The organism is Pararhizobium sp. IMCC21322, assembly GCF_030758295.1.
Lineage (GTDB): Bacteria > Pseudomonadota > Alphaproteobacteria > Rhizobiales.
Window position 1 is genome coordinate 4,665,596 of the sequence record NZ_CP132335.1, and the last position, 461,373, is coordinate 5,126,968.

Consider the following 461,373-nt stretch of genomic DNA (forward strand, 5'->3'; position numbering starts at 1 on the left):
CATTTGCGAGCGGTTCCACAAAACGATCCTGCAGGAGTTTTACCAGATCACGTTCCGCAAAAAGGTCTACCAATCCATCGAGGAATTGCAGGCCGATCTGGATGAATGGCTGGATCACTACAACCACGAACGCACGCATCAGGGCAAAATGTGTTGCGGCAGAACGCCCATCGAAACTATGATCGAGGGCAAAGAAATCTGGAAGGATAAGTTCGTGAACTGAACTTCGCCTGACAGACGCCGCCCGAAAAACGGCCAACTGTCAGATCACATCTGAACCACTACAGATTATTGGATTATGTCGTTCGCAACTTCGACTATTACGACAGAGTCCTTTCACGCTGGCGGACCCGACGGGCGCAATTGCCGTGAATCTAGAACAAAACATGCACAAATGCGACAAGCAGGGTTCCCAAACGTGCTGGGACAGATTATGACATGTTGTCAATAACTGACACAGAAACAGGGGCAGTCACATGAACGCACATCCACCGACAGAATTTTCGGAATTGTTGGAGCGTGCAGGCCTCAGTATAGAGACTGCGGCAGAGCTGCTGGACGTAAGCGAGCGCACAATTCGCCGCAACATCAACGGTGAAGGCAAGCGGATCGACCAGCTCAGGCTGGCCAAGCTGCGCGAAGCCGCAGACTCCCGCTGCACCGGAGAGCGGCCTGAAGGTTTCCGGTTTATCGATCTGTTCGCCGGGATCGGGGGGCTGCGCCGTCCCTTCGAGACTATTGGCGGGCGATGCGTGTTTACTGCCGAGTGGGATCGCTTTAGCCGCGAGACCTATAACGCAAACTTTCCCGAACCTGCCTACAGCGATCATGTCTTCGCGGAGGATGTGCGACCATTTGCCGACGCACCGGACCAGATTCCGGCGCATGATGTCCTTCTGGCCGGTTTTCCATGCCAGCCGTTCTCTATTGCGGGTGTCAGCAAGAAGAACGCACTGGGCCGACCTCACGGCTTTCTGTGCGATACGCAGGGAACACTGTTCTACGATCTGGCGAAAATCATTGCCCACCATCGCCCGCCTGCCTTCCTGCTGGAAAACGTGAAGAACCTGCAACGCCATGACGGCGGCAAGACCTTTGCAACGATTATGCACGTCCTTCAGAAGGAGCTGGGATACAACGTCAGTCACCAAGTGGTCAGTTCGACGCCTTGGGTTCCGCAGAAGCGCGAACGGATTTTTATTGTCGGTTTCCGCGACGATGCCAGCTTTGACTTTGATGATCTGGCAGTCCCTGAAGGCGATGGCCCGAAACTTGGCCGCATACTCGACAAAGATGTAGACCCGAAATACACCCTGACAGAGCATATGTGGAAATACCTTCAGGGCTATAAGGAGAAGCACCGCAAAGCAGGGAATGGTTTTGGGTTCTCCCTGTTCGGTCCCAATGACGTCGCCCGTACCCTGTCAGCCCGTTACTACAAGGACGGCTCCGAAATCCTGATCGAGCAGAAGGGCAACCGGCCCCGCCGTCTGACCCCGCGTGAGTGCGCGAGGCTTATGGGGTTCGAAAAACCCGGAGAGACCAAATTTCGTATCCCCGTATCCGACACACAGGCATACCGGCAGTTCGGCAACGCGGTTGTCGTGCCTGCGGTGCAGGCTGTGGCCAATCTGATGGAGCCGCACATAGCAGAGGCGCTTGAGCGTGATGGACGCGCCGTGCCCTCTCTGCAACAGCGCAAGCTACTTTTGCCTGAGCAGGGCGTTGCGGCCTGAACCATGTGTGCCGACCATGTGACGCCAACCGTTCGCAGCCGGATGATGGCTGGTATCAAGGGCAAGAACACCAAGCCTGAAATGATAATCCGATCCGCGCTTCACCGGCGCGGAATCCGTTTTCGGCTCCACCGGAAAAACCTTCCCGGAAAACCCGATCTTGTCTTTAACGGACGCAACGCCGTGATTTTCGTTCATGGGTGTTTTTGGCACGGCCACAACTGTCATTTGTTCCGCTGGCCAAAGAGCCGCCAGGATTTCTGGCGGGAGAAGATCAGAAAGAATACCGAGCGTGACCGGAGGCAGTATCTGGCCCTTGCCGATAATGGCTGGCGCATTGGCACGGTTTGGGAATGCGCCCTGAAGGGCAAGACCCGTCTTTCTATTGAGGATATTGCCGATCAGTGTGCCATATGGTTGAAATCGGATATAAAATCACTGGAGGTAAGCGGAAATGAAGCGGGGGCAACTGTCTGACTATTTTGAAGGTGTCGGGATTAAACGTTTGTCCGCCGTCGATGCTGAACCGAAAACATCCAACCAGCACGAAGTTGGCACAACCAAGAAGATGCGGGATGATTTTCTGGGTGAGACACACCAGCAGAAATTCCCTGCGATCTACATCTGGCTTGGTGGTGATCAAGAAGGCATCACTGAAGAAAGCTGGGCGACGCATTACGATTCCCGCTTCAATAAGCCACGCGCCGCTGAATGGCGGCTTTACTACCCCTCCAATCCTGTCACCGAGGCCATGGGCGAGGGTGACACCCTGTTCCTTGCCAAAGACCAGAGTGGCCTTCTGTGGTTCATCGTAGCCCCTGAAAGCTCCACCAGCGAACAGCAGCTCTTCTGGCTGTTTGGCCTGCGTCCAGAGGGAAAGTCCTTTGTATCGCGCGAGTTCTCAGTCGAAGAACCAGAGCTGGACTTCGCGGCCCGTTTCATCCTGGATGAGATAGGTGTCGAGTTTGAGGAACCGGAGGCGGACAAGCTGGACGCCATCATCTACAAGTTCGGGACCACATTTCCGAAGACGGCCGAGTTCTCCGATCTTGCCCGCCTCACATTGCCCGAGGTCAGAGCCGAGGATGACCCTGACGCCGCGCTGATCGCGTGGCTGGACCACGAGGAGGCGCTGTTCAGGCGTCTGGAGCGCCGGGTTGTGTCATCAAGGATCGAGGCAGGATTTGTCAATAGCGACGGCACCGATGTTGATGGCTTCATCAGTTTTTCGCTGAGCGTTCAAAATCGCCGGAAATCGCGCATGGGCCATTCATTGGAACATCATTTGGCGGCAGTTCTAAGGTCGCATGACGTTCAGCACGTCCGTGGCGCCGTTACAGAACACAATCACAAGCCTGACTTTCTATTCCCTGACCTCGCCACTTATCAAACCGCTCCGCCAGAAGGCGATGTGAGGTTGACCATGTTAGGGGCAAAGTCCACCTGCAAAGACCGCTGGCGGCAGGTCTTGGCAGAAGCGGAAAAGATCAGTCGAAAACATCTTGTGACTCTAGAGCCGGGAATTTCCGAGCCGCAAACGCACCAGATGGAAGCATCGAGCCTTCAATTAGTCGTACCTAAGCCAGTTCAGGCTAGCTACACAGTAGCGCAGCAGGGATGGCTTTGGTCTGTTGCGGACTTCATTGGGGCGGTCAGATTAAAGCAGACCTGAATACGCTAAGGTGCACATTCCAAGTTTGCTCTACCCGCAATCCTAGTTATTCTGCGATCTCTGCGACGAAGGTCTGCTTCTAATTTGGGTGACCATTGAACTCACACCCCCAACTTCGCCGTTTGTGGCACCGCAATAGGCTTGGCCAAGGAATTTGCCTTCATGCGACAGGCACTTGCATTTAGAAAAGCCTCAGTCCCAATTGGCGTCGCACATGTGAATTTTCAATAGTACATTGGAGCTCCGTGAAGCAAATTTGCGACGGGTCATGACCGCAATGAAAGTGGAAATGAGCCGAGGAAGAAGAAATACCGGAGGCGGCAAGATGTGTGTTGTTAAACAACACCACTTGGCAAGGGGGCAAAGCCCCCGTTGCATCCCCGAGTAACGGCATATCTACAGTTGGGTCGATTGTCTCATTGAGTGATTGAAAACCTACATTTCGCGCTTTGAAGACTGCCACCACACCGAGAAGATGCGGCAATGAACGCCCAACCTTATCCAATCGCCAGACTGTCAGAACATCGCCAGCATCGAGGGAGCGCAAAAGCTTTTCCAGTTTTGGCCGCTTGAGCGATGCGCCAGACACTTTCTCTGTGACAACCTTTTCACAGCTAGCCGCCTTTAGAGCATCATGTTTGTAGATATGTCGTTACTCGCGGGACATTTCCATTAACCTCCCAGAATTGGGATGAAGGAGATGTTTATGAACAAGGATCAACGCGAGGTTCTGCGCAAACTACGCATTTTACGATACGCTGACGAAATGGGGCATGTTGCCAAGACCTGCCGGTTTTTTGGTATTGGCAGGACGAGCTTTTATCGATGGCGAGACGCCTATGCCAAACGCGGCGAAGACGGGCTGATAAACCGACCGTCCATTCCCAAGCAGCATTACAATAGAACACCTGTTGAGATCGAAGAGAAAGTCCTTCATCTACGGCGTAAATACCATCTGGGACCGATCAGGATCGTTTGGTATCTGGAGCGCTATCACGACATTAAAATGTCCGATTCTACGGTCTCCCGGATACTTAAACGAAACTGCATGAACCGCCTTCCTCGCGGCACCCGTATCCGCAAAGTCCATACCAAACGCTACAACAAACAGGTGCCGGGTCACCATATTCAGATGGATGTTAAGTTCCTTACATTCAAAGGGAAACAAGGTGAGAAGGTCCGTCGCTTTCAATATACAGCCATCGATGACGCAACCCGGGTCAGAGCCCTCAAAGTCTATGAGAAACACACCCAGGCAAACGCTATCGACTTTGTCGATCACGTCATCGAAAAATTCCCTTTCCGCATCAAGGAAATCAGAACGGATAACGGACATGAGTTCCAGGCCAAATTCCATTGGCATGTCGAAGATCTCGGCATCAGGCACGCATATATAAAACGTGGAACGCCTCAGTTGAATGGAAAAGTTGAACGTTCACACCGGTCCGACGGTCAGGAATTCTATCAGTTGCTCAGTTACAAAGGCGACGTTGATCTCGAGGCCAAACTCGAGGAATGGGAGCGCTTTTACAACTTCCACAGGCCGCACGGTGCCCACAATGGAAAGACACCTTACGAAGCGCTCCGGGAGAAGCTATAATCAACAAACAAGATGTCCCACGAGAAACCGCACCTTACATTACGCTGCCCAGACAGCATAATGCCATTTCCAATTCTAGAAACGTGGCGCGCGCCGGACGCTCACTTCGTTGTTTTGTTTGTCATTGCTCAATCCTACTCAGGAGTTTGAGCCTCCGACAATCCCGGGGCGGTTCACCCCGCTCAAAAGGGTCCATCTGTATAACTCCGTTTAATTATCCCACCAACCGCACTCGGCCAAAGATTAAAGTTCCAATTTGTTGATCCACGTGACTCGCAAACCCCCTAACATTTCACGAACATCGGATTGCGGAACAAATGTACAACACTCTGAATTAGTCATATTGGACAGATCCTTTTTGACTTCTTCTTCCGTTTCACTTTTGGTGATGACGTAAGAAAGCTGTGCCGCTTTAAATATGGGCACATCAGATATCGTGTCTCCAAACGACAGGGCGACTTTTTTGCCTTGCTTCATTAGTCTATCAACTATGATCTGCTTGCTAGAGCTGATCGCGAGATTCATAGCTACCGATCCATCGTACGACCCATTGCTGTCGAAACCTAATTCCAAACCAAAGCAATCATCTATATCAATCCGCTCTGCAATGTGTTCGACTACTACCATCGGTGCCCCTGAGACCAAAACAGGTGAGATCCCGAGTTCTCGGATAGTTTCAATTAGCGGTATGGCGAAGTCATTAAGCCTCGCGTTTGTTGACCAAAACTCGTGCACTAAATTGCTCAAGTTGGCCGGGTGCAATCCTTGCATTGCTTCCGCGTAGGTATTGACCACGTCCCATGCCATACTTTCATATGAAGATTTTTTCTGCTGAAATTGGTTTAAGCTGGTCAACATCTTGGTTTCGTGACGAATAGGAACGACCCCTGTCCGTACCAGGAACTTCAACCAATCAAAAATGACGAACCCTTCTCGAAGCGTCCCGTCCCAATCTAACAAGCAAATATATTTCTTGACTGGTTCCAGGACAGACTTCCCCTATTTTGATTGGCTATCGCAATGTGCCTACAGGGTTCCAATCCTGAGTTCAGTTTTTCTCAATTATCAACCGAGCAGGTAGGCTCCAGCACTACCACCACCATAGTTCGATTCAACTTCTCTGGTATGAGACTTTGATTTCAGTTTCTAATATGCGTTTTCGCTTAAGATAAGAAGTGGTGAGCAGCCCCGAGGTCCGGGGCTGCTCGAGGTTCAGAGGCTCTTCTTGCACAGAGACCTAATTACTCTTATCAAAGAGCTACGTTATCGAGCGACGAAGTATCGCTTTTTAATCGACTCGCGGACCGGAACCGAGCGGCTTTTCCCACTCGTTCCCACTGGCTTGCGCCTGTTCTAGGCGCTCTTGAGCCTGTTCGGGGCTGCCTCCCTCACCGTGATGACCTTCGCCATCCGATGCAACGTAGTGGTTATCACCAGGGAAACATGACTTGTCTTCCATTTTCGTATCCATAATAGTTCTCCGTGACTGCATCACCAGCTGATCCTACGCAACGGATTTGCTGTTCCGTCAAGGCCAACCCAGACGTTAAGTATGGTACCGTTCAGGTACTGGTGCGCCGCGATGGTGCAGTCTGGATGGAGTGCTGTACCGCGCACCTTCCCTGAGCCCTTCTACTAAAGGGCTCAGGGATTCTTTTTGTCAGGCGGACTGATTTTTCGAAAAATCAGGAGCATAAGCGTGGAATCCGCAACCCGCTTTTGCCTGCACATATTTATTCTTTTTCTTCTAACTATTTCGACTCTGGGTTTCGTGCATATAATCTGTGGCCGACCGGGTATTATTGCATCTGGTTTATTTTCCGCTTGGTTGATAACTTTACGTAATTTTCGAAAAATAGGCTTCAGAGGGAATTGGTCATGCAAGGAAAGTTGGAACACCACCGCCGCTTGGTCGCTGCTTTAACGCTGATACGAAAAAACCTAAAATCAACATCCACCAGGAGATTAGCGTCGGTCTCGGACTTGCTATCTGCGCTGAACGCTAAGAAGGAAGAAGCGGTCTTCTCTCGTCCGGCTTTGGACGAACGCATGAAAACACACGCTTTTTCGCACGAAGAAGAAACTGCCATTGTCGCTCTGACTAAAACGGAGTTGGGCATCTCAGATCTACGGATGCTTGATCCGATGATCGATGAGGATCCCACACTAGTACCTGACGTTCTTCTTGAATCAGAAAGCTTGTTGTCAGGCGAGTCGTTTTCGACAGAGAAGTCCTTTGTGGAGGGGCATTGGCAAATAGCAATTGTTTACCCAGAAACAAAAACTGCTAAGTTCCAGGCACGCGTCCTGACTATGGTTCTTTCAACGCTCAACCGGGATCCAGGCCGGATGGAGTGCCTGATTTTATCTCAGAGCAATACCTGGTTTGGAAACGCCTTTGGTGAACGCCAATGTCTATCCGCACTGGTCCGTTCAAAAATAACCAACGAAGCTGCTTACTGTGCCTGCAACGTGCCGTTTCGGGAAGAACCAATCGCGGGCATTTTTACTGTGTTGGAACGAGACAATTCTTCTCGGAGGCGTGGGTTAGTATCATTCTATTTTTGTGGCGAAAAGGTTCAGAATCCTACAAAGGAACTCGGAGGCGATCGTACAGCCAAGGAATTGCTGCTTGATGACAAGATGCGTGAAAAAATCCGCTCTTCGGTTCCAGGATCTCTTTTGAGCACGGCTGAGGCGAAAAGCAAGTTGCCGAAAGCCTGGGCATTCGCAAAGGAATGTGGAATTGATCTCTCAAGAGAAAAACATTCCGAAGGGCTAAAAATTGAGTGGCCCTAGTCTGCTATAACTTCCAAAATGTTTGTTTCAGCTAAAGCAGCATCTATTTTTTTGATCACTGCAAACGATCTTTTAAAACCCACAAGGACAAGCTCATCTGCTGTCTGGATATGTGGGTAACCCGTTCGACAATGACCTCATCGCATCTAGCTTGGGTTAGTGCCTTCTTTTGCTGATCAATTATTTCGGGGTCGTTCCCATTATCTCTTATGTATCCTGCTTTTCTCATAAATGATGTCCCCAAGCTCTGAATTATTTGTGTAAACTGTTGTAATATATACACTAATTGTAACATGCTTTTGGTTGATCACAAAGAATTTCGTATGACGAAAACTCAGCCCAATCTACCTCTCCCGGCGCAGCTTGTTTGACCTTGTTGGTGCAGGCACACGCTCCCGCTTCATTCCTGGCATGTTGTCGCTGTCGCTATAGAAGCGGGCGTCATGTTTGTGGCGTGTGAGAGCGACGTAGGTCAGGTGTTTGTCCAGCGTTCGCGACGATAGGACAAATGATCTATCCACCGTTGCGCCCTGGCTTTTGTGGATGGTGGTGGCGTAGCCATGATCAATGGAGGCGTATTGGCTTGGGGAGAAGGTCAGGCGGCGCGGGCTGCCGTTATTGGCACCATCAAGGGTAACGAATATGTTGTCTTTGGTGATTTTTTCAATCGTCGCTAAAGCACCATTCTTAACGCCAAGCTCGGTATCGTTTTTGGTGAAGATTATGCGGTCATTGGGGGCGAAGGCACGCTTGCCATGAGTGGTTTTGAAATAATGCTCATCGACCAGTTCACCGCTTGATTTGCGAGCCATGCGAACAGCCTGATTGATAGCATGGACATCTTTGCGGCGATGGGCGAAGGCCAGCCGTGAGGCGCTGTTGCCGCGTGTTTCGATATCAACCATATAATCCTGTACCAAGGCGGCAATGGCGTCATCCTGGCTTTTGGTGGTTTTGACCGCGCCGTGCTTTTGATAGGCATCTATCGCCTTTCCGGTATTGCCCGTCGCCAGATCAAGCGAGGCTTGGCGCTGCCAGTCTGATTTTTGGCGACGAATTTCTGTGAGTTTTGCCGCGCCAATATTTTCAGCAATATCTTTAAACGGCGTTCCCGCATTGATGGGCTGTAATTGTTCTGGGTCGCCGACAAGAACGAGCTTTGCACCATATTTCTTGGTGTGCTCGACAATACGGTTCAATTGGCGTGTGCCAATCATTCCGGCTTCATCAATCACCAGAACATCGCCGGGTTTTAATTGGTTGTAGCCGTTCTTCCAGCTCATTTCCATCGAGGCCAAAGTGCGACTGATAATGCCGGAGGCGCTTTGCAGACCATCGGCAGCTTTACCGGACAATGCCGCACCAAAAACCTGATAGCCTTGTTTTGTCCAAGCCTCATGCGCGGCGGCAAGCATAGTGCTTTTACCGGTCCCGGCCAAGCCGATAACGGCGCTTATTCGTTCTGGATTTAGAATATGATTTATCGCCGCTTGTTGCTCATCGCTCAGGCTTGCCCCATGCAATTTTTGCAATATCGCGTTTTGACGTTTGATGGCGTCATGCGTATGGGTAGATTTCACGCCATGAGTGTTTTGATCGACCATGATTTTTGCGTCATGGGTGAGCCCGCTTTTAAGCCCCTCCATTTCCCGCGTTGAATAAATCGGTAGCGGATCACTTTTGATCTCGACCAGTTCTTTCGAGCGCAAAACCGCATCGGAGGCGGCGCGTAAGGCCAACGGATCATCGATATAATTAGCCAGCCCGTGTAGAATATCACGGCGGTTAAACTCGGACTTTTTATCGGTGATAATATCCAGAATTTTAACCGGCGATTGCCGGACTTGTTGCGCCGTATAGAGTTGGTCTTCTTCGGGCAGTAAAAGCGCTTGGTCGGGATCTGCCAACAGATCGACACCAAGCAGCTGTTCGTTAAGGTCAAAAGCATTCTCGCGATGCAGTTTCGCCAGATGCACCGCGTGTTGTTCTTTGAGGGCGCAAAATTCTTCCTCTAAGCCGCGTCTTTCACCGAGCTGCCTTTCAATCAGTTTTTGCAGCTCCACCTGGTCACGGATTTTATCTGCTTCTGCGGCCTGTGTGTGTTCAGCACGCAAAACGTCGTATCTGCCGGAAAGCCGCGCCCAGAGTGCTTTCACTCCTATCGGTAAAAGCGCGACGCGGGATTTAACGACTTCAATCCGGCGCGTCTCTTGTGCTGCCTCCAATGCTGCACGTGTTTGTCTGTGATCACCGACAAGAGCGCGGCGTTTTGATTCAAGGGCATCAATTTGATTCTGAAAAAGTGTTTCAGCTTCTGCAAAGGCGGCATCAAACGGAGCGCCCACCTTATCGGCAAAGCGTTCTGTGATACGCAATTGGACATCATCAACAGAAGGCAGCTTTTCAATATCACCAAGGCGCGCGCGTAAGTCTTTGGTCTTCACGCCAAGCCAGCGCGAAAGCGAATAAACTTCGCCCTGACCATCAACCGCAACAAAGCCGCGTCTGTCACCCTTGGCGAGTGTCAAACCATGTTCAGACAGAGCGGCGGCAAAGGCGGCCTTTGAATCAGAGCCCGCCCAGCAACCCAGCAAAAGGCTTTTTAATTCCTTTGGGTCACGTCGAACCCTTTTTGCTTGCTGGTGTTCAGCTTGGGAGTAATTGAGTTGGTCTCGTTCCTCGCTGTTCATCAAACCGCGTGGCATTTGCCAACCATGTTCAAGGAATAGCTCCCGCGATAGTTCTTGTAGCTTGCGCTTGTAAAGTGAGACATTCAGCGCACGCATGCGGACAATATCAATGCGTGACCACACACAGTGGGCGTGACGTCTGCCTTTCTTCTCGTGAAAGATAATTGCGCGGGGTTGGCCGGTTAATCCAAGTTTTGCTTCAATTCCGGCAATGGCTTGTTCATATGCTTCGACAGAAACACTCTCCATTTCCGGCGGACTTAAGACCAGCGAGAACATGAAGTTCCTGCACTTCGTTCCCCGGCTCACCGCATAGGCTTCTGTTAAAGCCTCGGTCAGATCATCAGATACAAATCCAGAAATTTCATGCACGCGGACATGCTCATTCTCACGCGTGTTCAAAAGATGCCGCGCCAATTGCGCAGCACCACCGCGTTCATTGCCCTTTAAAATCAATGTTGCGTCTGCCCGCCAATACCGAGCGCCTGCGTCAGATCGAGCCGCATTGAGCGCACATAGGCATAGGCTTCGTTGATCTGGTCTTCGCTCTGCTGATCCAGTAATAGCGTGCCGCAATTGGCGTCATAGGCAAGCTGGTTCAGATTATTGGCAATCCGCGATTGCCCCAATAATCCCAACACCCGTCCCAAAGCTTCTTGATCTTTGACAGGAGCGCGAAGCCTTATCTTGCGCGGCGCACTATCACCGCCAAACAGACACTTACGAATATAGGCACTCACCGACATTCCCGCCGATAAGTGTTTTAGCTGCGCCAGTTCCTCATCTGTCACCCGAAAACCCACGAACGGCGGCTTGGCTGGCTTGATTGCTCCATTGGTGACGGCATCCGCAAACACAGCGCCAACAGCCTTACGGCCCTGAAACCCGCCGTCCTTCCTCATAGCGATGGCCCCCGAGGGCGAGTACTGCGCGCCGCCAGCGTTCGTTTTGCTTCTGGTGATGTTATGTCTGTTGCATGATACAGCAAGTTAAGTTGTGGGCGCACTCCCGCAACCAATGCCTCTTGGTTTTTCATAAAGTCGCGTTTAGGGTCAGCCCCCGCAACCAAAATTTTCCTTATTAATCAATATGTTAGACCTAGTCGAGATTTTGCGTTGTTTCGCGATTTTCGAATTAATAAGGCTATAATAAGGTGGCGGAATAGCAATCAGTAGGAAAGCAGGGTGATTGCTGCTCTGAATTGCGGCGCAAATCAAAGATATCCATGTTCAATTTCGCGACGCAAATCATCTGCGCAACCGCTGAAACTTGGTTCACTTAGAAATCTGAATAGCAACTGCTTCATGCGTCTCAATATACTGCATTATGCAGTGGTGACAGATCGATAATCCGCTCTCACGATACAATGAAGCCATCATCGGATGATGATATTCTGGCGGAATTGGTAATTATTTTGATCTCAACCCATGATCTGATTCGTGTTTCGATGTAAAAATGGGCGGGCGGCAGACTTTCGTTTCAGTTCACATAAACGGTCGCTATGCGGACAAAGCGCACGCTTGGAACCATGACTTGAATGTCAATTTAAATGCATCCCGATCTGGATGTTATCAGCTGCGGATGCCGAGGCGACTGATCGCTTTGAACGCAACAGTTCGGCTGCGATGACCATGATAATTCTGCTGTTTTTGAATTTGAGTCTCTAACGAATTTGTTCCGTTGCCCTCCTTGTGCTTTTAACCAATTACGGCCAAAAGTGATTATGGAACATAGCGGTACAAACATTGAATTGATCGTTCTGGGCATTCTGGTTTGTACCATCGCCTATTCTTTGCTGACCAAGGTAGTTTCTAAAACAATATTGACACTCCCGATTATCTTTGTGGGAATTGGCTATCTTTGTGCGCCTGTGACCCAATCCCTCGGCACGACAGTGGAACTCCGCGAGTCAGCACGTTTTCTAGCCGAGTTGACACTGGTTCTCATTCTTTTCGCCGATGCCAGCCATGTTCGCTTTTCAGGATTGAAAATAACCTTCGCAATTCCGTTACGCATGCTGATTATTGGATTGCCTGGATCAATCGCATTGGGAACTCTGGTGGTGTTTTACGTTTTTCCGGCAGGAGGTCTGGCCCTGGCACTGCTAACGGCTGCGTTGTTGGCTCCAACAGATGCCGCAATTGGGCAAGCCGTTGTATCGAGTGCCAGGGTTCCCGAGCGTTTGAGTCAATCAATGAATGTGGAAGGCGGCCTGAATGACGGGCTGGTTCTTCCCTTTGTCCTTTTGGGAGCAATTTTAGCCTCGACCAACATGACAGAAACGGATGGGTTGGCGCTTTTTGCAGTCACGCAGGTTGTCCTGGGACCGATAGTTGGCCTTGCAATAGGCTGGATCAGCGCAAAAGCTCTCGACTATGTGCAGCAGCGCGATTGGATTGTTGGAAGCGCCCAAGGCATCGTCTTTCTGTCCACTGCCTTTGTGAGTTTCATTGCAGCTGTGCTTGTCGGGGGAAACGGGTTTATTGCAGCATTTGTTGCCGGTGCCGTTTTTGGCAACACATACCGAAATGACATCCACTTCATTAAGGAGTTTATGGATGGTGCCGGACAGCTTTTGACCATGGCAGCGTTTCTGGTCTTTGGCGCATTAATGCTGCCCGATGGCTTAGCCCATATCTCTTGGTCTACAGTCTTAGTCGCCATTTCATTCCTGACAGTCATACGGATGCTGCCTATCCTTGTGTCGCTTGCAGGTACAGGCCTTGCAATGCGGGAAAAGCTGTTTCTTGGGTGGTTTGGTCCGCGTGGTCTCGCATCCATCCTGTTTACGCTGATCATTATGGATGAGTTTGAGTTCCCAAATGAAGAAGAGCTGTTAGCTTGTGTCTCACTGACCGTCGCACTTTCGGTATTGCTGCACGGGGTCAGTGCATCTCCGTTGGCAAAGCGCATTGGAATCAGCACGGAAACTTGAGGTCACGCCGCTACATTTGGTTTTTATGCGAAATTTGCTAACTGGATTGCAGTCGCACTCCGATTGAATGTCACGTGTTCCGCTGAAGACTCCCTGATTTGAAGTTGAGGTCAAACCCCATTGATAGGATTGATTTTAATTAGCAAATCAGACTCAAGGATTCCAATCAATGATTTGGAGGCTTTGATGGGATATCTGTTTTGGCTGTCTGAGCTGCTGCGGCAGTCGCTCCGCGAAGTGATAGCCCTATTGGCAGCGCCCGCACTCCACCATTCGCCAACATCAGGCACTCAACATGCGTCCAACAGTCCCGGAAAATCTGTCATAAAATGGCTCATGACGTTAGACCGGACGCGGGAACGGGTTTTGTGTTGGGCTGGGTTCACTCTGGTGTCAAAACATCCAAACCCAGGTGATTCAGATACGTTGCCAATTCGGTCGTTGGTTGAATGTCTGTGGCTAGAAAGGCAGCCTGGTCAGCACGTCTCAATCGAACAGATGCCGATTTGTCAAATTTTTCATGCCCCGCCACAAAAAGCGGCGTCGTCGCTGCGGCAATCATAGCATCGCGCATCTTTGCGACGTCGCGATCATAATCTGTGAAACCGTGCTCTGCGCTTAGTCCGCCAACACCGATGAGCGCAAAGTCGGCGCGATAGTTCGACAGCATTTCCAATGTGTCATGCCCTCGTGTCGAGTATTCCGACCGGCCCAGTTTTCCACCAAGAACTTGAACCTCAGCAGCCGTCGCTACCATGATCAATGCCACGGTCAGGTCATTGGTATAGATGGTGAGGTCGTTTTTCCCTGTCAGTGCGCGGGCCGCCATCAATGTGGTGGAGCCGGAATCAATGATGACAGATGCGCCATCCGGAATCATGCCGGCAACAATCTGTCCGATCTTTTGTTTGCCTGCGTGATTGATATTCTGACGCTCGCTCATCGCCGCCTCGGTCTTTTCGATGCGTGTTGCGCCGCCCCGAACCTGTTGCAACAAATTCTGCTTTGCCAAATGCGATATGTCACTTCTGATCGTTTCACGGCTCACATTCAAGCGATCGCCCAATTCGATGATTGAGACAAATTTGTGCGCCTCGATTGCGCTCAAGATAATCGAATGACGTTCTTCAGGAAGAGGGATCACGACACGGCTCCGGGCAAATTGCAAACAATTTTCTTGCAAAATTTCGCATATATTGGCAAATTTTTGCAAATACCTGTCTTGCCCGTTTATAGGATGCTCATTGTGCCGTCAAACACTCTCCCCTCAGCCGCTCAAATTGTCATCATCGGAGGTGGCATTGTCGGCTGTTCCGTTGCCTACCACCTCACAAAGCTGGGCCGGAAAGATATTGTCCTGTTGGAACAGGGGCAATTGAGTTCAGGTACAACTTGGCATGCTGCCGGGCTTGTCGGACAATTGCGCGGTCATGCAAGCATGACGGGCCTCATTCAATACTCCACCAAATTGTATGCAGAACTTGAGGCAGAAACCGGACTGGCAACCGGCTGGAAAAGCTGCGGCTCGCTTTCGGTTGCACGCACAGGCGAGCGCATGACCCAATTGAAGCGCACAGCGGCGTCTGCCCGGGCGCAGGGCGTGGAAGTCGAAATGGTGACGGCAAGTGAAGCCGGCGATCTGTGGCCGGTGATGGCAATTGATGATCTACAAGGCGGTATTTGGTTACCGAGCGATGGCAAAGCCAATCCGACAGATCTGACGCAGTCCTTGGCGAAGGGCGCACGAAATGGCGGCGCGAAAATTATCGAGGGCATTCATGTAGCTGACATATCAACACGCGATGGTGTCGTTACCGGGGTTCGCACGGACCATGGTGATGTTAAAGCGGAGATCGTCGTTAATTGTGCTGGGCAGTGGGCAAGAAAAATTGGCAAGATGTGCGGCGTGTCGGTGCCACTGCATTCAGCAGAGCATATGTATATCGTGACCGGCAAAATTGGAGGTGTTCACACGGATCTTCCCGTGATGCGGGATCCTGATGGTTACATATATTTCAAAGAAGAAGTTGGTGGTCTGGCCATGGGCGGATTTGAACCGGAAGCCAAACCGTGGGGCATGGACGGCATTCCCGATGATTTTGAGTTTTCATTATTGCCGGATGATTGGGACCAGTTTGAGATACTTATGGAAAACGCGTTGATGCGCGTGCCTCAGTTGGAACATGCCGAAGTCCGAAAATTCTACAATGGTCCGGAAAGTTTTACACCGGACAATAACTTCCTGTTGGGCGAAGCGCCGGAATTGAAAAATTTCTTTGTGGGCGCAGGTTTCAACTCCATGGGCATTGCCAGTGCTGGCGGCGCCGGAAAATCTTTGGCCGAATGGATCGTCAACGGTGCGCCGACAATTGATTTGTGGCCAGTGGATATTCGCCGGTTTGCAGGCTTCAACAACAATCCCAAATGGCTTCACGATAGAATTAAAGAAACGCTGGGGCTGCATTACGCCATGCCGTGGCCAAACCGCGAGCTGGACACAGCACGCCCCTTCCGCCGTTCGCCACTTTACGACCGGCTTGAGGCAAAAAATGCTGTCTTCGGATCAAAAATGGGTTGGGAGCGGGTAAATTATTTCGCGGGTGTCGGTGAAAAACCCGGAATTGAATACTCATTTGGCAGGCAGAACTGGCACGAAGCAGTCAAACGTGAGCATGACGCTGTGCGCAATGAAGTTGGGATATTCGATCAAACATCGTTCTCCAAGCTGATGGTCGAGGGCAAGGATGCGTGCAATGTTCTCAACGAAATCTGCGCCGCCAATATTGATCGGCCCATCGGCAGTTCAGTTTATACAGGTCTGCTGAATGACCGCGGCGGCTATGAAAGCGACCTGACGGTTTTGCGGTTGGGAGAGCAAAAGTTTCTCATCATCACCGGTTCAGCTCAAACGGTTCACGATGCCGATTGGATAAGAAAGAACATGCCAACTGATGCACATTGCCATATCAGCGACGTCACGGGTGCCTGGTCGGTATTGGCAATCATGGGCCCCAACGCTCGCACCCTGCTTGAGCGGGTCTCGAAAGCTGATTTCACCAACGCTGCATTTCCGTTCGCAACGGTTCAGGAAATCGACATTGGTTACGCTACCGTATTCGCCAATCGTATGACCTATGTCGGTGAATTGGGTTGGGAGCTGATCCTGCCAACCGAATTTACAGTTGGGGTGTACGAATTATTGCACGAGGTTGGCGGTGATCTGGGTCTGATAGATGCAGGCTACTACGCGCTTGAGGGCCTGCGCATCGAAAAGGGATTTCGAGCCTGGAGCCGGGAGTTGACGCCCGAAATCAATCCTTACGAGGCAGGTTTATCCTTTGCGGTAGACATGGAAAAGCCAGGGGGGTTTATTGGCAAGCAAGCATTGCTAGAGCACAGGGAAGCCGCAAAATTGACCAAGCGTATTGTGCAATTTACGCTTGATGATGCTGACGCACAATTGTGGGGTGGGGAGCTTGTCCTGCGAAATGGAACGCCTGTTGGTGAAGTTCGTTCCGCTGCCTATGGTCACACGTTAAAGTCTAGTGTTGTATTGGCGTTGCTGCAGGATAATGCCGGAATCGACAAAGCCTATATCAAATCGGGTGTTTTTCAAATTGATCTGGCCAGTGAGTTGTTGTCGGCGCAGGCGCATTTAAGAAGCCCTTATGATCCCAAATCAGAACGGGTGAAAGTAGGCTGAAATTCATCCGAGCCCAGAGCGCCCTAACGGCTTGTTGAAGGCTTATCAAATCAGCCATCCATCATTAAAATCAATTTACCCATCAGAATTATCGATTTTAGCTATGCAATGCAAAAGGCAATGTTGATAATATGTAAGCTGAAGGACCTGCTTGGACTGTGTAAAAATGATAATATCGCATGGTCTTGTCGATACCGAGGCCAAGTTTTTAACTATCAAAACCGGGAGAATTTTATGATCAAAAAGACCCTCAAGACCCTTTCGATGGGTGTCGCGTTGGGAACTGTCGCATTTGCATATGCAAATGCTGCCGAACTCACCGTGTACACAGCTGTCGAGGCTGAAGATCTGGCCCGCTATGCGGCTGAATTCAATAAGGATCACCCTGATATTAAGATCAACTGGGTTCGTGATTCAACGGGAATTGTGACCGCCAAACTGTTGGCAGAAAAAGACAATCCTCAAGCAGATGTGGTCTGGGGTTTGGCTGCAACATCTTTGCTGTTGATGAAATCCGAAGGCATGCTGGAAGGATATGCGCCAGCAGGTGTTGAAAACCTCGATCCCAAATTTGTCGACAAGAGCACTCCGCCAACATGGACTGGTATGGACGCTTGGGTCGCCGCTGTTTGCTACAATACTGTTGAATCCGAAAAACTGGGTCTAACACCGCCTAAAACATGGAAAGATCTCACGAAGGTCGAATATAAAGGCCACGTGATTATGCCAAACCCGAATTCGTCCGGCACAGGCTTTCTGGATGTTTCCAGTTGGCTCCAGATGTTCGGTGAAGTTGAAGGCTGGGCATACATGGATGCGCTGCATGAAAACATTGCGCGTTACACTCATTCTGGCTCCAAGCCCTGCAAGCTGGCAGCAGCGGGTGAGATTCCAATCGGTATTTCCTTCGCTTTCCGCGGTGCCAAGTCTAAAGAAGACGGCGCGCCGCTTGAAATCATCGTGCCGGAAGAAGGCGTTGGTTGGGACATGGAAGCGACAGCCATCATCGCCGGTACAGATGCTCTGGAAGCCGCAAAAACTCTGGTCGATTGGACTGTGACCAAGAAGGCCAATGAAATGTACAACACTGGTTATGCGGTTGTAGCTTATCCAGGTGTCGCAAAACCCGTCAAACATTTCCCAGCAAATCTGGCTGAGAAAATGATCGATAATGATTTCGAATTTGCCGCGAATAACCGCGCAGCAATCTTGAAAGAATGGCAGAGCCGCTACGACTCAAAATCTGAGGCTAAATAAATCAAAAACCAAAGTGGCGCTTCATAATGAAGCGCCATTTTTGTATCCGGCGGTCTATACAGCAGCCACGCCACCTTATTAAGTTGAACAATAATTGACTGCCGTTCCGGGAGGTTGGTGTGACCATTGAGATGACTGATTCAACAACAAGGGACGCCGCCCAGCAGGACCAGTCCTTCCTGACTATCGAGGGCCTATGGAAGGCTTTCGGCAATTTTGTTGCGCTCAAAGACATTTCACTGGAAATCCAACAAGGCGAATTCATTTGTTTTCTCGGCCCGTCAGGCTGCGGGAAAACGACATTGCTCAGAGCTATTGCCGGGCTGGACATTCAATCGCGCGGGTCAGTTGCACAAGATGGCAAAGATATTTCCAGTCTGCCCCCGGCTGAGCGCGATTTTGGGATCGTATTTCAATCTTACGCGCTGTTTCCAAACCTGACGATTGAAAAGAATATTGCATTTGGCCTCGAGAATATTGGCATGCCCAAGGACGCAATTGCCGCGAGGGTGGCAGAACTTTTGGAACTGGTGGGTCTGCCCGAGCAAGGCAAAAAATATCCGGCACAACTTTCTGGCGGACAGCAGCAACGTATCGCTTTGGCGCGCGCCATCGCTTCTAAACCTGGGCTGCTTTTGCTGGATGAACCACTTTCAGCGCTGGATGCGAAAGTACGCGTATCACTGCGCCACGAAATCAAGGAGCTCCAAAGAAAACTGGGCGTCACGACCATCATGGTGACCCACGATCAGGAGGAAGGTCTTGCGATGGGCGATCGCATTGTCGTTATGAACCATGGTGTTGTGGAGCAGATTGGGACACCAACCGAAATTTACAGAGATCCGGAGAGCCTGTTTGTTGCCGACTTCATTGGTGAGATGAACCAAGTAAAAGCCAGCTCAACGGGCAATGATGGCGTGATGATCGGCAAAACGTCTTTCAAATGTATCGCGCACAACTTTCCATCAGGCACAGCTGTCATTGCAGCCATACGCCCTGAAGACATCATTCCACATGGAGAAGGCGCTCGTTCCCCCGGCGCAATAGACGTTGTTGAAACGCCTGAAAACATGATTGATGTTGAGATTGTTGATATGGAATTTCTCGGCTCCTTCTGGCGTGCGGAATTGAGTGGTGCACAATCGGATGGCCTGACGCTGGTGGTGAATTTTTCAGTCAACGCCATCCGCAGGATGGAATTGGGTGTTGGTAAAAAACTGTCGATTGAAATTCCCCTTGATCGACTGAAGGTATTTCCACTGGACAATGCGACATGACCGACGTGTCTCACGCATCGCTGCCGGCGGGCAAAAATGTCAAGCCCAAGCTCGGCGTTGATGATTGGATCATGCGTGGTTTTATCGCTATGATTGCCGTCTATTTGGTCATCGCTCTGGCCCTACCGCTCTATTCCATGTTGTCGAAAGCTTTCGCCACCTATCAATTTAATCTGACACAATTTGAGTTTCAGGTCAGCGACGATACCGGAAATTTCGACGGTACAATATTCACCGCGCAATCGCTGAATGAGGAAACGGGCACGTATGGACCAGATGATCTGGCTGCTGGATCAAACGGCCGTCTGAATGTCACGGCCTGGTTTCCAGACTTTTCTTTCCGAAGCCCTGTTCGCTACAAGATACGCGGAACCACTGATAGTGCTGTTTATCTGTTCGGATCAGAGCGCCGCAGCGGAATTGATTGGAACGAGTTTGATTCCAATCAATTCCGTAAAGTTGTGTTGCGACCTGAGGCAGATAATGGCCTGAGCAATTTCATACGCTATTTTTCCACGCCATCTCTGGTACGTTCGATAAGCAACTCACTGCTGATTTCCGCCATAAGCACGGTGATTACCGTATCGCTGGCTTTTGGGTTCGCCTATTCGCTTGCCAGAAGCCGAATGCGCTTCAAGGGTGTTTTTAGGTTAATCGCGATGGCGCCAATTTTGGTGCCTTCGCTCTTGCCCGGCATCGCACTGGTCTATCTGTTCGGAAATCAAGGCATGCTGAAATCATTTATGATGGGCGAGTCGATCTATGGCCCTTACGGCATTATCATTGGGTCAGTCTTCTTCACATTTCCCCATGCCATGCTGATCATCACCACCGCTTTGGCAATTTCGGACGCGCGTCTTTACGAGGCCGCAGTTACTCTTAGGGCCAGCAGCTGGCGGACGTTCTGGACCGTGACCATCCCCAGCGCACGGTATGGTTTGATTTCCGCAGCATTTGTTGTGTTCAATCTGGTCATCACCGATTTCGGTCTGCCCAAAGTTATCGGTGGGCAATTCAACATGCTGGCTGTGGACATCTACAAACAGGTGATTGGCCAGCAAAATTTTGAAATGGGTGCCGTTGTTTCAGTGGTACTGCTCATTCCGGCGATGTTTGCATTTGCAATCGATCGGATTATCCAGCGTAAGCAGGTTGCCTCCCTGTCAGCCCGTTCTGTCGTTTACCAACCCAAAGTCAGTCCCCGTTTTGACTGGATGTGCTTCGCATATTGTTCTGCAATTGCGATTTTTATCGCCGGTATTCTGCTCGTCTGCCAGTATGCGGCACTGGTCAAATTCTGGCCCTATGATCTGAGCCTCAGCCTGAAGAATTACGCCTTCGATCTGATGGATGGCGGCGGTTGGAGCGCCTATAAGAATTCCATCAAGCTGGCGCTACTGACCGCTTTTTTCGGTACCATCGTGGTGTTTATCGGCGCTTACATGGTTGAAAAAACGCAAGGCTTCAAAACCGGACGCACATTGTTCCAGTTTTTGGCTATGCTGCCGATGGCAATTCCCGGGATGGTTTTGGGCTTGGCCTACATTTTCTTTTTCAACAATCCTGACAATCCGCTTCACGTTATCTACGCGACAATGACCATTCTCGTTCTTTGTACCGTCACTCACTTTTACACAGTGTCACACCTGACGGCTGCAACAGCACTCAAGCAAATGGACAATGAATTTGAGGCAGTTTCGTCATCGCTCAAACAGCCATTCTATAAATTATTTGCCAGAGTAAGTGTTCCGGTTTGTTTGCCGGCCATCCTGGACATATCGATTTATCTTTTTGTGAACGCCATGACGACGGTTTCGGCTGTGGTGTTCCTTTATTCATCAGGGACGGCGCTCGCCTCCGTCGCGGTATTGAACATGGATGATGCGGGTGATGTCGCCCCCGCAGCCGCGATGGGCATGATGATTCTCTATACAAATGTGGCTGCGCGAACGATCCACGCATTGGTGTCAAAAGGACTGCTCGCGCGAACCCAAACATGGCGATATCGATGAACAATAAGCGCCACGCAGTGGATTGGGTGGAGAGAAAGCGCGTCAGGCATTTCCTTTAAAGTTCAAAGTTGTGCCATTCGCTGGTTCCCAATATGCGAATGGCGCAGAGAAGAACAATTGAGGAAGCATGGCGATATGTCGGCAAGCTTGTGGAAGACATAAGCCCCGCCGAATGCGCCAAATTGCTGCGTGTGGATCATGCGGGCGACATTGATGCCTGAGAGGCTTGTCCCGCTTTTCCAGACTCAATGACACGAGGACGAGAAAACATTGCCGAGTTGGGAAATATCGTTCAGGATCATATCAGCAAGAGGGCTTAAATCCGCATGAGTGCCATTGCCACTCAACACGCCAATGCTCATTCCTGCCTTCCCCGTCCTGGCCATTTGCAGATCTTGAGGATTATCGCCGATCATCGCAACCCGCTCCGGGCTTAATTCTATAGTTCTGCAAAAGGCATCGAACATGCCCGTATCAGGCTTGTGGCCGAAACCGGAATCATACCCTGAAACAAAACTGAAATGGCTCGCCAGCCCCATCTGCTGGAGAAATACCCGAATGGCATTCTCACTGTCGCTGCTGGCAACGCCTAACTGATATCCGCGTTGACGCAGTTGACTTATGATCTGGACCAAGCCGTTAACCGGCACTGCATTCTGCATAGCTTTTGAAAACTCTGAATCCAACATGCTGATGAGTTCAGTCTTTAAAAACAGAGCGCCATTTTGACTCCAGATCTCTGCAATTTCTTCGGTACTTCCGGCGCCAAGAAGACTACCAGCCTGAACCGCACCGGACTTTGGATCGAAACCGGTCGAGACCAGAAGATGGAGAGCAATAATTTCATCGCCCCGTGCTGCCAGCCGCGCTGCTTTCATATTTATAGGTACCCAAGTCTCGTTGTATTTGAGAAGAGTACCGTCCTTGTCAAAAAGCACAGCTTTTATCTTTGAAGAACCCATTTAGCGACCTTATAAAAATTACGTATTGCTCCCATAAACCAGAGACCAAACCGAACGTACAATAGCATACCAAGTCTATTGTCGGGGGTGTAAGGCTAATGTGGGCCAGTCTTTGAACGGTCAGAAGCGCGTTCCGACAAGCCAAAAACAACAATGCCTTTTTTATCAAAATCGGCTCTAAGGTATCAATGAGTTGAAAGTGGAATTGCTGCGATAATGCTGTCATCGAGGCTTTTTTTTCAAAATCACCGAGGCTGAACTCATTCGGCGTCACAAATGGAAAACACAGCATTAGAGTCTTTCACGTTTAGACGGAAGCATATCCTGCGTTTTTGAGACATTTGGCGCATTCGGCGGGGCTTATGTCTCCCACGAGCTTGCCGACATATCGCCATGCTTCCTCGATTGTTCTCTTCTGCGCCATTCGCATCCAGTGCTTGATCTTGGCAAAGGTCTGCTCAATGGGATTTAGATCGGGTGAATATGGTTGCAAAAACCACAGGCGCGCTCCGGCGGCCTTTATGGTGTCTCGAATGACCTTTGCCTTGTGGCTGCCAAGGTTGTCCATCATGACGATGTCACCAGGCTTCAAGGTTGCGATGAGGATTTGCTCCACATAGGCGCGGAACGAAATCCCATTGATGGGTCCGTCAAAGACGCAGGGAGCCGTCAGCCCATTACAGCGCAGGGCAGCGATGAAGGTCATGGTGTTCCAGTGCCATGTGGCGCATAGCCTCTCAGGCGCTTGCCCTTTGTACCCCAACCCCGAATGGGCGCCATGTTGGTCTTTATCCATGTCTCATCCATTGCCGGCAGGCAATTGCAAAGCAAATGCCGAGAGGGATGAACACCAATCGTCGTGGATCAAGCTGGCCCATGAAGCTCTTCCAACGCCGCCTGCGCCGCACCACATCAGCGCGACCCTGTTCAAGGCCGAACAGTGTTTTTTTTAAAGCTTAATCCCTCACGGCGCAGGAAATGCCACACCGCATTGTGAGAAACTGGGGTGCCTCGCTTGGCCAGAAGGGCCCTCAGGCCATGAAGGGTCAGATGTGGTGTATGCTTGATCTGATCCAGAATAAAGTCACGATGCGGGTCGAGAACAGATTTACGATAGCCGCCAATCTGACCAGGTTCGACACTACCCGTTTGCCGGTAACGTTGATGCCACTTGACGACGCTCGAAACCGCAACGCCAAAGCGCTCCGCTACGACCCTTGTCGTTTCCCCCGAAACAACGGCATTTACCGCGCGCTCGCGCAGATCATTGGAATAAGGTTTCGCCATATGTGCTGGCCTCCTTGCTCCAGCACACATCTTGAATCAGAAAAATAACCAAAAGGGAATCATTTTGATTCAGTCAATCCGTGAAACGCTCTAGGTCACCGACGCCCTGTTCCAATATATCGGCGGCTTCTACAACTCGTGCCGAAAACCCTCAGAAACAGCAGAAATATCTCCGTCAAATTTGAACGAAAATCAGCCTAAATTGGAATTGGATGCGGAATTAATACGTGACGCGTCCATGCACCGCATGCTCCGCAATTCGGCGGCGGAATATCTCCGCACCCGAGTGTATATGGTCCACTATCGCATCAATTGCCCAATGTTTCTCACGAATATCGTCTCCAATTACGCGTGAACGGATCGTCCCAAACGTGCCAATCTTTTGATGATAAATCTTCGCCAATCCGGGATACCCCATGGGTTCAGCGCAGGCTGAGAGAGCTAGGAAATTCACCAAATCTCTGACCAGAGGTGCGTCAGAATTCATATTTTTATAAAGCCAAGCGTAGAGGTCTGGATGAAAGTTTGTGAAGACGCCGGCAAAGCCCTTTGAACCTGCCCGCATGGCGTCGAAGGCGATGGCGGCATTGGCATTGATGATCGAAAATTCACTGCCCTTTACAATTTCCAAACGTCGCTCAACGATTTCCAGGTCGCACGAAACATCTTTCAGAACCACAAACCGACCGGTATCCAGACAAAATTTCAATTCATCATCACTTATGAGCCGTCGAAAGGGAGCTGGGCATTCATAAAGGCCAAGCGGCATGTCCGATGGAATTGAACTCATGATCTTTTGAAGGTTTTGACGGAACACCGGCAGACCTTCATTGTTCTCCGCCAGCCTGTTTGTTACCAGTACCAGTGCATCAATACCCGTTTCGCACATGGCGGCCAATTCGGTGCATTGGTCTTCAATAAGAGTTCCAATATGTCCCGATGCAACAATAGGTATCCGACCGGCGGTTTTTTTGACGACAAATTTTGCCAGGCTGAGCCGTTCTTTCAGTGCAAGTTTCTGCATCTCGCTCGATTGGCAAACAGCAAACAGGGCCCCGCAGTCCTGTGCCAAATACCAATCGATTAATCTGTCCAGGCTGGCCTCGTCAACGAAGTTCTCGCTGGAAAACGGAGTCAGCATGACCGGCACAACGCCATTAATTTTTATCATACTTGTCATATTAAACGCCTTCACCCTGAGCATACAAATCGCTCATAACAATATCAATTGAATTCCGCATAAAGGAATGATATTCCATTAGCAACGATGTTTCGTATATGAGGCCGAAAGTTGAGCGTAAAACGATGGGAAGATGATGCAATCGTCTGGGATGGACCGCACTATGCGGATGAGGCCATTGCTTACGATGACAGTGTCGAAGTTGGCTTCCTGTCCGGTCGCATCATAACCTGTGTTGATGTCGTCGATTGGTATGGTTCTGGTTCTAAGGATGTTCTGTTATCCAGTTGGGACCCTTGTTATGACGGTCAGGTCTACCTTCGGCGTCAGATTGACACAAAGTCAGATGGAACGCCTGTTTTAGGACCAGAGGAACTGGTTGAGGGTATCCGCGGCTATGTGACCTCCTTCTCTGATGGTGACACCTTTCATCTCGTATCTGCATCAAGGCTGCGCAAAACCATTAACGTATACATAAATACGGGCGATGCAGGGCACCCTAAATTCGGCGAACCGATTATTCTGGAATTGGATGCCGACTGGGTAAAGGGAAATGAATTTTACCATTGCGCACGCTTTGCAGATATCGACGGAGATGGGCAGCTTGAACTGATAGTTGGGACGGATTGTTGGGACGATTATTGGCCAAATGGGCTGGAATGGAGCGATCCGGGCTACAAGGCTTACGATGCCGCCGATCGTTGGCTGGGAGGTCCGTTACGCGGTTTTCTCTATGCTTTCAAAAACACCGGCACGCCTACCAATCCAGTCTTGTCAAAGGGTAAGCCTGTTTTTTCCGGCGAAACTCCCATGCAGGTCTACGGACAGTTAGCCCTCGCATTTGGCGACTTTACCAAAAGTGGTAACTGCGATGTTGTGTGCGGCGAGTTCTGGAATATTCTGCATATTGGCAAATCGGACGGCTCAGGCAGATATCAGGAGCTTGAGCTCATTCAAGGGGCAGATGCGCAACCGATTGAGCTTGATCATTGTATTCACTTTCCGTGCGCAGTTGACTGGAATAATGACGGCAATCTGGATTTACTTGTCGGATCGGAAGATGGATATGTCAGCTTCCTGAAAAATACAGGTGTGCTCAGAAACGGCCAACCCGTCTTTGAAAAGATGGGCCGCATTGAAACCACAAAGCCCATTATCCACGCAAGCGTGCTTCCATCACCGGCTGCGTTCCAGCAACCCGGACGTGACCGACCCGATCTGGTCGTTGGAAATTGTTCCGGCGAACTGCTGTTCTATCAGTCGTCCGGATCCGCCTCAAACCCCACATTACTGCGTGAAATCAACATAACGTCTGGCGGCGAACCTATCTGTGTGAGTGCCGGACTCACTGGTTCGATTCAGGGACCTTCCGAGAAAATGTTTGGCTATACCTGTCCTGTTGTATGTGACTGGACAGACAATGGTTTTCCAGACGTGCTGATGAGTGATGTGACGGGACACCATACTTTGTTTGAGAACAAAACCGGCGCTTACCCTCCGGCTCTGGAAGCGGCGCAATTTCTGCATTTTGAAGGCCGCCCGCTTAAGACAGTTTGGCGGGTCAAGCCTAGCGTGGTGGATTGGCTCGGAAACGGTCAACAGCATTACATCACTCTGGATGAAAAAGGGTTTCTGTCAGACTACAAAAGGCATTCCAAAACAGAGCTTCACCAAAAGACCCACCTTAAATGGGAAAATGGTGAGAGAATGTCTTTTACACAGGATGTTGGTGGTGGACAGGGACGCGTTAAATTCTGCATATGCGATTGGACAGGGAACGGCGTGTTCGACATCGTTGTAGGTACACATTGCAAAGCTTCCATCCCGCCTGGCCCTAAAGGTCAACCGCGCCATACGACAAAGCAGGCTGGCATCTTTTTACTTGAGAACACTGGATCAAATGCTGTCCCGGTTTTCGCTCAACCAAGAGCTTTCACCTTCAGGGGTGAAGTTATTCAGATGGCCATGCATGTCGCATCGCCCGAAGTTGTGGACTGGACCGGAGCTGGAGCTCCTGGCCTTGTTGTTGGCGTTGAAGATGGTAGCCTGGTTTGGTTGGACCGACAGCAGCTTGGGCTTGCGGAGGATTTAAACTGATTTTCGAACCAGAAACAGCATTATCGAATAAAGTTTCGCAACGGGAAATTGATGGCGATACTTTTTTAATGGGTGTTCTGGGGGATCCGATATCTCAAATAAAAACGCCCCAAGCCATCAATCTGATCTTCGAAAAACTCGGTGCAAATGTTATTTGCATCCCCTTGCACATTTCTGCGGTCGATTTACAGATAGCCTGGGCGGGATTGAAGGCCCTCCGGAATTTAATCGGATTTGGTGTCACGCTCCCCCACAAGCTTGAGGTCTTTCGCCTCTGCGACAGCGTGGACGAGGTTGCACAACGGGTCGGAGCTGTGAATGTTGTGCGCCGTGAGCAAGATGGCACTTTTCGCGGTTACCAATTTGATGGATTGGGCTTTGCAAGAGGGCTCGAGGCACAAGGGCATAACATCAAAGGACGTGACTGTCTTTTGCTTGGCGCCGGAGGGGCCGCGTCGGCCATTGCCCATGAATTGATTGACCGCGGTGCATCTTCATTGGCAATTGCAAACAGAACACGTTCCAAAGCTGAGAAATTAGCTTCCTGCATCAATGACCGGGCTGGCCGGTCTGTTGCATATGCGGCAGACCCAAACCCAGTAAGCGGGCAATTGATCATCAATTCCACATCGCTTGGCATGAACCTCAGCGACCACATGCCGGTTGATCCAAACTGTCTTGACGCCAGCATGCTAGTCGCCGAAGTGATTGCAAAACCAGAAAAAACAGCTCTGCTGATTGAGGCTGAACAACGTGGCGCGAAAATCCATTCAGGAATTCATATGGTGAATAATCAGGTTGACGAAATCGCGAAGCATTTATCGGAAAACTTACCAAAAGCCTTGTGAAGCGTTTCAGGAATCGACGAAACGCATAAGAACGTCAAAACCATTTAATCGTCGAACCGCTTGTTGCAAACTGGGCAGCATGTCGATGAGTTTTTCCTTCTGCAATCTGGAGTGCGGCCCGGCGATGGAAACAGTTCCAACAATTTCTGCTTTGGGGCTGCTGCCGGGTATTCCAATGGCAATTGCAGCAATCCCGGGATCCGCCTCTTCGATGGCCAGTCCGTAACCGCGCTTGCTGGTGGCAATCAACTCTGCTTGAAGCTCTTCAATAGTCTGAACAACCAATGGGCCGTGATCTTCACGCGTTCCAAAGCCATCGCGAAGCACATAGCGCAGCGCGGTCTCTGTCGTCAGAGAAGCAAGCCATACCTTGCCTGTAGCCGTCGCATGAAGTGCAACCTTTTGCCCCATAACCGGATCTATCATCAGGCTGTTCTTCGCGCCCTGCGCTTTTGCTATCCAAACAAGGTTGGAATTACTGACCAGGCACATTCGGACCAGTTCACCAACCTCCGCCGCCAAATCATCAAGAACTTGCTGACACTCGTCCATAATATGGGTCGTAGACAGAAATCGCAGCCCCAGTGATGGGAGAGACAGGCTGAGCCTGTAGTTTTTCGACCCAAGCTGTGTCACGTAACCAGCACTACAAAGCGAGGTCAGCATCCTGTGGGTTGCACTTTTGGGTATGTCTGCCTTTTGGGCAATTTCACCCAATGACAGCCCCTGACCATTGTCACACAGGATTTCCAACACCTGAAAGCAGCGGTCGATGTTCATGGAGGGCATGGGCAATTCCAATTGAAACATTATTCTAATTGGAACACTTAACGTAAAATGACAGCAACCTTCAATCTGAATATCTTGTGATGCTCAGTCCATGTCTCCAGATCAAAGTCGGGTGCACCACCTTGCGCACGTAAATCTGCGGTTGCACCTGTCTCAAAATCGACGACATTCCAACCAATCAATCGCATTCAGCAGCTTTGGGCGGCAGGGCCGTCAGGTTGCGGAATTGCATGCAGAATGGCGGTTGAACGCCAGTTAAGACTGGAAACCAGCGAACAAATGGTTGACATCAACGCTTCACAGAAGTAGTGGAATACTATTCCGTTTTTCGGAATTTAAATGATTTTTACGTGTTCTGTTAGGTCGGCTGGAAGTTGATGAAGCCGATGAGGAGTTAAATGTTGCGCAAGATAATTGGCTACGCCCCTCAGAGGAACAACGACGCCACTATTGATCAAGATCCGCTTGAACCAGTTTCAAAAAGTCTCCGGAGCTGAACCGTGCAATTCCTCGCAAAACTAAACAGGTTTTACGAACCGTTCCTGTGGTTTGCGGGACTCTTGTTGTTATGGGAGATAACGGTTCGCGCAGCAGATGTATCGGCGCAGGTTTTGCCGCCCCCATCTGCATTTCTGGCACGGATATACGAAATTCGTGGTGAGCTGTTTTATCACAGTCTGATGACCACCAAGATCGTTCTATACGGCTTTTTCTGGGGGGCTGTCCCGGGCATTTTTCTCGGCTATCTGATTGCGAATTACAAGCTTGCCGAAAAGCTCATTTATCCGATGGTCGTGTTTATCCAGGGATTGCCCAAAATTACTTTGGCGCCCTTGATGTTAGTGTGGTTCGGCTTCACAGATTTCCCAAAGGTACTTCTCACCGCGCTCGTTACCTTCTTCCCCATTCTGGTAGACAGTGTTGTAGGCTTCAAATCGGTTGATTATCGCCATTACTACCTAAGTAAGTCGACTGGCTCAACTTGGTGGCAGACATTTTGGAAGTTCCAGCTACCTTCCGCACTCCCAAGCATATTTTCAGGTTTCAAAATAACAATCGTCATAGCGGTCACGGTTGTCATCGTTGTCGAGTGGCTCAATTCGAAGAACGGCATTGGTTATTTTGTTCTGCGGGCGATGAAAGCATTCGACGTCACTTCCGTGTTTGCCGCTCTTGTCGTCGGATCACTTATTGGCGTCCTGTTGAGCTACCTCATCGTGATGATCGAGAATTACGTAATACCCTGGCGGAGAAGATAAATGCCGACCACGAAACCCATGACCAGGCACCTGGTCTGGTAAAAATAATTTTGGCAGGCCGATAACCGACCCGCTGGAAACAGTTTTAACAAGGAGGAAAAAATGAAACATATATTTTGCAAATCGGGTCTGTTGGCCATTGCAGCCATAGCATCAGTGGCGATCCTGCCTCTTAATGCTACTGCGGACGATAAGATCAAAATGACAATGAACTGGACCGCGGATACGGCCCATTTCGGCTTCGCGATGGCACATAAAAACGGCTACTATAATGACGCCGGGCTTGATGTGGAATTTGAAGAAGGTCGCGGGTCTGCGATTGCGGCACAGCTCGTGGCAACTGGTCAGGCAGACCTTGGTCTTGCTGACGCGGGAGCTGCCCTGAATGTCGCTTCGAAAGGCGCTCCCATCAAGGTGATCTCCACTATTTGGAAAGCGGGCCAGTTTGGAATCCAGTATCTTGAGTCATCAGATATTACCGAGCCAAAAGATCTGGTTGGTAAAAAGCTGGCTGTTCCACCAGGGTCTGCGATGGTTCCGTTGGTTCCTGCTTTTCTTAAGGCAAACGGAATTGCTGAATCCGATGTGGAAATTATCTCTGTTGCTCAAAACGCCATTTTGGGACTGCTTGTCTCCGGTGGGATTGACGCAGTGGCAGAAGTCCCGGCTAACACCGTCGTGCCGCTTGCCGAACAGGGTCACAAGGCTGGCAACATGTATTTTTACAACAATGGTGTTCCGCTGGTCAGCCTCAGCCTGATCGCCCGCGAAGACAAACTTGCCGCCAATCCGGACGTCTACAAGAAGTTCATCGAGGCTTCTGCTCGCGGTTGGCAAGACGCTATTAACGACCCCGAAGCCAGCGTTGATGCTCTGCTAGCGCTCTTCCCTGATACTCAGAAATCAAAAGAAACGTTACTGGCAGGTGCCAAATATATGTATGCATCAGTATGTCCAGGCGGAGCCGGCGACGTCATCGGTGCAACCGATGCTGCAACCTGGGACAGCATCTATGGTGTGATGACAACGGCAATGGAGTTCCCCACCTCGAAGCCAGTGACTGACTATTATTCACTGGACTATCTGCCAACTACGCCTGTGCTCTGCCCCTGATAGCCTCTTCTAGCCTTTGGGGAACAAACCAGACGATTTTCCGAACGGTCAAAAATGGGTGGGCGATATTCAAATATCGCCCACACTATCTGCAAAAATAGCCTTGGCATTTTCAGACACTAGTTTCAGCATATTCGGGTGGGCAGAGCCCGAAATCAAATTCAGGACGAATTTGTGACAACCAAAGACCATACAAAACCAACCACCAGCACGACTGGCGATGAAGCCGGGCATTCGTCTGGCCGCATATTTTCAGGCCTTCAGCTGTTCAATCAAAAATGGATTTCTGCTCTTATCTATCCGGTCATATCTGTGTTGTTTCTACTGGGTCTGTGGCAGTCGCTGATCAGTGTTTTTGGTGTGCCGCTCTGGTTACTGCCCGGACCGTTCGACTTTCTTGCCCGATTTTTCAGCGACTTCGAATTAATTTTTCACCACGCACTGGCAACATCAAAGAACCTGTTATTGGGTTTTATGGTGGGGGTCATTGTTGCTGTTCCACTAGCCTTGATAATCGTTTCGGTCAAAACGTTCGAACGTGGTCTTTATCCCGTGATCGTATTCCTGAATGTTATGCCCAAGACAATTATCGCCCCGATATTGGTTCTTTGGTTTGGTGTCGGCCCCGTAATTTCGGTCGTCGTGGTGTTCCTGATGTGCTTTTTTCCGATACTCGTCGACAGCATGACTGGATTCAAAGCTGTTGATCCCAGGCTCTATTACATCACCCGCTCAATGGGAGCCAGTTCGCTTCAAACACTCATTAAAGTAAAGCTGCCCGCATCCATGGGTCATATTTTTTCGGGTATGAAGATCGGCATAGTGAAGGCCGCCGAAGGCGTCATCATTGCCGAATTCATAGCCTCAAATGAGGGTCTGGGCTTCATGATGATGCGCGCTTCCGGATTCATGGACATGACGCTTATGTTTTCTGGTCTTATTGCCGCGGCACTTGTTGCACTCATCTTCAATGGCCTCATGAGCGGTGCGGAAAAATTATTGACGCCTTGGGCGCGAGACCATCATGCGTGACGTGCACTTTGCTGATGATACATGGACAATCAGTCGAAACCATTCGCTGGCGCGCTGCCTGCACAAAACAAAATATTGCCCAAGGAAATTGATATGAGCGCAGGCGCCTCGATTTTGGCAAGAGATTTAACGAAGACATATGGAACAGGTCCAACTGCATTTCATGCTCTCGGTCCGATTGATCTGGACATAAAACCGGGAGAGTTTGTCAGCATTATTGGCCCGTCCGGCTGCGGTAAAAGTACCACCATGCTAATGGTCTCAGGCTTGGAGCCCTTTTCCTCCGGTACGGTTGAGATCGACGGCGAGCCTCTTACCAAACCAATATCTGAGGTCGGCATAGTATTTCAGGACCACCTTCTGCTTGAGTTTCGCACCGCGATGAAGAATGTGATGTTGCAACAGGAGATTAGAGGTCTTGATAAGGCGGAAATTCAGGATCGCGCCAACACGCTGTTTGAGCGCCTCAAACTAACCGGATCAGAAAACCGCTATCCATGGCAGCTTTCGGGCGGCATGCGGCAGCGCGTTTCAATCGCCAGAGCGCTGGTGCACGAACCTTCAATGTTGCTCATGGACGAGCCGTTTGGCGCCCTCGATGCGATTACACGGACTCAGATCCGCCATGATCTGGAGATGCTCTGGCTCGAAACACGCAAGACGGTCATTTTTATTACACACTCGATTGAAGAAGCCGTTGGTTTGTCAGACCGAGTGCTTGTGATGTCCCATAGCCCAGGGACAATTGTGGAAGAAATAAAGATAGACCTGCCACGCCCACGCCCGTTTCACCTGGGTGACTATCCCGAATTTGCCCAGTATGCGCACCGCATCTATGCAATCTTCGAAAAGATGGGCGTCTACAGTTTTAAATAAAACGACCCCAACGCCAATTTACAATGGACATAAATCTTTCCGCTCTGCCAGAGCAATAAAAATTTGGACCCGGGCGAAATAGCCGAAAGAGCAAGTAAGATGGACGCAGAGTACATATTGAATTCAGCAACATTCAGAGAGCGTTGGGGGTTGTTGGATTTTCTAGAGGCGTGCCGTGCACGCGGTGTACAAAAAGCCGGGCTCTGGGGCGACGACATCAAGAAAGTCGGCGTCGCTAAAGCCGCCTCACTAATGGCAGATTATGAGGTTGAGGCGTTCGGCTATAATCGGGCTGGCCCACTTCTTACCTCAGATGCATCTGATCGGCGCAAGCTCCTGTCTATGGCAAAAAACGAGATAGACGATGCCGTCGCGGTGGGTGCCGATCATATATTGGTGTTTCCCGGTGGGCTTGAACCGGATTCCAAAGATCTGGCAAGCGCGCGCTTCCAGACTGTGGACGCTATCGGTATTCTGCATGAGCATGCCCAAAAGGTGGGGATGAATTTGGCACTGGAACCGTTACATCCCATGCTCTGTGGTGATCGAACATGCATCACAACGCTGCGCCATGCCAATGACATTTGCGCCCAGTTTGCTGGTAAAAATATTGGTGTGGTCGTTGATACCTATCACGTGTGGTGGGATGAAACCATTGAGAGCGAGATCGCAAGATCTGCGCTCGAAAACTCTATTCTCAGCTTTCATGTCAATGATTGGCTTGTCCCGACAACACACCTGCTTACAGACCGTGGAATGATGGGTGATGGCATCATCGATCTGCACGGGATTTGGAAATGTGTGAAAGCCACCGGCTATAATGGCCCCGTCGAAGTAGAAATTTTCTCGGAACGCTGGTGGAATGAAGATCCGGATATGGTCTTCGATATGGCTCTGGAGCGCTGTCGCCAGATTTTTGGTTAGGGAAAACTCACCAATGGAACCCATTCAGAATTTGGACGGTAATTCTCGCATCTACGCAGTGTTCGGCGACCCGATTTCACAAGTTCAAACGCCACATCTGATAAATCCACTCTTCGCGAAAAATGGCGAAAATTGTTTTGCCGTGCCTTTTCACGTGACGCCCCCCATGCTTGGCAAAACCTGGTCCGTGTTTCGTGAATTCTCCAATCTAGCTGGCATTGGTGTCACCGTTCCACACAAGGTTGCTGCCTTTCACTTGTGCGATGAAGTGTCTCCTGCCGCACAGGCAGTTGGCGCTGTAAACAGCATCCAGAGAACGTTGGACGGCAGAATGATTGGCGCTTTGTTCGACGGTGTCGGTTTTGTCAACGGGCTAGGCAAACGTCGTTCACGGCTTCATGGAGCTCGGGTCCTTCTGTTTGGTGGTGGTGGAGCAGGTCGGGCAATTGCACACGCTCTTGTCGATGAGGGTATCGCAGCGCTGAGTATTGTCGATTTGGATAGTGATGCGACAAACTTCACGTCTGCCTTGGTCAACAGAGCGACGGGATGCCAGTTGGCTGGTCCAGCCGAGGCGGTTTATGAAATGCATGACGTGATTATTAACGCGACGCCTGTCGGGATAAAGTCGGACATGCGGCTTCCTATCAACCTTGAATCACTCAATCCCTCGACGCTGATAGCAGATATCGCTGCGCTTGAGGGGCAAACCGATTTGCTAAAAGCGGCTCAAGCCAAAGGGTGCATGACCAGTGACGGAAATGATATGTTGCGAGCCCAGATCAAATTGATCGCGGGATTCGCAACTGGCGCTCCGGCTGGAACCGAGATTTCCGAATAGCAAAAATTGCCTGAAGAATGACCCTGACTTTATCGTCCCAACAAGCTCAGATTTAATAGTGCTGCAATGAAGGTCGCCCATGTACTCGACAGTCAAGAAACAGGACGCCTGAAATCGCTCCTCGTCAATCTCGCCCGAAGATGACTTTTGATGTGGGATCGCATTCTGGATTAGTGAACTGTGACGTAATGGGACGAATTGCCTTCGCTGCGGACTGCAGCTTTTGCTTCATTGACTTGTGAAATCAGAACACCATTAGTTGGAGATGCCTGTACTTTGGCCTGCTGCCGGTTCCGTGGACAGGCACTTAAGCTAACATTGCCACCTCCTCGAACTCAACGGGGCTGAGATATCCGATCGTCGAATGCCTCCGTTTTGGATTGTAGAAGCGTTCGATGTAGTCGAACACATCTGCCTTGGCGTCGTCGCGCGTCCGGTAGACCTTTCGGGCCGTGCGTTCCGTTTTCAGCGAGGAGAAGAAGCTCTCCATCGCGGCGTTGTCCCAGACATTTCCTGAGCGGCTCATCGAGCATGTGATGCCATGATCGGCCATCAGCCGCTGGAACTGCTCGCTGGTATACTGACTACCCTGATCGGAGTGGTGCAACAGGCTGTCGGGCTCGCCTCTTCGCCAGATCGCCATGATCAGCGCATCGGTCACGAACTGCGCGCTCATGCTGGCACTCATCGACCATCCCACGACCCGGCGCGAGAACAGGTCGATGACGACGGCAACGTAGAGCCACCCCTGCGCAGTCCAGATGTAGGTGAAGTCGGCTACCCACTTCTGGTTTGGCGCTGGCGCATCAAAGGCCCGATCAAGGATGTTTTGCGACACCGGCGCCATCCTTTCGCCCGCATCCTTCGGCAGCCCGCGCCGACGAGGCCGGGCTCGCAGCCCGCTTTCGCGCATCAGCCGCTCAATGCGATGGAGCCCGCATGACAGGCCTTCGGCCAGAACGTCGTGCCAGACCCGGCGTGCGCCATAGGTGCGGTCACTGCTCTTGAAGCTCCGGTCGATAACGGTGAGGAGTTCCTCGTCGCGCCGGGATCTCACGCTCGGGCTCCGGTTGAGCCAGGCGTGGAAACCCGAACGTGATACATCCACAGCGGCGCACAGCCATGCCACCGGCCAGATGCCCCGGTGCTTCGCGATGAAGGCGAACTTCATGTCACTTCTTTCGCGAAGAAGGCCGTGGCCTTTTTTAGGATGTCACGCTCCGCCTTCAGCTTTCTCACTTCGCGTCGAAGCCGCTCGATCTCAAGCTGCTCGGGCCTCATCTGGCAATGGCCGGGAAACGCATATTGCGGATCAGCCGAAAATTCCTTGATCCATTTGCGCAGCACATTCTCGTGCAATTCGAGATCCCGCGCCGCCTGGGCGGCCGACACACCACGTTCCCTGACAAGCCTCACCGCTTCAAGCTTGAACTCGCGACTGAACTTTCTTCTCTGCATTGGATAACTCCGATTCCATCAAAACACCTTAACTCGGTGTCCACGGAACCGGCAGCAGGCCAAACTGCTTCAGTGGCTACGGCAGTACCCTTCCGTGTTACTTTGGGTGAAGGGTAAACTCGGTCAAGGATATTCTGGTTGGCAGCCGTATGCGGCTTGGAGCAATCCCCCAAGGGATACCGATGATACGCTAATTTTGGCCTCTGGCGTCGTAGTCACACTTCCTTCTGGCAAAGGCGACAAGCTTAGCATTGATGATGCCATCGGACCTATGCGTGATCTCATTCGCACGACCAACAAGGCGGTTCGTATCACGGGGCTATCAGGTGGGGGAAAGACAAGGATTGTGCAAAGTCTCTTCGATGAGACAATTGGAACTCATCCATTGGACAGAACTGCTGCCGTTTACGTTGATACTGGAACGGGGCCGGATCCATCAGCCACCGCAATGTTAGACAGGTTATTGGCCGAAGGCAGGCGCGCAATCATGGTCCTCGACAACTGCCCTTCAGATCTGCACTCCGCACTAGCAGGCAAGGTTTCAGCCTCAAAGGCAGAAATTTCATTAATTATTGTCGAGTACGATATTCGGGACGACAAGCCCCAAACAACGGAAGTCATCCATATTGAAGCAAACGGCTCCGATGTATCCGATCAGCTTCTTATCCGTCGATTCCCAGGCATCGGCCAAACGAACGCACGTAAGATTGCTGAATTTGCCGACGGCAACGCCAGGGTCTCATTAGCTGTCGCTGAGCGAGTTGAAGAAGGAGAATCCTTAGCCCAATTGTCAGATAGCCAGTTGTTTGATCGGATCTTCGAGCAGCGCAATCAACCCGACGAAAACCTTCGTGAACACGCAGAAATACTCTCCCTTGTCTATTCCTTCTCAGTAACGAAGCCGGAAGTTGGACTGGACGAGCTAGGCTCAGGCCCTGTTGGTTAACGGCTTTTCATAAATGAGCGAATCAGATTCAATGTGTCAAACGACGGAGGTTTGTCATGTCTGATTTGTTTTGGTTGTCTGATCATCAACTCGCTCGGATGCGCCCTTATTTCCCCCTGGCTCACGGAGCACCACGTGTGGATGACCGGCGGGTGATTTCGGGGATTATCTTTGTCCTCAAAAATGGCCTTCGGTGGCGCGATGCGCCAACCGAATATGGACCACACAAGACGCTATATAACCGCTTTGTCCGGTGGAGCCGATTGGGTGTTTTTGACCGTATCTACAGTGGCTTATCTGGTGAAGACGGAGGACCTGAAACATTGATGATTGATGCGACCCACCTGAAAGCACACCGCACAGCTTGCAGCCTTTTAAAAAAAGGGATGTACCCCGTCATATCGGGCGCACAAAAGGCGGCTTGAATTCCAAACTTCATGCTGTTGTCAATGGTGAGGGCAAGCCCATCATCATGGCACTAACTGCCGGTCAGGTATCCGATCACATCGGAGCCAAGATCACCTACCCAGAACTACCTGAAGCCAAAATTATGATTGCTGACAAGGGATACGACAGTGACGAATATCGTGCAGCACTCAAGGCCAAACGTATTTCTTCATGTATCCCGCCACGCAAAGGCCGAAACAATCCTGCAACATTCTGCAAACGCCAATATAAACAGCGCCATAAGGTCGAAAACATGTTCGGCAGGCTCAAAGACTGGCGGCGCATTGCAACCCGTTATGATAGATGCGCAGACATATTCATTGCTGCAATAACAATTGCAGCAATCATGATATGGTGGATTTAATGAGTCCTGACCCTAGGGTCAGGACCTATTAATCGACTGGATTCCCATTTTAACTGAATTGTGATTCATCATGAGTGACTTGTTTTGGCTTTCGCAGGATCAGTTGGCGAAGATCGAGCCGTATTTTCCCTTGGCCCATGGTGAGCCGCGTGTGGATGATCGTCGGGTGGTGGTGTCAGGGATTATCTTTGTGATCAAGAATGGGCTTCGCCTCTCGATTGCGCTTTGCTTGTCTGCCGGCCAACGGCTGGCGCGATGCACCATCGGATCATGGGCCGCATAAGACGCTATACAATCGCTTCATCCGATGGAGCCACCTGGTGTTTTTGATAGCATCTTCAGTGCGTTAGTCAGCGACGCGGGCAGTCCTGATACGCTTATGATTGATGCCACCCACCTGAAAGCCCACCGAACTGCCTGCAGTTTGCTAAAAAAGGCGATGTTCCCCGCCATATTGGCCGCACAAAAGGTGGATTGAACTCCAAACTGCATGCGGTCTGTGATGGCAAGGGACGTCCGATCATCATGGGCGTGAGTGAGGGCCAGTTAAGCGATCACATCGGCGCCAAACTGCTTTGTCCCGCGTTTCCTGAGAAAGCATCCCACCTGATCGGCGACAAAGGGTATGACAGCGATGAGTTTAAGGCTGCGCTGAAAGCCAAGGGAATAACGCCCTGCATTCCACCGCGAAAGGGTCGCAACCTTCCTGCCGGTTTTAGCAAAACCCTCTACAAGGAACGCCACAAGGTGGAAAACATGTTCGGCAGACTTAAAGACCGGCGACGCGTAGCAACTCGATACCACAGATGCGCACACACATTCTTTTCAAGCATATGCATTGCAGCTATCGTCATATGGTGGATTTAATGAGTCCTGAGCCTAGATGAAATTAGTTTAATATTATAATTTTGATAGCATCGGCTTGATAGTTTCAAATATATATTCAGAAACAATCTTATCACCTTTTGGCAAAAGGTGAGTTCCATCTTTTTTATATACATTCATGTAATCATTAAGAATATCTGTAGAATTATACATATAATCGTATTTGTCTGCCAACTTAGTAATATTCTTATACAACAAATTTACATCATTAATATATTTTTTTCTGTTTTTTCCGAATTCAGAAAATTCTTTTGCTTCCACATCAAAATCATTCCTATAATATTTGTATGGCTGTATAAATGAAACAAAGTCTGCACCAAATGTTCCTGAAACAGATTTCATAATTTGAATATTCTTTTCAAATTGTTCAGGAAGGGATTTTTCACTTTCAACCCCCAATGTTAAACTCAATTTATTAACCTTTCTATTTTCGCTAAAAGAAGATATTAAGGCCACAAAACTTGGCATTATTATGGGAAGTTGTTTATTTACTATTTTTCCAAACATCTTACGTTGAAATTTATGTGTCATTGGCTGTGGCAATTCACTATATCTACCTCGGTCATTTATTCCACTGTATGAAATAACAATATCGGGGTGAAATTCCAGACCATCTCGTATCAACTTTAAGAGCTCTTGATTAGTAGAATATCCTCCAGTCCCTCCATTTATTACAGTACCCTTTATCTCCAATGATTTTAAATTCTTTGCCAACTCCTCTGGCCAACTATGCCCATAGCTGATTCCATCGGTCGTCGACCCGCCAAGCGTTAAAATTATGGGTCGTTCTATTTCATCAATCCTGAGAATTGGGTCTTCCAATTTTTTATAAATAACAAATCCATGATGCCATGTATAATTTTCATTTAGATTTATAACGCCATCTTCATTATATCCATGCGCATAACCTAAAAGAGGGTCCAAGGCATTTAATACATCATCTCCCTCTCCATTAATACTACCAATATTTAGAAAAAACGGTTTTTTATCACCAATGTACCTCATATAAACATGCGATGAAGCCTCAATAATAAGTAATAATATCAAACTGTTGATAGCTATAATTATGAACTGTGATCTAATTTTCATATTTGAAAATCCTCAGCGACGGAAATATTAATCTAGATCGTATTGGGTTTTATAATCTCTTATTATGTCTTGGCTCTGCTGATTTTTGTATAGAATACAATTTCCGACGACAAGTATTTCAAGATCAGTTCCCATAAAGCACCGAAAGGCATCTTCTGGTGTAGCGACAATGGGCTCACCGCGTACATTGAAAGATGTGTTCACAAGAACTGGGCACCCCGTCTTGGCTTTAAATCGCTTTATCAAACGATGATATTTGGGGTTTGTCTCTTCGTGGACAGTCTGAATGCGGGCACTGTAATCTACATGGGTAACAGCCGGAATCTCAGATCGAGGCACATTTAGCTTTTCAATTCCAAATAGATTTTTCTCTGCCGCACTCATTTCGCGACGCTTGTCTTCTTTTACTTCTGCCACCAACAACATGTAAGGTGAATCACCATCTATGTCGAACCATTCCTGAACGTCCTCGCGTAACACACTCGGCGCAAAAGGACGAAACGATTCGCGATACTTTACTTTCAGATTTAGCAGTTTTTGCATTTTCGGTGAGCGCGCATCCGCAATAATGCTGCGTCCGCCCAGAGCACGGGGACCGAACTCCATGCGACCGTTCATCCAACCAACAGCCTTGCCATCGGCCAAAGACTGCGCTGTATGCTCAATTAAGGCATCATCATCCAAAATCTTATATACGGCCCCACAGTTATCCAACTCTACACGGATTTCAGACTCAGTGAACTCTGGCCCCAAATAGGATCCACGCATGTGATCCATCTTATCGCCAATATTTGCGCGCGGTTGATCCAGCATAATATGATAGGCCGCCATTGCCGCCCCTAATGAGCCCCCAGCATCGCCGGCGGCGGGCTGAATCCAAATATTTTCGAAAATCCCTTCACGTAGCAAAATCCCGTTGGCCACACAATTTAAGGCCACACCGCCCGCCAAACACAAATTCTTGGCCCCTGTTTCCTTTTGGATACCCTTGGCCAATTTCACAACGATGTCTTCCGTAACCGCCTGCACTGACGCTGCGAGGTCCATTTCTCGCTGGTTTAAATCGGTTTCCGAAGTTCGGGCGGGGCCACCAAAAAGCTCCGCAAACTTTTTGTTGGTCATGGTTAAACCGGTGCAGTAATCAAAATACGACATATCCAACTGAAAGGACCCATCATCCGCAACATGAATCAAATGTTCGGTGATTAAATCCGCATACCGGGGCTCCCCATAGGGAGCTAACCCCATAACTTTGTATTCCCCGGAATTGACCTTAAACCCGGTGTAATAAGTGAAGGCGGAATACAATAATCCCAAAGAATGCGGGAAATGGATTTCCTTTTGCACCGATAAGGTATGGCCTGACCCAATCGCCATTGAAGTTGTGGCCCATTCGCCAACACCGTCCATAGTCAAGACGGCAGCCTCCTCAAATGGAGAGGGAAAAAAAGCACTGGCGGCATGACTGAGGTGATGCTCACTAAAAAGCAATCTATCCCGCCACGCTATTTCGGAGCCAAGACCGGCCTCAAGCGCCTCAACCAACACAGATTTCTGAAACAGTTTGTCTTTTAGCCACACAGGCATTGATGTTGCAAAGCTTTTGAACCCTCTTGGCGCGAATGCAAGATATGTTTCCAATAGGCGTTCAAATTTCATGAAAGGCTTATCGTAGAACACCACATGGTCAATATCTGCAGCCTGAATATTGGCTGTTGTCATACAATAAAGAATGGCATTTTCAGGAAAGCTGGCATCATGTTTCTGACGCGTAAAACGTTCCTCCTGGGCAGCCGCAACAATTTCTCCATCGACCAAAAGGCAGGCAGCGCTATCATGATAAAAGGCTGATAGACCAAGAATAATCATTCATGTAATCGCTTAAAACAACGTGTATATAAAGGGGGCAACAACTGACCCTTGGGCCAAAATCAGCAAACCACCCAAGACGACCATTACGATGATGATTGGGGCCATCCAGAGTTTCTTACGAACCTTTAGAAAGCTCCACAATTCGCTGATAAAATCCATCTATATTCCTAAAACTGGTTTTTAAATGAGCCCGCATCCGGGCCTGGTGGATCACGAACCAACCAGTAACTTTGTGAAGGGCCAAACTTTAAGCGTAGCTCGTCACGCCCCGTAATAAAACGAAACAGTGATACCGGCGTTATGAGGCCAAAAAAAATGATCCCCATAACAATTGGGCTAACGATCCGCCCCAAAACGTACCCAATAAACATCCAGCCCTTATTCAAGGGCGCCAGCACACCCGGCTTAACAAAAGAAAGTAAGATAAAAACAGCCGCTAACCCCAGCAAGACTAATGCCAGATAACTAGCCGCCAGCCAAAAAAAATATAGCCCGGACAGCGCAAAAATGACTGCGAAAAACAATCCAAACTTCTGATCGGAAGGGCGCTCAATATCTGAGAATTTCATAGATTACGTGATCCTTGGATAACACATTGATGCTAGAGGGCTTTCAGATCTTATTGCGCATACAATATGATCCAACTGGCATCTGTTTATATATTCTCAATGTCATTGAATGTAAATCCAGCTCCTGTGCCTACAGTGATGCCGTGCTTGGAGAGAATAACGCGGATCTGTTGGGTCGTTGCCACACGTCATGACACCAATCGTGAGAGACACCGCAATTGTGCCAAAAGATCATGCTGGCCCTGCGGCCGCTAACCCACGCAGCGCAGATTTGCCGCAGTGATGCGTCAGCAATGGCCTCAGCATCATTGCAGTCGCTCTTCTGCCCCTGACGAAAGCCTTGGTGTAGTTTGCCGGAATAATCTCTGGTTCAAATCCAAGCATATGCAGCGAGCGGCTATCGAATTGAGCGCTCAACTCTTTAGGGTCAATAATTCATAGGTCCTTTTGCGGGATAGTGCCTGACATAGTGTCTCTGTTACACGGTCGGCAACTCGCAGTGCCAGGTCGTTGGTCACGTGAGCGCAGATTACTGTTGAACGCGAATTTTTTGTTGCCCAGTAACGCATTAGCCATAGCCAAAGAGACACCTGCTGATACCGAAGCGCTACTAACGGTGTGTCTAGTGGCACTACATTGCTCCGGGAAATCCCCGCCTCTCGGCGGCGCTTCGCTTGCCTGCCGGGCAATGATGCAGAATGGCTTCGTCGAAAGCTTCAATGGGCGTTTGAGAGATGAAGGCCTGAACGCGCACCTGTTCTCAAACTTACCAACAGCACGAAATATGATCAGGGAATGGAGAATTGACTACAACACTCAAAGACCACACACGAGCCTCAAAGGGCACACACCCTATGAATTTGTAAACCGGTCAAAAGACCAAAACTGGAACAGAACTAGCTAAAAAACGGGTACAATCTGGGGAGCAGGTCAGTTGCTACCCAATTACCTGTGGGGCAATGGATGCAACCTTCTACAAATGGCGTTCCAAATATAGCAGGATGGAAGTGTCCGAAGCGAAGCGGCTAAAGCCTCTTGAGGAAGAGAATCGTAAGCTGAAGAAACTGTTGGCGGAACAGATGTTGGATGTTGTGACATTGAAGGAGATGCTGGGAAAAAACTTCTGAAGCCTGGTTCGAAGAGGAGAGCTGCGAACCAGGCTATGAAGTTCAAAAACTATTCCCAACGCAAGGCGTGTGAACTGGTGAGCATCGCTCCTCGGGTTTATCGCTATCAATCAACGCCATCTGATGATGCAGAGTTACGCAAACGACTTGTGGAGCTGTCTGCGGAACGGCGACGGTTTGGCTATCGGCGACTGCACATCCTGTTGAAGCGAGAGGGTTGGGAACACGTGCTCCTATGGCTGTGGCTATTCCACAAGATCGCAATCAACGTTGGTCGTTGGATTTTGTATCTGACACCCTTTGTTGATGGTCGCCGTTTCCGCATTTTGTGTTTCATTGATGACTTTAGCCGTGAATGCCTGGCGTTCGTGGCCGATACATCGTTGTCAGGTTTGCGCATGACGCGTGAGTTGGATGCCAAGGCTAAACGACGAGGAAAGTCCCACACGATTGTCAGTGATAAAGGCACTGAGATGACAAATATTGCGCGCCCTCTACCGTTCGCTCGAATCGTGCTCAAACAACTTGATGTCGACAGCGTATTCTCGACGGCCACCTCGTTTCAGCACAACCATCTCATCGATATCGCGCGCTTCCCGTCGGGACATTGCGCGCGTTGTGCATGGTTCTAAACCGATCCCGTAAAGGCCGGGGCTGGTCATTCTGAGCAGCTGCAGATAGGGGAGCGTTGCGGTATCAAATTTGAATTCCATTCCGCAGCCGCAGCAATCGCTGGTAATCACTGCTTTTGCCGTACTGCCATCGAGTTTGAATACGGAGATATCGTTTGCTCGTAATTCTAGCGGTTCGGGAAAAGAGGAAATTGGGTCGTGAGGCCTCGATTTCCAGATCTCAGTTCCGCTTTCGATGCTTAGTCGAGTTCCCGGCGCAACTAGAGGGTAGCCAATATTGAAGTGGTATAACATCATGTGGCTCACCGAACTGTGTCCCACATTGACCACTTCGTCTCGTATTGAGATCGAGCTGCCCCATATCGGAGCGCGAAACTTTCGGCGAAGGCGCAACGCGCCCCGCATTGACATGGATTCGATGCGCTCTACTTCGCACCACAGATAAGGTTCTGCCGTGTCGTCATTCAGTCCATAGCCGATCAAACGGGTCGGATCGAAAGTGCTTGTTCCGTGGAGCGGATAGTCTGCTTCGTTCGACGGAGACACAGTGGCATCGTCCAGAGTGTCACGTTCTGGTTGTCTAATATGATCAAGTCCACATGTGTTCAAAAAGCCATTGAACCCGCGCAAAAATCCGCGACCACCGTCATTTGCTGAATCCAGCAGCCACGGTGCTCGCAATCCATGTGGCGCATGCCACGACAGTGTTTTCCCATTCAGCGCAAGCCGGCCGATATCACCGCCGCGGTCAATGGTAATATCGGCATCGAGGCCTCCAGCAGTCCGAAACTCCACCACACGCACGCCACGTTCTACGCCGTCGCCGAGCGTAACAAAGCGAGCACTGGCGTAGGCATCCGGGCTGGAATAGACAGAACCGAGAAACTCTGGGTCTCGTCGCTGGTCGGGCACTTTGTCCAATTAAGAACTCCTGCTGGCGTTCGGAAAAATCAATCGCGCTTGATGATTGCAACCAAGATGGCCACCGAAGCACTCGTATTTTCCAAGAAAAAGGATTGCAATCTTCATTTTATTCAACTCATGCAACTATAAATTACTTCTTTTGGGAGCTTTGCAGACTAATGGAACTGTCCCAATATGCTCAACTCTAAAATCTTCTACTCGCTGCGCGGTTCCAATTCATTATCGAAAGCAGGAGGAAACAATCCAACACCAAACGACACCACAGTGCTTTGGGGTTCAGCTCTAGGCTCCGGACGCCTTCGTCCCGGTGGACCAGTCGTCGGAAAACATGACTTGATATGTTGCTGCACAAACAATGCCGATTGTGATACCTGCGGGTCGAAGCCAGATACACACCAGAGAAACGGTCGAGAATGATGCAACTTTCAATCCGCAAACCCTCGCGAGATGTGTCACGCAACATTGCAAAAATCTCGATCATGCCATCTCGTGAAAAAAGAGAAAGAAGGTGGACACGCAATTTTCTCACCTCAAGCGAATGTTCGGACTTAGCCGCCTCCTGCCCCTGGGGATAGTGCTGGGTCACTGACCAATTCCCTTTTTCAATCTCACGCCAAGGCCAGGAGTGACCCCAGTGCGAAAAGAGTCCCCGTTAATATCAGGCGCAGGATCGGTGATCTCGAAAAACAATTCGCTCTCGCGCCATTGCACTTCCAATCTCTCATCACTGCCAATAGCGGCTGCGCAATGGGTACTGGCCATGTGAGAGACCGGCCCGGTCGGATTGTGCAGCGAAACTGCAACGCCAAGAGCGCCGGCGCGGGTGGCAATGTCGGTGATCGCGGTCAGGCACCCAACATGTTTCACATCCGGCATGACGACGTCATACGCTCCGCCCTGCACAAACGGTGCGATTTGATCCCAGCCCCCATGGGTCTCAAGCCCACACAACCTGATGCCTTGGGCATTTGCCACGCGACGCAGGTCACACAAATCGTCAATCCGGTCATCGGTTTCCGGATAGGGACATTCGAGCCATACAACGCCAATTTCAGCCAGTCTAGGTAGAATTGCGTGAGCTGTTTTTTTGTCCAACCGCCAATGGCAATCTACCATAATTTCGGCGTCCGGCGCGGCCTCGGCAATTGATACCAGTCGCGCCAGTCCCATCTCGATTAGCGGCTTCCCGTTTGGCATGCTGCAAAGTTCGGGGGTCAAGTTGTCGAAAGCGGCAATCTTCACAGCCGTGAACCCCTCACTTATGGCTTGCGCTGCGTGTGCAGCAAATCCTTCAGGGGAGCGATCCAAAGTCGCCCGGTTGATGTTGGCATAAAGTCGACCCGACCCGGTTGCCACTTCCGCATTCAAGTAGGTGCAAAGCGGAACGTCCGCGGCTTGTGCCGCAAGGTCATGGACTGCCTGATCCAGCGCAGCGTGAATAGTGCGTTGGCTCAGATCTTTTTCCAACAGAAAAGCAATAGGCTCTAATGTTTCCGTCCCCAGCGTTCGCCCCTCAACCGCTCCGGCTGCCGCCCGCAAACCGGCGTCAAAGGAGGCTGTCATCCGGTCAAGACTGGCCTCGCCAAACCCGGCAAGCCCCGAGTCGGTTTCCAGAACAACATGCCTCCAGACCGTCTTTTCGCTAACAATCACATTTTTGACAGAAGCTTTGGTAATGCGGTGTTTAATCACCCTGCTTTTCTCCTAAAATCTGGTCAGCTACGGTTCTTCTAGCCGTCTTCTTGTGGTGCGCGCTCCGGTTTTCTCAAGCGCTCAAACAAAGTGGGTGCCAACGCAAACACTATCGAAAAGAGCAGAATGGCCAAGGCCAGGGGCCGGTCAAGATAAGATAGAAGGTTGCCATTGGCCTCCATCATGCTGGCGCGAAACTTCTCTTCAAACAGCGGCGTCAGAACAAAGCCGATCATAAAGGGTGCCGAGGGTAGCCCGGCAATCCGCATGAACAGGCCCACAATCCCAAAGCCCAGCATCACCCACACATCGAAAAACAGGTTGTTCAACGAATACGTGCCCGCAATGGCAAGGATGAAGATCGCAGGTACCAGAATCCCGCGCGGCACACCGATTACACGGGCGATCCAGACTGCAAGAGACATTAAGAACAGAAATGCCAGCACCGAGGCAAACAGATAGGTGGCAATGATGCCGTAGAAAGCCTCAGGATGCTCTAGGACCAGCAAGGGGCCAGGCTGGATATTATGAAACAAAAGCGCCGCCATCAGGATTACATCCGCACCGCTGCCCGGTATTCCCATCGAGATCATCGGGATCAATGCTCCGCCTACGGTGGCGTTATTGCCAGATTCCGAGGCTACGATGCCCTCTTCGCGACCTGTGCCAAAGCTTTCGGGGTCGCGGTCGATATTGCGGGCGACGAAATATGCAACAACCGAGCCGATATTGGCCCCGATTCCCGGCAGGATGCCTATCCATACGCCGATCAGGCTCGACCGAATCAGGTTGACCCAATGGCGCATGATGCCTCCGACCGAACGCCAGATTTCCACCGTCCGGACTGACACCTGACTGGCCGCCGTATCGCGTGTGCTGATGTCGTGCAGCAAATGACCAATGGCAAAAATACCAACCAGGACGGCCTCGATCCGAAAGCCGCTGTCGAAGCTCTCTATGCCAAATGTGAAGCGCGGCACCTGGCTGACGGGGTCCAACCCGACCAGCGCGCAAAGCATACCCAAAAGCCCCGCTGCGAGCCCCATTGCGAAATTCTTTCCCGAACAGGTGGCGATGATCAGCAACCCGCCAAAAACCAATGCTGCATATTCGAAACTGCCGAAATTGCGCAGAGAAAAGCGCGCGATGGGTTCCGAGATCAGGGCGAGGCATACCCAGGAAATCAACCCACCGATCAGCGATGCGGTGACTCCAAGGGACAGGGCGCGTGCTGCCTGTCCCTTGCGGGCCATGGCATGGCCGTCAAACGTAGTCATGATCGCGGCAGGCGACCCAGGAATGCCCAGTGTGACCCCTGTCACCATCGCACCACTGACCCCGCCGACATACATCCCAATCAACAGAACTTGGGCAGAATAGCTGTCCATATGGAATGTCAGCGGCAAGGTCAGCGCCATGATGACGCCCTGATTGAGCCCCGGAATTGCACCAAAAATTATTCCAACGGCTACTCCTGCAATCGAGAAAAGAAGCGGCGTAAATGCAAGATGCTCAAGAAGGGCAGTGCCTAATTCCATGGGTTCGACTCTGGTGAGATTTTGGCGCGCAGCATATCGGCGTGGGCGCGTACAATACCGGGGTGTTCGGGCAGATTGGCCGCAATTGAGATTGCGGTATCAAAAAGGTTGAATCCGTCCCCGCAAGAGGCCAGCATCGCACGCAACTCAGCCATGTCCTTGAAGTTGATTGGAGTCGGCGGCTGTGGCACGGACGTAGTAAGGGCGCGGGCTGCATGACGTTCGAACACCACAGACATGCCAGCTCCACCTGCCTGGATCACCGCGCTGACAAAGGCAGCAGGATCGACCCCCAAAGCTTCGGCGGCGACAATCGCTTCGGTAAAGGCAAACATCGTAGCAACGCCGATGGCGTTGTTCAGAGTCTTGACCGTTGCAGCGCTACCGATGGGACCAAGATGCGCGAAGGCGCGGCCTGTAACAGTCAGGAAAGGCTGTGCTTTCGCCACCTCTTTTGCTGTGCCTCCCACAAGGTAAAACAGGCGCGCAGCTCGAGCATCTTCGGGCAGGCCAATCATTCCGGCCTCAAGATGTAGTCTGCCCGAGCCGTGCGAAATCGCGGCCAGTTCTTTGGCCTTCCGCGGTGCAACGGTCGAAGTTTCGATTATCATCTGCGGGAACTGGGCCGAAGTGGCCGCAATGAGGTCATAGGTATTGGCAAGCGCGCTCATCGACGCCAGCGAGATTACGATTGTGTCTGAATTGGCCAGCAGGAAAGCTAGGTCAGTGTACGCCGTTACACCATTTTGCGCAGCACGATCCCGCATCTCTTGCGCCGGATCGACGCCACAGACACGCATACCTGCCTGCGCAAGCACGGCCGCCATGCCACTTCCCATGTCTCCGAGGCCAATAAAGCCAAATTCAAACTGGGTCATTTGTTCCACTTTCCTATTTTGCAATATCGACATAGAGAAGCGTCGAGAAGCTCCACGCGATGCCACCCGACAACACAAGTGCGGTCAAGACCAACCAGGCAATTATGGTAGAACGAGGCGACGCGGTGATGAGGCTTGCAGAAAGTCCGGCCAGCACGGCTGAGAACCCGATATAAAGCCATTTGTCGAGCCCCAGGGACAAGAGTGCGGCGTAGATCAGAAGTAACCCATACAGCACTGCGGGCCCAATGATTGCGGACTTCGCGCTGGGATTGGCGGCTTTCTGAATGGAAGCGCCACGACGCAAATCCTGCACCAATAGTACAAGCCCAAGTACGCCAAGCCCGATTGGGATCGCCATTGCTATGACCCGTGCACCAACTGGCTCGAACTGTGGTGGAGGTAACTGTGAAGCCACCGTCGTCAGCCCTGTCATCGACAAGATGAATATCAGGCCGAGCCAGCCTTGCCGGCTCAGCCTTGAGACGAAATTGACCACGGTCCAGCGCCTACTCGTTTGTATCGGTGGCAAGACCAAACTTCTCGACCACGGCGACAGTGTTAGCATATTGCGAATCCACCTCGGCCTGTAACTCAATGCCTCGCGCAAAGCGCAGGTCAATGATACGCTGACCCAGTTCGGCTTGAAGCTCGGGATCAGCCATCACTTGCTCGATCTTGTCGGCCCAATATGTGCGGATTTCCTCCGGCACTTCGCGGTGTGCCCAAAAATAGTTGGTCACGCTGCCAACATCGGAAATTTGGGGAACCCCAGCTTCAGCGGCGGTGGGCAGGTCTTCAAGCCCGGGTACGTCAACCGAGCGGAAGACAAACAAGGGTTTGATATCGCCGCTTTCAAGGTACTTCTGGGCGTCCGAGACCGTGGTAATACCAATGTCGATCTGATGCCCCACCAGCGCGGCGCGGATCGGGCCACCACCGCCAGGAATGTTGATCATATTCAACTTGACCCCAAGAGCGTCCATCACTTTGAGCGCAACCATATGGCTGTGCGCCCGTAGGAATACGCCAACGCGAACCGCATCGGGATTGGCCTTAGCATAGTCGATTAGCTCGGGCAGATTGTTGAAGGGTGCCTCTTTGGCGGCGGCATACATAATGTCGATTGACCCGGCGCGAGCTACAGGTGTCATATCAGCGAATTTGCGGCCTAGTATGCCTTGGGCGGCGGTGCCCATAAATGCCTGATGGAAAAACAGCAGCGTATAACCATCCTTGGGTGCGTCATAGGCGACCCGTGTGCCGGTAGCGGTAGCTCCGCCTTTGATGTTTTTGACTACAAGTCGGGCTGGAACGATTTTCTCCAGATGTTTCAGGATGATGCGGAGATTGATGTCAGCAGCCCCCCCGCGCCATTCGGCAGCACAAAAGTTACAGGCTTTTCCGGGTACTCAGCTTTGGCGGCGGTCCCGGTAAATGCCAGAGTTGCGATTGCAACCGTGGCCAGTGCTTTGCGAACGATACTAAATTTCATTCTTCTTCTCCCTAATCGAAGTTGATGCGGCCAATGTAGACACGGAAACATGCGATAGCTACTATGTGTTCATCTTAATCTATTCCTGAGGGGAATATGGAACTTCGAGCCTTAAAACTCTTCTTGACGGTCTATGAATGCCGCAACATCTCGGCCGCGGCAGATCGGTTAGGGATGAACCAGCCTGCTGTGTCCAAAGCGGTGCAGCGGATCGAGGTCGAGTTGGGTGTTTCGTTGTTCGAGCGTGAGCCGCGTGGCGTCGCTCCAACTCTGTTTGCCAATATGCTGTTTGATGCCGCGCGCGAAGTTGATAGCAACTTGAACGCGGTTATCCGCAGGATATCCGCGATGCGAGATGGCTCTGTGGGCGAGGTTGTCGTTGGGGCCGGCGGCACTTGGCAAGAGGTCTTGTTACCCAAGGCTGTCGCACGTCTGACCCAGCGCAGTCCCCGGGCGCGCATCCGCATTGTCCCGGCGTCAGTTGAAGAACTGGTAGCGGGGTTGATTCGTGGTGAAATTGATCTGGCGTTGGCTCCAATTGACATTCCCGGTGCGATGACCAGCAAAGTCTGCGCCGAACCGCTTCTGGTCAGCGAATTGGCCGTGATCGCACGGGGTGATCATCCACTCAGGACCGACGAACCACTGACTCTGGCCAAATTGGCCTGCCAGCGCTGGATTTTACCGCCAGGACCATTGATCCGAGACCGGTTCGAACGCGGCTTTCGGATTCAGAATATTGAGCCACCACTGCCGGTGATTGAGTGTTTCGACAGCAGTTGCCTGCTTCAAATTGTCGAAAGCACTGACTTACTGACCTATCTGGCGGATTTGCGACTTAGGCCTCGATTGCACATGAACCTTGCGCGTTTGCCTGCCAACCCGTTGAATATCCATCGGAACACTGGCCTAATCTTGCGCCGATCTAGCTATGTGCCTCCGCTGGCCAAGGAATTGATTGCGGAAGTCCGCGCGGTCTGCGCTGAGGCAGGTTTCAGCCCTGACCTCAAAGGCGCTTGACGTCAATCAGCGGCTTTGATCATCGCGACGGCCATGTCATGTACGGCCTTTGCCGCAGCCCAGTCATAAGACCAGCGGCACGGAAAACTCCATCCATGATGCGCTGTGTGAAGCGTAAATGTCACTGGTGCGGAACTATCGCCGGCCGAGTCTTTCAGAGTGGCGCAATGGGCGTCGGGGCAAGTCGGATCGTCGGCGGCGAATGCAAAGTGAAATGGCACTTTGATACGCGGCACTAAGAGGTGCGGCGACTGGGTGTCCGGAGTGACAAGGCGTCCGCCATGCGCCGAGATGCCTCCGATGAACTCATCTGGAAACGCTTCGCATGCGGCTAAGGCATGGCGCCCGCCCATGCAATAGCCCAACGCAAAGAACCGAGGCGGGATACTAAATCCATGGCTCATCCCCAGCGTTGTGGTTAGCGCTTTGGTATAGGCAACCGTCATCTCCAATTCGGTGGACATGTTGGCCTCTTTGGCTTCAACTGCAAGCGGCCCGCCTTCGTCATTTACCGGCGTGAACCGACTGACAGGCAGGCGATGAAATAAGTCGGGCACTACAGCAGTAATGCCCCTGCGCGCATATTCGCGCGCCAACTCGAAAAGCTCTTCGCGCAAACCAAACACGTCCATATAGAGAATAGCACAAGTGGGGGAAGGACCTCTCGGGCGTGCAATGAAAGTTTGCATCGTCCCATGGTGCGTAGGAATATCGATGAATTCTTCGATTGGGGTCCCAGTCATTCTGTTCTCAACGCCTCTTGCTTTGTGCCGGGTGGTGGAGACGCCCCCATCGAACCCTTGGTCAGTATCCTTTCACGGCCGCCATGTCTGTTGACGAGCTCAAGCTGGCGAGCCTTGATGTCCGCGTCAACCGCAACCGGGTCGAGCCGTGCTAGCAGCATCTTTCGAAAACCTTCGATTCGCCCGGCCTGCGCGGAGGCAGTGGCAAGGTTGTGCATCTCTTCTTGGTCGTCGTCCAAATTGAACAACTGTTCAGGCATGTTGGCGAAGTGCACGTATTTCCAAGGTCCTTGCCGCAGCATGAATACACCATTCACGGCCCCTGCGCCGTGGTACTCGCCAAACACGACGCGCGTGTCATCGTCGGGAGCGTCGGCTAATCGGAACAAACTTTCGGCGTCCTCGTTCACCGGAGATGTGCCATCGCCCAGTCCGACTGAATCAAGCACGGTTGGATAAATGTCGACCAGCGACACCGGTGTATTCCGAGTCTCACCCGCGGCCACATCCGGCCCGGTCAAAATCATCGGCACATGCGCAGATTCTTGATAGAAATTGCTTTTCTGCCAAAGCCCACGCACCCCTAAATTGTCGCCGTGATCGGAAGTGTAGAGCAGGTTAGTATTGTTTCCGAAACTGCTCTGCCCCACCGCTTCCACGACCTGACCAATTAGCGAATCCACAAAGGAGCACAAACCAAAATAGGCTGCAGTCGCCTCACGCCGCAAGTCGTCATCAAAGAACGTGTCGGTAATGTAAGAGGCACGGAATGCCTCGAACCAAGGGTGGTCTGGCCAATCCTCGGGGCGGCAGGCTTTGGGCAGCGGGATCATCTCTTTGTCGTACATGTCGTAGAATTGGTCTGGCGCGATCAGTGGGAAGTGTGGACAAACAAAGCTGACAAACAAAACCCAGGGCTCAGAAAGGGCGGGGGCTGTGTTGGTCAGCCAGTCCAACGTTTCCGACAGGATTGTGCGATCATATGTGGTGTAAGTCGATTCGCCCCGCCCGACTTGTTCCGCGACCAGCCGCACACCGTGGCGAACGGGCAATGGCTGGGTTTGGCGTAGCGCACCAAACAAATCTCCGGTCGCGTTGACCGCGTGCATGGGAACGATCGATTCCGAGAACCCAGAGGACACACCGGCGTCGCGGTAGTGCAGTTTGCCGATCGAGGTAACGGGAATACCAGCGTTTGTCAGGTGATGCGGCCAGCCTAGAACTGTGCCGTCGTAAGGCGTGGCGTTGCAGACATAGCCTGTGTCATGGGGGTAGCGCCCAGTGGCAAATGCGGCGCGCGACGGCATACATATCGGGCTGTTGCAATAAGCGTTTTTGAACACTGTGCCAGAGGCTGCCAGCCGATCAAGGTTAGGCGTCTTGACGATGGGGTGGCCTGCAAACCCGGTGTATTTCCCAGCGTGTTCGTCAGCCATGAGAATGACGAGGTTTCTAGGTCTCATTTGATGCTCCTTGCAAATTTTGACCACCATAATGCCGCCGATTTAGCATTGATGGGAGGCAGGTAGCTGTCTTCTTATATTCCCGGAGGGAATAGTATTGCCGCCAGAGCTGCTTATATCGAACCAACCAGCGCTTGGAAGAATGGCTACATTGAAAGCTTCAACGTTCGCTTTGGGGATGAGCTTCTCAACGGAGAGATCTTCTATTCATTGAAAGAGGCTGAAATTGTCATCGACAAGCTGGCGCCGCTACTACAATACCAAACCACCCCACAGTGCTTTAGGCTACCGTCCACCGGCTCCAGAAACCATCGTGTCGATGGCATCCAACCCAATCATGCACTAACATTCACACTGGACCACTCAGGTGGGGCTGATCAGGCATTGCCCAGAGCCAGTATTACAGCTGATTAAAGGAATTCATGATGAGTTTGGACGTTAAATCGCTGATACAAATTAATAAGGTTATAACAAGGTGGAGAGGGTAATTGAGAGTAATCAGAAGGAAAGCAAGGTGAATGCGCCTCTGAATTGCAGCGCTTGTGAAGGAAATCCGTGTTCATCTTCGCAATTTCTGAAACCTGGTTCACTTGGAAATACGAATAGCAACGGCGTCATGCGTCTTGACCAGCCGAGACCGCGACCAAAATGCATGACGTGATTATAAACGCGACGCCTGTCGGGATGAAGTGGGACGTGCGGCTTCCTATCAATCTTGAAGCATTCAATTTCTCGACGCTGGTAGCTTATATCGCTGTCCTCGACCTGCAGACCGAATTGCTGAAAGCGGCTCAAGCCAAAGTGTGCATGACCACTGCCGGAAACGACATGTTGCGCGCCCGGATTAAATTGATCACGGGATTTGCAACAGGTGCGCCAGTTGGAACCGAAATTTCCGGATGCCAATAGGAGCTTAACACCATACCGATGTTGCAGACCGCACAATGAAAGACAGTCGCGCGGGTCTCCTAAAATCGTTTTCTCAAATCAGTCGTAAGCCGCTATTTCACAATGTAAATTGCACTAATTCAGCAAAAATCATCGAATTTCAATACCCATAGCATCGGGCAAATTGACGTGACTATTTGTGAATTGCGATATCGAAGGCATCAAGCACACTTTCATGCATGGCTTCGGAAAGCGTGGGGTGTGGATAGACAATTTTCATGAGATGCTCTTCGGTGGTTTCATGCCCGATGGCTGTGACGAAGCCTTGAATAAGTTCGGTAACCTCCGGCCCAACCAGGTGCGCGCCCAGCAATTCTCCGGATTGTTTGTCGAATATTGTCTTGACCAATCCGACGGTTTCACCGACCGCCAGTGCTTTCCCATTTGCAGCAAAAGGAAAGCGACCAACGCGCAACGTGTAGCCTGCCTGTTTTGCAGCCTCTTCAGTCAGCCCAACTGACGCAACCTGAGGCTGGCAATAGGTACACCCTGGAATGCGCAATGGATCAAGTGAATGCGCATGACCATTGACGATAGCTTCAACACAGTTGACGGCTTCATGCTCGGCTTTATGGGCCAGCATTGGGGCACCCGTTACATCGCCAATCGCATAGACCCCGGAAACAGAGGTTGCACTGGCGCTATTGGTGGAGATCCCTTGCGGTCCAATGTCAATTCCAAGGCGCTCAAGACCCAAATCTTCGACATTTGGCACAACGCCGATTGCCGAAATAACTTTTTCGAACTTTTCGACGCTTTGCTTTCCGTCTTTGTCGCTCAAAGTTACGTGAGCTATGCCGTTCTTTCGTTCCAGCTTGTCAGCGCGGGTCTTTGTCAGGATGCGTATGCCGCGTTTTTCGAATTCCTTCCTGACTACTTTTGAAATTTCCTCATCTTCCTGGGGCAAAACTTCGGGCAAAAGCTCCACGATTGTAATCTTGGTTCCAAGAGCATGATAAAATGAAGCAAACTCCATACCGATTGCGCCGGAGCCCATAACCAGCAGTGATTTTGGGGCCTCTTTTGGTTTCATCGCTTCGAAATACGTCAGAACAATTTCGCCGTCAGCTTCGAACCCCTTCAAGACACGGGGGCGCGCACCTGTTGCGACAATAATATGCTTGGCATGATAGGTTCCCACGCCCTTGGTGGCTCGCGGCACTGGATGCGCGGGCTCAACTGCAGGCTTTTTGGAAACGGAAACGTCGACCTTGCCGCCCCCGGTGAGTTTGGCTTCACCCCAAATCACATCCACTTTGTTCTTCTGCAGAAGATGTGCCACACCGCCATTCAATTTCGCGGATATTTCGCGAGAGCGCGCAACCATCGCCGGAACATTGGCCACTGCTGGTTCAGCATCAATTCCGAATTTCTTTGCGTCTGAAAACTGATCCAGTATTTCGGCTGACCGCAGCAGAGCCTTTGTTGGAATGCAGCCCCAGTTCAAACAGATGCCGCCGAGATGTTCACGCTCGACAATTGCGGTTTTCTGGCCAAGCTGTGCCGCGCGAATTGCAGCGACATATCCACCCGGGCCTGCGCCAACAACGATTACATCATAAGCGTCCTGTGCCATGATCTTTAGCCCCTTACGTGTTTTTGATCTGAGCCCTGGCGGCTGTTACGACAGCCTGCGCCGTGATCCCAAAATGAGTGTATAATTCCGGAGCAGGGCCAGATGCGCCAAAGCCGGTCATCCCGATAAAGCCGCCATCGCTGCCGATGTATTTGTGCCAACCCAACTCACCGGCCGCTTCAATTGCAATGCGCGGCGCTGTACCCAGAACCTCAGCCCTGTATGCAGCATCCTGTCGTTCAAACGCTTCCCAACAAGGAAGAGAGACAATTGCCGCGCTGATTCCGTCTGCGGCCAGAAGCGCTTGTGCCTCGACAGCCAGCGACACCTCAGAGCCAGTTGCGATCAATGTCACGTCACGAGCGGTCCCGTCAGCTTCGCTTAATACGTCCCTTCCCCGGTCTCCCCGGCCATCAAGCGAACCGTCAGTTCGTAGCGCGGGCAAACCCTGGCGCGAAAGAACGATCGCAGTCGGGCCGTCAACACGTTTCAGGGCATGTGCCCAGCTTTCTGCGACCTCGACAGCGTCAGCCGGGCGAATGACATCCAGGTTTGGTGTTGCACGTAACATCGCCAGCGTTTCAACCGGTTGGTGGGTTGGTCCGTCTTCACCAAGACCAATGGAATCATGCGTCAGCACATAAATAACCTGCAGTCCCATCAGTGCAGACAGACGTATGGAAGCGTGCATGTAGTTGGCAAAGACCAGAAACGTCCCTGAATAGGGGATGGTCCCGCCATGCAAAGCCATCCCATTCATGATGGCTCCCATGGCATGTTCTCGCACGCCATAATGGACATAGCGGTTTTGCATGGCGGATGCGGTCATCAGCAAGGTAACAGGTGTCTTCGTATTCACCGATCCGGTTAAGTCCGCAGATCCGCCCACCAAATTCGGGATTAACGGGGTCAGAACATCCAACGCCTTACCTGATGATTGCCGAGTTGCCATTTTCGGGGCTTCATCGGCCATCTTCTGTGCATGTTGTGCCAGCGCTTGCTCCCACTCTTTGGGCAAGTCGCCCGAGATATGGGCTTTGAATGCCTCTGCGGTTTTAGGTTCAGCTGAAGCCACGCGCTCTTGCCATTGGACGTTTTGCTGAGCGCCCTTCAGACCGATTTCCTGCCAGGCTGCTGCAATATGTTCCGGAATATCAAATGGCGCATGCGGCCAGTTCAAACTGGCGCGAGCGGCGGCAATTTCTTCAGCGCCAAGAGGCGAGCCGTGGGCCGCGGAAGTCCCTGATTTTTTATCGGCTCCGAACCCGATCACCGTCTTGCAGGCAATCATTGAGGGTAGAGAGCTTTCCTTGGCCTTTTGAATGGCCTCAGCAATCTCATCAACATCATGACCATCGATCTTTTGGCAATGCCATCCGCACGCCTCAAATCTCTTGACCTGATCGTCACTACAAGTCAGCCCGACCTGACCGTCAATGGAGATTTCATTGTCGTCAAAAAGAACGACGAGCTTTGAAAGTTTCAAATGTCCCGCAAAAGAAATTGCTTCATGGGAGATGCCTTCCATCAGGCAACCATCGCCGGCAATCACATAGGTGTGGTGGTCGACCAGATCATCGCCAAATTGTGCGTTGTCTCGCGCTTCACCGACAGCAAGCCCGACAGCTGTTGCCAGCCCCTGCCCCAATGGGCCTGTCGTGGTCTCAATGCCGGATCCATGGCCATATTCAGGATGCCCCGCCGCATTTGAACCAAGCTGACGGAATTTTTTGAGCGTGTTGATGTCCCAGTCAGCATAGCCAGACAGGTGCAACAGGCTGTAGAGCAGCATGGAGCCATGGCCGGCTGATAGGACAAACCGATCCCGGTCCACCCAATAAGGCGCAGAACTGTCAAATTTCAGAAACTGGTCAAACAGCACAGTGGCCACATCCGCCATGCCCATTGGCATTCCAGGATGGCCGGATTTTGCCGCTTCAACGGCATCCATGGAAAGCGCCCTGACAGCATTAGCCAGTTCGAACTGGCGTGAAGGTTGGTTCATGGCGCTTCACTCATGTCTATTGAAATGGTTTATGAAAACTCGTTGTAGGTTTCGATTGTCTTGCACAATGACTGCAGAAAACGTGCGCCGTAAGCGCCATCAACAGCCCTGTGATCGACCGCCAGAGAAAACGACATGATGTCACGTCCCTGAATACCACCACGATGCTCTCGCACCTTGCGTTTGATAGGACCTACCCCAAGAATTCCAGCTTCTGGCGGATTGATAATCGGCAGGACCTCAACGTCGTACATTCCAAGGTTGGATATGGAAAATGTACTTTTCGCCTGAGATTTGTTGATCCCCCTGCGCGCAGCAGCGGCATATTCGCGGATCAACTCAGATATCTCGGAAATGTTTTTATGAGGCGCGTTTGCAATCGCCGGGACCATAAGTCCATCGTCAACCGAAACGGCCACTCCGATATTGATCTCGGCCTTTTTCAAAACGCCATTGCTGGACACAAAGGCATTGAGTTCAGAGAACTCCAGCAATGTTAATGCGGTGGCATGCACAATCACATCGTTAAGCGATAGTTTCTCGCCAGTGATGTCAAAATGCGCCTTGCGACGTATCTGCAGATCTGACACATCCGCCTCGGCCATCAGATAGAAATGCGGAATAGTCCTTTTGGACAGTGCCAGTCGTTCAGCAATAACCTGACGCATCCGGTTAAACGGCAGTTCAACGTCATCTTCGCTGCTTGGCAATGGCAGCGTTGTCGGAGCCGGCTCGGCTGCGGCAACGGTCGATTGTGAAGTTGCAGCAGGCGCTGTTGCTGACACTTGCGCTGCGGCCTCAATATCCCGCTTCACGACAGAACCCTTTGGCCCTGACCCCTCAATCTTCGAGATATCCAAACCTTTTTGGGCGGCAAGTCTTCTGGCAAGCGGAGAGGAAGAGTTGGCCTTTTGGCCAACTGGAGCTGAAGTTTTGGCAGAAATGGTTTCTGATTTTGCGGGCGGGGCGTCAGCGACAGAGCCAGGCGTTTTGGCCTTTTTATCCAAAGTCTCTCCCGGTTCCGACAGCGTCAGCAACGGTGCCAGAACAGTGGCGGACCCACCAGCTTCACAGAAAAGCTCCAAGACGGTGCCTTCTTCATAAGCCTCGACTTCAAAGCTGGCCTTTTCAGACTCAACCAGAGCAACAACGTCACCCTTTTTGACCTCGTCGCCTACTTTTACGAACCATTCAATGAGCGTTCCCTCGGTTAGGTCCTGCCCAACTTGCGGCATCACAATCGGCTTTGCCATCTGTCTTATCCCCTCAGGCTGCTTGTTGTTTGGCGTCAGCGTAAATGCGCGCGACGAAATCAATGGTTTTTCTGGTGGCGATCGCAAATTCAGACGCTGTTGTTATGAACGCGCCAAACTGGCTGAACTCTTCATGAGTCATCCCATCAAAATTGTAGGCCTGACGATAATATGGAAGCTTGAGCAGCTTGCTCAGAGTCTCTTCCGAGATGTCCTCATTCACTGCGTGCTTATCAAAGTCGCCGAGACGAGCCTCTTGCTGCATCAGTTCAGCGATGTAGCCGGGTGGGCAGGTATAAACGAAGTCTCCCCCCGCCAATTTCTGGATATGCCAGCTAGAGGCCTCATCCGTTGCGTCATCATGTTTGACGCGCATTGAACACATCAGCATTTTGGAGGGATGGTTCTTCTCCTGAAGCAGCCGATACGCCCGTTTGATGACGGCCAATTCACCAAGCAGGATTTCTTCAGGTGTAATCTCAATTCCGCGCTCTTCAGCTTGCCAGGCCAGGTCGCCAACATTGCCCAAACGGGCAGACATATGGGTGATGACCGAGCGCCATTTTGACAAATCAACGCCATTGGCTTTTGCAGTTTCAAGGCCAGACGATACGGCGTCCATGCAGGCTACGTACTGTGGGACCGTAAACGACGCGGTATTGTTGGTAGACACGCCTTGCGCGGTCAACTCTTCAATGAGTTGATACCCTTCCCTGGTGCCGGGCACCTTGACCATGACATTAGGTGCGACAGCCATCAGATCGGCCGCGTTATCCCGCATCCTGCCCAGGTCAGACACAAACCGTGGATCGACCTGACCGGAAAGCCAGCCGTATTTGCCCCCGCTTTTTTCAAACAACGGGCGCATCATCTCGGCACCGCGCCGGACAGTTTCAAGGTAGGCTTTCCAATAGATCTGCTCAGCGTTGTCCATTGGGTTTTCTGCAATGATCCGCCTGATCACGCCCGTCCAGTATTCCGGGTCAGACAAGATGGCCTGAAGGCTGAGCGACGGGTTTGTGGTTACCCCCCTGAAGCCCATTGTGGCTTTCGTCCCTACATTTGCGGGATCATACAAACGTTTCAGTTGCTCGGCCCAGATGTCCTTCTTGTCCTTCGGGGCTTCGGAAATGGTCTTCAGTGCCCACTGTTGGTAGACAATTGGAGAGCTATCCCACCATATTTCGCAATCTGGATTTGTTTGCGCAAGCTTCTCAAGCACATGCAAATTCATCTCAATACTCCCTCTTAGAAGGTGTCGACGTGCAAAACGCTCTGAACCGCTGCTATGACATCATCCTTTTGCGGAACAGACGCCTGCTCCAACACCAGATTGAACGGAATAGGCGTGTTTAATCCGGCAACGATTTTTACAGGTGCATCAAGATCGTAAAACGCTTCTTCCTGGATGATGGAAGAGATGTCCGAAGCAACTCCACCGCGCCGCACAGCTTCCTGTACGATTACGCAACGGTTTGTTTTTGCAACAGATTTAAGGATTGCTTCCCGATCAAGCGGAACGAGTGTTCGCGGATCAAGGACTTCGGCTGAGATACCCATTTTTGCAAGCTCTTCAGCGGCTTCAAGCGTACGTGGAACCATGTTGGACCATGCGATCAAAGTTACATCTGTTCCCTCACGTTTGATGTCTGCCTGACCAAACTCAATGATCAACTCACCTTCAGGAACGTGCCCCTTGTTCATATAAAGATGCTTGTGCTCGATGAACATCACCGGATCATCCTGACGCAGGGCATATTTAAGCAACCCTTTGGCATCTGCCGGCGTGGACGGCATGACCACGCGCAAGCCGGGAATGTGATAGAACAGCGCCTCCAGGCTTTGTGAGTGCTGGGCAGCGACCCCGCCGCCTGTACCGCCTTGGGTACGCAGTATGAATGGAACGCGCCCCTTCCCTCCGGTCATCAACCGGAACTTGGCCGCCTGGTTCACAATCATGTCCATGCCAAGCATGGCAAAATCAACATACAGGATTTCGACAATCGGACGACTGCCTGCAATCGCAGCACCAACACCAACGCCAATCATGCCGGCCTCGGATATTGGGGTGTCGCGAACACGCCCAGCCCCAAATCTATCCAGCAGGCCTTCCGTTACCTTGTAGGATCCACCGCGCTCGGCAATCCCCTCGCCAATGATGAAAACCTCGTCATTCAGTTCCATCTCTTCAAACAAGGCTTCGCGCAAAGCTTCCCTGTACATCAGTTCACGATCTGACATCGTGTTTCTCCCTTATGCGGATCTCTTCAACACGCTCTGTGGCGATTAATAGTCGGCAACGAACTCTCGGAATTCCTCGACAGTCACTTCGCCTGCGGCCTTGGCTGCATCAACGGCGGCCTCGAACTCGGCTTTGATATCAGCCTCAATTGCCTCCACCTCCGCAGCGTCGGCTTTACCCATACTGATAAAATTGTCGCGGGCGCGATCGACGGGATCTCGCTCTTTGTAGTAGGCGAGTTTCTCTTCCGGCATATACTTGCCAGGATCATTCACGTGGTGACCGCTGTGGCGGAACGTGACCGCCTCAATCAGAATTGGACCAAGCCCGGCCCGGCATTTTTTGACTGCATCCGCAACGGTTTCATAAACCAACAACGGGTCATTTCCATCAATACGGTGGCTTTCAACACCAATCGCTTCACCGCGCTTATAAAGCTCAGTTTCTCGTGTCGCTTCTTCCAGCTTCGTGGACACCGCATATTGGTTATTTTCTACGATCAGTATGAAATTCAAGTTCCATATCGCCGCAAGATTAAGGGATTCAAGGAAAGTACCGTTGTTTGACGCCCCATCTGTGGAAAAGGCCACCGTCACAGCATCAGAACCACGGACCTGGCTTGCCATGGCCGCGCCAACACCCAGCGGCGTACTTGCGCCAACAATCCCGTTTGCACCCAGATTGTTCCGGCTGATGTCAGCAATGTGCATAGAGCCACCATAGCCTTTGCAATAGCCTGTCTCTTTCTGCAAAAGCTCGGCAACCATACCGCCAACCTCCGCGCCTTGAGCAATGCAATGACCATGTCCACGGTGGGTGGATGCGATGTAGTCACGATCCTCTAAAGCCGCACAAGCGCCAGTGGCGATTCCTTCCTGCCCGAGATAGGGGTGGAAATAGCCACGCACCAATCCCTGTCGGTACAGCTTGATCCCCTCAGACTCGAAGTTTCTAATTCGAAAGGCTGTGGTGAAAAGTTTCTCCAAAAGCTCTTTTGATGGCGTGTTAGGCCTTGCTGTCTTCGCCATATCAACGGTTTCCTCCCCGGTCTGGCAACAATTTCACGGCTATTAAGCCGAAATTAGCACGCCAAAAAGAGATTAGTAAAGAAATTTTCACCAAAATTTGTTCCGACTTCATTTCTGGCCCAGCTTCTGGCAATGAACGTGGTCACCGCTTAACGTTTGTCTGCGCTGAAGCGGCCTATGGCGAAGTGGAGAAAAATTTCATAATATGCAATTTAGAATAAACAATGCTATTCTTTGACGCGAAGCTTATCGTGAACCGAATTGTTTGATACCGTCTAATTGCTCCTGACTTCTCCGCTGCTTCCTATGGGAAGCTTGGAATTCCCAACTAATTCTACAAGGCCGCAAAAGAAGGAATATTGACGAATGGAGAAGGGGATAGCGCTACGAATTCAAGAGAAATACGGCCAGCTTCGCAAATCTGAACGACTTGTTGCTGACTACCTCAGAGATCATGCCTCTGTCAGACTTGAAATGTCGATTACGGAATTCGCGAACACCCTGAACATCAGCGAAGCAACGATCAGCAGGTTCACGCGCGCCTTGGGCTACAAGGGGTTTGCCGACATGAAACTAGCCCTCGCATCTGAAAGCAAGCCTAGCCAGCAATTTGTTAATTTGCCTGCGGAAATGAAGGAAACTGATACACTTACGGACATTAGTTTCAAATTACTTGGCTCGCTCGGCTCAGCCATGAACGAGACACAAAAACACATAAATTACGAGGATATTCAATCTGTTGTGACCAGCGTGCTGGCATCAAGGCAAATAGTTTTCCTCGGCGTTGGCGGTGCGGTATCGGTCTGTGAAGAAGCGGTACACCTGTTCCTTAAGGCCGGAATTCAGGCCACATCTCACCGGGATGGCTACACCCAACAGGTTGTTGCAGCCACAGCAACAGAGCAGTCAACGGTCTTTGGGATATCTCACACAGGAACAACCGAGGATGTCGCAAGCGCTCTGAATGTGGCCCGTAAGAACGGCGCGCGAACAGTTGCTGTGACAAGCAATCTCGATTCTGCCGTTGCCAAAGCTGCAGACACTGCCATTTGGACATGGACACCAAATACCCCGCAAATCCCTCTTTATGGAGACTTTCTGGAAGGCCGGGTATGCCAAATCTATATAATATATTTGATCTATTTGGGTGTACTTTTTCAATCAAATGGCAAGGTACCTGAAGCGCTTGGCGTCACGGCCGACACTCTGAAGAGCTACTACCAAAAAAGATAATTTCCCTTTCGTTTAATACACATAGCAGTCTTTTGAGCTGGAAATTGTGCGGATTTAATCCGACTGGCCAGCCCTGCTCCGCGCCAGGCTTGTAGATTTCTTACGGGCACACCCGATTCATTTTTGATTTCAATAACTTAATTGCCTTCACCTATGAGAGCGCAAAAAAACCAATCACCACTTTCGAGAATAAACTGGCGAAAATTTTCACCAAACGCTTGCTTTTAGTCCAAATTTGGAAAATAATTTGCAGTGAAGGCACGTATTGGGGAGGACCAGCACGGAGTCAAAGTCAAAAACAAATGACTGACCGCAAACGGTCGGCTCGATCCGTATATCATAAGGAGGAATAAATGTTCTACGTACCAAAGAAAGCAATCTACAAGGCTGTTTCGAGGCGAAAGTTTCTGGAATTGGGCGGCGGTGGCATTGCGTCACTCGGCGTCGGATCACTTGTAGTAGGGTTGAGCACAGTTATCACCCGTCGGCCTGTACAGGCAGCTTCATCAGATGATGCGAAATGGCGGCAATACGAAGGCTCAAAACTGGTCTTCATGTCGGAAAATACGCCACCATCATTTGCGATCCGGGACAAGATTAAAGACTTTTACGATCTGACCGGTATTGAAATCGAAATTATCACCGACGGCTTGCCATCCGTGCAACAAAAGGTCGGCATCGATCTGCAAAGCGGAAACTCCGATTTCCCGATCAGTTATGTTCAGGATAAGCCAATCGGCGCACCCTTCGCAGATTACTATGCTGATCTGACACCGATGATAGGTGACGACACATTGCCTCAGGACCCAGAGGGTTATGGCGATGGCGTCTGGTTTGAAAACTTTCTCGATGCATGTGGTCGTTTCTATGATCGAGACAGGCTTATTGCGCTGCCATATGATGCTGCTGTGGCCTGCACATTCTATCGTCAGGACATCTACGAAGAGAACACCAAAGATTTCGAAGCCGAATATGGCTACCGAATGGAATTCGATGAGGATTCCACCTGGAAAACCGTCTATGACTTCGCTGAATTCCTGAAGAAGAAACGCGATGGTGGTGCGGATGTACCGTATGGGTATGCGCAACACCAAGGCTCATTTGCCTGGACAACTCAGCTTGACGTGCAGCGGATGTTCTTTGCTCACGGTCGTTGGCTTGATTGGGAAATCGACGATAAACTCGGCAGCAAATCGCCACCGCCATCAAACTGGGGTGATGAACAATCCGTTCTGCTGATGCAAAAATACAAAGAGCAGGCAGATGTCAGCCATCCTGACAACCTTGCCAATGGCACGCTGGAACTGAACACAGTCTATCAGTCCGGTAGCATTGCCATGCAGGTTCAATACCATGAGTTTGCAGCCTCAATTGAGGACGCAACAACATCGAAAGCAGCCGGTGGTAAAACAGCATATGCGCCTTGTCCTAAGGGCGAGCCAAGCTGGATCACCAATGGCGGTCCATCTGTAAATGGCACGAATTGTGGCATCGGTGGCGTTGGCATTAATGGCAATGCCTCTGAAGATGTTAAGCGGGCAGCTTATATCTTCTGTGTCTATGCCACGACCGGCAAGCTGCAGTATGATGTTCTGACTGGTTTGGGTGGAACGCCTACTCGTAAATCCGTCATGGATATGCCTGGTGTTGCAGAAGCCCGTCAGCGTCCATCCGAGATGCCAAATGCACTGACCTTCGATGCGGTTTATGACATCGGCATCAAGGATCCAAACTTCGTGCTGGGACCCAAAGTGCCCGAGGCCAACGAATATCACAATATTCTGGCGGCTGAGACCCAGAGGTGTTTGTCGGAAGATACCACCCCTGAAGAGGCCTGCAACAGCATCAAGAGCCAGATAGACAACCTGCACTAGGGTTATCATCAACAAACAATCGGAAGAGCGTTGATCTCAGCGCTCTTCCCATAAAATAATGCGCATTGGATTAAGTCCGCAGGCAATCCAATGCAAAGTAGCAAAAGTTCTTCCCATTACCGCAAAAGCGAAACGGGTGGACAATTTGGTGCGCTGAGAAGTTTGGAGATATCATGACAATTGGCTCTGAAAAGAATATCCACCCCGCCTTGTCTGATCAGGACTGGGGCTACGCGACAATCAGTCAGAAGCCTGCATCTCTTAATCCAAATCCCAAGAAATGGTTTTACTTCTATCTGGCCGCGCCGGCTATCATACTGTTGGCTGCCATCACAATTTACCCGTTCTTCTGGCTCATCTATATGAGCTTTCATAAGGTCGGATTTGGTGCCGTCTCAGATGTCTTCGTAGGGCTCAAAAATTTTTCGCGCCTGTTCTCAGATGCCAAATTTATTGCAGGCTGGGGTCTGCTGCTGAAATACAGTGCCATTTGCCTCACCATCCAGGTTCTAGTCGGAGTAGCGCTTGCAGTTGTGCTCAACAATTCGCGCTATGAAAAACCACTAATAACAATGTTTCTAATGCCAATGATGGTGTCACCGGTCGTGGCAGGTCTGCTGTTTTATTACCTGTATAACGGCACATTTGGTTGGTATCACTGGATTTTCCAAAGCCTAGGCATTCTTGGTGAAACCTCGATCCTCGGCAGTTCCAACACCGCGCTTTACGGCATTATTCTTGTGGATGTGTGGCAATGGACACCGCTGATCACCTTGATCACGCTGGCCGGGCTCAAGCGTGTGCCACAAGATCAGCTTGAAGCGAATATGGTCGATGGTGCAGGCTCTATCAGTAACTTTTTCCACATTAGCCTGCCGAACATCTATCCATTCCTGCTGATTGCCATCTTGCTACGCTTTATGGATAATTTCCGCTTCATCGACGCCATTCTGGTGCTCACGGGCGGAGGTCCGGGCAATTCAACACGATTGCTCCCGGTCTATCTTTTCGACGTATCCTTCCAATTCTTCAAACTGGGACGAGGAGCCGCGATCGCGATCTCACTGCTCATTGTCACAATTATTCTCGGTATGATCCTGGTGCGCGTGCTCGAAGACCCAGCACGCAAAAGTACACTCGCTGGCGATAGCGACAGTTAACCAGAAAGGAAAGCAAGACCTATGGCCTCTCGCGAACTCATTTCCTATGACACGGGTGCAACTGTTAAGATTCTTAAGTGGGTCAGCCCGGTTTTTCTGGGCGCCTATCTGATCTGGGCACTTCTGCCGCTTTTCATTATGCTGATGGCATCTTTCAAAGATCTGCTCGACGCGTTTACATTGCCAAAACCTGGTCAATGGGGCGATGTGGGTGTCTTTTTTGATTTCTCGCCGACTGTCACGCACTACATTGCATTGTTTGCTGAAAACAATTTCGGCACGTATCTATTCAATAGCCTTGTCGCCTCGATTGGGTCCGCAATGATTGCGGTCACGCTCGGTTCAATGTGTGCCTACAGCCTGTCACGAACAGAATTTCGAGGAAAGAAAGACCTTCTTTTCTGGATCATTTCGACACGTATGGCACCAATTGTTGCGGTCATTGTTCCGCTCTATGCGATCTTCCGGTCAGCCGATCTGGTTGGCACTCTCCCAGGATTGATTCTGGCCTTCACAACGTTCAATTTGCCGTTCGCAATCTGGATGCTCAAAGGCTTTTTTGACGGTGTGCCTTACGCCATCGAAGAAGCGGCGCAAGTAGACGGGAACAACCGTTTTCAGGCATTCCTGATGATCCTGCCACTCGTAGCGCCAGGCATCGGGGCCTTTGTGATCCTTTGTATCTTGTTCGCCTGGAACGATTTCCTGTTCGCAACCATCATCGGCAGTGGTGGTGCTAAAACGCTGCCTGCCGCGACAAAAGAACTGGTTCAACCACAAAACATCGATTGGGGAAAAATCATGGCGGCCGGGGTTGTCACAACCGCGCCAATGATCCCGCTCGGCCTACTCGTCAGACGTTACTTGGTGGCAGGTCTCACCATGGGCGCCGTAAAAGAATAAGCATTAACAAGGATTCTTAAGAATGGTTGCTGTATCTTTCAACAACGTCTGGAAAGACTACGGAGACTCTGTAGCTGTCCGGGACCTGAATATGAACATCAAAGATGGAGAGTTTGTTTCTCTGTTGGGTCCATCGGGTTGCGGTAAATCCACATCGCTTAGAATGCTTGCGGGTCTGGAGCACATCACTTCAGGTGAGATCGTTTTTGGTGACAAGGTTGTAAATCAACTGCCCCCCAAAGACCGCGATATTGCAATGGTTTTTGAAAACTATGCGCTTTATCCCCACAAAACCATATTCGATAACATTGCCAACCCACTTAAGCGGGCCAAGATATCACCGGCTGAAATTACGCGCCGGGTAAACGAAGCGGCTAAACTCCTGGAAATTGACCATCTGTTGGAACGCCGCCCACAGGAACTCAGCGGTGGTCAGAAACAGAGAACAGCAATTGGCCGGGCTATCGTCCGGCAACCGCAGGTGTATCTGTTCGACGAACCAATTGCCCATCTGGACGCAAAGCTGCGGGCCCGGATGCGGAGCGAACTGAAACACATGCAATTTAATCTGGGTGTTACCACCATCTACGTAACGCATGACCAGCTTGAAGCACTCACAATGGCAGACCGAATTGCAGTCATGAATGACGGCGTGTTGCAACAATTCGGAACGCCGCAGGAAATCTATGAGAATCCGGTCAACTCCTGGGTCGCGACCTTTGTTGGAGAACCGCAGATGTCCTTGATGGAAATGTCAATGACAGGTGAAAAGGGCGACGCTGCCCTGAGCTTTCTCGGCAACATAATTTCTCTTGACGACGCAAGTTCTTCACGACTGAACAAAGCCGGAATTGCCGATCTGCTGGTCGGTGTGCGACCAGACAAGGCATCCGTCTCGCTTCAAGAAACGCCCGGCGCTATCAAGGCAGAAGTGTATTCCCGCCAGCTCCTGGGAGCGGATGTTTTGGTGGAGGTCGCGATAGGCAAGACGCGCGTTCGGGCCAAAGCTGACACGTCATTCATGGGCAATGTGGGTGAGCCTTGCTATCTGAGTTTCAGTTCCGAAAACCTCTATTATTTCAATGCTGAAGATGGAAAGGTCGTTGAGAGATAATGGATCAGACCGATGATCAATATGCGCATTTGCTGACGAGCTTTATGGATCGGCATGGCTTGCATGAAAACGCGACCACAGTCGAGGTTTACCATGCAGTGCGTAATGTTGCCTATGGTCGCGTTGGCGGACGCAGTGCCGAGGCTGTGATCCGGCACAATATGGGATCGTGCTCAGGTAAACATATACTTTTACGCGACGTTTTACGTCATCTGAACCAAAGCGCTGACGTGGAGACGGTGAGAGGCGACTTTGCCGCTGCAATACCACCGCATCCTACAATGCCTGAGGAATTGCGGGCGTTCTGCCGGGAGGGCGGTATTACCGACTTTCATAATTACGTGGTCTGGAAAAGTCCTGATGGCGAAATCAAGCTGGATGCGACCTGGCCCGACGGGCTCATAGCAATGGGGTTTCCCGGCAATCGCGATTGGGACGGAAACGGTGACACCATATTGGCGTTGGAACCAGAAAACGTCCTGGACCGAGTTGAAGAAATTCCCAGTTACAAGGCATTTCTGTTGGGTCAGCTTGGCAGAGATCAGATTTATGAGCGGGAAAAATTCCTGACCCTTTTAACGGATTGGGTTGCGACAACAGAAAGTGGAGGAGGAGTCTGATGAAAGCTACCAAGGCATTTGTCGGGATAGACGCCGGTACAACTGGCTGCGCCGTCATGATTTTTGATGAGCATGGCAAAACCTTGGGCCAGGGCTATCAGGAATACCCCTGTATCACGCCGCACCCGGGGTGGAGTGAGCAAGACCTTAATGCCGTTTGGCAAGGTATCTGCGCCGCCAGTAAGCAAGCAACATCCGCCGCGAATCTGCCGGCAGACTCATATCGCTCCGTAGGATTATCAAGCCAGCGTGGCACCATTGCCATGCTGGATGAAAACAAAGAGCCGCTGTGTTCCAGTTATGTCTGGAATTGCACCCGCGCTGCCGATTATGCGGACAAGTTTGCCGAACATATTTCACCTGAAGAACACCAAAAACTGACCGGAATGCAGCTGAGCCCGTTATGGTCAGCTGCCAAGATTGCATGGTTTCGCGACAATGAACCTGCACTTTTTGACCGCACCCGCTGGTTTGCAAATGGCCAGGAGTATTTTCTGCACAAGCTAGGCGCTGAGGAGTGGGTCACCGATCCAGCCTCCCTCACCCTCAATGGGATGATGGATATCGCCAAACTTGATTGGAGCGATGAAATTCTGGAGCTTTGTGGCATCACGCGCTCGCAACTGCCGGTCGTTGGAATACCATCCGGCGTTTCGGGTAAAATGTCCAAGGAAGCCGCAGACCTTACCGGCATTCCAGCCGGCACGCCTCTTTGTCGTGGCGCAGGCGATCAGCAATGTGCAGCGATCGGCGCAGGCGTCATTAAGCAGGGTATGGCTGAATTCACCATCGGCACCTCCGGTGTCATGGTTGGTCATCTGGATTCTCTGGATCGTATCAAGGGCAACAACCTTTGGTGGGGCGGACATGCCGTGCCCGGCGCGTGGGACATTGAGGGAGCAGCCTTCAGCCTTGGCGCCTGTTTGAAGTGGTGGCGCGACAATATGGGTCGACGCGAGATTGAAGCGGGCAACGCATTGGGACGCAGCCCATTTGCTCTCATGGTGGATGGGGCTTCAGCCTCGCCTCCGGGCGCAAAAGGCCTTTTGTTCCACTCTTTTCTAAGCAGTCAGGTCACGCCTTATTATGATGCTGCATCGCGCGGTGCATTTTTGGGCATAGGGCTTTACCACAACCGTCACGATATGATCCGCGCTCTGCTCGAAGGCTGCGCCAATGAAATGAAGATGGTTGTTGATGCGTTTCAATCAGATGTTGAAGGCGGCATCACAGAGCTTCGTTTAACGGGCGGCGGCACAAAAAGTGCCGGGTTTGTACAGATCATGACCGACATCATTGGTATGCCCACACGCGTTACAACAGAGCGCGAATGCACCGTATTGGGCGCTGCTATCCTGGGTGCGTTTGGGTCTGGAAACTTCTCAACCATCGATGATGCAGTGGAGCAGATGGTTGAAGTCGAATCCGAGTTTATTCCCAACACCCGCTTAAGCGGACTGTACGGTGAACAACATGAAATCTGGCGTGGCATGTACGAAGCAATTGCCAAGGGCGGACAATACCAGAAATTGGCCGACTTCTCGGCAAAACATTTCTAGCCAGCTGAACTGATAAATCAAAGCGAGAAGGAGAACAAAATGCCGATACCAGGAATGCGTGGGATGGAACATGTTGGTTTCACCGTACCCGATATAAACGAGGCCTGTGATTTTTTCGAAAAAATTCTGGGCGGCGTGACACTTTATACCGCTGCGACGGACTTTCGTGTAGATGACAGTGACTGGATGACCGAACATCTCAGGGTACATCCCCGTTCTGTGATTACAGAATTCCGGTACATGCGGCTTGGAAATGGAACCAATCTGGAGATTTTTGAGTATGTCTCTCCTGACCAGAACGCCACACCGCCAAAGAACAGTGACATTGGTGGCCACCATTTTGCTTTCTATGTGGACGACATGGATAGCGCCATCGCGTTCCTGAAGGAAAACGATGTTGTCGTGCTTGGCGAACCAACTTCCTATGAAGAAGGCCCGAATATCGGTCTGACCTGGTGCTACTTCATGGCACCTTGGGGGCTGCAGCTTGAAATCGTTTCTGCACCAAATGGCACTGATTTTGACAATGCTGCCAAAGCAAAAGGTGAAATGCGATTGTTCAATCCGGCAAACATCAAAGAGACATTGATCTAAAACTCTGCGGCAGCCGGGGGCAATATTCCTGGCTGCCGCATTATTTCTAATCGCCCTCCCCTTTGCGGCCTGCCTTACGGAGTAAAAAAATGTCCATTGCTTACATGAAGCCAATGTTAAAAACCGCGCAGAACGAAAGCTACGGCGTCGCGGCCTTCAACATGATCGACTACAATAGTGCACGTGCTGTGGTAGACGGCGCACAAGAGATGAATGCACCGGTCATTATTCAACTGTCCGTAAAGACGATTAGGCATTGGGGCTTCAAACCCATTGGAGACTGGGTACGCAGCCTGTCAAATGATGTTGATGTTCCAGTCGCTCTTCATCTTGATCATTGCACTGATCTGGACGTAATCCGAAATTGTATTGATGCAGGCTGGACATCGGTGATGTTCGACGGGTCTGCATTGCCATTTGAAGAAAACATCCGACAGACGAAACTGGCATATGATGTGGCGACATCCGGGGGTATTGGCCTTGAGGCAGAAATCGGCGCAATTGGCGGCACAGAGGATGACAAATTCGTGTCCGAAGACGATGCGATATTGGCAAACGTAGATGAGTGTATCGAGTTCTGTAAAAACTTCCCGGAGCTGGCCGTATTTGCCCCGGCCATCGGAACGGCACACGGAGTTTACAAAGGCGAACCCAAAATTGCCTATGATCGACTGAAGGAAATCACAAATGTTGTTGATATCCCAATCGCGCTACATGGCGGAACAGGCCTGACCAGTGATCAGTTCAGCCGCTGCATCTCTTCTGGCTGTGCGAAGGTAAACATCTCCACCATGCACAAGCTGCAATTTATCGAAGGCTTTACCGCGCTGAAGGTTGAAAAACCAACCTTGGGCGAACCTATTCCATTTATCAGCGCGCAGTATGATTTGATGAAAAAAGGAGTCAGGGAAATGATTTCTCTATTTGGCTCCGAAGGCAAAGCAAACAAGGTTTAAGGGCGGGATATGCAAGCACTTATATTCGATTGCGATGGTGTCTTGGTTGATACCGAGCGAGATGGACACCGCGTAGCTTTCAACAAGGCATTTGCTGCCAAAGGTCTTGCCGACAATTGGTCAGTTGACCGTTATCATGATCTGCTCCTGACCGCCGGTGGCAAGGAGCGCATGAAACGTCATTTTGATGAAACGGATTGGCCTGTCCCGAATGAGGAACGCGAAGACTTCATCAAGGACCTTCACCGCCTGAAGACTGACATTTTCATGGAACTTATCGAAGAGGGGCAATTGCCACTTCGACCCGGGATTTCCCGCATTATGAACGAGGCGATAGATGCCGAGGTGACCCTGGCGGTCTGTTCAACATCCAACGAGCGCGCCGTGCAGGCAATTGTCGACAGACTGTTGGGAGACAGGGTTTCCGCAAATATTACGGTTTTTGCCGGTGACATGGTCAAAGCCAAAAAACCGGATCCCGCCATCTATCTGTTGGCATTGAGCCAACTAAGTCTTGATCGGGACAAATGCGTCGTGGTGGAGGACAGCAATATCGGTCTGACAGCGGCACGTGCAGCGGGCATCCGCTGCCTGGTGACAAAGTCCTCTTATACCGAAAATGAAGACTTTTCAGATGCGCAGGCAATCGTTCCAAATATGGATGATGACAATGGTCAAGCCGTATCAATAGGCACACTAAGCGCACTTTTAACCTGAAACAATGTGGAAGCCCTGCGGGGCTGGGGGTCCGGTCAACAATTATGAGAGTTGGGATAATCGGATTGGGCACGATGGGGGAACCAATGGCGCGCCGCCTGGCTGCCGCTGGGCACGAAATTTCGGTCTATGATGTAAACTCCAAAGCTCTCGCCGCGTTCCAAAACCTTGAAAACGCTCGGGTGGCAATCTCCCCTGCGGATGCCGCCGAGAACGTCAACATCCTGATCACCATGCTCCCTGAATCAAGCCATGTCAGAGATGCACTTTTAGGCCAGGACGGCGCCGCCACGCGAATGAAGCCAGGCGGGATTGTGCTGGAAATGAGTACCGGGGACGTTCAGGCCCTGTCGTCCCTGTCTCGGGACTTGGCCGAATTTGAATTGCGTTTGATAGACGCGCCCGTCGGCCGCACTCCGCTGGATGCAGAGCGCGGCACACTTTTGATCATGGTCGGTGCCAACGAAGACGATCTCAGGACGGTCAGCCCGATCCTTGAAGCCCTGGGCGATGAAATCGTACATGTCGGACCGTTCGGCAGCGGACTAAAGCTGAAATTGGTCAATAATTACATGAGCATGATTGGCATGGTCATGACCGCCGAAGCCCTGAACGTGGCGCAAATGCTGGGACTGGATCTGGAGCAGACGGTGCATGTACTGCAAAGCACCACAGCTGGGCGCGGCCAGATCAATGTGAATTTTCCAAACAAGGTTTTGCGGGGAGATATAAGTCCGGATTTTCCCCTTCGCCTGAGACTGAAGGATATCAGTCTTGGCGTGAAGCTGGCCCAATCCGCAGGGGCGCCGACTCCTTTGGGCGCGGCGGCTCAACAGATGTTTGCCATGGCAGAACCCTAGGGCAGATCTGAACAGGATTGCACGGCGATGTTGCACCTTATGAAAGATATGGCCGGCCCGCCCACGGGCGATGCCAAAAAGGAAAAAATATAACAGACGGGGAGATTGAAAATGTCGGATACAAATGAAAGCTCAACGGTGCGGGCGATACTTGCTCAATTTCAAGACGCTCTTTCTACAGGTGATGTTGATCGAGCCGCCGAGTGTTTTCTTGAGACGGGCTATTGGCGTGATCTGCTGAGCTTCACGTGGAATATCAAAACGATGGAAGGGCGAACCGCCATTGTTGATATGCTTAATGCCCAGCTGAAATCTGTTAAGCCAAGCCAATTCAGGATCGATGACACAGAGCAGGTGACCGAAGAAGACGGCGTCATCTCAGCGTGGTTCAACTTCGAAACATCTGTTGGACGTGGCCGCGGTCACCTCAGACTTAAAGACAAAAAGATATGGACCCTGTTGACCTCCTTAAGCGAATTAAAGGGACACGAAGAACAATCAGGCCATAACCGCCCGTTGGGCGCGCAACCTGGTGTGAACAAAAATCGCACGAACTGGAAAGAAGATCGCGAACACGAACTGGCTGATCTGGGATACGGCACCCAACCCTATACAATTATCATTGGCGGTGGTCAGGGCGGCATAGCCATGGGCGCGCGGCTGCGGCAGCTGGGTGTGCCCACAATAATTCTTGATAAGAACAAACGGCCCGGTGACAGCTGGCGCAACCGTTACAAGTCGCTTTGCCTGCATGATCCGGTTTGGTACGATCATCTGCCCTATCTGCCGTTCCCCAAAACCTGGCCAGTGTTCACACCCAAAGACAAGATTGGTGACTGGCTGGAGATGTATACCAAAGTGATGGAGCTGAACTACTGGACCAGCTCAGTCTGCAAATCTGCGGCCTATGACGAAGCGTCAAAGGAATGGTCTATAGAAGTTGACCGTGATGGAGAGAAAGTCAGTTTGAAGGCCAAACAACTGGTGCTGGCCACAGGCATGTCGGGTAAACCGAACATCCCCGAATTCCCAGGCGCAGACCAATTCAAGGGTGATCAACACCATTCCTCAAAACATCCAGGTCCCGACGCATATAAGGGTAAGAAGGCATTGGTCATAGGATCCAATAACTCGGCCCACGACATCTGCGCCGCGCTTTGGGAAAATGATGTTGATGTGACAATGATTCAACGTTCAACGACCCATATTGTCCGCTCTGAATCCCTGATTGAACACGGTTTGAGGCCACTTTATTCAGAAAAAGCAGCGGATGAAGGAATGACCACTGAAAAGGCTGATTTAACTTTTGCTTCAATACCTTATGGTCTGCTGCCTGAATTCCAGAAACCCGTCTACGATACGATCAGAGAACACGACAAAGACTTTTACACCAGTTTGGAAAAAGCCGGTTTCAAACTGGATTATGGCGTGGGTGATACCGGTCTGTTTTTAAAATATCTGAGACGCGGATCAGGCTATTACATTGATGTAGGAGCCAGCCAACTGGTCATCGATGGCCAAATCAAATTGGCTCAAGGACAGGTACAGGAAATCGTCGAAGACGGCGTCTTGCTGGCAGATGGGACCAAGCTTGAGGCTGACCTGATTGTGTATGCCACGGGTTACAATTCCATGAGTGGATGGGTGGCCGATCTGATCGGGCAGGATGTAGCTGACAAGGTTGGCATATGCTGGGGACTGGGATCTGAAACGCCCAAAGACCCCGGCCCGTGGCAAGGCGAATTACGCAATATGTGGAAGCCGACGCAACAGGCCGCTATGTGGTTCCACGGCGGTAATTTGCATCAATCGCGGCACTATTCACAATACCTTGCCTTACAGATCAAGGCTCGCATGGAAGACATTCCAACGCCTGTCTATGGTCTTCCCGAAACCCACAACATCGACCATGGTTGAAAGTCGCAATTGATGGAAAAAGGGTCACTGAACCTGAGGCGCAAATTATTGCCGAAGCAGGGTTCACAATGGCCGTCTTGCAAAACATCTGATCTGAGACCCGGGATCTGGGTCTCAGATCAGATGCTCCAAGATCACAGCGCTTAAAAAGACATGGGTGGGCTTAACCGAGGAATTGATTGGAAATTGAGATATCTGACCAAAGTCTGCATTTCGGGAATTTACAAAAAATGCACTCTCTTTTTTGCTCTTTCCACGGCCTTGTTAAATCCCCTCTTTGGATTTGAGACCGCCGCAAGGCGAGCAACCAACCCATGAATTTGCGCGGCATATTCTGCCAGTTCATATTCCCGCTCAATTGATTTCATCTGATCCTTGGTCAAGCCGCAGCTCTCGCTGAGTGGCGGCAGTTTGGATCACCCCGCTACTGGCGCAATCAGGTACAAGGAGACCGGTTCGCATTCGACAGACAGCAGCCACCCAGACGCTGACTATCGCAAATGAACGACGTCAATGATCCAGCTGTTCGACATTTCTCAACAATGTGCCGGAAAGGCCTTTTCGGCAAATCAGGTGTTTAGGACACGCCAAGATCTTTTGCGGCAACGTCAAGAAGTGCGGCCATCGCGGATTTCGCCCGGAGCGGATCTTTCATGCGGATGGCATCAAGCACCTCGCCATGGGACTGCATCGTCTTGGCATAGGACTCGGACATCGTGGTGGAGAGCGTAAATGCTGCGCGCAGTGCTGCGTCGATCACAATCTCGAACTCTTCCAGTATGGGATTGCCCGCAGCGTTCAGAACCGCCCGATGAAAGGCCAGATCGGCCTCAACGCTTTTTGCCGGGCTTTCGGGCCAGGCATCGTTCATCTCCCCAAGAGCCTTCTCGATCGCCGCGAGATCGGCATTTGTCGCGCGTTGTGCTGCGTACTCCGCAGCCGCCGGTTCGAAAATTCTGCGCGCTTCGATCAGCTGGAAGAGAAAATCCTTGTCCGGCCCGGCAGCCAGCAGCCAGCCCACCACATCCGGGTCCAGCCGCCGCCAGAGCTTCTTGTCGGTAACGCGGGCACCGGTCCGGGGGCGGACTTCGATCATCCCCTTGTCAGAAAGGACACGCATCGCCTCGCGGATCGACGAACGACCAACACCCAATTGTGCGCCAAGATCCACTTCGTTGGGCAAAGCGTCGCCAGATTTGTACTGCCCGTTGAGAATATCCATAGCTACACGTTCGACCACGGAGCGATGAATGCTGCCGCGCCGCCCCCGAACCGGGGTTATTTTCGTGTTGGTCTTGCGGGCGGTTCTGGTCTTGCGAGCGGTAATGGTCTTCATCAGTTAGCGGTCAAACCGTGTCTCGGGTAGACCGCAAACACCAACGTCGACTGCCAGGAGCGACCCCGCCCAGGGTTGCTCCGCAAGCGCCGCGTCGGAAAGGTCCCAAATGGCCGTTGTTATATATAGGGTTTCCAGGTTTTTGCCTCCGAAAATCACGCTTGTGGGTTTTTGTACCGGCAACTCGACAATCCGGTCCACAGATCCATCTGGCGCATATCTGACCAAGCGCCAGCCATCCCATTGCGCATTCCACAGGAAGCCCTCACTGTCAATGGTGGCACCGTCTGGGTTGCCGGGCTGGTCCCGCGTATGGACAAACAGGCGCCGCTGGGAAATCATGCCCGTTTCTGCGGCATAGTCATACTGCCAGATTTCCTGTTGCATCGTGTCTGCGAAATAGAATTTGCTATTGTCAGGACTCCAGCAAAGCGCATTGGAAATTCCAATTCCGGTTTCCATGCAATGCACTGACAGGTCAGGATCAAGCCGATAAAGCGCGCCGGTGCGCTCCGATAATTTGTCGTCCATTGTTCCCGCCCAAAACCGACCGTTCCGGTCCACCTTGCCATCATTGAAACGGTTCCGTGGCGTGTCGGCTTCGGGTCGGGCGATCCAATCTGTCTCACCTGTTTCCAGATCGTAGAAGGCAAACCCGCTGGCAAACGCACAGATGATCCCGCCAGTGCGGCACAAGGCGAAGCTTCCAACACGTTCAGGCATCGTCCATTGCGTCACCACACCTGAAGGATGATGCAGTTGCTGCAGAAGTTTGCCTTCAATGTCGATCCACCAAAGCGATTGGCTCTCGACATCCCAGACCGGAACCTCGCCGAGTATGTTGGCCGCTTTCGCGGCAAGCCGTATCTGAGACATCTTCATCGACTCCGTTTTGACGTTCCCTTGCTGAAATGAAGCAATCGGGCACCTGCTCGGCGCATGACAGCGCGTCGTTCCTGCGTTCGCAATCCATGGAACCCGACCGCCATGAGGGTCAGTATGCCGGTCCAGATATATTGCCAATAGGCGGATACTTGCAGCTGATTCAGCACATTCTGCATCAGGATAATCAGGATCGCACCGAACAGCGTGCCAACAGCTGTTCCAACCCCGCCGAACACAGATGTGCCACCCACAACGACGGCTGTGACTGTTGCCAGCGTAAACGTGGTGCCGGCCTGTGGGTCGCCCGAGCCAATCCGCGCGGCGATGATCAACCCGGCAATCGCAGCCATCACGCCAGAGAACATATAGGCACCGGCGCGCAGTCGGCGTGTTCGAATTCCGGCAGCCTCTGCAGCGTCGGCGCTTGAACCTGCAGCATAAAACCGGGCGCCAATGCGGCCACGCAACAGCAGCAGTTCAACCGCAATATATGTGGCGATAACCAGGGCAAAGACGACAGGAACCAACATGAAGCGTTCGGTAATCGCCTGGGCAATTTCCGGGTCAACACGCCCTCCGGGAGAGGGTCGGACAATCAGTGCCGCGCCCTGAACGATTGAAAATGTCGCCAGCGTTGCCACCAGATCAGGTATCCGCAACACCGCCACAAGCACAGCATTCATTATACCGACAGCGAGCCCGGCAAGCAGGCAAATCGCAATGCCGACGATGGCCGGCAGTGTGTTTTCAGGCGCAAGCACATAAGAGGCAATCGTTGTTACCAGACTGATCGTAGGGCCAATCGAAAGATCAATGCCGCCCAGAAGGATGGTGGCCATCTGTCCCAACGCAGCAAAGGCAAGCGGTGCGATCTGGCCCGCCATGGACGAGAAGTTCCGAGCCGTCAGGAAATAGGGAGCAAGCACACTTGCAATCACCGTTATGCCGATAAGCAACGCCAGCAACATGAGCGCTGGAAGATAGCGAGCCATAACAGGATTGCCAGCTCGCGCACGGGTCCTGGACCCGGATGAATCCGATTGCGTAGCATCCTGCATTCCACTGAAGGCATGGCTGATCACGCTTTCCTCCGTCGCCTCGGCAGATGCAATGTCAGCTGCAATGCGACCGTCGGAAAAAACCAGAATTCGGTCAGTCAGGCCGATCAGTTCAGGCAGGTCAGATGACACCACCAGGATCGCAGCCCCGGCATCGGCCAATTCACGGATAACGCCGTAGATCTCGAGTTTGGTCGCAACATCGACACCTTGGGTGGGTTCGTCAAAAATATAGACTTCAGCATCTCCGATGAACCAGCGCGCGAACACCACTTTTTGCTGATTGCCGCCCGAGAGGGAGGAGACCGGAGTTTCAAGACCCGGAGCTTTGATGCTGAGGCGGTCGAATTCGGCCTGAACATCAGATTTTTCAGCCTTTTGGCTTAAAAGGCCCCCTTGCACCCAGCGTGCAAGTTGCGGAAGGGCTATGTTTTCACGGATCGAATGAACCTCAAACAGACCTTCCTTGCGCCTATCTGCCGGCACATAGACGATTGAATGCGCGATCGCTTCCGAAGGGGAATTCAGTTGAATTTCCTGGCCATTCAGGCGCAATGTGCCACCGGACTTTCCAAGGCCGAACAAAGCGCGGGCGCAGTCCTGCTGACCCGATCCCTGTATGCCACCAAGCCCCAGGATTTCGCCGGATTTCACCGAAAAGCTTGCACCATTGACAATGCCGCCGGACAGGTTCTCGACATCCAGGGCCACAGCACCCGGTGGTGATTTTGACTGCGGGTATTCAAGGCCCATAGATCGCCCGACCATCAACGAAACAAGCTGTGCTTCAGATGTTTCTTTCGCATCGACTGTTCCGGTTACTTCGCCATCGCGCATCACCGTAATCCGGTCGGCAATGTCCAGCACCTCGGGCAAACGATGGGAAATGAAAATAATGGCCGTTCCGCCTGCCTTCAACTCTGAAAGCACCTTGAACATCCCGGATGTCTCAGCAGGCGTCAGCGCGGACGTTGGTTCATCCAGTATCAGAACCCGCGCATCCCGGGACAGGGCGCGCGCAATCTCGACTTGCTGCATCTGCGCTCTGGACAGTGTGCTGGCCTGCGCCAGTGGATCGACCGTGGAACCAATGCGCGCCAGAGCGCGCCTTGCTGTGGCGATCATGCTGGCACGGTCAACCAGAACGCGCCCTCCGGTCTCGTGGCCCAATGAAATGTTCCAGGCGACGTCGAGCGTCGGTGCCAGGCGGGTATCCTGCCAGACCATTGCGATTCCGCGTTGAAAGGCGTTTTGAGGCGACGTTAGTGTAACTTCGTCCCCACCGATCATGACAGCGCCTCCTTCGGGCGCATAAACGCCCGACAGAACCCGCATCAATGTCGACTTTCCAGCGCCATTCTCGCCGACAACGGCATGCACTTCGCCGGGCCGGATATCAAACGAGACGGCACGCAAAGCGTGCACCCCCGGAAACCGCTTGTCCACACTGCGAACAGCCAGAACCGGGATTTCCGGGGGCACCATTGCCAGGTCACCCTTTTGGGTGTCAGGCATTAAAGATCTCACGCAATTCCTCGTTGGTCAGCGACGTATCGGTAAAGACGCCGTCCGGAAGATCGGGGCGGATGTAGTCCTTGTAATTGTCCTTGGTGATGATCTGGGGCACCAGGATTTGCTGCTTGGGAACTTCCTCACCTTTCAGCAGACTGACTGCGGCACGCATCGCGAAGATACCCTGCCAAGTCGGCTCGCTCATCAGGCCAATGTCGAAACCGGCATGCGCATCCTTCTGTGCATCATAGAGCTTGAGCATGCCATTATAATCATCGCCAGTGACCGGCACGAGGGGCCGGCCAGCATCCAGCAGCGCTTTTGTTGCTCCGGCACCAACTTGCGCACCATCACACCAAATGCCGTCGATTTCCGGATATGCGGCAATGAGATCGGCCATGATAACCTTGGCGCGATCTTCCTCCCAGTAAGCATCTCGAAATGTAAGGACTTCGATGCCGTCTGCCATTGCGTCCTGAGCACCAGCCCATCCAGCAGCGGTGTAGGAGTTTCCTGGAAGTCCACCCAGCGCCACAATCTTGCCAGAGCCACCCAGAGCATCCGAAAGCCACTTGCCCAAGGCCGCGCCCTTCTTCTGCGGATCTGTTCCGACATAGGTAGACCAGTTTTCTCCCTCAACCGGCAGATTGAACGGTGCTGTAACAATGCCCTCGTCTGTTGCTTCCTTCAGGATCGGCGCCACTGCCGAGCCGGAATTTGGAATGGTCAGGATTGCGTCAAACTGCTGATTTATCAGGCCCTCAATGTCGTTGACCTGCTTGTTGATGTCGCCCTGTCCGTCGACGACGACGAATTCAGCAATGTCTGGTGTCGCCGCAGCTTCAGCTTCGAGGGCTGCTATGGCCATGGCACGCCATGAGTTTCCTGAAAAACCGTTTGAGAAGGCAATTCGGTAAGGGCCTTTCTTGGCAGTGCCCTTCACCATCTCACCAACGGGCGACAGCATGGCACCTGCCTGCGCATTTGCCTGGCCAATAAAGGCGGGGGCTATAGCCGCCAACGTTGCGAACCCCGCACTGGTTTGCAGGAACTTGCGTCTGGTTGTCCTGTTTGAGTGTTTCATATTTTTCTCCTCTCCTTGATGGTAGATAACTGCGCTTTGTCCGGTCTTTGCCGGGCTCTATCGTGGCGCGCCGGACAGCCGGCGGTAGACCAGAACGGACAAGATGATGATGCCGCCCTGGATTACGAATTGGGTCCCCGAAGTGACCCTTACGATGTTGGTAAAACTGGTTAACTCGGTGATGAAGATAGCGCCGCCAACCGTGGCCAGAATGCCACCGACGCCGCCCGTCAATGCGGTGCCGCCAACCACCACGGCGGCCACAGACGTCAATAAAAACTGATTACCGATCCCCAGCGACGGTGACCCGACATAGGCGGTCAATAGCAGCCCGCCAAAGGCCGCGAGAATTGAGGAAAACACATAGGCTCCAACAGTGACACGCTCCACCGGAACGCCCATCAGCGCTGCGGCATCGGGATTGGCCCCTGTCGCATAAAGCCAGCGCCCGAAAACCGACATGCGCGTCAGGGCGAAGAGCGCCACAGCCACCACCAGCCAGATCAGGGCGGGTGCCGGCAAGCCAAGTACATCTCCTGTGCCAAGAACTTCAAAGGCCGGAGCCACATCGCCGCGCGGAGCCCCCCCGGTGTAGACAAGCGCGGCACCAAACAGGATTGAATTCATCCCCAATGTTGCGACCAGTGGCGTAATACCGACGATGATCACCAAAAGACCGTTCAGCAGGCCAATCACCAGCGCCAGCGCCAGGCAGGCAATAAGAGCAATGGCGATATTCTCGGACTGACCCAACATCAGACTGGTTGCCACAATATTGATTAGTGTAATCGTTCCGGCCTGGCTCAGATCAATGCCGCCAACCAGAATGACCATCGTCTGGCCAAGTGCAATCACCCCCAGAAAGGCTGCAACTTGTAAAATGTTCATGACTTGGCTGGTTTGATACATGGCCGGGGACACAAGACCGGAGACGATGTAAAGCAGGATCACTGCGATCCATACGGCACCCGCTGACCTCAAGAACCTGTTGAACGTGTCAATCCGCTTCATCGCAGCTACCAGTCCACTATTGTGCCGTCATCCAAGACGGCGTTCGTCGCATGTTGCACTTCCGGTTCAAACGGGTGCGCGGCGCAGATGTTTTCGTTCACTTCGACACCAAGCCCCGGTTTTTCTGGAATAAGCCAATGGCTGCCAACGCGCTGCACCGGACCATCGACAACGTCGTCATACCAGGGCACAGCACCGCTCATCTCTTCCTGAATGACGAAGTTCGGGGTCGCCACGTCAAAATGAAGAGCCGCCGCCGATGCGATAGGCCCCAATGGGTTGTGCGGGGCAATGCCAATTCCGGCAGTTTCGCAGATGGCCGCGATCTTGCGCGCCTCAGCAAGACCGCCCGTGTGACATATGTCCGGTTGGGCGATGTGAAAAGCCCGTTGCACGATATGAGGCATGAATTCGCCGCGCCCGATCAACCGTTCGCCTGCAGCAATCGGAACCGGTGAGCGTGCCGTGACTTCGCGCAGGAAGCCGGCATCGCCTGGCTGGACCGGTTCTTCGACAAACATCGGTCGCCCATCGGCGATGGCCTGAATATAATCCAATGCAGCAGCGGTGGACCCCGGACGCCCGTGAAAATCAATCATGATCTCCACGTCTGGACCGACCGCTTTCCGAAGAGCCGACATCAGCGTTCCGACATGATCCACAGCCTTGCTGGGCGCGAGGATATGCGTGTACGGAATGAAAACGACCTTGAGCGCGTTATAGCCCAATGCCACCACTTCTGCGCCGCGGGCTGCAAGCTCGTCCGGATGCATGGTCTCATAAACCGAGCGCATGTCACCCAGACCAAGGTGGGTGTACACCTTGACATGGTCGCGCACCTTGCCGCCCAGCAAACGCCAGACCGGCTGGCCGAGTTCCTTTCCAAGGATGTCCCACAGGGCAATTTCGATAGCCGAGATGGCGCTTGCCCCGACCACGCCCATGCGCCAGAAGCCATGCTTGTTCATGACCCGAACCGATTGTTCGATGTCGCGGGGATCGCGGCCGATCAGCAACGGAGCAATGTCCTCAACTGCCCCGGTTACGGCGCGCGTTTTCCATTCAAGCGTGCCCTCACCCCAACCGTAAAGTCCGGGCTGATCGGTTTCTACGCGGACGAAAACCCAGTTGCGCATCTGAGCATTGACGACCCTGGTATCGATGGATGTTATTTTCATCTGGCTCAAATTGCATTTGTGTAAATGGCTGTCATTAAGCAGACTATTGATGCTATTTTATCATGTCAACGAAATTTTATTGAATTAAGTAAGCATGTTACGCTAAATCTTATTTGAATTGAAAATCCCACCCGACAAAAAATTGGCCGACGACCACTGGTTCAGGTGATATTCTGGAGGAGGTAAAGCGACCGCTTTTGATGGGCCTTACGCACGGCCAGACATGTTCTGAAGTTCAGAACTGCTGGGACGAATTTGCTCTTCTGGCCTTGTGATCTGCCCGTCCAAATCGCTGCGGCGATATCAGGTTGCTCCCTCTCCACGAAATGAAGGTGCTAATGGCAAACAATCAGTGTTCTCCGTCCCGGAAAGGAAACCAGCAATTCGGGAATGGTGCGTAAAATAAATGTCTCAACAACAATCAAAGCAGATTATATTTTATGAGATTTCACGTCTCAAATGATCGCATAATTGTCTTGCGCTTTCGAATGCGGCCTCGACACGCCCACCAAGCATACCATCACCAATAGCAAACAGGCGCTGATCGTGACTGGCGAGATAGGCGGTTCCAAAGGGCTTGTCCACCAACGCATAACGCCACCGGTGCGCTTCGGCATAAATCGGCTTGAGAGTCTGGTCTGCCATTGTCTCAAGCGCGTCTTTCATAGCCGCAAGCGCCTGAGCCTTGTCCATCTCAAGATTGTCTTTGCTCCATTGCGCACCTGCTTGCGCGCATAGTGTTTCAATGCCAATGGACTGCGGTTTGGAACTGTTTCGTGCCAGCCACGATAGGCTCTCTGTGTGCGCGCCTCGATAGTGATCGGGCAATGTCTCAATTGGCTCACTGAACGCAAACATGCTGGTCCAGCATGGCATGTAAACAATGGTGTTCAACACGCCGAATACCGGATCGACCGGTGACAAAAGCGTGTAGGCTTGCGGTGAAGGTGTGGCCACAATCACTCTGTCGAAGCGATCAGCATTGCCGTCTTCATCGGTGCATACAATCTCATCATCTTTACGAGTGATATCGACGATGCGCGTCCGCTTTTTGACTTCAAATCCGATAAGAAGTGGTTTGACCAGGCCACTCATACCGGGTGTGCCAACATGCCATTCATTATCGCTGGTTTTGCCAACTGGTTCCCACAAGGCAACAGCACCGGCATTTGACAATCCCGTCATCATGGCTCGGAAAGGTGCACTCCTGGCTGTGATGTATTGCGCGCCATGGTCGAAATTTCCATAATCTGTGCGCCGCGTGGAGAGCCGCCCACCGGTGCCTCCTGACTTTTCAAAAACTGTAATTTTGTGCCCGGCATCGGTCAGCTTACGCGCTGCGGTGATGCCAGCCATGCCCGCACCAATAATCCCAATTTTCTCAGCCATAGTTTTCGCCTTTTTGTCCTACTGCTCTAATTAGCTTGCTGAAGCCAAACATAAAGAGCAGCGGCGCATTTCTTTCCCATGACCGACCTATTAACCCGCACAATCAAGTTCGACGCGACCCGCAAAGCAGGTCTGGACCGGTTGGACTCGTTTGTGCCTTTTGCGGCTACAACATATCGCACAGAGCGTAATTTTGATTATGGGCCGGCCAATCGGTCGAACGTTTCAGCGCTGTCTCCCTGGGTTCGTCATCGTCTCCTTACAGAGCAGGAAATTTGCGCCCGAGTGATGCAGGATTTCGCATTGTCATCGACTGAGAAATTCATTCAGGAGGTTTTCTGGCGGACCTATTGGAAAGGCTGGTTGGAGATGCGTCCATCGGTTTGGTCTGTTTATGAGACAGTCAGGATGAAGGCGCTGAAGCGTACCCAAACAAATGGCAATATGCGCAGCGGTTACAACGCTGCCATTGAGGGCAACACCGGCATTGATTGCTTTGATGCCTGGGCAAAAGAATTGGTAGAAACAGGCTATTTGCATAATCACGCACGCATGTGGTTTGCATCAATCTGGATATTCACCCTGCGCCTCGATTGGACACTCGGCGCTGATTTCTTTTTACGTCATTTAATGGATGCTGACGCGGCATCCAACACATTGTCATGGCGCTGGGTTGGCGGCTTGCAAACCAAGGGAAAGCATTATCTGGCGCGTGCATCCAACATACACAAATTCACGGACGGAAGGTTCAATCCGCAGGGCCTGAACGAAAAGGCCGGCCCGTTGGAAGATGACTTTGCTTTTGACCAACCAGTGCCGCCCAAACCACACACGCCTCTGCCCTTGGGCAAAAAAGCGATGCTGCTGATCACCGAAGATGATTGTACATTTGAGCAGTTGAGCTTTGGAACCAATGAAATCTGTTCCATCGCCACCTGGAATCTGAGTGATGGGCGGTCTCCGCTCAAAATTGGCAATGCAGCATCAGACTTCACCAGAGGTGCTCTTACCAACGCCGCCAACCGTGCCTGCGAAAAATTCGGTGGAAACACGACATCTTTTACAGGCAATAATGCAATCGAAAACATGGCAACGGAAGCATATGATGCAGGCGCGGAATGCGTCATGGCACCCTTTACTGCACAAGGTTGGGCACGAGCCCCGATGAGCCAACTGGCCGCCAAATGCACGGAGCGAGGTATCGTCTTTTGTGAAATTCCGCGCGATTGGGACACACAGGCTTGGTCCCATGCCACTAAAGGCTTTTTCCCATTCAAGAAACAAATTCCTCAACTCATGCTCAATGCAGGTTTTGATATCAAAGGCAAAAGATAGAACTCTTGTCGATGCCCCATCAAAGGCAATGAAGGTTTCCCTTATCACCGAGGTTTGCAGCCTTCAAAAAAGCAACTCGACTTCCGGTCGATGTCCAATATTATTGATATAATCCCTGATACTTTGACAATTGATGTGGGAAAAATGTTTAGAGCACTGTTTCGCATATTTTTTAGATCTACCCGAACAAAAATTCATCGTAAGCGTGGGAGGAGACAGCAGAAGCCGAAGAGTGTCGCCTCAACAAATATTCTGGGGGGTAAATGCCATGTAATAGATGGCGATACGATCATTGTCCGCGGCACCAAGATCAGATTGGCAGGAATTGATGCTCCTGAACTTGAACACCCATGGGGCAAGAAAGCCAAATTTACCCTGATAGGTTTATGTAAAGGCAGGGTCGTTACCGCCATTATCAAGGACGAAATTTCTTATGATCGTATTGTAGCAAAATGCTACCTGCCTGACGGAACTGATATTGCCGGTGAGCTGGTAAAACAGGGTCTGGCGCTTGATTGGCGTAAGTTCTCTGGGGGCGAGTACCGACATCTTGAACCAACGGACGCAAGAAAAAAATTGTGGCGGGCTGCGGCCAAACAACAGGGCCGCCTTAGGGACTTTAAATCGTAAGAATTAGACCGGATCCGGCATGCCAGTACGCTCTCCAGGAGTTGTGGAGAACTGACCAACCATTGAAAAAACTCATATTATTTTGTCCAATATTTTGTGGCTTGAGGTTTCAGTTCCAATTGGGGGGCTGGACTGGCGCTCTTACATTTGGATAGAATGTTATACTTTGGAGCACAGCTGATGACCATTGCAGATACGATCAAAGGATTTGTCGCACTTATCGGCCTGGCCGGGTTCGTGTTCGGTGTGGTCAAATTTTTGGAGGTTCAGGCTGTTGAAGCCGAGAGGCCGTACCTTGAGAAAAAGTTGGCATGGTGTGAAGAAGCTGTTGAAACAACGTCGCGAATTGCCACGTCGGCGCAGCCTTCTCAGAAAGACATAGAACGATTTCGGCAGATGTATTGGGGTGTAATGGGCCTTATTGAGAAGGCCTCAATAACGACTGCCATGGTGGAATTCGGGAAATCTCTTGATTCCCTACCCTCACCTGCAGAAGGCTCAAAAGACCTGACAGAACATCTCGCTGGCACGCGGGGCAAATCATTGGCACTTGCTCATGCTTGCCGAAAAGAGCTGTCCGCAGAGTGGTCACCAAGCTGGTCTATCAGCCGATAGCCATCCGCGGTTGCGTTTCAAATGGATAATGCCACACACTTTGAACCAAAAGAACCGAGCTGCTGCCAGTTTCGTGGAAGGCAGAGAAGCAAAGGTCATTTCGTGTGCAAAATGTCAGCGGCTCACGTAGCTGGTGGCTCGCACCTCAGACTTTAATCGTTTTCAAAATCAAAACAGCAGCCCAGCCTGTAGCCGCAAAATCACCCAGGTGGCGAGGGAATATCATCTGGAAGAAGGTTCTCATTGCGTAAATCAGACCAAAAAGCGTCTGGGATCTTGATATCCAGATAATTGACGTTTTGTTCGACTTCTTTTGAACTGACTGCGCCAAAAACCACCGAGGCAACTTCCGGGGCGGCCAGCGGAAATTGCAGCGCAGCCGCAGCCAGTGGCACATTATGAGCATTGGCGACGCGCGTAAGTTGTTTGACCCGCTCAATGACATTCTCGGGCGCTTTGCCATACTCGTATTTCGCGTCATCGGTCACGCCTGTGGCCAGAATACCTGAATTGAATGCACCGCCAATCACCATAGACGCCCCATGATCGCCGGCTCTCACAATCTCGTCGCGGTAGATGTCGTGTTCAAGAAGCGTGTATCGGGACGCGACCAGGAAAACGTCAAGGTCGGCACCATCCAGAAACCTGTTGATCATGCCGCGCTCATTAATCCCGGCGCCAATGGCCTTGACCTCACCGGATCTTTTCAGCTCTTCGAGGGCTTTATAGCCACCCTTGTCCAATTCATTGAATTTGGCATCCAGATCACTTTCGTCTGCAAAGTAACCATGGTCCAGATCATGGATGAACAGAGCATCGACCTGATTGATGCCCAACCGTTGAAGACTGTCTTCATAAGAGCGCATGATCGCATCATATGTAAACTCGTGTTGCACATCGAATTGCAACGGTGCTTCCCAGGCCGGTGGTTGGTAGCTTGCCCGATCTTGGGGCGCGCGCAGGACACGGCCAACCTTCGTTGTTAATATGTAGTCCTGTCTTGGGCGGTCATATAAACTGCGACCGGTGCGGTGTTCGGCCTGACCCAAGCCATACCATGGCGCTGTATCGTAGAACCTTAGTCCAGCGTTCCAGGACGCCTCAAATGTGTCGCGCGCACTCGTTTCGTCAATGGCCGCATAAACGCCACCAAGCGGGCATGTTCCCAGTCCCAGAACGGGCAGCTTTAAATCTGTTTTGCCGACGGTGCGAAGGTCATCGGGCCGCATATCAATCCACTTTCTCAAGGGACGATATTTCGATCAGTTTGCCGGTATCTGCGGACTGATAGGCTGCCTCTGCCAGACTATATGTCTGCAGGCTGTCTTCGGACGATGTCTCAAATGCTTGACCCGAGCGCAGCGCGTCAATGAAATGTTGCTGGGTTTTGGGCACTGAATCTTGAATTTGAATCCAGGGCTCTGATGTCCATCTGCGGCCATCATCCTCAATCTTCTCTTCGCGCGTTGTTCCATTTGCATGAATACGCAGCACTTCTCCTTCAAGAATTTGCACTGTGCCAAGTCGGCCTTCGATTTCGCCCAGCGTTTGTGGAAACAGGCTCGGAGTGCGATGTGAGGCGTAACTTACGTCAATAATTGATGTTGCAGCATTGTGGTGGCGCAACAGCATTGTTGCGGCGTCTTCACCTGCAATGCCTTCTTTGACGGATTGGTTGATGCAAGTGATCGCATCCGCATTGCCCATCAGGAACCGCGCCAGATCAATCATATGAATTCCAACGTCCATGATCATGAAGCGCTTCGTTTTGGTCAGATATGGCTGGTTTGTGTAAACATCGATATCATTTCGCCAGGAAAGTCGAGCGAATGTGGTTTCACCGATTTCTCCGCTATCCAGAATTTCACGCAAGCGGCGGAAGACATTCTGAAAACGAAAATTCTCGTGAAGCATGACACGCACATTGGCAGATTCAGCATTGGCCTGAATGCGCCGACACGTTTCAATATCAGGTGCAAATGGCTTCTGAACGATCACCGGCACGCCTGCCTCCACAGCAAGCGCTACCAGATCTTCATGCGTATCCATTGTTGTACAGATATCAACGAAATCAAACGCGCCTGATTTCAAAATCGACGCGTCCGTATAGAATTCCGGAATTGAATATTCCTGCGCATAGGCCTCTGCGCGCGCTGGATCAAGATCACAGACAGCACCGATCTGTGCCCCTTCAACATCCGCCCAGGCGTGCAAATGATTGCGTGAAAAGAAACCGCATCCTATCAGAAGTCCATTGAGTGGTTTGTTCACTGGCCCCCTCCTTCGCGCACAAACATCACGGCATAAGCATCCAGTTCGTCGAAGTCTGCAATTGAGGTCGACGGTGCTGGTTTTAGATCACCTGATAAAGTGGCAAGGCTTGAGGCATCAAGCACAATGGCATTCGCATCAGCTATATCCATCTTTGGGATGGGTCGTGGCGTCGTAGCCAAATTTGCCATCAGCGCAAACCGGCTCCCGTCGCGCTCCCACAACAGCTGCGCCACATTATTTTGTGTAGACGCGCCCAATATAGTACCGCCGCCAGCAGCGTTTATCCAACGCGCCACATGATAGAGCGGATACGCCGCGCCAGCCGGTTGGTCATCCCAGTAAGCGCGTGCAAATTTCTGAGGGGTGGACATTAGCCCGAAGGGGCCAACCGGCGCACCGAAAGCAAATCGGTCCAGTCCAAAGGGTGCACTACGTGCCAGATAGCCAACAATCCAGGCTGCAGCGAAAAGGCCACGTTGCCTTGGGTCTTGTGCGGCCATGCCTTCACGGTCATCCGGATCATTATCTGATGGCGCCGGGCCATAAGGGTTCAACCGGGCGCCGATGCCAGTTGGCCCCACTGAAATTGGCAACCCGCCTGCAAGGGCAACCGCCGAGCCCAATATGTGCGGCAGCGATTGCAGTGTTTCCATGACGGACGCATCATCTGCGGCGTGAACCACCGGTGTGGTTGCAAAGGTGACACCATGCCAAAATGATGGATCAGGTCTCTTCCGATTAAACTCAGTGAAGAATGCTGGCGTGCCGCCAATGCGCTTGGCTTCTGGAAATTGGTCCGCGAGATGCGCCGCGATGGCTTTTTCCAATGGATGCGGAGGGCGCTCCTCACCAGGCTGAAAGCTCTGCTCATCGACTTTTGCAAATGCGGAGACATGTGACACGGTTACGCCAGCCGCTTTCAAGCGATTGCCTATCGATGAAAGCTCGACGCCAGCGGCCTCATCATCGGTCGCTTCAAGAACAATCTGCAGCTCCAGCGCTGCGCCGGTGATTTCCAATAATTTAGTCAGGTCTGAAAACGCGACATCTGTTTTTTCCACCGTACTATCGAACCGCAGCATGATGCGGTCTGGTGCCAGCGCACGCATCGCGTCAGACTGTTCAAGCGCTTTTGCCGCCTGAGAAACAGTGTCCAAAGGCAGGGCATAGGACGGCATTTTCTGATCTGCAATTACCGGTGTGGCCACGGCAGATTTCGCCTGTGAAGACGCGCCATCATCGGTAATCTTGATGTGCACAGCCTGCTCGACCGGCTCATCAGGCAAAAGTTTATAAGGATAGGGCAAGCCAATTGGACGACTATAGGTTTTGAAAGATGCATCGGACCAATTTCTGTGGTCCTCCATTTCAAAGATGTCGCCCTCAAATCGTGTTTCAACTGTCAGCCCTGAAACCGGCTTGTGAGTGATGGCTTTCATATCCATTACCGGTTGGCCGGGAGAGATTTGCGCAGGCATCTCAAGGGTCCGCGCTGGATCGCTTGCATGATCCACATTGACCTGCGTGCCAGCAAACCCGTCCAATTGGTGCAGTATCACAAAGCCGCTTCTGTTTGTGTCAAAGGGAACTTCAGAGCGTATGGTTGATGTTGCAGACAAAGATCCAGCTGCGCTTCCTTCCAGGAGCACCTGCACAACAACGCCGCCATTCTTTTCGCCATAATGCGCATCATATGAGACGGAAAAACTATCCGTGTCCTGCTCAATGGCCAATTTGGAAATATCTGCCGGTGGCGTTCCCCATCCAGGCGTACGCACGAGAAACATGATCGCGCGCAATACTTCCAAACCGTCCCATTTGATCCAGCGCAACGCGCCCGCATCATACACAGCCTCCAGCTTTCCAGCCTTCAGGGCCTGTGTTTTGGGTTCCTGATTTGCAGTCCCTGTTAAAAAGATATTTCGTGTCATCGGCTTTGCTTCTTAATAAATGCGTCGAAGGCGACAGCAGCAATAATGATAAGTCCAATCATGACTTGTTGTGTGTAGGGCGACACATTCAGGATGACGAGGCCGTTCATCAAAACGCCTGTCAGCAGCGCGCCGATGACCGTACCCACAACGCCGCCTGTTCCGCCATACAAACTCGTCCCCCCGATGACCACCGCAGCAATCGCCGTCAGCTCATACCCCGTGCCAGCGACCGCTTCGGCGGAATTGAGACGTGCGGCCAGAACGAATCCAGCCATGCCCGAACAAAAACCAATCACACCATATGTGGCTATGGTGACAAGGTTCACATTGATACCTGAAAGCCTTGCGGCATCAGGATTTGACCCGACGGCATAAACGGCACGACCAAACCGGGTTTGCGTGAGCACAAGATAAGCGACCAAAGCAACGACTGCGAATATGATAACCGGGACAGGAATAGGCCCCACCAGGCCACGGCCCCACCAACCGAACTCCGCACTAAACCCCGAAACCGGGCCACCATTGCTTATGGCAAGCGCTATTCCCCTGAATATTGTAAGACCACCAAGCGTGACGACAAACGCTGGCACCCCCAGCCAGGCAATAGCCATTCCCTGTAAGACACCAGCCACCGTTCCTGCTGCAAGCGCAGCCACGGCCGCAAAAGCCCAGTGAAAACCAGTGCCATCTGCGGTCAACGAGAAATTTCCTTCGACACCGCCTTTGGCAACGACAGCGGCGCATAGTCCGGTCACCGCGACCAAAGAACCAACAGACAGATCAATGCCGCGGATGAGAATAACAAAGGTCATACCGACCGCGATGATACCAAAAATTGAGACCTGTCTTAAGATGTTAAAGATGTTCAACGACATCAAAAAACGCGGCTGCAGAATGGCAAAAATGAGCACCAATAGAAGAAGGAAGATCAGCGGAGCCAGTTTGCCCAGCAGAGCATATCGGCGAGCACGGGCCATCGCTGCATTAGGATCTTCAGTCATAAACATTCACCTGGGTCACGAAATTTTTGAATTTTAATCATGCTTTGTCATCTTCATCATCAGGGTTTCAGCGGTGGCAGAAGTGGCCTCGACTTCGCTGGTCACATTGCCTTCCAAAAGGGTGATTATGCGGTCTGACAGGGCAAGGATTTCAGGCAAATCCGATGAGATCAACAAGACCGCGACACCTTGCGCCGAAATTTTGCGAATGAGCTCGTGGACATCCTCTTTGGCACCCACATCAACGCCTCGCGTGGGTTCATCCACAATCAGGACACGCGGATGCCGCGCAATCCACCGTGCCAGAATGACCTTTTGTTGATTGCCCCCCGACAATGTCGCGATTGGTGATTTTATACTGGCCGCGCGGATGTCGAGTGTTTCAATGAACTGTTCCAACAGTTTTGCTTCACCCGCCTTGTCATTCCGTCCAAAGAGCTTGGGTGGCACAACGCCTGTGAGAGCGAAATTCTCCGCCACCGATCTTTGCGGTAAAATTGACAAAGCTTTTCGGTCTTCGGAAACATAACCGATGCCGGCTTTCATGGCGGCAGCAGGGGAAGATGGCGCAAATGGCTCTCCTTCCAAGAGGACTTCACCGCTTCCAATCGGGTCCAGACCAAACAGCATCCGCGCTGTTTCAGTCCTCCCGGCTCCCACGATGCCAGCCAGACCAAGGATCTCGTTTTCGTGCAGTGTGAAAGAGACATCGCGCACACGCTGCGCAACCCGGCCATGGGAACGCGATGCAAGATTGCGAACCTCAAGAACAGCTTTGCCAGCACTTCTTGCCGTGCCGGAGCGACCAATTTCCACATCGCGGCCAGCCATATCGCGAATAAGCAATGGTATGGTGGTGTCCTTGACATTGCCCTCGGAAATGGCCTTGCCATCCCGTAAAACCGTATAGGTTGAACAAAACGCCCGCACTTCATCAAGACGGTGACTCACATAAAGGACAGCGACCCCATCGCGCGACAGCTGAGCGATAATCTCCCCCAGATTTGCAACCTCTTTTGGAGATAGTGACGCTGTCGGTTCGTCCATGATAACGATTCGTGATTCACGGGTCAGCGCACGGGCAATTTCCACCATTTGCTGCTCTGCGACCGAGAGGCTGTCGACCGGGGCGCGGACATCAACATCAAGGTCAAGACGCCCCAGAGCTTTCTGGGTCGCATCGCGCACATATTTCCAGTCTATCCGACCGAATTTGGTTGTTGGCAGGTGACCTGCAAATACGGCTTCAGCGACCGACAGGTCAGGAAATAAGGATAGCTCTTGCCGAATTACGCTGATACCTGCGTGATCAGCATCTATTGGCTGCATGAACCTCACGGGCTCACCATCCAGAAAAATTTCGCCGCCATCAGGCTGAAACACGCCGGACAGCAGATTGATCATGGTTGATTTTCCGGCGCCATTCTCACCCAAAAGCGCGCGCACTTCCCCCGGCTCCAGGGACATGGAAATACCATCCAGAACGGTAACGCCGAAGAAGCGCTTAACAAGGCCGCGTGCTTCCAAAAGTATATTGCCAGGGCGCTGCGCGCGCCCTGGCAATTCAGTTTTCACCGGATCCATGTCCAGCGACTGATTCATTCGCCGATAAGCCCTACACGCTCAGCGCTATCAAGGTTCTCTTTGGTGATAGCAATCGGGGCGATCAGGATATTATCGCTTTCAGGCTTTGCGCCTGTCCGGATATTTTCCACCAAGGTACGCACTGCAATGCGGCCCTGCAGACCAGGGAACTGATCAATCGTTCCAGCCAGGATACCATCGCGCACGCCGCGCAGAGCATCTTTCGAACCATCATAGCCATAGATGGCGACCTTGCCAGCCAAGCCGCGAGCCTCAACAGCCTGCGCAGCACCCAGAGCCATATCATCATTGGCTGCGATGATAACTTGTGGCGTTTCAACTAGGCCAGTCAGCACATTTTCAGTAACGGACAAGCCTTTATCACGTGAGAAATCAGCAGCTTGTTCCGAAACAAACACGTATGTATCACCTGCGGCATCAAGGACCTTATGAGCACCACCATTACGGTCATTTGCTGTTTTGTCGCCTGGAATACCCTGAAGATTGACGATGGTTGCGCCATCCGGAAACGCAGCAACAACGGCCGCGCCCTGTGCTTCTGCACCAGCAAAATTGTCTGCTGCCACGTTAGCAAGAACAGTGGGCACACCATTTACCGGGCGATCGACTGTTACGACAGGAATGCCATTGTCGATAGCCTGTTTTACTGGTGCTGCAAGTGCATCCGCATCGGCAGGGGCAATGATGATCCCGTCAACACCTTGTACGATGGCTGATTCAATATCTGCCAATTGCTTGGGCGCGGAAAGCTGGCCATCGGCAACAACAAGCGTAACGCCGCCCAATTTTTTGGCTTCATCTTCCATTTGTTCGTACATGAAAACGAAATGTGGGAACGCAAAACTGAGTGGCGAAACAAAGATTTTAATCTCTTTCGCGTCCGACTGCGCGACACTCGGCAGCGCTGTGGCTCCAAGAAGCAGCGCCGCAGATGCGACAGCAAGAAATGTACGTTTAAGCATAGTAATAATTCCTCCCGTTGAACTCGGATAGACTGTATCCGTACTGCCTACATATTGAAAACAAAAAATACAGTTTTCAAGGAAAATATAGCAGATTTGCGCAAAACACACGTAAATCATGGGTTTTTGAATGAAAACAGTATACAGAATTCGAAAATATAGCTACAAACTGGCATGCAATCATCGTTAAGGTTGAGAATAAGGGACAAGTGAAAATCCGTTGGTTGTCGCTCCATTAATTGCGACGCTGTGGTATGAACATTGTCAGAGAAAATTCCGGGGTCTGAACCCAATCAAGAGATTGATTTGGGTTCAGACCCCAATCAGGTATGCGAAATAACACCCGCCAAAAGCAGGCTGTTGTCGCCCCATTTGGAAATCAGGAGTGAACCATGTCAGATTATCTATCTTCCCTCTATTCACTGGAAGGTAAAACCGCCCTGGTCGCAGGTGGCGCGGGTGCCATTGGTTCGGTGATTTCAGAGGCTTTCGCAAAAGCTGGTGCCACTGTCATCGTTCATGATCTTTCCCAGGAGAGGCTCGATCTTGTTGAAAGTCATTTTAACAAGGAAGGCCTGAAATTTACCGGCATCCAGGCAGATCTCTCCACACGTGAGGCCACGCTGTCTTTGGCAGAGCAAGCAAGCAAGGTAACCGGGCAAATCGATATTCTGGTCAACCTTCAGGGTGCAAACAGACGAAAACCGATTTCAGAAGTGACTGACGAGGATTTTGACCTCATTACATCCGTCAATTTCAAATCGGTTTATTTTCTGTCTCAGGCAGTTCATCCCATAATGAAGAAACAGGGCGGCGGCAGCATCCTGCATTTCAGCTCGCTCTCAGCCAATGTTTCATTCGATACCATCTCCGTTTACGCAGCCACAAAAGCCGCAGTAACATCGCTCACGCGCTCGCAGGCGCATGAATGGGCTGACGATAATATCAGCGTCAACGCCATCGAACCCGGATTTGTCCAAACCGAGTTCACCCGCCCGCTGTGGGATGACGACTACAGGGCCGAATGGTTCGCAAATTACATTCCAATGGCACGTCTGGCAGTGCCTGAAGACCTTATTACAACGGCGCTCTATCTGGTGGCGCCCTCTACCAACTACGTGACCGGGCAAAATCTCGTCATTGATGGTGGTGTTATGACCGGCAATAGTTGGGTAGAGAAGCCACGCCGCAAAGGCATCGAACGCTGAAGAGGAACAAGCTATGAGCAAATGGTTGATCGAGACGGATGAACTGGCGCAGCAAATGGTCTCCGGGTCACAGGCTGACAGGACCATCGTGGATTGTTCGTGGTATTTACCGGACGCTGGAAAACATGCGATTGACGATTTTCGCCAGGGCCATATTCCCGGCGCGCAATTTCTCGATTTGACCGAAATTTCGGACCCAAAATCGGACTATGTGAACATGCTTCCCGAAGCCGCGCTCTTCGCTGAAGTTGTTGGCAGGCTCGGCATCGGCTCGCAGACGGAAGTCATAATCTATGACGCGGGATACGTGTCTGCACGCATCTGGTGGATGTTCAGAACCTTTGGGCACGACAATGTTCGGATTCTCAACGGCGGATTGCGCAAGTGGAAAGCCGAAGACCGGGAACTGGAAACGGGGGATGCGAAACCGGTAACATCAAAATCATTTCCAGCCAAAGTCACCGAAGGCCGGGTGGCATCCATTTCTGATGTTCGCGCCGTCGTCGAAAATGGGCAAACGCCTTTGATTGATGCCCGCACAGCAGCACGTTTTGATGGCCATGAAGGCTCTGGATACCCGGGGGTCGCCTCAGGCTTTATGCCCGGTGCAATCAACACGCCCTGGCAGCTGTTTTTCGAGCCTGCACCATCCCATCGCTTTGTGTCACCGCAAAAAGCAAAAGAGATTTTTGAAGAACGCGGTGTCGATACTTCAGGTGAAATCATCACAACCTGCGGCTCAGGTGTAACGGCCTCAATTCTGGGATTTATGCTTGAAGAGATTGGCCACTCCAATTGGCGGCTTTATGATGGTTCGTGGCACGAATGGGGGCAGCAAGAAGATACCCCCAAAGAAATCAAACCATCATAGTACGTCGCCCAGGCTTTCTTTCGCCCCTTTAAAGCCATTTGCACTTCCAATTAGCCCAAGCTCTTAGACCTGCTTGGGCTTTTGGATCATCTCGACAATCAATCCCTCTTCCGGCGTGCGTAAGTAAATAATGCGCGAGCCATTATTGGGACCGGCATCGATTTGAACCTCTTTGCCAACCACATCCAGCGGCCAGGCGAGTGCCTTTTCGAGCATGGCATCCATGTCTTCAACATTCACAGCGATATGCAGAGATCCAAGGTCGCAGGGGCGCGGACGATAGTCTTCTCGCTCTTCGGGCTTGGAGTAACATAGCAGTTCAAAACTGACTGCCCCGTTGCGAACATAGGCAACTTCGATTTCCGCACCTTCCACACCAGTTACGCCAGATATGATTGCGGGGTCACGCGGTGCCCGCGAGAAGACTTCAAAATCAAACAGCTCGCGAAACATCGCAATCGATCTATCGAGATCGTGAACTGTGATGCCTGTATGGTTGACGGTAACTGACATAAATAACCTTTCAAAAAATCACATCAAGGCCCGCATTTTGCGGCCTGTTTTTTAAACTCATCTGCCGCCGCTGACGGAGATAAAAGTGCCCGTCACGTAGCTGGCGGCGTCTGACAGCAACCAGATAATAGCTTCTGCAGTTTCCGCTGCAGTCCCGGCGCGCCCAAGCGGTACACCGCCAGCCAGACGCTCGACACGCGCGGCATCGCCAGCGCTTCCGTGAATATCCGTATCAATCAATCCGGGGCGAACACCGTTTACCCGTATGCCGTCAGGACCAAGCTCTTTGGAAAGTCCGATTGTCAATGTATCAACGGCACCTTTGGACGCACCATAATCGACGAATTCGTGTGCAGCTCCCAGAACAGCCGCCATTGACGACACATTGACGATTGATCCGCCATGGCCCCCATGACGCGGTGACATCAAGTGAACAGCTTGACGACAACACAAGAAAGTACCGGTGGTATTGACAGCAAACGTCTTGTTCCAACGCGCAAGATCAAAATCTTCAAGGCGCCCTACTTCGGGCAAGATCCCGGCATTGTTGACAAGCCCGTCAAGTTGACCAAACGTCTCCTTGCACATGTTAAAGACCGAAATCACATCGGCCTCGACCGACACGTCACTGGCCACCGCGCGAGCCTGACCGCCAAGGGTTTCGATTTTTTCTGCAATTTGGGCCGCCGCCCTGGCATCCGAGCGATATGTCAGAACAACATTCCAGCCTAGACTGCCGGCTGCAATTGCCGTCGCGGCACCAATCCCGCGTGATCCGCCAGTGATGAGAATTGTCTTTGTCATGCAAGCCTCCTCAATGACTGATACGCTGTACAGAGAGTGGGCAAGACCCATCAGCAGCGCGCACGTGCCACCATACGGTCTGTCCGGTCACTTTGATCGCCCCGCGGCGCAGCAGGCCGCTTTCGCCCAATGCCTGCATCACAACTTGCGTGCCGCCCGCTTCATAGAAGCCGAACGTCACCTTCTCAGTTTTACTCATTTGGTCTCACTGGCAAGGTCGATCGCAACATCGACGATCATATCTTCCTGACCGCCAACCATTTTGCGTTTTCCCAATTCCACGAGGAGCGACCGTACATCCACGCCGTAGCGTTCCGATGCATTTTGTGAATGTCGCAGAAAACTGGAATAGACCCCGGCATAGCCTAAAGACAGTGTATCCCGATCAACCCGCACGGGTCGGTCCATGAGTGGGCGAACCAAATCTTCACCAGCATCCTGAAGCGCGAATAAATCAGCACCATGATGATACCCTTCACGCTCTAAAACGGCGACCAGCGGTTCAATTGGCGTGTTGCCTGCCCCGGCACCCATTCCGCAAAGCGAAGCGTCAACGCGATAAGCGCCCTCATTGATAGCAACAATGGAATTGGCGACAGCAACAGACAGGTTCTGATGGGCGTGGATGCCAATCTGAGTTTTCTCGTCCAGAATATCGCGATAGGCACGAATGCGGTCGATGGTGCCTTTCATGGTCAGCGCACCACCGGAATCAGTGACATAAACGCAATGCGCTCCATAACTTTCCATGAGCTTGGCTTGCTGCGCCAACATGTCTGCAGGCGCCATATGAGACATCATTAGAAAGCCGGATACATCAAGATCCAACTCGCGAGCGGCCTCGATGTGCTGGCGGGATATATCAGCCTCAGTACAGTGGGTCGCAATTCGAACCGAGCTTACACCAAGCGCGGCCGCTTTTCGCAAATGCTCAATTGTTCCGATGCCTGGCAACAACAATGTTGTCAGACGCGCGCGCTTGCAGTTTTCCGCTGCAGCCTCAATCCAGCTGTGGTCGCTATTTGAACCAAACCCATAATTGAGCGATGAGCCGGCAAGGCCATCGCCATGCGCAACTTCAATTGCGTCAACTCCGGCAGCATCAAGTGCGGCTACAATTTCGCCAACACGTATGGGATCCACCTTGTGCCCGATGGCATGCATGCCATCTCTCAAGGTCACATCCTGCAAATAAATATCGGCCATCACGCACGCCCTCCGGCTATCATTTTTTCCGCCGTTCGCATGGCTGCGGACGTCATAATGTCGAGGTTTCCAGCATAGGAAGGCAGGTAATGCGCAGCTCCTTCCACCTCCAGAAACACCGATACTTTCAACCCTGAAAAACGGTCATCGAAATCAGCAAGCACAATTGGATCATTCGCGGATATTTCTTCAATCTGCACTTCGTGTTTCAATCGATAGCCGGGTACGTACTGGCTCACTTCCGCGACCATCTCATTCACTGATGCGCGAATAGCGTCATGATCGCTGTCTTCGCACAGGCATAAAACTGTATCGCGCATGGTCAGCGGCGGTTCAGCGGGGTTCAAAACAATGATGGCCTTGCCATGCTTTGCGTTGCCGATTTTTTCAATGGCGCGCGAGGTCGTTTCGGTGAACTCATCAATATTCGCACGCGTGCCAGGCCCCGCCGACTTGGAGGCAATTGCGGCAATAATCTCGGCATACCGAACGGGCGTCACTTTAGAGATCGCTGCTACGATCGGTATTGTTGCCTGCCCACCACATGTCACCATGTTGACGTTTGGTGCGCTGATATGTTCGTCAATATTGACCGAAGGCACAACAAATGGACCAATGGCAGCTGGCGTCAAATCCACGACGGGAATGCCACGCGCGCTTAACATCTTGTCGTGCTTGACATGGGCACCTGCGCTGGTGGCATCGAAGACCAGACCGATCTCTTCGGCTTCCGGCAATTCCAGAAAACCTTCAAGCCCGGTTTCGCAAGCTGCAACACCCATGCGTTTGGCCCGCGCCAGCCCATCCGATTGAGCATCGATACCGATCATGCAGCCCATTTCCAGTACGTCGGAAATCCGCAAAACCTTGATCATTAAATCGGTTCCGATGTTGCCTGAACCAATGATCGCAATCTTATTACGTTTCACGATTGGTCTCCGTATTTTGAGTTATTTGAGCAGTAGCCTGATTGCGCTACCTGGTTTGAAATCATCATTTTGAAGGTATTCGGATATCGCTGGTTCCGAATTAAATTGCTCGCATTTGGCTTGCGATGCTGGCATCAACTTTTGCTTTTCGAGACGGCCCGCTTTGGCCTTCAAGCGCAATGCGAACAGCCGACCGAACAAGCCGTGGCTCGAACTGCGGTTCAATCTGGGCAATAATCGTAAGCGCGATGCGTGCATAGTGTTCAGCCAAAAGTGCGGCGACCAACTCCCCGTCCCGAGCTTCGCAGGCTTCAAAAATGGCCTCGTGCTCGCTCTTTGATTGCTGATACGAACTGGCTTGAACGATGTACATTCGGCGGTATCGCTCAGCATGCTCGTTCAACTGCGCTGAATAAGTAATATGCCGCGGGCCAGCGGCCCGGATCGCGATCATGTGAAAGTTGCGGTGAGCCGCATCAAATTTTTCAAAATCTTCTGCAGACGAATTATTGTCCATTTTATCGAGACAGTCGCGCATCTCAACAAGATCGTCGTCTGTCAGATTTGGTACACACAAACGGACCGTTGCACTGTCGAGCTTGATGCGAAGCGCATACAATTCATCAAGATCCGCCATGGAAGTTGATGAAATTACAACCTGCCGCCCGCGTTGAGAAGTTATCAAGCCGTCCCGTTCAATGAGCCGCAACGCTTCCCGAACAGGGGTGCGGCTCAGGCCCAGCCTTTCAGCAATTTTGACCTGAGACAGTCTGGCGCCTGGTGAGAAGGTTCCGCGGAGAATTGCGTTCTTGATACGATCATAGGCATCCGCCATCAGGGCGCCCGGCGCACTGGAATCAACTTCCGCACCATCAACCTCTTCGTCAAGGACTGGTTTCGCCAAGAACTTTACCCCGAAATATCTTATTCCAACACCAAAATCTGTATCCTGAAATGAAATATTGGTCAAGTTTCTGTATTCAATTTCAAACCGTTTCAATATCCAAAACCAAGTAAACGGCTCGTTTTTGCGCGCAAATTGGGAATTCTTTAATTTCACAATCGCACCAGTTTTTGAATGTCTCTTGCTAACTGCACACAATTTTTAAGTTTTCGTGGTTTCAGAAAATCACTCGGTGTTTTCAAATTTTCGGCAAGAAACCCAAAGCCAGCCTAGAAATTCATCTTGAATTCGATGGTACGGACAGAGCTTTCAAAGAGACCTGCGCTTCAATTTGCGCGCGCAGTGGCACTGGACTTTATGCAACAAAACAAGGGCCGAACCTGATGCAAAATGCAGAAGGGTATTGGCGCCTTCTGAGGAAGGTGTTTTTGGCACGAATGCTCCAGAAAAGACGGACCTGTTCTGATCTTCTCAACCAGCTTTTATTTGCGGGCAGCCCTGGAGCTTTTTCTGAAACCATTATAGCCCTCGGTCGCAACCAAGTTGGATGATGGTGTCAATGCGTTGCACCACCCCTCTTTAATCAGTCCATTGATACTCTTGGTTGAAGTGTCGGGGCTATGACACACAGCATTTCAAAAATCAGTGACGCACCCAAATATGCGGTGCCCCCTGAAGCATCAAACGGCGGGGACACTTCGACCAGATCTGCCCCAACAATATTCACACCTTTCAGATGGCGTACAACCTCGATGGCCTGAAAGCTGTTGGGACCACCAATCTCAGGCGTTCCGGTTCCAGGAGCAAAGGCAGGATCAACGAAATCAATGTCATACGAAACATAAGTGTTTCCGGAACCAGCGATCTCTCGTGCTTCCAACATCACATCTTTGACGCCTCGGGCATGGAATTCCTCAATCGAAATGACACGAATCCCGACGCTGTCGGCAAAGTCGCGGTCTTCATTATCGTATGTGGTTCCCCGAATACCGATCATGCAAACACGATGAGGGTCGAGCAACCCTTCTTCAACAGCCCTGCGGAATGGTGTTCCGTGGGTATATTTCGACCCGTTGAAATAGTCTTTGAACAAATCTGTGTGGCTATCGAAATGGATCATGCCGACGGGGTGTTTTTCCGCCACAGCCCTGAGAATGGGCAGCGTCGACAAATGGTCGCCCCCCGCAGTCATCGGAAAAATGCCTGCCTTCAGAACCGTTTGGTAGAACGATGTGATCCTGTTCATGCTGTCCATGAGATCGACCGGATTAGGCGGCACATCTCCAAGGTCAGCACAATTGACTTCTTCAAACGGACGGATACCAGTAGCGCCGTTCTGAGCCCGTATCATCGTAGACATATCGCGCAATTGGCGCGGGCCGTGGCGAGGCCCGGGGCGGTTTGTTGTGCCACTGTCCCAGGGCACACCTATCAAGCCAATATCAACGTCCGACAGGCGGGCATCATCCAAGGTCACGTGCGGCAAGCGCATGAAGGTCGGAATACCGGCGAAACGGGGTAAATCGAACCCGGAGGGTGGATGAAAAAACTGATCGCTCATGTGTTCCTCTTCTGACTGTCTGGTCGGCACCAATCAGTGCTCGTCCCTTGCACCCTGTTCCTGCATCAAACGCATGATTTCCTTTTCCAGGATTCCGTAGCCTTCCAGACCAATAACCTCTTCTTTGCTCTGATAGCGCTTGCCTTGCTTCAACTCGGGAACGATGATCTTGTGGACGCGCCCGGGATGGCTGGACATGAAAACAATCTTATCCCCCAGATAAATGGCCTCTTCAATGTCATGCGTAACCATCACCATTGTCGTGTTCGCAGTCTCAGCAATACCGACCAGCAATTCTTGCATATGCCAACGCGTCTCTGCATCAAGCGCACCGAATGGCTCGTCCATCAGCAAGAGTGCGGGATCGTTTGCCAGCGTGCGGGCGATGGCCACTCTCTGTTTCATCCCACCAGACAATTGTGACGGAAAGGCATCTTCGAAACCACCCAGATGAACAAGATCGATGAATTCCTGTGTGCGTTCGCGGCGTTCTTTTTTAGGGACACCATTGATACGCATGCCGTATTCGACGTTCCCCCGAACCGTCAGCCAATCAAACGAGGTGTAGGCCTGAAACACCATGCCGCGTTCCCGGTCGGGGCCGGTAATGGCGCTGCCGTCAAGACGCAATTCGCCCGTAGTGGGCGTTTCCAGCCCTGCCATCATCCGAAGAATTGTTGACTTGCCACATCCGGAAGATCCCAGGATTGTGCAGATCTCGTTTTCTTCGACGATGAATGACGCCTCCGCGATGGCCTGGACCTCACGACCCTTTCCCAAAGAGAACCGTTTCGTAACGCCGTCCACAACCAATTTGGCCGAAGTGGTAGCCATCGTATTTGTGTGATGAAGTTCGGACAAATCAATTCCTCCGATCTTGGATATAGGGGAAGAACCAACGGTGCGCCCTGCGGAACAGGATGTCGAAACACAATCCCAAAACTCCAATGACAATAATACCGGCCATGATTTCATCAGTATGCAGGAACCGCCGCGCCCGCATCATCATCGCGCCGACACCGGTGGTCGAGGCGACAATCTCGGCAATTACAAGGTAGGTCCAGGTCACAGCAAGCATCTGACGCATCGCCGTCAAAACATGTGGCAAAACCGCCGGCAGAATAATTGTACGAACAATGGTCCAGCGCTTTGCGCCCAATGTCAGCCCTGTTTCAACCAGTTCGGTTCGCACTTCGCGCGTGTGATCCATGATGATTGTAATCAGGAAGAAAACCACCCCAATGACCAAAAGTACGAGTTTGGGCGTCTCACCGGTTCCAAACCACATCAGCAAAATGGGAATGAACGATGGTGCGGGCAGATAACGCCAGGCGGATACAAACGGGTTGAACACCGCCTCTATGGCCGGGAATGCCCCCATAGCGACACCCAGGGGAATAGCTACAGCACAGGCGATACTAAAACTGAAAACGACGCGCCAAACGCTGATCAATATATCTGAAACCAAACCTCTGTTTATCAGCATGTCCACCAATGTCGTGAGAACGGTATGAGGCGCTGGAACCAGCAGATCATTGACCAGACCTGCCAGTGAAACACCTTCCCAAACAGCGAAGAACAGCGTCCAGATGAAGATCGCTGAGAGAATAGATTGCTTTGAAGACACCTGTTTGCGCAACCCAAGCCAGGGCGCCCGCGCCGCTCCATTCGAGGATTTGTTCATTATAATCGCCTGTTGTCAGGTTTCCCGAAAAGCAGGAGGCCGCACATGGTCGGCCTCCTGAATGGACCGCTGTTTACTTGCGTGCTTCGAACGATTGGCGATAGCCCTGGCCGACCAGTTCAGCCATGAGTGAACAATCCACACCAGCTGCAGGATCGTGGACCTCAGTCATCAGGCCAAAACGCACCCAATATTCATTGATCGTCTTGATGACGGTTGTGATGGACCCGTTTTCAAGGCCAAAAGGAGGCTCGCCTTCCAGAACGCCGCATACTTTGGCGGATTCATCAAAATCATACATGTAAATTCCACCATCCAGAAATTTCCCGTTGGTGCCAATGACAGACTCAATGTCAGCGAGCGGCCATTGCAGGTAATCAGACATCAGCTGATTTCCCTCATCAGTGTTGTCATGCCACCAGCCAACTGCATCAAAGCGTGCCTTCAGCATATCAAGCGCAGCGCCCCGGTGGTTTTTTATGAAATCTCCATTCATATAAATCACATCCGTGAAGATGCCGGTTTTAAGCATCCAATCTTCGCTGGTATCTGCAGCCGAGGTAGATCCGGGAAGGTTCTCCATGACTTTGGAAATCCAGGGTTCATACAGATATGCAGCTGCCAGATCGCCCGAAAGCATCGGTCCGACGGCCTCGTCTGCCAGAAGATTGACCCAATTGACATCATCCAGAGGGATGTTCTCACCATCCAGCCACACGCCCATCAAAAGCTGACCGATATAGGCCTGCGGGGCACCGATGCGCTTTCCCTTGATGTTTGACACATCAACGCCCGGCGAAAGAATAACATGGTCCACGCCAAAAGAAGGATTGGCAAATGCGACGGTTACAACTCCGGTACCGCGGTCGATCGCCAAAGGCGTGTAATCCCCGGTGCATTCATAAATATCGATCTGACCGGCGGCCAATGCAGCCTGCCCACCCAGTGGGTCATCGAATATGACTGTGTTGATTTCGTAACCTTCAGCCAGACCTTTTTGTTTGGCGATCTCAAGCATGGCGTAGCCCGGCCATGAGACACACAGCCCGACGTTGATTTCTTCGGCCGATGCAGCGCCCGCCACAAACGTCAAAGCTACGGCGCCAGCAGCTAATGCGGTTCCCATCTTTCTCATTACATCGTCTCCATCTGATATTTATTTGTATTGACTATTAAAGTTTAGTCACTAAAATTCTTGTGTGTCTAGACGTTTTTTCAAACTCACTCTAGAGTTGCTCCGAAGCAAAGTTACCGACAGCAAAGTCTGGAAGGGCGCAAATGGTAAAAGTCTGGGAGGACGACATGGCAGTTTTGAGCTTGCGGAAGCGCCAAAAACTGGACCGGTCGAAACGCATTCTGGAAGTGGCGAGAACCCGGTTCCAGAACGAAGGCTACGGCAAAGTCACGATTGAAAGCATCGCCGCAGAGGCGGATGTATCAGCGGTAACCGTTTATAATTACTATGAAACCAAGGCCAATCTGCTGTTGGCTTTGGTCAAGGAAAGCGACGTTCGACTGATTTCTCAGTTGAACTGCCTGATCGATGAACTGCCCATCGACATCCAGGATGCCGTCGCAAATTTTGGTCAGATCATGCGCAGGCACGCGATAACCTATCTTACCAAAAGCACTTGGCGTGAAGTGCTTGCTGCCAGCATTCTGGAAGGTGGCAAGCAATTTGGCCATACATACCGCGATCTGGATCGGACCCTGATCGAGTTGATGTCGGTCTTGGTAAAAGCATACCAGCGCCGTGGCACCCTGTCCGGGCACATTGACACCCATACATTGGCTGACACCTTGTTTGCGGTGCAGAATATCCGCTTTTTTCTGTTTATCTCGGACGAAAACCAAACCGAAGAAGATGCGAACACACTTTTTCAACGGGATATTTTCGTGATTTTCGCTGACAAGCTCAAACCGAACTTGAAAGACGTTACATGACACAAAACCAATATGAATCAGGTCGGCTTGATCTTCCTTTTGTTGGCATAGCAACGTTTGGCAAGAACCCCTATGTGGCAGATTGGGACAATATAGAAGCCGATTTTGCCATTCTTGGTGCGCCATATGATTTTGGAACCCAATGGCGGCCCGGCGCCCGCTTTGGTCCACGCTCGATCCGCGAGGCCTCTACCTTGTTTTCCTTTGGGCATGGTGGCGCTTACGACCATGAGGACGACGTAACATATTTGCCGGCTGGCCAGGTCAAGATCGTTGATCTTGGCGATGCGGATATCGTCCACACTGATACAATCAAAAGCCATGAGAACATCGAATTTGGGGTTCGCAAAATTCTGGACGCAGGCGCCATCCCCATCACTTTGGGCGGCGATCATTCGATTAATATCCCCTGTGTAAATGCCTTCTCGGATCAAGAACCTATCCACCTCGTGCAGATTGATGCGCATCTTGATTTTGTAGATGAACGGCACGGCGTGCGCTTTGGTCACGGAAACCCCATGCGCCGCGCAGCTGAAAAGCCTTATGTGACCGGCCTGTCACAAATTGGTATTCGCAATGTCTCTTCCACCGCCAAAGAAGGCTATGATGACGCGCGCGCGATGGGCTCAGACATCCTTTCGGTGCGCCAATTCCGCAAATTGGGCGTTGACCAGGTACTTGGCCGCATACCCGAAGGGGTGCGCTATTATGTGACCATTGATATTGACGGGTTCGACCCCTCAATTGCAGCGGGAACAGGCACGCCATCGCATGGCGGTTTTCTCTATTATGAAATCCTTGAATTCCTCGACGGGCTGACAAAGCGCGGCCAGATTGTTGGTCTGGATCTGGTCGAGGTTGCACCGGATTACGACCACTCCGGAACTACAGCCATTCTTGCTGCGCAGATCCTGATGAACACGATAGGTCGCATCTCTCACAACCGCCCACCACGAACCACATCAGAGTAAAACATGGGCAAAGTGACATATGATTTTTCTGGCAAGACCGTTCTGGTGACCGGCGGAAGCCGTGGCATCGGATACGGGGTTGCAAAAGGATTTGGGCAGGCTGGTGCCGATTTGTCCATTCTCGCCGACGACGAGACCGTCTTTGATGCCGCTGAAAACCTGTCCGACGAGATCGGACAAACAGTTAAAGGCATTCGCTGCGACATTACCGATGTGGATCAGATCAAACAGATTATGAGCCAATTTGCCCGGCTTGACATTCTCATCAATAATGCGGGCTTAGAGCGCACAACGCCAATAACCGACCCCGACGACGCCGTTGAAGCCACCTTTCGCCGGATCATCGACATCAACATTATGGGGACATTCCTGATGACGCGGCATGCTGTTCGCAAGATGGACAAAGGTGGCCGTATCATTTTGACAGCCTCCATCTGGGGCCGCACAGCGGTTGCTGATTATTCAGCGTACTGCGCATCAAAACACGCCAATATCGGCTTCATGCGTTCAATGGCGCACGAACTGGCCCCGCTTGGCATCAATGTAAACGCGGTTTGCCCCGGCTGGGTCAAAACCGAAGCGTCCATGCTGACCCTTGCGAAAATGTCAAAAAGCTCTGGGCGTTCAGAAGATGAATTGCTCAAAGAAATCATCGCAGGTCAGGTCCTGGGGGGATTGCTGGAGCCCGACGATATGGCTTCGATCTATCTTTATCTGGCATCCGATGGGGCGCGTGACATCACCGGACAAGCCTATCATCTGGACCGTGGGGAGGTCATGGCATGACCCAGGGCTATGAAGGCATGAACGTTTTGGTGACAGGCGCTTACCGTGGCATCGGAGCAGCCTGTGCAAAAGTATTTGCAAGGGCAGGTGCGCACGTTTTATGCGCCGATCTGAACGATCCTGTCGAAACAGTCGATACCATTCGCGCAGCAGACGGCTCGGCTGAAGGCATCATCTGCGATGTAACCGATGAGGCGTCAATCCTGGAGCTGTTCCAGCACGTCAACACCCACTTTTCCCCACTGAATGCTGTGGTCAATTGTGCCGGCATTATCCACGAACGCGGCCTTCTGGAAACCACAACCTCCGAGTTTGATCAGGTGATGGCCGTAAATCTGCGCGGCTCATTCATCATTGGTCGTGAGGCCATTCGTGCCATGCAGGGCAGCAAGGGACGCGTGATCATGATCGCATCGGATCTTTCCTATTACGGGCGCGAATCCTATGCGCCCTATGTGTCGTCCAAACACGGCGTTCTGGGCCTCGTTCGATGCTGGGCAAAGGAATTCGCGCCCCACATCCTGGTGAATGCACTTTGCCCGGGGCCAATCGACACAGAGATGCTGGCAGCCGAAAACATGAGCCCCGAATGGCGTGCCAAAGAGCTTGAAATTCCGTTGGCCAGATTTGGACAACCAGAAGAGATTGCAGAGATGGCACTCTTTCTTGCAGGGCCAAACGCAGCATACATCACCGGCCAGGGGATCGGTGTAAATGGTGGGAGTATAATGCCATGATAAAAAACCCGGTGCCTTGGCCCAATGGGGCAAAATGCGCGGCCTGCGTGACGTTCGACATGGATGCAGATAGCCTGGTCCATATCAATCATCCAAAGGAAAGCCACCGAAAGTCAGCGACTACATCAATGCTGCAATATGGCCCGGAAATCGCCATTCCCCGCATTGTGGAAACCTATCGCCGCCTCGACATAAAGCAGACCTTCTTCATCCCGGCGTGGTGTGTTGAACGCTATCCACGGGCCGTCGACACAATTTTGGAGGGCGGTCATGAAATAGGCCATCACGGCTATATTCATGAGCATCCGAATGAATTGACGCCAGACGAAGAGGCCCATTGGCTCGACGTTGGTATCGACATTCTCAAACGCGCAACTGGCAATGCCCCACGTGGATGGCGCGCCCCGCTTTACAATATGTCAGACGTTTCATGCGATCTGCTCGCTGAGCGCAATTTCAGTTATGATGCATCCCTGATGGGCGACGATCAGCCCTATATGCTGGACACTGCCAAAGGTAGTCTGGTGGAATTGCCAACCCATTGGGGCCTTGATGACTGGCCGCAATTCGTCCAGTCAGAAGATCTGGGCTATTTCGGTAATATCATGGCTCCGACCATGGGCTTTGAGCCCTACATTCAGGAATTCAACACGATCAAGAAATATGGCGGGCTTTGGGTCGCAGTTGTTCACCCGTTTGCCACCGGCCGGCTGGCGCGTTGGGAGGTTGTCGCCAACTTCCTGGAAAAAGCTCTGGAGTCCGAGGATGTATGGTTTGCACCCATGGAGGAAATTGCAGCCCATGTCCGAAAGGTCACAGACTCCGGGGAATACACGCCGCGCCGGGTTGAGATGCCGGTTTATAATTCCCCCGTTTATGACAACGCTATAGAAAAATACCGGCAAAATAAGTCTAGCTGAAACTCAGTTGAACTTTCATGGCTTTTGACCGGTCACCAGCCAAAGCGAAAGCCTCGACCGCCTTATCAATCGGATAGATCTGGGTGATCATTGGTTTCAAATCAATGCCACCTGTGTTGATGAGCTCTACAGCTTCAGCGAATTCGGTATGATGCGGGTTCCAACCAAAGGACGAGCCTGAAAATTGTTGGGTCAAATCCTGGCTATGCAAGCGCACAATGCCTCAGATAACCCTGTCATTGCCCCCGTCGACCGGCATTTGTGCGCCTGTCGTACGGCTCAAGGTGCCATCAACAAAAGCCGCCACGGCAAGTCCGACGTCTCGGGACGTTACCTCACACCCAAGTAGGTTTCGGGTCTTGTATTGATCTATCGACAATCCGTAACGATCTGCCGATTTCTTGAGTGCTTCCGGCGTCCACAAATTTGTGTCGAATACGGCATCGGGGTGGACTGCATTTACGGTTATCCCCTCTCCCGCCAATTCGAGCGCAAGAACGCGCATCAATTGGGTGAGACCGGCTTTCGAGACAGAATAGGCCGAAGCACCGCCCCCAGGCGCTGCGACATTGCGCGACCCAATAAACACAATGGCAGGGTCGATACCATGGCGCAAAAAGGGAACCGCATGTTTGATCAGCATCCGGTGCGACGTCAGATTTACGGCCAGCGCAGCATCCCAGACGGCATTTTCCATTGTCTCGACTGTCTGACCGGTCTCGAAAATCCCGGCATTGGACACGACAATGTCCAGCCCGCCAAAGCTCTCGACCACATGTTCAAGGGCAGCGGTAACCTGAACCTCTTCCGTCAGGTCCACGACGATGCCCTGAAAGTCAGCCTGGCTCATTGAGGACAGAATATTCGGGTTAATGTCCAGCCCGACAACGACTGCGCCGCGTTCACGCAGCACATGCGCACATGCATGCCCAATGCCTGTCGCCGCGCCGCTGACGATAGCTATTTTCCCAGCCAGATCGGCGTCAGGCTTCTGTCTTTTTAACTTGTCCTGCTCCAGTTCCCAATATTCCAGATCACGCAGATTTTCAGATGAAAGCCCTTGCCAGTTGCCCAGTTCGGCGGCACAGCGCAGCGCCTCTGTGGTCGCCTCGGAGACGTCGCGTGAGATCGTCGCGCGTTTGAAGTTTAGGCCAAAGCTGCGCACATGGCCGGACTCAAACAGCGCCCAGTGCGGAGCGGCAGGCATCATTGTCAGATGCGGATTGTTGTGCAGATCGACATAGCTTTCATACGCGCTGGCAAACGTCGCGATGGCTTCTGCAGGCCTCTCGCCAATGACCGCCGGAAAAGGTTTGTTGTGAATGACGTGCTCAGGCGTCAGCGTCCCGTGCCGTGCCTGTTCCGCCATCGCGTGTACCTGGCCGGGTTCCACACTTCCCGCTGGAAGCGACAGAACCGCTTTTCCAAAAGCATCGGAGACAGCTTTCCTCGCACGTGCAATTTCAACCGAATTCTGCGCGGCAAGGACAGGCCGCACCGCAGCCCCAACCCTAACGGCAAGCGCAGCCTCTGCTCGCTCCACCACGTCGATCATCCGATCATAAGCAGTGCGCGCATTCTCAGCGTAGGTGAACACGCCATGATGCTGCAATATGATGGCGGTATATTGCTCCAGCAAGCCGCGTTCTACAACGTCGCGGAACTGCAGCGCCAGATCAAACCCCGGTTTGACATAGGGCAGCACAAGAACATCATCGCCATAGATTTCCTTGAACATGGCGGGTGCGCTGTTCGAAATTGTCAGTACGGCATTGGCATGGGTGTGATCGACAAATTTGTAGGGAATGACCGCATGCACAATCGCTTCGATAGACGGATTGGCCGCATTGGAATCAAATCGGGCGCAATTCACGTCATTGACCATGTCCGGGTCAGACAATTGATCAAGCTGCGCCAGTTGCAGGAGCGGGTTCAGTTGCAGTCCCGTAAACCCTTCGGTCCACATCTGGCCCAGATCATAACCACTTGCTTTGACCCAGATCGCCTCATGTTCCACACCGAACCGATCCAGATGCACTGATTTTACCGATGTATTGCCACCACCATGCAGAACCAGATCAGTGTCCATACCAATCAGGCGGGAGGTATAGGCACGCAGTTCCAGATCTGACGTATGGATCGCCGCGTCGCCATCATTCCATCGATTCTGCATTGGGTGTCCTCACTCATTCTGCGGTCCGCCCGACACCCGGGCGGACAATTTCGTGGGAAAATCAAGCGACTTTCAGGGGCGTTGCGTCCTGGAACAGGGCATAGGCCTCCTCGCCGGTCATGTCGTGATGTACGACCTGTTCCAGCGCCTGAAGCATGCCAACCGGGTTTGAGGATTGAAACACATTGCGCCCCATATCCACGCCAGCAGCGCCTTGGTTGATGGCGCGATAGGCCATCTCAAGTGCATCACGTTCGGGTAATTTTTTTCCGCCAGCGATGACAATCGGAACCGGGCAACCCAGCACGATCTTCTCAAAACCATCCTCGACATAATAAGATTTGACCAACTGCGATCCGATCTCTGCAGCGATACGCGTTGCCAGCCCGAAATACCGTGCATCGCGCACCATATCCGCGCCTACACCCGTCACTGCCATTGTCGGAATGCCATAGCGCGTTCCGATATCAATCAGCTTGACGACATTGGCGATGGATTTGTGCTCATATTCGGCACCAATATAGACCTGCGCTGCCATGGCAGATGCACCCAAGCGGATCGCATCATCGATCTCGACGCTGATCAGTTCATTTGACAACTCCGTCAGGATGCTGTTGCCGGCAGAGCAGCGCAGCACAACGGGCTTTTTTGTCTCTGGCCGGATGACCGTCCGTAAAGCACCGCGCGTACACATCAGCACATCTGTATAGGGCGCAAGCGGCGCAATGCTGAGATCGAGACGTTCCAAACCGGTGGTCGGGCCCTGGAAATATCCATGATCAAAAGCCAGCATGACCGTTCTTCCGCTTTCCGGCCGGAAAATATTGGAAAGACGGGCTTTCATTCCCCAATCGTAATGTTCGCTGCCCTTCAGAAAGAAGCGGCTGACGTCCACCGGGCTGTCCTCGCCCCAGTCCTTGCCGTCCTTGATATCGTCAAGATCTGCCATGTGTTGTCTCCTTTTTCGATTTGGATGGTGTCAGAGCGATGCAGCGTAGGACTTCATTGCGCCGAGGATAATCGACACCGAAATCGCACCCGGGTCGGGATGCCCGATGGAGCGCTCACCCAATGAACGTGCCTTGCCTGTTGTTGCAATCATCGCCTTGCTGGCCTCGACGCCATCAAGCGCACCGCGTTCAGCTGCTGTGAAAACCGCCACCAAATCATCCGATGCTTCCGCTTCGACAGCACGCGCGGCAGGCATGACAGCATCCACCATTGTCTTGGCACCCTCTTCCACGCCACCACGCTTCGACACGGCTTGCGCTGATTGAGCAAGGAAATCCGCAAACCGCGCAGCATCAAGCGTTTTTGCATCCGCAAACGCTCCAGCGCCGCCGCGAAAAAACGTGCCAAATACCGCACCTGCTGCGCCGCCGGTCTTCGACATGATTGCCATACCGGTTTTCTTGAACGCGTCCTGCACCGAGAGGCCGGGAACCAAACCTTCAAGCGCCGCTTCACAGCCTCTACGCATACCGATTCCGTGATCTCCGTCCCCGGTTGCCAAATCGGCGTCCGTCAGCACATCTGTCTTGTCAATCACCGCTTTTGATACTTCCCTGAGCATCTCCACGACCTGGTTTTCAGTCAGTTCCTTCATCGTCTGTGTCCTTACATGTTCGATAGGCCAACCGAGCGCGCAGGCAGGTCCAGATAATGTTTCAACTCGTCATCAAGCTTCATCACCGTTATCGAAAAGCCCGCCATTTCCTGCACAGTCAGATATGTTCCAACATCGGTGCGATGCACGATGATTCCCCGATCCGCAAGAATCTGGCGCACACGGCGGTTCACGATCAGCATTTCCATCATGGTCGTTGCACCAAGATTGTTGATCATCAGCGCAATTTCATCACCTTCGCCCAGCGGTATATCCGCCAGAATCCGTTCCATGAGCTGATCAGCAACCTCATCCGCGGAGGTCATCTTTTGTTTTGCGATGCCTGCCTCACCATGCGCGCCCATGCCAATCTCGATCTCATCGTCGGCAAGTTGGAATGTCAGCTTGCCGGTCTCGGGTATGGAACCTGCCGCAACAGCGACCCCCATCGACCGCAGATTATCGACAGCCTTGCGCGCAATGCGCTCAACTTCATCCAGCGTGTCACATTCACCGGCAGCCCCGCCTGCGACCTTGATGGCATAGATGTCACCTGCAATTCCCCGCCTGTCATCGGCACGCTTCGGCGGAGCGGCGGCCACATCGTCATTGACGCGCACAGTGCGCACGTCGATGCCCTCTTCCTCCAGCAGCTCTGCGGCAATGTCGAAATTCATATTGTCGCCAGCGTAATTGCCGTACAGAAACAGAACGCCCTTACCGCGATGCGCGGCCATGGCAGCGTCCATAATTGTGTCGGGTGAAGGGGCTGCAAAGACTTGCCCGCAGGCCGCAGCATCACCCATATTCTTGCCGACAAAGCCGTGGAAAATTGGCTCGTGCCCGCTGCCCCCGCCAATAAGCAACGTCACTTTGCTGTCGGGAAGGTCGGTGCGGATTAAAATGTCCTTGCCGTCCAACCGTTCCAAGCGCCCGTCATTCGCCAATGCCAAACCATCAAGCATCTCGGTGACAACATTTCGCGGATCGTTCAGGATTTTCTTGGGTAGTTTCGCCATTTATATGTCCTCCTCAGTGACGGGTTTTTCCGGAATATGATCCAGGATCATAAACAGGATCACGCCAATCAACAGTACTGGAAACCCAAACGAAAACAGAAACAAGGAAACCGGCTGGCATAGCATCACGAAGCCGGCCACAATCATGAGCGTTGCTACCCGATAGGCAGTACTGAGCATCTTGTTGAAACCCATCACAAACCTCCCTCGCCCTGATGTGATACCCGCGCACCGCTGGTTTTTTCAAACAGGAAACCGGCTCCGTCCGCAACGCGAAAACCACAGGTCTCGCCTTGCTTGAGAAGCTGTCCCTCGTCCAGCACCTTGCGGAAAAGGCCTGCGCCATAGTCGATCTGGGCAGCGCATTCAAAGCCACGATTATCCACCGCATAAACCGACGCGGAATTGGCCGCAGACCCGGCTTCTGTAATGCGGATGTCCTCAGGCCATACGCCCAGTTCAAATTCGCCCCTGGCCGCTGATTCAAGCCCAAACTGACCCGCTGGCAAGGTCTGCTCGCAGCCTTTGATCTTGATTTCATCACCGTCCAGTGCAGCATCAAAAAACGCCATGGCCGGGCTGCCAATCAGCCTGCCTACAAATGCGTTTGCCGGGCGTTCGAAAATTTCTTCAATCGTGCCAGACTGCAGGATGCGGCCATGATTGATGACCCCAATGCGGTCCGCGATTGATATGGCCCCGTGATAATCATGGGTCGCGTAGAGCATGGTTGAATTCTGTTCACGATGGATCTGACGCAGCTCGGACCGCAGGCCCTCGCGCAGTTTCAGATCAAGTGCGGAGAGCGGCTCGTCCAACAGGAACATCAATGGTTGACGCACGAGCGCACGCGCAATCGCGACCCTCTGCTTTTCACCCCCCGACAATGTATTCACATCCCGATCAAGATGCTGCGCAATGCGTAACAATTCAGCCGTGTGCTGCACCCGTTTACGGATCTCACCCTCATCCTCACGATAGGCAGGAGACCGCAATGCAAAGGCAATATTGTCAAAAACATTCAACACCGGCAGCAGGTTGAAGCCCTCGAACACAATCGATAAATCACGGCCGGCGGGATCGATGTCTGTCACATCACGTCCATCGAGAACAACCTGTCCCGCTTCCAGATCCAGCAGGCCTGCAGTGGCCTGAACCGTGCTGCTTTTACCTGCGCCAGTCGGTCCCAGCAGCGCGAATATCTCGTTCGGGCGCACATCCAGATCGATGCCGCGCAAGGCAGGTTTCCCACGGTAGGATTTTTTAAGGCCCTTAAGTTCGAGCAATGCATCACTCATGCTGCAACCTCATCTGTTGCAATTCGGTGGCCGGTCTGTGCGTCAAAGAATTTCAGCCCTTCAAGGCGCAGTCCGATACTCGTTGCAGCACCCTGCGCTTCGGCCCGCACATCCACGCCCTGGGCAATGCCATCTCCTATTTCGAAGGTGAAGTAACGCTCCCGTCCAACAGAAAATATGTCCTGCACCGGCAGCTTGATCTCAATCGGCGCTGCACCATCAACCAGTTGCACGTCTCGAGGACGCACGCCCATGCGGATAGGCCGCTTTGTGTTACGGACATGTTCGGGAACTGCCTCTGCCGGCAAAATGGCCTGACTGTCACCCAGACGAAACCCCGGACCCACAGGTATCAGATCAACAAAATTCATACTGGGCGATCCGATGAATTGACCGGAGAATTCGGAGTTGGGTTCAAAGAACATGCTCTGCGGATCTGCGACCTGCACAATCTTACTGTCATTCATCAGCACGATCCGGTCGGCCAGCGACATCGCTTCACGCTGATCATGAGTGACATAGATTGTGGTTACGCCCAATTCACGTTGGAGGTGTCCCAGTTCCCAACGCATTTCCTCGCGGAACTGTTCGTCAATGGCCGATAGCGGCTCATCAAGCAGCAACACTGCAGGGTCGCGTACGACAGCACGCGCAAGGGCAACCTTTTGTGTTGTGCCAGGCGGCAGTGCACCGGGGTAACGTTTCAGCTCATCGCCCAGTTTGAAAATATCAACAACCCAGTCAAGCTTGCGGGCGATCTCGGCCTTGGCAACACCGCGTGCCTTCAATGGAAAGATGATATTTTCCCTGATATTCAGGTTCGGATAAAGCGAGACGAACTGAAACACCATCGCAATGTTACGCTGGCTCGGACTTTGGTCATTGACCCTTTGCCCATCAAAAAGAATATCGCCTCGGGTGGCGTCCTGCAGCCCCGCAACCGCGCGCAGTGTCGTAGTCTTGCCGCACCCGGAGGGACCAAGATAGACAGCAAACTCGCCATCTTCGACCGTCAGGTTCACATCATCGACCGCTTTGAACGCGCCAAATTCAATGGACAGGTTTTTCAGCTCGACCTTTGCCATGATCAGTACTTCTCCCCCATTTTATTCAGGTGGCGGACAAGGATCATCGACAGACCGATTATGATGAACAGAAGGATCACCGCCAGTGCCGAAGCTTCGCCTGTGTAGAAATAATTGAACGCTGTTTTCGCGACGGCGAAAGAGACAGTCTCGGTACTCGAGCCCGGACCACCACCCGTGAGAGCAAAGAAAAGATCATATTGCTTGAAGCTGTCGATAAGCCGCAGGATCAGTGCGATGAACAGCACGGGCGCAGACATGGGAAGGGTCAACCGGAAGAACTTGTAAGCCGGGCTTGCGCCATCCACGTCGGCCGCTTCATATATGGTTTCCGGGATGCCCCGAAAGGCGGCGGTGGCAAGCAGTATGATAAATGGCGTCCACATCCATGTATCAGCGGCGGCGGCGGCAAAAAGTGCTGGCGTGGTCTGGCTGAGCCAAAGAACTTTGTCCAGTCCCAGGCTGGAAATCAGATAATTCACGACTCCCCATTCAGAGTTCAGCATGTAACGCCACAGGAACCCCACAACCACCGGAGACAGCATCATAGGCATCATCAACAAGGTGAAGATCACATCCCGGCCTTTGAACTTTTTCTGAAGCTGATAGCCCACGAAAATGCCAATAACCATCTGCAGGCTGACGCAGACAAATACGAATTTGCCCGTGAAAATGAACCGTTGCCACAGGGCCTTGTCACTCAACAGATAAGTGTAATTGCCCAATCCGACCCATTTGTATCCCTCGTGCGGGTTCAGAGCGGAGAAGTTGTAAAAGCTGTAGCTGATCAACGAGATGATCGGATACGCCACCATGAAAATGAGGATCAACAGCGTCGGCGACAAAAATCCGAAGATCATCATACGGCCGCTGGATTTCTTCTTGCCAGTGGCTGGCAAGCTGTGTCTCGTCGATGCCGGGTTCTGGGATTGATCGGTTATGGTCATGGTTCAGCTCCGTCCCAGCACACCGAAAGTCATGCCCATAAGAAGGTGCTTTCGGATGAGATAAAAGAAGATCAGAACCGGGATGATCAATACGACACCTGCCGACATGATTTGAGTCCATTCGATACCCGTCGCGCCAGAGGCAGCGGAAATCTTGACCGGCAGTGTCTTGGCTTTCGTGGTCGTCAGGATCGAAGCAAACGCGAATTCGTTCCATGCGAAAATAAAACAGAAGCCAGCTGTGGCGGCGATGCCGCCCCGCACCATAGGCAGAACCAGATGGATAAAGGCATACATCCGACTGTATCCGCTGACCTGGGCAATCTGCTCGACTTCCTTGGGAACTCCATCGAAAAAGCCCTTCATTATCCAGGTGGCCAGACCGACATTTGCAAAGATGGCCACCAGGACCAATCCAATACGTGTGTCGGCAAGACCAAGGCGCGCGAACATCAGGTGATAGAAAACAAGTACGGCCACCGGCGGCAACATACGGGTTGAAAGGACGAAAAACAGAAAGTCGCCTTTGCCTCTGAAGTCGTAGCGGGAACAGACATAACCTGCGAGCGTGCCCAGAAAGACGGCCAGTACCGTGCCGCTGGTGGACACAATGACCGAGTTGATCAAAGCGTCGACAACACCATATGCCGAAGCAGTTCCGGCTGCAGCGCCAACACCAAAAACACTCTCATAACCTGATGTGTTGATGTCGAAAACCCAGACGGGTGGCATTGCGAAAAGGTCTGCCCGGCCTTTAAAGGAAGAAATCAGAAGCCATAGGATCGGCCCGAGATTGTAAAATGTGTACACCGCAAGCAGCACCAGAATAAACCATCTGGTTATGTTTGCTGATCTCGGTTGAGTAATCGCCGCCATGTTTTCCGACCCTTTGTCAAAATTCATTAATCGGCCGCACTGGGGCGGCTCGTAACAAAGTTTGCGGGCCGGAAACCGGGGAGGACCGGTCCGGCCCGCAAGGAAGATACCGCGAAGGGGTTAGTTCACTGCAATGATTTCTTTGGTACCGACAGGCGTAATTTCCTGATCCGGCACTTCAGGCGTGCTGTCACTGCGCGTGATCTCATAGCCTGCACGCTCCAATGTACGCTCATGGCGCTTGGCAGCATCTGTCAGTGCTTCTTCAACCGACTTGGTGCCTGTGATTGCATTGGAGATTTCTTCCTGCAACTGGTCGAGCAGAACAGGATATTGCGGCAGATGCCAATAGTCGTTGAGGTACTGCAACGCGGTAGAGAATTGTGCATTGTAGCTGTTAAGCCCCTGCCAGTCGTCGCTTTCCAGAACCGCCTTCAGACCAGTCTGACAGACAGCTGCGTAGCGTTTCTGCTGTTCCGGTTGGAAATACCATTCCATGAAAGCTGTCAGCTCAGGCAGTTTTTTGGAATATTTGTTAATTCCCATGCCTTGCCCACCAACAGAGAATTGGCGACGGAACATGCCATCGCGCCCAACGGCCCCTGGCAGAATTCCAAACGCGGTGCCCTCGGCATATTTGTTGACGCTGGGATCAGCGTTGGAGCCATTGAAGTAGAACCATTGCATGGCCATGGCGAGTTGCCCCTGCTGAAACGCAGCATTGACCTCGTCAAAACCCCAACTGCCCGAACCTGGGGGCGCGAATTTGAACATGTCGACATAGGCCTGAACACCATCAATGGAGGCTGGTGAATTCAGATAGCCCTGCACTTCATAAGTTTCGGGATTGTAAAGCTCTCCGCCAAAAGACCACAGGAAAGAGTTGGATGCTGTTGTTGCAAAATCATATTCGCGACCACCCATCTGGCCCCAGCCATAAAGCCCCTCATCAGGACGTGTGAAGAACTCAGCAACTTCTTTGGCTTCCTGATACGTTTGCGGCACGGCCAGCTCGCGGCCATATTTCTCCTGAAACGCTGCCATCTCCGCAGGATCTTCAAACAGATCCCGACGATACATCATTCCATAGGCATCCTGATTCATCGGCAAACCATAGAAATTGCCGGAATTGTCAGGATACTCACCATATTGCGAGATAGAGGCTGCAGGAAACAGTTCCGCTGACAAAGCCTCAGAGCTTGCAAAGACATCGTTGAGTTTGACCGCATGGCCACCGCCAGCAAATTCTGCCGTTGATTGGCTGTCCCACATGGCAAAGTCAAACCCGTCGCCCTGAATTGCAAATTCAGATGCAATCTTGTTGTGCCACTCAGGCCCGTAAGGCACGAGTGCAGGTACAAGCTTCACAGATTTATCTGGATAATCCTTGGCAATTTCGACCAGCGCATCAGCGCAGGTACCCGCATGCCAGACAAAGGTAAGCTCGGTTTCGGCCTGCGCAGACGTGCCCAAGAGGACCGCTGCAATCACCGATACCGATGTGGTTGAGAGTAAACGTATTGAATTTTTCATTTCTTCCTCCTCGTTGGTCCGGAGCCGACGTCCTCTCGCCGTTCCGCACTTCAACTCTAAACATTTTTTATGTTATATCTACCATTTTTTTGATATTTTTGCTGCATTCATTATTTTTCGTTTGTTATCAGAAACTTAAAATGGATTTTGCTGGGATACCTTTGATAAAAACACGCAAATCCGGGTAAAACATGGTGAATAGATTCAAAATTTGTTGGAAATGCTTGTGTTTTTGAGATTTTTAAGGTCATTTCGGGTCGAAAATATCATAATCAACTTAGAATGTGTTATATGAACAAGCGTGTATCAAAGAGCGACGCGCGCCGAGCGCGGATTCTGGACCTGCTCCTGGGCGGGCAGGAAGTACCAATCAAGGACATTGCCCTTAAGCTGGATGTCAGCCTGATGACAATCCACCGCGATTTGGTGGAGCTGGAGCAGAATGGCGCAATCACACGCGTGCGCGGGGCCGTTTCAGCCGAGAAATCCGTGCTGTTCGAAAGCAGCTACCTCTTCAGAAGCCAAAAACAGATCGAAGAAAAAAAACGTCTTGCCAAGGCGGCAATCAAGTTCATCGAACCGGGAAGCGCTTTGGCCTTTGACGACAGTACAACTGTCTACCAGATTGCCGAATACATTCAGGAAATTACGCCTGTGACCGTTCTGACCAATGGTCTTCCAATGGTCAATCGCCTGTCCACTGAACCAGGAGTTGAGGTGATTGCTCTTGGGGGCAAATACCACCGCGGCTTCAGTGGGTTTTTCGGACTCCAGTGTGAGCAAGTCGCATCGCGCTACATCGTGGATGTGGCTGTCATGTCTTCAACCACTATCCAGGGTGCCTCTCTTTTCACGCAGGAGGAACAGGTGGTGCGCATGAAGCGCATCATGCTCAAAATTGCGAAAAAGAGCGTGCTGCTCGTGGACTCCAGCAAATTCACCTATTCAGCACTGAACCATATTGCGGATTTATCGGACTTCGACCATGTGATCGTCTCAAAGGACACGGAGGCCGACACACTCAAGTCTTTACGCTCAGCGGGGATTGCATTTGAACTGGCCTGACCTCAGGTTGGAAACAAGACCCAGCGCCATTTCCGCGTGCCTGCACTCGCTTCTTTGGAACCCGCAACGATCCACGTCAAATGTGAAATGCACCTCTGGGATTTGTCATCGTGTGGTGTATCCACCATCAATCACGAGAATATCGCCAGTCACGTAGCTTGAGGCGGGTGAGGCCAGAAAAAGCGCAGCCATGGCCACTTCGTCCGGTTGGCCAACGCGCTGCATTGGTGTCATCTCTCTCCAGATCGGGAACATCTCGGGGTCGTCGATCCCACCTTGCGCCATATCGGTTTGAATGTATCCGGGCGCGAGCGCATTAACGCGGATATTATCCAGTGCAAGTTCGCTGGCAAGGCTTTTGGTCATCATGTGAACGGCAGCCTTCGAGGTGTTATAGGCAACCTGATTTTGCGGGATGTTGGAGGCGATACCGGACATGGATCCGACATTGACAATCGTTCCGCCGCCCTGCGCCCGCATGGCTGGAATGACCGAACGGCAGCACCGAAAGACCGCATCGACATTTAGCGCCATCAACCTTTGCAAGTCCTCATCCGTAAACTCGGGCGTATCACCATGAATCGCGACACCGGCATTATTCACCAGAATGTCGAGGTGTCCGGACTGGTCAATCACGTCTGCAATGAGGGCAGCAGGTGCTTTGGGATCGGTCAGATCGGCGGCAATAAATGTAACCTCATAGCCCAAATCGCGTAGCATCTTTTCTCCTTCTGCGCTGCCACTGCGGGCGCTGATGAAAAGCCGCGCACCTGCCTCTCCAAGGACCCTGGCTATGGCAAGGCCGATACCGCGGGTCCCACCGGTGATGAGAGCAACCTTGCCATCAAGCCTGAAGCGATCCAGCAGATTTTCGGTTTTCATCATATCAAATTCCCATTCTCTTCTGATACTTTTTTGCCGCCCTAAACGCGTGTTAAGAGGCTCAGACTGATATCCATGCAAAATTCGGATACATCTGTCTTCCTCCTATACCCGGCCACTCCCTCACGGATGGATTAAGCAACCAACGCGCAGTTCTGTAGGCCCCACATTAGCAACCAGCGAACGACCGCGCTACTGCAGAACAGATGAGAGGTCGGGATTTTGCAAAGTAAGCGCACTGGTTTGCGTGTTTTGGACTGTTTGCAAATCAAAATTAAGGGATAATAATGCATGGGAATTGGGGTGGGGACGACGACGGATGACGTGGTGTATCTTGATATACAAGCGACCTGATTAGCGACATAAATTCGTTATGACACCAAACGGCTTTCCGGTGCTCCCAAATCCAATGTTTGGGAGCGCCAGTCATTTCGGAAAGCTTCGAACGAAGGCGCGCCTACAGCGCAAACTCGGTTACGAATTTTGTTCTTTGGTAGGCTTCAAGACCTTCAATGCCGCTTTCAGAACCAAAGCCGGAGGCATTAACGCCGCCAAACGGTGTTTCAGGGGTCGAGACCATCATGTGATTGACCCCCACCATGCCCGCATCCAGACGCGCCTCGGTTTTCATGGCCAGTGATGAACTGCTGGTGAAACAGAAGGATGCAAGGCCGTATGGCAATGCATTGGCCCTCTCGATCACCTCGTCAAAACCGGAGAACGGCATGATGGAGGCGATAGGACCGAAAGGTTCTTCAGACAAGATGCGAGCCGATTCAGGCACATCGGCCAGCACGGTTGGGCTGAAGAAATACCCGGGGCCTTCCATACGACTGCCGCCAAGCTTCAGACTGGCACCCTTGTCCACAGCATCACTAATCAGATCATCAAGTGCATCAAGACGGCGCGGTGCGATCATGGGGCCCATTTGGGTGCCCTCATCCAGACCATTGCCGATTTTCAGCTTGCTTGCCCGCTCCACGAAACCAGTCACGAATGCATCATAGAGGCTTTCATGAATGAAAAAACGCGTCGGCGATGTGCAGACCTGACCCGCATTTCTGTACTTGAAAGTCACGAGCATATTCATGGCGTGCTCCAGATCAGCATCCGCATGCACGATGACAGGCGCATGGCCACCAAGCTCCATTGTGCTGCGCATAATGGTTTCAGATGCACGCTTTTGCAGAAGCCGACCAACTTCGGTAGAGCCGGTCAAAGACATCTTCTTGAAAACCGGAGACGCCAGCAGTGTTTTGGAGATATGATCCGGAGTTCCAAACACCATGTTGATAACACCATCCGGCACACCGGCATCCTGGAAACAGCGGGCAAGGGCCACCGCTGTACCCGGCGTTTCTTCAGATGGCTTGACCACCACCGAACAGCCAGCACCCAGCGCACCGGCAATTTTGCGAATGACATTGCCCGACGGAAAGTTCCAGGCGGCAAAAGCAGCAACCGGACCAACCGGTTCCTTATAGACCATCTGACGCACATTGGCCTGGCGCGCAGGCACAATGCGGCCATAGGCGCGCTTGCCCTCTTCCGCATACCAGCGCGTGACTTCCGCAGCGAACTGAACTTCCGGCACGCCCTCGGCAAGTGACTTGCCGTTTTCCATGGTTAGGTGACGGCCAATTCTGTCCTTGCGCTCTTCGATCAGATCAGCTGCTTTGGACATGATCGCATAGCGCTCAATGGCCGTCTTGTTCTTCCAGATTTGAAAGCCACGATCTGCAGCGTCCGCAGCTTCGGCAAGATCTGCATCTGTGCACACAGGCACGGTTGCCAAAACTTCTTCGGTTGCGGGATTTATCAAATCGGTTGTTTTGTTATCGCCGGACTGGCGCCATTTACCATCGATCAGAAGTTCAATCTTCTCGTCATACATCGCATAAACCTTTCAAAATCTATCTGCCTGTCTGTCTGTTGTCAGTCTGTCAGTTGCACAGAAAACCGTCCGCGAGCGGATCGTCCTGGCTACCGATAAAGGTGTGGGTGCCGGTAATGTGGGCAAGGCCTTCAATCACCGGGTCGTAGTGTGTTTTGGCGCAGTCACCGGCGTCAGAAACGGGCGTGGCCGACGCCATGAAATCGACATCCAGAATATTGCGCGAGACAATGCGTTCCCCGGGCTGGATTTCACCGGCTTCAATCAATTGGGCCAAACGCGCTGATGTGCCGGTTCCGCAAGGTGAGCGATCAAATTTGTTGGGTGCAAGGACAACAAGTTGGCGGTTGATGAATTGGCCGTCCACACGGCTTCCCTGATGAAACAGCACGCTGTGAATACGCTCGGCCATGTGCGGAATGTCGCCTGCGTCGATATGCGCGTTAATCGCCATCTTGACGAAAGAGCCAACATCCATCGCATGTCGGACGCCATTCGGCGTTAAATCCACACTAGCTGAACGGGCCTCGATCAGCGCGTACCAATTCCCGCCATAAGCCAGATCGAACGTCGCCGGAATATCCGGGAACACCAAATCTGCTGCAATCATAAAGGCTGCAACGTTCTTGAAGCCGACCGAAATGATTTGCTCGTTTTCATAGCGGACCCTTACGGAAATAACGCCCGCAGGAACTTCCAGATTGAATTGAAGGCTGTCGCGCCCTTTGGGTTGGATCAACCCAAGATGATCCAGTGTTACCGCCAACCCAATCGTCGCATGGCCGCACATGGGCAGGTAATTGTAGGAGCCCAGAAAAAACACCCCGAAATCAGCCTGCGTGCTTTCTGTGAGGACAGCACCAACCATGGCCGCGTGACCGCGCGGTTCATGGAGCAGAAAGGTGCGCAAATGATCATGGTGCTGCGCAAAGTCGTCCATTTTGTCTGCAACGGTTTCGCCCTGCAATTCCGGCAATCCACCCGTTACAACACGCGTCGGGTGACCGGCGGTATGGCTGTCAACGGTGGTGATGTTTGGAGTGTCCGGCATGATTAGCGCCGATGCCTTTCCTTGATGCTGTCTGCTATTTTCTCAGCAGCCATGATCGTCGTCAGCATGGTATTGCCGCTGATCACAGACGGCATGATAGATGCATCCACAACCCGTAAACCGTCCACACCAATAACCCTTCCCTCAGCATCAACGACCGCCATCGGGTCCTGCGTATCTCCAATTTTGCAAGTGCCGCTGGCGTGCCAACTGCCGCAGGCATTGTCGATGATCCAAGAGCGCAGAACATTGGATGAGCTTCGAAGGGCACCCACATCAATATCTGGCACAATTGCGTTTTCAATCATGAGTTTGCGCGCCAGAGGACCACATTCCATGACCCCCGCCGCAAGCGACGTCAGGAACCAGTTCTTATGGCTGACCGCTCCAAGTTTGCGGACACGTTCGGAGAAGGTGGCAGGAAATATCTCACCAATGGCTGATGACAGCGCCGGATCGTCGACCATTGAGAAAAGCCGGTGCATGCCATCCTCAAGCCGCTTGAGGTCCCGTTCATCGGACAATTGCTTGAAATTGACATCCGGGCCGTGCGTTGGATCGGCATGTCGAAGTTTGACCTCACCGGTTGAATAAGGACGGTTTACGCAAACAATGAGGGAGGCAAGACGCTTGCCAAGTGGGTGCCAGGCCGCGCGGTTTGACGGCAGAATAAACATATCACCTGGATGGGTGTCTGGCAGTTCCGAGCTGTATCGATACCCCATCTGAATATGACGGCGCATACTCTGCGGAAGCCGCGATTTGCGAGGCAGAAAACCAGCCAGGGCAACCATGGGATGATCCTGCAAATTCTGCCCCACACCCTTGCGATCAGCACGCACTTCTATGCCCATCTGTTTCAAATGGTCGGCAGGCCCAATACCTGAGCGCATCAAGATTGCAGGAGACTGTAACGCACCGGCTGAAATAATAACTTCCTGGCCTTTAAGCTGCTTGCTGCCAGTGCCATTGGTAACCTCAATGCCACTGGCTCGGTTCCCGTCGAACACTATGCTGTTCATCTCGGTCGACGCCAGAATCTTCAAATTGGGACGTTTGCGCACCTCCCGGTTGAGATACGCAATGGCAGCCGAAACGCGCTTGCCATCAACATTGTTGATCGTCATCGGGAAGTAACCGTCTCGAAAAATACCGTTGTGATCCTCGATATTTTCAACACCGCGCTTGTCCAGCACGCTGGCAGTCGCTTTGGCGATGGGAGACCAGTCTTCCTTCGGAATGCGGCGCAGTGGCAAGGGACCGCTGTCACCATGCAGTTCCGACGCGCCATAATCCAAATCAGTCTCAAGCTTGCGAAAGTATGGCAAGACGCCATTCCAGTCCCATCCGCTGGCGCCGCCCTGCGCCCATTCATCGTAATCCCAGGGTAGCCCGCGAAAGGCGAATTGTCCGTTGATAGACGTGCCGCCGCCCATCACCTTCGCCTGCTCATAAGTTCTGGGCTGCACGTCTGGTGATATTGGATTGTTCAGATGAACCTTGATATTCTGCCAATGGTAAGAGCTGTTGAAATAGGCAACGATTGGATAGGAATCGAGAATGTCTTCAGGAACATTTTCCGGAGGCGTATCAGGACCGGCTTCAACCAAAACGACCTGTAGATTTGGGTCTTCAGACAAGCGGCTTGCGAGCACAGCACCCGCTGCACCACCACCCACGACAATGTAATCAAATGCGGTTTCGCCGAGCCGCTCAGCCATGGTGGAGCCATACATTTTTGAACCGCAGGAAACTTTCAAGTCCGCTGCGACCCATCTCCTTGCCAAAGCCGGAACCGTTGAAACCACCTTGAGGGGTTGCATAGTCGGGCTGTCGACCATGGGCATTTACCCAGACAGTCCCGGCCTCGATTTGAGAGGGAAGGCGCATCGCCTTGTTGAAATCATCCGTATAGACACTGGCCGCCAAAGCGTAGCTCGGATGATTGGTCATGGCTATGCCGTCCGCCTCATCCTCATACTCATAGACAGACAGGATTGGACCGAAAAACTCGTCGCGAAACCCGGTTGAAGTTTCGGGAACATTCCGCAGAATGGTTGGTTGGTAATAAGCGCCGGAATTCATGCTGGCATCACGACCACCACCACAGATGATTTCAGCGCCATCTGCCAGCGTCTGCGCCAGCATGTCGTCAATGCGTTTGGCCTGCTTTTCAGAAATGATCGGCGGCAGCGTGCAATCAGATTTCCATGTTGGCGCAGCCTTGCGCCCTGCTGCGATTTTCATAACCCGTTCCAGCAGGTCTTCCGATTTACTGCTTGGTACAATCAGACGTGTTCCCGCCGTGCAGACCTGACCGGAATTGGCAAGGAAACCATTGGCAACATTTGTCGCCACCGCATCCATATCAGTGACATCTTTCAGCACCAGTTGCGGCGACTTGCCGCCCAGTTCCAGTGTCACTGGCTTTGTACCAGTCGCAGCAGCATCTGCCATCACACGTGCACCTGTCGCAGAAGACCCAGTGAAGGTTATCTTCCTGACAAGGGGATGACGCACCAGATGAGAGCCAGACGGGCCAGCGCCCTGCATGACGTTCAACACGCCTTTTGGCAGTCCTGCCTCAAGCGCCAGTTCCGCGAAAACCAGTGCTGAATAAGGTGTGAGTTCCGATGGTTTGAGCACCACAGAATTGCCAACGGCCAAGGCGGGTGCCGATTTCCAGATCGCATTGATGGCGGGGAAATTGAAAGGCGCAATTCCCGCGATGACGCCATAAGGCTCAGGACGAACCATCGACGTCGCGCTGTTGTTTCCGGCAATAATCTTGCCTTCAATTTTGTCAGCCCATTCAGCAAAGAACCGCAACGCACCAGATGCACGAACCAGATCACGGTTGATGAGATCAGCAACTGGCCTGGTTGTTGATGCCGCTTCAATACGGGCAATCCGCTCGCGATTTTCGTCAATCAGGGCAGCCCAACGATGCAGAACCGCAGCGCGATCCAATGGGGACGCGTTGCGCCACTCTCCAGTCGTGAACGCGCGATGAGCTGACGTCACAGCCCGGTCAACAATCTCTTCATTAGCAATGGGAATCGGCGCTGTTTCAAATCCGTCAGACGGACGGAACACAGGCAGTTTTTCGCCATCGAAGACGCGCGCTCCATCAATCAAATGCGCTGCGACGAGTTCTATAAAATTGGGATCGAAATCATATGTCATTGAAACTTCCGCCTTGAAATCAAACGCCGGTGAGCCTGAACCCTTCCGGGAATGGATCTCTCGGGTCCACGAAGAAATTAAACGAGCCGGTCAAATAGGCCGAGCCCGTTACGGTGCAGGATATGGCCGGCAGGTCACCGACTTGGGTAGCGCCCGTCACTTTGCCTGTAAACACCGTGTCGAGAATACCCGCATGGCGGAAACTATCACCGGCTTTCAGCTCACCTTTTGCCGCCAACATGGCCATGCGTGACGCTGTGCCAGTGCCGCAGGGCGACCGATCGATCACTGTCGGAGGGCATACGACAACATTCTTGGCATCGTAATTTTCACCATCACCATCGGCGATAATCTCAATCTGATAGATTTCATTGACATGCTTCATTGTCGGGTGCTGCACCGGATGCTCGACCAGAGCATCGCGCAACTCGGCGGCTGCAGTCACCACTTTCCAGGCATAGTCCGGCGTCAGTTCAAGACCCAGATCACTGGCCTTCACCAACAGATAAAAGTCCCCACCAAAAGCAATATCGGCGCGCACATCGCCATAATTTCTGGTTTTGACCGTAATATCTTCGCGGTAGAGAAAGCTGGACGGCATTTCCAGCGTCACGTCCAGCGCCACGCCGTTTTCAACCCGCACCCGGGCCGGCACAACGCCAGCCGGTGTGTCCAGGCGAACCAGTGTCTCACCTTCCACCACATCCACATATCCAGCTTCCACCGCGATGGTTGCCACTGCCATGGCGCAGTGACCACACATGGGCGGATACGTGTCGGGCTCAAGAATAAGCATGCCGATATCAGCATCTGCCGAACACGCTTCGGTAAGAACAGCTGCGGGCATGTTGAAGCTGCCGCGCGGCTCAAACAGAACCAGTTTTCGCAGCCAGTCACGCGTCATCAGATCAGCGCGTTTTTCAACCATGGTCGAGCCGCGAATGGGGCCAAAACCGGAGGTGACCAAACGCAGGGGACAGCCGGCTGTGTGGGAATCTATTCCCTGAATTATTCTGGAACTGCGCATCAAGCCTGCTCTTCAAGGGAAGCGACAAGGCCGGCAACATTGTTGTCCGAAAGTATCTTCTCTACCTTCGACATCTGCTCATCGCTGAATGGAAGAAGAGGTTTGCGTGGTTTGCCAACGGGCTGATCCAGACTGTTCATCACAGCTTTGATGCCAGCATAATAGCTGCCCTGCTTGAAGCACGAGTAGATGGCAAAGAGCGCAGGTTCGAGCTTGTCAATCACGTCTGTATTGTTGGCTGCACAGGCATCAAAATAGCGACGAACCATAGTGCCCGACAGTTGATGTGCCATTGCAACGACACCAACCGCCCCCACCGCAAGCGCAGGGCGGATCATGGTTTCATAGCCGACAAAGACGTTGATTTTATCGCCCAGTTTGCGCACCAGTTCGGTGACCTGAATGATGTCCCCGGAGCTGTCTTTGATCGCGACGACTGTCGGCAGTTCCGCCAGTTCTGAAACAATCCCGATATCAAGCGCCACTCCGGCCCTCTTCGGTGAATTATAGAGCATGACCGGAAGCTGCGTTGCGCCGCAAAGGTCTTTGAAATACTGAATAATCTCCCGACGATCAGGGGCGGCATAGATGGGCGGCATGGCCAGAATGCCATCGAGACCGGCCTTCTCAGCCTCATGCGCCAATCGAATTGCATTTGCAGGCAAGAGATCTGAAACACCGGCAATCACGGGCACACTGCTTTTTGCCGCAGTCCGGGTGCATTTGAAAAGCTCGATCCGCTCTTCCATTGTCATGGCGTAAAACTCGCCTGTGCTGCCACAGACGATCACAGCATCTGCACCATTTGAAATATTGGCTTCGACCAGCTCGCTGTAGCGTTTGAAATCTATATTGCCGCTATCGTCGAATGGTGTGACCAGAACACTTTGAATTCCAGACCAGTTGGGGTTGGGCATGTGTGCTTCCTGTTATTATTATTCAGACTTTTATGAAGGGCTTCATCATCTCTGCGGTTTGATGAAAGCGGTTTACGAACCCCTTAACGCGCTCGTTTGGTGGGTTCATGAGAATATCAGATGGCAGTCCATCAGCGCAGACGGTTCCCTGATCGAGAAACACAACCCGTTTTGCAACCTCCAGCGCAAAGCCAAGCTCATGGGTCACAACAATCATGGTCATGCCTTCTTTGGCCAATTCAATCATCGTGCCCAGAACCTCGCCAACGAGTTCCGGGTCCAGCGCCGATGTCGGCTCATCAAACAGCATGACTTCAGGCTCCATGTTCAATGCACGGGCAATGGAAACGCGCTGTTTCTGACCGCCAGAAAGGCTTGACGGAGACCGGTCGGCAAAGTCGGCCATACCGACCTTCTCCAGATAGCTCATTGCCCGATCACGATTGGTGTTGTGAGCCTCACCTTTGACCGTCTTCGGGCCTTCCATGACATTGGCCAGAACTTTCATGTGTGGAAACAGATTGAACTGCTGGAACACCATGCCGATGCGGCTTCGGATGGCGTTGGTTTGCGCGGCTGAAAGCCCAAGCTCATCCTTGCCATTGTCAAAATGAAAGAATGGGTCGCCACTCAATGAAATCTTGCCATGGCTTGGCTTGGCCAAAAGGTTCAAACAACGCAGGAGCGTGGTTTTACCGGAACCACTGGACCCGATCAGCGCCACCACGTCACCGCGATTGACCGTTAGATCAACGCCGGAAAGAACCTCCACAGCCCCATAAGATAACCGGATATCTTCGACCGAAATGGCAGGCATGGCTGAGGAAGCTTGCGGTTCGGAACTCATGACTTCACCTCACCCTGTTCGAGGCGACGGGCGATGTAGGTCAGCGGAACCAAAATAGCCAGGAAGACCAGCGCAATGGTTGTGTAGACTTCCAGCGGACGATACGTGAAGGACGCAATATACTCGGCCTGATACAGCAGATCAGGCACCGTGATAACGGCAAGAAGCGTCGTGTTTTTCAATTGAATGATCATCTGGCCAGCGAGTGGCGGAATCATGCGGCGCAGGGCCTGTGGCAGGATGACCCGGACATTCATTTGTCGATAGGACATGCCAAGCGCCACCGCAGCGTCGCTTTGTCCTGAATCGATGGACTGAATTCCGGCTCTGAAAATCTCGGCAAAATAGGCGGCGCCATAAAGGCTCAACGCCAGGATGCCAGCTGCTTCCTTGGAGATGTTGATGCCCATGAAGATGGGCAGAGCGTAATAGGCCCAAAGCAACCAGACCAGCAGCGGAATATTTCGGAAAAACTCAACAAACAGTCGACCGATCAACACGACGATCTTGTTGGTTGTCAATTGCATCAGGGCAACGATCAAACCAATCACCAGGCCGATCACCGACGTGATGAGGGTGTATTCAAGAGTGATCAGAACACCCGACCAAATCAGGTGCGAATTCTGTGTTATGGCCGACCAGTCAAACATGATGGGTTCCAGATCCTGTTAGAAGTGTCGGCCCCGTAACCGGGGCCGACTGTCGAAGATTAGAAGCTGAAGTCGCCTGGTAGAACAGACAGATCCAGTCCGGCTTCTTCAAAGGACTTTGCAAGCTTGCCCTGGGCCAGACCCAGCGAGCGTTGCTGCGACGTCCAGTTTTCAAGCCAGTTCAGCCAACCCGCATTGCCAGCTTCCCTGCGCACACCGATCACAGCGGTGTTTACGAGTGCAGGGCTTGGAACAAAGACTTCGCCATTGATTTCCGGCGCAACCTGCACAGCATCAAAACTGGCAAGCAGCATGGCATCAGCACGATTGGAGTTGATTTCCAGAACGCCCAATGAGCGTGTGCCAACCACAATGATCTCTGCCTTCGGTGTCAGAGCTTCGGCAACCACTTGCATGGTGCTGCCTTTTTGAACGGCAAGACGAACCGATGGGTCGTTCAACTCTGCCCAGCTTTTCTTGTCGAAACCGGCTTTGGAGACGACGGTCCATGGACCATAGAAGAGCGGAATAGACGTGTAATCGACCACAAGGCCACGCTGTGGATTGGGGTTCAAGCCGATAGCAATATCGACCTTGCGTGCCTGAAAGTCAGCCGCAAGATTGCCCCATGTTGTTTCAACAAACTCGAGCTCGACACCCAGAATGGCGGCAATTTCCTGTCCCCATTCAACGTAGAAGCCACTCCATTCACCTGTACCAGGATCCTTGATGTAGCTGGGCTCTTCGCCAATGATGACCGGGAATTTCAGAACGCCGGAGCTTCTGATGTTGTTCAGAACCAGCGACGGATCGTCGGCCTGAGCTGGCTGCGTAAACGCACCAACTGTCATGAACAGAGCTGCAAATGCGCAGATCCAGGTTTTAAACTTTCTAAAAGCCATTTTATTACCTCCTGTTGATAGTCAAAAAATTAAGAGCCGAGGAAGCCGCACTGCAATGGATCATCAGGCTCGAGCACGAGCGTGGAAATTCCATTGAGATGCGCACGTCCCGAAATTTTGGGGACGCATACGAGGCGTCCCTCGGGCGCCTTCGCAATACTGATAATTTGTCCAGAGAGCTGACCGCCAAAGATGCTGTCTGCATGGAAAGTCTGTCCGGCAGCCAATTGGCCTGCGACAACCTTTTGCACCATCCGCGCCGCAAGTGCGGTCACACCGGGGGATCGATCGTATCGGTTGCGGTCAATAGACAGGAAAAGGCGTTCTGAGTTTTTTGAAACCGTTTGAAACAGCAGCACAGATTCGATCAATTTGGTCTCGGGCCGGTCAAGCTCCGCAATCGCACTGCGCAACTCGTCTGCGGCCAGCAAAATCTCCTGCAGTGCATGATCGTTCAGGTCAAGTCCCAGCAAAGCTGCGTCAATAACGGCATGCGTGTTTCCGCCATATACTATTGACAGCTCGACCGTTCGGCCACGAAATGGCACTGAAATATCATCGGCGGTCACATAAGCCTGCGGCAACGCTACATCAATCTGATCACTGTCCGGATGCACCGTAACGCCGACAGTCGCGCGCGGCATCTCGATGGTGAATTCGGTTCGGTCGTTCAACCGGCCCATGGATTTCAACGCTTTGGCATAACCAAATACGGCATGACCACAAAGTTCGGGATAACCGTATGAAGTAATGAAAAACGCACCGAAGTCCGCCGTTTTGGAAGCAAACGGAACCAGGCCGAAAGAGCCACTATGCCCGCGAGGCTCTTGCAGCAGGAGCGTTCGCAGATGGTCGTGATTTTTCTCGAAGGACCGAGCCTTTTCGGTGGCTGTGTTGCCTTCAAGTCCTGGGAGGGACTCAATCAGAATGCGTGTTGGGTGACCGGCAGTGTGCGTTTCCAGAACCCTGAAGGTTTCTGCGCCTTCCGGGAGCTGCACGTCCAACGTACCCTCGCCCAAACCGGAACCATGCGAAACACCCAGGCCAAAACGATTGCGCGGCTGATCAAACTGCATGGCTGAAACGCGTGCTGCATCGGTGTTGACCCAAAGCACTTTTACGGGGTCAGAGCCGAGATTTCGCCAGCGGTGCTCCAGGGAGCTGTTGAAGTAGGCACTGTCTCCAGGCTGCAAAATTGCGGGAGAGCGGCCAGCCAGCGTAATCTCGAATTCACCCGACAGAATGTAAATCAGCTCCTCACCATCGTGAGAATAATAGCCATCGCTTTCAGCGCCAGGTTCAATGGTCCAAACTTCGACGTCCATCAGTTTTTCAGCAACTGTTAGCTGCTCGACCGAGACCCCCGGTCCGAACGTTCCAACAACACGGCCGGTTCCTTGGCGCACGATTGGAACATGGTCGTGATGCGTTCCACCCAGCAACTCTGCAAGAGAGCGCCCGAATGCCAGAGCGACACTGTTCAATCTGGCGGGAGACAAAAATGCCGTGCCACGCTCAAACATGCTCAGATGCGAGACACCAATATCGGTTTTTTCCGAAAGAGCCCGCAGCGACAAACCACTCTCTTTGCGCATGGTGCGAATGCGTGCGCCGATTTTGCTGAAATCGACTGTGGTGCGCTCAATACCTGAATCGTGAGTGATCGGTTTTTGCTCATCCGGTTCGCTATCGATCAGTTCCTTGATCTTTGTCAGGCTGTGACCCGATAATTTGCGCATCTGTTCAATAGTGCGAATGCGATCCATGTCGTCAGACGAAAATGAACGATGGCCGCTGGCGGATTTGAACGGATTTATCAACCCCGCATTTTCCCATGAGCGAAGCGTCGAAACGGACACGCCGATTACCTTGGCCACGTGACCAATCGAATACGGATTTTTGTCGTTTTGTGGCTTCAACATATAGATATTTTCTTCATATATAGGTTTATTGAATTTTTCTGAGCGTAAGTTGATATTTTGAATATGTCAACGATCATTAGGCGCAATTTGGAAATACAACCGATAGTTGCGCCCCGGAATGAGGGTGGAGCCGGCATGTCTATAATGACAGCGAAGAGCTTTCTTGCCCGGTGCAAGCCTCAAACAGGAAAGCGATAGGAACTGCCCCCCGTCAGAGCCTGTTTCCGTAGTCGCAATCATTGGCGCGGTTGTCATACCTGACGTAAATGGCCTGGAGCAGTGTCAGTTTATCGCTGTCTACGATGGCGAAAAAACACTGTATGGCGCCATACACATTCATTCGCCCTGCAGCATTAGCCCTGCAGCATTAGCCCTGCAGCATTAGCAGTATATGGCAGCACCCGACTGGCGCGAGCGGACGCCTCCACTTCAGATTGCTCCACAAAGATGCGTTCTCCGGGGTCTGGACAAATAGCTCAGCCGGTCCGTTGGGCGCACAGGCAGACAATTGGTTTGGCTCACGATAATGCGCCCAGCGCCACACAATGATGTTGCCCAGAACTTGAACCCGAACCTGAACCCGATTGGGAGCTGAAATTGGGTTCAGTCCCAAGAATTCTGCAGCCCCGAATAAGTCCCATGTAGAGGCGCGGCCGCTTGTAATATGCAAACAACAACCCAGAAAAAGTTGCATCAAAATTAGTCACAGCCTGTGGCTTGGAACCTTTGGCGCGACTCGCCAGTAGATTGATGTTGCCAAATAAAAATCTGTGTGCCTAAATTCCGTTCAGTGACAATCCAACTCCTCGGGAGTTCAATCTGACGCAAGATACTTCAGGCGATGCCTTCGTCGAATTCGACCGGGTCCAGAAAAGCTATGATGGCGAAGTGCTGGTCGTAAAAAATCTGAACCTTTCCATGCCAAAGGGTGAGTTTCTCACAATGCTTGGTCCGTCAGGGTCAGGCAAGACAACCTGTCTGATGATGCTGGCGGGGTTTGAAACCGCAACCCGCGGTGAAATTCGATTGGATGGCGCTGAAATCAACAACATTCCTCCGCACAAACGCGGCATTGGTATGGTGTTTCAGAACTATGCCTTGTTCCCTCATATGACTGTTGGTGAAAACCTGGCTTTTCCGCTGGAAGTGCGCGGCATGGGCAAGGCCGAGAGAGACGCCAAGGTGATCCGTGCGCTGGATATGGTTCAGATGGGGGAATTTGGGTCCCGTCGCCCGGCGCAATTGTCAGGCGGCCAGCAACAAAGGGTTGCATTGGCGCGTGCCCTGGTTTTCGACCCAAGTCTGGTGCTGATGGATGAGCCCCTCGGAGCCCTCGACAAGCAGCTCCGCGAGCACATGCAATATGAAATCAAGCATCTGCATGAAAGCCTCGGCATTACGGTTGTTTATGTGACACATGATCAATCAGAGGCGCTGACGATGTCTGATCGCGTTGCCGTATTTAATGATGGTGAAATCCAGCAGCTTGCACCACCGGCAGACTTGTATGAATGCCCGGACAATAGTTTTGTGGCGCAGTTTATTGGTGAGAACAATAAATTGAACGGCACTGTCAGCGAACGGTCCGGAGATGAAGTTTCTGTGAAACTGGAAAATGGTGCACAGTGCAAAGCATTGGCTGTGAATTGCGGTGGCGTGGGAGAAGAAACGCTCATTTCAATTCGCCCCGAGCGGGTTGCCATCGGTGGAAGTGTCGGTGATAATTCGACAGAGGCCCTTGTTAAGGAACTGATTTATCTCGGCGATCACATTCGCTGTCGGTTGAATGTTCATGGAAATGACCAGTTTATTGTCAAAGTCTCAAACTCAGCTGGTCACAAACATCTGGTAGTAGGTGAAAAGACTCAGATCAACTGGGCGGTTCAGGATGCGCGTGCCTTGAACCCTCTGTAAGCATTATATGTGTTGGGGAAATGCCGAAAAATAAACAATTTGGGCAAAAATATCGGTCCAATTTTATCTAAAACGCAACATCCATATGGAGAAAACCAATGAGAAAAACTCTACTTATTGCAACAGCCATAACCGGTTTTGCTTTCGCGGCGCAAGCTGCCGAAGTGACGGTCCTTGGTTGGGGTGGCGCATACACCAAAAGCCAGTCCGAAGCCTACCATAAGCCATTCACAGCTGAGACCGGTATCACCGTGAACTCTGTTGATGCCGATAACCCTGCAACGCCTATCAAAGCGCAGGTTGAGGCAGGCAATGTGACGATTGATGTCGCCAGTGTTGAATTTGCGGATGGTATTCGTCTCTGCGATGAAGGCCTGCTCGAAGAAATTGATCACTCAATTCTGCCAGCAGCACCGGACGGCACTCCGGCTACCGAAGATTTCCTGCCCGGCTCATTGACAGAGTGCATTATCGGCACAGATGTATATGCCACCGTATTTGCCTATAATTCCAGCAAGTTTGATGGCAACGCACCAACGTCGATTGCGGACTTTTTTGATACAGCAGCGTTTCCTGGCAAACGCGGTATGCGCAAAACCGCAAAGGCAAATCTTGAAATGGCTCTGATGGCGGACGGTGTACCGGCTGCTGAAGTGTACGATCTGCTTGGAACCGATGAAGGCGTTGATCGTGCATTCGCCAAATTGGACCTGATTAAAGATTTGGTCGTCTGGTGGGAAGCTGGCGCTCAGCCACCACAACTTCTGGCAGATGGTGAAGTTGACATGTCAACTGCCTATAATGGCCGGATTTTCAATGCGGTCATCGGTGAAGATCAGCCATTTGAAATCATCTGGGATGGCCAGGTATACGAGTTTGAAGGCTACGTGATTCCAAAAGGTGCGCCAAATATGGAAGAAGCGAAAGCGTTTGTGGCATTTGCTGCGCGCACGGAAGCTTTGGCCAAAGCTGCGGAATGGATCAGCTATGGTCCGCCCCGGGTTTCCTCTGGTCCATTGGTCGGCAAATATTTTGACGGATCAATCGAGATGGGTCCAAATCTGCCAACAACGGCTGCCAACCTGACAAACGCCCTGGCATCCTCTAACGATTTCTGGGCTGACAAGGATACCGAGCTGAACGAACGCTTTAACGCGTGGCTCGCGAACTGAAACTTGAACGGGGGCACCTTGTGTGCCCCCACTTCATTTGCAGGATTATTCTGAAATAACGCAAGTCTGACAGTCGTTTCTGGCAGTCGTTAAGGTGGGCAAACGGATGGCTGATACAGCAAACAGTTTTGACAACAGGCCCACGCAAGCAGAACTCGACCTCACAACGGTCGACGGAACACCGTTGAAAGTCGCACTGGCCAACGCTCAGAAGCGCGCACGACAGCGTGCCCTGTTTCTGGTTTTGCCCCTGTTGCTGTTCGTGCTGATAACGTTTCTTGCCCCGATTGGGCAAATGCTGTTCCGCTCGGTCCACAATCCAAGTTTTTCCGATCATATTCCAAATCTGAGCGTGTGGTTTGACGAAAACCCCGCTGGTACCGAGCCGGGTGAAGCTGCCTTTGAAGCGCTGGTTCTGGATCTGCGCAGCATGCGCGCGGACAAAACCATGGGCATCGCCGGAACCCGTATAAATTATGACCTGCCCGGAAGCCGGTCCCTGTTTACCGGTACCGCACGCAAAGCCGGGGCGATGGAGCCTTCGTTTCAGGAAGCTATCCTGGCGGCCGACCAAAAATGGGCTGATCCGAAGCTTTGGCAAGTCATGCGCGGCGCATCCTCAGCCTACACGGCTGATTTTTACCTGGCCGCACTGGATCGCACGCGGGATGTGAACGGTGATATCGTTGCGGTCGATGATGATCGAAAAATCTATGCGGCTAATTTTCTAAAAACGTTGTTTTTGGCAGGATTGATTACATTTTGTTGCCTGATCCTGGCCTTTCCGGTCGCCCATCTGCTGGCCACATTGCCGCTGCGCCAATCAAATTTACTGATGATTTTTGTATTGCTTCCATTCTGGACGTCATTGCTGGTCCGCACGACCAGCTGGATTGTGCTGCTGCAATCGCAAGGCGTGGTCAATGACACCTTGGTTGCGACCGGCATCGTAGCTGACGAAAGCCGGATACAGATGATCTACAATCAAACCGGAACGATTGTAGCCATGATCCACATTCTGCTGCCCTTTATGATCCTGCCGCTTTATTCTGTCATGCGGCCAATCAACCCGAGCTATGTTCGCGCGGCCCGATCTTTGGGCGCGACAAGCTGGACTGCTTTTCGCCGGATATACCTGCCACAAACCATCCCGGGCATGGGCGCTGGAGGACTATTGGTTTTCATTCTTGGCGTTGGCTATTACATCACCCCGGCGCTGGTGGGTGGAGCGAGCGGTCAGTTGATCTCTAATTTTATTGCCTTTCACATGCAAAAATCATTGAACTGGTCGCTTGCAGCCGCGCTGGCAACCCTGCTGCTTTTGATGGTTTTGCTGTTGTACTGGCTTTATGACCGCCTCGTTGGCATCGACAATTTGAAGTTAGGGTAGCGCTATGGCTCTTCCAAAACACGCATCAACCCTGGAACGGGTTTGGCACTACACCTATCTGGTGATTTGCGGGCTGATCTTCTTGTTTCTGATCGCGCCGATTCTCATCGTCATTCCATTGAGTTTCAATGCCGAGCCCTATTTCACATTCACCCAGAAAATGATGTCCTTCGACCCTGAGGGCTTTTCGACGCGCTGGTATGATCTGCTTCTGACATTCGGCATGTCTGCGCCGGATGTGGCGCGAGACGGCAGCTGGTGGGCGGATGTCTGGCAGAATTCAGCCTGGGTACAAGCGGCAAAAAACTCGGTCATAGTGGGTGTGTTCGCAACCATTTTTGCAACTGTTCTGGGAACCATTGCGGCCTTGGGATTAAGCCGACCGGAAATGCCGTACAGGCGTTTAATCATGGCAGTTCTGATTTCGCCAATGATTGTCCCGATCATCATCACCGCAACCGGATTGTTCTTTTTCTATTCATCCATCCAGATTGCAAAGTGGGAGCTGTTTGGATGGCAAATCCCATATCTCGGGATTATCCTGGCCCATGCGACTTTGGGCATTCCATTTGTCATCATCACCGTCACCGCAACCCTGGTGGGATTTGATCATTCTTTGACGCGTGCTGCCGCCTCGCTCGGCGCTAATCCAAGAACAACGTTTTTCAAAGTCACAATGCCACTCATACTTCCTGGTGTGATTTCCGGAGCGCTTTTTGCTTTTGTCACATCCTTTGATGAGGTGGTTGCCGTGCTGTTTATTGGCGCCTTTGACGAGCAGACAATCCCGCGCCAGATGTGGAATGGCATCCGTGAACAGATCAGCCCTGCCATCCTCAGCGTGGCAACTATTCTGGTGGTTATCTCCGTCTTGTTGTTGACGGTGCTGGAACTCCTGCGTCGACGCTCCGAACGCCTCAGAGGTCTGTCGCCCGGATAGCAGGCAAATCAAAATCGCTGATTGGAGCCTTCGGAGTATCTGACACAAATGGCGATTTGGGTGCACAAGAACCCAACCCATTCGAAAATCACGGTGGTGTTCCGAAATTCCATTGATTGTCAGTCCACAAGATCGCGCAAAAGCGGACAGGTCATTCCATGCCCGCCACCTCGGCTGCGGCCAAGTTCAGCCCCATCAATTGTGATGACCTCAACACCGGCATCCTGCAGCCTTGTATTGGTACAAACATTGCGTGCATAGGCTATGACAACGCCGGGTTCCAACGCGACAACAGTGTTGCCATCCTCCACTTGTTCCCGCTCGGCTGCATAGTAATCACCGCCGGTTGAGACGACGCGCAGCTTCTTCAAACCAAGAAGCGCAGCGACAGCGTCTGTGAAGCCGACATCAAGGCGCTTGCATGTCAAATTGCGGCTCCCTGAACCCGGCGTAATGCGATAGCTGACAAGAGCATCAATAACGGGCGAATAGGCGGTCACCAGATCGCGGTCGCAGAAGGAGAACACAGTATCCAGATGCAGAATCCTGGGGGTGCGGGGCATCACTGCAACAAGAATTTCATCAGCAATGCCACGGGCAAACAGCTGCATCGCCAAATCCGTTACTGCCTGCGGGGTGGTGCGCTCGCTCATGCCAATGATGATCTTGCCATCGCCAACCGGCATGACATCTCCGCCTTCAAGAGAAGTGCTGTAGCTATCGCGCTCATCGCAGGTCCACAAAATATCAAAGACCTGCTGCTCGAAGGTGGGGTGGAAATGGTAGATCGCAGCAATATTGGCTGTCTCCTCGCGGCGCGCTGGCGAATGCATCGGATTCAGCACGACTCCGGAATAGATCCATGCCGAACTATCTCGGGTAAAAAGCTGGTTGGGCAACGGTGGAATGACAAATTCATGGGGTTTCAGCACAGAAGTGACAAATGAGCTGGATTTGAATGGCAGCTTTGCCAACGGCAAACCACCAATCAAAATACGGGCAAGGTCTCTGGCTGGCATGTCATCGAACCATTGCTTCAGATCACAGGCAAGATCAGCACCCATCTTTCTTGGATGAATGCGCCGCTCCAGCAGCCATTCCCGGGCATCACCAAACTCCAGAGTTTCCTCCAGAAGCTTGGCAACCTGAAAAACCTCAACGCCGCGGCCACGCATGATAGCGGTAAAAGCATCATGCTCCTGCTTGGCTTTTTTCACCCAAAGGACATTATCAAACAGCAACTGATTGCAGTTTGATGGTGTCAGATATTCCAAACTCAATTCCGGCCTGTGAACCAGAACTTTACGCAGTTTTCCAATTTCCGAATGGACACCGAATGCAGCCATAGCTATCTCACCACGGTTTGATGATATCGGTTTCTGCAGGGCTTCCATGCGCCACCATGCGTCTTCCAAAATTCATCTTTTCCACGAATTTGATAAGAGGATGCGCGCTCAAAACGACTATGGCATTGATGGCCATCAAGAAAGTGTCAGGCCTTTACACCGGATAGTCTTCCAGCCATTCCTCATGGTTTGCGATTTTTGCAAGACGCCCGGGACTGGTAATTTGGAATGTGTTGCCATCAACAATTTTCAGGATGTTTGCTTTGGACATGGACTGAATTTGCCGCGAGATCGTTTCAATGGTGGTGCCCAGAAACAGGGCTATGTTTTTCCGGTTGATTGGAAACCGGATAGTCGGGTTGGGAGGCAGGTCTTCTTTCGGACATCCCGTCTGCAGAGAGCGCCTCAACAACATCAGCAGAAAGCTGGCTATCCGCTCCCGTGCATTTTGACAGCCAAGCAGAACCATCCACTCACGCGTCGCATCAAGTTCGGTCAGCACTTTTAAAAGCAACTCATGCTGCATTTCAGGGTTGTTCTGAACCAACGTCTCGAACGCCTTGCGATCGAAAACGCAGATTTCAACATCGCTTGCTGCCTCATACGCAAAGCGGCTGTGATCGGAGAATATGTGGCCCATGAAGTCTGACGGAAAGAGCAGACCCACAATCTGCTGCCGCCCATCCTCCAGGGTCTTGGACAGCTTCACAACGCCCGAGACAACATTGCCCACAAAGTCCAGCGAATCCTGTTCGGTGACAATAGTCTGCCCGGCTGAAATTCGCCGTGTTCGGCTGATCATCGCCAGTTCTCTGGCGGCTTCGTCTCCCGCAAATGCGCACATTGTCCGATTGTGAATTGGGCAAGTATCACATTTGGATTGAAGAGAATTTTGATTGATCTGCACTACTCGATCTCCAAAATCAAATTCTGCCACTGCTTAGACCATATATAGGGAACGACAACCAGAAGTTCCTGATCGGGATTTTCGTCTTCAATGCATCAATTGGAAGCTATCGCAGTCTTCTGTTCAGGACGGTCTTGCAAGACAAATCCGCACGTTCACTCATGTCGAACACTGTCTGGACAGCGCCGACAAACTGATCGGTTATATCGATACCGCCGCAACGAAAACCATAGATCGCAATGACTGGCCAAACGGCCCTTTCGGAGGTCGCCATCAAGCCGGATGAGGCGATATGTGTGGCACCCGATCCGCCTTTGGGCAAAATGTTTGAGAAATTGTCCTCCAATAGCAAACGCAAGGTTCTCGTTGTGATGGTCCAAAACTGTTGGGCGTTATCACCCTGTCAGATGTCTTGAATTAACTCACCGTGCAACAGGATATCGGAGAGATGATGATGTTGAAAATACCCACCACGCATCTTCATCAAAGCAGCAGAACCTCATCAAAATGAGAGGCCATTTCTGCCGGCGGGGTGTTGACGAGATTTTTCTGTACGGTTGCTCTGACAGTCCCTCCCAGCATCGGCTCAACAGAGTTGACCAACGCAGACAGCATTTTGGGTCCTGCGCATAAGACAAGTTGATCGAAGTTGCCACCCTTGTGAGCAGCAGCAAGTTTTGCCGCAATCTTTGTTGCAAACATTTCCTCTTCAGCCTGGCTGTTGACATGTGGTACCAGCGCACTTCGAGCGGAACCAAAGCTGGCAAAACTACGGCCAGGTTGATCACTCGCACCCGATGAAACATCCGCCTTCCATTGGGCTTCTTTGACAGCTTTCAAGCCACTGCCGGGACCCTCATGTACCATCACGAAAGCGCGGCTCCGATCGGCAATGATTATCCATGTCGTTTTGGCTTTCATTTTTCAGGCTCCTTATGCAGACCTGAGTGAAAATATGCATGACATCCCCAATTGGCAGACCACTTTGATCTTACCCAAAGTCAATCAGAGGTGCTTTTTCCGACCAGAGCCCGTTCGGCTTCCGCGACCTGTGTCTTTACGGCCAGGAAGCTGTCCGGGGTCACTGAAATACTGTCAATTCCGGCATTGACTAGGAATTGCGCATAGGACGGGTCATTACTTGGCGCCTGACCACAAAGCCCTACCTTGATGCCGCTCTCATGGGCACGATCTATTATCGTCTCAACCATCCACAACACGGCCGGATCGCTTTCCTCAAACAGGTCAGCAAGCTCCTCATTGTCACGGTCGATTCCAAGTGTCAGCTGGGTCAGCTCATTTGAGCCAATTGAGAAACCGTCAAAGCGTTCAGCAAATTCACTTGCGCGAATTGCATTGGATGGAATCTCACTCATGACATAAATCTCAAGCCCGTTCTCACCGCGCTGCAATCCGTTTTCCGCCATCACCTCGAGCACCCGATCAGCTTCCTCGGGCGAGCGGCAAAACGGCACCATCAAAATGACGTTCGAAAATCCCATGACTTCGCGCAAATGGTGCATGGCCCTGCACTCAAGGGCAAAACCATCGCGATACATGTCGGAATAATAGCGTGAGGCACCGCGCAGTCCGATCATCGGGTTTTCTTCTTGCGGTTCAAACTGTGCGCCACCCAGAAGTTTGGCGTATTCATTTGTTTTGAAGTCGCTCATGCGTACAATGACCGGTTTGGGGTAAACTGCAGCTGCAATGCGCGACAGGCCGCGCGAAAGCGTCTCTACAAAGTAATCGCCTTTCTCGGCATAGCTCTCGGTCAGCAGACCGATTGCATCCTTGTCTGCCTTGTTCTCCAGCGCGTCGAAATGGGCGAGCGCCATAGGGTGGGCTTTCACTGCGGAATTGACCACAAATTCCATACGCGCCAGACCAACGCCATCACTTGGCAACCGCCACCACCGGAACGCCGCCGCAGGATTGGCCAGATTGAGCATGATTTTTGTGTTGGTTTTCGGAATGTGATCCAGCTGGATTTCTTCAATTTCAAAATCGAGCAAGCCAGCATAAACCTCACCTTGCTCGCCCGAGGCACATGACACGGTGATGTCCTGGTTGTCGTGGAGCAATTGCGTTGCCCTGCCCGTGCCGACGATCGCCGGAATTCCCAGTTCGCGACTGACAATCGCGGCATGGGATGTGCGGCCGCCATGATCGGTAATAATTGCGGCTGCGCGCTTCATGATGGGCACCCAGTCCGGATCAGTCGTGGTTGTCACTAGCACGGCACCATCGACAAAATTCTCAATATCGGCGACATCTTCGATCAGGCAAACCGCGCCCTTGGCAATGGCGCTTCCGACACTGAGCCCCGACAGAACAGGCTCCGCAGATGCGGTCAACCGGTAGGATTTCATGGCATGAACGTCGATACGTGATTGCACCGTTTCGGGCCGAGCCTGCACGATGTAGAGCATCCCGTTTTCACCATCCTTGGCCCATTCCATATCCATGGGCTGTCCGTAATGCTGTTCAATGGTGACCGCCTGGCGCGCCAAAACAAGAATATCGGCGTCATTCAAAACGAATGATTGGCGCTCATGTTTCGATGTGGGAACGTTCTTGGTTTCACCACCGGACTGGCCTGCGTAAATCATCTTCTGTTCTTTTTCACCGCAGCGCTTTTCAAGAATCGGCACAAGTTCCAAATCCTCTAGAAATGGTTTGAAAACCTGATATTCATCCGGGTTGACCGTGCCCTGAACTACGTTTTCGCCCAGCCCCCATGCCCCGTTGATCAAGACGACCTTGTCGAAGCCCGTTTCCGTATCGATGGAAAACATGACGCCGGAAGCACCAATATCAGATCGCACCATTTTCTGAACGCCGATGGAGAGCGCCACTTTGCTGTGATCAAAACCTTTCAATTGACGATAGGTGATTGCGCGATCAGTGAAGAGCGAGGCAAAGCAGCGTCGACATGTCTCAAGCAGGGCTCGTTCGCCGCGCACATTCAGAAAGGTTTCCTGCTGACCGGCAAAACTTGCATCCGGCAGATCTTCAGCAGTGGCACTGGAGCGCACGGCCACCGACAGATCATCGGAACCGGTGCGTGCGCCCAATTCCGCAAAGCAAGTCAGAATGTCATGCTTGATATCGGGTGGCCAATCGCCAGCCGTGAAGGCTCTTCGTATTTCAGCTCCGGCTTCCGCAAGGGTGACTTTATTATTCTCCAGGTCACCCAAAACCCGATCGAGCACGCGATCCAGTTGATTGAATTCCACATAGGCGCGGCATGCATCTGCAGTGGTGGCAAAGCCGGGCGGCACCTTGATGTCGACTTGTGACAGCTCTCTCACCATCTCGCCAAGCGATGCATTTTTGCCGCCGACAAGGCTCACATCACCGCGCGACAAATCCTCGAACCACATTACATTTCTGGTTTTTGTTGTCATACTGGCCATCCTGAATGTGAAGGTATTGGACCCAGCTTCGCGCCTTTTTCACAAGCGTCCATTGATGCACATCAACGCAGGACACAGTGCAATGGCAGACCATATTTACAAGGCTTGCAACGGGTGAGGATGTGATGAATACCAAAGCACTGGCAAATGTCGTCAATCAGGTCAGACAGGCGAAAGTTCTCGATACCGAGTTATTGGCGCAAGCCATTGGTGCGATGGAACAGGCTTTCCCGGACGAGAACTTTGCTGATGCAAAACAGCTTGTCGATTTCGAACCCACAGAAGCTGTGCTGCATTTGATTGAGGCGCATTTACCGGAATGGGCCATCACACTGAAAGGGCGCGCGGATGAAGTGGACGGAAGCTGGACATGCGCCCTGCGCAAAACTGATGCAAGCGACGACGACGCATTTATCGGCATCGGATCAGGCCCGACGCTGCCTTTGGCGCTGCTGACGGCTGTTCTGAGAGCAAGCATTGTGCGCACCGCACGATGAAGTTCAGACTCTGGTGACACATGCGCGGAGCCTGTTGAAACATGAACGTGTTGATGTTCACCAATACGTTTACCCCGCATGTCGGCGGTGTTGCCCGAAGTGTGAGTGAATTGGCACACCAATTGCGCCAGGCGGGTGACAGCGTGCTGATTGTTGCGCCGGAATTTGAAGGAATGCCCTCGCAGGAAGACGGCGTGGTACGCATCCCCGCGTTGCAGAATTTTGGCGGCAGCGATTTTTCAGTACCGATACCACTCACCACGAATCTGTCGGACATCATCGAGGATTTTCAACCTGATATCGTTCACAGCCATCATCCGTTCTTATTGGGTGACAGTGCCCTGCGGGCAGCCAGTTCCACGGAAACTCCGGTCATCTTCACCTATCACACGCGCTATGAATTATATGGTCACTATGTCGCCCAGGATTCTGATCTTCTGAAACGGCTGGCACAGAGCCTGTCGATTGGCTATTGCGATCTTTGCGACGGCGTTATTGCGCCCAGCGACAGCATTGAACGTTTTCTGCGCGCGCATTCGGTTAAAACCGAAATTGCAACCATTCCAACAGGTGTTGATACTGCAGTGTTCTGCAACGGCGTAGGCGCACACACGCGTCAGATATTTTCAATTCCCACCAAGGCCCCGCTTGTGGGCCATGTGGGCCGTCTGGCCCCTGAAAAGAACCTTGGCTTTTTGGCCGCCTCACTGGCGCTCTTTCTCAATCAGAACGCGGAAGCCCATGTTCTGATCGTGGGTGACGGGCCGTCACGCTCTCATATGTTGGAGATTTTTCGGTCGGTGAATGTTGACGACCGTGTCCGATTTTCCGGCGTGTTACAGGGACCGGCATTGGTCGATGCTTACGCATCAATGGATGTCTTTGCCTTCACCTCCTGCTCAGAAACGCAAGGCCTCGTCTTGGCCGAAGCAATGGCTGCCAGCGTACCGGTTGTCGCCCTTGATGCACCCGGTGTCCGCGAAATGGTGCGCGACCGCATCAATGGCAGACTGCTATCTGCAACGGCGGAAGAAACAGAGTTTGCGTCCGCCGTTGCGGGTCAGTTCAGCTGCAACATCGAGGCGCGCAAACAACAACAGGAAGTCGCCCGCCAGACGGCCGCGCGCTTTTCCATTTCATCCACCACCGACCAGATGCGGTCCTTTTACAACAAAATCGAATCCGGGCATAAGCACACGGAATACAAGCATGACAATCTTTGGACATGGTCAAAACGTGCCGTCTCGAATGAACTTGATATTATAGGCAATATTGCCCACGCTGCGAGCAATGCATTATTCTCCCCACCAGCAAAATCCGATGAACAACAATAGTGGCTCAAACGCCGTTGAGCGGCTGCTTGCCCGGATCATTGCCCTGCCAATCTGCCTGCTGATGTCTGCATGGTGCATGACATTGAACAGGCAAGTGCAGGACCTAACGAAACTCGATCAGATGACAAAAGACGGCCACCGGGTTCTGGCAATGTTCTGGCACGGGGAATATCTGCCGCTGTTTGCCCTGGCCAAGGGCAGAAATGTCGTCGTGGTGACCACGAGTTCATTCCGCGGCAATGTCATTGCAAACATTTGCCATTGGTTCGGCTATCAACCGGTCAGGCTGCCGGTAAAGGGTCGCGGAATGCACGTTCTTGCAAAGCATTTTGACCAAAACTATGGGCTCTATGCGGTCGCCCTGGACGGTCCTTTGGGACCCTATCATCGCATCAAGCATGGCGCTTTGCAGCTGGCCATCGAACAGGGGGTTCAACTTGTCCCTATCGGGATTCAGAGCAAACGAAAAATAGTGCTTGCATCACGTTGGGACAAACAGGAAATTCCGCTGCCATTTTCACGAGTGTCCATCACTGTTGGCGATATGATTGACGGCAAGGATACTTCACCGGGACCCGACCATGCGCTGCTCGATCAAAAAATCGCGACCGCAATGGAGGAGCAAAGCCGCCTTGCCGGCGACCTGCTGTGAAATGCATTTCATCAAATTGATGAGGGTCTGAATTGATCAGCTATTGACCGTCATCAATCGAAGTTCTCCCACCTGCGCAGCTTTCTATCATAGGTGCGTCGATACAATGCAAAACTCAGGCTGCAACAATCGGACATTCGTTGGGCAGAGGCTGCAGGTCCAGGTCATTTCAGATCGGCTGCGAAATACATCCGTTTCAGATTGAAATCAGCGTAGCTGCGCTTGTCAGCAGGCTTTTTTGCCCAATCAATCTCAATCAGTTTCAGAAGTTTGCGACGCCTTCACCTTTGACAGTGCAATCTGAGTGAACAAGGGCCCAACCAGTTCAAAAATAACGGTGGTTCCGATGGCAATGGCCAAAATGGATCCGGCGCGGTCCGGAAATGCGCTGGCAGCAACCAGTGCCATGCCCATGGCCACACCGGCCTGCGGCATTAGTGCGACACCGATCCAGCGGCTCTCAAGTCGGTCCATACCGCTGACACGTCCCCCGGCCCAGCCGCCAACAACACGCCCAAGGGCGCGCAACAGCACATAGGCAAGGCCAATCAGGCCGATTTCCAAAATGGCTGAAAATTCAAGTGAAGCCCCGGCGAGAATGAAGAACAGCACCATGAACGGCCATTCAATACTCTCGATTTCGTGAAACGGACGCGTATGATGGCGCGCGATATTGGCAATCACCACACCACATATCATTGTTGACAGCAGAAAAGACGCACCAAGCTCAAGCGCGAGCCCGCCACACAAAAACACAACACCAAGGGCTTCAATCATGGAAGGTTCGCCCGGTTTCAGACGCCCCGTCAGATAGGCTGCCGGCATTCCAATCGCGGCCCCTAAAAGAAATGCGCCACCAATCTCCAGTGTAATGTGCCCCACCACCTGAGTGGCATCACCGCCCCCGAGAGCATAACTAGCAGCTAGCATGAGGCTGAACACAATCAGAGCCCATGCATCATCTATGGCAACTGTACCCCGCAGAATTCGTGGGAAAGCCCCTTCAAGACCTGAACTACGCACAACATCTTCAGTTGCAGCCGGATCGGTAGCGCAGGCAATGCCGGCAAAGACAAGGCACAGAACCGGATCAATTCCAAGCGCCCACAGGCCCAGCCCGACAAACATGGATGTCAGAAAAACGACCCCCAGCGATACGCCCAGAATATGTCGCCCGTCCCGTGTGATAACAGATCGCGTCAGATGGCCACCCAGCAGAAAAGCAACCATCACCAGCGCAAATTTGGCGATCAGGGGATACCAGTCATTGGCAGCAACAGGAATGAGATTCAGAACTGATGGACCAGCCAGTATTCCAAACGTCACAAGCAATGTAACCCTTGGAAGCCGTGTCCGCCTGCCCAGAGCATCCAATGCCAAACCTGCCAGCAGCAGCATACCGAGCGTGATCAGAATTCTGGAATGTTCCATAACTTCATCTTTCGCAACGATTTTGGTCTGACGACCTGTGCAGTCTTTGGCAATGATTTTACGCTTCGAGCGGCACTGTATTCAGGACTCTCAACGCATTCAGGATCACCGCCACATCAATCACTTCCTGCAGAACAGCGCCCTGCACCGGTGCGAGATAGCCCAGTGCGGCGGCAATCATTCCGACAAATGACAAACCGATCCCGATGCCGACACTTTCCAGAGCTATGCGACGTGATCTGCGTGCAATTTCCAATCCGGGCAGCAATCGATCCAGTTGATCAACCAGCAGCACGACATCTGCAGCTTCTGCCGACGCCGCCGTGCCGCGTGCGCCCATGGCCACCCCAACATCAGCAGCGGCCAATGCCGGCGCATCATTCACACCATCGCCGACCATCATGACAGGGCCGTTCTTTCGCTCACTCAGAACCAGCAGCACCTTTTGGTCAGGCGTCAGCTCGGCACGCAAACCATCAAGATCAAGTCCGTCAGTCACGGCCTCGGCGACAGAGAGACGGTCACCGGTCGCAAGCAGAATACGTTTCATGCCAATCCGGCGCAGACCCTTCAGAAAAGCAATTGTGCCGCTGCGCAGCGCATCTGCCATTTCGATGTGCCCAACCAATTGGCCATCCACTGCCAACGCGACAATAACCGCGCCGTTCGACCGGGCCGGGTGATCCATCCGGGCACATTCTGCAAGACCCATGACAAAATCCTCGCCGCCAACAACAACATCATGCCCGTCAATCCTGCCGGTGATGCCCTCACCGGGGGTTTCCACAAGATCGGTTGGGACCGGAAGATGCATGCCCCTTTGCTGCGCCGACGCCACAATGGCCTGTGCAACAGGATGCTTTGACCCTTGGTCAAGCCCGGCTGCAAAGAACAGCATCTCATCAGGTGTCAGATCAGATAGTGCGTCGATTGACACGATTTTGGGCCGCCCTTCTGTCAGCGTGCCAGTCTTGTCAACGATCATGGTCTCAATCCGCGCCAAAGCCTCAAGCGGCTTTGCGCCCTTGATCAGCACACCGTAATGCGCAGCCCGTGACAGCCCTGCCACCAGAGCAACCGGAACGGCCAGAATAAGCGGACAGGGCGTTGCAACCACAAGCACAGCGACCGCTCTGATAGGATCGCCACTAAACCACCAGGCCAGAGTTGCCATGGCAATTGTGACGGCCAGGAACAGAAGGGAATACCGATCCGCCAACCGCACCATTGGTGCTTTTGACTTTTGTGCCGCCTCCACCAGCCGCACAATTCCAGCATAGGTGCTGTTGGCTGCCAGATGCGTTGCACGCAGATCAAACGTTTCGCCCGCATTGGTGGATCCGCTCATCACGGCCTGGCCTTGTTCCAGCCGGACTGGCATCGATTCACCGGTCAGCGCCGATTGATCCAGCAGCGCCCGACCGCTCTCTACCGCGCCATCCACAGGCGCAATGTCGCCCTGGCGTATCAACAGCAGATCACCGGGCGCCACATCATCCAGCGGAACTTCTTCCAATTTGCCGTTGTGATGAATTGTTGCTGTCCGAGGCACGCGCGAAAGCAGATCGCTCATCTCCCGGCGGGCCCGCACCTCTGCAAAGCTTTCAAGAAGGGTGCCGCCGGAATACATCAGGGCCACAACGGCCGCAGCCAATGTTTCCCCAAAAAACAGCGCGGCAGACATTGAAAGCGCTGCCACAATATCGAGCCCTAAATCACCCTGCCTCAGGCTTCGGATGATCTCGACAATGAGGGCCGCCAGAATCGGAATGACGCCGCCAGCCCAGACATAATCCGCCAGACCCGAATACCCAGCTGCCCAAAGGCCTATACCAGACACAAGTCCGATAAGCGCAATGGCCAGCAGAGCTACATTCCAACGATCTGGAGACAGCAATTTCATGTTATGCGCAGCGAACTTTCATTGATCACAAACCAGCAAGCCCATAATGAACGTTGGCTGGGTATCTCGACACAAACGGAACTGCAGATCATCGGTCTGCATTATGTTTCGATTGTCAGGATAAAGTTCAGAACTGTCATTGATTTTGATCAAGAGGGACCGAATGGCGCTGAGCCGCTTTAAGCCCGGTATAGTTAGGCTTAGGATCTTTTTCCTTAGCGGGAAGCTGTCAAATACAGGATGTAGCCATAGGCCGCGGCCGAAGCCAAAAGGGCCATTACCAATAAAATAGCGACAACCCAGCCCAGTCCGGTAAGCAGTTTTCGTCTGGGCGTACCCTCCGTGCAAAAAGGCATGATGTTGAACACCAGACCACCACAGATAACCCCAAGGCACCCGATGGAAAACAGGGTCAGGGAAAATGGCTGGAACACGAAGATCAATGACAGGATGCAAAGCCCGAGAATGGCAAAACGATAATTACGGGCTTCGCGCGCGCCCATCAGCGCTGGATTGTCACTCACACTGTGTCTCCAATCCTGTTGCCATCGGCATGAAACAATCTGTAACTGCCCTGCGCAAACCGAACGTGAATGGTTCCGCCTTCATTCAAACCCTGTCGGTCAGTCACGATAGCCCTGATCTGGCCTGCCGGATGCGCAATGCGCAGCAGCGTTTCAGCGCCCATCGGCTCAATCAATTCGCAAGTGCCGGACAGAATCCTCGGCCCGCTTTCACTCTCCAGGCTTGCGCTTCTTGGACGCATTCCCAATGTCACGGCATCACCAAGCTTAAGATAATGTCCGGGTTGCGCCAGTTCCCCGGTCAACTCGATTACATCCTGTCCAATTGAAACAGCTATTGCTCCACCAATTCCGGAGATGATGCCGCTCACAAGGTTCATCTGCGGGGTGCCGATAAAACCGGCGACGAACGTATTCGCAGGATTGTTGAACACATCCTGCGGCGCGCCAATCTGCTCAACTTTGCCGTCCCGCATGACCGCAATTCTGTCTCCCATGGTCATGGCTTCCAGTTGATCATGCGTGACAATCACTGTGGGACGCGACAGACCAGAAAGGACTTTTTTGATGTCGCTGCGCATCTCCTCGCGCAATTGCACATCCAGACGACTGAGCGGTTCATCAAACAGAAAGCAGTTTGGACGGCGAATGATGCAGCGCCCGACCGAAACCCGCTGTTTTTCACCTTCCGAAAGCTGATGGGGAAAGCGGTCCAGCACATGATCCATTTGCAGCACTTGCGCAATGTCACGCAACTTCGCCGCAATATCCGCAGAGCTGTCGCCTTCGGCATGCAGCGGATAAGCCAGATTATCGCTCACCGTCAAGTTCGGATAAAGCGCGTAGAACTGAAAGGCCATCGCTACATTGCGCGCGCGCGCAGGCAAATGGGTCATGTCCTGACCACTCAGATAGATCTCACCATCTGTTGCGTTTTCAAGGCCGGCAATCATCCGCAAAGTTGTGGTTTTACCGCACCCGGATGGCCCCAGCAGGCACAGCACTTCATCATCGGCAACATCAAATGTGACAGCATCCACTGCCGTCAGATCACCAAACTGCTTGGTTATGTTTTTCAGCGAAATTCCACTCATTTGCGGATGGTCCCGAATGTAACGCCGCGCAGCAATTGTTTTTGCAGGACAAAGGTGACGATGAAAACAGGTATCAAGAACAGGCTGACAATGGCAGACAGCAGGCCCCAGTCGACGCCAATTTCACCCCCGATTGTGTTGGCCATGGCCACGGGAACCGTGCGGGTGTCAGAGCCGGTCAACAACAGGGCAAACAGGAATTCATTCCAGGTGAGAATAAGCGCAAACACTGCCGTTGCGGCCAGCCCGGCCAGAACCTGGGGCAGGCAAATCCGGAAAAAGACTTTCCAGTCGTTTGATCCATCCAATCGTGCGCTGTCCTCGATCTCCGGATTGAGATCATCAAAAAAGCTTTTCATCATCCAGATGGAGAACGGCAGATTGAACGCCGTATAAAGCAGAATAATACCAATATAACTGCCCGACAGACCGGTAACACGGAACATCAGAAAGATCGGGATGATGACCACAATCGGCGGCAACATCCGTGTCGTCAGAATGATGAACATGTAAGTGTCATTGCCCTTGAGCGGATAGCGCGAAAAAGCATAGGCAGCCAGTGTGCCGATGATAAGTGCCAGGATCACGCTGCTTCCGCCGATAAAGGCTGAATTGACAAAATATTGAACAAAGCCCGTGGCAACGGCGTCGCCCGCCTGGGTATCGCGGAAAAACACGGATTTGAAATTATCAAATGTCGGTGTGAAAAACAGCTTTGGCGGAATGGCCAGCGCATCGGAGCGCGTCTTGAACGCAGTCAGGATCATCCACAGGACCGGAAAGAAGTAGATCAGCGCAATGACACCCGTCACCAGACTATAGAGCCAACCGGCTTGGCCCGGCTTGCGGAAAGGAGCTTTGCGATATGCCATGATCAGCCCTCCTCATTGCGCCGGTTGACGATGTAGAGATAAATGCTCGTCAGCACGATCACGACAAACAGGATCAGATAGGCCAATGCGGATGCCTGACTGGTTCTGAAGAACTGAAAGCCCAACCGGTAAGCATAAATTGCAACCGTTTCAGTTGACGCGCCGGGACCACCTCCGGTGATCAAAAAAGACAGGTCAAACAGCTTGAAGGTTTCAATCGTCCGAAACAAAAGCGCCAACAGTAAAAGGCTCTTGATGTAAGGGAATGTGATTGTTCGAAAGCGCCGCCACGGCGATGCCCGGTCAATTTCGGCAGCTTCATAAAGATATGTCGGCACCGACACCAAACCGGCCAGCACCAGCAACATGACAAACGGTGACCACATCCATGCATCTGCGATTACGATGGCTGCAATGGAACCTGCCGGTGTGGCCAACAGAATAAACGGCTCGCCGGTGAAAAGCCCAATGGCCCAACTCAACAATCCCAGCGTGGGATCATAAAACAGTTTGAAAAAGATCGCGACGGATACGAAAGACAGCATCATTGGCGCCAGCACAAGCATCAGCAAAATGCGACGTAACGGAAATGTCTTGGCAAACAGCAATGCCAGCAAAAATCCAAAGATCAGTTGCAGCGTTACGGAAGCACCGACGATGATACCCGTCGTTTGAAAGCGTTCCCAGACCACAGGGTCGGTTAGCACCTTCTCGTAATTATCGAGCCCCTTGAAGGAAGGGACGGTCAGCCGATTGGCCCGGTAGTTGAAAAAGCTCAATCCGAAAGACCACAGAAGCGGAAAAATATTCATCACGAACAATGTGATAAGAGCAGGCGCGACCAATAAAGGGCCGCGCCGCTCAGGCGCGTTCAACCAGGCTAACAAGCCACCAGATCTGGATGGGTTGAGATCAACCATGGCAGAACGCTCCTTCGTCATTTCAGATCAATCTTCGATCCGACCGGCGTCACGCAGCAACTCATCCTGGAATGCAGCTACATTATCCAGAGCTTCCTGTGCGGAAATCTGACCGGTGATGGCTTTGTCAAACTCCTCCTGCTGCTGTGTCAGCAACTCAAAGAATTCAGGCACGTGCCACAGATCTTTCTGCCACTCCAGCATCGCCTTGTGCTGTGCATTCCAGGGTGCCCAGCTCTCATAGTCCGGGTTGTTCAGCACGCTGACCAGGCCCGATTGTCCGCCAGCTTTGACCGCAGCAATCTGGGTCTCTTCCGACAACCACCATTTCACCACATCAAGCGCTTCCTTGATGATTTCATCATCATTCCACGTGGTCAGAACAAAAGGTTGTCCGCCCAGATTACCGGTCCGATCCATCTTGCCATCGCGCATATTGCCTGGTGGCACCGCAAAAGCGGCACGGTCATGAACCTTGGATGTGGCCGAATCGATAACAGGGGCTCCCAAAGCAACCCAGTCAACAATGGCTGCGATTTTGCCCTGCATGAACAGATCCTGGATTTCAAAAATACCCATCTGACCTGTTTTGGCGATTGGCGGTGCATATTCCAGCAAATCAAGGAAGCGTTGGAACCCTTCCACATTCTCAGCTGAGTTTACAACGCCCAGTGCCGGGGAATTCGGCTGCGTAGTTTCATCCCAGATGCCACCACCAAATTGCCAGAAAAACGCATTGATCTGCATGGTTGAGAAATCAAGCGGTTTGGCTGCCTGATAAGCGATCCCATAGAAGTCACCATCGGCAGTCCCACTGCCAAGCTTCTCGCCGCTTTTGCGGGCAAAATGCTTTCCGAAATTCTCCCAATCATCCCAGGTAATGCTTTCCCAATCATCGGGATTACAAGGCAGATCGCTTCCATAAGCAGCCTTGAAAGTGGCATGCTCACCTTCATCACAGAACAGATCAGTTCGGTAATAGGTCACATAAGTGTCAGGGAATTGCGGGAAGCCATAGTAATTCGCATCCGGATGCGGATAGCCGGTTTTCTCAATTTCAGCGGCAGCGACATTCGGATAAGTCGAGTAGCCAGAGACCAAAGCCGGGTGCAGATTGTTCATGATGGCCTGCAATCCCGGATCGGCTGCAATCAGATCATTGAGCTTCAGGAAGTGGCCACTTTCAATGAACGTTCCCAGCCACTGACTGTCAGAGACAATCATCTGGTATTTCTGCTCGCCGGAATTGAGCGATGCATTCACCCGGTCAAAAAAGTTCGGCCATGGAATGAAATCAATTTCGAGCTGAACATTGTTGCCAGACGGTGCCTTGTAAGTCGCATTTGCATGCTCCTGCATAAAGCGCGTTGGGCCCCAGTCAGGTGCAGCCATGCGGATTGTAATATCCTTGGCCCAGGCACTTTCGGCAACCAGAAACGGGGCTGCAGTCAGCGCCAGAACCGACAGGGTTCTCTTCAGTGTCATTCGCTTGTGTTCCATCATATCCTCCCTAAGTTGATGGCAGTCAGTTTTGAACGGGCGGCATATCAAGGCGCAACCCGGTCGTGGTGTCGAAGTACAAAAGGCGATCGGCGTCGAAATTCAGCGGTAGAAGATCGCCAGGCTTTGCCTGACCGACGTGTGCCCCTCTAAGGGCAACCTTCAGTTCATTTCCCGAAGTTTCGACATCGACAATTTCCAGATCACCAAGGGGTTCGGTCACAATGACCTTTCCGTGCAGAAGTGCGGTCTCGGCACTCTCTGCAACCTGAATATCAAAGGGCCTCAACCCCAATGTGAGTGCACCCTGGGCGCGATGATCAGACGGGATTTTTGCAAATCCCAGATCAAGTTCCACGCCGCTGCCTGTCGCCTCGATGAGGTTGATCGGCGGAGAGCCGACCAAACGCGCAACGCCAATGGAACCGGGCGTTGCATAAAGCGCATCAGGCGTGCCAATTTCACTGATCTGACCATTTTGCAAAACACCAATCGTGTCGGCCATGGTCATGGCTTCCAGCTGATCCGGCGTTGCGTAGACCATGGTGATGCCAAGATCCCGGTGCAGCCGTTTGAACTCAGCGCGCATCTCGTCACGCAGCTTTGCGTCCAGATTGGTCAATGGCTCATCCAGCAACAGCAGTTTGGGCTGTCGGATTAACGCCCTGCCAATGGCAACACGCTGTTGCTCTCCACCGGATAATTGTGTGGTCTTTCGACCCAGCGCATGGCTGATGCGCAGCAGCTCTCCCATTTCCCCCACGCGAGATTTAATCTCCGCAGATGGCAGTCCGGCTTCACGCAGCGGATAGGCAAGATTCTGTTCGGTCGACAAATGCGGATAAAGGGCAAAGGATTGAAAAACCATCGCCAGATCGCGCCCCTGAACCGGTGCCTGTGTCACGTCCTGCCCATCGACAAATACGGTGCCGCGATCCGGTCTTTCCAAGCCACAGATCGTTCGCAAACAAGTTGTCTTGCCAGCCGCACTCGGCCCCAGAAGCGCAAAAAACGCACCCTCCGGAACATCAAAGCTCAGGCCATCAAGCGCTGTTACGCGGCCAAAGTTTTTCTCAAGTGATTGGCAAGACAGTTTCACCTCATGCCTCCTGCCTGGTCGCAATCAGGGCAAGCAAGGCATCCACAGCCTGATCGACAAAAACCGTGTCTTCTGCACCCGCATCAATCTCGGTCACCTCATGGGAAACATGCTTGTGCAAAGCGGCAATCAAGCGCGCATCAGCCTCTTTGTCTTCCAGGGGGCCACCTGGAACGGAATAACTGGACAGACCCCTGGTCGGCACCAGAACGCGCGTCGGCCCTTTTGCGCCGCGCAAGCGGTCGCCAATCGTCTTGGCCAATTGCTCCAACTCTTCACCAGATGTGCGCGGCACCAGAATGACCGGGTTATGAAATGTCACTTTCCGGTCTGCATACTTCTCCGGAATACTGTTCGGCTCATCTACCAGTATGCCCAGATGATCGGTGCCACCTGGCACAACCACCTGCGGCAGACCCAAGGCGCCCGCAACCGTCAATCGGTCCTTATCAGCTGCACGGATACCGCCGCCGATCTCATCCATCAAATCCCCGAGAGCGAAATCAAAAACGGCTTGAATAATGCCATCACGCATCAATTGCTCCATGGCACGACCGCCAGAGCCAACAGCGTGAAACACCATGGTTTCAAAGCCCTGATCAGACAGGCGCTTCATGGCGTGGATAGTGCCCTGTGTCAGAACCCCAAGATTGGTCATCCCGATGACCGGTTTGCCGGGCGTAAAGCTGATTGGCTTGGTTGCGTCAGCCATGCCAACAATGGCACCGGCAGCATTGGATAAAATTGTCCGGAAGAAAGGGTTCAAACCCAGAATATCACTGACCGAGAACATCATGGTGATGTCTTTGATGCCGACATAACCGGATGTGTCACCGGACGCCATGGTCGACAGCATCAGTTTCGGAAATCCATATGGCAGAGCTTGCATGACTTGCGTGCAATTGCCTGTGCCCTGTGTCCCGCCAAGGCTGATGACACCATCCACGTCGCCTGATCCGATAAGCCCAAGCATTTTGGCAATTGCACCCCGGACCATCACCTCGGAAGCCACTTCCCGGGAAGGCGCGACGCGCAGACTGGTCAAAGACGTGCCGCCCGCATCAGCCACTTCGGCAGCGCTGATATCGGCCGTCAGATCAGCATCACCCACCACACTTATGTCAATCAGATAGGGCGTGGCCCCAAGGCGGGTGATCTCATCCCTCAGATAGGCGCATTCATCGCCCTTGGTATCCAGTGTCGCAAGAATGGCAATTGTCTTGGTCATTGGTCTTCTCACGAATTGAATGTCAGAGAGGTGAATTCAGCGGCGGCAGCAGTGACCGCGCGTTCAATGGGAAGACGCTCGGTCGAGGACCCGGTCCAGAACCCATCGCCTGATGTATGATCAAGCATGTATTGCGCGTCTTCCGGTGTCTCCATGGCCGCGCCATGACCAACCAGAATGATGTTTGGATCAATCTTGCGAATGGCCTGATAGACGTCTTCAGTTTCGCGCGCTGTTTCGGCAATGGTGACACCATTGTCGTAACCGGTGCGGCCGCCCTTCGTGGTTCCGGCGTGGTAGCAGAATATGTGGGGCCGTGCGCCTTCGACCAGTTCCAGCGCGTCATCCTTGGTGAAGGTCAGGCCAATCGTCACCATGCCCATTTCTTCACGGGCCAGTTTCAACATGTCTATTTCGTTCTGAAGCGTGATGCCGGCACTGGTCAGGACATTGAAGATCTCGCTATCCTTGTCGACATAGCTGATGGAAGGGCCGATGTTGGAGACAGAATTCACCCCCATCGCCAGGCAATCATTCAGCACCATGCGCATATCGCGCAACGGGTCATTGGCATTCAGGCAGGCGCAGACAAAGGACTGACCCTTCAAGGCAGGCATGATGTCCTCTCGGGTATACGTCAGGGTCTGATGATTGCTGTCCAGGATCGGCCACATCATTGACATGGTGCCCATTCCATTGGCCCGAAGCCGCGCGCCGGAAAAAGTATTGATGCAATCAACACCGGATTCTTCAAGGATTTTCGCCACAAGGCCACTCCCCGCACTGGCGATCATGATGGGTTTTTTTGCAGCCCGTTTTGCTTGCAGTTTTTCAAGAATGGCCTCAGTGGAAATACGTTTGGTAATCATGACGAACCTCTTCAGGATGAATGAGCCAGCGCAGTGCTGTGCGCTGAAAGAAAGGAATGAAAATGCGTCAGCAGCGCCGCACCGTGAGCCTCAGCTTCCAGATAGCGCGGTGGCAAATGGGCATAACGACCCTTTGGCAATGAGCCTGCGATAATACGTGCAATGCGGGGCGGATGAAGCGGGTCTGCATTGTTGCCAAGAACAAGCGCCGGACAGTTGATACCCGCCAAATCCTCAAGTCTGCCAAACGGTTGATCATCGACGAGTTCGGACAGAACATTGGGATTTTCGCTAATCTGTCGATGCTTTGCAGCATTCAACACAGAATCTGCAGCAGAGGGAATACCGGAAAACAACTCTTGAAATTCAGCATCACCGGCCAAAGCTTTGGCGGCTTTTTCCGGTGTTGTCTCGCCCAGAAGCCTGCCCAGTTGCGCAATCACATTCAAATGCGGTCTGGCAGGTTGCGCCAACCATGCAGGCCGAACCAGGAACAGCCCAAGAGCGCGCTTTGGTTGCGCCAAAGCCATATGCAGCGCAATTCCAGAACCCATGGAAATGCCGCCCAGAATGGCCCGGTCAATGTTGAGGTGGTTCAGGAGGGAGAGCGCGATCCGGCTGTAAATTTCAAAGCCTGTCAGGTCACTGGAAGGACCACCCGCATTTGCATGGGTCTCACCATGGCCGGGCATATCAAGCGTGATCAGTTGATTGTTGTTTTCGGAGGCGAGCGTTTGTTGAGCCTGGCCGCGCTCAGCAGCCAGACCGTGCATAAACAGCACTGCAGGACCTTCTCCGGACACATCATAATGCACGGATAGGCCTTCAAATATGAAAACCGGCATATCGTCCTCCCAATCCGATCTCCGCCGGATTATGGGATTAGCCTAGCGGCACATCGCAGGAGAATGATTTTGCTATTCGAGCCTTTTTTATAACTTATCGCTCATTAGCGCCAGATTGCCATACCTGCCGATACCGTCGTGGCGGCATGCCAAAAAAGCCACGAAACTGCTTTGTGAAGTAGCTCTGATCGCAATAGCCACACTTCAGAGCGATGCGTACAAGCGGCATATCAGTAGAAGACAGGAGCTTTGCAGCCCGTTGCAACCGGGCTCGCAGAATGAATTCCTGCGGCGAAAGTCGAAAAAGAGCGCGAAACCGTTTCCGAAACTGGCTCTCGGAAAGGCATGATATTCGCGATAAGTCACTGATACTTATCGTACTATCAATACCGTCCTGAATATGTTGCATGACAGCCTGAAACGGTTGATAGGCTTGCGGTAAATCATCCAACCGGTGCAAGACCTGCGTGGTTCCAACCAACCCGGCAACGCAATTATCTTTCCCAACAAGTGGCGTCTTGCTGGTCGAAACCCAGGTTAACAAACCCGCCTCGTCCACAATCAACTCTGTACGGTTTATAATTTTACGATTATTGCGGATAACGTCCAGATCATCGGCACGGATTGCATCAGCAATGATCTTGGGGAAAAAATCATGCTCCACCGCTCCGTAGACTTCTGAAACACTTGCAAAGTTGAGCAGTCGCAAACTGGCCTGGTTACAGGTGATCCAGCGCGAATTGGCATCTTTGATATAGAATAAGATGTCCGGCAGATTATCAAAGACATCCATGACCCACGGTTGCTCGTGCAACTGGGAAAAGAATTTCGAGACGGCCTTTGACATGAGCATCGGCATTTTCACCTCCACAAGCACTCTGTCGAAACAGGTCTGATGAGTGTGACAGATTTCGACAGAACGCCAAAGGGGTCAAGAAGATCTATGATGTGCGTCAACACCATCCTTGGTCTTTGCCAGTTCCGGCCCAGTTACACGTGCGCCGCGCCTGTTCCCGGGACTTTATTCTTGGCTCCCTGTATGACTTCAGATTTTCAAATCAGCAGCGCCCGTATCGATGTGAGGCGCCCAAAAGGCGACAGATTCTGCAATGTGGGGCACGACTTCGCGATCATTGGGTTCCCTTTCCTTGAATGACAGTTCCAGACAGATTTCATTATCGGTCGCACCGCCTTCGGCAAACGCAGCCAGCAATGGTTCCGGTTGAATCCGGCCCTTGGCATTAAACTCCGCAATGAACGGGCGGTGCCCACCCTTATCCATCAGGGATTGCTTGATATGAATGATCGGAGATATCTGCGGCACAGCCCGAGCCCAGGCATATGGATCAAAATCATCCGGATTGGCACTGGTGACATCGCCATGATCAATATCGGCCATCATCCACATCGGGATTGCCATCTCCGCCTTGGTCAGTTGATCCTGCAATGCCAACGATGCTGAAATGGTCTCACCGAATTCTCGCCCGACGGACATCGGCTCCCAGAACAGGAACGAAAGGCCGGCGCGCTTGGCGTGTTCGGCCACCTCCGCCCAACATTCAATGGCAATTTGAATCAAGTCTTCCCGGCGCTTTAACTCATCAAAATCCTTGAAGGTAAAGATCGCGAACTGCGTGCCAAGCGATGTGCCACCCAGATCCCCAATGATATCTGCGAAGGTTTTGAACCAATCGATATAATAGCGGCGCACATCCGCATCCGGGTGGCCAAAATGATTCAGCCGCCCGTAAGGTCCGGTCATTCCACTGGTCACCCGCGCACCAGTGCGTTGCAAGGCCCCGTCCATTTGCTTTGTCAGCCGGTTGATGACAAGCGCAGACCAGCTAGGATTGATGAACTCATGGGTGAGCTGGATATCCCGCAACTTGATGTCACGGGCAATTGTCTCAACCAGATCATCGGGTTCCGCAAACCGATTTACCAGCGGGTTCGTGTTGAGTGAAAGCGTCAATCCCATAGGTCTGGTCCTGTCAGAATGCGAAGCGGGACAGTAGAAAGTCAGGTCGGGCTTTGTGCCAGACGCAAATGGCTTGAAGGCCTGCAATCGTTTCGCCCTCATGAATGCCAGTGCGAACAAGGGCTGTGGCACAGCCTGCATCCCGGCCACCCCGAATATCGTGTTCAGGACTGTCCCCGATGCACAGCACTTTGGAGGGCAGTGGCTTGCCAAGCTTTTTAAGGGCAATCTGATAAATCGGCGGATGCGGCTTGCCGAACCACGCGACCTGACCGCCCAGCTCCTCATAGAGCTTTGCTATGCGCCCTGCCCCATACATTGGGCCGGCTTTTGTCAGCATGGTCTTGTCCGGATTGGTGCACCAGCACGGCACCAATCGGTCCGCTGCAATTTTGAGCAGAGCTTCATAGTGCTCCAGCTTGTATTGCTCCGCCTCGCTGCCGGCAATCAGCAACAAATCAGCTTCATCGATTTGATCGGTCAGCAACAGATCGAGCCCGTCAATGGCCGAGCGGTCTCCATCGCGTGCAATGAGAAAAACTCTGGCACCATGGGGCAGCGTCTTGCCAACGGCCTCCTGCAAGGCAAAATGCGCAGCTTCGCCTGAGGACAGAACGCCCAAAAATGCATCCCGCGCAAAACCCCGTTGAGCCAGCCTGTGTTCATTTGGGGTTGAGCGCTTGCCCGAATTGGAGAGCAGCAAAATAGGTTTGCCAAGCCCTGCCAATTTCGCCAGGGCTTCAGGTGCACCGGGGTAGACAACGGGCCCGTTGAGAAGCACGCCAAACTGGTCAATCAGAAAGGCATCAAAATTCTCTGCCACATCTTTCAAATCCACTTCACGAAATGCCATAAGCACCTCGCCTGGCCAGAAGCGCTGTACCAAAAGCAGCTTCCAGGCTTTTGGCAGCCAGAAACCGAACGCTCAATCGGCGTTCCCGAATTCGGCGCCACACAGCATTCTGTGCCCCGCCACCAACGCTGCGCAAACTGCGAAGCGCAGGTCCACCAAGCTCGGTCAAGCGCGAAAACCCTAGGGCCTCAATCGCAGATATGCCTTCAAGCATTCCTTGCAGGAAATTAGCATCATTTGCAGGACGAGGCGTCAATCTGGGAGGGAGTGACGGATCGGAAATGGGAAAGCGTTCCCCGGCTTTGCTGAGCGGGTAATAATCAAGATCGATTGAAATCTCAGGGTTAATCTCAGCGCTTAAATCCATAATTTGCTGCGGTGTGAAAAAACCCAGAAGCACATTGCCACCGCTGTTGGAAGCGCCACCAGCAAGCCATTGATCGCCCAACCGATGGCTGTAGATGCCATATTCAGGTGCAAAAATCGGTTTGTCCGAGAGTATCTTGAGGGTGAGCGTCGTGCCGAGTGCGGTCACACCATCGCCAACGACTGCAGCACCGGTTGCCAGAAAAGACGCGCAGCCATCTGTTGTGCCCGTGATAATTTGACAGGAACCTGGCAGGGAAAAACGAGCAGAAATATCTTCGGATATCGGACCAACCAGCGTGCCCGCTGGCAAGACATCTGGAAGCAATGACACTGGCAAGCCGGTCTCACCCACCCAGTCTGGCCAACACCGTTCAACCGGATCGTAACCGGTTTTCAGAGCGTTGTTTTCATCGCTGACAAACTGTCCGGACAATCGGAATGATATCCAGTCTGCCTGGTGGAGAATTTTGTAGGCTTCATGATCCTGCGCCAGTTGCAGAGCCCGCGCAAGGCCACTGGAAGCACCATGAACCGCGCTGGTCTCAGGCGCGAGCTGCCCAATGCGTTTGAGCAATTCCTGATCCGTGCATGGATCATTATACATCAGCGCATCAGCCAAAGGCACACCATCTGGATTGACAGCAAGAAGCGTTCCCGACGTTCCGTCAATCGCAAGTCCTGCAACGCATGAGGGATCGATCTGAGCCAGTGCATTGTCCAGGGTCAATTGAAATGCGCGCCACCAGATGTGCGGATCACGGCCATTAGCGCCGATAGAAGCAAAGGCTGTTTTAGCGTGGGCCTGCTCCACCCCCCGCGCATCAATGATGCTGACGCGTACTCCAGATGTGCCGAAATCAACTCCGATAAACAGAGCTTTTTCTTCAGGCATTCATCTGTTGCCGGTAGGTTTCAGCATCCCAATCCAGCAATTCATAATCCTGCGCTTGGGTGAAATAATTCAGCTTGGCAGTTGCTGGAACCCGGACCATAACGTCCGACAGGCACCGGGTCATGGTGCGCCCGTTTTCAGTAATATCCTTGCGCCATAAAACGCCTGCATCAGGCACAATCAGGAAATGAGGTTTTGTTTCGGCTCGGACACAATAAGCATCGGCTGTTTCACCCGGACGGGTTGCATGGGCGCCAATACCACAAAAAATCACATGATCCGGGTAGAGCGTTCCACCAATCGCCTGCTCGATACGCGCGCTTGTCATGGCAAGTTGATGAACCTGGTCATCCGGCTCGGCCGGTTCAAAATATGCGCCAGCCGCATCCTGCAACCGCGCCAGATCTACAGGCTGTTCCGGCGCGGCATCGGCGTGAAGCGCAGAACTGACCTGTTCAATTAACCCGGCAGCTTCTTCAACAGTATCACCCGCCACAAGCAAACCGTGATTGCCAAGAATAATTACCTCAACCGTTTCGTTCAGCGCCTTACGAACCAGCTTCGCCAATTGCGCACCCGGCTTTGCATAATCCACATAGGCCCAGTTGAAAGCCGTCAGTCTCGTGCTCAGTTCGGTAACAGCATCTGTCCTGATCGCCAGCGCAATAGTGTTGACACAGTGGACATGCAAAACGACACGCTTGGGAAAAGCCGCATGCAGGCAGGTCTCAATTGAAGGCTTCAGACCGCCAGCCTGCAGCAGATAACGCTGTGGCTCATCGGCGCGCTCGGGATGCGCTGCAGTTTCTTCAATCATGGTGGTCAGATCGACCGGGACAAATATGTCTTTATCCAATGCTTCGGAAAGCTGGGTGCCGGACGCCTTGATCCACATCACACCATCTTCCTTGATCGACGTATTGCCGCCAGCCCCCTGAACCATCAGCGGGTTACTGCCAAATTTACGCGACCATGTCCTCAACAAGGGCAGGTCATGGGGGTCAGCACGTGTCATGTCGCTCCATGTTTTCCAGCCGGCAGCTTGCTTGCCCAGCTCGTTGAGGCTGTGCTCAGCTTTTCAATTTTATCTGTATTTTCACATCAGTCGGGCGCGCCTCGACAGCCCGGTCAAATGCCTCAACACTGTTTTTAAACGCGAATGTTTCTGAAATCAGCGGCTTGAGGTCAACCTTGCCCGATGCGATCAGATTGATGGCACGATCATAAATATTGCCATAGCGAAACACCGTCTCGATGCGAATTTCTTTCGCCTGTGCCGACACGATGTCAAACGGCACCGGATCAACCGGCATCCCCACAAGCACCAGACAACCGCCAGGACGAATAGCGGCCAATGCGGTCTTGTAGGCAGGCCCTGCACCGGAACACTCCAGCACAACATCGACACCCCAATTCGCTGTCTCCTTTGCGATAACCGAGGCAACATCCTGCTTGGCTGCATTGATCGGTTCAATTCCGTCATATTGAGCGGCCACGCCCAGTTTTTCGTCCACGAGATCTGAAATGAAAACTTTGGCACAGCCCCCGGCCAATGCTGCCAAAGCAGTCATGATGCCGATGGGTCCTGCACCAATAACCAATGCAATATCGCCGGGTTTGATGGCAGCTTTCGCTGCGGACTGCATACCAATTGCAAACGGTTCCACCATGGCACCTTCAGCCATGCTGACGTGATCTGGCAATTTGTAGGTAAAGGCTGCGGGATGAACCACTTCGGGCGTCAGGCAGCCATGAATGGGCGGCGTTGCCCAAAACGTAACAGCAGGGTCCACATTATAAAGCCCCAGCTTTGATGCCCGTGATGATGGATCGGGAATTCCAGGTTCCATACAGACACGATCACCGACAGCAAGGTTTGATACCGACGATCCGGTCTCAATCACCGTTCCGGCTGCTTCATGCCCCAGAACCATTGGTTCCTTCACAATGAAGGGGCCGATCTTTCCATGGGTATAATAGTGAACGTCGCTTCCGCAAACACCGACCGTATCAATGGCAATCCGCACATCCTGTGCGCCCATTGCCTGGTCCAGATCAATATCACGAATCTGAATTCGGTTTTTTTCTTCCAGAACAAGAGCTTTTGGCATGATTACATCTTTCGTTTAATGGCCTGGTCTGTTTGTGCGTCAAAAACGTGGACATAATCAACAATTGGTTCCAACGAAACAACTTCATCAGCTTTCCAATTCATGCGTTCACGTGAGATCGCGCAAACATCGTGGCCTGACAAATGACAGAACAGATGTGTTTCCGGTCCGGTCGGCTCAACAACACTGATGGTCGCCTTCAAGCCGGTCTCGGACGGGATCAAATGTTCGGGTCGAATTCCGTAAAGAACTGTCTGACCCACGGTTACATCCAATTGGTCCGGGAGCGGAAGATGCAACTCGTTAACCCGGCAAACCATCTTGCCGCCCTCTTCAATAATCTTGCCCTTCAGCAAGTTCATCCCGGGCGAGCCGATGAATTCGGCAACAAACAGATTGGATGGATTGTCATAAATCTCCATCGGCGTACCCATTTGCTCAATGTGGCCATCGCGCATGATCACCACTATATCAGCCATCGTCATGGCTTCAATCTGATCATGAGTTACATAGACGGTCGTTGTCTTCAGTCGCTGGTGCAGCTCTTTGATTTCGGTGCGCATCTGCACACGCAGCTTGGCATCCAGATTGGACAAGGGTTCGTCAAACAGAAACACATCAGGATCGCGCACAATCGCGCGGCCCATGGCGACACGTTGGCGCTGACCACCGGAAAGTTCTTTTGGATAGCGGTCGAGATAAGGTTCCAGGCTCAGAATGGAAGCTGCCCAGTTCACACGCTCTTCAATGCGCGCCTTTGGCGTTTTGCTGAGCTGCATGGAGAACGCCATATTGTCGCGGACTTTCATATGGGCGTAGAGCGCATAATTCTGAAATACCATGGCAATATTGCGGTCTTTGGGATGCACGCCATTGACCCGGCGGTCACCAATGGAAATATCGCCTGAAGTGGATGATTCCAAACCGGCAATTGTCCGCAAAAGTGTGGATTTTCCACAACCGGACGGTCCAAGAAGAACGACGAACTGCCCATCTTCCACATCGAGATCGATGCTGTGCAGAACTTCCAGATCTCCGTATTTCTTGACCAGTTTTTCTACTATTACCGATGCCATTTGTAGCCTCTGCGATATCCGCCATTTGCGGTCTTGATTGCCCTTTAAATCAAGGGCCTTTTGTAGAAGTCACCCGGCCATCAGGCCGGGTGACAGTTTTCGACAGAAGGATCTAGCGCCTAAAGAAGATCGGCGTCTTTTACTTTCTGATCAACCAGTTTGGCGATCTGGTCCATACAGGCTTGCGCATTGCCATCGTAATCCTGACCGGTCAGCAATTTGCCAAGCTCGGTTGGGATTTCATTGTTGGCAACACCGGCCCAGATGGCAACATCCGGCTCGGATGCCATCACATTGTCGATGGTCCATTTCACTGTATCAAGGTGACGTGTTGTGCCTGAACCGACGCGGTCCTTGCGTTCCACGATCCGTGGATCTGTGTAGGAGGAGTTACGCATTGGCGCAAAGCCGCCTGCAAGGGTGCATCGTGTCATGATGTCCTTGGAGCAGGCCCATTGCAGGAACAGCCATGCTGCATCCTGGTTTTTGGAATAGCGGGACAGCGCAATGCTGGAACCACCCTGGTGACCCCAGTTTGGAATCTCGCCAAATCCAGCCATGTCACGACCCCGCAAAGTTGAGGGTCCCTGCAATGGCCGGGTCATTTCCCAAAGGCCCTTCACTTCAGAATCATCGGCATTCCAGCCTGGGAAGAATTCTGCCCAGCTCTGTACCATTGCAACCTGACCGGATGCACCCATCTGCCACTGTCCATCCCATGTGGATGCGACAGAGTTGGCCGGTGCATTGTTCAGCATCCGCATGTACCACTCCAGGCCTTCAACGCCTGCAGAATCATTGCCGGAGAACTTCTTGTCGGCACCGAAGATAGAACCGCCATGTCCCCAAACTGCCTGGCTCCAGTCACACTCGAGAGAATAGTGACCAGACTTGGCCTGTAGACCTGTACCGAAGATACCATTTTCTTTTTCGGCAGCAGTGATGAGTTCAACAGCAGCTGTGAATTCCTCATAGGTTGTTGGCACTGCAATACCGTGTTTTTCAAGCAGATCCTTACGATACATCAATGTGAAGATCGGAATGTCAAAGGGCAGGCCGATCCACTTATTGTCATAAAGAGAGATGCCTTCGACCAGAGGCGCCGAGAAATCATCAAAGTCGAAGTCAGGCATCGCAAGGTCTGGTTTGGACTCGTACAATTCACGCGGATCAACCGTGTCCCGCGCAAATGTCGCAGTCCAGGCCTGATCAAGATAGTAGATGTCATAGGTACCAAGTTCGCCCTGAACATCCTGTGTGGCTTTTGCCAACACCTGCTCAAGTGGGACAATCTCGATTTCGACATTGATACCGGTCAGTTCGGTGAACTCACTTTTCAGCTGATTCAGCACAACTGTCGGCGGTGTTGATTCAGACGTATAGCGAATGGTCGTACCGGCAAATGGCTTGCCAGCTTCACGCAGGAAATTGGCAACATCTTCCGGTGTGCCGCCATGTGCTGCTGCATGGGCCATATTGCCGTGAAACGGCCGTGAACCACCCATAACACCTGTTGCAAAAGCGGACATGCCGATACCGGCCATCCCCATATTGCGCAGGAAGTCTCGTTTGGACATCTTTCGGTTTGTAAAGGCGTTGGCAGTATCAATTATGAATTTCTGCCTGTCGTGGTTTTTGAAGCTCATGGTATCCTCCAATGTTAGAGCCGTCATCCTGCACACCGCTTGGCATGCAGCTAGTCTTTGATTGCACCCATAGTCAGACCGCGAACCAAATGGTTCTGGACCAACAGAATGAATATAAATCCTGGAATAATGGCCGATGTGCCAAGCGCGGAAATATAGCCCCACTCAGACCCGGTAGACGTTACGAACGTTGTGATTTTGACCGGAATTGTGCGGATCGAGCTGGTCAGGAACAGTGACAGCAGGAACTCCGTCCAGGAGAAGATGAAACAGAGCACCGCTGTCGCCGCCATGCCGCCCTTGGCCATCGGCATGATGACTTTCCAGAAAACCTGCAAGCGCGTGGCACCGTCAATCATCGCTGCTTCATCAATGTCACGCGGAATATCATCTATGAATGATTTCATCAGCAAGACGGCAATCGGCACATTGATCAAGGTATGGGCGATGATCAGCCCCAGATGCGTATCCCGCAAACCAAGATCCCGGAAAATGAACACCATCGGAATGATAATGGCGATTGGCGGCAGAAACCGCTGAGATAAAATCCAGTGCAACATGCCCTGAGACCCGCGGAACCGAAGTCGGGACAGTCCATACGCGGCCAGAATGCCAATCCCGGTTGCCAGAATCGTCGACCCGATCGCAACAATAAGCGACGATATGATGGAGCCTCGTCCATCATAGGAATTGCCACCGCTTGTGCCGAAGTCCGACCGGGAATTTTCGCTCACATCAATGGATTGCTGGCCAAACAACGTAACCTGATAGTTCTCGTAAGTCGGCACGAAGTCGAAGACGACAACACCGTCCTTGTCAAAGATCGCGGAAATCGGCTTGATGGACGTCAGCGCAAACCAGGCAATCGGGAACACGAACAGTGCGACAATCACAATGGCGAGGGAGTAGCGCGCAAAAATGCTGAAACGTGAGCTTTCCATCAGAATCGCACCTTGAAAATCTTGATAAACACATTGGCAATAATCAGGACCGTCAGAAGCGTGAAGATCGCCACTGTCGATGCATAGGGAAAGTCAGCGCTTTTGAAATAAACCGTGCCGGTATAAGCCGTCAGTGTTTCAGTTGCGGTGCCCGGCCCGCTATCGGTCATCACTTTCACATAGTCATAAATACGGAACAGATCGATGCCGCGGATCAGTACCGCCAGCGCAATAATTTTTGACATCATCGGCAGGGTCAGGCGGAAAAACGCCTGAACATCTGTGGCACCATCAATGGCCGCCGCCTCAAAAGGGTCCTTAGGCAATGCGCGCAGACCTGCAAGCATGATCAGCACCATAAAGGGCGTCCATTGCCAAACATCTACGATGATGACGGACATCAATGCAGTTGAACCGGTCGCCAGAAGAGGCGCATTGGGAGAGATGATCCCCAGATCATAGAGAACGTGGCTGATGACGCCAAATGAGCCGTCATACATCAACAGGAACATCATCCCGGTAACAGCAGGCGGAACCACAAGCGGCAAGGTCATCAAAGCCCGTAAAACACCAAATCCGCGCCGGTCACTGTCCAGCAACAATGCGATCAGCATTCCAAGGGCAAGCTGAATTATGAGCGCAACCGACGTGTATGTCAGGGTGACAACTACAGCATCCCAGACCCGATCATCCTCAATTAACTTGGACCAGTTCCAGGATGGCTGAAACTTTTCGACCCGCGTGGCCGGGTTACGTTTGAAAAACGACAGCCACAAGGAATAGAGAACCGGATAGATACCGAAGACAACCAGCATGGCCGTTGCAGGAAAAAGCCAGGGGAACGGATGCTCAGATGTCAGCCACTGTGGAAATGCCAGCAGCTTTCGACCGCCGCGCCTGTCCTGTTGATTGATCTTTGCTTCGCTCACTTAGAAATCACTCATGGCGCGCTGGTGTCAGCAGGTTTAACCCAACCAACCACAAAGGGCAGCCACCTCCAATTTTTCCTCTCCGAGAAAATTAGCAAACAGTTCGGCCTCTTACAATAGCGTCTCTCAATTCTGATGAAAAAATATGACAATTCTATAAGATGCTGATTTTAAGTGTTTTAATGCTGTATTTTCCGCAAAATTTCAGTTTTATCGATCAAAAAAATCACATATCGATTGATTTTAGAAATATACAAATGCAATTTCGCTTTTGAAATTGTATGATACATGGGCATGAAAAAGCGAAATTGCGCTGACCGTCGCGACCTGCAAATATGCGATTCACGCCTTCACTTTTTCACCGAATTAAATGGGAGATATTGTCATGACCAAAAAACCACTTATTGCTGTGACCGGTGCGAGCTCCGGTATCGGCGCTGCAACCGCCGAAGCGTTTTCAAAGGCTGGACATCCTGTCCTGATGATGGCGCGGCGCACAGCGCCCATGGAAGAAATGGGCCTGCCCAACTCGGTTATTGCCGAAGTTGACGTACGCGATCGCAAGCAGCTTGCAGCGGCCGTCGCCAAAGGCGAAGCGGCGCACGGCCCGATTGATATGATGTTTGTGAATGCCGGGATTGCCCGTCTTGCCGATATCGGACGTCAGCCGCCCGAAGAATGGGACGAGATGATCGATATCAACACCAAGGGGGTGATGAACACTGTCCATGCTGTCATGAACGGCATGATGGAACGGCGCACGGGTACTCTGGTTATGATGAGCTCAATTGCCGGGCGTAAAGTCTATGCGGACCATACTGTGTATTGCGGCACCAAATATTTCGTCCATGCCGTGTCGGAATCGCTGCGCGAATATCTGTCGGATTACAATGTTCGTGTCATCGTCCTCTCGCCGGGCGTCATCGAAACCGATGTCCTGTCCGGCGTTCTGGATGAGCAGACTTTAGCGTCCTATAAGGAGAACAAGGCGAAGATGGGTGGCGGCATTGGCGCAGACATCGTGGCCGATCTCATTCTCAACGCCTATCAATTGCCGCAGCAGGCCCTTGTTCAGGAAATCTGCCTGACGCCTACACGTCAAAAGTTTTAACTCACTCAGGAAAGCACTCACATCATGAAGTCACGCTGGTCAGATGCCGACGCGAAATCCCTTGTCGACCAATACAGGTCTGACGGGATCAACGAAGACATTGCCATTCGCACCTACACAACCAGAATTCTGGGTCAGGAACCGCGCCTTGTGCTGCATGGCGGCGGCAATACATCCGTCAAGACTACGGTCACCGATCCGCTTGGTGACACATATGAAGTGCTGTGCGTCAAAGGCTCCGGCTGGGATATGGGAGTCATCGAACCTGCTGGCCTCCCCGCCGTCCAATTGGCACCACTGGCAGCTTTGGCCGACCTGGAAAGCCTGAGCGATGAAAACCTAGTCGCCGCCCAAAGACGCATGCTGATCGATCCCTATGCACCCAACCCGTCAATTGAGGCTGTGTTGCACGCCATAGTGCCGCATAAACACGTGGACCACACCCACGCCGATGCCATCATCGCGCTATCCAATCAGCCCGATGGCGATGCGATCATTCGTGATCTATTTCCAGATACAACAATCATTCCATATGTGATGCCAGGGTTCATCCTGTCCAAAGTCTGCCGCCAAGCTTTGCTCAAAGAGCCAGACTCCAAACATATGATCCTGATGAACCACGGCATCTTCACGTATAATGATGATCCCCGTCAGGCCTATGACGACATGATCAACATGGTGGACATGGCTGAAAAACGCCTGGAGAAAGGAAACTCCAGACCCTTCACCGGTATCGACCTGCCAGCCAAATTGGCAGCACAAGCCGAGATTGCGCCCATCATTCGCGGGTTGCTGGCACAAGAGGGCAAGATTGAAGGCAAGCCTGATCGATGGATTCTCGATCACCGCGCAAGTGACCAGATCCTGCATTTCGTAAACGGAAAAAATGCATCTGATTATGCCATGCGTGGCAATGCAGCCCCTGACCACTCGATCCGCATCAAGCGTTTCGGGGCGGTGCTTCCCGCCCCGATTACCGGAGAACTGAGCGCCTTTCGTGAGGGCGCAGAAGCGGCGCTTGCAAGCTTTGCCGATGACTACAAAGCCTATTTTGACCGCAACAACAGCCGCCACGGTGGCAGCCTGACCATGCTCGACCCGGCACCACGCATTATCTATGTGCCAGGTATTGGTCTGTTCGGCGTCGGCAAAACGGCCAAGGAGGCAGCCATCTGTGCTGACATTGCAGAGGCAACGGTGAATGTGATCACCATGGCCGAAGGCATCGGCAAATTCGTCGCCTTGCCTGAAAACGATCTGTTCGACATTGAATACTGGTCCCTAGAGCAGGCAAAGCTGGCCAAATCCGTCGAAAAGCCGCTGACACGTCAGGTCGCGATTGTGACCGGCGCAGGCAGCGGTCTCGGTCTGGAAGTTGCCAGAACATTGGCCAGAGAAGGCGCAGCCGTTGCGGTTTTTGACATTAACGAAAAGGCTGCACAGGCTGCTGCCAAAAGCATTGGTGGTCTGGCTGTCACATGTGACGTCACCAATGAGGCAGCGGTCCACGATGCCGTCAACTCTGTGGTTGATGTCTTTGGTGGGGTCGATGTGTTGATTTCCAATGCCGGTGCAGCCTTCCAGGGACGCATGGTGGAAGTCGATCAGGCTCTGTTTGAAAAAGCCTTTGCCCTGAATTTCTGGGGGCATCATTTCATGGCAAAAGCCTGTGTCAAGGTGATGGAGGCCCAGCGCAGTGGCGGCGCACTTGTCTTCAATGTCACAAAACAGGTTCTCAATCCCGGGCCTGATTTCGGACCTTATGGCACATCAAAATCAGCCCTTATGGCGTTGATGCGTCAATATGCCATTGAACATGGCGCTTCCGGCATCACCGCCAATGCAGTTAATGCGGATCGCATTCGCACTAATCTGCTGACCGACGATTTCATCGCCGAGCGTGCCAATGCACGAGGCATCACACCTCACGAATATATGCGCGGCAATCTGCTCAAGCGTGAAGTAACAACGCAGGATGTGGCTGATGCATTCCTCCATCTGGTCAAGGCCACCAAAACCAGTGGTGCGGTGCTGACCGTTGACGGTGGCAATGTGGCGGCAATGGTACGTTAGCCCGCAACCGTCAATTCACGTAATCGGCCCCACAATGTGGGGTCGGTTTTTTTGCAAGATCGCCCACATGAGAAGGATATCAGGACAGTGTCTCATTGTGGCAGCAAAACGCGTTGAATGTCTGCTGGCGTTCCAGAAGCACTTTCCACTCTTTGTGGGCAACAGGGTCCGGATGATAGGTTTCGCCTGTTGCGCTCATGGCTTGTGACGCTTCGTCAAAACTCTCAAACCAACCAGTTCCCACAGCCGCAATCATGGCGGCACCAAGAGACGAAGCCTCCAGTGACTTGCTTAAGGTCAGCGGAATACCCGTTGCATCCACCAGCATCTGTCGCCACAGCGGTGAATTTGCACCGCCCCCCACACCGATTATCTCGGTTACTTTCAGGCCCTGATCGCGCATATCAAAAATGGTGCGGGCAACCTCCCCGGTTAGCCCCTCCATCGATGCGCGATAGAGATAGGATGTGTCATGTGCTGGACTGATGCCGTAAATCGCAGCTTTGGCATTCGCGTCCCAAAAAGGGTTCATGCAACCCGATAGATAGGGACAGACCATAAGACCGTCAGACCCGACAGGCAGCTCCAATGCTTTTGCATGCAAGGCTTCGTGAGCAGCATTGCCCTCATCGGGTGCAATGTAATGCTTCACCATCCAGTCGAGGAAATAGGTACCCCCGCGCATAACACCTTCCAGAAAATAGCCATCCCCGGTGGGTGATAACATGGTGCGCCATGAATTCGATATATTTGGCGTCTTCGACCATAGCCCGGTGACAACAGCTGTGCCCAGATTCAGATAAACCCGCCCTTCTTTGGCCGCATCCACGCCCAGTCCGGCACATTGCCCATCCCCTGCGCCTGCAAAGATCGGAGTGCCCGCCTTCAGACCCGTTGCCTCTGCAGCAGCGTCCGTAAGCCCGCCAACTAGCGTGCCCGGGGGGACCGGTTTGGCAAACTGATCTCGTGTGACACCGACAACCGCCAGGATTTCATCGGACCATTCCTTGCGCTCGATATCAAACATCCCGGACGGGTCGGCACTGGCCCAACTCACCGCATTCACGCCTGCAAGATGCCAATGCAGATAGCTTCCAACTTCGCGCACCTGGCTCGCAGCGTTGAAAACGTCCGGGCGGTTTTTTCGCACCCACATGACGCTGGAATTGCTGGGGATGATGTCTTTTGGTTTTCCGCTGATGGTGTGCAGACGCTCACGGCCAACGCGTTCGGACAACTCGTCAGCCTCCAGGCCGGAACGGCTGTCGAGCCATACCATGGCCGGGTGTACAGAATTCAGCTCCGCATCAAAAAAGCCGATGGTTTCGCGTTGGTTTGAAATTGCCAACCCATCAACCAGCGACACGTCAATCTGCTGCGCCAATTGGTTCAGCGCCGTAACGGTGGTATCCCACCAATCATTCGGGTCCTGCTCACAATAGTCCTTCTGAGATGTCTGCATGGGGATGTCGGCGCGTCCCTCCGCCACGATCTCACCCGACTTCGTCCATGCAATTGCCTTGGTAGATTGGGTCGAACTGTCGAGACCGATAATCAATCTTTCCGCCATATATTCCTCCACAGAATCCGGTCTTATTTTTTTGCCTTCAACAAGCGCTTGGCTGTCTGCTCGTCGGTCACCAGATGGGTTGCAAAGCCGCCGCGCAGGGCAGCAGCAGCAGCTTCAATCTTATCCTTCCCGCCACAAACAGCCAGACGTATGGGAATAGACCGGGCTGTCTTCAGATCGATGGCAACAGTTCTGTTCAGCAACGGGCCATCAATTTCATTCCCCTCAGCGTCGATAAAGCGTCCCATAACCACACTGGCAGCGCCAAGCTTCATGTAGTGGTCACGCAGATCATCATTGTAGAAGTACTCTTCGTTGAGATAAAACCGCGTATGTTTGTTCAACTCTCCGATACCAAAAATCATCAAATCGGTTTCGTTGAACAGTCTGAACTGTCGCTGCAGAGTGGGTTCTGCCAGCAAGTCCCTGGCTAGGGATTCGGTGGACAAATAGGCTGGCGCAAACAAATTCACGCATTCAGCCGATAGTTTGCCTGCGATGAGTGACGCACAGGCTTCCGGCGAGGTATCGGACCCGCCAAGTGAACATCCAGCGACTTGCACCACCGTCGTTTTTGGCTGGTTGGAACTGGGCATCAGCATGCCAACGCGAAATATGGTTCGCCCGAAAGCAACGCCAATCGTGTCACCATTGCGCACAAGGCTGTTAAGCACCTGCCCACCGGCGTGGCCCAACCGCTTGAACAACTGGCTCTCGGATTTTGGCGTTGGCACAATATGAACAGCTTCAAGGCCATACAATTCGGCCAATGCGGTGGCGGAGGTCTGTCGCGACAGAATATCGGGCCGTAACTCGACCCGAACCATGTCTTTCGCGACGGCTTCATTCAGGTAATTTGCAACTGTCTGGCGGCTGACTTCCAATTCTTCAGCGATATCGTTTTGAGTGAGCCCCTCTACATGATAGAGCCACGCAGTCCACAAAAGCAGATCACCCGCAAAACCGGCTGGCACACGTTTCGCCATTTTAAAAATCCTCGCCAGACCCTAACTAAACGCCACTTTTCAACCAAATAGCACGTTGAAACGAATCCTCCAACCTTGACAAATGCTAATCACATATTGAAAATGTAAAAACATGATGATGGATTTTACATGACCATAATGCCAAATATAATACCCGGCGAAAAAGGCTGGACCCACCTGATTGATGACATTTGCGACGGGCGCTGGATCAGCCCTCTCAATGGCAAACAATACCCTGCTGCGCCCTATGACAAGATCGTCATGGAGCCATCCTTGAAAGGTAAGGAAGCTGAACTGGTTACCAGTTTGGGCTTTGAGCCACCCTTTGCTGTGGTGTGTGATGCCAGCACCCATAAGGCCATGGGAGAACGCGTTGCCCGGGCACTGGCTGAAATTGGTCCCGTGACCGAAATCATTCTCGATAACCCTCATGCCGACATGGCAGGTGTCCGCGATCTGACGGAAAAGCTGAAGGACTTTAAATCGGCGGTCGCCGTTGGGTCGGGAACCATCAATGATCTGACGAAATACGCCACATTTCAGAACAACCGCAGCTACACCGTTTTTGCAACAGCCGGTTCAATGAACGGCTACACATCTTCTACGGCGTCCATAACGCTGGACAGCGGATTAAAGGTGTCATTGCCAGCTCAGGTGCCAGCAGGCTTCTTTGTTGATTTGGAAGTGTGCGCAGCAGCCCCCACCTATCTTAACGCTGCCGGCTTTGGCGATTGCCTGTGCCGTCCGGTTGCGCAGATCGACTGGTGGATGTCGCACCGGCTTTTGGGCACCGTCTATTATCACGATCCCTATGTCATCGAAATTCCGGATGAAATACAGCTGATGCAACGTGCCAAGGGCATTGCAGAGGGTGATCTGGAGGCCGTTGGCTATCTCTTCCGTGTTCTCACCTTGTGTGGCCTTGGCATCTCTTTCACCAAGATTTCCAATCACGGTTCAATGGGCGAGCATCAGATTTCCCACTATATCGACTGCTTTGCCGGTGATCGCCATCCAGGCTCCTTGCACGGGCAGCAGGTTGGTGTGGCAACGCTGACCATGGCACGCATCCAGTCGGCTCTGTTGTCCTCCGACAGCGCGCCGGAAATGGCACCCACCAAAATCGACTTTGACAGCATGGTGGCGCGCATGGGTACAGATGTCGCGACCCAATGTCTGGACGAGTTGAACAAGAAAGCATTTGACGCTCAGGCCGTGGATGCGGTGAACACGAAACTGGAGCAAATATGGCCGGAGTTGCGGCAGCAATGTCTGGATATCGCCGTTCCCGTCGAAACCCTGCAAAACCTGCTCGCGATGTCCAGCGCACCAACCACTGCCAAAGAGCTTGGTCTGGATGTGGATTTCTATCGCGAGGCTGTGTGCCATGCCCATGAAATGCGCAATCGCTTTTCATTCACTGACATTGCTGATCACACTGGCCAGCTTCAAACCATAGCTGCCAGAGAGACCTGAACCATGAAAAATATTGGCGCGATGCCAGACCATGTTGCAGCCAAGATACAGGTTGTGCTGGCGGATATTGACGACACCATCACAACAGAGGGGCGTTTGACAGCCCGCGCCTATGGCGCTTTGGAAGCGCTGAAAAATATTGGCATCAAAGTCGCCCCGGTAACCGGACGTCCCGCCGGCTGGTGCGATATGATCGCTCGCTTCTGGCCCGTTGACGGGGTCATTGGCGAAAATGGTGCATTTTACTATTCCTATGATGCGAATACCCGTCAGATGATCCGCAAATATCATCCGGCAATGGAAGAACACATCAACAATCCGGCCCGCTTTGACCGCATCAGGGAGCGCCTGAAAACAGAAGTCCCCGGCGCGGATATTTCAGCCGACCAGCCTTTCCGCATGGCTGATCTTGCTGTGGATTTTTGCGAAGATGTCCCGGCCCTGAATGAGGCTGACGTCAAGCGCATCAAAGAAATCTTTGAAGAAGAGGGTGGTGTTGCCAAAATCTCGTCCATTCATGTGAATGGCTGGTTCGGAAATTACGACAAAATGTCCATGTCGCGCGCCTTTGTGAAGGACCGGCTTGGTATGGATATCGACACCCAGAACGACGCCTTCGTATTTGTCGGGGACAGCCCGAATGATGCCCCCATGTTTGCCGCTTTCAACCAGTCTTGCGGCGTCGCAAATGTCATGGATTTCAATGGAGCCCTGCCCGCTGAGCCGACATGGGTTGCCAGCCACAAGGGCGGCGAAGGATTTGTTGAGATTGCCGAAAAAATCATCGCTGCCAGAAGAGCCGCTTGACCGGATTGACTAGGTTTCGAAGTGGCGCGAGGGATCATTTTTGATCAGCGTAAAACAGCCGACAGATACAGTTACTTCACAACCCTGATCGCGGGCATTGGCACTGCATCTTTAAGCGTCTCACGCAAAAGACGCTTCCAATAATCGGTGATTGAATCGAAATATTGACTGTCTGACCGCACAATCGTCTGCACACCCATGCCACGCATCAAACACAGCGTCGTATTGAGCAACAACTCAATCTCGGCAGGCTGGCTGCCCTTGATGGCGAAAAATTGCGACCAGATTTCATTCAGGGATTTATGGAAACCCAGACTGTGCGGCAAAATTGCTTCTCTCAAAGCAGGATCTGTGCGCGCAGAAGACAGGAAGTCAATCGTGATCATGAACAGACGTCCCGAAAACCGCTCCCAGAGAAAATCAACAAAGTCATCAATGGTGAGTTCATGATTGTGATAGGCGCCCGCCTTTTCACGCACCAACGCGATTTCCTCCTCCAGCAGCAATTCGACCGATGCCGCAATCAGAGATTCTTTGGTTGGAAAGTGATGTAACAAAGCACCGCGGGAAATTTTGGCGTGGCGCACCACAACATTGGTGGATACATTCTGAAACCCATAATTGTGAATGCAGTCCAAAGTAGCCGTCAGGATTCTCTCCTGCATACGGGCGGATCGTTCAGCCTGACTTTTGCGCCCTGTCGCGGTCGACATCTTACGTCCCTTTCCCGTTCCGGGCCCGGACTCAATTGAAACTTGCTCTAATTGCGACAAGTAAGCCTCCTGTGTGATTATTCCTGACTGCGGCAGGCAGACAGGACACGCCGGTTGATTCACCCCATATACTGCAAACCAGCATTATCAAAGCGCTTGCTGCAACCAATCAGTGCTGCAGGGGCCATCAAAGTGACCAAAACGAACGGGATTTCGAAGTGTTAGGTCGCTATGGCTCGCATATTCACAGATAATGGTGGCTCGTAACGATTTTTGTTACAGCCGCTCTTTGAACAGGTTTCCGCCCTTCATGACCAGATCGAGATAACGATCCGGGTCCTGAAGTATTTCAATGTCTTCCAGCGGATTGCCCTGAAGCGCGATCAGATCGGCATGGGCATCAACGGCCACGACGCCAACCTCACCGGTCATCTGAAACAAGTCAGCTGCCGTGGTCGTGGCCGAGCGAATAACTTCCGCCGGGGTTTGAAATTCGCTGCGGATCTTGAATTCAAGCAATTGATGGCGATGCATTGGCCCCAGCAGATCGGTGCCAAACACCATTTTCACGCCGCGCGAATGAGCGTGCGCATGAGTAATGCGGCCAGCATCGACAATCTCATGAACCTTGTCACACATTTGTTGCGGCATTCCGCCGGCGACGCCTTCGGTGGCAAGCACCGCGTGGGTGGACATGGTAGGCACCAGAAACGCGTCTTTTTCCAGCAGCAAGTCGATGGTGCTGTCGTCAATCAGATTGCCATGTTCAATGGAACGCACACCGCATTCCAGAACGCGGTTAGCAGCACGCGCCGTATAGACATGGGCAGCAACATATGTCTCTGCAGCCTCGGCCTCTTCGACAGCTGCTGTCACTTCATCCAGAGCAAATTGTGTGCTTGAAATGCGATCGGTCGGTGATGCAACACCGCCCGATGCCATGATCTTGATGAAGTCCGCACCCTTGCGAATTTCTTCACGGCAGGCCCGCCGCACTTCCGGCACGCCGTCTGCAATCCGGCCTAGGCCCGCACAACAGGTACAGCTGTCAACGTCCTCGTTTTTGTCTCGCATGTCACCATGGCCGCCGGTCTGTGAAATGGCGTGGCCCGCAAAAAGGACGCGTGGACCGATCAGATATCCTTCCGCAACAGCCTGCGCAATTCCAAAGTCCGCCCCGCCGCAGTCGCGCACTGTGGTAAATCCACGCGACAGCATGCCAGACAGAATCTGACCCGCCCGCGCTGTTACATACATCGGCGACCAGCGCATCAGGTCAGGAAAGCTTGCGGTGGCAGCCACAACATGCACATGGCCATCGCACAGGCCCGGCATCAATGTACGCCCTTTCAGCTCCAGAACCTTGTCACCTTCGGTCACCGGCCCGGTTGAGATTTCCCGGATGAAACCACCTTCGATGAAAACATTGTGCTCGCCGAGCAACGCACCCGCTGCCGCGTCCAGAATGTTTGCGTTTTTAAGGGTTACTGTTTGCATGTTCTGCGTCATTCAAAAATGCCTCGATTCAATGAAAGTGATTACTCGAGAAGAAGTGCCGGGCTGAGAAGACCAGCTATGACCTGCCCCAGTTCCAGATGTGATTGTGTGTAGTGACCGGGTCCAGCGGTGAGGTTCAGTGTGATCAGCGTTTTACCGGCGCTTACCATCGGTAAATTGATGGCCGTCTCAAACCCCATGCCAATCAGAATCTCATGGTCAAAATAGGCCCACCGGATAGCATCCGCATCTTGCCCCAGCCATGGCTGCCCTCTGGTCAGAACCAGATCACCCCAAGGGGTTTCCCCCATCGGTTTCCGCCCGCCCACCGGATACGCATCGGGACGATTTGAATAAAGCCGCGCCACTTCGCCACTCGCCGGAACATGCTCCAGCACAGTGAACATCAACTGACCCAGCATCTGGGAAAACGCCTCATCGGCGATTTGCCAGACATGGTTCGCAGTTGGTGCAACAGCTACGGCAAGGGTCAGCGAGCGCAATTTTTCAAATGTGTCAGTGGATGTTTGAACCATGGTCACCTCCCCGACAAATGTTGGGGCAGCCATAGAGCGATCTGAGGAAACGCCGTCAGCAGTACCACGCCGATGCACATCAATACGAAGAATGGAGCTGACACTTTTGCAACCTGACCAATGGAATGATTGGTCAGTCCCTGAAGGACAAACAAATTGAAGCCAACTGGTGGCGTGATCGTGGCAAGTTCGACCATGAGGATCAGAAAAATCCCGAACCACAATGGATCGAACCCGGCCTGAACAATCAAAGGCAACGTGATTGGAAGGGTCATGACCGTAATCGATATGCCCTCAAGGAACATGCCCAGCAGAATGTAGAAAGCGGCCAGAGCAACGATCAAACCATATGGCGATAATTCCAGACCCGCGATAAAGCCGGCAACGCTCTGCGGCAATTGCAGATAGCCCATCGTGGTCGACAGAAGTGCTGCCGCCAGAACCAGCGTGACAACCATGGCCGACATGCGCACTGCGCTTTGCAAGGAATCCATGGCAATCCGAAACGAAAACTGACCAATACAGATCGTAACGATCAAAGTTGCAACAACACCAATGGCAGCAGCTTCTGACGGAGTTGCAATGCCGGAATAGATAGCGCCCAGAACAATGCCGATCAGTATGAAGACCGGCAGCAAATCAACAAAACACCGCCATGTGACCGGCGGTATGGGGTTGTCAGGATCGTGAACTCCGGTCAATTCCGGGTTCATGGTGGCCCGCACAGCAATGTAAGTGGAATAAAGCCCGGCAATCATCAAGCCGGGCAGAATACCGGCCGCAAAGATCGCAATAATCGAAACTTCGGCCAGAATGCCATAAACGATCATCACAATCGATGGCGGGATCAACAGCCCAAGACTGCCCGCCCCGGCCAGTGACCCGACTGAAATGCCCCTGTTGTAGCCACGGGCCTCGAGCTCACCGAGTGAGATTTTTCCAACAGTGATTGTGGTCGCTGTACTGGATCCGCTCACGGCGGCAAACAATGTGCAGCCGATCACATTGGTATGCAGCAATCTGCCCGGGATCTTGTTGACGATTGGCGCCAGCCCGTTGAACAGACGTTGGGAAATATCTGTTCGAAAAATCATATCCCCCATCCAGATGAACATGGGAATGGCTGAAAGCTCCCAGGAATTGGCGCTGCGTAACAAAATACGCGCTGCGATGGTGCCGATCTTGTCGAGCGGAAACCCCGACAGGAAGAATTGCGACGTGACGGAGACCAGCAACAGACCGACAAACACCCAGATGCCCATCCCCAGAAAGAGAAAGACCAGAAGCAGAATAATGATCCCGGCAGTAAGTGCGGTCATGCCATTGGCCTACAATTCCTTCTGGATGTGGACGATGGGAGCGCCGCGCAAATAGCTGATGCTGAGCGTCGCGAATTGCAGGACAAAAATTATCAGCCCGACAGCCATAACCGCCTCGGGAATCCAGAGCGGAACCTCTGCAATCGAGTTACTGACGGTGCCGCGCGAAAAGTCACGCGCTACGATTTTCAAAAAATAGAAAGTCAGGAAACTGAACAGCAGAACGCCGGCCAGATGCGAAGCAACCTCCACCACCCTGCGTGGTCCTTCGGGGAGGTTTGCCAGCAACAGATTCACGCGAATGAACACCTGAGATTTCAAGGCGGATCCCAGGGACAAAAACGTCATGCTGGCAACGCCATAGCCAACAAATTCATCAAGCACGAAAGTCGAGGTATCAAGCACGGTGCGCATGAATATCTCGACACAGATCAACCCGGCCATCGCGACCAGAATGATACAGGCCGCCAATGCCGCCAATCGGGACAGATGATCTGAAATCGCTGCGATCATGCAGAATGTCCTTTGGCTAAAATGGCGGTGAATAGGGGTGCCGCTTCGCCCGAGGGCAAAGCGGCTGGGAGGAGGAGAGGCTGTCTGTTCGGCTTACATCTTGCCAAAGGCTTCAATAACGGCAGTTCCGCGCTCGCCCGATTTGCCAAGCCACTCTTCAAGGACACCATCGCCAGCGGTACCAAGTTCGGCCAGAAATGTATCACTCAGTTCCGTGATGATCGTGCCGCCATCGGCACCAAGCGCATCGTAGTTTTTCTGTGTGCGTGCAACGACTTCTTTCCAGTTGCGGTCTGATGCCTCAGCGGCAGCGTCCATAACTGCCTTCTGCATCTCAGGTGTCAGGCCGTCATAGAGATCCTTGTTCATATGAACAAAGTTGAGCGGCAGCGCATAATTGATCTCGGTAAAATAGGGGGTGTGCTCGACAAAACTCTGCGTCACACCACCTTCAGCAGAGGTCAAAACCGCCGCAATGCCACCTGTTGCAAGTTGAGGAACAACGTCAGCCCAGGCCAGTTGAATGGGCGACGCTCCAATAGCCTGAAAGGCTCTGGTGCTGCTGGAATCGAATGTTCTTATTTTGACGCTGGCAAGATCACTGGCGGATTTCACGGGTGTTTTGGCCCATATGCCAGACGCTGGCCACGGTGAGGCGTAGAGCACAATCTGACCGTTGCTTTCAAAAATCTTCTCATATTCCGGCATCGCTACTTCCATCAGATCACGGGCCTGATCAACCGTATTGGCCAGGAATGGAAGGGCCGATAAAAGCAGGAAGGAATCAATACCGCCAAGGAAATTACCCGGTGTATCCGCAATTTCCACAGCCCCATCAGCAACCGCGTCAAAGTGGTCACCGGAGGCATAGCCAAGCGCGCCACCTGGATGCAGTGTCACAGTAATTTCGCCGCCACTGTTCCGCGCCAGCGCCTCGGCAAAGACAACATTGCCTTCGCCGTGAATGCTGTTTGCTGCGTAGGCATTCGACAGGTTCCAGTTTTCAGCTGCATTTGCAACGGTGACAGACGACACGGCCAGGGCAGCCGAGGCCAGCACGAATGAGAAGCGACTAAGCAGTTGCGGGGCCGAAAAATTCTTGGGGAAATTCATGACAGTCTCCATGGTTGGACCATCGAAAGCTAACAGGCCAAATTACAAACAGTCAATACTGTTTGTAATTTGGCCTGTGCAAGTTTGGCCCATATCATGTTGTTTTCATGAACTTATACAAAGAGTATTATAAAAATAAGCGAATGAAAACACACACTTCAGCACGACTTGTCGCATCGATCGCTGCCACCTTATTGCAATGTCGGCGGTTGAAAATGAAAGCGTAACCAGAGCGCAAAATGCGGGTATGCAATGCCGCAGAGCGCTCGGTATTTTTAGCAAATATAATTATTGCATTCCTTTTGTCGGCAAGCTCCTAATCCAAATCCCGTTGGGGTGATCAGCTGGTTTGACGGCATGATGCCCATGAAGATTACGGCAGCTGACTGGGTCGACTTGAAGCCTACAGCTACAATTTGTATGTATTTCAACTACAAGGGAGTGCACCATGACTGCTGCGACGACACCAAAACAAAACCGTCGCAAACGCGGATCAGGGGCCACTCTGGTTTACCAGGAATTGCGTGATGAGATCATTGATCTGGTTCTGCCTCCCGGCAGCGCCATTGATGAGATACAGCTGGCGGCACGCTTTGACATGTCACGCACACCCATTCGCGAGGCGTTGGTCCGGCTTGCTGCTGAGGGGCTGGTAACAACACTTCCCAACCGGTCCTCTGTTGTGTCGAACATTGATTTTCTGAACCTTAATGCGCTGTCATTGATGCACCGGGTCACCACACGGCTGGCCGCCCAATACAGAACCGACGACGATTTGGAAGATATAAGGGCGAAGCAGGCAATCTTCGCGCAGGCCGTCGAAACGCGGGATGTGCTGGCCATGATTGCGACAAACAGGGATTTTCATGCAGCTATCGCTGCCGCAGCCCGCAACACCTATTTCGAAACTCTCTTCAACCGTGTTCTGGATGAAGGCCGCCGCATCATGCGCCTGTATTACTCATCATTCGATGATTGCTTACCCGAGCAATATCTGAAAGAGCATGACCTTATGATCGAAGCAATTGCAGCCGGAGATGTTGAAACTGCGGATCAGGTCGCAAGCGCACACGCCGACCAGATCGTAAAACAGATCCAGCAATTAATCGCCAGCGACAGACGACAGAAAATCCCGCTATAGCCTTCTGTAGCCCGCTTTAGCCTTTTGTAGAATGCATCCTGTCATCAAACAGGGTTCAAATTTGATTGGAAAAGACATGCCTCTGATTTCCGTCGGAATGCCGGTTCTCAATGCGGAAAAAACAATCGGCGTGGCAATCCAAAACCTGTTGGCGCAAACCTTCCAGAATTTCGAGCTCGTCATATGCGACAACGCCAGCGAAGACGGCACACCCAAAATTGTTGAGGCTTTTGCCAAACAGGATTCCCGTGTGCGCCTCGTCAGATTTGACGAACGCGTCGACATTCGTTTGAGCTTCAAAAGGGCTTTTGAGAACACCTCAGCGCCCTACTTTATGTTCGCCCCTGCGGATGACCGTTGGTACCCTGAATTCATGGAAGAGACGCTGGTAATCCTGCAAGCAAACACGGACATTGCAGCCAGCACCGGCAAGGTTGCATTTTTTGAGGACGGCCAATTCAGTCACATGTCCAAGGGCACGGCACCTTTGATGGACGACAACGACAAGAATCTGGTGCGTTATCTGACCGATCCGGTGGAAAACGCGAGGGCTTTCTCGCTGATGCGCCGTGAAGCTTTGATCAACGCATTTCCGGACGTGACCTATCCCGGCTGGGACTTCCAGCTGATTGCGCGCACCATGGAGCATGGCAAATATTTCGAGATCGATAAAGTGCTGGCCGAACGGGATGTAACGCCACTTGAGGCTTATATTGTCCAGGCTGAAAACACTCAAAAATACGCATTGCAGAAAGCGTTTCGGCTGTATCGCCTGCTGACCGAAATTCTAAAAGACAAACAAATACCCCGAGTGCCTGGTCTCTACTGGGCATTGGTCAAATTAGTCTGGCGCTCTCATGTCAACTACGCCGCCTATCGGATGCCGCGCTGGTTCAAGGTCATTACGTTTTACCAATCCGTATTTTCTACCAAACCTGATCTCTGGCCTGTAAGGAACGCAGACCCAGTATCGAAAGATGGCTGAGGCCTGCGCAACATCTTACATCCCAATCTTACGTCCCGTTGGAAATCCGGAATTGCGGCAATGGCACAATGAATTGTCCACCAGCCAGAGCATAGTCTTTTTGCTGGCCCACGATCTCATCCGCCAGATTCCACGGCAGAATAATCAGATAGTCCGGTGGATCACTTTGCAGAACATCCGGTGATACAATCGGAATGCGCATACCGGGCATCAGTCTGCCCTGCTTCTCGGTGTTTTTATCGACGACATAGTCGAGCACAGTGCCATCAAGTTGTGCCGCATTCAGCAGCATCGCACCTTTCGCAGCAGCGCCATATCCGGAGATAGAAGCGCCATCCGACTTTAGTTGCCGCAGACAGGCTGATATCTGTGACACCAGTTGTGTGACCCGGTCGGAAAAGTCACTCAACAACCGCCCATCAGCGACACCCAACGTGCTCTCATAGAGCAGCCGGTCCTGAATCATCTGGGAATGCGCTGCGGAAGAAGCGCTTTGATGCCGAGCAAACACGCGTAATGAGCCGCCCTGCGCCGAAATGCTCTCACAGTCAAATATCTCCAGCCCGTTACGCTCGAACAAGCGGACCAGTGCCGTCAGACTGAAGTAACAATGATGCTCATGATAGATCGTATCAAATGCCAGCTTTTCAACCAGATCAATCAGATAGCCCACATCGAAAGACGCGATACCCTTGGGTTTCAACAGACGCCTGATACCTGCAACAAACCCGTTCAGATCAGGCACGTGAGCCAAAACATTATTGGCAATTACCAAATCCGCACGGTTGCCTTCATCAACAAGTGACTGCGCCAATTCCTCAGAAAAGAACGCCTGCAATGTGTTGACGCCAACACTGCGGGCCAGAGCAGCCGCCTTCGGCGTTGGCTCAATTCCAAGGGCCGGAATTCCCATGCGCACAAAATTCTGAAGCAGATAGCCATCATTGCTGGCAATCTCGATGACCTGCGACGTCTCCGACAGGTCGAGTTGCGCACCAATCTCGTCCGCAAAATCCCGCGATGCTTCCATCAGAGTCTGTGAGAGCGATGAAAAATACGGATAATTCTCATCAAACATCAGCGCGGCTGGCGGCGTTTCACGAAGCTGCACCAAGGTGCAATCAGCGCAACTGACCAAGTCCAGTTCAAACAGCATCTCGGTGTCAACCGGATCAGACGGCTTTGGGAAATGGGCGGTTAAAGGCACTTTGCCAAAGCTGATAACATCGTGCAGCGCTGGCGAGCCGCAGGAACGGCACATGTGTTGCCCCTGTTTCAAGCTGTGTGGTCTCTTGAAAGAGCGTGGCGCAATTCCGATGTCAGTTCACCATTCGAGACTCGGGATTTCAGATGCGCGAGGCGCTGAAACCTGGTCCCTTCAAACTCATCTGGCCGAACCTTTGTCGTCGTGAGAGCAGCATGGAGCTCAGCAATACCGTCTTCCAGACTGTGTTGTGTCCAGTCCGGACCTAATATGGTTTCAAGCTTTTTACCGCTGACCCGATAATTTCTGTTGTCGCTGCTGGCAGCAGTTTCAAACACAATATTGGAATTCGGTATCTGGCTCTGGATCTTGGCCGCTATATCGCGAATTTGATAGTTTTCGCTGTCAACCGCAACATTGAATGCCTGCAAATGCACATGCTGACGATCGACTTCCAGCATGGCCACAAAAGCTTTTGCCACATCGCGAAGATGAATGATCGGACGCCAGGCAAGCCCATCACTCTTGAGGAAAATCTCTCCGGTATCGACAGTCCATGCCATAAGATTGTTGACAACAAGATCAAAACGCATGCGCGGCGACAACCCGTAAACAGTCCCGCTGCGCATGAAAACCGGTGAGAACACATCATCCGCAAGCGCTGCAATATCCTGCTCCATTTTCAGTTTGGACCAGGCATAGGCAGTGACCGGAGCGAATTCCGATTGCTCATCCAAAATGGCGTCGTCACTGGCGCCATAGACTGAACAGGAGGAGGCAAGTATGAGACGGCTTATGCCAGTTTGCCGACATAGCTCTGCAAGGCGAACAGACGCTTCATGATTGATTTCATAAGTTAATTTTGGATCGAATTCACCCAGTGGATCATTCGACAAGCCGGCAAGATGAATAACGGCATCCTGCCCCGCAATGTGTTCAGCGCGAACATCGCGCAAATCCATCGCCAATTCGGCAATTGTCAGACGAGCGTTTGCATCACGGTCATACTCGTAAACACAGCGTTCAAAAAGGTCGGTATCCAGTCCGGTGACTTCATGTCCTTTTGACAGCAATTCGTCTGTGACAGCGGCCCCCAGATAGCCCTTATGTCCCGTCACCAGTACCCGCATTTACAGTTAGTCCTTTTTTGATGTCTGCAACCATGGTGCATGTCCATCTTCCCAAATTTCGTTCAGCAATTCCGCGTCTTTCAATGTGTCCATCGATTGCCAGAAACCGCGATGCTTATAGACCATCAATTCATTGCTGCCAGCTAGAAGAGGTAAAGTTTCTAGCTCCCAACTTGTGTCATCACCGGTCAGATGGCCAAAGACATCCGGTTCCAGCACAAAGATACCCGCACTCACCCACAAATCTTCGAGCATCGGCTTTTCAATCATGCTGGTGACCTGGTCTCCGTTCAGGCCAAGCAGTCCGTAAGATAAACGCGGCTGGACAGCAACAATTGTCGCAGTCCGCTTATGGGATCTATGAAACCGAAGCAGATTGGATAAATCCACATCCCAAACGGCGTCGCTATAGGCCAGAATGAACGGGTCTTGCTCCAATATGGATTTCAGCCGGAGAACACGGCCACCCGTATCAGTATCCTCGCCCGTATCAACCGGCTCAATCCTGACATTTGATTGCTCCCCGGAAAAAAACGCACGCATGGCCCCTTTGTAGTGGCCAAGCGCAACAACAACATCCGTAAAACCCTGCCTGGCAAAGCCATCGATGATATGAGCGATAATGGGATTCTCACCGATTGGTGTCAGGGGCTTTGGTGGGCTGTCTCCCTGTTTTATCCGGCTCCCCTTCCCCCCAGCCAGCAACACTATCTTCTCACGACCGCTCATGCTGGCAGCTCTTGATCAGTGTCCGGCTGCGAGCAACCCAGCACAAGGATTTTGGCAACCACGGAAAGATCAGCCAGGACATCCTTGATTTCAGAGACATAGGCCGGGTTCATGATAATGATAAATTCGGCAGAAAGATCGACTAGTTCAGATGGTGGCACCACAGGATGCCCTGTTCCTGCAAGAAATGAATTTTGCTTATCCGGGTTGATGTCCACAACAGCCGCGACCTGACTGTTCAGCCCTAGTGATGTTAAAAAGGCCACCGCTTTCGATCCACTGCCCCAAAGAACAACTGACCGGGGTAACCGTCGTTCAAACCAGTGCCGCCACATGTTGCGCTGCTTATTCAGATTAGTGGCCAGGCGAGAAGTCAGCAACGTCACCTCCTGTGGCCGCGGATCTGTTCCATCAGCAGGCTTAACACCTGCATGAGTCTCCAGCAGATAAGCCGTTGCACAGACATATTGTCCATCAAATTCAGTATGGATATCTTCGGTTTTAAATCCGTTCAAGCGCAACACATTCTGCAGGCTGTCAGGTGTGAAATAGTGGCAATGTTCGTAATACACGTCCCAGAAAGCACCTTCATCCGCGATCCGTGTTGCATCAGGCACATCCACATAAAAGGGTATATCGGTGCGCCCCTGCATCAACCCCGAGACGTGCTGCAAAATCTCCTCAAGCTCACCAATGTGCTCAAGCGTGTGCCGACAAATGATCAAATCCGGTTCCAGCCCGTAATGCTGCTCTCCCAGGCGTTCTGCCAAAAACCGTATAGTCCCGTCAGCGCTGGCGCTCTGCAAAAGGCTGGGGTCTATACCGGTTCCGCGGGCACCTGAAATCTTGCACAAACCGTTCAGAAAGGTCCCATCCCCACAACCGATCTCGACAACATGCTTGCCACGCAGATCATGCTTTTCTCCCAGTCGTTTGGACAGATCCGCCGCATAGCGCCCAAAATGTGCCGAACTGTGTTGTGACCCGTTATAATTGCTGGAAAAACTCTGCGTCGAACTGGCAAACGCCGCGTTGGAAATCAGGCCCGTGACCTTGTTGTGCAAGAGCCGGATGTCACCGCGCGCCACCGCGCAGGCGATGGCCTGTTCCCCAAAAATCTCGCAACAGCTAACTGGAACATTTTTCTGAAGATAGATATCCGCAGAATCTGGCTCCGTTAGGAGACCTGAACGATGCATGCTTCGTGCCTCCGGTGCTGTGACAATCGTGTGATAGAGACCCAACGATGCGTCTGCATTTGCAGTGTGCTGCTCAATATAACAGTTGCCAAGCTGTTACAATCATCCTTCTTGATGCGTCGCCACCCATTCCGAACAACGGATTTTCGTTGCTTTTTAGCAACAGTTCGGATGGTTAATGGCCTGAAAGGGAGCTACGATCACTGGTCGCTTGTCGCTTTGGCAATGCTGCAGTAACATTTCAATGAATCAATGTTTCTAAATATGACGTCATTAGGTTGGGGCTGAAATGAGCAAAAAATCCATAGAGTTTACGTCCGAGATGAAATCTCGCTTGGCACAGGCTTGCGCGGCATCTGCTGCACGCAGTCACTTGGTGACAGCAAAACGCGACGCATTTGGCCGCACAATTGTGACAGCCCACACTGTTAAATCAGTGGCATCCCGCAAGGATAACAAGGCATTGCTTGCCGAGTTGAAAGCAAGCGGTCTGAATGCAACAGTCAAAGTCCGGTCTCATGCAGACCGCAAGATTGCCAGCGCAACGTCCTTGCAGAGCCTGCTTGCACGCTATGAAGGCTCAGACTTCCTCCATGATCCAACAGGCGCATTTGGTCGCTCCGCAGAGTTGGTGGATTTCGCACAGAACATCCGCGCCTCCTTGAGTGATAAGGTTGCAGGCATCTATTGGAACACACAGCTGCGCACAGCTTTTGTAGTTCTGAACCACACAAAATTCTTCGCCGACAAAAAGGTCAAAATTGCTGATCTTGCGGAAACTGAAAACGCAGTCAGAAATGCCTATCGCTCAGTCATGCCGGACAATTCTTCCTTGTTCGTACATGCCTTGCGCATTGGCTTTGAAATCCCGGCAATGAGCCTTGTTCCGGTTGATGCAGCCTCCGTCGTGGCATCAGATTCATTCCTCTCCGGCCTCTCAAAATTCGCCAAGGCACCTGCATTCGCTGCAATGGTCGGCCTCGGCGGAGCGATGGTCGCGGGCCAAGCCGTTGCTGCTGATCCAGCATCCGAAAATCCTATGATGGGCAGCTACCCGGCTGTTTCCGGTCTTAACTTTAAAATCGGCATCGCCGCTGGCCTCCAGGACGGCGGTACGTTCTTCAATAGTGATGAGACTGACAGAGATACAAGCCAAACCTTTGTTGGCACAGCCTCTGTAACGACGCCAATCCTGCACTCCTTTGGTTTCCAGCTGGATGGTTTGCTCGGGTACATTAACCGCGATGACGATATTTCAGGCATCAATGGTTTTGGATCCAGCGATGAAGTAGATGGCGAATTTGTGTATGGTGTCGGCGGACATTTGTTCTGGCGCGATCCGATGAAAGGTCTTTTCGGCGTCACGGCGTCCTACGTTGAGTTGGAAGGCGATGATGATGCTTTCGAAAGCTTTCCCAATCTGGAGTTCGCTCCGGGACTGTCTATCACCCGCGTTGGCGCTGAAGGTGAGTTATACTTGGACCAGTTTACGCTGGCTGCAGGCGCCGGCTATCAGTTCATCAACTTCACTGGCGATTTTGAGCCATCTCCGTTTTCTGATTTCGAAGAAGACGGTCTGTATGCTCAGCTGGATCTGTCGTGGTATGCGACCGACAATCTCGTCCTGTCAATTGGCGCTGCAACCGATCCGAACACTGACATACTCGGGACAGCAGGCGTAGAGTGGGCCCCTGCAATTGAATCCTTTAACGGATTGTCCCTGTTTGCGGACGGCGTTGTAGGCGAAGACGATTATGTCAGCGCTTCGCTTGGCGTAAGGTTCTACTTCGGCGAAGGAACGACTTTGAAAACGCGTCATCGCTTCGACGATCCGGTTGACAATCTTCCTGGAAGCGCTCTTGCAACTGCTGGTGGCGGTGGCCTGGGATACTAAAACAAACAGACGCGGCGCAGATCAAATACAAGCGATCTGACAAGCACACTATAGCGGCACCTTGTTTCTGGGTTGGAAACTGGTGCCGCAACTATTTTTGATTGATACCATGTCATGAAAAAAATACTTTTTGTATCGGAACTCGGCGGCGGACTGGGCCATTTCGCGCCCCTCAAAGCGGTAGCGGATCGTGTGCTGGCACAACAATCCGGTGCCGAGCAATATGAGTGCATTTTCTCGGTCAAGGACTGTGTCGGCGCGCATCAGGCATTCACCGGTGCTGCCTTTCCAATACTTCCCGCACCTGTATCAGAACCATCCCAGACGGCCATAACCAGAACGTCCAGCTATTCTGAAGTTCTGGAACAAATCGGCTATCTGAAAAAAGAGCGCCTGACTTCAATTCTGTCTGCCTGGGATGATGTGCTCACTCTGCTCAAGCCTGATCTGATCGTCGCAGATCACAGCCCAAGCCTTTGTCTTGCAGCACGTGGCAGAATTTCGGTTGCCCTTATCGGAAGCGCTCACACAATGCCACCGGTTAACATGCCAAGATATCCGACTTTGCGCGCCGGTGTGGAACCTGCCCAGTATCAGGAAGCGATGCTTCGCAACATCAATACCGTACTGGCAGAGCGAGGCCAGCCAACGCTCTCGGCACTGCCTGAATTACTGAACACAGAAAAGCGGTTTGTATTCTCGTTACCGCAAGCAGACCCCTATGCCGGTCTTCGGAATGAAGAATTGCTGGGTTCGTACAATGAAGGACTCCGCAGGACAGACTTGCCGGATGAACCACATCTCTTTCTCTATGCCGGTGCAGTGCCGGAATATCTGGATCCGATCATTCAGGCTGTCTCTCAAACAAAAGCGAAAATCTCTGCCTATCTTGGAAATACAAATACAGCGGCTGCCCAGTTTCTAAAGCTTCGTGGGGGGCACATTTATTCAAAACCACCAGAACTCTCTGAAGTCTTACCCACGGTAACGGCCGTCATGTCACATGGCGGCGCCGGGCTTTCTCAAGCGGCACTGATTTCTGGCCGGCCACAAATCATTGTGCCCATCCATTTTGAGTCAGAAGCAACAGCGGGTCGGTTGGAAAGTCTGGGTGTCGGCAAGGGAATCCGATCTGCCAACGTAGATGATCTGAAGAATGCGATATCAGCCGTGCTGGAGGTCCGCCGCTTCGGAGAAAACGCACAGGCTGTGGCCAGGTCGATTGCTGACATGAACTTACCAGCTAGCGCAACCCAATTGGTTGCGAAGGGTGTGGTGGAGCTTCTTGAGAGCACCTAGGGGGCGACTAGACCGACCTTCGTTCTGAGAATCCCGGGCTCACACGCCCAAAGCGTGTTGCTGCGCGCGCTCATCCAAAAAATCGACGGCCACTTTTGCCATATCAGGTTGCTGCGGAAGGTCACATCCATAGGCTTTCGAAAATTTTTGCAAGCCATTTTTCCATCCACGTTCAAACTGAACCGATTTCAAAACACTGATCGCGGTAAATCCAAACGTCATCACCCAGGATTGACCCTGTTCGCGACACTCAGCCCATTGGGTCCCAACCTTGCGCCTGATTGTTTTAAGCCCTCCGCTAAAAGTGCCATCCGAACACATCTCCGCCACCACCCAATCCTGCTCCAGCAGAGTATATTGGACGGATCCAAAGCCATAGTTGAACGCACGCTTGGCAATCTCTCGAAGGTTTGTCTTTGCCTTGTGACCAATCAACCAGTTCCATGCGACCAGATGCCGACCACCAGACTTGATTGCACGCTGGGTCAAGCAGCAATCCTCTGCAGCAACACTCAACTCCTGCTCATAACCGCCAATTCGTTCAAATAAGGTTCGCCGGAAGGCAGCATTGGCCCCAACTGCCGTTAACAAACCATGATCAGAGACGACTGGCCCTGGATAATTACTCCGCGCAGCTATGAGCGTTGCAAACACACTTGGCTTGCTGTGCCATACCGGTTCTATGTTTCCCGCAATCACATCAATTTCCGGATCGGCGAGGACAATCGCTTCCAGATAGTCCAGCCAGTTCGGCCCAGGAATGCAGTCATCATCGGTCATGACCAGGAAATCCTCCTCAGCACCAGAAAAAGCCTCCTGCCGCGCCATTGCAGGGCCGGCATTTTGCGGCATGATGCGATACTCAAACAATCCATCATGCTGCTCGACCAGCTTCTGATAGGCATCATCATGGCTGGCATCATTGACGATCACGAGACGAACATTCGGCTTGCCAAGCAATTGGGCCTTGATGGCAACAAGAAACCGTTGAAGGTCATCCGCACGCTTGTAGGTTGGGACCCCTATGCAAAAGGTTGGTTCAGCCATCAAGGACATCCAATTCCAAAAAGCCTCTCAGACAGTCCCGCGGGCAGGTCTGTTATGGGCAATATTGAATTTCATACCGTCCAGCAATTCATTCAGTTCTGGACGCGCGGCAGGCCCGTTGGAGATGCAGACCACCTGAATAATGCCATCTGGACGAACACAGAAAATACCAGGCTCTGCAAATCTGCGATCTGTCTCATCAGGTGATAACGGGTCCGAAATATAAACACCAAGGCCAAGCATCTGCTCTTCACTCAGATCGTAGCCGATATCAAAACTCCAGCCGAATTCGTCGACATCCGCCTTTGCCTTTTCCCTCGGATCGGCTGACACAACAACCAGATCAAACCCGGCCTCTTCCCAGTCGGATTTCAATCCTTCAAGCATAGCCAGGTATTTCTTGCAACGTCCGCAATGTTTTCCGCGATAGACGACCAACAGCGTGTGACGTTCAGTGGCACCGCCAATGCTGAGCGTGCCCCCACCAAGCTTCGGGAAACTCATGTGCGGCAAAGCCCCGCCTGCTTCTGGTTTGGTGTTCATCATAGACGAATGCCTTTCTGCTTGTGTATGGAACCCGCCCTCATCGGGGAATGGGTCTGCTTGAAGTTTGATAGGACGCTTAACTAATCTGATATCGGCCCGGCAATGCGTATTATGTGTTTTTCTAGTCTAAAAGTGATTTCCAATCATCACATATCTTTGGCAATTCTTACATCCATATGCGGAAGTTTCGGGAGTGAGTATGCTGAAATCATTTGGACATGATATTTGGATTGCTGATGGATCGATGGCGGTTGCAGTCGCAGGTTTCCATTACCCGACACGAATGGCTGTCATAAGATTACCCAATGACGCTCTTTTTGTCTGGTCGCCGATACCACTGACGGACGAACTCCGGGAACAGGTGACGGCGCTGGGAAGCGTTGAGCACCTGACTGCACCGAAGATGGCCATGCATTCCTCAAGCGTGCATTTGACGGGCACAACAGCAGCCATCGCAGCAACAGGCCTGTCTGGTGCAGCATCGGCGGTGGGCAACCCTACCAACTCGAGGGTGAGTTCACTGAAGTCGTCCCGCCACACAAGCTCTCCCACACCTGGAGAGCGGTCGGATCGCCAAGTGGCACAGCTTTTGTGACCTATCATCTGACCTCTCACCCGTTTGGCGTTCTATTAACATTGCGGCATACGGGTATTTTGAATCCGGAAATTTGTGAAAAAACGCGTGCAGGTTGGGAGGCAAGTCTTTTGCGGCTTCAGGAGATTATCGCCGCAGAAAAGAAACCGACCCCCACATGAGCTATTATGCTGTCTCAACATCAAGGAGATTAAAGATCTTTGGCAAATCCCGCCACCCTGTCGTTCCAGTGGCTACCGGTTTCTCAGCATGGGTTTAACGACGCGCAGATGCAGGATAACGATTGCTGTCGCCAAAAGCACACCGATACATAGGAGCACCTTGGACAGATGACCCATCGCACCTTCAATCATCCATGCATGCACAACGCTTGATACCACCACGACCACCGCCAAACTGTTGTGAATGATCCGCCAGATCCCGTAACGAACACCTATCCGCAACCGGACCGCAACAAGCACAGCAGTCAGCACGAGGCTCCAAAGTCCGACCACCCCATACACCGAAAACAGGGTTGGAGAGACCAGAAGAAGCGCATCAATCGTGTCTTGTGGACTGGTGATGTAAAGGCCGACCACATGCAGCAACACGGCGATAAAGATGCCGCTGCCAAGCCAACGGTGCCATCGTCGCTCCTGCATCATACGCAGGCCGGGCAGATATCCTGCGGCCAACAGCGGTTGCAAAAGCAGCAGGGCCAGAGCCGTAACACCGGCAATGCCTGAAACCAGGTAGGCAGCGTCGCGACCGACCAGCACAGGGCTGGTTGCGGCAATTGCAACAGGTCCGATAACTGCAGCGGCCAGAACAAGCCAGATCAACAAAGTGAGCGGACGCCCGGCATCAAGTCGGTGCCCACTGCGCGCAACTGGGGGCGACATGCGGTTAAGCTGGTGTCAGAACGAAATTGGCCTGAAGGCTGGTGTCATTCTTACTGTCCATGACAGGGCGCAGGAACACTGTTTCAAAGTCCGCATCATCATAAGCCAGATGGCCATGAGCCTGACCGAAATGAGGCACAATCTGCGACATTTCCAGTTGGTATGTGCCGTCTGCTGCGGTCATCACGCTGCCATGATTGCTCGGCTCACGTTCACCGCCGCGCGGCGTCGCCGCCCAGATTTGAATGCGGACATTCGACAATGGTTCACCCGTACCGGCTTTCAGAACCGTACCGGACATCAGAAAGCCTGTGCCAAGATTTGCCACAAGCGGCGCATTGGGGCTGTAATTATTAGAGCCACCGCGCATGGTCTGGGTCGGCGCGTAATCGGTTTTGGCCTGCGCCGGCACCAACAGGCCAGTAGTTCCGGTCACCAAAGCAGCGCCGGAAACACCGGCACCAATCAGAAGGGAACGACGGTTAAAAGCGGGGCGGTTCATATCAATCTCTCCTATTCGAGCATTGGCAACTTCGCGTATGTTTCAATGGTTCTCATTCAGTATCTGTCAGCGCAGGCTGATACCTGCTTCTGAAACCACATACTGCATACATAGGCAGCATATCCAATCTGGCAATCTCAGGCGGATTTTGACATGATTTGGGCCGGAGCACGCGCTTATGCTGATCGCAACAGAATTATACTTCGCTTGAAGCATACAACGGAACCGAGCGGTACGGTGCTTAAATTTTGGCAATATGAGTTCCACGGCTGCTGTGCCCGGAAAGGGTAGCAGCTAAAAACTCAGAGCGTGGCCGCCGCCCAGCACAGCCTGACCGTTAGACGTCACAATCAAGCAACGGTCAGCAACCACTTAATGGTCGAGAATTTTGGACAAAAAGTCCTTGGCACGGTCACTTTCAGGATTTGAGAAGAAGCTCTGCGTTTCCCGATCTTCGACAATGGCACCCTCGTCCATGAATATAACCCGGTCTGCGACTTTTCTGGCAAACCCCATTTCATGGGTCACCACCATCATGGTCATGCCCTCCTTGGCCAGCCCCACCATGACATCAAGCACTTCATTGATCATTTCCGGATCCAGCGCCGAGGTCGGCTCATCGAACAGCATCGCAATAGGATCCATAGCCAGAGAACGGGCTATGGCGACCCGTTGCTGCTGGCCTCCGGATAACTGGCTTGGAAACTTTGTCAGGTGCTCGGACAGACCAACACGGTCAATCAATTGCTCGGCACGGCTGACGGCCTCATCACGAGAGCGCTTCAGCACCTTTTCCTGTGCCAGACACAAATTCTCCAGAACCGACATATGCGGGTACAGCTCAAAATGCTGGAACACCATACCGATTCGAGAGCGCAATTTGGTCAGATTGGTGGATTTTGCAGTAACTTCCTGCCCCTCAACGCTGATACGCCCCTGCTGAACCGGCTCCAGCCCGTTGACGCATTTGATCAAGGTGGATTTGCCAGAACCCGATGGCCCGCAAACGACTACCACCTCGCCTTTGTTTACGGCTGTCGTGCAATCGGTCAGAACACGAAAACTGCCGTACCATTTGCTTATATTATCAATTTCAATCATGTGGCCATCCGGCTTTTCAGTCGTCTTACATAAAGGGAACCTGCAAAGCAGATCACGAAATACACAACAGCGGCAAACAGATACATTTCCACAAGGCGCCCTTCCGTTCGGGCAACAATCGAAGAAGCCGTCATGAAGTCACGCAGGCTGACCACAAAGACCAGCGATGTATCCTGAAACAGGATAATACCTTGCGTCACCAAAATCGGGATCATGTTGCGAAATGCCTGTGGCAGAACAACAAACCGCTGAATTTGCCAATAGTTCAGCCCGGTTGCTTTACCTGCAAAGACCTGGCCTTGGCGCACGCTTTGAATGCCAGCGCGCATGATCTCCGAATAATAGGCTGCCTCAAACAAAACAAACGCTATGAGTGCCGAGTAGAAACCGCCAATCGGACGTCCCAAAAGCAGCGGAACCAGAAAGTAGAACCAGAAGATTACCAGGATCAGGGGTACAGACCGAATGAGATTCACATAGCCAGCTGCCAAAAGCGACAGGGGTAGAATGCCGGAGAGCCGTGCCAGCGCCAACAGCGTACCAAGCACAATCCCGCCGACGATTGCCAGGAAAGTCAGCCACAGGCTGAGTTGCAATCCTTCCCAAAGAAACGGAAGCGACTGGATGATAACGCCAAAATCAAAATCGTCCATCTTAAGCCTCCTTTCCTACAAATCCTGGAATGGCAGTGTAGCGTTCCAGAGACTGGCTGATCACGGTGGCAACGAGCGCAATACAGACATAAATCACGGTTGCTGCCGTAAAGGCTTCGAAACCCTGAAATGTGTATTCAGCAATCTGCTGGCTTTGCGCTGTCAGTTCCAGAAGCCCAATCGTCAGAGCCAATGATGAGTTCTTGAAAACCGTTAGAAATTCGGAAGTCAGCGGCGGCACAATAAGCCGGAAGGAAATAGGCAACAGAACATGTCTGTATGTCTGTGCAACACTCAGCCCGTGGGCTTTTGCTGCAGCGTTAAGACCGACTGGAACAGTTTCAATCCCGGCACGCACCTGTTCGGCAATTCGCGAGGCAGTGTAGAGTGCCAGTGCAATCACCGCAGTGGTAAATTCCGGATTGGGCATATCGCGTTTCATCCAGCGTCCCCAATCATCGGGCACCAGTTCCGGTATCGCAAAATACCAGATAAACATTTGCACCAGCAGGGGAATGTTTCGAAACAGCTCAACATAGGAGCCGCAAATAATTCGGATGAAACGGTTGGGTACCGTGCGGCCGATTCCGACAAGAGAGCCAACGACAATGGCAATGCACCAGGCACAAAGAGCAACAGCAATCGTCCACCAGAACCCACTGATGAGCCAGCCGAGATACTCTTCTTCAAACAGAACGCCCCAATTCCAATTATAATCCATCAGCTTGCCTGCAAATTGCCCCAGAAAAACGGGCCACTATACCGATTTTGGACAGTGGCCCGAATGATGATCGGATTAGTTTGGCAAGCCGCCAAGTGTGAAGGCAGCTTTCAACAAATCATCTGCCGGAACACCAAGTGGATCGAACCATTTTCCGTAGATGTCATTGATTTCACCTGAACGGAAAACCTCTGCCAACGCCTTTTTGCCTACCAGCTCAAAGGCACTGTCATTCCTGCGCACCATCAGGGCATAGGGATCAAACGAAAGGAAATCGCCAACAACGACAAAATCGTCAGGATTCTTCGATTTGGAGATCAGACCAAACAGCAGAATGTGATCGGAAGAGTAAGCGTCAACACGATCGGTTTCGAGCGACAGCATGCCTTCAGCAAGATCACGCACAGGCAGGATTTTCACATCCATGCCAGCAGCTTCAACGGCTGCCTTCACGGCGCGCTCATTGGTTGTGCCCTGTGCAATGGCAATGGACTTGCCATCCAGGTCAGCAACAGAACTAATGCCGCTATCTTTGCGCACGAGCAGTTTTGTGCCTGTCACAAATGTGGTCGGCAGATATTCGACCTGTTGCTGACGGGTCAGATTGTTTGTGGTTGAACCACATTCCATATCAATCGTGCCATTGGCCAGCAACGCAATACGGGTTTTGGGATTGATTGCCACGTATCTGACTGCAACATCCATTTCCAGTTCGGCAGAAACGGCTTCAACAATTTTCATGCACAGATCAATCGAGTAACCAACCGGCTGTTGGCTGTCATCAAGATAGGCAAATGGAACCGATGATTCACGGTGACCGATAACAATCTCGCCGCTCGACTTGATTTTTTCAAGTGTGCCGCCATCTTGCGAAAACGCGGTGGATGCGCCACCAAATGCAAGTCCCAGCCCAACACAGGCCGTGATCAGTTTGGATTTCAATGTAGTCATTCTAGGCTCCTTCAGGGTTTTCAATTTACGTATTCTGGAAGATCGAACGTTTCGGGATAACCGAACAGTGCAGCGCTGCCGCCCGTATGCAAAAAGACGATATTCTCCATACCGTCGAAATGTCCCTTGCGGATCAAATCAATCAGGCCGTCCAGCCCTTTGCCGGAATAGACCGGATCAAACAGCAGGCCTTCTGTCTCGGCCAGCATCCTCACCGCTTTGCGCATGCCATCTGTCGGCAGGCCGTATCCCGGGCCTACATAATCGCAAATCGCGCGCACATCGCTGCGCTCAATCGTGACGCCGGCATCAAGATGTTTTGCAGTCTGGACAGCCAGATCAAAGACCATTTGTTCCTGCTTTTCACGCGGCGCGCGCACACCAATACCCAGCAAATGAATATCGCTCTTGATCGCTGTCAGACCCGTTACCAGACCTGCTTGCGTGCCAGAACTACCCGTCGCATGAACCAGAGCATCAATCTTGAGCCCCATATCTGCGGCCTGTTCGACCAACTCACGTGCGCAATTCACATAGCCTAGCGCACCAATAGGATTGGAGCCACCTCCGGGAATTATGTAAGGCGTGGCGCCATCTGCACTTAACTTGTCGGCAAAGGTCACCATCTCCGCAGCCATATCCGTACCACCGGGGCGCTTGGAAACGGTCGCACCATGCAATCGGTCCAACAACACATTTCCGTTCAGATTATATTGCGGATCATTCGAACCGGTACGGTCTTCAAGCAAAATGTGGCACGCCAATCCCAGCTTTGCAGCAGCCGCCGCCGTCTGACGGGCATGATTGGATTGGGTCGCACCCTGCGTAATAATGGTGTCGGCACCCTTTTGCTGAGCATCTGCCATCAGATACTCAAGCTTGCGGGTTTTGTTTCCGCCAGATGACAATCCGGTGCAATCATCGCGCTTAACCCACAACCGAGGGCCGCCGAGAAGCTCCGACAGACGATCCATCGGTTCCAATGGTGTCGGCAAATGCCCAAGTCGGGTGCGCGGAAACGCAGAAAGCGCAATGGACAAATCCTTGCACAGCTTCAATTCCAAAGCCGAAGAACTTGAGTTGAGAGCTTGTTCGTCGTCATTCTTATCTTTTTGCAAATCCACTACGACTCCTGTTAGCCAAACTTTTTCTTATCATTGAGCAGGATTTACGTGCTGAAAAGTGCCAATATGTCTGCCTAGCCAAATAAAAAGTATGTCTGGGGGCGTTTTAAAATGGATTTACGATGGTTTGAGGATGTTCTGGTTCTGCTGGAAGAGCAGAATATGACAAGAGCGGCAGAACGGCGAAACATCACACAACCCGCCTTCTCCCGCCGCATCAGATCGTTTGAAGATTGGATGGGTGTGTCGCTTCTCCAGCGCAAGGCCAACCGTGTTATCCTGAGCCCGTCACTGCTGGCCAATGAAGATGAAATACGGTCAATGATTCTTCGCGTTCAGGAACTGCGCAACAAAATAAGCACGTTCAAACCAGAGCGATCTGTCATCACAATTGCCACCCAGCATGCCCTGATCACCTCATCTTTCCCCGATATTGCAGCCATCACGCGCGAACATATGCCGTCACTCGGCTTTCGCCTGCGGGCGGGTAATCGGGGCGAGTGTATATCGGTGTTTCTACGCGGTGATGCCTCCATCCTGCTGTGCTATGAGGATGAAACCGCCAAACCGATGCCCTTTGACAGTTCTATCCAGCATGATGAATGGGGCACCGACCGCCTGGTGCCTCTGGTCGGTGGAAAATTCCGTTACAATCGCGCCAATGACGGAAGTGTGGACGATCACACGCCCGCAATCGTGTATCCGGAACAAAGCTATTTCGGGGAGTTGCTGGCCGGAAAACAAAAACAGTTTTCAACACCCAGCAAAGCGGCCAACGCTGTTTATCAAACGGCTTTTTCAGCAGGTATCAAAGAAATGGCGATCAACGGATTGGGCATCGCCTGGCTGCCTGTCAGCATGGTCTACCGTGAATTCGAAAACGGCCAATTGGTTGATCTCAGTGCAAACTATGGCAGTCTGGCGCTACGAATTGCGCTTTACACAAACCTTGAGAACGAAGCCGCGACGACAGCACAAGCCTCATGGCATGCAAATCGCAAATAAGACCTTTAGAACCCAGAACGGTGGAGCAGACGGCAAACGCAGCGCCAATGCCAATCATCATCATTTGGTGAATATTGCCGGAAGCAAGCTAATAGCGCAGCTCATAATTTTGAGTTGAGACCGGGGACACCATGCCTTTACTGAAAGAACGGCCCTCAGCCTTTGACCCGTCATCCACCTTCTTCAAAGCATCAGCTTCGTTCGGGTGAACCTGCTCGCCATTACCATTCAGATCCCTGGAGAATGGCATTACGATATGCACCTTGGTGCCAAATCTGATTGTCGCGGCCAAGGGCTGCCCCGCCAACATATGATCACCATCCAGATCGCCTGTGATCCCACGATCCAGCAAAGCTTTCCAATTGGCCTCCGGCTCCAATGTGACAAACAGGGCTTGATTTGTAACTACAGTATCTGTCGGATCGGATGCGACCAGCCAAAAACGAAAAAAGTCGCCAAACCGGCCGATCTGCGGGAGGGAGCAGAACGGTTGGTTTGGCGACTTTGCCTGAGGATCCCGTCATTGGATCCCTGCGAGCCATGAGAAGCTGTTTTTTAATTGCACGGACCGTGCCAGTTTAACAAAAATATTTTAATCCTTATTTTTCAAATACCTATGGATTCACATGATGTTTTAAAAGCGGTATGATTGATCACCGATTGTGCAAAGCTACCCACTTTTGAGCTTAAAAAATGTGCAGCGCAATAATTCGCCGGCAGTTTATTCAAGCTGCCTGGGGACGGGTGTAATGATCATCATGATGCGGGTCGGGCAACCGATCATAAAAAAGCCCGTCTGGGTCAGGCAACAAGGATTGCAAACAGGCCTCAACGACAATTGTCTCGCTCGGAATGCTCTCAACTTTTGAATTGCTGAGGGTTCGGAACCGGCAATGGGTACAATGGCCGCCCGGTAAATAGTTGTGCAACGCTCAATTTCATATATTCACAACCCTTGCCGGGCAACTTCTGGACCAACCGGCCAAAATCAACCGGCCTGTCCAGAAGTATTATTCGGTCTTACCCAACACTGGCTGGTTCGAATGTCAGGCTTACGCCATTCAAGCAGTGACGTTTGCCAGTTGGTTTTGGACCATCATTGAAAATATGGCCAAGGTGACTGCCACATCTGCGGCAATGCACTTCAGTACGCTTTGAGAAGAAGGTGTTGTCCGCCTTGGTGCGTACCGCATCAGGCAGCGATTCATAGAAGCTCGGCCAGCCTGTTCCGCTTTCATATTTGGTCTTTGATTCATAGAGCGCCAGTTCACAGCCCTTGCAATGGAAAACGCCATCGCGCTTTTCAGCATTCAAGGGGCTGGTATGGGCCCGTTCCGTAGCTTCTTCCCGCATGACCGAGAATTCGAAATCTGTCAGCAGCGCCCGCCATTCGGCCTTTGTCCGGGTAACTTCAAATTGTCCTTCGGAAGCAAAACCTGTAGCTGGTATCAGCGTCAGTGCGGCACTCATCTTCAAAAAATCTCTGCGTTTCACTGTTTTTTCCTCGGGCTTCATTAATATCTGAACACAACCTATCCGGTTGGCCTCTTGTCTAACAATTGGGAGAAATCTGCACAGAAGCAAGGTGTGATTGCCCCATCCACGATGATGTGATCGCCCGTGTTTTTTGTGTGAAGCGAAATTCCGACCAACATGGCTGGCTTTTGCCAGGATTCTCAATAAGATTTCAGCGGGAGAATATCATGAGCATGATCAACTATCTGACACGCATTCACTTCGGCACCGGCCTGCTGGAAGAGGCTCTGCGCACTGAATGCGCCAGGCTTGCCATCACCCGCGCCCTGATTGTCACCGACAAGGGCCTGGTCGCAACAGGACTACCGGACAAGGTATCCGCTCTTTTGGCACAAATTGGATCCAGCGTGGTGTTTGATGAAACACCACAGAACCCGACAGAGGCGGCAACCCTTGCTGGACGCCAGTTCTATATGGCTGAAAAGTGCAATGGCGTGATCGCCGTTGGAGGCGGGTCAGCAATTGATCTGGCAAAAGCGATTGCCCTTACATCCACCCATGATGGTCCGCTGGCAAACTATGCGGTTATCAATGGCGGAATTGATAAAATCACGGACACACTGCCACCGCTGATAGCAATCCCGACAACGGCAGGAACAGGCTCGGAAGTTGGGCGTGGCGCAATCATTGTCCTCAATGATCATCGCAAGCTCGGATTCATCAGCCCATACCTCATTCCAGACGCGGCCATTTGCGACCCGCAGCTAACCACCACTCTACCGCCTCACCTGACCGCGGCCACCGGAATGGATGCGTTGACCCATTGTGTCGAGACTTATATTGCCACCGCGTTCAATCCACCTGCAGATGGCATTGCCATTGATGGTTTGAAGCGCGCATCGGCCAACATAAGACAAGCCACCCAAAACGGCCTGGATCTGGAAGCGCGAACCCAAATGATGGCAGCGGCTATGAACGGGGCATTGGCCTTTCAAAAGGGACTGGGGGCCGTCCATGCCATGAGCCATGCACTCGGTGGACTACCGGGGCGCAGCCTGCATCATGGAATGCTGAATGCGGTGTTATTGCCGCATGTCCTGCATTTCAATGAGCCTGTTGTCGGCCACCGCTATGGGGAGGTGAAACAGGCCATGGGGCTTCCTGCGACTGCAGATTTACCCAAAGCAATTGCCGATCTGACATCAGAACTTGGGCTGCCCACAACACTTGGCCAAATGGGCGTAACGCAATTGGATTTGGATAAGGCTGCACCATTGGCAGAGCAAGATCACACCAATGGCACCAATCCACGCAAAGCCAGCGCAGCGGATTACGCTTCGCTGCTATCGCAGGCGTTCTAAGCTTTACATACCCCAACGCAATCCGGGCGTATGCACCGGCGCATCCCACCAGGACAGGGACTTATCGTCCATTCCCACAAGCGTAATGGAACATCCCGCCATATCGAGCGACGTGACATAGGAGCCAACCAGAGAGCGGGCTATTGTAATACCGTGGCGCTCAAATATCCGCCGCGCGGCATGATACATCAGATACAGCTCCATCGATGGCGTCCCGACAAAGCCATTTACATACAGCAAGGCCGGTGTGTCGCTAGCCGGACCCAGATCATCCAGAATAGCCGTGCAGATTTCTTCCGCAATCTCATCTGCCGGCTTCAGCGCATCGCGTCTGCGGCCTGGGACGCCATGAATGCCTACACCGAATTCCATTTCCTGTTCACCCAGATCAAAGGTCGGCTTTCCCGCTTCCGGAACCGTGCAACTGGTCAGTGCCACGCCAAAGGAGCGCGCATTGCCATTAACGCATCCCCAAGGTCCTTCAGGGCTTGCAGGCCCATTCCCTCTTCCGTTGCCGCGCCCAGAATTTTCTCAACAACCATCGTCCCGGCGACGCCCCGTTGTATAAGTGCTGTCTTCAACCGCAATGTCGTCATTGGTGACAACCTGCAGCACATCGCCAGCAGCCATTTCCGCGCCCATGTCGAAATTCATCACATCGCCTTCGTAATTCTTGACGATGAACAGTGCACCTCCGACAGTCATGACAAGCTTCATGCCGGCAGCTGTCAAAGCATCTGGAAACGGTTTTTCTGAAATCACGTCGGCCTCTGCGCGCAACGCTTCAAAGCCGCGTTTCATATTGTACCCATGATCCCCGTCACCAATGGCACTGTCGAGTTCTGTCAGTTCATCGGTGTGCGCTTCAACCACCGCAGCGCAAGTGTTTATGAGATCCATCATGTCGTCTTTTTCAAGCATTGGCCAAAACCCTTTCACCGGCGGCATCAAAGAACAACGGGTTCTTCAATTGCAGATCAACTTCAGCGCCAGATTTGAACGGCGCTATGGGATCGGCCTTGATCTTTCCATCAGGCGCTGATGAGAACCATCGGAAGATCAGACGTCAAAACTGAACCGCCTCCACACCGCATGTGTTTGCGCAGAGGCAGCACAGGCAGCCGGTTCTGGCTCAGTAGGTTTTTAGCCCGGTGATTTAACCCTGCAGGTGCTCAAACAAACGCGCCACCGCTTCCGCTCCTGGGTCGGCATGGCCTTCAAGTTGCTGGGCATTGATATAGGTCGCCCGACCTGCATTGGCTTTGACCAACGTTGCCGTATGATCTGCTCCCGCGCGCGCTGCATTTGCGGCCATATCCCAACCATCATTCAATGCATCCAGGGCCGGAAGAAGTGCGTCGACCATTGTTCGATCGCCAAGTTTTGCGCCTCCGACTTCTTGCATTCTCACCAGACCTGCTTTCAAGGAGCTGGTCATGGACAGACCGCTTGAGGCAGCATCACCGGCTGCCGCGAAAAAGATAGCAAGTAAAACGCCTGAAGACCCGCCCATCGCCTGGCTTAGTTCTTGGCCGATCGCGCGATAGAGTTGCGTGTGATCGGCCAGTGGAAGTGTGTCCATCGTGGAGATCAGAGCGCGCGAGGCGCCTGCCAAAGTTGATCCTGTATCACCATCTCCTGATTTTGCATCAAGTGCGTTGAGGTCACTTTCTGATGCAATCAAAACTTCGCAACATTTTATCAGAAAATCGCGCGTTTCCTGATGCTCTGATGGAAGCGGCTTTATACGGGCCAGGCCATCAGGCAGGTTCAGAACAGTCACAGGAGTGATTTCAGAAACGCCTGGCCAAGCAGACAGCGATGTTGGGTGTGAGAGTGTCTCAAGATCCTCATCATCTGAAGCATAGACGGAAACCGAGAACCCGCGCATATCCAAAGACGTGACCATAGAAGCCGGGCCAATCAGCCATTTCAGTTTACCGGCGATATCTGAATTTGCCAGTTCGTTGGTCAGAATGGCCATTTCGAGTACAGAAGCACCGCCCAGATTGTTTAGTAAGGCCACATGATTGCCGTCACCCATATGGTTGGCAAGCTTGGCTACAACAGCGCCCATTGCCTGTTTGGCATTTGTATACTGAATTTGCTCCACACCGGCTTCACCATGAATGCCAAGGCCCAGTTCCGCCATACCTTTGGGAATTCGCATTTCCTTTGGAGAGCCAGGAACTGTGCATGTATCGAGCGACATGCCAATGGTTTTGGTTCCTGAAATCACCTTTTCAACGCGTTTGGCAATTTCTTTGAGAGAAACACCGCGGTCCGCCAATGCACCAGCGATCTTGTGCACGAACAAGGTTCCTGCAACGCCACGCGCTTGTGGTAGATCGGGCAATGCAACATCATCATCAACAACCACCATGCTGACATCGAGACCAAATGCTTTGGCTCGCTCTGCGGCAAGGCCAAAGTTCAGCCGATCACCTGTGTAGTTCTTAACGATGAGCAGACAACCCGCCGGGCCGGTAACCGCCAGAATACCTGCCAGCACCGCATCAACTGAAGGCGAAGCAAACACGTCTCCGCAAACCGCAGCCGTTAGCATCCCCTCGCCCACAAATCCTGCATGGGCAGGTTCGTGGCCGGACCCTCCGCCAGATACCAACGCGACTTTGGACTTGTCCCAATCGTTACGAACCACGACACGAATGTGGGGGTAGCCATCCAGTCGGGCAAGCTTGCCGCCGGAAGCCGCGATGATACCATCAACTGCGTCTGTGACGATATCTTCTTTTTTGTTCATAAACTGAGTCATTAAGACCTCCTCCTAAGCAGTTCGTGCGCCGTCAGCATCGAAGTAAAACGGTTTCTCTGGTCGAATTTTAACAATGTCACCTTCGTTCAATCGGGTGTGCGCATCGGTCACAGTAATCAAGTCATGGCTCTTGAATGAAAGATGCAAACGCGTCTGGTCACCCAGATGCTCAATCCGTGTCACAAGACTGTCTTCGCCCTCGCCTTGCACAATTTGCTCCGGCCGAAGGCCAATTTTGGCAGCATTGTCCGGTGCGCCCGCAAAAATGGTGGCGGGCAAAATATTTACTCTTGGCTGGCCAAGGCGGCTGGCGGAATAGATGCTCACCGGATTTTCATAAATTTCTCGCGGGCTACCAAATTGCACCAGTTTTCCACGATCAAGAACGCCAACATGCGTGGCCATCGTCATGGCTTCAATCTGGTCGTGGGTTACATAGAGAAGTGTCGCGCCAGATTTTGACTGAATGCGCTTCAGTTCAATGCGCAAATCGGCGCGAAGCTTGGCATCCAGTGAGCTTAGTGGCTCATCCATAAGATAGATCGAGGGGTTTCTGACCAATGCCCGACCAATGGAAACACGCTGCATCTCACCGCCTGATAGTGCCGTCGCCTTGTTATCCAGCTTGTGCGAAATTTGCAGGACCTCGGCGACCTCATGGATTTTGCTGGCGATTTCATCTGCTGGCGTTTTGAGAAGCGGTGATTTGAGTGGAAATTCCAAATTTTCGCGGACAGTCAGGTGCGGATACAAGGAATACTGCTGAAAAACCATGGCAACATTTCTCTGCGCCGGCGTCAGGCCAGTCATCGAATGTCCACCAATAAAAATTTCCCCGGAATCTGGCTTATCAAGACCTGATATCATCCGCAGACTTGTGGTCTTCCCAGCCCCTGTGGGGCCAAGCAGAACCACGAAGGAACCATCCGCAATGGTCATGCTGAAATTGTCGAGAGCTATGTCCGAGTCGAATTTTTTGGTCACATTTTTAAAAATGACTTCAGCCATGTTTTAAGACCTCCTGATTGGCCAGTGACAGCAGCGCTTTACCCGTATCGACGTTGAAAATCGTAATGGTGCGCGGGTCGAACTGAAGTCCAACGTGATCACCTACCTGAATTGATTGAACGGCATTAACCCGCGATTTTATCTCGCCATTGGCTGTGGCGACGGTCACGATCTGCGTCGTACCGAGATACTCTGTCGCGAGCACTTCACCTTTGTATGCGCTTGAATCGGAGAACTGCACATGCTCCGGCCGAACACCAAAAGCCAGTTTGCCGCGTGCACCTTCCAGCGATTCTGGTATTGCGAAATCGACACCATTCATCTCAATAGTGCGTTGATTGTTCCCAATCATTCCTTCGAACGTCAAAAAGTTCATCGAAGGAGACCCCAGAAAGCTGGCGACAAACATTGTCGATGGCCAATCATATATTTCCTGCGGTCGTCCGAATTGTTCAACAACACCATGGTTCATCACCACAATCTTGTCGCCCATCTGCATGGCTTCCAGCTGGTCATGGGTCACGTAAACCGTGGTAGCCCCCATGCGATCATGCAGTGCACGAAGTTCTGCCGACATGTGTTCGCGAAACTCGGCATCAAGCGCGCCCAGCGGTTCATCCATAAAAAAGGCTTTGGGGTCACGAACAATTGCACGCCCCAGCGCCACACGCTGACGGTCGCCACCTGACAATCCACCTACCGGGCGATTGAGAATATCGGTAATACCGAGGATCTCGGCAACTTCACCAACCTTCTTCTTTATCTGGGCCTTTGGCATGCCTTGGCTGCGCAACGGGTAGGAAATGTTTTTGCCGACATTCATATGTGGATAGAGCGCAAACATTTGAAAAACAAATGCAATGTCGCGCTTGCTGGCAGGCTTCATACCCACCTCTTCACCTTCAATGTAGATTTCACCGCTGGTCGGGAGTTCAAGGCCCGCCATCATTCGCAAAGTCGTGGTTTTGCCGCAACCTGATGGGCCGAGGAGCATGAAAAATTCGCCATCTTCAATGGTGAAAGTCGAGGACTTTACAGCATTGAATGAACCGAAATCCTTGCGCACATTTTTGATCATTATCTGCGCCATGGTTTACTCCGGGAAGTGGCTGACAATGATGAACATGACTGTGCCAATCAAAGTTATGATGAAGGAATAAGTGAACAACGACAGCACAAAAGGCTGCATGAGCATGACGACACCCAGCGCAATCAGGATCGACGCCAACATTTCCCAAGAACCGCGCCTGAAGCGCAGCAAACCATCGAAGAAATTTGTCATTTGCGAACAGCTCCGAATGTAATGCCGCGTAAAAGATGTTTGCGCAGGAGAATTGTGAACACCATCACAGGCACCAGGAAGATCGTTGCTCCTGCGGCGACAGCTGGCCAATCCTGCCCGCCGACACCAATGATGGTCGGAATGAATGGCGGAGCTGTTTGGGCCGTGCCGGAGGTCAGAAGAACAGCCAGAGCGTATTCATTCCACGCGAAAATCAGGCAGAAGATAGCGGTCGAAGCGATGCCGGTTGCAGCCTGTGGCAGAACGACTTTGTAGAAGGCCTGAAACCGGGTGTATCCATCAATCAGGGCAGCCTCTTCATATTCGATCGGAATTTCGTCGATGAACCCGTTGATAAGCCAAACCGCAAGCGACAGATTTATCGCCGTGTAAAGCAGGATCATACCGGCATGCGTGTCATTGAGACCCAAATTCCTGAACATCAGGAAGATCGGAATAGCGACCGCAATGGGCGGCATCATGCGGGTTGAAAGAATGAAAAACAGCAGATCATCTTTCAGTGGCACTTTGAACCTTGAGAACGCATAAGCGGCAGCGGTTCCCAATACGATTGCAAAAAACGTTGAACCAAAGCCGATGATGACAGAATTCAAAAACCGTTCGGAATATCGGGAAACACCGACAATCGTGTTGCCCTTGTTGCGTGCCAGTTGTTCATACCAGGGCAGGTCATCACGGGGCTGTTCGGCCAGTTCTGCGCTCAAACGCGTCTGCGTTGTGAACACATTGACATAACCTTCGACCGTTGGTTGGAACAGGATTTTGGGCGGGTATGCAATTGAGTCTGTTGATGACTTAAACCCCGTCGCCACGATCCAGAGCAATGGCAGCATGGTAATCAGAGCATAGAAGATCACCAGACTACCAGCGATCCATTTCTGCCGAACTGACGGCTCAGTGACTGAAAAGCTCATCTTTGTTTCACCTTGTTAAGCGCCTTCACATAGATGGATGCAAGCCCGAACACCGTCACAAAGAGAATTACCGCGTAGGCGGAAGAATAACCCGTGCGCCACTTTTCAAACGCCTCACGCTTGAGATCGATTGATGTCAGTGTGGTTGTGTTGCCGGGGCCACCGCCGGTCAATTGCACGACCAGATCGAACATCTTGAAGTTCTCGATTCCGCGAAACAGCACTGCCAACATCAGGAATGGGAGGATCATGGGAATTGTGATCGTCCAGAATTGTCGCCACTTGCTGGCTCGGTCGCATTCGGCAGCTTCATAAATGCTGTCCGGAATGGACCGAAGGCCCGCAAGGCAGATCAGCATGACAAAGGGTGTCCACATCCAGGTGTCAACAATTACGATCGCCCAAGGCGCAAGCGACACTTCGCCGATCATGGAAAAACTGGACGGATCAGCACCCGTCAGAAATCCAATAACATAATTGAACAGTCCGATTTGAGGCTGATACAGAAAGGTCCAGAAATTACCGACCACTGCGGGAGAAAGCATCATCGGGAACACGATTATTGTGGTCCAGAGGTCGTTTCCACGAAATTTCTTGTTGATCAGATAGGCAAGCGTAAAGCCAATCAGGACCTGACAGATAATCGTCCAAATCAGGAAATGCGCTGTCGCCTGCATGGTAATCCAGATATCAGCGTCACCCAGAATACGTTCATAGTTTCGCAATCCGACCCACTCGACAGCATTATTAGGACGATTCACCCGGAAATTCGTAAAACTCAGATAGATGGTCCAGATCAGCGGAAAAATATTGATCGCGAGCAAAATGAAGATTGTTGGAGCGACAAATATCCAGGCAATCGCTCTGTCTGAAAGCCCTCTTACCTTTGTTGCCATAGCATTCGGTGTAGCCCGAGCTGCGCGGTCTATGACTGAGTTTGACATGGTTTTTACCTGGTTCTGATATGAGGGGCCGGAATTTGTGTTCCGGCCCCACTATCTATTGGGAGAAGCCAAAGACTAAGGCTTATTTTTTGCCTTCGTCTTCAAAGACTTCATCCCATTCTTTAACCAGGCCATCCAACGCTTCTTTGGCCGTGCCGCCTCCTGCAACAACGTAGTTATGGATACGCTCCTGCATAGGTAGAAGCAGAGAGGCATAAGACGGTTCAGCCCAGAAGTCCTTCACGATTGCCATTGAGTCGAGGAAGGTTTGTGCATAAGGCTGGCTGCTTGCAAAGTCCGGTGCTTCTACAACAGCCCGCATGGCAGATGCGCCACCGACATCCCACCATTTCTGCTGGACATCGGGTTGCGCGAACCACTTGATGTACTCCAGCGCTGCATCCTTGTTGTCAGAGTTCGCGACAACGGAGATACCCTGACCGCCGAGTTGGGCGAACTGGCCAGCAGGACCAGCCGGATTGGCAAAGTAGCCTGATTTACCGCCGCCAACATTCGGATCAGCCTCAACACCAGGCCAGATGAACGCGAAGTTCATTTGCATGGCGACCTGACCGGATTTGTAGGCATCAATGTTCTGGGACATATAGGCGTCAGAAGCGCCCGGAGGCGTACAGCAATCATACATGGCCTTGTAGTATTCAAGACCCTCCACAGCGCCCTCTGAATTCACAAACCCCTCAAGCTCATAGGGTTTATCAGGGTTTTCGTACTGGAAGCCATAATTGTAGAGTGCGTTGGTAACTCCCATGGTGATGCCTTCAGAGCCGCGCTCTGTGTAGATTGCAGCGCCGTAGACTTTCTTGCCATCAATTTCACGACCCTGGAAAAATTCGCCAACCTGCTTGAGCTCTTCAAGCGTTGCAGGAACATCCAGATCGCGACCATATTTCTCTTTGAATTCAGCCTGAATTTCTGGGCGTGAGAACCAGTCCTTGCGGTAGGTCCACCCGACGACGTCGGCATAGGCTGGCAAGGCATAGTAGTTTGGCGTATTTTTCGGCCACTCAGCATAACCGGTAACGGTCGCTGGCAGAAAATCTTCCATTTTGATTCCTTCGCTATCGAAGAAATCATTCAATTTGACGTACTGGCCATTTTCAGCCGCGCCGCCAATCCATTGACTGTCGCCAATCAGAAGATCGCAAAGCTTACCGCCTGAGTTCAATTCATTGAGCATGCGATCGGCAAAATTTGGCCATGGCACAAATTCGAAGCTCATATTATGGCCGGATTGGGCTTCAAATTCCTTGCTCATTTCAACAAGTGCATTTGCTGGATCCCAAGCAGCCCAGCAGAGCGTCAGTTCCGCGGCTTGGGCAGAGCTGGTGCTTGCAGTTGTAGCGACAACGGCTCCCCAAAAAAGCAAGCCGATAGCTGCGGCAGAATTCATCAGTTTGGTTTTCATAATAGATATTCCTCCCGTTTCATAATCCTACAATCATGGCAGGATCACTTGTTATCACCATAATGAGGTACGCACCTCATTGCAAGTTAATTTTGAGGTGCGCACCTCAAAAGTTGATTTACTGTCGGTTTTGTTGAACAATTCAGCCCAAAAGCAAAAGGGCGTATCCCGGCGATGAGGAATATTTTAGGTAGATGAGACCAACAGCAAAAGACTTGGCGGTTGAGGCAGGGGTAAGCCTCGCGACCATTGATCGTGTACTAAACGGTCGTTCAGGCGTTAAGGCACGTACAGTGGCCAAGGTGAACGAGGCGATTGATAGAATTGGCTTTGTGCGCAATCTTTCTGCGGTCAATCTTGCCCGGAAAAAAATCTACCAGTTTCGATTTCTGCTTCCCGAACATGGGGATCAGTTTCTGGGTGTTTTGGTGAAACACATAGACGAAGCCAAAAAAGCATTCGCTACTGAAATGGCTGATGTTGCTGCTATTCGCTTTCCTGTTGATGATCCCTATAAACTGGCAGACTATCTGGCTGGATTAGATGCTGATCTCACTGATGGGATTGCCATCATGGCACCGGAATCCCCGCAGGCCCGCGATGCAATCAATCGTCTTTTGGAACGCGGTGGGGAAGTTGTCCATTTTCTCGCAGGTCAGCCAAAGGCGGACAGTATTGATTTTGTTGGCATCAATAACCACGCCGCAGGTGCGACTGCAGGGCAATTGATCGGTCGCTTTTTGGGGGGGCAAAAAGGCAAAATTCTCATCGTCTCGGAAACCATGCAATCACGTGACAGCATCGAGCGCAGATTGGGGTTTGATGATGTTATCAATCGCGAATACCCCCAACTTCAAACTTTGCCAACCGTTGAATCCTATGGAGATACGGAAAGAACCAGGCGAATTTTTAAGAATGTCTTTGCGAACCACCCCGGCATTTCCGCCGTGTATGTCCTGAGCGCCGAGGCGCGAATACCGATTGAAGAAATATCAAAATTCGCGACACAGCCTCTGGTGAAAGTCGTTCATGAACGAACGCCGTTTACAGAAGCTGCGCTGCAGAGCGGAAAGATTGATGCCGTCATTGCACAAAATCCGGGGCATCTGGTGAGAAGTGCTATCCGAATTCTCAAAGCCCGAGTGGATAAGCGTGAGCCTTTGGCCTCACAGGAAAAAATACGCATCGAGATCCTTCTCAAAGAGAACCTTTAAATTCATTCGTCCATCTATGTTGCGAAACATTCGAACCCTTCGGGGAGACTTCCAAGACCCGGGGAGACTTCCAAGACAATGACGCAATTGGCATTGGGTGGCAGGTCATTTTGAATTCACTAACAAATCGATGCGTTGCAGCAAAACGGATGTCATGTAGAGCCCAGCCACAATTGCCGCCCGCATTCAGATACATATGAGGGTCAGGCGTCGCTCTGCAATTCTTCGATCTAACGAAGCGCAACAGCCCTTGATTGCGCGGCTGACAGCGCGAGAAGCCCACCGGCAATGGCCCAGTTTTTAACGAAAATGGACATTTGCCAGCCATCAGATGGAATGAAGTGAAACGCGCTTGTGATAACACAATAGGCGGCAAGGGTTCTGGCAACAGGCACCACGTTTCGACCTATCGCCAGAAAAAACCCGGCGACCAGATTGAAGGCGGCAGCGGGCCATACAAGAAAGCCAGAGAGCCCGAAGCCTTCAAGCAGCATCATGGCGGGTGTCGGATCTACGATTTTCTGTACGCCACCTGCAAAAAACAAAGCCGATAGCAACAGGCGCCCGACTATCAACTCTGTTTGCCACACAGGTGGCTTTTCGCGGTCAGTCATGGGTTTTAGGCAGCTTTTGCCGGCTTGAAGGACAAGCTGACGCCATTCAGACAGTGACGTTTGCCGGTCGGTTCTGGACCATCATTAAAAATGTGTCCCAGATGGCTGCCACAACGGCGACAATGCACCTCGGTACGCGTGGTAAAGAACGTGTTGTCCGGCTTGGTGCCAACCGCATCCGGCAGCGATTCATAGAAGCTTGGCCACCCGGTTTTGCTGTCATATTTGGTGCTTGATTCATAAAGCGGCAGATCGCAGCCTTTGCAATGGAAAACACCGACACGCATCTCAAGATTCAGTGGGCTGGTATTAGGCCGCTCTGTCTCTTCTTCGCGCATCACAAGATACTCGGTTTCAGTCAGCAAGGCCTTCCATTCCGCTTTGGTGCGGGTTACTTCAAACGGTCCATCTGAAGCAAAACCGGTAACGGGTACCAGTGAAAAAGCAGCACTTATTTTCAAAAAATCTCTGCGTTTCATCATCATATCCTTCGCAAGAGTGGTGTTGGGTACAGAACCATCCCGGTGACCATAACCGGGATGGTTCGTCCGCTCCCAAATAAAAGGGCGAACTTATTTGGGAAGCAGAACCTTGTCGACAACATGGATGATGCCATTGGACTGGTTCACATCTGCAATTGTGACCAATGAGGCATTGCCGCTTTCGTCATAAATATAGACTTTACGACCGCGCATCTGCGCGGACAACGCATCACCGGATACGGCCTGGAAGTGGTAGAAGCCATCCTTGGACTGCTTGATTTTGCTTACGAGATCTGCAGCCGAAACTTTTCCAGCAACAACGTGCCCAGTCAGCACTTTTGTCAACGTGTCTTTGTTTTCGGGTTTCAGAAGCGTATCCACAGTGCCTGCAGGAAGCGCGTCAAATGCCGCATTGACCGGGGCAAAAACTGTAAACGGACCAGCACTTTGCAAGGTGTCCACAAGATCGGCAGCTTTCACGGCAGCAACCAGTGTTGTGTGGTCAGCGGAATTCACTGCATTTTCAACAATGTTCTTGTTCTCGAACATGGCAGCGCCACCAACATCAGGGTTAGCTGCAAACACAGCTGTTGTCATGAGAGCGGCAGCAGCGGCGATGGAAAGTTTCGACAGAATTTTCATGTGTATCTCCGATGTTGAACCAAATTATTTTGGTACTGCATGAACACACGCAGACCCGTGGAGTTAAGTTTCAAAATTTTTTGGATTTTTTTAAAGACCCACGAAGACAACGCGGCACCTTACTTGCGATTGGCTTTCAAAAAGCAATCGGGTCCCGACTCAATTGGAAGGTTGAGCCAGATCACGGATAACTTAAATCCGTGAAATTTGAGCTGCAGCAACAGGCTCACTGCTTGGGGCCCCGGTTGGTGAACCACCAGCCGGTTCATCGGTAATAGCCAGTGTCAGCCCGTCAAGCCCGGTTTCAAGACCTGTTGGCAGCGTAAATGTACCATTTGCCGTTTGCGGCAAGACGCCAATCGACACTGGATTTTCACCTTCAAGGATTCCCCATAGTTCCAGATCGCGCCCAGCGGCTGGCCCGCCATTTGTGCGACTGACCTGGAGTTCTTTTGTTGCATCATTATAGACAGCAAGAACCCGTAAGGCGTCGTTTTCCGATGCCAGTTCGGTCACATACAAAGTGCCTGGCTCCGGATCGGGCAAGTTCACAAGCGTAAACGCCAGGAACGCAGCCACAGCAATGGAAGCCACGCTGACGGTCTGCCACAATCCGGCAAAATTCCAGAACGACCGCTTTTGCGGTTTACCAAACAGGCGCGCTTCAAGAGCGTGTTTTGTCTCACTTAAAGGCGGCACCGGCTCGACACTTTCTGCCATCGCAGCCATGTTTTCCTGCCAATCCGCGACCTGACGCGCAAACACCGGGTCCGTCAGCAAGCGGCCACGCGCCGCAAGGTGCTCTTCGCCCTCCAGCAGCCCGAGGGCGAATTCGGCAGCCAGACCAGAATCATCATCTCTTTCAGGGAAATCTGTCATCGGTCCATGCACTCCCGCAGAGAAAACAGTCCCCGGCGTAGCCATGTGCGCATCGTATTGAGTGGCACTTTGTGGCGTGCTGAAAGATCAGCATAGGTCTCCCCATCCAGATACGCCCCTCGTATGGCCGCACTGCGGTCTTCAGGAAGCTCCTCAAGACACTTTGTAACGCGCGCCATATCGGATGAGCGAACAGCGCTGTTTTCCGGAGACGGCAGGGATGACGCCAAACTATCTGAGTAGTCATTGATATCTGAAGTCGGTTTTTGGGCCCGCAGACGATCAATGGCTGTATTGCGCGCGATCGTAATCAGCCAGGTCATCGGGCTTAACCCGTTGCTGGCATAACGATCCGCATTCTTCCAAACCTTGATAAATGTATCTTGCATTGCTTCCTCGGCGCTGGCCCTTTCACTCAAGACACGAAGGCAGACGCCAAGAAGTTTCGCTGACGTTGCATCATAGAGTGCAGAAAAGGCTTCGCGGTCCCCAAGCGACATCCGAGAAATCAAATTCTCAATATCTTGAACTGTCCGCAACAAGCCGTCTCCTCCAGAAAGCATCCTTAAACTTGCATTTATGTGCGCAAATTCAAAGCGGGGAATTTGCGATTTTCGAATTTGATGAATAATCGAGAGAATATTTTGTGCAAAAGAAGCCTCAGAAAAATAGTTTGAAACTCTCATGCCAGTTGCGTCGTGACTTTATCTATCGGCAGGCAAATGCCAGCCGGATTATCAAATGGAGAGAAACATGAAAAATATCATTACAGCGGCCGCACTGAGCATGATGGCAACAGCCGCCTTTGCAGCCAGCCATTCAATGGCGCCAATGGTTGAAGCCTCCGCTCAATCCGTCGAGAACGGTGTTGTCAGCGCCGAAAAAGTTGTCGCTGGCGAAAATGGTTGGCTCGTAATTCACCGCACTGGTGCCGACATGAAACCAGGCGTCGTTGTAGGCCATGCACCACTGCGCATGGGTGAAAACATGGATGTTGCTGCAATTTTGACCGAAGATGTCAAATCCGGCGATATGCTGATGCTGATGGTTCACTCAGAATCTGCTGGCATGAAGACAGGCACTTTTGAATACACACTTGGTGCCAAGGAAGACGGCCCGGTCAAAATGGACGACAAGCTGGTTATGTCAGTTATCACTGTTCAGTAGGGCCTTACCGGCAAAGCCGGAAAACCAATAAGAACAAGATTTGCTTTGTCGCACCTGCCGTCCCGAAATCGGGGCGGCTTTTTAGGATCCGGACCCAATCGGGAAATTGAGTTTGTGCAAAACCGGTTCCAGCAGATCAAACCTCCTCCGGTATTTCTTCAATTGCACAGCAGTAGATATGCCAGGTTGCATGACCCAGAACCGGTAAAACGACAATGAGACCCAAAAAAGCTGGCACCATTGCCAAAAAGACCAGCACTCCAATCGTCATACCCCAACCCAACATCACAGCTGGGTTTGTACGAACTGTATTGATGCTGAGCAGCATGGCAGTTATGAAATCGATCTTCCGATCCAGCAATAGCGGCATGGACACGGTGGTAATGCAAAACAGGATAAACGCCAGCACCGCACCAACAATCGTACCAATACCCATAAACAGCAAACCATTGGCGGTTCCGGTAATCACCTGAACAAACCCTTCCAGGGATGAAAAGGCCTGCAGCCCCAGAAAAACCGCCAGCAACAGCCGCACCTGATAAATCCAGACCCAGAATACAAACAGAACCACAAACGCCATCCAGCCGTATTCGCGGCCCGGCTGTCGGGACACAACCAGATAGATGTCGCGCCAGGCGAAGGGCGTGCCCGCAGCCAGTCTTCGGCTCATTTCATAAAGTCCGGCAGCGGCAAACGGGGCAATCAGCGGAAAGCCAAGCGCAACCGGGATCGCCATCCAGATCTGATTGTAATAAAACAGGCTGGCGACCACAAACAGCCCGCCCAGAGCGAACACAATGCCAAAAGAACTGCTCAAAAACGGCCTTGCCAGATAGTCCGACAGGCCCGCCCGCAATGCGGCTTTGACATCGTCATGCGTCATCTTGCGTACGCGCAGCCGATCAATGGGCTGTGGCCCAACATAATGAGATGGATTTGTCTCGCTCATTCAATCCCCCCTGATTGCCTGCATAAAGATGACTGCATTCACACATATGATTGCAGAACAGGGAGGTGCATTCCTTGATTCGGATCAATAAGCGACGCTTTGCGATTCAGCCCTTCAATGAGGGCGGACGGGCATCAACCCAGACCCCATCGGCCTTCGCGGATTTCACAGATGCAAAGACTGCGGCCATGGAGCGCAATCCATCAACAGCGCTTGGAAAATGCGTCGCTGCAGGGTCTGCGGCCCGGCCTTCCTTGTCAGCGCGAATGACTTCCGCCAGATCTGAATAAATATTCGCAAACGCCAAAGGCATCCCTTCCGCGTGACCGATTGTCACCCGGGACGCCCGATCAGCTTCAGGCGAAAGGCCAGGTCCACCCCGTTCCAGAACCCGTGTCACAGGTTCGCTGATTGGCGTGTAATAGACCTGATTTGGCTGCTCCTGTGCCCAGCGCAGACCGCCTGTTTCGCCAAACACCTGCAAGGTCAAACCGTGCATCCGCCCAACAGCAATCGAGCTGGTCCAAAGACGGCCAGCGGCACCGCCATCCATCCGGAAATTGACCATTGCATCATCTTCAAGCTGACGACTGGCAATCGTGCTGACAAAATCAGCGGACAGTTTTTCAACTTCCTGACCGGTTACAAAACTCGCCAAGTGCATGGCATGAATGCCGCAATCGGCAAATTGTGCAGAAACGCCAATCTGCGCAGGATCATAGCGCCAGCGCACACGGGGATTATCCGCATCCGCAGCATCCGCATGGAAGCCATGGGCAAATTCAGCCTTTACCATCCGCACTTTGCCGATGTCGCCGCGCGCAACCATGGCCCGCATATGGCGCACCATCGGATAGCCCGAATAGCCGTAATTCACTGCGCAGATTTTTCCACTGGCGTTAGCCGCCGCAACCACCTGTTCCGCTTCTTCAACGGTCATGGTCATGGGTTTTTCACACAAGACGTGAAATCCGGCTTCCAAAAACGCTTTGGTGATTTCAAAATGTGTCGAATTGGGCGTCGCCACTGTGACCAGATCCAAGCGGCCTTCCTCAGACGAGCGTGCGCTTTCTGCCGCCAGCATATCCTGCCATGTGCCATAAGCACGGCTGGCATCAACATCCAGTGTAGCACCAAAATCCCGGCTTTTGTCCGGGTCGATATCAAACGCGCCTGCGCTCAAATTAAAGAACCCGTCCAGACCTGCGCCAAGGCGATGCGCCGGGCCAATCTGACTGCCCGCACCGCCACCGATAAGACCCCAATTCAATCGTGCCATAACACCCTCCAAATTTTGCGTGAACTAATGCGCAGTGCGTGGTCCGGTCAAGTGAGCCAACCGGGGGAAGTTGATGGAACACCATCAAGAAAGCTATTGTTGCCCTGCCCGGATCGCAGTGGAGGACAAATCAGATCGTGGTCCATGTAAAAATGTCCAGGCAGGTGCCTTCATGGACGACAGAACCCCGGCGTCCCCCTCCTTCACCCGAAATTGCGCCAACGCCTGTGCGGCCACCGAAGATCGCGTGGCCAGAGATGAGCCCGGCCGGTCAATGACCGCAATCGGCATCAGTTGCGCAATCTCTTTCCAGCCCTGCCAGCGATGGAATTGTGCCAGATTATCAGCACCCATAAGCCAGACAAATCGTGTGGCTGGAAAACGCTGTGTCAGCACCCTCAGCGTGTCATAAGTAAAGCGGGTTTGAATGCCGGCTTCAAGACCGGAAACCGTGATGGCCGGATGATCGGCCAATTGCTCGGCATAGGCTGCACGCGCATCCAATGGCGGCAGTCCATCATTGGCTTTCATCGGATTGCCCGGCGTCACCATCCACCACACTTTTTGCAGGCGCAGCCGCTGTAGCGCCATCAGCGAAATATGGCGATGGCCATAATGCGCTGGATTGAAGGTGCCGCCCAGAATGCCAATACGCTGCATGGGTAGAGCTGGCGGGATTTTGGTCCAGTCGCGCAAACTGCAACCGGCCTTACGGACGCGCCTGGCCGGTGCCACGCACGCGGTAATTGAAACTCGTCAGCTGCTCCAGACCAACAGGGCCGCGGGCATGCATCTTTCCTGTGGCAATGCCAATCTCCCCGCCCATGCCAAACTCGCCGCCATCGGCATATTGCGTGGAGGCATTGTGCAGCAAAATCGCACTGTCGACCTCATTGAAAAAGCGCTCAACGGCTGCCTCATCCTCGGCAATAATCGCCTCGGTATGATTGGAGGAGTAAGTCTTGATATGGCTCAAAGCCGCATCCAGATCATCAACCACACGCACCGCCAATATGGAATCCAGATATTCGGTGCGCCAGTCTTCTTCGCTGGCCGGATCTGCCCAGTCAACCAGCCTGCAAACCGTCTCATCGCCGCGCACAGCACAGCCGGCAGCTTTCAGATCATCCAGAATTGGCAACAAATGTGTATCGACCACAGCCCGGTCCACAAGCAGCGTTTCAAGCGCACCACAAATACCGGTGCGGCGCATTTTTGCGTTCACCACCAGCTTGCGTGCCATGTCCACATCAGCCGATTTATCGATAATCATATGGCAAATGCCCTCTAGATGCGCGAACACGGGCACACGGGCCTCTTCTTCCACCCGCGCCACAAGGCTCTTGCCGCCACGCGGTACAATCACGTTGATTGCACCATCAAGACCCGACAGCATAGCTCCGACGGCGGCGCGATCGATTGTTGGCACCAACTGTATGGATGTTTCGGGCAGTCCTGCAGCTTTCAGGCCCTTCACAAGACAAGCGTGAATGGCACCAGAGGACAGATAACTGTCAGAACCACCGCGCAGAATAGCAGCATTGCCGGATTTGAAGCACAGCGCACCCGCATCTGCCGTCACATTAGGACGGCTTTCAAAAATGACCCCGATGACGCCCAATGGGGTGCGTACCCGCGAAATTTTCAACCCGTTTGGCCGTTCCCAATCTGCAATCACGGTGCCAACAGGGTCCGGCAGATCGGCAATGGCTTCCAGCCCGGATGCAATCGCGTCCACACGATCCTCATCAAGCGTCAGCCGGTCGATGAAGGAAGCGGCAGCCCCCTTCTCCACCATGGCAGCAACATCCCTGGCATTGGCCACCAGAATGTCCGGCGTGGCAGCGCGCAGTGCTTTGGAAGCTTCTAGCAGCGCTTTATCCTTTTGCGCGCGCGGCGCGATCGCCAGAACAGACGCTGCCGCTTTCGCCGCAGCCCCCAGCGCATCCATCATGGCTTTCGTATCCTGAATGTCCGCACCTGCCAGATCGGCAGTTTTAACCTGCGTATTCATGTCCGTTTTCCCTAACTATCAACGGATTGCGCATCCGGCATGCGCTTATCCGTCCCCGCCACGACCATTGCCATATTGTCCCGGTGGATCATTGTGTCCCGACCAGCATAGCCCAGTCGCGCCTCTATGTCTTTGCTGTGGCAGCCAATCAACCGCCCGGCGTCATCACTGTCATAGGTAATCAGCCCACGCGCCAGATGCACGCCATCGGGTGCTGTAATCCAGACACAGTCTCCGCGCTGAAACTGTCCTGATACGGCTGTAACGCCCGCAGGCAGCAGGCTTTTACCACGCTGAAGCGCTGCCACGGCACCACCATCAACGGTGATGGAACCCTTGGGTTCCAGACTTCCGGCAATCCAGCTTTTGCGGGCTGCCGTTGGATTGGTTGCCGCAGAAAACCATGTTTTGCGTGTATCCGCCCGGTCAATCGATGCAAGCGGATGCAAGGTTTTGCCAGACGCAATCACCATCTGCGCCCCGGCATGGGTTGCAATTTTACCGGCCTCGATTTTGGTTTTCATGCCGCCGCGCGACAATTCCGATCCGGCACTGCCAGCCATGGCCTCAATGGCCGGCGTAATGGTGTGAACAACCGGAATATGCTCGGCGGATGAATCCTGTCCTGGCGGCGCAGTGTACAGCCCGTCAATATCCGACAACAGAACCAGACAATCCGCACTGGCCATAGAGGCGACCCGCGCCGCCAGCCGGTCATTATCGCCATAGCGAATTTCCGATGTGGCAACCGTATCATTTTCATTGATGATAGGGATGGCCCCAAGCCGCAGCAGCGTGTCCAGTGTGGAGCGCGCATTCAAATAGCGCCGCCGCTCTTCTGTATCACTCAAGGTCAGCAAAATCTGTCCGGTCTGATAACCATGTGCCGCCAGCACCCGGTTCCAGGCAGGCCCCAGCTCAATTTGACCAACAGCCGCCGCCGCCTGACTTTCTTCCAGCTTCAGCGGGCCTGAGGGCAGCTTCAGCAATTGGCGCCCAAGAGCAATGGCGCCAGACGACACGACCAGCACTTCGACCCCCGCCTTCTTCAATTGTGCCAGATCATCCGCCAGCGAAGCCAGCCAATCAGCCCTGACTTGACCAATGGCAGCATCCACCAGCAAAGCGGAGCCAACTTTGACAACAATGCGTTTGAAAGAGGAAAGTTTGCCAGCGTTCATATCAAGTCACACCAGGCCGCGTTTACGCGACCGGGCTCCAGTCAGCCTCCGGCTCGTCAACGGCTTGCTCTGCTGCACGGTCTTGTTCAATCATCGCGAACACAGCACGCAGCACATTCTCAACACCCTCGCCTGTTGCACCGGACATCAACATCACATCACTACCGCTGGCTTCGCTCAGCTCTGCAGTTCGTTGCTGGATATCTTCATCGCTCATGGCATCAATTTTATTGAGCACCACATAAGTTGTCTTTTCGGCCAGACCACCGCCATACGCCGCCAGTTCAGCACAGACGGTCTTGTAGTCCAGAACCACATTCTCGCTGGTGCCATCGACCAGATGCAACAACACACGGCAGCGCTCTACATGGCCCAAAAACCGCACACCAATACCAGCGCCTTCATGGGCACCCTCAATCAGGCCCGGAATATCCGCAAGCACACATTCCCGTGCATCCTGCCGCACAACACCCAGATTGGGGTGAATGGTGGTAAAAGGATAATCCGCAATTTTTGGCTTTGCCGCAGTAACACTGGCCAGAAAACTGGACTTGCCTGCATTCGGAAGGCCCACCAGACCAGCATCGGCAATCAGCTTCAGCCGCAGCCAAACAGATTTTTCAACACCGTCTTCGCCCGGGTTTGCCCGGCGCGGCGATTGATTGGTCGATGATTTGAAACGCGCATTGCCAAACCCGCCATTGCCGCCCTTGGCGATCAGCACCCGCTGGCCAATTTCGGTCAGATCCGCAATCAGCGTTTCATTATCCTCTTCCAGCACCTGAGTGCCAACCGGCACCTTCATCACCACATCGGCACCATGCGCACCAGTGCGGTTTTTACCCATGCCGTGCACGCCCGTCTTGGCCCTGAAATGCTGCTGGTAGCGATAGTCAATAAGCGTATTCAGACCATTGACGCATTCCACCCAGACATCGCCGCCCTTACCGCCATCGCCGCCATCGGGACCGCCAAACTGAATGTACTTCTCGCGCCGAAATGAAACGGCACCCGCACCGCCATTGCCGGAGCGAATAAAAACACGGGCCTGATCAAGAAATTTCATGGTCTCATACTCTTTCGGGAATAATTTTCCCAGGGTCTGAACTCAATTGAGTCCAGACCCTAGTAATCCATCGCATAGGAATTGCCACGCGTCCGAGCCCGTTTGCGTCCGCCATCAGCTTCTGTGCCGATGCCAAAATAGGCCTCACGCGTCAGTTCCATGTCTCTATGATCCACATCCTCACCTCTGGCAAGACTGTGAACCCTGCTATTGCCGGTTTCCCTGAACCCCAGAAAGCTGAGCACCTTACCAGAACGTAGATTATCGACAAAATGACCGGAGTAGATAACCGGCTCATCACTGATGGCAAACACATGGTCAAGCAGCGCCGCAGCGGCTTCCTTCATAATGCCTTTGCTCCAATAGGCTTTCGCCAGCCAATAGCCGATTTCCGGATGTGGATGGCCGCTGCGCAGCCCGATCAGGCCCAGAAAAACACCTGTTTTCCAGTCACTGATTGCAAGACACATCTCACCGCACACACTGTTTTTTGAAAACTCTTCAAGAAAAGCGTCAAAATGGTCCGCTGTATAGGGAAAGGGAACCTGTGCCAGATTTCGCGCAACGTCCTCGTCCGACAGGGCAGCCACCACCGCATCACGGTGTTCCGGCCCGACCGGAGAAAGACGCAGGCGATCTGTCACAATATCCACATGTCCCGCTTCCAGATCAGGCGGCGTAACATCTTCCAACTGTTTTCTAAACATCGTCTCTTCCCCACGCTTTCAGGCTTTCCCAGCTTCGTCGGTCAAGCACATAACGTTCCACCGGTTGCATGCCCCCCAGCGCCACAGAATGCACCATGGCGTTTTCACGGAATTGGAACCCGCATTTTTCAATGACCCGCCTGCCGCGCGCATTGGTCACCCGGCAAGTTGCCCAGACTGAACAGGCCAGAGTTCGGCCAAAAATATGGTCGATCAAAGCATGACAGGCTTCGGCCGCATGGCCCTGGCCCCAATGGGCTTCGCCCAGCCAGTAACCGATCTCAAATCCCTCATACCCGGCGGAAGGCTTGCCATAGCTGCAGGCACCAATGACCTGATCTTTGCTTTCATCCTGTCCACTGCTATCTGAGTCAGATTTCAGAACGATGACATAGGCGCAGCGGGTTTCATGACTTTCATTGGCAGCCGCTATCCAGTCCACAGCATCAGCACTGCTGTAAGGATGCGGCATATTTGAGGTCTGGGTTGCCACATTTGGATTATTTGCAAGCTCGGCAATCTGCAATGTGTCCGACGCGTTGGGCGCCCGCAGCAAAAGCCGTTTAAAACTAACCGGCGTGCAGCATGGACGCAGGCAGGTATCTGCCACCGCTTCCAGACAGTCCTGCACCTGGCGATCTATATCGCCGCTTTGTAAATCTTCACCGTCGTTCTCATCCGTCATGACCTTGAATCCCGAAGTAAAAGAAAAGGGGAGATGGTTACCCCATCTCCCCTTTGAAAATTCGGAATTTTGAATTCCACCGGGTCCATGAGACACCGGCGGTTTTAAAGAGTTGCCGGTTACTCTGCTGCTTCCATCATGGGAAGTACGGATACGTAGGTTCGGCCATTTGCTTTGGCTTGGAACTGAACGTTACCCATGTCTTTCGCAAAAATAGTGTGATCTTTGCCCATGCCAACGCCTGTGCCCGGATGCCACTTAGTGCCCCGCTGACGCAGAATAATGTTGCCTGGAATCACAGCCTCGCCGCCAAATTTTTTCACACCAAGACGACGGCCTGCTGAATCGCGACCATTGCGTGAAGAACCGCCTGCTTTTTTATGTGCCATGCTATTCGTCCTAATTTCTTAACTGCGGGGTTTCCAGAATCCGGAAATCAAGCCCACAAGATATTCAAATTCAAATTTCTTCTATCAGCCGTTTCAGCCTTCGGCAAGCACCTTGGCCTGACCGATCCAGTCTTCACGACCGATGCGACCTTTAAACGACAATGCATCATCAACCCGAGTCACATCGTCTTCACTGAAAGCTGCAACCTGCGCGTATTTGGTAATACCCAAACCATGCAGTTTCTTTTCAAGCACCGGGCCTACACCGGAAATCTTTTTCAGATCATCCGGCTCACCTTCAGGGGCTGTGAACAAAACTGCAGGCGCAGCATCTGCTGCTTTTTCTGCTTTTGGAGCAGCTTTGGGCTCTTCAGCCTTCGGCGCTTCTTCTTCCTTCGGAGCAGCCTTCTTGGCTTTCTTCGGTGCAGACTTTCCGTCTGTCAGAATATCTGTCACGCGCACAATCGTCAGATCCTGACGGTGCCCGTTACGACGACGTGAGTTCTGGCGGCGACGTTTCTTGAAGATGATGATCTTGTCGCCACGTGCCTGACGCACGATCTCGGCTACAACACTGGCACCATCAACTGTTGGCGCGCCAATCAGCGGCGCATCTGCACCACCAACCATCAGAACTTCTTTGAATTCGATCGTTTCACCAGCTTCACCGGCCAAACGCTCAATCGTAATCTCATCATCGGCGGCAACGCGATATTGCTTTCCGCCTGTTTTGATGACTGCGAACATATTTTTTCTCCATGCTCCGCTTAACTGTACTCTTGGATCTCAGAATTGAGACATGCCAGAGTCAGCCAACTTTTTTCAGTCAGCACCCTTTGATAAAAAGATGCAGGTTTAAATGTGTACTTTAAATGTGAGGACAGCTTCTTGTGAGCCGATATCTCATCGTACAACAACAAAAGGCGGCCAAAAGCCACCCTTCGCGCTGCTATAGATGGGAAACCGGCACTTTTGTCAAGATGTGATGCATCAAAGCCTCTGCAAAAACGCAATTTACAGGGGATTACCCCCCTTGTCTGCACACTATGCCCTGTGTATGGTCCGCCCGCTTTGACGACCACAATGAATTGGCCCTTTCGGGCTAGATGTCAAACAACTCGCGGAGAGATGCCGGAGTGGTCGAACGGGGCGGTCTCGAAAACCGTTGTGCGCGCGAGCGTACCCAGGGTTCGAATCCCTGTCTCTCCGCCATTTATCTTTGTAAGCAATTGAATTACAAAAATCTTATGAAGAACATGGTATGCGACCCTAAAATCTACCCTATAGAAAAACATATTTCTGTAGATGGTCAATTGAACTTAATGGCAGGTGCTGAGCATCCAAATTTCCAATGCTGGCAATTTTGCTGAACCAAACGACTTAATTTCATAAACTGGTGGTCTGACTCCGACGCTTCGAACCCACACCCAAGCAATGTTCGAATGACCGTAATGCGGGGCAAAGTGACCAAAACATCGGTCTTGGTCGACGGCAAAATGGGCTGGAAGCGGAAGTTCGCTGCAAGAGCGAGGTGAGGTCGATTCCACAGCGAGAACTGTCATTCAAGCAGTATGCAGCAAATCAGAAGCCATTAATACACACTACGCGGACGGAAAGCACCAATTCGCCGCGGGCCCACCAAAGGCCGGTTCCGGCGCATAAAGTGTGATATTTCACTGCAAATGCACCAATGGCCGCTTAGTCAGAGGCAGCATAATGTCAGCGTGCATTCGCACCGAGCGGCGTACACTCCCGCGTTGCTCAGCGTCGAAGAAGTCCCGGATCTTCTGCCGATCGCCCCTGGTCCGGGGGTCACATATCGCGTGGCACTCAGCATTTCGAGTAAATGGATGTCTGTTGCACTTCAAAATTGAGACCGCCTCTCTACATAAATGTATTATGTCTCCTGCGTTGATCTATATGATTGAGGGCTCCATCGGAATTTTGATGCTTTTGGCTATTCCAATTGTCATTTTCGAAAATATAGCAGTGTTGCCCTACATAATATTGAACCAGGGGTCGATTGTCGGAAATTTTTTGTCGTAGCCGAAAATTATAATGAACTGCAGCAACGTTCTACATTGTGTGTCTGACGTAAGCGCCCCTTGATGATTCTGATCGCTTTGTCTAATCGCACTTAATTCTCCTTTTCCTGATTTCGATTGAATTAGTGCATATGGTCCGGCCCTCGCTGTCTTGTGTTGCCCCGCCATTTACGCTGAGAAATCTTAGTCGAAAACGAAGCGGAATGTGACCCCAAAGAACTACTTTGGTGGCTCTTTCGCTTCCATCGGCAGCGTGACGTGAGCAAGCGGGGTTTCACTCCACGTAATATAGGGACCACCAACAAAGGGGTTTCGCGGAAGGTCTGCAAGAACGGCCATGTCAGGAAAAAGCATCATGACATGCGGCCCCTCCTGCCTCCACACGCCGCCATCGTTCGGGTCGGTCGCCATCGGGTTGTCGTTGTTCATCATCGGATCACCGGCCAGCATGTAGGCAACGCCAATAACATCGGTTGTGAAAGCGGAACCCGAAGCGGCGGCCGCCATCCATTTCATCCAAACGATGTCATTGCACATCGGGTGCTGATCACCCGGAATGAGCCCGACACCCGGCAAACAAACCCACCCGTTTGTTCCAGCGCGTAAAATGGCTCCATCGACGTCCATAATCGTGGCCTCGTTCGTGATATCCGATGGGGCTGCGGTGATGGCGCGTGCAATTTTGGCCTCTGCGGTTTCGGCGTTGGAAACTGTGGCAGCGCTTAGCAGCACAACCGATATTATCGCAGTGATGAAACGCCTTTGAGAGCGGGTTATTGTGTTCAACATGTTGGTATCTCCATTCCTGTGTTGTCAAATTTGCGTAGGTCGGTTTATCGAAGCGGCCCCACTGTTCGTGGCGACGTTTTTTTTGCTTTTAGCGTGCGCCTTTGCTGCGTCGCAGAATGGTCATGCGTAAATGCTGGCTCAACGGCAGTAGAGAACCCACAGTTCCTTTTTTACATTGTTTCCAATGTCTGTTCGTTGAGCGATTCCAAGTCTGAAACATTGACGCTTTGATTTGTGAGTTCGATTGCAATTGATGCAGATACTACAGCTTGCTCCGTGGCCTGTAGAAGTCGCGCCAAGCCTGCTGATCAAGAACACCTGACATATCACCGTCCAGAAAAGGTCGCAGGAAATGTCTGTCGTACCGCAGGATGCACTTGGTACTGAAGGCAAAATCATATGCCGCATTACGGTCTGAATCGGCTGCGCTTCAGGTCCGATAGACCTCATAAGCGGCCAGAGACGGGAATGAAAATGCCGCAAAGGCCAGGTCATACGGCCCTTCTTGTGGGAGGAACTATCCATGATGTGTGCCTCCAAAACCGGTCTACAAGAGGAATCCATGCTTTTGCATAGACCTCGAAGTTCGTGATTTTGGCAGGGTCAATTTTGTAGGTGACGTTACAGGTCATCATGATTTCTCCGGTCTGATTATTGTGCTGTTCTCCGTCGGCAGGGGCTTTGCGCCCATAACCTTTGATACCAGTGGCCCTGGGAATTCCGCGTGTATGGTGACATGCTCCAGATCCGACGCCCAAGCAGGTTGCTCTGAGGCAAATATCCTGACCCGCTCTATAACATTCACCGGTTCGCTCAGAGATCCAGCCGGAACGATCATCTTTGTTCCGTCGCCACTTACCCAAGGCACGCCGGACCCGCAGACCCGGCAGAATGACTTGGAGATGTCGCGCCCAGACACTTGGTAATTGACAATATTGCCAGCACCCCCAAGCCAGTCGAACCCTTCGATGCCCACGAACAAGTTTGATGCGAAAGCCGATCCGGTGATCTGGCGACACTGATTACAGCTGCACAGAAACAGTTTCTCGAACGCGTTGGCGACCTCGAAGGACACGGCCCCGCAAAGGCAGCCACCTCTATTTTTTTGGAGGGATGGGGCGTCTTGTTGGGTCATCAATTGCGCCTTTTATAATGCATCACGCCGCATGTTTTCGCGTGCTATCCAGCCGCTGCGATCAACTCGATGGTGTATCCATCGGGATCCTCGAGAAACGCGATGACTTCTTTTTCATTGGTCTCAAAGGGCGCGAATTTCATAGGGCCAGCGGGCCTCGTCACCTTAACGCCCATGTTCGTCAGACGCGCGCAGGCCGCGTAGATATCCTGCACTTCAAGCGCGATATGACCATAGCCAGTGCCGTGCTGATAGCTGGTTTCGTCCCAGTTCCACGTCAATTCCACCGCGGGGGCCAACGGATTGTTGCCATATCCCATGAACACCAGGGTGAAGCGGGCATCGGCGAATGTCTCGCGCCGCATCTCGCGCATGCCCAAAGCGTCTGCGTAAAAGGCGATAGAGCGATCGAGATTGCCCACGCGGAGCATCGTGTACAGGATGCGTGTGGGAAAGCTGGTCTGGTCGGTCATTCGAATTATCCTTGCGAAGGGGCCGACACGCCATATCGCGGGCGTATCGGCGGAAGATGTCAGCTGGCGTTTATTGGCAGACTTCGCCGCTGTAGCGGACTAGCCCTTGCATGTTGTTAGTGTCGCGCAAATCAACGAGGCCATAGCTGTTGAAAGACCCGTTGGCGCCTATCATGGTGCCGCGTGCACTGCCCTCTTGGATGTCATAAGTGATCTCGATCATGAAACGACCGGGTTTGCCCGGCACAGCTGTTAAAATGCCTAGGTCTTTGGTCTGGAACGCACCGCCATCGCTGCGGCCAAAATAATGCTCCATATCCATCTCGAGGCCCGTAGCTGTTTCGCGCTGAGCGGTGATTTTGCCTGCGGCGTTTTGCACGCTGCCCGTCAATGTGGCGGAGATGATGATGGGGTTGCCTTCACCTTCTGCGAAAAAATTTGGGATTGCGACGCCACCGATAGGTGAACAGCTACCGGAAGCGGCGGAAGCGCTTGTGGTGCCTGAAAGGGAGATACTGGACGCGAGAGCCAGTGCGACGAGTGAAAGTCGGATCATGTTATTTTCCTTTGAGTAGGTTGGGTTGGGACGTAAGTGTTTTTTTAGGATGCACGCACCCCAGCGCTGGCCCGCATTTGAGGGCCAACGGATTGTTCCAATTGCAGTCGCTTTGTGGATCAGGCGGCGTTGATATCCATCGCGTTTTGGATGTCACCAAGACGCAAGACCTGTCCCGCCCCAGCCCAGCCACCGTCGGTGACCTCATAAAGCATGGCCCAGTGGTTGAGCCTGCCATCATGGGGCCCGACGATATCATCGATGATACGACCGATGTCGGCGACCAGGCACTTTCGAGTCTCATCGTTCAGGGCACCTTGGGGCGTTGTCACGGCGATGCGAAACGGAGGTTTCTGTTGCGCTGCGCCGCCGACATAAAATGTGCCTTGAGGCTTTTCATTAAAATGCGCCCAGACCAAAGACTGCGCGCCTGCACTTTCTAGTGGGGCACCTTCGGCCTTGAGGACGGCATTCGAGAGCTGCGACATCAGTGCGTCTTGTTGCGTTTTATCCAGATCACCCCGTGGGGCGTCTACTTGAATGAGGGGCACGGATATTTCCAATCTTGTCTTAGGTTAAGTGTAATGGAGGGTAAGGCCACGGCTGGCGGTCTAGGAGACGCTTGCGTCCAACACACGGGTATAGAAGGCCGCAATGATTTTGGGTCGGCTGATCCCCGTCTCGACCTGCGACTTTGTCTGGTGCTTCATCTGGCTATCCTTTGTGACGAGAGCGCCCGGTTTGATCGGTTGCTTCGCAATAGATTTTTGTATATAACGATCGATATATAACGATCCCTATATCGTCAAGTAAAAAATAGCGATCGCTATAAAAATTCGAAAGGACAGCTGATGACCCAGTCACCCACTAAGAAAGAACAAACCCGCGCGCGCATTCTGGACGCTGCTAGCAAAAGCTTCAGAAGTAGTGGCTATGCGGGTACCGGAGTAGACGGCATTGCAAAGGCCGCCGGTGTTACCTCAGGCGCATTCTACGCTCATTTCGGATCGAAAGATGGTGCGTTTGACGCAGTGCTGGCGGCTGGGATGGACGAGGTGATTGAGAGCATTCCGGGATTTCAGACAGAGTTTGGATCTGATTGGGTTGCTGCCTTTGCCAATTATTATCTGGGTGAGGCGCATCGTAATGACCTTGCCTGCGGCTGCGCAATGACAACACTGTCACCTGAAGTCGCACGGGCAGATCTCGATATGCACACGGCGTATGAAACGAAGATGAACAGAATTGTGGGGCTGATTGCCGATGGTTTGGATGGCGGCTCAGAGGATGCGCGCAATGCCCGGGCCTGGGCGATGATAAGCACCCTGATCGGTGGGTTGACGCTATCACGGGCCGTTGCAAATCCGGATATCGCAAACGGGATCGCTGCAGCGGCCCGCACTGCAGCTGTGGCCGCCTCCGAGGCCTGACGATCCGACATGATTTAGCACCCCAAAAGGACATCTTCCCATGGAAACCCTCTCACCGCTGCCGCCCCTCACACGTGAATCCGCGATCCAAAAGGTGCGCCTCGCGGAAGATGGCTGGAACACCCGCGATGCAGCCAAAGTCGCCACGGCCAACACGCTCGATACAAAATGGCTTCGCGAGATCGATTATCGCCTGATCAAAGAACTCTGGGCCTTTACCGACAACCGCATCGCAGTCCGCTACGCCTATGAATGGCTTGATGACACCCACAACTGGTTTCGGTCATACGGGAATGAAAACTGTGAGTTTGCCGGAAACGGGCTGATGCAAGACCGTTTCGCAAGCATCAACGACCTGCCTATCGCTGAAGCTGACCGCAAGTTTCGACAGGTCGGGAGCAGAATCATGAGCCAGGTAAAAGCACAACTTTTAGACGCCGTTGAACGTTTGAAGGAAGACAATTTCAAAACGGGTCCAAACTGGAATTCATGCCATGATCTTTGCCAATCCAACGAGGGAAGTCCGGACTTAGACTGGGTACATGGTTTGGTTCATCTGATCGAAGGCGATAAGTCTAACGCCTCCTACTGGTATCGCAGAGCAGGGAAAACACAAGCAAGCCAAGAATTTGAAGGCGAATGGCTGAGCATTCCCAATGAGCTCAAAGGCGCGCCCAATCCCGAATGATTCCGTATAATTAAGAAGGGCTCTAGACGCGGTCATTTAGCCTGCGAAAACCCTCGGGCGGTTCACGAATGGACGATACCCATCATTTCGGGCTATATGCTGGCAATATTCAGATGCGCGAAATTTCCATGGTCAGAGAAGCACAATGATAAAGCCCAGTTGGACGGGAACCAAGCAAAAGCGCAGCGCTACGCTGAAAGAGATCGCTCTGGAAGCCGGTGTAACCCCGATGACGGTCTCGAATGTGCTCAACCACCGCGACAGTGAAGTCAGCGAGAAGACACGCGAACGCGTTCAAACGGTGATAGATCGTCATCGCTACCGTCCACAGGCAGCAGCCTTGCAGTTGCGGTCGCAACATACACACGCTCTGGGCATGTTCATTCTCGATGATGTGCCACAGTTCCTGAACGACCCCTTTACGACCCAGGTAGTCGCCGGCTTGTCCAACATTGCCTCGGAAAAGCACTACAGCGTGGTACTTCAGGGTGTGCGCTCCGACACGCTGCTGGAGGCCCCGCTTCTGGCCCGCCTGCAGACGGATGGCGTCTGCGCGATTCTATCGGGCAGTGATGCAGCGCGCCAGGCCGTGACCGAGCGCCTTCTCAGCCTGAATGTTCCGGTAGTTCTCATCCAGGAAGCCGTGAGTAATCCCGGCGTCTGCTGCGTGCGCCAGGATGATTACGACGGCGCCTGTCAGATCGCACGGTATCTGGTCGAACGCGGTGTCCGCGATATGATGTTCCTGACGCCCGGTGAGGATTGGCCGGCCATCAGACACAGATATAATGGTCTTCAATCCGTCTGCGGTGCTGTCGGCGCACGCCTGCGGGTCGTACGCTGCGGTGACGAATCTCTTGTCTCGACCCAAAATGCAGTGGCTGCAGCAATCGAGGCAGACGTCATGCCTGCGGCTATCGTCGGTGGGAATGACCGCATGGCCATGGCCGCAATGGAGTATCTGCGCCAGCGCGGCTTGCAGGTGCCAGAGGATATCCGCGTTACCGGGTTCAACAGTTTCGATGTGTCGGCATTCGCCAACCCAAGTCTCGTCACCATCCGTTCAGACGCATACGAATTGGGGCGCCGGGCCGGACAGGAATTGTTGACCAAGATCGAAACCGGCGCGTTCACTGCCGAGGACATTGTTCTGCCTGTCGATTTTGTCGCCGGCCAATCAGCCTGAAGCCTTGCGCGTTCCTTTACGGGGATCGGGAGGGAAAGACACCCAGTTTGCTCCTGCCCTGTGGATGCCAAGGCGTCAGAGCTTCAGGGCGTCAGATCAGGCTGGTGATCATCTCTGTCGCCTTGTCCAGGGTCTTTTCCAAACCGCCCGCTGCGAACATTGCCACTCTGACCGGATAGACATCTGTTTCATAAGCCTCCTGCGACGGCAGATAACTCAAACCGCCATTGCAAAGGTTCATGACCACGATGCTGAGCTCCGGGAACCGCGCCCGTAATTTGATCTGGAATGCGCTGTAAAGTTCGATAGGTGCTCCCACAACGATCGAAGGCCCGAGACGCCAGACATATAATGGCATGTCGAATGTTGGCCCGTCACCGATCTTCTCGCGCTTCGCCAGTTTGCGTTCCAGCCGCTCCTTCATGAAACCCTTGGGAGTGCTGGCCAGTTCTGCCTTGATTTCGTCCATCGTTTTTTGCGGCACCATGTCCAGTGCAACCCAATCGCACAGACTGGCAAATGCAGTACACGGAGGGTTCGGTTCATACCCCCAGCGTGCCAAATCCGCGCCAGAATCCTCCTTGTGCGAAAAAGACAGCATATGTCCGCTTGGCGACATGCTTTCCAGGGCTTGCAACACGGCATAAGCCACTTCGCGGCCGTTCTGGTCCGCCGCTTCCACATCATCTTCAAAGCTTCGGCGCGGTGTCAGTTCGCCCGACGCGCCGTTCAGGAACAGGCATATCCCACCCCCTACAGTTTTCTCGACGGTTTCCCGTAATGCGCCAACATAATCAGACGAGATCAACTTGTTGGCCCCACCCACGGAAGTCGGGTGGCAGGCATAGTTTACAATGGTCGCGATCGGTGTTCCGTCCTTGCCGTTAACCCGCCCCACCAACAAGGTGTCGTCCGCATTACCGGCCGGGTTCAGACCGCAAATAAGCATATCGCTTCCTGTCAGCGGCAGTTCACGATTATAGGCCAGACGGCAAACGCCGTTCGTCCATGTCAGCACCGCCGGTTCCAGATTGGCCCGCGCCTCGGCAATCACCTGTTTGCAGGCCGCGCCGACCTTGTCACGGAAGGGTTGAATAAGTTCGCCACCGGGGGAATCTGCGTGACAGAGGTCGGTGAAGGGCGCGCCGTGGGTATGGGCCAGCGTCATCAGAAATTCATCCGCAGCAAAGCCGAATTCCGCGATCAGCGGTTGGCGCAACCCATCTTCATCTGCTTTCGACATGAAGGACATCAAATCAAGTGACAACAGGAAAACGGGGCGCGACGCCCCTTCCGCTTGCAATGCCAGACAGGTCGCATAAAGCGGCCTGTGCACCCCTTCGGCGATATCATGGGTGGAACTGCCCCATGTCCGGGCATACATGCCTTCAGGTGGGGTGATATCAGCTCGAGCGATCCCAACACTGCCCGCGAATTCATTCTGGGTTAGTGGATCTATGCCGTCTTTTGTCATGTCTGCTCCATTCTACCAATCGCCCACAGAGCCGTCATCATAGAACACCCGCTGCGGGGCCTCCTGCCGGAACGGGTGTTTGGAGATTTCATCGAGATTTAGTTCAATACCCAACCCCGGCTTTTCGCCCGGTAAAGCTGTCCGCGTCTTGGGGTCTATATCGTGTGATTGTGTAGCGATGTCGTTACGCCATGGCACGTCTTTGCTAACTGTTTCGCAAATCACATAGTCCGGTTGTGAAAAGCCAAACTCCAGCGATGCAGCTGTGCTGATCGGGCCTTGCGGATTGTGCGGAGCAAGTGCGATGCGGTGCACCTCGGCCAATGCAGCGATCTTGCGCGCTACGGACAGGCCGCCGATATGAGTAATATCGGGCTGAACCACATCGCAGGCACCAGCCGCAAACAGAGCGTTGAACTGCCCGATATGGGTAAGCCGTTCCCCCGTCGCAATCGGGGTGTTCACACTGCTGCGGATTTCCGCAAGGCCTGCGATGTTTTCAGGCCAACACGGCTCTTCAAAGAAATACAAGCTGTATGGGTCCAGCGCCCGCGCGAATTGCCCCCCCATGGTGGGGGATTGTCGGGCGTGACAATCAACCATGATATCGATGTCGGGGCCGACAGCTTCGCGCATTGCTTCAACAGCCTGGACGGCAGCGGCAACGCCCTTGCCACCTTCCAGTACCTTGGTTGGTGGTACGGCCATGGACTTGAAAGCAGAATAACCATCTTCGACCGCCGCCTTTGCCAATTCGCCAAACCGAGCTGCGTTACTCACAGGTGTCTCATAGAATTGCTTCATGTCACCGCCACCAAGGTGGCAGTATAGCCGGATATTGTCGCGCACGGTTCCGCCCCAAAGCCGATGGCAAGGGGTGTTGTAATGCTTGCCCGCAATATCCCACAGCGCCAGATCTATGCCGGATATCGCTGTTGAGCGAACGATCCCGCTTCCGTGCCAGAAGTGTTGACGGAACATCATCTGCCACAAATGTTCAATCCGCAGCGGGTCTTCGCCGATCAGCAAATCGGCCATGTCCTCAACCGCACCGACGACAGAGCGTGTGTGCCACTCCAGCGTTGCCTCGCCCCAGCCATACAACCCGGGCTGATCCGTCTCGACCCGTACGAATATCCAGTTCCGCATATTCGCGTTGCAAACGAACGTTTTGATACCAGTGATTTTCACGGGCCAGTGTCCCCTTGTGTTACTTTGCTGCAGTTGCCCTCCCGGGCAGATCTTCCGCGAAATGGCAGCTTGCCTGATGCTCGTCGCCCATCTGTCGCAATTGCGGAGTTTCAGACCGGCAGATGTCTTGAGCAAATGGACAACGCGAGTGGAAATGGCAGCCTTGCGGCGGCGACAAGGGGCTGGGCAGTTCGCCCCGCACACGGTCGCGTTTATGGCGCAACCGTGGATGAGCCACCGGGATTGCCGCCATCAGGGCCTGCGTGTAGGGGTGCATCGGACGACTGAATAATTCATCACGCCGGGCGATTTCTACAATTCGGCCCAGATACATGACTGCAATGCGGTCAGAGATATGCCGCACAACGGCCAGATCATGCCCTATGAAAAGATAGCTCATGCCCATCTTTTCCTTCAGGTCCTGCATCAGATTGATCACCTGCGCCTGCACTGACACATCCAGCGCCGAAACTGCTTCGTCGCATACCACCAGTTTGGGTTTTGGCGCTATGGCGCGCGCAATACCAATTCTTTGGCGCTGGCCACCGGAAAACTGGTGGGGATGACGGTTGCGGAAACGTGCGGGCAACCCCACCATTTCCAATAACTCTGCCGCATAAGCACGCAGTTCGGGTGTTCGCTTGTGACCTTGCGCATAAAGCGGTTCGAGGATGATCTCTTCCACCGTCATGCGCGGGTTTAGGGAGGCATGAGGGTCCTGAAATATGATCTGGAGGTCTTCCCGAACACGGCGCATGCTGGCAGGATCCATCGAAAGAATGTCGCGGCCATCAAAATTGACTGCACCCGACGTGGCAGACAACAGATTCAGGATCAGCCGTCCGACCGTCGACTTCCCGCAGCCGCTTTCACCGACAAGACCGAGCGTTTCGCCCTCACCCACTGTGAAAGATACACCATCAACGGCTCGCACCACAGGTTTTTCGCGGACAAACGGGTTCGACGTAGCCAGTGTGAAATGTTTCACAAGATTGTCTACGCGGATTAAAACTTTACTCAATTGGCGCTCTCCCCCAACAACATTTCGGCACGAATACACGCCGAACTGTGGTTGCCGGACAGATTCACCTGAGCGGGGTGCCCCTCATTACAGGCGTCAATCGCCTTGTCACAGCGCGGGGCAAACAGACAACCCGGCGGTGCGGCAGCGGGGTTTGGCATAGACCCCGGAATAGTGTTCAGCTGCGTCCGCGTTTCAGTCAGCTTCGGTGTGCTGTTCATCAGCCCGGTGGTATAGGGATGTGCCGGATGGTCGAAAATCTGCATCACCTCAGCCTGTTCGGCAACGCAGCCCGCATACATCACAGTGACCCGGTCGGCGACTTCGGCAACAACACCCATATTATGGGTTATCAACATGATGGCAGTGCCAGTCTCGAAGCGCAGGTCGTTCAACAGATCCAGAAGCTGCCCTTGAATGGTCACATCAAGCGCTGTGGTCGGCTCATCCGCGATCAACAACCGTGGAGAACAGATCAAAGCCATGGCGATCATCACCCGTTGTCGCATGCCACCTGACATTTGATGCGGAAAATCATCCAGACGGGACCTAGGTGATGGAATACCGACCATGTCCAGCAGTTCCACCGCCCTGTCACGAGCCGCTCTTGCACTGACACGCCCGTGGTATCGAATGGTTTCAACAAGCTGGCGACCGATTGTAAACACCGGGTTCAGCGATGTCATGGGTTCCTGAAAGATCATGCCGATTTGGCGCCCGCGTATCTTTTGCCACTCCCGCCGCGACAGCCGGGTAATATCGCGCCCCTCAAACAGGATGGTACCGGAAATCGCCGTTTCGGCAGCAAGCAAACCCATGATTGCCAGCGCCGTCACGCTTTTGCCCGATCCACTTTCGCCAACAACACACATCATCTCGCCGGCCGTCACATCAAAGCTGACATTGCTGACCGCTGGCAATCGACCGGATTTGGGTGCAAAATCTACGGTCAGATCCCTGATCGAAAGAATTGGCGGATCACTGCTCATCCCTCCTCCACCTTCATCCGCGGATCCAGCACATCGCGCAATCCGTCCCCAAGCAGGTTCAAGCCCAAGGCCGTAATGGCAATGGCAATACCGGGAACTACAGTGAGCCAGGCAGCTTCGCGCATATAGGCCCGTCCTTCCGATATCAGTATGCCCCAGCTTGGCACTGTGGGCGGTGCACCCAGCCCCATGAAACTCAGAACCGCTTCGGACAGCACTGAATAGGCGAAAACAAAACTCAATTGCACGATCATCGGTGCCATGGAATTGGGCAGCACGTGCTTCATGATAATTCGAAAATCGGTTGCGCCGGACGCCCGTGCAGCCATCACGAAATCCAGTTCTTTGACCACCAGAACCGAAGATCTCACCACCCGTGCTGTCCGCGGTACATAGACCACAGACAGTGCTATGATCGCCGTCATCGACGAGGGGCCAAGCGCCGCTGCAATGCCGATTGCAAGCAACACGGCTGGAAAGGCCATCAACGCATCTGCAATCCGCATCAATATGTTATCAAGCCGTGCATAAAACCCTGCCAACGCGCCCAGCATAACGCCGAAAATTGCATTCAGAACGACAACGCTGGTTCCGATCATCAAGCTCAGCTGCGCACCATAAATGACCCGGGAGAACATATCGCGACCAAGGTTGTCAGTGCCCAGTAGATTATCAAAAGAGGGTGGTTGAAAGCGGTTTCGCATTGATAGTGCATTCGGCGAAATGTCCGTCAACAATGGTCCCAGAATGGTTAAAAGCACCACCGATCCAAACAGAATCGCGCCGATCGCGAAGGAACGATTGCGCATGAAACGGCGCATCGTGGCAAGAAAACGAGCCAGACCGGTCGGCTCATCCTCGATAGCATCAATTTCGATATGACTTTGCATCTGGTCAGTCTCGACCTTTGACGCGAATGCGTGGATCAAGCCAGAAATAAAGAACATCCACCACGATGTTCAAAAACAGCAAAGAGGCCGCAATGGAAATCAGCCCACCCTGCACAAGTGGAAAATCTCGACTGAGAATGGCATTACCCATCAGCGAACCGAGGCCGGGAATACCAAAAATCACCTCAATCACGATGGAGCCGGATAACAGCACTGACAGGATAAGCCCCAGCACCGTTACAACGGGCATCATCACATTCGCCAGCGCGTGCTGGCCGACCACAATCCATTCGCTCAGTCCTTTGGCGCGGGCCGTTCGGATGTAGTCCTGACTGAGAACTTCCAGCATCGTCGACCGCGTGATGCGGGTTAGCAGCCCTGCCTGTAGCAACGCCAGAGTCACGGCCGGCATCGTTGTGGTTTTCAGCCAACCCATCGGGCTTTCGCTGAAGGCAACGTATCCTCCCGTAGGAAACCATCCCAGATGCACGGAAAACATCACGATGAAAATAAGAGCCAGCCAGAAATTCGGCAGCGAAATCCCGATCAAGGCGAACAGTGTTGCGATTTGGTCCAGCAGCTTATTGTGGTTGAGTGCCGCGACAATCCCCGTGACCAGTCCGAAAATGATGGTAATCAAAAGCGAGTAAATCGAAATTCCCAACGTGATCGGAGTGCGGTCGATGATAGCATCCAGAACGGGTGTCCCAAGCATCAGGGATTTGCCCAGATCCCCCTGAAACAGGTTGGTATAGAAACTTGTAATCTGGAGAAAAAATGGCTCGTTCAGTCCCATATTCTGGCGAATCTCTTCCAGATCTGCCGCAGAAGCCTCCGGACCGCCAATGACGGTCGCCGCATCGCCCGGGATCAGATAGATCATACCAAACGCAAACAGACTGACTAGGAAGAGGATCGGAATTGCCTGTAACAGTCGGCTGACGGTGTAGCCAATCATGCGGACCCTCCCCTGGAACATTTGCCGGGGTCGCTAAATTGCGACCCCGGTCATTACATGCCTACTCTTCGATCCAGATGTTTGAAACCTGAACATTCGTGAAGGATTTAAAGCCCTTGACCTCACTGCGAAGGCCTTCGGTGGATTTCAGCACGCCGAAAGGAATGCCAAGCACGTTTTCCAGTGCGTATTTCTGGCCCTCTCCGAATGCAGCAACCCGTTCTTCCAAAGTTGCACTGTTCTCGACGCGGTCAAAAATTTCGTTCATCTCTGCCGGTCCCTTGTTGTTGGGCGGCGTGAAGACGTTGTTCGGGTCGGCAAACCCACGCAACGCGATCGGTCCGCCCTGCTGTACCGTTGAGGTCCACACTGTAAAGAAGAAGTTCCACGCACCCTCAGCATCACGACTCGTCGCCAGCGCAGTTGGCCAATCCAGAACGCTGAGTTCCACATTGAAACCTGCGGCTTTCAACTGTTCACTCATCACCAGAGCAGAGTTGTAAGACCACTGGAATTGCTGCGTCGCCAGCAAGATAACCGGTTCGTTATTGTACCCGGCCTCCTTCAGCAATGCCCGCGCCTTTTCCGGGTTAGCCTGATTATACATATCGAGGCCGGCTTCCGAATAATAGGCCTGAGTGGGATACTGAAAGGCACCCTGAAGCTGGAATTCACCGTCACTTCCTGCATCGGCGATTTCTTCCGCGTTGACTGCCGCAGCCATAGCCTGGCGGACTTTCAGATTATCCGTAGGCGGGTTGGAAAAGTTGGGGTAGCCCATGGAAAGCCCCTGGAGACGGCTTGCAAGCTCCACACCATCCAGTGCAGCAAGCCGTTTTTTGGAAATGGCTGGCACAGAAGTGGCAATATGCACTTCGCCGGTTTCCAATGCGGCCATGCGCGCTCCGGTTTCCGTGATCATGCGAAACCGCACAGTATCAACGCAAGCCTGCTTGTAACCACCAAAGCCACTGTTAGTTTCCATCACTGCCGTGGGCACATAATCATCAAAGCGCTCCAACAAAACGTGGCTGTCTGGAACAAACTCGACATATTTGAAGGGACCGGTGCCGATGATATCGATTTCACCAACCCCTTTGGCCGCTTCTTCGGACGGCATGATCACGATTGGCACTGTATAGGTCGACAGATTTTCAATGAACGTAGCTTGCGGGTGTTCCAACACCAATACAAAAGTATTGTCATCAGGCATTTCCCATTTTTCAACCGCATCAAGGTTGGACCGGTTGCCGCCTATCTCGCGATAACGCTGGAAAGAAGCAGCAACGTCGGCAGACGTCATCGGCTTGCCGTTATGAAAGGTCACGCCTTCACGCAAATGGAACGTGTACCGCAATCCATCGTCGCTCACCTCAAACGAGGTTGCAAGGTCGGGAACAGGGTTCATGTCCGCGTCGCGGGTGATCAGGGCTTCAAAGACATTCATAGCAACATTGCGTGTTGCGCCAGCCGAAGTCGTATGTTGGTCCAGTGTCGGAATTCCTGACTCGACCGCGACGATCAACTCGCCACCGACGACAGGGCACTCGAACTGGCCTTCGGCAGCCGCGCTTCCCGCTGCTAATATAAGGCCAGCGGCAATCGACGAGCGAAGGATTAATCTTGCATTCGGGTGTTTCATGGTTGTCTCCTTTGTTGGGTAAAGGGGGTTTGATATCCAGCATTCGCTTGCACGACGTGCCGCAAGGCGATTCCAATATGATCCCTCGGCGGGCGACATTTCCGGCAGCGGGCGCCTCCCCATCCGCACCGTGTCTCCGACCAGGAAATGCCATCCAGATTGCTTATCGCAAACATTTTGACTTTCCCAAGAGTGAGGTCATCCCTGTTACTTTAACCTTAAAGTTAGCTAACATTTCAACCCCGTTTCGTCAATCCCATTGAACAGACAAGCTGAAATACTACCGAAGGTTACGCCCCTGAATTTGCTCTTCCATCAACTTATCAGGCGGTCATTTTTCACATACAGCATCACAAAACAGGCCTGCTGCCTGGGGACGATGCCTTCCTCGGATTGGGGGTCGATACGTCATTGTCTGGAAGCGGTGCACCCGATGAAGTCGAGTGATGTGACCAACCCGCTAGAATTGGCGTTATAGGTTTCGGGCTGTGGCCAGATGGTCATTCAACATAAGCCATTTTTACTTTCAGACAGCGGCGCAGATCGGTTCGGCTCACAGAACCTGGATCATGTTCGCGGTGCACCTTGGATTCCAAAGCCCTAACGTTAGATAGACCGATTGCACCAGCCCCTGAAGAACTGCTTCCTGCCAGGCGATCTTGAGGCGCATATTGAAGCCATCGTCGAACACTAGTATCACCAGCATTATCACGGGGGCCTAAACAACGTCTTGCCGTCTGATGTTTACTTCGGTTGCGCTCAAGCCATTCTAAACAAAAGGAAAGGGACAAATGCAAAACGCTCGAAACCCGGCGCTTGCAACATCGCAAACTCCCCGCATAATACTACCAACCAGATGAGCCAGATACTCGCTTATTTTACGCAGCCTTTGGCACCAAAAACTCTGATGACGAACACTTCCGAATGTCAGGCCGTCAGAGGTGGCAAGTGATAGTCCCCTGTATTCCAGAAATAGTATTCAAACTGTCTGGCTTTTATTTTTGTTCGCACAATTTTCCTGAACGCGCTGCGGCTCTGTTCGCTGTATGCTTGCAATGCGTCTGATGCCGCAAAGTGATTTTCATCTTGCCCGGTAGTTGTCGGGGGGCGCGCCAAAGTCGATCAAGGCACAAGAATAAACTGCCGTTTCGTCAAAAGGATAGCGCGCTTCCATTTCTGGCGTCAGTGTCAGGCCGAGGCCAGGTGCCGTTGGACGGATCAGGTGTCCGTCAACGATGCGTCCCTGAAGGCGAAGGCTTCCACGTTCTCGAATGCCGACTGAGGTAGTGTGTAAAGCGCAGCCTCATAGGGCAGGTTGTAAACGGTGTATTCCGTCTCCATCGGTACAGAATCCCAGTCATCATAAGTTTCAAATGTCAGAATGTGGCGTTTGTCATCAAATTGCCATTCAGCTTAATTGCTTACGATGTAGCAGCGACTTAAGAGCAATGGTCGCATCGCCGAGCTGAGCTTTGTCCACTAAAGTTCCTGCTTCAATCATCTTCGAGGCAAAACGAATGTCCTTGGCAACCTTCGTGCTTGGCGCTATGCCGCTCGCAAATGCAAGCGTATCATCCTCATTAATGCCAAAGCTAACATGATGATCGTCGGCGTAAACACGCTCGACACTTTCGGTTGTCGTATCGGTTAGGCCAGAAACTTGTAACACGTGATCATATTGCTCTGACCAGAACCAGGGAATGAGAGCGCAGCTGATTCGCTGATGGTTCAACATATTACGGCCGACCAATGCGCCTTGCTCGCCCGCAGCCTGCCAAGATTCCAGTCGTGCCATGACTCCGTCCTCACCATAAAGCGGGAAAGAGCAGCAGTCGCCAGCGGCAAAAATGTCGGGATCTGTGGTTTGAAGGTGAGTGTTGACCTTGATTCCATTTTCTAAAGCAAGGCCAGCGTCCTGGGCCAATTTCGTATTCGGTGTGGAGCCTACGCCGGCGATAATCAGGTCGGCAGAAAGCGATCGACCATCATCCAATATTACCGCGCCAGAGGTGAGTGATTTCAATTTGATGCCGAAGTAAAACTTTACACCATGATTCTCATGCAAAGTTTGCACAAGAGCCGCCACCGGCTCGGTCACAGCACGCGCCAGCAAGCGGTTCGCTGACTCCAACACCTGCACCTCGACCCCCATACCGCGTAGGCTGGCTGCTAGCTCGAGCCCAAGGAAACCTCCGCCAATGATGATCGCTGAAGCCGCTCTATCAGCAGTTTTTCTAATTCGGACCGCATCATTTAAGTTTCGTAAATAGTGAATTGGCGCGCCTTTGGTCAGGCCTGTATCAAGACGGCGTGCAGATGCGCCGGTCGCCAGTAACAGGCGTGAGTATGGCTGGCTTGTACCGTCGTCAATTATAACCTCATGCGCCTCTCGGTTTATTGAAGAAACGCTCGCATTGATTCGATTGATACCTGCATCCTCAAAATGATGATCGGGAGCAATCGGCCGAACAAGACTTCTTTCTGGAGACCATTTGGACAAAAGAGGCCTTTCATAGGGCAAATCAATACCTTCGTTCGCAATCATTGTTAGAGGCCCTTCATGGCCCGCCTCTCGTGCAGACAATGCGGCGCGCACTCCTGCATGGCCAGCACCGATGATAACAATTCTAGAAGAACTCACGTCTTTTGTGCCTTCACGCGAGCTGTATGTACTTCACGGAAATGAGCGTCTGCTTCTGGAGTACCGTCATGCAGACTACCGAACCACTTGTCTAAGGGCACATTACTTTCTCCGAAATTCACATTGTGAAAACGATGATGCAGGTAATGCATATAGCGATCATTTTTGACCGCCATCTCGTCGCCGAAAACAATCTCGTCAAATCCGGAATGGCTCACCGCAGGACCGAGGCCTGTTTGAAATGCATTGAACATCATATGCAAAGGGTGGCTCGGCACGACAAGATGAATAAGAATGGAACTGAAGTAGAAGAGATGTTCAACAGGGTGCATCGCCATTCCAGACCACGGTCCGACATTGACGTTTTTGTGGTGCAAATAGTGAACCCAATCGTAAAGCGGTTTCCAGTGGATCAGCCGGTGAATCCAGTAAAAGTGGAAGTTGCGCCAGAATGGAACGGCAAGCATTAACAGGCAAAAATAGATCGGACTGGTTTCAAAACTGATGAACGGCAGCATGTTGTTTGCATAGAGCATCCACATGCCGCATTCATATGCGCTCCAAAACAAAACCCCAACATAGCCCCAAAAGACGTTGTCATACACCTGATCGTTGAAGAGGAATGTCGGATTGTTTTTCGACATCCAATTGCCGTTGTATTTTTTCTTCCGACCCTGCATTTGGTACTTAATAAACCACAGGTGGAAGGCGCCATACCAGAGAGTCGCGATTACGACGTTGCGAACGAAAATTTCTGCAACCCAGCCCCAAGCAAAGGCTTTCATCACCTCAAATTCTGGGGTGAAGAAAGCGTATGATATGCCTATTACGAACATATAAATTGCAAACCACGGGTAGAGCATACCCGGAAATCCGAACATCCAGCGCAGCAACCCTTTCAAATCCCATGGGCGATCTAGAAGCGGTTCCAAAAACACAGGGCGCCCAGAACGCCATTCGCCGCGGCGATCACGTATCTGACCATGTTCATCTATCGTCGTCTTCGGTTTGGCCATGCCTCTGTCCTCAGCGCGTAAAGTGGTGAAGCTGCAAAAGTATCAGTGCAAAGCAAAGAGTCAATAACTTTCGAAAATAAATAACACATTTGATTATAAGATAATATTCGATTATTCTTGAAATCTCAAATCATGCTGGTACTCTGCCCTCGATTTCCCGAAAGGCTTTCCTCGTATAATGACAAATGACGCGACCAATCCTTATGAAGCATTACGTTCCGGATTGATCTGGGGGCGTTGGAAGTCAGGTGAACGCTTAATCCCCCAACATCTGAAAGAGGAATTCGGCTGCACCAGTTCTGTATTGCGCGAAACTATGCTGAGGTTGGCAGGCGAGGGTTTCGTTGTCTCAGAGAAAAACCTGGGTTTCCGAGCTGTCGTCCACAGTGACGAGACTTTTCGTGAAGCGGCACACCTTCGTTTGGTCCTTGAGCGTGAAGCGGTGCTTCTATCGCTTCGCAACGGCGACTTTGATTGGGAAGTATCACTAAGCGCTGCCTATCAGAAGCTCGCTTATGTTGAGAAACAGATGATGGCGACTAAAGATGCCAAGAAGTACGTGCGCCACTGGTCGCTGCAAGACTGGGAATTTCATTTTACTGTGATGTCCGCATGCGGCTCCAATTTGCTGATGCAAGCTTACAAGACAGCGTTTGACACATTCCGAATGTATGCGGTCTCCACTTTTCCAAACTACGGATTCAGCCAAGAGGTCACTGCGAAAGAGCACCTCGATATTTATGAGGCCGCAATCGAACGGGATGCCGAAAGGTGCATCAAGGCCATCGAGACACATCTTACGCTTTACAAAGACGGAAACAGGACCCGCGAGCCGTTGCCACCGAAAGAAAATCGACCATAACTGACGATCTGGGAGGGTGAAAATAATGAAAAGAATTGCATTAATTACAGGTGGAGGCTCCGGCATTGGACGTGCCTGCGGCCTGATGCTTGGCGCGAACGGGTATCATGTTGTGGTCACCGGTCGGCGTTTAGATGCATTGGAAGAAAGCGCAGAGCTAATTGGCAACAATGCCTCCGCGATATCCGCTGACATCACAGATGCCGAAGAAGTCGACACGCTTTATGCGAAAATTGAAACGGACCATGGGCGTCTAGATGTTTTGTTCAACAATGCCGGTAACAATGTATCGGCTGCACCTATTGGTGATGTTTCAGTTGAAGATTTCAAGAAAGTGATCAATGTGAATCTTGTGGGCGCATTTATTGCGGCGCGGGGAGCGTTCAACTTGATGCGTAGACAAGATCCACAGGGAGGCCGGATCATTAACAATGGCTCAATCTCTGCATCGGTGCCGCGTCCCGGGTCCACACCATATACGTCATCCAAACATGCGATCACAGGAATGACCCGCACAATTTCCTTGGATGGTAGGCCGTACAATATTGCCTGCGGTCAAATAGACATCGGTAACGCCGCTTCACAGATGACCGCCAAAATGGGCGGTGGTGTACCTCAGGCTGATTTATCCATCAAGCCAGAACCAGTGATGGATGTGCAACATGTAGCCGACAGCGTATTACATATGGCGAATCTACCGCTTTCTGCAAACATTCAATTTTTGACAGTGATGGCAACTGCCATGCCGTTTATTGGACGCGGCTAAAGGATTCTCTACATGAAAAATATCTACACTTTTGCGGCTCAACCCGCACAGAGAACTGTAACCATTCCGTGTATGCGTCAGGCAAAAAAGGAAGGGCGAAAGCTCATTCAAACGACTGCAAACACAGCGGAAGAAGCCCGCGCTGTCGAGACCGCAGGTTTTGACATGATGATCTGTGATGCGGCCAATGCGCAAATCGTTCGGGAGGCGAATAAGACGACGTTCTGTACGGCAGCAATCAAGATCACCGAACATGTGACAGTCGATGACGTCATGCGTGAGGCGTTTCGGGTGCTGCAGTTAGGTGTTGATGCGATCATCACACCACGCAGTTTTTCCACGGTCGAAAAGCTCACTCGTGAAGGCATTCCCGTGATGGGGCATCTGGGCCTGGTTCCACGCAAGTCAATTTCGATTGGCGGACTGCGTGCAGTTGGTAAAACTGCGGATGAAGCGCTGGAACTCTATAAGGACTACAAGCGCCTGGAGGATGCCGGCGCGTTTTCAGCTGAATCTGAAGTTATCGCCGGCCCGATCATGACGGAAATTGCCAAGCGTACAAGTATCATATGCGTATCTCTTGGTTCTGGTAGTGGCGGTGACGTCTCTTTCCTTTTCATGAATGATCTATGCGGTGAAACCGAAAACCCGCCGCGACACGCACGAGCGTTTGGCAATCTGCGCGAGAAATACAAGGAGCTTCATCAGGAGCGAATTTCTGCGTTGAGCGCATTCAAAGCCGCCTCCTTGGAGGGAAGTTTCCCGACCGCAAGGGAGACACCTGGTTTGCCAGAAGCAGAATTTCACGCGTTCAAAAACGCTCTGGAAAAGATCTAAATACAAAAAAGGGATGACAGGATGACTGAGACTATTCGAGCTTGCAGTACCACCGATATCGACGAAGAAGACGTGATGCGCTTTGATCATGGGGACAAAACATACGCAATTTTTCATGCACCCGATGGTAAATATTACGCCACTGAGGGCTATTGCACCCATGAAAAAGCACACCTCGGCGAAGGTATTGTCGATGAATTCGAAATCGAGTGCCCGTTGCATTTCGGCTCTTTTGACTATCGCACTGGCGACCCAACAGTTGCACCAGCTTGCGTTAAGTTGAAAACCTATCCTGTTAAAATTGAAGGCAATGACATTCTGATCACCGTTGGCTGATCCATCTTTCATATCCCTTAAGCAATCAGCTCAATTAATTCCATGAGCGCTGACGGGGAACAGACCCGGCTACGGTACCCAGGACCGATCCAAGTTTTGAACCTATGGTCCTTGAACAATAAGACCTTAAATTTTGATAATCCCAAGCCCAATTGCAACCGCTACTGCCTGTTCGCGCGTCCGTGTTTTCAGTTTGTGTCTTGCGTTTCTCAGGTGAAATTCAACCGTTGAATTTGAAATTTTCAACCTCTCAGCGATTTTATCGTTCAACATCCCGCTCGCGAGCCAGGTCAGGCACTCACTTTCGCGTTTGGTAAGGTTCACCTCGGTTTGAGCATCCCTTGTGGCAATCTGAACAAGCTTCGCATCAAGGTGCATAGCCATCAAAAGAAAATCATGTTTGTGGGTGACCAGAAAACCATGCGGATCAGGTTCATCTGCAGGAATATCACCAATAAACATGCCACCAAATCCATCGTTTTTGGCCAATCTCAATGGCACAATAAAACCGTTATTGATGCCAAAGTTTCCAATATCATTCACCTCTTCAAAAAGTAGAGAATCTTCTTTTATTTTAGAGTCGAATTGAAGGCCATCAATCTGAATGACGCTGGTACTCGTTGCAACGTGTTGCGCATAAAGATCGTACCGATATGCGCCCCGCTGATAGTAGATGTTTTTCCAGGGTTCCGGATAATTGTTACGCAAAGTGAGTGGCGCATCATCCGGTTTACCATCTGCATATCCATGGCATAACGAAGCGATGCCGCATTTTGAAAATTCTCTCAGAGAGAATTCCCAAACAGATTTAGCGCTACTAAGTTCGTGAATTTTACCAATGAAATCGACAACGCTCATGTCAGAAAAATCCTGATTGAGCCCCCGCAATTCATCTTACATGATTTCGAAATACTGTAAAATGCAACGCGTCAACCTGTGGATATCAACAGTAGTCAGCGTCAGTCTTACTCCGATATTTTGCGAGGATTGCAAAATAATCCGGAGGAAGTGATGCTTAGGATCATCCCATTAAATGTAATCGTGGCTGTCTCGATGATTGGTTCTGCTGCGGCCCAGCAGAGTGACATAGGCAGCACCAGTCAACCGCTGTTAGCGGGTACCGATGATATCGGAAATCCAGCGAGTAATTCAGTTGTCCAGGTTGGCGGATGCACTGGAACTCTCATCGCCAGCGATATCGTGCTTACATCCGGTCATTGTATCGGAAACAGAGAAAAGCCCGAAAATGTTGTCGCACAAGATGACGGCTGCGGAAATTGGCAGCGATTTGATCGGTTCTACGACTTCAAGCCTGCGACCAATATCCCAATTCGATTTGGCCACGATAGCGAAAATATCTCTTATACGGCCCAGGCCGACAAGTATTCCATCATCGGCTGTGTCGATATCATAATGTTGAAATTAACGTCGCCCGTACCGCGCTCAGTTGCGATACCGGCAGTTGTTGCCACACGGCCTCTGCAATCGACAATATTGGAGGATTCCGATCTGCAAATTGTTGGCTGGGGAACAAGTGGTCTGGAAGATTTGTGGAAGCGGGTCGCAGATGCAAACGGCCGCACTTGGTCGTTGATTGGCCATGCAAATCTGGTAACCGGAATGGCTCAAACCGGCGGCAACCTCTTTGCAGCGACCGAAGGCAATACGTTATGGATGCGTCCTGCCAACGGCAGAAACCAAAAATGGAGGAAAATAGGACACGCCAATAACGTCGTTGCCATGACAGCTCACAACAACAACTTATTTGCAGCAACGAGAGACAACAAACTCTGGGTTCGCAACGCGATAGCGAATGAGGTTAATTGGCGTTACATCGGGCACGCGAACAATGCCAGAGCAATGGCCAGCCTCAACGGCAAGCTCTTTGCTTCAACCACAGACAACAAGCTTTGGGCTCGTGATCCCGTATTAAGCGATGTGTCCTGGACCCATATTGGACATGCTAACGGAATTATCGCGATGGCGGCATCGAATGGCAGGTTGTTTGGCGCCACCTCTACCAACAATCTGTGGTCACGCTCCCCGGATTTAAGCGATGTTGACTGGCAATTGGTGGGCAGCGCTGATCGGCTTCGAGCTATGGCTGGGACCGACACGGACCTGTTCGCTTCAAACAGGCCTGCGGAAGGCAGCTTTCCAAGTAATACCACCAGATTTCGGCAAATTGGAACCAGCCGTTTTTCTTCGTATCCGTGCGATGACGAAAAGCACTTATGCGCTCAAAGCAGCGGTGGGGCTTTGGTTAGGCCAGGCGATTCCGGAGGAGCTCTTTTTCTCCTACGTCCCGGACAGCCAAGAGTTCTGATTGGCGTCACGCGTCAGACGCGAAGCGAGGGCGGTAAATTTGTTGCGACTTTCTATTCAAGAACAAATAACGGCATTCAGAATCAGAACACGGGAATCTGGATCGAACAAATGGCGAGCCCCGCTACACCGAAAAGAAACCTGATGCTGAGACCTCCGGCTTCGCAATAGCTGCAACAGCCGTCCTCGATGATCGTTCTACCTTTGATTTAGAGATTTTACATCAAAGGCAGGATGGTCTGGTTGGGCAAATAGTGAGGCATCGATTCAGGCGACCGCGTCCGTAGGCGGAAGATGCTTGCGCTACCGTTACCCACAAACAGAAGCCTCAGCGTGGAATGTTTTGTAGCGATCAATGGCCTCTGGCAATGTCTCGATCCCCAAACCAGGGGCGGGGTCGAGTTTCATCGTCCCGGCTTGCACCGAAGGTATGGGAAAAGCATCTCGCAATGGATTTACATTGACATCGGCCTCCAGAGTGCCTTGCCCGCCAGCCGCCGCCAGAAGGTTGGCGGAAGCCAGCAGCCCGATTCCGCCTCCCAGAAAATGGGGGCAGTAGGTCAGGCCGGCTTCGACAGTCATCCGGGCGACATGGAAGCACCCGCTTACACCACCCCATTTAGCGACGTCCGGCTGTATGAAATCCAATATCCGTGTCTCAATCGCAGAACGAAAAGCGGCCAGTCCCACGATATTTTCGCCCCCGGCCAGCGAAATATTGCCGAACTTGCGCAATTCTGACCAGCTCGCTTCAGGCGCATCTGCCCTTATCGGTTCTTCAAGCCAACCAATCGGAATGTCATTGATACCAGCCAGAAAAGATTTGGCCTGATCGACCGACCAGGCCTGATTGGCATCAAGATAGAGGGTTTCAGTGTGACGAAGTCCTGAAGCATGACCGGCGACGCGATCAGCATCTTGAGCATCGAAACCAACTTTCAATTTGAAGGCAAGGTGGCCATCATTTCGGGAAGACTCGATGGCCTCTTCGGCCGTGCGGCAGTCGATCCCGCTGGCATAGGTCCGGATGGTATCAGCCGCCTTGTCGTTCAAAAGGCGACGCAATGGCTTGCCTTCCGCGCGCGCGCGCAAATCCCACAGCGCGCAGTCAATTCCGGCGATAGCCTGCGCAAAAGGTCCAAATTCCCCACATTGCAGAGCCCTGATGTGGGTCTTTCGGGTTAAGTCCTGAAAAATATCTTCTGGTTTTCGCGCATCCGTACCAAGCAGCAATTGGGATATGTCTTCCAGCACCAGACGCGCACGATGTTCGGCACCGGCTGCAGGCCAGTTGGCAAATATTTCTCCCCAGCCAAAGACACCCTGATCGTCCTCAATCCGAATGAAAACAGCGGGCCTGTCCCGCATGGTTCCAAATGACGTCTCAACCGGTCGGGAAAGAGGGACTCTGTAAGCCCAGGTTTCTATCCGGGCGATGGTCGGGATTGTCACAGATTCATACCTTGTTCAAAACGTCGAAAATCATAACACAGCGCAGCCACCCGGAACCGTCGACGACAAAAATGAGCGTTCGCTGGATTCCGCGTTCATTGGCGGCCGGTCAAGCGGTGCAGAAAATGGGCCCAATTGAGCAAAGGCAACAGCTGGCTCACTTTTTTTCAAAACCGCAATCACGTCACAATGCTGATCGACTGGTTGGCACAATTAACTGACCTTCTTGCCATTTTTCTGCGCAAGTCATCGCGCCTCCGATCGTTGTTTCAATGAAGTTTTCAATGGAATTTGCCCCGTCATCATAGGTATGAGCGCCCGAAATAATACCGGACACGTCTACATCAATGCCATCGGCCCAATCGGATAAAGTGTTTGGGTTGCCGCAGATTTTGATGGTAGGCGCAAGCGGAACACCGGACGGATTGAACACCCCCATCGCGAACAGTGTGATCTGGGCTCCACCCAGCACCATGCCGGTCATGGAGGTGGGGCTGAAAAACGGCGTGTCCATGAAAAACAGACCATTGCCCGGCGGACGTTGACCAAAGGTCAGCGCACCGGCAAAACGGCTACTACCAATCTTGCAAAGCGCACCCATTGTTTTTTCAGTCAGCGTGCTCAGGCCGGCTTCAATATTTTCCTGCGTTGGATTGACGCCCCGATAATCGCTGCCATCCTCTTTCATCATTGCTTCTTCGTTGGCCATACAGGCCAGAATGGCTTCTGCAATTTTCGGGCTGTTCGATTGCGAGCGAACCACATCCTCGCCGCCCAGAAACTCCGCTGTTTCAGAGACGATGGCAGTTCCGCCTGCGGCAATCAGACGATCCACAAACCGACCAATTGTCGGATTCGCGCAAAGCGCTGATGTCGCATCCGATCCACCGCATTCCAGCGCAATTGTTAGGTCACTGAAAGTCATCTGCTCTTGTGGTGCCTGGCTTGCCAATTCCTGCAGGTCCTGCAACTTGGCGGTCAGTTCGTTCAGCGCCGTTTGTATGCCCTTGCACCCCATCAGTGCCACAACAACGACCGGCTTTCCTGCACTGGCAAAACTCTGTTCCAGCGCCAGAGCAGATGCACGGTCGTGGGTCACCACAAGGGCCGCGCCGACATTGGGATGCACTACAATCGCCTTTATCATGGCCGTCTGAAGGTCCGCATCGGCGCCACGTAGTCCGCGCAAAAATCCAGGTGTAATCGGCAGAACGCCATCGGCTTGTGCAGCGGCCAGAGCTGTCACCCTGTCAGTGAGTGCAACAGTGGAAAGAGCTATGACATGATTGCGCACACCAAAACGTCCATCTGACCGCAGCCACCCCCGGCCCAGGACATCAGACGATGTTGTGGACATGGACATGCTCTCCTTGCGCAATCAGGCATGTTGCACGCCCAATGACCACGCCATATTTGATCACGTCCCTTCCGCACGCGATGTCGCACAGCGCAATTTTGTGACCGAAGGGAATGCCTTTATCAATCACCAAACCGCCCGCGATCAGGCAACGATCCAGTTCGCTGTCCAGAACCGTGACGACATTGTCTTCAGAGCTAACTTTCAGGGTAAGACGCGTTCCCTCTTCATGGTCGGGGCGTGCCTTGCTCACGCCTTACCTTTCCGGAAAACAGTATGTTCCTGCGTATAAAAGTGAAGCGTTGAGGGGCCGTTAGAACCGCCAACACCAAGCGAAGAGTTCTTCACGCCAACGAAGGGTGCGTGGTCTTCAGGAAAGCTTCCACAATTCACATGGATCATGCCGCTTTCCACTTCCGCAATAAAGCGATCCACCAGCGGTGTCTGTTCGGAATACAGACAGGCTGCAAGGCCAAATTCAATGTCGTTACAAATATGCATCGCTTCATCGATATCGTCATAGGCGATGACCGCAAGCACAGGACCGAAGACTTCTTCCCGCGCGACTTCCATATTGGCGGTCACGTCTGACAATATCGTAGCGGCATAAAAATACCCGCCATTTTGATCAATCCGCTCTCCCCCAGCTGCTACATTGGCGCCTGCCGCCCGCGCACGGTCAACAAAGCCTGCAACATCATCAAGGGCGGTTTTGCCCATTAACGGACTGAGCGTGGTGGCGGCATCCATTCCGTCGCCCGGATTTGCCGCACGGGCACGTTTCGCCAGACCGTCAACAACAGCCGCTTCGAGCTCCCGGCGGACGATGACACGGCTGATGGCTGTACAGCGCTGACCACACACCGCAAAGGCGGCCGCGTAAATCTGATCGAGAGCTGCATCCAGATCTGTCGCATCGTTGAGAATCACCGGATTCTTGCCACCCAATTCAAGGCTGATCTCGGTCAGATTTGCCGCTGCGGCCTGCGCCACAATACGGCCCGTGCCGACAGAGCCGGTAAAACTGATCGCATCAACACCCTGCGCGCCGGTCAGCGCCGTGCCGAGGCCGCCTGACCCGTAGGCTATCTGGAAAAGGCCTTTCGGTAGCGTGGCATCAGCAACCTCCTGCATGATGAAAGCAGCGCCGGGCGTACTGACCGATGGTTTCAGCACAATTGCATTGCCGAACAGCAGCGCAGGGATCGTCTTGCGAATGGGCGTGCTGAACGGAAAATTCCAGGGGTTAATTCCAACGATGACACCGCGTGGTCGACGCGTTGAATAAACCACGGTATCGGGTTTCTGGGAGGGAAGCACTTCGCCAATCGGGGCAGATGACCGTCGCACCATGGCTCGCCCCTCGCCCAAAGCCTTGTTCACCTCGCCTTTGGACTCCCCCAAAAGTTTCCCCATTTCGCGGGTGATGGAGGTTGCGATGTCATCGAGTCTCGCCTCAAGTCCGTTAAGAAAAGCATCAAGCTGTTTGCCCCGTTCCGGCTGCGGTACTTTCGCCCACGCCACCTGCGCTTTACGGGCCGTCTCCATCATTTTTGAAACGTCGCCTTCAGGGGTCGTGGGAAATGAGCCCACGATCTGGGATGGATTGGCGGGATTTCGTATTTCAACTTTATTCTTATCGGACACAGGTCTTTACCTCAGGCTTCTCAAGGTTTCGGGTAACCACAGACTGAGCTGTGGGAAGAAGATGACGATGAGCATCGCCAGCATAAGAGTGGCGACAAATGGCAGGATTGCAATGGCAACCTTTTCAAACTTGATGTTTGCGATTTGACTGGCGACAAACAGGTTCACACCCAGAGGCGGTGTGAGAAACGCAATCTCAATCGTCACAATCAGAATGATGCCGAAATGCACCGGATTGACGCCGTAGCTGACCACCAGCGGCACAAGTATGGGTGCCAAAATGATAATGGCGCTGATGGTTTCCATGAATGTGCCAATCACGATCAGCAACGCACAGATGATCAGAATAATCACGATCGGGCTATCGGTCAGCCCGCTGAAGGTCGCAACCACATCCTGGGGAATGCGCTCCAGAGTAATGACCGTGGCAAAAAGAGTGGAGCATGCGACAATGATCATCAGCGCACCGCCCAGCTTTATAGCACCTTCAAATGCCGTCGATAGTCCAGCCCATGTCAGTTGCCGATAGACGACAACGCTGACAATCAGCGCGTAAACCACCGCGCAGACCGAAGCTTCGACCGGCGTGAAAATACCGGAATAAATACCACCAAGAATGAGCACCGGCAGGAAGAGTGCAAACTTCGCCTTCCATAATAATAACCAGATGCTGCCGCGCGGCGCGTTCTCGTCCTTCGTCATGACCGCACCGGCTCTGCGCGCCAGAAGATAGGCGACAAATGCCAGCATCAAAGCAGTCAAAATGCCCGGAACCATCCCGGCTGCGAACAGATCTGCAATCGAAACATTGGCGATGATGCCATAGATAATCAGCGGGTTGCTTGGCGGGATCATGACCCCGAGGGTGCCGCCGGTTGCAGACACGCTGGCCGCATATGAGGCCGGATAGCCATATTTAATCATGGCCGGGATCATGATCGCGCCGATGGCAGCAACTGTTCCCGGACCGGAGCCGGATATGGCGGCAAAGAACATGCAGGAGAAGATTGTCACCAGCCCCAGACTGCCGGTTATGTGACCGAAAGCATGGCGGAAAATACTGATAATGTCTTCTGTAATACCGCCCTTTTCCATGATGTTGCCAGCCAGTATGAAGGCCGGAATAGCGAGCAATGGAAACTGATCAAGACCGTTCAGTACATTCTGGGTGGCGAACACCAGCGGCGCATCTGTAACGTAGCTGATGGTCAGTCCGACAATTCCAAGACCAACATAGATTGGCACACCAAGGAGCAACAACAAGGGAAACAACACGCATAGGATAAGAATGACATCATTCATTGAGTGAGCCTCCCCGGAGCAGGACAATCAGGTCACTCAAATGCAACAGAAAAATGATGATGAAGCCCCCGCACATCGCGACAAACAGATTGTTTTGATTGAAGCCCAGCGCCGGAGATGTGTTGGGATATTGCAGCCCGTCAATGAAATTCAGGGCAGAAAACACCACCATAACCGCTGCAAATCCGAGTATGATGATGGTGTGCAGAAACCATATGGGCCGGGGACCGAACTTTTGAGCAGCTGCATCTGAAAACACGGAAACGCTGAGATGTGAGCGTGTCAGCGTACCGTAGGCAGCAGCGATGAAAACCATGGTGATGAAACTGAAGCGTCCGGTTTCTTCTGTCCAATCCACCGCCCAGCGAAACTCGCGTGCGATAACCTGCAAAAACAACGATCCGACCATGAAGGCCAGAAAGATTGATGCCAGTAGCAACAGGGTTTTTTTCAAAAACACGGTCATGCGGCCTCCGATGATGAAATGCCCCTCGCGACATTCAAGTCGCGAGGGGAGCTTGTATTATTTGTCGCCGGGATATGTCGCCAGAACTTCAAGCGCCTTGTTGACGACCGCTTCGCCGTCCGTTCCGATGGCATCGTAATAGTCGGGCCAGATGGCACGCGCCTTTTCAATCCATTCGGATTCGTCTTCAATCGCGGTGATTTCGACGCCGGCCTCTCTTGCCTTTTCCCACCATGCAGCTTCATCCAGCGGCTGCCACCAGCGGATGTAGTCCGTAGCTTCTTTGCCGGACCGCAATATGGCCGCCTGATGCTCTTCACTCAGACCCTGGAACCAACGCTCTGACACCACAATCGGGTGTGTGAGGATCGTATAGTGGAAAGTCGTCATGCGGTTGATGACTTCATTAAACTTCATGCCGATCACATCGGTCACAGGGTTGTCCCCGCCTTCGACAACACCTTGCTGCAAGGCAGAGTATAGTTCAGACCATGCGATAGGTGTCGGGTTCCCGCCCCAAGCCTCGTAAGAAGCGATCATGATCGGGTTCGGTGGCACACGCATTTTAAGATCTGCAAGATCTGCAGGCTTTTCGATGGCCTTGTCGGACTTGTAGAAAAACGCACGCCAGCCGGAATTTTCCCATCCGACAATCCGCACACCGGCTTCCTTGATCACGCGTGGCACAAGGTAGGGCGTCAGTTCATCCTGCAGATAGTTAACCTGTTCTGTCGAAGTTGCCAGATAAGGCAGGATGAAGACGTTGAGCGACGGTGCCAATGCTGCCAGATTGTTGGTCGCTGGCAATGTGACTTGCAGAGCACCCTGTCGGGCCTGCTGTACCATTTCACGCTCGCCACCCAATTGCGCACCCGGGAACAGTTCAGGCCGGATTTCATTATTGGTATAGATCGACACGAGTTCCGCGAAACGCTTCAGTGTTGCCGTATGCGATGACCATTCCATGTTCACGGAATGGCCAATTTTCATGACAATCTGGCCGCTTTTTTCCGGAACCGATTCCCATCCATACGGATTGGCATTCTGAGCCAGAGCGCTTCCTCCTGACAGCAGCAGGCTGCTGACAGCAATAGCTTTCAATACTTGTTTCATTTTAGTTTCCTCCTGTTAGAGATCGTTGAACGTGAGTCACTGTTTCGCTGCTTGGACCATCGCGGCTCCTTTCTCGGCAATCATGTAAGCGGCGGCATTGGTGTTGGCTGAAGGGATTGTCGGCATTACGGACGCGTCTATGACCCGCAGGCTGTCAATGCCGTTCACACGCAATTGGGGGTCCACGACGGCTTTCTGGTCCGAACCCATGCGGCAGGTTCCAACAAGATGGTAGACAGTGCCCGCACTCTGGCGGATTGCGGTGAGTATCTCATCATCGCTCTGATGTGCAGCGCCCGGTATGACCTCCCGTTTCCAGCGGCTTTTGAACGCTGGTTGCTGATAGATATCCCGAACCATCTTGAGGCCTTCAACCATAATTTTGCAGTCGTGCTCAGCGGACAGGTAGTTGGGTTGAATCGCCGGGTCGTCATTTGGGTTGCTGGAACGAATATGGATGCTGCCACGACTTTGCGGATGGCACTGCCAAAACGACGTGGTGAAACCGGAATAGCGGTGCAATGGCGTTCCAGGCTTATCCACCGACAGCGGCATGACGAAGAGCTGTAAATCGGGACGGCCGTTTTGCGCGTATTTGCTGCAGACCGCGCCACCAACCTGGCCGGCACCGACCGTCAGCGGCCCTTTGGAGTGCAGCAGCCAATCCAGGCCCATCTTGGCTAATTTCAGCGGGTTGCGCACATGATCGTTTAAGGATGAGCGCGTATCTGAAAGCTCAATGATCGTCCGCATCTGCAAATGGTCCTGGAGGTTTTCGCCAACCTCCGGCGCATCCACCAATGGGGTGATCCCCATGGACGACAACAAGTCAGCTGGTCCGATCCCGGACAATTGAAGCAATTGCGGTGTCTGTACCGCGCCCCCGCAAAGTATCACTTCAGAAGCGGCATAAGCCCGTTTGAGCTCGCCAGCTTGCAGATACTCGATGCCGACAGCCCTGCCCTTTTCAATAATCAGGCGGGTTACCTGTGCTCCAGTGGACAATGTCAGATTGCTGCGATCCAGAGCCGGTTTGAGAAAAGCTGTGGCAGCACTTTCGCGCCAGCGGCCTTTCAAAGTCAGTTGATATGAGCCAATGCCATAAGTGCTTTCACCGTTAAAATCTTCATTGGCTGGCAGGCCTGTACTGATTGCCGCTTTCATCCAGTCGTCACAGGCGTCATTTTGATTGCGCAGGTCTGACACTGACAACTCACCATAGGCACCGCGAAACTGCGACGGTTTACCCTGGTAATTCTCGAATTTGCGAAAGTGCGGCAAAACCTGATTGTAATTCCAGCCTTCAGCACCCGAAGCCTCCCAATCATTGTAGTCTTCCTGCTGTCCCCGGATGAAGATCAGTCCGTTGATCGAACTGGACCCCCCAACGACCCGGCCACGCGGACAATCTATCTGGCGACCGGATACGCCCTCTCCCGGTTCACTTTTATACAGATGGGAAAAACGTTCATTGTAGATGGATTTGAAATACCCGACCGGCAAACGAAGCCAGAAACCCCGATCCGGCCCGCCCGCTTCAACAACAAGAACCCGCGCCGCAGAATCTTCGCTCAGGCGACTGGCGACGAGCGAGCCGGCACTTCCTGACCCAACGACGATATAGTCGTACATGTCAGTGTCATTACTGCTAGAAGCCAACCGAACATCTCCTCCAAAAGTTCTATTAGTAGACATAATAAAAACGATTGCGGAGAGTCAATCTAAAAGTTCTATAGATAGACATTTAACTTTTTGCTAGTATCCGCATCCTCGGGGAATTAGGATCAGACATGCCTGTTAAAAAACTTAGCTCCAGCCGCTCCCCCCTCTATGTGCAGGTCTCAGAAACTCTGCGCCAGCGCATCGATCGTGGAAGATGGAAAGAGGGCGATCTGTTACCAACGCTGGACGCACTTGCCGCAGAGTTCGGCGTTGGCAAAATAACAGTCCGCCAGGCCATGCGAATTTTGCAGGACGAGGGCCTTGTCGTATCAAGCAGAGGCCGCGGCACAACGGTCATGCCCCAGGAAACTGCGGCGCGTCCTCTTAATGTTGAAACATCGCTCGCCGCCTTGGTGAATATGTATCGTGGCGACAAACCCGATTTAAGAAATCTCGACGAAGGTCAAACAACGCTCCCTGACAATTTTGAAATGGGGAAACCTTTCGATTGCTATCAGATGATCAAGCGAACCCATGCGCGAAACGGAAATCCGTACTGTGTCATCACCCTGTATATTGCCTCACATATATTCGAGCGGCACAAATTGCGTTTTCGCAATGAAATTGCGTTGCCCATCCTATTTGAGGACAAGACCCTGTGCATCAAACAAGCACGTCAGAGTATGTCGATTTCAAAATGTGATCTGGAGACCGCGAACGTCCTGAACCTTCCCATAGGCGAACCCATGGCGGACGTCCGGCGTATCATGTGTGACAGCGCTGACCGGATCATCTATTTGGCGGATGTGGTCTATCGGGGCGACTTCATTCAATTGGATATGGATTTGCTTTCCAACTAAAAGCTGTTCTTGAAGCGGCAAGCTATTGCCAAGCTGTTTGGTCAGCATTTGCACATTGCACAACCACTCCAAGCCATTTCAAACCATGGCTCCGAGGCCGGACCATCGGGCACATAAGCGGAGCGCCCATCCGCAAAGCCCGTTTTTCATAAACGAACATTACGCAACCGCCTGTCGTCTGTGATTAATTGTCTCATATACAGGACTAAACACACAGCTTTGGCATTGTCTGTTGGTCTAACTTCCAAAATAATAGTGCTCAAGGGGACAAGCTGCCGGCAACGGTATTGGGGAGAGACTATGCGGGTCAGCATCAATTTGCTGTGCCTTACCGGACATATTGAGGCAGCGCATTTGCCGCAAATCCGGCGGCTAAAAGAACTTGGCTATGATGGCGTTGAGATTCCGGTCTTGACCGGCGATCCGTCCCATTACGCCTGGCTTGCAAAAGAGTTGGACGCCATCGGTTTGCGTCGAACCTCCACGTCTATAATCCCCGACCCTTCTGCCAACCCGCTGAGCACCGACCCGGAAGTCCGCGCACGCGGCAAAAATCACCTCGACTGGATCATGGATTGTGCGGAAGCGCTTGGATCTGAAAGCATCGGCGGCCCATTCCACGCGCCCATCGGGCATTTCACCGGTTCGGGCCCATCTGTTGATGAAATCCGGTTTGGGGCGGAAGCGCATCATGCCATGGCTGAGCGTGCGCAGGAAAACGGGTACATACTCTGCCTTGAACATCTCAATCGTTTCGAAACACACTTCCTGAACACGATGGATCAGGCTGCGGAATATGTAAAAACAGTCGACCATCCTGCCTTCAAAATAATGTACGATACGTTCCACGCCAACATCGAGGAAAAGAGCCAGACTGAAGCCGTGGCAAAAATAGGCAGGCATATGGGCATCTTGCACGTTTCAGAAAACGACCGGGGAATCCCCGGCACCGGGCACATTGATTTCGCTGAGATTTTTTCAGCCGCCAAACGACAGGGTTATGATGGCTGGTTGATTGTTGAGGCTTTTGGTGCAGGACTACCGGAACTGGCAGCCGCGACCCGCGTTTGGCGCCCGTTGTTTCCTGACCATGAAACACTGTTTTCGCAATCAATTGGTTTTATCCGCACCCAGTGGGAGGCCGCTGAATGAACGAAATGAGTGCCGCGCCCGTCATCGAAATGCGAGGTATATCCAAAAGCTTTCCGGGTGTTCGGGCACTCAATGATGTCAGTTTTTCTGTTCACCCCGGCGAAGTGCACGCTCTGGTGGGTGAAAATGGCGCCGGGAAATCTACTCTGATCAAAATACTGTCGGGGGTCTATCAGCCCGATGAAGGTCAGATACGTCTTAATGGCACGACCAAAATCTTCTCCCACCCGGTTCAGTCTTTGCAGGGCGGCATTTCCGTCATCTATCAGGAATTCTCTCTACTTCCAGAGCGCACTGTTGCGCAGAACATTTTTCTCGGACGCGAACCCACTCGGCGTGGCATAATCGACTATGCAGCAATGCGCGCAGAGACGCGACGGGTGCTGGATCTTTTCGGGGCCGGAACCCGGGTCGATCCGAACGCCACCGTTGCAGAACTCGACGTCGCCACCCAACAAATGGTCGAAATCGCCAAAGCCATTTCCCTCAACGCAAAAGTGGTCGTCATGGACGAACCAACAGCGGCGTTGAATGAGGCCGAGTGCGACGTGTTGTTCGAAACTGTTGACCGGCTGCGGGAGCGCGGCACAGCGATCATCTACATCACCCACCGGATGCGTGAGGTCACCCGATTGGCCAACCGCGTCACCGTCCTCAAAGACGGTGAAGTCGCAGCGCAATTCGATAAAGTCCCACAACCTGGTGACATCGTCCGCGCCATGGTGGGCCGCGACATCGCTGATTTTTATGCGCCTTTTGCCACCGAACAGGAAATTGGCGATACGGTTTTATCCGTTCGTAATGGCCGGAATGATCGCGTTTCGAACATCAACTTTGACTTGGCAGCAGGTGAAATTTTAGGCTTCGCGGGCATTCAGGGCGCCGGGCGCGTGGCTTTGGCAATGGCACTTTTCGGACAGCACCCGTTTACCTCGGGAGACGTGAAGCTGAAAGGCAAAAAAGTGGAATTCACCAATCCGCGCGACGCAATTCAGGCGGGCATCGGCCTTTTGCCGGGGGACCGCAAAGGCGAAGGATTGGTTTTGATGCAGTCAGTGCGTGATAACGGCATGTTGACCGCTCGCGCCTTTGACAATCTGGCTTCCAGCCATCAGGCCAATAAGCATGCCGATCTCGCTTCCATGGACGGATTGCTCGACGCCATGGAGGTCAAGGCCCCCTCATACGATCAGGACATCGGTTTCCTGTCCGGTGGCAATCAGCAAAAAGCCATTGTCGCGCGCTGGTTGACACTCAAGCCCAAGGTGCTGATTTTCATCGAACCGACCCGTGGAATCGACGTGAACGCCAAGGCAGGCATTTATCATCTCATGCGCGACCTGGCGCGGGAGGGTGCCGCCGTGATGATGATCTCTTCGGATCTGCCGGAAGTGATCGGCGCAGCCGACCGGGTGCTGGTCATGCGTGCCGGCACAATTGTTGACGAGTTTGGCCACGGCGCGAGCGAACACGATATCATGCTGGCTGCAACTGGCGAATCCGGGGTGGCGGCATGAGCGAGGCGGCCATGATTTCCTCCCCCAAAACCGGCTTTCGCTTCGAGGTCTGGGCCCCTGCCATTCTGTTGCTGACCGCATTGGCGATCTACGTTGTCATTGCTGTCAGCACGGGCCAGACGCAATATCTGACGACTTCCAATCTGGTATCAATTCTGGGTCGGTCGATTGCCCTGGGTATCACCGCCATTGGTCAGACATTTGCAATTCTTGTCGCCTCCATCGACCTTTCGGTTGCCAGCCTGATTTCGGCGACAGCCGTATTGGCCTCGGTGATCATGAATGGTGATCCGGCGATGATCCTGCCCGCCATCCTGGCAGCTTTAGCCCTTGGCGTCGTGGTCGGTCTGATCAACGGGCTTGTCATCGCCAAGCTTGAGGTTAATCCACTGATTGCCACTTTGGGCATGAGCCTGATCATTCAAGGCTGCCTGTCGGCCCTTGTCTCGAATTTTGCCGGGTCGGTGCCAGTTGAATTCCAGCTTTTTGCTTACGGCGAAATTGCGGGCCTGCCTGCCAGTCTGCTCTTTCTTCTGCTGTTGGCCATTGCGGCCTGGGCGGTATTGCGCTTCACGAAGTTTGGCTCGAACATCTATTCAGTTGGCGGCAATAAGGACGCGGCGCGATTTGCCGGCATCCAGACCGACCGGGTGGTCGTTTACGCCCATATTATTTGCTCGGTTTTGGCAGCTGTTGCCGGCCTCTATCTGGCCAGCCGTCTGCGCTCCGGCGCACCATGGATCGGCTCGGACGGCGTCTATGATCTTGAATCCATTGCTGTGGTCGTCATTGGTGGCACGGTGCTGGCTGGCGGACGCGGCGGGATCTGGGGCACGATGGCAGGCATGATGATCTTCTCGCTTATCGACTCCATCTTCAATGTTGCCGGAGTGGACGCCTTTGCCAAACAGGTGATGCGCGGCGTCATCATTGTTGCCGCAGTGGCTTTCTATGCGGTCCGGTCCAAGAGGATGGTGGCATGACCGATCAACCTCTCAGTTCAGCCGAAGCGCCCAAAAAGCGCGCTCTGCCGCAAATCAATCCGGTCTACTTTCTGCTGGCAGCTTTGATTGCCGCAATTCTTCTGCAAAACCCGAATTTTGCCGAGCCCACCGGCTATATGAATTTCCTGAAACGGGCGGCACCTCTGGCAATCCTTGCTGCCGGTCAGGTCTATGTTCTGGTCTCCGGTGGCTTTGATCTTTCCGTTGGGTCCCTCATCACGCTCGTCGTGGTTGGGTCCTCAATGCTCACCAACAATGATCCGGATGCAACGCTTTGGGTGATCCCGGTCATGCTGTGCATAGGCGTAGCGGTGGGCGTCATCAACGGCTTGGTGGTGTGCTACCTCAAAGTGCCATCGCTGATCGCCACGCTTGGCATGATGATCACGCTCACCGGCGTTTCATTCCTATGGTCCGGCGGTTCCCCGCGGGGTTATTTGCCCGACACGTTCAGATTCTTCGGGCGTGTCAGTATAATGGACATACCGGTCATCCGCATGCTGCCGGTTGCACTGATCGTTCTGCTTGTGGTCGGTTTTGCGCTTTACTGGCTGATGCATCGCACCAATCTTGGGCGCATGATCCACGCCATCGGCGACAATCCGCTGGCGGCGCGCCTTGCAGGTGTACCGGTCAATCGCGTGCGCGTTCTTGCATTCGTCGTTTCCTCGATCAGCGCGGTGATAACAGGAATCCTGCTCGGTGGATTTGCCGGCGTATCGACAGATGTCGGGAACGGCTACGAATTGCAGGCGATCACTGCCGCCGTCCTTGGTGGCGCACAATTGCTGGGTGGGCGTGGGTCTGTACCAGCCGCCATTGCCGGAGCACTGAGCCTGCAGGCGATATTCACGTTGTTGAACTTTCTCGGGCTGCCGCAGCCCGTACGCCAGGTGGTGCAGGGCTTAATCTTGATCATCGCGGTGGCGCTGGCAATGTACCGGCGCAAACGGACAGGGCGTTAGGCTCTGAAACCAAATTTTGCGGCGTATCAATCGTTGCGAAGTGACTGAAGTAAACCAAACGGGAGGACCGTAATATGAAGAAAATAGTGGGACTGGCTTTGGCTGCGGGGTTGGCGTTTTCCGCCAACACGCTGGCGCAAGCCCAAAACTTTAACGATCCGGCGGAGTTTGCCAAACAGCAGGAACAGCTGGCCGCAACCCCGATGGGCCCCGAAGGCATGCCTTGGGTGCAGTATCTTGATGACAACATGGTCGACACGTCGTCCATGGCTGTCGAAGGTCAGCACACAATCTGCTTCTCGAATGCAGGCGTAAACAATCCCTGGCGTGTGGTTGGCTACACCAACATGACCGAAGAAGTTGCGGCCACACCGAGCATCGGCGAATTCATTCATGTCGATGCTGAAGGCTCCGACGACAAGCAGATCGCCGATATTGATGATTTGCTGGCAGGCGGCAATTGCGATCTCCTGATCGTTTCGCCGAATACAACCGCAGCCCTCACGCCTGCAGTGGAAAAAGCCTGCGCCCAGTTGCCGGTCATTGTGTTTGACCGCGGCGTCAATACAGACTGCCCTGTAACCTTTGTGCACCCGGTGGGTGGCTATGGTTTCGGCATTCAGGGCGCTGAATTCATCGTGGATAACGTTGAAGAAGGCGACAATGTTCTGATGCTTCGAATTCTGCCCGGCGTGGATGTTCTGGAGACCCGTTATTCTGCGGGCCGCCAGATTCTTGAAGGCGCTGGTTTGAACATTGTTGGTGCCGAATTCACTGACGGCGACAATGCAAAGACCAAATCGATTGTGGAAGACTATCTGCAGCGCGGCAGCATTGACGCAGTGTGGATGGATGCTGGTGCAACGGCTGTTGCAGCTATCGAAGCTTTCGAAGATGGTGGTTATGATATCCCCGTATTCGTCGGCGAAGACCAGCAGGACTTCCTGCGTAAATGGCAGGATTTGGGCCTGACGGCGATTGCGCCAACATACCCGAATTATCAGTGGCGCACGGCAATCATCGCTGCAGAGCGTGTGTTAAATGGCGAATCTTTGCCAGGGCCAGAATGGATCCTGCCACAGCCGGCTATCACTCAGGATACTTTGGACAGCATGATCAATCCCGCAATGCCGCCACTGCATTATGCAATGTGCGGCTGTGAAGATATGGCCAACTATCCAGCAGCCTGGGGCGGTCAGTAAGACGCCTTGACTGAATGAGCCTAAACGGGCGTCTTCGGGCGCCCGTTTTCGTTACGAGTTGGCCACAACATCTGCAAGAATCCGGCCCGCTTCTGATGTCGGATCGCCCATTTCCAGAATGATCGACATGTGATCCAGCCCGGGCAATGTCCGCAAAGTGTGCTGTGAGCCCGGCAGAATTGCCCGAAGCTCCTCTGCCTGCGTATGAAACGGTTTGGTCTCCTCGCCGCCCACCAGGATAATCCGTTCCACATCAGGCGCATGGTCCGCATTAATCGGCGACCAGTGTTCAACCTCGCTCAAAGTCAGTGCAATCTCCGCCTGAAGGAAGCTTTTCGGGATCGGGGCCAGATCATAAATGCCACTGACGAGGATCAGCTTTTTGACATTTGGCACCGATCGGTCCTCGTGGGGCGCACTGGCAGCCAGATAGCTGGCAAGATGCGCGCCTGCTGAATGCCCGCTTACCGTGATCCGTTCCGCCTCGCCGCCAAAGTCACCGATGTTTTGTTTCACCCATTCCATCGCCCGCCGGATCTGAGCCACCAGATCAGGCATACGCGCTTGCGGCATCAGCGAATAATCAGCGAGCACGGCAATGCCGCCTGCCGCCACAATTGGTTCGGCGATAAATGAATAATCAGCCTTTGAACCGGCGCGCCAATACCCGCCGTGAATGAACATATGGACCGGCGCGCCGCGCGTCTGGGTTTTTGGCAAAATCAGGTCGAGCCGTTCGGTTTCAAGTTCACCGTAGGGGATATCGAGTTGATGAGTTTGCTGATCCAGCGTTTTCGCGCTGAGTTCAGCATAGCGAAGCGATATCTCGGCAAAATCAGCAACATGATCACTGATTTTGAACGGGTCTTTGGTCGGCATCAATTCTGATCTCCTGGCGTCTGCAAATAGGTTTCGAGGGTTTGTGCTGCTCTTTCACAGCACGCAAGCGCATGGGCGCGGTCGGCGCGTGTTGCACCTTTCTGGCATTTCAGTTGCACCAATACGACCGACCTGCCCTGTCCATCGCAAGCCGGCAATTCAATGTCATATTCAAATTCCTTGTCGGGGATGCTCACGAGCCGTTTGCCGGGTTGGCCGACCGTCAACAAAGCCACCTCCCCTCCCGTTTCATTTCGCAGCCACGCCATCGTCGCTTCAGCAGGTCCGGCCAATATTGCCAATTTCGCCCGGGCGTAACCAAGACGCACCGCTTGCGGCCCCAGCGTTAACCGGCCTTTGCCATGCCGGGTCAAAAGCCCCGCAGACACCAATTTGCTGACAACCTGAAAGGCCGTTGAACGCGGTATTCCATGCTCGGCGCACAGATCAGCAACTGTTTTTTGATCCTGATCGGCCAATGTCGCCAATATGGTTGCGACAGCGCGCACCCCTGCAGTGCCCGTGACACTCATAATTGCACGGCCTTGGCCAGTTGCGCCGCCGATCGGTTGTAGCTGTTGCCGGGATAGTTGATCCGAAAGGAACCCGGGCTGTAGCTCTCGCCAATACCTGCATGCAGGATGAGATCGTCCGGCAGGTCCCATCGCACATGCTCTTCAGCCCATAGCGTGGGTTTGACTGATGCCGTTGCATGACCTTTTGTCAGAATGATATCTGATGGCACATCAATGCGCTTGGGCACCCATTGCCCGCTCAACGCGGCATGCAGCGTCTCCACAGCCACCAACCCCATCGAAGGCGGGTAGTCGACAGCGCCGAGCGGAACCTTGTGGCGCACCGCCATTTTATAGGCTCTGTTCAGATCGCCGCCAGTGTGGGGCGGAATGTCGCCAGCCGCAAATCCGGCGTCTTGAAATGCGAGCAATGAGCCAATGCCGTGTTGGCCGCTGTCACACCAGACACCATCAATCCGGCTCTTGCCGATCCACTCAGTGCTGATCTGTCTGGCCCGGACATCGCACCAATTGGTCCATCCGATGTCAATGATCTCGAGCATCGGGAAATTTGCAAAGACTTTCAACGCTGCGGCCAGCCGCAATTTGGCTGGCTCCGCATTGGGTTCCCCAGGCAAGAGCAACAGCTTGCCTTGACCCTTCAGCGTTTCCGCCAACCAGAGAGCGGTCATTTGCCCAATGATTGCGTCTGAACTGGTGACGAAACTGCTCGCTCCAACATCCGACACCGGACCGCGGTCGACAAACACAACGGTGATGCCTTGTTCGGTGGCCGCTTTGATGGATTGGTCGACCTGCCGGGTACCCGCGGCGCTGACAATCAATCCGTCCACACCTTCACTCAGCAATTCCTCAATATGCAGGCATTGCTGTACTGCATCATCACCGGCATGGCGCACTGACAGCCGCTCCACCGCCTTGCCCAATCTGGCGGCCCCATATTCGATGGAATGAACAAGCGCGATCCGCCAGGGATTGCTCAAAGAGGCATTGGAAAACCCGATCCTCAAGGGACGGCTGCTTGAACGCACATGTGGCGCGGACAGAATGACCGGTCCCGGAGCATCCTGAATTCCCGCCTGAAGCGAAGGGCGCGAAGCCCGTTTGTTGCCGCGCGCAGATATGCGCCGCAGATGCTCCTTGTCAAATTGATGCCGCCGACGGTCGACAAATCGGTCAGCTGCCGACCCCACAGAGATTTCACCATGGGAAAGATCGAGCAAGCCTTCGTTGGCCAGAATTTTGCTGATCCGATGAAGGCTCGGGCGGGGGATATCGAGAGAGGTTGTAAGATCAGCCGTTCGCGCCCGACCTCCCGCGTCAGTCAGGGACTTCAGCAGGTCAATGGCCATGTCGACGCCATTGCGGTTTTTGTCACCCATGGGCACCTCCACGCACTCAAACCCAGCATGACAGGGTTGCTGCAGAGTTCAAGTCGTATGTCTCATATACCGGATTGCGCAACCCATTTCATTCTGGCCAGTTGTCACCAGCAATCCTATGATTTCAGCTAGTAGCCAGCCTGGCATTCACAGAAATGCTGCAGGCAAAATGGCCAGTGGGAGGAAATAATGGGTTCATATTTGATCAAGAATGTCACCATTTTTGACTCAATCGACGACACGCCATTCGCAGGCGAAGTTTTGATTGAGGACAATCGAATTGTCACGGTAGCCCGTGGCGAAAATCAAATCAGCGAGGAAAATGCCGGCGACGTCGTCGACGGCCAGGGCAAGTTCCTGATGGCGGGTTTGGTCGAAGGACATTGCCATCTCAGTTTCTGCGGGCCAGCTCGAAACCAGGATCTCGGCGAAATTCCTCCCGAAGAGCACATTTTGATGACCTGCCGTGCGGCCCGTTTGTTGCTCGACTACGGGTTCACCTCGGCCTATTCGGCAGCAGCCTCAAAAATGCGCCTTGATGTGGTGTTGCGTGAGGAAATCGCCAACGGTTATGTCGCCGGACCGCGATACCGCGCCGCCGGTCCCGAAATCACCACCACGGGCGGCCTCGGTGACGAGCGAAAATTGCACATGCCTGCGGAAAGCTTCGGCTGGATTGCCGACGGTAAAAAGGAAATCGCACAGGCTGTACGCCTGTGCTGTCGAGAGAATGTGGACAACGTCAAATTCAACGTGTCCGGCGATGAGTTCGTCAGCCATGCGCGCGCGGAAATCATCTCGATGACCGAAGAAGAGTTGACCCTGGGCGTCGCTATCGCCCACGACTGGGGAAAGCGCGTGGCCTGCCATTCCCGCGCGGCGGAATCAGTCAAACGCGCTGTTCGCGCCAAGGTCGATTGCATTTATCATTGCGATTTTGCCGATGAGGAAGCCCTCGACATGCTGGAATCCGTCAAGGATCGGGTCATCGTCGGGCCGGCATTCGGCCTCGTGCACAATTCGGTTTTCGAAGGCGACGTGGTCGGCATGACCAAGGATGTGGTTGAAGCCATGGGCCTGCCGCGCAAGCTTGAGCACACCTGCGCCACCTATCATGAAATGCGCAAGCGCAATATGCGCGTGGTTGTTGGCGGCGACTACGGATTCACCATCACGCCGATGGGGCAAAACGCGCGCGACATTGGTCATTTCGTCAAGTTTTTTGGCTATTCGCCCGCCGAAGCCCTAAAATGCGCCACAGAAGTGGGCGGCGATCTGATGGGTCACAAGGGCGAACTGGGCATTATCAAAGAGGGTGCGCTTGCTGACATCCTGCTGGTCGACGGCAACCCATTGGAGGATCAATCGATCCTGGTCGGGCCTGACCATTTCCACATGATCATGAAGGACGGCAAGATGCACAAGGATTGGCGTCGCCCCAATTTCCAGACCGAGCTGGTAACAAAAATCTGGTAGGATTTACCGAAGCGGAGCCAATTATTTTGGCAGGCCGCAAACCGTGGTTCAAGCAGTCATGCCGGACGCGGGCCAAAACGGATACCCCAGACGTCAGTCGCGGTTGAGGCATCGCTCACATCCAAGGTTTTGTGCCGCAGCGCAATGATCACAAATGACCTTCATTGGCGCGATCCACCTGCCGAATATGGACCACACAAGGCGCTGTATAATCGCTTTGCTTGATGGGCCCGAATGCGTATTTAACGGTCTCTTCAGTGGCATGTCGGTCGAAGAGGGAGAACCGGAAGGGTTCCGGAGCAAAACATCAAATTTTCTGGATTAGTATAAGCCGTTGCGCCATATGCATGGGCGACTCTTGGGCTCACCAAATTTAAAAGTGCGACAAATTTTGACGTCCGCTATGCAGGTTTTTATGCCGTTCGCAGGACCTGCACCAACGACAGCCTCGGAGCTCAAGCCATCTTGCCATAGATCCAACCAAACCACCATCCACATTGATTAGCTCCGTCTGAGGAACCGCAAAACTCTGAAGGCAGCTTTATCAGATCTCAATTTAGTGCAAAGCTTCCAGTTAGGCTAATTCGATTCAATGTTTTTTAGCGATTGGAAGAACCGCGACCACCAGCGCGAGATTGGTTCAGAATGAGCGCCTTCGACTTCTACGCCTAGACTGTCGATAAAATTGGCATATGCGATATGGCCAGATAATTTTGGTATATCGACTTTGCTGATTTTGCCATTGTCAATCAAGTGGCGGAATGCTCTTATCTTGTTCCGGTAACCTTTGGTTAGACGAACTTCATTGCCATGCACCAAGAGGCCATGAACTTTCAGTCGCTTAGGTAATTTTGTAACTTGAAACTTTCCTTCTGAAATTGACCAGCCGTCTTTCACAATAATCGCTTTGACAGACGCATCAAGGTCATTGGGCATGTCAGACTTTCCAGAAAAGACGATGTCATCAGCATATCGAGTATACACAACTTCGAGCTCTTCCGCTAAGGCCTGCAACGCACTGTCCAAAGCGTCCAAAACTATATTAGACAAAATCGGGCTGGTCGGCGCGCCCTGCGTCAACGCTCCATCTAAGCAGACAAGCTTGCTAAGAATATCTAAACTGGCCTCGTCGTCGTACCCTAATTTTTCAAGCGCCTGCTTTACACGATCCGATTTTACGGACGGAAAAAAATCAACAATATCAGCAGATATAGTCCATTGTGCGTTTCAGTGGGCTTTTGCAGCTAAGACGTGCGACTTTCCTGCCACGAAGCCATATACACATTCGGGTGGCTGCCACACCAAGCTCCAATGAAAATTTAACCAGCGTTGTATCAGCTTTAATCCAACCCTTGGGGCGGAAATCCTGCGTTCGCCTTTGCCCTTCGATATTGGAAAAACTCTATAGTGCTTACTTGTCTTTTTCAGAAGGGACCAAACAAATCCTGGATTATAGCCAAACATGGTTGAAATGGCTTCTACTGAGCAAGTCGGTGGTAAACCAAGAGCGCAATAGCGCCTGATCAGTTCCGCTTCTACTTCCCCACAATCCGCGCCCATCAGTTTGATAAGTACATCGGGTCCGTCGGAAAGAAAGCAAATTTTTTGTAGATCAGGGTGTGGAAACCTCATTTAGCAAAGTTACCTTTCAAGAGTATCGCCTTATCACTTAGGCGATTCGAAGGAGCGCCTAAGTGATAAGGCGAAACCTTCTAAGTCCGATCTTGGCATATAAGTGTGATGCACACTCGCGCCTGAGGTCTCCACTACCGACATATACTAAGCAAGACGTCCAATCGCAAGTGCTCGCGAAATGTCTGGGCTAGTCCTGTTTCTCCTTGTTCCCACGTGCTTGAGGCCCGCCAAGGTCAATATAAAACGCTTGTCTGTTCGTCTGTGTAAGAAGCCATCTTTACGCCAACGATCTAGGGTACTATTCAGCCATGTCGCTGAGGGCTTTGCAAAACCTGCATCGACCAACTTTTGCGTAAGGTCTTCGGCTGTAATCGGTGCGTGCTTACGAACCATCCCAATACATGCTGTGACAGTTGACAACGGCAAAGGTGTCGAAAAAATAAATTCCAATTTTTCGACACCTAAGAAACCCAAAAACTCCCTGATTGTCTGTTCAATGGTCACAGTATCTGTATCTAAGGCCTGATCTGAAAGGTCAATTGATACCAAACCCTCACCATTTTCTAATGAAACAATAGAGTTTACAACTGCTTCAGGGAATTTACTCGATAGCATTGCGGTAACCGCAGCATCTAGTTCCAAGGCCTTTTCATCCAGAAAAGTTATAATAAGGGTGATATTTTCCCTCTCAAAGTTTCCGACAATGGAAGAAATTAATCGCTTTGATAAATGTGGCCGACCGTCATTATCGTAACTCGTACGCAGGAAGACGAGAAACGAATTTTCCTTATCAGGATTTTCGACGACTCTGCCAACAGGCTTAAGCCCCTTAGAAATCAGCTCATTGAATACATCCGTACTATTAAACATTTAACTGCTTCCAAGCTCTTGACACCGTACGACAATGCGTTTCGACTTTGGTCGTCCACGCGTGAGCATCTGTTACGTCAATACTTCGAAGTGAAAAACGGCCTTCTGCTAAGAATTCCACGCCTTCTTCTGGTTCGTAGTCTGCAACTACACGGGTGGCATTCGCAGCAACTATTATTTTTTTCAGCTCTGCTATTGAACGGCAAGCGTGATCAATAACCTTTACTAATTCTCCATCTTCCCTCTTTACAGCCTTCTTTCGCTCATTTATGAAGTCTTTCCTTATCTTCCCACTTAGAGTTTTAGGATAGTCAGCATGGGGAAGAGAGGACCAAGCAGGGTTTATTTCCCTCATCATTTCACGAGCCTGCAAGAAAACAGAATAGTAATAGCGATTATAGGCCGACCTAGCGAATGAATCACGTTCTTTTGGCGAAACTGCAACAGCTCTCTGTTGTAAATGATGCGCAACTCGATGCATGTCTTCACTCACAGCCATTGGCCCAAAACATCCTAAAAAATTCAACTAGCAACGATATCAACGGCCAACGCTCAGGAAGAATACGGATATGTAGTTTTCCAAATTTGTCAATTGCCCGTCTCGCCGGCCAAGCGGCTAATGTACGAGGTAAGGTTCAGAAATCACTATTCACGATTCCATAGCAAAGCTTCCATAATTATTATCACGTTTTTTGGCGGCGTATGTCGATACCGGTCATTTTTTTCTTCGTAAAAACCTTATAGTTTAGGCTCATTCCCGACCTTCATCTCGGCCCGTATGACCCAAGCAGTGGGGGCGATCGCAACCCGATCGCCCCCTTTTTGGTATTACAAAAGGCTCAGCAGTTTGCGCGCGGCTTCTTCGGACGAGGCCGGGTTCTGGCCGGTCACCAGCTTGCCGTCGGTGACCACGAATGAGGCCCAATCGTCGCCTTTGTGGTAGTCGCCTCCGTTGGCAGTCAGCATATCCTCGACCAGAAAGGGCACGACATCCGTCAGGCCCACGCCCTCTTCCTCGGTATTGGTGAAGCCGGTCACCTTTTTGCCTGATACGAGGGGTTTGCCGTCCGTGCCCTTGGGATGCTTGAACACAGCCGGGGCATGGCACACTGCGCCAATGGGACGATCACTTGCGGCGAATGTCTCAATCAGTATCGTGCTGTCGCCATCTTCTGCCAGATCCCAGAGTGGGCCGTGGCCCCCGGGGTAGAAGATCGCGTCAAAACCGTCAGCCGAAACCTTGGATAGCACGGCCGTGTTTGCCAGTTCCTTCTGAGCTGCTTCATCGCCTTTGAAGCGCTTGGTGGCTTCGGTCTGGGCGTCATCAGAATCGCTTGACGGATCGAGTGGTGGCTGGCCGCCCTTGGGCGAAGCGAGCGTAATTTCAGCGCCGGCGTCTTTGAACACATAGTAGGGTGCCGCGAATTCCTCGAGCCAGAAGCCGGTTTTTTTACCAGTGTCGCCCAGTTGGTCGTGGGAGGTGAGAACCATGAGAATTTTCATCAGAATATGTCCTGTTATTGTTGTTGTTGTTGATTAGTCGTTCAGCTTGATGACGCGCTTGCCGAAAGCATCGCCTTTCAGAAGGCCAATGAATGCCTCTGGCGCGCGTTCCAGACCCGTGATCATTTCTTCGCAATATTGAACTTTTCCTTGCGTCACCCACGCGCCCATCTGCTTTGCGAATTCTGGATAAAGATGGCCGAAATCGTCGAAAACAATGAAGCCACGCATGGTCATCCGTTTGCGCAGGATCGTGCCCAGCAACAGGTTCATCCGGTCCGGGCCGTCCGGCAGCGACGTCGCATTGTATTGCGAGATGAGACCGCAGACCGGGATACGGGCCGACGCGTTAAGCAAAGGCAGGACCGCATCGAACACCGCGCCACCGACATTCTCGTAATAGATGTCGATGCCTTCAGGCACGGCAGCTTTCAGGGCCTCTGGAAAGCCATCGGCCTTGTAGTCGATACAGGCATCAAACCCCAGAGTGTCCACGACATGGGCACATTTTTCAGCCCCGCCAGCGATGCCGACGACGCGCAGCCCGAGGATCTTCCCGACCTGACCGACAGTCGCACCCACGGGGCCGCTGGCACCGGCCACCACAAGGGTCTCACCGGCTTTCGGCTGACCGATCTGGATCAGGCCTGCCCAGGCTGTCAGGCCCGGCATGCCCAACACGCCAAGCGCCCAGGACGGGTTCTCGGGGTCCTGTCCCATGTTGATCACGCCCTCGCCATCGGACACCGCGTAATCCTGCCAACCTCCAAAAGCCACAACCCAGTCGCCCTTTGCAAAGCCGTCCACATCCGAGCTTATGACTTTCGCGACCGTGCCGCCGATCATGACGGCACCGATATCCACCGGGGCTGCATAAGAAGGCGCGTCACTTATCCGTCCCCGCATGTAAGGATCGAGCGAAAGATATTCGTTGCGCAGCAGCATCTGGCCCTTGCCGGGGGTCGGTAGATCCACGGTTTCCAGACGTAGAGTCTTGTCGTCAGGTTCGCCTTCTGGGCGCTCGGCCAAAACAAACCGGCGGTTTTTGGAGCTAGATTGCGTCATGGTTGAAGTCTCTTTCTGATCAGGCCGATGGCCTGACAGTTGCTGTTAAAAACGACGCCACCATGCGCCGCTGGGCGCATCGGGCAGCGTCAAATATTTTGGGATCAGGCGCAGGCACCAGGGTGCCTGCTTGACACGTACTTAAGAGCGCAGAACTCAATTGCAATGCCTTGCTGCACAGCACGAAGGCAGGGTGTTCACCCCTGTTTGAATAATCGCCACATCTCAGAAAGTGGCCAATGCAGGCTCATTCCGGACCTTTGCACTGTTACCAATAGTGTTAAATAGGCTGGGACCGAACGCTGGTTCCTCGGGCAAAGCCATTTTTTCTTGAGCGCGGCATATAGCACGGGTAGGCTCAACGAACCGCAAAGTGAATGGAGCCTCAATGCCACAACACCCCAGAACGTTTTCCCACATCGGTCTTTCCGTGCCAGATGTGGCATCAGCCGTGAAATTCTATTCTGAGGTGCTTGGATTTTACGTCATCATGCCACCCACTGACGTGACAGAAGATGATAGTGACATCGGCATTATGTGCACGGATGTTTTTGGCCCAAACTGGAAAAAACTTCGCATAGCGCATCTTGCAACAGCAGACAGGGTGGGCTTCGAACTCTTTGAGTTCGATGGCAATTACGCCCCTGAGAACAACATCGATTTCCGCAGAAACGGCACGTTCCATTTCTGCATTCAGGACCCGGATGTCGAGGGGCTTGTTGAGAAAATTGTCGCCGCTGGTGGTAAGCAAAGGATGCCGATACGGTATTATTATCCAGACGAAAAACCATATCGCATGGTTTATGTGGAGGATCCCTTTGGCATTGTCTTCGAAATCTACAGTCATTCTTATGAGTTGACCTATTCGTCTGGGGCCTACACCTGATGCGTTCACCACAGGCTTGCCTCCGCAAGGGACAGTGGGCGCGACAGGTCAACCCAACACATTCAGCGAATTTTTAGGCCGGCGTTTTTTATTGCAAGGTCGTGGGGGGGCGTCTTTTGTTCGCCTGTTCAACGGAAGGTGCCAGGCTCATCAATCCGGCAACCTTCCGGGTATGCCCGGCAGGGAATCTGAGTCAGGTGGCGAGGCTTGCGGCGCGTAGGGAGAAGTCTCACGATGCCAGCCCGTATGCGCAGCGTTGCCGTGAGCAAGCCGCGTATCCTGCAGGGTGTTAAGCCATCAATAACAGCTTTTTATCGGCAGACTGGCAAATGCTTCGCTGCTCAGCGAGCCGAACAAATGATCTTACGCTCCTATCCGTCTGCATTTGTTCTTTAAATTAGAACTATTCAATCTAATTTTTCATTCTTGTTCTTTAAAATGGAACGTTCATGATGTCTTTCCCGATAACCGATCAAAGGAATATGTTATGAAAAACCTTGTATTGAACACACTTGCAATCAGTCTGATCACCGGTGCCGCTTTCGCGCAGGAACCGGTTTGGGACGGCAATACCGTAAATTTGGAAACGCAGGAACTTGCCGAAGGCATCTTTGCAGTTATCCCGACTGGAGCCGATGAGATGGCTGCTGGCGGGTACCCGATTGCGACAACGGGCGGATTCATTGTTGGTGGCAATGGTGTGCTGGTTATTGAGTCGATGCTGAACGAACGACTGAATCGTCAACTCTTCGACCTGATTGCCGCCGAGACGGACAAGCCCGTCCGCTACCTTGTGAACACAAGCCATCACGGTGACCACTCTTACGGGAATTTCTACGTTCCCGAAGATGTCGATATCATCCAACACGTCAATACGTCTGCGTTCATTGCGGATCATTTCGAGGCAGACACAGCCTTCATGATCCAGAATTTCGGCGCAGGTCGAGGGATCGAAGAGGTCGAGGCCACGGCTGCTGATATTCTCGTCGGTGATGGCAGCAGTCTGGCCATTGATCTTGGTGGTGTCGTGGTCGATATCCGCGATTTCGGCTTTGCCCAGACAGGCGGCGATCTGTTCGTCAGCGTGCCCGATGCGAACGTCGTTTGGACCGGCAACGCTATCGTCGCTCAAGCCCCTGCATTGCCCTGGTTGCTGGACGGCCATCTGCTTGAAACACGCGACACATTGCAAGCCGTCTATGAGGCGTTTGACGCAGACACGAAAGTCGTCCCGGGTCATGGTCCAGTGACCGATATCGCGTCAATCAAATGGGGTGTCGATTACCTGACCGCTGTGGAAACAGAAGTGAAGGCAGCGCACGCTGAAGGTCTGAGCCTTGAAGCGACCGTGGCAGCCGTGCAATTGCCCGATTTTCAGGGCTACGCCCTGTTTGGCTGGGTACATCCGGGCATGAATGTGCCTGCGGCTTACACCGACCTTCAATAATCAATGAGATGGCTGTTCCAAGCGGCGTACGTTTGTGAGGCATCAATCGCCAATCACACGACTGGACAAGAGCAAACTGAAAAACCGGTTGGATTAGAGGAACACGTCAGATTTATTGTTAAGGTGATTCAGACGTAAAAAAGGCGCCCGTTGGGGCGCCTTTTTCCAAATTTACAGGACCATTTAGTTCGACAAGGTAAATGGTGCTGAGTAGTTGGCTACGTTTTCAGGCGTGATCAGCAGGCAATCAAAGAGCTGCTTTTCTTCGCTCATTTTCGCTGATCCGTTTTTGATATAGTAGTCAGCTTGGATGACCGCTTCGCGGGAGAAGACCGCAACAGGCTGAAGCACAGTGTATGCCATCTCGCCGTTTTTGATGGCTTCAACCGCATCAGGTGATCCGTCAAAACCGCCGACAATAACGCCGTCCAGCTTGCTGGATTCCTTCAGGGCGGCAATTGCGCCCAGCGCCATTTCATCATTACCGGCGATGAGTGCATCGATCACCGGATTTGCCTGAATGATCGACTGCATCTTGGTGTAGCCTTGCGTACGATCCCAATTGGCAACTTCCTCGGCAACTTTCTCAAGCCCAGGATATTGTGACAATACGGTGTTGTAACCGTTAGAGCGTGTCGCTGCGTTGTTGTCAGATGGGTTGCCGAAGAACTCTACGTATTTAGCTTCATCGCCGACCAGTCCCTGCCATGTAACGGCTCCCAGGGCTGCGCCCTGAGCATTGTTGGACACCAGCTGTGCAACCGCAATGCCGCTTTCATTGATCTCGGCGTTGACCAGAAAGACGGGAATGCCCGCCTGGGTCGCTTTGCGCACGACAGCAATCGAACCATCGGCATTTGCCGGATCCAGAATGATTGCCTTGGCACCATTTGTGATGGCCGCGTCGATGAGGTTGGATTCAGCGTTGGTGTCGCCCTTGTGTGCAGACACTGTTGCTTCGTAACCCAGTTCCTCGGCTGTAGCTTTGGCCACTTCGCCTTCCGTGAACCAGTACGGGTTTGCCGGGTCATTGACGATGATTGTGATCAATCCCTCGGCCCAGGCAGATCCTGCCATGAGCGGCAGCGATACCGCCGCTGCAAGCACTGCGCGTTTAGTAAACTTAATCATTATAATAGTCTCCCTTGGTTGATTTTTTGCCGGAGCCCGGCATTTTCCGCGCCAGGTCCACAGGACCTGTGCAGTCGCGAATATTTTGGATCAAAGGCTAGCCTGGCTTGCCTTTTTTTCCGTATTGAATTGAGTTCAGCATGACGGCGAGCACGATAACTGCACCGGTAAACACAGTTTGCCAGTAAGACGACACGCCGGTGATAACCAGGCCCGCTCCCAGGAACACGATCACGAAAGCGCCCAGCAATGTGCCGCGCACCGTCCCGCGTCCGCCCATCAGGGATGCGCCCCCAACGACAACGGCTGCAATGGCTGTCAGTTCGTAAGTGGTACCGGCAGTCGGGCCGGCGGAGGTGAGCTGAGAGCTCAGCACAACACCTGCAATCGCAGCGCACACACCGGACAGCACATAGACCCAGATCTGAACCTTCTTGACGGGCACGCCTGAAAGCTCCGCTGCATTGGCGTTGCCGCCCGTGGAATAGAGCCACCGGCCGAAAGGCGTTCTTGTCAGCAAAAGATGCACAGCGACAGCGACAGCAGTCAGCACGAAAATGCTGATCGGGACGCCCCATAGCCGATTGAAGCCCAGCCATTCAAAGCCGGTATTGCTGAACGACGGGTCGCCCGACAAATTGTTGAATGTCAGCCCGTTGGTCATGAGCAGTGCCACACCGCGCGCTACATAAAGCGTTCCAAGCGTTGCAACAAAAGCAGGTACTTTGAAATAGGCGACCAGAACACCGTTGAGGATGCCAACCAGTGCCCCCATGCACAGCGTCAGGATGAAGACAGCCCAGACAGGGAGGTACAAAATGACGCCCAAAGCTTCCAGCTCGATCCCCTGCATCAGGAACCCCGCGAAAACACCACATAAAGCCAGCGTTGAACCCACTGACAAATCAATGCCGCCGGACAGAATGACGAGCAACATGCCAATGGCCAGAAGGCCGAAAATCGCCACCTGCGACGTCATGATCAGAAAGTTCGGGACGGAAAAGTAATTCGCCGACAGAACCGAAAAGATTGCAATGATGACGATCAGAGCAAAAAATGCCCGCCCCTCAAGCAACAGATGCACAAGGTTTAAGTCGCCAGCCTTCTTGGGCTTGGTTTCTACCGAAGCCGATCTCACATCTGACATTTTGCGGTCTCCCTGCGTATCGGTCATGCAGCCAGGCTTTCGCCGGAGGCTGCCATGATTGCTTCTTTGGTTATGTCCTGAGTGAATTCTGCGACAATCCGGCCGCGCCGCATGACAATGACACGATGCGCGATGGCCAGGCATTCGGTCACTTCAGAGGTTGTGTAGATAACCGCCATGCCGTTTTTGGCGCGGTCCGCCAAAATCCGGAAGACCTCACCCTTGGCACCGATGTCGATACCGCGGCTGGGCTCGTCGAGCAGGATCACTGAAGGTTTGGTCGCCAGCATTTTGCCAATCACGACCTTCTGTTGATTGCCGCCGGACAATGATCCGATGGGCGCATCGGGGCCTTCCGTTTTGACAGTCACTTCCTTGATGGATCGGTCGATGATCGCGTCTTCGTCGTTGGTGTTTGTGAACAGGCTCTTGGTAAAGTTCCCAATCGAAGCGAGCGACAGGTTGCGCCCGACACTCATGGTCTGCACCAGCCCGTCGCGCTGCCGGTCTTCCGGGACAAGAACCAGCCCTGCAGCAATCCGTTGTGAAATCGTCAGTTTCGAAATGTCGTGTCCGTGCAGCAGGATATTGCCGGAACTCGGCGCCAGACGGCCAGCGACGCATTCCATCATCTCGGTACGACCCGCGCCCATCAAGCCATAGATGCAGACGACCTCACCCGCCGCGACCGTCAGATCCAGACGGTCGACAGCCTTTCCAGCGCCTGAGGCCATGGGAACGCAAAGCGCTTCCAACTGCAGCGCCGGTGCGCCAAGCTTGCTCTCGGGCGGTGATCCAAGGTCAAAATTATCACCCACCATATTGCGGACGATCCACTCAAGATCGATGTCTGCACGGGGGCCTTTGGCGGTCATGATCCCGTCCCGCAAAACGACTGCATGGTCGGTAATGGTCAGCGCCTCTTCAAGGTGGTGCGAGATGTAGACAATGCTTACGCCACGCGCCTTTAGGTCGTGGATCACCTTGAAAAGCACCTCGACTTCCGTTGCGGACAGGGCCGATGTTGGCTCATCCATGATGAGAATGCGTGAATTGACTGAAAGCGCACGGGCAATTTCCACAATCTGCTGCTGGCCAAGACGCAGGTCTTCAACCAATGTCAGCGGATCGATGTCCTCCTCCAGATCGCGCATCAAGGCGCGGGTCTGGTCTTCCTGCTCGGCATAATCGACACCGAAGGACCCCATTATTTCGCGCCCCATGAAGATGTTGTCCCGCACATTCATGTTCGGGGCCAGCGACAGCTCCTGGTGGATGATTGAAATGCCCAGTTCGCGGGCCGCGACGGTTGACGTGATCACGACCGGCTTTCCGTCCAGTATCAGCTCACCCTCGGTCGGAAGGTGGACGCCAGACAGGACCTTCATCAAGGTGGATTTGCCTGCACCATTCTCGCCAAAAAGCGTCGTGACCTGCCCACGATGGACGTCGAAATTTACACCTTTAAGGGCCTGAACCGCCCCAAAACTCTTGGCGACATTGCGTGCGGCCAACACAATTTCGGCAGTGTCAGATGCGGCCTGAGGTGCATCTTCCAGGGCATTGGCCGCCATCACTTGACCTCCAGCAACACTGGCGTAACAAGCCAGTTTTTCGGATTGATCATGGTGAAGGCGCCAGTCACTGAAATCGTCTTTCCGGTCAGCGTCTCGCGATCCAGATCAGCCAAAACCTCGGCGGCCATCGCACGATTGATGCCCGCGCCGGAATCCTGATATTCGATTTGATTGGTGAAGGCCCCGAAATCAATGTCGCCCGGTATGTCACGCAGTTCGGTTCCGTTGATGGCAGGTCCGGTTTGGACACGTATCTTCGTGCCCTCCGGCAATCCATCAACGTCAACGGCGAATATACCCGATTTCCCGTCGCCGACCGTGCCTGTAAAACTCACGGCAATAACGGGAAACGTTCCGGCCGAAGTGCCATATGCTGCAATGGCTGCATTTTTGTCAGTCGCCAGTTCCTCGGCGAGCGTCGCCGCTTCTGCCGCGCGCTCTGCGACAATATCGCGGATACGCGGGAACTCTGTCTGTCCAAAGCGATCAGGATCAAAGGCTTGCTGGCGAAGGTCAGCATCAGACCCGATTTGCACCACTGTCGTATCAACGGCCATTGCAACTGCAAGCGCGGCTGCCGCAACCACAACAACAATCCTGCGTCGTGATGTTTTGGTGCCGGTGGCTATTGTGGTGCCAGTCGTGGTCATAACGGTACCCCCTCGTCTTTTTCCGAACCGCGGTCGTTACCCGGGTATTCTTGCCGGTCTTTTGCCAGCACTCGTAAAGGGATTACAGCATTGTAAGTTCGCACAAAACCTCTTTCCCCTGTTGCCGCTCGCGGAACTCCTCAATTCCGTATGCCGACCGGCGCATTGGCACATATAATGATCGCCAACAGATATAACTCTATTTGAAAAAAATTACGTTGTCTGCAAAAAAATTCACACTAGTTTAAATTCTCGTGATAGCCTCATTGGCAGAATTATATCCCGCTCCGATCTGGCCGTTCTTCAGCGCGCGCTGAAAAATGGGCGGTGGCGTTGAACGAAAAGGCAGTGCGCGATGCTTGGAAAGACCCGAAATGGTTCCTAGGGGGTGCCAATGAGTGAGCAGGCAAACCTGATCATCGGTGTTGATGCCGGAACCTCTGTCATCAAGGCAGTCGCTTTTGACCTGTCGGGTCGTCAGATTGCAATTTCCTCGGTGCGCAACACCTACGTCATGGGTGCAAATGGTGCAGCCACACAAAGCCTGTCGCGCACCTGGCAGGACTGCACAACAGCCATTCGTGGCCTTTCCGACAAGATAGATGATCTGGCCAAACGAACGGCAGCCGTCGCGCTCACCGGACAGGGAGATGGCACCTGGCTGGTCGGCGCAGGCAACGAGCCTGTAACCGACGCATGGCTTTGGCTGGATGCGCGCGCAGCACCTACTGTTTCGCGAATTGCCTCCGGTCCCACAGAGCGCGCGCGGTTTGAGGCAACAGGCACCGGGCTCAACACTTGCCAGCAAGGCAGCCAGCTGGCGCATATGCAAGCCAACCATCCTGAATTTCTGGATCGGGCCGAGGTCGCACTTCATTGCAAGGACTGGCTGTTTCTCAATCTTACAGGTGTTCGTGCAACGGATCCTTCAGAGGCCAGTTTCACCTTCGGAGATTTTCGAAACCGCCAATACAGCAGTACTGTGATCGACGCTCTCGGCCTTACCAATCATCGCCACCTGCTGCCAGACATCATTGACGGCACACAGGAAACAAGTCCCCTGACGGCAGAGGCCGCCCGGGCCACAGGTCTGCGTGAAGGGACACCCATATCGCTGGGCTACGTGGATATGGTGATGACGGCGCTCGGCGCAGGTGTTCACACCGGCGATGAAGGGGCAGCCTGTTCAACCATCGGCTCGACCGGCGTTCATATGCGGGCAGTGAAATCCGACAAGGTCTATCTGAATGTCGAAGGCACGGGCTACGTCATCTGTTTGCCAGTGCCAGACATGGTCACACAGGTGCAGACCAATATGGCCGCCACGCTGAACATCGACTGGGCCTTGTCGCTTGCCAGCGACCTGCTTGCAGAACATGGTGCCGCGCCCAGTCATTCAGATCTCGTGAACCGCATGGATCACTGGCTTGAAAATGCGGAACCTGGCGCGCTGGTGTACCACCCCTACATCTCCGAAGCTGGCGAGCGTGGACCTTTTGTCGACGCGAGTGCAAGGGCCAGCCTGATCGGCTTGAACAGCACACACCGCTTCCCGAACCTAATCCGTGCGATTGTGGAGGGGCTCGGCATGGCCACACGCGATTGCTATGGCGCGATGGGTGAGATGCCTTCCGAATTACGCCTGACCGGAGGTGCCGCACGCTCGGCGGCTTTGCGCAAAGTGTTGGCAAGCTCTCTGAATATTCCGGTGCGCGTGTCCGCACGCGATGAAGCAGGCGCTGCCGGATGCGCCATGATGGCTGCAGTTGCCATCGGCGTGTATCCGAACATGGACGCCTGCGTTGCGGAATGGACCACCCCGCTTCTGGGAGAACACGAGCCAGCAGATCAGAGCCTGGTGCCGGTCTACGACGGGCTTTTCACGACCTACCGCGCCGCGCGCGAGGCATTGCCCCCAATCTGGGACAGTCTTGCTGCGCAGCGAGCCGTTCAAGGAGTAAATTCATGACAGAAATTCCGAAGGTCGATCTTTTCGTGATCGGAGGCGGCATCAATGGGGCGGGATTTGCGCGTGATGCCGCTGGCCGTGGTTTGAGCGTTGTACTGTGTGAGAAAGACGATCTGGCCGAGGGCACGTCGTCCCGGTCTGGAAAGCTGGTTCATGGCGGCTTGCGATATCTTGAATATTATGAATTCCGGTTGGTGCGCGAAGCTCTTATTGAACGCGAAATCCTGATGAATAACGCGCCGCACATCATCTGGCCCATGCGGTTTGTTCTGCCACACAGCCCGCAGGATCGCCCCGCATGGCTCGTGCGTCTCGGGTTGTTTCTTTACGACAACCTTGGCGGGCGCAAAAAACTGCCCGGCACGCGGACACTCAATCTGCACCGCGATCCTGAGGGCGCGCCAATCAAGGACAGCTACACCAAAGGCTTTGAATATTCCGATTGCTGGGTGGATGATGCGCGCCTGGTGGTGTTGAATGCGGTCGACGCCGCCGAGCGCGGCGCGGTCGTTCTGACCCGCAGCCCCTGCACCTCTGCACGCCGCGAAGACGGTGTTTGGCGCGTCACGACAAGCAACAAGCTGACCGGCCAGACACAGGACTTTGAGGCCAGGGTTTTGGTGAATGCGGCTGGTCCATGGGTCACAGATGTTCTCACCCGCGTTGCCGGGTCGAATTCGACGCGCAACGTCCGTCTGGTCAAGGGCAGCCACATTATTGTGCCAAAATTTTGGAAGGGTGAGCAGGCCTACCTGGTTCAGAACCACGACAAACGCGTCATCTTCATCAATCCTTATGAGCGCGACAAGGCACTGATCGGCACAACCGACATGGCCTATGAGGGCCGCGCGGAAGACGTGACAGCGGGCGAAGATGAAATCCAGTATCTGATTGATGCAGTGAACCGCTATTTCAAGGAAACGCTGACGCGGGAAGACGTGCAAACCACCTTCTCTGGTGTGCGCCCATTATTCGATGACGGTCAGGGCAACCCATCTGCGGTAACGCGTGATTATGTGTTCGACCTTGAAGAGACCGGGGGTGCGCCGATGCTGAATATTTTCGGCGGCAAGATCACGACTTTCCGCGAACTGGCTGAACGCGGGATGCACAAGATCAAGAAATTCTTCCCCGAAATGGGCACCGACTGGACAGATTCAGCGCCCCTGCCCGGTGGAGATATGGCGAATGCCGACTACGAGGCTTTCCGGGACACAATGAAGGCAGATTTTCCCTGGATGCCACGCGATTTGCGCCGCCATTTCGGCAGGCTTTACGGCACGCGAATTACCAAAATCGTTGGTGATGCGTCATCCCTTGACGGACTTGGGCGGCATTTCGGCGGGACCCTTTATGAGGCTGAAGTGAATTACCTCGTCAAGCATGAGTGGGCGCAGACAGCCGAAGATATTCTGTGGCGACGCACGAAGCACCGGCTGCATCTGAGCGAGGGTGAGCAGCAGGCATTCACGGATTGGTTCAACAATGCCCACGCCAAGGCCGCATGATATGGCGCTGACGCTCTCACTGAATACGAACCCTTTGGTGAATCGCTTCGCTGAACCGGACGATCTGATAGATGCCATCGCACATGATATTCGTATTCGTGACATCCAGCTGACGCATGAATTTATCAATCCAGGTTGGCCGGCCCCGATCCTACGGCGTCTGACGCGAGACATGGGGCGTGCGCTGGAACGCACTGGCGCGCGAGTCACGTCCGGCATGACAGGGCCTTACGGTCGGCTCAATCACTTCGGCCATCCGGATGCTGACATACGCCGCTATTACGTGGATTGGTTCAAAACCTTTGCCGATATCGTGGGTGATCTGGGGGCAAGCTCGGTTGGCACGCAATTCGCAATCTTTACCTACAAGGATTACGACGATCCCGCTCGCCGGGAAGACCTGATCCAGACTGCGATCGACTGCTGGGCCGAAGTCGCGGAGCACGCCAAATCTGCCGGGTTGAGCTATGTGTTCTGGGAGCCCATGAGTGTGGGCCGCGAATTCGGTGAAACGATTGCCCAAAGTATGAAACTGCAGGATCGGCTGACAGCTGCAAAGATGGCAGTGCCGATGTGGATGATGGCTGACATCGACCATGGCGACGTTACCTCAACCAACGCGGAGGACACCGACCCTTACGCGTGGGCGCGGGCCGTGCCGAGGGTCAGCCCGATCATCCACATCAAACAGGCGATGAAAGACAAATCCGGCCACCGGCCCTTCACGGCTGCTTTCAACGCCAAGGGAGCAATTCAGCCCGAGCCTCTTCTGAAGGCCTTTGCCGATGGTGGTGCCAAAGACAATGAAATCTGCCTTGAATTGTCGTTCAAGGAGCGCGAACCCAATGATCGGCATGTGATCCCTCACATTGCAGAAAGCGTTGCATTCTGGGCACCCCATATTGACAGCGGGGTTCAGGACCTGAATGTCTAGTTCACCCTTTTTCTCTGATCATCAACCGCCTGATATGCAAGCTCGACAGCACTTGCTTCGCAGACCAGGTAAAGCGCTTATATAGAAGCGCCGACCAATGGGCTGGAAGCACAGTATTTGTGCGCCAAATGCCTGAACAAGGAGGCACCTCAATGGCCAAGGATCGTTTGTCAGGAGATGAAGAATACTCTTTGGCAATACGTGCGGCATGGTTGCACTATGTCGGCGGTTTGCGACAAGCCGAGGTTGCCAAGCGCATCGGTGTTCCATCGGTCAAGGCACATCGCCTGATTGCGCGCGCAGTTGCAGAAGGCGCTGTCAAAGTCAGCATCGAAGGCGAAATCATCGAATGCATCGAGCTTGAGGGAGCCATGTGCGAGCGCTTTGGATTGGACACGTGTGAGATTGCGCCTGATTTGGAAGAGGAAGGGCTGCCGCTGCGTACGCTTGGTCTGGCAGGGGCTGCGCGCTTGCGGCGATGGCTCGAAAGCGGAGAAGAATTGACGATTGGCATCGGCCATGGACGCACCCTGGCCGAAGCGGTCCGCGCCATGCCACGCTTTAAAACCAGCGGCCTCAGTTTCGTCTCGCTTCTTGGCGGGCTGACACGCAATTTCGCAGCAAACCCGCATGATGTGATACATATGCTCGCGGAGAAAACCGGCGCTCGAGCCTATGTGATGCCGGTGCCATTCTTTGCCAACACCACTGAGGATCGCGAGGTTCTGCTGGCGCAGCACGGCGTCAAGGAAGTGTTCCAGCTGGCGAAGAACGCACCCCTCAAGATCGTGGGCATCGGGACGGTTGAAGCCGAAACCCAGCTTGTAACTTCCGGGATGATCGAGCCCTCGGAAATCGAAGCGATTTCACGCGCTGGCGGTGTCGCCGAAATGCTTGGCCATTTCTTTGATGGTGATGGTCAGGCTTTGGAAACGCCCCTTACATCGCGGACACTCGCAGTGTCACTCAGCGAAGGTCAAAAGGATCGCATCATCGCAGTTGCGGGTGGGCCAGAAAAAATCGAACCTCTTCGGGCCATCCTCAAAAGCGGTCAGTTGTCAGGTCTTGTCACTGATGAGCGCACGGCCAAGGCTCTTTTGTCAAAGTGAGTCCCTGATCAAAGGCCGAGGCAGCTCGCTCTCCCGAAATAATCAACCCCATGGCAACCCAATCTTTGGCGGAGGGCAACGTTTGACATGAGGGACTCTATTTGTCGGATTGTGTGAGATAGTCGTGAAGCTTGGAGACTTCGGCTCTCGCGCCGAAAAACAGCGGAACCCGTTCGTGTGGAGTGTTCGGAATCAGGTCGAGTATCGGGCGTGAACCATTGGTTGCGGCACCGCCTGCCTGCTCAATCAGATAGGCAATCGGAAACGCTTCATAGGCCAGACGCAGAAAACCGTTCTCACGTCCCGGGCGGCTGTCACCAGGATACATGAAGAATCCACCACGTCTCAGAATGCGGTGCAGATCCCCCACGGCGGCTGCAATCCAGCGCATGTTGAAATCAAGCTCTCTCGGTCCATCCTCGCCCAGCAGCAGATCATCGACATACCGCCTGAGATCAGGTGCCCAGCGCCTATGGTTTGATGCGTTGAAAGCGATGGACGTGCAGGTATCCTCGATGGTGACGCCGTCTTCGTCCAGGATGAATGCGTCCGAGTCCGGGTCGAATGTCGCAATCGCTACACCGGATCCGACACTGCAGCCAAAATCAACACTATGGCCAAAGGAAACATACCCCGCTGCGATAATATCCCGGCCCTGACGCAGGAAGCTTTCACCTGCGGGAAAGACGCAAAACAGGACACCCAGCGGCGCGCCAATCCCGATATTGCCGGAACCGTCGATAGGATCAATCGCCACATCAAAATGGCCTTCAGGGTCAAGACCAATGACCTCTTCAGCCTCTTCGGACAGAATATTGGCTACCGACAAGGTGCACAGGGCGTCCAAAAAGTGGTCATGGGCCGCAACATCAAGTGCCTTTTGCCTGTCGCCAGACTGGTTGGTCCCAATGACAGCGCTGGGATCGCCGGTCAGTTGGCCTTGGGCCAGGCGAGCCGCCAATGGGATGCTTGCTTCCGCGATCCCGCCCACAAGAGCCGCAAGCGCTTGCCGGTTACCATCCACACCAGCCCAGGCAGTCAGATGTGCCGCGAGCGTGGGTCCGCGCACGACGTCGTCTGATGAAAGGTGTAAAACGTCCATGTCAGCCATTGCACAGAATAACCCTGTCACCATCCGGCGTGCCAGCGTCGCCGGAATTTGCAGTCTCCACAGCATCCATACGCGGCGCGCAGATGCCATTGGCGAGCGCGAAGGTCGGCGCGTCAGTGGGTGTGTCTCTGGATGCGTCTTTGGGCGCGTCTCTGGGCGCGCCGGGGAAATGCCTTCCAGAAGGGGCTTGGAGCTGCGGTTCGCTTGGCATCACGTCCTCTTTGGTTGCGACAATACTACCCCCTGTGCCAAAATATAACAACAATAAATCACAATATCACATTATTGACGTAACATTTGTGATGTGTAATGTTACTTTTAGGAGGCGGCTCTGTGAAACGGGATGAACGGCAACAAGCAATCATGGACCTGTTAGTGGCCCAGGGAGAGGTGGAACTTGACCGCCTTGCCATGCATTTCGATGTCTCCAAAATGACGATCCATCGTGATCTGGATGAGCTCGAAAGTGCCGGGCTTTTGCGCAAAGTGCGCGGTGGTGCGACGATTCAGTCAGGCAACCAGTTTGAAAGTGATTATCGGTTTCGCGAGCGTCAGGGCGCTGAGGTAAAATCCTCAATCGCCGAGGCCGCTCTGGACCTGATCGAACCGGGAATGACTGTCATGATAAATGACGGCTCCATGGCAGCTGTCCTTGGGCAAAAAACCGTGGCAAAGCGGCCATTGACCGTGATCACCAACAATGCTGCCGTGATCGATATCCTGCGCGGCGAGGTCGGGATAACGATGATAGCACTTGGCGGTGTGTATTCGGCCAAGTTCAATGCCTATTTGGGAAAAGTCACTGAGGACGCACTGGCGGGCCTGCGAGCGGATTTGGCCTTCATCTCTTCGCCCGCCGTGTCCGGTCTTGAAGTCTTTCATATGGATGACAGTGTTATGCGCGCCAAACGCGCCATGATGGCGCAGGCGACAACCCGCTGCCTTCTCGTCAATCATACACGTTTCGGACAGGCAGCGCTGCATAGACTGGCCGCCCTCTCCGAATTTGAACACATCATCACAGACCGATCTCCCGGACCCGAAGCCTGCGCCGCTTTGAGCCAAGAGGGGATCGTCCTGACTATTTCAAACACGCAGGAGACAGACATATGAACCAGGCCAAATTATGGATCGGCACCAGCTGGAAAATGAACAAGACACTGGCCGAAGCTCAGCTTTTTGCCCGCGAGTTGGCCAAGGCAGACGCCGCGCATGATGCGCGCATTCAGCGTTTTGTCATCCCGCCCTTCACCGCCGTGCGGGACGTGCAGAAAATCCTCTCCGATACGTCCGTCAAGGTTGGTGCGCAGAACATGCATTGGGCCGATCAGGGTGCCTGGACCGGCGAAATTTCCCCGCTGATGCTAAAAGATTGCGGCTTGGATCTCGTGGAACTTGGGCACTCTGAAAGACGTGAACACTTTGGAGAAACCGACGAAGCCGTCGGATTGAAAACCGAAGCCGCCGTGCGGCATGGATTGATCCCGCTGATCTGTATCGGAGAGACATTACCACAGCGCGAAGCAGGCCGGGCACGTGAGGTCCTCGAGGCACAGGTGCGTGGCGCGCTTGGCAAGCTGAGTGCCGAGCAAAAAACCTTCCCCATTCTGCTCGCCTACGAACCGGTCTGGGCGATTGGGGTCAACGGCATTCCCGCCACGTCGGATTATGCCGACGCACGACAAGCCGAAATCATCGCGGTCGCGCAGGACATACTGGGCCGCAAAATTCCCTGCCTTTACGGCGGGTCAGTGAACCCGGCTAATTGCGAAGAACTGATCCAATGCCCGCATATTGACGGACTCTTTATCGGGCGCTCTGCATGGGAAGTCGAAGGCTATCTCGACATTCTCACGAAATGCGCCGCATCCATCTAACCGCGAAAGGACACGACATGAAAATTGCAATCGCAGGAGACAGCGCAGGTGAAGGATTGGCCCAAATTCTGGCCGAGCACCTGAAAGACAAATACGAGGTCACGGAAGTATCCCGTGTTCACGGCAAACCAGACCCGTTTTATGCAAATTTGGCCGACCGGGTCGCATCTGCGGTGATTGCAGGCGACTATGACCGCGCCATTCTGGTGTGCGGAACCGGGATTGGTGTACAAATCTCCGCCAACAAGGTTGCTGGCATCCGGGCCGCCCAATGTCACGACACCTATTCAGCCGGCAAAGCAGCCACATCAAACAACGCACAGATCATCACAATGGGCGCGCGCGTGATAGGAACGGAACTGGCCAAGGACATTGCCGATGCCTTCCTCTCTGCTGAGTTCGATCCGCAGGGCCGGTCTGCCGGAAACGTCGATGCAATCAGTGATGTAGCCGCGAAATACACCAAAGACTGATCAAAGCCGGCAAGTGCCGCGCAAGGCAGGCCACTTTGAAACAGCATAGTCAGAGCTCTCCCTCTCAAGGCTCTGGCTAGGCTACCAACACAAGCAACAGGACTGGCGCATGAGCCGTATTCTGGCAATTGACAGTGGTCTGACTGTCACCAAGGCCGTCGTCTTCGACACGAACGGGCGACAATTAGGCGTGGCGCGTCGAAACGTGCGCCAGTTGATGCCCGGGCCGCGCCGGGTTGAACGGGACATGATGGACTTATGGCATCAGACCGCTTCGGCGATCCGCGATGTGATGGTGGCGACTGCAACCGACGCAAGCGATGTTCTGGCCGTTGCTGCCACCGCGCATGGGGATGGGCTTTACCTTCTGGACAATGAGGCGCTGCCGCTGGGAAACGGAATATTGTCCCTCGACAGCCGTGCAACGGAAATCATCAATAACTGGCAAATATCCGGTATCGACCGGCAAAGCCTCGCCATGACGGGGCAGATGCCCCATGTCTCTGCACCGTCGGCGCTGCTGGCGTGGATGCAGCAGGAAGAGCCTGACCGTTTTGCGAAAATCGGCCACGTGATTGCCTGCAAGGATTGGCTGCGGTTTTGCCTGACGAACGCCCTTGGAACGGACCGGACCGAGGCAAGCACATCCTTCACCGATGTGCACAGTCAGAACTACTCAGACGACGCCCTTGCCCTTTTTGGTCTCAGTGCGCTGGCGCAGGCGCTTCCAGAAGTGAGCCATTCCGCAGAAATCATCGGCACAATCTCCAACGACGCCAGCAGGTTGACCGGTCTTAATCCGGGCACACCAGTGGCCGCAGGCCTGCATGATGTGACAGCCTCAGCACTTGGCATTGGCGCGCATGAGCCCGGCATTGTCGGGATTGTCGCCGGGACATACTCGATCAATGAATGCGTCTCAACCACCCCGCTTACAGATGAGAATTGGTTCTGCAGAAACGCGGTTGATCCAGGATACTGGAACAACATGGCGATCTCTCCGGCGTCGACAACCAATTACGACTGGTTTCTGGACACGTTCTGTGCGGCGGATCGCAAACTCGCCGAAGCAAGCGGCGAGACAATTCATGCAGCCCTTGCACCGGAGATAGACGCGGCACTGGAACGCGCTTCGTCGGCTCTCTATCACCCATATCTTTTCGGATCCCCCTTCGGAGCAGCCCCAAGTGCAAGCTTTTTTGGCCTGCGCGGCTGGCACAATCGCGGCGACGTTCTGGCAGCTTTGCTGGAAGGAATTGCCTTCAACCACCGCCAGCATATCGATGCACTGCGCGGCACATTTCCCGCTACACAAGCGCGCCTGACAGGCGGGGCATCCCGCAATGTAACGGTCGCACAGCTTTTTGCCGATGTACTGGCAATACCGATGACAGTAACCGATACCGACGAAGCCGCCGCATGGGGGGCAGCACTTTGCGCCGGGGCCGCTGTTGGCGTGTTCGAACGCTTTGATGCAGACCCTCGGGATCTGGCTGCAACATCGAAGACCTATCATCCGCGCCCCGAACGGGTTTCACACTATGAAGAACGTTACGCCGCCTATCTGAACCTTGCTGAAACCTTGCCGGATGCATGGCAACAACTGAATGCGCTGGAGGCACTTGGTGGCAGGGGATCGCATGACTGACACTGCCCCACATGACTATGACGTTCTGATTATCGGCGCCGGAATCAACGGTGCGGGATTGTTTCGGGATCTCTGCGAGCAAGGGTTGCGCTGTCTGATCGTCGACAAGGGCGACTTTGGATCAGGCACCAGTGCAGCACCATCACGTTTGATCCACGGTGGTCTCAAATATCTGGAAACCGGAGAATTCAGGCTGGTTGCAGAATCGACTTACGAACGAAACCTCTTGCTGCGCAACGCGCCACATCTGGTTACGCCCTTGCCGACGATCATTCCGATCTATTCCTGGACCAATGGCATATGGCCCGCCATCCGCACCTTCTTCGGTTCCAAAACCGCACCGCGAAGCCGGGGCGCTGTTCTCATCAAAATCGGATTGAAGCTTTATGATTTTTATGGATCCCGTGCACGCCAGATGCCCCGTCACAAAATGCTCAGCCGCAAACGTGCGCTTTCCGAAATTCCCGCCCTGAACCCCGACATAGTCGCGGTAGGAACCTATCACGATGCTGCTGTTTCAGCTCCGGAACGGCTGGTTCTTGAACTTGTTCAGGACGGTGTGGCCGCCAATGACAGCTCAGCAGCGCTGAACTGGACCAGTGTTGAAAGCCAGGTTGGCGGCGTCGTGCACTTGTCAGGACCTGAAGGCACGCGAATGGCCATTCGGCCGAAAATTGTGGTGAATGCCGCAGGACCCTGGATAGACCGGGTCAATGCCAGTCTGGGCATGAACACGTCGCTGATCGGCGGCACCAAAGGATCTCATATTCTTATTGATCATCCCGAGCTGTTGAAACAGCTCCAGGGGCGCATGATCTATTTTGAAAGCAATGACGGTCGTATCCTGCTTGTCTTTCCCTATCTGGGCAAAGCGCTGGTCGGGTCAACAGACATTCCGGACAGCGATCCGGACAATGCTGTCTGCAGCGATGATGAGACCAGCTATTTTCTGCGCAGCCTGGCTGAACTGCTGCCCGGCCTCGCATTTGACCGCGATCAGATCGTCTATTCCTATGCCGGAATCCGCCCGCTGCCAAACTCAGAGGGCGTTGCTCCGGGCCTTATCAGTCGGGATCATTCGGCACCCTTTGAGGCTGCAGGGCCAGGCAGGCCCTTCCCGGTCATATCGCTTGTCGGCGGAAAATGGACAACCTTCCGAGCCTTTGCGGCAGATGTTGCCAATACAATCCTTGGTCATTTGGAGCATTCCCGGCGGATACAGACTGATGCACTGCCCATCGGCGGCGGGCGCGACATGCCTCAAGCCGCTGACGACCGCGCGGTATGGGTCGCCGGGCTGGCGCAACAATCCGGCGCACGCCCCGAACGGACCGCTGAATTGCTGGAGCGATACGGAACAACTGCGCTCCAGATTGGTCTTCAGGAAGGCACAGCACCTGTATTTATCGGCGCAACGACTTTCAGTGAAGCCGAGATCGGCTGGATCGCACGTAACGAAAAGGTCCAGCATCTGGAGGATGTACTTCTGCGCAGAACGCAACTCGCAATCACGGGTCAGTTAACCGAAGAGATTATCGAGCATATCTGCAAGGTCACCGGGAATGCATTGGAATGGAGCGACGCACGCCGCCAAAGCGAATTGAATTCGGCCCGCAAGACATTGGCCGAAAAGCACGGCATTGAGCTTCTGCAGAAGTAAGGGCAGCGCTCTCTGCCTGCATGCGTGTAATCCGTCACGGCTTTTCAGACAGCCTGACTGTCAAAAGCAACAAGCACTATGCCCGCTGTTGTCCGCTCGCTGCCACCAACAGTCGATGACCTTCCCTATGCATAATTTTTTACATTCCACTTTCACCAGCCCCTGTTGTTCCCACGAACTTGGAAGCCGTGTCAGGTCCGCAGTTTCCCAATGAAAGATTCTCGGTTCATTGAAGTTGACCGGCATCAATTCCTCGCAGGTGGCTGCAGGATATCCTGCAACGAGACATGAAGAAGAGATTTATGATCGGTGACAGGCCGTCCATCCATGTCAGGGGCGCTTGATAGAGAGGGAGAACATGTAAAATGGCCACAACAAACTCCAGCAGCCGTGCCTTGAAGATCACCGCAGGCGTGGCAATCCTGTTCGGTGCGCTGAGCGTTTTCTCAGGTGGCCGTGTTCTGTTCGGCAGTGACGAAGCGCGCGCGGCGGTGGGCGATGCGGTGCTGTTCGTGCTTTGGTTCAATTTTCTGGCCGGGTTTGCCTATATCGTGGCTGGCATCGGGCTGTTTTTGCAGCACCGCCCGGCTATTTGGGTTTCTTTCGGCATTCTGGCTGCTACTACACTGGCGTTTTTAGCCTTCGGCAACCATGTTCTGCAAGGCGGCGCCTATGAAATGCGCACCGTCGGCGCGATGATCCTGCGCATAGGTATCTGGGCAATCATATCAGTTGTGGCCTGGCGGCATATCGGGCAGACGCCAAGACCCTGATGCGATCAACCCTCGATCCTCTTGCTCGCCATCCGGCAGATCACGGGAACGCCTCCAAGAAAAGATCATCCAGAAGATTCGAACTCTGTCCCGGCAGGTCTCCAATTTGCATTTCATAGCTGGAAATCGGCGCAAAAACGCAGGAAGGAGCCGTCTCTATTCAATCACTTTCGAGGTAACTTATCTGTTGACCAGATTTTAACGATGATTTGTTCTGCCCACCGCACGTCTCTGGTTGCCTTTGTTCCTGTGTACACTGGACTCTGGCGCGCCAATTCGGCAACACTCGCATTTGAACAATCAGTCCAGATAAGGAGAGCAAAATGTCGTCATTTCAGCTGAAGGCTTTTGGGTTTGGTACCGTGCTGGCAGCAATTGCGGCCCTAAGCACACCAACCTATGCGATGGAAACCTGCGCAACCGGCAAAACAATTACGGAAGGCAAGCTGACAATTGCGACCGGAAACCCGGCTTACTATCCTTGGGTGCATGATGATACGCCGGAAAGCGGCAAAGGGTTTGAGGCAGCTGTCGGCTATGCCGTGGCTGACAAAATGGGCTTTGCCAAAGATGATGTAATTTGGGTGCGCACATCCTTTGACGAAGCAATTCAGCCCGGCGCGAAAAGTTTCGACTTCAATATGCAGCAATATTCAATCACAGAAGAGCGCGAGAGAGTTGTTGATTTTTCCGCCCCCTATTATGCAGCGCCCGCCGCGATTTTAGTTCGTCAGAAGACCGTTGATGCCGGTTTGAAGCCAGAAATGGCGGCACTCAAAGCTCTTAAATGGGGTGTCGCGCAAGCAACAACAGCCTTGCCGGTTGTCACACAAACCATCCAGCCGGAAAGCGATCCTCTGTTTTACGATGATACGGCCAATGCGGTTGCTGCCATGCAAGCAGACCAGATTGATGCTGCAATCTTCGATTTGCCGACAGCGCTCTATCTGTCTGCCGTTGTCCTGGAAGACGGTGTGGTGCTGGGCCAGTTTCCCGCAGCGCAGTCGGACAATCCTGACCAGTTCGGCATGTTGATGGCTGATGGCAACCCGATCAAGGAATGCGTTAATGAAGCACTGGCGGAACTGAAAACAGATGGCTCTCTGACCGCAATTGAGGCGGAATGGTTGCAGGCTGCGACCAATGTCCCACTCGTTAAATAGCAGCTGCCATTTTGAACAGACGTGAAGCATATGAGGCCCGCCAAAAGAAGCGGGCCTTAATAATTGCGACAATCAGCACGCTGCTTGTCGTCGCAATTGTCGTTATTTTTGTGCCCATGGCGCCGGGCTGGGAGCAGGTCAAGAAGAGTTTCTTTTCCGGCGAGATTTTTGTCCGTAGCTTTCCAAAAATGGCGAATGCATTTTTGCTGAATATTGCAATCTTTGCATGGTCGGCGCCATTGGTTGCTATCGTTGGCTTGCTCATCGCCCTTGCGCGATCAGTGCGGTCCCCTGCTTTGTTCCCATTGCGCATATTTGGTGCAGCCTATGTGGATATCTTCCGCGGGCTTCCGGTCGTCCTTGTCATTTATCTGATCGGATTTGGCATTCCTGGCCTTGGCCTCCCGCGTCCCTATAACAGTCCTTACATCTGGGGCACGGTGGCGCTGGTGCTGACCTATTCAGCCTATGTCGCGGAGATATTGCGCTCTGGCATTGAAAGTGTGCACGCAAGCCAACGGGCAGCAGGCCTTTCCTTAGGGATGAGCGAGCGCGCCGTCATGCGCGATATCGTGTTGCCACAGGCGATCCGCCGCGTCGTCCCCGCCAATATGAATATGCTGATCGCAATGCAAAAAGACGTGGCGCTGCTCAGCTTTATCGGACCCGTGGAAATTTTGCGCCAAGCCGGTATTTTCAAAAGCCTGTTTGCCAATTTCACGCCCTATGTGGTTGCAGCGGCAATTTTTCTGGTCGTAACAATCCCGGCAACGCGTTACGCGGATTACTTGATGAACAGGCAGCGTGATGCTCGAAGCTAAACCGAAATTACGCATGCGGGGTGTGGTCAAGAACTTTGGCGAACATGCGGTGTTACGTGGCATCGATCTGACTGTCGGTGAGGGCGAGATGGTGTGCCTGATTGGCGCATCGGGTTCCGGAAAATCTACCCTGTTGCGTTGTCTCAACGGCTTGGAACCGGTGGATGATGGCGAGATTTTCCTGGATAGTCTCGACATTGCAGAACCCGGCCTTGATCTTGGTCCGGTGCGTCAACGCATCGGCATTGTGTTTCAAAGCTTCAATCTGTTTCCGCATATGAACGCACTGGAAAATGTGCTGCTCGCCCCGCGCCGCGTACTTGGCAAAACCAAAGACCAGATGATGGGTGAAGCGGAAGCGCTGTTTACACGCTTCGGCTTGGCTGCACATATGCACAAATACCCCGATCAGCTTTCCGGCGGTCAACAGCAACGGGTGGCAATCATCCGCGCGCTGGCAATGAAGCCGGAAGTCATGCTGTTTGATGAAGTCACCTCAGCGCTCGACCCGGAACTGGTGGGCGAGGTTCTGGATGTCCTGCGCACCCTGCAAGCGGAGGGCATGACAATGATTTTAGCAACCCACGAAATGCGCTTTGCCCGCGATGTCGCTGATCGAATTTGCTTTATGGATGCCGGCATAATGCTGGAAGAAGGCACGCCCGACATCATTTTCTCCGCACCCAAAAACGAGCGCACAAAAGCATTTCTGAAGAGTATATTGGTTTAGAATTTGTGGCGGCTTTGCGAATGAATTTGCCCTGAGCGAAGGTCAATTTTGCTTGTAATCACGAGACCTTTTCACAAGAGCATTGAGTGTGTCGTTTGACGAATGATGACAGGAGACAAGCATTTGAGCTTTGAAGCAATTGGGAAACCCGCTCACGCGCGGATGATTGATTATTTCGCAATTTGGGTGCGCTCTACATTCCTCCAGGGACCAAGCAGGAGAACTTACACGCTCGTCGGTGGCGCAGTTGTGCTCTGGGCAAGTTGGCCTGCGCTCGCCACAATCGCCTTTCCAGCACCACCATTTCTGGTTTTGGGTTGTTCGGCTTTGGTTGGTTTCATTTTTTCATATCTTTTGGCTGTCCGGCAAAACCAGACGAAGACATTCTTTTCTGTTCGTCTCAGAACGATGGTGTTTGTTGCGGTTGGATTAATGGGGAACAATGCGTTCTATCTTGCTGCAATATCGCGAATAGGCCCTGCCGAAGCGAATGTCGTGCACTACCTTTGGCCAGTCTTCCTTGTTGCATTGGCCTCCATTCTCCACCGCCGCTCTCCGTCTCTGCTTCAGACCATCGGAATTGCGCTGGGATTTTGCGGTGTTGCGGTTGCTCTGTCTCCACAAATGGGCACCAGCCTTGATCTTCTTGGGGTCCTCCTCGGTGCATCGGGCGCGCTTACATTCGCGGTCTATTCTGTCGGAAGATCGTTCGCACGTGTTGAGACCAATGTAGTGGGACCTTCACTTGCTTTAGCCGGGATGGGTGCGTTGATTGCTCACGCCGTATTCGAGCCGCTTTATTGGCCAACGAGTGGTCAATGGGCTGCAATTGTACTTATGGGCATTGGGCCTTTCACCGTAGCAAACATTTTCTGGGACAAGGCCACCCGCGCGGGATCGGCCGCAACAATATCAAGTCTGGCTTTTCTGACGCCTCTGGTGGCGATAACACTGCTTGCGGTCTTGGGACTGGGCGCAGTCACAGCGGCGACCGTTGCGGGTGCGCTTCTTGCTATCATTGGAGCCTTTTTGAGCTCCCGTTCTTAGGAACGAGCATTGAAAAGAATTGCCCTGCTGAATGTCGCCCGCAGCCCCACGTTCCCATCATTGGGAACGCGGGACAGACAGTATGAACGCGGAAGGCATCAGAACTGGAAAGGCGCGACCGTCTTCCGCTTCCCGAGCGCACAGGCATCACAGACGTGGATCATTGGTGCCAGATCAACATCACTTTGGCCTGTTTCAAGCAACTTGGTCATACGGTTGTAAAGATTTGCATATTCGTGGTCCGAGCCTTCCACAACCATCTGCCCATCGATAGAAACCTGCGCACCACCAGCTGAAAGCTTCATGGAACCGTCATTTGTTTCTATGTCGATATCCCAAGTCTGAGGCCCCTCCTGCCGCCAGTCAAACACTGCATTCATCGGCGCAGCATCCGGATTTGCAAAATTCAAATCAGCAGCAATTGGTGTGTCCCGATTGTCCGGATATTCCAAAACAGCATCTGCCAGATGCACCTGATAAGGTAGAATTTCCGTCATGATCGACAGGGCGTTGATACCAGGGTCAAACACGCCCAGACCGCCCGGCTCCCAAATCCATTCCTGCCCCGGGTGCCAGCGTCTGACATCCTCTTTCCAGGTGATTTGAAAACGCTTTATAGTGCGCTTAGCAAGCCACGTCTTGGCCGCTGGCACACCATCGGCATAGCGCGAATGCCAAGTGGCAAACAGCGTGACGCCATTCTGCCTGGCGAGACGCTCAAGCGTGTAGCATTCAGCAAGGCTCTGTCCGGGCGGCTTTTCCAGCATCACATGACGGCCTGCTTCCAGCGCCTTGCGTGCGTAATCAAAACGTGGCTGCGGCGGGATTGAAAGCGAGATAACCTCTATGTCAGGCCGCTTGGCCAGCAACTCATCAATGGTCGAAAAGTGCTCCACACCATCAACGGATGCATTTCGGCTGACAGTGGCAGCCAGTTCCCACGCATCATCAGCTGCTATGGACGGAATATGCTGGTCTCGGGCAATTTTCCCGATTCCAACAAGAGCTACTTTGCGGCTCATCAGTGAGAATCCTTTCCAACTGCAGATCCACGACATCCTTTCAGGAAGTCAAAATCCGCGCCGGTATCTGCGCCTTCCACGTGGTCATGAAACAGTTTTGCATATCCACTTTCCGGCAATTCGTGATTGGGTGTCCATGAAGCCAGACGTTCCGTCAACTCGTCATCACTGATATCTAGGTGAATGCGGCGGGCAGCCACATCAAGTTCAATCATGTCTCCATTGCGAACAATGGCCAGCGGCCCACCAGCGGCGGCTTCCGGTGCTGTATGAAGCACAACTGTGCCATAGGCTGTGCCAGACATGCGCGCATCGGAAATGCGCACCATATCCGTGATGCCTTTTTTCAGAACCTTGGGCGGCAAGCCCATATTGCCAACCTCGGACATGCCGGGATAGCCTTTCGGTCCGCAATTCTTCAACACCATGATGCAGGTCTCATCGATGTCGAGTTGATCATCGTCGATCTTCGCCTTGTAATCATCAATGTCTTCAAAAACGACGGCCCGCCCCCGATGCTTCAGCAAAGAAGGTGTCGCGGCAGATGGTTTCAGAACAGCGCCATTTGGTGCCAGATTGCCACGCAGGACAGCAATGCCGCCCTGATCGGTCAGCGCCTGTTCAACCGGGCGAATAACGTCCTCGTCCCAGTTTCTGGCGCCATTGACTTCATCCCAAACGGTTTCGCCCGAAACGGTCAGTGCATCCTTGTGCAGCTTTCCGCCCTCACCCAGCATTTTCAGGACAACCGGCAGGCCGCCTGCATAGAAGAACTCCTCCATCAGATATTTGCCCGATGGCATGAGATTGACTATCGTCGGAATATCCTTGCCGCAACGGTCCCAGTCATCAAGGGTCAGATCAATACCGACCCGCCCGGCAAGCGCCAGCAGATGCACCACAGCATTGGTTGACCCGCCGATGGCACCATTGGTGCGAATGGCATTTTCAAAGGCTTCTTTGGTCATGATGTCAGACGGTTTCAAATCATCCTTGACCATTTGAACGATGCGCCGTCCCGTGATTTGCGCCATCACACGACGGCGGGAATCCACAGCCGGAATGGCTGCATTGCCTGAAAGCGCCATGCCAAGCGCCTCCGCCATGGAGGCCATCGTCGAAGCTGTTCCCATTGTATTGCAGGTGCCCGATGAGCGAGACATGGATTGCTCGGCTTCCAGAAATTCCTCCTGGTTCATCTCACCGGCCTTCACCGCTTCGGAGAATTTCCAGAGATGTGTGCCTGACCCCACACGCTCGCCACGGAACCAGCCATTCAGCATCGGGCCACCAGTGACGACAATTGAGGGAATATCTGTCGAGGCTGCGCCCATCAAAAGGGAAGGCGTGGTCTTGTCACAACCAACAAGCAGCACCGCGCCATCAATTGGCTGGCCACGCATGGCCTCCTCAACCGCCATAGCGGCCAGATTTCGATACATCATGGCTGTTGGGCGAAACGTATTTTCAGACGCTGAGAACACAGGGACTTCAAGCGGAAATCCGCCTGCTTCCCAGACACCCGCCTTCACCTTCTCGGCCAGTTCGCGCAAATGGCCGTTGCAAGGCGTCAGATCGGACCATGTGTTCATGATGCCAATAATCGGTCGGCCATCGAACAGATCATGTGGATAGCCCTGGTTCTTCAACCAGCCACGATGGTAGATCGTGTCACGAGACGTGCCACCATACCATTTCTGGGAACGCAATTGACGGGGCCATTTGGCGGGTTTGAATGTCATGAGCCTAAAGTGCTTTCACTTGGAATGCTGCATCGCTTTTGTCAGCAACAGCGAGCGGGTTACGTAATGGCAGGCCAAAACCCGGAGCCTTGATCTCGAATTCATCACCCGCTTCACAGCGGATATTGTCGGCAAAGGACAGGGTTGCCGTGCCGAACATGTGAACGTGAATATCGCCGGGATGGCGGAAGAGTTCGTATTTGAAATGATGGTGCTCAAGGTTCGCAATGGTGTGGGACATGTTGCCCTCTCCAGACAGGAATGGCTTGGACCACATGACCTCGCCATTGCGCAAAATGGAACTGGTGCCCCGAATATCATTCGGCAGATCATCGACCAGTATTTCAGGACCGAAAGAGGCATCCCGCAGTTTGGAATGGGCAAGGTAAAGGTAATTGACCCGCTCCATCACATGATCTGAAAATTCATTGGAAAGCGCAAAACCGACCCGGTAGGGCATTCCGGTATCGCCGACAACATAGATGCCGGCGATCTCGGGCTCTTCGCCACCATCATCAGCAAACGGAAGCGCCTTCAGCGCTCCACCCGGTGCAATCGCCGTGGTGCCGTTCCCCTTGTAGAACCATTCCGGTTGCACACCTGCCTGTCCGGCTTCCGGCTTTCCAGCTTCCAGACCCATTTTGAACATCTTCATGGAATCGGTCACCTTTTCCGCTTCCACGGAATTGGCTGCATGCATGGCATCGCGTGTCGAGGCTGACCCAAGATGCGTCAGGCCGGTTCCCGTCAAAATCATATGAGCCGGATCGTCATGATGGATCGGCAACAACACTCTGCCTTCTGCCGCCAGCGCCTCAAGATCAACGGACGATCCCAAAGAGTGCGCGCGAACACAATTGGAAAGCGACAGGCCTTCCCGGATCGCCTTTTGAGCCAGCTCATATGTGCTGGCCACATTTTCAACAATCGACGCCTCTGTGCCATTTCGCACAACAACACTGACGCCGCCTGAACTGTTTTGAATCTGTGAAAGAAGCATGCGTCACCCTTGCTTGTTTTTATTGTAAACGTCGAAAATAACCGCAGCGAGCAACACCAGGCCTTTGATCATCTGCTGAAAATCTATACCGATTCCCATGATGGACATGCCGTTGTTCAGAACGCCCATCAAAAACGCGCCGACAACTGCGCCAATGATTGTGCCAACACCACCGGACATGGAAGCACCGCCAATAAAGACCGCAGCAATCACATCAAGTTCCAGAGCAAAGCCCGCCTTGGGTGTTGCGGTGTTCAGTCGCGCGGCAAAAACCAGACCGGCGGCGGCGGCCAGAAAGCCCATATTCATGAACGCCAGAAACGTGAGGCGCTCGGTTTTGATACCGGACAGTTTGGCAGCTTTCACATTGCCACCAAGAGCGTAAATCCTGCGGCCGATAACCGTGCTTTCTGTCAGGAAGGTGTAAATTACGGTCAGTACGCCCATGGTCAGAAGAACATTTGGCAGACCGCGAAATTGAGCCAGCTTGTAGGTGACGAAAACAAGGGCAGCGGCCACAATAAAGGTACGGGCAACAAAGATGATTTGCGGTTCTTCATTCATGCCATAGGACTGGTTCAGCGCACGCGTGCGAACTCCCATCCAGACAATCAACGCTGCCGCGACAACACCGGAGGCAACCGCCAATGTATTGATCTGGCGGACGTCAAAGAACTCGGCAATGCTTGTACCGATACCGGCAGGAAAGATATCAGGCAGAAAGCCTGTGGCAATAATCTGAAATTCACGCGGAAACGGACCAACTGATTGCCCTTCCAGAAGCCATAGAGAAAGCCCCCTGAACACCAGCATGCCCGCAAGGGTCACAATGAAGGACGGTATCCGCCAATAGGCAACCCAATAGCCCTGAGCAGCGCCAATGGCTGCCCCGGTGGCAAGACAGATCACCGTCGTCAAATAGATATTGACGTCATAATTGACGATCAAAACAGCCGCAAGAGCCCCGACAAATCCCATCACCGAGCCGACTGACAGATCGATATGGCCGGCCACAATGACAATCAACATGCCAAGCGCCATGATGATAATGTAGGAATTCTGCAGCAGCAGATTGGTGACATTGATCGCACGCAGCAACGTGCCTTCTGTGACGATCTGGAAAAACACCATCACGGCAATCAGCGCCAGCAACAAACCATACTGCCTCAGATTGGCAGACAGATAATGGCTGATGCTTTTTTCATTTGCAGAAGAGGGTGCGGTTGGCTCGCTATTTGCCACGTTCATCCTGGGTCTTTCTATTCGTTGACAATGAGCGACATGATGCGCTCCTGGCTTGCTTCTGCGGCAGACAATTGGCCGACAAGTTCGCCCTCATTCATGACGTAAATCCTGTCGCACATACCAAGCAGTTCCGGCATTTCCGATGAAATCATCACAACGCCTTTTCCCTGCTCCGCCAATTCGTTGATAATCGTGTAAATTTCGTATTTTGCGCCCACATCAATACCGCGCGTTGGCTCATCCAGAATCAGCACTTCAGGTTCGGTGAAAAGCCATTTTGCCAGGACAACTTTCTGCTGGTTGCCGCCAGACAGATTCACCGTTTTCTGGAACACCGAAGGTGTCCGGATTGCAAGCGCCTCGCGGTACTTCTCGGCGACTTTCGTTTCTTCATTCTTTTTCAGAATTGACCCCACCGCAACGGCTTCAAGGTTTGCCAGCGTCGTGTTGAACTGAATGCTCTCATCCAGCACAAGACCAAGCGATTTACGGTCTTCGGTGACGTAGGAGATACCGGCAGAAATGGCGCGGTCCACGGAGCTGACGTCGACTTCCGCCCCGTTCAGTTTGACACTGCCCGAAATTTTTCTTCCATAGGATCGGCCGAAGATGGACATGGCAAGTTCGGTGCGGCCCGACCCCATTAATCCGGCAATACCGACAACTTCTCCGGCTCTGACATTGAAAGCAGTGTTCTTGATGACTTGCCGCTCAAGGTGCTCGGGATGCCAGACGTCCCAGTTTTCCACTTCCAGAAGCATTTTTCCAGGAGAGCGTTTATGCTGGGGAAACCGGTGTGTCATATCCCGGCCGACCATATCGCGCACGATATCGTCTTCACTGAAACCGGCTTTTGCGTTGAGTTTGGAAACCGTCGTTCCATCACGAATGACGGTCACAGTGTCGGCCACGTAGCGCACTTCGCCCAGTTTGTGGGAAATGATAATGCTGGTGACGCCCTGGGTCTTCAACTCCAGCATCAGGTCCAGAAGCTTACGGCTGTCATTTTCCTGCAAGGCTGCTGTTGGCTCATCCAGAATGAGCAGCTTCACATCCTTGGACAGCGCCTTTGCAATCTCCACAAGCTGCTGCTTGCCAACGCCAATACCATCTACTTTGGTTGTCGGCGCTTCAACAAGGCCAACCTTGGCCAGAAGCTCTTCGGTGCGTCTGTTTGTTTCGTGCCAGTTTATGACACCGTGTTTTGCGCGCTCATTGCCCAGAAAAATGTTTTCGGCAATTGAGAGCTGAGGAACCAGGGCAAGTTCCTGATGAATGATGATAATGCCGTGATTTTCTGAATCGCTTATATCCCGAAACCGGGCCGGCTTGCCATCATAGATGATCTCGCCCTCATACTGTCCGTGCGGATAGACACCGGACAGCACTTTCATCAAGGTGGACTTACCCGCACCATTCTCGCCAACAACAGCGTGAATTTCGCCTTGTGACACCGTCAGATTGACCTGATCCAGCGCCTTAACGCCCGGAAACGTCTTGGTAATGTCACGCATTTCAAGAAGCGAAGACATGGGCGGCCTACATGTTTTGTTGAAAGCGGAGATACGCCCGACCACGATTAACGCAGCCGGGCGCAGGGAGGAAACAGATTACTTGATCTGGTCCATTGTGTAGTAACCGCTGCCAATCAGGATTTCTTCCCAATTGGAACCATCGACTGAAACAGGCTCCAGCAGATAGGACGGGATAACTTTCACACCATTATCGTATGTGGAGGTGTTGTTAATCTCAGGCTCGCCACCACCAAGCAGGGCATCAACCATACCAACAGTGACACGGGCAAGTTCACGGGTATCTTTGAAAACCGTTGAATATTGCTCGCCTGCAAGGATTGATTTGACGGAAGGCACTTCAGCATCCTGACCGGATACGATTGGCATCTTCTGATCGCCAGAGCCGTAACCGACACCTTTCAAAGACGACAGAATACCAATGGAAAGACCGTCATACGGGGACAATACTCCATGGATTTCCTTGTCGGTGTAATGGGCAGACAGAAGGTTATCCATCCGTGCCTGAGCAACAGCGCCATCCCAACGCAGTGTACCAACTGTATCCATACCCATCTGGCCGGATACGACGTTGACAGTACCCGCATCAATCAGGGGCTGGAGCACGCTCATGCCACCATCATAGAAGAAATAGGCGTTGTTATCATCCGGCGATCCGCCGAACAGTTCAACATTGTATGGTCCGTCGCCAAAACGTGCTTTCAGACCATCGACCAGTGATGTCGCCTGCTGAACGCCAACCTTGAAATTATCGAACGTCGCGTAATAATCAACATTTCCGCTGTCACGGATCAGGCGATCATAGGCAATGACCTTGATGCCGGCAGCTGCAGCGTTTTCAAGCGCATTTGAAAGGGTCGTGCCGTCAATAGCTGCGATCACAAGCACGTCGGCGCCCTTGGTGATCATGTTTTCAATTTGAGCCAGCTGATTTGGAATATCATCTTCTGCATATTGAAGGTCGGTTTCGTAACCGGCTGCCTCAAACTGCTCGACCATGGAATTGCCGTCGGAAATCCAACGCGCTGAAGACTTGGTGGGCATCGCAATGCCGATTGTGCCTTTGTCCTGAGCAAATGCTGATCCGACTACAGGTCCGGAAACAGCAGTTGCCACGGCGGCGACAGCCACCAGGCTTTTTGTAAATAGGTTCATTTTTTCCTCCAGTGGTCAGCGCAACGCGACCACATAATTGCAAATTACAGCATCTGGCAACGCTCTGCGGCGTGTCCCGATGGGCAGAGAGTGAACGCGCTTTACATACCGGTCAAATCATTTAAGGCTATGTATATATACCGAAAAAGAAATGTGAGAGTGCTGCAATTGCCGATAGATTTGCTGCGACAAGGCTTGAAGCTGTCACATCTGCGTTTAGCGGCCGCTTTGGGTGAAGGTGTCGGCATTTCAGTTGCGGCCAACAAATTGGGCATCACACAACCTGCCGCATCCAGGCTTGCCTCTGAGCTGGAGCGCCTGTGCGGCACAAATATCTACACCCGCACCGGTCGCGGGATTGAGCTGACCGAAGCTGGTAGAAATTTTGCCCATCGCAGTGCGCGCGTCCTGCGCGAAATTGGAGATGCGGGCCGGGAGATCAACGAAATCGGTCAGGGCCTGAGCGGACAAGTCACATTTGGCTCCGTCACCGGTCCGTCAATTGACTACGCGATCCCCTCAATTCGCCGCCTCAGGCTGAGCTACCCCAACATCTCAATCGGGATTGAGGTCGCTGCCAGCGATGTCCTGATCTCTCTGTTACAGGAAGGCCGTCTTGATTTTGCCCTGTGCCGCATTCCACCCAATGTGGATGCCAGTCGTTTCCGGCAGATACCCAAACTGGAAGAACCGATCAGTTTTGTCGCCCGTAAAGGACATCCATTGGCCAAGCCGGATTTTGTGGCCTCAACCGACGCATTGCTTCTATACGACTGGATTATACCAAAACCGGGAACCATATTGCGAACCACGGTGGAGCGCGCATTGCGTCATAAAAACAAGGACCTGCCCCAGCGCACTCTGACCACGTCATCCTATCTGTTTACGCTGGCGCTGGTGCGCCAGACAAACGGAATTGCACCCATTGCTAGCAGCGTGGCCCGAAGCTTTGCCAGTGACGTTGGAAACCAGTCTGACATCGTCATTCTGACAACCGAATTTTCTGTATCCGTGGAACCATACGCGCTTGTTATGAGCGCAGACACTGAGCTGACGCCAGCGGCTGAAACCGTCCTTGGCGAAATCAACCGAACATTTGAAAATGAACAGAAATCTGTGGCCTGATCAGATTTTTATCGACGGTTCCCGAAAGTCGAGAAAATTCTTTCAACAAGAGCCCTGATGATTGCGCATCAAGGCTCTTGATGTCGGTTTTACAAAGACAAGCGTAACGCCGTCATGAGGTCAAATATGGAAAAGATGCGCTCGCAGGCAATCAGCAAAATGTCTACTTTATAAATTCAGCAATTGTCTCAATGACGACCTTGTGAAGTTTGGCGCGATCAGTGCCGGCAGGATCACTGCAAATCGGATCTTCACTTTCAGCTTTCAGCAGTTTTTCGGCATCCGGCTTGCACTCGGCCAGAAATGAGAAATGACTTCCCTGCTCGATTTCAACATAGGTGGCGTTTGCAAGTTTTTCTCCCAGGTTACTGCCATTCGGGCCCATATCAATTGCTTTCCAGCGACTGTCGTTGTCGCCGAAATTGATCAATTGTATGGGCAGCTGGTTGCCTTCAACCGTCTCTTTTTGAAAGGCATAACTCATCCCCGGTTCAATCGCTATGGCAGCAGAAACGCGGTCGTCGCGCAGTACTGAATTGAAGTCGGCCTGCGGAAGTGCCTCGAAATCAACACCACCCTTTTTAAAGAAAAGACAGTCTTGTGCCGCCTCGCCAAACCTGTCGCAATAATTGACATAAGCCTGCTTGTCCGTGCGCAGACCGGCAAGATGAAGGGCGGTCAAACCACCAAGCGAAAAACCCATGGAATAAATGCGATCCCGATCAACGTTTTTTGCAAGCGGGTCATTTGCCAGAAAAGCATCAAGCAAGGCCGTCAGGTCCCTGGCCCGCTCCCATACTTTGATCGAGCGGCGCGGCGAGCTGTCGCCCGAAGTGCTGCCTGGGTGATTCACCGCCAAAATCATCATGCCTTTTTGCGCAAGGCCGGACGAAAGCCAGCTGATCGTATCCATATTGCCGCCCGACCCGTGTGACAGGATCAAAAGCGGATAATTTCCTTCAGCAATCGCAGCGCCAATATAGGCCCTGCTGCCTTTGAAAATTGCATTGTCGCCCACCAGGCCCTGATAGGTTTTGCGGCCCGCAGGATACCAGATTGAAGCAGAGATTTTTTCAGCGCGGTGCGGTGCCTCAAATGTGAATTTGTCATATCCGGCCAAGTCTGCCGTTGTGCCAGTCGAAGCGGATAAGACAAGGCCGAGCGCTGCAGTGATGAGAGTTTTCATGGCGTTTCCTTTCAATGGGTCATGTGCCGCCCTGAAATTGAAACTGCTCAAAGGAAAATACGTCCTCTATCCGGATTTAGGTCGAGTAAAACCGGTTTTCGGTCTATGCGTGACCGGAAACTTTTGGAGATTCTATGCCCGTTCTGCCGATCCCGCTTGTGGTAGCTCTCATACTGGGGTTTCTCTTCGTCCGTGCTTTGTTCGTGCGTGACAAATCATGGTTGTTTTTGGCCCTGATCGTAAGCTGTGCCATCCAAAGTGTGGTGATTTCCCTAAACCAGCATTACGGCTTCACGGTTTTCCACTTTGTTCAACCAGTCACGGCAAGCCTGGTGCCGCCACTTGCTTATCTTGCGTTCAAAAGCTCCGCTTTGAAGCAGCTTAGTTGGTCAACCGACTTAGTTCATTTGCTTGGACCAGCCTTTATCGCCTTTTGCGTCTGGCTGGCCCCTGTGGCGCTGGACGTCGCAGTATCGGCTATGTTTATCGGCTACGGCGGATACATGATCTGGCGCATGTGGAATGGCCGCGACAGCCTGCTGCTGACCAAACTGGATGCAGACCAGACACCGCTGATCATATGGCGCGCAATTGCAGTTGCGCTGATGCTCTCGGCATTCAGTGACATCTTGATTATTGCCGATCAGATATTTGGCAGCGGCACTTTAAGACCATGGATTGTATCCGTGTTCTCTTCCCTGACATTGCTGGTTCTTGGCCTGCTTAGCCTGTCAAAAGGCATTGAAGGCGTAAGCGACAGCCATGTTCCGGATGTGAAGGAGCCAACAGAAATCCGCGCAGAAGATGTCGCAATTGCAAACAGACTTCAGGATTTGATAATGCGGGAAAAACTGTTTCTTGATCCGGATCTGACCATCGGTCGGTTGTCACGCAGGCTAGGCATTCCCTCAAAGCAGCTCTCTGCTGCGATCAACAAATCAACCGGCGAAAACATTTCCCGGTATATAAACCGGTTTCGCATTGATTACGCCTGCAGCCAGATGGTTGATGGCAAGCCTGTAACAACCGCAATGTATGACAGCGGTTTTAATACCAAGTCCAATTTCAATCGGGAGTTCTTGCGCATCAAGGGCTGTGCGCCAAGAGACTATATCAGTTTGAATTCCTGAAAAGACACTCTGAGCACTCCGTCGCTGTAAAGCGGGCATTATTCGCCAGGACCAGTTCATCTGCCGCGACATCAAAGTCTTTGATGATGTCACGGCCAAACCGTCCCTTGCAGACACGTTTGTCTGCACCCTGCCCATCAAGCAACGCTCATAGCAGGCACCACGCCGGAAACTCTATCTGGCAAAAGTGCTAATAACGGGTCAGAGTTGACATTTAGCCGTATATGCAACCTAAAATGAGAAACAGTGTCGGGTTTCTTTAACGGCAGCCAGAGAAATCCGCAGGCACTCATGAGACCGGCCTGAGTTTGGGAGATGGAAAATGAGCGTGTTGGAAAGACTGACCAAGCTTGCAAAAGACATTCTCCAAAACATTCTGGGCATAGTGTCGGAGACGGTCAAATTCGTATTGAGCATCTTTTTCCAATTTGTTCCGTTGACCAGTCTGGCGCTGTGGTTCAAATCTAAATTCCCGAAGGCATGGGCCTATTTGATCTCCATTGATCTCATCAAAAAATCGATCAGCAGAGCCGCATTCCGACGATTTGGACGTAATACGGCACCCCGACCCCATGCCTTCACAATGGCTGCGGATTACACATCGTGGAATGGGTTGATAGACCGCAGGTTCACTGCCCGCCACCTGGGTGTCGACCCGGAATATGGACACCGAAAACAGCCCGATGCCGATCGTATTGTTGACATGTTTATGCGCGGGCCGGATGCGGATAATCCGGGCACACAAATTGACGATTTGCGTTCAACGCTTCTATTCGCATCGTTCGCCCAATGGTTCACTGACAGCTTTTTGCGCACATCCCACGCTTTCAAATTCAAGAAATCGGATGGCACCGTCATAAGAGCAAAAGACGGATCTCTGATGCGTCTGGCAGACCGAGAGAAAAAGAACGATTCAAATCATGAAATTGATCTCTGTCAGATTTACGGCATGAATGAAGACCAGACACACCTTCTGCGTTCCCACAAGGATGGGTGTCTGAAATCACAGAAAGGCAAAGATGGCGAATATCCGGCATTCCTTCTTGCGCGCGCTCCAGGATCAAAAAGTGAGAAGCTTTCAATACACGAGGAGTTCAAGGACCTTCACCCTGATGAGCGAATTCTGCGCTCCATCTTCCTGAAAGCCGGCGGCAATGACGGTGGTTATGAGACATTGTTCGCAGCGGGACTGGAACACTCCAATGCAACTATCGGCAATTCATTGATGAATGTGATTTTCCTGCGAGAACACAATCGAATTGCACGCGAGATAGCAAAAAAACACCCGGAATTTGAAGATGAAGAGGTCTTCCAGAAAACACGCAATACAATGATTGTCATATTGTTGAAGATCGTGATTTCAGATTACATCCGTCACATTTCACCGCTGGACCTGCCATTGGAATTCCAGCCGGGGTTGGCCGAAAAGGAAACATGGTATCGAACCAATCGCATCCATATGGAATTCAATATTCTGTATCGGTGGCATGGTCTTGTGCCGACGCGTTTTCCCTTCATGGAAGAGCCGGATAATCCGGCAGCCTTTCGCCACAACAACAAATGGTTGATGGATCAGGGCGTTGCCGCTGCCGTCACACATATGTCGAATGAAAAAGCCGGAAAAATGATCATCGGCAACACGCCCTGGTTTCTGCGTGGCGTGAAACAGGACACAATGAAGCTGATGCGGGCAGCACGGCTGATGCCTTACAACGCCTATCGAAAACGCTTCGACCTTTCGGAAGCCAAATCATTTGAGGATATCAACGATGATCCGGAAATAGCCGCAAAGCTGAAAGACTTGTATGAAGGCGAGATCGAGGATGTGGAATGGTATGTGGGCATGTGTGCGGAAAAGCACGGCCCCAACCAGATTATGGGTGATCTCATGCTGCAAATGGTCGCTCATGACGCGTTCACACACGCCTTGACCAACCCGCTACTGTCGAATGCTGTGTTTACCGAAAAAACCTTCAGCCCTGCCGGATGGGACATCCTGAACAACACCCGGTCTCTGCGGCAAATCATTGAACGTGTTGTGCCCGCCAACACCGAGTTGCGCTGCAGTTTTTCCAGCTCTCAATAGAGGCAGATTTCAGGCCTGGCTTTCAGCGCCAACTGAGCCGTACGACACAGCGCAGCGGCAGCAAAAGGCGGGGCACTTGAATGCTAATTATCGTCAGTTGGAACCCAATTTCCGAACCAGGCAAAGTTCAATGCCTCCAGTTGAAACTGACAGGCCAGCTTTATGTTTTCAACCATCGGCCCATTATGTCGGCTGCAGATATTGTAGAGCTTCCAGAATTTCATCTTGTTGATATGGGAAAGCGTTTCAAAAAACTCATCAGAGCCTTTGCCAAGCGTTGGCCGTACATGTTTTCTGAAATTGTTGACCGGAATCATCGGATCAGCACGGTCTCCAAGCAGCAGAAACGATATATCTACTTTCGAGCCGGTTTGACTGATTTGAGGCACACTTGATTTGTCATCGGTAAGGTTGGTCTCATGTGTTGCATTCCTGACATTGATCGTGCGCGCACCATCACGTGTCGTGACGCTGTAAAGATCGCTGAATGCGCGCCTTTCCCGGCATGGGAAACCATAATTGACAAACCGCGTCCAGGCGTCGCTTGCATTATAGGAAGCCAGTATTTCTGACTGACTTGATCCCTTCAGCAAAACCCCCTTGTCAGTGCTCTTGAATGAGAAACCCTTGGGGTGGTGATTCAGCAGCTCAAAAAACGCAAATGAAACATTCCGTCCATTGTGTTGATAATGACGGCTGGAAATGAATTGAGCCAGGATTTGGGCATCCGTCGGCTTTTCAAAAATGTTCCTGAAGTAAAATTTGTCTTTCAGAAGGTTTCGGAGTTCATCGGGTAATTTGTAAAGGCCAACCAGAAAATTTTCGGCCTCTGCCCTGCCACCCTTCCAGGAAATACGCGCGTTATAATCATCAATAAATGCGCGGACCTTCGGCAAAACATCAGCCGTCTTAGCCAGAACCAATTGAGAACCTCGTAACTCAAATTGGTCAGAATCCACGAGCACTGTATCGGGAACAAACAGCTTGAACGGCTGGTCTGGTACTATTGGAAAAAGCCCACGCCGCCCATTTTCCACACGCAAAACAACATTGTCGGCAATACCGCCAACCGCCCTGAAAGATGACAGGATGTCGTACCAATCTGTATCAACGGTCAATCCGACAAGACCTTTCAAAAGAAATGTGCAATCGCGCGCTTTGCATGAAAATAACCGACACCCCAAGCGTCCAACCATGTCAGTTGCACACGATTAGACGATTCAGTGCTTTTAGTTATCAACAAAAGGGCATTTGCAATAGATTACGCATCTGACTGAATGACCGGTTCAAACGATCAGTAATCGTCGCCGTGTTTTCCCATTCTGAACACCAATGAGCCGCGAACGCTGTGGGAATCCATATCGTCGAGGTCTTCAACATCGCCATAATCTTCGTAGCGATACTCCAGCTTGGCAGCGACATTGTCCGAAAACGCTTTCTCAACACCTGCGCCCAGGAAATAACCTGCTTCCCAGGTTTCATTGATATCGTCGGAACCGCCCTTCGGGCATTTGCTGATGCAGTCTCCCGAAATTTCAGCCTGATTAAATCCGCCAACACCATACAGGAGCAGCGAATGCATTGGCTTGATGCCGGCTCTTACACCGATACCCCAGGAGTTACCAATTCTGTAATCGTATCTTCTGCTGTGATTTTCTTCGATGCTGCCAAGGTCAATGTTGCCGACAACACCAACCACAAATTCACTATTCGGAACAGAAAAATCATAACCAAGTTCAGCAAAACCATAGGCTTCAGGACTGCTCTCACCGCGCGCAAACTTACCTGCCCCACCAAGCGCGAAATAGGGCCCACCCCAGACATCCAGATTATCTATCGCATGCGCGGGAAAACTCAATGCCCCGATTATCGCAACTAATGACACGGTTGAAAAAAAGCTTGTCTTACTGGCGTTCATGATGTCCCCAAACTACTATTTCTTGAGGCGTAGCACGAAACAGCTACGATCCCAACAACCAGTTAAGCAGTATGTGTGTGTTTCAACCGCCATTCTGTCTGCATAGATTGCAGCATGCGTTGTTCCCACCCTGCAGTATCCGTTGGTCCGGTTATTCAGAAATCACAGCCACCAATTGTCAGGCGACTTTTCGCAAACTACGTTCAATTTCAATGCATCTGTTTGCCAGTTCATCGCCAGAAACCGCCTCACTGAACAAAAAGCCCTGGACCTGATCACAGCCTTGGGACATCAGCCAATTGAGTTGTTCGTGTGTTTCAACCCCCTCAGCAACAGTGGTTGCACCAATCTGATTGGCAAGAGCGAGAATGAGTTTCAGCAGCGGCCCCGTCATGGGCAGCTTTTGAACAAAGCTCTTATCCATTTTGATGCATTTCAACGGAAACCGGGAAATATGAACCAGATTGGAGTATCCGGTGCCAAAATCATCAAGGGCGAGGCGAAATCCAAGCTCGTTGATACGGCGGACTTTTTCAGAAACTTCGGCATCATCACCAAACAAGGACGTTTCGGTAATTTCCAGTTCCAGACGACTGGTTGGAAAGTCAATTTCCGCTGCCATGTTCTCAAACAAGGACACAAAATCCGGGTCCTCAAACTGCTTTGGAGACACATTCACGGAAAGGTCAATGTCAAACCCTTGGCGATGCCATACCCCCAATTGTCTGCAGGCACGCTTGAGCACAAAAGCACCAAGCTCATCGATGACGCCCATTTCTTCGCAAACCGGAATGAATTGATCAGGCGGAATAAAACCACGCTCTGCATGGTCCCAGCGCAACAGGGTTTCTGCGGAGAGAACCTTCCCCTTTTTAATATCAAGGCGCGGCTGAAAGTGGAGTGTGAACGTCTTTTTCTCGATGGCTTTCTTAATTTCAACTTCCAGCCAACTGCGCTCAAGCACTTCAGCACCCAATTCCTTGCCGAAAATCGTATAGCGATTTCTGCCGGACCGCTTGGAGTGATAAAGCGCAATGTCAGCCTGCTTCATTGTTTCGGACCAATTTCCCTCGGCACCGCTATCAAACATTGCGACCCCGATACTTGCCGTCACATTCAATTGAATGGACCCACAATCGACAGGCCTGAGCAATTCTGAACGGATCGCATCAAGTGTGTCATGAAGCGAGTTCTGGTCTTTCATATCCTTGATCAGTACGACAAATTCATCACCACCCATGCGGGCCAGAATATCGGTTTGCCTGATTTGCGTTTGCATGCGCAGAGCAAACGTCTGAAGGATTTTGTCCCCGACTTCATGCCCGAAGGAATCATTGACCAGCTTGAACCTGTCAACATCCAGAAACAACAGCGCATGGCTTGCACCATTTGCCTCTGAATTTGCGCTGATTTTCTCCTGCTCCAGCTGCATGAATGAGCGGTTATAGCATCCGGTAAGCTGGTCGCGACTTGCAAGATACCGCGCCTTGTCTCTTGCAGTCTTCAGCTCGCTCACATCAACAGCAGTCACCAGAAGCGCGCTGTCACCGGTCGCCGCATCAAGGCAGCGCTTGACGCTGAGATTAAACCATTTTGTCCCAAATGAGGTGCTCATTCTTGCAACACGTTGGCTCGCGCCACGCGCTTCCCAGTCAGCCTGCATATGCAAAAAGTCTTCAAACTGACAAAAAAGGTCACCGAACCCGGACACATTGGCAGGTAATGCATTGCGTGCCGCAGGGTTCATATAAAGCGGAGCACCCTCAATCGAATATAGCGTAATCATGACGTCGGTATGCAAAAGGGCTTCCGTGCTACGCAAGGTTTCTGGTTCTTCCTCGCGTTCCCCGGTAACCTCGCACATCATGGCCATGCGGCCATCTGGCAGGACATAGCCTGTATATTGAATCTTGACTGTAACTGGCTCGCCATTGGGATAGATTGTCCAGAACTCCGAGAACTCGGCATCGCTTTCATGAAAGTCAGCCTGATATTGTCGGAGGCGTTTGGCGACAGTTAAAGACATGCCATCAGCCAGATTACGCGCCTTCAGCTCTGCCTCATTTTCAGCCTTCCAGATCGCACAGCCGGCTTCATTTGCGAACGCAATACTATTATTATCTGTATCGTAAACCCAGACAGGTGTTTTCAACCGCCTCGCCAAAGCGAACGGATCCATTGTATTGGGCAATTGGTGAGGGTGCTTATAAGTCATCATTGCACTTGAGCTTGCTGACATGCCAGGCAGACCCAGCCGACCAAACCGGGCAGGCTAAAGACCCAACGACAATCTGGTCGCGCTCCGCATGGGATGCAAAAGTGATCTGGCAGGTTTGCCAAAGGCCCTGCACATGCAACGTTTAATGGTCATAAGTATGTTTCCCCAACAGTTGTGGCGGAGTATGTGTTGGGTGCGTTAAGCAACTGTAACACCTCAAACCAACACTTCTGTTTAAAGCTATCAATTGGTTAAACTGAAGTGTTGGTTTGAAACGGTCCGAAAAACAAACCTTCCATGCTCATTCGCGCCTGATCCTATACCGGGCTCGTCATTTTGGCGCGCCAATATGAGGAATATCATGCAGAAGCTCAAGCGCTGCTGAAGCGAGCCAAAGAGGCAGAGACCGCTGGTTTAATCAAGGTCAGGATAAGAAAAGGTCTGGAGGAATTGACCGCATAAGGCACGCACTGTGAATTTCCCAAAATGACTTCGGCGCGACACATCACCAATTCCACCGCTCTTGGAGCCACGCACGCCCTATGTTAATTTGCTCAAAACAATGAGGGAAAGCGCGATGGATAATGAGGCCAAATTTGGAAGCGAGGATGCCCGTGGCAATTGGGCACCGGACAAACCCGTCAGCTATGGTCCGGCTTTCACTTGGCCGCCACAGCCAAAAGTTTTGCTGAAATGGTTTTTTGGCTTTCCCGGTTATCTGTTTCCCTGGAATGTGTTCTACGCCATCGCGGCCATTCTTATCTGGATGTTCCTGACACCGCCCCTTGAAACCATGAAGACCTTTTCATTTGGCTGGGCAGCTTTGATCCTTGCCCGCAATTATGTGCTGGCGCTAGCGGTTTATGGCGCCTGGCACCTGTGGCTTTATGTGTGGCGCAAGCAGAATACGACCTTCAAATATAACCGTAACTGGCCAAAGGAAGATTCCGCGGTCTTCCTGTTCAAAAATCAGACACTCGACAATATGTTCTGGTCGCTTGCCAGTGGTGTTCCAATCTGGACGGCCTATGAAGTGCTGCTGCTATGGGCCTATGCAAATGGCATGATCCCGTTTGTCAGCTTTGGCGATCACCCTGTCGGCTTTATCGCGCTCTTCTTTCTGGTGCCTCTTATTCACGAGGTCGGGTTCTATTTCGCCCACCGTCTGCTGCATTGGCCACCGCTTTACCGCATTGCTCACAAGCTGCACCACCGCAACACCAATCCCGGGCCATGGTCCGGCCTTTCCATGCACCCCCTTGAGCATGTGTTGTATTTTTCCACGATTCTGCTGTTCTTTTTCATCCCGACCCACCCGATTCATATGATCAATCTGGCATCGCGCCTGGGTGTCGCCCCGGCACAGGGACACACCGGGTTTGATCGCATTGTGGTCTCGGACGACGGGGCAAGTGTAGATGCGTCCTACTATGCACACTATCTGCATCACAAATATTTCGAGGTGAATTACTCAGATGGAATGGTGCCATTGGACAAATGGTTCGGATCATTCCACGACGGCACTCCGGAAGCCAATGAAGCCATGAAAGCCCGCCGCTTGCGACGCGGCGTCTAAAAGTTCCGGGCTTGCGACGCGGCGTCTAAAAGTTCCGGGCTTGCGGCGCGGCGTCTAAAAAGTCCGGGCTTGCGGCACGGCGTCCAATGCATTGCGATCCTAAGGCACCAAAATGATCTTGGGCGCGGCGGCCTGCCCGGACTTGATCTCGTCGAAGGCTGCAGGACCATCACTGAGGGGTCTTGTATCAGGCCAGTCGAGAGATCCCAGATCACCGTCGAAAATTGCGTGCGCCGTATCCCGGAAATCCTGCTGGGTATAGGTATAGGTACCAATAAAGGTAATTTCCTGAAGCGTCGCGCGTCGCACATCCACCCCGCCACTGGCGGAGCCAAGGCCAATATGGCTGATGACGCCCCCCGGCTTCACTTTGGCAAATGCGGCTTTGCGGGTCGCTTCAAAGCCAACACCATCCACCACAAGATCAACCGCATCCGGTCCGGGCTCAGAGATCGGATCATAGACTTTGAATGGGCCGCTTTGCGCAACAATCGCGCGCCGCGCCGCATTCGTTTCCGCAACCCAAATATCAGGCGCGCCCTTGGCAGCCAGCACCAATGCGGCACCAAGACCAATCGCGCCGCCACCAAGAACCAGACAACTGGCGTCTGATAACGGTCCGTCAAGAACGCGGCCTGCCAAACGCACAGCATGCCAGCCACAGGCCAAAGGTTCGGCAAGTGATGCTTTTTGGGTCGAGAACCCGTCTGGAATGACCACCAGGTTAGTTGTCGGCATGGTCAGTAATTCAGCAAAAGCGCCCTGTCGCGGCGGCATGGAAATGATCTCGCGCTGGGCACAAAGATTTTCCCGTCCACTTTTACAAGCAGAACAAGCGCCGCACGACACAAGCGGATTCACCGTGACGCGCTGACCTTTCAAAGGCCCTTCAATGACAAGACCTGCCGCTTCATGCCCCAGAATAAGCGGCGCAGGGCGGCGTTCATCGTGGCCTGCCCAGGCATGCATATCCGATCCGCAAATGCCGACATGCTCAATTTGGATGAGGCAATCATCATCTGCACGAAGGGGATCGGGCATGTCCTGCAAAGCCAGTTGTTCCGGCCCGTTGTAAACCAGTGCCTTCATTTGGCGGTAAAGCCTCCATCCACGAACAAAATCTGGCCTGTCACATAAGCGCTTGCATCAGAGCTAAGGAACAGGGTTGGCCCAACCAGATCGGCCATTGTTCCATTGCGGCCTATGCAGGTCTGCGCCGCATTGCGCGCTGCCAGTTCCGGGTTATCAAACACCGGCCCCGTCAGCTCTGTCGGGAAGAAACCCGGTGCCAGCGCATTGGTGGTTATGCCGCAGGACGACCAGGCCTCGGCCATTGCACGGGTCATCTGGCCAACGCCGCCCTTGGAGGCTCCATAGGCAATGCCGCCTGGAAAGGCCCGTTCAGTTTGCAGCGATGCAAAGTTGATAATGCGGCCCCAGCCCTTTGCCCGCATGGCAGGCACCAAAGCCTTTGCCAGAAAAAACGGTGTCGACAGATTGAGATCAAGCGTTTTTTGCCAGCCATCCAGTGTGACATCATCTGCAGGCTGTCTTGTATTGATACCGGCAGCATTGATCAGAATATCGGGCGCACCAAAGGGTTGACTGGCTTGTTCTGCCACATCCGCCATGCGCGCCGGATCAGACAGATCGCAAGGCACAATGGCGGTATTTCCGGATGTTTCCGACTGCCAGTCTCGCAGCGCGTCTTCGCGCCGGGCGAGCCCGACCACATTGGCACCCGCATCACTCAACGCACTCGCCAGCGCCCTGCCGATACCGGAGCTGGCCCCGGTCACGCAGGCAATCTTACCTTCAACATTGAAAATATCAGGCATATGGTCAGCCTGCCGTCAGGTCGAATTTCTCACCGGGAAAATACTTCTCCAGACGAATATCAGCCGTACGCGCGTGACCTTCCATACCTTCCAGCCGTGAAATCCGGGCCGTGGATTCTGCAACAGCCTTGGAGCCCTCACGCGTTACTTTCTGCCATGTCACCAGCTTCATATATTTATGAACCGAGAGACCGCCTGTATAGCGTGCAGCACCGGAAGTTGGCAGAACATGGTTTGGCCCTGCGGCCTTATCGCCAAAGGCAACCGTGGTCTCTTCGCCCAAGAAAAGCGAACCGTAACATTGCAGTCGACCCAGGAACCAATCTGTGTCTGCCGTCTGCACGTGAAGGTGTTCTGGTGCAATTGAATCAGCAACCTGAGCCAGGCCCTCACGGTCCGGCACGACCATGACTTCTGCCATGTCACGCCAGGCCGCAGCTGCATTCTGGGCGTTCAAATCAGGTAGCTCACTTATGTATTTCGGCACCAATTCCATGACTTTTTCAGCCAGCGCCCTGTGTGTCGTCGCCAGCCAAACCGGTGAATTGTAGCCATGCTCCGCCTGCCCGACCAGATCCCACGCCACGATATGCGGATCAGCGGTTTCATCCGCCAGGATCAAGCTGTCTGTTGGGCCGGCAAACATATCAATCCCGACCCGGCCAAACAGAATCCGCTTGGCTTCGGCAACAAACTGATTGCCCGGTCCGACCAGAATATCCGCCTTTGGCAGACCAAACAGCCCAAACGCCATGGCAGCAATTCCCTGAACGCCGCCAAGCGCCAGAATGCTGTCAGCACCGCACAGATCCGCAGTGTAAATAATCGCAGGGGCAATGCCTTTCTCCGGCCGTGGCGGTGAGCAGGCAGTGATGTGCCCGCAACCGGCAACCTTGGCCGTTGTCACAGTCATCAGCGCCGAAGCTATGTGGCTGTAGCGACCACCCGGTGCGTAGCACCCGGCTGCCTGACACGGAATGGCCTTTTGTCCGGCAATCAGGCCGGGGCGCAATTCAACTTGTGTGTCCTTGATCGTCTCTTTCTGAGCTTCGGCAAAAATCCGCACATTATCCCACGCGAACCGGATGTCATCTTTCAGCTGCTGCGAGACCTTCGCCGAAGCTGCATCAATTTCATCACGGGTCAGCACGACATTGCCGTCATACTTGTCGAACTTGGCAGCATATCGCCGTGCCGCCTCATCGCCGCCAGCCTCAATATCATCGAGAATAGCTTTCACTGTGGCGTTCACATCGCCAGCATCGTCTGTGGATTTCCGGTCGGCTCTCTTTAGATAATCAATTGTCATATTGGGTCTCACTTATAAATATCGGGCAGCATCATAGTGGACACGGCAGGAACATATGCGATCAGTAGCACCACCAGGAGCATGAAGAATACGAAGGGAATTGCACGTGCTGCAATCTTCAAAATCGACTCCCCTGTAAGTCCAGATACTACAAACAGGTTTAGCCCCAATGGCGGTGTAATGAAACCAACACCCAGTGCCGTGATCATCATAATGCAGAACTGAATTTCGTTCATGCCAATCTGATCAGCCAAAGGCTTCAGGATGGGGGCCAAAATCACGATGTTCGGCGTTGTCTCCATAACACAGCCGGCAGCAATCAGAATGCCGATCATCAGCAGGATCAATACATAGGGGTTTTCGGTGATTGATGTCACTGCAAACACAAATCCCTGCGGGACACCCAGTGCCGCCATAGCCTGCGCCAATGGCAGGGACATGGCCACAATTGGCAGGATAATTCCATTCACCTTGGCTGAACTCACCATCATCTTGGGAAAGTCAGACAGTTTCAAAGTGCCCAGGATAAAGCCGAGAATAATGGTGACCATCACCGCGGTTGCGCCAGCCTCAGTGGGCGTCAAACGCCCGGAGAAAATCCCCCAGAAAATTACGCCGGGGACAAGAAAGGCATACCAGCCGCGCGCCAGCGCGCTTCCGACATTGGTCAACCATTCGTTGAACGTGATCATGCCGCCGCCTTCGTAAGCGTATTTCCGATTGACCACGATGTTTGTGATCAAAATGGAGAGCAGGATGAGGATGCCGGGAATGAGAGCCGCCTGGAACAAGGTAGAGGCAGAAATACCCAGCACCAGACCGATAACAATATAGGCAATGGAGGGTGGGATTAAAATTCCGGTACAGGCCCCGGCGGCAACAAGTGCGCAGGCATAGGGACGTGGATAACCGGACTCCACCAGTCGCGCAATCGTCATACGCCCGACCGCTGCAGCACCGGCTGCATCCGATCCGGAAATGGCGGAGAACATGCCGCAGACCAGCACCGTCGCCGATCCAAAGCCGCCACGCGCCCAACACGTCAGAGCTTCCGCAACATCCAGAAACTTTCGACTGAGTTTGGTGCGTACGAGCACATCACCCGTGAGAATAAAAAGCGGTACCGCTGTCAGTGCAAAATGGTCAATACCGTCAAACAGGCTTTCGCCCAGAAGTGACAAGGGCAGGACTTCCGAGAAGACCAGCATGGTCACGGCACCCGCACCAATGGAAGCCCAGACAGGCACGCCAAGCGCGATCAAAGCTACAAAGATAAGGATCGGACCATAAAAGTCCCAGCCAATGACAGTTGCTTCCTGTTGAATTTGGTTCCAGAGCATAATTTTTTCTCCTAATCGAACAGGCGTTCGCCCTCATAAACGGGACGTCCTGACCGCAGGTCAGCAACATCTCGAATGAGGGATTGAACAAGGCGCAACATCATGAGGCCGAAGCCCAGTGGTACAGCCATCAGGAACCAGACCATGGACACCCGAAGGCCATGGCTGACGGAGCCGAATTTCCAGGAGACCGCGACAGTTTCAAACGACCAGTAGAAAGCCAGAATTGCGATAGCCAGCATCACCAGATCGCCAAAAATGTAGAGCAGGCTCTTCATGCGTGGAGACACGTAATTGAAAATCACATCGATACGGATATGACCCCGGTCACGCACGGCAGCCGAAGCTCCGATCCAGGCGAGATAAATGAAGGAATAGCGAACGATTTCCTCACCCCAGATCGACGAGTAGGAAAACACTTCCCGGCGTATGACCTCCACGGCCATCGTCACTACAAGCAATGTGTAGAATACGAGCAGAGCCCATCGCTCTGCATTTTTGTCCAAAGCTTTCAGCATGTCATCCTCCCCCTGGGCATTCACCCAGCACAGCAAACCGTCAGTACAAATTTAAAGGGCGGAGCAATAATTGCCCCGCCCGGTTTTTCATCGTCCCGACTAGGCGTCGTGGACGTAGTTTCTTCCTTGGGTTCCAGCCGCTTCGACCATACTGTCGAAGGCACCCATTGAACCGGCCAGTTCGGTTTTGAAGCCGTCCCATTCGCTGCGCTGATAGCCACCGGCAGCTTCCCATTGCGCCAACTCATCAGACGTTGGAGAATAGAATTCCACGCCGGATTTTCTGAGTTCCGCCATGGCGAAGTTGCGTGCTGCAGGCACTTTGGCAAGGTTCTGCTGAGATGTGATTTCAGAGGCAAATTCAATGCCTTCCTGAACATCTGCAGGCAATGCATTGAACCATTCAGCATTACAGGAATAGACCTGACTGTCAGGTACGGCACGTGTAAAGGTCACGTGGCTCAAAATGTCCTTGAAGCCGAAGACATACAGCGCACCAACCGATGGATCGAGTGCATCTGCCACACCCTGCTTGATCGCAGACGGTGTTTCACCCCAGGCAACCGGCGTTGGATTTGCGCCAACCATGCGGTAATATTGCTGAAGCATTTTGGAGCCAGGCACGCGGAACTTCACACCTTCAAGATCTGATGGTGTTTTGACGGGGCCTTTGCCGCCTTTGCGTACAGCCACAACCCGTGGATCAATCACCACATAGTAAAGTGGCTTAAAGCCTTTGGCTTCGACCAGTGGATTCACAGTGGTCTTCCAGTGATCGGAGTTCACCAGATTTACAAAGCGCTGATTTGAGCCACACAAATAAGGCATGTTGATCAAATCAACCACTGGCGCGAATGGTACAAAGTTGGACAGGGAATGCTGAGCCGCTTGAATGGTACCGCCCTGTACTTTTTGCACCAAGGCACCGCCGGCACCAAGCTGACCACCTGGGGCCAGTTTGACGTAGACTTTTCCGTTGGTGGCGTTCTGGATGTTTTCCTTGAAATCAAGCTGCATGATCGGATAGCTGCGATCAGCAGTCATCACGTAAGCAGTCGCGATTGTCATAACGTGGTCTGCAGCGCGCTCGCGATCAGACTCTTCTTTTGCGGTCTGCGCAATAGCTTCAGAGGACCACATGGTCCCTGCAGCACCAACAACCGCCGCAACTGTGAAACTGCCAACAGCGGCCAGTTTCATGAAGTTACGTCGCTCAAGCGACTCAATCTCGTTGAGTGGTTTTCTCAATTTCATACTAATCCTCCCGGTTAATTTTTTTCGCCGTCAACGTTTTCGACAGCGTTGGCCTGTGCTTCGCATTGCAAAATGCCAAGCACAAACAGACATACGGATGCGAGTAGAAGCAGCATCTGTGGGACATCCCCCAGAAACTCGCCGCGACCCGCAGCTCCAAACCCTACATTTGTAAAAAAGATCACAAACAGAACGAGCGACGAGATAAGCATTTGCTTGGCAAAATTTTTCATCGTTTGAACGCCCTCCCAAGCGTGCAATCTTCTGCAGTTCAAAAAGTGTAAGCGCTTACATTTAAAAATGCAAGCGCTTACATTATTAATGTGGAAATGCTAAAGCTTCAGCTCTGGTCTCAATGAGGAAGAAATGGTGTGTCACATCCTGTTTTCTGGAGAACTGCCGGGCCTTTGGCGCAGGAATGAACGAGTATCGTCGGCAATCCGCCTTCACTTGTTCGGTAAGCAAGGTTAGAGTCTGATCATATGAACGCCAGTAATCTGCCAACGCTTGATGATGTCGCCCGCCTAGCCGGCGTATCGACTGCAACAGTATCCCGTTGCCTGAATTTGCCGGATCAGGTCCGCCACACAACAAAAACGCGTGTGCAGGCGGCCATCGCAGAACTGGGCTACACGCCGCATTTTGGCGGCATGGCCCTGGCGTCCAACCGCACAAATACGGTGGGCGCCATCATTCCAACCATGGAAAATGCGATTTTTGCGCGAGGCCTGCAGGTTCTTCAGGAAGAACTGTCTCTGTCCGGCATCACGTTACTGGTCGCAACATCCCTTTATGACCCCGAAAAAGAAGCCGAACAGATCAGAGCCTTGTTAGCGCGCGGCGTGGACGGCTTGATACTGATTGGTCATGAACGCCCACAGGAAACCTACCAGTTCCTGACAGACAGACGCGTTCCCTTTCTTCTAATGTGGACCTCAATGACCGATTCTCCATACTGCAATGTGGGTTTTGACAATCACCGGGCGGCCTATGATATGGCGATGCATGTCATCATGCGCGGCCATCGACAAATCGCCATGATTGGCGGTGAGACCAAAGGCAATGACCGGGCACGCGAACGCATCAAGGGCGTGTCCAATGCCATGAAACAAAACGGTCTGACATTGCAGCCGCCTTATCTGGTCGAGACTGAATATACAATTGATGAAGGCAGGGCCGCAGCAAAAACGCTTCTTGCGCTGGACACGCCGCCAACCGCCATCATCTGTGGCAATGATGTACAGGCGGCAGGTGCCCTGAAAGCGGTGCATCAGGCCGGACTGAAAGTTCCTGATGATGTATCGGTCGTCGGCTTTGACGATATTGATCTGGCCGAAGCTGTTGAACCAGGCCTGACCACCGTCCACGTGCCGCACCGCCGCATGGGACGGGAAGCGGCGCGGTTAATCATGCAAATGGCGCGGAACAGAGCACCGGTTGAAAGCATCCGCATTGACACAAGTATTGTAGAACGGTCATCACTGCGTGATATTTCCTGACGATCCAAGTTGGTTTCGGACAACTCTCACCTTATGTAGTTGGTTCTGATGAAACCATTTTATAATCCTGGAGGGGAATTTCCATGAAAACTGCAAAAGACTATCTTGAAGCTGCAAACAGTTCCGTCACCCGCGTCAACGCCGAAGAAGGCATCGCAATCCACAAGGCCGGCGACACTGTTTTTGTTGATGTGCGCGATTCCAGTGACATCGAAAGCAGCGGAACCATAGCGGGTGCCTTGCGCATTTCGCGCGGATTTATTGAATTTGCCGCCGATCCGGAAACGCAATTCCACAATAAGGCAATGCAGAAAGATGCCAAAATCGCACTTGTCTGTGGCGCAGGCGGCCAGGCGGCCCTTGCAGGCAAAACCCTGCAGGATATGGGTTACACATCCGTTGTGAATGTGGGCGGCATTGGTGACTGGAAAGATGCTGGCGGCCCAATGGAAAGCTGATAACTTTCCTGCTGGTTTGGGTGAAATCTCAGACCAGCGGGATACGTAAAAGAAAAGCGGGGCGTTGATTATTTCAACGCACCCGCTTTTGAATGTTCTGATCTATCGGCTGAGTGCCGACGGCGATACGGCTCAAACGGATCATTCAAACTGGCTTACCATCCGAACTGAAAAGTTGCGCCTGTTTCGCCATTGCCGTTCTGGGCAACATGGCCATCGGTGTTTTCACCAAACTGGAACAAGCCGTGAGCATTGTTGTTGCCATTCTGCTGAACTGTTCCATTGTGGCCGTTACCTTCCTGATGAACAATGCCCAGATTTCCGCTGCCATTCTGGCCAAGTCCAGCCGTATTGCCATTTCCGTTCTGGCCGATATGGCCGCCATTCTTGATGCCATTGACAATGCCGAAGATCGTCAGGCCGGCACGCATGGCCTTTTCCTGTTCCGCATCTTGCGGTGTCAACGATACGGAGATTGAACCACCGGCGATGGATGGTGTTGCTGTCAGAGCAGCGGCGGTTGCAATTGTCAGGGCTGCGAGTGTGGTTTTCAGTGTTGCGCGGGTCATGGGTCTGTTTCCTCTTTGCATCTGGTTTTATCTGTTTCAAAACCGCTTCATTGCGTTTCGATAAAGACAACATGCCCTGCCGTGCATGAACCATTTTGGAACCCGCCATTCATATTGCGTTCAGTCCGTGCGGGAGGAGAAAATCCGCAGGACGAGCAAGAGCGGCACTGTGGATCGGCGAGGAAAGCTTATCTACGATTACACAGAATGGAGGGCACATTCATGACTCAACTGGACGCACAGCCTTGTTACAACTCAACACTGCGCACCTCTTCGGTACGATGAATATCAACATGGGTGACCTGCCATAAGGGTGCAGACCAGGCCCCGTTTGGAGGCAGAACACCGCACAATCATATCGGCGTTGCCCTGTTTGACCTTGATCTCGGGTCAGGCGCAGGTAGCATGACACCATCAACGCGGCGCCTTATCCCCTTCATCCCGTCACCCTCTTAACGCCAGACCAGGAATATTTATGACATCACACCCCAAAATTAAGCCAATCACCAACGGCCCTCTCATGGTTACAGACCTACCCAATCTGCGCGATGCTGACGGTCTCCCAATGGAGGCTGGTGACAAGATGGCGCTGTGCCGGTGCGGCTTGTCGGCGAATAAACCATTCTGCGACGGCTCTCACAATGGTGGGGAATTTTCCAGCGCCTCCGATACAGCAAATATCCGCAACACGCCGGTAACTTATGAAGGCGCTGTTGAAGGCACGGACGTGACGGTACACTACACGCCGGTGCTGTGTTCTCATGCCGCTGAATGCGTAAAGGCGTCCGAAGCGATCTTTGACCCGACCCGCAAACCATGGGTGAAACCCGAGCAGGGCAAAATGGCCGACCTTCTGGCTGCTGTGTCCAATTGTCCATCTGGCGCATTACGCCTTGAAGTTCTCAAAACTGACCCGCAGCATATGGTGAATGGCGATGTTGAAGTTGCTGTCGAACGCAACGGCCCATACCGCGTTAAAAACGTGGCCCTTGATGCCGTGTTCAACGGCTCAGGTGCAAGCCAGACAAAGTTTGTGCTGTGTCGCTGCGGACACTCGAAAAACAAACCGTTTTGTGACGGATCACACCGCGATGCGGCATGGGATGACGGGTCTGGCACCTAACCCATCTGCGCCTCACTCTTCTGTCAAAAAAGGGCTCCCTTTGGCGGGAGCCCCTCCGTGAATTCCTGATCAGCGTGTCAGGTGGCTTTACACCCGAACGTGATCTGCTGCCCCGCTGCTGCCCAGCATCTTTACCTGTTTTACGAAGTGCCGCCAGGCTCGAAGCCTGGCCATGAAACACCACAACCAATCACCATTGTTGCCCATTTGACATAAGTGATTTCGAAAATCGGATCATAATCTTGGTGATGGCGCAATACTATCTGCAAGACGATCAATTCATAAAAGAACAGGTGCACAATGAAAGCCGCATTAATCCAAGACTATTCTGCTCCGGTCGTAATTGCCCAGATTGCAAAGCCGGATCTGAAAGACGACACGGTTCTGATTGAAGTGCACGCCGCCAGCGTAAACCCGATCGATAATATCTTGCGAGCGGGCTATCTGAAAGATCTCATGCCACTGACCTTCCTCCATGTGATGGGTTATGATGTATCGGGCGAGGTGGTCGAGATCGGCAAGAATGTTCAAAGCGTCAAAATTGGCGATGCTGTCTTTGCACGTCCAAATCAGGATGACGCTGGCGCGATTGCCGAATTTGCACGCGTGAAAGAAAGCGAACTGGCGATCAAACCAGCGAATCTAAGCCATACAGACGCCGCCTCTGTCCCGTTAGCAGGTCTGACTGCATGGCAGGCGCTGATAACCAAGGGCAATCTCAAAAAAGGCCAGAAGGTCCTGATCCATGCAGGTTCCGGCGGGGTTGGCACGTATGCCATCCAGATCGCCAAGCATTTTGGTGCCTATGTCGCCACGACCACAAGTGCGAAGAACGCAGACCTTGTTCAAAGCCTGGGCGCCGATCTGGTCATCGACTACAAGACCTGAAAATTCGAAGACGAACTGTCTGATTACGATCTCGTGTTGGATATGTTGGGCGGCGAGACGATGGCAAACTCGTTCAAGGTGCTCAAGAAGGGCGGCACTCTGGTGTCGATCAAGGGCGAGGACACGGAAGGACTTGCTGCTAAATACGGCGTCCGGTTCGAGTGGTTTTTCATGTCACCCGACGGGGAAATGTTGACAAAACTTGGTGCGTTAATCAGCGACGGTATCGTCAAGCCCGTCATTGATAGTGTCTTTCCAATGGATCAGGCCGCCGTGGCATATGATCAATTGGCCACCAGGCGCACCGTTGGCAAGATCGTGATTGCTGTCAAATAAAACGGTTCAGACCGAAATGCATCGAGCCCTCCGTTAAAGCCCTAGCCAAGGGCATCTCCTCTCGGGCATTCTCCCTTGAGGAAATTCCAAAGTAGCGGTCTAGTCCAAAAAATAGGGGCCCTCTTCAAGAGGAGCCCTTACATGGAAGGACTTGGAGGACAAAAGCCGCATAGCCGACGCCCCAATCAATTGTAAAAATGTTTTGCTGGCTTCAAGGCCGTAACAATCCTGTCTCATTCAAACTGCCCACAAGCGGACACCTTAATTATACAATATGTTCATTTATTTCTGAACATATTGATTATCTTGGTTTTGAATGCTATTTACCGCCCGTGAATTCAATTGGATCCAATACAAATGGTTAAGCTTGCAGATATCCGAACCGACTTCATTGAAAAAGTTGGACAGATCGCCCAGGGCGAAGCACTGCCCAAAATCGCTGGACGCGTGTTCGGCCTTCTGATGTTCGATGGCAAACCTGTATCCTTTGGCGACATGGCAAAGGAACTCCAGGTGAGCCGAGGCAGCATCAGTTCCAGCGTCAGGCTTCTGGAAGACCGTGGCGTGATCAAACGTATGGGAATGCCAGGGGAACGGCAGGATTATTTTCAACTCGCCGAGCAGCCCTTTGTCGGGCTTTTGGAGAACGCACAGAAACGCATTGAACGTGCAAGGCAGGATATTGAAACAACAGTTGCGGATTTGCCGGCCGAGGCCAACGCTGTTCGAAGTCGTCTCGAAACCTATGCCGATTTTTACCGGACGCTCGGCAAAGGGCTTGGCCACGCTCTTGCCGACCAGTCTGATAACGACGGGGCATGAAACACCCTGTGTATGCGGAGACCAGCATGACTGAAGATAAAGAACAAAAACAAGAGCGTCAGACGCTGACATTTGAAAGCGACGAGGGTGCATCACGCTCCATCTGGATTGCGGCGGTCATTCTGATCGCCATCGTCGCATGGATGGGCAGCGGCTTTCTCCTGCCATCGAAAGTTCAGACCGGGGATCAGGCAAAGACATCAGAGCCACAACCGGTTGCCGTTACCGTTCGCACATCAATCGCAGAATCCGTCACGCTTTATTTCCAGGCTGAAGGGCAGGCTCAACCGGATCGCGACACCGCCCTTCGTGCCGAATCGTCAGGCGACGTGGCAGAAGTTCTGGTGAACAAGGGGGATGATGTGTTGCAGGGCGACATCATCGCCCGTCTGACCACCAACCGGGTGCAGGCGGACCTTCGCCGCGAGATTGAGGCAAGGGATAGTGCCCAACGTGAATTCGACAACGCCAATGAACTGCGAGACCGTGGCGTTGCCACAGTTGATCGCGTGACCGAGGCACGGGCGGCTCTTGCGGCAGCAGAAGCTGACGTTGCAGCGGCGCAGGAAGCACTTGAGAGCACAAATATCGTAGCGCCGTTTACCGGGCGCATCGAGACGCTTTCATTGGATGAGGGTGAATATATATCCGCCGGAAGCGACGTGGGGCGGATCGTGGACAATCAGCCGCTAACTGTCGCCTTGCAGGTTCCGCAACAGGCGCTCAATCGCATCAGGAACGGCCAGACAGCTGAAGTCAACTTCATCACCGGAGAGGAACGGGAAGGTAGTGTCACCTTCGTCAGCACATCCGCATCCGCCGAAACCCGCACCTTCCTGGCAGAAATCGAAGTGCCAAACTCGGATGGCGCAATCCCGGCAGGTATTTCTGCGGAAATCAGCATTCCGACAGGCACTGAGAAAGCGCATTTCGTAACGCCCTCGGTGGTCTCACTAAGCCCCGACGGGGTCACCGGGGTGAAATCCGTTGAAGACAATAAAGTCGTCTTCTACGAAATACAGGTCGTGCGCGCCGAAGTTGATGGCATCTGGGTTACAGGCCTGCCCGATACAGCACAGATCATTATCATCGGGCAGGGTTTCGTGCGCGAAGGCGAGGCCATCAAGGCTCAGCCGGAGAGAGCCGAAAGCCCGGCACAGGAACTGGCGCGGGAGGCCGGCGAATGAACGCCATCATCGACGGAGCTTTTTCGCGAACGCGCGTTGTGATCATGGCCTTGATCATGACCCTGATCGTTGGTGCTTACGCCTATGTCTCGATCCCCAAAGAGGCAAACCCGGAAGTCCCACTGCCGCTGGTCTACGTCTCCTCCGGTCTTGACGGGATCAGCCCGACGGATGCGGAACGGCTATTGCTTGAGCCAATGGAGAGCGAATTCGGTGCGATCGAAGATTTGCAAAAAATGTCGAGCGAGGCCTCTGAGGGGTTTGCGAGCGTTCAACTGGAATTTTCAGCTGGCGGCGACATTGACGAGGCTCTCGACAAGGTGCGCGAGGCCGCCGACAGGGTGGAAGGCGAATTACCGGAAGATGCCTATGATCTGACGATTACCGAGATCAACACCGCCCTCTTCCCGATCATCACAATTGTCCTGTCAGGCCCGGTGCCGGAACGCACACTCAATATGCTTGCTGACGACATGCAGGAGAAGCTTGAAGGTCTTGCTGGTGTCCTGGAGGTCGATGTTGGTGGTCAGCGGACCGAGTTTATGGAGGTGCTGATAGACCCGACCGTTTTCCAGACCTACAATCTGAGCTTTGAGGAGGTCATCAGCCAGCTCCAGCGCAACAACCGCCTGATCGCAGCCGGTGCCATCGAGACAGGCGGCGGACGTATTGTTTTGAAAGTGCCGGGCCTGATCGAGGATATCGAAGATGTCATGGACATGCCAATCAAGGTACGCGGCAACGCAGTCGTGACGTTTGGCGATGTCGCAACAGTGCGCAGAACCTATGATGACCCCACAAGTTTCGCCCGGATTGACGGGCAGCCAGCAATTTCGCTGGAGGTCAAGAAGCGGTCAGGTGCCAATATTATTGACACCGTTGCCGAGGCGAAGGCGCTGATCGTCGAATTGCGGGCAGACTGGCCGGAAAGCCTGCAGGTGACGTATCTTCAGGACCAGAGTAAGCAGGTCAAGACCCTCCTGTCCGACCTGGAAGCCAACGTCATAGCCGCCATAATTCTGGTGATGATCGTCATCGTCTTCGCTCTGGGTCTGCGATCTGCCATCCTGGTCGGCCTTGCAATCCCCGGTGCCTTCCTTGCAGGCGTTACGGCGCTGTGGGTCATGGGCTACACGATGAACATTGTGGTCCTGTTCTCGCTCATTCTTGTGGTCGGCATGCTGGTTGATGGAGCCATTGTTACCGTCGAACTGGCCGACCGCCGACTGCAGGAAGGCGCAGACAGGAAAGAAGCCTATGCCTACGCCGCAAAGCGTATGTCGTGGCCGATCATAGCGTCGACAGCAACCACGCTTTCCGTCTTCTTTCCCCTGTTATTCTGGACGGGCCTTGTCGGCCAGTTCATGAAATTTCTGCCAATCACAGTGATTTTGACATTGTTCGCCTCGCTGTTCATGGCCCTCATCATCATTCCGGTCGTGGGTGGTGTGATTGGCAAGCGGCAGCGCCAAAGCGCGAATGCCAAAGCAGCATTACACGCCGCGGAGCTGGGAGACCCGCGCGTCATCAAGGGCGCGACAGGAGCGTATGTGCGTCTCCTGGAACGAGCGATCCTGCGCCCCGGCACCACGCTTTTACTGGCCATAGCCCTGCTCCTGGGTGGCTTTGCGCTTTACGGACAATTCGGCCGGGGTATCAGCTTCTTCCCTTCGGTTGAGCCGGAATTTATGCAGGTACAGGTCCGCGCCCGGGATAATTTCTCGATCTGGGAACGCGACGTTCTGGTGCGTGAAGTTGAAAACCGGCTTTTGGAATATGATGGAGTTGCAAGCGTTTATGCCCGCTCGACCATGAGCGCAGGCCAGGGCGACGAAGAGACCATCGGCACGATCCAGCTCGATCTTGTGGATTGGGATAAACGCGCCACCGCTGCACAAATCGGCGAAACCATCCGCAGCGACGTCGCCGATATTGCGGGAATTGACGTTCAGGTCCAAACCGAAAGCGGAGGGCCGACTTCCGGCAAGCCGGTGAACCTGCAGATTCAGGCCCGCGACCCTGAAAAACAGGGCGCTGCCGTCGAGAACGTGCTGGAGATCATGCAAAGGATTGGCGGCTTCACGGATGTAACGGATACGCGGCCTTTGCCGGGTGTGGAAGTCTCAATTCTGGTGGACCGGGAAGAAGCTGCACGCTACGGCGCTGATGTCAGCCTGCTGGGGCAGGCCATTCAGCTCCTCACACAGGGCATAACGGTCGCAGATTACCGGCCGGAGGATGCTGACGGGGCGCTGGATATTCGTGTTCGTTTTCCGCGTGAGGAACGCTCGCTCTCCGAGCTTGGCAATTTGCGGGTACCAACATCAGTTGGTCTGGTGCCGATTTCGAACTTCGTCACTTTCGCGCCCACCGAGCGGGTTGGAACCCTGCGCAGGGTGGATGAAAAGCGTGTGGTGACCATCGAAGCGAATGTGGCCTCGGACGTCCTGGTGAACGATCAGATCGTGGCGCTGCAAAGCGCACTTGATGCAGCCGAGTTGCCGGGAGGCGTCAGCTATTCCTTTGCTGGTGAGGCAGAGGACCAGCAGGAAGCCATGATTTTTCTTGCCGGAGCATTCATCACGGCGCTGTTTCTGATGGTTTTGATACTCGTGCTTCAGTTCAACAATTTCTACCAGGCGATGGTGGTGATGAGTGCCATCGTCTTCTCCGTTGCAGGCGTATTGCTCGGTCTCGTCATTACTGGCCGTCCATTCGGCGTGGTCATGGGTGGGATCGGTGTCATCGCGCTGGCGGGTATTGTGGTGAACAACAACATCGTCCTGATCGATACCTACAACGATCTGAAACGCAGCGGACAATCCCCTCTGGAAGCGGCTTTGCGCACGGGAGCACAGCGGCTGCGCCCGGTCGTGCTGACCTCAGTCACGACTGCACTCGGCCTGATGCCAATGGTGATTGGCGTGAACCTGAATTTCTTCACCCGCGACGTCGTCTATGGCGCACCTTCCACTCAATGGTGGACAGAACTCTCCAGCGCCATAGCAGGCGGGCTGATCATCGCGACAATTCTCACACTCATCGTGACGCCTGCAATGCTGATGTTGGGAGAAAAACGCAAAGAGCGGCATCTCTCTTCGGAAGGCGCGGTGTAGCAACGATTGGGCAGTGCAAAACAGTCAATCCGGCTTCTCACTCCTGTCATAATCCAAAAAGTAAGGGCCCCTCTTAAAGAGGAGCCCTTAAATGGGAAGACTTGGAGGTCATGGAGTTCCCGGTCGTCAGGTGGCACCACCGATGCGCTCTGCGCAGTTGAAGGTCACACCGCTGACAGTGACTTCCAGACTGGCATCATAGACAGAACCGGAAGACAGCATCATACGGCCCAATTGGAGCGGCTCTCCGGCGTCTGCCCGGAAATTGCTGCCCTGTGACAGATTGGTACTGCCGGAACGCCCGGCGCTTTTGACCTTGAAGCGATACTGACCATTGATGGATGTATCACTGTGGATCATGGTTTCCAGCGTGATCATGCCACGGTTTTCTGTGGCTTTGATTTCACAGCTGATCGGATCATCCGAGGCATTGTCTGTGTTGGTTCCGGCCAGTGCGACGCCAGTCAGGCTGAGTGCCAGAAGTGCGGCAGAGCCGGAAACCATGTGTTTGCTAAAACGGGTCATCATATTGTCCTTTCTTTGGAAAAGCAGGATGGCCAGGGATCAAAAATCGCCCGGCGCATCTAACTGTTTCAAGTGATCTACCGTGGCTTATGGGCAGGCTTGAACAAAAGCTGCGACATTGCCGCTACCGGTCTGGTCGACATTTGCGTTGCAGTTGTTTCCAACCTGAACACCGGCTGCGATATTGCCATTGCCGTCCTGTGTCAGAACTGAATTGTGGTTGTTGCCGAACTGGCCAACACCGGCCTGATTGCCATTGCCATTTTGAACTGTGTCAGCTGCATTGTTGATGCCGCTCTGGCCGGTTGCAGCGACATTGCCATTGCCGAACTGTTCAGTAATGGAGTTGTTGAAAAGACCGTCCTGGAAAACACCGATCTGGTTTCCAAAACCAACCTGGCCACCACCGGCTGCATTGCCGAAGCCGAATTGTTCAATGTTGATGCCATTGGCCAGTGCAGGGGCCGAAAAGTTGGTGAAGAGTGCGACTGCTGTTGCGATAAGGGTAAGGCGTTTCATGGTTTCTCTCCCGAGTGTCTGGTTTGGTTTGGTCTGCTTCAAAACCGCTTGATTGCGTTTCGATGAAGACACCATGCCCCGCCGCGCCTGAACCATTTTGGAACCGATCGTTCATATTGCGTTCACAGGATTTGGAAGGAAAAAAGATGCCAGAGACAGAGCCGACATCTGTCAGGCAGGGATGCAGTCAGGCGGTCAGGCAGCCCGGCAATCAGGAAACAAACCTATTCAATTGCCGTGTTGAGATCAGGATTACCGGCGTGACGATTTAAGTGTTCAGACTGGCCATTAACTGGTGGAACTTCTCACCCTGTACAGCAACATGGCGCCGTAAAGCGTCAGACGCTTTTTCCGCATCGCCATCTTGCAACGCTGTTACAATTGCAACGTGCTCTGCCATTGATTGAGCCAACCGGCCACGAAATCGAAGCTGTATTTTGCGATAGGGTTTCAGGCGGTTTTGAAGCTGCAACGCTTGCTTTTCCAGATAGCCATTTGCCGAAGCTTTATAAATGGCCTGATGGAACACTTCGTTTTCAGCATAATAACGCCCGTGGTCCTGCGCTTCGATGGCCTGCTGGCAATTATGGTTGGCATCAACGAGTTGCTGCAAACCTGCATCCGTTATCCGTGAAGCTGCAAAGCGACCGCAAGCCGCTTCCAGTTCGGCCATGGTCTCAAACATTTCCATGAGTTCAACAGGGCCCGGCTGCCGGACAAACACGCCGCGCCGCGGAATCTGCTCCGCCATGCCGGAAGAGACCAGGACCTGAAGCGCCTCTCGAATGGGCGTGCGCGACACGCGGAAATACTCGGCGAGCTTATGTTCATCCAACCGCTCGCCGTTCTGGTATTCCCCCGCAAACACCAGCTGTTCCAGCGTTTCGGCAATCTTGTCTGCACGTCTGAGTTCCATAAAAAATGCATAGCACAGCGCGCATATTAAATGCAATATTAGTAAGATTGTATACAATAAAGTTGACGTAGGATGCAAAATATGAAAGGAGCGGTAGATAGAGCCGGAGAAAATCTGGTCACACTTACGGAGGAAACTATGAAAACGAAATTTCTGACGACAGCAGCCCTTGTGGCCTGCTTTGGATTCGGAACAGCCGCAAGCGCTGAAACGCTTCGTCTGTCGCATCAATGGTCAAACAAGGACATTCGCCACGAAGTGGCTCAAATTGTCGCCGACGAAGTAGCTGGCGCCGGGGTTGATCTTGAGATTCAAATCTTTGGATCAAAATCATTGTTCAAGCCGCGCGAGCAGTATCGCCCGCTCAGCCGTGGCCAACTTGATATGGCCGTCTTGCCGCTGAGCTATGCAGGCGGACAACAGCCTGCATTCAATCTGACGCTGATGCCTGGCCTGGTCAAAAACCACGATCACGCAGCCCGTCTGAGCGCATCGCCTTTCATGGCCGCTCTTGAGGAAAAAATGGCCGATGATGACGTCATGGTTCTTGTTCATGGCTATCTGGCTGGTGGTTTTGTCGGCAAAGACAAATGCATCACGGCACCGGAAGACGTAAAGGGCTTGCAGACCCGCGCGGCTGGCAAGGCATTTGAACAAATGCTGGCTGGTGCCGGTGCGTCCATCGCATCCATGGCCTCCTCGGAAATCTACAATGCCATGCAGACAGGTGTTCTGAATGCAGCAAACACCTCATCATCCTCGTTTGTGTCTTATCGGATTTACGAACAGGTAAGCTGCTACACGCCTGCCGGTGATGTTGCGCTGTGGTTCATGTATCAGCCACTGCTGATGAACAAATCAGCCTTTGAAGGCCTGAATGCTGAACAGCAAGCCGCATTGACAGCCGCTGCAGCAAAAGCTGAGGCCTATTATCTGGCGGAAGCCAAAAAGCAGGATGCTGCATCCGAGCAGGTCTTCCGTGATGCTGGTGTCGAAATTGCACAAATGTCTGCGGAAGACTTTGCCGCATGGCGCGCATTAGCGCAGGAAACATCCTATAAGGCCTTCGTAGAAGAAGTGCCGGATGGTCAGGCGCTTCTCGATATGGCTTTGTCTGTCGAGTAATCCTTATCTGGAAGGCCGCCTTAGGGCGGCCTTTCGAATACACGCCCTAAAATTTGAAGGAAACCCGCTATGGCTGGCCAAAGCGCGGCCGTCGCATCGCGTACGGGCAATAACCCGTTCCTGCGGATTGTGGCTGCACTCTCTACGATTGCCGGATGGTGTTCAGCAGCGATGATTGTCGCTGCGGTAGGAATTACCTGCCAGATGATTTTCATCCGCTTCGTACTGAATGGCTCTACCATTTGGCAAACGGAGGCGGTCATTTACCTCGCTATTGCCGCGACCTTGATTGGATTGCCTTACGTCCAGCATTTGAGAGGACATGTAAATGTGGATCTCATTCCACTGTCACTTGGCAAACGCGCACGTTTCATCATGGCGCTGTTTACCCTGACACTCTCCATCACGATGGTGGCAATCATGCTTTGGTATGGCTTCGAGTTCTGGCATCTGGCCTTTGAGAAAAACTGGAAGTCTGACACCATCTGGGGCGTTCGCCTTTGGATACCCTATGCAGCACTGCCAATCGGATTTGCCCTGTTCCTGCTGCAGTTAATTGCCGACCTCATCGCTGTTGTCACAAAGATTGACACCCCTTTTGGTTTGGAGGAGGCGTAATGGATCCGCTCGCATTAGGCGCAGTTGTCGCCGTTTCCACCATTTTCGTACTCTTCTCAGGCGTTTCGGTCGCCCTTGGACTGCTCATCGTTTCCACCGGATTCCTGATGATTTTTGACGGCATGCGGTCTTTGGAGCTGCTGCCTGAAATCCTGTTCGGCAAACTTGATAATTTCGCGCTTTTGTCAATTCCGATGTTCATCATTATGGGCTCGTCCATCGCATCAACCCGCGCCGGGGCTGACTTGTATGAAGCTCTGGAACGTTGGCTGACCCGCGTTCCCGGCGGCCTTGTCATCTCGAATCTGGGTGCCTGCGCCTTGTTCGCGGCCATGTCCGGATCCAGTCCGGCAACCTGCGCTGCCATTGGTAAAATGGGCATCCCGGAAATGCGCAAACGCGGCTATCCGGACGGCGTGGCAGCCGGGTCAATTGCCGCTGGTGGTACATTGGGAATTCTCATCCCGCCGTCAGTGACGATGATCGTTTATGGTATTGCCACAGAGACATCAATTGGCCGTCTCTTTCTGGCCGGCGTCATTCCCGGCTTGCTGCTGGTTACACTGTTTATGGCCTGGTCGCTTTATTCCACCTGGAAGTCCGGTGACAGGGCATTGCTCGCGTCCGGAAGCTATACCTGGAAAGAAAAATTTGAAATTCTTCCCCGCGTTATTCCGTTCCTCCTGATCATTCTTGGCGTTCTCTATGCCATGTATGGCGGTGTCGCCACGCCATCTGAAACAGCCGCCGTGGGCGCCCTGCTCTGCCTCCTGATCGCAATGCTGATCTATAAATTGTGGAACCCGAAAGACCTTTGGGTGGTGTTGCGGGACAGCACCAGGGAAAGCGTGATGATCCTGTTCATCATTGCAGCAGCTGGTGTGTTCTCATACATGCTGTCGAGCCTGTTCATCACGCAATCAATCGCCGCATGGATTGGAACACTGGACGTGAACCCATGGGTGCTGATGGGCGCCGTGAATGTCTTCCTGCTGATTGCCGGCTTCTTTCTGCCACCTGTTGCCGTGATCCTGATGGCAGCCCCCATTCTGTTGCCAATCATCACCACAGCCGGTTTCGATCCGATCTGGTTCGCAGTTATTCTGACGATCAATATGGAAATCGGATTGATCTCTCCGCCGGTCGGTCTCAACCTTTATGTCATCAACGGCATAGCTCCGGATATCTCGCTAAAGACAATCCTGACTGGATCACTTCCCTTTGTGGCCTGTATGGTTTTGGCAATCATCCTGCTTTGCATCTTTCCGGGACTGGCCACCTGGTTGCCAGATGCGGTCATGGGAACTGCGATATGAGTAGATTTGGTGACTTTCGAACGGCCTATGCCCGCACGCTCTATGCGTTGACTGAATATTGAAAGCAGGAGCTTGATGATGGCTAATCCTCTCTACGACACCCTTTTTGGACAGCATCACGGCAAACACACACCGTTCCTGCTCCTGCAGGACGGCGAAATCATAACTCATGCGGCCTTCCTTAAAATGGCTGCACGATACGCCCATTTGCTGACACAGATTGGCCTCAAGCCGGGAGACCGGGCCGCTGTTCAAATTGAAAAATCACCACAGGCTCTGGCTGTCTATGCCGCCTGTGCGCAGACGGGTATCGTGTTTCTTCCGTTGAACACGGCCTATACCGCTGATGAAGTGACATACTTTGTTGAAGACAGCGGCGCGCGCATTTTGCTGTGCGATCAAAAGAATGCGGAAGGGTTAGCGCCTGTCGCCAAAGCATGTGGCGCTGTTCTGGAAACCATAAATGAAGATGGTTCGGGTACGTTTCCTGCTAAGGCAGAGGCAATGCCCGAAATCTTCGAAACCGTGGCACGGACTGAAGACGATCTGGCTGCCTTTCTTTATACATCAGGCACAACGGGCCGGTCCAAAGGCGCGATGCTGACACAGGACAATTTGCTGTCTAATGCGCGGGCACTGGTTTCAGAATGGCAATTCAGCGCAAAAGATGTGTTGCTGCATGCGCTCCCTATTTTTCACACGCACGGGCTGTTTGTTGCATCGAACATCACTCTGCTGGCGGGAGGTCAGATGATCTTCCTGCCCAAATTCAATTTGGACGCCATCGTTGCCCACCTCCCCCGCGCAACAACAATGATGGGCGTGCCCACATTTTACACACGGCTTCTGGGCGACAGCCGCTTCACAAAAGAGCTTGCCAGTCACATGCGGTTATTCGTGTCGGGCAGCGCCCCGCTTCTGGCCGAAACCCATATCGAGTTTGAAAAGCGAACCGGCCATAAAATTCTCGAACGCTACGGCATGACCGAGACAAACATGAACACGTCCAACTCCTATTTTGGCGAACGACGCGCCGGTACGGTCGGGTTCCCATTGCCGGGGGTTGAGTTGAAAATCACTGACAGCCAAACCGGTGCAACACTGCCGCAAGGTGACATCGGCGAAATTGAAATTCGCGGGCCGAATGTGTTCAAGGGCTATTGGCAAATGCCCGAAAAAACGGCTGAGGAATTGCGCGCAGACGGGTTCTTCATCACCGGAGATCTTGGGCAGATTGACAGCGATGGCTATCTGCAAATCGTAGGTCGCAACAAGGATCTCATCATCTCGGGCGGATACAACATCTATCCCAAAGAGATCGAGTTGCTGCTGGATCAGGAGGATGGAGTCCTGGAAAGCGCCGTCATCGGCGTGCCACACCCCGATTTTGGTGAATCTGTTGTCGGCATCATTGTTGCCAATGGCAGCGCTGAACCTGACCTTGCCGCCATCACTTCCAATATCAGCAAATCTCTGGCACGCTTCAAGCAACCACAAAAACTGATCATCTTGCCCGAACTACCACGCAACACGATGGGCAAAGTGCAGAAGAAAGCACTGCGGGATCAGTTTGCTGGGCTGTTTTCAGCCTAGAGGGCCCTGGTTCAAGAAAATCTCTAGCCAATGGCCGCCGGGGTCACTTTGCGCAACATTCCACGGACAAAAAACAGGTACGATCGCCGTTAGCACCCGTGCATCCCAGATCGTTGTACATGCATTGGGTCAGCCCGGCATTCATCATTTCGGCCCGGGGACGACCCAACGTACTATGGGCTGCGCTCCGTGCGCTCCCGTTGGTAGCACCTTTGCCTTCTGCAATCTCGGAGCGCTGACATTGAGAGGGCTGAGCATTGTCACTCTCCACAACTTCCGCTGGCTCCACAACTTCCGCCGGCTCCACAACCTGCGCCGGTCGGCATTTGGCCAATTGCGCTTCGCGAATTGCGGTTTCGCCGGATGCCGTCCCCTCACCCACCAACCGGCAGAACCCGGCATGACCAGCCGCATCGCTATGCCAGCGCAAGCCGGAAAATCCGCAACCCAGCGCAGTATTCTCATTCTGTTGCGCCACTGCAGCAGAACCATAATCAGCACAATTCGCAAGAGCCACACCGGAAGAGACGCTGAACAACAAAATTGCCAGCGCCTGCAGCAACAAACGGGTCATTTGATTTCTACCATCAAGCCCAAAAGACTGGCTTCTATTTGTTTCACCAACTTGGGCGCCCGATCATCAGCATCTCCCGATGTCGACCAGCTTTTAAGGGTCGCCATGAAGGTCACGACATCCTTGTTTCCTGCGCGTTTTGCGATGCCCTCAATGATTTGTGCGTTGGTGCTGATAGCATTCAACGCAGCATCGCGCCCTTTTGATTCACCGTCGACACCGTCAAATTTCAAAAGTGTGATCAGCGCATTATGCAACGCCTTCTGCGCCATCTGGAATTGCGATAGATCGGCCTTGCCAACAACAAGTCGCTGATCGTCCGGAAATCCAATATTCTGGATGGCTGCAGCCGGGTTTAACAGGGTGATGCCAAGCAGCATGCAGGCCAAAATAAGATTTCGGGGAAAGCACGAAAGGGTCATGAAATGTCTCCTTATGTGCAATTACCTTGCATGAATATGGTTAAATCAGCAAGTTTTGGGGCGATGGAAGTAATGTGTCGGCTAAAGCGGCTTTTGAAATCCCCTTTTATGAGAAGGGAAAGTAGTTGGCAAAAACAGAATGGCCGGGGATCAAAAATCTCCCGGCACATCTAATTGTTTCAATTGATTTACAGTGGCTTATGGGCAGGCTTGAACAAAGGCTGCAACATTGCCGCTGCCGGCCTGGCCAACATTTGCGTTGCAGTTGTTTCCAACCTGAACACCGGCTGCGATGTTGCCATTGCCGTCCTGTGTCAGGACTGAATTGTGGTTGTTACCAAACTGGCCAACACCGGCCTGATTGCCATTGCCGATCTGAACTGTATCAGCGGCATTGTTGAAGCCGCTCTGGCCGGTTGCAGCCACATTGCCATTGCCGAACTGTTCGGAAACGGAGTTGTTGAAAGCGCCGTCCTGGAACACACCGATCAGATTACCGGCGCCAACCTGGCCACCGCCGGCTGCATTGCCGAAGCCGAATTGTTCGATGTTGATGCCGTTGGCCAGTGCAGGGGCCGAAAAGCCGGTGACGAGTGCGACTGCTGTGACGATAAGGGTAAGGCGTTTCATGGGTCTGTTTCCTCAAAATTTGGTTTTATTTGCTTCAAAACCGCTTGATTGCGTTTCGATGAAGACACCATGACCCGCATCACCTGAACCATTTTGGAACCGGTCATTCATATTGCGTTCACAGGTTTTCGACGTACGAAGATTTGCAGAAATCACTTGCCGCGACAGCTGACTCATAGCGCGGGCATCTGTTGTGTTGCGCAATGAATGCCGCCACCAACTTCACCCAGGGCATCCACATTAAGTGTCACAATTTCGCGGTCAGGATAATGCCGTTTCAAAGCATTGACCGCCATTTGATCCGTTTCCCGGTCGCCAAACTGCGCAGCGATAACGCCGCCATTGCAGACGTAATAATTGGCGTAGGAAGCAACAAAGTCGATGCTCTTGACCCGTTTGCGGTCTGGTTCGGGAATAGTTTCCACATCCAATCCGGCAGCAACCAGATTGTCATGAGTATCAAGAGCCGCCAGATGAAACGGGTCATTCATGTCAGGACGATCCGGAAGATTAATCAGCACACGCCCCGGGCCGGTAAACCGGGCCAGACTGTCAATGTGATAATCAGTAATATCCTCGCCCCAAACCCCGGGCGACCAGATCATGCGGTCCGCGCCATAGGCGGCCAACAATCGCGTTTCGATCTGGCTTCGTGACAGTCCCGGATTGCGGTTTTCATTCACCCAGGAACTTTCATGAGCCATCAACAGGCCATGCCCGTCATGCTCAACCCCGCTAGCTTCGCCTTTCAGGCCACTGGCGATCAACGGCAGGCCAAGACGTTCAGCCACGTGCTGCGCAATGCGCCCATCACGCTTGTGAACCTGTTTTCCGCCCCATCCATTGAACCGAATATGGCTGACAGCAAGCTTGCCATTGGGCTGCCTGGCAAATAGCGGCCCGGAATCCCGGCACCATAAATCCTCAGTGGGAATATCCCAAAGCTCCACTTTGTCGGATAAAGCCCTGCGAACCTGCGCATGATCGCTCTCGTGTGCCAGCATCACCACCGGCTCAAACGCGACAATTGAATTGGCAATGTCAGCAATGGTTTGCTGAAGAATCTCAAGAAACTCAGCATCGGGGTGGACCTCACGGTTCACCGGCCATTGCATGAAGGTACGCTCGTGGAAATCTTCCTCTGGCGGCACGATTAGATTGTGTGATGTGTTGGACATTACAGCTCCCCCCGCAGCGCGCGCTATAGAGCTTGCAACGCAAAACGCAGCACTCCCGACCAATAAACCTCTCCGCTTCACTGTGCATCTCCGGTTTCGGCAAGAAAGCGTGCCTGCCAATTTCGGTTGGTCGAATCTGCCAGTTTGCCGACGCCAGGGTTAATTCCCTTGGCAGCTTCAGGGTCCAACTCCAAAGCCTCCAATAAGCGGGCCAGCTCATTTGCGGGATCAGCCGAAAGCGCATCATAGCTGATACGAAACGGGTCTATTTTCTCGCTTGCAAACCAGTTTTTCCAATCGTCATCAAGGGCAATGAAATTCGCAAGATGCCGCGCGATTTCATCTGCATCGTAAACCGGCTCTTTCGGTGATGAGACGCGCTCCAGTTCTGTCCCATCAGGCGCTTTATGCCAAAGCCCTGTCTGGGTTGCCTTAACGAAGGAAATCGCCTGTTCAAGCTTGTTGCAGCGCGTCAGATAAATGAAAAGTGTGTGTCCAAACGCAGCCTCAAACCGCTCCGCATCACTGTTAAGTCCCGGATGCAAAACGTTCATTTTCTGAATGAGAAAATCAAAACTTTTCCTTTGCACACGCAGGCCAAAGATTCCTGTGTGGTCAGTGCCGCGCGCGCGAACTGCATCAAATACGGCGTCCAGTACATCCCGTTCCGCGATGTCTTGATCCAGGGATAAATCCAAACTCCGCGCCCAGTCCTGTATCGAAGGATTGTGGAAATAGGAATTCGGATTTCCCGATATGCGCGTCGCAGCCAGAAGCTTACAAAGCAAGGTGCTCCCACTTCGCGGGCTCGTACAGATCACATAAGACTGATATTTCGCCATAATAAATGGATTACGCGGATGCTCCGCCCTCCTGAAACTGGCAACCTGCCTACGCATGGACGTCGTAAGTTTCAATGAAAAACACAATCTGATCCACTGTCGCGCCGGGATAAGGAGCAGATTTTTCTAATGCGTTGCCTGATCGGCACATGAATTCAATTGGCGAGAGTGGTCAATCAATTTCCTGGCGGCGCCCTTCCCGATTGGCATTGTGCTGGGAAAAACTTTGTTCGTTGAGACTCTGAATACGGGCGACATGATCTGTATCGGACTGGTCATGATATTTGTAACTGCAGCACATTGGCTCAGGCGCTGGTTGAGGCATTTATTCAGCAATTGAGCAGCGCGTTGAACCGTACCAGCGGACAGAACGGAACGAAAACAAATATGTTCCACAATGGACAACAGGTGTTCGCAAAAATTTGATGCTTTCATTTTTCCACCAACTTGACGTTCCCGTTGCTGGATAGTTTACGGTGTGAATGGCTCGGGAGAGTATATGGAATTTACAACACTTGAACTTGTCTTGTTGCCAATCGGTTTGGGTCTTTTGGGATTTATCGAGCCATGCACCATCGGCGGACATCTGCTCTTTCTTGAAACTCAGGCTAATCGAACCCGCCGTGAAAAATTTAACGCTGTACTGACATTCGTTGCTACACGCTCGCTCGTGTCTGGATTGTTTGGAGCGGTGATCGCATTTCTTGGCCAAGCAATTATCAGCGTACAGACCGGTTTTTGGCTAGTATTCGGAGTGATTTATCTCACCATCGGGATGGCGTTCTTGATTGGCAGAACGGGTCTCATCAAGCAAAAAATCAGTTTCGCGCCCGCCGCCTGGAAACGCGCTCAGAATCCACTCGTTCTCGGGCTGGCATTCGGACTCAACATTCCGGCATGCGCGGCACCAATTGTGTTCGGTTTGCTTGGACTTGCCGCTACTGCGGGAACGGTAACAACCGGTTTCGTGATGATGTTTCTCTTTGGTCTGTTTCTGTCGTCACCACTCGCGTTGTTTGCTGCCGTCCCCAAACTTGCCTCGTGGCTCGAAACACTGGGGCAGAAAATGAAGCGGATGCGATGGCTCATCGGTGTTGTTTTTGCCTTGCTTGGTCTCTGGTCAATCTGGTTCGGGCTGTATGTTGACCCCATAAACTGGTCAGGACAATGAGCAAGAAGAACCGTTTTGCAGGTGTAGCGGCGGCTGGAATTATCTTTCAGGCAGGATCAGCAGCGATTGATTCAGCAACCATCATGTCGTCACTGGTTTACCAGCTAACAGGCAGTCCGATTGCTGTAGGTGCGGTTACAGCAATCTTGAGATTCGGATGGTTGTTCCCGCAATTGATTGTTGGCTTCCTCGCTCAGCGTGGTGGCTCCAGCATGCGCTTTTATGTCATTGGCGCATTTGGTCGTGCAAGCTGTATGGCTTTGCTGGCGCTCATCCTCACCTTTGGAGCGGGTATATCCACTCTAACACTATCAGTTCTGGTATTGGTGATTTGGACAGCCTATTCCTTCATAAGCGGAATTGTAGCAGTTCCCTATAATGACATTGTAGCTCGTTCTGTTCCCTCGGAACTCCGAAGCCGATTGCTGGCTACACGCTTTTTTGGTGGTGGTGTTCTCGCTTTGGGAGTGGTGGCAATTGCAGACCGTTTGGCCAGTACGCTTATTTTTCCTTTGTCTTATGCAGCAATCATCGCAATGGCGTCTGGGTTGATGTATTTATCGTCCGTGGTTTTCACAGCAATGGGAGAACCAGAATCGACCACCAGAACGCCCCAAAAACCAACGTTTTTTCAATATCTGAAAGACGGCGTTGCAGTGTTTCGTACCAATCTGAAATTCAGAAAATTTGTCTTTGCGCAATGGTGTGGTGGTGGTGTTCTCATGGCCACGCCTTTTTATATCGTGCAGGCTGATGTCAACGGGATAAATCTAATAAACGTGGCACTGTTGCTGGGAGCACAAACTGCAGGAGCATTGATTTCAAATGCTCTGTGGGGGTGGTGGGGAGACCATTTCGGCAAGGCCAGTCTCCTGAAGGGCATTGCTGTTGGAAGAATTTTACCGCCTGCTGTGATTTTGCTTCTCACGTTCACCAATTTTTTTGATGGCAGCCAAATATTTTATGTATTTGTCGGGATATTCTTCATTCTCGGCGCTCTTGCCAATGGTCTGACAATCGCCGTGATTGGCTTCCTGATGGAAATATCGCCGGACAATCTGCGTCCTGCCTATAGCGGTTATTTCAACGCGATTACAGCTCCTGCATTCCTGCTCCCATTGTTGGCGGGAATTGTTGCCACAGTATTCGGGCTGACACTGGTTTTTGCCATTTCAATGCTTGCGGCAATTCTACAAACTTTCTTCCTGATACGTATTGAAGCAAATCCGTGAGCTGAGCAAAGATGCATGCCATTGCAAAAAGGATCGATTTTGCAGCGTGAGCACAGGTCGATAGCCTTGTAGATTGCTGTTTTTATTTTGTCTGCATTCATCAGACCTAACCTTAGAGGAAGACGTTTTAACCGAAAACCGTCGATTGGAAGAGAGTCTATGGCAAGCTGAATCTCGCTTTGACGACACTCTCATGGACAAAATATTTGCCCCAGATTTTTTTGAGTTCGGTCGTTCAGGGCACACCTATTGAATAATAGTGGTGCAAAAAGGGCTCCCTGTGACAGGAGCCCTTAAGTTGGAATGTTGGAGGCCAGAGATCTCATAATCAGGTGGCACCACCGATGCGCTCTGCGCAGTTGAAGGTCACACCGCTGACAGTGACTTCCAGACTGGCATCATAGACAGAACCGGAAGACAGCATCATACGGCCCAATTGGAGCGGCTCTCCGGCGTCTGCCCGGAAATTGCTGCCCTGTGACAGATTGGTACTGCCGGAACGCCCGGCGCTTTTGACCTTGAAGCGATACTGACCATTGATGGATGTATCACTGTGGATCATGGTTTCCAGCGTGATCATGCCACGGTTTTCTGTGGCTTTGATTTCACAGCTGATCGGATCATCCGAGGCATTGTCTGTGTTGGTTCCGGCCAGTGCGACGCCAGTCAGGCTGAGTGCCAGAAGTGCGGCAGAGCCGGAAACCATGTGTTTGCTAAAACGGGTCATCATATTGTCCTTTCTTTGGAAAAGCAGGATGGCCAGGGATCAAAAATCGCCCGGCGCATCTAACTGTTTCAAGTGATCTACCGTGGCTTATGGGCAGGCTTGAACAAAAGCTGCGACATTGCCGCTACCGGTCTGGTCGACATTTGCGTTGCAGTTGTTTCCAACCTGAACACCGGCTGCGATATTGCCATTGCCGTCCTGTGTCAGAACTGAATTGTGGTTGTTGCCGAACTGGCCAACACCAGCCTGATTGCCATTGCCATTTTGAACTGTGTCAGCTGCATTGTTGATGCCGCTCTGGCCGGTTGCGGCGACATTGCCATTGCCGAACTGTTCAGTAATGGAGTTGTTGAAAAGACCGTCCTGGAAAACACCGATCTGGTTTCCAACACCAACCTGGCCACCACCGGCTGCATTGCCGAAGCCGAATTGTTCGATGTTGATGCCATTGGCCAGTGCAGGGGCCGAAAAGTTGGTGAAAAGTGCGACTGCTGTTGCGATAAGGGTAAGGCGTTTCATGGTTTCTCTCCTAGAGTTAAAGTTGTTATCAACGTCGGCTACTTGACGTTGAATAAGGTTTAGGAGAGTGCGCCCGAACCATCCCTGAACCGCCCGTTCAGAAATCGTTCATCTGAGAAAAAATCGACCTTTGTAAGCTCAAATAGCCGTAAAATCCGCCGAAATGCTGGGTTTTCTGAATGTTGATTATTTACACACAGCTTGCGCCTTTAAGGCGAATGGGTCTGCCCGAGGCCTTTGGCACCCGGACAAACGATAATTCGATTGGCAGAATTCTAACGTTTATTCTGCGGCAGATGTGCAGCGTCTTTGCCGCGGGAGTGACGAACCACCCGCAACAGCACCAGCGCAAAACCACCGGCAAGGCCGGCCAGCACCAGATGAAACGGCGACTGGGCAATATGCTGCAGGGCGGACAGCACACCAAACTCTCCATGATAGCCGCTATGAGCCAAAGCCGGTTGCGCAATAATGGCCGCTGCAGTGGACAGGGTGATGGCGGAAAAAAATCTCTTAATGGTCATGATGGTGATGTCCTTTTTCTAGAATGTCGGATCGCTCGGAGAGTAGTGTTAAAAGATCAATGTCAGCCCGTTCGGTCAAAGACACATAGACAAAATTCATTGTCTCCCGTGCATCAACCATGGGGCCTGGAAATGGCAGGTAAGCCAGTTCCCGCGAACCGAAGGCAGGACAGGCTGTCCCGATCTGCCAGTTGGAAATGATGGTCGCATCCACCAGATTGAGCGTCAGCCCATCTGCGCCGGAACGCTGAAACGGAATTCCGGACAGGCGCAGATAGCTTGTCTTGTCTTCGGCCGTGCGAAAGCCTTCCACAAAACTGCTCGACAGAACTTTTAGCTGATCTGCATGAGCCGCATCGCTTTGGCCATGCACATGGGAATGCAGATGGTCCGCATGGGCGTGATTGTGCCCGACCCCGCCCATATCCTGAGCGTGATCATGGTCGTGGTGATGGGTGTGGTCCGTATGTGAATGATGTTTGCTCATATCACACCACATCCGGTCCGGCTGGAATGCTGACAGGCTTGTCGATGATATGCTTATGCGATCCCATTTTGCCATGGGAGACAAGCGTGCCAAGCACATCCACAATCACACGGGTTGCCAGCAGCGCAGTGATATCAGAGCAATCATAGGGCGGAGAAACCTCAACCACTTCCAGACCGCAAATGCCCTCCTTCGCCACCAAAGACACAAGTTCCAGCGCTTCACGGGGCAAAAACCCACCCGGTTCCGGCCAGCCCGTACCAGGCACAAAGCCGCAATCCACACTGTCGATATCGAACGAGATATAGACCGCATCGGCGTCTTTCCACGCCAGCTCCAGCGCCCGTGCTGCGGTTTCTGCCAAGCCCATTTCTTCCACATCGCGCATGGTAAAAATATTGGTGTTGCGCTTGCGTGCTTCCGTGACGCCTTCACGCGGCACCTGCCAGCCACCAATACCCACCTGCACCAGATTGACCGCAGGCACATTCACCAGATCCGTTGCATGGAACCATGGTGTGGTGTGCATCCGTTCATCCAGATCCTTCTCCTGAATATCAATGTGACGATCAAAATGGACAATGCCGATGCGCTTGGAGGTACATTGCGCAATGCCGCGTACACAAGGAAAGCCAATGGAATGGTCGCCACCAATCATGATCGGCAGCGCACCGGACGACGCCACATGGCTGACAGCCCGCGTAATCTGATCGAATGTTTTTTCGATGTTGGCTGGAATGGTGAACACATCGCCCACATCACACAGGGTCATCTGTTCACGCAGATCAACACCCATCTCATAATTGTATGGGGTATAAAGCGCCGAAATTTTGCGCAAACTCTGAGGACCAAACCGTGTGCCGGGCCGATAGGTGGTGCCACCATCAAACGGAATACCCATGACAGCTGCATCATAGGCGCCAACGGCTGTAACATCTTCAATGTAAGGTGCCTTCAGGAATGTATTGATGCCCGCATAATGCGGCAGTTCACCACGCGCAAAAGTGGGAATGGATTTGTCTTCCAGACAATCCGCACCGGTCAGCCCCATACGCAATGCCCATTGTTTTTCTTTCTCCCAGGCAGCCGAGGGCAATTCAGCTTCCTTTTCCGCAGCCTTCCAGCCACGCATTTGCAGCTTGTCAAAATCGGGATGGTGCTGATGGCGCGGCTTGGCCCGGCCGACATGGCCTCCAATCCGGCTGGCGCGAGTTGGGCTTGTAGAGAATAGATCGAACATGGTTAGTCTCCTCTTAATTACGCAATTGCGGCGCAAAGAGCTCATTTGGCTCCGGCGCTTTGTCTGTTGTGTTTTTGTTGAGTGGCAGATCGTAGGTAATCGTGGCCCCATAGGCCTCCGGATTGTCCGGGTCGTGGCGCACCTTGTCGAACACCAGCATGCGGGTGCCCAGTTTGAAGGCCTCAGAAATGTCATGAGTAACCATGAAAATGGTCATCGACATTTCTTCCCAGAGCTCCAGCAGCAATTCATGCATATCCACACGAATGCCCGGATCAAGCGCCCCGAAAGGTTCGTCCAACAGCAGAATTTTCGGACGCTTCAACAGGGCCTGCGCAATAGCAAGACGCTGTTGCATTCCGCCCGAGAGCTGCGTTGGAAACCTGTCCTTTGCAGCAGTCAGCCCGATTTTCTCAAGTGTCTCGGCAACGGCATCGCGGGCGGCCAACCTGGATTTTCCAAACAATCGCCCAGTAAAGCCGCCGCTTTCAAACTCACTCGCCAGAATGAGATTCTCTTCCACAGTGAGATGCGGGAATACGGAATAGCGCTGAAACACGATGCCACGATCCGGCGTCGGTTCCGGCGGCAGCGGCTCGCCATCCAGCAGAATGCGCCCATGAGTTGGCACTTCCTGACTGAGTAACAACCGCAAAAATGTAGATTTACCGCAGCCAGATGCACCAACAATGGTGCAGAATGATCCAGCTTCGACACGAAGGCTCAATCGCTCCAGAACACGGTTGTCATCATAATCCATCACGACGCCGCGCAACTCGATTTTCGGAATAGCTGTCCCAGCCGCGGAAGTAACGGGCTTGGAATTATCAGAAGCGATGCTCACAGGCTTTCACCCCCAAGATGATGCCAGGGGAAGGCACGTTTTGAGAGCAGCAACAACAGCCGGTCGAGGATAAAGGCCAGCAGCGTAATCCAGAACACGTAGGGCAGGATTACATCCATCGCCAGATAGCGCCGCACCAGAAAAATGCGGTAACCAAGCCCGCCAGTGGAGGCAATCGCCTCGGCTGAAATCAGAAAGATCCAGCCCGGAACAAGCCCAAGACGAATAGCGGTAATCAGACGCGGCAAGGTCTGTGGCAGCACCAGCCGCCAGATCATTTGCCAGACGCTGGCTCCCAGCGTTTCTGCCTTGATGATCATTTCCCTTGGAATATCCATCACCACCTGGGCAATGGAGCGCACCATCACCGGTGCCGTTCCAAGTACAATCAACATGATTTTGGAGGCTTCACCCAAGCCGAAGACAATAAACAGAATGGGCAGAATCGTAATGGGCGGGATCAACGAAATGGTCGCCACAAAAGGTGCAAAACTGCTTCTGGCATGAGGAATAAAGCCGATGGCGATGCCGACAACCAGCGCAATGGTGGTGGCGATACCCATGCCGATGCCAAGGCGCATCAGACTGTCAAACGTATCCGTCCAAAGCAGCAGATCACCGGAGCGCTTGTCAGCGACAAATGCCATGCGCCAGAAGCTGGCACCCATGGTTTCCAGCGACGGCAGCAGCTTGTCAGCCGGATTATCCAGGCGCCTGAGATGGCTGGCAACGACATACAGGATCAGCACCGCTATGAAGGGCAATGCGCCCATAAACAGCTTTTCCCGTCGTTGCAGTTTTCGGTTGATAATGCGCATGGCAAATCCGCGTTGGTTCTGGCCAGAACGTCAGGCCAGAACTTGTTGCGATTACAGACTAAAGCGCGCCATCGGCGGCCATTTGCATGTAACTGGTGTCAAAGCGCAGCTTCACATTGTCCCCATCGCCAAAAACCGATCCATCAGGAAAGGCCACACCAACAAATTCAGCGCTCGGCGCGCCTTCACCAAGGATGCCTTTGTCAAACAGGAACTCGGCCACGAATTTCATCGTGTCGGGCAAGTCGGTGGATTGGGTGAAACTCACCGCATCCGCTGGTGCAAAGAACATCTCTGTGGTTGCCAATTGCGCATCATATCCGGCCAGATCCGTTCCGGAGGCAACAGCCATGCTCTCGCGAGCAGCTTTACCTTCGTCGCTGTCGGACGCAATCAGTGCCATGACTTCGTACCAGGCACCAGTCAACGCCTTGCCGAATGCAGGATTGTCCGCCAGCGTCTTGGTATTCACCATCATGACATCGATGATTTCACCGGAAATTCCGGCACTGTCAAAGACCTTGGTCGCATTGGCCTGCGCTTCAATTTCAGACAGAAGCGGGTTCCATGTCACAATTGCTGTCACATCATCCGTAGCATAGGCGGCAATCATGTCAGCGTCAGAGGTGTTGACGACGGTCAGGTCCCGCTCCGAAAGGCCCACCGTATCGAGAGCACGTGCCAGCAGATAATGCGACACCGACAGTTCCACCAGATTGACGCTCTGGCCCTTGATGGCAGCAAGATCCGTGGCGTCTTTCAAAATAATGCCGTCATTGCCGTTGGAAAAATCACCCACGATCAACGCCGTGGTATCCACACCGCCGCCAGCGGGAATGGACAGCGCATCCATATTGGTCATGGAGCAGCCGTCAAATTGTCCTGCGGTATACTGGTTGATGGATTCCACATAATCGTTGATCTGGACGATATCGACGCTGATTTCGTACTTGTCGGCCCACTTTTTCATAATGCCGGAATCTGCCAGATAGCCCCAGGGCATCCAGCCAACATAGATCGACCAGCAAACGCTGAATTCAGATTTTTCTTCCGCCACAGCTTTGGTCATGCCGGTTGGCACCGCCAAAAGGCCAGCCACACACATTGCCTTGGCAAATATCTTGGCTTTGGCAAATGTCTTGAAATTGGTCATGCGCATCTCCTGTTTCATGTTCGGCCATCAAGCCGATTTGTAAGGAGTTTGGGCGCACAGACCGGGAGGAAGTTTGCGCGCGCAAACCTGTGCAGTATTCTCCCGGGTTTTTGTCCCGCCGTGTCACCAGGCTGTCTCGCCAGGCTTGCGTCTCTCGGACCTGCGTCCGGCTGAATCAATCAACCGCACCGGAACCCTAGACGCGCTGCACGCATTTAGTTTTGCAGGAACTATGCCATTTTTCAAAAATTGATTTTTTACTATATATATCAGATAAATAGAAAATATTTATGCAAAACAGAAAAGCCCTCAGCTCTTCTGTTTTGCCCATGATTTAGGCAGTATTTGATGATTGATTATTTTTCAGGCGACGCACAGGCCGCCATAATACCGCGCAATTCCGCCAGACCGCGCATCCGCCCTAACAGCGGATAACCCGGCATCCCACCTGCACCAATATCGTGCAGAATCTCCTGCCCGTGATCTGGACGCATCGGAATTTGCCAGTCGGCACGGCCTGCCGCCTTGCGGGCCACCTGCTCACGCATCAACGCCTTAACCACGGAGACCATATCTGTATTGCCTTCAAGATGGGCCGCTTCGTAAAAGCTGCTGCGTCCGGTAACACTCGGGCCTGTCCGACGTGTATTGCGCAAATGGACGAAATGAATGTGGCTGCCAAGCCGCTCGACAAACCCGGCACCGTCAAAACCCTCAGTGACACCCAGCGAGCCGGTGCAAAAAGTAATGCCATTGGCCGGACTGTCCACAGTCGACATCACATGAGCATAATCTGCCTCGGTTGACATGATGCGGGGCAGACCGAGCAGAGAAAACGGCGGATCATCAGCGTGGCAACAAAGACGCAAGCCAAGCTCTTCGGCCAGCGGCACCACCTCGGCCAGAAAATCTGTCAGATTATCGCGAAATTGTTCCGCTGAAATCCCCTGATAGGTTTGTAGCAAAGCGCGGATATCGTCCAAGGTCCAATTGTCATTGGCTCCCGGCAAACCGGCAACAATATTGTTCTGCAATGCAGTTTTCTGACCATCATCCAAGGTTTTGAACAATTGGGCAGCGCGCGCCACAAATTCTGCGGGATAGTCCTCATCAGCCCCTTCACGTTCCAGAATGAACAGCTCAAAGGTTGCAAATTCCAGAAGGTCGAAGCGCATCGCCGTACCGCCATGAGGCATTGGTGCACGCAAATCTGTGCGGGTCCAATCGAGGATCGGCATGAAATTGTAACAGATTGTTTGCATCCCGCACGCGGCCAGATTGCGCATCGATTGGCGATAATTCTCAATATGGATTTTGTAGTCGCCGGTTTGTGTCTTGATGGATTCAGACACCGGAAGGCTCTCCACCACCTCCCACAGCAAGTCGGAAGCATTCCCGTTGCGCCGCGTCGCAATGGCGCTCTGGCGCTTCTCAATTTCCGCAACCGACCAGACATTTCCAGGCGTCAGGTGGTAAAGTGCCGTTACAACGCCCTCCACACCAACTTGCAGCATATCATCAATCGTAATCGGGTCCGCAGGACCAAACCAGCGCCAGGTTTGCAGCATTGTCTTGCCTCTCTCTTATGTTCGGGAATCTGATGCTGCGAAGGGCAGCGCGGTATCAGCCATCAATTGAGCCTTCAAAGCCAGTTCCATAACCTTGAAGGCATGGGCCTGCGGCATGGCTGTTTCAGTCCGGTCACGAATGTCATTGGCCAGGTTCTGGAAATAGGGATAGCCCGCATCGGAACAGTCGATTTTCTCGCATCGGCTTCCATTCACCAGATAGAGGTGGTCAATCCCGTCATCCCGCGCAACATCGACATATTTGCGCAATTCAATGTAGCCCTCGGTCCCCAGAAGGGTCAGCCGTCCATCGCCCCAATTCGGCAACGCATCCGGCGTGTACCAGTCCACGCGAATATAGCCATGACCATTGGCGCTACGCAGCGCAATCTCGCCAAAGTCCTGAAGACCCGGATCATCCAGATTTGCGTAATTGGCCGCCGAGGCAAGCGTTACCTCAGCATCGTCCGAGCCGGTAAAATACAAAAACTGGTCAATCTGATGCGACGCGATATCGCACAAAATGCCGCCATATTTCTCACGCTGAAAAAACCACTCTGGCCGTGTTGGCCGATTAAGCCTGTGCGGCCCCAGCCCGACCGTCTGCACAACCCGGCCAATGGCTCCAGCTTGCACCAGTTCTGCAGCCCTGGTAACGCTGGCAACCTCGAATCGTTCTGAAAAATCCACCGACCAGATACGCCCTGTCTCCGCCACAGCGGCCTTGATATCGGCAAGCTGATCCAGACTGATGCAGCCCGGTTTGTCGAGCATCACATCCTTGCCGTGGCGCATTGCTTCAACAGCCAGTGCCGCGCGATCTGCCGGAACCGCTGCAATCAGGAACAGGTCAATCGAGGGATCATCCAACAACCCCGAGCGGTCAGAAAAGCGTTTTGCGTCAGGAAAGCGCTTGGTGAAACCCTGCAGGGTCGGCGGTTCGCCATCGGTCCACCAGCCAGCAAATTCACAGCCAACATCAAGCATGTTCTGTACCATGCCGTAAATGTGCCGATGATCCAGCCCGATGGCCGCAAATCGAATGGGATCAGTCATGAGTTTTATCCAGTTCGGAAAGAGTAACTGCCCGCTCTGTGCGTGATGACAGAGCAAGCGCATCAATAAGGCGATGAACCGCAAGCGCCTCGCGCCCGGGCGCTATCGGCGGCCTGCCGGAGCGGATCGCGTCCGCAAAGTCTTCAATCACGGCCTGATGCCATTCATGGGTAAACGCCATTGGGTCCGCACCGCCACCACTGGCCATATCTTCGCCAATGGTCTCTGTGCGGCCATCCTGCCAATGCAAGTCCAGCTTTCCCGATTTCAGGCAAACAGACACATGTTCACAATGCAGGGTGATGGATTCTGCCGATCCTGGATAAGACGCCGTGCTTGCCGTCAATGATCCGATAGCCCCGCTTTCAAAATCCAGCCCGGCGGTGACGAAATCCTCTGCCTCCATCCTGTGCAGCGCGCTGGTACGTGCCATTGCCTGCACTTTTTTGACTGCACCCGTGAAGGACAGGGCCAAATCCATCGTATGGATCGCCTGTGAAATCAGAACACCGCCGCCATCGCGCGCATAGGTTCCCCGCCCCGGCTCATCATAATAGGATTGCGCACGCCACCAGGGCACTGCAATTTCGGCAACTCGGATCGGTCCGGTTTCACCTGAACCAAGAAGCGCCCGCAGCTTCTGCGACACCTCACGCGCCCGGTGCTGAAACACAATACCAAGGGTCACACCGGCAGCTTCACACTGCTCAACAATCGCACTGGCAGCTTTCCAGTCCCGCTCGATAGGCTTTTCCAGCAGGATATGTTTGCCAGCAGCAACCAGCTTGCCAATGATATCCGCCCTTGCATTGGGCGGTGTCGCCACAATGACAAAGTCAATCGCGGCATCTCCGGCGATCTCGTCAACGGAGGTGTAAACGCGCACGCGCTCCACAGCGTCTGGCATATGCTCTTTGATGAAAGCAGCAGCCTTGCTGGCATCGCGGCTGCAAACACCGCGCAGCGTCAGACCCTTGGTACTTGCTTTGATGGCATTCAGATGCGTCGCGGCCACCATACCCAGACCGATCATGGCCAAATTCATTGCAAACACTCCATCAAGGCTTAGCCCGTCACCAGAAAATACCCGGTTTCAGAGCTTGGCAGGCAACCTGCAGGCCGGTTGTGCAATCTTTGTATACCGGTATACTGGTCCAGCACAATAGGAGCCAGCCATGGCGCAGCAAACTGAGATTACAGCGGTTGCACAGCCACTAAACACGCAGCAACCGGACAAGCGCTTCCCTGAAATCGATCCGGCACAACCTGCTGGAAACCAGATTTTGAACGTCCTGCAAGCCATGATCCTGACTATGGAACTGCCGCCGGGACAGGCCCTTTCAGAAGCGGATATCGCGACCAAATTCGGGGCCAGCCGCACACCGGTCCGCGAGGCATTACAGAAATTGCGTGAAGCCCAATTGGTCACCACACAGCCAAGCCGGGGCAACTTTGTGACAAGGCTCAACAGGAGTAAAATTCTGGAAGCGCGTTTTCTGCGGGAGGCCCTGGAAGTTGCCATTGTCGACCGTCTTTGTGAAACGGGTCTGTCAGACGCGTTTACAGCCAGCCTCCACGATAATCTGAAGCGCCAGAAAAAGGCAATCAAGCGCCGCGACACTCAGGAATTTAGCCATCTCGATGATGCATTTCATCTGACCCTTGCGCGAGCTACTGATTATCCCCGCGTTGCCGATGTTCTGAGACGGGAAAAAATTCTACTCGACCGGCTTCGGGTTTTGGCTTTGCGCAGCAAATCCCACCAGAAAAGCCTGCTTCAGGATCATCAGAACATGCTCGCCACAATTCTGGAACAGGACAAGAATACGGCAATCAGTTTGACCAGACGGCATTTGAATACAGTACTCGACACGCTGTCAGCTTTGGAGCAAACACATGCTGACTATTTTGAACAAGACACCACAACACGGACCGTTTTATGACGAACGCACCCATGGGCACGATCCATTTAACAGCTCAAGCTGACACCATCTACCAGCACATTCGTGACATACCGATTGTATCTCCGCACGGCCATTGTGATCCGTCCTGGTTTGCCAAGAACACGGCGTTTAGCGACCCGGCTGAACTGCTGATTATTCCGGATCATTACGTGTTTCGCATGCTGTACAGTCAGGGCGTTCCGCTTGAAAGCCTTGGGCTTGGAACACCTGCAGAAGACCGCGATCCAAGGAGAATTTTCAAGATCTTTGCGGAACACTGGAACCGTTTTCTGGGCACGCCCAGCCGGCAATGGCTCGAGCATACATTTGTCAATGTGTTTGGCCTGACAGAACCACTGACGCCAAAAACTGCAGATCACTACTATGATCTGATCGACGCCAAACTGAAAACGCCGGAATTCCGGCCAAGAGCCCTGTTCGAAAGCTTTGGCCTTGAGGTGCTGGCCACCACCGATGGCGCACTGGATACGCTTACCCACCACGCGGCCATCCAAAACAGCGACTGGCAGGGCCGTATTATTCCGACCTTCCGCCCAGATACAGTTCTCAACCCGGCATCGCCGGACTTTATCCCCCATATGCACCAATTGGCTGAAATGACGGGAGAAGACACAGCGTCCTTCCAAAACTACCTGAGCGCATTGCGCCAATGCAGAGCAGCCTTCAAAGCAGCCGGCGCAACCGCCACTGATCACGCCATCACCGAAATCTACACGGAACAAATATCTGATGCAGACATGCAGGCCTTACTGCAAAAAGCCCTGAACGCGCCTCTGGATCACGCCGAGTCCACGCTGTTTTACGGCCGGATGCTGATCGAAATGGCGCAGATGTCGATTGATGATGGCCTTGTCATGCAGATTCATGCGGGCAGCTACCGTTCGACAAATCGGGCCCTGTTCAAAAGCTTCGGAAATGATATGGGCGCGGATATTCCAATCGCCGTCGATTGGGTGCGCGGCCTGGCGCCCCTGCTCAACAAAGTTGGCAACAATCCCGATCTGACCATTATTCTGTTCACGCTGGACGAGACAACCTATGCCCGCGAACTGGCCCCGATGGCTGGTCACTGGCCATGCCTGCGTCTTGGACCGCCCTGGTGGTTCCATGACAGCCTCAACGGCATCGCACGTTACTTCGATGCGGTGGTCGAGACTGCGGGCTATTGGAATCTCGCCGGTTTCAACGATGACACACGGGCATTTTTGTCCATTCCGGCACGTCATGATTTATGGCGGCGCGGCGTTGCCACGCATCTGGGTACACAAATCTCCCGCGGCCTGTTTGGAAAGTCAGATGCTTTGGAAATCGCGCGGCTTCTGACACGCGATTTGGCGATCGATGCTTACCGCCTGAGGGGTGTATGACATGAAGCGCATTCTGCATCTCGGCCCCGGTAACTTTTTTCGCGCCCATCAAGCCTGGTATACGCACCACGCCAACGCTCACGGGAACGAGACCTGGCAAATCACGGGTGTTTCCCTGAAAAGCAGCACAGCAAGAGACAACCTTGCGCCGCAGGACTGTGATTATACGCTGGTCATTAACAGTGTTGCGGACACAGACTATCAACGCATTACCGTCATCGACAGAATTCTGGTTGGCCCAGAAAATCCGCAAGCAATCATTGATCTGATTGCTGATCCGGCAACAGTAATCGTCAGCCTGACAGTCACCGAAAAGGGCTATCACATAGATGCCAAAACCGGCCATCTCAACACGGGCAATCCTGATATTGCAGCTGAAATGTCCGACGGCCAGCCCCGCACGGCGATTGGCTTTCTGGCGTTTGGACTGCAACAACGACAGCAGCAAAATGCAGATCCGATAACAATTATCAGCTGTGATAATCTGTCCGACAATGGCGCGACTTTAAAAAAGCTGGTGCAGGAATTCGACCAGGAGGCCAGTGTTGGCCTTGCAGATTGGCTGAAAAAATCAGTCACCTTTCCTGGCACCATGGTCGACCGCATCACGCCTGCAACCACGGATTCACTGCGCCAGGAGGTTCATCAGAAAACCGGCTGGGCAGATGCCTCACCGGTTGCGACCGAGCTGTTTTCAGAATGGATAATTGAAGATAATTTCGCTGCAGCACGGCCTGCCTGGGATCAGGCGGGCGCGCAGTTTGTGGATGATGTTTCCCCTTTCGAGCAAAGAAAGCTGCGGCTGTTGAACGGAACCCATTCATTCCTCGCCTATGCCGGCCTTTACACCGGCCATACCTATGTTCATGAGGCGATTGCCGACGCTTTGCTGCGGAAAGCTGTTGAAGATCTGATGCTGGAGGCAACCGCCACATTGCCCGCAGCCATGCATTCGGATGCCGCTGACTATTGCACAGAATTGATTGAGCGTTTTGCCAACCCGGCTTTGAAGCATGAGCTGGCACAGATCGCCGGTGATGGCAGCCAGAAACTGCCAGTCCGAATCCTGTCGACGATTACCGACCGGGACAGCAAAGGCATACCTTCCCCGCGTGCTTTTGATGCAATCGCCTATTGGCTGGTTTTTATTCATCAACGCAGTGCAGCTGGCGCGGATATAAACGATCCGCTGGCAAAGCGCTTTGCTGAAATCCAGCAATCCTCTGACGATAGACGTAGCAGGCTCAGCGCCATTCTTCAAACATTATCACCTGACGCCAGTCTTGATCAGGACAGGATTCTGGACAGGGCAGAGACACTTCTGGACGCCTGACAAAATGTGAGACATGTTGAGGACTGGGGTCTGAACCCAATTGTTCCCACGGGAGAATTTTGTGGCGTATTTTCTGGGAATTGACGGCGGCGGGACCGGATGCCGCGCGCTTGTCTGTGACGAGGTTGGCACATTTCTTGGGTCAGGCAGCGCAGGATCAGCCAACATCGCGTCCGACCTTAAAGGCGCACGCGACAACATCATTCTGGCAACCCAGTCAGCCATCGAGGCGGCAGGTCTTCCCGCAGACGCCATACAAAATCTCTCGGCCTATCTTGGTTTGGCCGGGGCCAATATCGACATCGCAGTGGCTCAATTGTCTGAGTTACTGCCTTTTGCTGATATGCGGATCGTCAGCGATGCTGCTATCGCATTGCAAGGTGCCATAGGATCGCAGGACGGTGCGGCGGCCATCATCGGCACCGGATCGATATTCCTGCAACGCAAGGCTGGAACATTCGCGCCGCGCGGCGGGTGGGGTTTCACCGTCGGCGACCACGCCAGTGGCGCACGGCTTGGCCGGTCACGGCTCGAAGCATCATTGCTGGCTCATGATGGCATCAGACCGCAATCACCATTGACGCGCACAACAATGGCCAATTTCAAAAATGATCCGCAAAAGCTGGTCACATTTGCACAATCAGCAAGCCCGGCCGATTTCGGTACCTTTGCGCGCGATATCTTTGACTTTGCCGAACGGGGTGATGCCACGGCTGCTGTAATTATCAGCGAAGCGGTCCAGATGATTGAAGACATTTTGCAGGCGATGGACCTTCAGGCCGGTGAACCATTTTGCATGCTGGGCGGTCTTGGTCCAAAATATGTGCCATATCTGAGCGCAACCAATCGCGAGCGGGTTCAGCCACCACTTGCAGATGCGGTCAGCGGCGCGGCAGCTTTAGCGGTCCAACACTTTAGCAATGTGCCAAACACGCATACGGCATAAAACCCTGATCGGAGCAGGAAGCAAACCCATGAGCCAGATCGACGCCTATTCAGGAGCCACCATATTTGATGGCGAACAGCGCCATGAAAATGCAGTGCTGCTGGTGCAGGCTGGCAGCGTTCTGGGCATTGTATCAGAAGAGAACATCCCACCTGATTGCACCCAGCATATTCTGGCTGGCGGTCTGCTCGCACCCGGCTTTGTCGATCTGCAGGTGAATGGCGGTGGCGGTGTTTTGCTCAATGACCGGCCCGATCTCGACGCCATCAAGACCATTTGCGCCGCCCACGCGCCTTTTGGCACAACATCCCTTTTGCCAACCCTGATTACCGACACACCCGCAATACGAGACACCGCCATTGAGGCCGGCATCGCAGCTGGGAAAGCTGCAGTGCCCGGATTTCTGGGATTGCATCTGGAAGGGCCGCATTTATCAGTAGCACGCAAGGGCGCTCACGATCCCAACCTGATCAGGCCAATGACTGAGGATGATCTGGCGACAATCAAACTGGCCAGACAGTCCCTGCCCTTTCTGATGACCACAATCGCACCGGAATCCGTCACCAATGCACAAATCGCAACTTTGAAAGCAGCCGGTATTCTCGTCAGCCTCGGCCATTCTGATGTCAGTTTTGAAACCGCAACCGCTGCCGCCATTGCCGGTGCGGGGGCCGTGACGCATCTCTTTAATGCCATGAGCCCGCTCGGCCACCGGGAACCCGGACTGGTGGGCGCGGCACTTCGCACAGAAAGTCTGTTCGTCGGACTGATCGCCGATGGCTTTCATGTCCATCCAGCAGCCATCGCAACTGCGCTTGCAGCCAAACGCGGACCGGGCCGGATGTTCCTGGTAACTGACGCCATGTCGACCATTGGCACCGATCAACAATCCTTCACCCTGAACGGCCGCACAATCCGCCGCGATGGCGGAAAACTTGTACTGGAAGACGGCACATTGGCCGGCGCTGATCTGGATATGATTTCCGCCATTCGCTTCATGGTGACATCTGTCGGTGTTACTTTGGATGAGGCGCTGCGTATGGCCTCGCTTTATCCGGCCATGTGTCTGGGCGCCCATACCACCCTTGGCCATCTCAAAGCCGGGGCGGCAGCGGATATGGTCCATCTTGACCAAACGCTTGAAATCAAATCCGTGTGGCGCGGTGGGCAGAAATTATAGAACACTGGATCCACCTTGCGGCTTAACTTTGAACAATTGAAAACCTTCCTGATGGTCGTGCGCTTTGGCGGTGTGCGACGCGCTTCCGAGCACATGCATTTGTCGCAACCCGCTGTCACAGCACGCGTTCAGAATTTGGAACAATGTCTGGGCGTCGATCTGTTTGACCGCAGGAAAGGCGCGATGACGCTGACCAAGCGTGGCGAGTCCCTTCTGAAATATGCCGAGCAATATGTTCAGCTCAGTGATTTGATCGAACGGGATATTGTCGACCCGGCTGGCATTGATCTGCATTTGCGCATTGGCGTTTCAGAAACAATTGTCCAAGCTTGGCTTCCAGAATTTGTCTCCCGGCTCCGAAAGGAGTTTCCCAATCTGGCCATTGATATCGCTGTCGACATCTCCTCCAATTTGCGCGAAGCGCTGCTGACCCGGTCCTTGGATCTTGCCATCCTGCTTGGACCGGTCTCTGAATTCACAGTCGACAACATAGACCTGCCCGATATGACGCTGAACTGGTATTGCGCTGCAGAGGCTGTGCTCGACGATGATCCGGCGCAGCTGTTTCTCTCAAATCCGGTCGTGACCTATGCCCGCAACACCCGCCCGCATCGGGAATTGAAGTCCGAATTGTTCAACCGCTACGGGCCCGGCATTTCTCTCTTTCCATCTTCATCACTGTCAGCCTGTTTTCGCATGGTTGCATCCGGTCTGGGTGTCGCCGCCTTGCCGGAAAGTCTGGCAGCACCCGAACTTGCAGCGGGAAATGTCCGCAAATTCGATCCGGGCTGGAAACCGAAAGCACTACACTTCACAGCATCTTACCTTGGTGATCCGCAGTCATTTTTATTGGCGCGCGCCGCAAATATCGCAAAAGAAGTGGCCAATGGGGAATGATAGTTGATCAAAAAAGCTGATCGATTTTGCAATGAAAACACGATTTGACCTGATCAAATAATTGACCCAGCCTAACCAGCACAAGACATGCAAGGTTGGGAATTATGGTCAAGGCGACCGCATCAAATTACACGGAACTGCGCTCTCACAGTGTTGAGGCGGTCCGTCAAGCAATTCGCACTGACCAGTATACCGGCCATACTGCAGGCCTTGCGCCCGGCAAGCTGCAGGCCAATCTCGCCATATTACCACAGGAATATGCGCTCGACTTCATGCGCTTCTGTCAGCGCAACCCGAAGCCCTGCCCGCTGGTCGGCGTCTCTGAAACCGGCGATCCAATGTTGCACACTTTGGGGCGGGCGATTGACGTGCGCACCGATGTGCCGGGCTATAATATTTATCGCAATGGCGAAATGACCGGCTCGCAATCCAGCATCAACGATCTGTGGAGCGATGATCTTGTCGCTTTCGCTCTGGGCTGCTCATTCACCTTTGAAAATGCCCTTCTGACTGCAGGAATCGCCCTTTGGCATATCGAGGACAACAGAACCGTCCCCATGTACCGCACGTCATTGCAAACAATTGATGCGGGCGCATTTGGCGGCGGCACAGTTGTTTCCATGCGCGCCATGCCCGCCAACCGTGTCGAAGAAGCGATCAAAATTTCGTCCCGCTACCCCTGGGCGCATGGCAGCCCGGTTCATATCGGTGACCCGGCAGAGATCGGCATTGCCGATTTGAATCAACCTGATTGGGGTGATCAACCACCGGACCTGCAAGACACAGTGCCCGTGTTCTGGGCCTGTGGCGTGACCCCGCAAAACGCAATCATGCGCGCCAAACTACCGCTTTGCATCACCCACACACCCGGCAAAATGCTCATCACCGATATCGATGAAACCGCCGAAATACCAGTCATCTAAAACTTACCATGCAATGGAGAAACGAATGAAACGCACATTGATAAGTCTGACAACCGCCCTGCTTATGGCAGCAACCGGCCAGGCAATGGCAGCCGACAAGCCAGCGACGATCAAGGCTGTCGGCACCTGGGGCAATCTCACCAATTATGTGAAACATGAAGGTCCGTTCTGGAATGACCGGATTGCAGAAGCAACCGGCGGACAGATTCTTGGAGATATCAAGCCACAGACCGAACTGGGCCTGAAGGGCTTTGAAATCATGCGTCTGGTTAAAAACGGCGTGTTCGATTTTGCTTTTGGCCTGCCAGGTTATGTTGCCGCTGAAAACCCGATTTTTGAAGGCGCTGACCTGTCAACATTGACGCAGGATATCGACACCGAGCGTAAGGTGGCAGAAGCCTATTTCCCGGTTCTAGAAAAATCCTTTGCCGAAATCTACAACGCCAAGCTGATGATGCTCTATCCGTTCCCAAGCCAGACCTTGTGGTGCAATGCCGAAGTCAACGGCATGACGGATTTGAAGGGCAAGAAAATCCGGGTCTACGCCACAACACTGGGTGATTTTGTCGAAGGCGTTGGCGGCACATCCGTAACCGTGTCTTTTGCTGAAGTTATTCCGGCTCTCGAAAAAGGCGTTGTTGATTGTGCCATCACAGGCACCATGTCGGCTTACAAGGCCAACTGGCATCAGGTCGCAACCCATGCCTACACGTTGCGTGTTGGCTGGGGCCTCGCATTTGGTGCCATGAACATGGACAAGTGGAACACCATGACACCGGCACAGCAGGACATGCTGAGCGCTGAAATGGCCAAGCTCAATGATGAAATGTGGGCCGAAACCGCGACTGAAGACGAAATCGCGATTTCCTGCATCACTGGCGGCGCATGCGACATTGGTGAGCCGGGTTCCATGAAGCTGGTAGAACCTTCAGAAGCCGATCTGGCCATGCGTGATACCGTTGCAACAGACGTTGTGCTTGCACGATGGGCTGAGCGTTGCGGGCCAGAATGTGCGGCAACCTGGAACGAGACTGTAGGTCCGATCCTCGGCCTGACAGCTACGGCCAAGTAAGCCTTTCTAAAATCAGCCGCCGGATAGAAAGTGACAGAAAGTGACAAAAACTGACTGTCCGGCGGCTATCTACATCTGCTCCTCAAATTTCGAGAATGATAAAGATCATGGATCGACTTCTTCAATCAGCACGCAAAACAAGTCAGGTCCTGGCCTGGATCGGCGGTAGCCTCATCATTCTCTCCGCTCTGCTGGTCACGCTGGAAGTGATCCTGCGCAAATGGTTCAACATCAGTCTGGGTGGAGCCGACGAAGTATCCGGCTACGCGTTCGGCATCGCCACCAGCCTTGCCCTTGCTTATGCTTTATTCGAGCGCGCCCATATTCGCGTTGATGCGCTCTATAATCTTTTCCCTTTTCCCCTGAAAATTGCTGCCAGTCTGATCGGCCTGTTTCTGCTGGTCGGCTTTGGCGCTGTCATTGCCTGGACAAGCTGGGGATTGGTGGCTGACACGCTCACGCACGGCTCGCGCTCCATTACGCCGCTGCGCACACCACTCGCCATTCCGCAAATTCCGTGGATTTTTGGCTGGCTGTTCTTTGTTTGCTGCGGAGCCATTTTGTTTGTTGCTGCAGTCAAGGCACTGCTGACCGGCAATGCGGACCAGACAGACCAGTTGATCGGCATGAAATCCATCGACGAGCAAATTGAAGAGGAGATGAAATAATGCTTCTCAAAACCCTTCTCATACTCGTCGCCCTGATTGCTCTGGCGGTCCCCATTGCAGCCTCACTTGGCTGGCTCGGCCTGACCCTGCAATATCTGGAAAGCCCCATGCCACTGCACCGCGCATTGGGTGACATGGTGTGGCAGACCGGAACCGACTTTCTGCTGGTGGCCATTCCCATGTTCGTGCTGCTGGGCGAAATCCTGCTGCGGGCCGGCATTACCGAACGCATGTATGACGGCATGGTCAAATGGCTTGGCTGGTTGCCCGGTGGCCTGATGCATTCCAACATCGGATCCAGCGCCCTCTTTGCAGCAACCTCCGGCTCTTCCGTCGCAACCGCTGCGACGATTGGCACCATCGCTGTGCCGCAGATTCATGAGCGGAAATACAATGAGCCTCTGTTCCTGGGCACGATTGCTGCCGGTGGCACATTGGGTATTCTCATCCCGCCTTCCATCAACCTCATTCTGTATGGCCTGCTGACAGATACGTCTGTTCCGGAACTCTATCTGGCAGGTTTCATTCCAGGCTTTCTGCTGGCCGTCCTGTTCATGGTTACAATCGTTATTCTGTGCATCCTGAAGCCCGAATGGGGCGGGACAGCTATCGTCGCCACATGGAAAGAGCGCTTTTCTGCGCTGCCGTCACTGATACCACCGATTGGTATTTTTCTGGTGGTGGTCGGATCAATCTATGCCGGTATTGCAACCCCAACCGAAGCCGCCTCTTTGGGTGTTGTCGCAGCCATGATCCTGGCGGCATTCAACCGCAAACTGACCATTGATATGTTGCGTGTGGCCATTGAAGGAACAATGCGCACCACGGCCATGATCATGCTCATCATTCTGGCCGCTGTCTTTTTGAACTTTGTGTTGTCGGTGATCGGCCTGACACAGGCATTGGCAGACTTCATCACCGGTCTTGGCTACACACCGTTTCAAACCATGCTCGTCATCATCGGTGTCCTGATCGTGTTGGGCTGTTTTATGGAAACCCTCTCCATGCTGTTGACAACAGCACCTTTGGTCACACCCATTGTCATCGCGCTTGGTTATGATCCGGTCTGGTTTGGCATCCTGTTGATGGTGCTGCTGGAAACGGCGCTCATAACACCACCCATCGGCATTAATCTGTACGTGGTGCAAGGCATTCGCGGGCGCGGAGAAATGCTGGATGTAATGATCGGGGCTGCACCCTTTGTGCTCACCATGTTCGCGATGATTGCTTTTCTTTTGGCATTCCCGCAACTTGCACTTTGGTTGCCTTCGCTGGTCTATTGACCAAAACCTGAACGCACTGACAAAAGCAATAATTCCCGCTGCAAGCGCGCGGGCAAACAAAGGAGATGTGTCTCATGTGGCAATTCTGGGTAGATCGTGGCGGCACTTTCACCGACATCGTGGGACAACGTCCAGATGGTGCATTGGTGTCCCATAAATTACTGTCCGAGAACCCGGAGCAATATCCTGATGCAGCCGTTCAGGGCATTCGCGATCTCCTGAAGCTTGATAGCGTCCAACCCATTCCAAAAGGCAGCATTTCCGCTGTCAAAATGGGGACGACCGTCGCCACAAATGCGCTTTTGGAGCGCAAGGGAGATCGCACGCTGTTGCTGATCACCGAAGGCTTCAAGGACCTGCTGCGCATCGGGTATCAGACCCGCCCCAAATTGTTTGACCTTCACATTGTCATGCCGGAACTGCTTTACAGCGATGTCGCGGAAGTGCCTGAACGGCTGGATGCGGAGGGTAAAATCATTCGTCCGCTTGATCTGGCCACTGCAAAATCGGCGCTGCAGGCCGCCTATGATCGCGGCCTGCGCGGCGTCGCGATAGCCTTCATGCATGCCTATCTCAATCCCGATCATGAAATGCAGGTCGCTGAAATCGCCCGCCAGATCGGCTATACGCAAGTGTCCACCAGCCATGAAACCTCCAAGCTCATCAAGCTGGTGGGTCGTGGTGACACCACAGTGGTCGATGCCTATCTCTCCCCAATTTTGCGGCGCTACGTCAATCAGGTCGCTGATGCGCTGGACCTGGAAGGCGGTGCCTGCGAGCGCCTGTTTTTCATGCAGTCCAATGGCGGACTGACCGATGCTGGCCTGTTTCAGGGTAAGGACGCCATTTTGTCCGGCCCGGCAGGCGGCGTGGTCGGCATGGTCAAAACCGCGCATCAGGCCGGGTTTGAAAAACTCATCGGCTTCGATATGGGCGGTACATCCACAGATGTCTGCCACTACGCGGGAGACTATGAGCGCTCCTTTGAAACCGAAGTGGCTGGCGTGCGCATGCGAGCCCCCATGATGAACATCCACACGGTGGCCGCAGGCGGTGGCTCAATCCTGACCTTCCGCAATGGGCGCTATCAGGTGGGACCGGAAAGCGCAGGTGCTAATCCCGGCCCGGCCTGCTATCGCCGTGGCGGCCCGCTAACCGTGACCGATTGCAATGTTATGCTAGGCAAGCTCAACCCGGATCATTTCCCACCTGTGTTTGGTCCCAATGCTGACGCACCATTGGACAAGAATGTCGTGGCGCAAAAGTTCCTTGAACTGGCACAGGAAATTGCCGACGCCACCAACGCGGACGCCTTGAGTCCGGAAGAAACCGCTGAAGGGTTTCTGCGCATTGCCGTTGAAAACATGGCCAATGCGATCAAGAAGATTTCCGTTCAACGCGGTTATGATGTGACCCAATATACGCTGAATTGTTTTGGCGGTGCCGGTGGCCAGCACGCCTGCCTAGTTGCTGATGCCTTGGGCATGACAAGTGTATTCCTGCATCCCTTTGCTGGCGTCTTGTCCGCCTACGGCATGGGACTTGCTGAAATCCGTGCCTTGCGGGAAGTGCAATTTGAACAGCCTGTGGCCAAGCAAGCCGAGGCCGTGTCTGTGCTGTCCAATCTGGCCAAAGAGGCACGCGATGAAGTGGCCGGTCAAGGCGTTGCAACCGACAAGATTACCGTCCTGAAACGCGCGCATTTACGGTATGCCGGATCTCACCAATCACTTGAAGTTCCCTTCAGCACCGAAGCGGAAATGCGCACCAATTTTGACGAAGCCCATATTTCCCGCTTTGGTTTTGCCTCTCCCGGACGCGCGCTCAACATTGAAATGCTGAGTGTAGAAGCCATTGGCGGCGCGGAAGATGTTACGGAACCAGATAGCGCTGGCCCGGAAACCGAAGCCAAACCAGCCGACCAGATACCCCTTTACGGCAAAGGGGCTTGGCAGAAAGTTCCGCTCTATCAACGTGAGGCTCTGGCCGTTGGTCAAGTGGTGACAGGCCCGGCCATCATCACGGAATCCACAGGAACCAACTCTCTGGAACCGGGCTGGCGCGCCCGTGTCGACACATTTGGCAATCTGATACTGGAGCGCTTTGAAGCCAATGCTCGCGAAGCTGCCATCGGCACAGATGCAGATCCGATCATGCTGGAAGTCTTTAACAACCTCTTCATGTCGATTGCCGAGCAAATGGGCGCAACCCTTGCCAACACGGCCTATTCGGTCAACATCAAGGAGCGACTGGACTTTTCATGCGCCCTGTTTGATGCCAGTGGCGATCTCGTCGCCAATGCACCCCATGTGCCGGTGCATCTGGGGTCCATGGCTGACAGTGTGCGAACCGTTGCAAGACTGAATGCCGACACCATGAAAACCGGCGACAGCTTCATGCTCAATGCGCCGTTTAATGGCGGAACCCATCTACCCGATGTCACTGTGATCACGCCTGTTTTCGACAATGCCGGCAGCGACATATTGTTTTATGTCGGTTCGCGCGGCCACCATGCCGATATTGGCGGTCGCACCCCCGGCTCCGCGCCACCTGACAGCAAGCATATTGATGAAGAAGGCGTGCTGATCGACAATTTCAAACTCGTTGATCAGGGCACTTTACAAGAAGAAGCCACACGAGCGCTGCTCGCTTCAGGGCGCTATCCATGCCGCAACATTGATCACAATATGGCTGATCTGGAAGCGCAGATTGCAGCCAACGCCACAGGCATCCGTGAAGTTCACCGCATGATCGACACTTTTGGGCTGGACGTGGTGCTGGCCTATATGCGCCATGTTCAGGACAACGCAGAAGCCTCGGTCAAACAAGTTATTGGCCGGTTGAAAGATGGCTCCTTCACCTACCCGATTGACAGTGGCGCACAGATCAAGGTGACGATCAGCGTCGATCATGACAAGCAGGAAGCCGTGCTTGATTTCACCGGCACGTCTGAGCAAGACGTTTACAATTACAACGCGCCACGATCCATCTGTGGTGCAGCCGTGCTTTATGTGTTCAGAACCCTGGTCGGCAGTGACATTCCGCTGAATGAAGGCTGTCTGAAACCACTGAAAATCATTGCGCCGGAAGGCACCATGATCAACCCGCTTTATCCAGCGGCCGTGATTGCCGGCAATACGGAAGTCAGCCAGGCCATTGCCAATTGCCTGTATGGCGCATTGGGCGCATTGGCCTGTTCGCAAGCCACCATGAACAATTTTGTCTGGGGCACAGATACTTTCCAGAACTATGAGACCATTGGCGGCGGCACAGGTGCCGGGCCGGGTTTTGATGGCGCAAGCGCTGTGCAATCACACATGACCAACACCCGTATGACAGACCCAGAGGTGCTGGAACAACGTTTCCCGGTTCGGGTTGAGGAATTTGCCATTCGAGACGGCTCTGGCGGCAAGGGCAAATGGTCCGGCGGCAACGGCATCAGGCGTCGCCTGCGCTATCTGGAACCGGTCATTGTCACAGTACTGACCTCACACCGCATCACTCAACCCTTCGGCGTGGATGGCGGTGCACCTGGTGCATCCGGCGAAAATTGGGTCATTCGCAAGGACGGCGCAAAGGAGCGTCTGAAAAGCAACGACGAGGCAGATTTGTTGGCAGATGATCAGATTGAAATGCTCACACCCGGTGGCGGCGGCTGGGGGCACTCCTGACTGGGGTCTGGGCTCAGTCCGCTTGCTCTGACAGAGCCACCAGCGGTTTTCACAACGGCAAATGCACGAAGATTTGTGGTGCCCAGCCTATCTCGCCAAAAACCCGCCATCGACCGGTATGGCGGTCGCATTCAGCATCCGCGAATTTTCCGACAGAAGAAACACTATCAGGTTTGCGATATCGTCAACGTCCGCAAAGTGACCAACAGGAACGCGCGACAGGATGGGTCCTGATTTCACAGGATCGCTCCAAGCTTCCGCAGCTAATTCTGTCATAGTTATAATCGGGTTGATGCAGTTAACGCGAATGCCGTGTTCGCCCAGTTCGTTCGCCATTACGCGGCTCATTGCATCCATTGCACCCTTTGATGCGCAATATGACGTATGATCGGCAAAGCCAACAAACGACGACATGCTGGACACGTTTACGATGGCACCCTTACGCTTCGCAGCAATCAACGTCTTGCTGAATTCTTGCGCTGCAATCATCGCGGCCTTTGTATTGATCGCATAGATTTCGTCAAAGCTCTCTTCGGTGACTTCCAAAAAGGGTTCCAGAATATTGATTCCGGCACAGTTAACCAAGCCGTCGGCAGCTACCACACCCTGCACCACTGTCCGAAGTTCAGCAGAATTCCCGATGTCGAGAGCATAGGTTTGGCATCCGGTTTCGGCCTGTAAGGAACTCAAATCTGACGCTGTTCTCGACAAAGCCACGACATTTGCACACAGTTCAGACAACATCAAACATGTCGCTCGTCCGATGCCTTTTCCGGCGCCGGTGACAATAATTGTTTTTCCGTCCAGATCCTTGGGCATTTAAGTTCTCTTTTGTTTCCAATAATTTGGCTGACGGTATGAAATGATAATGACGAGAAACAGAAACATTCCTCGTCATCATCATTCGCCGACGGATTGCACTTTCCTGGACTGATAAGGAGCATGCCATCTTAAATCCAGGACTGCGTTTGAATGCTACTGCAACGGCGCGTTCATGTTGCTTCCTGAAACGGAAAACGCACCGTTGCCATTTGGCTTATCTTCCCATTGCGGGACGAGAGTACCGATTGGCTTTCGCAATAAGTTCGTCAGCATCGGATTCCCAGTCGATCATTGTGAAGGGGCCAGACCATACGGGCTCTACTTTTTCGCCTTTGGACAGAGCGATAAAGGCATCGGCCACAGCAACACCGCTGTCATCAATCATGCGAAGCGGTGACGCGCTAAGCCAGCCTTCTTTCATTGCAGTGATCTCATCACCCGTGCCGCCAAAGCCCATGGACAGCACTTTGTCTGAAAGGCCCGCACCTTTCAAAGCCTGCCCAATGCCAAGACCAACACCAGTAGAAACGCCGTAAATCAAGTCGAGGTCAGGCTCTGCTACGATCAGATTATTTGTAGCATCAAATGCCTTTACTCGATCGAAGTCAGTATGCACACCGATGACAATTTCGATGTCAGGTGACTTCTTCACTACGTCAAGGAAACCATTCATCCGCTTGTCACTGACGACGCCCGGCACACCCTGAAGCACGGCGACCTTGCCTTTGCCACCAAGGCGTCCAACGGCCCACTCTCCAGCAATCCGACCACCCTCATAGTGATCAAAGGCAATGTACTGCGCAGCCCGAGCCTGCTCATCTTCATGCGGTTCGAGGAAGTTATAGACCACAACCCCAACGCCTGCTGCCTTGAGCTTGCGCAGTCCTGGAATTGCGGATTCGTATTCGGTGGCACCGAGCATCACATAGTCAACACCACGTTCAATCACCGATTCCACCTGAGCCAGTTGGCCCGCGTGATCTGTGGCATCCTGAACGGCGAGTTGGATGACATCATACTCGACCCCCTTCTCATCCAGACGCCCGCGCATCGCCCAATAGACGCGCTCCCAAGCGTCGGAGATATCAAAGGATGGTGATAGATAGGCGATCTGCATCTTGTCTTCGGCGGCAAATGCTGCGGTTCCGCCAGTTAGACAAAGTGCCACCCCCATAGTGGCCCCTAGCAGTGTTCTCCGATTTAGCATATTTAGTTCCTCCCTTTAAGTTGTCGACTAGTTGCGCGAGCCGGATCGCGTGCGCAGATCGGCGATCCACGCAATTCTGTTTTCACGTATGTTGTTAATTGTAACGGCCGAGATGACAATGATTCCAATCGCGACCATCTGCCAAAAGAACTCAACACCGGCAATCACCAAAGCATTGTTAAGCATCGTCAAGAGAATCCCGCCCAGAACGGTTCCATAGAGCGTTCCGCGTCCACCGAACAGGCTTGTACCGCCGATGATGGTTGCCGCGATGACGTGGATTTCCATCCCCGTGCCAAGTGTCGCCTGGGTGCCGTCAATCCGGGCCATCCATAGTAGTCCACCCAGGCCAACCGCGATGCCCATGAAGCAATACACGGCGATTGTAATGCGATTCACGCGAATGCCCGCCAGCCGCGCAGCTTCTGTATTTCCGCCCACTGCCCGGACGTGAACGCCGAAGGTGGTGAGGTTAAACAGCCAATGCGCCACAAGAACAAAGAGAACGGTGACAATGATTGGCACAGGAATACCGGCCACTTTGCCTTGCCCCAGCCAGACGAGTTGTGGCGGGAGCCCATAGTACAGCTCCCCGGCAGAGTGCAACAGGGCAACCCCTCGGAATGTGACCATCGTGCCCAGTGTGGCAATCAATGCCGGCACCGCCAGATAGGTCACAACCACGCCATTGATCGCCCCTAATACGAGCGAAACCGCGAACAAGACGAAAAGTCCCGGAATATAGTGCAATCCCCCATCCAGAAGCGCAAAAGTTACGCAAGTGGAAAGTGCCATCGCCGCACCAACCGACAGATCGATCCCGCCCTTAGTGATAACGAAAGTCATGCCAATCGCGACAATGATGTATGTCGACGCCTGAGTAAGCACGTTGCTCATGTTCGAGACAGTTGCAAAACGCGGATTTATAAGTGCAAACAGCACGATCAGCGCCACAAGAACCAAGGTCAACCCAAGGTTATCGAACTTGAATCGCGTATCAGAATTGCCCGCGCTTTTATCAACGGACTTCGTTGCTTCAACGGCTGACATGGTCCGCCCCCTTTCCAGACAACTCTCCAATAGTGATCATTGAGACTATTTCTTCTCTTGTTGTTTCATCCGTTCTCTTCACCCCAACCATTGTACCGTTTTTCATCACCGCAACGCGATCAGCGAGACTGAACACGTGTTCAAGGTTGTGACTGATGATAAGTGTTGTAATCCCCGACTCGCGCAACTTGCCGACAAGTTCGAGAACTTTGGAGCCCTCATCTATGCCGAGTGCGGCCATAGGCTCATCCATGATCAGCAGTTTGGGCTCAGCCAGCAAAAGGCGGCTGATGGCAATTATCTGGCGCTGCCCACCGGACAGCTTGCGCACCGGATCGTTTAATTTTGGCATTGCGATCGAAAAGTTGCGCAACAAATCAACTGTTTTGCTGCGCATTTGCAGCTTGTCCAACCGCGGCAGAAATCCAAGTGCCGAGCGCGTCAATTCACGGCCCAAAAAAACATTTTGGGTTACGTCTAGCTCATCAACGAGCCCAAGATTTTGGTGAACCGTTTCGATACCGACGGCTGTGGCGTCGGTAGGGCGCGCAAAACTGACCTTCACCCCGTCAAACTGAATTGATCCGGAGTCTGGCATAATCGCGCCAGAGATCGCCTTTATCAGTGTTGACTTGCCCGCGCCATTATCACCAACGAGCGCCAGAACTTCTCCCCGGTACATCGTCAAATCGACATCCCGCAAAGCGTGCAGACCGCCATATCTCTTGTTGAGCCCTTGACCTACAAACAATACGTTGCTGTCTGCCACGTCGTGAGGCACGCGCTCCAAAACTGTTGTCTTTGTTTGTGTCTGCATTCTTCCCCCTTCGCTTCAAAAACGAGCATCTTCGTCTTGACGTGCAACATCATCGATCCAACGTTAAAAGTTGCGACAGATTAACATTGTAATTCAACCTCCAGGAATGCTGCTGACCCCCCAAAACTGCATCCTGGGCACCATACTTCTGTATGTTATTACTAATAAGAAGTCAACTATTAGTAATTTGAGTTTGTGGATCATTTGTGTTCTATTGAATCGGCAATATTGATGGCACAGGGTGCTGTGAGCATGCCTCACTCGGATGGATAAATTGGCACGAACCAACACTCTTAAACGCCCAACCACGGTTCAATCTCAGCGGCGGAAGGGAAAACGCGACTCTGGCCGTGTAACCATGACCGATGTCGCATTGGAGGCTGGCGTTTCGCAGACGACTGTTTCTTTCGTTCTGGGCCAAACTGCAGGGAGCAAACTACCGCAAGCGACGCGTGAGCGCGTCATTAAAGCGGCGCACAAGCTGGGATATAGCCTGCCGACACTCCCCGCGTCACCTATGCCGGTAACGTCCGCTGTCTCGTGCACGATCGGCATCATGGTTGACCAGCTATCGACTACCCATGATGCAGTGGTCGCTATTGAGGGTGCCCGCTTGGCCTCGCGGAACACTGGAAATGTCTTTTTGGTTGCCCAGATGGCTGGTGATCCGGAAACAGAAAATCGAACCATCGAAGCATTGAAAAAAGCTGACATATCCGCGCTCATTTATATGGCAATTTTCACACGGGAGTTGATCGCACCTGCATTTCTGGGCGATCTGAAAATTCCCGTTGTCTTGGTCAATTGCCATACGGAAGATTGCCTCTTCCCTTCGGTCGTTCCCAGTGAAATTGCGGGTGGCGAAAACACCACACTCCACCTCATCAAACATGGACACCGACGCATTGCGACGATCACCGGAGAGCATTGGCAGGAAGCCACTCAGGATAGACTAGTTGGGTATCGCAGGGCGCTTGCCACAGCAGATATTCCATTTGATCCCGAGCTTGTCGTCGAAGGAGACTGGTCAACAAGTTCAGGTTATGATGCAACCAAAAAACTGTTGCAGATAAAGAATAGGCCAACGGCAATTTTCAGCCAGAATGACCGAATGGCTATCGGGTGCTATGAAGCATTGAAGGAACTAGGGCTGGATATCCCGAATGACATATCCGTGGTCGGGTATGATGACGAGGAAGTCGCTCGGCACTTGCACCCGCCGCTCACCACGTCAGTCCTTCCGCACCGCGCTATGGGAGAATGGGCAATTGAACGACTCGGAATACCTTTTACGCCTCAAGAACGTCGTTTTCCGATAACCAAGGTTGAGTGCCCCCTTGTTATTCGAAAGTCAGTCGCGCCGCCAAAGGCCAACTGAAGCCTGCATTCCATCACGCCGGAACCGCACATATGTCATCCTGCCTGCCATCGTCCTAACAGCCAGAGCATCGTTTTGGTTCTTGGCCCAGAACCTTAAGTCCGGATTTAATTGGGAGGTCAGGGTCTGAACCCAATTGAATTCAAACTCTAAGATTGAGATGTAAGGGTCCGTAACCGCATCATGGCCACAACACCAAACAACGGCCCCAGTGCCAGTCCGGCCAGCACTGTCGGCCAGCCAAATACCGAGGCAAGCAGAGGCGTGGTCTGTACTGTGACAATGGTCAGAGCGAAGCCGAGGGCGGTTTGAAATGTCATCAGACTTCCAGCCTGATCGGGCGGCGCGAAATCGGCCACCAACGCTGAGAACTGCGCTGAATCCGGGATGATACTGATGCCCCAGATCACCACCACGATCAGTGTCAGCCAGGCAGGCCCGCCAAAAGTCAGCGCAGCGGCTAACGCCGACAGACCACTGATGATCATCGCTATAATGGCGACTTCTGCCTTGCCGATCCGGTCAGCGACCAGTCCAGCCAATATGCTGGCCACTGCACCGGCGGCAATCGCTGCAAAGGCGGTGATAGTTGACAGCCGAACCGCCTCATCCAATGGCATCGTGACCGCATAGGAGGTGGCCGTTGCCAGACCAACCCAGGCCCACATGGCATAAAGCTCCCACATATGGCCAAGATAACCTGCATAAGCCAGCCGCACCCGGCGGTTGGTCCAGGCAGACGCTATTGTGCGCGGGTTGAAACGCGGCGCAATGGAATGGTGCGGCCCCAGCCCGACAAGCAGGCACAGCAAGCCACCAGCAGCGGCAGCAACAGACACGACAACAATGATCAGCCGCCAGTTTGCACCGCCGGCAAGGGACAAAAGATGCGGAAAGGCAGACCCAAGCGTGAGCGCAGCAATCAGTGCGCCGACAAGAAATCCGCGGTCCTTCTGCCCCCATCCTACCATGATTTTCATGCCCACCGGGTAAACCCCGGCCAACAATGCACCGGTCAGGAACCGCGCTACAATGGCAAGCCCGCTACCCGGTGATGACAAGACAAGCGTGAAATTCACAATGCCCGCCAATACAGCAGAGAGCGCAAAAACCCGCCTTGGGTCATACCTGTCTGCCAACCCGAAAAACGCGACAATCAAGGCGCCTACAACGAAGCCTGCCTGAACGCTGCTGGACAAAGCCGCCTGACGCATTCCGGAAATGTTCACCTCCCGGATCATATCCGGCAGGCCCGCCGAGGACACAAACCACAGTGACATGCCGGCAACTTCCGCCAGAAGCAGCAGGCTCAGGGAGCGAAAACGGGATTCGGGCAAAAGATAGCTTTCGAGGTCAAGAAGAGGTGCGGCACACCTTATCGAAGAGCATCAGAACCACAATGCATCAGGCATTCAGAATATCGTGAACCTTGTTCGCAATTGCCTTGCCAAGATCCATATTGTTCTGAGCTGTAAAGTGAATACCATCCACACCGTCCGTGGTGATGAAATCTCCGGCATTGAGAAATTCCACCTTCATGAAATCCGCCATATTTTTGTATTGCTCGCCAAGCTCCGCAGTTTTTTCATGCCCACCGCCAAACATACCCTGAAAATACGGGTGCGGCATCGGGGTGAGCGGTGGCGGTGCAACGACAAGCGTTTTGGGGGCAGGATAAGGCGTACCAACGCCGCCGGCGCTCGCACCAATTTGGCCCACCAGTTTCGCCATGCCATTGGCAATTTCATAGGGCGTGCGGTGGAAGAAGCATTTTGTGTCATTTGTGCCAAGCATGACAATCACAAGGTCCAGCGGCAGATGGCTGGCAAGCGCCGCCGGCAGATAATGGCTGCCATTAAGACGCGGATCATTGGGATCATCAAGACTGGTGGTGCGTGCACTCAATCCCTCCTCGATGATATGAAAGCCGTCCCCCAGTTGAGAGGCCATGACACCGGTCCAGCGTTGTTCGAACGGATAGCGATAGGTGGGCGCGCCTTCAACAACCGGGATCCAGCCCCAGGTCAGAGAATCGCCGTAACACAGAATGGACTTTTTATCGGACATGATGGATTCCTCGGTGCAGGTTTGATTGGTCAGGATTTGGCGGTTCGAACGCCGTAGAAGATGGCGGCGAGCAGAATGATCATTCCCTGTGCCATCAGCTTGCCAGGATCATCGATCCCGAAAGTCGTCATCACCACAAACAGCAGTGCAAAGGACAGAACGCCGAAGAACGGGCCGGAAACGCCGCCCTCGCCGCGCCCGAAAACAACACCGCCCAGAATGGTGGCAGCCACTGCCAGAATCGGCAGATCAAGCCCGACCCGCACACTGCCAACAGCAATGGATGCGGTCTGCACAAGGGCAGCAATTCCGGCAATCAACCCGGCCAGCGTATGCGCCAGAATGACGGTCCTCTCTACGGGTACGCCTGAAAAATGCGCCGCCTGCGCATTCGCGCCCACCGAACTGACATAGCGGCCAAAAACTGTGCGCCCCAGAAACAGGGCCATCAGAATGCTGAGGAAGATCCAGAAGAGCACCGGGGTCGGGATCGACCAGAATTTGGTGTTGTAGATATCGCTGAAAATTGATGGCACATCGCCAGGTGGCTTGCCGCTCGACAGAAATTGAACAAGCCCGATCAGAATAATGCTGACAGCCAGCGTGACAATCACCGCCGAGACACGGCGCTTGCTGACCATGTAGCCGTTAAACAGTCCAATTCCCGTTCCAATCATAAGTGCCATGGGGACGAAGAACCAAAGCGACGCATCGGGAAACACGCTTGATGAAATCAGGTAGTTGATCAGAAGGATGACACCGCCACCGGACAGATCGATTGAATTGACCCGCATCACCAATTGCTGGGCAAGAACCAGAATGCCAAGCGGAACCACCTGCCGGATAAAGATGCCCATAATGTTGACATTCAGCATATGCGGACGGGAGATCGACAGAATGATCAGCAGAATGAGAAACACATAGATTGCGGGCGGCACCCGCAAAAGGCGCTGGACAAGCCCGGCGTAAATCGTGTTCGCCATAATCAAAGCCCCATCCGTTTGCGGGACTGGAAGGCGACCACGAACACCAGAATTGCACCCTTGATTGCGGTCTGAATAAAGGGAGAGATGTTGGCCAGATTCATGCCATTGGCGAGCAGAGCCATAACCATGGCCCCGATCACCGTCCCATGCAGACTGCCAACACCTCCGGACAATTGCGCGCCGCCAATAGCGACAGCTGTGATCGCATCAATCTCAAAGCCAAGACCGACATTGGGATCACCGGAGACGATGCGCCCTGCCAGGAACACACCCGCCAGCGCGGCAAAACAGGAACAAGCCATATAGGCCAGAATAATATTGCGCTTATCGGCAATGCCGAAATTATGCGCCGCATCCGTTGTTCCGGCTGCAATACCGCCGCCAATTGCAAACAGATGCAACCCATAGCGAGAGCCATGAAGGATCTTCCAGGCGACCAGAATCACAAACAGGCCCCAGAACACAGGCAATGGCACCCCGAGAAAACTTCCCGCAACGGCTGAGATGACAATATCCGGCACGGTTCCACCAGATACGGGGCGCAGCATCCGGGTGATGCCAAGCAGAATATATTGCATCGACAAGGTCGCAATGATCGGATGAACATTGAACCGCGTGACAACAGACCCGTTGATAAAGCCGATCACTCCCGCGAGCACAAAAACGGCCGGTATCAAAATGAAACCCGGTCCTTCCAGCGCCAGAATGGCAGTTGTAAAACTGATCACCGAGCCAACCGACAGATCGAGACCACCCAGCAATATGACAAACATCTGACCGATTGCGGCAATGATCAGCGGCATGGCCTGAGCCACCAGATTGAACAGGTTTTCGGCGCTGAAAAACTGTTCCGTCTGAACACTCAGAACCACAGCAAGTACGATGAAGCCAAGCAGAGGCAACAGCCACATGCCCTGTCGGGATTGCTGCCCGGTAAACATGTTCTTCAGCGTAGATCTCATCGTTTTATCGCTGTCTGCAATTTTCTGTCCACTGTTCATGCGCTCAAAGCCGCGTCTAATATCTTGTGTTCTGTTGCTGCTTCGGCCCGCATTTCACTGACAATTGTGTTGTCATGAACCACATAAATCCGGTCGCACAGGCCAATCAGCTCAATCGTCTCACGGGAGAGAACCAGCACGGCACCACCGCCTTCGGCAAAGCTGCGCAGCAATTTGTAGATTTCTGATTTAGCGCCAATGTCCACGCCCCGGGTCGGCTCCTCAATGAGAAGCACATCCACATCAGCGGCCAGATAACGTCCCAACAGAATTTTCTGCTGATTGCCACCGGACAACGAATTGACTGGCGCAGCGATACCGGCAGCCTTCACATTCATGCTGGCCATCGTATCGGTGATAATCTTGAGGTAATCCTTCGCCAGTGAAAGCGCCGATCGCGCGGAATGCAGGCCAATGGCGATATTGTGGCTGATCGGCAAACCGAGAAACAAGCCTTCTTCCTTGCGATCTTCTGGAACATATCCAACCCCCAAAGCCTGCAATTGCCGCACACCTGCTGATGGTGCGACCGGAAGCTTCAACGACTGACCCTTGATCATGACGACGCCGCCAGCGGGCACAAATTGCCCGATCAAGGAACGCAGAAACTTCTGTTGACCCTGCCCTTCCAGCCCGGCCAGCGCCAGGATCTCCCCGCGGCAAAGTTTGAGTGAAAATGGCTGCGATCCGGCCTCCAGTCTAAAATCCTTCACATCCAGCACAGCTTCGCCAACTTCAGTGCTGCGCTCTGGAAACAGATGCGCCAGTTCACGGCCAACCATCATCGCAATCAGCGAATCCGGGGTCATGTCCGCCAAGGGCCTGGTGCCGACCAACTGGCCGTCTTTCAGAACCGTAACGGTGTCACAATTTTCAAAAATCTCATCCATGCGGTGCGAAATGTAGACAATCGCTTTGCCCGCATCGCGCAGCCGCGCAATATGCTGGTTGAGAACCGCCACATCGGCTGCGTTGAGCGCAGCTGTGGGCTCGTCAAGAATGAAAACAGCCGCATCGGCCTTGATCCCGTGGGCAATTTCAACAAATTGCCGCTCTGCGATGCTCAGCTGTAAAACCAGTGTGGACGGGTCAAGTGTCAGTCCAAGTTCCTGCAGCGCTTCGGTCGTCTGTTGTTCCATCACCGCATAATCAATTGTGCGGAAGCGGGTGATCGGTTCCCGGCCCAGAAACATATTTTCTGCAATGGACAGGTTCGAGAGCAGCGACAATTCCTGGAACACAGTGGAAATGCCCAAATCCAAGGCGTCTTTGGGACGCGGGATGACAAGCTTTTCACCGTTCTTGCGAATCTCGCCACTGTCCGGCTGATGAACGCCTGCGAGTATTTTCATCAAGGTGGATTTGCCAGCGCCATTCTCGCCCATCAGCGCGTGAACTGTTCCCGGTTTCAATTCCAGCGAAACCCTGTCCAGCGCTACGCTGCCGCCAAACGCCTTGGAGATATTCGACATTTCGATCAGATTTGGCACGTGATCACCCCGGAACATACGAAACCAGCAGGAACAGAAGGCAGCAGCGCCGCCTTCTGCTGGTCCTGGGAGTTATTTCTTGCTGTAAAGTTCCTGAAGTTTTTCCTCTGGCAATTCGGTTGGCCACCAGACATTCGCTGACAGGTCATCACGGTAGAAGGTCGTGGCTTTTTCCAGATCCCACCCTTCCGGATTGTAGTCGTAATGCTTTTTCAGCTCTTTGCCTTCCAACAGGGCGACCGCTGCACGAACGCCTGCTGCGCCTTGAGCTGGGCTGTATTCCGCAGAGACGGATTTGAATCCATCCTTGATCCACTGGCCAAAGAAGCCATTGTTGCCTTCTCCGGAAATCGGTGGAATTTCAGCTCCGAATTGCTTGAATACATCCACACAGGCGCGGGTCATATCTGCGCCTGACGACCAGATGCCATCAACCTGCGGATTGTTAAGATAAAGCGTTTCGCAGAGCTTCTTGGATTTGTCGTATTGCCAGTCGCCATGATCCTCGGAGATGATCTTGATGTCGGAGCCTTCGAAAGCCTGCAACATGCCATTATAGCGGTTTGTGTCTTCGGGATGACCTGCCAGGCCGCGCAAAACCCAGACATTGCCCTTGCCGCCAAGTTCCTTGACCAGAAAATCGCCCATCACCTTGCCAAAATGCTCTGCGCCACCCTGAATTTCGGTGGTGTAGGCATCAGACTCGATGCGCCCTGTATGCAGGACAACAGGGATGCCTGCAGCCACGGCCTTGGCAATACTGGCATCCGCTGAAGTTGATGTCACAGGCTGGACGATGATGGCATCCACTTTCTGCGCAATCAGATCTTCAATGTCGGAAACCTGCTTTTTCTGATCAAACCCGGCATCGAGAATAATCATTTTTGAGATACGCTTATCCGCATCAGCAGCACCCTGTGTTTCATGGGCAACCTGAACGGTCCAGGTATTGGCATTGACACCAAAATGACTCATGCCAATGACCCAAGGGCCATCCTTCTGAAATTTGCCCGCTTCCACTGTAGGGTTGTTTTCAGCGCGTGCGGTCACACCGTCCATCAGCATCGCCTCCTGGGCGAGTGCCGGAGCAACCAGAAATGTCGTTGTCAGCAAAACCGCTGTTGTCAGAGACTTGAGAGTGTATTTCATTGAGCTTTCCTCCATGTTGGGCTCAGAATTCCAGTTCGCGATAACGGGAGTCAAAAGCGTCGAACGAACGAAACTCCCTGCCTCCCGAAAGCCATGCCTTCGTTTCGCCAACCGCGAAAACAGACAAATTGGCTGTGTTCCAAAAGATTTTGTTCTGAGAACACGGCTTAAAATCCGCGTATACCCGGAGGCGCAATTTTTATCGTGTTATGCCGATATATAGCGCCTGACTGGATTTCTCAGACCGTCCTCCCTGCATCTAAAAGGCACAGGTATTTTTCGAAAGTCAATAGTTATTCAGGCTGAATGAATATTAAAGCTGCTTGCCTTTTTTCCAGTAGAGTGCCATGTTTTCGCGATGTTACTGCCCAAAAAATGGCAGTTAAGTTACTGATTAAAAAATATTATTTTTGACAGGACAGATACATGCGTTCCGTATTGTGCTTTGGAGATTCCAACACTCATGGTCAGATCCCGGGTGGAACGCCACTGGAACGCTATGGCCCGAAACAACGTTGGCCAGGCGTGATGGCACGAGAGTTGGGCGAACACTGGCATATCGTCGAAGAGGGTCTGAGTGGACGAACGACAGTTCGCGATGATCCCATTGAGGGCCCGCACAAAAACGGGCGGACCTATCTGTGGCCCTGTATCCAGAGCCACACGATACTGGACCTGGTCATCATCATGCTCGGGACCAATGATCTGAAAGCCAGATTTAACCAACCAGCTTCGGAAGTAGCGATGGGCATTGGTTGCCTGATCTATGACATCAAGGAACTGGCACCAGGACCCGGCGGGACTGTCCCGGAAATCATGATAGTCGCACCACCTCCGATGCGGGACGAAATCAAGGAATGGGAACCAATCTTTTCCGGCGCACAGAAGAAATCTCATGAGCTGGCCCTGCAATTCGAGATTGTTGCCGATTCTCTCGAAGTCCATTTTTTTGATGCCGGTTCCGTTGTCGACTGCGATCCTCAAGATGGATTTCATATCAACCAGGAAGCGCATGAAAATCTGGGCGTGGCGCTGGCCCGCGAAGTGGAATCCATCGGGTGGTCGCATGAAGCGGTTCAAAGCACTTAGCGGGAAGGGTCTGCACCATGCCTGACATGAGATTTGCACCTCCAAACCCGCTGCGCATCGCAGACCGGGCCACCGGACTGAATTCAGTCAGTGTGCGCAGTTATAATGAAAGATTGCTGCTGTCATTATTACTGCAGAATGACGGCATTACCCGTCTGGAAATAGGCGAGAAAACCGGCCTTTCCGCCCAGACAATTTCTGTTTTACTGCGGTCTCTGGAACAGGAAGGGCTCGTTACAAAAGGCAAAGCCATGCGCGCCGAGGGGCGGGTCGGTCCGCCAACCATTCCCGTCGCCTTGAATCCGGAAGGAGCTTACTCGGTCGGCATTTGCATTGGCCATAAAAACACGGAAATCGTACTGGTAAATTTCGTCGGTGAAGTGGGCTTTCACGCAACTTTGCCCAATCCCTCCCCCAGCCAAAACAGCAATCATCCGGAGTTTCTGGAAACCATCCAGAAAGCCATCGCCATGTTGCCGAAGGGCACTTATGACCGGCTGGCCGGCGTTGGGCTGGCCTTGCCGGAATCCGGCTCTCTCATCGGCGGCGAGGAACAGGCCATCGAGCAGAAATATGCCGCTCTTCAACATGAGATTGAGAATGAAATCGGCTTTCCGGTTTTCGTCCAGAATGACATCACGGCAACCGCTGGCGGCGAAAGCATGTTCGGTGTGGCAAAACCGTTGACAGATTATCTGTTTTTCTATCTGGGTGCGGAACTTCACACACGTTTAGTGCTTAACCACCAGATCTATAATGGAAATTCCGCCCTGAGCTTTGATGTCGGCATTCTGAGTCTGGAGCAGGCCCTGCAACAACAGGGCATTCCCACCGACCCGCTTTGGGACCGGTCTTCCAGTTGGCCGGATTATGGCCAGACACAGAAAATCTGGGAACAGGCCTTGATTGAACGTTTGACCATTTCCTGTCTGGCTCTGACCCAATTCGTTGAAGTGGACACAATTGTTTTGTCGTCCTATGCGCCCCGGGACATCTGCCGCACGGTTTGCAGCATTCTGGAACAATCTGTGCCTGGTATCACTGCCATTGCAGGCAGCCTCAATCCCTCACCCAAAGCAGTTGGAGCGGCCAGCCTCCCCTTCAATTCCAGATTCATGGTCAATTGAGATAATTGTCACGATCGTTTTCTGGCAAACATCAAATCAGCCGCGACTTGCAGACTAAATTGCGACATCCGATCCATCAAACAAATGCACATTTTCGCTCGAGAATGACAATCCAATGCTCTCGCCTTTTTCAGCGCCAGCCTGTCCTTCCTGGACAACAAGAAATATTCCGGCACCCTCAACTTCAATGTGAAGGAGTGAGCCAGATCCGGTATATTCGCTGACAATAACTTGCCCTTGCAACTGCCCATCACCTGGAGCCACAATTTTCAAATGCTCTGGCCTGATGCCGATTTGCGTTGCGGTCTTCAGATCAAAACCAGATTCCTGCAACTGAGTGGCAAGACTGTCAGCACCGCAGATATTCATCTTCGGGCTGCCAATGAATTGCGCCACAAACACATTGGCTGGACGCGCATAAAGCTCTCGTGGTGTTCCGACCTGTTCAATCCGCCCATCGCGCAGAACCACAATGCGGTCTGCCAGCGTCATCGCTTCAATCTGGTCATGCGTTACATAAATCATGGTGTTGCCAAGGCGACCATGCAGTGCCGAAATCTCGGCGCGCATGTGAACCCGCAATTCCGCGTCCAGATTGGACAATGGCTCATCAAACAGGAACACATCGGGATTGCCGACTATGGCGCGCCCGATGGCAACACGTTGCCGCTGTCCACCGGAGAGCTCACGCGGATATCGATCCATCAGCGCATCCAGTTTCAGCGTCGCCGAGGCATTATCGACATTTCGTTTGATGTCAGTTGCCGGCATCTTCCGGACTTTCAGACCGAAGCCCATATTTTCTCGCACTGTGAGATGCGGATACAGCGCGTAGGATTGAAACACCATGGCAACGCCGCGCTTTGATGCAGACACTTCGTTCATGCGCCGTTCACCAATCATCAGATCGCCGGACGTGATGTCCTCAAGACCGGCAATCATGCGCAGCAATGTTGATTTTCCGCAGCCGGACGGGCCGACAAACACAACAAATTCGCCATCTTCAATCGTCAGATCAATATCCCGTATGACCTTCACAGGACCAAAGGATTTGGCAAGATTACTTAGGGCAAGGCTTGTCATGACTGTTTGTCCAATTGGCAATCAGAAGGTTGGTTCATCCCTTCACCCCCGACATTGCAAAGCTTTCAATAATCTGGCGCTGGGCAATGAGATAGACGCCCAGAATAGGGATCACAGCCAAAGTGGTGGCCGCAAGCTGCAGGTGCCAGAGCGGCAGACCATAGGCATCGGTGAAATTCGACAGCGCCAGAGGCAGGGTGAACTTCTCCAGACTGGAGAGAAACACCAGCGGTTCCAGAAACAGGTTCCACGAATGCAGAAAGGTAATGATTGCCACCGCTGCCAGCGCCGGGCGTGACATGGGAATAGCTATTTTCCACCAGATACCAACCCGTGACAGCCCATCCATTTTCCCGGCTTCTTCCAGCTCCTTCGGCAGCGCCACAAAATATTGACGCATCAAGAAGGTGGCCATCACCCCATGCGCTCCGAAAACCGGCAACAGGATCAGCGGCATATGGGTATCCATCAGACCCATCCAGCGGATGAGGAAGAAGTTGGGAATGATGGTCACCTCTTCAGGCACCATCAGCGCCGAAATCAGAAACAGCATCAGCAACGCAGAACCGGCAAACCGCAGCCGCGCCAGCGCGTAGCCAGCCAGTGAGGAGATCACCAGAGTAATCACGGTCACCGCCGCTGAAATATACAGCGAATTGAAATATTGCTGCGCAAAGGGCTGGTGGTCAAACACATCAAGAAAATTCTGCCAGCGCCATATGGCTGGGAAAAGGGATGGTTGGCCGAAGATTTCTGCCGAGTTTTTGAAGCCCGATGACACCATCCACAAAAACGGAAAGACAAAGGGCACGGCCACGATCAGCAAAGATACGGTCCATAGAACACGCTTGATCAATTGCAGCTGTTTTTGAGACAGGTTCATCCCGACCCTTTCTGGCGCAGGATCAACTGCACAATCGTAAGTGCCAGTACAATTACAAACATGATGATGGCCAGCGCAGACGCATAACCGACATTGAAGAATTCAAAGCCCTGCTGGTAGATGTAATAGGCCAGCACCAGCGTGCCGTTTTCCGGTCCACCACCCGTCATCAGATAGATGTGGTCGAACACTTTGAACGAGCCGATGGTAGTAATCACCATGATGATCAGCGTTGTGGGGGCCAGCAAGGGCCAGATCACCATGCGGAAAATCTGCCAGCGGGATGCGCCTTCCAGCTGCGCGGCTTGCTCATAATCCCGGGGGATTGCCTGTAGTGCAGCAATGTAAAGAATCATATTGAGCCCGACCATTTTGATGACGCGGGTCACAATCACGGCGAACATCGCCCAATTCGGTTCCCGCAACCAGTTCGGGCCGTCAATGCCAATGCTTGCGAGCAATTGGTTGACCGCGCCTGCCTCTCCCTGAAGCAGGAACTTCCAGACGATGGCCCAGGCCACCGCAGAAGTGATAACGGGTGCAAAGAAGATGGTTCGGAAGAAAACGACCCCGAAAAAGGGGCGCGACAGCGCAAGTGCCAGCGTCAAAGCCAGTGCCATGTTCATTGGCACCAACCCAAGGGCAAACAGCGCTGAATTGCGCACGACAAGCCAGAAATCGGGATTGACCGTTAAGGCATCGCGAAAGTTTTCAACACCAACATAGGTGGATTCCTGACTGAGAAGATTCCATTCGGTCAGGCTGTAAAGGCCCACGGCAATCAGTGGGCCCAAAAAGAAGATGATAAAGCCGATCAACGTAGGACTGACAAACAGCCACGCTTCAAGCGCCTCCTTGCGGCGCAGGGTCAACCATGGCACGCGCGTTGCCTGCGCCATGGTTGCTGTTTTCTCACTGGGAGTCATGCCCCGGTCCTGTTTAAATGGCCTGCGTTGAATTCAGCCTAGAGTTCCGACTGAATGGCAGCGCAGACGGCTTTCAATGCTTCCTCGACATTCGCATCCGCTTTCCACAGCGCATCAAAGCGCGGCTTCATGGCAGCTTCAATCTGCGGCGTCCGCTCATGGCTTGGAAGCACCTGACCATCTGTAATCGCAGCTTTCACATTTGCCATTTGTGCAGCTGGAATAAGTGCATTGGCGTTGGTGAACGCCTCACTGTCCAGAACGGATTTGCGTGCCGGCGGGAAGAATTGGGCCATAACCGCAACGTTTTCTGCATTGGTCATATGAGCAATGAATTCCTTGGCAAGCTCAGGGTTTTCGCTCTTGGAAAACACCACAAGTCCGGCCTGTCCGATCACCGGCGACGCACCGGCTGGACCGGTTGGCAAGGGCGCAATACCCCAGTTGAACCCGGCATCCGGCATTTTGGAAGCACGGGAAATCTGGTTGATGGTCATCGCTGAACTACCGGAGAAGAAGTCGCCCTGTTCGCCTGGCGGTACAATGGAGCCGTCTTTGAAGATCATTTCATGCAATTGGGTGACCGCAGCAACCGCTTCCGGTTTTTCAAACCCGCACTCGCCACCGTCAAAGGCATTGCCACCGTAAACCCGGATTGGCGGCATGATGGCGTGCATGATGCGGCTGTCATAGCCCTGACCATCCTTGAACTCAAAACCCCATTTGCCTTCATTTGCAGCTGCCAATGCGGCCGAGACTTCGCGGAATTTCGCCATGTCCCATTCGCCCTTGTCAGCAAGGGTCAAAGGATCTTCCAATCCGGCAGCATCAAACATGTCCTTGTTGAAGAACATCATGAAGGGGGACGTTGAGAACGGCACGCCATAAACGGCACCATCATTGGACCACAGCGCCATGGCCGGTTTTGAAAAGTCTTCCAGATCATAGCCTTCAGTGGCAGCCAGAGTTGGTGTTAGCTCATCCAACACACCCGCTTTGACAAAAGTCGGCATTGAATTTTCAAACATCCAGCCAAGATCCGGCGGTGTACCGCCAGCCAGCTGGAATGTAAGTTTCTGGATGTAATCACCCGCCGGAATGGTCTCAAACGTGACCGTTACATCCGGATGCTTGGCTTTGAAGCTTTCGCCGATGCTGTTGAGCATGTTGAGATGAGCGTCATTGCCCGTCCAAACTGTAAAGCGCAATTCCTGCGCAACTGCCGGAGATACCAGAAAACTGGCACCCAGCAGCGCGGCGGCTGTAATTTTTGTTCTGAACATTGTCATTTTACTCCTCCGTTAAAACTTTGTCTGTGGTCACAAGAAAGACGGTCTCAACCCGTCACTGAACAAATTCCATGAGGTTTCCGGGCGCATCACCGATGTCCCATCCGCCATTGACGGGAATATCAACGCCTGTGATGTAGCTTGCGCCATCGCCGCAAAGCATCGTCACAGGTGCCACAAGGTCTTTTGGCGTTCCCGGCCGGGCCATTGGTATTTTGGCGGTGACCGCGTTGCGAAAATCAGGCTTTGCATAGAGCGCTGCCATATGGTCGGTCTCAATCGCGCCGGGAGACACCACATTCATGGTGACGCCATTGGGCGCAACATCCCGCGCAATGGCCCGCAAAGCTGTCAGTTGCGCAGACTTCAATGCAGCATAAACGGTGGTTTCAGCGCGTGGTCTTGTGGCCATGACACTGCCAATCGCAACCACCCGGCCCCATTTGCGCTGCTCCATCGACGGGACCAGAGCGCCTATCAGCATCAGCATTGAGGTGAAATTCGCGCTCACATGCGCATTGATGAATGCAGGATCAACATCCTGCCAGGATTGGCGTTTTTCCATTGCCGCATTGGCAATGAGAATATCAATTTGGCCAGTTTCCAGAGCCGCTTTGGCAAGTCTGGAAGCACCGTCACTTTCCAGAAAATCCGCCAGAATGACCGGGCAGGTTTCAAACAATTGCCTGTCATCACCAGTTTTTTTGGCATCAGCACGGCGGTGCAGAACGAGCTCTGCGCCCTCCGCTGCCAAAGCCTGTGCAATCGCGTAGCCAATATCAGAATTAGCTCCGGTAACAAGGGCACGCTTGCCGGAAAGGGAGCCAGCGCTATCAGCCATTGGCCACCTCGAAAGACGCAATATCGGCTGCATCATAATGGGCCACCAGGCTCGCTTGGGCTCCGGCCTGATAGCCCGCAGCTATCGCATCATAAATGGCTTCATGCCGCAAAACCGTTGCCTGCCAGTCCGCTTTGGAGCGGTTGCTGCGGCGTGAAAACAGTTCTGAGACCTCTCGCTGAACCGAGCGCATGCCTTCAACCTGCATCCGGATCATCGTATTTCCGGTCGCAAGCGCCATGCCGAGATGAAAATCGATATCCGCCTGGGTAAAATCTTCAGGCTCACCGATTGAGGAGCGCATGACCTCCAGGGCCTGCTTCATAAGCGTCAGACCCTTTTGATCCCTGCGGTTGGCGGCCAGTCTGGCAATGCCGGATTCCAGCACCAGACGCATCTCATTGGCTTCCTGCAAACGCTTCAGACTTGAGCGAACGGCATAGCCATAAATGCGATCCAGTGGTTCACCGGTCATCGCCTTGGCACGCGCCACTTTGCCTTGTTGAGTGTGGACCAGACCAGCGCCAGCCAGAAGCCGCAACGCTTCACGTGCAATGGGTTTGCTGACATCAAACTGCCGCGCGATTTCCCCTTCCGAGGGCAATGGATCGCCTGGTGCAATACGCCCGTCAAACAAGGCAGCCGCAATTTCATCCGAAACTGTGTCAGCAAGCCGCAAGGGCGCTGCCCGCTTCGTGTTGAACGTCAAACTGTCTGTCGTCGCACTAACCATGCTGGCTCCTTCATGATTTGGCATGCTCTAACACGCTTGATAGCAACATAGCAACTATGTTATTTAATTGCTATGTTGTATTGTTTACAGTAAGTCTGAGCGCGAAACGGGAGAAAACCGCCAATGACAAATGCGCGTCCAAATACGCAAAGAGAAAACCGTTCCGACGTCAGTCCTCTATGGGCAGTCAGAGTCCGGCCATGAGCGCGTCCTCTCAACAGCAGATCACCCGCAGCGCGCCTGCACCTGACATCAAAATCACGGATGTCATTGCCCATCCGCTGACGCAGAAGCTCCCGAAATCAACGGTCACATCATGGGGAACCTACGAGCATGTTTCTCTGGTTCTGGTGGAAATTCGCACCGACGCCGGCATTAACGGCATTGGCGAAACCCTGGCCCGCTTCGCGCCTAAAGCCTATGCGGAACTCATCAACACCACCCTGCGGCCAAGATTGATCGGCAAACCCGTGCACGAGATCAGCGCCCACTGGAATAACATGCGCCGGGCCCTGTCAGGCCGGTGCGGCGGCATGCTGATTGAGGCCATTGCGGGCGTCGATATTGCATTGTGGGACATTCTCGGCAAGGCCGCGAATATGCCCTTGTGGATGCTTTTAGGTGGCGAGGGTCGCACATCGATCCCTGTTTATGCAGCTTCCATCAACTGGGTTGAAGACGCTGAGGCAGATGCAGAACTGGATGCCTATCTGGAAGCCGGTTATCCCCGCATCAAGATCAAAACAGGCAAACAGGTCAAGGCATCCTGCCGCCGTATTGAACGTCTGCGCAAGCGGGCCGGTGATGCGGCAGAATTATGCATTGATTCCAATTGGGCTTACAACCTCGATGGCGCTGTTGAAGTTGCCAAGGCGCTGGAAGATAATGGTTATTTCTGGTTTGAAGAGCCCTTGAACCCGGAAGACGAAGCCGGATACGAGGAATTGCGCAAGCGCACCAGCGTCCCGCTGGCTGCGGGCGAAAGCAACTACACGGTCGATCAGGCGCAACGTCTGGTGCAGAACCGGACCCTGTCCGTGCTGCAGCCCGATATTGCGCGCTCCGGCGGCGTCACGGAAACAAGACGCATGGCTGAATTGGCCCATGCATGCGGTGTCGGTTACGCCCCTCATATCGGCATGTCAGGCATTGTGTGTGAGACCGCCAGCATTCATGTGGCGTCGGCCATGCCGAATTTGCGCATGATGGAATGCCACAGCGATATCAGCCCGTTCAAAACCGAACTGGCCGACATTGCCTCTGCCAGCCAGCGCCAAAAAGGCGGCGAGTTGAGCGTGCCGACCGGCCCGGGCCTTGGTCTGGAGATCAACTGGGACGTTGTTGAACGTCTCCGGACACCCTAGAAATGCAAGGCATGGAGACAAGCAAAGTGACAGACAACGCCACCGATCAGAATATGGAAGAAGCCATGCTGCGGGCACTACGCCTCAGCGATCCGGCTCTCAGTCGTTTCGATCCCATGCGGCGCATCATCAGCTTTGACCAGTTTTCCAAAGGCTATGCGGGCTGGTCCCAATTGGTGGGTAATTACGAGGATTCGCTGGACACAATGCTGCCCGGATATGCGCAACATACCAGCCCCATGCTATCGACGCTCAGTCATTGGGATGCCGGTTCCCACGGCGGTGCTGGCAGTTCTTACGCACTGAAAATCGCCACGCGCCCACGCACAGGCGCGCAAAACGTTGCCATCAAGCGGCATACGTTTCGCAAAAGAGGCCCCATTCGGTTTGAAACCTATTTCACCTTCAAGCCAGAGGCGACCGAATTGCAATTGAGCGAAACGGACGTTCGCTCGGTCGGGTTTCTGTTTGATCTGCAGGGCGGGGATAACGATCAGGATTCTGAACGTATCATGCCGCATCTGCGCTTTTTGAACGCCGAAAACGGTGTCCATCTGCAAAAGTGGCAATACAAGCCGCAAACATCTGATTTTACTGCCATTGGCACTGGCGACAAGACTGCCAGTCACTATCATCTGGAGCCCGAAGGCTGGCTTGACCTGCCCGGCGGCGCACAGCGGCTTTGCTACAATGAAATTCCCACAAAGGTAAATTGGACTTATCTGCGATTTGATTTTGATCTGGGTGACATGAAGGCCTTGGCCTTTCAGTGCAATGATCGCGAATTTGATGTGTCTGGTTTTGAATCCATCAAAATCCCGGCCATGAAAAACCTGTGGTGCATGCTGAATTTTGCGTTCTTTGCTGAAACAGATGTAGCCAAGAGTGCATTCCTCTACGTCGATTCTGTTTGCATTTCAGGAGATTTCTAATGCTACCGGAAAGCCATACAGCAATCGTCGCTCGCAACGAAAACTGGACAGGCCATGCAGCTAGTCCACCTTATGAATGTGGTTGGGCCCGCGAGGCCGTGTTCTTCATCCGCGCACTAAAGGCACCTGAAGGGCCCCAACCGGATGTCAATGTCGAGATATCACCAGATGGTATACGCTGGCTGCCGGAAGGTACGCGGGTTGCCATGCCGTCCGCGCAGGATGAAATTGCAGTTGCGCGTATCAGCAATTTTGGCAATTGGCTTCGCGTCCGTGCCGATTTTGAAGATGGCGCATCCAGCACAATATTGGTGACACTGCATCTGAAAGCCTGAAGACGCTGCCTATTGTGCAGGTTCCTCTTCCGGCACCACATTGGCCTGCACGTCTTGGCCTTGATCATCTTCAGTCTGCGTAATTTCAGGTGCTTGCGGACACTCGCGAAAAATCCGTGTCTGGCAGGTAGCACAAATTGTCTGATCAAGCGTTGGCACAATATCCGCAATCGCATCATTCTTGCTGAGATGAATATAGTGCTTGGTCAGGCTTTTCATCACCTTGAAGCGGCCCAGCTTGCTGATCGTGCGCGGCGTTCTGGTTTGCAGATGGAATGAGCCACCCATTATCTCACGCCGTTTTGCTTCATCAATCAGCAATTCCGCGCCCGGCAGATCAATTTCCCCGACACCTTTTACAATGAACAGGCAGTGTTTTTGGGACGGCCGCTCAATTTCGAACCGTCGAAACTGACGCCGTATAAACTCAACCGAGCCGAAATAAAGCGGCCCATCCAGCCGCGCAATCAGCAATTGCGGACATTCCGGCAGATTATTGGTGGCCGCGTTTTTGAACGGCCGATTGGGTTCAGAAGGGTCAGGCGAGCCGATGCCGATGAAGGGCCGGGATGTTTTATTGAGGAACAATGCCAGCGACAGAAGCACGCCTGCATAAATTGCAAATTCAAGATCAATGGCCAGAGACGAGACAAAAGTCACGCCGGCAATCCAGCTTTCCGTCTTGCTGGTTGTGAAAATATGCGCGATTTCGCGAAAATCAATCAGCTTCCAGGCCACCAGTATAATGACACCAGCCATGGCCGGTATCGGCACATAGGCGAAATAAGGTGCCACCAGCAACAGGATCAGAAACAGGAAGATGGCAGAGAAAATTGCCGACAAAGGTGTTTTGGCACCGGACTCATAATTAAGCCCGCTCCGGGTGAAAGAGGCGGAACCTGGATAGCAATGGAAGAAACTGCCCACCACATTGGAAACGCCCTGCCCGACAAATTCCCGGTTGCTGCTGATGTCCTGCCCGGATTTGGACGCAACAGCTTTTGAAATGGACATGGCCTCCAGCAAGCCAACCATGGCAATGGCAAAGGCGGGCGAGGCCAGATCCTGCAAGGCGCCAAACCCAAGGTTCGGCATTTCAAATGCAGGAATAACAGACGGGATAAGACCGATGGTAGCAACATCCAGATCCGACCCGCCAAGCGCCAGATAAACCAGCGTCCCAACCAGCAGGGCCAGCAAATAGTTGGGCCAGCGCGGGCGCAGACGTTTGACCATATAGCCAGTTGTAAGCGCAGACAGGGCAATACCCAGCGAGACCGGGTCCACAAGGGTAATATTGGTCCACAATGCCGTGACGAATTCCGTCAGATGTTCCGGGCGCGGCAAATCAAGCCCCAGCGCGGATTTGATCTGCGTCATCGCAATCAACAAGGCGGCACCGGTAATGAAACCCGTCATCACCGAATGAGACACAAAATCCACCAGCGCGCCCAGCCGGGCCAGGCCCAGCACCCACTGATATAGTCCCACCAGCAGGGCAAGGGTGACTGCGGCTTGAATAAACTGACCGCTGCCCGGCGTATAAATGCCGGAAAGGGCACCAAAAACCAGAGCGGAAATCGCTGTCGTCGGTCCGGAAACCGTATGCCAGGACGAGCCAAACAACGCGGCAACGACAGGCGTTATCATGGCGGTATAGAAGCCGTATTCCGGCGGCAGACCGGCAATGGCGGCAAAAGCTATGCCCTGCGGCAAAACGATGGTTGCACCGGTGAGACCGGCAAACGCATCATCACGTATGGAATACCGATTGACCCGGCCAAACCAGTCCGGTCGACGGAACAATTGCTGCAGTGAATGCACGATCAGACTGATAACGGTCGACAGATACTTGCTCACAAGCCTGTCACGCTGTCAGAAACGTTTATTCGCAGTCTTGGGTACGCAGGTCTCATTTCGGCCTTTGCTGGATCCGGAAGGATTATCAACAGACCCATAAACCTACTTTAGCTTTTTGGCAAAAGCACCGGACCAGATTCTTCAAAACGCATGGCCACAGCTGCGCCGGTCTCAAATACGGAACTCACATTACCCGACACCGCAAACAAGGTTCCGAACCCGGTTTCAACCGTGTATTCCATGTGACTGCCCACATAGGTGGCCTTTACAATTTTTGCATCCATGGTGTGCTCCGAAGCACCGGCCTGCAATTCAACCCGGCTTGGACGTACTGCCAGCGTTGCAGCACCTGGTGCCATACCCCGAGCAGGCAATTTATGGCTGTACGATCCGATGCTGATGGTCGCCACATCCTTGTCGACGCTGTCGACATGACAGGGAACAAGATTCGCCTCGCCAATAAAATCGGCAACGAATGCGTCATTGGGCAATTCATAAAGATCGCGCGGACTGCCCTCCTGTGCAATCTGCGCATTACGCATCACCACAATACGATCAGAGACAGCCAGCGCCTCTTCCTGATCATGGGTCACGTAAACAACTGTGAGACCCAGATTTTGCTGAATCTCCCGAATTTCTTCACGCACCTGCCGCCGCAATTTCGCGTCCAGATTTGACAGCGGCTCATCAAACAAAAGCACCTGTGGCTCCAGCACCAGCGCGCGCGCCACTGCAACGCGCTGTTGTTGTCCGCCAGATAATTCCGACGGCAGGCGATCCCCATAGCCATTCAGCCCGACAAGATCGAGGCCAGCCAAGGCACGCTCCCGCGTTTCACTTTTGTCGAAACCGGAGAATTTCAGCCCGTAAGACACATTCTCCAGCACATTCATGTGCGGAAACAGCGCATAGGACTGAAATACCATGGACACGTCGCGGTCTGTTGCCGGCAGTTTCGTGACATCCGTATCGCCAATCAGAATCTGGCCTTCCGTCGCCATTTCCAGACCGGCAATCATACGCAAGGTGGTTGTCTTGCCACAGCCGGAAGGCCCCAGCAGAGTTACCAACTGCCCCGGTTCAATGTGCAGCGAAATATCATCTACGGCCAGCACATCCCGGCCATAGACTTTTTTGACATTCCGGAATGTTACCGAAGCCGCCTTGCTGCTGGTAGCCATTGTCATGGGTTATTCCTCGATCCGTCTCATTGCTTTGGCGGGCTCATGCGACGCCCAATATTTGTCTTGCCAACAGCCAGTTGCAAAATGGCAATGGCAAGAAGCATGACGAAAATCAGTGCTGTGGAATAGGCAATCGCCAGGCCATAATCATTATTCTCCACCCGTCCGATAATGTAGCTGGTCGCCATGTCATATTCGGCACTGACCAGAAAGATCACCGCTGAGATGGCCGTCATGGCCCGCACAAACGAATAAACCAATGCTGCCAGAATAGCCGGTCGCAACAGGGGCAGAATGACATTGCGGAATGTTTGCGCACTGTTGGCCCCAAGGGTCAGCGAACTTTCATCAAGGCTTTTGTCCAGTTGGCTCATGGACGCAATGCCGGCACGAACTCCCACGGGCATATTGCGGAAAATAAAGCTGACAATCAGAATCACACCTGTGCCGGTCAATTCGATCGGCGGCACATTAAAGGCCAGAATATAGCTGACGCCAATCACCGTTCCGGGAATGGCGAAACTCAGCATCGTGCCAAATTCAAAGGCATTTTTGCCAATGAAAGTCTGCCGTGTCAGCAGATAGGCGGTAATCAGCCCTACACCTGCCGTCAGCGGTGCGGCAATAGCTGCAATCTGCACTGTGGTCCAGAAACTGTTCCAGGCTGAGCCGGTCCATCGCAGGCCTTCTTCGCCCATCCGCACAGAAAAGGCAGTCACATAATGCTTGAAGGTCAGCGTATTGTTGACGCCCCAAAGCTCGACAAATGAGCCATAGACGATCATCACATAGACGACGATTGTGAACAGCGCCCACACACCAGCCGAAACGAAAACCGGAATGGCAAGCCCGTTTGGCATATGCGGATGAATGCCTGAATCGCCCTTGCCGGACACGGTTGTGTAAGATTTCTTTCCAAGCCAGAAACGTTGCGCATAAAACGCGGACAAGGTGAAGGTGAGCAGGACAATGGCCAGAACGGCCGCACGGCCCTGATCATATTGCGCTCCGACAATGGCAAAGAAAATTTCCGTTGAAAGCACATCAAAGTTTCCGCCCAGAACCAGCGGATTGCCAAAATCAGCCATGCTTTCGATGAAGCCGAGCAGAAATGCATTGGCAAGGCCCGGTCGCATCAGCGGCAGGGACACGGTTTTGAACACCTGCCACTTACTGGCCCGCAGGGTTTGCGCCGCCTCCTCCATGGAGGGGCTGACACCTTCCACAACCCCGATCAGCACCAGAAATGCGATGGGCGTAAAGGCCAGCAATTGGGCAATCAAGACGCCGGGCATTCCATAGACCCAGCGGGTTGGCTGAACACCAAACAGATCAGACACAAAGACCGTCACCGAACCGGAAAGGCCGAACAGCAGGATCAGCGCCAGACCAATAACGAAGGGCGGTGTGATGATGGGCAAAACGGTCAGCGCGCGGAGCAATTTTTTGTGCCGAAAGCCGGAGCGCGTCACCACCAGCGCGAACACCAGCCCAAGAACTGTTGTCAAAAACCCGACCAGAACCGCCAGAACAAGTGAGTTCCAAGCCGCCCCGCATTTGCCACCGGACAGACAGCCAAGCCCCCACAATCGAGGGCTCAGGAATTTAGAGAAAAACACCGATACCGAATACGAGCCTTCTTCGGTAATGAAGGCGGCAATCAGCATGCGTGCAATTGGAAAAAATACGAAAACGCCAACCACAGCGACCACAAAGCCGATCGACGACACCACAAAGACATCGCCATTGACTGCGCCCCTTGCGGCTATGCCCTGGGTCAGCAGAAACAGGAAACAGGCAGAGACCAGCATGGCGCCGTAGCCCATGCCAAACTGGCGGTCGTCCAATGTTCCGAAGATCGCCTCCAGCCAACCATAGGACCAGCCGCGCAAACCAATGCCAAACCCCTGGGCTATCAGCCACGCAAAGCCAAAAGCACCTGCGAGAATCAGCGTGTTTGCGTAACGCGCGTCTTCCTTGCCAATCCGATAGGCGAACAACGCCCCAATCAGCGGCAGCAGCAACGGCGCCAGCCACAGTTTTTCACCCTGCGTGATGAGAAAGATGCCGGGCGCATAGTCACTGTCAAACGGATAGCCGTCGACCAGCCATTCAAAGGTCCAGAAATCCTCGATCCCATACCATGGCAGGATCAGAAAACCGACCCACCCGACAATGATCCAGAAGATCAGAACCGGGAAGGTCTTTTTTGTAGGTGATTGCATGTTTGCTGCTTACTGCGGGAGTGTTGACACCTCGTCATCCCACTTCTTCAGCAGACGCTTACGCTCGTCACTGGAGCCATATTTGCCGAAATCATAGTCAATCAGCTTGATGGATGCCAGATCAGGCGCTTTGTCGGATGTCGGTGCCATTGTGTTGGACGGCACCTGAAACGCATTCACTTCCAGAGCCAATGCCTGTGCTTCTTTCGACAGCGCCCAGTCATAGAACTTCTTCGCGTTTTCCAGATTGCGAGAGCCTTTGACGATTGACATGGAGCCAATCTCATAACCAGTGCCTTCACATGGCGCGACAACTTTGATCGGGAAACCCGCTGCTGCCTGCTTCACCGCATCATGCATGAACACGATACCGATTGTGTTTTCACCGCGCGCGGCCGCCTTGATGGGAGCCGAGCCGGATTTGGTGTACTGATTGATGTTCTTGTGAAGGCCTTTCATGAATTCAAAGCCTTCTTCCTCTCCAAACAGTTGCACAATGGTGGCAAGTGTTGTGTAGGCGGTACCGGATGAATTCGGGTTCGCCATCTGCACATGGCCTTTATATTCAGCCTTCAGCAAATCCTTCCAGCAAGCCGGAACCGGCAGATTGTTTTTGGTCAGCAGATCTTCATTGTAGCCATAGCCAAGGGCACCGGAGTAAATCCCGATGGTCTTGTCGTTGGCAGAAGTTGCCTGCGAGATGGACCAGTCCTGCAATTCTTTGCGCATTGGCGAAACATAAGCTTCAGTCAGGCCTTCCTCGGCTGCCTGCAGATGCGGATCGCCCGTACCGCCCCACCAGATGTCGCCCTTTGGATTTGAGGCTTCGGCCTTGATCTGAGCAAAAGTCTCACCGGAGCTTTTGCGGGTCATGTTGACCTTTATTCCAGTCGCATCCTGAAAACCGTTCGCCATCAATTGGCACCAGTCTTCCTGCGCGCTGCAATAATAGGTGAGTTTTTCAGCAGCCATGGCGGGTGCCGCCATAAGCGCAGCAAACAGTCCAGCCGAAACGACTGTAAATGTATTTTTCATAGTGTCCTCCCAGAGATCTTGATGTCTCTGGGGTAGCCTAGGACAAGATTCTCAGCCCGACAATCAATTCTTTATTCGGCTAATTAAAAAAGCCGGATGCCAGCGGACGAATTGGCTGGCTGACAGACCGAAATTTTCTATTTTCAAACAGGGAAAGTGTTGTCGCTCATGACCAACAGATCATCGAAAAGCACGGGTGTTGAGGCGATAACGCGCCCACCGGTCTTGAGCATCTGATCGGCGCTTTGCTGTTCAATAATTCCGCCGGCCTCAGCGATCAGCAACTGACCTGCCAGACAATCCCAGGCGTTCATATGCGGCTCGGCGTAACCGATCAACCGGCCAGCGGCGACATAGGCCAGGCTTAGTCCGCCAGAGGCATTGCGGTAAAACAGGCCACCCTTTTCCGCCAGCACTCTGATAAAGTCGACAACCAGACTGGTTTCCGTCCGGCCGTTCATACCAACACCGAAATTACCATCATGGAAGCCTTCGGTCTCTGCCGTTTTCATGGCACGGTCATTGACAAAAGCGCCCTTGTCTTTGCCCCCCCCAGAACAACTCGTCATTCCAGGGCGCATAAATGACACCGATTTTTGTTTCATCGTCGTGGACACAGGCCAATATGACGCACCATGCCGGAATATTATTGACGAAATTGGCCGTGCCATCAATCGGATCAATCACCCAAGTATAGCCGGACGTGCCTTCCACATTGGCATGTTCTTCTCCAACGATGCCATCATCTGGAAAGTGCTTCGCCAATTCTTCGCGCACAAAGGTTTCCACATCCCGGTCCGCATTGGACACCATGTCCTGAACGCCCTTGCTTTCAATAATCAGCTTGCCGATATCCTGAAAGAAATCCAGCGCCATGTCTCCGGCACCCTTGGCAATTGTCTTTGCGCTATCTAGCCGTGTGTCGAGTTCGGAGGTCATGATGTTGTCCTTTGGGAGATATGAAATCGCATGCAGGAATTGCATGGACTCATTGCATGGTTTCGTAGCAAGCGCTCTCCTTTTAACGAAGAGTAAGCAACACTTCCATTTCAATTTTGAAGGCAAGCATTCAAAACATTCATCAAAATATTACGCCGGGTCTGTCATAGTGAAATTGCGCGCCAATCCCGTTCCCCCTCAATCGGCGCCCAATTGTTACATCAACAAGCAGTTCACACATGCGCTATGCCCTCTTTTACACGCCTCCTGTCAGTCATGGCCTGACACAAATTGCTGCTGAATGGCTTGGGCGAGATGCCTATTCCGGTGTGTTTTATAAACAGCCGGTCCACGGTACCCAGAATAGCACTCAAAACAGCACCCAAAACAGCACGTTGAGCGCAGCCCGCCTTGCAGACCTGACAGCTGCGCCCCGGCGTTATGGATTTCACGGCACATTGAAAGCCCCCTTCCATCTGTCAGAAGACCAAAGCGAAAACCAGCTTATCAGCGCTATGAAGCGTTTCTGTCAAAGCCGCGAAGCCTTCGCGATGCCAAGTTTGAAAGTTGGGCGATTGGGCCATTTCTTTGCGCTGGTGCCCGAAAGCAACGCAAGTGATCTGAACCGGTTTGCCGCTGAAATTGTCCGCTATTTTGATATTTTTCGCGCACCCCTGAGCGAAGCGGATTATGCAAGACGCAATCCGGACCGGCTGGAAGAGCAGCAACGCGCCTATCTGCAACAATGGGGCTATCCATATATTTTTGACGCCTTTCGCTTTCATATGACATTAACCGGGGCTGTTCCAGACGCGGAAGCTGACCAGATGGAAGACATTTTAAAACCGCTGTTTGACCCGCTTCTGCAAAAACCGTTGATGTGTGATCATCTGACATTGTTTTGCGAAGTTGAAAAAGGCGCGCCCTTTATCATTCACACCGCAGTTCCGCTTGGTCCGCTTGCCACATCCCCAATCACAAAGGCTCAATCGCTGTGAGTTCCGAAACTGTTTTCCGCAACGCCAACATCATTCTGGAAACCGAGATTATCAACGGCTCGGTGCAAGTGCGGAATGGCCTGATTGCTGACATCACCCAAGGGTCCTCGACCATTGGCGAGGATTTTGAGGCCGATTATCTGCTGCCCGGACTGGTGGAACTGCACACGGATCACCTGGAAGGCCATTATTCGCCGCGCCCCGGCCAGCGCTGGAATGTAACGGCTGCGATCCAGTCCCATGATGCGCAGATTTCAGCGGCAGGCATTACAACTGTTCTGGATTGCCTGCGCATTGGCACAAATAATGAGGGCAATGATTTCGAAGAAGATGAAATGCGCAAAATGGCGGACGCTCTTAAAAAAGCGGGCCAGGAGGGGCGATTGCGTGCAGAGCATCTGCTGCATTTAAGGTGCGAAGTGTCAGCATCTGATGTGATGGAACAATTTGCACAGTTCGATGGCGTATCGGAAATCCGGCTCGTATCACTGATGGATCACGCGCCGGGACAGCGCCAATTCCAATCCATGGAACAATACACCCTCTACTACAAGACCATGAAGGGTCTTTCCGACGAAGCCTTTGATATTTTTGTGAAAAACCGCATTGCCCGGTCTGATCGTTATTCTGACCCGCACCGTAAAATGCTTGCCGATATTTGCAACAAACGCGGCATACCCATGGCCAGTCATGACGATGCCAGTCTGGATCACGTGCAGGAATCCATTGATTTCGGTGTTCGGCTGGCAGAGTTTCCAACCAGTCTTGAAGCAGCCAAAGCCTCTCATGATGCGGGTTTAAGGGTGTTGATGGGTGCGCCGAATGTTGTGCGCGGCGGCTCCCACTCCGGCAATATTGCCGCCGCTGATCTGGCAAAGTCCGGTGTGCTTGATGTTCTGTCATCTGATTACGTGCCATTCAGCATCATGCATGCCCCCTTTGTGCTGGCAGATGATCCCGATATGGCATTGCCACAAGCGATTGCCATGGTCACCGCAACACCTGCAAAAGCCGTTGGCCTGGACGATCGGGGCCGCATTGAAGCCGGTTTACGGGCCGATCTTGTCAGGGTTCGGCACAGTGACGACGAAGTTCCACTGGTCCGGTCTGTCTGGCGGCAAGGACAGCGGGTAAGCTGATGCCGCTGATGTCTGATCAAACGACGGGTCACACCACTGGCCACCCGACCGGAACCGTTTTTGTAATTGTCGGCCCAAGCGGCTCGGGAAAAGATACGCTCATAAACTGGTTGCGTGCTGAACTGCAGGACCGCAGTGAAATTCTGTTCGTCCGCCGTATTGTGACGCGCCCTTCTGACAAGGGTCATGAGGATCATGACACCATGGAACTTGCGCAATTTCTGTCTGCCAAAGAGGCTGGCGCATTCGCCACAACCTGGCAGGCTCATGATCTGCATTATGCCATTCCCGCCTCCGCCAAAGATCATGTGGATCTGGGTGGTTTGGCAATTCTGAACGGCGCACGCCGTGCATTGGGTCAACTGGAAGCGACTTTCGCCCAGTTGCAGATCATCCATCTGGATGTGGCCCCTGCCATTCTTGCCGGACGGCTTGCCAATCGTGGACGCAACAGCGACACAAACCTGTCCGCAAGGCTGGCCCAGCAGAAGCTCGATCTTCAGGCCAAAACACCCATCATTCATGTCAAAAATGACGGCCCGGTGGACGAGGCTGGGCGGCAGATTGTGAAGCTGATTGACCAGCATCAACAGCGATGATCAGAAAATGAACAGATTCAAAATAACCGTTGAGTTTGCGCTGCAATAGTCTATCGATACCCGCGCAAATGGTTGGATTTTAGCGATTATGATGTCTTCACTTGATACTGGCACCCTGATTATCATGGTGCTTTCCATGGCAGCGGCTGGCGGTGTAACTGGCATTCTGGCAGGTCTGTTCGGCATTGGCGGCGGAGCCGTTTTGGTGCCAATTCTCGTCGAATTCCTGAACTTTCAGGGTGTCGCCCCACAAGTACAGGCCCATATTGCTGTCGGCACCTCCCTTGCCATCATCGTTCCGACCTCCCTGCGTTCCTTTCGCGCACATCAAAAGCGCGGTGCGCCCGATGAAGCGTTGTTGCGTAACTGGGTGCTTATGGTGCCCCTGGGAGTGATAATCGCATCCTTCATTGTTGCCTTTGTCTCCGGAGAAGTGCTGAAACTCGTATTTGCCGTAGTCGCGCTCCTGATCGCTGTAAAAATGCTGTTCAACCGCGCCAAATGGAGCCTTGGCGAAGATCTGCCCGGCCAGCCCGTCAAAGGCGGTGTTGGTTTCTTCATCGGGTTCATTTCCACCTTCATGGGCATTGGCGGCGGCAATCTGAACAATGTTTTCATGACCTCTTATGGACGTCCCATCCATCAGGCCGTCGCAACCTCCGCGGGCCTTGGTGCGCTGATAGCGATACCAGGTACCCTCACCTATGTAGTGAGTGGCTGGGGCAATCCTGATCTGCCACCCTTCTCACTGGGATATATCAACTTGCTGGCCTTTATCCTGATCATGCCGATCAGCATGCTGGTTGCGCCGGTGGGTGTGAAACTGGCCCATGGACTTTCCAAGCGTCAGATGGAGATCGCCTTCGGTGTGTTTCTGATTATCGTCTCGGCACGCTTCTTCTATTCAGTGCTTTGACTGAAACGATAGAAGCGTCGTTGCCAGCACAATGATTGTAGCGCCGATAATGGTGTTCAGCGTCGGCACTTCATTGAACACCAAAAAGCCCACCGTTCCGGAAATAATCAGGCTGGAATAGCCAAGCGGCCCCAGAAAGCCGGCATCCCCTTTCCAATGTGCCTGCAGAAAACAGAACTGGGCGCATTGCGAAAAGACACCAACAGCCAATAGAAATGGCAGATGATTCGGCGCAATGAACACCCATGTCTGGCTCGCCGGCAGCGCAGTCAGAAGTGCCAAACCGGCGGTATAAAAGGCCATCATCACAACCGCAGGCGTGCCCTTCAGCTTTCGCGTTACGATGATCGCAGCAGTCCCGGAAAACACCGTGATTGTGACCGCCAGCAGCCCCCAGGACCAGGGCACATTGTCCGGGCTGAGTGCTATCAGAATGCCAATGAGACCGACAGCGCCTGCCGCCCATCGGACCAGCGGCACCTTTTCACCCAACACAAAAGCGGCCATGGCAATCAGCACCAATGGCCGGGTAAAATTCATGGTCATGAACAGCGCCAATGGCAGGCGTGCCACGGCAAAAAAACTGGCTGTCAGAGTAACGGTCGACAAGGCAATGCGCAGGATTTGCAATCCCCAATGCTTAATCTTCGCAAAAGCCTGCCGTTCCCGCCAGACCCAGGGCAACAACAGCAACAGACCCACCAGCGCACGCAAGAACACAATTTGCCAGGACGGATAGCCGCCCCCCAGTGTCTTGACGATGGATATGGCCCAGATATTGAGGCTCATATCCGCAATCAGCCAGACACCGGCTTTCAAATTCTCTGACTGTGTTGCGCCGAGCGTTTGTGGCTCAGGCATCTGCCACAAGATTTGCCATGAGCCTGAAGGCGCCGGGCGTCAGTTTCTCCATTTGATGATGTAAAATCAGCGAAGTGTGCGTGTGCCGACCATAGCCGATACGGGCAGACAGCAGCGCACCCTCATGCGGGTCTTCGCTGGGGTCGGCCATCGAGAGCAGCGGCTTGTAATCACTCGCCCAGGCTTTGGCAAAATAGAGCCCACGCTCCTTGTGCCAGTTCGCCCAGTCCCCTGCATTAATTCGGTTGGGACTATTGAGCAGCTTATGATCTTTGATCAGATGCGTCACCGCGGCATTCTCATCCGTGACGCGCCAACGCAGGGATGGTTTGCCAATCTCCAGATGGCGCGGTGGCACCTCATCTGCATCCCAGGCATCCCATGGCCGATGGTAGAGCGTCAGCAGGTGGCCGCCCCTCTCGATCCAGGAATGTACAAGAGCCATGGCAGCCCGCAATGCCGGGCGCGTGCGCAGGGCAAAAATGCCAACAACCAGCGTATCAAATTCGCTGAGATCAGCTTCCGTCAGTTGATCGTCGGCAAGCTCTGTCACGTTCAAACCGAGGGCCCGCAGCCAATGCGCCACACGATCATTGCCACCGCCCACATAGGCGATTGAAACATCCGGCAAGGTCACATCAACAACCCGCAATGTCAGGAGCGCAGGCGTGGCGCGCATCCGCTGCGCAATGTGCGGATAGGAAAAACGGCGCACCATCATGGCGTTCCGCCCGCCCAGCAATAGCGGAATTTTGTAAAGGCCGGGCTCTACATCATCCGGCACTGTCAGGGTGAACCCGGTTTCCGAAGGCGAAGCCTGCCAGGCTCCGCTTTGGTCGGGCAGAACCAGTTCGGCTTTGGCATGCTGCGGAAAAATATCACCAAGCTGAAGAGCAACATGTCTGCCCGGTGCCGCCCGGTTGATCACCGCGCAATCAGGCACCATGGTGGCACTTCTGGCTGGCAGAACCAGCGGCGGTGTTTCAAACGCCATGCTGCTGACAGATGTGACACCGTCATACGTCAGCAGAAAACGCACCGAAGGGGCCGCTGCATGACCGGGAATGTAGCGCGCCGGATAGGGATCAGATACGGGCGCACGATGTGACACCGACATGACCTCATCTTCAAGCTTCCAGCCTTCTTCCAGAACCGGTTCAGCCTTCACCACAACGTCACGAATGGCGGCCGGCTTGATCTGCAAATCCACAGGCACCGCGTCGCCCGGCCGAAGAGCGTCCTGACCAAGCGTGGCCAGCACATCGGCACCTGTCGCAATGCGGATCACATGAGATAATTGCTCTTCTTTCAAAAGCAGACGATGCAACACCTCACTCTGGCTTTCTTCCGGGCAGGCCTGATAGGCGAGGCGAATGGGCCTTAGAGCGTCCGTTGCCGCTTTGAGAACTGCGTTGAAATGTGGAAAGCTTTCCAGCGCCGCAAGGCAGGCTTTATGGGCCAGCTGCAAGTCCCCTGCAATAACATCCGCATTGGCGAATTCCGCAAGTGCGCCAAGATTGGCGGGCAGTCCACTGCTCAGCGTCTCGTCAGGTCCGTCCAGACGCGATTGGGACAAATGCAATGGCCATTTGTTGCTGGCCCCGAACGGGACCCAGGAACCCATCCCCTGTGTGCGGTGAAAAACCCTGGATTGCTGACCGATCTGCGCCCAGCTCCAGCCGGTCACTGGGTCCTCGCCATCGGCATCAATCACCAGACTTACGGGCGGCGGCGGCAAATCATCATCATAAGCGTCACCGGCACCAGACCACGCCGGAAGATAGATTTTCTTCACTTCCCATGGCGCCAATGCAATTTCGGTATACTCTGAATCACCCGCTGCCTTGGCTGCCTGAAAAGCCATCTGCGTCATGGCCCGGTGGTGTCCATGCTGTCCGGGAATGTCCAGAAAGGTGGGGCAGATAATGTCTGGCCGCTCTGTTCGAAGAATTTCCACAAACCGCTTCAAAGTGCGTTCCGGGCCCCATTTCTGAAGGGTTTCCTCGCCGCTTTTGGAAAAGCCAAAATCAAAAACGCTGTCGTCCGGGCTCTCCGAGAGCCAATAAAGACGCAGATTGAGCACATCTGCCGCGCGTTCCATTTCCGCTGTGCGGACAACGCCAAGATCCCCGGTGGCCTCTGTACCAAGATCATTCTGTCCGCCCTCGCCCCGATTGGCACAGGCGCAGGACAGTGACAGCCCGTCCCGAAAGCCAAGCGCTGCCAGCATCTGTGACGTTTCATCATCAGGATGCGCGCCCGTATTCATGAACGACACAACGCTTTTGAGCGGCTGCAATGCCCGCCACAGAGCTACGATACGGGGCGACTGCATCTGATCGAAAATGCGTTGTGGATCAGTCTTCGGCATTATTCAGCACTTCCAGGTCAGTTATGCGCAACAATGCGCGGAGTAAGAGCATCATGAATGACCAGTGCCGCACCGCCCAAAGCAGCAGTCATACGGCCCGAGGCCCCGCGTAACACACGCGGCAATGTTCGGTCCTGTCGCCGCGAGACCGAGGCATCAGGCAGTTCAAGTTCAGCAATCAGAGCATCCAGCAGCGCATCCGGTAAAGCCCCACCCAGAATCACAGCTTCTGGATCAAACAGATTTTCGACCATACCGATAGCTTGTGACAAGGGTGGGGCAGCTTTTTGCACCCAGTCCAACAAATGGGAGTTGCCCTCACCGTGCAGCCGGTTCAGATCATTCACAGTTTCAACGGTAAGTCCGGCAGCAGCCAGTTGATCGCGAATGGCAATTCGGCTTGCGAAATTCTCCAACCGGCCATGCGCTTTGCCTGACTGCACGATGACATGACCGATTTCACCGGCATTGCCATAAGCCCCCCGCATGACCTCACCATCGGCGACAACACCAAGACCAAGCCCGGCGCCAAAATAGATAAAGCAATAGGATTTCAGATTCTGTGCGACACCGCTGATACGCTCGGCAACGGCCGCACCGGTCGCATCATTTTCAACCACCACATTTGTGCCAAGCACCTCTTCAAACAGGGCGACCGGATCAATCTCATCCCATCCACTCAGCTCCGACTGGCCATCATCATCCAACCCGATCTGACCGAACGGGCCGGGCATGACAATGCCTGCCCCCAACAATTGCGAAGCTTGCAATCCGGTTTCCTGCAGCGCTTCCAATTTTAACTCCAGCGCATGATCCGACACGATTTTTGGAGTGCTGGACGGCAGACTGATACGCCGTGTGAAACGGGTTTCACCAGCCAGATTCACCAGGGCCGCGAACATCGCATCGGGCCGAACCTCGATCCCAAGTGCAAAGGCACCGTCCCGGTTAAGCGTGTATTGAACAACCGGTAGACCGCGTCCCTTAACATCGCGCCCCGCGACAATGAGGAAGGCCTCCTCGGTAAGTTCCGCAGTAATGTTGCTGACAGCCTGGGTCGACAGACCTGACAGACGTGCAATCGCTGCCCGCCCGACAGGTTGGTGTCGGCGCACCAGACCCAGCACCACCTGACGGTTGTGAAGGCGCGTGCGTTCAGCGTTAGAGCCAATGATACGTCTGCTGCGATCCAGTTTCATACAGACCTATTAATTCAAATCACTTGAATGCTCAACTTACTTGAATTAATGCTGAATGATACGTGTTTCGCGGTTTGGGAAACCGGACTGCAAGCCGGGAATTTCAGATGGGTCGTCAGGAGGCGAACCATAGGTGGATAGAAACGGAGTGATCCCATGAAACAGTTTCGCAATTGGATTTTAGGTGCGGCAACCGCTGCTATCACTGCTGGCGGCAGTTTTTCAGCACAGGCAGTGGAAATTGAATATTGGCAATACTTCTTTGAAGCGCGCATCACCGCCATGGATCAGCTGATCGAGAATTTTGAAGCGGCTAATCCCGACATCACCGTCAAAACTACTCACTTCCCCTATGCGGATTACCGCACAAAAGTTGCAGCAGCGATCCCCGCAGGGGAAGGACCGGACGTGGTTCAGCTGTTCTATGGTTGGCTCAATGATTATGTGCAAGCTGAGCTGATACAGCCATTGCCTGCAGATCAATTCCCCGTCGAGAAGATCGAAGCCGAATTCTTCCCCATGGTGCAGGCCATGAAACGCGGCGACAATTACATGGCCCTGCCCACCGCAGTGCGCTCTCTGGCCCTGTTCTACAATAAGCGCCTGTTCGAAAAGGCTGGCATTGACGGTCCGCCCGCAACACTGGACGAACTGGTAGAAACCGCCAAGAAAATCGCCGAGAAGGACGGTGCAGGCAACATTACCACGGTTGGCATTACCACCGGCATGACCGGGCAGGATCATCACTGGTTCCGCGAGGGGCTGATACGCCAGTTTGGCGGCGATCCCTACACTGACAATTATAAAACCGTGAATTACAACAGTGATGCCGGGCGCGCTGCGCTGAAATATTATACCGATCTGGAAGATGTTCATGAAGTCACCAAGCTCGGCTTTATGGACGAAGCTCAGGCAGCGTTCAAAGCGGGCCGTGCCGGCATGCATATTGATGGATCATTCCGCATTGGTGCCCTCAACAAGGTCCGCGGCCTTCAATGGGGCGTGGCCGAACTGCCTGCAGCAGCGGATGGCACCAAATCCAATTATTCCTCTTATTGGGTGAATGCAGTGACATCCAAGGCGCAAGGCGAAAAATACGATGCCGCAGTCAAATTCATGGCTTATGTCACATCTGATGAAGCCATGCAGATCTGGCTGGATACGGTTGGCGAACTGCCTGCCAAACCCTCTGCGGCTCTGACAGAGACCAATGCCGCTAACGAGACCTTTGGTCCCTTCATCAAAGGTCTGGAATATGCCCACACCACCATTTTTGCCAATGAGAGCGGCCAGCGTCAGATCATGGTTGATATGATCAGCCGCACCGATCTGGAAGACCAGTCCCTGGCAGACAGTCTGGCAGCGGCGGCAGAAGCTGAACAGAAATTGCTGGATGAGTATTACCAGTAACATTTAATGCACTTTGGTCCCGGCGCAGACCAGCGCCGGGGCAACCACTCCAACGCTTTGACTTAGGCATCTGAACTCTGACGGGCAGGCGCGTGACTCTTTACAGAAACCTCACAATTTCACAGAAGCAGATCGTTTGGGCCTGGTGCTTTCTTGCGGTCCCCGCTGTGTTTTATGTGACAATCCGCTTCTACCCGACAGCCAATGCCATTCTGGTATCGTTTCAGGATTGGAACCTGTTGGGATCACGCACATGGACCGGTGTTGATAATTACGTAAAGCTGTTCAACGATCCGGTTTTCTGGAAGGTCTTCAGGAACACATTTCTCTACCTCATCATCGGCACGCCGGTCAGCCTGATCATTGCTTTCATTGTCGCTTATCAGATTGACAAGGTGCGCTTTATGCATGGCACCATCCGCGCGCTTTATTTCATACCGTTCATGACCAGCGCGGTTGCCATGGCCTGGGTGTGGCGCTGGTTTTATCAACCGGTTCCCGTCGGCGTTTTCAACAATTTCCTGGCCACATTAAGCATTCCGCAAATCGAGTTTCTGAACTCAACCACCAATGCACTACCTGCCATACTGGCGCCTGCGGTCTGGGCCGGGCTTGGCTTTCAGATCATCATCTTCATGGCCGGCTTGCGCTCCATCCCGCAAACCTATTACGAGGCGGCGCGCATTGATGGCGTCTCGCCCATGGCAACTTTGTGGGAAATTACCCTGCCCTTGCTGAAACCCACCATCGTCTTCCTGGTGGTGTTTTCCTCCATCGGTTTTTTGCGGATTTTCGATCAGGTCTTCAACATGACCACCAACAATCCGGGCGGTCCGCTGAACTCCACCAAGCCGCTGGTTCTGATGATTTACGACACCGCCTTCAACGGGTTTGATATGGGCTACGCCGCGGCCCAAACCGTTGTGCTGTTTCTGGTTTTACTTGTGGTCAGCCTGCTGCAGTTGCGCATTATGAGGGATCGCTGACATGAGCACGACCGATCTCTCCATCAAGCCAACCTCGGAAGCCCTGCTGAAGAAATCTGGCAATGTTGGCGTGCGCCCACCCCGCAATTACGCACAATTTATCCGCTGGATGTTGCTGTTTGGCGGCGGCATTTTGATGATCATGCCGATCATCTACATGTTATCCACATCGTTCAAATTCCCCTTTGAGGTCTACAATCTCAAACTCATCCCCGAGGAACCGACCTTGGAGAACTACCAATTGGTTCTGGAAGATGGCCGCTTCTTCAACTGGTTCACCAATTCCCTTGTCATCGCAGTTCTGACCACGGTTTCAAATGTCTTCTTCGACAGCATGGTCGGCTATGCCCTGTGCAAATTCAAATTCCCGGGCCGCTATATTGTCTTCATCGCCATCTTGTCGACGCTGATGATCCCGACAGAAATGCTGGTCATTCCCTGGTACCTGATGAGTACAAAGCTTGGTTGGCTTGATACGTATTGGGGCATCATGTTCCCCGGCATGATGACGGCCTTCGGCGTGTTTTTGATGAAGCAGTTTTTCGAAACTGTGCCGGATGATTTCCTGGAAGCTGCCCGCATTGACGGCCTCAATGAATTCCAAATCTGGTGGACGGTGGCCATGCCTCTGGTCAAGCCGGCGCTGGCTGCATTGGCGATTTTTGTGTTCCTGGGAAACTGGACCGCTTTCATATGGCCGCTGATCGTCACCAACAGTCAGGAACTTTATACTCTGCCGGTTGGACTGACCACATTCAGCGTTGAGCAACAGGTTGAATGGGAACTCATCATGACCGGCGCGGCGCTTTCCACATTGCCGACGCTGGTTGTGTTTCTGATATTCCAGCGCTTTATCATTCGCGGTGTTGTAATGGCGGGGCTGAAAGGATGACCGATCTCACCAAATTCCCCCACCCTGTTTACAAAGACACGGTTCTGGCACCGTTGTTTGAAGGCGCAAAAGCGCATTATGTGGGCGCAGTGCGCAACATCAACCGCGCGCATCTGGTAATGCTTAACGAGACCGGCATTCTGGACGCGTCCATCTCAGCTGCCATCGCAAAAGCCCTGTCCGACATCGACACTGAAATTGATGTGTCAGCGCTCGATTACACCGGCGAATATGAAGATTATTTCTTTCTGGTCGAAGCCGAACTGAAGCAGCGACTTGGCCCCGATAGGGGCGGCATGTTGCATACAGCCCGTTCGCGCAACGACATGGACCACACAATCTTCAAGCTGGCCCTAAAGCAGCGCATCGATCAACTGATTGCGCAGGCGCATCATCTTGCCGGCACAATACTGCAAAAGGCGCGCGAAGAACGTGACACGCTGATTGTCGCCTATACCCATGGCCAGCCAGCCCAGCCAACCACGTTCGGCCATTATCTGAGCGCAGCCCTTGAAGTCCTGCTGCGGGATCTGGACCGGCTGCAGACCGCCCGTGATGGGTTGGACCATTGCCCCATGGGCGCTGCCGCCATCACAACATCGGGCTTTCCCATCAGCCGCGAACGCATGGCCGAATTGCTGGGCTTTTCAGAACCTTTGCGCAATTCCTATGGTTGTATTGCTTCGGTGGATTACGTAACTGGCCTCTACTCGGCACTGAAATTGATGTTCCTGCATCTGGGACGGCTGGTGCAGGATTTTCAGTTCTGGACCGCTTTTGAAGTGGGGCAACTCCACGTGCCCGACGCATTGGTTCAGATCAGCTCGATCATGCCGCAAAAGCGCAATCCGGTCCCGATAGAACATCTGCGCCATATGGCATCGGTCACCTGCGGACGTTGCGACATGATCGTCAACACCATGCACAACACCCCCTTTACCGACATGAATGACAGTGAAGGCGAAGTGCAACAGGCGGGCTACGCGGCCTTTGAAAGCGGTGGCCGGGTTCTGGACTTGCTGGCAGCGCTGATTGAGGCCAGCTCAATTCAGGGCGACAGGGTTCAAGCCACAACAGATGCAGCCTGCATCACCATCACAGAGCTGGCCGACACACTGGTGCGCAAACAGGGCCTGTCTTTCCGCCAGGCTCACGAGATTACCGCGACGACCTCCCGCGCGGTAATAGCGGCCGGGAAGCCCCTGCGAGAAGGTTTTCCCGCCTTCTCCAGGGCTTTCCTGGCCCACACAGACCATGCATCGACCATCAGTGAACCGGATTTCATATCGGCCGTCAGTGCAGAAATTTTTGTCGCCTTGCGCAATCACATCGGCGGCCCTGCGCCCGATGCCATGGATAACGCATTTGCGCATTACACAGCCGTATTGCTAGCACTGCAGGATCGACAAACCAACGCAACCAAGCGGGAAGCAACCGCGCATGACGCCTTGCAGCAGGCGTTCAACAGGCTGATGCAGGAGTAAATTCTTGGCCACTGTTTCAATCAAAAATCTCGTCAAATCCTACGGGAAAACCGAAGTGCTCCATGGCATTAATCTGGATGTGGCCGATGGCGAGTTCGTCGTGCTGGTTGGCCCGTCAGGCTGCGGCAAGTCGACGACCTTGCGCATGATCGCAGGCCTTGAGGACATCACCTCCGGTGAAATCCATATTGGCGGCGAATTGGTCAATCATCGCGAACCCAAGGAACGCAATATTGCGATGGTGTTTCAGAATTACGCCATCTACCCCCATATGTCGGTGCGCAAGAATATTGGCTTTGGGCTGCGCACATCAAAAGCTTCAAAAGCGGAGAAGGCTGCTCGTATTGACGAAGTCGCCGAGTTGCTGAGCATGACAGATCTGCTGGACCGCCGTCCCAACCAACTGTCTGGCGGCCAGCGCCAGCGCGTTGCCATTGGCCGGGCCATGGTGCGCGATCCATCCGCTTTTTTATTCGACGAACCACTGTCCAATCTGGATGCCCAATTGCGCACCCAGATGCGTCTGGAAATCAAGAAATTGCATCAGCGTGTAGGCAACACCATCATCTTTGTCACCCATGATCAGGTTGAAGCCATGACCATGGCCGACCGCATAGTCATCATGAAGGACGGCCATATTCAGCAGGTCGGCACACCCTTTGATGTGTTTCACAAACCGGCCAACAAATTTGTTGCCCAATTTATCGGTGCCCCTTCAATGAACATGATTGAAGGCAGGCTGGCAAACGGCATTGTCACTCTGGATGGCGATCTGCAAATCCCGATTGAGACAAGCTCTACCCATAGCGGACCGGTTACATTAGGGCTGCGGCCCGATGATCTGCTGGTCAGCGATCAGGACGGGCAGTTTGAAGGACAGGTGAATGTGCTGGAGCCCCTTGGGTCTGAAACACTTGTTTATGTTTCAGTTGGCGGCAAGGAATTGATTGCCAAAGCATCTGGCCGCACTCCCCCGCAGCTCGGAAGCACCATCAAGCTCAACGCGGCCCCGGAAAACATGCATCTCTTTGACAACGCGACCGGGGAGGCGTTGCGGTAATGCTGAAAGGTACGAACCAGAAAATTCTATGCGTTGGTCGGATTTATTGTGACCTCATTTTCACTGGCATTCCAACCATGCCTGTCCTAGGTCAGGAAACTTTTGCCGACGGGGTCAAGATGCATGCGGGCGGTGGTTGCTACATCACCGCAGCTTATCTCTCCGCCCTTGGCAATTCCGTTGCCATAACCGCCATGTTGCCGGCAGAACCGTTCAGAGCCATCGTCACCGATGAGATTAGCCACATGGGTCTGGACGACCGTTTTTGTGAACCGGCGCCCGTGGGACTGGAGCCGCAAATCACCGTCGCCATGGTACGCAATGATGAGCGGGCCTTTTTGACACGACGCGCCAGCGCAGCGCTGCCACATGATATGGCGCGAAGCTTTGCGCTTCCCGATCTGACGCATCTTCATATCGGTGAGTTGACAACACTGATCGAACACCCCGATCTGATCGAGGAGGCGCGCGCGGCCAATTTGACCATATCGCTTGATTGCGGTTGGGACGAAGCAGCTTTCTGCCATCCCGGCCTGTCTGATCTGATTTCAAAGGTTGATGTATTTCTGCCCAATTCCGCAGAAGCTGCCCGCCTGTCTGAAAACGATGTCCCTCTGACATGCGCCGATCATACCATCGTCAAACGCGGTTCCAATGGGGCGGAGCTTTATACAGGTGGACAAACCTATGTCGGATTAACACAACAGGTTCATGTGATTGACACCACCGGGGCTGGCGACGCGTTCAACGCCGGGTTTTTAACGGCGTGGCTGCAAGGTCAGAATCCCGAACGCTGCCTGGCAGCAGGAAATCAAGCTGGCTCAATTGCCGTTGGCCGAGTTGGCGGTGCTGCCGGTCTGTCCCCGAAGATGTTTCAGAACACCGAAACAGCTGTAGAAACACGCACGCGGGCAGCCCTTCAACCAAGCTCTGATTCATGGTAACTCAATCATGAATCAAGTTTGAAATTTTTGTTATATTTCAATATGATAAACCTTGAGCAATCCACCTATGGTGAACAGAGTCCAAAGGCTCATTTAACCACAGGGTAACTCGCCTGGTGTAACTTCTGTCAACAACAACCCCTCATATGCATCAGCACAAGGGGTGCAACTTTGTGTGTTAACTGGCAGATTTATGACCCTTTCGACGACTTTCGATTCAGACTGGCAACCATCTGAGACTATCAACAATCAGGCTGCGGCGTCTGAGCCTGTGCAGATCGAAGTTCATGACACTTTGGAAGCAGTTGCATCACTGGAGTCTGAGTGGCGCGCACTGGAAGAAAAAATGGCGGATGGCCTGGGCTATTTCCAGACCTTCGACTGGTGCCAGAATTGGTGTCGCTACTACCTTGAAGGTGCTGCCAAAGACTCACGTTTACGTCTGCAAATAGTCACTTTCCGTTGTGCTGGTCAATTGGCTTGCGTTCTGCCACTTGTCGAACGCAAGCGGGCCTATGGCCTTACGATCCTGCAGTCTCTTGGCAATCCTATGGCACAATACAGCAATCTGTTGCTGGATGTTGATGCATTGCCAGTGTCAAAAATGCGGGAATGCTGGAAGACTTTCAGTGAGCAGGTCACCGCAGACGCCATCATATTCGATCGCTTTCCAAAAAACAGCCAGATGGCAGAGATTCTGGATGAACCACATATCATCACCCAGACTGATGACATCTCCCTGATCATGTATCTGGAGCAGATTGACGAGTGGGACACCTTTCAGGCGTCGTTCAAGAAATCTGTCCGTCGGGGTCGACGCAGACGTTACAAGAAAATTGAAACCGAGTTGGGCGAAATCAGTCTGGAAGTGCATTTTGGCGGCACGGATGCCTACCGGAACGCCATTCGGCAGAGCTTGGAATTCAAACGCGTATGGCTAAAGGAAAGTGGCCGCAACGTATCTGCATTTTCGGGCCAGCATGCGGCAGATTTTCTGACCAGCCTGGAAGGCGACAGCGCCTCGCAAAAGGGTGCAATGTCATATGTCATGACCGCTGGTGGAAAACCGATTGCGATTGAATTGGGGTTTCTGAAAAACGGGCACTATTACTGTTTTCTGGGTTCATTCGACTGGTCCATGCGGTCCTATTCTGCCGGAAAAGTACAAATGGAGCAGAGTTTGAAATGGGCCATTGAACACCAGATTTCCTGCATCGATTTCCTGGGGAACTACGAGGCCTATCAGGGCGACTGGTCCAACAGCAGCGCTGACATGCTGAGCTATAGCGCCGCAAAAAGTATCAAGGGCAGACTCTACAGCCAACTTTGGGAACAGCGCCTGAAACCGGGGATCAAATCCACATTCAGGCGGCTTCCCCCTGCCCTCAGAAAGCGCCTGATTGCAGGTTTGCCTGGCAGATAAAACACACAATTAGAAACATACTGGCCTGGTGGCAATTGAACCCGGGCAATACGAAGCATGAGTAAAGGACGACAACATCATGGATACCGGTGCCATCCACCTCCCATCAACAAATGAAAATCTGCTGGAAGGCTGGCAGGCTCACCACGCATCACTATTCGGCAAGCACACATTAAAACTGAACCATCGGCTGACCGAGAGCGGCCTGTTTACCGAGGACGTGCTGAGCGAGTTGGTCGACCGGTACCCGCGGGAGCTTTACAATCTCAACACCATTGGAACCGATGCCAGAAAGCAGAACTGGCGCGAGGGTCATTTGGACGGTGTATCCGGCAAGGATACCATTGACGCCATCAGGACCGGACATCTGTGGCTTAATCTGCGCAAAGTCATGGACGTCGACAAACGCTATGACGAATTGCTGCAAAGCATTTTTTCCGAATTTGAAGGCAAAGTTCCCGGTCTCAAAATATTCAAACAAAATCTCGGCATCCTGATCTCGTCACCGAAAATGCAGGTGTTGTATCATTCAGATGTTCCAGGACAGGGCCTGTGGCAGATCACCGGGCGCAAACGGCTTTATGTCTACCCCAATACAGAGCCCTTTTTGCCGAAGGACAGTCTGGAAGGGCTGATACTGGGTGAGACTCACGAAGAAATCCCTTACGAGAGCTGGTTTGATGAATATGCCGAAGTGCATGATCTTGGACCGGGTGAAATGGTGCTTTGGGCACTCAACGGCCCACACCGCGTGGAGAATGAGGACTGCCTCAACATCTCTGTCACCACCGAGCACTACACCAGCGAAATTCGCAAATCCTACGCAGTGAACTACGCCAATGGCGTGTTGCGCCGCCGTCTGGGATACACACCGGCAACCATCACCACGGGTGGCCTGTCACCTTATGCAAAGGCAGCGCTGACCTTGTTCTGGAAAAAGCTGAATCTCAATCGCAAACGCGAAGCGGTCCGCATGATTGACTTCGTGCCGGACAAGTCGCAGCCGCTTGGCTACCGCGATATCGAACCCTTCGTCAAAGGCTGATCATCGTCTTCAAACAGATCATCGATGGCCGCCTCTGCGCGGCCATCTTTGCGAATAAGGTGCAGTGAATAGATCAAAATCAGGCTGGCAAACAGTGTCACCCAGCCCGGCTGCTCAAAGAACACAAAGAAGCCGATCAACACGCCGAAGAACATGGAAACATAGTTCGCCAGCGACACAAAGATCGCGCCATAGGCTTTGACAATCCGCAGATAGATCAGCAGTGCTGCTGTTTCCAGAACAACGATTGCAACAACCGGCGCGATGGCACGCTGCAACACCCACCCATCCACGAACAGGCCCGAAAAGGGCATGGCAAGCAAAGCCGCTGCGCCCACAACAGCCGCCTGTCCGGTCGCAATCTCAACAGCATCGACCCCGGAGGGCCAGCGCGATGCCACAAAAACCGTGTTCAGCGTGTAGAACAGCGGCACCAGAAACGCGAGTAGTATCCAGGTCAGCGAAACTGTTTCAACGCCGATGGCAGTATTGTCCCAGGCAATCAGCAATGCGGACCCGAAGCCCAGCAAAACTGCAATGACCTTGATCCGGCTGGCCTGCTCGACCCGCAGGATAAAGCTCAGCAGCAGAGTCATGACCGGCATTGTGGAAATGATGACGATAAACACGAATGCGGGGATTTTTCCGGCAACAATGGTTTCAAGCGCAAACGGCAAAAGAAACCCGAGGCAACCGCTCACCACATAGAACCGCATAGCCAGAGACGTGCGCGGGGGCATACGCCGACGGATGAGACTGATCAGCAGCAGCGACATCAAAATACCGATAACGGCAAACTGAATGATGATACCTGCCGGAACGCCGCGCTCGGCGGCAATCTTAAAGGCGGCAATGCGCAAGGCCCAACTCAGTCCAAGCACCAGCAGAAGCACAAGTTTCATAGTCAGATCCTGAATTGGCAAGCCACTGGGAATCATTGCCTGACACCAGCGATGTTAGAGAGGCATTGTCCCACACGCAAACCTGCATGCGCACGCTGCAGCAAAACAGCATGAAGCTGCCGGATTGTTCTTTGTAAGCCGGTCAGATGGCTTGAGTCGCCGCATCATTTTACGTTTTTGACGATATGAAGAGGAATTTGTTTCGTTTGACGCCCAAAACAGAAACCAGTTCCTAGGAAACAGGCCTGAAAGGGCCCAGATTTAGGAAAATATTCTTCCAAAGGTCAATCATGCGTCATTACCCTGTCTTTCTTGATCTGCGTAGCCGCCGCATCATTGTGTCTGGCGCAGGCGAAACCGCTCTGGCAAAGCTGCGGCTGCTGATCAAAACCGAAGCTGCCATTCAGGTCTACGGCATTGAACCGGATGCTGGCGTTACGGCACTGGCCGCTGAGGGCCGGATTGTTCTGGATCCACGTCCGCTGCAAACCGGCGATGTGTCCGGAGCGGCTCTGTTCTACGCAGCCAATGATGAAGCGGTTGAAGATCACAGGGTTGCTGAAATCGGCCGCACTGAGGGCGCCCTTGTGAATGTCGTCGACAATCTGGAAGCCAGCGCTTTCATCACGCCAGCCCTGGTCGACCGGGATCCGGTCACAATCGCCATTGGCACAGAAGGCGCAGCGCCGGTTCTGGCCCGCAAGATCAAAGCCGAGATTGAAGCCCTGTTGCCGGCAAAGCTAGGCATTCTGGCACGCATCGCACAGGCCTTCAGGCCACGGGCAGAATTGCTGCCTGCTGGCCGCGTCAGGCGTGCTTTCTGGGCCAAATTCTATGGCGGTGCCGGAGAAGCGGCCTTGAACGAGGGTGGCAAACTTGCAGTGGTCGAGAAACTGGACAAGCTGTTTGCTGAAACAATGGCAAATGCCAACCAGCCCGACGCCGATACCAAAGGCCATGTCAGCCTTGTTGGAGCAGGTCCGGGTGACCCCGAGCTTTTGACACTCAAAGCACGGCGCGTTCTCCATGAAGCAGATGTGGTGCTGTATGACCGGTTGGTTTCCGGCGACATTCTGGAACTGGCACGCCGCGAAGCTGTTTTGCTGGAAACCGGCAAAACCGGCTTTGGTGAAGGCATGAGCCAGGACGACATCAATGCATTGATCATTGAACACGCGCAGCAAGGCCACCATGTGGTGCGGCTTAAATCCGGCGACCCGACCGTTTTCGGGCGGCTGGATGAAGAAACAGATGCGTTGGATATGGCCGGCATTGCCTGGGACATTGTTCCCGGCATTACATCGGCATCAGCAGCAGCCGCTAAAATGGGTGTCTCGCTGACCCGCCGTGGCCGCAATTCCGAACTGCGTATTCTTACCGGCCACGACGTCAAAGGATTTGCCGAGCAAGACTGGCAGTCTCTGGCACGGCCCGGCGCAACAGCAGCCTTCTATATGGCCAAACGCTCAGCACGTTTTGTAACAGGGCGTTTGATGATGCATGGCGCAAATGCACTGACCCCGGTAACGATAGCCTTCAACGTATCGCGGCAGGATGAAACACTGATCGCAACTGACCTTCAGTCTCTGCCTGAGGCGCTGGTAAAGGCAAATCTGTCCGGCCCTGCTGTGATCCTGTTTGGCCTGGCGCCTAAAGCTGCCGGATCAGCCCTTACAAATATCCCGCAAAACACCAAAGTCGGAGTTGCCTGATGGCAAAAACATTCCCCCCCAAAATTGTCTCGGCAAATGATCTGATGGATGGCGATGTGGTCTATCTGACTGCGCAAGGCACATGGTCACGGCAGATCAATGAAGCAGTAATCGCACCGGATGAAGCAGCGGCTGATATTTTGCTGGCAAAAGGTGAAGAGCGTCAGGACCTGATCGTCGGTGCTTACCTTCTGGATGTGGCAATCGGAGACGATGGCACACCAACGCCCACACATTTCCGGGAAAAATATCGCCTCAACGGTCCCAGCATCGACTATCTGGCACCACAAAAACAAAACTTTGTTGCTCAGTCGAATACGCAAACCACGCTTTCAGAAGGCGCTTGATCATGTATCACTATAATGATTTTGACCATGAATTTGTCAAAAGCCGCACGGAAGAATTTCGCAGCCAGGTAGCGCGGCGCATTGACGGTTCATTGACAGAAGACGAATTCAAACCACTGCGTCTGCGCAACGGGCTGTATCTGCAAATGCATGCCTATATGCTGCGTGTCGCCGTGCCCTATGGCACGCTGAACAGCGCCCAGATGCAGCAACTGGCCTATATTGCCGAGCGCTGGGACAAGGGCTACGGCCATTTCACCACGCGTCAGAACATCCAGTATAATTGGCCGAAATTGTCCGATATTCCGGACATTCTGGATGCCTTGGCACAGGTGGAAATGCACGCCATCCAGACATCAGGTAATTGCATTCGCAATGTGACCTCCGATCATTTTGCCGGTGCTGCAGCCGATGAAATTGAAGATCCGCGCCCAACAGCTGAATTGCTGCGCCAATGGTCAACAGACCATCCGGAGTTTCAGTATCTGCCGCGCAAATTCAAGATCGCCATTACCGGCGCACCAAATGACCGGGCCGTCACACGCGCCCACGATATTGGCCTGCGCATGGTGCGCAATGATGCTGGAGAGCCGGGTTTTGAAGTGATGGTCGGCGGGGGCCTTGGCCGCACACCCATGGTTGGCAAAACCGTGCGTGATTTCTTGCCCAAGGCTGATCTGTTGCCTTACCTGGAGGCCATTTTGCAGGTCTACAATCTGCATGGCCGTCGTGACAATAAATACAAGGCTCGGATCAAGATCCTGGTGCATGAAACCGGTCTCGACCCATTGCAGAGGGATATTGAAGCGGCCTTTCAATCCATCCGGGAAACCTTTGTACATCCAAAAGCAGAGCTGATCGCCGATCTGGACGCCGCTTTTGCACCGCCGGAATTCAACAACACCCGCTCGCTGGCTTTTGAAGACGCGCAGTCCGCCAACCCGGCTTTCCGCGCCTTTGTGGAAACCAATGTCGCGGAACACAAAAACCCGGCCTATGGCATTGTCACCATTTCTCTGAAGCCGGTTGGCGGCGCGCCTGGCGATGCAACGGCAGAGCAAATGCGGCTGGTGGCCGAGTTGGCAGAGCTGTATGGCCATGACGAAATTCGTGTCAGCCATGAGCAGAACCTGATCCTGCCGCATGTCCGCCAGAGCGATATTCCGCTGGTCTATCAGCGCCTCTTGGAAGCCGGGCTTGCCACAGCAAATATCGGCCTCATCTCCGATATCATTGCCTGCCCCGGCATGGATTACTGTGCCCTGGCGACAGCCCGCTCGATCCCGATCGCTCAGGACATTGCCACCCACTTTGAGGCGCGTGGCCTTGAACGCGAAATCGGCCATATGAAAATCAAGATCTCGGGCTGTATCAATGCCTGCGGCCACCACCATGTGGGCCATATCGGCATTCTGGGTCTGGAGCGCAAAGGTCAGGAACTCTACCAGATCACCCTTGGCGGTGACGGACGCGAAAACATGGCCGTCGGCGAACGCGCCGGACCGGGTTTCTCGGCAGATGCGCTGATGGATGCTCTGGACCGCTTGATCAATGCCTATCTGACAATTCGCGAGCACGATGAAGAAGCCTTCATCGACACTTATAAACGCCTTGGAGCAGCGCCATTTCTGGCGGCTCTTTATCCTGAGGAGGCCGATGATGCACGTGCTGCCTGAACGCCAAACGGGTCAACTCCGACCCTCCGCAAATTTCGACCAGCTTGAGCAGGAAGCGCTTGAGCTGTTGGGACGAATATTCATTGATAAAGTCCACGGCAAAGCTGCTTTGGTATCCTCTTTCGGGTCTGAATCCGCCGTTCTGCTGCATCTGGCATCGCGTATTGCCCCTGACGTCCCGGTGTTGTTTATCGATACGCTGATGCTGTTTGAAGAAACCCTTCAATATCAGCTTGAACTGGCTCAGACACTGGGGCTGTCCAATGTCATCCGTATTCTGCCCGATCTGCATAAAGCCAAGGAACTGGACCCCTATGGCCGACTGCATTTGACGGAGCCGGATTCCTGCTGCGATTTGCGCAAGATCAAACCGCTGGAAGAAAATCTGTGCCAGTACAATGCATGGGTCAGCGGGCGCAAACGCTTCCACGGCGAAGAGCGGGCGCAACTGGCTGTACAGGAACTGGACGAGCAAGGCAGGCATAAATTCAACCCCCTTGCCGAATGGCAGGCGGGTGACATCAAAGCCTATTTCGAACGTCATGAATTGCCGCGCAATCCCCTGTTCTACCGCGGCTTCCGCTCGATCGGCTGCTCGCCCTGCACGGTGGCCGTCAGCGAAGACGAAGATGCGCGCAGCGGCCGCTGGCAGGGACAGGAAAAATCTGAATGTGGCATCCATCTGGTTGATGGCAAGCTGGTAAAGAACAATGCGGCGAATGAGGCAAAACGATGAGTGATACACAAGCAGCACGCACTGTTCTGGTGCGGCAGGGTAAATTCTCACCCTCTCCATTTGAGCCATGCCGCTTTCTGGGCGTTGAAGAATTGCAATCGATTGCGGCTCTGGGCGGTCTGTTTGTTGATCTGAAAAATGATGAGGATCCGAAAGTTCTGATTCCATTCTTCGGTGCAATTGACCTGATCCGCATCGCCTTTCCATCCAGCGCAGATGGTCGCGGCTTCAGCCTTGGCCAGCGATTGCGTCGTTTAGGCTTTAAAGGGACTTTGCGCGCCCATGGCGATCTGATATCTGACCAATATCCGATGGCCATCAGAACCGGTTTTGACGAGTTGGAGATCAGCCATAAAATGGCAGAGCGCCAGCCTGAAGACCAATGGCTTGCCGCCATCCCAAAACTTGAAACCTATCGATCCCGTCTCGGCCTGACCGGCTGATCCAAAAACACTGTCTTGAAAAGACACGTCCGAACGAATTGTCCGAAAGAACCTTTATGTCTGATACTTTCTCTCCCGCTAAACCCGCTGAAACTCTTCCATTTGGCGAAACCGTCACATCCGTTGAGCACTGGACAGATCAGCTGTTTTCCTTCCGTGTGACCCGGCCCAATAGCCTGCGCTTCCGCTCTGGTGAATTTGTGATGATTGGCCTGCCCGGTGACACTGGAAAACCCATCCTGCGGGCCTATTCCATTGCCGCACCGATTTGGGACGAAGAACTGGAATTCTACTCCATTAAAGTCCCGGACGGACCTTTGACCTCGCGCCTGCAGAACATTCAGATCGGCGATCAGGTGATTGTACGGCCAAAGCCAACCGGCACACTGGTGCTGGACGCTTTGCTGCCCGGCAAACGCCTGTTCCTGATTGCAACCGGCACTGGTATTGCGCCATTTGCATCCATCATCCGTGATCCCGACACCTATGCAGCTTATGATGAAATTATTTTGGCCCATACCTGCCGGACCAATGCTGAACTTTCTTATGGCTATCAATTAAGGAAACGTACTTTGGCGGATCCTCTGGTCGGCGAAGATGCTGCAAACAAGCTGAAGCATTATGCCACCACCACCCGCGAAGCATCGGTTCATGAAGGCCGCATCACAGACCTGATGCGCGATGGCACCTTCTACGCTGATCTGGGCATTGGTCCGCTGGGTACTGAAGACCGGGTCATGATCTGTGGGTCCATGGCGCTGAACCAGGATGTCAAGGATATCTGCGCAGCCGCAGGTCTTGACGAAGGCTCTAACAGCCGCCCTGGGCAGTTTGTTGTCGAGAAGGCTTTTGTCGGCGAAGAACTGGTTTAGTTGAATAACTAAATCAGGAAATTCGTCAGAATTTCAACAATTTTTGACGCGTGCGCTCCATATGCTCACCCAGTTGCGCGTCAGTCACATTGTTCATGTCATACTGAGCGAGATACCATACTGGCGTACCCGGCTTCATGACGGCACGCATCATGCGCGTAGCGATTTTGCGCGGAGGATCGCCCAGAACCATGGCCCGCCAGCGCTGGGAACCATAAGTGACAATGCAGGCCAGTTTGCGCAAATGCAGCAAGCCCGGCGTCAATTTTCCATCTGAAATATGAAACGACACACCGGGCAGCAAAACCCGGTCCATAAAACCTTTCAGAATTGCCGGAAGCCCAAAGTTCCAGACCGGATGCACCAGAACCAGTGCGTCCGCAGTCAGCAGCCTGTCCACATAGTCGGCAACAGGCCGCCGGTTGATCTCTGTATCATGATAATTCTGGCGCTCTTCACGCGACAGAATAGCGTCAAACCCTTCTGCATAAAGATCGCAGTCATCCACTTCATGACCGGCCTTTGTCAGTGTCTCCACCACCATTTCATGCATGGCAGCATTAAAACTGGTTTCGACCGGGTGCGCATAAATAACCAGAACACGCATCAATTACCGCTCCAGACCCGGAAACAGATATGTCTGCTTGGAAAAATCAAAATCCGGATTATCCCAGGCGACCATTTTGCCCGGGTTGAGAAGACCTTTGGGGTCTGCTTCGCGCTTGAAATCCAGTTGCACAGCATCGGTTTGCTTCATGCCGCCTTCTTCGAGCGTATAGCGATGCGGATTGAAGATCGGGCAACCTTCTTCCTCGTGAATACGCATGATCTCCTCAAGGCGTTCCTCGGTGGTGAACTTCACGATTGGCAATCCAAAACAGGTGACATGGCCATCAAAGCGGACATATTCCAGATGTCCCATAACCTCTCCTGGAAAGCGTTTTGACATTGCTTCCACGCGGGTAATTTGATCTGGAAATGGGTAAAGCACCTGAAGATAGGTAATGCTTGGGTCAACCCTGAGACCACGCAAGGTGGTGTGGTTCCAGGCCAGTTCAAACGCAGGCGGCAGCCCTTTTTTCTCCTCATCAGAGGCTGTATCGGAACGATACAGAATGCTGCCCGGTCCCCGCGCCACGAAGGTTGCAAAGGCATCCATTGCAAATGGTGCCACCATGCAGACGCAAACGGATTGGCCGCTCATGATGAATTTTCGGTGGCGCAGAAAATACTGTTCGGGAATGGGCGCCTGAACCGGCGCAATATTCTTGGTTAGAATACCATCCTGCAGGCCAAGATCATTGCCAAAACGCACGGCCTCCATCCAACCGTCAAATGCATCGCTTCCGGCAGGCTCAAATCCCACCAGCACATCCACCCAGTCATAGGCCGGGCCAAGCGGCATTTCCACTTCGGTGATAATGCCATTGGTGCCATAGGCATGGCTGACCTTCTGCAGATCTTCGCCGCCCAGTTCCAGAATGCGCGGCTCGGCTTCCATGGTGACGACACGCAGCCGGATCACATTGCCCAGATCCCGAAGGCCACCAAAGTTGATCGATCCGACGCCGCCGGACCCACCAGCAATAAAGCCACCGATTGAGGCCGTCGCATAGGTGGAAGGGTGCATCCGCACTTCCTGTCCGCTTTGTCGGGCCTGCTTGTCGATCTCGGCAATCACAGCACCCGGCTCTGCGACAAACCGCCCGGTGGAAATCTGCTTGACCTTGTTGAACCGCGACAAATCCAGCAACACGCCACCTGACAAAGGCATGGCCTGCCCGTAATTGCCCGTACCCGTGCCGCGCGGGGTCACCGGCACATCATGGGCAAAGCAGGTTTTCAGCACGTGGATAACCTCGGCCTCGCTGACCGGTGAGGCGATCAGATCCGCAGTGACATCATCCAACTGACGTTTCAGAACCGGTGAATACCAGAAAAAATCGCGGCTTTTCTGTTTCACAATCGCCGCATTATCTTCGCATTTAACCGGAGTCAGATCAGCTATCAGCCTGCCAACATCCATGTGCGGTACTCCTTGAAAAAATAGAAACTCAGGACAGCAACGGGTCCAATTCGCGATATTCGGGCAGCGCACGTTCAATAGCCTGCCCGCGCCGCAGTACCACACGGTCCATCTGCGGACGCGACAAAAGCTCATTGAAACTACGCGCCTTCACCAGCACCAGATCAGCCGGGCCGTCAATGTCAAAACCACCCGGAACGCCCATGGTTGATGCTGGTGTTTCAGTGATGATTTTAATCCAGTCTCCAATGGGATGATCCAGATGCGCGATGCGGGTCGCTTCCCGATAGACTTCCAGCGCATCCAGATCGCCGTAGGCATAAAACGGGTCACGCGTATTGTCCGATGAAACAGCCACAGGAATGCCGCGCGCCTTCATTTCATGCAGCAGCGTCACACCCCTGTATCGAGGCGTGCGCGGGGCGGCATCCGACGATACCCTGTCCTGCAAATACAAATTACACATCGGCAGGCTGACCACGGTGATATTGGCCTGTGCCACCAGATCAAGCGTCCGATCCACCTCATCATCCGGTTGCCGGGACACGGAACAGCAATGACCGCAGGTAATCCGGCCCTGATAATTCAACGCGATCGCCTTTTCAGCAATCACCGCAAGGGAATGCGCTTCAGGATCAAGCGTTTCATCGACATGAAAATCCAGATCGATGCCCGCATCCATCGCATCACGGAACATATGCTCCAGCGTCGCCTCCAGTTCGGGAACCATATAGGTGACAGCGCCGGCAATACCGCCAGCGGCCAGAACACTTTCCAGAACAGCGCAGCGCTCCGCATCATCGGCCAGCGCTTCAATACCCACAAGCGAGGCTGCCTGGAGATTTATGCGATCCACCCAATCAGCGCGCAACTCGGCAAATACCGGCCAGGAAATACGGTGCTGCTCGGCGACCGAGTCCAGATGGGTACGAATGGATCGCGTGCCATGTGCATAGGCACAGCGTAGGCTGAACTCCATCCGGCCGCGCACATCCTCCGCGCTCCAATTGGCCGCTCTGTCAGCGGTTACGCTTGCCAGCGCACCGTCGAATGAGCCATCCGGGTTTGGCTGCCGGGGCTGGATATGCCCCTTGTCCAGATGCGTATGCAATTCCGTAAAGGCCGGCAGCACCATCGCCTGATCCAGATGCAGCACCGCCAGTTCACCGTCAAAGGCACCGGGCGCAGCAATTGCTTTCAATTTACCATCGTCAATCAGGAAGTCCGCACAGACCAGATCCTCATCAGGCGGAAACCCTGTTTTGGGGAAATTCGGGCCACCCAGATCAGCAATCAGCGCGGCTGGCACCCGCCCGCGAGACAGCACATAACGCTCAAATTTTGGAACGGTCAGAAAACCGGGCAATGACGTCACGCTTTATTCCTCACGCTTCAAACTTCTCTTTTAAGGGCACTTTCATGCCATTTACGTAAAACCAGATGGGATATCAAAGACGTTGAAAAAAAGATCAGAATTCCCGTCACTGATATCAGCAGCAGCGCGGCAAACAGCCTGGGTGCATTCAGCCTGTATCCCGCTTCGATAATGCGTGAGGCCAGACCGGAACTCTGTCCGGCAGCCCCGGCAACAAACTCTGCCACAACAGCACCAATCAGGGCCAGACCACCTGCAATTTTCAATCCACCAAGAAAGAACGGCATCGCAGCGGGCAATTGCAGGTGCCAAAGGGTCTGCCAGCGAGACGCGCCGTAAAGCCGATACAAATCACGCAGATTGTGGTCAACCGAGTTGAGGCCAAGCGTCGTGTTGGACAGAATTGGAAAGAACGCCACAATCCATGCGCACAGTAGCAGCTTTGCGGTCTGGTCATCCACATAGATATTGATCAGCGGAAACACCGCTACAATGGGTGTGACTTGCAAAATGATGGCAAATGGAAACAGGGACATTTCCACACGGCGCGAAATGGTGAACATGACGGCCAGTCCCACCCCACCGGCGATGGCCAGTGCCAGACTTAAAAATGTAATTTTGAGCGTATTCAGAAGCGAGAACGACAGCAGGCCCCAATCCGTGACCAGAGTGTCCCAGACAAGTCCCGGTCGCGGCAGAATGTAGGACGGGATTTCATTCCAGACGCAAATCCGGTCCCACAGAAAAATGGCAATGGCAAAGATGACCAGCGGCAGCAGCCACTGCAGCACCTGGTCGCGGCGTTTGGCGCGGGCGCGGGCCACCTCAATGGGATCAATCAGAACCACATCGCCGCTGACCGGCTGAGTTTCCAATTGGCTCATGCCAATGCCCCCGGCTTGTAGGAATCCATCGCTTTATGCAGCGCTTCGGAGACCTCCCGACAATACTGGCTATAGACATCACTTGTGCGGAACGTCTCATCGCGCGGATAGGGTGCATCAATCGACATATCATCCACAACCCGACCCGGCCGGGCCGCCATCACAACGATCCGGTTGGAGAGGTAGACGGATTCGAACACGGAATGGGTGACAAAAATGACAGTCCAGTTAAAGCGCTGCCACAGCTCCAGAAGATCATTGTTGAGCTTGAAGCGTGTGATCTCATCCAGCGCCGCAAATGGTTCATCCATCAGCAAAAGCCGGGGCCTTGTCACCAAAGCGCGGGCAATCGACACCCGCATTTTCATGCCGCCGGACAATTCACGTGGATAGGAACTTTCAAATTGCTCAAGACCAACAAGTTCCAAAGCTTCCATGACAGCATCGCGGGCCTTGGCCTTGCTCTGCCCTTTCAACTTCAGTGGCAAAAAGACATTCCCGAACACAGTCGCCCAAGGCATCAGGGTTGGTTCCTGAAACACAAAGCTGACATCATGGGAGGCCTCTTCCGCGTCGGTGCCGGACGCATTGCCCCAGGACACAGTTCCGGTCGTCGCAGGCGCAAGGCCGGCAATAATCCGCAACGCAGTGGATTTACCACAACCAGACGGGCCAAGCAGGCTGACAAATTCACCCTGGTGGACGTCCAGCGCCATGTCGCGCAAGGCAACAGTGCCATTCGAAAAAGATTTTGTAATGTCGTTGAGGGATATCAGAGGCGATTGGTTCACGAGAAAACTGCCTTGAAGGAGAGCCCGATCGCGACAAGCTTTTGCCGCGACCGGAAATCAGGATCGATTACATGCCGGTGAGTTTTTTCTTCAACTCAACACCAACGCCTTTGTTGATGAAATCCAGCGTATAAATTTTGGAAATATCCAGGTCAGCCGGTGTCACACCAGCAGCAACCATTTTGTCGTAGAAGCTTTTCTGCCGCGCATCAGTCATGGCACCAATGCCCATCGTTTCAGAATCACCACTATCAACAATGCCAAATTCTTTCATTGTCTCAATGGAGAACGCAATCTGCTCATCCGTAATATCCGGATTGTCTTTCTTGATCATCTCATTGGCAGCGGCATTGTCGCCATAAAGATAATTCACCCAACCCAGAATGGAGCCATCAATGAAGCATTTAACGATTTCTGGTTTGGCATCGATGGTTGCCTGCATGGCTTCTATTGTTGTGGAATATGTATCAAATCCATAATCAGCCAGCAGGAAAAGGTTGGGCTTGAAGCCACCTTCACGCTCAATCGCGAATGGCTCTGAGGTGATGTAACCCTGTTGCGCAGACTTTTTGTCCGCAAGGAATGGCGCTGCATTAAATGTGTAGGGTTCCCGCTGTTCGACCGTGAAACCATGTTCGGCGATCATCCATTTATAATAGCTCTGAAAGCCATTTTCGCCCAAAAACAGCTTGGCACCTTTCAGGCTTTCCCAGGTATCGAACCCCTGGTCCGGATGGCTGATCAGAACCTGCGGCTCTTTCTGGAACATGGAGGCCAGAACAACAACCGGGATGTTCTGCTCTGCGGCAGAGAAAGGCTGCAGCATGTTGCCGCCCATATGAAACTCGATTTTGCCTGCCAGCATCAGCGCACGATTATTGACCTGTGGACCGCCTGGCGCAACAGTTACGTTAAGCCCGCAGGCTTCGTAGGTGCCGTCAGCCACGGATTGATAGAAACCGCCATGTTCGGCCTGTGCCAGCCAGTTCGTGCCGAATGTAACATCTTCAAGAGCGCTGGATTGGGTTGCGAAAGTGGCACTCAAGGCGAGTGCGCCAAAAGCCGCGAGGGATTTCATGTGGTTGGACACCATGGCAAGATTCCTTTTGCTTGCGAAAATTGAGACCGCTTTGGGAGGGCCGCCTACAGTGTGTGATGCAGTGCACCAGAAAATCAAGCTCCAACGTGACGCAAAATTCTCAATGGGTAATTTTTGGTGCAATTCAAACCGGCTGAAACCAAGATCGAAACCGGGACCAAAACCTGGGCTAGCCAAAGATCTGTTTTCCGCGCTTAATCGAATCTGACAGCAACACACAGGATATGACGGAATGGCAGATCAGTTTCCACGGCACACTCCAGCGACGATCAGAGCGCCTTTTGCCAATTACAGCCATGGCGTGGAAGTGCCGCCCAATGCGCGTCTTCTTGTTTGCTCGGGTCAATTGGGAATAGCGCTTGATGATCAGATTCCTGACGGCGCAGAAGCGCAGACAGATCTCATCTTTCAGAACATTGAGAAAATTCTGGCAAGCGCCGCAATGGATTTGTCGCACATTGTACGGATCAATGCCTATGTCAGCCATCGCGACCATCTGGCAGGTTACATGCGCGCCCGGGACAATTACGTCTCAGAGCCGCCGCCCGCATCGACGCTGATGATTGTATCAGGGTTTACGCGTGAAGAGTTTGTTGTGGAGATTGAGGTGCTTGCAGCACGTCGTGAGTGAGGCGGCAAAATCCTGAACGATAGCTGGCCAACCTATGCGGTTGACCAGCAGGATCGAAAAATCAGTCGGTCACCATCATTTCCGTGCGGGCCGTACGCTCGGCATTCTGGAACGCAACTCTGATCTGGTTGTTGGCAAGAGCAACGCCACAACTTGAAAAGTCCTGAGCCACCTTGTTGATCATTGGATCAGTTCCGGGGGTCACGCGATCCGTGTAAAGGACATCGCGGACATAGAGCTGCAGCTCGTCACCGTGAAGGCCCATTTTGTGTCCGGCCCAAAGGCCTAGAATATAGTCGCGCCGCGCGTTTACGCAGCCGTCGGTTGATGCCTCGATTTCCTGAGGGTCGATCGTCTGAATTGGTAACATGGTCTCTTTTTTGTGGTTTAACAAGCTGCGGCGATCCTTGACACGCTTAGCAACTCTGGTTCGACTTACGCGAGAGCATTTGATGATAAAATGTGGTGGAAATAGGATCAAATCCGACGCAATCTGAATTCTGTTGATTTTCTTTGGAAACACTTATGAAACCTTTGGTTCTTGTCACGTCAGATGTTGTGCAGACGGGTGGCTATAATTGGCATGGCGCCATCGATACCTACCTGAAAGCAGTCTCGGACGTTACCGGGGCGCAGCCCGTTATTCTGCCCGATCTGACTTCAAAAACGGACTTTGACAGCGTGTTGAGCCGGGTGGATGGCGTTCTGGTAACAGGCTCCAAAAGCAATGTCTTTCCGCAGATCTATGGCCAGAGCCCTACCGAAAAACACGAGCCCTATGATCACGACCGAGACGAAACCACTTTGCCACTGATCCGCAACGCTATTGCGCGTGGCACACCTCTGCTGGCCGTTTGCAGGGGGCATCAGGAACTGAACGTTGCCTATGGCGGCACGCTGCATACGGAAATTCAGGAAAACCAGGGGATCATGGATCACCGCGCCGCTGTACACTCAGATCAGGACGTACGCTACAAAATCGCACACACCATAAATCCGGTAAAGGATGGCCTTCTGGCGCGTATTTTGGGCAATGCGCCAGTCGCCATCAATTCATTGCACCGCCAGGCCATTGACCGTTTGGCAGATGGCCTTTCCATTGAAGCAACAGCCGATGACGGGACGATTGAAGCCATCTCCGTAGATGGTGCCAGGGCCTTTGCCCTGGGCGTGCAATGGCACCCGGAATATTGGGCGGCCAGCGATCCAGTGTCGAAGAAGATTTTCGAGTATTTTGGCTCGATCATGCGGTCATGAAAGGCTGCTGTGGATCCTCGGAACAAGTCCGAGGATGGCGCGCTTAAAGGGTTGTTTGCGCTGAACTGTGTTCGTGAGCTTTTGCAATCCACCACCGTCATCCTCGGACTTGTTCCGAGGATCCACCACTTCAACCGCTAAAGCAAAGCCGCAGTCAGCAAAATTCCACCAAGCAGGAGCACCGCTAAAGCTCCCAGGAGTTGAATCCCATTCAGCACATACGCAGCACCACGGGTGTTTGAACCGGTAAACACCAAAGTCGCCCTGCGCGTACCAACGGCCAAAAACATCAGTGTTGTCACCGTGATGGCTGTGCCAAGCCCCATCGCCAGCGCAGACAGCACGCCGGCCCAGAACAGTCCTTGCGCCAATGCAAACACAAGCACAATCAGTGCCCCGGTGCAGGGCCGAAGACCAACAGAGAATATGGCGGCAACAGCCGCTTTCACACTGCCCTTTGCCCGATCTGCAAGTTCAGGGCTTGGTGCATGCGCATGGCCGCACCCGCAATTTTCATCATGATGATGGTGGTCATGGCTGTGGTTATGATGGTGATCGTGACCTTGCCTGTGAGTGGATGAAGCTGGTTGTACGTTCAAAAACCCGCGTATCGCTTTGAAAACCAGATAGGCACCAAGCACGGTCACCAGCACGTAGGACCCGACCTCCAAAAACCGGCTTGCATCAGTGATGACAAGGCTCGTGGCATTAAACAGAATTGCCAGAACGGAAATCACACCTATCGCAACCAGGGCCTGCAACAAGGAGGACAGCAGACACAAGACCGCACCTCTTTTTGCGGTTTCCCGGTTGGCCAGCACATAGGATGACATGACAACCTTCCCATGCCCCGGGCCGGCGGCATGAAACACGCCATACAAAAAGCTGAGACTGATCAGGGTCCAGAAGGCACTGCCATTCTGTTTCATGTCGCGCACGGCGCCGGTCAATTGCTGGTAAAAGGTGCTTTGCACCGCTGCCACCCAGCGAAAGAAATCTGAAAACAGGCCATCAGTGGGAATGGGAGCGGCCTCGGGCGCGCCAACACCAAAGGGTCCACTTTGGGCAAGCGCCATGCTGGTGCCCAGATACAAATACAGGCACAGAACAATCAATCCGACAGAAAGAGGCCTTATCGACACCGGATAACCGCTGAATTGGAGAGTTTTGAGGTCACAGAGAAAAATTCGTCCGGCACCTGACGCTGATCTGCCGGCAATTCGGCAAGGGCCGCTGCAAAGGCATCATCCATCTCTTCGGCAGGTTTGACTTCAACGCTGCAATTATTCGGCGCACCGGAGGCCAGTTTGATGGAATCCTCTTCATTGACTGAAAACGCAACAAAAGCTTCCGGGTCGTAGATTTCCAGAATGAGATCGCCGATGACCAGAGCCGGTTGCTTGAGTGGCAGCGTAAAATTGAGCGTCAGGCGACTTTTATCGGCATCATAATAGAGCCAGTAATCGACGGGACCGTCGAAATCCACCTCGGCCTCTTCCACACCCATAAAGGTGAAGAACTCATAATCTGCGAGACTTTCCACGTTGACCTGCGCAAGCGATGATAATTCTTCGCGTGTGTAGATACCGTCCTCATTTTCATCGAGGCCCTGAATGACATAGACGGAGAAGGCATCGTCAAATGTCCAGGCGTGGCGAACTGCCGATACGCGGTCCTGTGCATCAAACACCACTTCGGCGCGCGTATCGACCCAAACATGGGGGTGGGCGTCCGCTTCTGGCATCGATGACAGCCCCGTCAGGAAAGCGGCGCTGAACACTAAACTGGACATTCCGGAACGGGTCACAACGAATCAATCCTCAGTTTTTTGATAGTTCTTGCTCATATAATCCACAAAGGCCCGAATTTTGGAAGAAAGATGGCGGCGGTTGGCATAAACGACAAAAATTCCCACATCATTTGCTTCATAGTCTTCCAAAACCTGGACAAGCCGTCCCTGTTTCAGATCCTCAGCAACAAGCATGTGCAATGTGCGAGCGTAGCCAAGACCCGATAACGCACCAAGACGGACTGCCTGTGGTGAGTTGGTTTCAACCCGGCCCTTCACCGGGACAGCCACCCGTTTGCCCCGTTCAAAAAAGGTCCAGTTCTGGCGCGATTTCAGATTGCTGTCGATGATGCAGGGCTTGTCATGCAGATCTGCCGGAATATCCACCTCACCATTGGCATCAATAAAATCCGGTGAGGCACAGGTCACGATCCTAAACGAGCCGAGCCGCCGCGCAATCAAACTGGAATCTTCCAGCGCAGTAATACGGATTGCCACATCAAAGGCTTCCTGGATGAGATCGACAAAGCGGTCTTCCAGAACCAGCTCCAGAGCCACATCCGGCTCGCTTTCCGCAAAGCCCATGATGGTATCGACAAGATGGGAATCTGCCAGCGAACGCGGTGCAGAAATGCGCAGCAAACCTTTGGCCTTTCCGCTTTTGTCCTGAACGCTTTCCTGCAGCATGTCCACTTGATGAATAATGGTCTGTGCTTCATGAAAATAGGAATGGCCGATTTCAGTGAGCGACAATTTGCGGGTGGTGCGGTTCAAAAGCCGCACGCCCAACTCGTCTTCCAACTCACTGACATATTTGGACACCAATGCCTTTGACCGGCCAAGGGCACGTCCTGCAGCGGAAAATCCATCTTCGTCCACGACCGCAATGAAGGTTCGCATGCGCGTCAAAGTGTCCATACTGATCTCTACTAAAAGTTCAACAATGTGTCAGGCAAATCTGTCTGAGCAAAATTGCACTTTGCGCTGGCTCAAGTATCACATTTTGTGAAAGTGAGTGAAGCCCAAGGCACCCCAGCCCCCGAAAGACTTACGTTTTCCGTGTGACTGGGAGATTGGGTTTTTAGACGGCTCATTCAAGGAACAAACGAATAATTGATCAATTGTTATGTCGCAAAATGTAACAAGTTGAGGATACAGATACGCTTTGCGCAACTTTAAAGCGAGAAAAAAACACCCTTTGAACGATGCCAACCTCAGTTGGACTGACGTTTTATGAGATCCTGAATGAAGCGGCTGCCGCTCTCAAGTTCTGAAACTTCGACATATTCATTAGGCTGGTGTGCTTGCTCTATGGAGCCCGGCCCACAGACTACGACCGAAAAACCAACGCCCTGAAACTGACCCGCTTCCGTGCCGTAAGACACAACATGAGAGCCATTGTCTCCCGTCAGGGACCGGGCCAGTTCCTCCGCGACCCCATTGTTTTCAGGAACAAGCCCCGGCACTTCCGAGAGAATTTCAATGTCAATGCCCGTATCGGGATGGATTGCCTGCATCGCCGGTTCAACCTCTTTGCGGACATGATCCACATAGCGCTCGAAATACTGGCGCGGCGTTTCACCGGCAATGGCCCGGATATCTGTCACAAACCAGCAATCCTTGGCCACGATATTGTGAGCTGTACCGCCCTCTATTTGACCGCAATGCAAGGTCGACCAGTTCGGCACAAACGGGTTAAGCGGGTCTGCAGCCTGTCTGTTCTGCTCGCTCATATCCGACAGATATGTGACCAGCCTGGCAGCAATCATCACCGCAGAAACGCCGGTGTGCGACAGGCTGGAATGGACTTCAAAGCCACGTACCCGTGTTTCGAAATTCAAAAAACCCTTATGCCCGGTGACCACTTCCATATTGGTCGGCTCGCCAACAATAACCGCCGCCGGCATGGCCACATGTTTGGCCATTTCCGCCACCAGATCCCAGGCACCCAGACAGGCCAGTTCCTCATCATATGAAAAAGCGAAATGGATCGGGCGGGCCAAATCAGCAGCAACCATCGCTGGCAAATCTGCAAGACCCAGCGCCAGAAACCCCTTCATGTCACAGGTCCCACGCCCAAACAGCCGATCGCCCTTCCGCGTCACCGTGAATGGATCTGTCGTCCAGTCCTGACCATCAACCGGCACCACATCGGTATGCCCGGACAGCACAACGCCGCCGGGAACCTGTGGCCCGACCGTTGCATAGAGGCTGGCCTTGGTGCGATCTGAATTGTAGACCCGTGTCGACGTCACACCATAAGCGCCAAGATACTCTTCAATGAAGTCTATGACAGGCAGATTGCTGTCTCGTGAAACGCTTGGGAAAGCAACCAGCTTTTCCAGCATTTCCAACACGGTGTAGGTTCGTTTTTCAGACACGGGTTTCTCCAGAACAACGATTCTGCAGCGCATGAATTGCGCGAACTGCAAAACCATATCTGGAATACAGGTCTGATAAAAGGGCTGTGATGTGGCAGCTCTTTTATCTGATCTGGATGTGCGCGCCGATACCTGACCCGCAGACGATCAATCCGCTCTGTCAGGTTTACGCTTTTACCTACGCTGCTTCGCTGATCAGCCCCTGGATCAGACTGCCATCTGATGGCAACAACGGTATCAGGCATGCTTGAAGCGCGTGGTACAGGTCTGGTTTGCCGGTAAATATGGTGTTTGTTGGTGATAATTCGGCATCCAGTTCCGGAAACCAACCACCGTCTTTATGATCGATAAAATTGGTGTCGATGAAACCCCAGATTTTACGGTACCAATCCTCAATCTCCGGATCAGAGTGAACAGTTCCCAGCACTGCTGCTGCAGCGACGCCTTCAGCACATGGCCACCACAAACGAACGGCCTGATCCGGTCGCTTATCCCAATCGGTGGTGTAATATAATCCACCAATTTCCGTATTCCAGCCGGTCTCAACCGCAACGAGAAACAGGTTTTTGGCAGCTTCGGGCATCCAGTCATGTTGACGCTTATTCATATTCCATAATTGAATAATCAGGCGGCTCCATTCCAGTGCGTGACCAGGTGTGACACCTTTCGGGCGAAAAACCGGATCACCTGCATGATCGAGATCAACGCGCCATTTTGAATCAAAATGCTCGGGAACACGCCACCCCAATGTGCGGGCATGCTGGTTTATGAAAAACTCGGCGATGCTCTGCGCCATGTCCAAATAGGTTTGATCCAAAGTGACCTCATAAGCGGCCATAAGCGCCTCGGTGAGATGCATGTTTGAATTTTGTCCACGGTAGTCACTGATGCTTTGCCAGTCTGCGGTGTATTCTTCGCTGGTTGTTCCGTTTTTGGCATCCCAGAAACGGCTGTGTAAAATCTCTGTGGCATTTTCCAGCAGGCGATCTGCATCGCGGTGGCCAACAGCTTTGGCAGAAGAAGCCGCCAGCAAGACAAAAGCGTGGCCATATGCAAGTTTGTTCGGGTTCGCTGGGCCGTTATCACGCACCCCCCAATAGTAGCCGCCATTGATGGGATCTCTGTGGTGGTTCCAGATAAAGTCCATTCCCTGGTCGATGTAGGTGTCGGCAGAGGGACGGCCAAGCAGTTTTGCGATAGCAAAACAGTGCACCATTCGCGTGGTATCATGCAATTCCCGCTCGGTACCGGCATGGCCCGGATCCGCTGGTAAAGCTTGTCCACTATTTCCCAACATCCGGAAACCACCCGCCGGATTTAGGACATTGGGTTCGAAAAATTCCAACAGGGCATCCGCCTGTGCGCGCAACCAAATGCGATGGCCCTTTTGCGTGGTAAATTTTGCACCACCTTTTGCAGTCCAGTTTTGCGTGCCAAACGATTGCATTAAGTCGATCCCCAGCGATTGTTGCCCAGTGGTAGTCGCCCAGTGATAGTTGCCATCGGCAAGATTGATGGACTATCGCCATAAAGTCTTCAAAAAAGTTCCTGCCACAAAGCCAGCGTCCAACCACCTAGGGTCAAAACCTCCAGGGTTGGTGATCGCCAGATTACAAATGTCAGATCGAGACGATTCCCGTGATGATAATTTTAACATTCACCAGATGGTCAGAAAATTTGAAATTACCCGTGCCCGGCGCTCCAAAAGTGAAACTTTGATCAGAGCAGTCCAGCGACCCTTGGCAGCCATAGCACCAGTTCGGGAGTAAAGGTAATCACCCCAAGGAGCACAATAAGCACACCGACAAACAACCAGATCTCTCGTATCATCTCCCCTAAGGGTATTCCGATTAGAGCCTTGATAATAAACAGCAATATTCCATATGGCGGTGTAATCAGACCAATCATCATGTTGAAAACAATAACTACGCCGAAATGATGCAAATCTATCCCCAGAGCAGCTGCGGTGGGGATGAACAGGGGCGTGATCACCAGCATGATGGTTGAAACATCAAGGAAACAACCAAGTACCAGATACAAAAGGTTTACCATAATCAGGAATTTGACGGTCGTCATTTCGTAACTGTCAAAAAACGCGAACACCGCCTGGGGAATATTTTCAACAGTAATCACATAGTTGAAAATAAACGCGCCCGCCAAGACCATGGCGACAACAGCCGTTGTGCGAACCGTTGCAACAACGACATCAAAAAATTCCCTCAAGCCAAGTGATCTATAGGCAAATACAGCGAGAATCAGAGCGTAAAGAGCTGAGACTGCTGCGGCCTCGGTTGGCGTGAAAGCACCGGAATATATACCGCCAAGCAGGATCGCGGGCATCATCAATGGTGGCAAAGCGCGCAAAATTATCAGCGGGAATGCCCGCAGCGCAATCGGTGCTTCGACCGGGAAACCACGCACTTTTGCAGCTATCATGACAACGATTGAAAGCACGACGACAATCAACAGGGCTGGAATAACGCCGCCTAAAAACAACACCCCGACCGAAGTGGACGAAATCAGGGCATAGAAAACCATCGGGATAGACGGTGGAAAGATCGGGCCGACAACGGAAGATGTGGCCGTGATCGCGCCAGCAAAGCCACGTGGGTATCGATTGTCTTTAATCATCATGGTTGTAAGGATTTTACCGACCCCGGCGACATCTGACACCGCACTACCGCTCATCCCGGAGAAAATAAGACTGGTCAGGATATTGACCTGGGCCAGACCACCGGGCATCCGCCCGACAACCGCCAGCGCAAATTTTAGAAGCCGGTCTGAAATTTTGCCGGCGTTCATGATGTTGGCGGCGAATATGAACAACGGAACTGCGAGGGCAACAAAGTTTCCAAACAAGCCGTTCAAAACCTGTTCCGATGCAAGCCCCATATCGCGTCCGGCCATCAACAGATAGAAAATGCTGGAGACAATCATCGCTATGCCCATGGGCATACCCGCAACAGTCGTAACGATCAGCAAAATGATCATGATTGGAAGGGCAACTGAGGCCAACATAGCTCGTGTCCTCGGCTAAATATGATCGCGCCACTTGGCGCTGAAAAGATGAAAAAGCCGCCACACAGCTTGCAAGGTGAACCCGATGATAAAAAACAGGTAACAGCCATATATCCACGTCATCTGAATACGCAGAACCGGTGAGCGTTTGCGCAAAAGAAAATCCAGATAATCAACCGTACGCGGTATCACCAATAGGAATGCGATAGCCAAAACAATCATGGAGAATATTGCGAACCAGCGCTTAACGTGGTCCGGAACGATGTCATACACCACGTCGAACGTCACATGCTCCCGCTGTGGAACCATGAAAGCGGCTGCCCAGAACACCGCCCATATGAATGAGATCATCGTTGCTTCCTGTGACCAGGCAAGTGGGTCATTGAGAAGATAGCGAAAAAAGACCTGAACGATAAATCCCGAAAATGTCAGAATAAACAACAGAGCGCCGATGCAATCGGCGCTCTGTTTGAGTAAGCGTGCCCAGTCGTGTGACTTTTTTGAGTATGAGTTGGGCACTTTTGTCGTCACTTAGTCTGCAAGTGCGTTTACACGCTCCAACCAACCTTCAGGCCATAGTGCTGCGCGGTCTGAATTCAGGTAGAATCCCTGAACATGATCGCGGAAAGCATCAAGATCAGGGGTTGTCACCGCCAGACCCTTGGATTCAAAAAACGCAACCAACCGGTCTTCTTCTGCGATACGGTTTTCATTGTTCCAGTCACAAGCTGCTTGCGCAGCAGATTCCATGGATGCCTTGGCTCCATCACTCATCTGATCCCAGGTCTGGTTGTTCACCGCAATCGGCAAGCCGTCGACCAAATGGTTCGTCAAAACAATCTGTTCGGTAACTTCATAGAATTTGGCGGCATCAACTGTTGGAAGCGGATTATCCTGCCCATCAACTGTACCGGTTTGCAAACCAAGATAAACTTCAGAAAATGGCAAAGGTGTTGGGTTGGCACCAAGAGCTTTGCCAAGGAACAACCAGGCATCTGAACCCGGCATCCGCAATTTGACACCTGCCAGATCGGCTGGAACCTTAACATCGCGCGCTTCACGCAAATTTATCTGACGCGTTCCAAGGTAGCATACATCCAGCAATTGGATGCCCATTTCGTCTGAGACACGCTGCTTCACCTCGGCCCCAAGATCGCTTTGCATAAGGTTGCGGTAATGCTGGGCATTCTGGAAAAGATAGCCGGACGTGAACAAGCCAAATGCAGGAATGGCATCCGCAATTGACTGAAACGATACATACGCCATCTCGGCGTTGCCACGTTGCAGCGCATCCAGATCCCCGTTTTGACCGAACAGAGAGCCGGAGTCGTAAAGCTGAATATCGAAAACACCCGGCTCAAGTTCATTCAAGCTGTCTGCAAACACTTTCATTGCTTTGGTATGCAGGTCGGTTGGGACAGATACTGTTGTGAACTTCACTTCAATCGGATCTGCTGCCAGTGCAGCGTGAATTCCGGATACAGTAAAAGCAGCGGCAGAAAGCATCACGGCCGCAGTTCGCATTAAGTTTTTCATAATTCCCTCTCCAATTGATCGACAACTGAGCGCACCCTGATCAGGGTGCAATATCCTCCAGTACATCATCAATCGTACTTTTAGATTTGCGATATTTGCGTTCATGACCTTGCTACATATTATTTCATATGTAAATACTGCTTGTACGACAAATCGTATAACTCATTGTATCAGTTATACCATCGTCAACCGTATCGCGAGGAGCGGACAATTGAAATTTGGTGGCATAGTAACGGCAACGATAACACCACTCTCAAGCCCACGGCAAATTGACGCTGACCGGCTCGCACACCATTGCAACGTCCTTTTCGCGGAAGGATGTAGCTTTGTTTCAACGTTTGGCACGACGGGCGAAGGCGCATCGTTTTCGGCAGATCAAAAAATCGATACGTTGAAAAAACTGAAAGAGCACGGACTTGAAATGTCCCGCTTCATTCCTGCGATAATGACCTCCAGCTTTGCAGACGCAGGGAAAATGCTTGCCGCCTATCATGCCTTAGGCTGCGCGGCTGCACTTGTTTTGCCACCGTTTTTTTACACCGATATTTCTGACGAAGGGGTCATCGACTATTTTGAAGCAATGTTGGATGTTGCTGAAAATCCCGAAATACCTTTGTTGCTTTATAATATTCCACGTTACAGCGGCACGCATTTTACGCCCAAATTAGTGGAAAAACTGGTCATACGTTTTGGGCCCCAAATTGTAGGCATAAAAGATTCGACCGGAAATTTGGAAAACGGTCTTACGCTGGTTAAATGCTTTCCCAACCTGTCGATATTTACTGGCAATGATCGCGTGATGCCGCCTCTGGTGGCGGCTGGTGGTGCTGGAATGATTGGTGGAATGCCCAATCTTTTTGCAAGTGATCTGGTTAAACTGTTTTCTTCGATAGGGGATAGTTCAACGACCGACCTATTGGAAAAGGCCGCGAAACGCATCGAGATTGTTGATTCCAATGGCGGGCTCAATGTTCTGAAGGCAGCAGTTGCGCATAGATACAGGGACAATTCCTGGTGTCAGGTGGCCCCTCCTTTGGAGCAAATATCGAAATCTGCTTTCGATATGCTCCTGCCGCTTCTTGAGGTGCCAACGCTTGCACAACATTTGGATCCGAGCCATTTCAATGCGTCAACAAAAGTCACAACCTGATTGAAGGCCTGACCATTGAAAAAAACAACCGCAGCCAGAGCATCAAACTCGGTTCAGCGAACCGCCTATGACCGGTTCCAGGAGGCACTGCTTCAAGAACGACTGAAGCCGGGCCAGGTCGTCACGCAACGCCTGCTGGTTTCTCTCCTTGATCTGTCCACGGGCGCACTGCGTGAATTATTGCCACGGCTTCAGGCGGAAGGTTTGCTCACGGTTTTGCCGCAACGTGGCATTCAGATAACCGTCATCGATTTGCCGATGATCCGTGACGCATTTCAAATGCGCATGGCGATGGAACGAGAAGCCGTGATCGTTGCGACAAATTCCTGGCCACAAGAAGTGATCGACCAACAGATATCCATCCATCAAGACATTGTGGAACGGCAGGCAGAAAGCCCCTCCCAAACATTGCTTGATGAAGGGCAGGAAGTTGACACGAATTTCCATAAGCGTCTGATTGAATTTACAAAAAACAAATTGTTGATACAGGCATATGACATTGTTTCAATCCGGATACGGTTGATAAAACTTGAACGAATCCGGCTTTCTGACGCGGTATTGCCCGATGCTTTCAGGGAGCATCTGGCGATTTTGAACGCCATCAACAAACGCGATCAGACAGCCGCTGTTGAGCAAATGGAAAATCACATTCGAAATGCACGGACGCGCGCGACAACGCTCTAGGCGATCGTAAAAATCGTGGGCCATCTCGCACTAAACGCCCTTGCCCAACTGACACAGATACTATCAGTCAAAGGATCTTGAACCATGTCAGACACCGCTTTCACGCACCCGACCCTCCACATGATTGGCAATGCGCATATTGACCCGGTTTGGTTGTGGCGCTGGCAAGAGGGATGCGCCGAAGCAATAGGCACCTGCTGGGCTGCCATCGACAGGTTGCGAGAAAACGATGCTTTCATTTTCTCAAAGGGTGAGGCCCATATTTACGAGTGGATAGAAAAACTGGAGCCGGATTTATTTGCCGAAATCCAGCGTTACGTTGCTGAGGGTCGCTGGACCATTGTAAATGGCTGGTGGATTCAACCGGACTGCAACATCCCGTCGGGGGAATCGGTCATCCGGCAGGCGCTCTATGGAAAAAAATATTTCCAGTCGAAATTCGGTGTCGATGTTCCCGTTGGGTTAAATGTTGACAGCTTTGGGCACCCTTCCACTTTCCCAAAATTACTGCGTCACACCGGATCCAGTTATTACACCTTTATGCGCCCCAACGCGACCGAACTCGATTTACCAGCAGAACTGTTTAACTGGGTTGGTGACGACGGATCAGAAGTGACCGCTTACCGTATTCAGGGTGCCTACAGTACGTCCAAGCGCGAAATGCCGCTGCCGGAAAAGATAGACCTCAACTATAGAAACTCTGGCGATTTCGGTCATCCAATTATGTGCTTTTATGGCGTGGGCAATCATGGCGGTGCACCAACTATTGCCAACCTTACCGAAATCGAAAAGCGTATCGGCAACAGCGAAAATCTCAGATATTCAAGCCCCGACATTTTCTTCGACGAAGTCAGTTCATCGGACCTGCCACGTTATAAGGGCAATCTGCAATACCATGCCATTGGATGTTATTCGGTTGCCTCAAATCTCAAAACATTCAATCGGAAAGCTGAATCCCTGCTTGAAATGGCCGAAGCCGCTGCGACTCTGGCCACATTGAATGCGCACATAGACTATCCCAAAGACCATTTCGAAAAGCTTTGGAAAACACTGCTTTTCAATCAGTTTCACGATACTTTGGGCGGGTCCAGCATCGAAGTCGCATGCGATGATTCCGAAAGCGAATTAAGGGGTGTCATTGCGGACGCAGAACTCATTTTGAACGCATCGGCGCGCCAACTAGGCCGAACAATTACCAAACCGGTTGACCCGACTGATGCCACCTTTTTTGTGATGAACTTCAACGGTTCTGACAATACCGGGATGGTGGAGGCAGAACCCTGGGTGGACAAAGACATCATTTCGCCGCGCTGCCTGCTTGACGAAACGGGTCAGAAAATTCCGTTTCAGTACATTGATGCATTGGGTAAAACCAAGGGCCTTCAGCGCATTGTTTTTCGTCTCGACATACCGGCTTACGGGTATCGGACCTTGCGTTTTGTCGTCGATTCTGAACATGGCATCCCCTGTCCCGGCCAGAACATTGGCGTCCCCTTGTCGATTGATAATCTTGAATTTGAATCTGACGGCTATGCCTTGACCATCGATTCAAAAACGGGCGCAATACAGTCACTGAAAAACAAAAAAACGAACTTGGAAATATTCGATGGCCCGGCGCATCTGGGAACAATTGTAAAGGACGAAACCGACACATGGGGGCACGGTACCAAGCAGTTTGATTTCGATGGCGAAACCACCGAACTGGTTGAAATCAAATTACTGGATGCGGGCCCAATCAGAACAATTGTCGAAGTCACAACCAGATGCCGGGCTTCTGTTTTTCGCACATCGATTGCTTTACCCGCAGACCCCGAGGTCCCTGTACAATTACGGGTGAAACTCGATTGGCACGAACATCACCATTTGCTGCGGATCGCATACCCCCTTGGTGTTGACCATTTCGAATATGAAGTTCCAGGTGGCTGGGAAAAACGCCCGGATAACGGCGTAGAGGTGCCTGGACAACGCTGGATGCGTGCCGTTGGCCGTGACAAAACTGTTGTGATCACCAATGACGCAAAATACTCTTTCGCAGCGCTGGACGGCACGTATCACATCACTGCGGTGCGCTCGCCCGTCTACGCGCATCATGACCCGATTGAAGTGGGTGATGGCGGCAGTTACCGGTTTATGGATCAAGGTGAGCAATCCTTTACAATCGAAGTGTATGCCGCGCCAACTATTACCCGAACACAAGCTTCAGCGCTTGCAGAGGCGACCAATAAACCCGTTGTGGTAACGCCGCATGTCAGTCGCAACGGCGATCAACCTCATCGTGGCCAATGGTTGAAAACAAAAGTTTCAACCAGCGCAATTGGGACACTCAAAATGGCTGAAGATTTGGACGGCGCGATTTTGCGCATTGTCGAGCTCGACGGCGAACAGGACCAGCTTTGCACGGAAAATGGATCGGTCATCATCCCGGCACGCGGAATTGCGTCAGCCCGCCTGAGAACTGCCGACATAAGCCTGACGGATGGCTTGGAAAACTGATTAAGCAGCCAGAAATTATAGGGTGGTTCAACTGGCCTTGTATAGAAAGGCCAATTGAGCTCAAATTCTAGATCGCAGCCAGAGCTTTGGTCAACGCGGCGGTTATTGTCACGCCCTCAAGCTCCGCCTTCTTGCGGTTGGCCAGTCGGCGGTCACCGGGAAGCCGGGTTCCATCCTGTTCTTCTATCGACAGCACCAGCTCGGTCAGGCGATCCAGATAGTTGGTGCCAAACGCAGCCGGGTTAATTGCCAGAATCAACTGACCGGTGCCGGGACGGGCACCCTCACCGTCAAAAAAGCTGGTGGCTTCATAGGAATGATTGGCACCGACAAGCGTCGCACACAAAATTTCCACCATCAGCGCCAATGCGGTGCCTTTGGCATCGCCCATTGGCAGCATGGTACCGGCAAGACCAGCCTTGGCATCAGTTGTTGGGTTGCCCTCGGGGTCCAATGCCCAGCCTTCAGGTATGTCTTCGCCCCTCTGAGCCGCAGCCATGATGTTACCACGTGCCACTTTTGAGACCGACAGATCCACCACAAGCGGAACACGGTCCCTCTGCGGGCTGGCAAATGCAATAGGATTGGTGCCGTAAATGGCGCGGTTTCCGCCCCAGGGCGCAATGGAAGCGGGCGCATTGGCGAACATCAACGCCACCAGACCCTGTTCCGCCAGAATTTCCACATGGTGTCCGGCAACGCCGCAATGGTTGGAATGATGTATGCCCAACATGGCAATGCCCTGGCTTTTCGTCACATCAACAAGCGCTTCCAGCCCGATTTTGAGCGCCGGATAGGCAAAGCCACCCTTGCCATCGACAGCCACCGCACCGGGTGCCGGACGCGAGAGAACCGGCACCGCATGACCATCCGCCTTACCGGTTTTCGCCTGGGCGCTATAACCCTGCAGTCGAGAAAGGCCGTGCCCCTTCAATCCGTCAGCTTCGGCAGCAACAACGGCATCAGCCACCATTCTTGCATTGTCTTGTGATGTATTGAATCCAACAAGCGTTTCGCGCGCAAAGTCACGCGCTTCCGCAAGACTGACCTGACGGTCTTCCATAATATTCTGCCTTATGACTTGAGCACCGATAGCACATTGGCAACGGTGACTTCTGAAACCCGAATATTGCTCTCGTCAGTAACGCCGGCAATATGTGGTGTGAGAATGAGATTTGGAATATCGGCAAATTTGGAACCAGCCTGCGCTGAAACCGGTTCGGTTTCAAACACATCCAGTGCAGCACCACCAAGATGGCCTTGCCGCAACGCGGCAGCAAGCGCCGCTTCATCCACAACACCGCCACGCGCAGCGTTGATGAGGATTGCGTCAGGCTTCATGGATTTCAGCGCAGATTCATTTATCAGGTTTTTGGTGTCGTCCGTTAACGGCACATGCAGGCTGACAACATCAGCGCGTGAAAGAAGCTCTTCCAGAGATACTTTTTCCGTGTCGCCCCACTGAGGATCGCCCTGCTGCAAAAACGGGTCAAACCCGATGATGCTCATGCCGAGCGCTGTGGCGCGTTGTGCAGTTTCCCGCGCAATTGCACCATAGCCCACCAGGCCAAGAATTTTTCCGCTGATTTCCCGCCCCATCAAGCGACCGCGTGGCCACGCGCCGGCAGCAACGTCGGCCGTGGACAAATAGGCGCCACGGAGCAAAACCAGTGCGTTGGTGATGACATATTCGGCAACGGACAAATCATTGGCACCGGATGCCGGATGGACTGCAATGCCTTTGGCGGCACAGGCTTCCATGTCGATATTGTCCAGCCCTACGCCAAGCCGTCCAACGACTTTCAGATTTGTGGCAGCTTCCAGCAATGCGCCCCGGACCTGCGTCCGGTTGCGCACGATCAGAGCCTTTGCATTGGCCACTTCGGCCAGCAGAGTATCCATGTCATCGACAAGGCCAGGCTCATACAGGACATCATACAAGGAACGGGCCGCCTCAAGGGCGGCCTCGTCCATAAATTCGCTGACAACTATGTCAGCCATAAGCAGTCTCCCAATCAGGCGCTGCGGTACAATTTGGTCATGACGAATTCACGATGACCCAATGCTTCCGCCGCTGTGAAGCGACCATTGGCTGTGCGTGCAATCATCTCGATGAGAGAGTCGCCCGCCTGATCAATCGTCATTTCCCGACGCAGAATACCGCTTACATCAACATCCACATGCTCGGACATGGTCCGTACAGTCCGAGGATTGGCCGTAATCTTGACAACCGGAACAATCGGATTGCCCACCACATTGCCCTGCCCTGTTGGGAAGGTGTGGATGACATAACCGCCTGCAGCCATCAGCGTGATACATTCAGCAGCAGCTGAGGAACTGTCCATGAAATAAAGGCCGTTGCCTTTTTTCGGAGCTTCCGCAGGTTCCAGAATATCGATGTATTTCGACGTCCGACCGATCTTCTCAAGATTGCCGAGGGCTTTTTCCTCGATTGTCGTGAGACCACCCAAAATATTACCTTTGGTCGGCTGGCTGTCGGACAGATCATCTGTCTGATGCGCAAAAATCACATCATCCTGATAGGCTTTCCACATCGCATACCAGCGCTCGGCAACGTCATCATCGATCGCGCGGGCTTTGCAAAGATGTTCCGCACCGGTGATTTCAGAGGTTTCGCCAAACACGCCATAGATGCCTTTAGGCAGCAATTTATCATACATGTTGCCAACTGTCGGGCAGGACCCAAGACCGGTTGTGGTATCGGACTCACCGCATTTGGTGGAGATCCACAATTCGGAGATGTCGCATTCTTCGCGTTGCTTTTCAGACGCCCAGTGAACGAATTCCTTCGCTTTGCGGGACGCATCCATGATGGTTTTCAGATCACCATTCTGCTCAATTGAAAACGCTGCAACCGGTTTGCCGGTTTCGGCAATTCCATCAGCAATTTTCTGTGTCCAGCTGGGCTCGATACCAATTACGATAACAGCTGCAACATTGGGGTTGGCACCCGTTCCGATTATGGTGCGGAAATGCAGATCAAGATCTTCACCAAACTGCAGCCGACCATAGGCATGCGGCAGCGCAAGCGTGCCTTTGATGTTGTTGGCAACAGCCTCAACGGCTGCGTTCGAAATATCGTCAACCGGCAGAATTGCTACGTGGTTACGAACGCCGACGCGTCCGTTTTCGCGGCGATAGCCGAAAAATGTTTCCGTGTTCATGGCTTTCTCCTACCAGCGCTTTGTTTTGAGATTTTGGGTATGCACATGGCCGCCCTTTTCAGCGCTGCCAACCATCTTGCCAATATCCTGGCCATATTTGATCGCCGTATCACCGGCGCTCAGATCAGTCAGTGCAACTTTGTGACCAATGGGAACATCCGCTTTGGCGGCAAGATTGAAAGACGAATTGTCTTCAGTCACCACACACAGCATGTCGGTTCCAGCGGTTAGTCCTTCAACGACCACCACGCCAACATTGTCTTCTTTGTCATGCACCAGCAGATGCGGAATGCTCATAATAACTGCGCTGGAAGCCCAACGCCCTCTGATTAGACTGTTAGAATTTCCGCGCGATAATTATCAGCGCGAGCAAGTCTTATATAAGACATAAGACAGATGACACTGTCAACGGTGGGTGGTAACCTTATTTGCGTATTTCGAATATGGCCCGCAGGATATCGATGAGTAAAGTAGAAACCAGCCGACAGACAATTGAGCAAAACGCAAAGTCGCTCGGCTTCCGTCCCCTTTATGCACAGGTTAAGCATCAATTGCTCGAGCGGCTTATCAACAAGCTCTGGATGCCGGGAGATGCGCTACCAAGCGAGCAGCAATTGGCGGTCGAATTGGGCGTCAGCCAGGGCACCGTGCGCAAGGCATTGGACGAACTGACCAACGAAAACATTGTTGTGCGTCGTCAGGGGCGCGGCACCTTTGTGGCAGAGCACACACAGGAACGCGCCCTGTTTCAATATTTCATGCTGTCACCGGATGAAGGCAAGAAAGACGATAAGCACTTCCCACAAAGCCAATTGCTCAGCCTGGACAGCGGCTCGGCAACCCACCGCGAACGCGCAGCTCTTGATCTGGCCGCCAATGATCAGGTCTGGCGACTGGAACGAAACCGGTCCTTGCAGGACGCCCCACTGATTGCAGAAAAGATCGTATTACCAAAACTTTTGTTTGACGGCCTTGATGAGATCAAACCTCTGCCAAACAATGTTTATGCCCTGTTCGATCAGAAATTCGGACAATCTATCGTGCGGGCTGAAGAAAAGCTGAAAGCGGTGGCCGCCGAAGAGGCCTATGCAAAACGCCTTGGCTGCGCCACTGGCACGCCCTTGCTACGCATTGACAGAATTGCTTTCGCCCTGTCCGGCCGTCCCGTGGAATGGCGGGTTTATTACTGCCTGACGGACAATTTTCACTATGTGTCAAATTTGAAGTAGTGCAGTGAATGCAGGGGCTACGGCCTAACCGTTCGCAAAAATCCAGTTCAATTCCTGACGCCAGTCAATCATACGGATCGGCGTGCCATGTTTGCCCGTATTGAACAGCCGCATGCGCACGGGATAGCCCGCCCTTGCCACCTGAATGCTGTCAAACAACGCCTTGGTTTTTTTCCAGGAAAAAGCGCCGTCCAACGTGCCGTGCCCGAACACAATCGGCAAGGGTCTGCCATTGGCTGACAAATGAGGACTGGCCAGAAATTGATTGTCGGCATGAGTCGCCAGCATCAACGCTCCGGACAAAGCCGGCACAGCGACCTGACCTTTGAGATATTGCCAGCAAATCTGCCCGCCCATGGACCCGCAGGCCAAAACGATTTTAGCGCCCGGCGCCTGCGCTGCATAATGACCGATCAGTGCAGCCACATCACGCGCACCCTTCACGCCAAAATCGTTGATGCTGGGCACCAGATAGAGCCCTTTATTGCGCACAGCGAGATTTTTCAGCCGGTTGAAATTTCCACCGAAATTATAATCGCTGATACCCTGACTGCGGTCTCCGCCACGGCCATGAAGATAGACCATGATCCATTGCGCGCCCCGCACCTGCCCGGTTCGCGCATAGTCTATGCGACCCCCGCCCAGATTAAGTGACAAATCCTGCTGGCCCTTGCGTCCGCGTCTGGAAACGTAAAACCCCTGAACCTTGGCACCACGGATCTTATCGCGCTCATCAATATCCCGCTCAACCCGGTAATCAAGACGCAGAAAAGACCCGTCCTGATTTTTTTCCAGAATTTTGGGGTAGGAAAACAGCTTGTCCTTATAAGCCCCCAGTGACTGAGCCGAAGCCGCACTGGCAAAACAACAGATCGCGGTGAACAGGACGGCAAACAGCGCCCTCATGGTGCGCTCCACAAACGGTTGGGGTCGAAGCGGTTTACATCATCCAGCAATTCAACAAATCTTTCGGCTTGATAGTCCACAATGGCGCGGCCCTTTTGGGCTGTGGCAGAAGCAGCATTGCCGACAGTTCCGGCAACATTGAGATCCTGTGCTTTCCAGCCAAACTGTGCGGGCCCGTGGGCGCGCAAATGCTTGAATTCCTTCAGATAGTCCAATTGCGTTGACCTGAAATCCTCTGCCTTGTCCATCCGAACAAGCTCCGGCCTCAAATGCAGCATGATGGATGTTTCCACATCACAGCCGTGAATGCCGTAAATCCGTTCTTGTGGATCATAGCTGCCTTCCGGCAAGCCAAAGCGCATCCAGCCGGTGGCCACGCACAACATATCAAACCGCACCCGCAGCTCACGCGCCACAATGTCGATGATCGGAACATTGCCGCCGTGTGAGTTGATCAGCACCATTTTGCGGATACCTGCCCGATGCACGCTTTCACCCAGTTCAATCCAGCTTCGGATAACCGTTTCCCAGGAATGGGTCAGCGTACCGGGCGATGAAATGTGCTCATTGGATTTACCAATTTGCTGCATCGGCAAAAACGTGGCCGGCAGGCTTTCAGGCAGACGTGCAATTGTCGCCTCCACCATACCCTTGCCAATAGAAGTGTCCGTTGCAACTGGCAGATGCGGCCCGTGCTGCTCTATTGCAGCCACCGGCAGTACCGCAATCCAGTCACCCGTCACTGCCGGGTCAAAATCAGTAGTGGGCATATCCTGCCAATAGGGCGCGGGAAATCCATCTCTGGCCATAAAATTCCTTGTGAAAGCATCGAATAAGAGCCTGAATTACGGCGAAGATATAGCGCAACTGCATCACTATTGCGACCCGTACCGGTCAGAATACAGTGGCCAATACCCAGCCGCTGAAGGCCGCACTGAACAAGACCCATACAACATTCCAGTGCAACCGTAACAGCAGAACACCACAAAGAACTGTCAGCACCACAACGCGCCAGTCCAATGATCCGAAGTCAGGCTGCCAGATTTTCAGTGGCCCATAGGATTGCGCGGTCACGGTCTGAAACAGCACATGCAGACCAAACCAGATTGACAGATTGAGGATCACGCCAACCACCGCCGCTGTAATGGCGGAAAGTGCGCCACTCAACCGTGGCTGATCAGAAATCCAGTCCAGATAAGGCGCACCCACGAAAATCCACAGGAAACAGGGTACAAAAGTCACCCACAGGGTAACAATTGCTCCGGCAGTTCCCAACCAGAAGCCACCCTCGCGAAATGCCGCAAGAAAGCCGACAAACTCAGTGACCAATATCAGCGGACCGGGCGTGGTTTCCGCAAGACCCAGCCCATCCATCATTTCACCCGTTGTCAGCCAGCCATATTGGCTGACAACATCCTGCCCCATATAGGCCAGAACGGCATAAGCACCGCCAAAAGTCACGACTGCCAGTTTTGAAAAGAAGGCGCCGATTTCGGTCAGGATCGGCGCGCCGGAAAACGCACCAACGGCAAACACGGGCACCCACCAGATGGCCAGCCAGACAGCGACCTGCAAAACCGTCTTTTGCCAGGGCACCCCGACGCTGACACCCTCTACTCCGTCGCCCGCGGAAGTGCTCAAAAACCCGAACAGCCCGGCAAGAAACACAATCAGCGGAAATGGCAGTGCCAAAAAGAAAATACCGACAAAGGACACGCCGGCGATCATCCAATGCGCCCGCCCTTTGAGCGCACGCTTCGACACTTTCAGCAGCGCCTCCACCACAATGATCAGCACAGCGGCTTTGATGCCCAGAAACAGACTGCTGACCAAAGGTACGTTTCCCAGATGGGCGTAAAGCGCCGCAAGGGCAAAAACAACAAGAGCGCCCGGGAGCACAAACAGCAGCCCCCCCATCAACCCGCCTTTCAACCCATGCAACCGCCAACCCGCATAGGTCGCCAATTGCATTGCCTCTGGTCCGGGCAGCAACATGCAAAAGCTCAAAGCATTGAGAAACTGTTTCTCTGTCAGCCAGCGTTGCTCATCAACCAGAAAGCGGTGCATCAAAGCGATCTGTGCAGCAGGCCCGCCAAAGGACAGGACACCGATTTTCAGGAAAACAAAGAATGCGGCGTTAAAAGAAGGCGGCGCAGCACGCTCCTGGTCTGAAATGACAATTTCTGCGGCCATGATCTGGTGCTTTACTGCTGCTGCCGACCCATCGTCAGCGTCATCGACGGCGTTACGTGCCCGGCGGTAAAAAACATCCCATAGGCCCATTCACATATCAATTGATAGAAGTTCATTACGATACATTCGTGACAATTTGAAACCGAGATTGGCGTTGGGATCAAAACTCAATTGAGCGAAACACAACGCAGAATTGAAACAACACTTGCTGTTTCAGCTTTTGACGCGCAAAATTTGTTGAATATGTCGACCAATTTTTCAGACCGTGATGATGATAAGAATTACCGCTCAGACAATACTATTTGTTGCGCTTACCCTCCTCACTCAAATTGGCGGCCTGGCTTACATTCTGGCACTTTTGCTTGGGCGTCGGCTTTGGAAAAACGCACCGCTACATCACATAATCACAACAGTGGCTTTTCTACTCGTGTATGGGGGCTTGCATACGGTTTCTGCAATTGCCGCTCCACATTTCGGACGGGTTCCCCTTCCCTGTACCAGTCACTCTGATGATATGGTTTCCATGCAGTCACCATTATATTGCCTGCTAAATCGACACTATGTGACATCCGAATTGGAAGATGTTGTTTTCCAATTGTCCGAATACATGAATGATGTGTTTCCTGGCACGGTCACTGTCATACTGGATGCCGGCTTTCCGTTTTTGGATGGTTTTCCGCTGTTGCCGCATTTGTCGCACCATGACGGCCGGAAACTGGATCTTGCCTATTACTATGTGAATGAAAAAGCGGTTTATGTGCCCGGTCAAACCAGATCACCAATCGGCTATTGGGCTTTTGAAGAGCCCATAAGCCAAAGCACCATGCCATGCGCCAATCATGACGACTGGCTGACGCTGCGTTGGGACATGAACTGGTTCAGCCGCTTCCTGCGACCTCTTGAACTGGACAGGCAGCGGACATCTGAAGCTCTGCTGTGGCTGTCATTGACCGGTGAAGAAAAAGGCGTATCAAAAATACTTCTGGAGCCGCATCTGGAGAAAATGCTTGATGTGGAAAGCGAAAACATCCGGTTTCAAGGGTGCCGAGCGGCCCGGCATGATGATCACATCCATATTGAAGTCCGATAGGCTGACCGGGTTGATTGGAAGACAGCTCGCTTAAGCCCCAATTCGTTTTAGTCCCAACTCGTTTAAGCCTCTGCCCACTTCACCACCACATAGGCCAGAAACACATAGCGCCCGGTCTTGGCAATGCTGACCAGCAATAAAAAGCGCCAGGATTTTTCACGCAACACGCCGGCAACCACCGTCAGCGGGTCCCCGATAATGGGCACCCAACTGAGCAGAAGCGACCATTTTCCGTAGCGATGATACCATCCGGTGGCGCGCGCCAGCATGGCAGGCTTTACTGGAAACCAGCGCCGGTCCCGGTAGCGTTCAACGGCCCGTCCAAGGGCCCAATTGACAATGGACCCGCCGATATTTCCAATGCTCGCAACCACTACCAGCACGGCAACGGGCACCTGATCCAGCAGGATCAGAGCGGTCAGCACACTTTCAGACTGGGCCGGAATGATGGTGGCCGCCACAAAAGCACTGAAAAACAGCCCTAAACTGGCGACCAGTCCGCTCACTCAGGAACTATAGGCAGGTTGAAAAGCCACGCAACAGAACAACAGAGCTCAGACATCTTCCCAATTGCCACTTTCGCCAGCGCGGAAAATGGCATCAATCAGTTTTTGATTGTTCTTTGAGCTTTCCAGCGAGAAAATTTCTTCTTCGCCCTTCAAATCATCACTTGCGACGGCGCGAGCAAAGGCTTCCACCTGCATCTGATACTGGTTCACCCCGGGGAAGCTGTATTTGCGCTGCTCGGAATGATCGGCATTGTTCCAGGTTACATAGTCAGCGTCGTAGAGGCCTGCATTGAAAGGCGCAGAGACTTCCACCCAGCCCTTGTCACCATGGAAAGAGATTTCCTGACGCAACGCCATTTGGGTCGAGACATACATGGTCATTTCGAAGCTGCCGAAATCGGCTCGGCACGATGTGAAAATATCTGTGCCAAAGGTTGGATCACGCTCCACCTTTGCCGAGACACGCACTGGCTCTGCACCTGTTGCAAACCGGGTTCCCACGGTTGGATAGACACCGATATCGGGTAATGCACCGCCACCAAGAGACGCAATATTGCGCATATTGTCCGCATCCATATTGTAATAGGTGAACGCCGCCTGGACGTGGCGCAACGTGCCAATGGCCCCTTCTGCAATCAGCGAACGGACCTTGTGCCACTGCGGATGGTAGGTCACCATAAAGGCTTCCGACACCAAAACATTGTTCGCATCCCGCGCTTTTATGATGTCGTCAATCTGATCTGCGTGCAAAGAAATGGGTTTTTCACACAGCACGTGTTTGCCCGCATTGGCCGCTTTGATGGCCCACTCGACATGTTGCGAAGTCGGCAGAGGAATATAAACCGCATCAACAAGGTCACTTTCAAGCATCGCCTCGTAACTGCCGAAAGAATTTGGAATTGCAAAACGCGTGGCCACAGCTTTGGCACGACCTTCATCGCGACTCGCAATTGCAGTGATAATTCCATTATCAGCGTTCAGAATGGCTGGAATCAGCTGTTCTCGACCGATTTTTGCCGTTGATAAAATTCCCCAGCGCAACATAATTCGTTCCTCCTGTTTTGGCGGACCCTATCAGAAAGCGCATGGTTCAGGCATTGCAAATTTGTGGATAAACATATCCAGAAATCTGATTATTTAAGACCAAACGGGCACCTTCATGATGCCCGATTTGGCCGCATGTTAATCGGGTTTTGACCAATGAACCGTGGTTAAGACATTGTAAACCAGACAAAAACGAATCCTCATCTTTTGCGATTTTGCCTTGCAATTTCCACAATTGCCCCCTAAATCCCCCCCATCGATATTTGCCGATCTACTGGGTTAAACGCTCCGACACTTACGGAAGCGCACGTTTCAGACTTTCTTCAAATTCGACAAACCGGGCGACGGGCCTCAAAAATTTG

Annotated in this window: 427 protein-coding genes, 1 tRNA gene, 10 pseudogenes and 1 riboswitch (1 of these 439 running past the window's edge); of the genes and pseudogenes, 165 read left to right on the forward strand and 273 right to left on the reverse strand. The window is 52.8% G+C overall.

Going from position 1 to position 461,373, the window contains the following annotated elements:
- The 4 genes from RAL91_RS22205 to RAL91_RS22220 form a co-directional block, all read left to right on the forward strand.
- On the forward strand, nucleotides 1–223 hold the 3' end of the coding sequence (locus RAL91_RS22205; protein WP_306258422.1) for an IS481 family transposase. It extends 812 nt beyond the left edge of the window; the window shows 223 of its 1,035 coding nt (coding positions 813–1,035); its start codon lies beyond the left edge, outside the window; it ends in the stop codon at nucleotides 221–223.
- A 253-nt stretch (nucleotides 224–476) separates the two neighbouring features.
- Complete coding sequence (gene dcm / locus RAL91_RS22210) at nucleotides 477–1,736, forward strand: DNA (cytosine-5-)-methyltransferase (RefSeq protein WP_306258423.1); 1,260 nt, start codon at nucleotides 477–479, stop codon at nucleotides 1,734–1,736.
- Between the two features lie 45 nt (nucleotides 1,737–1,781).
- On the forward strand, nucleotides 1,782–2,213 hold the full coding sequence (locus tag RAL91_RS22215) for a very short patch repair endonuclease (protein WP_306263065.1): 432 nt from the start codon (nucleotides 1,782–1,784) through the stop codon (nucleotides 2,211–2,213).
- Nucleotides 2,191–3,408, forward strand: a complete 1,218-nt coding sequence (locus tag RAL91_RS22220; protein WP_306258424.1) for a type II restriction endonuclease — start codon at nucleotides 2,191–2,193, stop codon at nucleotides 3,406–3,408. Before RAL91_RS22215 ends, RAL91_RS22220 begins: the two co-directional genes overlap by 23 nt.
- Nucleotides 3,409–3,589: 181 nt before the next feature.
- Here the strand turns inward: RAL91_RS22220 and RAL91_RS22225 are convergent, their stop codons facing one another.
- Nucleotides 3,590–4,054 (reverse strand): recombinase family protein, encoded by a 465-nt coding sequence (locus tag RAL91_RS22225; protein WP_306263067.1) that lies wholly within the window; start codon nucleotides 4,052–4,054, stop codon nucleotides 3,590–3,592.
- Nucleotides 4,055–4,114: 60 nt separating this feature from the next.
- Here RAL91_RS22225 and RAL91_RS22230 point away from each other — a divergent pair, with 60 nt between their 5' ends.
- Nucleotides 4,115–5,008 (forward strand): IS481 family transposase, encoded by an 894-nt coding sequence (locus RAL91_RS22230; RefSeq protein ID WP_306258425.1) that lies wholly within the window; start codon nucleotides 4,115–4,117, stop codon nucleotides 5,006–5,008.
- A 243-nt stretch (nucleotides 5,009–5,251) separates the two neighbouring features.
- On the opposite strand, the gene RAL91_RS22235 is transcribed toward RAL91_RS22230, so the two are convergent.
- Entirely contained in the window at nucleotides 5,252–5,968 is a 717-nt protein-coding gene (locus RAL91_RS22235) for an HAD family phosphatase (protein WP_306258426.1), read from the reverse strand.
- Nucleotides 5,969–6,886: 918 nt separating this feature from the next.
- Between RAL91_RS22235 and RAL91_RS22240 the strand changes: the two genes are divergently transcribed.
- Nucleotides 6,887–7,807 (forward strand): hypothetical protein, encoded by a 921-nt coding sequence (locus tag RAL91_RS22240; protein WP_306258427.1) that lies wholly within the window; start codon nucleotides 6,887–6,889, stop codon nucleotides 7,805–7,807.
- A 344-nt stretch (nucleotides 7,808–8,151) separates the two neighbouring features.
- On the opposite strand, the gene RAL91_RS22245 is transcribed toward RAL91_RS22240, so the two are convergent.
- Together RAL91_RS22245 and mobC are read right to left on the reverse strand one after the other, a co-directional pair.
- On the reverse strand, nucleotides 8,152–10,953 hold the full coding sequence (locus RAL91_RS22245) for an AAA family ATPase (RefSeq protein ID WP_306258428.1): 2,802 nt from the start codon (nucleotides 10,951–10,953) through the stop codon (nucleotides 8,152–8,154).
- Complete coding sequence (gene mobC, locus RAL91_RS22250; RefSeq protein WP_306258429.1) at nucleotides 10,950–11,399, reverse strand: plasmid mobilization relaxosome protein MobC; 450 nt, start codon at nucleotides 11,397–11,399, stop codon at nucleotides 10,950–10,952. Before mobC ends, RAL91_RS22245 begins: the two co-directional genes overlap by 4 nt.
- Before the next feature lie 821 nt (nucleotides 11,400–12,220).
- Between mobC and RAL91_RS22255 the strand changes: the two genes are divergently transcribed.
- Nucleotides 12,221–13,432, forward strand: coding sequence for a sodium:proton antiporter (locus RAL91_RS22255; RefSeq protein WP_306258430.1), 1,212 nt, complete (start codon nucleotides 12,221–12,223; stop codon nucleotides 13,430–13,432).
- A gap of 382 nt (nucleotides 13,433–13,814) precedes the next feature.
- On the opposite strand, the gene RAL91_RS22260 is transcribed toward RAL91_RS22255, so the two are convergent.
- Nucleotides 13,815–14,576 carry a DeoR/GlpR family DNA-binding transcription regulator gene (locus RAL91_RS22260; protein WP_306258431.1) on the reverse strand — a complete coding sequence of 254 codons (762 nt, stop codon included), beginning with the start codon at nucleotides 14,574–14,576 and terminating at the stop codon, nucleotides 13,815–13,817.
- A gap of 102 nt (nucleotides 14,577–14,678) precedes the next feature.
- Here RAL91_RS22260 and RAL91_RS22265 point away from each other — a divergent pair, with 102 nt between their 5' ends.
- From RAL91_RS22265 to RAL91_RS22285, 5 genes are all read left to right on the forward strand, one after another.
- Nucleotides 14,679–17,135 (forward strand): FAD-dependent oxidoreductase, encoded by a 2,457-nt coding sequence (locus tag RAL91_RS22265; protein ID WP_306258432.1) that lies wholly within the window; start codon nucleotides 14,679–14,681, stop codon nucleotides 17,133–17,135.
- A 234-nt stretch (nucleotides 17,136–17,369) separates the two neighbouring features.
- Complete coding sequence (locus RAL91_RS22270) at nucleotides 17,370–18,392, forward strand: putative 2-aminoethylphosphonate ABC transporter substrate-binding protein (protein WP_371932452.1); 1,023 nt, start codon at nucleotides 17,370–17,372, stop codon at nucleotides 18,390–18,392.
- A gap of 131 nt (nucleotides 18,393–18,523) precedes the next feature.
- Nucleotides 18,524–19,669, forward strand: a complete 1,146-nt coding sequence (locus tag RAL91_RS22275; protein WP_306263071.1) for a putative 2-aminoethylphosphonate ABC transporter ATP-binding protein — start codon at nucleotides 18,524–18,526, stop codon at nucleotides 19,667–19,669.
- Nucleotides 19,666–21,681, forward strand: a complete 2,016-nt coding sequence (locus tag RAL91_RS22280; protein ID WP_306258433.1) for a putative 2-aminoethylphosphonate ABC transporter permease subunit — start codon at nucleotides 19,666–19,668, stop codon at nucleotides 21,679–21,681. Before RAL91_RS22275 ends, RAL91_RS22280 begins: the two co-directional genes overlap by 4 nt.
- Nucleotides 21,682–21,779: 98 nt before the next feature.
- Complete coding sequence (locus RAL91_RS22285) at nucleotides 21,780–21,902, forward strand: hypothetical protein (RefSeq protein ID WP_306258434.1); 123 nt, start codon at nucleotides 21,780–21,782, stop codon at nucleotides 21,900–21,902.
- A gap of 24 nt (nucleotides 21,903–21,926) precedes the next feature.
- On the opposite strand, the gene RAL91_RS22290 is transcribed toward RAL91_RS22285, so the two are convergent.
- The 3 genes and pseudogenes from RAL91_RS22290 to RAL91_RS22300 form a co-directional block, all read right to left on the reverse strand.
- Nucleotides 21,927–22,643 carry an HAD family hydrolase gene (locus tag RAL91_RS22290; RefSeq protein ID WP_306258435.1) on the reverse strand — a complete coding sequence of 239 codons (717 nt, stop codon included), beginning with the start codon at nucleotides 22,641–22,643 and terminating at the stop codon, nucleotides 21,927–21,929.
- A gap of 307 nt (nucleotides 22,644–22,950) precedes the next feature.
- A pseudogene (locus RAL91_RS22295) lies at nucleotides 22,951–23,930 on the reverse strand (IS630 family transposase).
- 220 nt (nucleotides 23,931–24,150) lie between these two features.
- Nucleotides 24,151–25,110 carry a dihydrodipicolinate synthase family protein gene (locus RAL91_RS22300; RefSeq protein ID WP_306258436.1) on the reverse strand — a complete coding sequence of 320 codons (960 nt, stop codon included), beginning with the start codon at nucleotides 25,108–25,110 and terminating at the stop codon, nucleotides 24,151–24,153.
- A gap of 111 nt (nucleotides 25,111–25,221) precedes the next feature.
- Between RAL91_RS22300 and RAL91_RS22305 the strand changes: the two genes are divergently transcribed.
- Nucleotides 25,222–27,207, forward strand: a complete 1,986-nt coding sequence (locus RAL91_RS22305; RefSeq protein WP_306258437.1) for a VCBS repeat-containing protein — start codon at nucleotides 25,222–25,224, stop codon at nucleotides 27,205–27,207.
- Between the two features lie 68 nt (nucleotides 27,208–27,275).
- On the forward strand, nucleotides 27,276–28,055 hold the full coding sequence (locus tag RAL91_RS22310; RefSeq protein WP_306258438.1) for a shikimate dehydrogenase: 780 nt from the start codon (nucleotides 27,276–27,278) through the stop codon (nucleotides 28,053–28,055).
- A gap of 6 nt (nucleotides 28,056–28,061) precedes the next feature.
- On the opposite strand, the gene RAL91_RS22315 is transcribed toward RAL91_RS22310, so the two are convergent.
- The gene (locus RAL91_RS22315; RefSeq protein ID WP_306258439.1) at nucleotides 28,062–28,844 is read right to left on the reverse strand and encodes an IclR family transcriptional regulator; all 783 of its coding nucleotides are present in this window, start codon (nucleotides 28,842–28,844) and stop codon (nucleotides 28,062–28,064) included.
- A 500-nt stretch (nucleotides 28,845–29,344) separates the two neighbouring features.
- Here RAL91_RS22315 and RAL91_RS22320 point away from each other — a divergent pair, with 500 nt between their 5' ends.
- The 6 genes from RAL91_RS22320 to RAL91_RS22345 all read left to right on the forward strand — a co-directional run bounded on the left by RAL91_RS22320 (nucleotide 29,345) and on the right by RAL91_RS22345 (nucleotide 34,889).
- Entirely contained in the window at nucleotides 29,345–30,103 is a 759-nt protein-coding gene (locus tag RAL91_RS22320; protein WP_306258440.1) for an ABC transporter permease, read from the forward strand.
- Nucleotides 30,104–30,205: 102 nt separating this feature from the next.
- Nucleotides 30,206–31,216 (forward strand): ABC transporter substrate-binding protein, encoded by a 1,011-nt coding sequence (locus RAL91_RS22325; RefSeq protein WP_306258441.1) that lies wholly within the window; start codon nucleotides 30,206–30,208, stop codon nucleotides 31,214–31,216.
- 174 nt (nucleotides 31,217–31,390) lie between these two features.
- On the forward strand, nucleotides 31,391–32,248 hold the full coding sequence (locus RAL91_RS22330) for an ABC transporter permease (RefSeq protein ID WP_306258442.1): 858 nt from the start codon (nucleotides 31,391–31,393) through the stop codon (nucleotides 32,246–32,248).
- A gap of 21 nt (nucleotides 32,249–32,269) precedes the next feature.
- Nucleotides 32,270–33,124 carry an ABC transporter ATP-binding protein gene (locus tag RAL91_RS22335; protein WP_306258443.1) on the forward strand — a complete coding sequence of 285 codons (855 nt, stop codon included), beginning with the start codon at nucleotides 32,270–32,272 and terminating at the stop codon, nucleotides 33,122–33,124.
- Nucleotides 33,125–33,241: 117 nt separating this feature from the next.
- The gene (locus RAL91_RS22340; RefSeq protein WP_306258444.1) at nucleotides 33,242–34,048 is read left to right on the forward strand and encodes a sugar phosphate isomerase/epimerase; all 807 of its coding nucleotides are present in this window, start codon (nucleotides 33,242–33,244) and stop codon (nucleotides 34,046–34,048) included.
- A 13-nt stretch (nucleotides 34,049–34,061) separates the two neighbouring features.
- Complete coding sequence (locus RAL91_RS22345; RefSeq protein ID WP_306258445.1) at nucleotides 34,062–34,889, forward strand: shikimate dehydrogenase; 828 nt, start codon at nucleotides 34,062–34,064, stop codon at nucleotides 34,887–34,889.
- A gap of 307 nt (nucleotides 34,890–35,196) precedes the next feature.
- Here the strand turns inward: RAL91_RS22345 and RAL91_RS22350 are convergent.
- Nucleotides 35,197–36,347 (reverse strand): IS3 family transposase gene (locus tag RAL91_RS22350; RefSeq protein WP_306257993.1). Its coding sequence is split into 2 segments (ribosomal slippage): nucleotides 35,197–36,098 and nucleotides 36,098–36,347, totalling 1,152 coding nucleotides; the frame shifts between segments, so codons are not numbered across the junction.
- A 94-nt stretch (nucleotides 36,348–36,441) separates the two neighbouring features.
- Between RAL91_RS22350 and RAL91_RS22355 the strand changes: the two genes are divergently transcribed.
- From RAL91_RS22355 to RAL91_RS22365, 3 genes and pseudogenes are all read left to right on the forward strand, one after another.
- Nucleotides 36,442–37,293, forward strand: coding sequence for a hypothetical protein (locus tag RAL91_RS22355; RefSeq protein WP_306258446.1), 852 nt, complete (start codon nucleotides 36,442–36,444; stop codon nucleotides 37,291–37,293).
- A gap of 56 nt (nucleotides 37,294–37,349) precedes the next feature.
- A protein-coding gene (locus RAL91_RS22360; RefSeq protein ID WP_306258447.1) for an IS5 family transposase occupies nucleotides 37,350–38,104 on the forward strand; the annotation gives its coding sequence in 2 pieces (ribosomal slippage) (nucleotides 37,350–37,683 and nucleotides 37,683–38,104; 756 coding nt in all).
- Between the two features lie 70 nt (nucleotides 38,105–38,174).
- A pseudogene (locus RAL91_RS22365) lies at nucleotides 38,175–38,971 on the forward strand (IS5 family transposase).
- 33 nt (nucleotides 38,972–39,004) lie between these two features.
- Here RAL91_RS22365 and RAL91_RS22370 read toward each other — a convergent pair.
- Genes RAL91_RS22370 through RAL91_RS22385 form a run of 4 tightly spaced genes read right to left on the reverse strand, consistent with a single transcriptional unit; the run spans nucleotide 39,005 to nucleotide 42,519 of the window.
- Complete coding sequence (locus tag RAL91_RS22370; protein ID WP_306258448.1) at nucleotides 39,005–40,078, reverse strand: SGNH/GDSL hydrolase family protein; 1,074 nt, start codon at nucleotides 40,076–40,078, stop codon at nucleotides 39,005–39,007.
- A 27-nt stretch (nucleotides 40,079–40,105) separates the two neighbouring features.
- Nucleotides 40,106–41,947, reverse strand: a complete 1,842-nt coding sequence (locus RAL91_RS22375) for a carbamoyltransferase (protein ID WP_306258449.1) — start codon at nucleotides 41,945–41,947, stop codon at nucleotides 40,106–40,108.
- A gap of 12 nt (nucleotides 41,948–41,959) precedes the next feature.
- Nucleotides 41,960–42,109 carry a DUF5989 family protein gene (locus RAL91_RS22380; RefSeq protein ID WP_306258450.1) on the reverse strand — a complete coding sequence of 50 codons (150 nt, stop codon included), beginning with the start codon at nucleotides 42,107–42,109 and terminating at the stop codon, nucleotides 41,960–41,962.
- A gap of 8 nt (nucleotides 42,110–42,117) precedes the next feature.
- On the reverse strand, nucleotides 42,118–42,519 hold the full coding sequence (locus RAL91_RS22385; protein WP_306258451.1) for an SxtJ family membrane protein: 402 nt from the start codon (nucleotides 42,517–42,519) through the stop codon (nucleotides 42,118–42,120).
- A gap of 626 nt (nucleotides 42,520–43,145) precedes the next feature.
- On the opposite strand from RAL91_RS22385, the pseudogene RAL91_RS22390 reads away from it, so the two are divergent.
- Together RAL91_RS22390 and RAL91_RS22395 are read left to right on the forward strand one after the other, a co-directional pair.
- A pseudogene (locus RAL91_RS22390) lies at nucleotides 43,146–43,423 on the forward strand (transposase); the annotation flags it as partial.
- A 49-nt stretch (nucleotides 43,424–43,472) separates the two neighbouring features.
- Nucleotides 43,473–44,134 (forward strand): annotated as a pseudogene (locus RAL91_RS22395) (DDE-type integrase/transposase/recombinase); the annotation flags it as partial.
- 6 nt (nucleotides 44,135–44,140) lie between these two features.
- Here the strand turns inward: RAL91_RS22395 and RAL91_RS22400 are convergent.
- The 7 genes from RAL91_RS22400 to RAL91_RS22430 all read right to left on the reverse strand — a co-directional run bounded on the left by RAL91_RS22400 (nucleotide 44,141) and on the right by RAL91_RS22430 (nucleotide 50,805).
- On the reverse strand, nucleotides 44,141–45,190 hold the full coding sequence (locus tag RAL91_RS22400) for a DUF4432 family protein (protein WP_306263073.1): 1,050 nt from the start codon (nucleotides 45,188–45,190) through the stop codon (nucleotides 44,141–44,143).
- A 594-nt stretch (nucleotides 45,191–45,784) separates the two neighbouring features.
- Nucleotides 45,785–46,894, reverse strand: a complete 1,110-nt coding sequence (locus RAL91_RS22405) for an enolase C-terminal domain-like protein (protein WP_306258452.1) — start codon at nucleotides 46,892–46,894, stop codon at nucleotides 45,785–45,787.
- A gap of 38 nt (nucleotides 46,895–46,932) precedes the next feature.
- A complete protein-coding gene (locus tag RAL91_RS22410) occupies nucleotides 46,933–48,432 on the reverse strand; it encodes a tripartite tricarboxylate transporter permease (RefSeq protein ID WP_306258453.1) in 1,500 nt (499 codons plus the stop codon).
- Nucleotides 48,423–49,343 carry an NAD(P)-dependent oxidoreductase gene (locus RAL91_RS22415; protein ID WP_306258454.1) on the reverse strand — a complete coding sequence of 307 codons (921 nt, stop codon included), beginning with the start codon at nucleotides 49,341–49,343 and terminating at the stop codon, nucleotides 48,423–48,425. Before RAL91_RS22415 ends, RAL91_RS22410 begins: the two co-directional genes overlap by 10 nt.
- Nucleotides 49,324–49,671 (reverse strand): hypothetical protein, encoded by a 348-nt coding sequence (locus RAL91_RS22420; RefSeq protein ID WP_306258455.1) that lies wholly within the window; start codon nucleotides 49,669–49,671, stop codon nucleotides 49,324–49,326. The genes RAL91_RS22415 and RAL91_RS22420 overlap by 20 nt, the downstream gene beginning before the upstream one ends.
- A gap of 148 nt (nucleotides 49,672–49,819) precedes the next feature.
- Nucleotides 49,820–50,665 carry a tripartite tricarboxylate transporter substrate binding protein gene (locus RAL91_RS22425; RefSeq protein ID WP_306263075.1) on the reverse strand — a complete coding sequence of 282 codons (846 nt, stop codon included), beginning with the start codon at nucleotides 50,663–50,665 and terminating at the stop codon, nucleotides 49,820–49,822.
- A complete protein-coding gene (locus RAL91_RS22430) occupies nucleotides 50,644–50,805 on the reverse strand; it encodes a hypothetical protein (RefSeq protein WP_306258456.1) in 162 nt (53 codons plus the stop codon). The genes RAL91_RS22425 and RAL91_RS22430 overlap by 22 nt, the downstream gene beginning before the upstream one ends.
- 96 nt (nucleotides 50,806–50,901) lie before the next feature.
- On the opposite strand from RAL91_RS22430, the gene RAL91_RS22435 reads away from it, so the two are divergent.
- Entirely contained in the window at nucleotides 50,902–51,825 is a 924-nt protein-coding gene (locus tag RAL91_RS22435) for a LysR family transcriptional regulator (RefSeq protein ID WP_306258457.1), read from the forward strand.
- A gap of 2 nt (nucleotides 51,826–51,827) precedes the next feature.
- Here the strand turns inward: RAL91_RS22435 and RAL91_RS22440 are convergent, their stop codons facing one another.
- Nucleotides 51,828–52,568, reverse strand: a complete 741-nt coding sequence (locus tag RAL91_RS22440) for a dienelactone hydrolase family protein (protein WP_306258458.1) — start codon at nucleotides 52,566–52,568, stop codon at nucleotides 51,828–51,830.
- Entirely contained in the window at nucleotides 52,565–54,061 is a 1,497-nt protein-coding gene (locus RAL91_RS22445; protein WP_306258459.1) for a sulfatase-like hydrolase/transferase, read from the reverse strand. The genes RAL91_RS22440 and RAL91_RS22445 overlap by 4 nt, the downstream gene beginning before the upstream one ends.
- 72 nt (nucleotides 54,062–54,133) lie before the next feature.
- On the opposite strand from RAL91_RS22445, the pseudogene RAL91_RS22450 reads away from it, so the two are divergent.
- Nucleotides 54,134–54,377, forward strand: a pseudogene (locus RAL91_RS22450) (transposase); the annotation flags it as partial.
- A 302-nt stretch (nucleotides 54,378–54,679) separates the two neighbouring features.
- A complete protein-coding gene (locus RAL91_RS22455) occupies nucleotides 54,680–54,940 on the forward strand; it encodes a hypothetical protein (RefSeq protein ID WP_306258460.1) in 261 nt (86 codons plus the stop codon).
- Between the two features lie 172 nt (nucleotides 54,941–55,112).
- On the opposite strand, the gene lpdA is transcribed toward RAL91_RS22455, so the two are convergent.
- From lpdA to RAL91_RS22485, 6 genes are read right to left on the reverse strand one after another with little or no spacing between them, the layout of a single operon-like run.
- On the reverse strand, nucleotides 55,113–56,555 hold the full coding sequence (lpdA, locus tag RAL91_RS22460) for a dihydrolipoyl dehydrogenase (RefSeq protein WP_306258461.1): 1,443 nt from the start codon (nucleotides 56,553–56,555) through the stop codon (nucleotides 55,113–55,115).
- A 13-nt stretch (nucleotides 56,556–56,568) separates the two neighbouring features.
- Nucleotides 56,569–58,560: a transketolase gene (tkt, locus tag RAL91_RS22465; RefSeq protein WP_306258462.1), complete on the reverse strand. Its 1,992-nt coding sequence runs from the start codon at nucleotides 58,558–58,560 to the stop codon at nucleotides 56,569–56,571.
- Between the two features lie 29 nt (nucleotides 58,561–58,589).
- On the reverse strand, nucleotides 58,590–59,813 hold the full coding sequence (locus tag RAL91_RS22470) for a dihydrolipoamide acetyltransferase family protein (RefSeq protein ID WP_306258463.1): 1,224 nt from the start codon (nucleotides 59,811–59,813) through the stop codon (nucleotides 58,590–58,592).
- A gap of 13 nt (nucleotides 59,814–59,826) precedes the next feature.
- On the reverse strand, nucleotides 59,827–61,047 hold the full coding sequence (locus RAL91_RS22475; protein ID WP_306258464.1) for a transaldolase family protein: 1,221 nt from the start codon (nucleotides 61,045–61,047) through the stop codon (nucleotides 59,827–59,829).
- Between the two features lie 14 nt (nucleotides 61,048–61,061).
- Nucleotides 61,062–62,054, reverse strand: coding sequence for an alpha-ketoacid dehydrogenase subunit beta (locus RAL91_RS22480; protein ID WP_306258465.1), 993 nt, complete (start codon nucleotides 62,052–62,054; stop codon nucleotides 61,062–61,064).
- Nucleotides 62,055–62,099: 45 nt separating this feature from the next.
- Nucleotides 62,100–63,083 carry a thiamine pyrophosphate-dependent dehydrogenase E1 component subunit alpha gene (locus RAL91_RS22485; protein WP_306258466.1) on the reverse strand — a complete coding sequence of 328 codons (984 nt, stop codon included), beginning with the start codon at nucleotides 63,081–63,083 and terminating at the stop codon, nucleotides 62,100–62,102.
- A gap of 366 nt (nucleotides 63,084–63,449) precedes the next feature.
- Here RAL91_RS22485 and RAL91_RS22490 point away from each other — a divergent pair, with 366 nt between their 5' ends.
- The 12 genes from RAL91_RS22490 to RAL91_RS22545 all read left to right on the forward strand — a co-directional run bounded on the left by RAL91_RS22490 (nucleotide 63,450) and on the right by RAL91_RS22545 (nucleotide 76,590).
- Nucleotides 63,450–64,316 carry a MurR/RpiR family transcriptional regulator gene (locus tag RAL91_RS22490; RefSeq protein WP_306258467.1) on the forward strand — a complete coding sequence of 289 codons (867 nt, stop codon included), beginning with the start codon at nucleotides 63,450–63,452 and terminating at the stop codon, nucleotides 64,314–64,316.
- Between the two features lie 353 nt (nucleotides 64,317–64,669).
- Complete coding sequence (locus RAL91_RS22495; RefSeq protein WP_306258468.1) at nucleotides 64,670–66,190, forward strand: extracellular solute-binding protein; 1,521 nt, start codon at nucleotides 64,670–64,672, stop codon at nucleotides 66,188–66,190.
- 173 nt (nucleotides 66,191–66,363) lie between these two features.
- Nucleotides 66,364–67,350 (forward strand): carbohydrate ABC transporter permease, encoded by a 987-nt coding sequence (locus tag RAL91_RS22500; protein ID WP_306258469.1) that lies wholly within the window; start codon nucleotides 66,364–66,366, stop codon nucleotides 67,348–67,350.
- 21 nt (nucleotides 67,351–67,371) lie between these two features.
- Nucleotides 67,372–68,253: a carbohydrate ABC transporter permease gene (locus RAL91_RS22505; RefSeq protein WP_306258470.1), complete on the forward strand. Its 882-nt coding sequence runs from the start codon at nucleotides 67,372–67,374 to the stop codon at nucleotides 68,251–68,253.
- A gap of 22 nt (nucleotides 68,254–68,275) precedes the next feature.
- On the forward strand, nucleotides 68,276–69,367 hold the full coding sequence (locus RAL91_RS22510; RefSeq protein ID WP_306258471.1) for an ABC transporter ATP-binding protein: 1,092 nt from the start codon (nucleotides 68,276–68,278) through the stop codon (nucleotides 69,365–69,367).
- Nucleotides 69,367–69,987, forward strand: coding sequence for a transglutaminase domain-containing protein (locus RAL91_RS22515; protein ID WP_306258472.1), 621 nt, complete (start codon nucleotides 69,367–69,369; stop codon nucleotides 69,985–69,987). The genes RAL91_RS22510 and RAL91_RS22515 overlap by 1 nt, the downstream gene beginning before the upstream one ends.
- Nucleotides 69,987–71,546: an FGGY-family carbohydrate kinase gene (locus tag RAL91_RS22520; protein WP_306258473.1), complete on the forward strand. Its 1,560-nt coding sequence runs from the start codon at nucleotides 69,987–69,989 to the stop codon at nucleotides 71,544–71,546. Before RAL91_RS22515 ends, RAL91_RS22520 begins: the two co-directional genes overlap by 1 nt.
- 39 nt (nucleotides 71,547–71,585) lie before the next feature.
- A complete protein-coding gene (locus RAL91_RS22525; protein WP_306258474.1) occupies nucleotides 71,586–72,140 on the forward strand; it encodes a VOC family protein in 555 nt (184 codons plus the stop codon).
- An 89-nt stretch (nucleotides 72,141–72,229) separates the two neighbouring features.
- Nucleotides 72,230–73,096, forward strand: coding sequence for a class II fructose-bisphosphate aldolase (locus RAL91_RS22530; RefSeq protein WP_306258475.1), 867 nt, complete (start codon nucleotides 72,230–72,232; stop codon nucleotides 73,094–73,096).
- Nucleotides 73,097–73,105: 9 nt separating this feature from the next.
- Nucleotides 73,106–73,813, forward strand: a complete 708-nt coding sequence (locus RAL91_RS22535) for an HAD-IA family hydrolase (RefSeq protein WP_306258476.1) — start codon at nucleotides 73,106–73,108, stop codon at nucleotides 73,811–73,813.
- A 23-nt stretch (nucleotides 73,814–73,836) separates the two neighbouring features.
- A complete protein-coding gene (locus RAL91_RS22540) occupies nucleotides 73,837–74,673 on the forward strand; it encodes an NAD(P)-dependent oxidoreductase (RefSeq protein ID WP_306263077.1) in 837 nt (278 codons plus the stop codon).
- A 111-nt stretch (nucleotides 74,674–74,784) separates the two neighbouring features.
- On the forward strand, nucleotides 74,785–76,590 hold the full coding sequence (locus tag RAL91_RS22545) for an NAD(P)/FAD-dependent oxidoreductase (protein WP_306258477.1): 1,806 nt from the start codon (nucleotides 74,785–74,787) through the stop codon (nucleotides 76,588–76,590).
- 221 nt (nucleotides 76,591–76,811) lie between these two features.
- Here the strand turns inward: RAL91_RS22545 and RAL91_RS22550 are convergent, their stop codons facing one another.
- The 8 genes from RAL91_RS22550 to RAL91_RS22585 all read right to left on the reverse strand — a co-directional run bounded on the left by RAL91_RS22550 (nucleotide 76,812) and on the right by RAL91_RS22585 (nucleotide 86,043).
- Nucleotides 76,812–76,973, reverse strand: a complete 162-nt coding sequence (locus RAL91_RS22550; RefSeq protein ID WP_306258478.1) for a hypothetical protein — start codon at nucleotides 76,971–76,973, stop codon at nucleotides 76,812–76,814.
- A gap of 194 nt (nucleotides 76,974–77,167) precedes the next feature.
- Nucleotides 77,168–77,926, reverse strand: a complete 759-nt coding sequence (locus RAL91_RS22555; RefSeq protein ID WP_306258479.1) for a FadR/GntR family transcriptional regulator — start codon at nucleotides 77,924–77,926, stop codon at nucleotides 77,168–77,170.
- Nucleotides 77,927–77,929: 3 nt separating this feature from the next.
- Nucleotides 77,930–78,802, reverse strand: coding sequence for an SMP-30/gluconolactonase/LRE family protein (locus RAL91_RS22560; protein ID WP_306258480.1), 873 nt, complete (start codon nucleotides 78,800–78,802; stop codon nucleotides 77,930–77,932).
- A gap of 2 nt (nucleotides 78,803–78,804) precedes the next feature.
- Complete coding sequence (locus RAL91_RS22565; protein ID WP_306258481.1) at nucleotides 78,805–81,384, reverse strand: ATP-binding cassette domain-containing protein; 2,580 nt, start codon at nucleotides 81,382–81,384, stop codon at nucleotides 78,805–78,807.
- Nucleotides 81,377–82,465: a substrate-binding domain-containing protein gene (locus tag RAL91_RS22570; protein ID WP_306258482.1), complete on the reverse strand. Its 1,089-nt coding sequence runs from the start codon at nucleotides 82,463–82,465 to the stop codon at nucleotides 81,377–81,379. Before RAL91_RS22570 ends, RAL91_RS22565 begins: the two co-directional genes overlap by 8 nt.
- Before the next feature lie 57 nt (nucleotides 82,466–82,522).
- Nucleotides 82,523–83,476, reverse strand: coding sequence for an ABC transporter permease (locus tag RAL91_RS22575; protein ID WP_306258483.1), 954 nt, complete (start codon nucleotides 83,474–83,476; stop codon nucleotides 82,523–82,525).
- 5 nt (nucleotides 83,477–83,481) lie between these two features.
- Nucleotides 83,482–84,654, reverse strand: coding sequence for a galactonate dehydratase (gene dgoD, locus RAL91_RS22580; RefSeq protein WP_306258484.1), 1,173 nt, complete (start codon nucleotides 84,652–84,654; stop codon nucleotides 83,482–83,484).
- A gap of 438 nt (nucleotides 84,655–85,092) precedes the next feature.
- Entirely contained in the window at nucleotides 85,093–86,043 is a 951-nt protein-coding gene (locus RAL91_RS22585) for an NAD(P)/FAD-dependent oxidoreductase (RefSeq protein ID WP_306258485.1), read from the reverse strand.
- A 78-nt stretch (nucleotides 86,044–86,121) separates the two neighbouring features.
- Between RAL91_RS22585 and RAL91_RS22590 the strand changes: the two genes are divergently transcribed.
- From RAL91_RS22590 to RAL91_RS22600, 3 genes are all read left to right on the forward strand, one after another.
- The gene (locus tag RAL91_RS22590) at nucleotides 86,122–87,378 is read left to right on the forward strand and encodes an FAD-binding domain-containing protein (protein ID WP_306258486.1); all 1,257 of its coding nucleotides are present in this window, start codon (nucleotides 86,122–86,124) and stop codon (nucleotides 87,376–87,378) included.
- A 90-nt stretch (nucleotides 87,379–87,468) separates the two neighbouring features.
- Nucleotides 87,469–88,008, forward strand: coding sequence for a thermonuclease family protein (locus RAL91_RS22595; RefSeq protein ID WP_306258487.1), 540 nt, complete (start codon nucleotides 87,469–87,471; stop codon nucleotides 88,006–88,008).
- Between the two features lie 180 nt (nucleotides 88,009–88,188).
- Nucleotides 88,189–88,623, forward strand: coding sequence for a hypothetical protein (locus RAL91_RS22600; RefSeq protein ID WP_306258488.1), 435 nt, complete (start codon nucleotides 88,189–88,191; stop codon nucleotides 88,621–88,623).
- Between the two features lie 200 nt (nucleotides 88,624–88,823).
- On the opposite strand, the gene RAL91_RS22605 is transcribed toward RAL91_RS22600, so the two are convergent.
- The 6 genes from RAL91_RS22605 to RAL91_RS22630 are packed head-to-tail and all read right to left on the reverse strand — an operon-like array spanning nucleotide 88,824 to nucleotide 96,399.
- On the reverse strand, nucleotides 88,824–89,852 hold the full coding sequence (locus tag RAL91_RS22605; protein WP_306258489.1) for an aldo/keto reductase: 1,029 nt from the start codon (nucleotides 89,850–89,852) through the stop codon (nucleotides 88,824–88,826).
- A gap of 1 nt (nucleotide 89,853) precedes the next feature.
- The gene (locus RAL91_RS22610) at nucleotides 89,854–90,894 is read right to left on the reverse strand and encodes a Gfo/Idh/MocA family protein (RefSeq protein WP_306258490.1); all 1,041 of its coding nucleotides are present in this window, start codon (nucleotides 90,892–90,894) and stop codon (nucleotides 89,854–89,856) included.
- Complete coding sequence (locus tag RAL91_RS22615) at nucleotides 90,891–92,828, reverse strand: hypothetical protein (RefSeq protein ID WP_306258491.1); 1,938 nt, start codon at nucleotides 92,826–92,828, stop codon at nucleotides 90,891–90,893. Before RAL91_RS22615 ends, RAL91_RS22610 begins: the two co-directional genes overlap by 4 nt.
- Nucleotides 92,825–93,832, reverse strand: a complete 1,008-nt coding sequence (locus RAL91_RS22620; protein ID WP_306258492.1) for an ABC transporter permease — start codon at nucleotides 93,830–93,832, stop codon at nucleotides 92,825–92,827. Before RAL91_RS22620 ends, RAL91_RS22615 begins: the two co-directional genes overlap by 4 nt.
- A gap of 33 nt (nucleotides 93,833–93,865) precedes the next feature.
- Nucleotides 93,866–95,434, reverse strand: a complete 1,569-nt coding sequence (locus RAL91_RS22625; RefSeq protein WP_306258493.1) for a sugar ABC transporter ATP-binding protein — start codon at nucleotides 95,432–95,434, stop codon at nucleotides 93,866–93,868.
- Complete coding sequence (locus RAL91_RS22630) at nucleotides 95,431–96,399, reverse strand: substrate-binding domain-containing protein (protein WP_306258494.1); 969 nt, start codon at nucleotides 96,397–96,399, stop codon at nucleotides 95,431–95,433. The genes RAL91_RS22625 and RAL91_RS22630 overlap by 4 nt, the downstream gene beginning before the upstream one ends.
- Nucleotides 96,400–96,791: 392 nt before the next feature.
- Here RAL91_RS22630 and RAL91_RS22635 point away from each other — a divergent pair, with 392 nt between their 5' ends.
- A complete protein-coding gene (locus RAL91_RS22635) occupies nucleotides 96,792–97,607 on the forward strand; it encodes an SDR family NAD(P)-dependent oxidoreductase (RefSeq protein ID WP_306258495.1) in 816 nt (271 codons plus the stop codon).
- Between the two features lie 13 nt (nucleotides 97,608–97,620).
- The gene (locus tag RAL91_RS22640; RefSeq protein ID WP_306258496.1) at nucleotides 97,621–98,478 is read left to right on the forward strand and encodes a sulfurtransferase; all 858 of its coding nucleotides are present in this window, start codon (nucleotides 97,621–97,623) and stop codon (nucleotides 98,476–98,478) included.
- Between the two features lie 63 nt (nucleotides 98,479–98,541).
- Here the strand turns inward: RAL91_RS22640 and RAL91_RS22645 are convergent, their stop codons facing one another.
- The 10 genes from RAL91_RS22645 to RAL91_RS22690 all read right to left on the reverse strand — a co-directional run bounded on the left by RAL91_RS22645 (nucleotide 98,542) and on the right by RAL91_RS22690 (nucleotide 107,214).
- A complete protein-coding gene (locus RAL91_RS22645; RefSeq protein ID WP_306258497.1) occupies nucleotides 98,542–98,991 on the reverse strand; it encodes a VOC family protein in 450 nt (149 codons plus the stop codon).
- A gap of 57 nt (nucleotides 98,992–99,048) precedes the next feature.
- Nucleotides 99,049–99,795, reverse strand: a complete 747-nt coding sequence (locus RAL91_RS22650) for an SDR family oxidoreductase (protein ID WP_306258498.1) — start codon at nucleotides 99,793–99,795, stop codon at nucleotides 99,049–99,051.
- A gap of 10 nt (nucleotides 99,796–99,805) precedes the next feature.
- Nucleotides 99,806–99,994, reverse strand: a complete 189-nt coding sequence (locus tag RAL91_RS22655) for a hypothetical protein (protein WP_306258499.1) — start codon at nucleotides 99,992–99,994, stop codon at nucleotides 99,806–99,808.
- Nucleotides 99,991–101,001 (reverse strand): 4-hydroxy-2-oxovalerate aldolase, encoded by a 1,011-nt coding sequence (gene dmpG, locus RAL91_RS22660; RefSeq protein WP_306258500.1) that lies wholly within the window; start codon nucleotides 100,999–101,001, stop codon nucleotides 99,991–99,993. Before dmpG ends, RAL91_RS22655 begins: the two co-directional genes overlap by 4 nt.
- Nucleotides 101,001–101,933 (reverse strand): acetaldehyde dehydrogenase (acetylating), encoded by a 933-nt coding sequence (locus RAL91_RS22665; RefSeq protein WP_306263079.1) that lies wholly within the window; start codon nucleotides 101,931–101,933, stop codon nucleotides 101,001–101,003. Before RAL91_RS22665 ends, dmpG begins: the two co-directional genes overlap by 1 nt.
- A gap of 97 nt (nucleotides 101,934–102,030) precedes the next feature.
- A complete protein-coding gene (locus RAL91_RS22670) occupies nucleotides 102,031–102,834 on the reverse strand; it encodes a GntR family transcriptional regulator (RefSeq protein ID WP_306258501.1) in 804 nt (267 codons plus the stop codon).
- 583 nt (nucleotides 102,835–103,417) lie between these two features.
- On the reverse strand, nucleotides 103,418–104,395 hold the full coding sequence (gene speB, locus RAL91_RS22675) for an agmatinase (RefSeq protein ID WP_306258502.1): 978 nt from the start codon (nucleotides 104,393–104,395) through the stop codon (nucleotides 103,418–103,420).
- Between the two features lie 33 nt (nucleotides 104,396–104,428).
- Nucleotides 104,429–105,256 (reverse strand): ABC transporter ATP-binding protein, encoded by an 828-nt coding sequence (locus RAL91_RS22680; RefSeq protein WP_306258503.1) that lies wholly within the window; start codon nucleotides 105,254–105,256, stop codon nucleotides 104,429–104,431.
- Between the two features lies 1 nt (nucleotide 105,257).
- Entirely contained in the window at nucleotides 105,258–106,079 is an 822-nt protein-coding gene (locus tag RAL91_RS22685) for an ABC transporter permease (RefSeq protein ID WP_306258504.1), read from the reverse strand.
- Nucleotides 106,080–106,152: 73 nt separating this feature from the next.
- Nucleotides 106,153–107,214 carry an ABC transporter substrate-binding protein gene (locus RAL91_RS22690; protein WP_306258505.1) on the reverse strand — a complete coding sequence of 354 codons (1,062 nt, stop codon included), beginning with the start codon at nucleotides 107,212–107,214 and terminating at the stop codon, nucleotides 106,153–106,155.
- A 167-nt stretch (nucleotides 107,215–107,381) separates the two neighbouring features.
- Between RAL91_RS22690 and RAL91_RS22695 the strand changes: the two genes are divergently transcribed.
- Genes RAL91_RS22695 through RAL91_RS22715 form a run of 5 tightly spaced genes read left to right on the forward strand, consistent with a single transcriptional unit; the run spans nucleotide 107,382 to nucleotide 111,437 of the window.
- A complete protein-coding gene (locus RAL91_RS22695) occupies nucleotides 107,382–108,023 on the forward strand; it encodes a TetR/AcrR family transcriptional regulator (protein WP_306258506.1) in 642 nt (213 codons plus the stop codon).
- Nucleotides 108,020–108,994: an agmatinase gene (gene speB, locus RAL91_RS22700; protein WP_306258507.1), complete on the forward strand. Its 975-nt coding sequence runs from the start codon at nucleotides 108,020–108,022 to the stop codon at nucleotides 108,992–108,994. The genes RAL91_RS22695 and speB (RAL91_RS22700) overlap by 4 nt, the downstream gene beginning before the upstream one ends.
- A 3-nt stretch (nucleotides 108,995–108,997) precedes the next feature.
- The gene (locus RAL91_RS22705; protein WP_306258508.1) at nucleotides 108,998–109,780 is read left to right on the forward strand and encodes an SDR family NAD(P)-dependent oxidoreductase; all 783 of its coding nucleotides are present in this window, start codon (nucleotides 108,998–109,000) and stop codon (nucleotides 109,778–109,780) included.
- The gene (locus RAL91_RS22710; RefSeq protein WP_306258509.1) at nucleotides 109,777–110,517 is read left to right on the forward strand and encodes an SDR family NAD(P)-dependent oxidoreductase; all 741 of its coding nucleotides are present in this window, start codon (nucleotides 109,777–109,779) and stop codon (nucleotides 110,515–110,517) included. The genes RAL91_RS22705 and RAL91_RS22710 overlap by 4 nt, the downstream gene beginning before the upstream one ends.
- Nucleotides 110,514–111,437 (forward strand): polysaccharide deacetylase, encoded by a 924-nt coding sequence (locus RAL91_RS22715; protein WP_306258510.1) that lies wholly within the window; start codon nucleotides 110,514–110,516, stop codon nucleotides 111,435–111,437. The genes RAL91_RS22710 and RAL91_RS22715 overlap by 4 nt, the downstream gene beginning before the upstream one ends.
- Here RAL91_RS22715 and RAL91_RS22720 read toward each other — a convergent pair.
- From RAL91_RS22720 to RAL91_RS22770, 11 genes are all read right to left on the reverse strand, one after another.
- Nucleotides 111,430–111,633, reverse strand: coding sequence for a hypothetical protein (locus RAL91_RS22720; protein ID WP_306258511.1), 204 nt, complete (start codon nucleotides 111,631–111,633; stop codon nucleotides 111,430–111,432). The two genes, RAL91_RS22715 and RAL91_RS22720, sit on opposite strands and share 8 nt — an antisense overlap.
- Before the next feature lie 27 nt (nucleotides 111,634–111,660).
- Nucleotides 111,661–113,610, reverse strand: a complete 1,950-nt coding sequence (locus tag RAL91_RS22725) for an SDR family oxidoreductase (protein WP_306258512.1) — start codon at nucleotides 113,608–113,610, stop codon at nucleotides 111,661–111,663.
- A gap of 61 nt (nucleotides 113,611–113,671) precedes the next feature.
- Nucleotides 113,672–114,559 (reverse strand): 3-hydroxy-5-phosphonooxypentane-2,4-dione thiolase, encoded by an 888-nt coding sequence (lsrF, locus tag RAL91_RS22730; RefSeq protein ID WP_306258513.1) that lies wholly within the window; start codon nucleotides 114,557–114,559, stop codon nucleotides 113,672–113,674.
- 30 nt (nucleotides 114,560–114,589) lie between these two features.
- A complete protein-coding gene (gene dhaL, locus RAL91_RS22735) occupies nucleotides 114,590–115,216 on the reverse strand; it encodes a dihydroxyacetone kinase subunit DhaL (protein WP_306258514.1) in 627 nt (208 codons plus the stop codon).
- Between the two features lie 11 nt (nucleotides 115,217–115,227).
- Nucleotides 115,228–116,235 (reverse strand): dihydroxyacetone kinase subunit DhaK, encoded by a 1,008-nt coding sequence (locus tag RAL91_RS22740; protein ID WP_306258515.1) that lies wholly within the window; start codon nucleotides 116,233–116,235, stop codon nucleotides 115,228–115,230.
- A complete protein-coding gene (locus RAL91_RS22745; RefSeq protein ID WP_306258516.1) occupies nucleotides 116,236–116,430 on the reverse strand; it encodes a hypothetical protein in 195 nt (64 codons plus the stop codon).
- Nucleotides 116,430–117,533 carry an ABC transporter ATP-binding protein gene (locus RAL91_RS22750; protein WP_306258517.1) on the reverse strand — a complete coding sequence of 368 codons (1,104 nt, stop codon included), beginning with the start codon at nucleotides 117,531–117,533 and terminating at the stop codon, nucleotides 116,430–116,432. Before RAL91_RS22750 ends, RAL91_RS22745 begins: the two co-directional genes overlap by 1 nt.
- Complete coding sequence (locus tag RAL91_RS22755; RefSeq protein ID WP_306258518.1) at nucleotides 117,530–118,618, reverse strand: ABC transporter ATP-binding protein; 1,089 nt, start codon at nucleotides 118,616–118,618, stop codon at nucleotides 117,530–117,532. Before RAL91_RS22755 ends, RAL91_RS22750 begins: the two co-directional genes overlap by 4 nt.
- 2 nt (nucleotides 118,619–118,620) lie before the next feature.
- Nucleotides 118,621–119,565, reverse strand: a complete 945-nt coding sequence (locus RAL91_RS22760; RefSeq protein ID WP_306258519.1) for a carbohydrate ABC transporter permease — start codon at nucleotides 119,563–119,565, stop codon at nucleotides 118,621–118,623.
- 3 nt (nucleotides 119,566–119,568) lie between these two features.
- Nucleotides 119,569–120,468: a carbohydrate ABC transporter permease gene (locus RAL91_RS22765; RefSeq protein ID WP_306258520.1), complete on the reverse strand. Its 900-nt coding sequence runs from the start codon at nucleotides 120,466–120,468 to the stop codon at nucleotides 119,569–119,571.
- A 93-nt stretch (nucleotides 120,469–120,561) separates the two neighbouring features.
- Entirely contained in the window at nucleotides 120,562–121,974 is a 1,413-nt protein-coding gene (locus RAL91_RS22770; RefSeq protein WP_306258521.1) for an ABC transporter substrate-binding protein, read from the reverse strand.
- Between the two features lie 291 nt (nucleotides 121,975–122,265).
- Here RAL91_RS22770 and RAL91_RS22775 point away from each other — a divergent pair, with 291 nt between their 5' ends.
- Nucleotides 122,266–123,039: a DeoR/GlpR family DNA-binding transcription regulator gene (locus RAL91_RS22775; protein WP_306258522.1), complete on the forward strand. Its 774-nt coding sequence runs from the start codon at nucleotides 122,266–122,268 to the stop codon at nucleotides 123,037–123,039.
- A gap of 105 nt (nucleotides 123,040–123,144) precedes the next feature.
- On the opposite strand, the gene RAL91_RS22780 is transcribed toward RAL91_RS22775, so the two are convergent.
- From RAL91_RS22780 to RAL91_RS22830, 11 genes are all read right to left on the reverse strand, one after another.
- Nucleotides 123,145–123,921: an SDR family NAD(P)-dependent oxidoreductase gene (locus RAL91_RS22780; protein ID WP_306263081.1), complete on the reverse strand. Its 777-nt coding sequence runs from the start codon at nucleotides 123,919–123,921 to the stop codon at nucleotides 123,145–123,147.
- Between the two features lie 457 nt (nucleotides 123,922–124,378).
- Nucleotides 124,379–125,815 (reverse strand): NAD-dependent succinate-semialdehyde dehydrogenase, encoded by a 1,437-nt coding sequence (locus RAL91_RS22785; protein WP_306258523.1) that lies wholly within the window; start codon nucleotides 125,813–125,815, stop codon nucleotides 124,379–124,381.
- A 49-nt stretch (nucleotides 125,816–125,864) separates the two neighbouring features.
- Nucleotides 125,865–126,866 (reverse strand): proline racemase family protein, encoded by a 1,002-nt coding sequence (locus RAL91_RS22790; protein ID WP_306258524.1) that lies wholly within the window; start codon nucleotides 126,864–126,866, stop codon nucleotides 125,865–125,867.
- Between the two features lie 2 nt (nucleotides 126,867–126,868).
- Nucleotides 126,869–128,587, reverse strand: coding sequence for a GMC family oxidoreductase (locus tag RAL91_RS22795; protein WP_306258525.1), 1,719 nt, complete (start codon nucleotides 128,585–128,587; stop codon nucleotides 126,869–126,871).
- On the reverse strand, nucleotides 128,580–130,052 hold the full coding sequence (locus RAL91_RS22800; RefSeq protein ID WP_306258526.1) for an aldehyde dehydrogenase: 1,473 nt from the start codon (nucleotides 130,050–130,052) through the stop codon (nucleotides 128,580–128,582). The genes RAL91_RS22795 and RAL91_RS22800 overlap by 8 nt, the downstream gene beginning before the upstream one ends.
- 19 nt (nucleotides 130,053–130,071) lie before the next feature.
- Nucleotides 130,072–131,079 carry a proline racemase family protein gene (locus tag RAL91_RS22805; protein ID WP_306258527.1) on the reverse strand — a complete coding sequence of 336 codons (1,008 nt, stop codon included), beginning with the start codon at nucleotides 131,077–131,079 and terminating at the stop codon, nucleotides 130,072–130,074.
- The gene (dapA, locus tag RAL91_RS22810; protein ID WP_306258528.1) at nucleotides 131,079–131,996 is read right to left on the reverse strand and encodes a 4-hydroxy-tetrahydrodipicolinate synthase; all 918 of its coding nucleotides are present in this window, start codon (nucleotides 131,994–131,996) and stop codon (nucleotides 131,079–131,081) included. The genes RAL91_RS22805 and dapA overlap by 1 nt, the downstream gene beginning before the upstream one ends.
- A 22-nt stretch (nucleotides 131,997–132,018) precedes the next feature.
- On the reverse strand, nucleotides 132,019–132,843 hold the full coding sequence (locus RAL91_RS22815; RefSeq protein ID WP_306258529.1) for an amino acid ABC transporter ATP-binding protein: 825 nt from the start codon (nucleotides 132,841–132,843) through the stop codon (nucleotides 132,019–132,021).
- A complete protein-coding gene (locus RAL91_RS22820; protein ID WP_306258530.1) occupies nucleotides 132,840–133,493 on the reverse strand; it encodes an amino acid ABC transporter permease in 654 nt (217 codons plus the stop codon). The genes RAL91_RS22815 and RAL91_RS22820 overlap by 4 nt, the downstream gene beginning before the upstream one ends.
- A 59-nt stretch (nucleotides 133,494–133,552) precedes the next feature.
- A complete protein-coding gene (locus RAL91_RS22825; RefSeq protein WP_306258531.1) occupies nucleotides 133,553–134,395 on the reverse strand; it encodes a transporter substrate-binding domain-containing protein in 843 nt (280 codons plus the stop codon).
- A 29-nt stretch (nucleotides 134,396–134,424) separates the two neighbouring features.
- Nucleotides 134,425–136,317 (reverse strand): proline racemase family protein, encoded by a 1,893-nt coding sequence (locus RAL91_RS22830; RefSeq protein ID WP_306258532.1) that lies wholly within the window; start codon nucleotides 136,315–136,317, stop codon nucleotides 134,425–134,427.
- A gap of 888 nt (nucleotides 136,318–137,205) precedes the next feature.
- Here RAL91_RS22830 and RAL91_RS22835 point away from each other — a divergent pair.
- The 4 genes from RAL91_RS22835 to RAL91_RS22850 all read left to right on the forward strand — a co-directional run bounded on the left by RAL91_RS22835 (nucleotide 137,206) and on the right by RAL91_RS22850 (nucleotide 141,733).
- Entirely contained in the window at nucleotides 137,206–138,231 is a 1,026-nt protein-coding gene (locus RAL91_RS22835) for an ABC transporter ATP-binding protein (protein ID WP_371932453.1), read from the forward strand.
- A 98-nt stretch (nucleotides 138,232–138,329) separates the two neighbouring features.
- Complete coding sequence (locus RAL91_RS22840) at nucleotides 138,330–139,403, forward strand: ABC transporter substrate-binding protein (protein WP_306258533.1); 1,074 nt, start codon at nucleotides 138,330–138,332, stop codon at nucleotides 139,401–139,403.
- A gap of 106 nt (nucleotides 139,404–139,509) precedes the next feature.
- Nucleotides 139,510–140,793, forward strand: a complete 1,284-nt coding sequence (locus RAL91_RS22845; RefSeq protein WP_306258534.1) for an ABC transporter permease — start codon at nucleotides 139,510–139,512, stop codon at nucleotides 140,791–140,793.
- A gap of 4 nt (nucleotides 140,794–140,797) precedes the next feature.
- Nucleotides 140,798–141,733 (forward strand): ABC transporter permease, encoded by a 936-nt coding sequence (locus RAL91_RS22850; RefSeq protein ID WP_306258535.1) that lies wholly within the window; start codon nucleotides 140,798–140,800, stop codon nucleotides 141,731–141,733.
- A 119-nt stretch (nucleotides 141,734–141,852) separates the two neighbouring features.
- Here RAL91_RS22850 and RAL91_RS22855 read toward each other — a convergent pair whose 3' ends face one another.
- The 4 genes from RAL91_RS22855 to ppsA all read right to left on the reverse strand — a co-directional run bounded on the left by RAL91_RS22855 (nucleotide 141,853) and on the right by ppsA (nucleotide 147,396).
- Complete coding sequence (locus RAL91_RS22855) at nucleotides 141,853–143,079, reverse strand: arginine deiminase (protein ID WP_306258536.1); 1,227 nt, start codon at nucleotides 143,077–143,079, stop codon at nucleotides 141,853–141,855.
- Nucleotides 143,080–143,233: 154 nt separating this feature from the next.
- Nucleotides 143,234–143,923 carry a Crp/Fnr family transcriptional regulator gene (locus RAL91_RS22860; RefSeq protein WP_306258537.1) on the reverse strand — a complete coding sequence of 230 codons (690 nt, stop codon included), beginning with the start codon at nucleotides 143,921–143,923 and terminating at the stop codon, nucleotides 143,234–143,236.
- 546 nt (nucleotides 143,924–144,469) lie between these two features.
- Nucleotides 144,470–144,907 (reverse strand): host attachment protein, encoded by a 438-nt coding sequence (locus RAL91_RS22865; protein WP_306258538.1) that lies wholly within the window; start codon nucleotides 144,905–144,907, stop codon nucleotides 144,470–144,472.
- Between the two features lie 80 nt (nucleotides 144,908–144,987).
- Complete coding sequence (gene ppsA / locus RAL91_RS22870) at nucleotides 144,988–147,396, reverse strand: phosphoenolpyruvate synthase (protein WP_306258539.1); 2,409 nt, start codon at nucleotides 147,394–147,396, stop codon at nucleotides 144,988–144,990.
- Between the two features lie 134 nt (nucleotides 147,397–147,530).
- On the opposite strand from ppsA, the gene RAL91_RS22875 reads away from it, so the two are divergent.
- From RAL91_RS22875 to RAL91_RS22885, 3 genes are read left to right on the forward strand one after another with little or no spacing between them, the layout of a single operon-like run.
- Nucleotides 147,531–147,902 carry a hypothetical protein gene (locus RAL91_RS22875; protein WP_306258540.1) on the forward strand — a complete coding sequence of 124 codons (372 nt, stop codon included), beginning with the start codon at nucleotides 147,531–147,533 and terminating at the stop codon, nucleotides 147,900–147,902.
- A gap of 41 nt (nucleotides 147,903–147,943) precedes the next feature.
- Nucleotides 147,944–149,236, forward strand: a complete 1,293-nt coding sequence (locus RAL91_RS22880; protein ID WP_306258541.1) for a glycosyltransferase — start codon at nucleotides 147,944–147,946, stop codon at nucleotides 149,234–149,236.
- Entirely contained in the window at nucleotides 149,223–149,888 is a 666-nt protein-coding gene (locus RAL91_RS22885; protein WP_306258542.1) for a lysophospholipid acyltransferase family protein, read from the forward strand. The genes RAL91_RS22880 and RAL91_RS22885 overlap by 14 nt, the downstream gene beginning before the upstream one ends.
- A gap of 252 nt (nucleotides 149,889–150,140) precedes the next feature.
- On the opposite strand, the gene RAL91_RS22890 is transcribed toward RAL91_RS22885, so the two are convergent.
- From RAL91_RS22890 to RAL91_RS22990, 21 genes are all read right to left on the reverse strand, one after another.
- The gene (locus RAL91_RS22890) at nucleotides 150,141–151,319 is read right to left on the reverse strand and encodes a cation:proton antiporter (protein ID WP_306258543.1); all 1,179 of its coding nucleotides are present in this window, start codon (nucleotides 151,317–151,319) and stop codon (nucleotides 150,141–150,143) included.
- Between the two features lie 58 nt (nucleotides 151,320–151,377).
- A complete protein-coding gene (locus RAL91_RS22895) occupies nucleotides 151,378–153,222 on the reverse strand; it encodes a heavy metal translocating P-type ATPase (RefSeq protein ID WP_306258544.1) in 1,845 nt (614 codons plus the stop codon).
- Nucleotides 153,223–153,437: 215 nt separating this feature from the next.
- Nucleotides 153,438–153,746: a hypothetical protein gene (locus tag RAL91_RS22900; RefSeq protein WP_306258545.1), complete on the reverse strand. Its 309-nt coding sequence runs from the start codon at nucleotides 153,744–153,746 to the stop codon at nucleotides 153,438–153,440.
- Nucleotides 153,743–154,840, reverse strand: a complete 1,098-nt coding sequence (locus RAL91_RS22905; RefSeq protein WP_306258546.1) for an ABC transporter ATP-binding protein — start codon at nucleotides 154,838–154,840, stop codon at nucleotides 153,743–153,745. The genes RAL91_RS22900 and RAL91_RS22905 overlap by 4 nt, the downstream gene beginning before the upstream one ends.
- Complete coding sequence (locus RAL91_RS22910; protein WP_306258547.1) at nucleotides 154,837–155,712, reverse strand: carbohydrate ABC transporter permease; 876 nt, start codon at nucleotides 155,710–155,712, stop codon at nucleotides 154,837–154,839. The genes RAL91_RS22905 and RAL91_RS22910 overlap by 4 nt, the downstream gene beginning before the upstream one ends.
- Nucleotides 155,713–155,714: 2 nt before the next feature.
- Nucleotides 155,715–156,632 (reverse strand): carbohydrate ABC transporter permease, encoded by a 918-nt coding sequence (locus RAL91_RS22915; protein ID WP_306258548.1) that lies wholly within the window; start codon nucleotides 156,630–156,632, stop codon nucleotides 155,715–155,717.
- Nucleotides 156,633–156,659: 27 nt separating this feature from the next.
- Complete coding sequence (locus tag RAL91_RS22920; RefSeq protein WP_306258549.1) at nucleotides 156,660–158,117, reverse strand: extracellular solute-binding protein; 1,458 nt, start codon at nucleotides 158,115–158,117, stop codon at nucleotides 156,660–156,662.
- A 40-nt stretch (nucleotides 158,118–158,157) separates the two neighbouring features.
- Nucleotides 158,158–159,231 (reverse strand): ABC transporter ATP-binding protein, encoded by a 1,074-nt coding sequence (locus RAL91_RS22925; protein ID WP_306258550.1) that lies wholly within the window; start codon nucleotides 159,229–159,231, stop codon nucleotides 158,158–158,160.
- A 1-nt stretch (nucleotide 159,232) separates the two neighbouring features.
- Nucleotides 159,233–160,459, reverse strand: a complete 1,227-nt coding sequence (locus tag RAL91_RS22930; protein WP_306258551.1) for a Tm-1-like ATP-binding domain-containing protein — start codon at nucleotides 160,457–160,459, stop codon at nucleotides 159,233–159,235.
- An 8-nt stretch (nucleotides 160,460–160,467) separates the two neighbouring features.
- Nucleotides 160,468–161,328 carry a phosphoenolpyruvate hydrolase family protein gene (locus tag RAL91_RS22935; protein ID WP_306258552.1) on the reverse strand — a complete coding sequence of 287 codons (861 nt, stop codon included), beginning with the start codon at nucleotides 161,326–161,328 and terminating at the stop codon, nucleotides 160,468–160,470.
- An 11-nt stretch (nucleotides 161,329–161,339) separates the two neighbouring features.
- Nucleotides 161,340–162,173, reverse strand: coding sequence for an alpha/beta fold hydrolase (locus RAL91_RS22940; protein WP_306258553.1), 834 nt, complete (start codon nucleotides 162,171–162,173; stop codon nucleotides 161,340–161,342).
- Nucleotides 162,174–162,267: 94 nt separating this feature from the next.
- Nucleotides 162,268–163,032 carry a helix-turn-helix domain-containing protein gene (locus RAL91_RS22945; RefSeq protein WP_306258554.1) on the reverse strand — a complete coding sequence of 255 codons (765 nt, stop codon included), beginning with the start codon at nucleotides 163,030–163,032 and terminating at the stop codon, nucleotides 162,268–162,270.
- A 186-nt stretch (nucleotides 163,033–163,218) separates the two neighbouring features.
- Nucleotides 163,219–164,151 (reverse strand): TIM barrel protein, encoded by a 933-nt coding sequence (locus tag RAL91_RS22950; protein ID WP_306258555.1) that lies wholly within the window; start codon nucleotides 164,149–164,151, stop codon nucleotides 163,219–163,221.
- A 13-nt stretch (nucleotides 164,152–164,164) separates the two neighbouring features.
- Nucleotides 164,165–165,004, reverse strand: coding sequence for a TIGR01459 family HAD-type hydrolase (locus tag RAL91_RS22955; RefSeq protein ID WP_306258556.1), 840 nt, complete (start codon nucleotides 165,002–165,004; stop codon nucleotides 164,165–164,167).
- On the reverse strand, nucleotides 164,991–166,265 hold the full coding sequence (locus tag RAL91_RS22960) for an FGGY-family carbohydrate kinase (protein WP_306258557.1): 1,275 nt from the start codon (nucleotides 166,263–166,265) through the stop codon (nucleotides 164,991–164,993). The genes RAL91_RS22955 and RAL91_RS22960 overlap by 14 nt, the downstream gene beginning before the upstream one ends.
- On the reverse strand, nucleotides 166,258–167,280 hold the full coding sequence (locus RAL91_RS22965) for a class II aldolase/adducin family protein (RefSeq protein WP_306258558.1): 1,023 nt from the start codon (nucleotides 167,278–167,280) through the stop codon (nucleotides 166,258–166,260). The genes RAL91_RS22960 and RAL91_RS22965 overlap by 8 nt, the downstream gene beginning before the upstream one ends.
- Nucleotides 167,281–167,335: 55 nt before the next feature.
- Nucleotides 167,336–168,376 (reverse strand): NAD(P)-dependent alcohol dehydrogenase, encoded by a 1,041-nt coding sequence (locus RAL91_RS22970; protein WP_306258559.1) that lies wholly within the window; start codon nucleotides 168,374–168,376, stop codon nucleotides 167,336–167,338.
- A gap of 2 nt (nucleotides 168,377–168,378) precedes the next feature.
- Nucleotides 168,379–169,452: an ABC transporter ATP-binding protein gene (locus RAL91_RS22975; protein ID WP_306258560.1), complete on the reverse strand. Its 1,074-nt coding sequence runs from the start codon at nucleotides 169,450–169,452 to the stop codon at nucleotides 168,379–168,381.
- Nucleotides 169,453–169,571: 119 nt separating this feature from the next.
- Nucleotides 169,572–171,098, reverse strand: coding sequence for an ABC transporter substrate-binding protein (locus RAL91_RS22980; RefSeq protein ID WP_306258561.1), 1,527 nt, complete (start codon nucleotides 171,096–171,098; stop codon nucleotides 169,572–169,574).
- 50 nt (nucleotides 171,099–171,148) lie between these two features.
- Nucleotides 171,149–172,039, reverse strand: coding sequence for a carbohydrate ABC transporter permease (locus RAL91_RS22985; protein ID WP_306258562.1), 891 nt, complete (start codon nucleotides 172,037–172,039; stop codon nucleotides 171,149–171,151).
- Nucleotides 172,039–172,968 (reverse strand): carbohydrate ABC transporter permease, encoded by a 930-nt coding sequence (locus RAL91_RS22990; RefSeq protein ID WP_306258563.1) that lies wholly within the window; start codon nucleotides 172,966–172,968, stop codon nucleotides 172,039–172,041. The genes RAL91_RS22985 and RAL91_RS22990 overlap by 1 nt, the downstream gene beginning before the upstream one ends.
- Nucleotides 172,969–173,353: 385 nt before the next feature.
- Between RAL91_RS22990 and RAL91_RS22995 the strand changes: the two genes are divergently transcribed.
- Nucleotides 173,354–174,079 (forward strand): SDR family oxidoreductase, encoded by a 726-nt coding sequence (locus RAL91_RS22995; RefSeq protein ID WP_306258564.1) that lies wholly within the window; start codon nucleotides 173,354–173,356, stop codon nucleotides 174,077–174,079.
- 24 nt (nucleotides 174,080–174,103) lie between these two features.
- Nucleotides 174,104–176,152 (forward strand): bifunctional aldolase/short-chain dehydrogenase, encoded by a 2,049-nt coding sequence (locus RAL91_RS23000; RefSeq protein ID WP_306258565.1) that lies wholly within the window; start codon nucleotides 174,104–174,106, stop codon nucleotides 176,150–176,152.
- Between the two features lie 79 nt (nucleotides 176,153–176,231).
- Here the strand turns inward: RAL91_RS23000 and RAL91_RS23005 are convergent, their stop codons facing one another.
- Both RAL91_RS23005 and RAL91_RS23010 read right to left on the reverse strand, forming a co-directional pair.
- Entirely contained in the window at nucleotides 176,232–177,722 is a 1,491-nt protein-coding gene (locus RAL91_RS23005; protein WP_306258566.1) for an FGGY-family carbohydrate kinase, read from the reverse strand.
- 23 nt (nucleotides 177,723–177,745) lie between these two features.
- On the reverse strand, nucleotides 177,746–178,708 hold the full coding sequence (locus RAL91_RS23010; protein WP_306258567.1) for a sugar-binding transcriptional regulator: 963 nt from the start codon (nucleotides 178,706–178,708) through the stop codon (nucleotides 177,746–177,748).
- A 129-nt stretch (nucleotides 178,709–178,837) separates the two neighbouring features.
- Here RAL91_RS23010 and RAL91_RS23015 point away from each other — a divergent pair, with 129 nt between their 5' ends.
- Nucleotides 178,838–180,184 carry an iron-containing alcohol dehydrogenase gene (locus RAL91_RS23015; protein WP_306258568.1) on the forward strand — a complete coding sequence of 449 codons (1,347 nt, stop codon included), beginning with the start codon at nucleotides 178,838–178,840 and terminating at the stop codon, nucleotides 180,182–180,184.
- A 3-nt stretch (nucleotides 180,185–180,187) separates the two neighbouring features.
- Nucleotides 180,188–180,991, forward strand: coding sequence for an HAD-IIB family hydrolase (locus RAL91_RS23020; protein ID WP_306258569.1), 804 nt, complete (start codon nucleotides 180,188–180,190; stop codon nucleotides 180,989–180,991).
- Between the two features lie 71 nt (nucleotides 180,992–181,062).
- Here RAL91_RS23020 and RAL91_RS23025 read toward each other — a convergent pair whose 3' ends face one another.
- The 6 genes from RAL91_RS23025 to RAL91_RS23050 form a co-directional block, all read right to left on the reverse strand.
- The gene (locus RAL91_RS23025) at nucleotides 181,063–181,704 is read right to left on the reverse strand and encodes a TetR/AcrR family transcriptional regulator (RefSeq protein WP_306258570.1); all 642 of its coding nucleotides are present in this window, start codon (nucleotides 181,702–181,704) and stop codon (nucleotides 181,063–181,065) included.
- Nucleotides 181,705–181,980: 276 nt separating this feature from the next.
- Nucleotides 181,981–183,213, reverse strand: a complete 1,233-nt coding sequence (locus RAL91_RS23030; RefSeq protein WP_306258571.1) for an amidohydrolase family protein — start codon at nucleotides 183,211–183,213, stop codon at nucleotides 181,981–181,983.
- Between the two features lie 29 nt (nucleotides 183,214–183,242).
- Nucleotides 183,243–183,737: a GAF domain-containing protein gene (locus RAL91_RS23035; RefSeq protein WP_306258572.1), complete on the reverse strand. Its 495-nt coding sequence runs from the start codon at nucleotides 183,735–183,737 to the stop codon at nucleotides 183,243–183,245.
- 2 nt (nucleotides 183,738–183,739) lie between these two features.
- The gene (locus tag RAL91_RS23040) at nucleotides 183,740–185,056 is read right to left on the reverse strand and encodes a TRAP transporter large permease (RefSeq protein ID WP_306258573.1); all 1,317 of its coding nucleotides are present in this window, start codon (nucleotides 185,054–185,056) and stop codon (nucleotides 183,740–183,742) included.
- Between the two features lie 9 nt (nucleotides 185,057–185,065).
- On the reverse strand, nucleotides 185,066–185,569 hold the full coding sequence (locus tag RAL91_RS23045) for a TRAP transporter small permease (RefSeq protein ID WP_306258574.1): 504 nt from the start codon (nucleotides 185,567–185,569) through the stop codon (nucleotides 185,066–185,068).
- Between the two features lie 93 nt (nucleotides 185,570–185,662).
- Complete coding sequence (locus RAL91_RS23050) at nucleotides 185,663–186,682, reverse strand: TRAP transporter substrate-binding protein (RefSeq protein ID WP_306258575.1); 1,020 nt, start codon at nucleotides 186,680–186,682, stop codon at nucleotides 185,663–185,665.
- Nucleotides 186,683–187,130: 448 nt separating this feature from the next.
- Here RAL91_RS23050 and RAL91_RS23055 point away from each other — a divergent pair, with 448 nt between their 5' ends.
- Nucleotides 187,131–187,823: a GntR family transcriptional regulator gene (locus RAL91_RS23055; RefSeq protein ID WP_306258576.1), complete on the forward strand. Its 693-nt coding sequence runs from the start codon at nucleotides 187,131–187,133 to the stop codon at nucleotides 187,821–187,823.
- A 76-nt stretch (nucleotides 187,824–187,899) separates the two neighbouring features.
- On the forward strand, nucleotides 187,900–188,808 hold the full coding sequence (locus RAL91_RS23060) for a glycosyltransferase family 2 protein (protein ID WP_306258577.1): 909 nt from the start codon (nucleotides 187,900–187,902) through the stop codon (nucleotides 188,806–188,808).
- A 28-nt stretch (nucleotides 188,809–188,836) separates the two neighbouring features.
- On the opposite strand, the gene RAL91_RS23065 is transcribed toward RAL91_RS23060, so the two are convergent.
- Genes RAL91_RS23065 through RAL91_RS23080 form a run of 4 tightly spaced genes read right to left on the reverse strand, consistent with a single transcriptional unit; the run spans nucleotide 188,837 to nucleotide 193,070 of the window.
- Nucleotides 188,837–190,069 carry a class I SAM-dependent methyltransferase gene (locus RAL91_RS23065; RefSeq protein WP_306258578.1) on the reverse strand — a complete coding sequence of 411 codons (1,233 nt, stop codon included), beginning with the start codon at nucleotides 190,067–190,069 and terminating at the stop codon, nucleotides 188,837–188,839.
- A 14-nt stretch (nucleotides 190,070–190,083) separates the two neighbouring features.
- Entirely contained in the window at nucleotides 190,084–191,142 is a 1,059-nt protein-coding gene (locus RAL91_RS23070; protein ID WP_306258579.1) for an NAD(P)-dependent oxidoreductase, read from the reverse strand.
- A 6-nt stretch (nucleotides 191,143–191,148) separates the two neighbouring features.
- Nucleotides 191,149–191,871, reverse strand: coding sequence for a sugar phosphate nucleotidyltransferase (locus RAL91_RS23075; protein ID WP_306258580.1), 723 nt, complete (start codon nucleotides 191,869–191,871; stop codon nucleotides 191,149–191,151).
- On the reverse strand, nucleotides 191,868–193,070 hold the full coding sequence (locus tag RAL91_RS23080) for a class I SAM-dependent methyltransferase (RefSeq protein WP_306258581.1): 1,203 nt from the start codon (nucleotides 193,068–193,070) through the stop codon (nucleotides 191,868–191,870). Before RAL91_RS23080 ends, RAL91_RS23075 begins: the two co-directional genes overlap by 4 nt.
- Nucleotides 193,071–193,359: 289 nt before the next feature.
- Here RAL91_RS23080 and RAL91_RS23085 point away from each other — a divergent pair, with 289 nt between their 5' ends.
- Nucleotides 193,360–194,964 (forward strand): hypothetical protein, encoded by a 1,605-nt coding sequence (locus RAL91_RS23085; protein WP_306258582.1) that lies wholly within the window; start codon nucleotides 193,360–193,362, stop codon nucleotides 194,962–194,964.
- 114 nt (nucleotides 194,965–195,078) lie between these two features.
- Entirely contained in the window at nucleotides 195,079–196,263 is a 1,185-nt protein-coding gene (locus tag RAL91_RS23090) for a nucleotide disphospho-sugar-binding domain-containing protein (RefSeq protein WP_306258583.1), read from the forward strand.
- Between the two features lie 39 nt (nucleotides 196,264–196,302).
- Here RAL91_RS23090 and RAL91_RS23095 read toward each other — a convergent pair whose 3' ends face one another.
- Entirely contained in the window at nucleotides 196,303–197,310 is a 1,008-nt protein-coding gene (locus RAL91_RS23095) for a glycosyltransferase family 2 protein (RefSeq protein WP_306258584.1), read from the reverse strand.
- 27 nt (nucleotides 197,311–197,337) lie between these two features.
- A complete protein-coding gene (locus RAL91_RS23100) occupies nucleotides 197,338–197,856 on the reverse strand; it encodes a redoxin domain-containing protein (RefSeq protein ID WP_306258585.1) in 519 nt (172 codons plus the stop codon).
- 199 nt (nucleotides 197,857–198,055) lie between these two features.
- Between RAL91_RS23100 and RAL91_RS23105 the strand changes: the two genes are divergently transcribed.
- Both RAL91_RS23105 and RAL91_RS25165 read left to right on the forward strand, forming a co-directional pair.
- Nucleotides 198,056–198,451: a hypothetical protein gene (locus RAL91_RS23105; RefSeq protein ID WP_306258586.1), complete on the forward strand. Its 396-nt coding sequence runs from the start codon at nucleotides 198,056–198,058 to the stop codon at nucleotides 198,449–198,451.
- Entirely contained in the window at nucleotides 198,337–198,612 is a 276-nt protein-coding gene (locus RAL91_RS25165) for an SRPBCC domain-containing protein (protein ID WP_371932563.1), read from the forward strand. Before RAL91_RS23105 ends, RAL91_RS25165 begins: the two co-directional genes overlap by 115 nt.
- Nucleotides 198,613–198,684: 72 nt before the next feature.
- Here RAL91_RS25165 and RAL91_RS23110 read toward each other — a convergent pair whose 3' ends face one another.
- The 7 genes from RAL91_RS23110 to RAL91_RS23140 all read right to left on the reverse strand — a co-directional run bounded on the left by RAL91_RS23110 (nucleotide 198,685) and on the right by RAL91_RS23140 (nucleotide 204,384).
- Complete coding sequence (locus RAL91_RS23110; protein WP_306258587.1) at nucleotides 198,685–199,332, reverse strand: ferric reductase-like transmembrane domain-containing protein; 648 nt, start codon at nucleotides 199,330–199,332, stop codon at nucleotides 198,685–198,687.
- Nucleotides 199,333–199,336: 4 nt separating this feature from the next.
- The gene (locus RAL91_RS23115) at nucleotides 199,337–199,834 is read right to left on the reverse strand and encodes a twin-arginine translocation pathway signal (RefSeq protein ID WP_306258588.1); all 498 of its coding nucleotides are present in this window, start codon (nucleotides 199,832–199,834) and stop codon (nucleotides 199,337–199,339) included.
- A gap of 372 nt (nucleotides 199,835–200,206) precedes the next feature.
- Complete coding sequence (locus RAL91_RS23120; RefSeq protein WP_306258589.1) at nucleotides 200,207–200,935, reverse strand: amino acid ABC transporter ATP-binding protein; 729 nt, start codon at nucleotides 200,933–200,935, stop codon at nucleotides 200,207–200,209.
- Nucleotides 200,932–201,588, reverse strand: a complete 657-nt coding sequence (locus RAL91_RS23125; protein ID WP_306258590.1) for an amino acid ABC transporter permease — start codon at nucleotides 201,586–201,588, stop codon at nucleotides 200,932–200,934. Before RAL91_RS23125 ends, RAL91_RS23120 begins: the two co-directional genes overlap by 4 nt.
- Nucleotide 201,589: 1 nt before the next feature.
- Nucleotides 201,590–202,309: an amino acid ABC transporter permease gene (locus RAL91_RS23130; protein ID WP_306258591.1), complete on the reverse strand. Its 720-nt coding sequence runs from the start codon at nucleotides 202,307–202,309 to the stop codon at nucleotides 201,590–201,592.
- Nucleotides 202,310–202,384: 75 nt separating this feature from the next.
- Nucleotides 202,385–203,260 carry an amino acid ABC transporter substrate-binding protein gene (locus RAL91_RS23135; protein ID WP_306258592.1) on the reverse strand — a complete coding sequence of 292 codons (876 nt, stop codon included), beginning with the start codon at nucleotides 203,258–203,260 and terminating at the stop codon, nucleotides 202,385–202,387.
- A gap of 20 nt (nucleotides 203,261–203,280) precedes the next feature.
- On the reverse strand, nucleotides 203,281–204,384 hold the full coding sequence (locus RAL91_RS23140; protein WP_306258593.1) for a D-cysteine desulfhydrase: 1,104 nt from the start codon (nucleotides 204,382–204,384) through the stop codon (nucleotides 203,281–203,283).
- Nucleotides 204,385–204,495: 111 nt separating this feature from the next.
- Here RAL91_RS23140 and RAL91_RS23145 point away from each other — a divergent pair, with 111 nt between their 5' ends.
- Entirely contained in the window at nucleotides 204,496–205,389 is an 894-nt protein-coding gene (locus RAL91_RS23145) for a LysR family transcriptional regulator (RefSeq protein ID WP_306258594.1), read from the forward strand.
- A gap of 91 nt (nucleotides 205,390–205,480) precedes the next feature.
- Here the strand turns inward: RAL91_RS23145 and RAL91_RS23150 are convergent.
- Nucleotides 205,481–205,789, reverse strand: a pseudogene (locus RAL91_RS23150) (ABC transporter substrate-binding protein); the annotation flags it as partial.
- A 620-nt stretch (nucleotides 205,790–206,409) separates the two neighbouring features.
- Nucleotides 206,410–206,883, reverse strand: coding sequence for a peptide-methionine (R)-S-oxide reductase MsrB (gene msrB, locus RAL91_RS23155; RefSeq protein ID WP_371932454.1), 474 nt, complete (start codon nucleotides 206,881–206,883; stop codon nucleotides 206,410–206,412).
- A 209-nt stretch (nucleotides 206,884–207,092) separates the two neighbouring features.
- On the opposite strand from msrB (RAL91_RS23155), the gene RAL91_RS23160 reads away from it, so the two are divergent.
- Nucleotides 207,093–208,226: an iron-containing alcohol dehydrogenase gene (locus RAL91_RS23160; RefSeq protein WP_306258595.1), complete on the forward strand. Its 1,134-nt coding sequence runs from the start codon at nucleotides 207,093–207,095 to the stop codon at nucleotides 208,224–208,226.
- A 3-nt stretch (nucleotides 208,227–208,229) separates the two neighbouring features.
- Here RAL91_RS23160 and RAL91_RS23165 read toward each other — a convergent pair.
- A pseudogene (locus RAL91_RS23165) lies at nucleotides 208,230–208,931 on the reverse strand (dihydroxyacetone kinase subunit DhaK).
- Nucleotides 208,914–209,129 (reverse strand): annotated as a pseudogene (locus tag RAL91_RS23170) (DAK2 domain-containing protein); the annotation flags it as partial. The pseudogenes RAL91_RS23165 and RAL91_RS23170, both read right to left, overlap by 18 nt.
- Here RAL91_RS23170 and RAL91_RS23175 point away from each other — a divergent pair.
- The gene (locus RAL91_RS23175; protein ID WP_306258596.1) at nucleotides 209,128–209,268 is read left to right on the forward strand and encodes a hypothetical protein; all 141 of its coding nucleotides are present in this window, start codon (nucleotides 209,128–209,130) and stop codon (nucleotides 209,266–209,268) included. The pseudogene RAL91_RS23170 and the gene RAL91_RS23175 overlap by 2 nt on opposite strands.
- 114 nt (nucleotides 209,269–209,382) lie before the next feature.
- Here RAL91_RS23175 and RAL91_RS23180 read toward each other — a convergent pair whose 3' ends face one another.
- The 7 genes from RAL91_RS23180 to RAL91_RS23210 all read right to left on the reverse strand — a co-directional run bounded on the left by RAL91_RS23180 (nucleotide 209,383) and on the right by RAL91_RS23210 (nucleotide 216,597).
- Entirely contained in the window at nucleotides 209,383–211,002 is a 1,620-nt protein-coding gene (locus RAL91_RS23180) for a dihydroxyacetone kinase subunit DhaK (protein ID WP_306258597.1), read from the reverse strand.
- Nucleotides 211,003–211,014: 12 nt separating this feature from the next.
- On the reverse strand, nucleotides 211,015–212,010 hold the full coding sequence (locus RAL91_RS23185) for an ABC transporter ATP-binding protein (RefSeq protein WP_306258598.1): 996 nt from the start codon (nucleotides 212,008–212,010) through the stop codon (nucleotides 211,015–211,017).
- On the reverse strand, nucleotides 212,003–213,100 hold the full coding sequence (locus RAL91_RS23190; RefSeq protein ID WP_306258599.1) for an ABC transporter ATP-binding protein: 1,098 nt from the start codon (nucleotides 213,098–213,100) through the stop codon (nucleotides 212,003–212,005). The genes RAL91_RS23185 and RAL91_RS23190 overlap by 8 nt, the downstream gene beginning before the upstream one ends.
- Nucleotides 213,101–213,103: 3 nt before the next feature.
- Nucleotides 213,104–213,292 (reverse strand): hypothetical protein, encoded by a 189-nt coding sequence (locus RAL91_RS23195; RefSeq protein ID WP_306258600.1) that lies wholly within the window; start codon nucleotides 213,290–213,292, stop codon nucleotides 213,104–213,106.
- On the reverse strand, nucleotides 213,289–214,227 hold the full coding sequence (locus RAL91_RS23200) for a carbohydrate ABC transporter permease (protein ID WP_306258601.1): 939 nt from the start codon (nucleotides 214,225–214,227) through the stop codon (nucleotides 213,289–213,291). The genes RAL91_RS23195 and RAL91_RS23200 overlap by 4 nt, the downstream gene beginning before the upstream one ends.
- Nucleotides 214,224–215,171: a carbohydrate ABC transporter permease gene (locus RAL91_RS23205; protein ID WP_306258602.1), complete on the reverse strand. Its 948-nt coding sequence runs from the start codon at nucleotides 215,169–215,171 to the stop codon at nucleotides 214,224–214,226. The genes RAL91_RS23200 and RAL91_RS23205 overlap by 4 nt, the downstream gene beginning before the upstream one ends.
- A gap of 82 nt (nucleotides 215,172–215,253) precedes the next feature.
- Nucleotides 215,254–216,597, reverse strand: a complete 1,344-nt coding sequence (locus RAL91_RS23210; RefSeq protein WP_306258603.1) for an ABC transporter substrate-binding protein — start codon at nucleotides 216,595–216,597, stop codon at nucleotides 215,254–215,256.
- 194 nt (nucleotides 216,598–216,791) lie between these two features.
- On the opposite strand from RAL91_RS23210, the gene RAL91_RS23215 reads away from it, so the two are divergent.
- On the forward strand, nucleotides 216,792–217,811 hold the full coding sequence (locus tag RAL91_RS23215) for a LacI family DNA-binding transcriptional regulator (protein WP_306258604.1): 1,020 nt from the start codon (nucleotides 216,792–216,794) through the stop codon (nucleotides 217,809–217,811).
- A 230-nt stretch (nucleotides 217,812–218,041) separates the two neighbouring features.
- On the opposite strand, the gene RAL91_RS23220 is transcribed toward RAL91_RS23215, so the two are convergent.
- The 5 genes from RAL91_RS23220 to RAL91_RS23240 form a co-directional block, all read right to left on the reverse strand.
- The gene (locus RAL91_RS23220) at nucleotides 218,042–218,425 is read right to left on the reverse strand and encodes a DoxX family protein (RefSeq protein WP_306258605.1); all 384 of its coding nucleotides are present in this window, start codon (nucleotides 218,423–218,425) and stop codon (nucleotides 218,042–218,044) included.
- A 5-nt stretch (nucleotides 218,426–218,430) separates the two neighbouring features.
- Nucleotides 218,431–218,907 carry a peptide-methionine (R)-S-oxide reductase MsrB gene (gene msrB, locus RAL91_RS23225; RefSeq protein ID WP_371932455.1) on the reverse strand — a complete coding sequence of 159 codons (477 nt, stop codon included), beginning with the start codon at nucleotides 218,905–218,907 and terminating at the stop codon, nucleotides 218,431–218,433.
- Nucleotides 218,908–218,997: 90 nt separating this feature from the next.
- Nucleotides 218,998–219,549, reverse strand: a complete 552-nt coding sequence (locus RAL91_RS23230) for a fasciclin domain-containing protein (RefSeq protein ID WP_306258607.1) — start codon at nucleotides 219,547–219,549, stop codon at nucleotides 218,998–219,000.
- Nucleotides 219,550–219,741: 192 nt separating this feature from the next.
- Nucleotides 219,742–220,428, reverse strand: a complete 687-nt coding sequence (locus RAL91_RS23235; RefSeq protein ID WP_306258608.1) for an anti-sigma factor domain-containing protein — start codon at nucleotides 220,426–220,428, stop codon at nucleotides 219,742–219,744.
- Nucleotides 220,425–220,991 (reverse strand): sigma-70 family RNA polymerase sigma factor, encoded by a 567-nt coding sequence (locus RAL91_RS23240; RefSeq protein ID WP_306263087.1) that lies wholly within the window; start codon nucleotides 220,989–220,991, stop codon nucleotides 220,425–220,427. The genes RAL91_RS23235 and RAL91_RS23240 overlap by 4 nt, the downstream gene beginning before the upstream one ends.
- A gap of 190 nt (nucleotides 220,992–221,181) precedes the next feature.
- On the opposite strand from RAL91_RS23240, the gene RAL91_RS23245 reads away from it, so the two are divergent.
- Nucleotides 221,182–221,595 (forward strand): hypothetical protein, encoded by a 414-nt coding sequence (locus tag RAL91_RS23245; RefSeq protein ID WP_306258609.1) that lies wholly within the window; start codon nucleotides 221,182–221,184, stop codon nucleotides 221,593–221,595.
- A gap of 136 nt (nucleotides 221,596–221,731) precedes the next feature.
- On the opposite strand, the gene RAL91_RS23250 is transcribed toward RAL91_RS23245, so the two are convergent.
- The 10 genes from RAL91_RS23250 to RAL91_RS23295 all read right to left on the reverse strand — a co-directional run bounded on the left by RAL91_RS23250 (nucleotide 221,732) and on the right by RAL91_RS23295 (nucleotide 230,612).
- Nucleotides 221,732–222,544 (reverse strand): DUF2189 domain-containing protein, encoded by an 813-nt coding sequence (locus RAL91_RS23250; RefSeq protein ID WP_306258610.1) that lies wholly within the window; start codon nucleotides 222,542–222,544, stop codon nucleotides 221,732–221,734.
- Nucleotides 222,545–222,650: 106 nt separating this feature from the next.
- Nucleotides 222,651–223,823 (reverse strand): Gfo/Idh/MocA family protein, encoded by a 1,173-nt coding sequence (locus RAL91_RS23255; RefSeq protein ID WP_306258611.1) that lies wholly within the window; start codon nucleotides 223,821–223,823, stop codon nucleotides 222,651–222,653.
- Nucleotides 223,824–223,916: 93 nt separating this feature from the next.
- The gene (locus RAL91_RS23260; protein ID WP_306263089.1) at nucleotides 223,917–224,483 is read right to left on the reverse strand and encodes a nicotinate-nucleotide adenylyltransferase; all 567 of its coding nucleotides are present in this window, start codon (nucleotides 224,481–224,483) and stop codon (nucleotides 223,917–223,919) included.
- Nucleotides 224,484–224,532: 49 nt separating this feature from the next.
- Nucleotides 224,533–225,837, reverse strand: a complete 1,305-nt coding sequence (locus RAL91_RS23265) for a glutamate-5-semialdehyde dehydrogenase (RefSeq protein WP_306258612.1) — start codon at nucleotides 225,835–225,837, stop codon at nucleotides 224,533–224,535.
- Between the two features lie 11 nt (nucleotides 225,838–225,848).
- Entirely contained in the window at nucleotides 225,849–227,018 is a 1,170-nt protein-coding gene (gene proB, locus RAL91_RS23270) for a glutamate 5-kinase (protein WP_306258613.1), read from the reverse strand.
- A 22-nt stretch (nucleotides 227,019–227,040) separates the two neighbouring features.
- Nucleotides 227,041–228,084: a GTPase ObgE gene (gene obgE, locus RAL91_RS23275; RefSeq protein WP_306258614.1), complete on the reverse strand. Its 1,044-nt coding sequence runs from the start codon at nucleotides 228,082–228,084 to the stop codon at nucleotides 227,041–227,043.
- A gap of 59 nt (nucleotides 228,085–228,143) precedes the next feature.
- Nucleotides 228,144–228,791 carry a GNAT family N-acetyltransferase gene (locus RAL91_RS23280; protein ID WP_306258615.1) on the reverse strand — a complete coding sequence of 216 codons (648 nt, stop codon included), beginning with the start codon at nucleotides 228,789–228,791 and terminating at the stop codon, nucleotides 228,144–228,146.
- Nucleotides 228,784–229,476 (reverse strand): GNAT family N-acetyltransferase, encoded by a 693-nt coding sequence (locus tag RAL91_RS23285; protein WP_306258616.1) that lies wholly within the window; start codon nucleotides 229,474–229,476, stop codon nucleotides 228,784–228,786. The genes RAL91_RS23280 and RAL91_RS23285 overlap by 8 nt, the downstream gene beginning before the upstream one ends.
- 119 nt (nucleotides 229,477–229,595) lie before the next feature.
- Entirely contained in the window at nucleotides 229,596–229,865 is a 270-nt protein-coding gene (gene rpmA, locus RAL91_RS23290; protein ID WP_306258617.1) for a 50S ribosomal protein L27, read from the reverse strand.
- Nucleotides 229,866–229,958: 93 nt separating this feature from the next.
- Complete coding sequence (locus RAL91_RS23295) at nucleotides 229,959–230,612, reverse strand: 50S ribosomal protein L21 (RefSeq protein WP_306258618.1); 654 nt, start codon at nucleotides 230,610–230,612, stop codon at nucleotides 229,959–229,961.
- 375 nt (nucleotides 230,613–230,987) lie between these two features.
- Between RAL91_RS23295 and RAL91_RS23300 the strand changes: the two genes are divergently transcribed.
- Nucleotides 230,988–231,077 (forward strand) — tRNA-Ser (locus RAL91_RS23300).
- Between the two features lie 1,052 nt (nucleotides 231,078–232,129).
- Here the strand turns inward: RAL91_RS23300 and RAL91_RS23305 are convergent.
- From RAL91_RS23305 to RAL91_RS23325, 6 genes and pseudogenes are all read right to left on the reverse strand, one after another.
- Nucleotides 232,130–232,699, reverse strand: coding sequence for a hypothetical protein (locus tag RAL91_RS23305; protein ID WP_306258619.1), 570 nt, complete (start codon nucleotides 232,697–232,699; stop codon nucleotides 232,130–232,132).
- 334 nt (nucleotides 232,700–233,033) lie between these two features.
- Nucleotides 233,034–233,334 (reverse strand): annotated as a pseudogene (locus RAL91_RS23310) (NIPSNAP family protein); the annotation flags it as partial.
- Nucleotides 233,331–233,834 carry a GFA family protein gene (locus tag RAL91_RS25170; RefSeq protein WP_371932456.1) on the reverse strand — a complete coding sequence of 168 codons (504 nt, stop codon included), beginning with the start codon at nucleotides 233,832–233,834 and terminating at the stop codon, nucleotides 233,331–233,333. The gene RAL91_RS25170 and the pseudogene RAL91_RS23310, both read right to left, overlap by 4 nt.
- Before the next feature lie 44 nt (nucleotides 233,835–233,878).
- Nucleotides 233,879–234,307, reverse strand: a complete 429-nt coding sequence (gene gloA, locus RAL91_RS23315; RefSeq protein WP_306258620.1) for a lactoylglutathione lyase — start codon at nucleotides 234,305–234,307, stop codon at nucleotides 233,879–233,881.
- A gap of 70 nt (nucleotides 234,308–234,377) precedes the next feature.
- Complete coding sequence (locus tag RAL91_RS23320) at nucleotides 234,378–234,863, reverse strand: hypothetical protein (protein WP_306258621.1); 486 nt, start codon at nucleotides 234,861–234,863, stop codon at nucleotides 234,378–234,380.
- 119 nt (nucleotides 234,864–234,982) lie between these two features.
- On the reverse strand, nucleotides 234,983–235,414 hold the full coding sequence (locus RAL91_RS23325; protein ID WP_306258622.1) for a hypothetical protein: 432 nt from the start codon (nucleotides 235,412–235,414) through the stop codon (nucleotides 234,983–234,985).
- 300 nt (nucleotides 235,415–235,714) lie between these two features.
- Between RAL91_RS23325 and RAL91_RS23330 the strand changes: the two genes are divergently transcribed.
- The 3 genes and pseudogenes from RAL91_RS23330 to RAL91_RS23340 all read left to right on the forward strand — a co-directional run bounded on the left by RAL91_RS23330 (nucleotide 235,715) and on the right by RAL91_RS23340 (nucleotide 238,167).
- A complete protein-coding gene (locus tag RAL91_RS23330) occupies nucleotides 235,715–236,293 on the forward strand; it encodes a TetR/AcrR family transcriptional regulator (RefSeq protein ID WP_306258623.1) in 579 nt (192 codons plus the stop codon).
- 40 nt (nucleotides 236,294–236,333) lie between these two features.
- A pseudogene (locus RAL91_RS23335) lies at nucleotides 236,334–236,678 on the forward strand (DUF1348 family protein); the annotation flags it as partial.
- A 448-nt stretch (nucleotides 236,679–237,126) separates the two neighbouring features.
- Entirely contained in the window at nucleotides 237,127–238,167 is a 1,041-nt protein-coding gene (locus RAL91_RS23340) for a LacI family DNA-binding transcriptional regulator (protein WP_306258624.1), read from the forward strand.
- Between the two features lie 91 nt (nucleotides 238,168–238,258).
- Here RAL91_RS23340 and RAL91_RS23345 read toward each other — a convergent pair whose 3' ends face one another.
- From RAL91_RS23345 to RAL91_RS23390, 10 genes are all read right to left on the reverse strand, one after another.
- Nucleotides 238,259–239,641, reverse strand: a complete 1,383-nt coding sequence (locus tag RAL91_RS23345) for a neutral/alkaline non-lysosomal ceramidase N-terminal domain-containing protein (RefSeq protein ID WP_306258625.1) — start codon at nucleotides 239,639–239,641, stop codon at nucleotides 238,259–238,261.
- A gap of 12 nt (nucleotides 239,642–239,653) precedes the next feature.
- Nucleotides 239,654–240,832: a galactonate dehydratase gene (gene dgoD, locus RAL91_RS23350; RefSeq protein ID WP_306258626.1), complete on the reverse strand. Its 1,179-nt coding sequence runs from the start codon at nucleotides 240,830–240,832 to the stop codon at nucleotides 239,654–239,656.
- 19 nt (nucleotides 240,833–240,851) lie between these two features.
- A complete protein-coding gene (locus tag RAL91_RS23355) occupies nucleotides 240,852–241,853 on the reverse strand; it encodes an ABC transporter ATP-binding protein (protein WP_306258627.1) in 1,002 nt (333 codons plus the stop codon).
- On the reverse strand, nucleotides 241,850–242,842 hold the full coding sequence (locus tag RAL91_RS23360; RefSeq protein ID WP_306258628.1) for an ABC transporter ATP-binding protein: 993 nt from the start codon (nucleotides 242,840–242,842) through the stop codon (nucleotides 241,850–241,852). The genes RAL91_RS23355 and RAL91_RS23360 overlap by 4 nt, the downstream gene beginning before the upstream one ends.
- Nucleotides 242,839–243,732 (reverse strand): ABC transporter permease, encoded by an 894-nt coding sequence (locus tag RAL91_RS23365; RefSeq protein ID WP_306258629.1) that lies wholly within the window; start codon nucleotides 243,730–243,732, stop codon nucleotides 242,839–242,841. Before RAL91_RS23365 ends, RAL91_RS23360 begins: the two co-directional genes overlap by 4 nt.
- A 4-nt stretch (nucleotides 243,733–243,736) precedes the next feature.
- Entirely contained in the window at nucleotides 243,737–244,690 is a 954-nt protein-coding gene (locus RAL91_RS23370) for an ABC transporter permease (RefSeq protein WP_306258630.1), read from the reverse strand.
- Nucleotides 244,691–244,751: 61 nt separating this feature from the next.
- Nucleotides 244,752–246,332: an ABC transporter substrate-binding protein gene (locus RAL91_RS23375; RefSeq protein ID WP_306258631.1), complete on the reverse strand. Its 1,581-nt coding sequence runs from the start codon at nucleotides 246,330–246,332 to the stop codon at nucleotides 244,752–244,754.
- Nucleotides 246,333–246,885: 553 nt separating this feature from the next.
- Nucleotides 246,886–247,038 (reverse strand): hypothetical protein, encoded by a 153-nt coding sequence (locus RAL91_RS25175; RefSeq protein ID WP_371932457.1) that lies wholly within the window; start codon nucleotides 247,036–247,038, stop codon nucleotides 246,886–246,888.
- Between the two features lie 702 nt (nucleotides 247,039–247,740).
- A complete protein-coding gene (locus RAL91_RS23385; RefSeq protein WP_306258632.1) occupies nucleotides 247,741–248,973 on the reverse strand; it encodes an NAD(P)/FAD-dependent oxidoreductase in 1,233 nt (410 codons plus the stop codon).
- Nucleotides 248,970–249,989: a sterol desaturase family protein gene (locus tag RAL91_RS23390; protein ID WP_306258633.1), complete on the reverse strand. Its 1,020-nt coding sequence runs from the start codon at nucleotides 249,987–249,989 to the stop codon at nucleotides 248,970–248,972. Before RAL91_RS23390 ends, RAL91_RS23385 begins: the two co-directional genes overlap by 4 nt.
- A 178-nt stretch (nucleotides 249,990–250,167) precedes the next feature.
- Between RAL91_RS23390 and RAL91_RS23395 the strand changes: the two genes are divergently transcribed.
- From RAL91_RS23395 to RAL91_RS23410, 4 genes are read left to right on the forward strand one after another with little or no spacing between them, the layout of a single operon-like run.
- Nucleotides 250,168–250,851, forward strand: a complete 684-nt coding sequence (locus tag RAL91_RS23395) for a GntR family transcriptional regulator (protein WP_306258634.1) — start codon at nucleotides 250,168–250,170, stop codon at nucleotides 250,849–250,851.
- A 25-nt stretch (nucleotides 250,852–250,876) separates the two neighbouring features.
- Nucleotides 250,877–251,617, forward strand: a complete 741-nt coding sequence (locus tag RAL91_RS23400; protein WP_306258635.1) for an SDR family oxidoreductase — start codon at nucleotides 250,877–250,879, stop codon at nucleotides 251,615–251,617.
- 12 nt (nucleotides 251,618–251,629) lie between these two features.
- Complete coding sequence (locus RAL91_RS23405; RefSeq protein ID WP_306258636.1) at nucleotides 251,630–252,454, forward strand: 3-methyl-2-oxobutanoate hydroxymethyltransferase; 825 nt, start codon at nucleotides 251,630–251,632, stop codon at nucleotides 252,452–252,454.
- Nucleotides 252,455–252,475: 21 nt separating this feature from the next.
- Nucleotides 252,476–252,790, forward strand: coding sequence for a MocE family 2Fe-2S type ferredoxin (locus RAL91_RS23410; protein ID WP_306258637.1), 315 nt, complete (start codon nucleotides 252,476–252,478; stop codon nucleotides 252,788–252,790).
- A gap of 126 nt (nucleotides 252,791–252,916) precedes the next feature.
- Here RAL91_RS23410 and RAL91_RS23415 read toward each other — a convergent pair whose 3' ends face one another.
- Nucleotides 252,917–253,648 (reverse strand): LuxR family transcriptional regulator, encoded by a 732-nt coding sequence (locus RAL91_RS23415; RefSeq protein WP_306258638.1) that lies wholly within the window; start codon nucleotides 253,646–253,648, stop codon nucleotides 252,917–252,919.
- A gap of 78 nt (nucleotides 253,649–253,726) precedes the next feature.
- On the opposite strand from RAL91_RS23415, the gene RAL91_RS23420 reads away from it, so the two are divergent.
- Nucleotides 253,727–255,286, forward strand: coding sequence for a trypsin-like serine protease (locus RAL91_RS23420; protein WP_306258639.1), 1,560 nt, complete (start codon nucleotides 253,727–253,729; stop codon nucleotides 255,284–255,286).
- Nucleotides 255,287–255,424: 138 nt separating this feature from the next.
- Here the strand turns inward: RAL91_RS23420 and RAL91_RS23425 are convergent, their stop codons facing one another.
- The 8 genes from RAL91_RS23425 to RAL91_RS23460 form a co-directional block, all read right to left on the reverse strand.
- A complete protein-coding gene (locus RAL91_RS23425; RefSeq protein WP_306258640.1) occupies nucleotides 255,425–256,567 on the reverse strand; it encodes a mandelate racemase/muconate lactonizing enzyme family protein in 1,143 nt (380 codons plus the stop codon).
- 184 nt (nucleotides 256,568–256,751) lie between these two features.
- Nucleotides 256,752–257,924: a UxaA family hydrolase gene (locus RAL91_RS23430; RefSeq protein ID WP_306258641.1), complete on the reverse strand. Its 1,173-nt coding sequence runs from the start codon at nucleotides 257,922–257,924 to the stop codon at nucleotides 256,752–256,754.
- Complete coding sequence (locus RAL91_RS23435; RefSeq protein WP_306258642.1) at nucleotides 257,905–258,177, reverse strand: UxaA family hydrolase; 273 nt, start codon at nucleotides 258,175–258,177, stop codon at nucleotides 257,905–257,907. The genes RAL91_RS23430 and RAL91_RS23435 overlap by 20 nt, the downstream gene beginning before the upstream one ends.
- Entirely contained in the window at nucleotides 258,174–259,571 is a 1,398-nt protein-coding gene (locus RAL91_RS23440) for an aldehyde dehydrogenase (RefSeq protein ID WP_306258643.1), read from the reverse strand. The genes RAL91_RS23435 and RAL91_RS23440 overlap by 4 nt, the downstream gene beginning before the upstream one ends.
- A 6-nt stretch (nucleotides 259,572–259,577) precedes the next feature.
- Nucleotides 259,578–260,873, reverse strand: coding sequence for a TRAP transporter large permease (locus tag RAL91_RS23445; protein WP_306258644.1), 1,296 nt, complete (start codon nucleotides 260,871–260,873; stop codon nucleotides 259,578–259,580).
- Nucleotides 260,866–261,339, reverse strand: a complete 474-nt coding sequence (locus RAL91_RS23450) for a TRAP transporter small permease (RefSeq protein WP_306258645.1) — start codon at nucleotides 261,337–261,339, stop codon at nucleotides 260,866–260,868. The genes RAL91_RS23445 and RAL91_RS23450 overlap by 8 nt, the downstream gene beginning before the upstream one ends.
- Nucleotides 261,340–261,396: 57 nt before the next feature.
- Nucleotides 261,397–262,452 (reverse strand): TRAP transporter substrate-binding protein, encoded by a 1,056-nt coding sequence (locus RAL91_RS23455; RefSeq protein WP_306258646.1) that lies wholly within the window; start codon nucleotides 262,450–262,452, stop codon nucleotides 261,397–261,399.
- A 36-nt stretch (nucleotides 262,453–262,488) separates the two neighbouring features.
- Complete coding sequence (locus tag RAL91_RS23460; protein ID WP_306258647.1) at nucleotides 262,489–264,111, reverse strand: GMC family oxidoreductase; 1,623 nt, start codon at nucleotides 264,109–264,111, stop codon at nucleotides 262,489–262,491.
- A 131-nt stretch (nucleotides 264,112–264,242) separates the two neighbouring features.
- On the opposite strand from RAL91_RS23460, the gene RAL91_RS23465 reads away from it, so the two are divergent.
- The 6 genes from RAL91_RS23465 (at nucleotide 264,243) to RAL91_RS23490 (ending at nucleotide 270,814) form a co-directional block, all read left to right on the forward strand.
- A complete protein-coding gene (locus RAL91_RS23465; protein WP_306258648.1) occupies nucleotides 264,243–264,974 on the forward strand; it encodes a GntR family transcriptional regulator in 732 nt (243 codons plus the stop codon).
- A 300-nt stretch (nucleotides 264,975–265,274) separates the two neighbouring features.
- A complete protein-coding gene (locus RAL91_RS23470; protein WP_306258649.1) occupies nucleotides 265,275–266,126 on the forward strand; it encodes a sugar phosphate isomerase/epimerase in 852 nt (283 codons plus the stop codon).
- Nucleotides 266,123–267,643 (forward strand): sugar ABC transporter ATP-binding protein, encoded by a 1,521-nt coding sequence (locus RAL91_RS23475; protein WP_306258650.1) that lies wholly within the window; start codon nucleotides 266,123–266,125, stop codon nucleotides 267,641–267,643. The genes RAL91_RS23470 and RAL91_RS23475 overlap by 4 nt, the downstream gene beginning before the upstream one ends.
- Nucleotides 267,640–268,626 (forward strand): ABC transporter permease, encoded by a 987-nt coding sequence (locus RAL91_RS23480; protein WP_306258651.1) that lies wholly within the window; start codon nucleotides 267,640–267,642, stop codon nucleotides 268,624–268,626. Before RAL91_RS23475 ends, RAL91_RS23480 begins: the two co-directional genes overlap by 4 nt.
- A complete protein-coding gene (locus tag RAL91_RS23485; protein WP_306258652.1) occupies nucleotides 268,623–269,612 on the forward strand; it encodes an ABC transporter permease in 990 nt (329 codons plus the stop codon). The genes RAL91_RS23480 and RAL91_RS23485 overlap by 4 nt, the downstream gene beginning before the upstream one ends.
- A 74-nt stretch (nucleotides 269,613–269,686) precedes the next feature.
- A complete protein-coding gene (locus RAL91_RS23490; protein ID WP_306258653.1) occupies nucleotides 269,687–270,814 on the forward strand; it encodes a substrate-binding domain-containing protein in 1,128 nt (375 codons plus the stop codon).
- 51 nt (nucleotides 270,815–270,865) lie between these two features.
- Here RAL91_RS23490 and RAL91_RS23495 read toward each other — a convergent pair whose 3' ends face one another.
- The 3 genes from RAL91_RS23495 to RAL91_RS23505 are packed head-to-tail and all read right to left on the reverse strand — an operon-like array spanning nucleotide 270,866 to nucleotide 273,611.
- Complete coding sequence (locus tag RAL91_RS23495; RefSeq protein ID WP_306258654.1) at nucleotides 270,866–271,693, reverse strand: alpha/beta hydrolase; 828 nt, start codon at nucleotides 271,691–271,693, stop codon at nucleotides 270,866–270,868.
- Nucleotides 271,693–272,226: a MarR family transcriptional regulator gene (locus tag RAL91_RS23500; protein WP_306258655.1), complete on the reverse strand. Its 534-nt coding sequence runs from the start codon at nucleotides 272,224–272,226 to the stop codon at nucleotides 271,693–271,695. The genes RAL91_RS23495 and RAL91_RS23500 overlap by 1 nt, the downstream gene beginning before the upstream one ends.
- Complete coding sequence (locus tag RAL91_RS23505; protein ID WP_306258656.1) at nucleotides 272,223–273,611, reverse strand: substrate-binding domain-containing protein; 1,389 nt, start codon at nucleotides 273,609–273,611, stop codon at nucleotides 272,223–272,225. The genes RAL91_RS23500 and RAL91_RS23505 overlap by 4 nt, the downstream gene beginning before the upstream one ends.
- A 189-nt stretch (nucleotides 273,612–273,800) precedes the next feature.
- On the opposite strand from RAL91_RS23505, the gene RAL91_RS23510 reads away from it, so the two are divergent.
- A complete protein-coding gene (locus RAL91_RS23510) occupies nucleotides 273,801–275,087 on the forward strand; it encodes an amidohydrolase family protein (RefSeq protein ID WP_306258657.1) in 1,287 nt (428 codons plus the stop codon).
- A gap of 579 nt (nucleotides 275,088–275,666) precedes the next feature.
- Here RAL91_RS23510 and RAL91_RS23515 read toward each other — a convergent pair.
- From RAL91_RS23515 to RAL91_RS23535, 5 genes are all read right to left on the reverse strand, one after another.
- Nucleotides 275,667–276,299: a reverse transcriptase family protein gene (locus tag RAL91_RS23515; protein WP_306263091.1), complete on the reverse strand. Its 633-nt coding sequence runs from the start codon at nucleotides 276,297–276,299 to the stop codon at nucleotides 275,667–275,669.
- 567 nt (nucleotides 276,300–276,866) lie between these two features.
- Nucleotides 276,867–277,592 (reverse strand): hypothetical protein, encoded by a 726-nt coding sequence (locus tag RAL91_RS23520; protein ID WP_306258658.1) that lies wholly within the window; start codon nucleotides 277,590–277,592, stop codon nucleotides 276,867–276,869.
- The gene (locus RAL91_RS23525) at nucleotides 277,585–278,091 is read right to left on the reverse strand and encodes a hypothetical protein (RefSeq protein WP_306258659.1); all 507 of its coding nucleotides are present in this window, start codon (nucleotides 278,089–278,091) and stop codon (nucleotides 277,585–277,587) included. Before RAL91_RS23525 ends, RAL91_RS23520 begins: the two co-directional genes overlap by 8 nt.
- A gap of 329 nt (nucleotides 278,092–278,420) precedes the next feature.
- Nucleotides 278,421–279,095, reverse strand: coding sequence for a type 1 glutamine amidotransferase domain-containing protein (locus tag RAL91_RS23530; RefSeq protein ID WP_306258660.1), 675 nt, complete (start codon nucleotides 279,093–279,095; stop codon nucleotides 278,421–278,423).
- A gap of 33 nt (nucleotides 279,096–279,128) precedes the next feature.
- Nucleotides 279,129–280,160 carry an NADP-dependent oxidoreductase gene (locus RAL91_RS23535; protein WP_306258661.1) on the reverse strand — a complete coding sequence of 344 codons (1,032 nt, stop codon included), beginning with the start codon at nucleotides 280,158–280,160 and terminating at the stop codon, nucleotides 279,129–279,131.
- Between the two features lie 388 nt (nucleotides 280,161–280,548).
- Between RAL91_RS23535 and RAL91_RS23540 the strand changes: the two genes are divergently transcribed.
- Nucleotides 280,549–281,046: a lactoylglutathione lyase family protein gene (locus RAL91_RS23540; RefSeq protein ID WP_306258662.1), complete on the forward strand. Its 498-nt coding sequence runs from the start codon at nucleotides 280,549–280,551 to the stop codon at nucleotides 281,044–281,046.
- 487 nt (nucleotides 281,047–281,533) lie between these two features.
- Nucleotides 281,534–282,493: an MBL fold metallo-hydrolase gene (locus RAL91_RS23545; RefSeq protein ID WP_306258663.1), complete on the forward strand. Its 960-nt coding sequence runs from the start codon at nucleotides 281,534–281,536 to the stop codon at nucleotides 282,491–282,493.
- A gap of 183 nt (nucleotides 282,494–282,676) precedes the next feature.
- Here the strand turns inward: RAL91_RS23545 and RAL91_RS23550 are convergent, their stop codons facing one another.
- The 4 genes from RAL91_RS23550 to RAL91_RS23565 all read right to left on the reverse strand — a co-directional run bounded on the left by RAL91_RS23550 (nucleotide 282,677) and on the right by RAL91_RS23565 (nucleotide 286,998).
- Nucleotides 282,677–283,624: a D-ribose ABC transporter substrate-binding protein gene (locus tag RAL91_RS23550; protein ID WP_306258664.1), complete on the reverse strand. Its 948-nt coding sequence runs from the start codon at nucleotides 283,622–283,624 to the stop codon at nucleotides 282,677–282,679.
- Nucleotides 283,625–283,721: 97 nt separating this feature from the next.
- Complete coding sequence (locus RAL91_RS23555) at nucleotides 283,722–284,771, reverse strand: ABC transporter permease (RefSeq protein WP_306258665.1); 1,050 nt, start codon at nucleotides 284,769–284,771, stop codon at nucleotides 283,722–283,724.
- Nucleotides 284,772–284,794: 23 nt separating this feature from the next.
- Entirely contained in the window at nucleotides 284,795–286,345 is a 1,551-nt protein-coding gene (locus tag RAL91_RS23560; RefSeq protein ID WP_306258666.1) for a sugar ABC transporter ATP-binding protein, read from the reverse strand.
- Nucleotides 286,345–286,998, reverse strand: a complete 654-nt coding sequence (locus tag RAL91_RS23565) for a DUF2291 domain-containing protein (RefSeq protein WP_306258667.1) — start codon at nucleotides 286,996–286,998, stop codon at nucleotides 286,345–286,347. Before RAL91_RS23565 ends, RAL91_RS23560 begins: the two co-directional genes overlap by 1 nt.
- Nucleotides 286,999–287,392: 394 nt before the next feature.
- On the opposite strand from RAL91_RS23565, the gene RAL91_RS23570 reads away from it, so the two are divergent.
- The 4 genes from RAL91_RS23570 (at nucleotide 287,393) to RAL91_RS23585 (ending at nucleotide 292,518) form a co-directional block, all read left to right on the forward strand.
- The gene (locus tag RAL91_RS23570) at nucleotides 287,393–288,967 is read left to right on the forward strand and encodes an FGGY-family carbohydrate kinase (protein ID WP_306258668.1); all 1,575 of its coding nucleotides are present in this window, start codon (nucleotides 287,393–287,395) and stop codon (nucleotides 288,965–288,967) included.
- Nucleotides 288,964–290,475, forward strand: a complete 1,512-nt coding sequence (locus RAL91_RS23575) for a glycerol-3-phosphate dehydrogenase (RefSeq protein WP_306258669.1) — start codon at nucleotides 288,964–288,966, stop codon at nucleotides 290,473–290,475. Before RAL91_RS23570 ends, RAL91_RS23575 begins: the two co-directional genes overlap by 4 nt.
- Nucleotide 290,476: 1 nt before the next feature.
- On the forward strand, nucleotides 290,477–291,409 hold the full coding sequence (locus RAL91_RS23580) for a sugar phosphate isomerase/epimerase (RefSeq protein WP_306263093.1): 933 nt from the start codon (nucleotides 290,477–290,479) through the stop codon (nucleotides 291,407–291,409).
- A 152-nt stretch (nucleotides 291,410–291,561) separates the two neighbouring features.
- Nucleotides 291,562–292,518, forward strand: coding sequence for a sugar-binding transcriptional regulator (locus RAL91_RS23585; RefSeq protein ID WP_306258670.1), 957 nt, complete (start codon nucleotides 291,562–291,564; stop codon nucleotides 292,516–292,518).
- A 97-nt stretch (nucleotides 292,519–292,615) separates the two neighbouring features.
- Here the strand turns inward: RAL91_RS23585 and RAL91_RS23590 are convergent, their stop codons facing one another.
- Nucleotides 292,616–293,620, reverse strand: coding sequence for a class 1 fructose-bisphosphatase (locus tag RAL91_RS23590; RefSeq protein ID WP_306258671.1), 1,005 nt, complete (start codon nucleotides 293,618–293,620; stop codon nucleotides 292,616–292,618).
- Between the two features lies 1 nt (nucleotide 293,621).
- Nucleotides 293,622–293,840: a hypothetical protein gene (locus RAL91_RS23595; RefSeq protein WP_306258672.1), complete on the reverse strand. Its 219-nt coding sequence runs from the start codon at nucleotides 293,838–293,840 to the stop codon at nucleotides 293,622–293,624.
- A gap of 122 nt (nucleotides 293,841–293,962) precedes the next feature.
- On the opposite strand from RAL91_RS23595, the gene RAL91_RS23600 reads away from it, so the two are divergent.
- The 10 genes from RAL91_RS23600 (at nucleotide 293,963) to RAL91_RS23645 (ending at nucleotide 303,821) form a co-directional block, all read left to right on the forward strand.
- Entirely contained in the window at nucleotides 293,963–294,742 is a 780-nt protein-coding gene (locus RAL91_RS23600; protein WP_306258673.1) for a DeoR/GlpR family DNA-binding transcription regulator, read from the forward strand.
- Nucleotides 294,739–295,506, forward strand: coding sequence for a triose-phosphate isomerase (locus RAL91_RS23605; RefSeq protein ID WP_306258674.1), 768 nt, complete (start codon nucleotides 294,739–294,741; stop codon nucleotides 295,504–295,506). The genes RAL91_RS23600 and RAL91_RS23605 overlap by 4 nt, the downstream gene beginning before the upstream one ends.
- A 17-nt stretch (nucleotides 295,507–295,523) precedes the next feature.
- Nucleotides 295,524–295,979 (forward strand): RpiB/LacA/LacB family sugar-phosphate isomerase, encoded by a 456-nt coding sequence (locus RAL91_RS23610; protein WP_306258675.1) that lies wholly within the window; start codon nucleotides 295,524–295,526, stop codon nucleotides 295,977–295,979.
- 109 nt (nucleotides 295,980–296,088) lie between these two features.
- Nucleotides 296,089–297,627 carry an FGGY-family carbohydrate kinase gene (locus RAL91_RS23615; RefSeq protein WP_306258676.1) on the forward strand — a complete coding sequence of 513 codons (1,539 nt, stop codon included), beginning with the start codon at nucleotides 296,089–296,091 and terminating at the stop codon, nucleotides 297,625–297,627.
- On the forward strand, nucleotides 297,620–299,287 hold the full coding sequence (locus RAL91_RS23620; protein WP_306258677.1) for a glycerol-3-phosphate dehydrogenase/oxidase: 1,668 nt from the start codon (nucleotides 297,620–297,622) through the stop codon (nucleotides 299,285–299,287). Before RAL91_RS23615 ends, RAL91_RS23620 begins: the two co-directional genes overlap by 8 nt.
- A gap of 365 nt (nucleotides 299,288–299,652) precedes the next feature.
- On the forward strand, nucleotides 299,653–300,060 hold the full coding sequence (locus RAL91_RS23625) for a hypothetical protein (RefSeq protein WP_306258678.1): 408 nt from the start codon (nucleotides 299,653–299,655) through the stop codon (nucleotides 300,058–300,060).
- 323 nt (nucleotides 300,061–300,383) lie between these two features.
- Nucleotides 300,384–301,223, forward strand: a complete 840-nt coding sequence (locus RAL91_RS23630; protein ID WP_306258679.1) for an ABC transporter substrate-binding protein — start codon at nucleotides 300,384–300,386, stop codon at nucleotides 301,221–301,223.
- A gap of 11 nt (nucleotides 301,224–301,234) precedes the next feature.
- Nucleotides 301,235–302,044, forward strand: coding sequence for an amino acid ABC transporter permease (locus RAL91_RS23635; protein WP_306258680.1), 810 nt, complete (start codon nucleotides 301,235–301,237; stop codon nucleotides 302,042–302,044).
- Nucleotides 302,031–302,774 carry an amino acid ABC transporter ATP-binding protein gene (locus RAL91_RS23640; RefSeq protein WP_371932458.1) on the forward strand — a complete coding sequence of 248 codons (744 nt, stop codon included), beginning with the start codon at nucleotides 302,031–302,033 and terminating at the stop codon, nucleotides 302,772–302,774. Before RAL91_RS23635 ends, RAL91_RS23640 begins: the two co-directional genes overlap by 14 nt.
- 123 nt (nucleotides 302,775–302,897) lie before the next feature.
- The gene (locus RAL91_RS23645; protein WP_306258681.1) at nucleotides 302,898–303,821 is read left to right on the forward strand and encodes a DMT family transporter; all 924 of its coding nucleotides are present in this window, start codon (nucleotides 302,898–302,900) and stop codon (nucleotides 303,819–303,821) included.
- Between the two features lie 98 nt (nucleotides 303,822–303,919).
- Here the strand turns inward: RAL91_RS23645 and RAL91_RS23650 are convergent, their stop codons facing one another.
- The 6 genes from RAL91_RS23650 to chvE all read right to left on the reverse strand — a co-directional run bounded on the left by RAL91_RS23650 (nucleotide 303,920) and on the right by chvE (nucleotide 311,517).
- Nucleotides 303,920–304,843 (reverse strand): Gfo/Idh/MocA family protein, encoded by a 924-nt coding sequence (locus RAL91_RS23650; protein ID WP_306258682.1) that lies wholly within the window; start codon nucleotides 304,841–304,843, stop codon nucleotides 303,920–303,922.
- A complete protein-coding gene (gene araD / locus RAL91_RS23655; protein WP_306258683.1) occupies nucleotides 304,843–306,585 on the reverse strand; it encodes an L-arabinonate dehydratase in 1,743 nt (580 codons plus the stop codon). Before araD ends, RAL91_RS23650 begins: the two co-directional genes overlap by 1 nt.
- Nucleotides 306,586–306,589: 4 nt before the next feature.
- Nucleotides 306,590–307,585, reverse strand: coding sequence for an AraD1 family protein (gene araD1, locus RAL91_RS23660; protein ID WP_306258684.1), 996 nt, complete (start codon nucleotides 307,583–307,585; stop codon nucleotides 306,590–306,592).
- 3 nt (nucleotides 307,586–307,588) lie between these two features.
- On the reverse strand, nucleotides 307,589–308,833 hold the full coding sequence (gene mmsB, locus RAL91_RS23665; RefSeq protein ID WP_306258685.1) for a multiple monosaccharide ABC transporter permease: 1,245 nt from the start codon (nucleotides 308,831–308,833) through the stop codon (nucleotides 307,589–307,591).
- Nucleotides 308,834–308,844: 11 nt separating this feature from the next.
- Nucleotides 308,845–310,362 carry a multiple monosaccharide ABC transporter ATP-binding protein gene (mmsA, locus tag RAL91_RS23670; RefSeq protein WP_306258686.1) on the reverse strand — a complete coding sequence of 506 codons (1,518 nt, stop codon included), beginning with the start codon at nucleotides 310,360–310,362 and terminating at the stop codon, nucleotides 308,845–308,847.
- A 78-nt stretch (nucleotides 310,363–310,440) separates the two neighbouring features.
- Nucleotides 310,441–311,517, reverse strand: coding sequence for a multiple monosaccharide ABC transporter substrate-binding protein (gene chvE, locus RAL91_RS23675; RefSeq protein WP_306258687.1), 1,077 nt, complete (start codon nucleotides 311,515–311,517; stop codon nucleotides 310,441–310,443).
- A gap of 159 nt (nucleotides 311,518–311,676) precedes the next feature.
- Here chvE and RAL91_RS23680 point away from each other — a divergent pair, with 159 nt between their 5' ends.
- Nucleotides 311,677–312,642 (forward strand): LysR family transcriptional regulator, encoded by a 966-nt coding sequence (locus tag RAL91_RS23680; RefSeq protein WP_306258688.1) that lies wholly within the window; start codon nucleotides 311,677–311,679, stop codon nucleotides 312,640–312,642.
- A gap of 163 nt (nucleotides 312,643–312,805) precedes the next feature.
- On the opposite strand, the gene RAL91_RS23685 is transcribed toward RAL91_RS23680, so the two are convergent.
- A complete protein-coding gene (locus tag RAL91_RS23685) occupies nucleotides 312,806–313,828 on the reverse strand; it encodes an alpha/beta fold hydrolase (RefSeq protein WP_306258689.1) in 1,023 nt (340 codons plus the stop codon).
- A gap of 134 nt (nucleotides 313,829–313,962) precedes the next feature.
- Here RAL91_RS23685 and RAL91_RS23690 point away from each other — a divergent pair, with 134 nt between their 5' ends.
- Both RAL91_RS23690 and RAL91_RS23695 read left to right on the forward strand, forming a co-directional pair.
- Entirely contained in the window at nucleotides 313,963–314,958 is a 996-nt protein-coding gene (locus RAL91_RS23690; RefSeq protein ID WP_306258690.1) for an AraC family transcriptional regulator, read from the forward strand.
- Between the two features lie 322 nt (nucleotides 314,959–315,280).
- Complete coding sequence (locus tag RAL91_RS23695; protein WP_306258691.1) at nucleotides 315,281–317,044, forward strand: peroxidase family protein; 1,764 nt, start codon at nucleotides 315,281–315,283, stop codon at nucleotides 317,042–317,044.
- A gap of 83 nt (nucleotides 317,045–317,127) precedes the next feature.
- On the opposite strand, the gene RAL91_RS23700 is transcribed toward RAL91_RS23695, so the two are convergent.
- From RAL91_RS23700 to RAL91_RS23710, 3 genes are all read right to left on the reverse strand, one after another.
- On the reverse strand, nucleotides 317,128–318,162 hold the full coding sequence (locus tag RAL91_RS23700; RefSeq protein ID WP_306258692.1) for a hypothetical protein: 1,035 nt from the start codon (nucleotides 318,160–318,162) through the stop codon (nucleotides 317,128–317,130).
- A 176-nt stretch (nucleotides 318,163–318,338) separates the two neighbouring features.
- A complete protein-coding gene (locus RAL91_RS23705; protein WP_306258693.1) occupies nucleotides 318,339–318,962 on the reverse strand; it encodes an outer membrane protein in 624 nt (207 codons plus the stop codon).
- Nucleotides 318,963–319,140: 178 nt separating this feature from the next.
- Complete coding sequence (locus RAL91_RS23710; protein ID WP_306258694.1) at nucleotides 319,141–321,114, reverse strand: bifunctional diguanylate cyclase/phosphodiesterase; 1,974 nt, start codon at nucleotides 321,112–321,114, stop codon at nucleotides 319,141–319,143.
- 643 nt (nucleotides 321,115–321,757) lie between these two features.
- Here RAL91_RS23710 and RAL91_RS23715 point away from each other — a divergent pair.
- Nucleotides 321,758–322,756 carry a sterol desaturase family protein gene (locus tag RAL91_RS23715; RefSeq protein ID WP_306258695.1) on the forward strand — a complete coding sequence of 333 codons (999 nt, stop codon included), beginning with the start codon at nucleotides 321,758–321,760 and terminating at the stop codon, nucleotides 322,754–322,756.
- A 99-nt stretch (nucleotides 322,757–322,855) separates the two neighbouring features.
- Here RAL91_RS23715 and RAL91_RS23720 read toward each other — a convergent pair whose 3' ends face one another.
- The 7 genes from RAL91_RS23720 to RAL91_RS23750 form a co-directional block, all read right to left on the reverse strand.
- The gene (locus RAL91_RS23720) at nucleotides 322,856–323,845 is read right to left on the reverse strand and encodes a zinc-binding dehydrogenase (RefSeq protein WP_306258696.1); all 990 of its coding nucleotides are present in this window, start codon (nucleotides 323,843–323,845) and stop codon (nucleotides 322,856–322,858) included.
- On the reverse strand, nucleotides 323,842–324,594 hold the full coding sequence (locus tag RAL91_RS23725; protein ID WP_306258697.1) for an SDR family NAD(P)-dependent oxidoreductase: 753 nt from the start codon (nucleotides 324,592–324,594) through the stop codon (nucleotides 323,842–323,844). Before RAL91_RS23725 ends, RAL91_RS23720 begins: the two co-directional genes overlap by 4 nt.
- A 4-nt stretch (nucleotides 324,595–324,598) precedes the next feature.
- A complete protein-coding gene (gene hisD / locus RAL91_RS23730) occupies nucleotides 324,599–325,903 on the reverse strand; it encodes a histidinol dehydrogenase (RefSeq protein ID WP_306258698.1) in 1,305 nt (434 codons plus the stop codon).
- A gap of 8 nt (nucleotides 325,904–325,911) precedes the next feature.
- Nucleotides 325,912–327,243 carry a TRAP transporter large permease gene (locus RAL91_RS23735; RefSeq protein ID WP_306258699.1) on the reverse strand — a complete coding sequence of 444 codons (1,332 nt, stop codon included), beginning with the start codon at nucleotides 327,241–327,243 and terminating at the stop codon, nucleotides 325,912–325,914.
- Nucleotides 327,244–327,254: 11 nt separating this feature from the next.
- Entirely contained in the window at nucleotides 327,255–327,761 is a 507-nt protein-coding gene (locus RAL91_RS23740; protein ID WP_306258700.1) for a TRAP transporter small permease, read from the reverse strand.
- A 99-nt stretch (nucleotides 327,762–327,860) separates the two neighbouring features.
- Nucleotides 327,861–329,015 carry a TRAP transporter substrate-binding protein gene (locus tag RAL91_RS23745; RefSeq protein WP_306258701.1) on the reverse strand — a complete coding sequence of 385 codons (1,155 nt, stop codon included), beginning with the start codon at nucleotides 329,013–329,015 and terminating at the stop codon, nucleotides 327,861–327,863.
- Nucleotides 329,016–329,029: 14 nt separating this feature from the next.
- Nucleotides 329,030–329,248 (reverse strand): hypothetical protein, encoded by a 219-nt coding sequence (locus RAL91_RS23750; RefSeq protein WP_306258702.1) that lies wholly within the window; start codon nucleotides 329,246–329,248, stop codon nucleotides 329,030–329,032.
- Between the two features lie 249 nt (nucleotides 329,249–329,497).
- On the opposite strand from RAL91_RS23750, the gene RAL91_RS23755 reads away from it, so the two are divergent.
- Nucleotides 329,498–330,514, forward strand: a complete 1,017-nt coding sequence (locus RAL91_RS23755; RefSeq protein ID WP_306258703.1) for a LacI family DNA-binding transcriptional regulator — start codon at nucleotides 329,498–329,500, stop codon at nucleotides 330,512–330,514.
- 83 nt (nucleotides 330,515–330,597) lie between these two features.
- Nucleotides 330,598–330,972: a rhodanese-like domain-containing protein gene (locus RAL91_RS23760; RefSeq protein ID WP_306258704.1), complete on the forward strand. Its 375-nt coding sequence runs from the start codon at nucleotides 330,598–330,600 to the stop codon at nucleotides 330,970–330,972.
- A gap of 155 nt (nucleotides 330,973–331,127) precedes the next feature.
- Here RAL91_RS23760 and RAL91_RS23765 read toward each other — a convergent pair whose 3' ends face one another.
- Nucleotides 331,128–331,541, reverse strand: coding sequence for a curlin (locus tag RAL91_RS23765; protein ID WP_306258705.1), 414 nt, complete (start codon nucleotides 331,539–331,541; stop codon nucleotides 331,128–331,130).
- Between the two features lie 475 nt (nucleotides 331,542–332,016).
- On the opposite strand from RAL91_RS23765, the gene RAL91_RS23770 reads away from it, so the two are divergent.
- The 6 genes from RAL91_RS23770 to RAL91_RS23795 all read left to right on the forward strand — a co-directional run bounded on the left by RAL91_RS23770 (nucleotide 332,017) and on the right by RAL91_RS23795 (nucleotide 339,013).
- Nucleotides 332,017–332,664, forward strand: coding sequence for a CDGSH iron-sulfur domain-containing protein (locus RAL91_RS23770; RefSeq protein WP_306258706.1), 648 nt, complete (start codon nucleotides 332,017–332,019; stop codon nucleotides 332,662–332,664).
- 300 nt (nucleotides 332,665–332,964) lie between these two features.
- Nucleotides 332,965–333,552 carry an NADP-dependent oxidoreductase gene (locus RAL91_RS23775; RefSeq protein WP_306258707.1) on the forward strand — a complete coding sequence of 196 codons (588 nt, stop codon included), beginning with the start codon at nucleotides 332,965–332,967 and terminating at the stop codon, nucleotides 333,550–333,552.
- A 33-nt stretch (nucleotides 333,553–333,585) separates the two neighbouring features.
- Nucleotides 333,586–333,888, forward strand: coding sequence for a zinc-binding dehydrogenase (locus tag RAL91_RS23780; protein ID WP_371932459.1), 303 nt, complete (start codon nucleotides 333,586–333,588; stop codon nucleotides 333,886–333,888).
- 357 nt (nucleotides 333,889–334,245) lie between these two features.
- Nucleotides 334,246–334,710 carry a GbsR/MarR family transcriptional regulator gene (locus RAL91_RS23785; protein ID WP_306258708.1) on the forward strand — a complete coding sequence of 155 codons (465 nt, stop codon included), beginning with the start codon at nucleotides 334,246–334,248 and terminating at the stop codon, nucleotides 334,708–334,710.
- Between the two features lie 26 nt (nucleotides 334,711–334,736).
- Nucleotides 334,737–335,897: an efflux RND transporter periplasmic adaptor subunit gene (locus RAL91_RS23790; RefSeq protein WP_306258709.1), complete on the forward strand. Its 1,161-nt coding sequence runs from the start codon at nucleotides 334,737–334,739 to the stop codon at nucleotides 335,895–335,897.
- Nucleotides 335,894–339,013 carry an efflux RND transporter permease subunit gene (locus RAL91_RS23795; protein WP_306258710.1) on the forward strand — a complete coding sequence of 1,040 codons (3,120 nt, stop codon included), beginning with the start codon at nucleotides 335,894–335,896 and terminating at the stop codon, nucleotides 339,011–339,013. Before RAL91_RS23790 ends, RAL91_RS23795 begins: the two co-directional genes overlap by 4 nt.
- A 126-nt stretch (nucleotides 339,014–339,139) precedes the next feature.
- Here the strand turns inward: RAL91_RS23795 and csgH (RAL91_RS23800) are convergent, their stop codons facing one another.
- The 3 genes from csgH (RAL91_RS23800) to RAL91_RS23810 all read right to left on the reverse strand — a co-directional run bounded on the left by csgH (RAL91_RS23800) (nucleotide 339,140) and on the right by RAL91_RS23810 (nucleotide 340,973).
- Nucleotides 339,140–339,538 carry a curli-like amyloid fiber formation chaperone CsgH gene (csgH, locus tag RAL91_RS23800; protein ID WP_306258711.1) on the reverse strand — a complete coding sequence of 133 codons (399 nt, stop codon included), beginning with the start codon at nucleotides 339,536–339,538 and terminating at the stop codon, nucleotides 339,140–339,142.
- 87 nt (nucleotides 339,539–339,625) lie between these two features.
- A complete protein-coding gene (locus RAL91_RS23805) occupies nucleotides 339,626–340,057 on the reverse strand; it encodes a curlin (RefSeq protein WP_306258712.1) in 432 nt (143 codons plus the stop codon).
- 268 nt (nucleotides 340,058–340,325) lie between these two features.
- Nucleotides 340,326–340,973, reverse strand: a complete 648-nt coding sequence (locus RAL91_RS23810; protein WP_306258713.1) for a GntR family transcriptional regulator — start codon at nucleotides 340,971–340,973, stop codon at nucleotides 340,326–340,328.
- A gap of 138 nt (nucleotides 340,974–341,111) precedes the next feature.
- Here RAL91_RS23810 and dctP point away from each other — a divergent pair, with 138 nt between their 5' ends.
- The 4 genes from dctP (at nucleotide 341,112) to RAL91_RS23830 (ending at nucleotide 345,625) form a co-directional block, all read left to right on the forward strand.
- Complete coding sequence (gene dctP, locus RAL91_RS23815; RefSeq protein WP_306258714.1) at nucleotides 341,112–342,098, forward strand: TRAP transporter substrate-binding protein DctP; 987 nt, start codon at nucleotides 341,112–341,114, stop codon at nucleotides 342,096–342,098.
- Nucleotides 342,099–342,167: 69 nt separating this feature from the next.
- Nucleotides 342,168–342,716, forward strand: coding sequence for a TRAP transporter small permease (locus RAL91_RS23820; protein WP_306258715.1), 549 nt, complete (start codon nucleotides 342,168–342,170; stop codon nucleotides 342,714–342,716).
- Entirely contained in the window at nucleotides 342,716–344,032 is a 1,317-nt protein-coding gene (locus tag RAL91_RS23825) for a TRAP transporter large permease (protein ID WP_306258716.1), read from the forward strand. Before RAL91_RS23820 ends, RAL91_RS23825 begins: the two co-directional genes overlap by 1 nt.
- A gap of 78 nt (nucleotides 344,033–344,110) precedes the next feature.
- A complete protein-coding gene (locus RAL91_RS23830; RefSeq protein WP_306258717.1) occupies nucleotides 344,111–345,625 on the forward strand; it encodes a malonyl-CoA synthase in 1,515 nt (504 codons plus the stop codon).
- 43 nt (nucleotides 345,626–345,668) lie between these two features.
- On the opposite strand, the gene RAL91_RS23835 is transcribed toward RAL91_RS23830, so the two are convergent.
- From RAL91_RS23835 to RAL91_RS23855, 5 genes are all read right to left on the reverse strand, one after another.
- Nucleotides 345,669–346,199, reverse strand: a complete 531-nt coding sequence (locus tag RAL91_RS23835; RefSeq protein WP_306258718.1) for a hypothetical protein — start codon at nucleotides 346,197–346,199, stop codon at nucleotides 345,669–345,671.
- A complete protein-coding gene (locus RAL91_RS23840) occupies nucleotides 346,196–346,621 on the reverse strand; it encodes a hypothetical protein (protein WP_306258719.1) in 426 nt (141 codons plus the stop codon). The genes RAL91_RS23835 and RAL91_RS23840 overlap by 4 nt, the downstream gene beginning before the upstream one ends.
- A gap of 198 nt (nucleotides 346,622–346,819) precedes the next feature.
- Nucleotides 346,820–347,251, reverse strand: coding sequence for a curlin (locus RAL91_RS23845; RefSeq protein ID WP_306258720.1), 432 nt, complete (start codon nucleotides 347,249–347,251; stop codon nucleotides 346,820–346,822).
- Nucleotides 347,252–347,424: 173 nt separating this feature from the next.
- Nucleotides 347,425–348,429, reverse strand: coding sequence for an agmatine/peptidylarginine deiminase (locus RAL91_RS23850; RefSeq protein ID WP_306258721.1), 1,005 nt, complete (start codon nucleotides 348,427–348,429; stop codon nucleotides 347,425–347,427).
- Nucleotides 348,430–348,506: 77 nt separating this feature from the next.
- Entirely contained in the window at nucleotides 348,507–349,328 is an 822-nt protein-coding gene (locus RAL91_RS23855; protein ID WP_306258722.1) for a Stf0 family sulfotransferase, read from the reverse strand.
- A 469-nt stretch (nucleotides 349,329–349,797) separates the two neighbouring features.
- Here RAL91_RS23855 and RAL91_RS23860 point away from each other — a divergent pair, with 469 nt between their 5' ends.
- Nucleotides 349,798–350,442, forward strand: a complete 645-nt coding sequence (locus RAL91_RS23860; protein ID WP_306258723.1) for a cytochrome c biogenesis CcdA family protein — start codon at nucleotides 349,798–349,800, stop codon at nucleotides 350,440–350,442.
- Nucleotides 350,439–351,674 carry an MFS transporter gene (locus RAL91_RS23865; protein ID WP_306258724.1) on the forward strand — a complete coding sequence of 412 codons (1,236 nt, stop codon included), beginning with the start codon at nucleotides 350,439–350,441 and terminating at the stop codon, nucleotides 351,672–351,674. Before RAL91_RS23860 ends, RAL91_RS23865 begins: the two co-directional genes overlap by 4 nt.
- A 328-nt stretch (nucleotides 351,675–352,002) precedes the next feature.
- Here the strand turns inward: RAL91_RS23865 and csgH (RAL91_RS23870) are convergent, their stop codons facing one another.
- The 11 genes from csgH (RAL91_RS23870) to RAL91_RS23920 form a co-directional block, all read right to left on the reverse strand.
- Entirely contained in the window at nucleotides 352,003–352,401 is a 399-nt protein-coding gene (gene csgH / locus RAL91_RS23870) for a curli-like amyloid fiber formation chaperone CsgH (RefSeq protein WP_306258711.1), read from the reverse strand.
- 87 nt (nucleotides 352,402–352,488) lie between these two features.
- Entirely contained in the window at nucleotides 352,489–352,920 is a 432-nt protein-coding gene (locus RAL91_RS23875; protein ID WP_306258725.1) for a curlin, read from the reverse strand.
- 275 nt (nucleotides 352,921–353,195) lie between these two features.
- Complete coding sequence (locus RAL91_RS23880) at nucleotides 353,196–353,444, reverse strand: hypothetical protein (RefSeq protein ID WP_306258726.1); 249 nt, start codon at nucleotides 353,442–353,444, stop codon at nucleotides 353,196–353,198.
- Entirely contained in the window at nucleotides 353,434–353,931 is a 498-nt protein-coding gene (locus RAL91_RS23885) for a hypothetical protein (protein ID WP_306258727.1), read from the reverse strand. The genes RAL91_RS23880 and RAL91_RS23885 overlap by 11 nt, the downstream gene beginning before the upstream one ends.
- Before the next feature lies 1 nt (nucleotide 353,932).
- Complete coding sequence (locus RAL91_RS23890) at nucleotides 353,933–355,171, reverse strand: agmatinase family protein (RefSeq protein ID WP_306258728.1); 1,239 nt, start codon at nucleotides 355,169–355,171, stop codon at nucleotides 353,933–353,935.
- A 13-nt stretch (nucleotides 355,172–355,184) separates the two neighbouring features.
- Nucleotides 355,185–355,961, reverse strand: a complete 777-nt coding sequence (locus RAL91_RS23895) for an ATP-binding cassette domain-containing protein (protein WP_371932564.1) — start codon at nucleotides 355,959–355,961, stop codon at nucleotides 355,185–355,187.
- A gap of 50 nt (nucleotides 355,962–356,011) precedes the next feature.
- Nucleotides 356,012–356,833, reverse strand: coding sequence for an ABC transporter permease (locus tag RAL91_RS23900; protein WP_306258729.1), 822 nt, complete (start codon nucleotides 356,831–356,833; stop codon nucleotides 356,012–356,014).
- A gap of 58 nt (nucleotides 356,834–356,891) precedes the next feature.
- A complete protein-coding gene (locus RAL91_RS23905; RefSeq protein ID WP_306258730.1) occupies nucleotides 356,892–357,986 on the reverse strand; it encodes a putative urea ABC transporter substrate-binding protein in 1,095 nt (364 codons plus the stop codon).
- 97 nt (nucleotides 357,987–358,083) lie between these two features.
- A riboswitch (guanidine-I (ykkC/yxkD leader) is annotated at nucleotides 358,084–358,197 on the reverse strand.
- Between the two features lie 145 nt (nucleotides 358,198–358,342).
- On the reverse strand, nucleotides 358,343–359,554 hold the full coding sequence (uxuA, locus tag RAL91_RS23910; RefSeq protein ID WP_306258731.1) for a mannonate dehydratase: 1,212 nt from the start codon (nucleotides 359,552–359,554) through the stop codon (nucleotides 358,343–358,345).
- A 15-nt stretch (nucleotides 359,555–359,569) separates the two neighbouring features.
- Nucleotides 359,570–360,610 (reverse strand): Gfo/Idh/MocA family protein, encoded by a 1,041-nt coding sequence (locus RAL91_RS23915; protein ID WP_306258732.1) that lies wholly within the window; start codon nucleotides 360,608–360,610, stop codon nucleotides 359,570–359,572.
- Nucleotides 360,603–361,655 (reverse strand): Gfo/Idh/MocA family protein, encoded by a 1,053-nt coding sequence (locus RAL91_RS23920; protein ID WP_306258733.1) that lies wholly within the window; start codon nucleotides 361,653–361,655, stop codon nucleotides 360,603–360,605. The genes RAL91_RS23915 and RAL91_RS23920 overlap by 8 nt, the downstream gene beginning before the upstream one ends.
- Nucleotides 361,656–361,785: 130 nt before the next feature.
- Between RAL91_RS23920 and RAL91_RS23925 the strand changes: the two genes are divergently transcribed.
- From RAL91_RS23925 to RAL91_RS23975, 11 genes are all read left to right on the forward strand, one after another.
- Entirely contained in the window at nucleotides 361,786–362,553 is a 768-nt protein-coding gene (locus tag RAL91_RS23925; protein WP_306258734.1) for a GntR family transcriptional regulator, read from the forward strand.
- A complete protein-coding gene (gene uxaC, locus RAL91_RS23930) occupies nucleotides 362,550–363,941 on the forward strand; it encodes a glucuronate isomerase (protein ID WP_306258735.1) in 1,392 nt (463 codons plus the stop codon). Before RAL91_RS23925 ends, uxaC begins: the two co-directional genes overlap by 4 nt.
- A gap of 1 nt (nucleotide 363,942) precedes the next feature.
- On the forward strand, nucleotides 363,943–365,274 hold the full coding sequence (locus RAL91_RS23935) for a mannitol dehydrogenase family protein (protein WP_306258736.1): 1,332 nt from the start codon (nucleotides 363,943–363,945) through the stop codon (nucleotides 365,272–365,274).
- A 61-nt stretch (nucleotides 365,275–365,335) separates the two neighbouring features.
- Nucleotides 365,336–366,220, forward strand: coding sequence for a BadF/BadG/BcrA/BcrD ATPase family protein (locus tag RAL91_RS23940; RefSeq protein WP_306258737.1), 885 nt, complete (start codon nucleotides 365,336–365,338; stop codon nucleotides 366,218–366,220).
- Between the two features lie 28 nt (nucleotides 366,221–366,248).
- Nucleotides 366,249–367,400, forward strand: coding sequence for an N-acetylglucosamine-6-phosphate deacetylase (nagA, locus tag RAL91_RS23945; protein WP_306258738.1), 1,152 nt, complete (start codon nucleotides 366,249–366,251; stop codon nucleotides 367,398–367,400).
- A gap of 15 nt (nucleotides 367,401–367,415) precedes the next feature.
- Nucleotides 367,416–368,297 carry a LysR family transcriptional regulator gene (locus tag RAL91_RS23950; RefSeq protein ID WP_306258739.1) on the forward strand — a complete coding sequence of 294 codons (882 nt, stop codon included), beginning with the start codon at nucleotides 367,416–367,418 and terminating at the stop codon, nucleotides 368,295–368,297.
- A 104-nt stretch (nucleotides 368,298–368,401) separates the two neighbouring features.
- The gene (locus RAL91_RS23955; protein WP_306258740.1) at nucleotides 368,402–369,220 is read left to right on the forward strand and encodes a putative hydro-lyase; all 819 of its coding nucleotides are present in this window, start codon (nucleotides 368,402–368,404) and stop codon (nucleotides 369,218–369,220) included.
- A 25-nt stretch (nucleotides 369,221–369,245) separates the two neighbouring features.
- Nucleotides 369,246–370,292 (forward strand): TRAP transporter substrate-binding protein, encoded by a 1,047-nt coding sequence (locus RAL91_RS23960; protein WP_306258741.1) that lies wholly within the window; start codon nucleotides 369,246–369,248, stop codon nucleotides 370,290–370,292.
- A gap of 107 nt (nucleotides 370,293–370,399) precedes the next feature.
- Nucleotides 370,400–370,960 carry a TRAP transporter small permease subunit gene (locus tag RAL91_RS23965; RefSeq protein WP_306258742.1) on the forward strand — a complete coding sequence of 187 codons (561 nt, stop codon included), beginning with the start codon at nucleotides 370,400–370,402 and terminating at the stop codon, nucleotides 370,958–370,960.
- On the forward strand, nucleotides 370,960–372,243 hold the full coding sequence (locus tag RAL91_RS23970; protein ID WP_306258743.1) for a TRAP transporter large permease: 1,284 nt from the start codon (nucleotides 370,960–370,962) through the stop codon (nucleotides 372,241–372,243). Before RAL91_RS23965 ends, RAL91_RS23970 begins: the two co-directional genes overlap by 1 nt.
- A gap of 65 nt (nucleotides 372,244–372,308) precedes the next feature.
- A complete protein-coding gene (locus tag RAL91_RS23975; RefSeq protein ID WP_306258744.1) occupies nucleotides 372,309–375,914 on the forward strand; it encodes a hydantoinase B/oxoprolinase family protein in 3,606 nt (1,201 codons plus the stop codon).
- A gap of 87 nt (nucleotides 375,915–376,001) precedes the next feature.
- Here RAL91_RS23975 and RAL91_RS23980 read toward each other — a convergent pair whose 3' ends face one another.
- From RAL91_RS23980 to RAL91_RS23995, 4 genes are all read right to left on the reverse strand, one after another.
- Entirely contained in the window at nucleotides 376,002–376,733 is a 732-nt protein-coding gene (locus RAL91_RS23980; RefSeq protein WP_306258745.1) for an SDR family oxidoreductase, read from the reverse strand.
- 217 nt (nucleotides 376,734–376,950) lie between these two features.
- The gene (locus RAL91_RS23985; RefSeq protein ID WP_306258746.1) at nucleotides 376,951–377,943 is read right to left on the reverse strand and encodes a sugar ABC transporter substrate-binding protein; all 993 of its coding nucleotides are present in this window, start codon (nucleotides 377,941–377,943) and stop codon (nucleotides 376,951–376,953) included.
- Nucleotides 377,944–377,970: 27 nt separating this feature from the next.
- Complete coding sequence (locus tag RAL91_RS23990) at nucleotides 377,971–378,993, reverse strand: ABC transporter permease (RefSeq protein ID WP_306258747.1); 1,023 nt, start codon at nucleotides 378,991–378,993, stop codon at nucleotides 377,971–377,973.
- Entirely contained in the window at nucleotides 378,980–379,810 is an 831-nt protein-coding gene (locus RAL91_RS23995) for an ATP-binding cassette domain-containing protein (protein WP_306258748.1), read from the reverse strand. Before RAL91_RS23995 ends, RAL91_RS23990 begins: the two co-directional genes overlap by 14 nt.
- Before the next feature lie 358 nt (nucleotides 379,811–380,168).
- On the opposite strand from RAL91_RS23995, the gene RAL91_RS24000 reads away from it, so the two are divergent.
- Entirely contained in the window at nucleotides 380,169–381,188 is a 1,020-nt protein-coding gene (locus RAL91_RS24000; protein WP_306258749.1) for a LacI family DNA-binding transcriptional regulator, read from the forward strand.
- A 149-nt stretch (nucleotides 381,189–381,337) separates the two neighbouring features.
- Here the strand turns inward: RAL91_RS24000 and RAL91_RS24005 are convergent, their stop codons facing one another.
- The 6 genes from RAL91_RS24005 to RAL91_RS24030 all read right to left on the reverse strand — a co-directional run bounded on the left by RAL91_RS24005 (nucleotide 381,338) and on the right by RAL91_RS24030 (nucleotide 387,881).
- The gene (locus RAL91_RS24005) at nucleotides 381,338–382,525 is read right to left on the reverse strand and encodes an MFS transporter (protein ID WP_306258750.1); all 1,188 of its coding nucleotides are present in this window, start codon (nucleotides 382,523–382,525) and stop codon (nucleotides 381,338–381,340) included.
- Nucleotides 382,526–382,592: 67 nt separating this feature from the next.
- Nucleotides 382,593–383,255: an SGNH/GDSL hydrolase family protein gene (locus RAL91_RS24010; protein WP_306258751.1), complete on the reverse strand. Its 663-nt coding sequence runs from the start codon at nucleotides 383,253–383,255 to the stop codon at nucleotides 382,593–382,595.
- Nucleotides 383,256–383,284: 29 nt separating this feature from the next.
- Entirely contained in the window at nucleotides 383,285–384,238 is a 954-nt protein-coding gene (locus tag RAL91_RS24015; protein ID WP_306258752.1) for an ABC transporter permease, read from the reverse strand.
- A 2-nt stretch (nucleotides 384,239–384,240) separates the two neighbouring features.
- Entirely contained in the window at nucleotides 384,241–385,203 is a 963-nt protein-coding gene (locus tag RAL91_RS24020) for an ABC transporter permease (protein WP_306258753.1), read from the reverse strand.
- Between the two features lie 35 nt (nucleotides 385,204–385,238).
- Nucleotides 385,239–386,732 (reverse strand): sugar ABC transporter ATP-binding protein, encoded by a 1,494-nt coding sequence (locus tag RAL91_RS24025; protein ID WP_306258754.1) that lies wholly within the window; start codon nucleotides 386,730–386,732, stop codon nucleotides 385,239–385,241.
- Between the two features lie 72 nt (nucleotides 386,733–386,804).
- Complete coding sequence (locus RAL91_RS24030) at nucleotides 386,805–387,881, reverse strand: substrate-binding domain-containing protein (protein WP_306258755.1); 1,077 nt, start codon at nucleotides 387,879–387,881, stop codon at nucleotides 386,805–386,807.
- 426 nt (nucleotides 387,882–388,307) lie between these two features.
- On the opposite strand from RAL91_RS24030, the gene RAL91_RS24035 reads away from it, so the two are divergent.
- Nucleotides 388,308–388,970: an SGNH/GDSL hydrolase family protein gene (locus tag RAL91_RS24035; RefSeq protein ID WP_306258756.1), complete on the forward strand. Its 663-nt coding sequence runs from the start codon at nucleotides 388,308–388,310 to the stop codon at nucleotides 388,968–388,970.
- 17 nt (nucleotides 388,971–388,987) lie between these two features.
- A complete protein-coding gene (locus RAL91_RS24040; RefSeq protein ID WP_306258757.1) occupies nucleotides 388,988–390,097 on the forward strand; it encodes an ROK family transcriptional regulator in 1,110 nt (369 codons plus the stop codon).
- A 54-nt stretch (nucleotides 390,098–390,151) separates the two neighbouring features.
- Here the strand turns inward: RAL91_RS24040 and RAL91_RS24045 are convergent, their stop codons facing one another.
- The 6 genes from RAL91_RS24045 to RAL91_RS24070 form a co-directional block, all read right to left on the reverse strand.
- On the reverse strand, nucleotides 390,152–391,180 hold the full coding sequence (locus RAL91_RS24045; RefSeq protein ID WP_306258758.1) for an ABC transporter ATP-binding protein: 1,029 nt from the start codon (nucleotides 391,178–391,180) through the stop codon (nucleotides 390,152–390,154).
- 34 nt (nucleotides 391,181–391,214) lie between these two features.
- The gene (locus RAL91_RS24050) at nucleotides 391,215–392,063 is read right to left on the reverse strand and encodes a carbohydrate ABC transporter permease (RefSeq protein WP_371932460.1); all 849 of its coding nucleotides are present in this window, start codon (nucleotides 392,061–392,063) and stop codon (nucleotides 391,215–391,217) included.
- Nucleotides 392,060–392,989: a carbohydrate ABC transporter permease gene (locus tag RAL91_RS24055; protein ID WP_306258759.1), complete on the reverse strand. Its 930-nt coding sequence runs from the start codon at nucleotides 392,987–392,989 to the stop codon at nucleotides 392,060–392,062. The genes RAL91_RS24050 and RAL91_RS24055 overlap by 4 nt, the downstream gene beginning before the upstream one ends.
- Before the next feature lie 38 nt (nucleotides 392,990–393,027).
- Nucleotides 393,028–394,272, reverse strand: coding sequence for a sugar ABC transporter substrate-binding protein (locus RAL91_RS24060; RefSeq protein WP_371932461.1), 1,245 nt, complete (start codon nucleotides 394,270–394,272; stop codon nucleotides 393,028–393,030).
- 61 nt (nucleotides 394,273–394,333) lie between these two features.
- Nucleotides 394,334–395,119 carry an SDR family NAD(P)-dependent oxidoreductase gene (locus RAL91_RS24065; RefSeq protein WP_306258761.1) on the reverse strand — a complete coding sequence of 262 codons (786 nt, stop codon included), beginning with the start codon at nucleotides 395,117–395,119 and terminating at the stop codon, nucleotides 394,334–394,336.
- Nucleotides 395,112–395,852: a FadR/GntR family transcriptional regulator gene (locus tag RAL91_RS24070; RefSeq protein ID WP_306258762.1), complete on the reverse strand. Its 741-nt coding sequence runs from the start codon at nucleotides 395,850–395,852 to the stop codon at nucleotides 395,112–395,114. The genes RAL91_RS24065 and RAL91_RS24070 overlap by 8 nt, the downstream gene beginning before the upstream one ends.
- A gap of 200 nt (nucleotides 395,853–396,052) precedes the next feature.
- Between RAL91_RS24070 and RAL91_RS24075 the strand changes: the two genes are divergently transcribed.
- The 3 genes from RAL91_RS24075 to RAL91_RS24085 are packed head-to-tail and all read left to right on the forward strand — an operon-like array spanning nucleotide 396,053 to nucleotide 398,483.
- Nucleotides 396,053–397,216: a mandelate racemase/muconate lactonizing enzyme family protein gene (locus RAL91_RS24075; protein WP_306258763.1), complete on the forward strand. Its 1,164-nt coding sequence runs from the start codon at nucleotides 396,053–396,055 to the stop codon at nucleotides 397,214–397,216.
- Nucleotides 397,217–397,269: 53 nt separating this feature from the next.
- Nucleotides 397,270–398,148 (forward strand): DUF6772 family protein, encoded by an 879-nt coding sequence (locus RAL91_RS24080; RefSeq protein WP_306263103.1) that lies wholly within the window; start codon nucleotides 397,270–397,272, stop codon nucleotides 398,146–398,148.
- The gene (locus RAL91_RS24085) at nucleotides 398,148–398,483 is read left to right on the forward strand and encodes a hypothetical protein (protein WP_306258764.1); all 336 of its coding nucleotides are present in this window, start codon (nucleotides 398,148–398,150) and stop codon (nucleotides 398,481–398,483) included. Before RAL91_RS24080 ends, RAL91_RS24085 begins: the two co-directional genes overlap by 1 nt.
- A gap of 9 nt (nucleotides 398,484–398,492) precedes the next feature.
- Here RAL91_RS24085 and RAL91_RS24090 read toward each other — a convergent pair whose 3' ends face one another.
- From RAL91_RS24090 to RAL91_RS24115, 6 genes are all read right to left on the reverse strand, one after another.
- Complete coding sequence (locus RAL91_RS24090) at nucleotides 398,493–400,343, reverse strand: SulP family inorganic anion transporter (protein WP_306258765.1); 1,851 nt, start codon at nucleotides 400,341–400,343, stop codon at nucleotides 398,493–398,495.
- 107 nt (nucleotides 400,344–400,450) lie between these two features.
- Nucleotides 400,451–401,530 carry an ABC transporter ATP-binding protein gene (locus tag RAL91_RS24095; protein WP_371932462.1) on the reverse strand — a complete coding sequence of 360 codons (1,080 nt, stop codon included), beginning with the start codon at nucleotides 401,528–401,530 and terminating at the stop codon, nucleotides 400,451–400,453.
- A 20-nt stretch (nucleotides 401,531–401,550) separates the two neighbouring features.
- Nucleotides 401,551–403,752 (reverse strand): iron ABC transporter permease, encoded by a 2,202-nt coding sequence (locus RAL91_RS24100; RefSeq protein ID WP_306258766.1) that lies wholly within the window; start codon nucleotides 403,750–403,752, stop codon nucleotides 401,551–401,553.
- A 9-nt stretch (nucleotides 403,753–403,761) separates the two neighbouring features.
- Nucleotides 403,762–404,787, reverse strand: a complete 1,026-nt coding sequence (locus tag RAL91_RS24105; RefSeq protein ID WP_306258767.1) for an ABC transporter substrate-binding protein — start codon at nucleotides 404,785–404,787, stop codon at nucleotides 403,762–403,764.
- A gap of 143 nt (nucleotides 404,788–404,930) precedes the next feature.
- On the reverse strand, nucleotides 404,931–405,299 hold the full coding sequence (locus RAL91_RS24110; protein WP_306258768.1) for an inositol monophosphatase family protein: 369 nt from the start codon (nucleotides 405,297–405,299) through the stop codon (nucleotides 404,931–404,933).
- 7 nt (nucleotides 405,300–405,306) lie between these two features.
- The gene (locus RAL91_RS24115; protein ID WP_306258769.1) at nucleotides 405,307–405,726 is read right to left on the reverse strand and encodes an inositol monophosphatase family protein; all 420 of its coding nucleotides are present in this window, start codon (nucleotides 405,724–405,726) and stop codon (nucleotides 405,307–405,309) included.
- 239 nt (nucleotides 405,727–405,965) lie between these two features.
- Between RAL91_RS24115 and RAL91_RS24120 the strand changes: the two genes are divergently transcribed.
- The 4 genes from RAL91_RS24120 (at nucleotide 405,966) to RAL91_RS24135 (ending at nucleotide 409,378) form a co-directional block, all read left to right on the forward strand.
- The gene (locus tag RAL91_RS24120; protein WP_306258770.1) at nucleotides 405,966–406,724 is read left to right on the forward strand and encodes a DUF1045 domain-containing protein; all 759 of its coding nucleotides are present in this window, start codon (nucleotides 405,966–405,968) and stop codon (nucleotides 406,722–406,724) included.
- Nucleotides 406,721–407,863, forward strand: a complete 1,143-nt coding sequence (locus RAL91_RS24125; RefSeq protein ID WP_306258771.1) for an alpha-D-ribose 1-methylphosphonate 5-triphosphate diphosphatase — start codon at nucleotides 406,721–406,723, stop codon at nucleotides 407,861–407,863. Before RAL91_RS24120 ends, RAL91_RS24125 begins: the two co-directional genes overlap by 4 nt.
- Before the next feature lie 8 nt (nucleotides 407,864–407,871).
- Nucleotides 407,872–408,462, forward strand: coding sequence for a phosphonate metabolism protein/1,5-bisphosphokinase (PRPP-forming) PhnN (gene phnN, locus RAL91_RS24130; RefSeq protein ID WP_306258772.1), 591 nt, complete (start codon nucleotides 407,872–407,874; stop codon nucleotides 408,460–408,462).
- A gap of 88 nt (nucleotides 408,463–408,550) precedes the next feature.
- Nucleotides 408,551–409,378, forward strand: a complete 828-nt coding sequence (locus RAL91_RS24135) for a sulfite exporter TauE/SafE family protein (RefSeq protein WP_306258773.1) — start codon at nucleotides 408,551–408,553, stop codon at nucleotides 409,376–409,378.
- On the opposite strand, the gene RAL91_RS24140 is transcribed toward RAL91_RS24135, so the two are convergent.
- From RAL91_RS24140 to RAL91_RS24150, 3 genes are read right to left on the reverse strand one after another with little or no spacing between them, the layout of a single operon-like run.
- The gene (locus RAL91_RS24140) at nucleotides 409,367–410,239 is read right to left on the reverse strand and encodes a DMT family transporter (RefSeq protein WP_306258774.1); all 873 of its coding nucleotides are present in this window, start codon (nucleotides 410,237–410,239) and stop codon (nucleotides 409,367–409,369) included. The genes RAL91_RS24135 and RAL91_RS24140 overlap by 12 nt on opposite strands.
- Entirely contained in the window at nucleotides 410,232–412,610 is a 2,379-nt protein-coding gene (locus RAL91_RS24145) for a PIG-L family deacetylase (protein ID WP_306258775.1), read from the reverse strand. Before RAL91_RS24145 ends, RAL91_RS24140 begins: the two co-directional genes overlap by 8 nt.
- A gap of 17 nt (nucleotides 412,611–412,627) precedes the next feature.
- Nucleotides 412,628–413,809 carry an ROK family protein gene (locus RAL91_RS24150; protein ID WP_306258776.1) on the reverse strand — a complete coding sequence of 394 codons (1,182 nt, stop codon included), beginning with the start codon at nucleotides 413,807–413,809 and terminating at the stop codon, nucleotides 412,628–412,630.
- Between the two features lie 156 nt (nucleotides 413,810–413,965).
- Here RAL91_RS24150 and RAL91_RS24155 point away from each other — a divergent pair, with 156 nt between their 5' ends.
- From RAL91_RS24155 to RAL91_RS24190, 8 genes are all read left to right on the forward strand, one after another.
- Complete coding sequence (locus RAL91_RS24155) at nucleotides 413,966–415,219, forward strand: extracellular solute-binding protein (protein ID WP_306258777.1); 1,254 nt, start codon at nucleotides 413,966–413,968, stop codon at nucleotides 415,217–415,219.
- Nucleotides 415,220–415,311: 92 nt separating this feature from the next.
- Nucleotides 415,312–416,205, forward strand: coding sequence for a carbohydrate ABC transporter permease (locus RAL91_RS24160; RefSeq protein ID WP_306258778.1), 894 nt, complete (start codon nucleotides 415,312–415,314; stop codon nucleotides 416,203–416,205).
- A gap of 1 nt (nucleotide 416,206) precedes the next feature.
- A complete protein-coding gene (locus RAL91_RS24165) occupies nucleotides 416,207–417,097 on the forward strand; it encodes a carbohydrate ABC transporter permease (protein WP_371932463.1) in 891 nt (296 codons plus the stop codon).
- On the forward strand, nucleotides 417,094–418,581 hold the full coding sequence (argH, locus tag RAL91_RS24170; protein WP_371932464.1) for an argininosuccinate lyase: 1,488 nt from the start codon (nucleotides 417,094–417,096) through the stop codon (nucleotides 418,579–418,581). Before RAL91_RS24165 ends, argH begins: the two co-directional genes overlap by 4 nt.
- 4 nt (nucleotides 418,582–418,585) lie before the next feature.
- A complete protein-coding gene (locus tag RAL91_RS24175) occupies nucleotides 418,586–419,641 on the forward strand; it encodes an ABC transporter ATP-binding protein (protein WP_306258779.1) in 1,056 nt (351 codons plus the stop codon).
- Nucleotides 419,641–420,585, forward strand: coding sequence for a carbohydrate kinase family protein (locus tag RAL91_RS24180; protein ID WP_306258780.1), 945 nt, complete (start codon nucleotides 419,641–419,643; stop codon nucleotides 420,583–420,585). Before RAL91_RS24175 ends, RAL91_RS24180 begins: the two co-directional genes overlap by 1 nt.
- Nucleotides 420,586–420,778: 193 nt before the next feature.
- A complete protein-coding gene (locus tag RAL91_RS24185; RefSeq protein WP_306258781.1) occupies nucleotides 420,779–422,008 on the forward strand; it encodes a GNAT family N-acetyltransferase in 1,230 nt (409 codons plus the stop codon).
- A gap of 79 nt (nucleotides 422,009–422,087) precedes the next feature.
- Nucleotides 422,088–423,053, forward strand: a complete 966-nt coding sequence (locus RAL91_RS24190) for a hypothetical protein (protein ID WP_306258782.1) — start codon at nucleotides 422,088–422,090, stop codon at nucleotides 423,051–423,053.
- On the opposite strand, the gene RAL91_RS24195 is transcribed toward RAL91_RS24190, so the two are convergent.
- Nucleotides 423,020–423,955: a DMT family transporter gene (locus RAL91_RS24195; RefSeq protein WP_306258783.1), complete on the reverse strand. Its 936-nt coding sequence runs from the start codon at nucleotides 423,953–423,955 to the stop codon at nucleotides 423,020–423,022. The genes RAL91_RS24190 and RAL91_RS24195 overlap by 34 nt on opposite strands.
- 290 nt (nucleotides 423,956–424,245) lie before the next feature.
- Between RAL91_RS24195 and cysG the strand changes: the two genes are divergently transcribed.
- The 6 genes from cysG to RAL91_RS24225 are packed head-to-tail and all read left to right on the forward strand — an operon-like array spanning nucleotide 424,246 to nucleotide 429,741.
- A complete protein-coding gene (gene cysG / locus RAL91_RS24200) occupies nucleotides 424,246–425,667 on the forward strand; it encodes a siroheme synthase CysG (RefSeq protein WP_306258784.1) in 1,422 nt (473 codons plus the stop codon).
- On the forward strand, nucleotides 425,667–426,014 hold the full coding sequence (locus RAL91_RS24205) for a DUF2849 domain-containing protein (protein WP_306258785.1): 348 nt from the start codon (nucleotides 425,667–425,669) through the stop codon (nucleotides 426,012–426,014). Before cysG ends, RAL91_RS24205 begins: the two co-directional genes overlap by 1 nt.
- A 2-nt stretch (nucleotides 426,015–426,016) precedes the next feature.
- Nucleotides 426,017–427,690 (forward strand): nitrite/sulfite reductase, encoded by a 1,674-nt coding sequence (locus RAL91_RS24210; RefSeq protein ID WP_306258786.1) that lies wholly within the window; start codon nucleotides 426,017–426,019, stop codon nucleotides 427,688–427,690.
- Complete coding sequence (locus tag RAL91_RS24215) at nucleotides 427,671–428,426, forward strand: phosphoadenylyl-sulfate reductase (protein WP_306258787.1); 756 nt, start codon at nucleotides 427,671–427,673, stop codon at nucleotides 428,424–428,426. Before RAL91_RS24210 ends, RAL91_RS24215 begins: the two co-directional genes overlap by 20 nt.
- Nucleotides 428,423–428,869 (forward strand): DUF934 domain-containing protein, encoded by a 447-nt coding sequence (locus RAL91_RS24220; protein WP_306258788.1) that lies wholly within the window; start codon nucleotides 428,423–428,425, stop codon nucleotides 428,867–428,869. The genes RAL91_RS24215 and RAL91_RS24220 overlap by 4 nt, the downstream gene beginning before the upstream one ends.
- 56 nt (nucleotides 428,870–428,925) lie before the next feature.
- Nucleotides 428,926–429,741, forward strand: a complete 816-nt coding sequence (locus RAL91_RS24225; protein ID WP_306258789.1) for a ferredoxin--NADP reductase — start codon at nucleotides 428,926–428,928, stop codon at nucleotides 429,739–429,741.
- Between the two features lie 25 nt (nucleotides 429,742–429,766).
- On the opposite strand, the gene RAL91_RS24230 is transcribed toward RAL91_RS24225, so the two are convergent.
- The 6 genes from RAL91_RS24230 to RAL91_RS24255 all read right to left on the reverse strand — a co-directional run bounded on the left by RAL91_RS24230 (nucleotide 429,767) and on the right by RAL91_RS24255 (nucleotide 435,910).
- Nucleotides 429,767–430,348 (reverse strand): NAD(P)H-dependent oxidoreductase, encoded by a 582-nt coding sequence (locus tag RAL91_RS24230; protein ID WP_306258790.1) that lies wholly within the window; start codon nucleotides 430,346–430,348, stop codon nucleotides 429,767–429,769.
- 3 nt (nucleotides 430,349–430,351) lie between these two features.
- A complete protein-coding gene (locus RAL91_RS24235; RefSeq protein WP_306258791.1) occupies nucleotides 430,352–431,767 on the reverse strand; it encodes an FAD-binding oxidoreductase in 1,416 nt (471 codons plus the stop codon).
- Nucleotides 431,768–431,795: 28 nt separating this feature from the next.
- Entirely contained in the window at nucleotides 431,796–433,142 is a 1,347-nt protein-coding gene (locus RAL91_RS24240) for a cytosine deaminase (RefSeq protein WP_306258792.1), read from the reverse strand.
- 17 nt (nucleotides 433,143–433,159) lie between these two features.
- Nucleotides 433,160–434,026 (reverse strand): ABC transporter permease, encoded by an 867-nt coding sequence (locus RAL91_RS24245; RefSeq protein WP_306258793.1) that lies wholly within the window; start codon nucleotides 434,024–434,026, stop codon nucleotides 433,160–433,162.
- On the reverse strand, nucleotides 434,023–434,817 hold the full coding sequence (locus RAL91_RS24250) for an ABC transporter ATP-binding protein (protein WP_306258794.1): 795 nt from the start codon (nucleotides 434,815–434,817) through the stop codon (nucleotides 434,023–434,025). The genes RAL91_RS24245 and RAL91_RS24250 overlap by 4 nt, the downstream gene beginning before the upstream one ends.
- A gap of 67 nt (nucleotides 434,818–434,884) precedes the next feature.
- Nucleotides 434,885–435,910: an ABC transporter substrate-binding protein gene (locus RAL91_RS24255; RefSeq protein WP_371932465.1), complete on the reverse strand. Its 1,026-nt coding sequence runs from the start codon at nucleotides 435,908–435,910 to the stop codon at nucleotides 434,885–434,887.
- A gap of 238 nt (nucleotides 435,911–436,148) precedes the next feature.
- Between RAL91_RS24255 and RAL91_RS24260 the strand changes: the two genes are divergently transcribed.
- On the forward strand, nucleotides 436,149–436,547 hold the full coding sequence (locus RAL91_RS24260) for a RidA family protein (RefSeq protein WP_306258795.1): 399 nt from the start codon (nucleotides 436,149–436,151) through the stop codon (nucleotides 436,545–436,547).
- Between the two features lie 61 nt (nucleotides 436,548–436,608).
- Here the strand turns inward: RAL91_RS24260 and RAL91_RS24265 are convergent, their stop codons facing one another.
- Nucleotides 436,609–436,941, reverse strand: a complete 333-nt coding sequence (locus RAL91_RS24265; RefSeq protein ID WP_306258796.1) for an ATPase inhibitor subunit zeta — start codon at nucleotides 436,939–436,941, stop codon at nucleotides 436,609–436,611.
- Between the two features lie 131 nt (nucleotides 436,942–437,072).
- Between RAL91_RS24265 and RAL91_RS24270 the strand changes: the two genes are divergently transcribed.
- Complete coding sequence (locus RAL91_RS24270; protein WP_306258797.1) at nucleotides 437,073–437,804, forward strand: gamma-glutamyl-gamma-aminobutyrate hydrolase family protein; 732 nt, start codon at nucleotides 437,073–437,075, stop codon at nucleotides 437,802–437,804.
- Between the two features lie 137 nt (nucleotides 437,805–437,941).
- On the opposite strand, the gene RAL91_RS24275 is transcribed toward RAL91_RS24270, so the two are convergent.
- From RAL91_RS24275 to RAL91_RS24310, 8 genes are all read right to left on the reverse strand, one after another.
- Nucleotides 437,942–438,880 (reverse strand): nickel/cobalt transporter, encoded by a 939-nt coding sequence (locus RAL91_RS24275; protein ID WP_306258798.1) that lies wholly within the window; start codon nucleotides 438,878–438,880, stop codon nucleotides 437,942–437,944.
- Between the two features lie 56 nt (nucleotides 438,881–438,936).
- Nucleotides 438,937–439,611: a DUF1007 family protein gene (locus RAL91_RS24280; protein WP_306258799.1), complete on the reverse strand. Its 675-nt coding sequence runs from the start codon at nucleotides 439,609–439,611 to the stop codon at nucleotides 438,937–438,939.
- 6 nt (nucleotides 439,612–439,617) lie between these two features.
- Nucleotides 439,618–440,511 carry a LysR family transcriptional regulator gene (locus RAL91_RS24285; protein WP_306258800.1) on the reverse strand — a complete coding sequence of 298 codons (894 nt, stop codon included), beginning with the start codon at nucleotides 440,509–440,511 and terminating at the stop codon, nucleotides 439,618–439,620.
- Between the two features lie 296 nt (nucleotides 440,512–440,807).
- Nucleotides 440,808–441,974 (reverse strand): acetylornithine deacetylase, encoded by a 1,167-nt coding sequence (gene argE, locus RAL91_RS24290; protein ID WP_306258801.1) that lies wholly within the window; start codon nucleotides 441,972–441,974, stop codon nucleotides 440,808–440,810.
- 178 nt (nucleotides 441,975–442,152) lie between these two features.
- Nucleotides 442,153–443,421 (reverse strand): AGE family epimerase/isomerase, encoded by a 1,269-nt coding sequence (locus tag RAL91_RS24295; protein WP_306258802.1) that lies wholly within the window; start codon nucleotides 443,419–443,421, stop codon nucleotides 442,153–442,155.
- A 272-nt stretch (nucleotides 443,422–443,693) separates the two neighbouring features.
- Entirely contained in the window at nucleotides 443,694–444,992 is a 1,299-nt protein-coding gene (locus RAL91_RS24300; RefSeq protein WP_306258803.1) for a TRAP transporter large permease, read from the reverse strand.
- 15 nt (nucleotides 444,993–445,007) lie between these two features.
- Nucleotides 445,008–445,523: a TRAP transporter small permease gene (locus tag RAL91_RS24305; RefSeq protein ID WP_306258804.1), complete on the reverse strand. Its 516-nt coding sequence runs from the start codon at nucleotides 445,521–445,523 to the stop codon at nucleotides 445,008–445,010.
- Nucleotides 445,524–446,528, reverse strand: a complete 1,005-nt coding sequence (locus RAL91_RS24310) for a sialic acid TRAP transporter substrate-binding protein SiaP (protein ID WP_306258805.1) — start codon at nucleotides 446,526–446,528, stop codon at nucleotides 445,524–445,526.
- Between the two features lie 211 nt (nucleotides 446,529–446,739).
- Here RAL91_RS24310 and RAL91_RS24315 point away from each other — a divergent pair, with 211 nt between their 5' ends.
- The 3 genes from RAL91_RS24315 (at nucleotide 446,740) to RAL91_RS24325 (ending at nucleotide 450,855) form a co-directional block, all read left to right on the forward strand.
- Nucleotides 446,740–447,678: a dihydrodipicolinate synthase family protein gene (locus RAL91_RS24315; RefSeq protein WP_306258806.1), complete on the forward strand. Its 939-nt coding sequence runs from the start codon at nucleotides 446,740–446,742 to the stop codon at nucleotides 447,676–447,678.
- Between the two features lie 15 nt (nucleotides 447,679–447,693).
- The gene (locus tag RAL91_RS24320) at nucleotides 447,694–448,362 is read left to right on the forward strand and encodes a GntR family transcriptional regulator (protein ID WP_306258807.1); all 669 of its coding nucleotides are present in this window, start codon (nucleotides 447,694–447,696) and stop codon (nucleotides 448,360–448,362) included.
- 84 nt (nucleotides 448,363–448,446) lie between these two features.
- Nucleotides 448,447–450,855, forward strand: a complete 2,409-nt coding sequence (locus tag RAL91_RS24325; protein WP_306258808.1) for an alpha-mannosidase — start codon at nucleotides 448,447–448,449, stop codon at nucleotides 450,853–450,855.
- Between the two features lie 67 nt (nucleotides 450,856–450,922).
- Here the strand turns inward: RAL91_RS24325 and RAL91_RS24330 are convergent, their stop codons facing one another.
- From RAL91_RS24330 to RAL91_RS24345, 4 genes are read right to left on the reverse strand one after another with little or no spacing between them, the layout of a single operon-like run.
- Nucleotides 450,923–451,918 (reverse strand): Ldh family oxidoreductase, encoded by a 996-nt coding sequence (locus RAL91_RS24330; protein ID WP_306258809.1) that lies wholly within the window; start codon nucleotides 451,916–451,918, stop codon nucleotides 450,923–450,925.
- Nucleotides 451,919–451,929: 11 nt separating this feature from the next.
- Nucleotides 451,930–452,856, reverse strand: a complete 927-nt coding sequence (locus RAL91_RS24335; RefSeq protein WP_306258810.1) for a hydroxyacid dehydrogenase — start codon at nucleotides 452,854–452,856, stop codon at nucleotides 451,930–451,932.
- 14 nt (nucleotides 452,857–452,870) lie between these two features.
- Nucleotides 452,871–454,040: a UxaA family hydrolase gene (locus tag RAL91_RS24340; RefSeq protein ID WP_306258811.1), complete on the reverse strand. Its 1,170-nt coding sequence runs from the start codon at nucleotides 454,038–454,040 to the stop codon at nucleotides 452,871–452,873.
- A gap of 9 nt (nucleotides 454,041–454,049) precedes the next feature.
- Nucleotides 454,050–454,337 (reverse strand): UxaA family hydrolase, encoded by a 288-nt coding sequence (locus RAL91_RS24345; RefSeq protein ID WP_306258812.1) that lies wholly within the window; start codon nucleotides 454,335–454,337, stop codon nucleotides 454,050–454,052.
- A gap of 164 nt (nucleotides 454,338–454,501) precedes the next feature.
- Here RAL91_RS24345 and RAL91_RS24350 point away from each other — a divergent pair, with 164 nt between their 5' ends.
- Nucleotides 454,502–455,269, forward strand: a complete 768-nt coding sequence (locus tag RAL91_RS24350) for a GntR family transcriptional regulator (RefSeq protein ID WP_306258813.1) — start codon at nucleotides 454,502–454,504, stop codon at nucleotides 455,267–455,269.
- A 24-nt stretch (nucleotides 455,270–455,293) separates the two neighbouring features.
- On the opposite strand, the gene RAL91_RS24355 is transcribed toward RAL91_RS24350, so the two are convergent.
- From RAL91_RS24355 to chrA, 3 genes are all read right to left on the reverse strand, one after another.
- Nucleotides 455,294–456,175, reverse strand: a complete 882-nt coding sequence (locus RAL91_RS24355; RefSeq protein ID WP_306258814.1) for an alpha/beta hydrolase — start codon at nucleotides 456,173–456,175, stop codon at nucleotides 455,294–455,296.
- Nucleotides 456,172–456,984, reverse strand: a complete 813-nt coding sequence (locus tag RAL91_RS24360) for a creatininase family protein (RefSeq protein WP_306258815.1) — start codon at nucleotides 456,982–456,984, stop codon at nucleotides 456,172–456,174. Before RAL91_RS24360 ends, RAL91_RS24355 begins: the two co-directional genes overlap by 4 nt.
- An 85-nt stretch (nucleotides 456,985–457,069) precedes the next feature.
- Nucleotides 457,070–458,368 carry a chromate efflux transporter gene (chrA, locus tag RAL91_RS24365; RefSeq protein ID WP_371932565.1) on the reverse strand — a complete coding sequence of 433 codons (1,299 nt, stop codon included), beginning with the start codon at nucleotides 458,366–458,368 and terminating at the stop codon, nucleotides 457,070–457,072.
- A gap of 268 nt (nucleotides 458,369–458,636) precedes the next feature.
- Here chrA and RAL91_RS24370 point away from each other — a divergent pair, with 268 nt between their 5' ends.
- Nucleotides 458,637–459,458, forward strand: a complete 822-nt coding sequence (locus RAL91_RS24370; protein WP_306258817.1) for a hypothetical protein — start codon at nucleotides 458,637–458,639, stop codon at nucleotides 459,456–459,458.
- 62 nt (nucleotides 459,459–459,520) lie between these two features.
- Here the strand turns inward: RAL91_RS24370 and RAL91_RS24375 are convergent, their stop codons facing one another.
- Nucleotides 459,521–459,964, reverse strand: coding sequence for a YqaA family protein (locus tag RAL91_RS24375; RefSeq protein ID WP_306258818.1), 444 nt, complete (start codon nucleotides 459,962–459,964; stop codon nucleotides 459,521–459,523).
- Between the two features lie 48 nt (nucleotides 459,965–460,012).
- Nucleotides 460,013–461,011, reverse strand: a complete 999-nt coding sequence (locus tag RAL91_RS24380) for a Gfo/Idh/MocA family protein (protein WP_306258819.1) — start codon at nucleotides 461,009–461,011, stop codon at nucleotides 460,013–460,015.
- Between the last annotated feature and the right edge of the window lie 362 nt (nucleotides 461,012–461,373).

Bases quoted from the DNA above. Each gene is read 5' to 3' on its own strand.
- RAL91_RS23345 (WP_306258625.1), bottom strand. From the start codon at position 239,641: ATGACAAAAGACGGCATAGATCCACTAACCCAGAATGAATTCGCGGGC.
- RAL91_RS23525 (WP_306258659.1), bottom strand. From the start codon at position 278,091: ATGGCTGTGAGTGAAGACATGCATCGAGTTGCGCATCATTTACAACAG.
- RAL91_RS23975 (WP_306258744.1), top strand. From the start codon at position 372,309: ATGTGTCTCATGTGGCAATTCTGGGTAGATCGTGGCGGCACTTTCACC.
- RAL91_RS24045 (WP_306258758.1), bottom strand. From the start codon at position 391,180: ATGACAAGCCTTGCCCTAAGTAATCTTGCCAAATCCTTTGGTCCTGTG.
- RAL91_RS22310 (WP_306258438.1), top strand. From the start codon at position 27,276: ATGGGTGTTCTGGGGGATCCGATATCTCAAATAAAAACGCCCCAAGCC.
- RAL91_RS23845 (WP_306258720.1), bottom strand. From the start codon at position 347,251: ATGAAACGCCTTACCCTTATCGTCACAGCAGTCGCACTCGTCACCGGC.
- proB (WP_306258613.1), bottom strand. From the start codon at position 227,018: ATGAACGCTGGCAAACTTTCCTCTTTCAAACGCATTGTTGTCAAAGTT.
- dcm (WP_306258423.1), top strand. From the start codon at position 477: ATGAACGCACATCCACCGACAGAATTTTCGGAATTGTTGGAGCGTGCA.
- RAL91_RS22525 (WP_306258474.1), top strand. From the start codon at position 71,586: ATGCCGATACCAGGAATGCGTGGGATGGAACATGTTGGTTTCACCGTA.
- dgoD (WP_306258484.1), bottom strand. From the start codon at position 84,654: ATGAAAATAACATCCATCGATACCAGGGTCGTCAATGCTCAGATGCGC.
- RAL91_RS24355 (WP_306258814.1), bottom strand. From the start codon at position 456,175: ATGAGGGCGCTGTTTGCCGTCCTGTTCACCGCGATCTGTTGTTTTGCC.
- RAL91_RS23360 (WP_306258628.1), bottom strand. From the start codon at position 242,842: ATGAGCAGTGATCCGCCAATTCTTTCGATCAGGGATCTGACCGTAGAT.
- RAL91_RS23760 (WP_306258704.1), top strand. From the start codon at position 330,598: ATGAAAACTGCAAAAGACTATCTTGAAGCTGCAAACAGTTCCGTCACC.
- RAL91_RS22880 (WP_306258541.1), top strand. From the start codon at position 147,944: ATGAACGTGTTGATGTTCACCAATACGTTTACCCCGCATGTCGGCGGT.
- RAL91_RS23475 (WP_306258650.1), top strand. From the start codon at position 266,123: ATGAACGAAATGAGTGCCGCGCCCGTCATCGAAATGCGAGGTATATCC.
- RAL91_RS23130 (WP_306258591.1), bottom strand. From the start codon at position 202,309: ATGGATTATAATTGGAATTGGGGCGTTCTGTTTGAAGAAGAGTATCTC.
- obgE (WP_306258614.1), bottom strand. From the start codon at position 228,084: ATGAAATTTCTTGATCAGGCCCGTGTTTTTATTCGCTCCGGCAATGGC.
- RAL91_RS23215 (WP_306258604.1), top strand. From the start codon at position 216,792: ATGAGACCAACAGCAAAAGACTTGGCGGTTGAGGCAGGGGTAAGCCTC.
- RAL91_RS22935 (WP_306258552.1), bottom strand. From the start codon at position 161,328: ATGATTACCAAACGTATTTCCACTGAGGCCATTCTTGAAAAACTGCAA.
- tkt (WP_306258462.1), bottom strand. From the start codon at position 58,560: ATGAACCAACCTTCACGCCAGTTCGAACTGGCTAATGCTGTCAGGGCG.
- RAL91_RS22570 (WP_306258482.1), bottom strand. From the start codon at position 82,465: ATGAAACACTCAAACAGGACAACCAGACGCAAGTTCCTGCAAACCAGT.
- RAL91_RS23925 (WP_306258734.1), top strand. From the start codon at position 361,786: ATGGCGCAGCAAACTGAGATTACAGCGGTTGCACAGCCACTAAACACG.
- RAL91_RS22940 (WP_306258553.1), bottom strand. From the start codon at position 162,173: ATGCCGGTTTTCATATTTGAAGGCCTATCCGTGCATTATGATGTGTCC.
- gloA (WP_306258620.1), bottom strand. From the start codon at position 234,307: ATGACCGACCAGACCAGCTTTCCCACACGCATCCTGTACACGATGCTC.
- RAL91_RS23040 (WP_306258573.1), bottom strand. From the start codon at position 185,056: ATGACCGCACTTACTGCCGGGATCATTATTCTGCTTCTGGTCTTTCTC.
- RAL91_RS23935 (WP_306258736.1), top strand. From the start codon at position 363,943: ATGAAGCGCATTCTGCATCTCGGCCCCGGTAACTTTTTTCGCGCCCAT.
- RAL91_RS23620 (WP_306258677.1), top strand. From the start codon at position 297,620: ATGACTGACACTGCCCCACATGACTATGACGTTCTGATTATCGGCGCC.
- RAL91_RS23135 (WP_306258592.1), bottom strand. From the start codon at position 203,260: ATGACTACATTGAAATCCAAACTGATCACGGCCTGTGTTGGGCTGGGA.
- RAL91_RS22420 (WP_306258455.1), bottom strand. From the start codon at position 49,671: ATGGCGATCCCAATCGGGCTTGGCGTACTTGGGCTTGTACTATTGGTG.
- RAL91_RS22440 (WP_306258458.1), bottom strand. From the start codon at position 52,568: ATGACTGGGACCCCAATCGAAGAATTCATCGATATTCCTACGCACCAT.
- RAL91_RS22630 (WP_306258494.1), bottom strand. From the start codon at position 96,399: ATGCTTAAACGTACATTTCTTGCTGTCGCATCTGCGGCGCTGCTTCTT.
- RAL91_RS22800 (WP_306258526.1), bottom strand. From the start codon at position 130,052: ATGACATATGATTTCGATCCCAATTTTATAGAACTCGTCGCAGCGCAT.
- RAL91_RS23505 (WP_306258656.1), bottom strand. From the start codon at position 273,611: ATGGGTGACAAAAACCGCAATGGCGTCGACATGGCCATTGACCTGCTG.
- RAL91_RS22840 (WP_306258533.1), top strand. From the start codon at position 138,330: ATGAGAAAAACTCTACTTATTGCAACAGCCATAACCGGTTTTGCTTTC.
- RAL91_RS23820 (WP_306258715.1), top strand. From the start codon at position 342,168: ATGGCTGGCCAAAGCGCGGCCGTCGCATCGCGTACGGGCAATAACCCG.
- RAL91_RS24350 (WP_306258813.1), top strand. From the start codon at position 454,502: ATGAGTAAAGTAGAAACCAGCCGACAGACAATTGAGCAAAACGCAAAG.
- RAL91_RS24050 (WP_371932460.1), bottom strand. From the start codon at position 392,063: ATGAACCTGTCTCAAAAACAGCTGCAATTGATCAAGCGTGTTCTATGG.
- RAL91_RS22765 (WP_306258520.1), bottom strand. From the start codon at position 120,468: ATGAATTTTGACAAAGGGTCGGAAAACATGGCGGCGATTACTCAACCG.
- RAL91_RS24270 (WP_306258797.1), top strand. From the start codon at position 437,073: ATGAAACCTTTGGTTCTTGTCACGTCAGATGTTGTGCAGACGGGTGGC.
- RAL91_RS22690 (WP_306258505.1), bottom strand. From the start codon at position 107,214: ATGAGAAAGATGGGAACCGCATTAGCTGCTGGCGCCGTAGCTTTGACG.
- RAL91_RS23960 (WP_306258741.1), top strand. From the start codon at position 369,246: ATGAAACGCACATTGATAAGTCTGACAACCGCCCTGCTTATGGCAGCA.
- RAL91_RS23550 (WP_306258664.1), bottom strand. From the start codon at position 283,624: ATGATTAAGTTTACTAAACGCGCAGTGCTTGCAGCGGCGGTATCGCTG.
- RAL91_RS22345 (WP_306258445.1), top strand. From the start codon at position 34,062: ATGGAACCCATTCAGAATTTGGACGGTAATTCTCGCATCTACGCAGTG.
- RAL91_RS24300 (WP_306258803.1), bottom strand. From the start codon at position 444,992: ATGTTGGCCTCAGTTGCCCTTCCAATCATGATCATTTTGCTGATCGTT.
- RAL91_RS23375 (WP_306258631.1), bottom strand. From the start codon at position 246,332: ATGAAACACCCGAATGCAAGATTAATCCTTCGCTCGTCGATTGCCGCT.
- dctP (WP_306258714.1), top strand. From the start codon at position 341,112: ATGAAAACGAAATTTCTGACGACAGCAGCCCTTGTGGCCTGCTTTGGA.
- RAL91_RS23795 (WP_306258710.1), top strand. From the start codon at position 335,894: ATGAACGCCATCATCGACGGAGCTTTTTCGCGAACGCGCGTTGTGATC.
- RAL91_RS22255 (WP_306258430.1), top strand. From the start codon at position 12,221: ATGGAACATAGCGGTACAAACATTGAATTGATCGTTCTGGGCATTCTG.
- RAL91_RS22705 (WP_306258508.1), top strand. From the start codon at position 108,998: ATGGGCAAAGTGACATATGATTTTTCTGGCAAGACCGTTCTGGTGACC.
- RAL91_RS23400 (WP_306258635.1), top strand. From the start codon at position 250,877: ATGAAAAGAATTGCATTAATTACAGGTGGAGGCTCCGGCATTGGACGT.
- RAL91_RS23180 (WP_306258597.1), bottom strand. From the start codon at position 211,002: ATGACTCAGTTTATGAACAAAAAAGAAGATATCGTCACAGACGCAGTT.
- csgH (WP_306258711.1), bottom strand. From the start codon at position 339,538: ATGACCCGTTTTAGCAAACACATGGTTTCCGGCTCTGCCGCACTTCTG.
- RAL91_RS22385 (WP_306258451.1), bottom strand. From the start codon at position 42,519: ATGAAATTCTCAGATATTGAGCGCCCTTCCGATCAGAAGTTTGGATTG.
- RAL91_RS24255 (WP_371932465.1), bottom strand. From the start codon at position 435,910: ATGGTGTCCAACCACATGAAATCCCTCGCGGCTTTTGGCGCACTCGCC.
- uxaC (WP_306258735.1), top strand. From the start codon at position 362,550: ATGACGAACGCACCCATGGGCACGATCCATTTAACAGCTCAAGCTGAC.
- RAL91_RS23890 (WP_306258728.1), bottom strand. From the start codon at position 355,171: ATGTTCGATCTATTCTCTACAAGCCCAACTCGCGCCAGCCGGATTGGA.
- RAL91_RS23885 (WP_306258727.1), bottom strand. From the start codon at position 353,931: ATGAGCAAACATCATTCACATACGGACCACACCCATCACCACGACCAT.
- RAL91_RS23035 (WP_306258572.1), bottom strand. From the start codon at position 183,737: ATGGTTCAAACATCCACTGACACATTTGAAAAATTGCGCTCGCTGACC.
- RAL91_RS22635 (WP_306258495.1), top strand. From the start codon at position 96,792: ATGTCAGATTATCTATCTTCCCTCTATTCACTGGAAGGTAAAACCGCC.
- RAL91_RS23100 (WP_306258585.1), bottom strand. From the start codon at position 197,856: ATGATGAACACCAAACCAGAAGCAGGCGGGGCTTTGCCGCACATGAGT.
- RAL91_RS22555 (WP_306258479.1), bottom strand. From the start codon at position 77,926: ATGAAGACCATTACCGCTCGCAAGACCAGAACCGCCCGCAAGACCAAC.
- RAL91_RS23075 (WP_306258580.1), bottom strand. From the start codon at position 191,871: ATGAGCGGTCGTGAGAAGATAGTGTTGCTGGCTGGGGGGAAGGGGAGC.
- RAL91_RS24235 (WP_306258791.1), bottom strand. From the start codon at position 431,767: ATGGATGTTGGCAGGCTGATAGCTGATCTGACTCCGGTTAAATGCGAA.
- RAL91_RS23565 (WP_306258667.1), bottom strand. From the start codon at position 286,998: ATGACCACGACTGGCACCACAATAGCCACCGGCACCAAAACATCACGA.
- RAL91_RS22230 (WP_306258425.1), top strand. From the start codon at position 4,115: ATGAACAAGGATCAACGCGAGGTTCTGCGCAAACTACGCATTTTACGA.
- RAL91_RS22285 (WP_306258434.1), top strand. From the start codon at position 21,780: ATGGCGCAGAGAAGAACAATTGAGGAAGCATGGCGATATGTCGGCAAG.
- csgH (WP_306258711.1), bottom strand. From the start codon at position 352,401: ATGACCCGTTTTAGCAAACACATGGTTTCCGGCTCTGCCGCACTTCTG.
- RAL91_RS22625 (WP_306258493.1), bottom strand. From the start codon at position 95,434: ATGAATCAGTCGCTGGACATGGATCCGGTGAAAACTGAATTGCCAGGG.
- RAL91_RS23115 (WP_306258588.1), bottom strand. From the start codon at position 199,834: ATGAACCGCCCCGCTTTTAACCGTCGTTCCCTTCTGATTGGTGCCGGT.
- RAL91_RS22430 (WP_306258456.1), bottom strand. From the start codon at position 50,805: ATGAAATTTAGTATCGTTCGCAAAGCACTGGCCACGGTTGCAATCGCA.
- RAL91_RS23495 (WP_306258654.1), bottom strand. From the start codon at position 271,693: ATGCCGACCAAAGACCCGTTCAAAATCAGTGATCATGTTGCTGATTTT.
- RAL91_RS24020 (WP_306258753.1), bottom strand. From the start codon at position 385,203: ATGAGATCTACGCTGAAGAACATGTTTACCGGGCAGCAATCCCGACAG.
- RAL91_RS22220 (WP_306258424.1), top strand. From the start codon at position 2,191: ATGAAGCGGGGGCAACTGTCTGACTATTTTGAAGGTGTCGGGATTAAA.
- RAL91_RS22710 (WP_306258509.1), top strand. From the start codon at position 109,777: ATGACCCAGGGCTATGAAGGCATGAACGTTTTGGTGACAGGCGCTTAC.
- RAL91_RS24295 (WP_306258802.1), bottom strand. From the start codon at position 443,421: ATGCAATCGTTTGGCACGCAAAACTGGACTGCAAAAGGTGGTGCAAAA.
- RAL91_RS23210 (WP_306258603.1), bottom strand. From the start codon at position 216,597: ATGAAAACCAAACTGATGAATTCTGCCGCAGCTATCGGCTTGCTTTTT.
- RAL91_RS23830 (WP_306258717.1), top strand. From the start codon at position 344,111: ATGGCTAATCCTCTCTACGACACCCTTTTTGGACAGCATCACGGCAAA.
- RAL91_RS23340 (WP_306258624.1), top strand. From the start codon at position 237,127: ATGATAAAGCCCAGTTGGACGGGAACCAAGCAAAAGCGCAGCGCTACG.
- RAL91_RS23695 (WP_306258691.1), top strand. From the start codon at position 315,281: ATGAGCGTGTTGGAAAGACTGACCAAGCTTGCAAAAGACATTCTCCAA.
- RAL91_RS22640 (WP_306258496.1), top strand. From the start codon at position 97,621: ATGAGCAAATGGTTGATCGAGACGGATGAACTGGCGCAGCAAATGGTC.
- RAL91_RS23260 (WP_306263089.1), bottom strand. From the start codon at position 224,483: ATGCAGCGTATTGGCATTCTGGGCGGCACCTTCAATCCAGCGCATTAT.
- RAL91_RS22905 (WP_306258546.1), bottom strand. From the start codon at position 154,840: ATGAGTGGAATTTCGCTGAAAAACATAACCAAGCAGTTTGGTGATCTG.
- RAL91_RS23705 (WP_306258693.1), bottom strand. From the start codon at position 318,962: ATGAACGCCAGTAAGACAAGCTTTTTTTCAACCGTGTCATTAGTTGCG.
- RAL91_RS22270 (WP_371932452.1), top strand. From the start codon at position 17,370: ATGATCAAAAAGACCCTCAAGACCCTTTCGATGGGTGTCGCGTTGGGA.
- RAL91_RS23120 (WP_306258589.1), bottom strand. From the start codon at position 200,935: ATGATTGAAATTGATAATATAAGCAAATGGTACGGCAGTTTTCGTGTT.
- RAL91_RS24085 (WP_306258764.1), top strand. From the start codon at position 398,148: ATGCTACCGGAAAGCCATACAGCAATCGTCGCTCGCAACGAAAACTGG.
- RAL91_RS22490 (WP_306258467.1), top strand. From the start codon at position 63,450: ATGGAGAAGGGGATAGCGCTACGAATTCAAGAGAAATACGGCCAGCTT.
- RAL91_RS22455 (WP_306258460.1), top strand. From the start codon at position 54,680: ATGCATGACGTGATTATAAACGCGACGCCTGTCGGGATGAAGTGGGAC.
- RAL91_RS23920 (WP_306258733.1), bottom strand. From the start codon at position 361,655: ATGAATTTGGCCATGATCGGTCTGGGTATGGTGGCCGCGACGCATCTG.
- RAL91_RS23250 (WP_306258610.1), bottom strand. From the start codon at position 222,544: ATGAGCGAGACAAATCCATCTCATTATGTTGGGCCACAGCCCATTGAT.
- RAL91_RS24285 (WP_306258800.1), bottom strand. From the start codon at position 440,511: ATGGACACTTTGACGCGCATGCGAACCTTCATTGCGGTCGTGGACGAA.
- RAL91_RS22715 (WP_306258510.1), top strand. From the start codon at position 110,514: ATGATAAAAAACCCGGTGCCTTGGCCCAATGGGGCAAAATGCGCGGCC.
- RAL91_RS22600 (WP_306258488.1), top strand. From the start codon at position 88,189: ATGACCATTGCAGATACGATCAAAGGATTTGTCGCACTTATCGGCCTG.
- RAL91_RS22785 (WP_306258523.1), bottom strand. From the start codon at position 125,815: ATGTATGACGAGAAGATTGAACTTCTGATCGATGGTAAATGGCGCCAG.
- RAL91_RS23580 (WP_306263093.1), top strand. From the start codon at position 290,477: ATGGCGCTGACGCTCTCACTGAATACGAACCCTTTGGTGAATCGCTTC.
- mmsA (WP_306258686.1), bottom strand. From the start codon at position 310,362: ATGTCTTCGCTTCTTGAAATGCGTGACATTACCAAGACGTTTCCGGGC.
- RAL91_RS22685 (WP_306258504.1), bottom strand. From the start codon at position 106,079: ATGAACAAATCCTCGAATGGAGCGGCGCGGGCGCCCTGGCTTGGGTTG.
- RAL91_RS22950 (WP_306258555.1), bottom strand. From the start codon at position 164,151: ATGGGATTGACGCTTTCACTCAACACGAACCCGCTGGTAAATCGGTTT.
- RAL91_RS23725 (WP_306258697.1), bottom strand. From the start codon at position 324,594: ATGCCTGATATTTTCAATGTTGAAGGTAAGATTGCCTGCGTGACCGGG.
- RAL91_RS23240 (WP_306263087.1), bottom strand. From the start codon at position 220,991: ATGCTTTCTGGAGGAGACGGCTTGTTGCGGACAGTTCAAGATATTGAG.
- RAL91_RS22830 (WP_306258532.1), bottom strand. From the start codon at position 136,317: ATGTTGAAGCCACAAAACGACAAAAATCCGTATTCGATTGGTCACGTG.
- RAL91_RS24010 (WP_306258751.1), bottom strand. From the start codon at position 383,255: ATGTCCGATAAAAAGTCCATTCTGTGTTACGGCGATTCTCTGACCTGG.
- cysG (WP_306258784.1), top strand. From the start codon at position 424,246: ATGCGTCATTACCCTGTCTTTCTTGATCTGCGTAGCCGCCGCATCATT.
- RAL91_RS24060 (WP_371932461.1), bottom strand. From the start codon at position 394,272: ATGTTCAGAACAAAAATTACAGCCGCCGCGCTGCTGGGTGCCAGTTTT.
- RAL91_RS22920 (WP_306258549.1), bottom strand. From the start codon at position 158,117: ATGACACTGAAGAGAACCCTGTCGGTTCTGGCGCTGACTGCAGCCCCG.
- RAL91_RS24105 (WP_306258767.1), bottom strand. From the start codon at position 404,787: ATGAAAAATACATTTACAGTCGTTTCGGCTGGACTGTTTGCTGCGCTT.
- RAL91_RS22590 (WP_306258486.1), top strand. From the start codon at position 86,122: ATGACCGACCTATTAACCCGCACAATCAAGTTCGACGCGACCCGCAAA.
- RAL91_RS22505 (WP_306258470.1), top strand. From the start codon at position 67,372: ATGGCCTCTCGCGAACTCATTTCCTATGACACGGGTGCAACTGTTAAG.
- RAL91_RS22510 (WP_306258471.1), top strand. From the start codon at position 68,276: ATGGTTGCTGTATCTTTCAACAACGTCTGGAAAGACTACGGAGACTCT.
- RAL91_RS23985 (WP_306258746.1), bottom strand. From the start codon at position 377,943: ATGCTAAATCGGAGAACACTGCTAGGGGCCACTATGGGGGTGGCACTT.
- RAL91_RS25175 (WP_371932457.1), bottom strand. From the start codon at position 247,038: ATGCTGGTGATACTAGTGTTCGACGATGGCTTCAATATGCGCCTCAAG.
- RAL91_RS22795 (WP_306258525.1), bottom strand. From the start codon at position 128,587: ATGGCTGAGCGGCTCGGCGAAACCGCATTTGATTACATTGTCGTGGGT.
- RAL91_RS22745 (WP_306258516.1), bottom strand. From the start codon at position 116,430: ATGGGTTTCAACAAGATGCTCAGTACTGCCTATCGGGTAGCAACGCTC.
- RAL91_RS24145 (WP_306258775.1), bottom strand. From the start codon at position 412,610: ATGCCGAAGACTGATCCACAACGCATTTTCGATCAGATGCAGTCGCCC.
- RAL91_RS22565 (WP_306258481.1), bottom strand. From the start codon at position 81,384: ATGCCTGACACCCAAAAGGGTGACCTGGCAATGGTGCCCCCGGAAATC.
- RAL91_RS24075 (WP_306258763.1), top strand. From the start codon at position 396,053: ATGAGCGCGTCCTCTCAACAGCAGATCACCCGCAGCGCGCCTGCACCT.
- RAL91_RS23280 (WP_306258615.1), bottom strand. From the start codon at position 228,791: ATGTTTAGAAAACAGTTGGAAGATGTTACGCCGCCTGATCTGGAAGCG.
- RAL91_RS22535 (WP_306258476.1), top strand. From the start codon at position 73,106: ATGCAAGCACTTATATTCGATTGCGATGGTGTCTTGGTTGATACCGAG.
- RAL91_RS23850 (WP_306258721.1), bottom strand. From the start codon at position 348,429: ATGTCCAACACATCACACAATCTAATCGTGCCGCCAGAGGAAGATTTC.
- RAL91_RS23080 (WP_306258581.1), bottom strand. From the start codon at position 193,070: ATGCATCGTTCAGGTCTCCTAACGGAGCCAGATTCTGCGGATATCTAT.
- RAL91_RS23915 (WP_306258732.1), bottom strand. From the start codon at position 360,610: ATGACTGATCCCATTCGATTTGCGGCCATCGGGCTGGATCATCGGCAC.
- speB (WP_306258502.1), bottom strand. From the start codon at position 104,395: ATGAGCGATCAGTTTTTTCATCCACCCTCCGGGTTCGATTTACCCCGT.
- RAL91_RS23630 (WP_306258679.1), top strand. From the start codon at position 300,384: ATGTCGTCATTTCAGCTGAAGGCTTTTGGGTTTGGTACCGTGCTGGCA.
- RAL91_RS23520 (WP_306258658.1), bottom strand. From the start codon at position 277,592: ATGTTTAATAGTACGGATGTATTCAATGAGCTGATTTCTAAGGGGCTT.
- RAL91_RS22970 (WP_306258559.1), bottom strand. From the start codon at position 168,376: ATGCCAAAAGCTCTTGTTCTGGAAGAAAAAAACCGAATTCAGATTCGT.
- RAL91_RS22300 (WP_306258436.1), bottom strand. From the start codon at position 25,110: ATGACAAGTATGATAAAAATTAATGGCGTTGTGCCGGTCATGCTGACT.
- RAL91_RS23295 (WP_306258618.1), bottom strand. From the start codon at position 230,612: ATGTTCGCAGTCATCAAAACAGGCGGAAAGCAATATCGCGTTGCCGCC.
- RAL91_RS23720 (WP_306258696.1), bottom strand. From the start codon at position 323,845: ATGAAGGCACTGGTTTACAACGGGCCGGAACAACTGGCTTTGCAGGAC.
- RAL91_RS23285 (WP_306258616.1), bottom strand. From the start codon at position 229,476: ATGACGGATGAGAACGACGGTGAAGATTTACAAAGCGGCGATATAGAT.
- RAL91_RS23010 (WP_306258567.1), bottom strand. From the start codon at position 178,708: ATGGCGAAACGTGTGCCAGCCGGTTTTGCGGGTGATCTGCTTTTGTGG.
- RAL91_RS23195 (WP_306258600.1), bottom strand. From the start codon at position 213,292: ATGACAAATTTCTTCGATGGTTTGCTGCGCTTCAGGCGCGGTTCTTGG.
- RAL91_RS22740 (WP_306258515.1), bottom strand. From the start codon at position 116,235: ATGGCGAAACTACCCAAGAAAATCCTGAACGATCCGCGAAATGTTGTC.
- RAL91_RS23030 (WP_306258571.1), bottom strand. From the start codon at position 183,213: ATGACGCAGAACATGCAAACAGTAACCCTTAAAAACGCAAACATTCTG.
- RAL91_RS23200 (WP_306258601.1), bottom strand. From the start codon at position 214,227: ATGAGCTTTTCAGTCACTGAGCCGTCAGTTCGGCAGAAATGGATCGCT.
- RAL91_RS24310 (WP_306258805.1), bottom strand. From the start codon at position 446,528: ATGAAAAACTTAATGCGAACTGCGGCCGTGATGCTTTCTGCCGCTGCT.
- RAL91_RS23810 (WP_306258713.1), bottom strand. From the start codon at position 340,973: ATGGAACTCAGACGTGCAGACAAGATTGCCGAAACGCTGGAACAGCTG.
- RAL91_RS23530 (WP_306258660.1), bottom strand. From the start codon at position 279,095: ATGAAAATTCTCATGGTTCTCACCTCCCACGACCAACTGGGCGACACT.
- RAL91_RS22985 (WP_306258562.1), bottom strand. From the start codon at position 172,039: ATGGAAAGCTCACGTTTCAGCATTTTTGCGCGCTACTCCCTCGCCATT.
- RAL91_RS24040 (WP_306258757.1), top strand. From the start codon at position 388,988: ATGCCTGACATGAGATTTGCACCTCCAAACCCGCTGCGCATCGCAGAC.
- argH (WP_371932464.1), top strand. From the start codon at position 417,094: ATGACCGATCTCACCAAATTCCCCCACCCTGTTTACAAAGACACGGTT.
- RAL91_RS22725 (WP_306258512.1), bottom strand. From the start codon at position 113,610: ATGCAGAATCGATGGAATGATGGCGACGCGGCGATCCATACGTCAGAT.
- lpdA (WP_306258461.1), bottom strand. From the start codon at position 56,555: ATGGCACAGGACGCTTATGATGTAATCGTTGTTGGCGCAGGCCCGGGT.
- RAL91_RS23050 (WP_306258575.1), bottom strand. From the start codon at position 186,682: ATGAATTTCCCCAAGAATTTTTCGGCCCCGCAACTGCTTAGTCGCTTC.
- RAL91_RS23220 (WP_306258605.1), bottom strand. From the start codon at position 218,425: ATGACTGACCGCGAAAAGCCACCTGTGTGGCAAACAGAGTTGATAGTC.
- RAL91_RS23485 (WP_306258652.1), top strand. From the start codon at position 268,623: ATGACCGATCAACCTCTCAGTTCAGCCGAAGCGCCCAAAAAGCGCGCT.
- RAL91_RS24000 (WP_306258749.1), top strand. From the start codon at position 380,169: ATGACCGATGTCGCATTGGAGGCTGGCGTTTCGCAGACGACTGTTTCT.
- RAL91_RS23405 (WP_306258636.1), top strand. From the start codon at position 251,630: ATGAAAAATATCTACACTTTTGCGGCTCAACCCGCACAGAGAACTGTA.
- RAL91_RS22975 (WP_306258560.1), bottom strand. From the start codon at position 169,452: ATGGCATCGGTAATAGTAGAAAAACTGGTCAAGAAATACGGAGATCTG.
- RAL91_RS23065 (WP_306258578.1), bottom strand. From the start codon at position 190,069: ATGTGCCGTTCCTGCGGCTCGCCAGCGCTGCACGATGTTATCAGCTTT.
- msrB (WP_371932455.1), bottom strand. From the start codon at position 218,907: ATGATGAAACGCAGAGATTTTTTGAAAATAAGTGCTGCTTTTTCACTG.
- RAL91_RS24225 (WP_306258789.1), top strand. From the start codon at position 428,926: ATGTCTGATACTTTCTCTCCCGCTAAACCCGCTGAAACTCTTCCATTT.
- RAL91_RS23205 (WP_306258602.1), bottom strand. From the start codon at position 215,171: ATGTCAAACTCAGTCATAGACCGCGCAGCTCGGGCTACACCGAATGCT.
- RAL91_RS23450 (WP_306258645.1), bottom strand. From the start codon at position 261,339: ATGACCGTGTTTTTGAAAAAAACCCTGTTGCTACTGGCATCAATCTTT.
- RAL91_RS22435 (WP_306258457.1), top strand. From the start codon at position 50,902: ATGGAACTTCGAGCCTTAAAACTCTTCTTGACGGTCTATGAATGCCGC.
- RAL91_RS23105 (WP_306258586.1), top strand. From the start codon at position 198,056: ATGCTGAAATCATTTGGACATGATATTTGGATTGCTGATGGATCGATG.
- chvE (WP_306258687.1), bottom strand. From the start codon at position 311,517: ATGAACCTATTTACAAAAAGCCTGGTGGCTGTCGCCGCCGTGGCAACT.
- RAL91_RS22960 (WP_306258557.1), bottom strand. From the start codon at position 166,265: ATGCCTGAAGAAAAAGCTCTGTTTATCGGAGTTGATTTCGGCACATCT.
- RAL91_RS22910 (WP_306258547.1), bottom strand. From the start codon at position 155,712: ATGGCATATCGCAAAGCTCCTTTCCGCAAGCCGGGCCAAGCCGGTTGG.
- RAL91_RS24120 (WP_306258770.1), top strand. From the start codon at position 405,966: ATGCGCTATGCCCTCTTTTACACGCCTCCTGTCAGTCATGGCCTGACA.
- RAL91_RS24080 (WP_306263103.1), top strand. From the start codon at position 397,270: ATGGAAGAAGCCATGCTGCGGGCACTACGCCTCAGCGATCCGGCTCTC.
- RAL91_RS22445 (WP_306258459.1), bottom strand. From the start codon at position 54,061: ATGGTGGTCAAAATTTGCAAGGAGCATCAAATGAGACCTAGAAACCTC.
- RAL91_RS24205 (WP_306258785.1), top strand. From the start codon at position 425,667: ATGGCAAAAACATTCCCCCCCAAAATTGTCTCGGCAAATGATCTGATG.
- RAL91_RS22480 (WP_306258465.1), bottom strand. From the start codon at position 62,054: ATGTCAGATCGTGAACTGATGTACAGGGAAGCTTTGCGCGAAGCCTTG.
- RAL91_RS23125 (WP_306258590.1), bottom strand. From the start codon at position 201,588: ATGGACGATTTTGATTTTGGCGTTATCATCCAGTCGCTTCCGTTTCTT.
- RAL91_RS24220 (WP_306258788.1), top strand. From the start codon at position 428,423: ATGAGTGATACACAAGCAGCACGCACTGTTCTGGTGCGGCAGGGTAAA.
- RAL91_RS23590 (WP_306258671.1), bottom strand. From the start codon at position 293,620: ATGGACGTTTTACACCTTTCATCAGACGACGTCGTGCGCGGACCCACG.
- RAL91_RS23615 (WP_306258676.1), top strand. From the start codon at position 296,089: ATGAGCCGTATTCTGGCAATTGACAGTGGTCTGACTGTCACCAAGGCC.
- RAL91_RS23445 (WP_306258644.1), bottom strand. From the start codon at position 260,873: ATGAATGATGTCATTCTTATCCTATGCGTGTTGTTTCCCTTGTTGTTG.
- RAL91_RS23545 (WP_306258663.1), top strand. From the start codon at position 281,534: ATGAAAAACCTTGTATTGAACACACTTGCAATCAGTCTGATCACCGGT.
- RAL91_RS23790 (WP_306258709.1), top strand. From the start codon at position 334,737: ATGACTGAAGATAAAGAACAAAAACAAGAGCGTCAGACGCTGACATTT.
- RAL91_RS23715 (WP_306258695.1), top strand. From the start codon at position 321,758: ATGGATAATGAGGCCAAATTTGGAAGCGAGGATGCCCGTGGCAATTGG.
- RAL91_RS23775 (WP_306258707.1), top strand. From the start codon at position 332,965: ATGAAAGCCGCATTAATCCAAGACTATTCTGCTCCGGTCGTAATTGCC.
- RAL91_RS22855 (WP_306258536.1), bottom strand. From the start codon at position 143,079: ATGGCTGCATTCGGTGTCCATTCGGAAATTGGAAAACTGCGTAAAGTT.
- RAL91_RS24190 (WP_306258782.1), top strand. From the start codon at position 422,088: ATGGATACCGGTGCCATCCACCTCCCATCAACAAATGAAAATCTGCTG.
- RAL91_RS24215 (WP_306258787.1), top strand. From the start codon at position 427,671: ATGATGCACGTGCTGCCTGAACGCCAAACGGGTCAACTCCGACCCTCC.
- RAL91_RS23480 (WP_306258651.1), top strand. From the start codon at position 267,640: ATGAGCGAGGCGGCCATGATTTCCTCCCCCAAAACCGGCTTTCGCTTC.
- RAL91_RS22955 (WP_306258556.1), bottom strand. From the start codon at position 165,004: ATGGCATTTCGTGAAGTGGATTTGAAAGATGTGGCAGAGAATTTTGAT.
- RAL91_RS23045 (WP_306258574.1), bottom strand. From the start codon at position 185,569: ATGATCGCAGCGATTTCAGATCATCTGTCCCGATTGGCGGCATTGGCG.
- RAL91_RS22380 (WP_306258450.1), bottom strand. From the start codon at position 42,109: ATGGATTTTATCAGCGAATTGTGGAGCTTTCTAAAGGTTCGTAAGAAA.
- RAL91_RS23905 (WP_306258730.1), bottom strand. From the start codon at position 357,986: ATGACCAATTTCAAGACATTTGCCAAAGCCAAGATATTTGCCAAGGCA.
- RAL91_RS24150 (WP_306258776.1), bottom strand. From the start codon at position 413,809: ATGAAACTGGATCGCAGCAGACGTATCATTGGCTCTAACGCTGAACGC.
- nagA (WP_306258738.1), top strand. From the start codon at position 366,249: ATGAGCCAGATCGACGCCTATTCAGGAGCCACCATATTTGATGGCGAA.
- RAL91_RS24065 (WP_306258761.1), bottom strand. From the start codon at position 395,119: ATGGCTGATAGCGCTGGCTCCCTTTCCGGCAAGCGTGCCCTTGTTACC.
- RAL91_RS23415 (WP_306258638.1), bottom strand. From the start codon at position 253,648: ATGAGCGTTGTCGATTTCATTGGTAAAATTCACGAACTTAGTAGCGCT.
- RAL91_RS23070 (WP_306258579.1), bottom strand. From the start codon at position 191,142: ATGCGGGTACTGGTGACGGGACATAAGGGCTATCTGGGGGCCGCTGTC.
- RAL91_RS22805 (WP_306258527.1), bottom strand. From the start codon at position 131,079: ATGCGCAGTTCCAGAATAATTCAGGGAATAGATTCCCACACAGCCGGC.
- RAL91_RS23110 (WP_306258587.1), bottom strand. From the start codon at position 199,332: ATGTCGCCCCCAGTTGCGCGCAGTGGGCACCGACTTGATGCCGGGCGT.
- RAL91_RS22485 (WP_306258466.1), bottom strand. From the start codon at position 63,083: ATGGCGAAGACAGCAAGGCCTAACACGCCATCAAAAGAGCTTTTGGAG.
- RAL91_RS22980 (WP_306258561.1), bottom strand. From the start codon at position 171,098: ATGAGCTTCAAAAACCACGACAGGCAGAAATTCATAATTGATACTGCC.
- hisD (WP_306258698.1), bottom strand. From the start codon at position 325,903: ATGACAATTGATTATCTAAAGAGAGCCGACCGGAAATCCACAGACGAT.
- RAL91_RS22410 (WP_306258453.1), bottom strand. From the start codon at position 48,432: ATGGAATTAGGCACTGCCCTTCTTGAGCATCTTGCATTTACGCCGCTT.
- RAL91_RS22560 (WP_306258480.1), bottom strand. From the start codon at position 78,802: ATGTCTCAGATACGGCTTGCCGCGAAAGCGGCCAACATACTCGGCGAG.
- RAL91_RS23410 (WP_306258637.1), top strand. From the start codon at position 252,476: ATGACTGAGACTATTCGAGCTTGCAGTACCACCGATATCGACGAAGAA.
- RAL91_RS22240 (WP_306258427.1), top strand. From the start codon at position 6,887: ATGCAAGGAAAGTTGGAACACCACCGCCGCTTGGTCGCTGCTTTAACG.
- RAL91_RS22475 (WP_306258464.1), bottom strand. From the start codon at position 61,047: ATGAATTTGCATGTGCTTGAGAAGCTTGCGCAAACAAATCCAGATTGC.
- RAL91_RS22750 (WP_306258517.1), bottom strand. From the start codon at position 117,533: ATGAGTGATGCATTGCTCGAACTTAAGGGCCTTAAAAAATCCTACCGT.
- araD (WP_306258683.1), bottom strand. From the start codon at position 306,585: ATGACATTCAAACCCGCCAAATGGCCCCGTCAATTGCGTTCCCAGAAA.
- RAL91_RS23490 (WP_306258653.1), top strand. From the start codon at position 269,687: ATGAAGAAAATAGTGGGACTGGCTTTGGCTGCGGGGTTGGCGTTTTCC.
- RAL91_RS23090 (WP_306258583.1), top strand. From the start codon at position 195,079: ATGAAAAAAATACTTTTTGTATCGGAACTCGGCGGCGGACTGGGCCAT.
- RAL91_RS22605 (WP_306258489.1), bottom strand. From the start codon at position 89,852: ATGCGGCCCGATGACCTTCGCACCGTCGGCAAAACAGATTTAAAGCTG.
- RAL91_RS22945 (WP_306258554.1), bottom strand. From the start codon at position 163,032: ATGCCGATGCTCATGTCAAAGGCCGTCTCGAAATTCTTTTCCCAGTTG.
- RAL91_RS23875 (WP_306258725.1), bottom strand. From the start codon at position 352,920: ATGAAACGCCTTACCCTTATCGCAACAGCAGTCGCACTTTTCACCAAC.
- RAL91_RS22885 (WP_306258542.1), top strand. From the start codon at position 149,223: ATGAACAACAATAGTGGCTCAAACGCCGTTGAGCGGCTGCTTGCCCGG.
- rpmA (WP_306258617.1), bottom strand. From the start codon at position 229,865: ATGGCACATAAAAAAGCAGGCGGTTCTTCACGCAATGGTCGCGATTCA.
- dapA (WP_306258528.1), bottom strand. From the start codon at position 131,996: ATGCCCAACCCCAACTGGTCTGGAATTCAAAGTGTTCTGGTCACACCA.
- RAL91_RS23980 (WP_306258745.1), bottom strand. From the start codon at position 376,733: ATGCCCAAGGATCTGGACGGAAAAACAATTATTGTCACCGGCGCCGGA.
- RAL91_RS22375 (WP_306258449.1), bottom strand. From the start codon at position 41,947: ATGATTATTCTTGGTCTATCAGCCTTTTATCATGATAGCGCTGCCTGC.
- RAL91_RS24370 (WP_306258817.1), top strand. From the start codon at position 458,637: ATGATGATAAGAATTACCGCTCAGACAATACTATTTGTTGCGCTTACC.
- RAL91_RS22820 (WP_306258530.1), bottom strand. From the start codon at position 133,493: ATGTTTGACTGGTCGGCCATAACACAGAATTCGCACCTGATTTGGTCG.
- RAL91_RS23900 (WP_306258729.1), bottom strand. From the start codon at position 356,833: ATGCGCATTATCAACCGAAAACTGCAACGACGGGAAAAGCTGTTTATG.
- phnN (WP_306258772.1), top strand. From the start codon at position 407,872: ATGTCTGATCAAACGACGGGTCACACCACTGGCCACCCGACCGGAACC.
- RAL91_RS22790 (WP_306258524.1), bottom strand. From the start codon at position 126,866: ATGCCGGACACTCCAAACATCACCACCGTTGACAGCCATACCGCCGGT.
- mobC (WP_306258429.1), bottom strand. From the start codon at position 11,399: ATGAGGAAGGACGGCGGGTTTCAGGGCCGTAAGGCTGTTGGCGCTGTG.
- RAL91_RS22335 (WP_306258443.1), top strand. From the start codon at position 32,270: ATGGACAATCAGTCGAAACCATTCGCTGGCGCGCTGCCTGCACAAAAC.
- RAL91_RS24115 (WP_306258769.1), bottom strand. From the start codon at position 405,726: ATGACCTCCGAACTCGACACACGGCTAGATAGCGCAAAGACAATTGCC.
- RAL91_RS23560 (WP_306258666.1), bottom strand. From the start codon at position 286,345: ATGGCGGCCAATGCCCTGGAAGATGCACCTCAGGCCGCATCTGACACT.
- RAL91_RS22275 (WP_306263071.1), top strand. From the start codon at position 18,524: ATGACTGATTCAACAACAAGGGACGCCGCCCAGCAGGACCAGTCCTTC.
- RAL91_RS23540 (WP_306258662.1), top strand. From the start codon at position 280,549: ATGCCACAACACCCCAGAACGTTTTCCCACATCGGTCTTTCCGTGCCA.
- dmpG (WP_306258500.1), bottom strand. From the start codon at position 101,001: ATGGCCGATATTTATTTGCAGGATGTGACCTTGAGAGATGGCATGCAT.
- ppsA (WP_306258539.1), bottom strand. From the start codon at position 147,396: ATGACAACAAAAACCAGAAATGTAATGTGGTTCGAGGATTTGTCGCGC.
- RAL91_RS23500 (WP_306258655.1), bottom strand. From the start codon at position 272,226: ATGAGTGTCACGGGCACTGCAGGGGTGCGCGCTGTCGCAACCATATTG.
- RAL91_RS23575 (WP_306258669.1), top strand. From the start codon at position 288,964: ATGACAGAAATTCCGAAGGTCGATCTTTTCGTGATCGGAGGCGGCATC.
- RAL91_RS23970 (WP_306258743.1), top strand. From the start codon at position 370,960: ATGCTTCTCAAAACCCTTCTCATACTCGTCGCCCTGATTGCTCTGGCG.
- RAL91_RS22775 (WP_306258522.1), top strand. From the start codon at position 122,266: ATGAACAAGCGTGTATCAAAGAGCGACGCGCGCCGAGCGCGGATTCTG.
- RAL91_RS22865 (WP_306258538.1), bottom strand. From the start codon at position 144,907: ATGAAAGCCAAAACGACATGGATAATCATTGCCGATCGGAGCCGCGCT.
- RAL91_RS23160 (WP_306258595.1), top strand. From the start codon at position 207,093: ATGAGCATGATCAACTATCTGACACGCATTCACTTCGGCACCGGCCTG.
- RAL91_RS24100 (WP_306258766.1), bottom strand. From the start codon at position 403,752: ATGCAATCACCTACAAAAAAGACCTTCCCGGTTCTGATCTTCTGGATC.
- RAL91_RS22500 (WP_306258469.1), top strand. From the start codon at position 66,364: ATGACAATTGGCTCTGAAAAGAATATCCACCCCGCCTTGTCTGATCAG.
- RAL91_RS23805 (WP_306258712.1), bottom strand. From the start codon at position 340,057: ATGAAACGCCTTACCCTTATCGCAACAGCAGTCGCACTCTTCACCAAC.
- RAL91_RS22575 (WP_306258483.1), bottom strand. From the start codon at position 83,476: ATGAAGCGGATTGACACGTTCAACAGGTTCTTGAGGTCAGCGGGTGCC.
- RAL91_RS24360 (WP_306258815.1), bottom strand. From the start codon at position 456,984: ATGGCCAGAGATGGATTTCCCGCGCCCTATTGGCAGGATATGCCCACT.
- RAL91_RS23085 (WP_306258582.1), top strand. From the start codon at position 193,360: ATGAGCAAAAAATCCATAGAGTTTACGTCCGAGATGAAATCTCGCTTG.
- RAL91_RS24230 (WP_306258790.1), bottom strand. From the start codon at position 430,348: ATGCGTGTTCTGGTTATTTATGCGCACCCGGTCGAAACCAGTTTTAAT.
- RAL91_RS23765 (WP_306258705.1), bottom strand. From the start codon at position 331,541: ATGACCCGCGCAACACTGAAAACCACACTCGCAGCCCTGACAATTGCA.
- RAL91_RS22760 (WP_306258519.1), bottom strand. From the start codon at position 119,565: ATGACCATAACCGATCAATCCCAGAACCCGGCATCGACGAGACACAGC.
- RAL91_RS24380 (WP_306258819.1), bottom strand. From the start codon at position 461,011: ATGTTGCGCTGGGGAATTTTATCAACGGCAAAAATCGGTCGAGAACAG.
- RAL91_RS23095 (WP_306258584.1), bottom strand. From the start codon at position 197,310: ATGGCTGAACCAACCTTTTGCATAGGGGTCCCAACCTACAAGCGTGCG.
- RAL91_RS24195 (WP_306258783.1), bottom strand. From the start codon at position 423,955: ATGAAACTTGTGCTTCTGCTGGTGCTTGGACTGAGTTGGGCCTTGCGC.
- lsrF (WP_306258513.1), bottom strand. From the start codon at position 114,559: ATGGCAGATCTTGACGATATCAAGGACGGCAAGGACTGGGGCGAGGAC.
- RAL91_RS22495 (WP_306258468.1), top strand. From the start codon at position 64,670: ATGTTCTACGTACCAAAGAAAGCAATCTACAAGGCTGTTTCGAGGCGA.
- RAL91_RS22595 (WP_306258487.1), top strand. From the start codon at position 87,469: ATGTCCAATATTATTGATATAATCCCTGATACTTTGACAATTGATGTG.
- uxuA (WP_306258731.1), bottom strand. From the start codon at position 359,554: ATGCTGCAAACCTGGCGCTGGTTTGGTCCTGCGGACCCGATTACGATT.
- RAL91_RS23190 (WP_306258599.1), bottom strand. From the start codon at position 213,100: ATGGCGCAGATAATGATCAAAAATGTGCGCAAGGATTTCGGTTCATTC.
- RAL91_RS23825 (WP_306258716.1), top strand. From the start codon at position 342,716: ATGGATCCGCTCGCATTAGGCGCAGTTGTCGCCGTTTCCACCATTTTC.
- RAL91_RS22315 (WP_306258439.1), bottom strand. From the start codon at position 28,844: ATGCCCTCCATGAACATCGACCGCTGCTTTCAGGTGTTGGAAATCCTG.
- RAL91_RS23535 (WP_306258661.1), bottom strand. From the start codon at position 280,160: ATGACGCAATCTAGCTCCAAAAACCGCCGGTTTGTTTTGGCCGAGCGC.
- RAL91_RS23455 (WP_306258646.1), bottom strand. From the start codon at position 262,452: ATGAAACAAGTATTGAAAGCTATTGCTGTCAGCAGCCTGCTGCTGTCA.
- RAL91_RS22825 (WP_306258531.1), bottom strand. From the start codon at position 134,395: ATGGCTTTTAGAAAGTTTAAAACCTGGATCTGCGCATTTGCAGCTCTG.
- RAL91_RS23365 (WP_306258629.1), bottom strand. From the start codon at position 243,732: ATGCAAAGTCATATCGAAATTGATGCTATCGAGGATGAGCCGACCGGT.
- RAL91_RS24180 (WP_306258780.1), top strand. From the start codon at position 419,641: ATGCTGAAAGGTACGAACCAGAAAATTCTATGCGTTGGTCGGATTTAT.
- RAL91_RS22850 (WP_306258535.1), top strand. From the start codon at position 140,798: ATGGCTCTTCCAAAACACGCATCAACCCTGGAACGGGTTTGGCACTAC.
- RAL91_RS24165 (WP_371932463.1), top strand. From the start codon at position 416,207: ATGAGCACGACCGATCTCTCCATCAAGCCAACCTCGGAAGCCCTGCTG.
- RAL91_RS22520 (WP_306258473.1), top strand. From the start codon at position 69,987: ATGAAAGCTACCAAGGCATTTGTCGGGATAGACGCCGGTACAACTGGC.
- RAL91_RS23625 (WP_306258678.1), top strand. From the start codon at position 299,653: ATGGCCACAACAAACTCCAGCAGCCGTGCCTTGAAGATCACCGCAGGC.
- RAL91_RS23640 (WP_371932458.1), top strand. From the start codon at position 302,031: ATGCTCGAAGCTAAACCGAAATTACGCATGCGGGGTGTGGTCAAGAAC.
- RAL91_RS22370 (WP_306258448.1), bottom strand. From the start codon at position 40,078: ATGAAAATTAGATCACAGTTCATAATTATAGCTATCAACAGTTTGATA.
- RAL91_RS24210 (WP_306258786.1), top strand. From the start codon at position 426,017: ATGTATCACTATAATGATTTTGACCATGAATTTGTCAAAAGCCGCACG.
- RAL91_RS23175 (WP_306258596.1), top strand. From the start codon at position 209,128: ATGTCGTCTTTTTCAAGCATTGGCCAAAACCCTTTCACCGGCGGCATC.
- RAL91_RS23255 (WP_306258611.1), bottom strand. From the start codon at position 223,823: ATGGCACGATTGAATTGGGGTCTTATCGGTGGCGGTGCGGGCAGTCAG.
- RAL91_RS22860 (WP_306258537.1), bottom strand. From the start codon at position 143,923: ATGTGCGCATTTGCGGGAGACGAAGCCGCCAGAGAACTGGCGATGATC.
- RAL91_RS22780 (WP_306263081.1), bottom strand. From the start codon at position 123,921: ATGAAAACCGAAAATCTGCTGGATCGCTTCAGGCTTGATGGCAAGGTT.
- RAL91_RS23685 (WP_306258689.1), bottom strand. From the start codon at position 313,828: ATGAAAACTCTCATCACTGCAGCGCTCGGCCTTGTCTTATCCGCTTCG.
- RAL91_RS23785 (WP_306258708.1), top strand. From the start codon at position 334,246: ATGGTTAAGCTTGCAGATATCCGAACCGACTTCATTGAAAAAGTTGGA.
- RAL91_RS22930 (WP_306258551.1), bottom strand. From the start codon at position 160,459: ATGACCAAGACAATTGCCATTCTTGCGACACTGGATACCAAGGGCGAT.
- RAL91_RS23000 (WP_306258565.1), top strand. From the start codon at position 174,104: ATGAAGTCACGCTGGTCAGATGCCGACGCGAAATCCCTTGTCGACCAA.
- RAL91_RS23465 (WP_306258648.1), top strand. From the start codon at position 264,243: ATGCCTGTTAAAAAACTTAGCTCCAGCCGCTCCCCCCTCTATGTGCAG.
- RAL91_RS24335 (WP_306258810.1), bottom strand. From the start codon at position 452,856: ATGGCTGACATAGTTGTCAGCGAATTTATGGACGAGGCCGCCCTTGAG.
- RAL91_RS23605 (WP_306258674.1), top strand. From the start codon at position 294,739: ATGAACCAGGCCAAATTATGGATCGGCACCAGCTGGAAAATGAACAAG.
- RAL91_RS23965 (WP_306258742.1), top strand. From the start codon at position 370,400: ATGGATCGACTTCTTCAATCAGCACGCAAAACAAGTCAGGTCCTGGCC.
- RAL91_RS23005 (WP_306258566.1), bottom strand. From the start codon at position 177,722: ATGGCGGAAAGATTGATTATCGGTCTCGACAGTTCGACCCAATCTACC.
- RAL91_RS22845 (WP_306258534.1), top strand. From the start codon at position 139,510: ATGGCTGATACAGCAAACAGTTTTGACAACAGGCCCACGCAAGCAGAA.
- RAL91_RS22325 (WP_306258441.1), top strand. From the start codon at position 30,206: ATGAAACATATATTTTGCAAATCGGGTCTGTTGGCCATTGCAGCCATA.
- speB (WP_306258507.1), top strand. From the start codon at position 108,020: ATGACACAAAACCAATATGAATCAGGTCGGCTTGATCTTCCTTTTGTT.
- RAL91_RS23185 (WP_306258598.1), bottom strand. From the start codon at position 212,010: ATGGCTGAAGTCATTTTTAAAAATGTGACCAAAAAATTCGACTCGGAC.
- RAL91_RS22915 (WP_306258548.1), bottom strand. From the start codon at position 156,632: ATGGTTGATCTCAACCCATCCAGATCTGGTGGCTTGTTAGCCTGGTTG.
- RAL91_RS24275 (WP_306258798.1), bottom strand. From the start codon at position 438,880: ATGGCGCTTGCCCAAAGTGGACCCTTTGGTGTTGGCGCGCCCGAGGCC.
- RAL91_RS24135 (WP_306258773.1), top strand. From the start codon at position 408,551: ATGATGTCTTCACTTGATACTGGCACCCTGATTATCATGGTGCTTTCC.
- RAL91_RS22895 (WP_306258544.1), bottom strand. From the start codon at position 153,222: ATGAAATTGCTGTCTCCAGATCGTTGGAATGTAGCTCTGCTGGCCATT.
- RAL91_RS23770 (WP_306258706.1), top strand. From the start codon at position 332,017: ATGACATCACACCCCAAAATTAAGCCAATCACCAACGGCCCTCTCATG.
- RAL91_RS24340 (WP_306258811.1), bottom strand. From the start codon at position 454,040: ATGAACACGGAAACATTTTTCGGCTATCGCCGCGAAAACGGACGCGTC.
- RAL91_RS23595 (WP_306258672.1), bottom strand. From the start codon at position 293,840: ATGCCAAGCGAACCGCAGCTCCAAGCCCCTTCTGGAAGGCATTTCCCC.
- RAL91_RS23840 (WP_306258719.1), bottom strand. From the start codon at position 346,621: ATGACCCTTTCGTGCTTTCCCCGAAATCTTATTTTGGCCTGCATGCTG.
- RAL91_RS24185 (WP_306258781.1), top strand. From the start codon at position 420,779: ATGACCCTTTCGACGACTTTCGATTCAGACTGGCAACCATCTGAGACT.
- RAL91_RS22470 (WP_306258463.1), bottom strand. From the start codon at position 59,813: ATGGCAAAGCCGATTGTGATGCCGCAAGTTGGGCAGGACCTAACCGAG.
- RAL91_RS24055 (WP_306258759.1), bottom strand. From the start codon at position 392,989: ATGACTCCCAGTGAGAAAACAGCAACCATGGCGCAGGCAACGCGCGTG.
- RAL91_RS22415 (WP_306258454.1), bottom strand. From the start codon at position 49,343: ATGTCGATATTGCAAAATAGGAAAGTGGAACAAATGACCCAGTTTGAA.
- RAL91_RS23370 (WP_306258630.1), bottom strand. From the start codon at position 244,690: ATGATTGGCTACACCGTCAGCCGACTGTTACAGGCAATTCCGATCCTC.
- RAL91_RS23865 (WP_306258724.1), top strand. From the start codon at position 350,439: ATGAGCAAGAAGAACCGTTTTGCAGGTGTAGCGGCGGCTGGAATTATC.
- RAL91_RS22815 (WP_306258529.1), bottom strand. From the start codon at position 132,843: ATGAGTTCCGAACCGCAAGCTTCCTCAGCCATGCCTGCCATTTCGGTC.
- RAL91_RS24035 (WP_306258756.1), top strand. From the start codon at position 388,308: ATGCGTTCCGTATTGTGCTTTGGAGATTCCAACACTCATGGTCAGATC.
- RAL91_RS23330 (WP_306258623.1), top strand. From the start codon at position 235,715: ATGACCCAGTCACCCACTAAGAAAGAACAAACCCGCGCGCGCATTCTG.
- RAL91_RS22755 (WP_306258518.1), bottom strand. From the start codon at position 118,618: ATGGCAAAGGTCGAGCTGAAAAACCTGTCCATTGAATTTGGCGCGTTC.
- RAL91_RS23235 (WP_306258608.1), bottom strand. From the start codon at position 220,428: ATGACAGATTTCCCTGAAAGAGATGATGATTCTGGTCTGGCTGCCGAA.
- RAL91_RS22585 (WP_306258485.1), bottom strand. From the start codon at position 86,043: ATGGCTGAGAAAATTGGGATTATTGGTGCGGGCATGGCTGGCATCACC.
- RAL91_RS23025 (WP_306258570.1), bottom strand. From the start codon at position 181,704: ATGTCGACCGCGACAGGGCGCAAAAGTCAGGCTGAACGATCCGCCCGT.
- RAL91_RS24155 (WP_306258777.1), top strand. From the start codon at position 413,966: ATGAAACAGTTTCGCAATTGGATTTTAGGTGCGGCAACCGCTGCTATC.
- dhaL (WP_306258514.1), bottom strand. From the start codon at position 115,216: ATGAAGGAACTGACTGAAAACCAGGTCGTGGAGATGCTCAGGGAAGTA.
- RAL91_RS23585 (WP_306258670.1), top strand. From the start codon at position 291,562: ATGGCCAAGGATCGTTTGTCAGGAGATGAAGAATACTCTTTGGCAATA.
- RAL91_RS22890 (WP_306258543.1), bottom strand. From the start codon at position 151,319: ATGGAACATTCCAGAATTCTGATCACGCTCGGTATGCTGCTGCTGGCA.
- RAL91_RS22290 (WP_306258435.1), bottom strand. From the start codon at position 22,643: ATGGGTTCTTCAAAGATAAAAGCTGTGCTTTTTGACAAGGACGGTACT.
- RAL91_RS24030 (WP_306258755.1), bottom strand. From the start codon at position 387,881: ATGAAATACACTCTCAAGTCTCTGACAACAGCGGTTTTGCTGACAACG.
- RAL91_RS22615 (WP_306258491.1), bottom strand. From the start codon at position 92,828: ATGACACGAAATATCTTTTTAACAGGGACTGCAAATCAGGAACCCAAA.
- RAL91_RS23265 (WP_306258612.1), bottom strand. From the start codon at position 225,837: ATGAATACGCAGGTTAAAACTGCCGATCTGGCAGGTGCGGACATTCAG.
- RAL91_RS23750 (WP_306258702.1), bottom strand. From the start codon at position 329,248: ATGAAAAATTTTGCCAAGCAAATGCTTATCTCGTCGCTCGTTCTGTTT.
- RAL91_RS22515 (WP_306258472.1), top strand. From the start codon at position 69,367: ATGGATCAGACCGATGATCAATATGCGCATTTGCTGACGAGCTTTATG.
- RAL91_RS24260 (WP_306258795.1), top strand. From the start codon at position 436,149: ATGGCAGATCAGTTTCCACGGCACACTCCAGCGACGATCAGAGCGCCT.
- RAL91_RS22545 (WP_306258477.1), top strand. From the start codon at position 74,785: ATGTCGGATACAAATGAAAGCTCAACGGTGCGGGCGATACTTGCTCAA.
- RAL91_RS24095 (WP_371932462.1), bottom strand. From the start codon at position 401,530: ATGACAATGGCTACCAGCAGCAAGGCGGCTTCGGTAACATTCCGGAAT.
- RAL91_RS23610 (WP_306258675.1), top strand. From the start codon at position 295,524: ATGAAAATTGCAATCGCAGGAGACAGCGCAGGTGAAGGATTGGCCCAA.
- RAL91_RS23510 (WP_306258657.1), top strand. From the start codon at position 273,801: ATGGGTTCATATTTGATCAAGAATGTCACCATTTTTGACTCAATCGAC.
- RAL91_RS23735 (WP_306258699.1), bottom strand. From the start codon at position 327,243: ATGCTCTGGAACCAAATTCAACAGGAAGCAACTGTCATTGGCTGGGAC.
- RAL91_RS24245 (WP_306258793.1), bottom strand. From the start codon at position 434,026: ATGAGCCAATTGGAAACTCAGCCGGTCAGCGGCGATGTGGTTCTGATT.
- RAL91_RS23245 (WP_306258609.1), top strand. From the start codon at position 221,182: ATGAAAAATATCATTACAGCGGCCGCACTGAGCATGATGGCAACAGCC.
- RAL91_RS23395 (WP_306258634.1), top strand. From the start codon at position 250,168: ATGACAAATGACGCGACCAATCCTTATGAAGCATTACGTTCCGGATTG.
- RAL91_RS24015 (WP_306258752.1), bottom strand. From the start codon at position 384,238: ATGGCGAACACGATTTACGCCGGGCTTGTCCAGCGCCTTTTGCGGGTG.
- RAL91_RS23230 (WP_306258607.1), bottom strand. From the start codon at position 219,549: ATGAAAATTCTGTCGAAACTTTCCATCGCCGCTGCTGCCGCTCTCATG.
- RAL91_RS22875 (WP_306258540.1), top strand. From the start codon at position 147,531: ATGAATACCAAAGCACTGGCAAATGTCGTCAATCAGGTCAGACAGGCG.
- RAL91_RS24110 (WP_306258768.1), bottom strand. From the start codon at position 405,299: ATGAAAACGGCAGAGACCGAAGGCTTCCATGATGGTAATTTCGGTGTT.
- RAL91_RS23320 (WP_306258621.1), bottom strand. From the start codon at position 234,863: ATGATCCGACTTTCACTCGTCGCACTGGCTCTCGCGTCCAGTATCTCC.
- RAL91_RS22280 (WP_306258433.1), top strand. From the start codon at position 19,666: ATGACCGACGTGTCTCACGCATCGCTGCCGGCGGGCAAAAATGTCAAG.
- RAL91_RS23650 (WP_306258682.1), bottom strand. From the start codon at position 304,843: ATGAGCCGCAAAGTAGCTCTTGTTGGAATCGGGAAAATTGCCCGAGAC.
- RAL91_RS23990 (WP_306258747.1), bottom strand. From the start codon at position 378,993: ATGTCAGCCGTTGAAGCAACGAAGTCCGTTGATAAAAGCGCGGGCAAT.
- RAL91_RS23555 (WP_306258665.1), bottom strand. From the start codon at position 284,771: ATGTCAGATGTGAGATCGGCTTCGGTAGAAACCAAGCCCAAGAAGGCT.
- RAL91_RS22530 (WP_306258475.1), top strand. From the start codon at position 72,230: ATGTCCATTGCTTACATGAAGCCAATGTTAAAAACCGCGCAGAACGAA.
- RAL91_RS23020 (WP_306258569.1), top strand. From the start codon at position 180,188: ATGAAAAATATTGGCGCGATGCCAGACCATGTTGCAGCCAAGATACAG.
- RAL91_RS23390 (WP_306258633.1), bottom strand. From the start codon at position 249,989: ATGGCCAAACCGAAGACGACGATAGATGAACATGGTCAGATACGTGAT.
- RAL91_RS22215 (WP_306263065.1), top strand. From the start codon at position 1,782: ATGGCTGGTATCAAGGGCAAGAACACCAAGCCTGAAATGATAATCCGA.
- RAL91_RS23955 (WP_306258740.1), top strand. From the start codon at position 368,402: ATGGTCAAGGCGACCGCATCAAATTACACGGAACTGCGCTCTCACAGT.
- RAL91_RS23690 (WP_306258690.1), top strand. From the start codon at position 313,963: ATGCCCGTTCTGCCGATCCCGCTTGTGGTAGCTCTCATACTGGGGTTT.
- RAL91_RS24140 (WP_306258774.1), bottom strand. From the start codon at position 410,239: ATGCCTGAGCCACAAACGCTCGGCGCAACACAGTCAGAGAATTTGAAA.
- araD1 (WP_306258684.1), bottom strand. From the start codon at position 307,585: ATGCTTCTTTCACAGATTCAAAACAGTTCAGGCGGCGTCAGTGTTGTT.
- RAL91_RS22645 (WP_306258497.1), bottom strand. From the start codon at position 98,991: ATGTCAGTTACCGTCAACCATACAGGCATCACAGTTCACGATCTCGAT.
- chrA (WP_371932565.1), bottom strand. From the start codon at position 458,368: ATGGCCGCAGAAATTGTCATTTCAGACCAGGAGCGTGCTGCGCCGCCT.
- RAL91_RS23745 (WP_306258701.1), bottom strand. From the start codon at position 329,015: ATGAAATTGAGAAAACCACTCAACGAGATTGAGTCGCTTGAGCGACGT.
- RAL91_RS24330 (WP_306258809.1), bottom strand. From the start codon at position 451,918: ATGGAAGACCGTCAGGTCAGTCTTGCGGAAGCGCGTGACTTTGCGCGC.
- RAL91_RS22770 (WP_306258521.1), bottom strand. From the start codon at position 121,974: ATGAAAAATTCAATACGTTTACTCTCAACCACATCGGTATCGGTGATT.
- RAL91_RS23305 (WP_306258619.1), bottom strand. From the start codon at position 232,699: ATGTTGAACACAATAACCCGCTCTCAAAGGCGTTTCATCACTGCGATA.
- RAL91_RS23995 (WP_306258748.1), bottom strand. From the start codon at position 379,810: ATGCAGACACAAACAAAGACAACAGTTTTGGAGCGCGTGCCTCACGAC.
- RAL91_RS24325 (WP_306258808.1), top strand. From the start codon at position 448,447: ATGTCAGACACCGCTTTCACGCACCCGACCCTCCACATGATTGGCAAT.
- RAL91_RS24345 (WP_306258812.1), bottom strand. From the start codon at position 454,337: ATGAGCATTCCGCATCTGCTGGTGCATGACAAAGAAGACAATGTTGGC.
- RAL91_RS23015 (WP_306258568.1), top strand. From the start codon at position 178,838: ATGACCATAATGCCAAATATAATACCCGGCGAAAAAGGCTGGACCCAC.
- RAL91_RS23855 (WP_306258722.1), bottom strand. From the start codon at position 349,328: ATGCGTAGGCAGGTTGCCAGTTTCAGGAGGGCGGAGCATCCGCGTAAT.
- RAL91_RS23430 (WP_306258641.1), bottom strand. From the start codon at position 257,924: ATGTCCACAACATCGTCTGATGTCCTGGGCCGGGGGTGGCTGCGGTCA.
- RAL91_RS22655 (WP_306258499.1), bottom strand. From the start codon at position 99,994: ATGAGTAAAACTGAGAAGGTGACGTTCGGCTTCTATGAAGCGGGCGGC.
- RAL91_RS23060 (WP_306258577.1), top strand. From the start codon at position 187,900: ATGCCTCTGATTTCCGTCGGAATGCCGGTTCTCAATGCGGAAAAAACA.
- RAL91_RS23055 (WP_306258576.1), top strand. From the start codon at position 187,131: ATGACTGCTGCGACGACACCAAAACAAAACCGTCGCAAACGCGGATCA.
- RAL91_RS24070 (WP_306258762.1), bottom strand. From the start codon at position 395,852: ATGGTTAGTGCGACGACAGACAGTTTGACGTTCAACACGAAGCGGGCA.
- RAL91_RS23145 (WP_306258594.1), top strand. From the start codon at position 204,496: ATGGATTTACGATGGTTTGAGGATGTTCTGGTTCTGCTGGAAGAGCAG.
- RAL91_RS23835 (WP_306258718.1), bottom strand. From the start codon at position 346,199: ATGACCCGTTTGTTGCTGCAGGCGCTGGCAATTTTGTTGTTCAGCGTC.
- RAL91_RS22620 (WP_306258492.1), bottom strand. From the start codon at position 93,832: ATGACTGAAGATCCTAATGCAGCGATGGCCCGTGCTCGCCGATATGCT.
- RAL91_RS22695 (WP_306258506.1), top strand. From the start codon at position 107,382: ATGGCAGTTTTGAGCTTGCGGAAGCGCCAAAAACTGGACCGGTCGAAA.
- RAL91_RS22995 (WP_306258564.1), top strand. From the start codon at position 173,354: ATGACCAAAAAACCACTTATTGCTGTGACCGGTGCGAGCTCCGGTATC.
- RAL91_RS23740 (WP_306258700.1), bottom strand. From the start codon at position 327,761: ATGCTGAAAGCTTTGGACAAAAATGCAGAGCGATGGGCTCTGCTCGTA.
- RAL91_RS22650 (WP_306258498.1), bottom strand. From the start codon at position 99,795: ATGACAAAGACAATTCTCATCACTGGCGGATCACGCGGGATTGGTGCC.
- RAL91_RS23570 (WP_306258668.1), top strand. From the start codon at position 287,393: ATGAGTGAGCAGGCAAACCTGATCATCGGTGTTGATGCCGGAACCTCT.
- RAL91_RS23470 (WP_306258649.1), top strand. From the start codon at position 265,275: ATGCGGGTCAGCATCAATTTGCTGTGCCTTACCGGACATATTGAGGCA.
- mmsB (WP_306258685.1), bottom strand. From the start codon at position 308,833: ATGAACGTGGCAAATAGCGAGCCAACCGCACCCTCTTCTGCAAATGAA.
- RAL91_RS25170 (WP_371932456.1), bottom strand. From the start codon at position 233,834: ATGACCCAACAAGACGCCCCATCCCTCCAAAAAAATAGAGGTGGCTGC.
- RAL91_RS23880 (WP_306258726.1), bottom strand. From the start codon at position 353,444: ATGACCATTAAGAGATTTTTTTCCGCCATCACCCTGTCCACTGCAGCG.
- RAL91_RS22965 (WP_306258558.1), bottom strand. From the start codon at position 167,280: ATGACACGTGCTGACCCCCATGACCTGCCCTTGTTGAGGACATGGTCG.
- RAL91_RS23755 (WP_306258703.1), top strand. From the start codon at position 329,498: ATGAACGCCAGTAATCTGCCAACGCTTGATGATGTCGCCCGCCTAGCC.